The organism is Chryseobacterium cupriresistens (assembly GCF_046614675.1).
Taxonomy (GTDB): Bacteria; Bacteroidota; Bacteroidia; order Flavobacteriales; family Weeksellaceae; genus Chryseobacterium; species Chryseobacterium cupriresistens.
Map to the genome: position 1 here is coordinate 57,672 of NZ_JBKKJT010000003.1, position 461,373 is coordinate 519,044.

The 461,373-nt window shown below is 36.9% G+C and carries 398 protein-coding genes, 1 tRNA gene and 1 riboswitch (2 of these 400 running past the window's edge); of the genes, 229 read left to right on the forward strand and 170 right to left on the reverse strand.

Annotated features, from left to right (window positions below):
- Window positions 1-1,109, reverse strand: partial view of a PhoX family protein gene (locus ACLI50_RS09260; RefSeq protein ID WP_411413625.1) — the 5' portion only. 367 nt of this gene lie to the left of the window's left edge; the window shows 1,109 of its 1,476 coding nt (coding positions 1-1,109); the start codon lies at window positions 1,107-1,109; the stop codon falls past the left edge of the window.
- Between the two features lie 392 nt (window positions 1,110-1,501).
- Window positions 1,502-4,105 (reverse strand): alanine--tRNA ligase, encoded by a 2,604-nt coding sequence (alaS, locus tag ACLI50_RS09265; protein WP_411413626.1) that lies wholly within the window; start codon window positions 4,103-4,105, stop codon window positions 1,502-1,504.
- A gap of 271 nt (window positions 4,106-4,376) precedes the next feature.
- Between alaS and ACLI50_RS09270 the strand changes: the two genes are divergently transcribed.
- The 4 genes from ACLI50_RS09270 (at window position 4,377) to msrB (ending at window position 6,846) form a co-directional block, all read left to right on the forward strand.
- A complete protein-coding gene (locus tag ACLI50_RS09270; RefSeq protein WP_280212478.1) occupies window positions 4,377-4,931 on the forward strand; it encodes a sigma-70 family RNA polymerase sigma factor in 555 nt (184 codons plus the stop codon).
- A 6-nt stretch (window positions 4,932-4,937) separates the two neighbouring features.
- Window positions 4,938-5,207 carry a hypothetical protein gene (locus ACLI50_RS09275; protein WP_062671232.1) on the forward strand — a complete coding sequence of 90 codons (270 nt, stop codon included), beginning with the start codon at window positions 4,938-4,940 and terminating at the stop codon, window positions 5,205-5,207.
- Window positions 5,208-5,287: 80 nt separating this feature from the next.
- Window positions 5,288-5,731 carry a DUF417 family protein gene (locus ACLI50_RS09280; protein ID WP_343642199.1) on the forward strand — a complete coding sequence of 148 codons (444 nt, stop codon included), beginning with the start codon at window positions 5,288-5,290 and terminating at the stop codon, window positions 5,729-5,731.
- A gap of 17 nt (window positions 5,732-5,748) precedes the next feature.
- Complete coding sequence (gene msrB, locus ACLI50_RS09285; RefSeq protein WP_343642197.1) at window positions 5,749-6,846, forward strand: peptide-methionine (R)-S-oxide reductase MsrB; 1,098 nt, start codon at window positions 5,749-5,751, stop codon at window positions 6,844-6,846.
- A gap of 168 nt (window positions 6,847-7,014) precedes the next feature.
- On the opposite strand, the gene ACLI50_RS09290 is transcribed toward msrB, so the two are convergent.
- Both ACLI50_RS09290 and ACLI50_RS09295 read right to left on the reverse strand, forming a co-directional pair.
- Window positions 7,015-7,860, reverse strand: coding sequence for an ABC transporter permease (locus ACLI50_RS09290; RefSeq protein WP_411413627.1), 846 nt, complete (start codon window positions 7,858-7,860; stop codon window positions 7,015-7,017).
- 2 nt (window positions 7,861-7,862) lie between these two features.
- Window positions 7,863-8,765, reverse strand: coding sequence for an ABC transporter ATP-binding protein (locus tag ACLI50_RS09295; RefSeq protein WP_330745637.1), 903 nt, complete (start codon window positions 8,763-8,765; stop codon window positions 7,863-7,865).
- Window positions 8,766-8,881: 116 nt separating this feature from the next.
- On the opposite strand from ACLI50_RS09295, the gene ACLI50_RS09300 reads away from it, so the two are divergent.
- The 4 genes from ACLI50_RS09300 (at window position 8,882) to ACLI50_RS09315 (ending at window position 13,617) form a co-directional block, all read left to right on the forward strand.
- Window positions 8,882-10,231, forward strand: coding sequence for an ATP-binding protein (locus ACLI50_RS09300; RefSeq protein WP_343642192.1), 1,350 nt, complete (start codon window positions 8,882-8,884; stop codon window positions 10,229-10,231).
- 71 nt (window positions 10,232-10,302) lie between these two features.
- Window positions 10,303-11,406: an NAD(P)/FAD-dependent oxidoreductase gene (locus ACLI50_RS09305; RefSeq protein ID WP_411413628.1), complete on the forward strand. Its 1,104-nt coding sequence runs from the start codon at window positions 10,303-10,305 to the stop codon at window positions 11,404-11,406.
- 316 nt (window positions 11,407-11,722) lie between these two features.
- Window positions 11,723-12,835 (forward strand): peptide chain release factor 2, encoded by a 1,113-nt coding sequence (prfB, locus tag ACLI50_RS09310; protein WP_062671212.1) that lies wholly within the window; start codon window positions 11,723-11,725, stop codon window positions 12,833-12,835.
- Between the two features lie 86 nt (window positions 12,836-12,921).
- Entirely contained in the window at window positions 12,922-13,617 is a 696-nt protein-coding gene (locus tag ACLI50_RS09315) for a DedA family protein (protein WP_202839468.1), read from the forward strand.
- Between the two features lie 278 nt (window positions 13,618-13,895).
- Here the strand turns inward: ACLI50_RS09315 and ACLI50_RS09320 are convergent, their stop codons facing one another.
- Together ACLI50_RS09320 and ACLI50_RS09325 are read right to left on the reverse strand one after the other, a co-directional pair.
- Window positions 13,896-14,765, reverse strand: coding sequence for an alpha/beta hydrolase (locus ACLI50_RS09320; protein WP_411413629.1), 870 nt, complete (start codon window positions 14,763-14,765; stop codon window positions 13,896-13,898).
- A gap of 23 nt (window positions 14,766-14,788) precedes the next feature.
- Window positions 14,789-15,169: a tetratricopeptide repeat protein gene (locus ACLI50_RS09325; protein WP_411413901.1), complete on the reverse strand. Its 381-nt coding sequence runs from the start codon at window positions 15,167-15,169 to the stop codon at window positions 14,789-14,791.
- Window positions 15,170-15,439: 270 nt separating this feature from the next.
- On the opposite strand from ACLI50_RS09325, the gene ACLI50_RS09330 reads away from it, so the two are divergent.
- On the forward strand, window positions 15,440-16,321 hold the full coding sequence (locus tag ACLI50_RS09330; RefSeq protein WP_411413630.1) for a DUF808 domain-containing protein: 882 nt from the start codon (window positions 15,440-15,442) through the stop codon (window positions 16,319-16,321).
- 408 nt (window positions 16,322-16,729) lie between these two features.
- Here the strand turns inward: ACLI50_RS09330 and dnaJ are convergent, their stop codons facing one another.
- The 5 genes from dnaJ to proS all read right to left on the reverse strand — a co-directional run bounded on the left by dnaJ (window position 16,730) and on the right by proS (window position 23,085).
- Window positions 16,730-17,848 (reverse strand): molecular chaperone DnaJ, encoded by a 1,119-nt coding sequence (dnaJ, locus tag ACLI50_RS09335; protein WP_202838550.1) that lies wholly within the window; start codon window positions 17,846-17,848, stop codon window positions 16,730-16,732.
- A 98-nt stretch (window positions 17,849-17,946) separates the two neighbouring features.
- Complete coding sequence (locus ACLI50_RS09340) at window positions 17,947-18,486, reverse strand: nucleotide exchange factor GrpE (protein ID WP_395974916.1); 540 nt, start codon at window positions 18,484-18,486, stop codon at window positions 17,947-17,949.
- A gap of 224 nt (window positions 18,487-18,710) precedes the next feature.
- Window positions 18,711-20,045, reverse strand: coding sequence for an Nramp family divalent metal transporter (locus ACLI50_RS09345; RefSeq protein WP_202838549.1), 1,335 nt, complete (start codon window positions 20,043-20,045; stop codon window positions 18,711-18,713).
- A gap of 114 nt (window positions 20,046-20,159) precedes the next feature.
- Window positions 20,160-21,491 carry a DUF937 domain-containing protein gene (locus ACLI50_RS09350; RefSeq protein ID WP_411413631.1) on the reverse strand — a complete coding sequence of 444 codons (1,332 nt, stop codon included), beginning with the start codon at window positions 21,489-21,491 and terminating at the stop codon, window positions 20,160-20,162.
- 118 nt (window positions 21,492-21,609) lie between these two features.
- Window positions 21,610-23,085 carry a proline--tRNA ligase gene (gene proS / locus ACLI50_RS09355; protein WP_114821184.1) on the reverse strand — a complete coding sequence of 492 codons (1,476 nt, stop codon included), beginning with the start codon at window positions 23,083-23,085 and terminating at the stop codon, window positions 21,610-21,612.
- 144 nt (window positions 23,086-23,229) lie between these two features.
- Between proS and ACLI50_RS09360 the strand changes: the two genes are divergently transcribed.
- Both ACLI50_RS09360 and ACLI50_RS09365 read left to right on the forward strand, forming a co-directional pair.
- Window positions 23,230-24,330, forward strand: coding sequence for a prolyl-tRNA synthetase (locus ACLI50_RS09360; protein ID WP_343643944.1), 1,101 nt, complete (start codon window positions 23,230-23,232; stop codon window positions 24,328-24,330).
- 53 nt (window positions 24,331-24,383) lie between these two features.
- Window positions 24,384-25,769, forward strand: coding sequence for an OmpP1/FadL family transporter (locus ACLI50_RS09365; protein ID WP_227943975.1), 1,386 nt, complete (start codon window positions 24,384-24,386; stop codon window positions 25,767-25,769).
- A gap of 109 nt (window positions 25,770-25,878) precedes the next feature.
- Here ACLI50_RS09365 and ACLI50_RS09370 read toward each other — a convergent pair whose 3' ends face one another.
- From ACLI50_RS09370 to ACLI50_RS09385, 4 genes are all read right to left on the reverse strand, one after another.
- Window positions 25,879-27,531, reverse strand: a complete 1,653-nt coding sequence (locus tag ACLI50_RS09370; RefSeq protein WP_343643943.1) for a RagB/SusD family nutrient uptake outer membrane protein — start codon at window positions 27,529-27,531, stop codon at window positions 25,879-25,881.
- Between the two features lie 10 nt (window positions 27,532-27,541).
- Window positions 27,542-30,280 carry a SusC/RagA family TonB-linked outer membrane protein gene (locus ACLI50_RS09375; RefSeq protein ID WP_343643942.1) on the reverse strand — a complete coding sequence of 913 codons (2,739 nt, stop codon included), beginning with the start codon at window positions 30,278-30,280 and terminating at the stop codon, window positions 27,542-27,544.
- A 279-nt stretch (window positions 30,281-30,559) separates the two neighbouring features.
- Window positions 30,560-31,288 carry a ZIP family metal transporter gene (locus ACLI50_RS09380; RefSeq protein WP_202838540.1) on the reverse strand — a complete coding sequence of 243 codons (729 nt, stop codon included), beginning with the start codon at window positions 31,286-31,288 and terminating at the stop codon, window positions 30,560-30,562.
- Window positions 31,288-32,013, reverse strand: a complete 726-nt coding sequence (locus ACLI50_RS09385; protein ID WP_202838539.1) for a class I SAM-dependent DNA methyltransferase — start codon at window positions 32,011-32,013, stop codon at window positions 31,288-31,290. Before ACLI50_RS09385 ends, ACLI50_RS09380 begins: the two co-directional genes overlap by 1 nt.
- Window positions 32,014-32,150: 137 nt before the next feature.
- Between ACLI50_RS09385 and ACLI50_RS09390 the strand changes: the two genes are divergently transcribed.
- Together ACLI50_RS09390 and ACLI50_RS09395 are read left to right on the forward strand one after the other, a co-directional pair.
- Window positions 32,151-33,317, forward strand: a complete 1,167-nt coding sequence (locus tag ACLI50_RS09390; RefSeq protein ID WP_202838538.1) for a THUMP domain-containing class I SAM-dependent RNA methyltransferase — start codon at window positions 32,151-32,153, stop codon at window positions 33,315-33,317.
- Window positions 33,318-33,887: 570 nt separating this feature from the next.
- Window positions 33,888-34,055, forward strand: a complete 168-nt coding sequence (locus ACLI50_RS09395) for a hypothetical protein (RefSeq protein ID WP_202838537.1) — start codon at window positions 33,888-33,890, stop codon at window positions 34,053-34,055.
- Between the two features lie 67 nt (window positions 34,056-34,122).
- Here the strand turns inward: ACLI50_RS09395 and ACLI50_RS09400 are convergent, their stop codons facing one another.
- Window positions 34,123-34,929 carry an AraC family transcriptional regulator gene (locus ACLI50_RS09400; protein WP_411413632.1) on the reverse strand — a complete coding sequence of 269 codons (807 nt, stop codon included), beginning with the start codon at window positions 34,927-34,929 and terminating at the stop codon, window positions 34,123-34,125.
- Window positions 34,930-34,968: 39 nt separating this feature from the next.
- On the reverse strand, window positions 34,969-35,982 hold the full coding sequence (locus ACLI50_RS09405; RefSeq protein WP_202838535.1) for an SDR family NAD(P)-dependent oxidoreductase: 1,014 nt from the start codon (window positions 35,980-35,982) through the stop codon (window positions 34,969-34,971).
- 209 nt (window positions 35,983-36,191) lie between these two features.
- Here ACLI50_RS09405 and ACLI50_RS09410 point away from each other — a divergent pair, with 209 nt between their 5' ends.
- A complete protein-coding gene (locus tag ACLI50_RS09410; protein ID WP_202838534.1) occupies window positions 36,192-37,196 on the forward strand; it encodes a glycosyltransferase family 2 protein in 1,005 nt (334 codons plus the stop codon).
- 198 nt (window positions 37,197-37,394) lie between these two features.
- Here the strand turns inward: ACLI50_RS09410 and ACLI50_RS09415 are convergent, their stop codons facing one another.
- Complete coding sequence (locus ACLI50_RS09415) at window positions 37,395-38,624, reverse strand: aminotransferase class I/II-fold pyridoxal phosphate-dependent enzyme (RefSeq protein ID WP_343643179.1); 1,230 nt, start codon at window positions 38,622-38,624, stop codon at window positions 37,395-37,397.
- A gap of 157 nt (window positions 38,625-38,781) precedes the next feature.
- On the opposite strand from ACLI50_RS09415, the gene ACLI50_RS09420 reads away from it, so the two are divergent.
- The gene (locus ACLI50_RS09420; RefSeq protein WP_110009280.1) at window positions 38,782-39,240 is read left to right on the forward strand and encodes an Lrp/AsnC family transcriptional regulator; all 459 of its coding nucleotides are present in this window, start codon (window positions 38,782-38,784) and stop codon (window positions 39,238-39,240) included.
- A 38-nt stretch (window positions 39,241-39,278) separates the two neighbouring features.
- Here the strand turns inward: ACLI50_RS09420 and ACLI50_RS09425 are convergent, their stop codons facing one another.
- The 4 genes from ACLI50_RS09425 to ACLI50_RS09440 form a co-directional block, all read right to left on the reverse strand.
- Window positions 39,279-40,373 (reverse strand): serine hydrolase domain-containing protein, encoded by a 1,095-nt coding sequence (locus tag ACLI50_RS09425; RefSeq protein ID WP_343643180.1) that lies wholly within the window; start codon window positions 40,371-40,373, stop codon window positions 39,279-39,281.
- 179 nt (window positions 40,374-40,552) lie between these two features.
- Window positions 40,553-41,584, reverse strand: a complete 1,032-nt coding sequence (locus ACLI50_RS09430; RefSeq protein WP_110009282.1) for a bestrophin family protein — start codon at window positions 41,582-41,584, stop codon at window positions 40,553-40,555.
- A gap of 115 nt (window positions 41,585-41,699) precedes the next feature.
- Entirely contained in the window at window positions 41,700-43,772 is a 2,073-nt protein-coding gene (locus ACLI50_RS09435) for an alpha-ketoacid dehydrogenase subunit alpha/beta (protein WP_411413633.1), read from the reverse strand.
- Between the two features lie 75 nt (window positions 43,773-43,847).
- Window positions 43,848-45,968: a S8 family peptidase gene (locus ACLI50_RS09440; protein WP_411413634.1), complete on the reverse strand. Its 2,121-nt coding sequence runs from the start codon at window positions 45,966-45,968 to the stop codon at window positions 43,848-43,850.
- Window positions 45,969-46,401: 433 nt separating this feature from the next.
- Here ACLI50_RS09440 and dnaE point away from each other — a divergent pair, with 433 nt between their 5' ends.
- The 3 genes from dnaE to ACLI50_RS09455 all read left to right on the forward strand — a co-directional run bounded on the left by dnaE (window position 46,402) and on the right by ACLI50_RS09455 (window position 57,196).
- Window positions 46,402-51,069, forward strand: a complete 4,668-nt coding sequence (gene dnaE / locus ACLI50_RS09445; protein ID WP_411413635.1) for a DNA polymerase III subunit alpha — start codon at window positions 46,402-46,404, stop codon at window positions 51,067-51,069.
- A gap of 345 nt (window positions 51,070-51,414) precedes the next feature.
- The gene (locus ACLI50_RS09450; RefSeq protein WP_202838526.1) at window positions 51,415-54,696 is read left to right on the forward strand and encodes a fibronectin type III domain-containing protein; all 3,282 of its coding nucleotides are present in this window, start codon (window positions 51,415-51,417) and stop codon (window positions 54,694-54,696) included.
- Between the two features lie 175 nt (window positions 54,697-54,871).
- Complete coding sequence (locus ACLI50_RS09455; protein WP_202838525.1) at window positions 54,872-57,196, forward strand: GEVED domain-containing protein; 2,325 nt, start codon at window positions 54,872-54,874, stop codon at window positions 57,194-57,196.
- Between the two features lie 185 nt (window positions 57,197-57,381).
- Here ACLI50_RS09455 and ACLI50_RS09460 read toward each other — a convergent pair whose 3' ends face one another.
- A complete protein-coding gene (locus tag ACLI50_RS09460; RefSeq protein ID WP_202838524.1) occupies window positions 57,382-57,540 on the reverse strand; it encodes a hypothetical protein in 159 nt (52 codons plus the stop codon).
- 43 nt (window positions 57,541-57,583) lie between these two features.
- Window positions 57,584-58,411, reverse strand: coding sequence for an ion transporter (locus ACLI50_RS09465; protein ID WP_411413636.1), 828 nt, complete (start codon window positions 58,409-58,411; stop codon window positions 57,584-57,586).
- 250 nt (window positions 58,412-58,661) lie between these two features.
- Here ACLI50_RS09465 and ACLI50_RS09470 point away from each other — a divergent pair, with 250 nt between their 5' ends.
- The 3 genes from ACLI50_RS09470 to ACLI50_RS09480 all read left to right on the forward strand — a co-directional run bounded on the left by ACLI50_RS09470 (window position 58,662) and on the right by ACLI50_RS09480 (window position 61,513).
- Window positions 58,662-59,510: a phage tail-like protein gene (locus tag ACLI50_RS09470; RefSeq protein WP_411413637.1), complete on the forward strand. Its 849-nt coding sequence runs from the start codon at window positions 58,662-58,664 to the stop codon at window positions 59,508-59,510.
- A gap of 126 nt (window positions 59,511-59,636) precedes the next feature.
- A complete protein-coding gene (locus ACLI50_RS09475; protein WP_202838521.1) occupies window positions 59,637-60,734 on the forward strand; it encodes a Nif3-like dinuclear metal center hexameric protein in 1,098 nt (365 codons plus the stop codon).
- A 2-nt stretch (window positions 60,735-60,736) separates the two neighbouring features.
- Window positions 60,737-61,513 carry a zinc ribbon domain-containing protein gene (locus ACLI50_RS09480; RefSeq protein ID WP_110009291.1) on the forward strand — a complete coding sequence of 259 codons (777 nt, stop codon included), beginning with the start codon at window positions 60,737-60,739 and terminating at the stop codon, window positions 61,511-61,513.
- Between the two features lie 323 nt (window positions 61,514-61,836).
- Here the strand turns inward: ACLI50_RS09480 and ACLI50_RS09485 are convergent, their stop codons facing one another.
- Both ACLI50_RS09485 and ACLI50_RS09490 read right to left on the reverse strand, forming a co-directional pair.
- Window positions 61,837-62,496, reverse strand: a complete 660-nt coding sequence (locus tag ACLI50_RS09485; RefSeq protein ID WP_131797473.1) for a hypothetical protein — start codon at window positions 62,494-62,496, stop codon at window positions 61,837-61,839.
- A 7-nt stretch (window positions 62,497-62,503) separates the two neighbouring features.
- Window positions 62,504-64,282, reverse strand: coding sequence for an AMP-dependent synthetase/ligase (locus tag ACLI50_RS09490; protein WP_343643195.1), 1,779 nt, complete (start codon window positions 64,280-64,282; stop codon window positions 62,504-62,506).
- Window positions 64,283-64,627: 345 nt separating this feature from the next.
- On the opposite strand from ACLI50_RS09490, the gene ACLI50_RS09495 reads away from it, so the two are divergent.
- Both ACLI50_RS09495 and ACLI50_RS09500 read left to right on the forward strand, forming a co-directional pair.
- A complete protein-coding gene (locus tag ACLI50_RS09495) occupies window positions 64,628-65,767 on the forward strand; it encodes an acyl-CoA dehydrogenase (protein WP_110009295.1) in 1,140 nt (379 codons plus the stop codon).
- 21 nt (window positions 65,768-65,788) lie between these two features.
- Window positions 65,789-66,154 (forward strand): hypothetical protein, encoded by a 366-nt coding sequence (locus ACLI50_RS09500; protein WP_034695305.1) that lies wholly within the window; start codon window positions 65,789-65,791, stop codon window positions 66,152-66,154.
- A gap of 240 nt (window positions 66,155-66,394) precedes the next feature.
- Here ACLI50_RS09500 and ACLI50_RS09505 read toward each other — a convergent pair whose 3' ends face one another.
- The 4 genes from ACLI50_RS09505 to ACLI50_RS09520 form a co-directional block, all read right to left on the reverse strand.
- Window positions 66,395-67,339, reverse strand: coding sequence for a DUF4349 domain-containing protein (locus ACLI50_RS09505; protein WP_343643194.1), 945 nt, complete (start codon window positions 67,337-67,339; stop codon window positions 66,395-66,397).
- Between the two features lie 443 nt (window positions 67,340-67,782).
- Window positions 67,783-69,378, reverse strand: a complete 1,596-nt coding sequence (locus ACLI50_RS09510) for a peptide chain release factor 3 (protein WP_202838518.1) — start codon at window positions 69,376-69,378, stop codon at window positions 67,783-67,785.
- Window positions 69,379-69,539: 161 nt separating this feature from the next.
- Window positions 69,540-70,250 carry a hypothetical protein gene (locus ACLI50_RS09515; RefSeq protein ID WP_202838517.1) on the reverse strand — a complete coding sequence of 237 codons (711 nt, stop codon included), beginning with the start codon at window positions 70,248-70,250 and terminating at the stop codon, window positions 69,540-69,542.
- Window position 70,251: 1 nt separating this feature from the next.
- Window positions 70,252-70,953, reverse strand: coding sequence for a hypothetical protein (locus ACLI50_RS09520; protein ID WP_343643193.1), 702 nt, complete (start codon window positions 70,951-70,953; stop codon window positions 70,252-70,254).
- 109 nt (window positions 70,954-71,062) lie between these two features.
- On the opposite strand from ACLI50_RS09520, the gene ACLI50_RS09525 reads away from it, so the two are divergent.
- The 8 genes from ACLI50_RS09525 to ACLI50_RS09560 all read left to right on the forward strand — a co-directional run bounded on the left by ACLI50_RS09525 (window position 71,063) and on the right by ACLI50_RS09560 (window position 83,803).
- Window positions 71,063-71,893, forward strand: coding sequence for a CPBP family intramembrane glutamic endopeptidase (locus ACLI50_RS09525; protein ID WP_110009300.1), 831 nt, complete (start codon window positions 71,063-71,065; stop codon window positions 71,891-71,893).
- A 41-nt stretch (window positions 71,894-71,934) separates the two neighbouring features.
- A complete protein-coding gene (gene rdgB, locus ACLI50_RS09530; RefSeq protein ID WP_395972927.1) occupies window positions 71,935-72,510 on the forward strand; it encodes an RdgB/HAM1 family non-canonical purine NTP pyrophosphatase in 576 nt (191 codons plus the stop codon).
- A 68-nt stretch (window positions 72,511-72,578) separates the two neighbouring features.
- Complete coding sequence (locus tag ACLI50_RS09535) at window positions 72,579-73,493, forward strand: ribonuclease Z (RefSeq protein ID WP_110009301.1); 915 nt, start codon at window positions 72,579-72,581, stop codon at window positions 73,491-73,493.
- A gap of 6 nt (window positions 73,494-73,499) precedes the next feature.
- Complete coding sequence (locus ACLI50_RS09540; RefSeq protein ID WP_395972929.1) at window positions 73,500-74,270, forward strand: TIGR02757 family protein; 771 nt, start codon at window positions 73,500-73,502, stop codon at window positions 74,268-74,270.
- Window positions 74,271-74,281: 11 nt separating this feature from the next.
- Entirely contained in the window at window positions 74,282-74,848 is a 567-nt protein-coding gene (locus ACLI50_RS09545) for a DUF1003 domain-containing protein (RefSeq protein WP_202838515.1), read from the forward strand.
- 194 nt (window positions 74,849-75,042) lie between these two features.
- Window positions 75,043-77,403: a choice-of-anchor L domain-containing protein gene (locus ACLI50_RS09550; protein ID WP_411413638.1), complete on the forward strand. Its 2,361-nt coding sequence runs from the start codon at window positions 75,043-75,045 to the stop codon at window positions 77,401-77,403.
- 168 nt (window positions 77,404-77,571) lie between these two features.
- On the forward strand, window positions 77,572-81,156 hold the full coding sequence (locus ACLI50_RS09555; RefSeq protein ID WP_411413639.1) for a choice-of-anchor L domain-containing protein: 3,585 nt from the start codon (window positions 77,572-77,574) through the stop codon (window positions 81,154-81,156).
- A gap of 289 nt (window positions 81,157-81,445) precedes the next feature.
- On the forward strand, window positions 81,446-83,803 hold the full coding sequence (locus ACLI50_RS09560; protein WP_202838512.1) for a choice-of-anchor L domain-containing protein: 2,358 nt from the start codon (window positions 81,446-81,448) through the stop codon (window positions 83,801-83,803).
- Window positions 83,804-83,930: 127 nt separating this feature from the next.
- On the opposite strand, the gene rsmA is transcribed toward ACLI50_RS09560, so the two are convergent.
- Complete coding sequence (gene rsmA / locus ACLI50_RS09565) at window positions 83,931-84,701, reverse strand: 16S rRNA (adenine(1518)-N(6)/adenine(1519)-N(6))-dimethyltransferase RsmA (RefSeq protein ID WP_110009306.1); 771 nt, start codon at window positions 84,699-84,701, stop codon at window positions 83,931-83,933.
- Window positions 84,702-84,792: 91 nt separating this feature from the next.
- Between rsmA and ACLI50_RS09570 the strand changes: the two genes are divergently transcribed.
- From ACLI50_RS09570 to ACLI50_RS09600, 7 genes are all read left to right on the forward strand, one after another.
- A complete protein-coding gene (locus ACLI50_RS09570; protein WP_110009307.1) occupies window positions 84,793-85,692 on the forward strand; it encodes a cell division protein FtsX in 900 nt (299 codons plus the stop codon).
- 2 nt (window positions 85,693-85,694) lie between these two features.
- The gene (locus ACLI50_RS09575; RefSeq protein ID WP_110009308.1) at window positions 85,695-85,991 is read left to right on the forward strand and encodes a DUF3098 domain-containing protein; all 297 of its coding nucleotides are present in this window, start codon (window positions 85,695-85,697) and stop codon (window positions 85,989-85,991) included.
- A gap of 111 nt (window positions 85,992-86,102) precedes the next feature.
- Window positions 86,103-86,921, forward strand: coding sequence for an undecaprenyl-diphosphate phosphatase (locus ACLI50_RS09580; protein ID WP_202838511.1), 819 nt, complete (start codon window positions 86,103-86,105; stop codon window positions 86,919-86,921).
- A gap of 20 nt (window positions 86,922-86,941) precedes the next feature.
- Window positions 86,942-87,640 carry a tRNA pseudouridine(55) synthase TruB gene (gene truB / locus ACLI50_RS09585; RefSeq protein WP_110009310.1) on the forward strand — a complete coding sequence of 233 codons (699 nt, stop codon included), beginning with the start codon at window positions 86,942-86,944 and terminating at the stop codon, window positions 87,638-87,640.
- A gap of 80 nt (window positions 87,641-87,720) precedes the next feature.
- Window positions 87,721-88,215 (forward strand): hypothetical protein, encoded by a 495-nt coding sequence (locus tag ACLI50_RS09590; RefSeq protein WP_202838510.1) that lies wholly within the window; start codon window positions 87,721-87,723, stop codon window positions 88,213-88,215.
- Window positions 88,215-88,937 carry a 23S rRNA pseudouridine(2604) synthase RluF gene (gene rluF / locus ACLI50_RS09595; RefSeq protein WP_110009312.1) on the forward strand — a complete coding sequence of 241 codons (723 nt, stop codon included), beginning with the start codon at window positions 88,215-88,217 and terminating at the stop codon, window positions 88,935-88,937. Before ACLI50_RS09590 ends, rluF begins: the two co-directional genes overlap by 1 nt.
- A 180-nt stretch (window positions 88,938-89,117) precedes the next feature.
- Window positions 89,118-90,329, forward strand: coding sequence for a YncE family protein (locus tag ACLI50_RS09600; protein ID WP_202838509.1), 1,212 nt, complete (start codon window positions 89,118-89,120; stop codon window positions 90,327-90,329).
- 78 nt (window positions 90,330-90,407) lie between these two features.
- On the opposite strand, the gene ACLI50_RS09605 is transcribed toward ACLI50_RS09600, so the two are convergent.
- On the reverse strand, window positions 90,408-91,664 hold the full coding sequence (locus ACLI50_RS09605; RefSeq protein WP_411413640.1) for a ComEA family DNA-binding protein: 1,257 nt from the start codon (window positions 91,662-91,664) through the stop codon (window positions 90,408-90,410).
- Between the two features lie 240 nt (window positions 91,665-91,904).
- Here ACLI50_RS09605 and ACLI50_RS09610 point away from each other — a divergent pair, with 240 nt between their 5' ends.
- Window positions 91,905-92,129 (forward strand): hypothetical protein, encoded by a 225-nt coding sequence (locus ACLI50_RS09610; protein WP_202838507.1) that lies wholly within the window; start codon window positions 91,905-91,907, stop codon window positions 92,127-92,129.
- A 106-nt stretch (window positions 92,130-92,235) separates the two neighbouring features.
- Here the strand turns inward: ACLI50_RS09610 and ACLI50_RS09615 are convergent, their stop codons facing one another.
- The gene (locus tag ACLI50_RS09615) at window positions 92,236-92,580 is read right to left on the reverse strand and encodes a MerR family transcriptional regulator (protein ID WP_062671077.1); all 345 of its coding nucleotides are present in this window, start codon (window positions 92,578-92,580) and stop codon (window positions 92,236-92,238) included.
- Window positions 92,581-92,783: 203 nt separating this feature from the next.
- Between ACLI50_RS09615 and ACLI50_RS09620 the strand changes: the two genes are divergently transcribed.
- Window positions 92,784-93,665: an AraC family transcriptional regulator gene (locus ACLI50_RS09620; RefSeq protein WP_202838506.1), complete on the forward strand. Its 882-nt coding sequence runs from the start codon at window positions 92,784-92,786 to the stop codon at window positions 93,663-93,665.
- A gap of 132 nt (window positions 93,666-93,797) precedes the next feature.
- On the opposite strand, the gene ccoG is transcribed toward ACLI50_RS09620, so the two are convergent.
- Window positions 93,798-95,240 (reverse strand): cytochrome c oxidase accessory protein CcoG, encoded by a 1,443-nt coding sequence (gene ccoG, locus ACLI50_RS09625; RefSeq protein WP_202838505.1) that lies wholly within the window; start codon window positions 95,238-95,240, stop codon window positions 93,798-93,800.
- A 254-nt stretch (window positions 95,241-95,494) separates the two neighbouring features.
- On the opposite strand from ccoG, the gene ACLI50_RS09630 reads away from it, so the two are divergent.
- Window positions 95,495-96,388, forward strand: a complete 894-nt coding sequence (locus tag ACLI50_RS09630) for an SMP-30/gluconolactonase/LRE family protein (RefSeq protein WP_137905343.1) — start codon at window positions 95,495-95,497, stop codon at window positions 96,386-96,388.
- A gap of 78 nt (window positions 96,389-96,466) precedes the next feature.
- On the opposite strand, the gene ACLI50_RS09635 is transcribed toward ACLI50_RS09630, so the two are convergent.
- A complete protein-coding gene (locus ACLI50_RS09635; protein ID WP_343643197.1) occupies window positions 96,467-97,774 on the reverse strand; it encodes a DEAD/DEAH box helicase in 1,308 nt (435 codons plus the stop codon).
- A gap of 475 nt (window positions 97,775-98,249) precedes the next feature.
- Between ACLI50_RS09635 and rpsA the strand changes: the two genes are divergently transcribed.
- The 4 genes from rpsA (at window position 98,250) to ACLI50_RS09655 (ending at window position 105,240) form a co-directional block, all read left to right on the forward strand.
- A complete protein-coding gene (gene rpsA / locus ACLI50_RS09640; RefSeq protein WP_137905342.1) occupies window positions 98,250-100,040 on the forward strand; it encodes a 30S ribosomal protein S1 in 1,791 nt (596 codons plus the stop codon).
- A gap of 385 nt (window positions 100,041-100,425) precedes the next feature.
- Complete coding sequence (locus tag ACLI50_RS09645; RefSeq protein WP_411413641.1) at window positions 100,426-103,053, forward strand: T9SS-dependent M36 family metallopeptidase; 2,628 nt, start codon at window positions 100,426-100,428, stop codon at window positions 103,051-103,053.
- Between the two features lie 128 nt (window positions 103,054-103,181).
- The gene (locus ACLI50_RS09650) at window positions 103,182-104,159 is read left to right on the forward strand and encodes an EamA family transporter (RefSeq protein WP_202838502.1); all 978 of its coding nucleotides are present in this window, start codon (window positions 103,182-103,184) and stop codon (window positions 104,157-104,159) included.
- Between the two features lie 88 nt (window positions 104,160-104,247).
- On the forward strand, window positions 104,248-105,240 hold the full coding sequence (locus ACLI50_RS09655; RefSeq protein WP_411413642.1) for an alpha/beta fold hydrolase: 993 nt from the start codon (window positions 104,248-104,250) through the stop codon (window positions 105,238-105,240).
- 145 nt (window positions 105,241-105,385) lie between these two features.
- Here ACLI50_RS09655 and ACLI50_RS09660 read toward each other — a convergent pair whose 3' ends face one another.
- Window positions 105,386-106,528, reverse strand: a complete 1,143-nt coding sequence (locus ACLI50_RS09660) for a multidrug effflux MFS transporter (RefSeq protein WP_411413643.1) — start codon at window positions 106,526-106,528, stop codon at window positions 105,386-105,388.
- A 76-nt stretch (window positions 106,529-106,604) separates the two neighbouring features.
- Between ACLI50_RS09660 and ACLI50_RS09665 the strand changes: the two genes are divergently transcribed.
- Window positions 106,605-107,387 carry an AraC family transcriptional regulator gene (locus tag ACLI50_RS09665; protein WP_411413644.1) on the forward strand — a complete coding sequence of 261 codons (783 nt, stop codon included), beginning with the start codon at window positions 106,605-106,607 and terminating at the stop codon, window positions 107,385-107,387.
- A gap of 132 nt (window positions 107,388-107,519) precedes the next feature.
- The gene (locus ACLI50_RS09670; RefSeq protein WP_411413645.1) at window positions 107,520-107,987 is read left to right on the forward strand and encodes an SRPBCC family protein; all 468 of its coding nucleotides are present in this window, start codon (window positions 107,520-107,522) and stop codon (window positions 107,985-107,987) included.
- Window positions 107,988-108,057: 70 nt separating this feature from the next.
- Here ACLI50_RS09670 and rplS read toward each other — a convergent pair whose 3' ends face one another.
- On the reverse strand, window positions 108,058-108,414 hold the full coding sequence (rplS, locus tag ACLI50_RS09675) for a 50S ribosomal protein L19 (protein ID WP_002980648.1): 357 nt from the start codon (window positions 108,412-108,414) through the stop codon (window positions 108,058-108,060).
- A 293-nt stretch (window positions 108,415-108,707) separates the two neighbouring features.
- Here rplS and ACLI50_RS09680 point away from each other — a divergent pair, with 293 nt between their 5' ends.
- Window positions 108,708-111,446: a fibronectin type III domain-containing protein gene (locus ACLI50_RS09680; protein ID WP_411413646.1), complete on the forward strand. Its 2,739-nt coding sequence runs from the start codon at window positions 108,708-108,710 to the stop codon at window positions 111,444-111,446.
- A gap of 174 nt (window positions 111,447-111,620) precedes the next feature.
- Here ACLI50_RS09680 and ACLI50_RS09685 read toward each other — a convergent pair whose 3' ends face one another.
- Window positions 111,621-113,162 (reverse strand): toxin-antitoxin system YwqK family antitoxin, encoded by a 1,542-nt coding sequence (locus tag ACLI50_RS09685; RefSeq protein ID WP_411413647.1) that lies wholly within the window; start codon window positions 113,160-113,162, stop codon window positions 111,621-111,623.
- 380 nt (window positions 113,163-113,542) lie between these two features.
- Between ACLI50_RS09685 and ACLI50_RS09690 the strand changes: the two genes are divergently transcribed.
- Window positions 113,543-114,244 carry a CoA transferase subunit A gene (locus ACLI50_RS09690; protein WP_062671053.1) on the forward strand — a complete coding sequence of 234 codons (702 nt, stop codon included), beginning with the start codon at window positions 113,543-113,545 and terminating at the stop codon, window positions 114,242-114,244.
- Between the two features lie 50 nt (window positions 114,245-114,294).
- Here the strand turns inward: ACLI50_RS09690 and ACLI50_RS09695 are convergent, their stop codons facing one another.
- A complete protein-coding gene (locus ACLI50_RS09695; RefSeq protein WP_202838495.1) occupies window positions 114,295-116,097 on the reverse strand; it encodes an ABC transporter ATP-binding protein in 1,803 nt (600 codons plus the stop codon).
- Window positions 116,098-116,221: 124 nt separating this feature from the next.
- Here ACLI50_RS09695 and ACLI50_RS09700 point away from each other — a divergent pair, with 124 nt between their 5' ends.
- Complete coding sequence (locus tag ACLI50_RS09700) at window positions 116,222-116,875, forward strand: CoA transferase subunit B (protein WP_002980639.1); 654 nt, start codon at window positions 116,222-116,224, stop codon at window positions 116,873-116,875.
- A gap of 591 nt (window positions 116,876-117,466) precedes the next feature.
- On the opposite strand, the gene ACLI50_RS09705 is transcribed toward ACLI50_RS09700, so the two are convergent.
- Window positions 117,467-118,276, reverse strand: a complete 810-nt coding sequence (locus ACLI50_RS09705) for a DUF4197 domain-containing protein (protein ID WP_411413648.1) — start codon at window positions 118,274-118,276, stop codon at window positions 117,467-117,469.
- Between the two features lie 227 nt (window positions 118,277-118,503).
- On the opposite strand from ACLI50_RS09705, the gene ACLI50_RS09710 reads away from it, so the two are divergent.
- From ACLI50_RS09710 to ACLI50_RS09735, 6 genes are all read left to right on the forward strand, one after another.
- On the forward strand, window positions 118,504-120,768 hold the full coding sequence (locus tag ACLI50_RS09710) for a glycoside hydrolase family 20 protein (RefSeq protein ID WP_411413649.1): 2,265 nt from the start codon (window positions 118,504-118,506) through the stop codon (window positions 120,766-120,768).
- 9 nt (window positions 120,769-120,777) lie between these two features.
- Entirely contained in the window at window positions 120,778-121,419 is a 642-nt protein-coding gene (locus ACLI50_RS09715; RefSeq protein WP_110009478.1) for a Crp/Fnr family transcriptional regulator, read from the forward strand.
- Between the two features lie 254 nt (window positions 121,420-121,673).
- On the forward strand, window positions 121,674-122,468 hold the full coding sequence (locus ACLI50_RS09720) for a sulfite exporter TauE/SafE family protein (protein WP_202838492.1): 795 nt from the start codon (window positions 121,674-121,676) through the stop codon (window positions 122,466-122,468).
- Window positions 122,469-122,559: 91 nt separating this feature from the next.
- Window positions 122,560-123,975: an MBL fold metallo-hydrolase gene (locus tag ACLI50_RS09725; protein ID WP_202838491.1), complete on the forward strand. Its 1,416-nt coding sequence runs from the start codon at window positions 122,560-122,562 to the stop codon at window positions 123,973-123,975.
- Between the two features lie 5 nt (window positions 123,976-123,980).
- Window positions 123,981-124,544 (forward strand): YeeE/YedE family protein, encoded by a 564-nt coding sequence (locus tag ACLI50_RS09730; RefSeq protein ID WP_343640344.1) that lies wholly within the window; start codon window positions 123,981-123,983, stop codon window positions 124,542-124,544.
- Window positions 124,545-124,571: 27 nt separating this feature from the next.
- Complete coding sequence (locus ACLI50_RS09735; RefSeq protein WP_411413650.1) at window positions 124,572-125,060, forward strand: DUF6691 family protein; 489 nt, start codon at window positions 124,572-124,574, stop codon at window positions 125,058-125,060.
- Window positions 125,061-125,120: 60 nt separating this feature from the next.
- On the opposite strand, the gene ACLI50_RS09740 is transcribed toward ACLI50_RS09735, so the two are convergent.
- The 4 genes from ACLI50_RS09740 to ACLI50_RS09755 form a co-directional block, all read right to left on the reverse strand.
- Window positions 125,121-126,500 carry a TolC family protein gene (locus tag ACLI50_RS09740; protein ID WP_411413651.1) on the reverse strand — a complete coding sequence of 460 codons (1,380 nt, stop codon included), beginning with the start codon at window positions 126,498-126,500 and terminating at the stop codon, window positions 125,121-125,123.
- Between the two features lie 22 nt (window positions 126,501-126,522).
- Entirely contained in the window at window positions 126,523-127,680 is a 1,158-nt protein-coding gene (locus tag ACLI50_RS09745; RefSeq protein ID WP_202838487.1) for an HlyD family secretion protein, read from the reverse strand.
- Window positions 127,681-127,685: 5 nt separating this feature from the next.
- Window positions 127,686-128,051: a DUF3302 domain-containing protein gene (locus ACLI50_RS09750; protein ID WP_343640336.1), complete on the reverse strand. Its 366-nt coding sequence runs from the start codon at window positions 128,049-128,051 to the stop codon at window positions 127,686-127,688.
- A gap of 226 nt (window positions 128,052-128,277) precedes the next feature.
- Window positions 128,278-128,856, reverse strand: coding sequence for a Crp/Fnr family transcriptional regulator (locus ACLI50_RS09755; protein ID WP_411413652.1), 579 nt, complete (start codon window positions 128,854-128,856; stop codon window positions 128,278-128,280).
- Window positions 128,857-129,004: 148 nt separating this feature from the next.
- Between ACLI50_RS09755 and ACLI50_RS09760 the strand changes: the two genes are divergently transcribed.
- From ACLI50_RS09760 to ACLI50_RS09795, 8 genes are all read left to right on the forward strand, one after another.
- Window positions 129,005-130,000 (forward strand): isoaspartyl peptidase/L-asparaginase family protein, encoded by a 996-nt coding sequence (locus ACLI50_RS09760; protein WP_110009470.1) that lies wholly within the window; start codon window positions 129,005-129,007, stop codon window positions 129,998-130,000.
- An 83-nt stretch (window positions 130,001-130,083) separates the two neighbouring features.
- Window positions 130,084-130,644: a hypothetical protein gene (locus ACLI50_RS09765; protein ID WP_343640330.1), complete on the forward strand. Its 561-nt coding sequence runs from the start codon at window positions 130,084-130,086 to the stop codon at window positions 130,642-130,644.
- Between the two features lie 14 nt (window positions 130,645-130,658).
- Window positions 130,659-131,321 (forward strand): copper homeostasis protein CutC, encoded by a 663-nt coding sequence (locus tag ACLI50_RS09770; RefSeq protein ID WP_110009468.1) that lies wholly within the window; start codon window positions 130,659-130,661, stop codon window positions 131,319-131,321.
- 118 nt (window positions 131,322-131,439) lie between these two features.
- Window positions 131,440-133,908, forward strand: a complete 2,469-nt coding sequence (locus tag ACLI50_RS09775; RefSeq protein ID WP_411413653.1) for a beta-mannosidase — start codon at window positions 131,440-131,442, stop codon at window positions 133,906-133,908.
- A gap of 234 nt (window positions 133,909-134,142) precedes the next feature.
- The gene (locus tag ACLI50_RS09780; protein ID WP_062671019.1) at window positions 134,143-135,051 is read left to right on the forward strand and encodes an AEC family transporter; all 909 of its coding nucleotides are present in this window, start codon (window positions 134,143-134,145) and stop codon (window positions 135,049-135,051) included.
- A 285-nt stretch (window positions 135,052-135,336) separates the two neighbouring features.
- Window positions 135,337-137,784: a replication restart helicase PriA gene (gene priA / locus ACLI50_RS09785; RefSeq protein ID WP_411413654.1), complete on the forward strand. Its 2,448-nt coding sequence runs from the start codon at window positions 135,337-135,339 to the stop codon at window positions 137,782-137,784.
- Between the two features lie 161 nt (window positions 137,785-137,945).
- Window positions 137,946-139,415, forward strand: a complete 1,470-nt coding sequence (dacB, locus tag ACLI50_RS09790; protein ID WP_411413655.1) for a D-alanyl-D-alanine carboxypeptidase/D-alanyl-D-alanine endopeptidase — start codon at window positions 137,946-137,948, stop codon at window positions 139,413-139,415.
- 84 nt (window positions 139,416-139,499) lie between these two features.
- Entirely contained in the window at window positions 139,500-141,431 is a 1,932-nt protein-coding gene (locus ACLI50_RS09795; protein ID WP_411413656.1) for a M1 family metallopeptidase, read from the forward strand.
- Window positions 141,432-141,500: 69 nt separating this feature from the next.
- Here ACLI50_RS09795 and ACLI50_RS09800 read toward each other — a convergent pair whose 3' ends face one another.
- Complete coding sequence (locus ACLI50_RS09800) at window positions 141,501-142,379, reverse strand: cupin-like domain-containing protein (RefSeq protein ID WP_202838473.1); 879 nt, start codon at window positions 142,377-142,379, stop codon at window positions 141,501-141,503.
- Between the two features lie 158 nt (window positions 142,380-142,537).
- On the opposite strand from ACLI50_RS09800, the gene kbl reads away from it, so the two are divergent.
- The 4 genes from kbl (at window position 142,538) to gldG (ending at window position 146,921) form a co-directional block, all read left to right on the forward strand.
- Entirely contained in the window at window positions 142,538-143,734 is a 1,197-nt protein-coding gene (kbl, locus tag ACLI50_RS09805) for a glycine C-acetyltransferase (protein WP_110009461.1), read from the forward strand.
- A 172-nt stretch (window positions 143,735-143,906) separates the two neighbouring features.
- Complete coding sequence (locus ACLI50_RS09810; RefSeq protein ID WP_137906052.1) at window positions 143,907-144,458, forward strand: CopD family protein; 552 nt, start codon at window positions 143,907-143,909, stop codon at window positions 144,456-144,458.
- 59 nt (window positions 144,459-144,517) lie between these two features.
- Complete coding sequence (locus ACLI50_RS09815; RefSeq protein WP_137906051.1) at window positions 144,518-145,246, forward strand: ABC transporter permease; 729 nt, start codon at window positions 144,518-144,520, stop codon at window positions 145,244-145,246.
- A gap of 4 nt (window positions 145,247-145,250) precedes the next feature.
- Window positions 145,251-146,921 (forward strand): gliding motility-associated ABC transporter substrate-binding protein GldG, encoded by a 1,671-nt coding sequence (gene gldG, locus ACLI50_RS09820; RefSeq protein WP_411413657.1) that lies wholly within the window; start codon window positions 145,251-145,253, stop codon window positions 146,919-146,921.
- 270 nt (window positions 146,922-147,191) lie between these two features.
- Here the strand turns inward: gldG and ACLI50_RS09825 are convergent, their stop codons facing one another.
- The 3 genes from ACLI50_RS09825 to ACLI50_RS09835 all read right to left on the reverse strand — a co-directional run bounded on the left by ACLI50_RS09825 (window position 147,192) and on the right by ACLI50_RS09835 (window position 149,227).
- Window positions 147,192-148,010, reverse strand: a complete 819-nt coding sequence (locus tag ACLI50_RS09825) for a DUF2314 domain-containing protein (RefSeq protein ID WP_411413658.1) — start codon at window positions 148,008-148,010, stop codon at window positions 147,192-147,194.
- A 38-nt stretch (window positions 148,011-148,048) separates the two neighbouring features.
- Complete coding sequence (locus ACLI50_RS09830) at window positions 148,049-148,687, reverse strand: hypothetical protein (protein WP_202844132.1); 639 nt, start codon at window positions 148,685-148,687, stop codon at window positions 148,049-148,051.
- Between the two features lie 111 nt (window positions 148,688-148,798).
- Window positions 148,799-149,227 carry a DUF4268 domain-containing protein gene (locus ACLI50_RS09835; protein ID WP_110009455.1) on the reverse strand — a complete coding sequence of 143 codons (429 nt, stop codon included), beginning with the start codon at window positions 149,225-149,227 and terminating at the stop codon, window positions 148,799-148,801.
- A 151-nt stretch (window positions 149,228-149,378) separates the two neighbouring features.
- Between ACLI50_RS09835 and ACLI50_RS09840 the strand changes: the two genes are divergently transcribed.
- The 3 genes from ACLI50_RS09840 (at window position 149,379) to ACLI50_RS09850 (ending at window position 151,334) form a co-directional block, all read left to right on the forward strand.
- Window positions 149,379-149,786 carry an RrF2 family transcriptional regulator gene (locus ACLI50_RS09840; protein ID WP_110009454.1) on the forward strand — a complete coding sequence of 136 codons (408 nt, stop codon included), beginning with the start codon at window positions 149,379-149,381 and terminating at the stop codon, window positions 149,784-149,786.
- Between the two features lie 281 nt (window positions 149,787-150,067).
- Window positions 150,068-150,955, forward strand: coding sequence for a sulfite exporter TauE/SafE family protein (locus tag ACLI50_RS09845; RefSeq protein ID WP_411413659.1), 888 nt, complete (start codon window positions 150,068-150,070; stop codon window positions 150,953-150,955).
- Window positions 150,956-151,043: 88 nt separating this feature from the next.
- Window positions 151,044-151,334, forward strand: a complete 291-nt coding sequence (locus ACLI50_RS09850) for a putative quinol monooxygenase (RefSeq protein WP_131438555.1) — start codon at window positions 151,044-151,046, stop codon at window positions 151,332-151,334.
- Between the two features lie 164 nt (window positions 151,335-151,498).
- Here ACLI50_RS09850 and ACLI50_RS09855 read toward each other — a convergent pair whose 3' ends face one another.
- A complete protein-coding gene (locus ACLI50_RS09855; protein ID WP_411413660.1) occupies window positions 151,499-152,791 on the reverse strand; it encodes a T9SS type A sorting domain-containing protein in 1,293 nt (430 codons plus the stop codon).
- Between the two features lie 195 nt (window positions 152,792-152,986).
- The gene (locus tag ACLI50_RS09860; protein ID WP_411413661.1) at window positions 152,987-153,793 is read right to left on the reverse strand and encodes a choice-of-anchor J domain-containing protein; all 807 of its coding nucleotides are present in this window, start codon (window positions 153,791-153,793) and stop codon (window positions 152,987-152,989) included.
- 95 nt (window positions 153,794-153,888) lie between these two features.
- On the opposite strand from ACLI50_RS09860, the gene ACLI50_RS09865 reads away from it, so the two are divergent.
- The 9 genes from ACLI50_RS09865 to ACLI50_RS09905 all read left to right on the forward strand — a co-directional run bounded on the left by ACLI50_RS09865 (window position 153,889) and on the right by ACLI50_RS09905 (window position 163,293).
- The gene (locus ACLI50_RS09865; protein ID WP_411413662.1) at window positions 153,889-155,994 is read left to right on the forward strand and encodes a TonB-dependent receptor plug domain-containing protein; all 2,106 of its coding nucleotides are present in this window, start codon (window positions 153,889-153,891) and stop codon (window positions 155,992-155,994) included.
- 16 nt (window positions 155,995-156,010) lie between these two features.
- Complete coding sequence (locus ACLI50_RS09870; protein WP_411413663.1) at window positions 156,011-157,126, forward strand: HmuY family protein; 1,116 nt, start codon at window positions 156,011-156,013, stop codon at window positions 157,124-157,126.
- 21 nt (window positions 157,127-157,147) lie between these two features.
- Window positions 157,148-158,026 carry a heme/hemin ABC transporter substrate-binding protein gene (locus tag ACLI50_RS09875; protein ID WP_411413664.1) on the forward strand — a complete coding sequence of 293 codons (879 nt, stop codon included), beginning with the start codon at window positions 157,148-157,150 and terminating at the stop codon, window positions 158,024-158,026.
- Window positions 158,010-159,050: a FecCD family ABC transporter permease gene (locus ACLI50_RS09880; RefSeq protein WP_411413665.1), complete on the forward strand. Its 1,041-nt coding sequence runs from the start codon at window positions 158,010-158,012 to the stop codon at window positions 159,048-159,050. The genes ACLI50_RS09875 and ACLI50_RS09880 overlap by 17 nt, the downstream gene beginning before the upstream one ends.
- Window positions 159,050-159,823, forward strand: coding sequence for a heme ABC transporter ATP-binding protein (locus tag ACLI50_RS09885; protein WP_411413666.1), 774 nt, complete (start codon window positions 159,050-159,052; stop codon window positions 159,821-159,823). Before ACLI50_RS09880 ends, ACLI50_RS09885 begins: the two co-directional genes overlap by 1 nt.
- A 2-nt stretch (window positions 159,824-159,825) precedes the next feature.
- Window positions 159,826-160,476 carry a class I SAM-dependent methyltransferase gene (locus ACLI50_RS09890; RefSeq protein WP_343640270.1) on the forward strand — a complete coding sequence of 217 codons (651 nt, stop codon included), beginning with the start codon at window positions 159,826-159,828 and terminating at the stop codon, window positions 160,474-160,476.
- Between the two features lie 4 nt (window positions 160,477-160,480).
- The gene (locus ACLI50_RS09895; protein WP_411413667.1) at window positions 160,481-161,509 is read left to right on the forward strand and encodes a hemin-degrading factor; all 1,029 of its coding nucleotides are present in this window, start codon (window positions 160,481-160,483) and stop codon (window positions 161,507-161,509) included.
- Between the two features lie 115 nt (window positions 161,510-161,624).
- Window positions 161,625-162,497, forward strand: a complete 873-nt coding sequence (locus ACLI50_RS09900) for a ChaN family lipoprotein (protein ID WP_411413668.1) — start codon at window positions 161,625-161,627, stop codon at window positions 162,495-162,497.
- Window positions 162,498-162,657: 160 nt separating this feature from the next.
- Window positions 162,658-163,293 (forward strand): peptide deformylase, encoded by a 636-nt coding sequence (locus tag ACLI50_RS09905; protein ID WP_062670967.1) that lies wholly within the window; start codon window positions 162,658-162,660, stop codon window positions 163,291-163,293.
- A gap of 74 nt (window positions 163,294-163,367) precedes the next feature.
- Here the strand turns inward: ACLI50_RS09905 and ACLI50_RS09910 are convergent, their stop codons facing one another.
- The 4 genes from ACLI50_RS09910 to ACLI50_RS09925 form a co-directional block, all read right to left on the reverse strand.
- Window positions 163,368-163,802 (reverse strand): hypothetical protein, encoded by a 435-nt coding sequence (locus tag ACLI50_RS09910; protein ID WP_311229165.1) that lies wholly within the window; start codon window positions 163,800-163,802, stop codon window positions 163,368-163,370.
- A 193-nt stretch (window positions 163,803-163,995) separates the two neighbouring features.
- Window positions 163,996-164,421 carry an organic hydroperoxide resistance protein gene (locus ACLI50_RS09915; RefSeq protein ID WP_062670963.1) on the reverse strand — a complete coding sequence of 142 codons (426 nt, stop codon included), beginning with the start codon at window positions 164,419-164,421 and terminating at the stop codon, window positions 163,996-163,998.
- A complete protein-coding gene (locus ACLI50_RS09920; RefSeq protein WP_062670961.1) occupies window positions 164,418-164,855 on the reverse strand; it encodes a MarR family winged helix-turn-helix transcriptional regulator in 438 nt (145 codons plus the stop codon). The genes ACLI50_RS09915 and ACLI50_RS09920 overlap by 4 nt, the downstream gene beginning before the upstream one ends.
- 32 nt (window positions 164,856-164,887) lie before the next feature.
- Window positions 164,888-165,520, reverse strand: a complete 633-nt coding sequence (locus ACLI50_RS09925; RefSeq protein WP_062670959.1) for an NAD(P)H-dependent oxidoreductase — start codon at window positions 165,518-165,520, stop codon at window positions 164,888-164,890.
- A gap of 235 nt (window positions 165,521-165,755) precedes the next feature.
- Between ACLI50_RS09925 and ACLI50_RS09930 the strand changes: the two genes are divergently transcribed.
- Complete coding sequence (locus ACLI50_RS09930; protein WP_411413669.1) at window positions 165,756-166,508, forward strand: SDR family oxidoreductase; 753 nt, start codon at window positions 165,756-165,758, stop codon at window positions 166,506-166,508.
- A gap of 6 nt (window positions 166,509-166,514) precedes the next feature.
- On the opposite strand, the gene ACLI50_RS09935 is transcribed toward ACLI50_RS09930, so the two are convergent.
- The 14 genes from ACLI50_RS09935 to ACLI50_RS10000 form a co-directional block, all read right to left on the reverse strand.
- On the reverse strand, window positions 166,515-166,790 hold the full coding sequence (locus ACLI50_RS09935) for a hypothetical protein (RefSeq protein WP_227943946.1): 276 nt from the start codon (window positions 166,788-166,790) through the stop codon (window positions 166,515-166,517).
- Between the two features lie 105 nt (window positions 166,791-166,895).
- A complete protein-coding gene (locus tag ACLI50_RS09940; protein WP_110009435.1) occupies window positions 166,896-167,855 on the reverse strand; it encodes a protein-glutamine glutaminase in 960 nt (319 codons plus the stop codon).
- Window positions 167,856-168,387: 532 nt separating this feature from the next.
- A complete protein-coding gene (gene lipB, locus ACLI50_RS09945) occupies window positions 168,388-169,116 on the reverse strand; it encodes a lipoyl(octanoyl) transferase LipB (protein WP_346563670.1) in 729 nt (242 codons plus the stop codon).
- Between the two features lie 31 nt (window positions 169,117-169,147).
- Complete coding sequence (trpA, locus tag ACLI50_RS09950) at window positions 169,148-169,906, reverse strand: tryptophan synthase subunit alpha (protein ID WP_262896836.1); 759 nt, start codon at window positions 169,904-169,906, stop codon at window positions 169,148-169,150.
- A 62-nt stretch (window positions 169,907-169,968) separates the two neighbouring features.
- Window positions 169,969-171,153 carry a tryptophan synthase subunit beta gene (trpB, locus tag ACLI50_RS09955; protein WP_411413670.1) on the reverse strand — a complete coding sequence of 395 codons (1,185 nt, stop codon included), beginning with the start codon at window positions 171,151-171,153 and terminating at the stop codon, window positions 169,969-169,971.
- Window positions 171,154-171,156: 3 nt separating this feature from the next.
- Complete coding sequence (locus ACLI50_RS09960) at window positions 171,157-171,702, reverse strand: GNAT family N-acetyltransferase (protein ID WP_202844094.1); 546 nt, start codon at window positions 171,700-171,702, stop codon at window positions 171,157-171,159.
- Complete coding sequence (locus tag ACLI50_RS09965) at window positions 171,699-172,208, reverse strand: hypothetical protein (protein WP_411413671.1); 510 nt, start codon at window positions 172,206-172,208, stop codon at window positions 171,699-171,701. Before ACLI50_RS09965 ends, ACLI50_RS09960 begins: the two co-directional genes overlap by 4 nt.
- Window positions 172,209-172,227: 19 nt before the next feature.
- The gene (locus ACLI50_RS09970; protein WP_411413672.1) at window positions 172,228-172,926 is read right to left on the reverse strand and encodes a phosphoribosylanthranilate isomerase; all 699 of its coding nucleotides are present in this window, start codon (window positions 172,924-172,926) and stop codon (window positions 172,228-172,230) included.
- An 18-nt stretch (window positions 172,927-172,944) separates the two neighbouring features.
- On the reverse strand, window positions 172,945-173,718 hold the full coding sequence (gene trpC / locus ACLI50_RS09975) for an indole-3-glycerol phosphate synthase TrpC (RefSeq protein ID WP_411413673.1): 774 nt from the start codon (window positions 173,716-173,718) through the stop codon (window positions 172,945-172,947).
- 59 nt (window positions 173,719-173,777) lie between these two features.
- A complete protein-coding gene (gene trpD, locus ACLI50_RS09980) occupies window positions 173,778-174,764 on the reverse strand; it encodes an anthranilate phosphoribosyltransferase (protein ID WP_202844080.1) in 987 nt (328 codons plus the stop codon).
- Between the two features lie 41 nt (window positions 174,765-174,805).
- Window positions 174,806-175,408 carry an anthranilate synthase component II gene (locus tag ACLI50_RS09985; protein WP_202844078.1) on the reverse strand — a complete coding sequence of 201 codons (603 nt, stop codon included), beginning with the start codon at window positions 175,406-175,408 and terminating at the stop codon, window positions 174,806-174,808.
- A 52-nt stretch (window positions 175,409-175,460) separates the two neighbouring features.
- The gene (locus ACLI50_RS09990; RefSeq protein ID WP_411413674.1) at window positions 175,461-176,885 is read right to left on the reverse strand and encodes an anthranilate synthase component I family protein; all 1,425 of its coding nucleotides are present in this window, start codon (window positions 176,883-176,885) and stop codon (window positions 175,461-175,463) included.
- Between the two features lie 246 nt (window positions 176,886-177,131).
- Window positions 177,132-177,773 carry a hypothetical protein gene (locus ACLI50_RS09995; protein WP_411413675.1) on the reverse strand — a complete coding sequence of 214 codons (642 nt, stop codon included), beginning with the start codon at window positions 177,771-177,773 and terminating at the stop codon, window positions 177,132-177,134.
- A gap of 204 nt (window positions 177,774-177,977) precedes the next feature.
- A complete protein-coding gene (locus tag ACLI50_RS10000; RefSeq protein ID WP_411413676.1) occupies window positions 177,978-178,430 on the reverse strand; it encodes a cupin domain-containing protein in 453 nt (150 codons plus the stop codon).
- Window positions 178,431-178,630: 200 nt separating this feature from the next.
- Between ACLI50_RS10000 and ACLI50_RS10005 the strand changes: the two genes are divergently transcribed.
- From ACLI50_RS10005 to lysS, 4 genes are all read left to right on the forward strand, one after another.
- Entirely contained in the window at window positions 178,631-178,843 is a 213-nt protein-coding gene (locus ACLI50_RS10005) for a hypothetical protein (RefSeq protein WP_411413677.1), read from the forward strand.
- Window positions 178,843-179,217, forward strand: coding sequence for a c-type cytochrome (locus tag ACLI50_RS10010; RefSeq protein ID WP_330745748.1), 375 nt, complete (start codon window positions 178,843-178,845; stop codon window positions 179,215-179,217). Before ACLI50_RS10005 ends, ACLI50_RS10010 begins: the two co-directional genes overlap by 1 nt.
- 3 nt (window positions 179,218-179,220) lie before the next feature.
- Window positions 179,221-180,150: a 23S rRNA (adenine(1618)-N(6))-methyltransferase RlmF gene (rlmF, locus tag ACLI50_RS10015; RefSeq protein ID WP_411413678.1), complete on the forward strand. Its 930-nt coding sequence runs from the start codon at window positions 179,221-179,223 to the stop codon at window positions 180,148-180,150.
- Window positions 180,151-180,331: 181 nt separating this feature from the next.
- On the forward strand, window positions 180,332-182,029 hold the full coding sequence (gene lysS, locus ACLI50_RS10020) for a lysine--tRNA ligase (protein ID WP_411413679.1): 1,698 nt from the start codon (window positions 180,332-180,334) through the stop codon (window positions 182,027-182,029).
- Window positions 182,030-182,065: 36 nt separating this feature from the next.
- Here the strand turns inward: lysS and ACLI50_RS10025 are convergent, their stop codons facing one another.
- From ACLI50_RS10025 to ACLI50_RS10035, 3 genes are read right to left on the reverse strand one after another with little or no spacing between them, the layout of a single operon-like run.
- Window positions 182,066-182,581, reverse strand: a complete 516-nt coding sequence (locus tag ACLI50_RS10025) for a ClbS/DfsB family four-helix bundle protein (protein WP_411413680.1) — start codon at window positions 182,579-182,581, stop codon at window positions 182,066-182,068.
- A gap of 4 nt (window positions 182,582-182,585) precedes the next feature.
- Window positions 182,586-183,590 carry a cytochrome d ubiquinol oxidase subunit II gene (locus ACLI50_RS10030; protein WP_411413681.1) on the reverse strand — a complete coding sequence of 335 codons (1,005 nt, stop codon included), beginning with the start codon at window positions 183,588-183,590 and terminating at the stop codon, window positions 182,586-182,588.
- Window positions 183,587-184,930, reverse strand: a complete 1,344-nt coding sequence (locus ACLI50_RS10035) for a cytochrome ubiquinol oxidase subunit I (RefSeq protein WP_227943934.1) — start codon at window positions 184,928-184,930, stop codon at window positions 183,587-183,589. The genes ACLI50_RS10030 and ACLI50_RS10035 overlap by 4 nt, the downstream gene beginning before the upstream one ends.
- A 234-nt stretch (window positions 184,931-185,164) precedes the next feature.
- On the opposite strand from ACLI50_RS10035, the gene gyrB reads away from it, so the two are divergent.
- The 6 genes from gyrB to ACLI50_RS10065 all read left to right on the forward strand — a co-directional run bounded on the left by gyrB (window position 185,165) and on the right by ACLI50_RS10065 (window position 193,644).
- A complete protein-coding gene (gyrB, locus tag ACLI50_RS10040; protein WP_227943933.1) occupies window positions 185,165-187,099 on the forward strand; it encodes a DNA topoisomerase (ATP-hydrolyzing) subunit B in 1,935 nt (644 codons plus the stop codon).
- 81 nt (window positions 187,100-187,180) lie between these two features.
- Window positions 187,181-187,603, forward strand: coding sequence for a DUF5684 domain-containing protein (locus tag ACLI50_RS10045; protein WP_047432171.1), 423 nt, complete (start codon window positions 187,181-187,183; stop codon window positions 187,601-187,603).
- Window positions 187,604-188,002: 399 nt separating this feature from the next.
- Window positions 188,003-189,895 carry a DUF3858 domain-containing protein gene (locus tag ACLI50_RS10050; RefSeq protein WP_411413682.1) on the forward strand — a complete coding sequence of 631 codons (1,893 nt, stop codon included), beginning with the start codon at window positions 188,003-188,005 and terminating at the stop codon, window positions 189,893-189,895.
- Window positions 189,896-189,897: 2 nt separating this feature from the next.
- Window positions 189,898-191,832 (forward strand): transglutaminase-like domain-containing protein, encoded by a 1,935-nt coding sequence (locus ACLI50_RS10055; RefSeq protein WP_411413683.1) that lies wholly within the window; start codon window positions 189,898-189,900, stop codon window positions 191,830-191,832.
- A 92-nt stretch (window positions 191,833-191,924) separates the two neighbouring features.
- Window positions 191,925-192,749 carry an RsiV family protein gene (locus ACLI50_RS10060; RefSeq protein ID WP_202844045.1) on the forward strand — a complete coding sequence of 275 codons (825 nt, stop codon included), beginning with the start codon at window positions 191,925-191,927 and terminating at the stop codon, window positions 192,747-192,749.
- A gap of 43 nt (window positions 192,750-192,792) precedes the next feature.
- Window positions 192,793-193,644, forward strand: coding sequence for a diacylglycerol/lipid kinase family protein (locus ACLI50_RS10065; RefSeq protein WP_110009412.1), 852 nt, complete (start codon window positions 192,793-192,795; stop codon window positions 193,642-193,644).
- A gap of 165 nt (window positions 193,645-193,809) precedes the next feature.
- Here the strand turns inward: ACLI50_RS10065 and ACLI50_RS10070 are convergent, their stop codons facing one another.
- Both ACLI50_RS10070 and ggt read right to left on the reverse strand, forming a co-directional pair.
- Window positions 193,810-195,090 (reverse strand): dicarboxylate/amino acid:cation symporter, encoded by a 1,281-nt coding sequence (locus ACLI50_RS10070; protein ID WP_411413684.1) that lies wholly within the window; start codon window positions 195,088-195,090, stop codon window positions 193,810-193,812.
- A gap of 168 nt (window positions 195,091-195,258) precedes the next feature.
- Complete coding sequence (ggt, locus tag ACLI50_RS10075; protein WP_202844036.1) at window positions 195,259-196,947, reverse strand: gamma-glutamyltransferase; 1,689 nt, start codon at window positions 196,945-196,947, stop codon at window positions 195,259-195,261.
- 233 nt (window positions 196,948-197,180) lie between these two features.
- Here ggt and ACLI50_RS10080 point away from each other — a divergent pair, with 233 nt between their 5' ends.
- The 3 genes from ACLI50_RS10080 (at window position 197,181) to ACLI50_RS10090 (ending at window position 201,939) form a co-directional block, all read left to right on the forward strand.
- Window positions 197,181-200,033 carry a TonB-dependent receptor plug domain-containing protein gene (locus ACLI50_RS10080; RefSeq protein WP_411413685.1) on the forward strand — a complete coding sequence of 951 codons (2,853 nt, stop codon included), beginning with the start codon at window positions 197,181-197,183 and terminating at the stop codon, window positions 200,031-200,033.
- A gap of 103 nt (window positions 200,034-200,136) precedes the next feature.
- A complete protein-coding gene (locus tag ACLI50_RS10085) occupies window positions 200,137-201,102 on the forward strand; it encodes an NAD-dependent epimerase/dehydratase family protein (protein WP_110009408.1) in 966 nt (321 codons plus the stop codon).
- An 84-nt stretch (window positions 201,103-201,186) separates the two neighbouring features.
- Entirely contained in the window at window positions 201,187-201,939 is a 753-nt protein-coding gene (locus tag ACLI50_RS10090) for a polysaccharide deacetylase family protein (RefSeq protein ID WP_202844032.1), read from the forward strand.
- Between the two features lie 143 nt (window positions 201,940-202,082).
- Here the strand turns inward: ACLI50_RS10090 and ACLI50_RS10095 are convergent, their stop codons facing one another.
- Together ACLI50_RS10095 and ACLI50_RS10100 are read right to left on the reverse strand one after the other, a co-directional pair.
- On the reverse strand, window positions 202,083-203,288 hold the full coding sequence (locus ACLI50_RS10095) for a metallophosphoesterase (RefSeq protein ID WP_202844030.1): 1,206 nt from the start codon (window positions 203,286-203,288) through the stop codon (window positions 202,083-202,085).
- A 67-nt stretch (window positions 203,289-203,355) separates the two neighbouring features.
- Complete coding sequence (locus ACLI50_RS10100) at window positions 203,356-204,429, reverse strand: 3-oxoacyl-ACP synthase III family protein (RefSeq protein ID WP_343640199.1); 1,074 nt, start codon at window positions 204,427-204,429, stop codon at window positions 203,356-203,358.
- A 101-nt stretch (window positions 204,430-204,530) separates the two neighbouring features.
- Here ACLI50_RS10100 and ACLI50_RS10105 point away from each other — a divergent pair, with 101 nt between their 5' ends.
- From ACLI50_RS10105 to ACLI50_RS10140, 8 genes are all read left to right on the forward strand, one after another.
- Entirely contained in the window at window positions 204,531-205,100 is a 570-nt protein-coding gene (locus ACLI50_RS10105; protein WP_062670900.1) for a hypothetical protein, read from the forward strand.
- 3 nt (window positions 205,101-205,103) lie between these two features.
- Window positions 205,104-205,835 (forward strand): bifunctional demethylmenaquinone methyltransferase/2-methoxy-6-polyprenyl-1,4-benzoquinol methylase UbiE, encoded by a 732-nt coding sequence (gene ubiE / locus ACLI50_RS10110; protein WP_002980528.1) that lies wholly within the window; start codon window positions 205,104-205,106, stop codon window positions 205,833-205,835.
- 3 nt (window positions 205,836-205,838) lie between these two features.
- Window positions 205,839-206,621: a type IX secretion/gliding motility protein PorT/SprT gene (porT, locus tag ACLI50_RS10115; protein ID WP_202844028.1), complete on the forward strand. Its 783-nt coding sequence runs from the start codon at window positions 205,839-205,841 to the stop codon at window positions 206,619-206,621.
- Entirely contained in the window at window positions 206,614-207,063 is a 450-nt protein-coding gene (locus ACLI50_RS10120; protein ID WP_238349710.1) for a FlxA-like family protein, read from the forward strand. The genes porT and ACLI50_RS10120 overlap by 8 nt, the downstream gene beginning before the upstream one ends.
- The gene (locus ACLI50_RS10125) at window positions 207,063-207,350 is read left to right on the forward strand and encodes a cell division protein ZapA (RefSeq protein WP_110009403.1); all 288 of its coding nucleotides are present in this window, start codon (window positions 207,063-207,065) and stop codon (window positions 207,348-207,350) included. Before ACLI50_RS10120 ends, ACLI50_RS10125 begins: the two co-directional genes overlap by 1 nt.
- 233 nt (window positions 207,351-207,583) lie before the next feature.
- Window positions 207,584-209,149 carry a ribonuclease Y gene (rny, locus tag ACLI50_RS10130; RefSeq protein WP_171006220.1) on the forward strand — a complete coding sequence of 522 codons (1,566 nt, stop codon included), beginning with the start codon at window positions 207,584-207,586 and terminating at the stop codon, window positions 209,147-209,149.
- Between the two features lie 73 nt (window positions 209,150-209,222).
- A complete protein-coding gene (locus tag ACLI50_RS10135) occupies window positions 209,223-210,464 on the forward strand; it encodes an MFS transporter (RefSeq protein WP_411413686.1) in 1,242 nt (413 codons plus the stop codon).
- A 167-nt stretch (window positions 210,465-210,631) separates the two neighbouring features.
- Window positions 210,632-210,814: a hypothetical protein gene (locus ACLI50_RS10140; protein WP_110009396.1), complete on the forward strand. Its 183-nt coding sequence runs from the start codon at window positions 210,632-210,634 to the stop codon at window positions 210,812-210,814.
- 78 nt (window positions 210,815-210,892) lie between these two features.
- Here the strand turns inward: ACLI50_RS10140 and ACLI50_RS10145 are convergent, their stop codons facing one another.
- The 5 genes from ACLI50_RS10145 to ACLI50_RS10165 all read right to left on the reverse strand — a co-directional run bounded on the left by ACLI50_RS10145 (window position 210,893) and on the right by ACLI50_RS10165 (window position 216,081).
- Window positions 210,893-211,828, reverse strand: coding sequence for a YeiH family protein (locus tag ACLI50_RS10145; protein WP_202844025.1), 936 nt, complete (start codon window positions 211,826-211,828; stop codon window positions 210,893-210,895).
- Between the two features lie 150 nt (window positions 211,829-211,978).
- Window positions 211,979-212,854 carry a LysR family transcriptional regulator gene (locus tag ACLI50_RS10150; RefSeq protein WP_202844018.1) on the reverse strand — a complete coding sequence of 292 codons (876 nt, stop codon included), beginning with the start codon at window positions 212,852-212,854 and terminating at the stop codon, window positions 211,979-211,981.
- 290 nt (window positions 212,855-213,144) lie between these two features.
- Complete coding sequence (locus ACLI50_RS10155) at window positions 213,145-214,452, reverse strand: voltage-gated chloride channel family protein (RefSeq protein ID WP_411413687.1); 1,308 nt, start codon at window positions 214,450-214,452, stop codon at window positions 213,145-213,147.
- Window positions 214,453-214,483: 31 nt separating this feature from the next.
- A riboswitch (Fluoride riboswitch) is annotated at window positions 214,484-214,551 on the reverse strand.
- A gap of 138 nt (window positions 214,552-214,689) precedes the next feature.
- Window positions 214,690-215,529, reverse strand: a complete 840-nt coding sequence (locus ACLI50_RS10160; protein WP_202844015.1) for a GLPGLI family protein — start codon at window positions 215,527-215,529, stop codon at window positions 214,690-214,692.
- An 84-nt stretch (window positions 215,530-215,613) separates the two neighbouring features.
- Window positions 215,614-216,081 carry an acyl-CoA thioesterase gene (locus ACLI50_RS10165; RefSeq protein ID WP_002980508.1) on the reverse strand — a complete coding sequence of 156 codons (468 nt, stop codon included), beginning with the start codon at window positions 216,079-216,081 and terminating at the stop codon, window positions 215,614-215,616.
- A gap of 121 nt (window positions 216,082-216,202) precedes the next feature.
- Here ACLI50_RS10165 and ACLI50_RS10170 point away from each other — a divergent pair, with 121 nt between their 5' ends.
- Window positions 216,203-216,559, forward strand: a complete 357-nt coding sequence (locus ACLI50_RS10170) for an arsenate reductase family protein (RefSeq protein ID WP_110009391.1) — start codon at window positions 216,203-216,205, stop codon at window positions 216,557-216,559.
- Between the two features lie 124 nt (window positions 216,560-216,683).
- On the opposite strand, the gene gcvT is transcribed toward ACLI50_RS10170, so the two are convergent.
- From gcvT to idi, 3 genes are read right to left on the reverse strand one after another with little or no spacing between them, the layout of a single operon-like run.
- A complete protein-coding gene (gcvT, locus tag ACLI50_RS10175) occupies window positions 216,684-217,760 on the reverse strand; it encodes a glycine cleavage system aminomethyltransferase GcvT (RefSeq protein ID WP_411413688.1) in 1,077 nt (358 codons plus the stop codon).
- A gap of 9 nt (window positions 217,761-217,769) precedes the next feature.
- Window positions 217,770-218,240 carry a hypothetical protein gene (locus tag ACLI50_RS10180; RefSeq protein WP_411413689.1) on the reverse strand — a complete coding sequence of 157 codons (471 nt, stop codon included), beginning with the start codon at window positions 218,238-218,240 and terminating at the stop codon, window positions 217,770-217,772.
- Between the two features lie 2 nt (window positions 218,241-218,242).
- Window positions 218,243-218,752 (reverse strand): isopentenyl-diphosphate Delta-isomerase, encoded by a 510-nt coding sequence (idi, locus tag ACLI50_RS10185; RefSeq protein ID WP_411413690.1) that lies wholly within the window; start codon window positions 218,750-218,752, stop codon window positions 218,243-218,245.
- Window positions 218,753-219,077: 325 nt separating this feature from the next.
- Between idi and ACLI50_RS10190 the strand changes: the two genes are divergently transcribed.
- Complete coding sequence (locus ACLI50_RS10190) at window positions 219,078-219,488, forward strand: LNS2 domain-containing protein (protein WP_002980498.1); 411 nt, start codon at window positions 219,078-219,080, stop codon at window positions 219,486-219,488.
- Between the two features lie 86 nt (window positions 219,489-219,574).
- Window positions 219,575-220,534, forward strand: a complete 960-nt coding sequence (locus ACLI50_RS10195; protein ID WP_062670879.1) for a D-2-hydroxyacid dehydrogenase — start codon at window positions 219,575-219,577, stop codon at window positions 220,532-220,534.
- 75 nt (window positions 220,535-220,609) lie between these two features.
- On the opposite strand, the gene mscL is transcribed toward ACLI50_RS10195, so the two are convergent.
- Window positions 220,610-220,987, reverse strand: coding sequence for a large conductance mechanosensitive channel protein MscL (gene mscL, locus ACLI50_RS10200; protein ID WP_110009384.1), 378 nt, complete (start codon window positions 220,985-220,987; stop codon window positions 220,610-220,612).
- A 245-nt stretch (window positions 220,988-221,232) separates the two neighbouring features.
- Between mscL and ACLI50_RS10205 the strand changes: the two genes are divergently transcribed.
- Complete coding sequence (locus tag ACLI50_RS10205) at window positions 221,233-222,750, forward strand: NAD(P)H-hydrate dehydratase (protein ID WP_395973037.1); 1,518 nt, start codon at window positions 221,233-221,235, stop codon at window positions 222,748-222,750.
- A gap of 71 nt (window positions 222,751-222,821) precedes the next feature.
- Here ACLI50_RS10205 and lgt read toward each other — a convergent pair whose 3' ends face one another.
- Both lgt and yidD read right to left on the reverse strand, forming a co-directional pair.
- Complete coding sequence (gene lgt, locus ACLI50_RS10210) at window positions 222,822-223,670, reverse strand: prolipoprotein diacylglyceryl transferase (protein WP_202844270.1); 849 nt, start codon at window positions 223,668-223,670, stop codon at window positions 222,822-222,824.
- A gap of 450 nt (window positions 223,671-224,120) precedes the next feature.
- Window positions 224,121-224,372 carry a membrane protein insertion efficiency factor YidD gene (gene yidD, locus ACLI50_RS10215; protein WP_034695943.1) on the reverse strand — a complete coding sequence of 84 codons (252 nt, stop codon included), beginning with the start codon at window positions 224,370-224,372 and terminating at the stop codon, window positions 224,121-224,123.
- 102 nt (window positions 224,373-224,474) lie between these two features.
- Between yidD and ACLI50_RS10220 the strand changes: the two genes are divergently transcribed.
- Entirely contained in the window at window positions 224,475-225,752 is a 1,278-nt protein-coding gene (locus ACLI50_RS10220; RefSeq protein ID WP_110009494.1) for a replication-associated recombination protein A, read from the forward strand.
- Between the two features lie 232 nt (window positions 225,753-225,984).
- On the opposite strand, the gene ACLI50_RS10225 is transcribed toward ACLI50_RS10220, so the two are convergent.
- The 5 genes from ACLI50_RS10225 to ACLI50_RS10245 all read right to left on the reverse strand — a co-directional run bounded on the left by ACLI50_RS10225 (window position 225,985) and on the right by ACLI50_RS10245 (window position 231,487).
- Window positions 225,985-226,422, reverse strand: a complete 438-nt coding sequence (locus ACLI50_RS10225) for a hypothetical protein (RefSeq protein ID WP_343639807.1) — start codon at window positions 226,420-226,422, stop codon at window positions 225,985-225,987.
- Window positions 226,423-226,538: 116 nt separating this feature from the next.
- Window positions 226,539-228,773: a DUF2339 domain-containing protein gene (locus ACLI50_RS10230; protein ID WP_411413691.1), complete on the reverse strand. Its 2,235-nt coding sequence runs from the start codon at window positions 228,771-228,773 to the stop codon at window positions 226,539-226,541.
- A 112-nt stretch (window positions 228,774-228,885) separates the two neighbouring features.
- Window positions 228,886-229,596, reverse strand: coding sequence for a hypothetical protein (locus ACLI50_RS10235; protein WP_110009380.1), 711 nt, complete (start codon window positions 229,594-229,596; stop codon window positions 228,886-228,888).
- Between the two features lie 362 nt (window positions 229,597-229,958).
- Complete coding sequence (gene pheA, locus ACLI50_RS10240; RefSeq protein WP_202843998.1) at window positions 229,959-230,807, reverse strand: prephenate dehydratase; 849 nt, start codon at window positions 230,805-230,807, stop codon at window positions 229,959-229,961.
- Window positions 230,808-231,076: 269 nt separating this feature from the next.
- Window positions 231,077-231,487, reverse strand: coding sequence for an acyl-CoA thioesterase (locus ACLI50_RS10245; protein ID WP_202844268.1), 411 nt, complete (start codon window positions 231,485-231,487; stop codon window positions 231,077-231,079).
- Window positions 231,488-231,623: 136 nt separating this feature from the next.
- Here ACLI50_RS10245 and dnaA point away from each other — a divergent pair, with 136 nt between their 5' ends.
- The 5 genes from dnaA to ACLI50_RS10270 all read left to right on the forward strand — a co-directional run bounded on the left by dnaA (window position 231,624) and on the right by ACLI50_RS10270 (window position 237,181).
- Window positions 231,624-233,078, forward strand: a complete 1,455-nt coding sequence (dnaA, locus tag ACLI50_RS10250; RefSeq protein WP_002980474.1) for a chromosomal replication initiator protein DnaA — start codon at window positions 231,624-231,626, stop codon at window positions 233,076-233,078.
- A 99-nt stretch (window positions 233,079-233,177) separates the two neighbouring features.
- Window positions 233,178-233,627 (forward strand): low molecular weight protein-tyrosine-phosphatase, encoded by a 450-nt coding sequence (locus ACLI50_RS10255; protein ID WP_202843996.1) that lies wholly within the window; start codon window positions 233,178-233,180, stop codon window positions 233,625-233,627.
- A gap of 66 nt (window positions 233,628-233,693) precedes the next feature.
- A complete protein-coding gene (locus ACLI50_RS10260; protein ID WP_411413692.1) occupies window positions 233,694-234,392 on the forward strand; it encodes an SAM-dependent methyltransferase in 699 nt (232 codons plus the stop codon).
- Window positions 234,393-234,856: 464 nt separating this feature from the next.
- Window positions 234,857-236,659 carry a lytic polysaccharide monooxygenase gene (locus tag ACLI50_RS10265; RefSeq protein WP_411413693.1) on the forward strand — a complete coding sequence of 601 codons (1,803 nt, stop codon included), beginning with the start codon at window positions 234,857-234,859 and terminating at the stop codon, window positions 236,657-236,659.
- Between the two features lie 144 nt (window positions 236,660-236,803).
- Window positions 236,804-237,181: a hypothetical protein gene (locus tag ACLI50_RS10270; RefSeq protein WP_202843989.1), complete on the forward strand. Its 378-nt coding sequence runs from the start codon at window positions 236,804-236,806 to the stop codon at window positions 237,179-237,181.
- Between the two features lie 62 nt (window positions 237,182-237,243).
- Here ACLI50_RS10270 and ACLI50_RS10275 read toward each other — a convergent pair whose 3' ends face one another.
- A complete protein-coding gene (locus ACLI50_RS10275) occupies window positions 237,244-238,125 on the reverse strand; it encodes a DUF4349 domain-containing protein (protein ID WP_395973044.1) in 882 nt (293 codons plus the stop codon).
- 144 nt (window positions 238,126-238,269) lie between these two features.
- Between ACLI50_RS10275 and ACLI50_RS10280 the strand changes: the two genes are divergently transcribed.
- Window positions 238,270-239,337, forward strand: coding sequence for a DUF2891 domain-containing protein (locus tag ACLI50_RS10280; protein ID WP_110009372.1), 1,068 nt, complete (start codon window positions 238,270-238,272; stop codon window positions 239,335-239,337).
- Here ACLI50_RS10280 and ACLI50_RS10285 read toward each other — a convergent pair.
- On the reverse strand, window positions 239,334-239,807 hold the full coding sequence (locus ACLI50_RS10285; protein ID WP_137904198.1) for an Mpo1 family 2-hydroxy fatty acid dioxygenase: 474 nt from the start codon (window positions 239,805-239,807) through the stop codon (window positions 239,334-239,336). The two genes, ACLI50_RS10280 and ACLI50_RS10285, sit on opposite strands and share 4 nt — an antisense overlap.
- Window positions 239,808-239,881: 74 nt before the next feature.
- Between ACLI50_RS10285 and ACLI50_RS10290 the strand changes: the two genes are divergently transcribed.
- The 7 genes from ACLI50_RS10290 to ACLI50_RS10320 all read left to right on the forward strand — a co-directional run bounded on the left by ACLI50_RS10290 (window position 239,882) and on the right by ACLI50_RS10320 (window position 249,317).
- Window positions 239,882-240,727 (forward strand): helix-turn-helix domain-containing protein, encoded by an 846-nt coding sequence (locus tag ACLI50_RS10290; RefSeq protein ID WP_110009370.1) that lies wholly within the window; start codon window positions 239,882-239,884, stop codon window positions 240,725-240,727.
- Between the two features lie 89 nt (window positions 240,728-240,816).
- Window positions 240,817-242,127: a TolC family protein gene (locus ACLI50_RS10295; protein ID WP_395973049.1), complete on the forward strand. Its 1,311-nt coding sequence runs from the start codon at window positions 240,817-240,819 to the stop codon at window positions 242,125-242,127.
- Between the two features lie 22 nt (window positions 242,128-242,149).
- Window positions 242,150-243,268 carry an HlyD family secretion protein gene (locus ACLI50_RS10300; protein ID WP_137904200.1) on the forward strand — a complete coding sequence of 373 codons (1,119 nt, stop codon included), beginning with the start codon at window positions 242,150-242,152 and terminating at the stop codon, window positions 243,266-243,268.
- Window positions 243,269-243,370: 102 nt separating this feature from the next.
- Window positions 243,371-244,963 carry an MFS transporter gene (locus tag ACLI50_RS10305; RefSeq protein ID WP_137904201.1) on the forward strand — a complete coding sequence of 531 codons (1,593 nt, stop codon included), beginning with the start codon at window positions 243,371-243,373 and terminating at the stop codon, window positions 244,961-244,963.
- Window positions 244,964-245,314: 351 nt separating this feature from the next.
- A complete protein-coding gene (locus tag ACLI50_RS10310) occupies window positions 245,315-247,525 on the forward strand; it encodes a TonB-dependent receptor (protein WP_411413694.1) in 2,211 nt (736 codons plus the stop codon).
- 104 nt (window positions 247,526-247,629) lie between these two features.
- Window positions 247,630-248,442 carry a siderophore-interacting protein gene (locus ACLI50_RS10315; protein WP_411413695.1) on the forward strand — a complete coding sequence of 271 codons (813 nt, stop codon included), beginning with the start codon at window positions 247,630-247,632 and terminating at the stop codon, window positions 248,440-248,442.
- 170 nt (window positions 248,443-248,612) lie between these two features.
- Complete coding sequence (locus tag ACLI50_RS10320) at window positions 248,613-249,317, forward strand: class I SAM-dependent methyltransferase (RefSeq protein WP_411413696.1); 705 nt, start codon at window positions 248,613-248,615, stop codon at window positions 249,315-249,317.
- 205 nt (window positions 249,318-249,522) lie between these two features.
- On the opposite strand, the gene ACLI50_RS10325 is transcribed toward ACLI50_RS10320, so the two are convergent.
- Together ACLI50_RS10325 and metG are read right to left on the reverse strand one after the other, a co-directional pair.
- Window positions 249,523-250,188, reverse strand: a complete 666-nt coding sequence (locus tag ACLI50_RS10325) for a hypothetical protein (RefSeq protein WP_411413697.1) — start codon at window positions 250,186-250,188, stop codon at window positions 249,523-249,525.
- Window positions 250,189-250,251: 63 nt separating this feature from the next.
- Entirely contained in the window at window positions 250,252-252,288 is a 2,037-nt protein-coding gene (gene metG / locus ACLI50_RS10330; RefSeq protein ID WP_411413698.1) for a methionine--tRNA ligase, read from the reverse strand.
- Between the two features lie 336 nt (window positions 252,289-252,624).
- Between metG and ACLI50_RS10335 the strand changes: the two genes are divergently transcribed.
- The 14 genes from ACLI50_RS10335 to guaA all read left to right on the forward strand — a co-directional run bounded on the left by ACLI50_RS10335 (window position 252,625) and on the right by guaA (window position 272,813).
- The gene (locus ACLI50_RS10335) at window positions 252,625-255,393 is read left to right on the forward strand and encodes a SusC/RagA family TonB-linked outer membrane protein (RefSeq protein ID WP_411413699.1); all 2,769 of its coding nucleotides are present in this window, start codon (window positions 252,625-252,627) and stop codon (window positions 255,391-255,393) included.
- Window positions 255,394-255,398: 5 nt separating this feature from the next.
- Window positions 255,399-256,979: a RagB/SusD family nutrient uptake outer membrane protein gene (locus tag ACLI50_RS10340; RefSeq protein WP_343639843.1), complete on the forward strand. Its 1,581-nt coding sequence runs from the start codon at window positions 255,399-255,401 to the stop codon at window positions 256,977-256,979.
- Window positions 256,980-256,997: 18 nt separating this feature from the next.
- Window positions 256,998-258,116, forward strand: a complete 1,119-nt coding sequence (locus tag ACLI50_RS10345) for a SusE domain-containing protein (RefSeq protein ID WP_343639846.1) — start codon at window positions 256,998-257,000, stop codon at window positions 258,114-258,116.
- 75 nt (window positions 258,117-258,191) lie between these two features.
- Complete coding sequence (locus tag ACLI50_RS10350) at window positions 258,192-260,348, forward strand: glycoside hydrolase family 97 protein (protein ID WP_110009357.1); 2,157 nt, start codon at window positions 258,192-258,194, stop codon at window positions 260,346-260,348.
- 236 nt (window positions 260,349-260,584) lie between these two features.
- Window positions 260,585-262,444, forward strand: coding sequence for a glycoside hydrolase family 13 protein (locus tag ACLI50_RS10355; protein ID WP_343639848.1), 1,860 nt, complete (start codon window positions 260,585-260,587; stop codon window positions 262,442-262,444).
- A 9-nt stretch (window positions 262,445-262,453) separates the two neighbouring features.
- Window positions 262,454-262,972, forward strand: coding sequence for a nuclear transport factor 2 family protein (locus tag ACLI50_RS10360; RefSeq protein WP_202843956.1), 519 nt, complete (start codon window positions 262,454-262,456; stop codon window positions 262,970-262,972).
- Window positions 262,972-264,390, forward strand: a complete 1,419-nt coding sequence (locus tag ACLI50_RS10365; RefSeq protein ID WP_411413700.1) for an MFS transporter — start codon at window positions 262,972-262,974, stop codon at window positions 264,388-264,390. Before ACLI50_RS10360 ends, ACLI50_RS10365 begins: the two co-directional genes overlap by 1 nt.
- Before the next feature lie 478 nt (window positions 264,391-264,868).
- On the forward strand, window positions 264,869-265,597 hold the full coding sequence (locus tag ACLI50_RS10370) for a pirin family protein (RefSeq protein ID WP_034696330.1): 729 nt from the start codon (window positions 264,869-264,871) through the stop codon (window positions 265,595-265,597).
- Between the two features lie 36 nt (window positions 265,598-265,633).
- Complete coding sequence (locus ACLI50_RS10375; protein ID WP_062670816.1) at window positions 265,634-266,185, forward strand: NADPH-dependent FMN reductase; 552 nt, start codon at window positions 265,634-265,636, stop codon at window positions 266,183-266,185.
- Window positions 266,186-266,474: 289 nt separating this feature from the next.
- Window positions 266,475-267,467 carry a phosphoribosylformylglycinamidine cyclo-ligase gene (purM, locus tag ACLI50_RS10380; RefSeq protein ID WP_062670814.1) on the forward strand — a complete coding sequence of 331 codons (993 nt, stop codon included), beginning with the start codon at window positions 266,475-266,477 and terminating at the stop codon, window positions 267,465-267,467.
- A gap of 74 nt (window positions 267,468-267,541) precedes the next feature.
- On the forward strand, window positions 267,542-268,108 hold the full coding sequence (purN, locus tag ACLI50_RS10385) for a phosphoribosylglycinamide formyltransferase (RefSeq protein WP_120230574.1): 567 nt from the start codon (window positions 267,542-267,544) through the stop codon (window positions 268,106-268,108).
- A gap of 175 nt (window positions 268,109-268,283) precedes the next feature.
- On the forward strand, window positions 268,284-269,801 hold the full coding sequence (purH, locus tag ACLI50_RS10390) for a bifunctional phosphoribosylaminoimidazolecarboxamide formyltransferase/IMP cyclohydrolase (protein WP_411413701.1): 1,518 nt from the start codon (window positions 268,284-268,286) through the stop codon (window positions 269,799-269,801).
- Window positions 269,802-269,890: 89 nt separating this feature from the next.
- Window positions 269,891-271,129: a phosphoribosylamine--glycine ligase gene (gene purD, locus ACLI50_RS10395; protein WP_411413702.1), complete on the forward strand. Its 1,239-nt coding sequence runs from the start codon at window positions 269,891-269,893 to the stop codon at window positions 271,127-271,129.
- A 154-nt stretch (window positions 271,130-271,283) separates the two neighbouring features.
- Window positions 271,284-272,813, forward strand: coding sequence for a glutamine-hydrolyzing GMP synthase (guaA, locus tag ACLI50_RS10400; RefSeq protein ID WP_411413703.1), 1,530 nt, complete (start codon window positions 271,284-271,286; stop codon window positions 272,811-272,813).
- 379 nt (window positions 272,814-273,192) lie between these two features.
- Here guaA and ACLI50_RS10405 read toward each other — a convergent pair whose 3' ends face one another.
- Entirely contained in the window at window positions 273,193-273,465 is a 273-nt protein-coding gene (locus ACLI50_RS10405; RefSeq protein WP_411413704.1) for a hypothetical protein, read from the reverse strand.
- Window positions 273,466-273,669: 204 nt separating this feature from the next.
- Here ACLI50_RS10405 and ACLI50_RS10410 point away from each other — a divergent pair, with 204 nt between their 5' ends.
- Window positions 273,670-275,172: a carbon-nitrogen hydrolase family protein gene (locus ACLI50_RS10410; RefSeq protein WP_062670801.1), complete on the forward strand. Its 1,503-nt coding sequence runs from the start codon at window positions 273,670-273,672 to the stop codon at window positions 275,170-275,172.
- Between the two features lie 62 nt (window positions 275,173-275,234).
- Here the strand turns inward: ACLI50_RS10410 and ACLI50_RS10415 are convergent, their stop codons facing one another.
- Together ACLI50_RS10415 and ACLI50_RS10420 are read right to left on the reverse strand one after the other, a co-directional pair.
- A complete protein-coding gene (locus ACLI50_RS10415) occupies window positions 275,235-275,879 on the reverse strand; it encodes a DUF4890 domain-containing protein (RefSeq protein ID WP_411413705.1) in 645 nt (214 codons plus the stop codon).
- A 151-nt stretch (window positions 275,880-276,030) separates the two neighbouring features.
- Complete coding sequence (locus ACLI50_RS10420; protein WP_167497813.1) at window positions 276,031-276,195, reverse strand: hypothetical protein; 165 nt, start codon at window positions 276,193-276,195, stop codon at window positions 276,031-276,033.
- Window positions 276,196-276,408: 213 nt separating this feature from the next.
- Here ACLI50_RS10420 and ACLI50_RS10425 point away from each other — a divergent pair, with 213 nt between their 5' ends.
- From ACLI50_RS10425 to ACLI50_RS10435, 3 genes are all read left to right on the forward strand, one after another.
- Window positions 276,409-278,055, forward strand: a complete 1,647-nt coding sequence (locus tag ACLI50_RS10425; protein WP_411413706.1) for an ABC1 kinase family protein — start codon at window positions 276,409-276,411, stop codon at window positions 278,053-278,055.
- Window positions 278,056-278,127: 72 nt separating this feature from the next.
- A complete protein-coding gene (locus ACLI50_RS10430) occupies window positions 278,128-278,637 on the forward strand; it encodes a hypothetical protein (protein ID WP_343639877.1) in 510 nt (169 codons plus the stop codon).
- Between the two features lie 158 nt (window positions 278,638-278,795).
- Window positions 278,796-280,148, forward strand: a complete 1,353-nt coding sequence (locus tag ACLI50_RS10435; RefSeq protein WP_411413707.1) for a DEAD/DEAH box helicase — start codon at window positions 278,796-278,798, stop codon at window positions 280,146-280,148.
- A gap of 81 nt (window positions 280,149-280,229) precedes the next feature.
- Here ACLI50_RS10435 and ACLI50_RS10440 read toward each other — a convergent pair whose 3' ends face one another.
- The 4 genes from ACLI50_RS10440 to ACLI50_RS10455 form a co-directional block, all read right to left on the reverse strand.
- The gene (locus ACLI50_RS10440) at window positions 280,230-280,886 is read right to left on the reverse strand and encodes a GDSL-type esterase/lipase family protein (protein ID WP_202843922.1); all 657 of its coding nucleotides are present in this window, start codon (window positions 280,884-280,886) and stop codon (window positions 280,230-280,232) included.
- A gap of 63 nt (window positions 280,887-280,949) precedes the next feature.
- Entirely contained in the window at window positions 280,950-281,411 is a 462-nt protein-coding gene (locus ACLI50_RS10445) for a lipocalin-like domain-containing protein (protein ID WP_110009340.1), read from the reverse strand.
- 217 nt (window positions 281,412-281,628) lie between these two features.
- Window positions 281,629-282,792 carry an iron-containing alcohol dehydrogenase gene (locus tag ACLI50_RS10450; RefSeq protein WP_411413708.1) on the reverse strand — a complete coding sequence of 388 codons (1,164 nt, stop codon included), beginning with the start codon at window positions 282,790-282,792 and terminating at the stop codon, window positions 281,629-281,631.
- Between the two features lie 151 nt (window positions 282,793-282,943).
- The gene (locus ACLI50_RS10455; RefSeq protein WP_411413709.1) at window positions 282,944-283,345 is read right to left on the reverse strand and encodes a winged helix-turn-helix transcriptional regulator; all 402 of its coding nucleotides are present in this window, start codon (window positions 283,343-283,345) and stop codon (window positions 282,944-282,946) included.
- A gap of 99 nt (window positions 283,346-283,444) precedes the next feature.
- On the opposite strand from ACLI50_RS10455, the gene lpdA reads away from it, so the two are divergent.
- Window positions 283,445-284,845 carry a dihydrolipoyl dehydrogenase gene (gene lpdA / locus ACLI50_RS10460; protein WP_411413710.1) on the forward strand — a complete coding sequence of 467 codons (1,401 nt, stop codon included), beginning with the start codon at window positions 283,445-283,447 and terminating at the stop codon, window positions 284,843-284,845.
- A gap of 234 nt (window positions 284,846-285,079) precedes the next feature.
- Here the strand turns inward: lpdA and ACLI50_RS10465 are convergent, their stop codons facing one another.
- Both ACLI50_RS10465 and ACLI50_RS10470 read right to left on the reverse strand, forming a co-directional pair.
- Window positions 285,080-285,685, reverse strand: a complete 606-nt coding sequence (locus tag ACLI50_RS10465) for a hypothetical protein (RefSeq protein ID WP_411413711.1) — start codon at window positions 285,683-285,685, stop codon at window positions 285,080-285,082.
- Between the two features lie 37 nt (window positions 285,686-285,722).
- A complete protein-coding gene (locus tag ACLI50_RS10470; RefSeq protein WP_411413712.1) occupies window positions 285,723-286,127 on the reverse strand; it encodes a hypothetical protein in 405 nt (134 codons plus the stop codon).
- Window positions 286,128-286,347: 220 nt separating this feature from the next.
- Between ACLI50_RS10470 and ACLI50_RS10475 the strand changes: the two genes are divergently transcribed.
- On the forward strand, window positions 286,348-288,882 hold the full coding sequence (locus tag ACLI50_RS10475) for a phosphoenolpyruvate carboxylase (RefSeq protein ID WP_411413713.1): 2,535 nt from the start codon (window positions 286,348-286,350) through the stop codon (window positions 288,880-288,882).
- 213 nt (window positions 288,883-289,095) lie between these two features.
- Here the strand turns inward: ACLI50_RS10475 and ACLI50_RS10480 are convergent, their stop codons facing one another.
- Window positions 289,096-290,697: a S8/S53 family peptidase gene (locus tag ACLI50_RS10480; RefSeq protein WP_411413714.1), complete on the reverse strand. Its 1,602-nt coding sequence runs from the start codon at window positions 290,695-290,697 to the stop codon at window positions 289,096-289,098.
- 88 nt (window positions 290,698-290,785) lie between these two features.
- On the opposite strand from ACLI50_RS10480, the gene ACLI50_RS10485 reads away from it, so the two are divergent.
- The 4 genes from ACLI50_RS10485 to ACLI50_RS10500 all read left to right on the forward strand — a co-directional run bounded on the left by ACLI50_RS10485 (window position 290,786) and on the right by ACLI50_RS10500 (window position 293,971).
- Window positions 290,786-291,910 (forward strand): DegT/DnrJ/EryC1/StrS family aminotransferase, encoded by a 1,125-nt coding sequence (locus ACLI50_RS10485; protein ID WP_411413715.1) that lies wholly within the window; start codon window positions 290,786-290,788, stop codon window positions 291,908-291,910.
- A 67-nt stretch (window positions 291,911-291,977) separates the two neighbouring features.
- On the forward strand, window positions 291,978-292,355 hold the full coding sequence (locus tag ACLI50_RS10490) for a hypothetical protein (RefSeq protein ID WP_202843905.1): 378 nt from the start codon (window positions 291,978-291,980) through the stop codon (window positions 292,353-292,355).
- A gap of 8 nt (window positions 292,356-292,363) precedes the next feature.
- Window positions 292,364-293,386 carry a UDP-glucose 4-epimerase GalE gene (gene galE, locus ACLI50_RS10495; RefSeq protein ID WP_411413716.1) on the forward strand — a complete coding sequence of 341 codons (1,023 nt, stop codon included), beginning with the start codon at window positions 292,364-292,366 and terminating at the stop codon, window positions 293,384-293,386.
- Window positions 293,387-293,518: 132 nt separating this feature from the next.
- Window positions 293,519-293,971, forward strand: a complete 453-nt coding sequence (locus ACLI50_RS10500) for an adenylyltransferase/cytidyltransferase family protein (protein WP_110009329.1) — start codon at window positions 293,519-293,521, stop codon at window positions 293,969-293,971.
- A gap of 49 nt (window positions 293,972-294,020) precedes the next feature.
- Here ACLI50_RS10500 and ACLI50_RS10505 read toward each other — a convergent pair whose 3' ends face one another.
- From ACLI50_RS10505 to pnuC, 5 genes are all read right to left on the reverse strand, one after another.
- Window positions 294,021-296,630: a TonB-dependent receptor gene (locus ACLI50_RS10505; protein ID WP_202843899.1), complete on the reverse strand. Its 2,610-nt coding sequence runs from the start codon at window positions 296,628-296,630 to the stop codon at window positions 294,021-294,023.
- A gap of 132 nt (window positions 296,631-296,762) precedes the next feature.
- The gene (mltG, locus tag ACLI50_RS10510) at window positions 296,763-297,788 is read right to left on the reverse strand and encodes an endolytic transglycosylase MltG (RefSeq protein ID WP_110011140.1); all 1,026 of its coding nucleotides are present in this window, start codon (window positions 297,786-297,788) and stop codon (window positions 296,763-296,765) included.
- Window positions 297,789-297,817: 29 nt separating this feature from the next.
- On the reverse strand, window positions 297,818-298,585 hold the full coding sequence (dapF, locus tag ACLI50_RS10515; protein ID WP_411413717.1) for a diaminopimelate epimerase: 768 nt from the start codon (window positions 298,583-298,585) through the stop codon (window positions 297,818-297,820).
- Between the two features lie 89 nt (window positions 298,586-298,674).
- The gene (locus tag ACLI50_RS10520) at window positions 298,675-299,319 is read right to left on the reverse strand and encodes a hypothetical protein (protein ID WP_411413718.1); all 645 of its coding nucleotides are present in this window, start codon (window positions 299,317-299,319) and stop codon (window positions 298,675-298,677) included.
- Window positions 299,316-299,987: a nicotinamide riboside transporter PnuC gene (pnuC, locus tag ACLI50_RS10525; protein ID WP_411413719.1), complete on the reverse strand. Its 672-nt coding sequence runs from the start codon at window positions 299,985-299,987 to the stop codon at window positions 299,316-299,318. Before pnuC ends, ACLI50_RS10520 begins: the two co-directional genes overlap by 4 nt.
- Window positions 299,988-300,151: 164 nt before the next feature.
- Here pnuC and ACLI50_RS10530 point away from each other — a divergent pair, with 164 nt between their 5' ends.
- The 3 genes from ACLI50_RS10530 to hemN all read left to right on the forward strand — a co-directional run bounded on the left by ACLI50_RS10530 (window position 300,152) and on the right by hemN (window position 304,266).
- Window positions 300,152-301,669 (forward strand): amino acid permease, encoded by a 1,518-nt coding sequence (locus ACLI50_RS10530; RefSeq protein ID WP_110011136.1) that lies wholly within the window; start codon window positions 300,152-300,154, stop codon window positions 301,667-301,669.
- 48 nt (window positions 301,670-301,717) lie between these two features.
- Complete coding sequence (locus tag ACLI50_RS10535; RefSeq protein ID WP_411413720.1) at window positions 301,718-302,731, forward strand: WD40/YVTN/BNR-like repeat-containing protein; 1,014 nt, start codon at window positions 301,718-301,720, stop codon at window positions 302,729-302,731.
- A 176-nt stretch (window positions 302,732-302,907) separates the two neighbouring features.
- Window positions 302,908-304,266 (forward strand): oxygen-independent coproporphyrinogen III oxidase, encoded by a 1,359-nt coding sequence (gene hemN, locus ACLI50_RS10540; RefSeq protein WP_343639914.1) that lies wholly within the window; start codon window positions 302,908-302,910, stop codon window positions 304,264-304,266.
- 297 nt (window positions 304,267-304,563) lie between these two features.
- Here the strand turns inward: hemN and ACLI50_RS10545 are convergent, their stop codons facing one another.
- Complete coding sequence (locus tag ACLI50_RS10545; protein WP_411413721.1) at window positions 304,564-305,934, reverse strand: PQQ-dependent sugar dehydrogenase; 1,371 nt, start codon at window positions 305,932-305,934, stop codon at window positions 304,564-304,566.
- A gap of 216 nt (window positions 305,935-306,150) precedes the next feature.
- Between ACLI50_RS10545 and secD the strand changes: the two genes are divergently transcribed.
- From secD to ACLI50_RS10560, 3 genes are all read left to right on the forward strand, one after another.
- Entirely contained in the window at window positions 306,151-309,060 is a 2,910-nt protein-coding gene (gene secD / locus ACLI50_RS10550) for a protein translocase subunit SecD (protein WP_411413722.1), read from the forward strand.
- A 175-nt stretch (window positions 309,061-309,235) separates the two neighbouring features.
- Complete coding sequence (locus ACLI50_RS10555) at window positions 309,236-310,495, forward strand: TCR/Tet family MFS transporter (RefSeq protein ID WP_123277962.1); 1,260 nt, start codon at window positions 309,236-309,238, stop codon at window positions 310,493-310,495.
- A gap of 103 nt (window positions 310,496-310,598) precedes the next feature.
- Window positions 310,599-311,402 (forward strand): arylamine N-acetyltransferase family protein, encoded by an 804-nt coding sequence (locus ACLI50_RS10560; protein WP_411413723.1) that lies wholly within the window; start codon window positions 310,599-310,601, stop codon window positions 311,400-311,402.
- A gap of 75 nt (window positions 311,403-311,477) precedes the next feature.
- On the opposite strand, the gene ACLI50_RS10565 is transcribed toward ACLI50_RS10560, so the two are convergent.
- A complete protein-coding gene (locus ACLI50_RS10565; RefSeq protein ID WP_411413724.1) occupies window positions 311,478-312,425 on the reverse strand; it encodes a hypothetical protein in 948 nt (315 codons plus the stop codon).
- A gap of 416 nt (window positions 312,426-312,841) precedes the next feature.
- On the opposite strand from ACLI50_RS10565, the gene ACLI50_RS10570 reads away from it, so the two are divergent.
- The 4 genes from ACLI50_RS10570 (at window position 312,842) to ACLI50_RS10585 (ending at window position 315,085) form a co-directional block, all read left to right on the forward strand.
- Complete coding sequence (locus ACLI50_RS10570; RefSeq protein WP_202843864.1) at window positions 312,842-313,186, forward strand: Sec-independent protein translocase subunit TatA/TatB; 345 nt, start codon at window positions 312,842-312,844, stop codon at window positions 313,184-313,186.
- 2 nt (window positions 313,187-313,188) lie between these two features.
- Window positions 313,189-313,755, forward strand: coding sequence for a phosphatase PAP2 family protein (locus ACLI50_RS10575; protein ID WP_110011127.1), 567 nt, complete (start codon window positions 313,189-313,191; stop codon window positions 313,753-313,755).
- Entirely contained in the window at window positions 313,752-314,564 is an 813-nt protein-coding gene (locus ACLI50_RS10580; RefSeq protein WP_411413725.1) for a tetratricopeptide repeat protein, read from the forward strand. Before ACLI50_RS10575 ends, ACLI50_RS10580 begins: the two co-directional genes overlap by 4 nt.
- A gap of 68 nt (window positions 314,565-314,632) precedes the next feature.
- Complete coding sequence (locus tag ACLI50_RS10585) at window positions 314,633-315,085, forward strand: tRNA (cytidine(34)-2'-O)-methyltransferase (RefSeq protein ID WP_202843859.1); 453 nt, start codon at window positions 314,633-314,635, stop codon at window positions 315,083-315,085.
- 187 nt (window positions 315,086-315,272) lie between these two features.
- Here the strand turns inward: ACLI50_RS10585 and ACLI50_RS10590 are convergent, their stop codons facing one another.
- Window positions 315,273-315,746 (reverse strand): 23S rRNA (pseudouridine(1915)-N(3))-methyltransferase RlmH, encoded by a 474-nt coding sequence (locus ACLI50_RS10590; RefSeq protein ID WP_110011124.1) that lies wholly within the window; start codon window positions 315,744-315,746, stop codon window positions 315,273-315,275.
- A gap of 304 nt (window positions 315,747-316,050) precedes the next feature.
- Between ACLI50_RS10590 and ACLI50_RS10595 the strand changes: the two genes are divergently transcribed.
- Window positions 316,051-317,064, forward strand: a complete 1,014-nt coding sequence (locus ACLI50_RS10595) for a YihY/virulence factor BrkB family protein (protein WP_202843857.1) — start codon at window positions 316,051-316,053, stop codon at window positions 317,062-317,064.
- Here ACLI50_RS10595 and nhaA read toward each other — a convergent pair.
- From nhaA to ACLI50_RS10660, 13 genes are all read right to left on the reverse strand, one after another.
- Window positions 317,061-318,239 (reverse strand): Na+/H+ antiporter NhaA, encoded by a 1,179-nt coding sequence (nhaA, locus tag ACLI50_RS10600; RefSeq protein ID WP_202843856.1) that lies wholly within the window; start codon window positions 318,237-318,239, stop codon window positions 317,061-317,063. The genes ACLI50_RS10595 and nhaA overlap by 4 nt on opposite strands.
- A 2-nt stretch (window positions 318,240-318,241) precedes the next feature.
- Window positions 318,242-320,452, reverse strand: a complete 2,211-nt coding sequence (locus ACLI50_RS10605; RefSeq protein WP_202843854.1) for a RelA/SpoT family protein — start codon at window positions 320,450-320,452, stop codon at window positions 318,242-318,244.
- A gap of 110 nt (window positions 320,453-320,562) precedes the next feature.
- Complete coding sequence (locus ACLI50_RS10610; RefSeq protein WP_110011120.1) at window positions 320,563-320,928, reverse strand: hypothetical protein; 366 nt, start codon at window positions 320,926-320,928, stop codon at window positions 320,563-320,565.
- A gap of 269 nt (window positions 320,929-321,197) precedes the next feature.
- A complete protein-coding gene (acs, locus tag ACLI50_RS10615; protein WP_202843852.1) occupies window positions 321,198-323,105 on the reverse strand; it encodes an acetate--CoA ligase in 1,908 nt (635 codons plus the stop codon).
- A gap of 61 nt (window positions 323,106-323,166) precedes the next feature.
- The gene (locus ACLI50_RS10620; RefSeq protein ID WP_411413902.1) at window positions 323,167-325,053 is read right to left on the reverse strand and encodes an AMP-binding protein; all 1,887 of its coding nucleotides are present in this window, start codon (window positions 325,051-325,053) and stop codon (window positions 323,167-323,169) included.
- A 69-nt stretch (window positions 325,054-325,122) separates the two neighbouring features.
- Complete coding sequence (locus tag ACLI50_RS10625) at window positions 325,123-325,482, reverse strand: response regulator transcription factor (RefSeq protein WP_110011117.1); 360 nt, start codon at window positions 325,480-325,482, stop codon at window positions 325,123-325,125.
- A gap of 9 nt (window positions 325,483-325,491) precedes the next feature.
- Entirely contained in the window at window positions 325,492-328,194 is a 2,703-nt protein-coding gene (locus ACLI50_RS10630; protein ID WP_395974924.1) for an ATP-binding protein, read from the reverse strand.
- The gene (locus tag ACLI50_RS10635) at window positions 328,187-328,381 is read right to left on the reverse strand and encodes a hypothetical protein (RefSeq protein ID WP_062670711.1); all 195 of its coding nucleotides are present in this window, start codon (window positions 328,379-328,381) and stop codon (window positions 328,187-328,189) included. The genes ACLI50_RS10630 and ACLI50_RS10635 overlap by 8 nt, the downstream gene beginning before the upstream one ends.
- A 2-nt stretch (window positions 328,382-328,383) precedes the next feature.
- On the reverse strand, window positions 328,384-328,842 hold the full coding sequence (locus ACLI50_RS10640) for a GNAT family N-acetyltransferase (protein ID WP_343642117.1): 459 nt from the start codon (window positions 328,840-328,842) through the stop codon (window positions 328,384-328,386).
- 64 nt (window positions 328,843-328,906) lie between these two features.
- Window positions 328,907-329,134 (reverse strand): DUF6814 family protein, encoded by a 228-nt coding sequence (locus tag ACLI50_RS10645; protein ID WP_062670707.1) that lies wholly within the window; start codon window positions 329,132-329,134, stop codon window positions 328,907-328,909.
- Between the two features lie 43 nt (window positions 329,135-329,177).
- Window positions 329,178-330,758 (reverse strand): MFS transporter, encoded by a 1,581-nt coding sequence (locus ACLI50_RS10650; protein ID WP_202843846.1) that lies wholly within the window; start codon window positions 330,756-330,758, stop codon window positions 329,178-329,180.
- 226 nt (window positions 330,759-330,984) lie between these two features.
- The gene (locus ACLI50_RS10655; protein WP_202843844.1) at window positions 330,985-332,364 is read right to left on the reverse strand and encodes a porin; all 1,380 of its coding nucleotides are present in this window, start codon (window positions 332,362-332,364) and stop codon (window positions 330,985-330,987) included.
- Window positions 332,365-332,656: 292 nt separating this feature from the next.
- Window positions 332,657-333,073, reverse strand: coding sequence for an IS1/IS1595 family N-terminal zinc-binding domain-containing protein (locus ACLI50_RS10660; RefSeq protein WP_062670701.1), 417 nt, complete (start codon window positions 333,071-333,073; stop codon window positions 332,657-332,659).
- Between the two features lie 160 nt (window positions 333,074-333,233).
- Here ACLI50_RS10660 and ACLI50_RS10665 point away from each other — a divergent pair, with 160 nt between their 5' ends.
- The 8 genes from ACLI50_RS10665 (at window position 333,234) to argH (ending at window position 342,167) form a co-directional block, all read left to right on the forward strand.
- Window positions 333,234-333,899: a GNAT family N-acetyltransferase gene (locus ACLI50_RS10665; RefSeq protein WP_062670699.1), complete on the forward strand. Its 666-nt coding sequence runs from the start codon at window positions 333,234-333,236 to the stop codon at window positions 333,897-333,899.
- Window positions 333,871-335,067, forward strand: coding sequence for an argininosuccinate synthase (gene argG, locus ACLI50_RS10670; RefSeq protein WP_411413726.1), 1,197 nt, complete (start codon window positions 333,871-333,873; stop codon window positions 335,065-335,067). Before ACLI50_RS10665 ends, argG begins: the two co-directional genes overlap by 29 nt.
- A gap of 52 nt (window positions 335,068-335,119) precedes the next feature.
- Complete coding sequence (argC, locus tag ACLI50_RS10675) at window positions 335,120-336,085, forward strand: N-acetyl-gamma-glutamyl-phosphate reductase (protein ID WP_343642129.1); 966 nt, start codon at window positions 335,120-335,122, stop codon at window positions 336,083-336,085.
- 260 nt (window positions 336,086-336,345) lie between these two features.
- On the forward strand, window positions 336,346-337,485 hold the full coding sequence (locus tag ACLI50_RS10680; protein ID WP_343642131.1) for an aspartate aminotransferase family protein: 1,140 nt from the start codon (window positions 336,346-336,348) through the stop codon (window positions 337,483-337,485).
- Between the two features lie 240 nt (window positions 337,486-337,725).
- Window positions 337,726-338,682 carry an N-acetylornithine carbamoyltransferase gene (locus ACLI50_RS10685; protein WP_343642133.1) on the forward strand — a complete coding sequence of 319 codons (957 nt, stop codon included), beginning with the start codon at window positions 337,726-337,728 and terminating at the stop codon, window positions 338,680-338,682.
- A gap of 68 nt (window positions 338,683-338,750) precedes the next feature.
- On the forward strand, window positions 338,751-339,545 hold the full coding sequence (gene argB, locus ACLI50_RS10690; protein WP_202843834.1) for an acetylglutamate kinase: 795 nt from the start codon (window positions 338,751-338,753) through the stop codon (window positions 339,543-339,545).
- Window positions 339,520-340,602, forward strand: coding sequence for a M20 family metallo-hydrolase (locus ACLI50_RS10695; protein ID WP_343642136.1), 1,083 nt, complete (start codon window positions 339,520-339,522; stop codon window positions 340,600-340,602). Before argB ends, ACLI50_RS10695 begins: the two co-directional genes overlap by 26 nt.
- 260 nt (window positions 340,603-340,862) lie before the next feature.
- Window positions 340,863-342,167, forward strand: a complete 1,305-nt coding sequence (gene argH, locus ACLI50_RS10700) for an argininosuccinate lyase (protein ID WP_110011105.1) — start codon at window positions 340,863-340,865, stop codon at window positions 342,165-342,167.
- A gap of 431 nt (window positions 342,168-342,598) precedes the next feature.
- On the opposite strand, the gene ACLI50_RS10705 is transcribed toward argH, so the two are convergent.
- Window positions 342,599-343,060, reverse strand: a complete 462-nt coding sequence (locus ACLI50_RS10705) for an Lrp/AsnC family transcriptional regulator (RefSeq protein WP_002980286.1) — start codon at window positions 343,058-343,060, stop codon at window positions 342,599-342,601.
- Window positions 343,061-343,300: 240 nt separating this feature from the next.
- Here ACLI50_RS10705 and ACLI50_RS10710 point away from each other — a divergent pair, with 240 nt between their 5' ends.
- The 12 genes from ACLI50_RS10710 to ACLI50_RS10765 all read left to right on the forward strand — a co-directional run bounded on the left by ACLI50_RS10710 (window position 343,301) and on the right by ACLI50_RS10765 (window position 356,537).
- Window positions 343,301-344,191, forward strand: a complete 891-nt coding sequence (locus ACLI50_RS10710; RefSeq protein ID WP_110011104.1) for an aspartate carbamoyltransferase catalytic subunit — start codon at window positions 343,301-343,303, stop codon at window positions 344,189-344,191.
- Between the two features lie 96 nt (window positions 344,192-344,287).
- A complete protein-coding gene (locus ACLI50_RS10715; protein WP_411413727.1) occupies window positions 344,288-345,361 on the forward strand; it encodes a carbamoyl phosphate synthase small subunit in 1,074 nt (357 codons plus the stop codon).
- Window positions 345,362-345,402: 41 nt separating this feature from the next.
- Window positions 345,403-345,756 carry a four helix bundle protein gene (locus ACLI50_RS10720; RefSeq protein ID WP_062670677.1) on the forward strand — a complete coding sequence of 118 codons (354 nt, stop codon included), beginning with the start codon at window positions 345,403-345,405 and terminating at the stop codon, window positions 345,754-345,756.
- Window positions 345,757-345,815: 59 nt separating this feature from the next.
- The gene (gene carB, locus ACLI50_RS10725) at window positions 345,816-348,998 is read left to right on the forward strand and encodes a carbamoyl-phosphate synthase large subunit (protein WP_411413728.1); all 3,183 of its coding nucleotides are present in this window, start codon (window positions 345,816-345,818) and stop codon (window positions 348,996-348,998) included.
- Between the two features lie 118 nt (window positions 348,999-349,116).
- Window positions 349,117-349,560, forward strand: a complete 444-nt coding sequence (locus ACLI50_RS10730; RefSeq protein WP_343642144.1) for a hypothetical protein — start codon at window positions 349,117-349,119, stop codon at window positions 349,558-349,560.
- 9 nt (window positions 349,561-349,569) lie between these two features.
- Complete coding sequence (locus ACLI50_RS10735; protein WP_343642146.1) at window positions 349,570-350,028, forward strand: hypothetical protein; 459 nt, start codon at window positions 349,570-349,572, stop codon at window positions 350,026-350,028.
- Window positions 350,029-350,157: 129 nt separating this feature from the next.
- The gene (locus tag ACLI50_RS10740; RefSeq protein ID WP_202843824.1) at window positions 350,158-350,529 is read left to right on the forward strand and encodes a hypothetical protein; all 372 of its coding nucleotides are present in this window, start codon (window positions 350,158-350,160) and stop codon (window positions 350,527-350,529) included.
- Between the two features lie 156 nt (window positions 350,530-350,685).
- Window positions 350,686-351,186 carry a hypothetical protein gene (locus tag ACLI50_RS10745; RefSeq protein ID WP_202843823.1) on the forward strand — a complete coding sequence of 167 codons (501 nt, stop codon included), beginning with the start codon at window positions 350,686-350,688 and terminating at the stop codon, window positions 351,184-351,186.
- Between the two features lie 52 nt (window positions 351,187-351,238).
- On the forward strand, window positions 351,239-351,700 hold the full coding sequence (locus tag ACLI50_RS10750) for a hypothetical protein (RefSeq protein WP_202843822.1): 462 nt from the start codon (window positions 351,239-351,241) through the stop codon (window positions 351,698-351,700).
- A gap of 157 nt (window positions 351,701-351,857) precedes the next feature.
- Complete coding sequence (locus ACLI50_RS10755) at window positions 351,858-354,008, forward strand: TonB-dependent siderophore receptor (RefSeq protein WP_202843820.1); 2,151 nt, start codon at window positions 351,858-351,860, stop codon at window positions 354,006-354,008.
- A 218-nt stretch (window positions 354,009-354,226) separates the two neighbouring features.
- Entirely contained in the window at window positions 354,227-355,501 is a 1,275-nt protein-coding gene (locus ACLI50_RS10760; RefSeq protein ID WP_411413729.1) for a PepSY-associated TM helix domain-containing protein, read from the forward strand.
- A complete protein-coding gene (locus ACLI50_RS10765) occupies window positions 355,485-356,537 on the forward strand; it encodes an alpha/beta hydrolase (protein ID WP_411413730.1) in 1,053 nt (350 codons plus the stop codon). The genes ACLI50_RS10760 and ACLI50_RS10765 overlap by 17 nt, the downstream gene beginning before the upstream one ends.
- A gap of 225 nt (window positions 356,538-356,762) precedes the next feature.
- Here the strand turns inward: ACLI50_RS10765 and ACLI50_RS10770 are convergent, their stop codons facing one another.
- Both ACLI50_RS10770 and ACLI50_RS10775 read right to left on the reverse strand, forming a co-directional pair.
- A complete protein-coding gene (locus tag ACLI50_RS10770; RefSeq protein ID WP_411413731.1) occupies window positions 356,763-357,791 on the reverse strand; it encodes a hypothetical protein in 1,029 nt (342 codons plus the stop codon).
- An 18-nt stretch (window positions 357,792-357,809) separates the two neighbouring features.
- Window positions 357,810-358,664, reverse strand: coding sequence for a hypothetical protein (locus tag ACLI50_RS10775; RefSeq protein ID WP_411413732.1), 855 nt, complete (start codon window positions 358,662-358,664; stop codon window positions 357,810-357,812).
- 69 nt (window positions 358,665-358,733) lie between these two features.
- Here ACLI50_RS10775 and ACLI50_RS10780 point away from each other — a divergent pair, with 69 nt between their 5' ends.
- The 10 genes from ACLI50_RS10780 (at window position 358,734) to ACLI50_RS10825 (ending at window position 365,217) form a co-directional block, all read left to right on the forward strand.
- Window positions 358,734-359,252, forward strand: coding sequence for a Crp/Fnr family transcriptional regulator (locus tag ACLI50_RS10780; protein WP_343642160.1), 519 nt, complete (start codon window positions 358,734-358,736; stop codon window positions 359,250-359,252).
- Between the two features lie 53 nt (window positions 359,253-359,305).
- Window positions 359,306-359,851: a DinB family protein gene (locus tag ACLI50_RS10785; RefSeq protein ID WP_411413733.1), complete on the forward strand. Its 546-nt coding sequence runs from the start codon at window positions 359,306-359,308 to the stop codon at window positions 359,849-359,851.
- A 39-nt stretch (window positions 359,852-359,890) separates the two neighbouring features.
- Entirely contained in the window at window positions 359,891-360,403 is a 513-nt protein-coding gene (locus ACLI50_RS10790) for a methylated-DNA--[protein]-cysteine S-methyltransferase (RefSeq protein WP_343642164.1), read from the forward strand.
- Window positions 360,404-360,497: 94 nt separating this feature from the next.
- Window positions 360,498-361,265 (forward strand): isocitrate lyase/PEP mutase family protein, encoded by a 768-nt coding sequence (locus ACLI50_RS10795; protein WP_343642166.1) that lies wholly within the window; start codon window positions 360,498-360,500, stop codon window positions 361,263-361,265.
- Window positions 361,262-362,308 carry a bifunctional transcriptional activator/DNA repair enzyme AdaA gene (locus ACLI50_RS10800; protein WP_343642167.1) on the forward strand — a complete coding sequence of 349 codons (1,047 nt, stop codon included), beginning with the start codon at window positions 361,262-361,264 and terminating at the stop codon, window positions 362,306-362,308. The genes ACLI50_RS10795 and ACLI50_RS10800 overlap by 4 nt, the downstream gene beginning before the upstream one ends.
- Window positions 362,309-362,359: 51 nt before the next feature.
- Window positions 362,360-362,965, forward strand: coding sequence for a CDP-alcohol phosphatidyltransferase family protein (locus ACLI50_RS10805; RefSeq protein WP_411413734.1), 606 nt, complete (start codon window positions 362,360-362,362; stop codon window positions 362,963-362,965).
- 128 nt (window positions 362,966-363,093) lie between these two features.
- Window positions 363,094-363,696 carry a DUF2911 domain-containing protein gene (locus tag ACLI50_RS10810; RefSeq protein ID WP_062670647.1) on the forward strand — a complete coding sequence of 201 codons (603 nt, stop codon included), beginning with the start codon at window positions 363,094-363,096 and terminating at the stop codon, window positions 363,694-363,696.
- A 3-nt stretch (window positions 363,697-363,699) separates the two neighbouring features.
- The gene (locus ACLI50_RS10815) at window positions 363,700-364,227 is read left to right on the forward strand and encodes a GNAT family N-acetyltransferase (protein ID WP_411413735.1); all 528 of its coding nucleotides are present in this window, start codon (window positions 363,700-363,702) and stop codon (window positions 364,225-364,227) included.
- Window positions 364,224-364,595, forward strand: a complete 372-nt coding sequence (locus ACLI50_RS10820) for a cupin domain-containing protein (protein WP_079241244.1) — start codon at window positions 364,224-364,226, stop codon at window positions 364,593-364,595. The genes ACLI50_RS10815 and ACLI50_RS10820 overlap by 4 nt, the downstream gene beginning before the upstream one ends.
- 241 nt (window positions 364,596-364,836) lie before the next feature.
- The gene (locus tag ACLI50_RS10825) at window positions 364,837-365,217 is read left to right on the forward strand and encodes a PEGA domain-containing protein (RefSeq protein WP_202843801.1); all 381 of its coding nucleotides are present in this window, start codon (window positions 364,837-364,839) and stop codon (window positions 365,215-365,217) included.
- Between the two features lie 59 nt (window positions 365,218-365,276).
- Here ACLI50_RS10825 and ACLI50_RS10830 read toward each other — a convergent pair whose 3' ends face one another.
- Together ACLI50_RS10830 and ACLI50_RS10835 are read right to left on the reverse strand one after the other, a co-directional pair.
- The gene (locus tag ACLI50_RS10830; RefSeq protein ID WP_411413736.1) at window positions 365,277-366,020 is read right to left on the reverse strand and encodes a dienelactone hydrolase family protein; all 744 of its coding nucleotides are present in this window, start codon (window positions 366,018-366,020) and stop codon (window positions 365,277-365,279) included.
- 196 nt (window positions 366,021-366,216) lie between these two features.
- Window positions 366,217-366,648, reverse strand: coding sequence for a type I restriction enzyme HsdR N-terminal domain-containing protein (locus ACLI50_RS10835; RefSeq protein WP_062670636.1), 432 nt, complete (start codon window positions 366,646-366,648; stop codon window positions 366,217-366,219).
- Between the two features lie 7 nt (window positions 366,649-366,655).
- On the opposite strand from ACLI50_RS10835, the gene holA reads away from it, so the two are divergent.
- The 3 genes from holA to ACLI50_RS10850 all read left to right on the forward strand — a co-directional run bounded on the left by holA (window position 366,656) and on the right by ACLI50_RS10850 (window position 369,708).
- Window positions 366,656-367,693 carry a DNA polymerase III subunit delta gene (holA, locus tag ACLI50_RS10840; protein WP_411413737.1) on the forward strand — a complete coding sequence of 346 codons (1,038 nt, stop codon included), beginning with the start codon at window positions 366,656-366,658 and terminating at the stop codon, window positions 367,691-367,693.
- A 333-nt stretch (window positions 367,694-368,026) separates the two neighbouring features.
- Window positions 368,027-368,971, forward strand: coding sequence for a thioredoxin-disulfide reductase (gene trxB, locus ACLI50_RS10845; RefSeq protein ID WP_216444930.1), 945 nt, complete (start codon window positions 368,027-368,029; stop codon window positions 368,969-368,971).
- A 524-nt stretch (window positions 368,972-369,495) separates the two neighbouring features.
- Window positions 369,496-369,708, forward strand: coding sequence for a hypothetical protein (locus ACLI50_RS10850; RefSeq protein ID WP_062670628.1), 213 nt, complete (start codon window positions 369,496-369,498; stop codon window positions 369,706-369,708).
- Window positions 369,709-369,777: 69 nt separating this feature from the next.
- Here ACLI50_RS10850 and ACLI50_RS10855 read toward each other — a convergent pair whose 3' ends face one another.
- Window positions 369,778-370,155 (reverse strand): helix-turn-helix domain-containing protein, encoded by a 378-nt coding sequence (locus tag ACLI50_RS10855; protein ID WP_343644247.1) that lies wholly within the window; start codon window positions 370,153-370,155, stop codon window positions 369,778-369,780.
- 283 nt (window positions 370,156-370,438) lie between these two features.
- Between ACLI50_RS10855 and ACLI50_RS10860 the strand changes: the two genes are divergently transcribed.
- Together ACLI50_RS10860 and ACLI50_RS10865 are read left to right on the forward strand one after the other, a co-directional pair.
- Window positions 370,439-370,526 (forward strand) — tRNA-Ser (locus ACLI50_RS10860).
- A gap of 251 nt (window positions 370,527-370,777) precedes the next feature.
- Window positions 370,778-372,010 (forward strand): site-specific integrase, encoded by a 1,233-nt coding sequence (locus ACLI50_RS10865; RefSeq protein WP_411413738.1) that lies wholly within the window; start codon window positions 370,778-370,780, stop codon window positions 372,008-372,010.
- Window positions 372,011-372,141: 131 nt separating this feature from the next.
- On the opposite strand, the gene ACLI50_RS10870 is transcribed toward ACLI50_RS10865, so the two are convergent.
- From ACLI50_RS10870 to ACLI50_RS10895, 6 genes are read right to left on the reverse strand one after another with little or no spacing between them, the layout of a single operon-like run.
- The gene (locus ACLI50_RS10870; RefSeq protein ID WP_411413739.1) at window positions 372,142-373,059 is read right to left on the reverse strand and encodes a hypothetical protein; all 918 of its coding nucleotides are present in this window, start codon (window positions 373,057-373,059) and stop codon (window positions 372,142-372,144) included.
- A complete protein-coding gene (locus ACLI50_RS10875) occupies window positions 373,056-376,217 on the reverse strand; it encodes a hypothetical protein (protein WP_411413740.1) in 3,162 nt (1,053 codons plus the stop codon). The genes ACLI50_RS10870 and ACLI50_RS10875 overlap by 4 nt, the downstream gene beginning before the upstream one ends.
- Window positions 376,214-376,888, reverse strand: a complete 675-nt coding sequence (locus tag ACLI50_RS10880) for a condensin complex protein MksE (RefSeq protein ID WP_411413741.1) — start codon at window positions 376,886-376,888, stop codon at window positions 376,214-376,216. Before ACLI50_RS10880 ends, ACLI50_RS10875 begins: the two co-directional genes overlap by 4 nt.
- The gene (locus tag ACLI50_RS10885) at window positions 376,864-378,222 is read right to left on the reverse strand and encodes a hypothetical protein (RefSeq protein ID WP_411413742.1); all 1,359 of its coding nucleotides are present in this window, start codon (window positions 378,220-378,222) and stop codon (window positions 376,864-376,866) included. Before ACLI50_RS10885 ends, ACLI50_RS10880 begins: the two co-directional genes overlap by 25 nt.
- Before the next feature lie 12 nt (window positions 378,223-378,234).
- A complete protein-coding gene (locus tag ACLI50_RS10890) occupies window positions 378,235-379,545 on the reverse strand; it encodes a 5-methylcytosine restriction system specificity protein McrC (protein ID WP_411413743.1) in 1,311 nt (436 codons plus the stop codon).
- On the reverse strand, window positions 379,538-381,289 hold the full coding sequence (locus ACLI50_RS10895; protein WP_411413744.1) for an AAA family ATPase: 1,752 nt from the start codon (window positions 381,287-381,289) through the stop codon (window positions 379,538-379,540). The genes ACLI50_RS10890 and ACLI50_RS10895 overlap by 8 nt, the downstream gene beginning before the upstream one ends.
- 477 nt (window positions 381,290-381,766) lie before the next feature.
- Here ACLI50_RS10895 and ACLI50_RS10900 point away from each other — a divergent pair, with 477 nt between their 5' ends.
- Genes ACLI50_RS10900 through ACLI50_RS10915 form a run of 4 tightly spaced genes read left to right on the forward strand, consistent with a single transcriptional unit; the run spans window position 381,767 to window position 387,553 of the window.
- Complete coding sequence (locus ACLI50_RS10900; protein ID WP_411413745.1) at window positions 381,767-383,413, forward strand: class I SAM-dependent DNA methyltransferase; 1,647 nt, start codon at window positions 381,767-381,769, stop codon at window positions 383,411-383,413.
- The gene (locus ACLI50_RS10905; protein WP_411413746.1) at window positions 383,413-384,825 is read left to right on the forward strand and encodes a restriction endonuclease subunit S; all 1,413 of its coding nucleotides are present in this window, start codon (window positions 383,413-383,415) and stop codon (window positions 384,823-384,825) included. Before ACLI50_RS10900 ends, ACLI50_RS10905 begins: the two co-directional genes overlap by 1 nt.
- On the forward strand, window positions 384,822-386,522 hold the full coding sequence (locus ACLI50_RS10910; protein WP_411413747.1) for a restriction system-associated AAA family ATPase: 1,701 nt from the start codon (window positions 384,822-384,824) through the stop codon (window positions 386,520-386,522). Before ACLI50_RS10905 ends, ACLI50_RS10910 begins: the two co-directional genes overlap by 4 nt.
- Window positions 386,523-386,572: 50 nt before the next feature.
- Window positions 386,573-387,553, forward strand: coding sequence for a hypothetical protein (locus ACLI50_RS10915; RefSeq protein ID WP_411413748.1), 981 nt, complete (start codon window positions 386,573-386,575; stop codon window positions 387,551-387,553).
- A 29-nt stretch (window positions 387,554-387,582) separates the two neighbouring features.
- On the opposite strand, the gene ACLI50_RS10920 is transcribed toward ACLI50_RS10915, so the two are convergent.
- Window positions 387,583-387,831: a transcriptional regulator gene (locus tag ACLI50_RS10920; RefSeq protein ID WP_411413749.1), complete on the reverse strand. Its 249-nt coding sequence runs from the start codon at window positions 387,829-387,831 to the stop codon at window positions 387,583-387,585.
- Window positions 387,832-388,306: 475 nt separating this feature from the next.
- On the opposite strand from ACLI50_RS10920, the gene ACLI50_RS10925 reads away from it, so the two are divergent.
- The 4 genes from ACLI50_RS10925 to ACLI50_RS10940 all read left to right on the forward strand — a co-directional run bounded on the left by ACLI50_RS10925 (window position 388,307) and on the right by ACLI50_RS10940 (window position 394,989).
- Complete coding sequence (locus ACLI50_RS10925; RefSeq protein WP_411413750.1) at window positions 388,307-388,864, forward strand: hypothetical protein; 558 nt, start codon at window positions 388,307-388,309, stop codon at window positions 388,862-388,864.
- A gap of 142 nt (window positions 388,865-389,006) precedes the next feature.
- Complete coding sequence (locus tag ACLI50_RS10930; protein ID WP_411413751.1) at window positions 389,007-390,305, forward strand: TlpA family protein disulfide reductase; 1,299 nt, start codon at window positions 389,007-389,009, stop codon at window positions 390,303-390,305.
- A 109-nt stretch (window positions 390,306-390,414) separates the two neighbouring features.
- A complete protein-coding gene (locus tag ACLI50_RS10935) occupies window positions 390,415-393,609 on the forward strand; it encodes a SusC/RagA family TonB-linked outer membrane protein (protein ID WP_411413752.1) in 3,195 nt (1,064 codons plus the stop codon).
- Window positions 393,610-393,633: 24 nt separating this feature from the next.
- A complete protein-coding gene (locus ACLI50_RS10940) occupies window positions 393,634-394,989 on the forward strand; it encodes a RagB/SusD family nutrient uptake outer membrane protein (protein ID WP_411413753.1) in 1,356 nt (451 codons plus the stop codon).
- An 85-nt stretch (window positions 394,990-395,074) separates the two neighbouring features.
- Here the strand turns inward: ACLI50_RS10940 and ACLI50_RS10945 are convergent, their stop codons facing one another.
- Both ACLI50_RS10945 and ACLI50_RS10950 read right to left on the reverse strand, forming a co-directional pair.
- The gene (locus ACLI50_RS10945) at window positions 395,075-395,383 is read right to left on the reverse strand and encodes a hypothetical protein (protein ID WP_411413754.1); all 309 of its coding nucleotides are present in this window, start codon (window positions 395,381-395,383) and stop codon (window positions 395,075-395,077) included.
- Window positions 395,384-395,660: 277 nt separating this feature from the next.
- On the reverse strand, window positions 395,661-396,089 hold the full coding sequence (locus ACLI50_RS10950) for a MauE/DoxX family redox-associated membrane protein (protein WP_411413755.1): 429 nt from the start codon (window positions 396,087-396,089) through the stop codon (window positions 395,661-395,663).
- A 392-nt stretch (window positions 396,090-396,481) separates the two neighbouring features.
- On the opposite strand from ACLI50_RS10950, the gene ACLI50_RS10955 reads away from it, so the two are divergent.
- From ACLI50_RS10955 to ACLI50_RS10970, 4 genes are all read left to right on the forward strand, one after another.
- Window positions 396,482-398,161 (forward strand): hypothetical protein, encoded by a 1,680-nt coding sequence (locus ACLI50_RS10955; protein ID WP_411413756.1) that lies wholly within the window; start codon window positions 396,482-396,484, stop codon window positions 398,159-398,161.
- Between the two features lie 171 nt (window positions 398,162-398,332).
- A complete protein-coding gene (locus ACLI50_RS10960; protein WP_411413757.1) occupies window positions 398,333-398,872 on the forward strand; it encodes a Crp/Fnr family transcriptional regulator in 540 nt (179 codons plus the stop codon).
- 51 nt (window positions 398,873-398,923) lie between these two features.
- Entirely contained in the window at window positions 398,924-399,277 is a 354-nt protein-coding gene (locus ACLI50_RS10965) for a bleomycin resistance protein (RefSeq protein WP_411413758.1), read from the forward strand.
- Window positions 399,278-399,396: 119 nt separating this feature from the next.
- Entirely contained in the window at window positions 399,397-399,927 is a 531-nt protein-coding gene (locus ACLI50_RS10970; RefSeq protein ID WP_411413759.1) for a DUF421 domain-containing protein, read from the forward strand.
- Window positions 399,928-399,991: 64 nt separating this feature from the next.
- On the opposite strand, the gene ACLI50_RS10975 is transcribed toward ACLI50_RS10970, so the two are convergent.
- Together ACLI50_RS10975 and ACLI50_RS10980 are read right to left on the reverse strand one after the other, a co-directional pair.
- Window positions 399,992-400,474, reverse strand: a complete 483-nt coding sequence (locus ACLI50_RS10975; protein WP_411413760.1) for a DUF6265 family protein — start codon at window positions 400,472-400,474, stop codon at window positions 399,992-399,994.
- 80 nt (window positions 400,475-400,554) lie between these two features.
- Complete coding sequence (locus ACLI50_RS10980; protein ID WP_411413761.1) at window positions 400,555-401,370, reverse strand: DUF6597 domain-containing transcriptional factor; 816 nt, start codon at window positions 401,368-401,370, stop codon at window positions 400,555-400,557.
- Between the two features lie 834 nt (window positions 401,371-402,204).
- Here ACLI50_RS10980 and ACLI50_RS10985 point away from each other — a divergent pair.
- The 4 genes from ACLI50_RS10985 (at window position 402,205) to ACLI50_RS11000 (ending at window position 405,710) form a co-directional block, all read left to right on the forward strand.
- Entirely contained in the window at window positions 402,205-402,465 is a 261-nt protein-coding gene (locus ACLI50_RS10985) for a helix-turn-helix domain-containing protein (protein WP_411413762.1), read from the forward strand.
- Window positions 402,466-402,489: 24 nt separating this feature from the next.
- Window positions 402,490-402,816, forward strand: a complete 327-nt coding sequence (locus ACLI50_RS10990; RefSeq protein WP_411413763.1) for a hypothetical protein — start codon at window positions 402,490-402,492, stop codon at window positions 402,814-402,816.
- A gap of 101 nt (window positions 402,817-402,917) precedes the next feature.
- On the forward strand, window positions 402,918-404,486 hold the full coding sequence (locus tag ACLI50_RS10995) for a type I restriction-modification system subunit M (protein WP_411413764.1): 1,569 nt from the start codon (window positions 402,918-402,920) through the stop codon (window positions 404,484-404,486).
- Between the two features lie 57 nt (window positions 404,487-404,543).
- Window positions 404,544-405,710 carry a restriction endonuclease subunit S gene (locus ACLI50_RS11000; protein WP_411413765.1) on the forward strand — a complete coding sequence of 389 codons (1,167 nt, stop codon included), beginning with the start codon at window positions 404,544-404,546 and terminating at the stop codon, window positions 405,708-405,710.
- A gap of 53 nt (window positions 405,711-405,763) precedes the next feature.
- On the opposite strand, the gene ACLI50_RS11005 is transcribed toward ACLI50_RS11000, so the two are convergent.
- Entirely contained in the window at window positions 405,764-406,969 is a 1,206-nt protein-coding gene (locus ACLI50_RS11005; RefSeq protein ID WP_411413903.1) for a restriction endonuclease subunit S, read from the reverse strand.
- Window positions 406,970-407,068: 99 nt separating this feature from the next.
- Between ACLI50_RS11005 and ACLI50_RS11010 the strand changes: the two genes are divergently transcribed.
- From ACLI50_RS11010 to ACLI50_RS11035, 6 genes are all read left to right on the forward strand, one after another.
- A complete protein-coding gene (locus ACLI50_RS11010) occupies window positions 407,069-407,995 on the forward strand; it encodes a tyrosine-type recombinase/integrase (RefSeq protein ID WP_411413766.1) in 927 nt (308 codons plus the stop codon).
- A gap of 101 nt (window positions 407,996-408,096) precedes the next feature.
- Complete coding sequence (locus ACLI50_RS11015) at window positions 408,097-410,988, forward strand: type I restriction endonuclease subunit R (protein ID WP_411413767.1); 2,892 nt, start codon at window positions 408,097-408,099, stop codon at window positions 410,986-410,988.
- A 15-nt stretch (window positions 410,989-411,003) separates the two neighbouring features.
- Complete coding sequence (locus tag ACLI50_RS11020) at window positions 411,004-414,369, forward strand: reverse transcriptase domain-containing protein (protein WP_411413768.1); 3,366 nt, start codon at window positions 411,004-411,006, stop codon at window positions 414,367-414,369.
- Window positions 414,370-414,806: 437 nt separating this feature from the next.
- Window positions 414,807-415,061, forward strand: a complete 255-nt coding sequence (locus ACLI50_RS11025; protein WP_411413769.1) for a hypothetical protein — start codon at window positions 414,807-414,809, stop codon at window positions 415,059-415,061.
- Between the two features lie 88 nt (window positions 415,062-415,149).
- On the forward strand, window positions 415,150-416,523 hold the full coding sequence (locus ACLI50_RS11030; protein ID WP_411413770.1) for a site-specific integrase: 1,374 nt from the start codon (window positions 415,150-415,152) through the stop codon (window positions 416,521-416,523).
- Window positions 416,524-416,668: 145 nt separating this feature from the next.
- Window positions 416,669-417,676, forward strand: a complete 1,008-nt coding sequence (locus ACLI50_RS11035) for a S41 family peptidase (protein WP_411413771.1) — start codon at window positions 416,669-416,671, stop codon at window positions 417,674-417,676.
- 141 nt (window positions 417,677-417,817) lie between these two features.
- Here ACLI50_RS11035 and ACLI50_RS11040 read toward each other — a convergent pair whose 3' ends face one another.
- The 9 genes from ACLI50_RS11040 to ACLI50_RS11080 all read right to left on the reverse strand — a co-directional run bounded on the left by ACLI50_RS11040 (window position 417,818) and on the right by ACLI50_RS11080 (window position 422,836).
- Entirely contained in the window at window positions 417,818-418,120 is a 303-nt protein-coding gene (locus tag ACLI50_RS11040; protein ID WP_411413772.1) for a hypothetical protein, read from the reverse strand.
- Entirely contained in the window at window positions 418,107-418,385 is a 279-nt protein-coding gene (locus tag ACLI50_RS11045; RefSeq protein ID WP_411413773.1) for a helix-turn-helix domain-containing protein, read from the reverse strand. Before ACLI50_RS11045 ends, ACLI50_RS11040 begins: the two co-directional genes overlap by 14 nt.
- 350 nt (window positions 418,386-418,735) lie before the next feature.
- The gene (locus tag ACLI50_RS11050) at window positions 418,736-419,341 is read right to left on the reverse strand and encodes a hypothetical protein (protein WP_411413774.1); all 606 of its coding nucleotides are present in this window, start codon (window positions 419,339-419,341) and stop codon (window positions 418,736-418,738) included.
- A 372-nt stretch (window positions 419,342-419,713) separates the two neighbouring features.
- Complete coding sequence (locus ACLI50_RS11055) at window positions 419,714-420,619, reverse strand: zeta toxin family protein (RefSeq protein WP_411413775.1); 906 nt, start codon at window positions 420,617-420,619, stop codon at window positions 419,714-419,716.
- Window positions 420,600-420,989: a hypothetical protein gene (locus tag ACLI50_RS11060; RefSeq protein ID WP_411413776.1), complete on the reverse strand. Its 390-nt coding sequence runs from the start codon at window positions 420,987-420,989 to the stop codon at window positions 420,600-420,602. Before ACLI50_RS11060 ends, ACLI50_RS11055 begins: the two co-directional genes overlap by 20 nt.
- A gap of 31 nt (window positions 420,990-421,020) precedes the next feature.
- Complete coding sequence (locus tag ACLI50_RS11065) at window positions 421,021-421,329, reverse strand: DUF6922 domain-containing protein (protein ID WP_411413777.1); 309 nt, start codon at window positions 421,327-421,329, stop codon at window positions 421,021-421,023.
- 47 nt (window positions 421,330-421,376) lie between these two features.
- Window positions 421,377-421,745, reverse strand: a complete 369-nt coding sequence (locus tag ACLI50_RS11070) for a nucleotidyl transferase AbiEii/AbiGii toxin family protein (RefSeq protein ID WP_411413778.1) — start codon at window positions 421,743-421,745, stop codon at window positions 421,377-421,379.
- On the reverse strand, window positions 421,746-422,078 hold the full coding sequence (locus ACLI50_RS11075; protein ID WP_411413779.1) for a nucleotidyl transferase AbiEii/AbiGii toxin family protein: 333 nt from the start codon (window positions 422,076-422,078) through the stop codon (window positions 421,746-421,748).
- A 290-nt stretch (window positions 422,079-422,368) separates the two neighbouring features.
- Entirely contained in the window at window positions 422,369-422,836 is a 468-nt protein-coding gene (locus ACLI50_RS11080) for a DUF3408 domain-containing protein (RefSeq protein WP_411413780.1), read from the reverse strand.
- A 414-nt stretch (window positions 422,837-423,250) separates the two neighbouring features.
- Here ACLI50_RS11080 and ACLI50_RS11085 point away from each other — a divergent pair, with 414 nt between their 5' ends.
- The 5 genes from ACLI50_RS11085 (at window position 423,251) to ACLI50_RS11105 (ending at window position 434,627) form a co-directional block, all read left to right on the forward strand.
- Window positions 423,251-424,249: a DUF8464 domain-containing protein gene (locus ACLI50_RS11085; protein ID WP_411413781.1), complete on the forward strand. Its 999-nt coding sequence runs from the start codon at window positions 423,251-423,253 to the stop codon at window positions 424,247-424,249.
- Window positions 424,250-424,617: 368 nt separating this feature from the next.
- Window positions 424,618-426,237 carry a T9SS type A sorting domain-containing protein gene (locus tag ACLI50_RS11090; RefSeq protein WP_411413782.1) on the forward strand — a complete coding sequence of 540 codons (1,620 nt, stop codon included), beginning with the start codon at window positions 424,618-424,620 and terminating at the stop codon, window positions 426,235-426,237.
- 6 nt (window positions 426,238-426,243) lie between these two features.
- The gene (locus tag ACLI50_RS11095) at window positions 426,244-429,480 is read left to right on the forward strand and encodes an RHS repeat domain-containing protein (protein WP_411413783.1); all 3,237 of its coding nucleotides are present in this window, start codon (window positions 426,244-426,246) and stop codon (window positions 429,478-429,480) included.
- 6 nt (window positions 429,481-429,486) lie between these two features.
- Window positions 429,487-432,879, forward strand: a complete 3,393-nt coding sequence (locus tag ACLI50_RS11100; protein WP_411413784.1) for a DUF6443 domain-containing protein — start codon at window positions 429,487-429,489, stop codon at window positions 432,877-432,879.
- 584 nt (window positions 432,880-433,463) lie between these two features.
- Entirely contained in the window at window positions 433,464-434,627 is a 1,164-nt protein-coding gene (locus ACLI50_RS11105) for a plasmid recombination protein (RefSeq protein ID WP_411413785.1), read from the forward strand.
- Between the two features lie 464 nt (window positions 434,628-435,091).
- Here the strand turns inward: ACLI50_RS11105 and ACLI50_RS11110 are convergent, their stop codons facing one another.
- A complete protein-coding gene (locus ACLI50_RS11110; protein ID WP_411413786.1) occupies window positions 435,092-436,186 on the reverse strand; it encodes a hypothetical protein in 1,095 nt (364 codons plus the stop codon).
- A 1-nt stretch (window position 436,187) separates the two neighbouring features.
- Window positions 436,188-436,997, reverse strand: a complete 810-nt coding sequence (locus ACLI50_RS11115; RefSeq protein WP_411413787.1) for an RNA polymerase sigma factor — start codon at window positions 436,995-436,997, stop codon at window positions 436,188-436,190.
- A gap of 383 nt (window positions 436,998-437,380) precedes the next feature.
- On the opposite strand from ACLI50_RS11115, the gene ACLI50_RS11120 reads away from it, so the two are divergent.
- Complete coding sequence (locus ACLI50_RS11120) at window positions 437,381-437,605, forward strand: helix-turn-helix domain-containing protein (RefSeq protein ID WP_311229282.1); 225 nt, start codon at window positions 437,381-437,383, stop codon at window positions 437,603-437,605.
- 358 nt (window positions 437,606-437,963) lie between these two features.
- On the opposite strand, the gene ACLI50_RS11125 is transcribed toward ACLI50_RS11120, so the two are convergent.
- Together ACLI50_RS11125 and ACLI50_RS11130 are read right to left on the reverse strand one after the other, a co-directional pair.
- A complete protein-coding gene (locus ACLI50_RS11125; RefSeq protein WP_411413788.1) occupies window positions 437,964-438,944 on the reverse strand; it encodes a sterol desaturase family protein in 981 nt (326 codons plus the stop codon).
- Window positions 438,945-438,955: 11 nt separating this feature from the next.
- Entirely contained in the window at window positions 438,956-439,606 is a 651-nt protein-coding gene (locus tag ACLI50_RS11130; protein WP_411413789.1) for a lysoplasmalogenase, read from the reverse strand.
- A 471-nt stretch (window positions 439,607-440,077) separates the two neighbouring features.
- Here ACLI50_RS11130 and ACLI50_RS11135 point away from each other — a divergent pair, with 471 nt between their 5' ends.
- Window positions 440,078-440,530 carry an Hsp20/alpha crystallin family protein gene (locus tag ACLI50_RS11135; RefSeq protein ID WP_110009804.1) on the forward strand — a complete coding sequence of 151 codons (453 nt, stop codon included), beginning with the start codon at window positions 440,078-440,080 and terminating at the stop codon, window positions 440,528-440,530.
- 135 nt (window positions 440,531-440,665) lie between these two features.
- Here the strand turns inward: ACLI50_RS11135 and ACLI50_RS11140 are convergent, their stop codons facing one another.
- A complete protein-coding gene (locus tag ACLI50_RS11140) occupies window positions 440,666-441,454 on the reverse strand; it encodes a PhzF family phenazine biosynthesis protein (RefSeq protein WP_411413790.1) in 789 nt (262 codons plus the stop codon).
- Window positions 441,455-441,782: 328 nt separating this feature from the next.
- Here ACLI50_RS11140 and ACLI50_RS11145 point away from each other — a divergent pair, with 328 nt between their 5' ends.
- Window positions 441,783-442,670, forward strand: coding sequence for a hypothetical protein (locus ACLI50_RS11145; protein ID WP_411413791.1), 888 nt, complete (start codon window positions 441,783-441,785; stop codon window positions 442,668-442,670).
- 136 nt (window positions 442,671-442,806) lie between these two features.
- Complete coding sequence (locus ACLI50_RS11150) at window positions 442,807-443,076, forward strand: hypothetical protein (protein WP_411413792.1); 270 nt, start codon at window positions 442,807-442,809, stop codon at window positions 443,074-443,076.
- Between the two features lie 55 nt (window positions 443,077-443,131).
- Here ACLI50_RS11150 and arsB read toward each other — a convergent pair whose 3' ends face one another.
- From arsB to ACLI50_RS11185, 7 genes are all read right to left on the reverse strand, one after another.
- Window positions 443,132-444,163 carry an ACR3 family arsenite efflux transporter gene (arsB, locus tag ACLI50_RS11155; RefSeq protein WP_202843785.1) on the reverse strand — a complete coding sequence of 344 codons (1,032 nt, stop codon included), beginning with the start codon at window positions 444,161-444,163 and terminating at the stop codon, window positions 443,132-443,134.
- Window positions 444,164-444,165: 2 nt separating this feature from the next.
- Window positions 444,166-444,777 carry an arsenate-mycothiol transferase ArsC gene (locus ACLI50_RS11160; RefSeq protein ID WP_202843783.1) on the reverse strand — a complete coding sequence of 204 codons (612 nt, stop codon included), beginning with the start codon at window positions 444,775-444,777 and terminating at the stop codon, window positions 444,166-444,168.
- A 12-nt stretch (window positions 444,778-444,789) separates the two neighbouring features.
- Window positions 444,790-445,263, reverse strand: coding sequence for a DUF6428 family protein (locus ACLI50_RS11165; protein WP_110009676.1), 474 nt, complete (start codon window positions 445,261-445,263; stop codon window positions 444,790-444,792).
- Window positions 445,264-445,339: 76 nt separating this feature from the next.
- Window positions 445,340-445,669 carry an ArsR/SmtB family transcription factor gene (locus ACLI50_RS11170; protein ID WP_137904257.1) on the reverse strand — a complete coding sequence of 110 codons (330 nt, stop codon included), beginning with the start codon at window positions 445,667-445,669 and terminating at the stop codon, window positions 445,340-445,342.
- 173 nt (window positions 445,670-445,842) lie between these two features.
- Complete coding sequence (locus ACLI50_RS11175) at window positions 445,843-446,784, reverse strand: 3',5'-cyclic-nucleotide phosphodiesterase (protein WP_110009678.1); 942 nt, start codon at window positions 446,782-446,784, stop codon at window positions 445,843-445,845.
- A gap of 126 nt (window positions 446,785-446,910) precedes the next feature.
- Window positions 446,911-448,032, reverse strand: a complete 1,122-nt coding sequence (locus tag ACLI50_RS11180; protein WP_343643009.1) for an agmatine deiminase family protein — start codon at window positions 448,030-448,032, stop codon at window positions 446,911-446,913.
- Between the two features lie 69 nt (window positions 448,033-448,101).
- The gene (locus ACLI50_RS11185) at window positions 448,102-448,926 is read right to left on the reverse strand and encodes an AraC family transcriptional regulator (RefSeq protein ID WP_411413793.1); all 825 of its coding nucleotides are present in this window, start codon (window positions 448,924-448,926) and stop codon (window positions 448,102-448,104) included.
- 162 nt (window positions 448,927-449,088) lie between these two features.
- On the opposite strand from ACLI50_RS11185, the gene ACLI50_RS11190 reads away from it, so the two are divergent.
- Window positions 449,089-449,337 (forward strand): hypothetical protein, encoded by a 249-nt coding sequence (locus tag ACLI50_RS11190; protein ID WP_202843776.1) that lies wholly within the window; start codon window positions 449,089-449,091, stop codon window positions 449,335-449,337.
- A complete protein-coding gene (locus tag ACLI50_RS11195; protein ID WP_411413794.1) occupies window positions 449,337-449,744 on the forward strand; it encodes a YybH family protein in 408 nt (135 codons plus the stop codon). Before ACLI50_RS11190 ends, ACLI50_RS11195 begins: the two co-directional genes overlap by 1 nt.
- Window positions 449,745-449,871: 127 nt before the next feature.
- Here ACLI50_RS11195 and ACLI50_RS11200 read toward each other — a convergent pair whose 3' ends face one another.
- Both ACLI50_RS11200 and ACLI50_RS11205 read right to left on the reverse strand, forming a co-directional pair.
- On the reverse strand, window positions 449,872-451,326 hold the full coding sequence (locus tag ACLI50_RS11200) for a sigma 54-interacting transcriptional regulator (protein WP_202843175.1): 1,455 nt from the start codon (window positions 451,324-451,326) through the stop codon (window positions 449,872-449,874).
- A 59-nt stretch (window positions 451,327-451,385) separates the two neighbouring features.
- Window positions 451,386-452,525, reverse strand: a complete 1,140-nt coding sequence (locus ACLI50_RS11205; RefSeq protein ID WP_202843170.1) for a vWA domain-containing protein — start codon at window positions 452,523-452,525, stop codon at window positions 451,386-451,388.
- Between the two features lie 575 nt (window positions 452,526-453,100).
- On the opposite strand from ACLI50_RS11205, the gene ACLI50_RS11210 reads away from it, so the two are divergent.
- From ACLI50_RS11210 to ACLI50_RS11225, 4 genes are all read left to right on the forward strand, one after another.
- Entirely contained in the window at window positions 453,101-454,834 is a 1,734-nt protein-coding gene (locus ACLI50_RS11210; protein ID WP_110009683.1) for a sensor histidine kinase, read from the forward strand.
- Window positions 454,812-455,465, forward strand: a complete 654-nt coding sequence (locus ACLI50_RS11215) for a LuxR C-terminal-related transcriptional regulator (protein ID WP_202843166.1) — start codon at window positions 454,812-454,814, stop codon at window positions 455,463-455,465. The genes ACLI50_RS11210 and ACLI50_RS11215 overlap by 23 nt, the downstream gene beginning before the upstream one ends.
- 473 nt (window positions 455,466-455,938) lie before the next feature.
- A complete protein-coding gene (locus tag ACLI50_RS11220) occupies window positions 455,939-456,346 on the forward strand; it encodes an ACT domain-containing protein (protein WP_411413795.1) in 408 nt (135 codons plus the stop codon).
- 142 nt (window positions 456,347-456,488) lie between these two features.
- On the forward strand, window positions 456,489-457,436 hold the full coding sequence (locus ACLI50_RS11225; RefSeq protein WP_411413796.1) for an alpha/beta fold hydrolase: 948 nt from the start codon (window positions 456,489-456,491) through the stop codon (window positions 457,434-457,436).
- 72 nt (window positions 457,437-457,508) lie between these two features.
- Here the strand turns inward: ACLI50_RS11225 and ACLI50_RS11230 are convergent, their stop codons facing one another.
- Window positions 457,509-457,904 carry a VOC family protein gene (locus tag ACLI50_RS11230; protein WP_343642996.1) on the reverse strand — a complete coding sequence of 132 codons (396 nt, stop codon included), beginning with the start codon at window positions 457,902-457,904 and terminating at the stop codon, window positions 457,509-457,511.
- A 122-nt stretch (window positions 457,905-458,026) separates the two neighbouring features.
- On the opposite strand from ACLI50_RS11230, the gene ACLI50_RS11235 reads away from it, so the two are divergent.
- Window positions 458,027-459,223, forward strand: coding sequence for a hypothetical protein (locus tag ACLI50_RS11235; protein ID WP_343642994.1), 1,197 nt, complete (start codon window positions 458,027-458,029; stop codon window positions 459,221-459,223).
- Here ACLI50_RS11235 and ACLI50_RS11240 read toward each other — a convergent pair.
- Window positions 459,220-459,906 (reverse strand): Crp/Fnr family transcriptional regulator, encoded by a 687-nt coding sequence (locus ACLI50_RS11240; RefSeq protein WP_411413797.1) that lies wholly within the window; start codon window positions 459,904-459,906, stop codon window positions 459,220-459,222. The two genes, ACLI50_RS11235 and ACLI50_RS11240, sit on opposite strands and share 4 nt — an antisense overlap.
- A gap of 365 nt (window positions 459,907-460,271) precedes the next feature.
- On the opposite strand from ACLI50_RS11240, the gene ACLI50_RS11245 reads away from it, so the two are divergent.
- Complete coding sequence (locus ACLI50_RS11245) at window positions 460,272-460,997, forward strand: YoaK family protein (protein WP_202843151.1); 726 nt, start codon at window positions 460,272-460,274, stop codon at window positions 460,995-460,997.
- A 49-nt stretch (window positions 460,998-461,046) separates the two neighbouring features.
- On the opposite strand, the gene ACLI50_RS11250 is transcribed toward ACLI50_RS11245, so the two are convergent.
- Window positions 461,047-461,373, reverse strand: partial view of a DUF4249 domain-containing protein gene (locus ACLI50_RS11250; protein WP_411413798.1) — the 3' portion only. 489 nt of this gene lie beyond the right edge of the window; only the last 327 of its 816 coding nucleotides appear in the window; its start codon lies off the right edge, out of view; the stop codon is at window positions 461,047-461,049.

A 461,373-nucleotide genomic window follows, 5' to 3' on the forward strand; every position in this document is an offset into this window, starting at 1 on the left:
GTTACACATAAGTTGTCAGGATTGATCAGATTATTTCCCGGATTAGAGTCTCCTTCAGCCACCACTTCCAGTTTTCCTGTCAGCATATTATTGGCATTCAGAACAAGCTTGTAAACTCTTCCCCACATGGTTAATCCGGCTTTGGGAGTGATCCCGTCGGAAGATTCTCCGGTAGCAGTAAAGTAGATTTCTCTTCCTTTTCCTGCTCCTTTTCTGTAATCTACATCTTCCACTCTTGAAAAGCGGATCGCATTATTGTCAATATTTTTCTGGTTGATCTGAGCTCCGGTAAGGTTTTTAGCGTTCGGAATTTCCACGAATTCTACATCATAGCTGCTTCCTTTCGTCATATCTGTTTCCGTATAGTTGCTGTTGGTTCTTTTTAAAGAATACAATTTACCGTTATCAAGATCTCCCTGTGTATCGGCTACATACATGATCAGCTGTCCTGCAGACTGGTGAGAAGAAGAATAAGACTGGTCTTCACCAATAATGATATAGGTTTTTCCGTTAGAAACATCTTTAGGAAGCGGAACCGCATTTTCCATAGAAGCCTTTCCTAATGCCGGTTTTACCCTTGTTTTATCAGTTGCCTGAGACACGGGTGCCAAAGGGTTTAAAGCATGTACCATACTTTCTTCACCTGATTCTCCTGCGGTAAGGAATGCACTGAAACCATGAATTTCAGGGGTTGCCAACGTAGCGGAACATAATCTTGTCATTCCTCCGGTTCCGTTTAAGATGTATTCTCCTTTTACAGGCTTAAAAGTTTTGTCTAAATAGACTCTTGATACCGATTGCTTGATCTCATGGTTGGTAATCATCAGGTAACCGTCAGAGTTTGGATCTTTCATAAGTCCCATTCCGTCCGGCTGTCCTCCGAAAACGAAATCCGGTGAACCCGGAAGCACATCGGAACTGGAAATAAGGGTGGTTATATTTAAATTTTCAAAACCTTTCATTCCATATACGAAAGCGGGTTCTTTAGAAAAGTTTTCAAGTTTGATTTTATCATTGACAGGAGCGTCCGAGTTACCGTTGTCATCATTGCAGCCTTGAAATACAAGAGAAGCAAAGACCAGCGCTCCAATAGTTTTGTTAATTTTCATAATTACATTTTTTGAATTTCGATTATGGCAAAACTAAAGGTCTTGTATTAACTGAGTTTTAAAAAGATAAAACAAATAGTTTAAGATTAAGTAATGGTTTGTTAAGATAAGATCAATAATTAGAACGGGTATAAATAAAAAAGACTGTGATGAAATCTTAGGAATAAAGAATAGTATGGTATAGCGCAGAGTACGCAAAAGCTTTTTCATCTGCAAGAAGTAAGAATACTACACACGCTTCGTCAGAATCAATGAAGTTGATTCCCTTCATTGCTCCCTTCAATACGAAGTGCTATACGAAAAACTTTGCGTTAAGAATATAATGGTAAAACAACTCCGGCTGTCTCAAAATTGAGACAGCCGGAGTAAAAATTATAATAGAGGTTTCTATTTTAAATATTCAAAGCTTTTTGGTAAGCGTTTTCTAACCCTTCAAGGTTTTTACCACCAGCAGTAGCGAAACCTGGGTTTCCACCACCACCACCTTGGATTTCTTTAGCAAGGTCTTTTACGATAGCTCCAGCCTGGTAATCCGCAGCCAGATCATCAGAAACTCCAACGGTAATCATTGGTTTTCCGTCTGCATCAGAAAGAATAATCGTTACCGAAGACGGGATTTCTCTCTTCAGTTGGAAAACGATGTCTTTTACAGAACCTGCATCCAGAGAAGTTTTCTTTACTAAAAGCTGTTTATTGCCTTTCTGCTCATATGAATTCTTCCATTCTCCGATTTCTCCTTTTGCTTTTTCCTTTTTAAGAGCATCTACTTCAGCCTTCAATGAAGTATTTTCTTCGATCAGTTTTTCGATTGATCTTACCACATCTTTAGACTTTAATAACTGAGAAAGTTCAGTGATCTGTTTTTCAAGATTGTTGAAATACTCTTCAGATTTGTCTCCCGAAATAGCCTCAATCCTTCTGATTCCCGCAGCAGCAGAGCCTTCGGAAGTGATTTTAAAGTGCCCGATTTCGCTGGTATTTTTTACGTGAGTTCCTCCGCAAAGTTCTTTTGAACTTCCAAACTGGATCATTCTCACACTGTCACCATATTTTTCACCAAATAAAGCCATTGCTCCTTTATCCAGAGCTTCCTGAATCGGAATATTTCTGAATTCCTGTAAAGCAATACTTTCTTTGATCTTTTTATTTACTTTTTGTTCAATAAGTGCTAATTCTTCTTCTGTCATTTTGTTGAAATGAGAGAAGTCGAAACGAAGATAATCAGGACCAACATAAGAACCTTTCTGTTCTACGTGAGTTCCTAACACCTCTCTTAAAGCCTCGTGCAGAAGGTGAGTTACAGAGTGGTTGGCCTGAGAATTTTTTCTTTCGGAAGCGTTTACTTTAGCATAGAAAACAGCACCGGCATCTTTTGGAAGACCATTGATCAACGAAATAATCAATCCGTTTTCCTTCTTAGTCTCCAATACTTCAAAGCTTTCAACCGCATTTTCAAGAACACCTTTGTCTCCAACCTGTCCACCTCCTTCAGGATAGAAAGGAGAGCTGCTTAATACCACCTGGTAAAATTCTCCGTCTTTATTTTCTACCTTTCTGTATCTTGTAATATAGGTTTCGGATTCAATCTGATCATATCCTACAAAGTTTTCATCTCTTTCCTCCAAAGTGACCCAGTCGTAAACTTTCTGGGCAGAATCAGCTTTTGAACGAAGCTTCTGTTTCTCCATTTCAGCTTTGAAACCAGCTTCATCAATTGTTAATCCTTTTTCCTCAGCAATAATTCTTGTTAAGTCATCAGGGAAACCATAAGTATCATACAGTTCAAAAACTTCTTCACTTGGTAATACCTTCTGATTATTGGCAATAGTCTGCTGGATCAGTTTTTCTACTCTGATCAGACCGTTTTCAATAGTTTTTAAGAAAGAATCTTCTTCACTTTTGATCACTTCAGCAACAAGTTTTCCCTGTTTTTCGATTTCCGGGAAGAAAGTTCCCATCTGCTCCTGCAGTACAGCTACCAGTTTGTAAAGGAAAGGCTCTTTCATATCCAGGAATCGGTAAGAATAAGAAATTCCTCTTCTTAAAATTCTTCTGATAACATACCCCGCACCTCCGTTGGAAGGTAATTGTCCGTCTGCAATAGCAAAGGAAACTGCTCTGATGTGGTCTACCACAACACGGATCGCAATATCCTTTTCGTCTTGTAAAATTCCGGTATATTTTTTACCTGAAAGTTCCTCAACTTTAGCAATAAGCGGAGTGAAAACATCCGTATCATAGTTGGAAGACTTCCCTTGAAGCGCCATACAAAGACGCTCAAAGCCCATTCCCGTATCTACGTGCTGAGCAGGAAGCTTCTCTAAAGATTTATCAGCCTTTCTGTTGAATTCCATGAAAACCAGGTTCCATACTTCCACAACCTGCGGGTGGTCCTGATTCACAAGCGAAATTCCCGGAACTGCTGCTTTTTCTTCAGGAGTTCTCAGGTCAATATGGATTTCTGAACACGGTCCGCACGGTCCGCTTTCACCCATTTCCCAGAAGTTATCTTTTTTATTTCCGTTGATGATTCTATCCTCTGAAATGTGAGATTTCCAGAAGTCATATGCATCCTGGTCTCTGTCCAGATTTTCTGAAGCATCCCCTTCAAAAATCGTTACGTATAAATTTTCTTTTGGAATTCCGTATACTTCAGTCAGTAATTCCCAGGCAAAAGCAATAGCCTCTTTTTTGAAGTAATCCCCGAAAGACCAGTTTCCTAACATCTCAAACATAGTGTGATGGTAAGTATCTCTACCTACATCATCCAGGTCATTGTGTTTCCCTGAAACTCTCAGACACTTCTGTGTATCGGCAATTCTAGGGGCGGTAGGGGTTTTGTAGCCAAGGAAAAAATCCTTGAACTGCGTCATTCCGGAGTTGGAAAACATAAGGGTAGGGTCGTCTTTCAGCACAATAGGAGCTGAAGGAACGATTAAGTGCTCCTTACTTTTAAAATAATCTAAAAATTTTTGACGTATCTCTTGTGATGTCATAGTATTGCTTTTGCTTTTTTAAATATCAAATTTTTGATAAGATGCAAATTTAAGATTTTTAAGCGATTTGTAATAATTTTATGCTATGTTTTGAATGATAACGAGTTTGGCTAATGGAGGTGTGGTAAACCTTACAGGTTTTCAAAACCTGTAAGGTTTGAGATGGCAAGTTTGTAATGACTGTAATCAATAATAATCGATCTCATTTTGCAATTTTCCATTTAACTTCCTACCTTCGTTGCGATCTGAAAAAAGACAAAAAATCCTTCCAATGACAAAAGATGAAGAGCTGAAAAGCTGGATAGAACAGTATTCAGGGCCGCTTTTGAAGCGGGCACTGTATGTACTTTCGAATAAAGAAGATGCACAGGATGTGGTTCAGGAAGTTTTTCTTGCAGCTTATTCTGCTTATGATTCTTTTGAAGGGAAAAGTAATGCGCTTACGTGGCTGATGGCTATTCTGAATAGAAAAGTTGCAGATTTTTACCGGAAAAAATACAAATCGGAACCCAATATCCGACTTGATCATTTTTTTGATGAAACCGGATCATGGAAAAATAATGATGTTTTAAATGACTGGAATGTTTCTGGCGATGGAGATGAGCTTTTAGACAGTACAGAATTTAATAAAACATTGGAAGAATGTATTGAAGAATTGCCCTCCAAATGGAAGATTCTGTTGAAAATGTATTATATCGAAGAAAAAAAAGCACCGGAAGTCAGTCAGGAATTGAATGTTTCCACGACTAATCTATGGAAGATTTTGCAGAGAAGCCGCATGCAGCTCAGAGAATGTCTGGAGTTTAACTGGTTTTCAAAATCATAAGAAATCATGATACGAAGAATACTACATATATTATTTTTACCGTGCAGTGAAGCTACTTTACTGATGGAAAAAAGGAATGCCCAATCTATTTCTGCCAGAGAAAACAGGATGCTCAGTATGCACCTCATGATCTGTAAATGGTGCAGGATGTACAATGAAAAGCTGGCTCTTCTGGATAAAGCTTTTAAAAAGACTTTTTCTGAAAAAGAAACTGAAATTAATGATTCTGAAATTCAGGACTTTAAAAATAAAATGATCGATAAATTGAATTTCTGATAAAATTTCTGTCAGGATTTTAAAATAGCACCGACTATACTTTTGAAAACAATAAAGTATTCATTTAAAATCTTAAAAATATGGTCGGAACAGTACAGGAATCTAAAAAACAATCAGCCCGAATCGGGTATTATATTTCGCTTTTCGGAGCAGCACTTATTTTACTGTGGATTGGTATATTCAAATTCACTCCCACAGAAGCAGCTGCAATAAAACCTTTGGTAGAAAACCATTTCTTAACTTTTTTCGTATATAAGATTATGAGTGCTCAGGCAGTGTCAAATCTTATCGGAGCGATAGAAATTATCATTGCATTACTCCTGATATTTAGTGCGAGATTTGCTGTACTCAAAAAGTATGCAGGTGTAGGAATGATCGTAACTTTTCTGGTAACATTAAGTTATTTATTGACAACACCGGGAATGTGGAAAATAGTAGACGGAGTGCCTGTGACGGATTTCTTTATTCTGAAAGACCTTATGTTTTTAGGATTTGGAGTAATGATCATTCAAAATAATAAGTAATGAATAAAAAAGTAAAAATGAAGAATATATTAATTGCACTCGGAATCATTCTGGGTATAGCAGTATTTGCTGCGGAATCAGGGCTTTTCAGAAAAGCGAAGTCCAATGTAGTGGAAATAAAAAAAGAAAATGAGGAAATTATGGATAACAAGAACGTTAAAGAGATTTATTTTGCAGGTGGATGTTTCTGGGGAACAGAACATTTTTTTCAACAGATTCGTGGCGTGGTAGGAACAGAAGTTGGTTATGCCAACGGTAATACCAAAAATCCTACTTATGAAGAAGTCGTAAGCCATACAACAGGTTTCGCAGAAACCGTAAAAGTAAAATATGATCCTGAACAGGTAGATCTGAAACTATTGATTGATCTGTATTTTAAAACCATTGATCCTACAAGCAAGGATCAGCAGGGAAATGACAGAGGAAACCAGTACAGAACAGGAATTTATTTCACTGATAAAACAGATGAAGCGGTGGTAAAAGCGGAAGTTCAGAAGCTGGCAAAGAATTATCATAAACCAGTAGTCGTAGAAACTATTCCATTGAAAAATTTCTACAGGGCTGAAGACTATCATCAGGATTATCTGGATAAAAATCCAGGCGGTTACTGTCATATTGAACCGGGACTTTTTGAAATGGCCAAAAAAGCCAACCCGCTTCCAAAACCGGCTTACCAAAAGCAGGATAAAAAAGTTTTAAAAGAAAAACTGACAGCAGAACAATATAATGTTACCCAGGAAAACGGTACAGAAAGACCTTTCCAGAATGAGTACTGGAATGAAACCCGTGAAGGAATTTATGTAGATATTACAACAGGGGAACCTTTGTTTGTCTCTACCGATAAATTTGAATCCGGATGCGGATGGCCAAGTTTCTCAAAACCGATTACCAAAGGTTTGATTGATGAAAAGCTGGACCGTTCCCATGGTATGGATAGAGTAGAAGTAAGAAGTAAAACGGGCGATGCTCACCTGGGACACGTTTTCACAGACGGGCCGAAGGATAAAGGAGGACTTCGTTACTGTATCAACAGTGCTTCACTGAAATTTATTCCGAAAGCTGAAATGGAAAGCAAAGGATACGGAAAATATCTTCCGTTGTTAGATAAAAAATAATATGAAAGGAAGGCTGCCTAAAAAATATCATTCTGAACGAAATGAAATGAAGTGAAGAATCTCATAGGTCTACTGATTAATGAGATTCTTCCTTCGTCAGAATGACAAAAGCCAAATTATTGTGCTATCTGGCAGCCTTTTATTTTGAATTCATAGTATGATTAAAATCTACCAATCTCTTTTTCTCAGAATCCAGTACGAACCGAAGATGAAAACAGCACACCATACCAGACAGGCAATAAGACTTTCCGTAGGGTAGTGGAACTCATATTTTAAGCCCATCATTTTAGCCATATTTAATCTCATCATCGGGTTAGGAATCAGGCTTGACATGCTTTCAAGCGGTAAAAGGTGCGAGATAAAAAAATCATTCTGAAGAACCTCATTTCTTTGCGGTCCCTGCATTCCCTTTACTTTTGAATACGTTTCAAGAGCGGTTAAAATTCCTTCGCCAATCCAGAAAACGAAAAGGGCAAGAAAAACAAAAACAGATTTTCTCAGTAAAATGGAAAGGAACATTAAGAAGCAAAAGAACGTAAATAGCTTCACAAAATAATTTCCAATAAAGAACATTTCAGCAAAAGCCTTGGTAGAGTCCGTTGTATTCGAATATTGATATCCCAGAAACAAAGTAATTCCCAATACAATAGCTGTTGAAACAATAGTGAAAATGCTTATCGTCAGCAATTTTGAAGTGATGAATTCCTTTCTGCTCAGTCCGTCAATCGTGTTTTGCTTGAACATTCTGTTGCTGAACTCCTGGGAAATAGAGAAAACAATGATCAGTCCCAGGAAAATTTTCAGCAAAGCAACAATCCATGTGGTGAAATTCCATATTTCCGGGAAATTATAAATTCCCTGTTCTTTTAAATTGATCGTTCCTCCAAAAATATCAAAGTCAACCAATCCAATGAAAAGTAAAGCAATAAGAATGGCGAAATAAAGTATCGTGAAAACTCTGAACGGCTTATAGTTCAGGTTTTTGTAATATTCAAGTTTTAATAATTTGATCATGATTAATTGGTGTTTTTTACAAGTTCAAGGAATTGAGATTCTAGAGACAGTTTTTTCTTTGTTAAATGAGAAAGATAGATTCCTTTTTCAGCCAGTTTCTGATTCATTGCCGAAGCTGAAATAGAAGCGTCATCACGGATCTGAGCTTTGATAAGATCACCTTCCTGATTGATGGACGAGAACCACTGAAGTTCGTTCAACGCATTTAAAAGTAAGGTGTTATTATCAGCTTTCAGCTCAAAATATCCGTTGTTGGAAGTCATTTCATCCACTCTTCCGCAATAAATGGAATTTCCTTCCTTCAAGACAATGACATGGCTGCAGATTTTTTCAATTTCATCCAGAAGATGGCTTGCAATGATAATGGTGATTCCCTGCTTGGCAATATCACTGATGATTTCCCTGATTTGAATAATTCCTTCAGGATCCAGTCCGTTGGTCGGTTCATCCAAAATTAATACTTCCGGATTGTTCAGCATGGCAGAAGCAATGGCCAGACGCTGTTTCATTCCTAAAGAGAAAGTTTTGAAAGTATCTTTTCTTCTTTCATACAGATTAACCGTTTTCAGAACTTCGTCAATCCTTGAGTAGGGTGTTTGCTTAATTTCAGCGACAATCTTAAGATTGGTTTCTGCACTTAGATAAGGATAAAAGTTAGGCTGTTCAATAATCGCTCCGATCTTTTTTAAGGTGTCAGGATCAGTGCCTTTCTTGCCAAACCAGAACCAATCTCCGCTGGTGGGATTGATGGTTGAAAGCAGCATCCCGAAAGTAGTGGATTTTCCGCTTCCGTTCGGTCCCAAAAGGCCATAAACATTTCCTCTTTCGACATCAAAAGAAATATTGTTGACCACAACTCTTTTGAATTTTTTCGTCAAATTTTTTACTGATAAAATCTTTTCCATGTAATTTGTTTTACATAGTAGTAGTCTATATAAATTAGAGAATGTTACAGAATTATCATAAATCAATATTAATTTATGGACAAATACATTAAATTTGATAGAATTAATCAACAGTTATGAAGCTAATTGAACTGGCAGAAGAATTAAAGGTATCTGCAGAAGCCATAAAACAGTTTATCCAGGATTTTGATCTTGAACTGGTAGATTGTATCAGTACCAATTTTGAGGTAAAAAAAGATTTTGAAAAATTTGCCCGCGAAAATGTAGATTTTTTAAGACTTTATGAAAAAGATCTTGATAAAAATAAGACCCTGGAGCAGATTGCTGAAGTGATCAAGCAGCCAAAAGACAAGGTTGAAAAGGTGATCAAAGACAATAATCTCAATATCTTCGATAATGGTTTTTACAAATCCTCCATATCGAGTTATGGAATTGATAACAAACTTGGAGGGAATTATCAGTTTGTCTACGATTATTTTGGGCATAAAACCAGCCTTCAGCAAAGAGATTTTATCGGATACAGAGACCTGTTTTTTTATACATCCACTGTTCTGGAACCCTTCCTGAATCCACAGCAGATCAAAGACTGGGGAATCAACAAACCTGCAGGGATTATTCTTTACGGACCTCCGGGAAGCGGTAAGATATTCTGGGCCAATAAAATAGCTGAAATTATCGGGTATCAGTTTAAAGAAGTCAAAAAACATTATTTGGGAACTTCGCTGATTGATGGAAATGAGATCAATTTCAGTGATTTCCTTGTGAGTATGATGAAGGAAAACAAAATGCTTCTTTTTATGGATGATTTCGATGAAATTATGATGCAGAGAAGGGCGGAAACAGACATTGCTTCCTGCAATCTTGAGGCTCAGGAACTGATTCTTCACTACATCGGAAAGTTTGAAAAAGAAGGTGTTTTAATGGTAGGTTCAGCTAATTCTGTGGCTGAAATTGATGAGGAAATTCTGGCACCCGGAAGATTTGATGTGCTGATTCCTATTTTTCCTCCCAATGCTTCTGAGCGCTCGGAAATCATTCTTTATGCCATGACCAGAGGATTGGAAGAAGATTCTTTACTCTATAAAATACTTAAAAATAACAAGGCTGATAAAGTTCCATTCTGGCATGAAATCTCTTCAAAGATGAAAGCATTCAGCAATACCATGCTGATAGACTTTACCCAAAGTTTAAAGAAAAGAATCAAAAACCTGTATCAAAGGACCAGAAATGAAAAGCTGAAAATTGATCAGAAAATTTTAGACAGCGCATTAAGGGATGCAGGATCAAAACTTACTGAAGAATATCTTGATCAGGTAGCACGATTTCTTGCAGATGCCATTATCAATAATTTTGATGACTTTCAGTTCAGAATTCAGGCATTGAAAAATGAACTGGAAACCTACAGAGTTGTCGAGGAGCCGCAAAGAGCAATCGGATTTCAGCATAATGAAGGAGATAAAGGATAAACTGTTTAAAGTTCAAGGTTTAAAGTTTAAGGTTTTATAAAAATTACTCATTACCTAATTACTCATTATTTATGAACAGTATTTGGGAATTGGATACATTCTACAGAAAAAGAGACATCATCATTATTGGTGCGGGGTTTTCCGGGCTTTGGACAGCCATATCCACAAAGGAGAAGTATCCTGAAAAATCTGTTCTTATTATTGAACGGAATACCATTCCATTGGGTGCTTCCACAAGAAATGCCGGGTTTGCCTGCTTTGGAAGTCTTACCGAAGTGATTGCCGATTCTGAGAAAATGGGCTGGGAAAAAACACTGGAGCTTGTTACAATGAGATTTAACGGACTTCAGAAAATCCAGCATTATTTTAAACATGATGAAATTGATTTTGAACTGAATGGAGGCTATGAAATTGTAAACACTGAAGAGCCTTTAACCCAGATTGATGCTGTAAATAAAAAACTGAAAACAATAACCAGACTGGATCAGATTTATACTTTAAAACAGAATAAAATAAAGGAATTCGGACTTGGAAAATCTGAATTCCTGATTGAAAATCCTTGTGAAGGAGGTCTTCACTCCGGAAAGTTAGTACAGAAACTACTGGAGAAATGCCACGAACTGAAAATTGAGTTTTTATTTGGAACGGAAGTTCAAAATATTGAAGAAACGGACAAAGTTGAGGTGCAGCTTTCAACAGATCTTTCTGTAATCGCCGACCAGCTTATTTATTGTACCAATGCATTCACTTCAAAATTTCTGGAAAAAGAGAATATCATTCCTGCCCGCGGACAGGTTCTCCTGACAGAACCAGTAGACGGTTTAAAACTTAAAGGTACTTTTCATTATGATGAAGGCTATTATTATTTCAGAAATATAGGAAACAGAATATTACTGGGTGGCGGAAGAAATCAGGATTTTAAGACAGAAGAAACAACGGCTTTTGAAACGACAGAATTTCTGCAGAATCATTTAGAAAATTTTTTAAAAGAAGTCATACTTCCTCATAAAGATTTTAAAATTGCCCTCCGCTGGTCAGGAATCATGGCTATGGGTGAAGAAAAATCGCCCATTGTAAAACAGTTTTCAGAAAGACAGTTCTGTGCCGTAAGACTTTCAGGAATGGGAGTTGCTTTAGCTCCGAAAATAGGAGAGATAATAGCAGAAATGATTTAATAGATGGATTGGTAGTATAAAATTTGTGATTAATAAGTTTTTATTGAAAAGAAATTAGAAGTTGGCTGGAAGCTAGAAGCTGGAGGTTGGAAGCTAAGGGCACATTCCCGACTCCAAAACTCTATAAATCGAATCTTGAAACTTTTTCCTCAAACACGCTCTAACTCTAAAATCCTCAAACCTCACTACCCGAATCCAAAACGGATGCATTCTCAAACTCTCAAACTCTACAACTCGAATCCCGCACCTCGAAAACTCGAATCCTAAACCTCTCCACTCTAAAAGAATTCCTTATTTTTGCAAAAAAGAAACATTCGTGATTAACAACGACCAGATAAAAGAAGTTCAATCCAGAATTGAAGACTTACACAGATACCTTCAGATTGAAAAAAAGAAGATTGAAATAGCCAATGATGATGAAAAAACTGCGGCACCCGAATTTTGGGATAATCCAAAAACTGCTGAAGCATTTCTAAAACAGCTTCGTTCCAAGAAAAAATGGGTAGAAAGCTATGACGAAATTCAGACACAGTTTGAAGATTTACAGGTTTTGGCTGATTTCGCTAAAGAAGATCCGGATTCTGAAAAAGAACTGGATGAGACTTTCCCGCAATTGGTAGAAAAAATTGAAGACCTGGAATTCAAAAATATGCTTTCCAATGAAGGGGACGAACTTTCTGCAGTACTTCAGATTACAGCAGGAGCAGGAGGAACAGAAAGTTGTGACTGGGCAGCTATGCTGATGAGAATGTATACCATGTGGGCAGAAAAACAAGGCTATAAAATCCGTGAACTTAACTTCCAGGAAGGAGATGTAGCAGGTGTGAAGACTGTTACCCTTGAAATTGAAGGCGAATTTGCTTTTGGATATTTAAGAGGTGAAAACGGAGTGCACCGTTTGGTAAGGATTTCTCCTTTTGACAGTAATGCGAAACGCCATACCAGTTTTGTTTCGGTATATGTTTATCCTTTGGTGGATGATACCATTGAAATCAACATCAATCCTGCCGATATCAGCTTTGAAACCATGAGAGCTTCCGGAGCCGGAGGGCAGAACGTAAACAAGGTAGAAACGGCTGTACGTCTTCGCCACGCTCCTACAGGAATTATCATTGAAAACTCAGAATCCCGTTCTCAGCTTCAGAATAAAGAAAAAGCCATGCAGCTCCTTCGTTCAAGACTTTACGAAATGGAACTGGAAGAGCGTATGAAAGCCAGAAATGAGATTGAAGCCAATAAAATGAAGATTGAGTGGGGAAGCCAAATTAGAAACTACGTCATGCATCCATACAAACTGGTAAAAGATGTACGTTCCGGTCATGAAACTTCAGATGTGGATGCCGTAATGAACGGAAATATTACCCCATTCCTGAAAGCATTCTTAATGGCCGATGGAACGGCAGTTTCCGATGATGATCTGGACTTATAAAAATCATGTTTGAATTTTAGTTAAAATCTTATAATTAATTTTTGTTTCAGACATTTTAGACTTACTTTTGTTGTTCATCGATATTTATGGAAGATTTCAATAGCTGGAAGGATTTATTAAACCCGGAGTTTTATATAAAAATGGGAGGGTTTTGGCTGATTTTGTTTATTGTTTTTGCTGAAACGGGTCTTTTTGTAGGATTTTTTCTACCTGGGGATTCTCTACTTTTCGTTTCGGGAATTTATGCCGTTGAAATCATCAAAGAGACTTTTGGCTCTACAGAGAGCGATTTTTTAGATACCACTTTATTGGCTTCAGGAGTAGCTCTTGCCGCTATTATTGGAAATGAAGTAGGATATTACTTCGGAAGGAAAGCAGGACCAGCTTTGTATAAAAGACCGGATTCAATGCTATTTAAGAAAAAATACCTTTACCAGGCACACGATTTCTTTGAAAAACACGGAGCTTTAGCCGTTATTATGGCAAGATTCTTACCGGTTGTAAGAACTTTTACGCCTATTGTAGCAGGTATTGTAAAGATGGATAAAAAAGAGTTTTTAAGAGATAATATTATCGGTGCTGTATTATGGTCTTTCATTCTGATCTTTGCAGGACATTATCTTGACAAGCTTTTTATGGAGCAGTTTGGCATCAACCTGAAAGAGAAACTGGAATACATCATTATTGTAATCGTATTGGTAACAACACTTCCGGTAATTATCAAATTTGTTTTCGGGAAAAAAGAAGATCTTTCCAAATATGAAGATCAGGACTTTGAATAGATAAAGAATTCAATCAAAAATATAGAGCCGTCTCAATCATGAGATGGCTTTTTTATTGCTTATCAATAAATTTTTTAAACGCAAAGATTAATTTGTATTGAGTATTATTTTGAGAGAGCAAAGGTAGGAATCAATGAAATTGATTCTTTCTAAGCGTATGGATATATATTCGTGAGCTTCATCAGTGACAAAGTCACGACTTCTTTGCTTTTTTACAATGATGTGTTGTAATTATTATCCTTTGCGTTTAATAATCAAAAAAATTCTCTTAGACATCTTTACTTTTTAATCCATTCCAGAATATTGGGATAGATAATGCTGTCTCTTTTTCTTTTACTGAAAAATCTGGGCGCATGCCCGGCTCCTTTCATAAAAATAAATTTGTGTGGAACGTTCATCTTGGTAAGCGCAGAGTCCATCGCAATTCCCTGGTGTTGATTTACCAGTACATCATTATTTCCCTGAAATAACATGGTCGGAACATCTGTAATATTAGCAATAGGGCTGGCTTCCTTAAAAGCTTCAGAAACGTTTTTCCGGTCAAACTTAGTTCCTACTACCTTTTGAAAAGTAGGAGAGGTATATTTTGAATAAAAAGATTTAAGATATTCAGAGCTGTAAAAATCTGTTGGTCCGCTTAAGGAGATAATTTTTTTTATTTGTTCAGGATGCTGGTAACCATAAAGTAAGGCTAGATGGCCACCGGCACTTTCTCCCAGAAGAATGTAATTGTTGGGTTGAAGCTCTGCTTTTTCTGCTAAAGAGTTGAATTTTTCAATGGCAAGCCCGATATCTTCAAGCTGTTGTTTATAAGTGATCTTTTCTTTGGTAGAAACAAACCTGTAATTCATATTGATACTCGGAATGTTGTTTTGAAAAAGCATTTTCTGAACCTGGATCATATGCTCTTTTTTACCCAAAGTCCAGGCGCCACCATGAACGATAAGTACAACAGGAGAATTTTCAGAATAATCTTTGGGAAGAAAAACATCCATTTTCTGTCTTTTATGTTCCCCATATTTCAGATTGTAAATCTTCTGTTGTCCGCCGGGACCTACCCAAACTCTGAATTTAGTATTACATGACTGCAGAAGGAAACCAACGCATCCCATAGCGAAAAAATGATACCGGAGAATGAGCTTTTTCATAAAGTAAAAATAAAAAAATATTATTACAATTCATTATGCAGACCCTTGGCATAATTGTAAACAGACCGGTTGTATCTTGACAGATGGTTGGAAAGTGCCTTTAAAGTTAATGATAATGCTTCCTCATATTTCCCGGTTGAAGAAAGGGACAGCGCTAAAAAGGAATCTACTGCATCATTTAGCTCATCAGAATAATGGGCTTTTTCTTCCCTTAAAATATGAATGCTTTCTTCTGTTTTTCCAATATTTCTTAAGGTGCTTGCCAGCTGGATTCTTGCTCTTCTTCTTCGTAGGCCGGTTAATCCGTGATCTAATGCTGATCTGTACAAAGGTTCTGCTTCCTTTTCATGCCCGGTGGAATCAAAAGCACAGGCTCTTTCAAAATCAGCAATAGGCCCGGGAATCCTTTTCTGTAAGTAATTCTACATGATCTTTAATTTGCTCAATAAACTCTTCACTGTTTATGGTTCCAAGTTTTAGCCATATTCTTTGTAATTGATTTTCCCAGTTTTTATTCATCCAATAGATTTTAAACAAAGATATAAAATATTGAAAGTGAAGGATTGTTGAAAGGTTCATATAATTTTCAAAATAATTGTTAGATTATGAATCCAAAAACGGAATTAAATAATTATTTTTGCTGGACTTGACAAAGATTAAAAAATTATTAAAATATGGCATCAGGCTTTTTTGCTATTTTGGATGATATTGCAGCATTGATGGATGATGTAGCAGTTACCAGTAAGATTGCTACACAAAAGACAGCAGGAATTTTAGGGGACGACCTGGCTGTAAATGCAGAAAAAGCCACCGGCTTTCTTTCCTCCAGAGAACTTCCGGTTCTGTGGGCTATTACCAAAGGATCATTTATCAATAAACTGATCATTCTTCCTATTGCCTTCCTTCTCAACTGGCTGTACAAACCGGCTATTGAAATGATTCTTATTTTAGGGGGAATATATCTTGCCTTTGAAGGAGTGGAGAAAATTATAGAATTCCTGTTTCACCGTTCCAAAAAAGGGCACGAAGTCATCAAGGAAAGTGACGAAGAAGAAAATTCTGAAGTTTCTGAAAAAGCGAAAATAAACTCAGCGATCAGAACAGATTTTATCCTTTCTATTGAAATTGTAATTATTGCATTGGGAACGGTTATCCAGCAGGAACATCCGCTTCTTACACAGATTTTAACGGTAACTTTTGTATCATTTATTGCAACAGTAGGAGTGTATGGAATTGTTGCATTGATCGTAAGAATGGATGATGCAGGTTTCAGTTTGATTAAAAAGAGTCATGACAAAGGATTCTTCTCCAAGCTTGGTCATTTATTGGTAAAGGCATTGCCAGTTATCATCAAACTTTTAGGAGTTGTAGGAACAATTGCTTTGATCCTGGTTTCAGGAGGAATTTTTGCTCATAATATTCATTATTTACATGAGCTGCTTCCAACGTGGCCGTCTATGCTGAAAGAGTTTACTTTCGGTCTTGTAGGGGGAATTGCTGCAGTATTGGTTTTCACTTTAGGAAAAGGAATCTATTCCCTGGCGACAAAAAAGTAAAACAGAATTAAAATTAAATAATCAAAAAGTCCTGTATTCGAGAGAGTACAGGACTTTTTTTAGGTTCATTCAATATCTTTTAGTTAAATGAATTAAAGTTGATGGGCCTCAATTAATACTCGAGATTAATCATAAGGTTTTCTTATTGATAACCCTTCGACAGGCTCAGGTTGATAACCCAAATATCAATCAAAATTTTAAACATTGTCAGGCTGAGCCTGTCGAAGCCATTGCCACTAAAAGGAATATCAAAAAGTTGAAACAACGTAGGTTGATTTCCTATAAGCATAGGTTTATTGATAAAGCTTTTTCAGTAACAAAATAGTCACTGTTTGCTCTTTTCATTGCCACAAAAGCGGAGCCTTCTTCAAAGCAAAAAAGAGACTTTTTACAAGTCTCTTTTTTATATTAATTGAATAAATCTTTTACTTTATCAAAAAAAGTTTTTTCCTTTCCGGATGGTTCTGCAACCATTTCTCCGCTGGACATCTGCTTTTCAAAGAATTCCTTCTGCTCTTTGGTAAGCTTTTGCGGTGTCCATACATTGATGTGGATGAACATGTCTCCTTTACCATAGCTGTCGATGCTCGGAAGTCCTTTTCCAGCCAATCTTAAGATTTTTCCGGACTGAGTTCCCGGATCAACGGTAATTTTCACTTTTCCGCCAACGGTAGGAATTTCTTTCTTGGTTCCTAAAGCAGCTTCAGCAAATGAAACATATAATTCCTGGTGAAGATTATCACCTTCTCTTTTGATCGTTTGATCTACTTCCTCTTCAATAATCACCAATAAGTCTCCCGGAACACCTCCAAATGGGGCATCATTTCCTTTTCCTCTTACATTAAGCTGGATACCGTCTCTTGCACCTGCCGGAATGTTGATGGTAATTTCTTCTTCATCTTTAATGAGACCCTGTGCATTCGCCCCTGCAGGAATTTTGTCAGCAACTTTTCCAATTCCCTGACATGTACCGCAGGTAGTTTGAGTCTGCATCTGACCGAACATGGTATTCATTACTTTTAACTGAACACCGGAACCGTTACAGGTAGGACATGTTTTTGAAGTGGCACCTTCTGCCATCTTCATTTTCTTTACTTTGATGGTTTTCTGAGTACCGTTTACCATTTCCTCAAGGTTCAGCTTGATCCTGATTCTTAAATTAGAACCTTTCACCTGCTGACGGCCTCCACCGCCACCGCCGAATCCACCGAAACCGCCACCGAAAATATCTCCAAACTGACTGAAAATATCCTCCATATTCATTCCGCCTCCGAAGCCTCCGCCTCCGAAACCACCATTTCCACCCATTCCGGCATGTCCGAACTGGTCGTATCTGGCACGTTTCTGATCATCGCTCAGAACTTCATAAGCCTCAGCAGCTTCTTTAAATTTTTCTTCAGCCTCTTTATCTCCCGGATTTTTATCCGGGTGGAATTTGATGGCCATTTTACGGTATGCTTTTTTTATTTCGTCGGCTGATGCAGATTTGCTGATCTCAAGAACCTCGTAATAATCTCTTTTTGACATGACAATTTTATAATTGATTGTTGATAAATGATAAAAGATATTCTAAAGCTAATAAGTGAAACATTCAATTATCACTCATCATTTATCATTTATGAATTTTAATTTCCTGTTACTACTTTTGCAAAACGGATTACTTTATCATTTAAAGTGTACCCTGTTTCAATAACGTCTACGATTTTTCCTTTCAAATCTTCCGATGGAGCTGGGATCTGGGTAATCGCTTCATGGAAATCAACATTAAAGCTGTCACCAGCCTTTACTTCCATTGTTTGTAAGCCTTTTTCGGTAAGTTTATTCTTGAATTTCTGATAGATAAGCTCTACACCCTGAAGATCAGCCGGATTTCCGTTTTTAGCGATTTCTTTTAAAGCCCTTTCAAAATCATCCAAAACTCCTAACATTGAAACCATCATTTCCTGGTTGGCATACTGGAAGAATTCCATCTTCTCCTTGCTTGTTCTTTTTTTATAATTTTCGAATTCAGCATACAGTCTGATGTAACGGTCTTTCTCTTCTGCCAAAAGTTCCTCTGGAGAAGGGGCAGCTGTCACATTGTCCTGTGATGTTGCGTCATTCTGAACATTGTTTTCTTCCTGATTATTGATGCTTTCTTCGTTAATATCCTGGTTTTCCATAATTCAATATTTATTTACTGATTGTTTGACAAAGAGTCTGCCAAATCTAAAATCTGGACATTAAGGCAGAAAAAGAAGTAATGGTGAATCGTGAATACATCAATGCGCTTCGCGTGTGAATTTGTTGTAGGGTAAGATTAATAATTGACTTTGCGCAGCAAAAATTGACCATTGACTATTCACTAAAGAATATCCAATGGTCAATTTTAAAACTATAGTTATATTTTCTATTCTCCCGTAAACGTCTGATATAACAGATAAAGGTTTAAAACAATAATAATAATGGAAATAATCCATACACAGACTTTCAGGAATGGTTTATTGACAAATTCTCCCATTTTAGCTTTGTCATTGGTAAACATCACCAATGGAACAACTGCAAAACTAAGCTGCATGGAAAGAATTACCTGGCTTAAAACCAATAATTCAGTTGTTCCCTGTTCTCCGTAAAGAATGGCAACAATAAGTGCCGGAATTACAGCAATAAGTCTGGTGATCAATCGTCTCAGCCATGGTTTTAATCTGATATTCAGGAAGCCTTCCATGACGATCTGTCCGGCAAGAGTTCCAGTTAATGTTGAATTTTGTCCGGATGCTAATAAAGCAATGGCAAATGCAATACTGGCCATAGAAGCTCCCAGAATAGGGGTTAACATTTTATAGGCATCATGAATATCCGCCACATGTTCATTACCTGTAGTATGGAATGTAGCAGCAGCAAGAATAAGAATTGCTGCATTGATGAAAAATGCCAACATTAATGAAACGGTACTGTCTATGGTGGCAAACTTTATGGCTTCTTTTTTTCCTTCGGTATCACGGGTATAATCTCTGGTCTGTACAATACTGCTGTGCAGATACAGATTGTGTGGCATTACGGTAGCTCCTAAAATCCCGATTGCTATATAAAGCATGGCAGGATTCTGAATGATTTCCTTTTGTGGAACCAAACCTCCCAGAATCTCATTGAAAGCAGGTTTTGAAATAATGATTTCATATACGAAACACGCCAAAATAATGAAAATAAGTCCTCCTACAATACTTTCGATCCATCGGAAGCCTTTTGCCTGAAGTAAAAGGATGATTAATACATCTACTGTTGTAATAACAATTCCCCAGGTCAGTGGGATATGAAATAGCAAATTTAACGCAATAGCAGAACCGATAACCTCGGCAAGATCACAGGCCGCAATGGCGATTTCGCAGAACACCCAAAGAATAAAATTCGTGGTAGGACTGAAGTGGTCTCTGCAGGCCTGGGCAAGATCTCTTTCTGCAACTACCCCAAGTTTTACAGACAAGTGCTGTAAAACCATTGCAAAAATGTTTGAAATAAGAATCACTGAAAGAAGGGTATATCCAAACTGGGCTCCTCCTGCAATATCTGTTGCCCAGTTTCCCGGATCCATATAACCTACGGCAATCATCAGTCCTGGTCCTGCAAATGCAAGATACTTTCTCCAGAAAGTTGCATTTTTAGGGACTTTGATTGATGAATAAACCTCTGATAGGGAATGGTTTGTTTTATCTTTTCGCCAGGCGCTCTTTATATTGAAGTTCATAAATGTTAGAAATGACTAACAAATTTAATTAAATAAATGTAAACAGAAAAATCATCGCATAAAAAAATCCCGGAAATTTGCTTTCCGGGATCTAATTTTTATTGAATCTAAAGATTATTTAGCAAATCTTACAGCCATTTTTCTGTCTGCAGCTCTTTCAGCATCAGAAGCTGTAGCATCAACTTTAGCAAATTTACTTCCATAACCCTCAGCTTCTAAAACCTGAGCACCAACTCCTGCTTTTACTAAAGCAGCCTTGATATATTCAGCTCTGGCCTTTGATAGTTTTACATTGTTGGCTTCGTTTCCGGTTTTATCCGTATAACCCCCGATTTTGATTTTTGCATCTGGGAAAGCCTTAAGGATCGCCACTAAGTTATCCAATTGTCCTTGTGAACCTGCCTCAAGTTCAGTAGCACTTCCCATTTTGAAATTTACGTGATCGAAATCGTACCACTTATCTTTCAATGCTGCATCATCAGCTGCATTTTTGTAGTTTCCGGATTTCAGGAATGTAATCATCTGATCTTCCATTCCTCCTTTATAACCTTTTAACATCACTCCGTTAAGATCAATGTCTTCATCTGTTTTAGCTGTTGCCGGAGCAGGTGTTGCTGTTCCCGTTGTAGCAGCAGTATCTGTTGCTGTACTGGTTGCTGCTGAGTCAGATGTTGTGGTAGTAGTGGTAGTCGTCTGCTTTTTCTCACACTGTTTCCATAAGAAATAAGCAGCAGCGATCAATAATAAAAGCGGAAGCAACCATTTCCAGATTGAACCTCCGCCTTGATTATTGTTGTTATTATTTTCAAATCGTTCTCTTACTTCTCTGGCTCCTTCTGAAACATTTTCTCTTGCTGTAGCAACACTTTCAGCGATGTTATCTTTAGCAGTAGATGTTACTGAAGAGACTGTTTCTTTAGCCTGTCCAAACCAATTCTCTGCTCCTAATCCAAAGGATGCTAAAGAAAGACCTGCCGGCAATAAAGAAGAAACAATGCCTTTCTGATCATGCAGTAGGCTGGAAATACCTGAAGCACCCAGATTATTGTCTGCTGCATATTTTCCAATAGTGCCTACTGTAGCTCCAGTCACCAGGTTTAACAAAGAACCCGCAGAGGTATTGCTGACACCTGAAAAACTGGCAATAGAATTAATTAATGCACCTACTTTATCTCCAAAAATGGAAGATAATAAGTTTGAAATAACAGGACTGCTCGACGAACCTCCTAATAAATTTCCTAAAATTCCACTTGAAGAGGCTTGTGTAATTGCATCTACAACGCCAGGCTTATCTGCATTATTGGCTAATCCACCTACTACAGCAGGTAATAATCCGCCAATTGCTTTAGAAATACCAGATTCACTTTCTCCAAACTGCGATGCAGCCTGTGAAACCAATGCGGGACCTAATTGTCCTTTAATTAAATCAATGACATTTAAAGACATAATAATAAATTTTTTTGATTAATGTTGAGATAAATTTAAACAAAAATCCGTCCAAATGTCACTTTTTTTTGAATATTTCTTTAAAAATTAATGATTTTTTTCTAAATCATTAAAATTTTTAATAAGCTTTTGCAAATAATACACGTCTCTTAGATGGTTTTCCTGAAATCAAAGAAATTCCTTCTTCTACGTCATTATCCAAAGGAATACATCTGATGGTTGCCTTCGTTTCATCTTTGATCTGTTCCTCTTCTTCAGCTGTCCCATCCCAATGTGCATAGATGAATCCACCTTTTTCTTCCAGAACTTTTTTGAATTCTTCATAAGTATCCACTTTCGTGATATTATTTTTTCTGAATTCAAATGCTTTGTTATAAATGTCCTGCTGAATCGTTTTCAACAGATCTTCGATATAAGAATCAAGTCCTTCAATAGAACGAACTTCTTTAGTCAGGTTATCTCTTCTTGCGATTTCCACAGATTTATTTTCAAGGTCTCTAGGTCCCATAGCAATTCTTACAGGAACTCCTTTCAATTCATATTCTGCAAATTTCCATCCTGGCTTGTTCTGGGTGTCATTATCAAACTTCACAGAAATTCCTTTTGCTCTCAGTTTAGCCTGAATATCCAAAGCCACTTCACTGATCTGCTCCAGCTGCTCTTCTCCTTTAAAGATAGGAACAATCACGACCTGGATTGGAGCAAGGGTAGGAGGCAGTACCAATCCGAAATCATCAGAGTGGGTCATGATTAATGCTCCCATCAGACGGGTAGAAGTTCCCCATGAGGTAGCCCATGCATGTTCAATTTTTCCTTCTTTGTTGGTGAATTTTACATCAAATGCTTTTGCGAAATTCTGTCCTAAGAAGTGAGAGGTTCCAGCCTGTAAAGCTTTTCCGTCCTGCATCAATGCTTCAATACAATAAGTTTCATCGGCTCCTGCAAATCTTTCAGAAGGTGTTTTCAACCCCTGAATAACTGGAATAGCCATAAAGTTTTCTGCAAAATCAGCATATACTTTATTCATTTTCTCTGCTTCTTCCACAGCTTCATCTTTTGTAGCGTGAGCGGTGTGCCCTTCCTGCCATAAGAACTCTGCGGTTCTTAAGAAAAGACGTGTTCTCATTTCCCAACGAACAACATTCGCCCATTGGTTGATTAATATCGGCAGGTCTCTGTAAGACTGAATCCAGTTTTTATAGGTATTCCAGATAATTGCTTCTGAAGTAGGACGGACAATAAGTTCTTCTTCCAGTTTTGCATCCGGATCTACAATCAGTTTGGATGGGTTGTCCGGATCGGTTTTTAACCTGTAGTGGGTAACAACAGCACATTCTTTTGCAAAACCTTCTGCATTTTTTTCCTCAGCCTCAAACAAACTCTTGGGCACAAAAAGCGGGAAGTATGCGTTAACGTGACCTGTTTCTTTGAACTTTTTATCCATTTCATCACGCATTTTTTCCCAGATCGCATAGCCATACGGTTTGATCACCATACATCCACGCACGCCTGAGTTTTCAGCTAAATCAGCTTTTACAACCAGCTCATTATACCATTTGCTGTAATCTTCGCTTCTTGAGGTTAATTTTGCCATTATTTTTTTTAATTTTTTTAACTTTTGTACATTATTGTTATCTAAAAATAAAAATCTATTTTTGATAGATTTTTTTACCAGTATTTTGGTACATTTTTGGTACAGATTGCAAATATAATTTAAATTAAAAATTTTTACGTTATCATGAAAAGAAATATACATAAAAATTTGCTTGGTCTGCTAAGATCCAAAGGGATATTGGCTGTATCGGGCGGATTATTACTTGTGTCTTGTGGTGCTCAGATGGGAGGGTATAGCGAGACAGACGGGGTGTATTACGACCCCAATAAGGATACGCTACCTGAAGGAGTTATCATCAATGATAGCGGAAACAGAGTAGGAGAATATTATGACTACTATCAGGATTCCAATGTAATTCAGAATGCACAGACGAATTCCAGAGAGCAGCAAAACAGATATAATGACTGGAGCAGTACCAACACCAATTGGAATTCTAATGCTACAGATTCAGATTGGGGACTTTATGCAGGTTCACAAACGAACTACTATGACAACTCATGGGGATGGGGATCTCCGTGGGGATGGTATGGTGGTTACAGCCCATATTGGGGCTGGGGCTGGAACCGCGGCTGGGGCTGGGGTGCAAGTATGTCCTGGGGTTGGGGCGGATCATTCGGCTGGGGCTGGGGAGGCTCTTTCGGATGGGGAAGTCCATACTGGGGATACGGCTATGGCGGATACTATGATCCATTCTGGGGCGGATACTACGGTAACCCATATTGGGGATACGGTGGAGGTTACTGGGGTGGTGGCTACTACAACAGACCTGTTTACAGAAGAAGTGGTGTCAGCGGAGGCGGATTCCAGAATACAGGGGTAGCCAACGCAGTTTACAGAACGAATACCAACAATTCAGGTTTCAGAAATACGAATGGTGGTTTCAGAAATACCAATAACAATGGTGGTTTCAGAGACACTAATTCCAACGGAGGTTTCAGAAACAGTAACAGTAATGGCGGATTCAGAAATGGTAACTCAGGAGGTTTCAGAAATACACAGTCTAACGGTGGATTCCGTAATTCTGCACCACAAACAAGACCCAATTACAATTATCAGCAGTCACAGCCAAGATACAACAACAATAACGGAGGTTTCAGATCTAACGACTCAGGAGGTTTCAGATCCAGTGGTGGCTTCAACTCAGGAGGAGGAGGCTTCAGAGGCGGTTCTTCAGGAGGCGGCGGAATGAGATCCGGCGGCGGAGGCAGAGGTGGCTTCAGATAATTTTCAAATTAATAAACTATTTAAAAATAATGTTAAAAAAATCTTTAGTATTAATGAGTATTTCTGCTGCATTTTATGCACAGGCTCAGGATGTTTCTGTCATAAGAAATACGGTAGAGGTTTATTCAAGTACTCCTATGGTGGGATCAGCTAAGTTTAATGCGATGGCTGGTGCTAATGGTGCACTGGGAGGTGATGCAAATTCTTTGCTTACCAACCCTGCAGGTTTAGGAGTGGCTATTTCAGGAGAGGTTTCAGGAACTTTATCTATTTTAGGAAATAAAAACACGAGTTCGCTGGCGGGATCTTCAATAGACTATAGCAAAACCAAAGGAGATCTGGGGAATGCCGGAGGGATTATTGCTTTTCCTTTGATGACAGAAACCGGCTGGAAATTCATCAATATTGGTATTAATTTTTCTAACCAGACGCTGGATAATGTAATCCAGACGCCGGGTAATAATAATATCGTTTATGCTTTTGATAAGGATGATATTACCAAAGACGCGGCATTGGCAGGACATATGTATGAAAGATACGGTAACCTGTCAAAGATGAGTTTTGGGGTAGGTGCCAACTATAATCATAATTTATATTTAGGAGCAGGTTTCAATTTTTTCAATGCTTCATTGGATCAGTATGATAGTTTGTTTTACCGAAATCTGACCAATAATTCCACAGAAGGATTCAGTAAGCAGGATACTCCTTATTCAGAAAGATCATCAGGTTTTTCTGCTTCATTAGGGGTAATCGGTAAGCTAAGTCCAAATTTCAGATTGGGAGCATCTCTTGAAACGCCTACATTCTGGACAATAGACAGAAATTATTATTTCTATAACGATCCTGTGTATGGAGATGATATGGGAGCTGAAAACAGAAAGTTCACTTCACCGCTTAAAGCAACAGTGAGTGCTGCTTTTGTAGCGAGTAAAAATTTCTCATTGAACGTAGATTATACCCTTGGACTTACAAAACCTGATTATAAGGTATATGGAGGTGCGGAAAGAGCTTTGAATGACTTCTTCAAAGAAAATTACAAGAATCTTTCTGAAGTAAGAGTGGGAGCGGAGTACAGAGTACAGCAGTTCAGATTGAGAGGAGGTTACGCCTACCAGTCAACTCCTTTTGATGCCCTTACGATCAGCAGATTTAATGATGCAGGTACTGTAGGAGATCAATCGTACAGCAATATGATGCTAAGTGACAGAAATACCCTTTCTTTTGGTATCGGGTATGACTTCAAATCATTCTATGTAGATGCATCTTATCAGAATATCTCATCTAAGTATACTAATCCTTTCATGAGAGGATATATGGATGGAAATTCTGATTCATCTTATTATTCTGCTAATAACATCTTTGAAAGTGATGCGTATGCGGCAAGTGAGGTGAAAAACAACAGGAATAATTTCTTCCTTACAGTAGGATGGAAATTCTAAGTTAGAATATCAGAATATATAAAGAGAGGCTGCCCATATTTAGGACAGCCTCTTTTTTTGTTGGTTTTGAATATCCGATTTTTGAAAGGTTTTAATTTCCGTATTATTCTTAATCCGGATTCTGCACCAGATTTGGCTGGATCTGGATCTGCTGTTCCGGAATATATTCTACCACTCTGTTATGGGTATAAGGTACTGTATAAAAAGCATTGCTTCCACTTAAATGAGTTCCGGGATATTGTCTGTCGAGATCCAGTTTGTTTCTGAAGACATCGTATCTTCTATGTCCTTCAAAAGCCATTTCCAACCTTCTCTCCTGTAGAACAATGTCCAGAATAGTCTGCCCTGCAGGGACTGAATTATATACAGGTATTCCTGCTCTTGTTCTGATAATGCTTATGTCTGCGAGTGCTGAGGCAGTATTTCCTTTTTTTGCATAGGCTTCAGCTCTGTTCAGGTATAGTTCTGCCAGTCGTACAATAACCGGCGACCATAACTGAGGAACCCCTTCCTGTAATGAACATTTTAAAACATAAAATTTAGGATATCCGTTTCTTTTATCCATATCATTATCAAGGTAGACGTAAGTTTTCCCGCCGTTTGCGTTAACAAAATAATAGTTTGTTTTATTGGGGGCTGCTTCAGATAGTACCTGATAATTGATATTATTCATGGTAAAATAAGTATTTCCATTCTGCTGGAAGGTATTTTGGAACTGATAACTGTAGGTGGCGGCACCGGAAGAGCTGGTTCCTTTTTGTACCCAATAGGCTGCAGGAATTGCTGGATTCTTATATTTTGGAGAAATAAACTTCAGCCTTACATCCTGGGGATTCTGATTGATGAGATCCAGGTAAGTGGAAGATGCATACATTTCACCCCAGCCTACATTCTGTATGGTAGCATACATGGAGCCTATGGTAGATGAGCCATCACTATAGTCTCCATCTTTATTATATTTAAATGCAAAAATGGTTTCTGTATTGTTTTCAGGAGTCTTGGTAGCATAGGCAGGCAATTCTGCTTTGGACAGAAGCGTATATTTTCCGGAATTGATGACTTTATCTGCATATTCTATCGCTTTATCATTATTTTCCATGTACAAGTAGACTCTGGAAAGTAAAGCCTGCGCTGCTTCTTTGGATGCATATATATTGTTTTTATCCAGGGTCATCAGTTTTTCTGCTTTCATAAGATCGCTTACCACCTGATTGTATACTTCTCCTACAGTGGCTCTGGCGGGCAAATCGTTGACATCGTCAGATAGTTTTAAGGGGACTCCGGGATTACCTGTTCCCTGATTATACGGTCTTCCAAAAACGTTGACCATAGAAAAGTATACATAAGCTCTCAGGAAATAATTTTCGCCGATCAGCTGATCTGTTTCTGTGTCTTTTCCTTCAGCAATCTTTGAGATCAATCTGTTGCAACCGATGATAGCTTTATATCCTGAGTTCCAGATGATATTGGTTCGGTAGTTGTTTTTAATGCTTTTATAATTATAATAATAAAAGAATGAATCGCTGGTCGTTCCGCTGATATCAACATTATCGCCGCCATATTCACTGATTCTGTACAGGTTGTTGTAAAACCCCCCACCTTCGGCATCCCCTTTAAGCAATGCGTAATTTCCTAGCGTTATGGTTTTTAGTCCTGTTGCATCTGCCAGGACCACATCAGACTCCTTTGAATCATACGGTGAACGGTCTATATTACATGCCGTTAATGACAGTATGAGAATGGGAATAAGTATTTTTTTCATAATTATTTTTTTAAAAAGAAAAGTTTAAGCCTAATGAAAATCTTCTTGGAATAGGGTAGATAGCTCCGGCATTGCCAGAATAGACACTTTGGTTGTCTGCATTACCAACTTCTGGGTCTACCCCGGAAAATTTGGTGATAGTAAATAAATTTTCACCCATAATATAAATATTCGCTGATTTTATTTTCATCTTTTCTGTTAGAGATGTTGGTAAATTATATCCTATTCTCAAGGATCTTAATTTGACAAAGCTGACATCCTCAAGATAACGTGACGAGGGCTTATTGGTTAATGAATTATTGTTGTATACAGCAGCCGGATGGGTTGCGATATCTCCCGGCTTTTCCCATCTTGTCCATCCGTTTTCTAAAACCATCTGGTTGTAATAAGGATAGGCGCCGTCTGAATCATATAATTCCCTGTACCTATTATAGACTTGCCCACCCTGTGAGAAATAAAGATTTGCAGCAAGATAGAAATTTTTGATATTGAGATTAGTGCTTACAGAACCGTAATAATCCGGCGTGGCTGTTCCTACTACCTGTACGGTAGCCAGGTTATACTTTGAAGTTGCACTTCTGCTTCCGTCCGGGTTGATTACTTCCCATTGTCCTTCGCCATTGTCCGGATTTACTCCCAGCCACTTTCTCATATAGAAAGAGTTAACGTCATATCCCGGTATGGCTACATGGTAATTACCTAATACCTGTGTGCCGTTATTTCGGGTCGAAAGTACACTGTTTTTATAAGTACTGATATTGAATCCCAGATCCCAGCTGATATCTTTTGAGCGGATAATAGAATAATTTACATTGAATTCCCAGCCTTTGTTTTTGACATCACCAATATTCAGGTACTGTCTGTCAACCCCTGTTAGTGATGGCAGAGAAACAAGCATCAGCAAGTTTTTCGTTTTATTGTTAAAATAATCAATATTTAAAGTCAGCCTGTTGTTAAATGCCCTGATATCTGAACCGATATTATTCTGATAGATGGACTCCCATGTTAATTCCGGATTCCCTAGCTGATACCATGTTGCTCCTATTTGTCCGTTATATTTTTGTGTCAACGCATATAAGTCCTGCCATCCATAATTAGGACTGGGTGTATTTCCCACAAGACCCCTGCTCGCCCGTAATTTCCATTCATTAACAGGTTTTATCTTGAAAAAGTTTTCTTTATGAATATTCCATCCTGCACTGTATGCATAGAATAAGCCGTTTCTTTTGTTGGCGCCGAATGCAGAAGATGATTCGCTCCTTAGCGATCCTTGAATACTATATTTTTTATTAAACACATATTCAACGTTAAACAGAAAAGCATTATAAGCTCTGTCTGATTTGGTTCCCGATGGTTTTTCACCTGTTGTGGCACCTGTGTTGAAAATATCTGTATCAGGTACTATCCCATAAACACCTGCTTTTGAGGCTTTGTAGAATCTGTCGGTATATTCATACGCAGCTAATGCATTGATATTATGATTTCCGAAATCTTTATCAAACCTCAGCATCTGGTTGAAAAATTTGCTGATATCTTTTTGATAGTTTTCTGTCAGTTCACCTTTATTACTTGTTCCGCTGATCGATCTGGGATCAGTATAGTACATATCATCGTAGTTTTTATAGGTAATATTGTTGGTACTGATGAATTTGAGATAATCGGTAAGTCGGATTTCAGCATCTATATTTCCGATAAGATCCAACTGATTGCTTTTACCATAGTTCCATTGAAGGTCATACAGATAATTGCTTTTATCCCTTCCATACCAATCTGTGTAATCCTCATCCACCCGGATCAGATTTCCATTGGCATCTCTGGGGTTGTCCCATGGCATATTAAGGTACATCTGATAAAGCGAAGCCTGAGTATCTTTTCCGGTAGTATATGATAAGCTGATTTTGGGTTTCAGTATCAGCCACGGTTTTATGGTCTGCTCATGATTGATTCTGAATGAGAATCTGTTGTATTCATCTCCTTTTATTGTCCCGGTTTCATTATAATAATTTCCTGAAATATAGGTTTTGGAGCTTGATGATCCTCCCTTGAAATCAATAGTGTAATTTTGTACAATTCCTGTTTGTGTACCACCCTTCAGCCAGTTGTAGCCATCATTTCTAAGTGCTTCAGGGATTTCAGGGGCTCCTTTTAATGAAGTGAAATAATCATACAGCTGTGTTCCGTTCATCAGTTTGAAACGCCCGTTGTTAAACACATTAAAAGAATTATTAAGAGATGCACTTAATGTTCCTTTTCCTGAATTTCCTGATTTGGTAAATACCTGTACAATACCATTGGCAGCTCTGGAACCATACAAGGCTGTAGAAGCAGCATCTTTCAGGATGTTGATACTTTCAATCTGGTTGGGATCCAGATTGGGAGTATAGGGCATTACTACACCATCCACCACCCAAAGGGCAGAACTGGGACCATTGATAGTGGAAGTACCCCTGATTTTTACAGTGGCTACTGAGCCAGCAGAACCTCCACCTGGCAAAATCTGAACACCGGCAGCTTTTCCCTGCAGAAGACCGGATACGCTTGGAGTATTGGAATCCTGAAGTTTTTTGTCGGAAATAACAGAGACAGCGGCTGTAAGACTGGATTTTTTCTGTGCTTTGTAGCCAATAATTACAATGTCATCAATTTTTTTTTCTTCTAAAGAATCTGTTTTCTTTGTGGTCTGGGCTGCCATAAAACCCGTCATTAAGAAAAAACAGACTGATGTTGTTAAGTTTTTTTGTTTTTTCATACAATTTTTTAGATGATGGTAATGTGGCTAATGTACGAAAAACAATGTATTGTTGTTAATATTTTGTTAAAAAATGTTAAATAATATGTTTTATTGTGTTTTTAAATGTAAATATTTAATTTTTATTTATTTTTTAATGTAAAATATTTTTAAAAAAACAAATTTTAACTTATTTGTCTAAAATGCTATAAGTAAAAATCCACGGGGCATATCGTGGAAAATATATATTATTAATACAACCTAAAATGAAAAAGCTCCGGATTCCGGAGCTTTTTATGTTTAATGAGAATGAGCAGGGGGGTGTTGATGGAAAACATGCATCATCAATGCGAGTGAAACTCCTAAAACAACCAGCCCGATTTTTACCCAATCGATATTGTGATTTTTATTGCTTTCAAAAATGATCACCGATGAGATATGAAGGAAAATTCCTCCTACGATAGCCAGGAAATAAGGCTGAAGGTCAGGATTGAAATAATTTCCTAATAACATTCCCATTGGAGAAGCCAATGCAAATAAAGCTACAATGAGAATAGAAGGATAAGATGAGGAACTTTTTGATTCTCCTTTTCTGTTAAATAAAAATGCACCCAGAATAAATGAAATAGGAAGATTGTGAAATACAATTCCCCAAAGGTAAGGCGACATTTCGTGCTGCTCGTTAGCCAAAGGAATTCCTTCAATAAAAGCATGAATGAATAATCCTACCATTAAAGCAACAGGAAGAATATTGTGTTCGCTATGATGATGGAAGTGCCCGTGTTCAAAACCTTTGGTAAGAGCTTCCAGGATCATCTGGAGAAGAACTCCTGCAATTACAAATATCCCAAGGCTGCTGCTTCCTGCAGAGGTATACACCTGAGGAAAGACTTCGTTGAGACAGATTGTAATCAAAAAACCGGCACTCAGTATCAATAGATTTTTGGCCAGCTTCTCTTTTTTACCAAAGTGTTTTCCAAGGAATACTCCTGTTACGACACTTAAAATCAGTAAAAGTACTGTTGTCATTATTTTTTCTTAAATAAATTGATGCAACGCGGGGAATTTTCTTTCTTAAATTCATTCAGCTGATAATCTCCCCAGATTTTTATTCTTTCAAACCCACATTCAGAAGCATAGGCATGAATGGCTTCCAAAGTATGGAGCTTTACTTTTTCAAAGAAATGAAACGGCTTACCGTCAGCCTCAAAACGGATGTCTTTGATGACATGTCTTCCTTCGATTTTCTTTAGGATTCTGAACTCAATATTTCCTCTCGTGATCGTTGTTTCAGGAACCAAAGTACTTCTTACAAATTCCTCATTCAGGTAGTCCAATACAAAATATCCTCCTGGTTTTAAAGCATTGTAAACGGATTGAAATACTTTCTTATCGTCATTTTCATTGTCAAAATACCCAAAACTGGTAAACAGATTGAATACAGCATCCATAGGATCTGCATCAATAGGGTTTCTCATATCATGAACTTCAAAAAGCAGTGTCTGATTTTCATATTGTTTGTCAGATTCAATACTTTGTCTTGAAAGGTCCAGTCCCAAAACATCATACCCTAATTTGTTAAGGAAAACAGAGTGTCTTCCCTTTCCGCAGGCAAGATCTATGATTTTCGACTGAGGCGGAAGCTGAAGATCCGCTGTGAGCTTTGTAATGAAGTTTTCAGCTTCAGTATAGTCTCTGTTGCTATAAAGCAAATGATAATAAGGGGTATCAAACCAAGATTCAAACCATTCCATAATGCAAAAATAACTAAATTTGTGCGGTTAAAAGCAAAGTATTTTACAACATTAAGAGATTGAAAAATTCAATTGGATAAGAAATTGGGTGGTTAATCTTTTAGTTTTTAAAGCTTTAAATCTTTTAATACATACTTATGGATACAGAAAATATTAAAATACAGATAAAGACATTCTTCGGATTGGAGCAGATTCTGGCGGAAGAAATCAAAAAATTGGGCGGAAGAAATGTTGAAATTAAAAACAGAGCGGTAAATTGTGAAGGAGATCTGGGTTTTCTTTACAAAATCAATTATTCTGCAAGAACGGCATTGAAAATATTGGTGCCCATTCATGAGTTCAAGGCTTTTAATCAGCATCAGTTCTATGACAGGTTATTCAAATTTGAATGGGATAATTTCATGGATGTTGATCAGTCTTTCTTTATTGATGCTACGGTCAATTCTGAAACGTTCAAACATTCTCAGTTTGTGACTTTGAAAATGAAGGATGCCATCGTGGATTATTTCCAGGAAAAATTCAAAAGACGCCCGAATGTGGAAACGAGAAATCCGGATATCAAATTCCATCTTCACATAGACAGAGAATTGGTAATGATTTCTATGGATTCTTCAGGAGATCCTTTGTTTAAAAGAGGATATAGAAGAGAGCAGGGAGAAGCGCCTATCAATGAAGTATTGGCAAGCGGAATGCTTCAGCTGGCAGGCTGGGACGGAAAAGGTAATTTCCTTGATCCGATGTGCGGTTCAGGAACATTATTGATTGAAGCAGCAATGATTGCAATGGATCTTCCGGCTCAGATTTTCAGAAAAAGGTTCGGATTCCAGAACTGGAATAACTATGATGCAGACCTGTTTGCAAAAATTAAAGAATTCAGAATTAACAGAATCAGACAGTTTGATGGAAAAATTGTTGGATATGACATCGATGCAAGAATGCTGAATGCGGCAAGAATGAACGTGGAAGCAGCGGAAATGGAAGATGTTATTGAGATTAAAAAACAAAACTTCTTTGATTCTAAAAAAGATCTGTTCCCTTTATTAATGGTATTCAATCCGCCATACGATGAGAGAATTTCCATTAATGACGATGATTTCTACAAGAAAATAGGAGATACCTTTAAAACCCATTATCCGAATACCTTAGCATGGCTGATCTCTTCAGACCTTGAAGCGGTGAAGAAAATCGGTTTACGTCCTTCAAGAAAGATCAAACTTTTCAACGGAAAACTGGAAACAAGATTTTTACAGTATGAAATGTATGAAGGAACGAAAAAGGTACATAAACTGGAAGAAAATAAATAGCAAGAAAAAGTGCTGGGACATTTTTTTGATCTATTAGATACTCTATTTAGTGTGTCCGGACTGTTTCAGAGCGGTTCGGGATCATCACGTTTAAGTTCTGAAAGAAAGAGCCTGAATTATGATGATAAACTTCAAAAGAAAGAATTTAAGAGATCAAAATACTTCACAGAGAAAGCAAGTGCAGTTGCTTTGTTATTGGCAGCATTTTCTTTTTTTATTGTTTTTAAAGATCCTTTACCTGTACAAAACTATACACCAACCCTAGTGGTGGCTTCTTTAATAGGAGCCGGGATTTCATTTTTAGTATTTTTTGTGTTGCACGTTTTGAAGCTTTATTACTTTAAAACATTGTTCAAATTACTATTCTTCAGCTGTTCAGTAATAATTTTCATTATTTCTGCAATATTATATGTCTACTTTAAGTCAGGATGGTTCATATAACAAAACAAAAACAGGTTTTAAAGTAAAAGGATAGAGGCTGTAGAACAATGGAAAGTCGGAAAAAATATATGAAGAAACGAAAAAAATACATAAATTAGAAGATCATAATTCATAAACTCGGAGATTGAAATGTCCTGGAATTTTTTAGATATATTTGATGTGGTTCTTGATTTATTTGGTCTGCTTGGTTCCGGATCAAAATCATCACCTTCAAAACCTGAAAGAAAAGCTTTAAATCATCATGTGATATCTCAAAAGAAGCAGTTAAAAGATACAGATATTCCAAAGAAAAATTAACTTGTCATACATTATAAGTTTAATTGAAATAATAAAAGGTTGTACAGATTAGTACAACCTATTTTATTTATCGTGCCATTGATGGCGCAAACCCATACTGTTTTTTAAAGGCATGCGAAAAATGCGAGAGGTCTTCAAAACCTACTTCCAGAAAAACATCGGAAGGCTTTTTATTTTTTTCTGACAAATGATAATAGGCCAGTTCAAGACGTTTTTGAGTAAGCCACCGCTGTGGTGTTGTCTGGAAAATCTTTCTGAAATCCCGGTTGAAAGTAGATAAACTCCTTCCTGTCAGATATCCGAACCTTTCCAATGGCATATTGAACATATAATTTTTTTCCATAAAACTGATCAGATCTACTTTTCCCGGCTCATCAAAATCGGCGAGTATATAATCTATATCCGGATCAATTTCCCTTACAATACTGATGGCTTCAGTGATTTTTAAATGGGCAATATTCTCAGGAAGCGGATCTTCCATTTCAAAATAAGGTATGAGCGATGCAAGACAGCTGCTCAGAAGCGGATGACTGCTGAAGCGATGAATACTGGCTTTGTGATTTCCGGTCTTCCTCTGTTCATCAACAGAACTGTAAAAATTCTTCAGGCGTTCTGTGGTAAGATGCATGACTACCGCTTTATGCGGAAGCCCGTCTTTAGGATAATTGATAATCGTGGCAAGATGGTTTCTTGGAATCAGGAAAATATCTCCAGCTTTGAAAACATAGGTTTTATCTGCTTGAATAATTTTCGTTTCTCCTGATATGAACCAAACCAGCATATGGTATTCAAAAACTGTTTCCGTTTTGAAGAGCTTGTCATCATAACTGGAAAGCTTGATATCCGGTGTGAGGTATTGTATCTGGAAATCCATTGTCAAAAGTTTTTCATTACAAATGTATTTAAAAAACAGTTATTGGGTATCGAACTCAAATCCCAGCATCTCTTCACTTAATTTCCATAAACGGGCAGCATTGTTTTTGTCGATGGAATAAGGTTGTACTCCACGAATAGTAGCCGGTTCATCAAATCTGTGCTCAATTTGCCCTCTGTCTACCTCTGCAATATCACAGTTTTCACAATACACTCCGCCAATTCCGTTAAGTTGAGGCGTCACAGCACACCAGACTGTAGTAGCAGCCCCTTGTGGAATTGTTTTTAATCGTGCTTCAACTTCAGGTTTTATATTTCCGTTTTCGTCATGCGTTCCAAGCTGTTTAAAAAGCTCAACAGGTTCTTCTCTGCCCAGATCAGTACCATATACAGAACCGGGATGGAGAGAATAAGCTCTGATATCGAATTCTTTTCCTTTTTCATCTAGTTCTACGGCAAACAGATTACAAGCTGTTTTGGATTGTCCGTATCCGGAAAGGGTATCGTAATTTCTTTCCTCAAAGTTGGGGTCTTCAAAATTAAAAGGAGCCATCTGATGTCCATACGAAGAAACACTGATAACCCTTGCTCCATTTGCTTTTTTCAGAGCCGGCCATAATTTTGAGGTGAGATGGAACTGTCCAAGATAATTGGTCGCCAGCTGAGATTCAAAACCCCTGCTGTCTCTGCGGAGTGGTACCCACATAATCCCGGCATTATTAATAAGAAGATCCAGTTTTCTGCGTGATGAGACGAATCTTTCTGCAAAGGCATCAATGGATGCCGGATCCATCAGATCCATTTTTTCAAGTTTGATATTTTCAATTCCTGTAAGGTTTTTTCCTGCCTTTTCAATATCTCTTGCAGGAATAATGACATAGGCTCCGGCCGAAGTAAGTACTTTTGTAGTTTCAAGTCCGATTCCTGCGTAGCCACCGGTAATGATCACTGTTTTTCCAGTAAGATCAATTCCCTGAATAACTTCCTGTGCTGTTGAATAAGCGTTAAAGCCTGACTGAATGGGTTGCTGTAATGTGCTGATAATTGGTTCCATTTTTTTGTTGGTTTAAATTTCTATAGCAAAATTAGGAGGGATTCCGGATGTTTATTTTGTTTAGAATGCCAAATTACTTGGTTCAGAATTTCATTGATAAAATATGTACAGAGAGAAGAATACAATGTAACATCGTTAATTTATCTGAATAAGCTGTTAAACTGTTTGTAGGTTGTTCTGCGAATAAGTAATTTTGAAAAATTTTCAATTTGAAGCCTACTATTTCTATTGTCGTTGCCATTTACAACCGGAAAGACGAACTTTTTGAGTTGCTGACTTCTCTTACTCAACAGACAGATAAGGAGTTTGAGATCATTATCGTGGATGACGGTTCTCTGATCGATCTGAAACCTACTATCAAAAACTTTGAACAGGGATTGGATATTAAATATTTCAGAAAAGATAACTCAGGACCGGGACTGACAAGAAATTACGGTGCGGCAAGAGCCGCTAACGAATGGCTGGTATTTGTAGACAGTGATGTCATTGTTGAAAAAGATTATATTGAGCATATTAAAAACGATATCCTGACCATTCCTTGTGATGCGTTTGGCGGGGCTGATAAAGCGCATAAAGGATTTAATCTGATGCAGAAAGCTATTTCTTATTCCATGACGTCTGTATTTACAACCGGAGGAATAAGGGGAAGTAAGAAAGCGGTTTCAAAATTTCAGCCCAGAAGTTTCAATATGGGGGTGAAAAAAGAAGTCTTTAAAAAAGTAGGCGGATTTTCAGAAATGAGAATTGGTGAAGATCCGGATCTTTCCATGACCCTATGGGAAAACGGCTTTACTACTGCTTTTTTTGATGATATTGCTGTATATCATAAACGTAGAGTTGATTTTGGAAAATTCTCCAAACAGGTCTATCAGTTTGGCTGTGCAAGACCGATTCTTAACCAGAGACACCCGAATTATGTAAAGATTTCCTTTGCTTTTCCTACTTTATTTATGCTGGGATATGTGATGGGCTTTCTGGAGTATTTTATTATGGGAAGAGGAATCATCCTTGCCTTTTATGGATTGTATACCTTTCTGGTGTTGTTTCACGCTTTATTGCTGACAAAAAATATCAGTATTGCCGGAATGGCGGTTATTTCCACGTATATTCAGATGTTTTCTTACGGATACGGATTTTTAAAGTCCTGGATTTTGCTGAATGTTTTCAGAATGAAACCCGAGGATGCTTTTCCGCATCATTATTATAAGAAATAGCAGGGATAATTATCTGTAAAGGAAATTCAATAGGAATGGGCTTTAGCCCATTCATCAAAATAAATAAAATCTTCCAATGGCTTTAACCTAAACCTATAAAAGCCTACACATAACATTTGTTAATCAATATCAAAACAGGTAGATTGATAAATAAAAAAGGCTGTTTCTCACAAATGAAACAGCCTTTTTACAATAAATTTAGGAAATGGAAATGTTTTCATGGTGGTTAAGAACTCCAACTTTCAGCATGCATTCCTTCATTTTTTGGTAAGTTCTTTTGATATCGTGGTCAAGACCGATGGAGAATCTGATCAGTCCGTCTGAAATTCCTATAGATGCTCTTTCTTCTTCAGGGATTTCAGATGAGGTAGATTTTCCTGAGCATGAGAATAAGGTCTTATAGAACCCTAAACTCACAGCAAGATAACCAAGGTTTTCTGTCTGCATCAGTTCCATCAGTTCGTTTGCTTTTTCTGTTGTTCCGGCATCCAGAGTCAGTAATCCTCCGTATCCGTATTCTTCATGAATCATACTTTTCATTAATTCATGGTTTTTGTGGGATGGTAAGCCCGGATAAGATACTTTTAAGCCATCTTTTTCAAATCTTTCAGCCAGATACATGGCATTGTGGCTGTGCTGTTTGATTCTGATGTGTAATGTTCTCAGATTTTTTAAGATACTTGAAGATCGTAAGCTGTCCATGGTTGGGCCAAGAAGCATACAAGCTCCGGAATTGACATTTTTGGTATCATCAATAAATGCCTGAGTGGCACAATATACTCCTCCTACCGTATCACTGCTTCCGTTGATGAACTTTGTGAGGCTGTGAATCACGACGTCAGCCCCGAATAATGTCGGAGAAATTGAAAGAGGGGAGAAGGTATTATCTACAATCAGTTTCAGGTTGTATTTCTTACAGATTTCGGAAAGCTTTCTAAGATCTGCTACTTCAAGCAGCGGATTGCTGACACTTTCACAATAAATGACTTTAGTATCGGGAGTAATAGCTTTTTCTATAGATTCAAAATTATTGATATCTACAAAAGTGGTCGCTACATTGAACTGAGGGAAGAAATTTTTTAGAAAAGCATAGGTTCCTCCGTAGATAGTCCGGCTTGAAATAATATGGTCTCCACTTTTGCACACCTGCATCAAAACAGAAGTTATTGCTCCCATTCCGGATGCTGTAACGTTGGCAGATTCTGTGTTCTCCATCTTGGCAAGAGCCTGTGCCAGATAAAGATTCATCGGTGATGAATGTCTGGAGTACAGATAGCATCCTTCCGCATTGCCTTCGAAAGTATCAAACATTGTCTTTGCAGAAAGGAAGGTATAGGTAGAGCTGTCAGAGATAGAAGGATTCACTCCCCCGAATTCACCAAAATACTGAAGATCTTGGATCTCATTGGCTGCGTTAAAGTTTTCCATAAATATTGTTTTTATTTTATGGTCTCAATTTGCATTAATTTGTTAATTATTACAACATAAATTTGAATTTATAGAAAATAAAACTGTAAAATATTGTTTATTTAGAAAAAATATTTAGTATCTTCGATGGTATTAAACTTTTACCAAAAAATTATCTATGGAACTTGACGAAACTGATAAGAAACTTTTGTCTTTTTTACAGGAAGACTGTAAACAAACCACCAAAGAACTGTCCGCTAAGCTTGGATTGTCCGTTACAGCAATTTATGAGCGTGTAAAAAAGCTTGAAAATGCTGGAGTTATTTCAAAATATGTAGCCTTGCTGGACAAGAGTAAAGTTAAGAAAAATTTTATCGTTTTGTGTCATGTGAAACTAAGCCAGCATAAAAAAGAATTTGTCCTTCAGTTTGAAAAAGAGGTAATGGACCTTCAGGAAGTTACGGAATGTTTCCATGTAAGCGGAGATTATGATTATATCCTTAAAATAGGAGTGAAAGACATTGAAGACTACCGCAGTTTTATGCTGACGAAACTTACAACACTTCAGCACATCGCAAGTACGCACAGCTCGTTTATGATTTCCGAAGTTAAAAATACGACGGCGATTGTATTGTAAGCTTATCGCAGGTTTTTTGATCTAAACTGTATGGAAGATCAATGTTTATAAATATCTTCTTTGGTCATTTTGTCGATAAAATAGTGAAGTCTTTTAATCTCGCTTCTGCCTCTGTTTTTGTCATTCAGAAAGCATGTCGTTACGATAACCATTTTTAAATCTGGAATGATGCAGATAAGCTGTCCGCCATATCCGGTAGCCACAAAAGCCTGATGTCCGTTGGTTTTTCTTCGCCACCAGTAATAGCCGTATCCATTGGCACCCGGCATTACATCCCAGGAATCCAGTTTAACATGCTCAGCTGTCGATTCCTGAATCCATTTTGAGGAAACAATCTGTCTGCCTCCCAATTTTCCGTTATTCAGGATCATCAAACCAAATTTCAGCATATCTTCAGGTTTCATAAACATTTCCGAACCTGCAATATTTCTGTTCATGGAATCTGTATCCCATCGGGGAACATTGATCTTTAATGGTTTAAAAAGGTTTTCTGCTGCAAATTGTTTCAGATTGGTTTTCACAATTTTTGCCAGTGCAGCACCGAAAAGGTGGGTTTCACCGCTGTTATAATTAAATACGGTTCCCGGATACTCTTCAAAAGGAAGATCCAGTACAAATTTTACAGGATCACCGGAAAATGACATGGCTGTTGAGATTTTTGAATTTTCAATCCAATCGAAACCACCTTGCATGGTCAGCAGATTTCTTAACGTTAATGTATTTCTGATCGAATCATGAGCTACCTTTCCTTCAATATTGGAGATTTTTTTGAAACTGCTTCTTGAGACATTGTATTCCGGAAGAATTTTTAAAACCGGTGTATTGAGATTGGGAAGTATGTTTTTATCTTGAGCAATACCTGCCAGAACAGAGACGATACTCTTGGTGACGGACTTTATACTGAAGATGGTTTCCTTGCTGGCTCCGTGGGAATAATGCTCATAAATAAGTTTATCATTTTGAGAAACAATGAATGATCCCAGAGAAGGAATACTGTCGTTGATCTCCTGGTTGAACTGATCTGTAAATTCTTTAGGTAACTCTTTATTGAAAGCCGCCTGCGACTTCACTTTAGGGCAGAATAGGGTAAGGCACAACATTGTGATAGCCTGCAGAAGTTGCCTGGATCTCATTGTTTACAAAGAAGGGATAAATTATTAGCTGATCGAAAAAGTAACAACTATACTGATCCGGATGAATCTATATAGCTGATGCTTTCAATGCCCTAAATTATGAAAAACAATGAACTTTTAAAATATATTTTACCTGATATTTTTATTGCAGTTTTGTTTTAATAAATGATCCTCAGAAATTATACTAATACTCCGTTTTTGGAAGCAATAGGATCCGGAAGATCTGTTTCTCCGCTCATCTGGAGAAGGTCTATTTCAATCGTTCTGCAGATAGACAGCATAGGGACGTCAAACATTAATCCCGCAAAAGGATTTTCAGAATAATCTCCTACCAGTTCCATAATGATATAAATCCAGCCGATAATGATACAGAAAGGAATAGAAGTCCATATTCCCCAATCTCCCAATTTGGCAAACTCGTTCACTAATCCCAGTGGAAGAAGCATGATGAACAGTATATTAAAAACAAAAGCTGTACTGGCAAACTGTCTTGGAGAAGGGAATTTTTTAATTCTCTCCGCCTGTCCCTGGAAATTGTAGAATTCATTCAGGCTGTTTTGAAGCTGAGTCTGATTGAAATCCGTAATGGCATTCATATTTTTCAGCTCGTTGATGTCTTTTGCCTGCTGGGCAATCAGATAGGTAGCAAAATTTTTATAATCATTTTTAAGATCATACTCTTCTTCTGACAGATATTTGTGCAGGAAAATAGGAGCTCTTCCGTAGTCAGGAAAACCGGCTTTTATTAACCTGTTTCTTCTCAGGTTGATATTCCCGAATTTATTATTTTCTGTACTGATATGCTCCCATTCTGTAGGAATCAAAAGCTGTTCCCGGAAAGTATATAACCATGCTATATGACGGTAAACGATTCTTCTTTTACGGTCTTCAAGATCAAAAACACCAATTTCTTCGTTTTTAGTATCGAAGGCATACACCATAGAGGCAAATGAACGGCTGGAATTCACAATTCCGCCCCAGATTTTTCTGGCTTCCCAAAGTCTGTCATAAGCCTGATTGTTTTTAAAACCTACAAGGAATGCTTCTGCTGTACCAATCAAAGCTACAGGAACCCATGGAATAGTCATCCACTGCCAATTGAAAAAATAGAATAGGACAGCGATCAGCGTACACCAGATTGAAATCAGTATAAGATGAAAACCTGATAAATTGAGAACCTGCTTATAATTGACGTATTTAGTAGTGATCATAAAGAAGTATCGAATTTTTGGTGCATATAAACAAAATAGATACCAAAATGAGACATCTGTTCTGTTGATTAAAATTAATAAAAAAAACCTCTGATTTTTCAGAGGTTTCAATTATTTAATATTTCAGCATTTCTTCGATCTTACTGCTGAGCTTTTCAGCATTTGGAAGCATTTCTTTTTCCAGAACAAGGTTGATAGGAACAGCAGGTACATCCAGTGATCCCATTGTTTCTACTGGTGCGTCAAGATACCTGAAGCAATTTTTGGAAATACGGTGTGCAAAAGCTTCTGCAAAAGAGTTATTAAGCTGTTCTTCTGTCAGAACGATGCATTTTCCATGTGCTTTCACTCTTTCGAAAACAAGTTCTTCATCAAGAGGGATCAATGTTCTTAAGTCGATCACTTCAACTCTTCCGTTGAAACTCTTAGCCGCTTCTTTGGCCCAGTAAACTCCCATTCCATAAGTAACTACCAATAAAGTTCTGCCTTTTTCGGTTTCATCCTTATCTGCTTCAATAATTACTTTACCTTTTCCAAATGGAAGAACATAGTCTTCAGCAGGCTCTATCGTTTTGGCATCTTCAGTTCCCGGAACTTTACTCCAGTACAATCCTTTATGCTCCAGCATCACTACCGGGTTCGGATCATAATAAGCTGCTTTAAGCAAACCTTTAAAATCTGCAGCATTACTTGGGTATGCTATTTTGATTCCTTTGATATTGGCTAAGATACTTTCCACACTTCCACTATGGTAAGGACCGCCGCCGCCATAGGCTCCGATAGGAACACGGATGATATTGCTTACCGGGAATTTTCCGCCGCTTAAATAACTTGATTTTGAAATTTCCGTAATCAACTGGTTGATCCCCGGATAAATATAATCTGCAAACTGAACCTCAACAATTGGCTTCAGTCCAACAGCACTCATTCCGGCAGTAGATCCTATGATATAAGCTTCCTGAATGGCCGTATTGAATACTCTTTTGCTTCCGAATTTTTTTCCTAAAGTAACCGTTTCACGGAAAACTCCACCGATTCTTTCACCTACATCCTGTCCGTAAAGAAGTGCTTCAGGGTGTTTCCACATCAGTTCCTGGATGGCATGGATGGCAGCATCCACCATTACAATTTTTTCTCCGTTGGCAGGTTCACGTGTTCCTGTCTCCTCAGTAATGGGAGTTGGGGCAAAAACGTGCTGCATTACGGTTTCAGGTTTTGGATCCTCTGCATTTTTAGCTTTTTCAAAAGCTTCTTCTGCTTCAAGACGCGCCTTTTTAGTGATTTGCTTTAAAAGATCTTCATCAACACCTGTTTCCAGTAGATGTTTTCTAAGGATCTCTCCCGGATCTTTGGCCCTATGTTTTGTTAAATCTTCTTCATCTCTGTAGAATTCTCTTCTTACTCCTGAAGTGTGGTGACCGATCAATACCGTTTTTGCACAGACAACAAGAGGTTTTCTTTCTGTTCTTACAAAATCTACGGCTTTTTTCATGGCTTCAAAACTTTCCACAAAATCAGTTCCGTCTACTCTCATTCTGCTTAGCCCAGTGAATCCTGCTACAAAATCGTATGCATCACAGGTTCTTGCTTCGTCTTTCGTTACGGAAATTCCCCATTCGTTATCCTGAACAAGGAAGATGATCGGAAGCTGATGCAGAGCTGCAAACTGTAAAGCTTCACTCACTTCACCTTCTGTAACGGAATTGTCTCCAAGACTACAAACCACAACAGGATTGTTTTCAAATTGCTGAAGATTGAAATCCTGAATGTATTTGATTCCCTGTGCAACTCCTGTCGTTGGGATAGTCTGCATTCCAGTAGCGGAACTCTGGTGAACGATTTTTGGTTTGTTTTCATCCCTGCTTGAAGGGTGGGAGTAATAAGATCTTCCTCCCGAAAAAGGATCATCAGCTTTAGCCAGTAACTGAAGCATTAGTTGGTAAGGTTCAAAACCGATTCCTAAAAGAATGCTTTCGTCTCTGTAATAGGGAGAAACCCAGTCTTCTTTTTTAAGCTGATAGGCTGTCGCAAGCTGGATGGCTTCGTGACCTCTGGAAGTACTGTGAACGTATTTGCATACATTTCTGTTTTCTTCGTAAATGTCAGCCATTGCCTTGGCCAGCATCATATGATTATACGCTTTGAGTAATATATCCTGAGAAACTTTTTCGTGAAGTGCATTTTCCATAGGAAGCAAATATACATAAAAAAACAAAATACTAACAACTGTTAGTATTTTGTGAAAAATCTTTGTTTATATAGGTTATTCCTTGATCACTTTTTTAGAAATAACATCTTTGTCTGTTTTTATTTCAATGATGTAAATTCCATTGGTGTACGCAGATAAATCTATTGGTTCTTTGTGATTGTTGATCTTTCCTTTCTGTAACTTCTTACCTGAAAGATCATAGACATTGAATGTGGAATTTTTAGGAGCTTTTAATACATTGGTGAAATCTTTTACAACCGTTGGTGCGATCGTTATGCCATCAGATTTTCTTAATCCGGCATCCTTGGTTCCCAGCACTTCGCTAAATCCTGATGCAATGATAGAATAATTCTGAGGGGAAGTAACACTTGGAGAAGCGTTATTTTTTAATGTTCCTTTATGAGAAATCTCAATTCTATAAACAGCTCCTGGTGTTGGGTTATCAATAACAACCTGCTCTACATTATCTACTGTGTTGTCTCCTTTTGTAGCAGGAGTCATTGGATCTAATGCATTTAATTTCCAAGGCTGATAAATGATGCCTGTTCCGGTATCTATAATTCTTACATCCAGATCGTTTATTAATCTGGAAGTTCTGTTGTTGTAGGCTTCTGCCCATGTTATGCTTGTGGGGATAACATATTCCGGATCAATCCAGGATAGGGTTACTTTTAAGGGTTCAGATCCGGATGCTTTCACTGTTCGAGCATTAACCGAACCATTATTTAAGGTTTCATCATTAAATAGTATGGTATTGTTGGATTTTCCTACAAGAAGTTCTGCTCCTTTTTTTGCATCTATATACCCCCAGCCATTCCATGGGTCCGGGCCGACAGTTCCTGCTTCCGATGCAGAGTGGATCATTAAGGTTTTTGCAGAGGCTGCATTAAGCTCAAGAGCAGGATATAGCTGTTTATAAATCTGCATCCAGACTCCTATGATTCCGGTAACAATAGGCCCGGAAAAAGAGGTTCCACTGCCCACGTTATATAAGCTGCTGCCTGTTGTATTTTCCGCTGTGGAACCATATCCTACATTAGTTCCTGTAGTAATAATGTCCGGTTTTATAGCGCCGTCATCTCTTGGACCTGCGCTGCTGTAGCTTGATTTTATAACATCAGAAGGAGAGGAGTATCTTTTGTCGCTGGCAGTCAGGATATCAGAAGCACCTACTACAATAATGTTTTTTGCCAAAGAACCAAAACCAATACAGTCATATCCTAAAGCGCAGTTGTTTTGTGGAAGTGTGTCTGTAGCTGCAAATTGTACATAAGTTCCTGCACTGTTTTTATAATATTTAGCTAAGGTGTTTCCTGTTGGCCCCATTCCATATGAATTTCCGGCTGATTTAACGATAACATAGGTGGGATTATTATACACGATATTGTCATAAGTCTGGTCGCTATCAAGATAGGTTCCCTGTAGATCAGCAGTGGTTCCAGGGCTTATGAACTGCCCGCCCCATATCCAGGCAATTCCATAAAGGCTACTCCAGCCAGGGTTTGTACCGTATGAATGATTGGATATTTTGGGCTGTGCCAGGACTATCTTTTCAAATACCGTACTGGAAGCAGAACCTCCGGGTAATGTTGTAGTAGCGAAGGCATAATTGTCAAAAGTTGAATTTTGTGCTATTCCTCTTAAATTCGTAACCCGGGTTGTTCCATTGGTAAATGTAAGCGTATAAGGATAGTCTTTGGCGCCGATAAATCCTGTAACAGCAGTGGCATGTGAGCTGTAATTCATGGTACTGGCTTCTTTATTATTAACCCTGTCTGCTGCGTTGTTAAACAGTTCATGTCCTTCAAATGCTCTTCCGCCATCAAAGATGGTGTATTTAATATTTTCGCCGTTAAATGAACCTGTCAACCCTGTGATGGTGCCATTCTGTAAAAAGTCTGCATTGGAGTTTTTTATTTGATCCAAATCATCCGACTGATAGAAATAAGGCTTTCCATCCGGATCGAATCCTGCCAGATTTTTTCGCTGTTCTTCAAGTTCTTTAAGTGTCCCAGGGTTTTTATCAGACTCAAAATGTTTTGAGAGAAACAGATCAAATTTTTTGTTGTTTTCTATTCGTTGTCGTTCTAATGTTTTTTTTAAAACTTCATTATTGTTTTGTGCATTCATGACAATGGTTGTCAGTATGCCGATCGAAATAAAAATTTTTTTCATTGTGGTATTTTTTTATGGTTGTTTATTGATAAATATATATATATATATATATATAATGCTTTTATTATTTGTTTTGTTTAATTAAATAGTGTTTTTATTGATTGTTTTAATATTTTAATTGGGTTTTTATGAATAATTTAATATTTTAATTTGTATTTATAGTTTTTATTTTACTGGATCTAAATGAGAATTGATGCTTTTTGACAGGAAAACAGTTGGAAAAACTCTGAGATTAGCACTCTATTGTGTTTTATATGTTATAATTTATCATTTTATGGAGAATTAATTGAAAAAATGCAAACCCATAGGAGTAGAAGAAATTAAGCTTTGTATTTTTAAAAAAGGCCGAGATTTATATTCTGAAACCAGGGTGTGATTAGAAAAAAATGAAGTAACTTTACATTCTCTTTTTATAAAAAAGTTAGAACATTATATGTATTTAATTTTTGACACAGAAACAACCGGTTTACCAAAAAATTTCAACGCTCCGCTTTCAGACTCGGATAACTGGCCCAGAATGGTCCAGATTGCATGGCAGGTGCACGATGATGATGGAAACTTGATTGAAAACCAGGATTATATAATAAAACCTGAAGGGTATGATATTCCCTTCAACGCTGCCCGCATTCACGGAATTACAACAAAAATCGCCAATGAAGAAGGACGTGACCTTCAGGAAGTTCTTGAAGAATTTTCTAAGGTTCTTGAAAGAATCAGGGTGGTTTCCGGACATAATGTGGAATTCGACTACAATATCGTAGGAGCAGAATTTTACAGAAAAAACCTGAAAGATAACCTTCAGGAAAAGCCAAAGGCGGATACCATGATTTTGGGAACGGACTTCTGCCAGCTTGGAGGAGGCCGCGGAGGTCGTTTTAAACCTCCGAAACTTGAAGAATTATATGAAAAACTTTATGGGAACAAATTTGATGAAGCTCATAATGCTGCAGCCGACGTTAACGCAACAGCCAGAGCTTTCTTTGAAATGGTAAGAATTGGCGTAGTTCCTGCTGAAACATTAAAGATTTCAGAAGATCAGCTTGCCTATTTCAGAAGCCTTTATCCGGACCCGATCAAGCCTTTCAATATTGTTATCAGAAGGCAGGTTGCTGATTTTCATAATAAGAAAAAGCAGCAGGATTTCGGAAGCATTGATGAAATTGATTTAGGTAAATATTTCAATTTTGATAACCATAGTGTTTTCTCTACGCTTACGGCTACCTCAAGCATTAATGACCTGATTAAAAAAGCCTCTGATGAAAATTTCCCTGCTGTCGGAATGGTGGATCTTGGAAATATGATGGGAGCTTTCAAGTTCGTCTCGGCAGTAGAAGGAGCTAATGCAGACAGAGCGAAAAAGCATAAAGAATACCTGGCAAAAAAACAGGAAGCAGAAGAAAACGGAACAGAATTTACTGAAGAAGAGCCTGTTTCAGAACCGCTTATTCCTGTAGTGGGTTGTGAGTTTTATATTTCAGACCGTTACGAACAAAAGCAGTTTACCAAAGATGATCCGGACAGAAGAACACAGGTTGTGCTTTTGGCGAAAGATTTTAATGGATATAAAAACCTGGCAAAACTCTCCAGTATCGGATTCCTGAAAGGATTCTATTTTGGAGTTCCCAGGGTGAGCAGGGAGTTGATTGCTCAATATAAAGAAGGAGTCATAGCTTTAACATCCGGAATTATGGGGGATATTCCCGATGCGATCTTAAATACCGGTGAGCAGAAAGGAGAGGAGCTTTTCAAATGGTGGAAAGACACCTTTGAAGATGATTTTTATGTGCAGATTCAGAATCACAAACTGCCTGAAGAAGAACATTTAAATGAAGTTCTTTTGTATCTGGCAGATAAATATAATGTGAAAATTTTAGCTCAGAACGAAACCTTTTACACCAATAAAGATGATTCTAATATTCAGGACATTGTAAGCTGTATCAAAGATGGTGAAAAGCTTACTACGCCTATTGGAAAAGGATTCGGTAAAAGAAGAGGGCTGGCGACAGGCGAATATTACATCAAAAATTCTGATGAAATAAAAGAAGCCTTTTTAGCCTATCCGGATGCTTTTGATGCGTATGAAGAATTTACGGCAAAATTTAAACCTTATACCTTAAAAAGAGACGTACTTCTTCCTAAATTTGATATCCCTGCGGAATTTATCCATGCAGAAGATGAGGTAGACGGCGGAAAAAGAGGGGAAATGGCTTACCTTACCTATCTTACCTATGAAGGTGCCAAGAAAAGGTATGCAGAAACGGGTATTACTGATGAAATTAAAGAACGTCTTGACTTTGAGCTTGAGGTAATTGCCAATACCGGTTATCCGGGTTACTTCCTTATCGTACAGGATTTCTGTAATGAAGCCCGTAATATGGGCGTTTGGGTTGGTCCGGGAAGAGGGTCGGCGGCAGGATCTGCGGTTGCGTACTGTATCGGAATTACCAATGTAGACCCCATCAAATATGATCTCCTTTTTGAGAGATTCTTGAACCCGGAAAGGGTTTCCATGCCCGATATTGATATTGACTTTGATGATGAAGGGCGAGATAAAATTATCAAATGGGTTGTTGAAAAATATGGAAAAACTCAGGTAGCACAAATTATTACATACTCGGTATTGGGAGGAAAATCTGCCATTAAAGATGCCGGAAGGGTTTTGGATGTGCCTATTCCTGATACCAATAATATTGCCAAACTGATTCCTCCAAGTCCCGGGATGAATATTGCAAAAGCTTTAGCGAAGTATGATAAATTAAAACCGGAAGAACAGATGCTCGTTGATGAGATGAGATATGTTCTTGAAAGTCCTGATGATGCACGACACGGAGTTTTAGCAAGTGCTAAAAAAATGGAAGGCTGTATCAGAAACACCGGAATTCACGCCTGCGGGGTGATTATTACGCCGGAAGATGTGAGTAATCTTGTTCCGGTTACCATTGCAGCAAAAGATGCTGATATCCTGGTGTCACAGTTTGATAACTCTGTTGCGGAAAGTGCCGGTCTTCTGAAGATGGACTTTTTGGGGCTGAGAACGCTGACTATTATTAAAGATGCATTGAAGCTTGTTAAAGCAAGATATGGAGTGGATATTGATCCGGATCTTATTCCGCTGGATGATGCCAAAACCTATCAGTTGTTTAAAGAAGGAAGAACGGTCGGGATTTTCCAGTATGAAAGTCCGGGAATGCAAAAATACATGAGAGAGCTTAAGCCGACGGTTTTTGCCGATCTTATCGCTATGAATGCCTTGTACCGTCCCGGTCCGATTAAATATATCCCGAACTTCATCAACAGAAAGCACGGAATTGAAGAGATTGTCTACGACTTACCGGAAACAGAAGAATATTTAAAAGAAACATACGGAATTACCGTTTATCAGGAGCAGGTAATGCTTTTATCCCAGAAACTGGCCAACTTTACCAAAGGTGAAGCCGATACTTTAAGAAAGGCAATGGGTAAAAAGCAGATTGATGTTCTTAATAAAATGTACCCGAAATTTATTGAAGGAGGTAGAAAAAATAACCTTAATGAAGAAAGGTTGGAGAAAATCTGGAATGACTGGAAAGCCTTTGCAGAATATGCCTTCAATAAGTCCCACTCAACATGTTATGCATTCATCGCCTATCAGACCGCCTATTTGAAAGCTAATTATCCGGCAGAATACATGGCGAGTGTAATGAGTAATAACATTAACAATACGGATTCTATCACCATGTTCATGGAAGACTGTAAAAGTATGGGGGTGGATGTTCTGGGACCGGACGTGAATGAATCTCAATACAAATTCTCCGTAAACGAAAAGGGACAGATCCGCTTTGGGTTGGGAGCGATAAAGGGAATTGGAGAAGGGCCGAGTGAAGCAATTACAAGAGAAAGAGAAAACGGAAGGTTTAAAAATATTTATGATTTCTTCGAAAGAATACTGCCTTCACAGATGAACAAGAGGGTAGCAGAGAGTTTGGTGCTTGCAGGTGCTTTTGATGAACTGGATGCTTTCCACAGAGGACAGTATTTTGATATTGACATGGCAGGAAAGACCAATCTTGAAAGACTGATCAGATACGGGCAGAGTTTCCAGGAAAGCAAAAACGAGATGGAGCACTCTTTATTTGCGGATTTCGCAGAAGAAGTTCAGATTGAACAGCCGAAACTGGCTCCATGTCCGGAATGGCCCAATATGCATAAGCTTAATAAAGAAAAAGAGATCATTGGCTTCTATCTTTCTGCTCATCCGCTGGACGAATTTAAATATCAGTTCCAGTTTATGCAGGGGCAGCTTTCTAAAAAAGCAGTTCTTGAGAAAAATGAAGAAGAAAAGGTTGTTACCGATGAAGCGCCTGTTTTGGAACAGGATGCCCTGGACGATGCTGTGGATCTTACGGAAATTGTTTCAGATGATATAGTGGCAGGAGAAGAGGAAGTGATAGAAGAAGTTACTAAGAAGGCAGAGCCAAAAGGGAATTTCTTATTCCTGAATCTGGATGAGGTGGATGCTTACAAAGAACAGGCTTTCTCTAATAAACAGGAAGAACTGTTTGAAGAGAAAAAGAAAGACTGGAAAACCCTTCAGAAAGAGAGGGAAAATGGCGGTGGTGGTAAAGAATATACTGTAGCCGGTCTTATTACCGAATACAGGGTTCAGGATGGTTTCAGAAGTGGTGAGAAAGTAGCTTTTGTTACACTTGAAGATTATTCCGGATCCTATTCATTCAGGCTGGGAGACAGAGATTACATGAGATTGAAAGAAAAGCTGGAAGTACAGAGATTTGTGATTTTTAAGATAAAATTTGCTCAGGTAAAAGATGGCAGGGTCTTCGTTAATGTAAATGATGTAATTGAACTTCAGGAAGCATTTGAACGATTTGCAAAGAGTATATCATTGGTGATGGATGTGATGGATGTAAGACCTGAAGATCTCGACTTTTTCAGAACGGTTCTCGACAGAAACAAAGGAAACCAAAAATTGAAATTCTTTATCAAAAACCTGGAAGATGACTCCCATATTGAAGTTCAGTCTATGAAACATTCGGTGGATCTGAATGGTGATCTGATAAAAGAAATTCAACTTCTTAATAAATATGAATTTTATTTAAACTAGAAAAATACATGATAAAGAAAGGAGTGGCTTATGCCACTCTTTTTTTTGTTTATATATTATCAGTATTGATGAAAAATTTTAAATAGTTTTTCTCTTAAGATAGAAAAATTTACTGAAGTCTATTTTGGTTGTATATTAGTTAAGTGTCTGTTATTTAATTAGTTGTTATTTTTCATCATATTGCGAAATAATTATATAATTTAAATAAATGTTTAATTATATAATGTTTGGATGATGTTTTTTATTGTTTTTGTATAAAAATTTATGATATTTTCTAATATTTCATTTAAAATTTAAATTAATATTTATACATTTACCGCCCTAACTGTTATTATTTACTATTTTATGAAGAAATTACTACTTTCGTGTCTGGCTTCCCTGAGTATGGGAGTCTATGCGCAAACCGACGTCGCCAACTATACTTTTTCAAAAAGTACCGGGGTGGCTTATACTTCCATTACAGGAGGTACAAAATTATTCCCTTCTGGGACTAATACTACTTATGACAATGATGTATCCGCAGCAATTCCATTGTCTTCTCCTTTTAATTTCGGTGGTGTTGCTATGACCACATGTTATGTGAGTGCCAATGGATTTATCACGTTTGGAGCAGCTCCTTCCGGGACAAATTATACTCCAATGTCAAGTCTGGGATCAACTACAGGGGCAATTTCTGCTTTTGGGCAGGATGGAGGCTTTTCATCATCAGATGCAACACAACCAGCAGGAAATCATGAAGTGAGATATGAAGACCTGGGAACTGAATTTGTTGTACAGTGGCAGGATCATGCCAATTACTTTAACAGATCTACTGAAAAATTAAATTTTCAGATCAGATTGGTTTATGCTACAGGTGAAATAAAGATCATTTATGGAAGCTGTACAGATCCGGGTACCAGCACTTCAGGCAGTACTCCACAGGTAGGGATAAGAGGAAACAGTACTACTTATGCGTCCAATGTAAATTCCCTGATGATCGGAAACGTGCCGTCAGGAACTACCTGTGACTGGTCTAAAGCTGTTACCGGTAATGCTGCTAGCAGTACAATGCTTTTTTCCAGCACAACCAACGCAAGTGTTAAAATCCCTGCCGGGCTGCAATATAAATGGACACCAGGCACACAGGCTCCGGTAAGGACTTTTGCAGCTGCCACTGCAATTACCAACAATGCTGCTACTGTAAACTGGACGGCTCCGACAGGTGCAACAGCTTACAATGTTCAGTTTAGAGAAGTCGGAAACTGTGATTGGACAGATCTTGTTGGTAATCCGGTTTCTGCTGCAACTGCTACAATTACAGGGTTAACTCAGAATACAAGCTACCAGGTTCAGGTTCAGGCTTTAAACGGATCAGTAAAATCTATATATTCTCATATTCCAAATGCAGCCGGAACGGGGAATGGGTATGTCTCCTCAGGGTCTTTTACCACTACACCTAACTGTGCAAGTACAGTAACCGGTCTTTCTTCTTCTGCCCTGACTCCTGAATCCGCAACAATAAGCTGGACAGCTTCTACAACACCTCCGGGTAATGGATATGAGTATTATTATTCTACATCTTCAACAACTCCGCTTGCAACGGCTACGCCTTCAGGATCTGTAGGTGCCGGGGTAATAACAGCTGATTTATCTGGTCTGACTCCTTCAACTCAGTATTATTATTGGGTAAGAGGAAACTGTAATGGAACAGATAAAGGAAATTGGTCAAGCTCTGCAAACTTTACAACACTTGGGTTATGTCCTACCGTTACCGCTCCTGCATCCAATGCTACAGGAGTAAGTGTAACCCCTACGATTACATGGAATGCAATAAATGGCGCTGCCGGGTATAAACTGAAAGTTGGAACTACCTCTGGAGGAAATGATATTGCAGATATGGATATTGCAGGCGGAACGAATAATTCTTATACTTTCGCTGCTCCTTTAAATTTTGGTGCTGCCTATTATTATTCTGTAACTGCTTATACAGCTAATATTACAGGACCTGCTACCGCATGTACGGTAAGATCATTCCAGACGGTATGTAATTCATCTAATTTACCTTATACTTTAGATTTTGAAAATGTTACAACACCTGCATTGCCAATTTGTACAACAGTGGTAAACAGTGGTTCCGGAAATTCATGGAAAACAGCAACTGCTCCGGCTGGATTTACAGGGAAAGTGCTTAATTATTCCTATAATAGTTCTAATGCTGCCAATACATGGTTCTTTACCCAAGGTTTAAATCTTACTGCAGGAGTTAGCTACAGAATCAAATATAAGTATGCGAATGCATCAGGAACCACACAATATCCTGAAAAATTAAAAGTTGCTTACGGATCTTCTGCTGCAAGTGCTTCAATGACAAATACTTTAGCTGACCACGCTAATATTACAGGTGGAACTGCTACATATGCATTTGTAGACTTTACACCAGGCGCAACAGGAGTTTATTATTTAGGATTCCAGGCTTATTCTGCTGCTAACATGAACCAGATTTATGTTGATGATATCAATATAAATGTGACTCCTAGCTGCTCTGAACCATTGGCTGTTACTGTTTCGGGGATGACAACCAATGGAGCGGATGCTTCATGGACTGCTCCGGCTACTGCTCCTGGAAGTGGATATGAGTATTACTATTCTACAAGCAGTACAGCTCCTACGGCGTCTACTACAGCTTCCGGAACCAGCACTACCACTTCAGCTCCTTTGTCCGGGTTATCTCCTTCCAGTACTTACTATTTATGGGTGAGATCGGTATGTAGTTCTTCCGATAAGAGTGCGTGGAGTTCTCAGGCTGCTGTTTTCAATACACTTTGTGGAACTGCTATGGCTCCTTTTGCTCAAAACTTTGATAATGGAGCAGCACCCAACTGTTGGAGCAGTATAAACCCTACGGCAACAGGTACCGACGCCAATCTGTTCTGGAAGTTCTCAGGGTCTGCAGATTATGGTGCAAGTCCGGCTAATAACCAAAAAGCGGCAGGTACATATGCATGGGTAGATGCAAGTTCACCATATAATGGAGCGGGTGCCAACACGGTTCAGCTGGTTACTCCTCCTGTAAATTTAACAGGATTAACCGCACCTCTTGTTTCTTTTGACTGGTTTAAAAACCATTCTACCACTTCTTCTACAACGGTTTCACCTTCCACTTATGATAACAACAAGCTTACGGTAGAAGTAAACGATGGAAACGGATGGGTAGTTATTTTTAGTGATAATACCAACTCAAACCAATGGAGAACAGTTGCTGTTCCTTTGGCGGCTTCTTACATCGGAACTACTATCCAGGTGAGATTTACTGTAGATAAAAATGTGAATGGTAGCGGATATTACTATGATGATGTTCTATTAGATAATGTTGAAATAAAACAAAATCCTAATCTGGCAACGTCTGAAACTGCAGTAAAAGAAAACAAGATTAATATATATCCTAATCCGTTTACTGATATGCTGACAATTTCTGATGTATCCAAAGTACAGTCTGTTTTAATTGTTGATGTTTCCGGAAGATTGATTAAGACTATTGATAAGCCATCTTCAGAGCTTCAGCTGAGAGATCTTAAAGAAGGGTTATACTTAGTGGTCCTGAATATGAAAGACGGATCTAAACAAACCCTTAAAGCAATTAAGAGATAAAATAGTTTCTTGAAAAAACAGGAAAAGAGAGGCTGCTCAATTTGAGCGGCCTCTCTTTATATAGGTGAAATTGCCTTTTATTAAAGAAAAAGTTTAATTCATTGTGATATAATTAAATAAATATTTTTTTTATTGCTGATTTTCACTAGATTTGATTAACTAATACTGTTTTTATATGAGAAATTTTTTACTTGTTGGTTTCTTAATGGCCGGCTTTTTATCTTCTGCGCAGACTTACTGTACGCCTGCTTTTGCCAGTGGGTGTAGTGGAGGAGATGTGATAGATTCTTTTGCAATTCCGGGTGCCGGATTTGATCATCCTAATACAGGTTGTTCTACTGATGCCTATGGAGATTATACCTCTATGACGATCAACCTGAGTGCAGGTTTGAGTTATGATTTTAGTGTTAAACATGATTACAGTGATCAGAATGTCCGTATCTGGATAGATTTCAATAACGACGGAACTTTTGATGATGCCGCTCCTGAACTTGTAGCTACGGCAAGCAGTACTCTTGTAGGAGGCAATAATATTACGGCTGGACTTATAACCATTCCTGCTACCGTTACTCCAGGTACTTACAGGATGAGAGTAGGAGACAGGTTCTCCAGTGATCCTATACCTTGTAATACGGATGGGTACGGAGAAGCACATGATTATACGGTAAACATTGGTGCCCTTCCGACCTGTTTTGCGCCATCTGCTTTAACCGTATCTGCTGTTACGGCCAATTCTGCTCAGATCGGATGGACAGCTCCTTCTTCTGCGCCGGGAAGCGGTTACGAATATTATTATTCAACTTCCAGTACATATCCTACTGCTACAACAGTTGTTTCCGGATCTATCAATGGATTGACTACAAATCTGCCATCCCTTGCACCAGCCACTACCTATCATGTATGGGTACGCTCTGTATGCAGTACTTCGAACAAAAGTGCATGGTCCCAGATGGCAACATTTATGACATCATGTGTCGCTGTGGGAGTACCTTACGCGTTGGATTTCGAAAGTATAACTCCGCCTGAAATGCCGGATTGTACATCGGTGATTAATGATGGTGCTGGAAATATGTGGGAAACAGGTGATCTGGACGCCCAGGGATTTACAGGTAATGTACTTCAGTATTCTTACGATTATGCTAATAACGCCGATACCTGGTTTTTTACCAATGGAATTAACCTTACCGCAGGAACTACCTACAGAATTAAATACAAATATGCCAATGCAGAAGGAACTGTATACGCAGAAAAATTAAAAGTAGCCTATGGAACTTCAGCTACCAGTGCAGGAATGGTCAATACACTGGCGGATCACCCGGATATTGTTACCAGTACAGCAACAAGCGCTTTTGTGAACTTCACGCCAGCAGCTACAGGTGTTTATTATTTTGGATTCCAGGCGTATTCTGATGCTAATATGAATCAATTATATGTTGATGATATTAAAATTGATGTAGCACCGGCTTGTAGTGAACCTAATGCATTAGTTGTTTCAAATATTACTGCTGCAGGAGCTACCGTTTCCTGGGCAGCGGCTACTCCCGTTCCTGCAAACGGATATGATATTTATTACAGCACAACCAATACAGCACCTACAGCAACAAGCACACCTAATTTTACGGGAGTTACAGCAACTACCTATAATATTCCAGGTTTAGCATCTTCCTCTGTATATTATGTATGGGTGAGATCTGCGTGTAGCGCAACAAGCAAAAGTGCATGGAGTGATTCTGCCACATTTGCAACATTATGTTCAAGTGCAAACCTTCCTTATGTTGTAGATTTTGAAAATGTTACTGTTCCAGAACTTCCAGGTTGTACAATGAATGTTAATGCAGGGGCTGCAAATGACTGGGAAACAGCGGATCCTCCTTCTGACAGCCAGGGATTCACTACCAATGTACTGAAATATAAGTATAACTCTTCCAATTCTGCCAACGCATGGTTCTTTACACAAGGATTGAACTTAACAGCAGGGGTACAATATACAATCAGTTATCAATATGGTAATAATTCATCAACTTATGCTGAAAAACTGAAAGTAGCATATGGTACTTCGCCTGATGCGGCCGCTATGACGGGCTCTATAGCAGATTATCCTTCAATTAATGATGGAATTGCTCATACAGAATCTATAACATTTACAGTTCCTGCAACAGGGGTGTATTTCTTTGGATTTAATGCTTATTCAGATCCGGACCAGTATAATCTGTATATAGACGATATCAGTATTAACAATGCCAACCTGGCAACATCCGAAGTCGCTGCAGCGAAAAATAATATCCGGGTTTATCCTAATCCATTTACAGATGTATTGAATATCTCTGATGTGAAAAATGTGAAAAATGTATCTGTGACAGATGTTACGGGAAGATTAGTGAAAACCATTGGTAATCCCGAATCTACGATCCATTTAAGAGATGTAACGCAGGGAGTTTATCTGATAACGCTTGAAATGAAAGACGGATCTAAACAAACGATCAAAGCCATTAAAAAATAATTCATCATTTAAATAAAAAAATGAGACGGGTCATATGTGATCCGTCTTTTTTATTGAGCTTGAACAGTATTTGAAAATATTGATAAAAAAGATGAGTGAAATGTTCAGCCCATCTTTTATTTTATTCAGGTTTGCAATGCTTGTAAATTGTTTATCGTCATCAATTGCACATTACTCATCACTCATCATTTATCGGATACTGGCTGTATATCGCCTGTATTCATAAGATCAAAAACAGCAGGGAAGAACATTACTAATATAAAATAAATGATGACCATCAGTACAATCAGTGCAAAAAGAATAATTACTAAGCTATTGGGTCTGTTTTTCTTTTTTGGTTCCATGATTTTGTGGTGTTTGATTAATGAATTTTACTTATATCAAATATTAAGCTAATTTCTTGCCACATTTCTTACAATACCTTGCATCATCATCAATATCCTCATTGCCACAGCGTTCGCATACCATTTCCAGGTTTTGTCTTTTGTTTCTCATTTCTGCTGTTACAATACCGGTAGGAACTGCGATGATAGAATAACCGGCCAACATAAGAATAACCGCAAAAAACTTGCCTAAAGGCGTAATAGGAGATACATCACCATATCCTACAGTAGTTACCGTAACGACTGCCCAATAGATAGATTGCGGTATCGTTTCAAATCCAGGTCTTCCACCTTCTACCATAAACATAAGTGAGCCTACAATGACTGAGAAAATGATTAGGAACAGAAGGAAAATGTAAATTTTTCTCGAACTGTTCTTTAAAGCCCTTACAATGAAATACCCGTCATTCATAAAATCCAGTAAATTGAAAATCCTGAATATTCTCAACATTCTCAATATTCTGAAAATCAGAAAATACTTGGTAATAGGAAAGAAAAAACTAAGAAAAAAGGGAACCAGAGCCAGAAAATCTATAATTCCGAAAAAACTGAATATATAGCTCCGCTTATTTTTTACCACTGCAATCCGCATGGAATATTCTATTGTAAAGAAAATGGAGATGATCCATTCAAGAATCAGAAAAGTATAATGGAATCTCTTATCAAGCTTAGGTACACTTTCCATCATAATAATGGCAGTACTTGCAAGAATTAAAAACAATAATATGATATCGAACAGTTTTCCAAGCTTCGTATCGGAGCGATAAATTATCCGGTAAAGGAATCTTTTCCATAGAGTCTCCTCAGGAATAAGATTATGTTCTCTTTCCATTTAGATAGGGTTATTTCACAGCGAAGTTAATAATTTATATATAGAATAGGGTAAATATATGATTGTTAAAAGAATCCTGCAAATGTTAAAATAAAATTCATCATGTAAAAGTGAATTATTATCATTTAATATAGTGGTTATCAATATATTATATTAAGTAAAATACGAATAAAATATGACATATAAAAATATTTTTTTTAACATTTTTACAGTTCAACTTTGTAATTTTATTCTACAAAAGCTTTATATCATGAGAAAAATTTTAACCTTTTTAATGCTGTTTTTGATAAGCAGTTTTGCGTATGCTCAGGTTGGGATTAATACTGTAACGCCAAATAGTGCTTCAGTACTGGATATAGTTTCCAACCAGAAAGGAATTCTCATTCCTCGTCTTACTGATACTGACCGGGATACCAACCTGGCTGATAATGACGTTTCCACTGTACCTCCTGCAGGTGTAGTAAACGCTAACCTTACTGCAGGAACTCTTATTTATAATACGACAACGAATAACTTCCAGTATTGGGATGGTACCCTCTGGAGACAGCTTTTTGTTCCCACATCTTCTCAGGCTGGTAACGACGGTGTCGTTAAAGTAAATTCTGGAAACGCAAATGTAAAACCCTCATTCAATTTAAGTGCATCAGGAAGCGGCTATGGCCCGAGACAACAGGTGCTTTATACCACACCGCTGGTTTTTGCGGCAAGTCCTACTACAAGCTGGCCGGAAACTACCGTTCCATTTCCGGGAGTTACGAGCAATATCTATATTGCGGCTACCGGTAAATGGAGGGAAAATGAAATTAACGGGCAGGTGCATTTTTGGAGAGCAATCGCTACAATCACTCCAGGTTCCAACTCTTCAGGATCCATAAAAGCTACTTTTAAAAATCCCGATTCCGGTTTTGAAATCAATTCTATCCAGCTGGTTCCAAGCGGCTCCAGTGGAACAGGTAATATTCTTACCTTTTATTTCTATACCATTGCGGACCCAGCGAGTCTTGAGCCGGGAAAAGGCTATCAGCTTTTTATGGAATCCGATATCAACTGTGGCGTAGTAGTAGATTCCTTTACAAGAGTATCGCTTTTCAAAGATTAATAGTCTTATTGATTTCTTTTTTAATATCAAAACAAAACCGGTTGAAGAAAGCCGGTTTTTTATTGCAAATTTTTCCAGGTTTTTGGTAAAATTAATATCTTCGCTGTAACCGTAAAATATAAATTAATGAAGCTAAAAACTGTAATTGCAAAGATTGAAGAGGAGATAAGCATCAGGCAGGCAGAAGATTTTGATAACGTAGGATTGCTGTGTGGTGTTTATGATCGTGATGTATCAGGAATTCTGGTTTGTCATGATGCGCTGGAAAATGTAGTAGATGAGGCGATTGAGAGAAACTGTAATCTGATTGTGTGCTTTCATCCCATTATATTTTCCGGATTAAAATCTTTAACAGGGAAAAATTATGTAGAGCGGGCTGTTTTAAAAGCTATTGAAAATAAAGTAGCAATCTATGCCATCCACACTGCATTTGACAATGATTTCTTTGGAGTGAACCACGGTATATGCAGTCAGTTAGGATTAAAGAATATGAAGATTCTTCAGCCTAAAGAAAATAACTTAAAGCAGTTAACGGTTTTTGTTCCTAAAGAGTACTCAGAAAAAGTAAAAGAAGCCATGTTCTCAGCCGGAGCAGGAAATATAGGATTCTATGACGAATGCAGTTTTACAGTGAATGGTAATGGGACATTCAGACCTGTGGAAGGCTCAAATCCGTTTTCCGGACAGCAGGGTATTCGTGAAAATGCAGATGAAGATATGATTTCTGTAATTTTTGAAGGCTTTAAACAAGGGCAGATTGTAGGCGCTATGAAGTCAGCACACCCTTATGAAGAAGTAGCCTATCAGGTTTATAGTCTGGATAATAAAAATCATCATGCCGGATTGGGAATGTACGGTGATCTGGAAGAGGAAATGGATGAAAAAGATTTCCTTGGGTTTGTAAAAGAAAAATTTGGACTGGAGGTGATCAAACATTCTTCTTTTAACAATAAAAAAATCAAAAGAGTGGGGGTTCTGGGAGGCTCGGGAGCAAGTGGGATAAGATCTGCAGCGGCCAGAAAATGTGATGCTTACCTTACAGGAGATCTTAAATATCACGATTATTTTTTAGCAGAGTCTAAAATGCTGATCTGTGATATAGGACATTATGAGTCCGAACAATTTGTTGCTCAACAATTATTTGAAATTTTATCACAAAAATTTAGTACATTTGCAATTTCAAAATCTATTGAAAAAACAAACCCAGTAAATTATTTCATTTAAATATGGCAAAAACCAACGATATTTCAGTTGAAGAAAAATTAAGAGCTTTATACGATTTACAGATCATAGATTCAAGATTGGATGAAATCCGAAATACTAGAGGAGAATTGCCAATTGAAGTTGAAGATCTTGAAATCGAGATTGAAGGTCTTGAAAAAAGAGCTGAAAAATTTCATGCTGATATCAAAGATCAGGAAGATCAGATCAAAACAAAGCATGAAGTAATTAACCATGCTAAAACTTTAATTGAGAAATACAAATCTCAGCAGGATAATGTAAGAAACAATAAAGAGTTTGAAGCATTAGGAAAGGAAATGGAATTCCAGGAGCTGGAAATTCAGCTTGCTGAAAAAAGAATTAAAGAATTCGGAGCTAAAATTGCTCACAAAAACGAAACTTTAGCTGAACTGAATGCAAAGATCGACGATTTGAAAAGCCACTTAAAGTTCAAGAAAGAAGAATTGGATGGTTTGATCTCTGAAACTCAGAAAGAAGAAGAATATCTTTTAGAGCAGTCTAAAGAATTTGCAGCTAAAATCGATGAGAGATTATTGGCTTCTTACAACAGAATCAGAACAAACTCTATCAACGGTCTTGCTGTTGTAGGATTAGAAAGAGGTGCTCCAAAAGGATCTTTCTTCACTATTCCTCCTCAGAAGCAAATGGAAATTGCTCAGAGAAAGAAAATCATCATTGATGAGCACTCTGGAAAAATCCTTGTTGATGATGAGTTGGTAATGGAAGAAAACGAAAAAATGAAATCTGTAATTAAATTCTAATTATTGATTTTATAACATACAAAAGCTGTTTCAAAAATGAAGCAGCTTTTTTTATCTGAACTGATATAAACATAGCAGTACAATTTAATCAGAGTCTTTGTCATTCCGTAGAATCTCGGCTCTTTTTTCGACATAGCATGGATTCATACGGAATGACGGTGATAGTGTTGTAATTGATTAAAAAACTAAATGATGGGGATCAGTAGGAACGGGCTTTAGCCTGTTTAATCAAAATAAAATTTTAGCCAAAACTATAGAAATATCCGAAATAAAATACTTTGTTATAAATAAAAAGTTATTCTTCAATCTATTTTATTAATATATTACTCTTTCTTGTTTCCATAATGAAAGTTAATCTCCTTACACAGTTTGATGATTGCTGTTTTTCCAGACGGTTTGAAACCAGTAAAGGAATACTCATTATCTGTTCCCTTATTAAATATTTTATGTGTTCTGGCGGGAATTTCAATTTCTGTAATCGAAGTGTTACAGCTTAAACAAATACTGATCTGATTGATTTTTTTATTGCCTTTAAAAAATACTAATCCCAGATGAGGTTGAAAACATGCCGCAGAGCTTTCACCATAGCTTGAATTTTTTGCTAAAGCAGATAAGATCTGATCAGCTTGTTTTTGAGTCAGAAACTGTTGTTTCAAGATCACAGGTGTAAATTTTCCTTTTCTATCAATAGGATTAGGATAGGTCTCTTCGTCACCAGCAAAATCATAAGCAATAATTTTATCATAATCAAGCTTGTTAAAAGGAACCCCGTTTTTTACATTGGGTTTTATGGTTTCAGCAGTTTGAATATAATCATTCAATGTTTTCTCTTTTAAAGTGGAATCTGACAAAAGTTGTGGAATTTCAATTTTTTTCTCAGATATTGATTTTGTGTTTTCTATCTGTTGTTTACATGAAAACATAAAAAATACCAATCCTACAAAAGTGGATTGGTAGATGAATCTATGCTTACATAATTTCATTGAATAATTAATCATGATGATCGTACATCTTATTATACAAAGCAATAAATTTCTCTTTTACGGCCTTTCTTTTCAGTTTTAATGTTGGAGTGAGTAATCCGCTTTCAATGCTCCATACTTCAGGAGTAAGCTCAATTTTTTTGATTTTCTCCCAGTTTCCAAGGTGTTCATTAATGCCTTCGATTTCCTTTTCAATTCTTTGCTTCAATTCAGGGCTTTTTGCAATTTCTTCAGGTGTTGAGCCTAAATTAAGATTATTTCTCATAGCCCAGTTTTTTGCAAATTCAAAATCAGGCTGTACCAAAGCACATGGCATTTTTTCACCATCACCTACCACCATAATCTGCTCTATAAATTTTGAAGCTTTTGCCAGGTTTTCAATAGTCTGGGGAGCAATATACTTTCCACCGGAAGTCTTGAACATTTCTTTCTTACGGTCTGTGATCTGTAAAAATCCGTCACTATCGATATGTCCGATATCCCCGGTCTTGAAGAAACCATCCTCTGTGAAAGCTTCTTTTGTCATTTCCTCATTCCGGAAATATCCTTTGAATACAGATGGTCCTTTTACCGTAATTTCTCCATCTTCCTGAATTTTAACCTTTAAATTATCCAATGGAATTCCCACGGTTCCCACTTTCATCTTATCAAAACTGTTCACAGAGATTACAGGTGATGTTTCTGTTAAACCATAACCTTCAAGAATTGGAATTCCGGCATTCTGGAACATTAAATTAAGTCTTGTAGATAGGGCAGCAGATCCTGAAACCAAAGTCACGATTTCACCTCCTAAACCTTCTCTCCATTTAGAAAATACAAGCTTGTCTGCGATGATTTCCTGAAGTCCGGATGGCTTTGAAATGGTTTTCTTTTTGGTGATCAGATTCAATGCCCAGAAGAATATTTTGGATTTTAATCCTCCGGCTGAAGATCCTGTATTATAGATTTTGTCATATACCTTTTCTACCAGTCTCGGAACTACGGTCATATAATGAGGCTTCACTTCTTTTACGTTTTCACCCATTTTCTCGATACTTTCAGCAAAATAAAGAGAAAAACCATTGTACTGATAAAGATAGAAAAGCATTCTTTCAAAAATATGGCAGATAGGAAGGAAGCTTAATGCTCTGGCATCTTTGTAATCAAAGCCTCTCTTTTTTGGAATTCTTGGAATGGATCCCAATATGTTTGAAACAATATTATTATGGGTAAGCATTACTCCTTTAGGTCTTCCGGTGGTTCCGGAAGTATAAATGATCGTTGCCAGATCTTCTGTATTGATCGCATTAGAAAGATCATCCACTTCAATTTGTGTAGATTCGTCCTTGCCCAGATCCAGAATTTCTCTCCAGTTGGCAGCCCCGCTGATACTGTCAAAAGTAAAAATTCCCTGCAAACTCGGAATATTATGTTTTACTTTCATTACTTTATTCAACAGCTCTTTATCAGAAACAAAACAATACTGGATTTCAGCATTATTGAAGATGAATTCATAATCTTCAGGAGAAATACTTGGATAAACCGGTACTGAAACAACCCCGATCTGAGAAAGTCCGAAATCCATAATGGCCCATTCTGTGCGGGAATTGGTTGTAATTAAAGCGATTTTATCCCCTGGTTTTATACCAAGCTTCAATAATCCTCTGGATACCTTATTTCCCTCATTAATAAACTCCTGTGTAGAAGTTTTTTTCCACTCACCATGATATTTGGTTACAAACATATCCGTTTTAGGATATTTTTCTAAAGCATAGTGTGGAATATCGAATAATCTCTTGATTGTCATGATTTTTTACGTAATTTATAAAGAAATTTAAATATAAGCATTTTTTTTAATTGAAACCATCCGAAGGTAATAATTAGAAATTAGTTAAATGCTTACCATAACAGTTTGAATCAAAAAGGAGACCGGAAGCCCTGAAAAGGGGATTTTATATTTTCAATTAATCTTTTATAAAGGTTTATTTTTCTCAATACATTTTATATTGTCTTCCTAATGCATTATCCCGTTTCCCGAAACACGTATCCATCATCATTAAATCTCCCCAAACCTGCCTTTTTCCCGCTTTTAATTTATTTTTTCAGATTTGCTTAAAAAGTGTAAATTTACGGCTATCTAATTATTTTTTTTATGGACTTTAATTTATCGGAAGAACAGCTGATGATTCAGCAGGCAGCAAGAGACTTTGCACAGAACGAACTTTTACCTGGAGTGATTGAAAGAGACCGTGACCAGAAATTCCCTGCTGAACAGGTGAAGAAAATGGGAGAAATGGGACTTTTAGGAATGATGGTAGATCCAAAATACGGCGGTGCAGGTATGGACAGTGTTTCTTACGTGCTTGCTATGGAAGAAATTGCAAAAGTAGATGCTTCTGCAGCTGTTGTAATGTCTGTAAACAACTCATTGGTTTGTGCCGGTCTTGAAAAATTCGCTTCTGAAGAGCAAAAAGTAAAATATCTTACTCCACTGGCCAGCGGGCAGGTAATCGGAGCATTTGCATTATCTGAGCCGGAAGCTGGTTCTGATGCTACTTCTCAGAAAACTACAGCTGAAGACAAAGGAGATTACTATCTTTTAAATGGTATCAAAAACTGGATCACGAACGGTGGAACAGCTACTTATTATATCGTAATTGCTCAGACAGATCCTGAGAAAAAACACAAAGGAATCAATGCTTTTATCGTTGAAAGAGGATGGGAAGGATTTGAAATCGGACCAAAAGAAGACAAATTAGGAATCAGAGGAAGTGATACCCACTCTTTGATCTTTAATAACGTAAAAGTTCCAAAAGAAAACAGAATTGGTGAAGACGGGTTCGGATTCAACTTTGCTATGGCAGTGTTGAATGGAGGAAGAATCGGTATTGCTTCTCAGGCGCTGGGTATTGCTTCAGGGGCTTACGAACTGGCACTGAAATATGCTAAAACAAGAAAAGCTTTCAAAACTGAAATCATCAACCACCAGGCGATTGCATTCAAATTGGCTGATATGGCAACTCAGATCACTGCTGCTAGAATGTTATGTTTCAAAGCTGCGTGTGAAAAAGATGCAGGAAAAGATATCTCTGAAAGCGGAGCTATGGCAAAATTATACTCTTCTCAGGTGGCAATGGATACTACTATTGAAGCAGTACAGATCCATGGAGGATATGGATACGTGAAAGAATACCACGTAGAAAGATTAATGAGAGATGCGAAAATCACTCAGATCTATGAAGGAACTTCTGAAATTCAGAAAATCGTTATTTCAAGAAGCATCGCAAAATAACATTTATAAAACACACTACCTATGAAAAAATCTTTGTGGATCACCCTCGGTGTCGTACTGCTGTTACTGGGCGTATTTGTCTGGTATAAGTACTATTTCGTTTTCGGAGAAGGAGTAAAATCCGGATACCTGAATTATGCTATGAAAAAAGGTTATGTCTTCAAAACTTATGAAGGCAAGCTGATTCAGGAAGGCTTTGGAAGAGGAAAAACAGGAACTATTACAAGTTATGAGTTCGAATTTTCTGTAGATGATCCTGAAGTTTTCAAACAACTGGAAACCAACAGTGGTAAAACTTTTGATCTGCATTACAAAGAGTATAATGGCGCACTTCCCTGGAGAGGAAACACAAAATTTATCGTAGATAAGGTAGTGAATATGAAATAAAAACAAATAAGGCTCTCAATATGAGGGCCTTATTTTACACCAAATCACAAAATATTAATATATGAAATAAAATTTCCAAATTTATTTGAACCTCGTCTGATCGGAGATTCATTGCATTTTGCTTATACTTAAAGTTAAGAGTTATTTTTCTAATAAACAACACTTCTGTTGAATATTTGGTAAAATTAAACATAAGAATCGAACACCAATTCCAAACCTCATTAAAAAAAAATTAAAAATCTAATGAGAATCACGATCAGCGGTGTTCCCATTCTTCTTTTTATAGAAATAATATCCAATGCCGGCAATAAGAAATAAAGGCCACAGCGGCAGGATAAACAGGAATATAGAAGTAATAACATTCCATCCGGATTCAATGGCTGCCAGGGATTTTCCACCGAAGGTTTCAGGCTCTGTTTCTGTTTTAGCTTTCTCACTGATATTTACATTGATCGTACAGATTGCATTGTCCGTATAGTTTCGTCCTGAAATCTGAATATCTTTTGTGTCAATATCTCCAACATTGCTGTTAATAGCATTCATTAAACTGTCAAAATGTTGCATAGGAACTTTGATATCCAGACTGTATACTTTTTGGTTTTCCCCATGCAGATAGGCGGATTCTACATAAGAAAGATTTTCACTTTTGATATAGCCGTTATTTCTGCTGATTTCTTCTCTGATGATTTCCTTTACTGTCTCCACATTCTCTGCGGTTATAGATAGATATCCTGATTTTACCATTTTATCTTGTGGCATATTCAGTTCGTAACTGCCGTTCTTAGGCTTTTCTTTATAGATGATTTTGGTTTCTTTAATAACCTTGGGAGCCGGAACTTTTGCTGCAATCTTTTCAGTCTTCTTTTCTACCGAATCCTTTTTCTCTATGTTGGATTCCAGTTTTGTATTCGCAATTTTATCCGATAAAGAATCTACCATTTTGGAAGTGTTTTCTACCTTTTGACGGAGGTCGTTTTTCGAATTTTCAAAATCTTTTATTTTAATACTGGCCGAGTCCAGAACTTTATCAGCCGTTTTACTGACATGATCCATGGTTTCTGTAGCAACAGTGGCAACACTGTCCGCTGAATGGATTGCTTCATTGATTCTATCCTGGGTAGCTTCTGCTTTTTTGCACATAATGAAAGTGCCTGCTACAGCAGCGAGTAAGATGAACTTTTTCATAAGATTAATTTTTTTGATGAAGTAAAATTAGAAGGGAAGTTCTTGTAAAGATTGTAAATGAAATGTATTATACTGGTAAAATGCTAACTCATATATTATCACGGTTTTGTATTTGTTTTACAAAAGATTTACAAAGCGTTTTTCTGAGTTTTGATGGAATAAGATTAGGATTTATACTTCGCAAAGGAGCATTTAATAACAGTATTCTATTGCTTGTGGATTTGGATTTCTATAGAATGACAAACAGAGTACTCAGTTATTCATACACTTTGTCGTTTTACCAAATATGAGTTGGGAAATCTAAAAATTCCCATTCTCCGGAGTGGTGGCAAAAATTCGAAGAATTTTAGACGAGGTGGTTTCATACGATATATTATAAAAAAATCCGCAGAAATTTTCTGCGGATCTATATTGTAAGCAATTTCGGTTTGCCTGATTGCTTCTTAACTTTCTCTGAACTCACTGATGAAGTGTAACTTCACATTCGGGAATTTCTCCTGCGTCATATGAATGGTGAATGAAGAATCCGCCAGGAATACCAATTGATTGTATTTATCTCTCGCCAGGAATCTCTGCTTTAATCTTGCAAATTCTTTGAACTCTTCAGATTTTTCGTCAGCTTCTACCCAACAGGCTTTGTGCATGGATAGAGGTTCGTAAGTACATTTTGCGCCATATTCATGTTCCAAACGGTACTGGATAACTTCGTACTGTAGTGCTCCTACGGTTCCGATGATCTTTCTTCCGTTCATTTCAAGGGTAAACAGCTGTGCAACCCCTTCATCCATCAGCTGATCAATACCTTTAGCTAATTGTTTGGCTTTTAAAGGATCATTATTATTGATATAACGGAAATGTTCAGGAGAGAAGCTTGGAATTCCTTTGAAGCTTAATTTCTCTCCACCTGTTAATGTATCTCCGATTCTGAAACTTCCCGTATCATGTAAACCAACGATATCACCCGGGAAACTTTCTTCTACCACCTCTTTTTTATCAGCAAAGAATGCGTTGGGAGAGGAGAATTTCATTTTTTTCCCTTCTCTTACCAGTAAATAATTTTCGTTTCTCCTGAATGTTCCTGAAACAATCTTCACGAATGCAAGTCGGTCTCTGTGCTTAGGATCCATATTCGCATGGATTTTGAAAACAAATCCTGTGAAAGTACTTTCCTCAGGTTTTACCAGACGGGTATCACTTTCCTTTGGCTGCGGCATCGGAGCAATATCAATGAAAGCATCTAATAGTTCACGTACTCCAAAATTATTTAAAGCAGAACCGAAAAATACCGGCTGAAGATCACCTTTCATATAATCATCACGATTAAATTCAGGATAAACAGACTGGATCAGATCAAGTTCTTCCCTTAAATTTTTGGCCGCTTTTTCACCAATAACATCATCAATTGAAGTATCATTGATATCATCAAACTTAATAGAATCTCCAACTTTCTGCTTTTTCTCTTCCAGGAATAACTGAATATTGTTTTCCCATATGTTATAAATTCCCTGGAAGTCACTTCCCATACCAATCGGTAAAGAAAGCGGACAAACGGTTAAACCCAGTTTTTGTTCTACTTCATCCAGCAGATCGAAAGCATCCTTACCTTCACGATCCAGTTTATTAATGAAAACCAGCATCGGAATGTTTCTCATTCTACATACCTGAACCAGCTTTTCCGTCTGTTCCTCAACCCCTTTTGCAACGTCAATTACAACGATTACGGAGTCTACAGCAGTTAATGTTCTGTACGTATCCTCAGCAAAGTCTTTGTGACCCGGAGTATCGAGAATGTTGATTTTATGATCTCTATATTCAAATGCCAATACAGAAGTCGCTACAGAGATTCCTCTCTGTCGTTCAATTTCCATAAAGTCGGAGGTAGCTCCTTTTTTTATTTTGTTGGATTTTACCGCACCTGCTTCCTGAATCGCTCCCCCGAAAAGAAGTAACTTTTCTGTAAGAGTTGTTTTTCCGGCATCCGGGTGGGAAATGATCCCGAAGGTCTTTCTTTTTTGTATTTCTTTGATTAAGTCTGACATATCGTATTTTGAAGTTGCAAAAATCGTGATTTTTTATGAGGTTTTCAAATTTAAATGAAGACAATGTTCATTACGCAGAAGAATAGAAGGATAACCGCATTTGAGAATGAAAGATATGGCTATAAACTCATCAGTAATTGGCTTTGCGTCAACATTACTTATCAGACAAACATTTTTATCAGCAATATAAAGACATAAACCAATCCGGCAGCAATCAGTATAAAAACTGCAGATATGATATATTCAAATATTCCAAATTTTGTTTTTTGTGGTTCTGAACTAAGATTATACTGATCAATTGTCTGTTGGCTTATTTTCAGATCCGGACGAAAGTGTTGAATTCCTCTAAGAAAATGACGGTAAAGCTGATATTGGTTGCATAGAATTATTAAGTTAAAATTAAAGTCTACCGTTGAAGGTATAATTTCCCCAACTTTATTTTTCAGGTAAACCTGCAATGTTGTTTTGCCATATTTTATAGTCTGAGTGTTGCGGACATATACATCATCAGATGAATTTTCAGCGGGCTGAAGATCGCTGTACAGGATCGTTTCAATAATAGTATTTTGATTGTTGTAAAAAGTAACTCCTTTTTCATTGACAACAGCTTTTCTGGCTCTTTCTTTTATACGGTATGTTAAAGCCATGATCAAAGCGACCCAGCAAAAAATAAGAAGAAGCAGGGCAATAAGAATCGTGAAAAAGATTCCAGGATCATTTTCTGCATATTGTCTGAAATTATTGTAGATAAAATTAAAAACAACCCCGATTACCACCATAATCAGAATAACAGCGATCCAGAGAATTCCCATGAGAAAATAAGTAGTGGGTGTATTGATTTTGGATTCTATGGCCTGGAATTTTTCAATCATTTTAATTCTTGATTTCAGTTAACAAAAAAACTAGCCCGCATATAAGTGCGGTAATTATGAGTGCTGCCAGAAATAAGAGCCAGCCTCCCAGAGAAATTCCATTGCTGTTTACTTTCCATGTTTCTGTGTCAATAGAGTAGTTACGGAAAGCAAAAGGATCTATCGTTAAATCAGGACGGAAAATAACAATGCCGTGCAGAAAATGAGCATACAAAGCAGATTTATTTTTAACCACTTTAAAAGGTAGATTCATATCAATACGCCTTGTTGTTTCTTCTTTTTTATCTGATAAGACTGTTACCTCCAGTAAAGGAGTGATTCCTGATCCTACCGGATTGACTGTGTAAATATCAAAATTCTGTTTTGAAGGCCGGAGATCTGTGTAGAGGATCTGATCTGCAATTTCATTTCTTGAATTATAAAATAAGAGGCCGGTTTCATCAACCACAATTGTATGGGCCGGCTTTTTCCTTTTAATAATATAACGGATCGCAGGAATCAAAATCAACAATGAAAGTCCCCAACTGATCAAGGCAGGGTACAGCATGGCTTCAAATCCTCTTTTATAAATTCCGTAAGCAGGGCCCAAAACGAAAATCAAAGCGAAAGAAATAAAGATCACAAAGAAAAGAGCATTCAGGACAATGGTCATCCATCTGTTGGTGGTAGACTCAATTTTTTGGAATGGAAATTCTGTATGCATTTTGTGATGTTCATGGATAAAGGAACGAAAATAAGAAAATCCTTTTTTAGTTGCCTGTAGCAGTCAAAAAAATTATCTTTGTTTTTCATAAACTTTTTACAGAGAAAGGATGGAAAATAGCAAATATCCGAAGTTTACGTTTACATGGTTGGGCGGTGTTGTCTTGGTGGTTGGATTATTCGTAGGAACAATGGCCGTTTCTTTATTCAGTACTTTCTGGAAAGTGGTTTTCAGGGAAAATATTGAATTGAAAGACTGGTTTCTGATGGTAGCAAATTCTGTAGGATTCCTTACTGCTATTGCCTTTTTTGACTTTTTTATCGTAAGGCGTACCACGCAAAAAAAGCTTAATTTCAACATGTCATCAGTTAATTTTTCAACCTATCTCCTCATCTTTCCAATGATGGCGGGAATGATGTTTATTTCTGAATTTGTAGCCGCTCAGATCCCAACTACAGGGCCTTTTTTTGGAGATTTTTATGAATATTTTACAAGGCTGATGAGTCAATTGACAGATAATCCGGTGATAATGATTATCATGACTGTTATTATGGCTCCCGTTTTTGAGGAAATTATTTTCAGAGGAATTATCCAGAAAGGATTGATTAATAAAGGAGTAGAACCCTGGAAAGCAATTTTGTATGCTTCCATTATTTTTGGAATAGTTCACGGAAATCCATGGCAGTTTATCAGTGCAGTGATGCTGGGCTGTGTGCTTGGATTGGTTTATTATAAAACAAAATCTTTACTGATGCCGATATTACTGCATGCGTTTAATAATTTAACACTGTCATTGTTGGTTCTTTATGGTAAAGATGAGAGTTTTGCAAAAGTTCTTCATATTTCAGAATGGCTTGTATTAGCTGCAGGAATTGTACTTTTCTCCTTATTCTATTACCTGTTTATGAAAAAGTATAAAGTGCATTATGCTGAAATGTAAGTTACCCGATTTAAAAAGTAAAATTGAAAATGAATATAGAAATGGAATTATTAGTAGCTACACACAACGAACATAAAAAAGAAGAAATCCAACAGATCCTGGGAAGTGACTGCGTGGTGAAAAGTCTTACCGATTATAATATTCACGAAGAAATTGTAGAAGACGGAGATTCATTTCATGCCAATGCCCTGATCAAGGCTAAATATTGCTTTGAAAAAACAGGTGTTCCAAGTTTGGGAGATGACAGCGGTTTGGTCGTAGAATCTTTGGATGGAAGACCTGGGATTTTCTCAGCCCGCTATGCCGGAGACCATGATTTTGCAAAAAATATCGAAAAGGTATTGGCAGAAATGCAGGGAATTGAAAACAGAAAGGCTTATTTTGTAACGGTTCTTTGCTATTATGATGAAAACGGGGCGCAATATTTTGAAGGCAGAGTTCATGGAAATTTACTGACAGAAAATAAAGGTTTCAAAGGTTTCGGATATGATCCGATTTTTGTTCCTGAAGGATATCAAAGAACCTTTGCAGAAATGGATCCTGAAGACAAGAATAAAATCAGCCACCGCAAACAGGCATTAGACCTGTTTATGGATTTTTTAAAAGTAACCGATTAAGTTTACATATCAGGGCGAAATCCCCATTTAGTTTTTCTGTTGTACATTTGTCATCATAAATTATTGATTTGAGTACTTATTTAACAATATTAGGTTTTAACTCTGCGATTCCGACCATCAACACGTCACCCACAGCACAGCTGCTGGAAATGGAAGAAAGACTCTTCCTGATCGATTGTGGAGAAGGTACACAGGTTCAGCTGAGAAAAGCAAAAGCAAGATTTTCAAAAATCAATCATATTTTTATCTCTCATCTTCATGGAGATCATTGTTTTGGGCTGCCAGGGCTTATAGCTTCTTTCCGTCTCTTAGGAAGAGATATGCCTTTGCATGTTTACGGTCCTAAAGGTATTAAGAAGATGCTGGAAACTATTTTTCAGATCACAGAAACCCACCGTGGTTTTGAAGTGATTTATCATGAACTGGATAAAGATTATTCTGAAAAAATATATGAGGACAACAGGGTAGAAGTATATACTATTCCGCTGGATCACAGAATCTACTGTAACGGTTATCTTTTTAAAGAAAAGCCAAAAGACAGACATCTTAATATGAAGGAGATTGCGAAATACAGCGAAATTGAAACCTGCGATTATCACAATATCAAAGCAGGGAAGGACTTTGTACTGAGTGATGGCTATGTTCTTAAAAATGAAATTCTGACTGTTGATCCGGCTCCATCGGTATCCTATGCATTTTGCAGTGATACCCGTTATCTTGAAAGTGTCATCCCGATTATTAAAAATGTAACGGTTCTATACCATGAATCCACATTCTTACATGATCTTAAGGAAATGGCTGATTATACAGGTCATACCACAGCTTTGGAAGCTGCTACGATAGCTCAGAAAGCTCAGGTCGGAAAGTTGATTTTAGGCCACTTTTCTAATAGATACGGGGACCTGACCGTATTTACTGATGAGGCGAGAGAAATATTTCCCAATACATTTCTGCCAAAAGCATTGGAGAGTGTAAAGATTTAAAATAATATGCTGAAATTTGAAGAACTCAGAGATTTTCTCAACGAAAAAGCAGATCAGTATAACGCTCCTGATTTTATTGAAAATGATCCGATACAGATTCCGCATCGCTTTTCTTTAAAACAGGACATTGAAATTGCAGGATTTCTGGCAGCAACAATTTCCTGGGGAAACAGAAAGTCGATCATTAATTCTGCAGATAAAATGCTTGATATTATGGGAAATTCACCCTATGATTTTGTAATGAGTTATTCTGAAAAAGATCTGGAAAGTATTCAGGATAAAAGTATTCACAGAACGTTCAACGGACAGGATTTCTCTTATTTTATCAGACAGTTCAACAGAATTTATAATGAAAATGAGAGTCTGGAAAGTTTATTTAAAGTAAAAAAGACAGAAAATAACTTTCTGCATGCCATAGAAAGATTCAGAAACGGATTTCTGGAAACAGAAAAGCACAGAAGCCATAAACACATCAGTTCACCTTATAAGAATTCCTCTGCCAAAAGGATTATTATGTTTTTAAGATGGATGGTGCGTAAAGACAAAAGAGGAGTAGATTTTGGAATCTGGGAAAATATTGATCAAAAATATCTTTCCATTCCTCTGGATGTACATACCGGGAACATTTCCAGAAAACTGGGATTGGTTTCGAGGACACAAAATGATTGGAAAACAGTGGAGGAGCTGGATATTGCCATCAGAAAATTTGATGAAAAAGACCCTGCAAAATATGATTTTGCATTGTTTGGATTAGGAGTAACAAAAGAACTGTTGTAAAAATAGAAAGGATGAAAAAATATAACGAAAAAACAGAAGTTCTTGAGAAAATTGCAGACAGCATTACCTCATGGATCGGATCTATTCAGTCCCTGATTGTTCATACTCTGCTGTTCCTTACCTCGTTTTTACTTCCGATGCTGAATATCGTTGATTTTGATAAAATGCTTCTGATTCTTACGACCGTACTTTCCCTGGAAGCTATTTATCTGGCAATCTTCATTCAGATGTCTGTGAATAAAAGCCACGAGAAAATTGAAGATATCCAGGAGGACATTGAGGAGATCAGCGAAGATATCGAAGACATTCAGGAAGATCTTGAAGAAATCAGCGAAGACATTGAAGAGATCAATGAGGATATTGAAGATATCCAGGAAGACATTGAGGAAATCAGTGAGGATATTGAAGAGATCAACGAAGAAGAGGATGAGGAAGACCACAATGAAAGAGCGAAAAATGTAATGCTCAAGAGCAATGTAAGCTCCAACAAAAATGAAATTAAAGCTTTAAAGGATATTATCTCGCAGTTACAAAATGAAATAGATCAGCTGAAAAAAGATGATAAACAGACGGAATAAGTTTATTAAAAATGGAAACAGACTAAACCTCTTAGTCTGTTTTTTTATGTCTGAATTGTTCGGTTTAATGATTTATGGAAAATGTAACGATAAGAAAAATTTATTGTGAATGTACACGATGAATTATAAAATAGTAGTGGTTAAGGGGGAATTAGTATAATTATTTTTGCTACATTTGAACAAATGAAAACAAAATGTTAATTTATAGACTAAAAAACTATTTTTTCCTTTTTTCTTTTTTATTGATTTCTGCTTCCACATTTTCTCAGACGAGACCCGTCAGGAAGTCCGAAAAAATAAAACCTTCTGCGGCCAGTCTTAGAGCTGGAGCATTCATTGATGTGAATGTACCTCCATATACACCTTCCAATTATACACCGGAGCAGTTGGTAAAGAATATTCTGATCAATGGCGGTACCAACTGTACAACAGCCAATGTAACCAACGTTACCGTATCTCCGAATCATGATGTGACTAACAGCAACAGATTCTGGGGATATTTTCATAAAGGAACTACCAGCTTTCCTTTTACCGATGGTATCGTCCTTACTACAGGATACGCTTCAGAAGCCGGTAATAGCTATGTGTCAGCTGTAGGACAATCAGTAGGAACAGGAAGTGATGCAGATCTTGTAGCCGCTACCGGAGCTACCGTTAGCTTAACGGATGCCGTGGCTCTTGAATTTGATTTCGTTCCGAATTCCAATCAGGTGAAATTTAATTATATCTTCGTTTCAGATGAATATACTTCCAACTATCCTTGTGACGGGTATTCCGATGCCTTTGCTCTTTTGCTGAAAAAAGTGGGAGATCCTACTTATACCAATCTGGCTGTACTGCCGGGAGGTGCCGGACCTGTAAGCGCAACCAACATCGTTCCTGCAGGAAACGGATTCAGCTGTGGGCCTATCAATGCTAATTATTTCGGGGCTTTGGCCAATCCGCATCTGGTTATTAATTACTATGGAAGAACAACACCTCTGACAGCTGTTGCAGATGTAATTCCAGGGCAGACCTATCATTTCAAAATGGTATTGGCTGATGCAAAAGATCCTTCTCATGACTCTGCAGTTTTCTTAGAGGGTGGATCTTTTGACGTAGGAATTAAAATTGTAGATGAAGCAGGAGTAGTGCTGCCGGGCAGTATCAACATGTGTGATAATACTCCAAAACAATTGAAAGCACAGGTGGCAGCAATTCCGGGCATGACTTATCAATGGTACAAAGACGGAGTGGCCATTCCGGGGGCAACCAGTGCCGTGTATGTAGCTACCCAGGCGGGAGTTTATACGGTAAAAGTAATGGTTCCGGGAAATCAGTGTCCTGGCGAAGCTACTATTACCATTATTGGAGGAACAAGCCCTACTGTACAAAATGCTGAACTTAAGCTCTGTACCACACCAGCAATTACCAGTTTTAATCTGGAAACAGCAAAACCTCTGATCAGTACAACGCAGGGAGCGGTATTCCGTTTTTATGCAAATCAGGCTGATGCGCAGGCTCAAAATAACAGTTATATCACCAATCTTACCAATTATACAGGAACAGATGGACAGATATTATATGTTCTGGTTTCCAATGGTGCTTTCTGTAGTAAAATTGCAACCTTAACGTTAAGAAAAGAAGAAACACCAACAGCATTGGTTACAGCACCAAGATTGAAAATCTGTGCCGGAGAATCCGTATTGTTAACCGCTACCGGCGGTGTAACCTATGAATGGAGTGATTCAGCAGCCGCTACCGGCGGAATCAGAACGGTAAGCCCAACTCAGACTACCACTTACACAGTATATGCTATCGGAGCACAGGGATGTAAATCTCTTCAGCCGGCACGTATTACCATTGAAGTAGTAGCGGCTATTGTTTCAAATTTAAAAGGAGGCCATATCTGTCAGGGAGATAAAATTATTCTGGATGCTGGTTCAGGACCAGGATATACCTATCAGTGGAGTACTGGTGAAACGAGTCAGAGCATTACAGTAGGTACTCCTGGGGAGTATTCAGTAGTAATCAGTAACGGGGTTTGTTCAAAAGAGTTCGAAACTCAGGTGATTAAAGCTGTAATTCCGGAAGTGATAAAAGTGGATTATAATGAGAGTGGAACCATGATCGTTACAGCAAATAATCCAAGTAACGGTATCCTGGAATATTCAGTAGATAACGGAGTTACATGGCAGTCTTCCAATGTATTTAATAATGTCCCTAAAAATAAAATCATTTCGATCAGGGTAAGAGTTAAATTTACAAGCTGTGTCGGTTTCCTTGAATTCTTTACATTCGTCATGAAAAATGTAATTACTCCAAACGGGGATAATATTAATGATACCATAGATTTCAGTGGTGTGGTTAATTATAAAGACTTCAGCGGACAGGTTTTCGACCGATATGGAAGAGAAGTGTTTAAAGCAGCGAAGACCAGACCGTATTGGGACGGATATTTCCAAGGTAAAAAGCTTCCTACTTCAACATATTGGTATCAGGTAACCTTCGAAGATCCTGCGAGCAAGGAACTTACTGTGAAAACAGGCTGGATATTGCTTAAAAATATAGAATAATTTGAACTATAACTGAAAGACTGACTATTTTGTCAGTCTTTTTTTATTATTTTAAAATAAACAAAGTTGATATTCTAACATAAATAAATTTGCGTTAGTAATAATGTAAATTGTGTTAACTTGAATTTCAATTAAAAAAAATAGTATTTTTGTTTAAAATAATATAAAATGTTAAATAGGAGGATAGGAAATTTATTTTTAGCGTTATTTTTAGCTTTCATGGGAAACTTTATTTTGGCTCAAAATAAAGGAAGGGTAGAAATAGCATCAAAACCTACTGCTGCTTCTTTGAGAGCAGGTGCCTTTATAGATGTGAATGCACCAAGTTACCCGGAATCCGGCTATCCTATTACTCAGCTGATCAATGATGTTCTTATATCCGGAGGTTCCACCTGTACCAGCTCAAGTGTAAGCAATGTAACCGTTTCCCCCAACCTGGCCGCTACCAACCAGAACCGAAGCTGGGGATATTTTAATAAATCAAATACCAATTTTCCTTTCAGCAAAGGGATTATCCTTTCTACCGGATATGCCAATAAAGCAGGGAACACTCTTCAGGGAACTTTAAGTGATGATCTTGGAACTGGAGGTGATATAGATCTTGCGAATGCGTTGGGAATCGGTAATAATAACCTCACGAATGCCACCTCTATAGAATTTGACTTTGTGGCTGCCTCTACTGAAATTTCATTCAGATATTTATTTGCTTCTAAAGAATACCAGCAAAACTTTCCATGTACCATCACAGACGGTTTTGCCCTGCTGTTAAAAAAATCAACAGATCCTACTTATACCAATCTTGCAGTGCTTCCGGGAGGAGCAGGACCTGTAAGTGTAACGAATATACACCCGCAATATCAAAACTGCGGGCCTAAGAATGAAGCCTATTACGGAGGAACCAATACCGCTCAGATTGAAACCAATTTCAACGGACGTACCATTCCTCTTACTGCCAAAGCAACTGTAATCCCCGGGCAAACCTACCATTTTAAAATTGTGCTTGCGGATTATCAGGATCCCAACTTTGATTCAGCAGTATTTCTTGAAGCAGGATCATTTGATATCGGGGTGAAAATCCTGGATCCGGCTGGCGTGCAGCTTCCTGACTCTGTTAATATGTGTGATAATACACCACAAACTTTTACAGCCTCTGTGCAGGGACCTAATATAACGTATCAGTGGTATCAGGGTACTACTCCGATTGCAGGAGCTACCAATGCAAGTTACACGGCAACAGCACCAGGGGTATACACCGTTAAGGTTTTCATCCAGGGGAATACCTGTCCGGGGGAAGCTACTATTACAGTAGTTGGCGGAACATCTCCTACAGTACAGAATGCTACATTAACAGCCTGTTATGCTGCCGGAAATGCAACTTTTAATTTAACATCAGCACAAGCTTCTATAAGTACTACTCCGGGAGCTGTGTTTTCATATTATACTACTTTGGCGGATGCCAATGCAGGAAATGCCAATACAATCCCTAATCCAACAGCTCATCAGAGTGCGGGTGGAACGGTGTATGTAAGAGTAGCCAACGGTTTCTGTGCAAAAGTAGCACAACTCCAACTGGTAAAAGCTCCACAGATGATACCTACCATTGCCCCTCCGGCAGTGCTTACCTGTAACAATTCTCAGACCACGCTGGATGCATCAGCTTCCGTTTATCCGGCAGGAGCTACTTTCAACTGGACGACTACGGGAGGGAATATTGTTTCAGGAGCAACGACTTTAAATCCTGTGATTAATGCTGCAGGAACTTATACTTTAACCATCACAAAAGTGTATCAGCCAGGAAATATCAGCTGTACAGCGGTAGGAACTGTAACCGTGACAGGAAACAGTGCTCCGCCGGTTACCGGGCTTACAGCAAGCAAAATAAAAATCTGTAAAGGAGATTCTGTAACACTTACCGCTTCAGGTGGAGCTACCTATAACTGGGGTAATGGCCTTACAGGAAACGGAAGTACACAGGTTGTTTCACCTACTGCCACCACCACTTATACCGTAACAGCAGTAGGAGCGAATGGCTGTGTTTCTCAAAACCCTGCAACGATAACGATAGAAGTTTCAGAACCTTTCACAGCGCAAAATGCAACACTTCATAAATGTTATCAGCCGGGATTAACTTATAATCTTACGGAAGCCCAGCCCCAGATCACCACAACTGCAGGAGTTACTTTTACTTACTACGTCAGTCAGGCTGATGCCAATGCTGCTAACGGAAACTTTATTGCAGCACCTACAACATATACGCCGCCGGGAGGAAGCCAGACTATTTATGTACTGGTAAGTAATGGAGGCTGCAGCTATGTAGTATCTCTGCAGTTATTAAGCACGGCTCAAACTACGCTTACCATTGCTGCACCACAAACAATTACCTGTACAACACCACAGGTTACCATCAATGCATCAGCATCTGTTGTACCGGTAGGATCTACCATTGCATGGACAACCACCGGAGGTACTATTGTCTCAGGAGCTAATACACTTACCCCTGTGGTAAGCGCCGGCGGAACCTATACTTTAACAGTGACGAATGTTTCACAGCCAGGAAATCTGAGCTGTACATTTACTTCGACAGTAACAGTACAGGAAGATAAAGTACAGCCTGTTGCTGCATTAGTTTCATCACAACCCCGTATTTGTGTAGGAGAATCCGTAACATTAACGGCTTCCGGAGGGGTAACCTATAACTGGGGGAATGGCCTTACAGGAAATGGAAACACCCAGGTTGTTTCGCCTACCACAACTACTGTATATACGGTATTTGCCGTTGGAGCTAACGGATGTATTTCTGCCACACCAGCGTCAGTTACTGTTCAGGTAGGTCCGCCAATTGCCGGCCTTACCGCATCTAAATTAAAAATCTGTGAAGGTGAATCTGTAACATTGACTGCTACAGGTGGAATTACATATAACTGGATAGGCCTCACAGGAAACGGAAACACTCAGGTAGTTACTCCTACAGCAACAACAGAATATTCAGTATATGCATTGGGAGGAAACGGATGTAGCTCTGTGAATCCGGCTAAAGTTACTATTGAAGTAGTTCCTGCAATCGTTTCTACATTAAAAGATGTATTTGTCTGTGCCGGAGATAAAGGAACACTGGATGCCGGTTCAGGACCAAACTATACTTATGTATGGAGCACGGGAGCCACTACTCAAACCATAACAACTAATATTCCCGGAACATATTCTGTGACAATCAGTAATGGGGTTTGTTCCAAAACTTTTTCGGCACAGCTTATTAATCCTGATCTGCCGCAGTTTACCAATATTGTGTATGATAATCATATTCTTACGCTTACGGCAAGTAACCCTACAGGCGGAGTTTTAGAATATTCCATCGATGGAGGATTGACATGGCACGAATCGAATGTGTTTACAGGTATTTTGAACAATACCATGTATACTGTAATGGTAAGAGTGAAAGGTGCTAAATGCGGTACTTCGCTGGATTATTTTACATTCATTATCAGCAACGCTATTACCCCTAATATGGATGGTATCAATGATACTATTGATTTCACCGGAATCAGCGGATACAAAGACTTCGCAGCTTCTATTTTCGACCGGTACGGTGCAGAAGTATTCAAAGCAAGTAAAGGAAATGTTATCTGGACAGGATCTTTAAAGGGAGTTAATCTTCCTACTGCTACTTATTGGTACAGGGTACAATGGGAAAATCCAGCCAGTAAGAAAATGGAACAGCGTTCAGGATGGATTCTCCTGAAGAACAGAAACTAGATTTTATAAAAATAAAAATTGATCAAAAAATCTTTCAGTAATGAAAGATTTTTTTTTTGATTTGATGAATATATTTAATCGTCTTTTGTGAATTATGTAAAATAAGTGGAAAATATGTTAAAATTATTTGTAATACGATGTTGGTACAACAGGTATGATTTGTCCGGATAGGGATTGATTAATGAAAATTTACTGTAAATGCTTTTTGTTTTGTTTTTTTATAGTAAAAAATGCAAATATGTATATGAGATATTTAAAAAAAAATTAAATTTGTTGAAACAAAAATATTATGAGAAGATATCTACCGCTTTGTTTATTTTTTTTAGTCATCTCGACTTTTTTATTTTCACAAAACCTGCCACCACGAAAACACGCCAAAGAAACACCCTCAAATCTGTCTGCAAGAGCTGGTGCTTTTATTGATGTGAATGCTCCGCAGTATCCTGAAACCGCTTACACTATTGAAAAAATGGTTAAAGATGTATTGATCTCCTCCGGGACCAATACCTGCCTTACTCCCAATGTAACCAATGTAAAAATTACTCCTAACCACGCTGCAAGTGAGGCAAACAGAGCATGGGGATATTTTCATAAGGCTGCAACCAATTTCCCTTTTAAAGACGGGCTTATTCTTTCCACAGGGTATGCAAGAAGAGCTGGTAATACTTTTGAAGGTGGTCTGAGTGATGTTAACGGTGGAGGTTCAGATGCTGATCTTGCACAGGTAATCGGGGTTGTGGAAAGCAGACTGAATGATGCCGTTCTTTTGGAGTTTGACTTCGTTCCAACAACTTCTCAGATCAAATTTAATTACCTTATTGCATCAGAAGAATATACTGGATCTTTCCCTTGTACCTTTGCAGATGCATTTGCCATCTTGTTGAGACCTACTTCAGGTGGACCTTATGTGAATATGGCTGTACTTCCGGGAGGTGCAGGTCCGGTAAGTATTACCAATATCCACCCTGCAATCGGAACCAGTTGTGGTGCGGTAAACGAGCAGTATTTTGCCGGTTACAACACAGGTAACGTTGAAACCAACTTTAACGGAAGAACAATTCCATTGACTGCCACAGCAACAGTAGTGGCAGGACAGGAATACCATTTCAAAATGGTAATTGCTGATTACAGTGACCATAGTTATGATTCTGCTGTATTCCTTGAAGGAGGATCTTTCAATATCGGGGTAGACCTTTTAGATCCTGCAGGAACAAAACTGCCTTCAGATATTAATGTATGTGATAATGTACCTCAGGTCATTACAGCTTCTGTAAATGATCCTAACCTTGTATACCAGTGGTTCTTTAATGGAGCACCAATCCCGAATGCTACAACCAATACCATTACTGCAATACAGCCTGGTACTTATACAATCGAAGTAAGTGTTCCTGGTAATCCATGTCCGGGTAAAGCTTCAATCCAGATTCACGGAGGAACAACACCTCAGGCTCAGGATGCTACATTACTGCTTTGTACCACACCGGATATTACTACTTTCGATTTAAGTACAATTATGCCTACCATCAGCCCAACGCCTGGAGCAATCTTTAAATTTTATGAAAATCAGGCGGATGCTGTTGCACAGAATAACAACTATATCCAGACACCTTTAAATTATAATGGTAACGATGGCCAGATTCTGTATGTTCTTGTTTCCAATGGAGGATTCTGTAGCAAAATTGTAGAATTGACATTGCAGAAAGAAGCAACACCAACCGCTAAAGTGAAATCTTCGAGAATAAAAATCTGTCCGGGAGAATCTGTAACCCTTACGGCTGAAGGAGGAGATACGTATCTTTGGAGCAATTTCATGGGAACAGGGAATATGCAGACGGTTACTCTATATCAGACTACAACATTTACAGTATATGCAATTGGAGCAAAAGGATGTAAATCTCTTAATCCGGCAACGATCAGAATTGAAGTGACACCGGAAATTACCTCTACATTAAAAGACGTTGAAATGTGTGTCGGTGATGTTGTCACTCTGGATGCAGGAGCCGGTGATGGTTATAAATATCTTTGGAGTACAGGTGCTACAACACGGAAAATTGATGTAGACCAATGGGGAATCTACTCAGTAGAAATTGATAATGGTATCTGTAAGAAAGTTTTTGAAGCCAAAGTAATGGGGGCAGCAACTCCTTTTGTTACTGCATTAAATTATGAAAGCATCAAAAAAACAGTAACAATTACAGCTGAAAACCCGCCAATGAACAATACACCAAGCACTTTGGAATATTCTCTTGATGGTGGTATCACATGGCAGGATTCAAATGTATTTACGAATCTTTTAGACAATACAAACTATACTGTTTTGGTAAGAAGAGTAGGTACGCATTGTGTGGGATCTCTTGAATTCTTTACATTGCAGATCAACAATATCATTACGCCAAACGAAGATGGAATTAACGATGTATTGGATCTTAAGGCTCTTGGAGACTTTAAAAACTTTACGGGTTCTATCTATGACAGATATGGAGTGGAAATGTTCAGGTTCTCAAAAGAAAATCCAGTCTGGGACGGAACGGTAAGTGGTAAGAGACTTCCTACAGCAACATACTGGTATAAGTTCAATTTTGAATATCCGAAATCAAAAGCTCAGATGAACTGGTCAGGATGGATCATGCTGAAAAACAGAAACTAAAATTGATAATGTAATATAAAAGAAAGCCTTTCGAATTTATTTGAAAGGCTTTCTGCTTTTAACGGACAGTGTATTGTAATGTATTCAGCAAAAAAGCTCCCGGTAAGGAAGCTTTATAATGATTGTTTTATTGATTTTCTTTCCACAGATTTGCAAAGTGTATAAAATCTGCTACACTCAGTTCTTCTGCTCTCTTATCTAAAAATTCGTGCCCTTTCAAGGCTTCAGGAATATTGAGTGTTTTTAAAGCATTGGAAAGCTTTTTTCTTCTTTGGTTGAAACCTGTTTTCACGATCTGTTTAAACAGTACTTCATTGCCCGCAAGCCCTTCTTTAGGGTTTCTTGTAAGCCTGATGACTCCCGATTTTACTTTTGGAGGAGGATTGAAGACATTTTCATGTACCGTAAACATATAAGATACATCATAATAAGCCTGTATCAGAACAGAAAGAATACCATAATCTTTAGTTCTCGGAACAGCCGCCGTTCTTTCCGCTACCTCTTTCTGGAACATTCCTACCATTTCCGGGATCAGCTGGTAATGGTCTACAATCTGAAACAGAATCTGTGACGAAATGTTATAAGGGAAATTACCAATGATCGCAATCTGATCATCCTTGATAAAACTGAAATCCTGCTTCAGAAAATCACCTACAAAAGTTTCTTCAGTTACTTTTGCATAGTTGTTTTTCAGATATTCTATAGATTCCGTGTCTATTTCTGCAAGGTAAATGTTCTGATCCTTTTCAAGAAGATATTTGGTAAGAACGCCCATTCCGGGACCTACTTCCATGATGTTGTTATAGCTCTCAAAACTAAGACCTTCTACGATTTTTCTTGCGATATTTTCATCTGTCAGGAAGTGCTGTCCAAGATGTTTTTTTGCTTTTACACTCAAAGTTTTTTATGATTTTATTAACAGTGATTTTCTTTATTTCGTCCCAAATTTCGGAAGATTTTTTCTATTTTAGCCAAAAATTTTAATATTAATGGCTAAATCTGTAGATGAATTTAATAAGAAAAGGCTTCGGTCCAGCAATATTACAGTAGTGATAAGTATTGCCTTAGTGTTATTTTTGTTAGGATTAATGGGGCTTATTCTGATTAATGCCCAGAAGTATTCTGACTATATCAAAGAACAGTTGGTAGTGAATGCCTACTTTGATGAAAACTATGACGCTAAAGATTCTGTAAAAATTGCAAAACTTGAGGAAGAAACTTTTAAAAAGGTACAGTTATTAGCTCCTGTAAAAAAAGCGACTTATATTTCAAGAGAAATGGCGGCAAAAGAAGCCAAGAAAAGTATGGGAATCGACAGTGATGCATTGTTTGAGGAAAATATTTTCCCTTCTTCTATTGAAGTGGCTTTAAAGCCGGAGTTCGTAGATCCAGCAAAAATTGATGAAGCTATTAAAGAAATCAAATCCGTTCCCGGAATTATTGATGTTAAAAATGACAGTACTCTGATGGTAGATGTCTACAATAACCTGAGCAGAATCCTGAAATGGATCTTAGGATTTTCAGTCCTGTTCCTGATATTGGCAGTTGTATTGATCAACAACTCTATCCGTCTGAAAATATTCTCAAAGAGATTTATTATTAAAACAATGCAGCTGGTAGGAGCGAAAAGAAGATTTATCCTTAAACCTTTCATTGTGGAAGCTATTATTTTAGGAGCTATCGGTTCTGTAATAGGTCTTCTCGCTTTGGGCGGAGTCTGGTATTATTTCACCAGTCAGATTGGTTCTGCTTTCGTACAGGACAACAACCAGTACTTCTGGTTAGTAATCCTGGTACTGGGTGTTGGAATTTTTATTTCTGTCTTAAGTACCATTTTCGCTACATGGAGGTTCTTGAAATCAAACGTTGACGATTTATATTACTCTTAATAATGAGCAAAAAAACAAATAAATTTTCTGCTTCAGACTACGGGCATGAAGCTGAAGTACCACAGGAAAACGCTTTCTATTTCGGACAGCAGAATTTCAAATGGATGCTGATCGGACTAGCCTTCATTGTAGTAGGATTTCTACTTATGATGGGACCTGATGCCAATACAGTAGACGGGAAATTTGATCCTAACTCATGGAATGACGGGATCTTTTCTATCAGAAGAATCAGAATAGCACCTTTGTTTGTTGTTATAGGATTTGCAATAGAAGTGTACGCGATCTTAAAAAGAAAATAAATAAAATAATTTTATTTAAGGATTAAAAAATTTAAGAATTGAAAGATGTAAGCCAATGAGCTGATTTTTCTAATTCTTAAATCTTTTAATCTTTTTAATTTTTAAAAGAATATGGATTTAATCAAAGCAATTATTATTGCCATTGTAGAAGGGTTGACGGAATATCTTCCGATTTCCTCTACAGCACATATGGGATTTACTGCGAATCTTATGGGGTTGGAAGAAACAGAATTTTTAAAAATGTTTCAGGTGTCTATTCAGTTTGGAGCTATTCTATCTGTCGTAGTGGCATACTGGAAAAAGTTTTTTGACTTAAATAATATTCAGTTTTATTTTAAACTTGCATTTGCTGTAGTTCCGGCTTTGGTGTTGGGGTATTTATTCGATGATAAAATTGAAGCCGTTCTTGGGAACCAGATTGCGATCTCTTCTGTATTGGTGTTGGGTGGTGTAGTTTTATTGTTTGCAGATAAATGGTTCAGGAATCCTAAAATTGATGATGAAAAAGGAATTACCGTAAGAAATGCTGTTACCATTGGTTTCTGGCAGTGTCTTGCGATGATGCCGGGAACAAGCCGTAGTGCGGCCTCTATTATTGGAGGAATGGCACAAGGCCTTACCAGAAAGGCTGCTGCAGAATTTTCTTTTTTCCTTGCAGTCCCTACCATGCTTGCTGTAACCGTGTACTCAGTTTTTGTTAAGACCTGGGGAAAAGAAACCGCAAATCCGCAGAAAGGATATGAAATGATTATGTCTTCACAGGATCATATTATGATCTTTGTAATTGGAAATATCGTTGCATTTATTGTAGCACTTATTGCCATTAAAGCATTTATTGGTGTGCTTAACAAATATGGATTCAAACCTTGGGGCTGGTACCGTATTTTTGTAGGAATAGCTCTGTTGATTTATTTCTATTTCTTTAAATAAGAAATCTTTTATACTCATTCATGACTGCTGAAGAACTGAAATCAGGATACATTTTTTTATTGGACAAACCTTTGGACTGGACTTCCTTCCAGGCTGTCAATAAAATGAAATATAAACTTAAAAGGGAATTTGATCTTCCCAAGAAATTTAAAATCGGACACGCCGGAACCTTAGATCCAAGAGCAACCGGGCTTCTTATTGTCTGCTGTGGAAAATTTACAAAGAAAATTCCTGAAATTCAGGATGCTCCCAAAGAATACTGGACAGAGATCAAGATCGGTGTGCAAACAGAATCCTATGATACCGAAAAACCTGAAATTCTTCACCAGGATATCTCTCATATTACTGAAGAACAGGTAAAAGAAGTGCTGGAAAAATTTGTTGGGGAAATTGAACAGAAACCACCCGTTTATTCAGCGATTAAAATTGATGGCGAAAGAGCTTACAATCTTGCCAGAGCAGGTGAAGAAGTGGAAATGAAGGCAAGAAAAACAACCATCCATTATATCAAAGACATAAAAATCGATTTTCCTTTGGTGAGTTTCATGGTAGGCTGTTCAAAAGGAACATACATCAGAAGTCTGGCTCATGATATCGGGCAGGAACTGGGAGTAGGAGCTTATCTGACACAGCTGAGACGTACCAAAATTGGTGATTATGCCATTGAAGATGCTACAGATCAGTTCCTGAATAACGAGTACAGATTCGAAAGCCTATGAAAATAAAATTATCCATTTTCTTATTAATATTTTCTTTTTGTAAAGCATTTTCTCAGGATACAGAAACTGGAAAATCAAAAATGGATTTTTACTTCAATCCTTCTCTGAATGTAGGATTTAATATTAATAAGAAGAACCAGACCAGCAATTCGCAGTATATTGAAAACAGATCTTCATTAGGAAATCTTACTTATGGGATTACTGCTGTGGGTGGATATAATTTTCTTCCTAACTTTGCATTGGGAACAGGATTTAAATATAGTTTTATCCAGGATAATTATCATCTGATTTATTGGGTTATTCAACCAAAGATTATTTTTTCTCCGGGCGAAAGACCTTTTTATATCGATATTAATTATGGAAAACAGCTTAATCACTCTGCTGTTTCAGATACTGAATTCTGGGGCGGGAGACTGGGAATGCAGGTTTCCTATTCAAAAAGATTGAGCCAGGAAGGAGGAATTGTTTTTGAATCACATCGGCTGAAAGACGGAGCTGACGGTTTTTTCATAGGGCTGAGCTATGGAATTACCCTTTTCAGCAATAAAAATTATACCGGTTACGGAAAAGACTAATGGAAAAGACACGTATTAATAAATATTTATCAGAAGCAGGGTACTGTTCGAGAAGAGCAGCAGATAAACTTTTGGAGGAAGGCAGAATTAAGATAAACGGGAAAATTCCTGAATTGGGAACCAAAGTTTCTGATGAGGATCTCGTAGAAGTAGACGGAAAACCCATCAGAGAGCCTCAGGAAAAACCTGTGTATATCGTTTTTAATAAACCGGTAGGAATCGTTTGTACTACCGATACCAAACGTGAAAAAAATAATATCGTAGATTATATCAACCACCCGAAAAGAATTTTTCCTATCGGAAGACTGGATAAACCTAGTGAAGGGCTTATTCTCTTAACGAGTGACGGTGATATTGTCAATAAAATCCTGAGAGCTCGAAATAATCACGAGAAGGAATATCTGGTTCGTGTAGATAAGCCGATCACTCCAAAATTCCTGGAGAAAATGAGAAATGGAGTTCCTATCCTTGATACTGTGACTAAAAAATGTGAGGTAGAGAAGATTGATGAAATGAATTTCAGAATTATCCTTACCCAGGGACTGAACAGACAGATCCGGAGAATGTGCGAATATCTGGGGTATGAAGTTAAAAAACTCAAGAGAATCCGTATTATGAATATCAAACTTGATCTGCCGATAGGGAAATGGAGAGATATGACTGATGAGGAGCTTAATACCTTAAACTCTTTGCTGGTAGATTCCAGTAAAACATTTGATTAAAAATATCCAAGATACTTTAACGGTTTTAATTTCATGCTTCCTTGTATTAACTACAGGAAGCATTATTTTTAATGTCATTTATTATTTTTCACATATTAGTGTAATATGTTTTTGTTTTCATTGGAAATGTTTTATATTTATAATACTAACAATGATAATCACAAAACCATGAAATTAAAAATGAATTCAGTGTTCTTGTTTGTTATTCTGGTAATATCCACGGGTTGCCTGAATGAGAACCACAATCCCGATCATCCTCATAATACCTCGTTTTACATTGATTACAGAAGCATAAAAGGGTCATCAGACGGAATAGCCGTTATAGAACTTGATCCTGAAGCTCCGAATTTTGGAAACATCAGCAGTAAGCTTGAATTGGGTAATGGGGTATTGCCCCATCATATTTATTACAATCTGGATGCAAAAAAAATGTTCACCACTGCTTTGGGAGGCAGTTATCTCTATGAAATAAAAACGGATAAAGACCAATACGGACAGCCGAAATTAATCAGTGCAACTCCTATTGATACGGGCGAGAATACAGTAGGTGAAAACTTGTTTTTCACAAATGACGGTAGATATTTTATGACCTTTATGGGTGGGGCAGGAGGTCCGAAAGACGGAAGTATTGGCGTTTTTAATGCTAATAATAATCAGCTTATCAAAACGATTAAAGCTCCCATTCAGGTTAATCCCGGTAAGTTTATCATGTATCCGCATGGCATTTCCGTTAATGAGGAAAAAGGATTAATGATGGTGACTTCTACCATTCACCCTGATCTTACGACAGGAATGGGAAATACCTGTACTTTGTTAGATCTGAATACCTATGAAATCAAGGAAACATACCAGGTAGCAGACTCACCAGCAGATTTGTCCGCTCCGGTTGAGGTGTTGTTACTTCGCGGAAAATTTCCACAATATGCACTTGCTACAACAATGCTTGGCGGTGATATCTGGATTGCCCCATACAATACCGCAACCAAAAAATATGATGCTTTTACCAAGATTTTTGACGGAAGTACACAAGGATTAGGCTGGGCGCTTGAAATGTATATTGATGATACAAACAAGCTCTATGTAAGTTTTGCAGATCCTGGAAGAGTGCTTGTTTTTGATATAAATAATCTTCCCCAGCTAAAGCTTTTGAAGACTTTTGAAGCTGACAGAGGGGCGCATCATATGGCTTTCTTTAAAACCAAGTCAGGAAAAGATGTTGTAGCAGTACAGAATAATCTATTGGATCTTCCTAACTTAAATTCCGGTACGATTAGTATCATTGATATTAATTCCGGGAAAAAATTAGGAACAGTAGATTTAAGGAATAAATATGGAATTCTACCGGAATCTATTGAAGGAACTAACGGACCAGGCAGTTATATGCATCACTAAAATGTAGGACATTATTTACAGTATAACTCTTCCGGAATATTATTTTGGAAGAGTTTATGTCAACTTCTTGTTGTCACGTTATTTTACATATAATTTCATTCTTTCTTCATACTCAGGTTTCAGTTTTAAGAGTTTCCATATTTTTTTATCATCAGGATTACTGATTCTGTAGAATATGATTTTATCTGCTGAGTACTTGAAATAAGGATGATTTTTAAGCCATTCCTCCGGTGCATTTACTAATGAGTACCGGGGAACATCTGATGTATTCAACGGAGCTATTGAAATCAGTTTCTGAACCAGATCCAGATCGATATTGTAAGTACTTAGAATTTGCTGCTTATTCATAAAACCTCCCAGTTTCTTTCTGAAACCAATGATTGAACCCGCACTTCTTTCATCCAGTCCGAATTCTATAAGCTGTTTAAACGTAATGGTATTAAGGTCTGTTTTTGAAAAGTCTGTTTTTTCCTGCTGTTTTTCCTGAAGTTTGATATAAGGTTTCATTTCCTGAAATTTCTCAGCAGAAATCACAAAACATTTCTGCAGATCGTCCAGGCTTTTAAAGTTTCCTCTTAAATTGCGGTTCCGGTAATTGAGGATTGTGATTGCTTGTTTTTCTGAGAATCCAAGTGTTTTCCAGCCCTCTAAGTCCAGTTGATTAGGATCAAAAATATGATATTGAATTCTGGATTTCACAGTATTATCCTTCGTAAAATTCCTGAAGTTTTCCGGAGTTTTTGCCGGCAGCAAAAGATAAGGTTCGATTTTGCTGTAATTCTCCGGGGAAATGATGAAGCATTCTTTAAACTTTTCCTTACTGATAAAACTTCCCCCTAGATAATTTTTATACTTTATAATAGCTTCTGCCTGCTTTTCACTGAAACCCATCTTAAGCCAGTCGTGGACAGAAAACCGATCAGGATTGAATTTCGCTGAAACCAGAATTTCTTTCTTTCCGTAGGAAGGAAATCCTTTTGGATCCTTTTTTCCTGTTACTTCAGGAAGTAAAATGAATGAGGCAAGTTCACTGAATTTCTCTTCGGAAATAGCATAACATTTTTTCAACTGCTCTTTTGAAGTAAATTTTCCTCCTATCATATCTTTATACTTAAGGATGGTAGCAGTTTGTTTCTCTGAAAATCCAAGTTTCAGCCACTGTTCTTTGTCCAGGATATTAGGATCAAAATCTGATAGATCCCGTATTGAAGAATCTTTGATAAAGGTAACTTCAGGAAAAGGTTCTTTTTCACGACTGGTGTATTTCTGATAGGCTAAAAAAACAGTCAGCAATGTGACCATCAATGCCAGTTTCCGGTAATAGTTTTTTCTCATCACACAGTAAACGTATTAATAAAAATAAAGCACTGCAATAGCTGATAATGAAATGGTTAAAGATGATAAAGAGAAAGTGTTTTATGGTTTAAAAGGTGAAGGGAATATTGTCTTTTATGCGATATAATTTCGTAATTGATACTGAAATTCTTGATTGCTTTTTATATAGCATTTCTTCAAACGGCTTGGTTTTTGTAATTTTTTCATCATACTTATTAACCTTATTAATTGATCATGAATATGAATTACACTGAAGCATTGAAATACAAGGAAGAGGCATTAAAAAAAGCCGATAGTACAGTGGCTGACAATTACCATATTGTTATAGTTCCGGCTGATACAGCTGAAAGTGCGAGGTATATTGAAGAGTACACCAAAAAGCCTGAAAACTTTAAAGATGACAGCTGTAAGAAATACTGTTCAAACGGAGAATATCTGGTGGTGAGTTTTAAGAAAGAAGAATAATTTTGGACAAAAAGCAATAATGAATCATTGGTTTTGCCATGTGTTACTATCAATAAAAACCTCCGCTGCAATTCATTGCAGCGGAGGTTTTATATTTTCAAAGCATTTAATCCTCTTCCCGTTCTCCTAAAGACTCTTTCAGCTTGATCAGTTCAGCTTTTACAAACTCCAGGCGGTCGATCAGAGTAATGGTTTCGGAAATTTTACTGTTGGTGGTCAGAGCGATACGGGCTCCGTCAAGGGTATATCCTTTTTCTTTTACGAGATGGTAGATCATCTGAAGATTTTTAATGTCTTCAGGAGTGAAATACCGGTTCCCTTTTCTGTTTTTTTTAGGCTTGATAATAGGGAATTCCTGTTCCCAGTAACGTATTAATGAAGTGTTTACATCGAATGCTTTCGCAACTTCTCCTATAGAATAATACAGCTTATCAGGTAAATTTATTTTCATTTTACAACTCCTAAACTTCAAAGATAAAAATTTTTTAAAGTTTCATCCAAAATATATTGTAAAAAGTGCGGTCAGACTTTGTTTTAAAGGAAAAATAAAGATGTAAAATCATCACAAAACAGCCATTTGGTCATCACAGAGAAGAAGAGCAGCTATTACCGGTTCTTTTTATCTAAATTTGTGAATCCTTAAGATATTTATCAATGAATCCGATCTCCGTTCTTCATATCGATCTTTTCCAGGCGGGTAAAAATACTTCAGATTTTTATTTTAACACCATGAAGAGTCATTTGGTGCTGGGACATCGTCATATAGAGAAGCCTCACAGACATGATTTCTATGCAGCAGTTCTCTTTACCAAAGGAACAGGAGTGCATGAGATCGATTTTCAAAGATATGAAGTCTCTGAAGGAAGTCTTTTCTTCTTGTCACCGGGACAGATTCACAGCTGGGAGCTTTCGGAAGATATAGACGGTTACATTTTCTTTTGTTCCCAGGAATTTTATGAAATGCATTATGTGAATCAGAAACTCAGAAATTTTCCGTTTTTCGGATCCGTATCTTTCCCGCGAAAACTACAATTGAACGCTCAGGAATTGAAGAAAAACATGAGTTTATTTAAAGAACTGGGAGAAGAGCATCAGGCTAAAAACATTATGAAAGAAGGTCTGATTTTATCACTAATGTCTCAGATTTTTATTAATGCTGCAAGATTGTTTTCAAAAGATTTTGATACAATGGATTCTGCTGCCGGACTTTCTTATTTTAAACATTATCAGGATTTCGAAAATCTGATTGAACAAAACTTCACAAAACACAAGTCCATTACGCATTATGCCTCTTTGTTAGGTATTTCATCCAAACATCTGAACAGGATTGCCCAGACTGTTGTTCAAAAAACAGCAACTGATGTCATTACTGAAAGGGTAGTGCTGGAAGCCAAAAGAATGCTCATGTATCTCGACGAGAGTTTGGTGGAAATTGCCTTTAGACTGGGATACGAAGAATATTCCTACTTTGTAAGAGTATTCCGGAAAAGCTCCGGAATGACTCCCACGCAGTTTATGAGGAAATATAAGGCTTAATGAGTTCCAAATTCAAAGTTTAAGGTTGGGGAGGAATGCGTTGGAAAACCATCCCGCTCCTCCAGAGGAGGGGAATGGGAAATATCAACTACTTTTCCTACTTCCTATAACTTATTACCCGCTACCTGCCACCTAAAGAGCCAACTTAAACGGTCCTTCAAAAGTAGTTTCAAACGAATCTACCAGCTGTCCTTTTTCATCAAATACTCCGATGACCATATTTTGTTTTGAGAATTTAATTTCGTCTTCAGGAAAGGAAATGTTGATGTTTCCTTTCAGGATCTGATCTCCTTTCAAAATAATTTTTTCAGAACCGAAATAGGTAATTTCCGCATTCGTTGGAGTGATCACTTTGATGGTAAGCATCTTTTTCTCGTTTGATTTATTCAGAAGGGTATAGATAAAAGTATTGGTGATTTTACCGTTCTTAATAAAAAATGTAGAACCTGCAGGTTTGATGAATTTGGCTTCCATAGAACCACGGTCATACATTAAAAACCCAAGGAACCCAATCAACAAGGCAAGGATAACAGTTGTGGCTTTCATTCTTGGAGTAAACCGGAATTTGTCCTGATTTTCAATTTCTGCTTCCGTAGCATAGCGGACCAATCCTTTAGGTAAGCCAACTTTCTCCATAACTTCATCGCAGGCATCAATACAGGCTGTACAGTTTACACATTCCAGCTGCTGTCCGTTTCTGATATCGATTCCTGTAGGACATACCACAACACATTGGTTACAGTCTATACAATCTCCTTTTCCTGCTGCTTTTCTGTCTTCGTTATTTCTCCATTTTGCACGGCCTTCTCCTCTTTTAAAATCATAGTATACATTGATCGTTTGCTTGTCGATCAATACACCCTGCAGCCTTCCGTAAGGGCAAACCAGCGTACAAACCTGCTCACGAAGCCATGCGAAAACAAAATAGAACGTCATGGTAAAAAAGATCATAACGATAAACTTCAGTGAGTTGGCTTCAGGTCCTTCACTCATAATACGGAAAACTTCTTCGTAGCCCACAATATACATGAACATAAAATGAGAAATAATCAATGAAATTAAAAGGAAAACAGACCATTTCGTCAACCTTTTTCTTATTTTCTCTGCATCCCATTCCTGTCTGTCCAGTTTCATCTGTTTATTCCGGTCTCCTTCGATCCAGTATTCGATTTTACGGAAGACCATTTCCATAAAAAGCGTCTGCGGGCATAGCCACCCACAGAATATTCTTCCGAAAACGACAGTAAATAACATCACAAAAATGACGGAGGTTACCGCCCCTAAAGCAAGAATAAAAAAGTCCTGCAGGTAAAACGGCTGTCCGAGAATAAAGAATTTCCTGTCGATGACATTGATCAGCAGAAAAGGATTATTATTGATCTTTACAAACGGCAGTCCGAAAAATAAAGTAAGAAGAAAATAGCTGGTGTAATTCCTGTAGTTGGTATACTTTCCTTTGGGCTTTCTGGGAAAAATCCACTTCCTTTTACCGGTTTCATCCATGGTTCCCACTGAATTTCTGAAATCTTCATTTTCAATTTCCAAAGACTTGATATTGTTGGACTCTGCGCTCATTGTTATATGCTATAAAAGTATTTTAGTACAATTTTCATCCTGACCAATCTTATTTTCAAATTGACTGTTCCATGAAAAAGTGATTGATTCTGTTACTGCAAAGCTCCGGATTATATCTTTTCATTACTAATATGATCTACTTCCAAAATAGGATAATTAGGACATTTTGTATCTGTTGTTTTTATTGTATCAAAACGGGAAAATATTTTGAAACCTCTAGGTCATATCGTAAATTGCAACTTTAAAAATGAAGCATGAAGAATATACTTAAAATAGGTATGATTGGTTTGGTTTTCGCATTGGTAAACTGTCAATCAGTAAATTATAGTAAAATGTTTTATGAGGGAGTGCAGCCGGAAAAGGTTTCGGACAAGTTCAGTTTCACAGAAGGACCATCAGCAGATAAAGAAGGGAATGTTTATTTCACCGATCAGCCTAATGATAAGATTTATTATTGGGACTGGAAAACCAATCAGGTGATAGAGTTTTTGAATAAAACAGGAAGGGCAAACGGAACACACTTTGACAAAGATGGGTATTTGATTACCTGTTCGGACGATCAGGGTGAGATATGGAAGATATCCAAAGACAAAAAAGTAGAAGTTCTGCTAAAAGGTTTCGAAGGAAAAAGGCTGAACGGCCCCAATGATGTCTGGAATGATGAATTTGGAGGAATGTACTTTACAGATCCTTTGTATGAAAGAGATTACTGGGTTGGTTTTAAACAGGAAATTCAACATAAAAGTCTTTATTACAGAGATAAATCGGGAAAAGTTACCCAATTAGAAACTTTCACCCAACCCAATGGTATTGTTGGGAGTGAAAAACTAAAGAAATTGTACTTATCTGATATTGATGCCGGAAAAACCTACGTTTATGATATATTGGGAGAAGGAAAATTATCTGAGAAAAAACTGTTCTGTGAAATGGGGTCAGATGGCATGACGATGGATAAACACGGAAACCTGTACCTGACAGGAAAAGGAGTGCATGTTTTCAACAGTTCCGGGAAGAAGATCTATCACATCCCGATTCCTGAAGACTGGACTTCCAATGTCACTTTTGGCGGTAAAAACAATGATATTCTTTTCATTACTGCCTCCAGGTCAGTGTATACTTTCCCTCTGAGAGTGAAAGGAATTAAATAATATTATGTCATTGCGGGGAGGGCAGATTGCTTCGTTGCTGTGCCCCTCGCAATGACAATAAAGTGTAGAGTGAGAGGTCTAATAAGCAATCTCCATTTTTACTTTCTTACCTTTCAGTTTTTCGTTCTGAAGCTTTCTTAAAAGGGCATTTACTTTATTTCTGGAGACGGCAACATATGATGTCGTATCTTTTACTTCGATAATTCCCACATCTTCTTTTTGAAGCTCTCCTTTCTTTAACAGATATCCTACAATATCCACTTTGTTTACTTTATCCTTTTTTCCTGCACTGATGTAAACCGTCTGGAAAGGTGTTTTTTGCGGAACTTTAGTGAATCCGGCAACGCTTTCTTCAGGAGTATTGTTTTTAATAAATGGGAAGTTTTCCTCTTCAGTCATGATCAGGTAGACAAAACCTTTGGCATTCATTCTTGCGGTACGTCCGTTTCTGTGGATGAAAGCATCTTCTTTTGGAGGAAGCTGATAATGAACAATCGATTCTACCTCAGGAATATCAAGTCCGCGGGCAGCAAGATCCGTAGTAATAAGAATTCTTGCAGAATCATTACGGAATTTCAGCAGCGCACGTTCTCTTTCATCCTGTTCCATACCGCCATGGAAGGTTTCTCTGTCTATTCCCATCTGATGAAGAAGTTCAGAGATACGGTCTACAGCATCACGGTGGTTGCAGAAGATCAGGGTTCTTTTGTTTCCGATTTTACAAACCAGATTGAAAAGTGTATCCAGTTTTTCCTCCGGAATAGTCATCACTTTTCTCAGCTGGAGATCCGGTTTTACATCATTTTCTTTAAGGAAATTGATTACTTTTTCATCTTTTAAGCCTGTAAACGTGGGAATTTCATCCATAGCTGTGGCAGACGTTAAAATTCTCTGAGAAAGTTCTTTTAAAGAATTGGAAATGAATCCCATATCATCATGAAAACCCAGTTCCAGAGCTTTGTCGAATTCATCAAGAACCAGAGTCTTAATTGTTTTCGGATCAAAATTATTATTTCTCAAGTGGTAAACAACTCTTCCCGGAGTTCCGATCAATACAGCCGGAGCTTCAATTAAATTATTAACCTCAATTTTTTTGTCATGTCCTCCATAGCATACAGAAACTTTAAAATCTGTTCCCATGGATTTAAAAACCTGCTCAATCTGTAAAGCAAGTTCCCTTGCCGGAACCAGTATCAAAGCCTGAACACCCTGAACATTTTTTTTCAGATTTCTGAGAACAGGAAATAAAAAGGCCAGCGTTTTCCCGGATCCTGTAGGAGAGAGTAAGACAATGTCTGTATTGCTTTCAGACGCTTTATAAGTAGATTTCTGCATCTGATTCATATCCTGAATCTGCAGTTTTTGATAGATCGGCTGTAATTCCATGCTGCAAAGGTAGTGAATTTTGGAGTTTGAGGATTTGAGAGTAGGAGAGTTTGAGAAGGATTGGAAAGTGTGGTCCTTCTTTAATTCTGTCTTACTGTCATTCTGAATGAAGCGCAGCGAAATGAAGAATCTCATTTTTGTCTTCTGCTTATTGATGCCTCTTGTAAATTTTCAGTGTATGGTCATTATGACATCGGATATTGCTTAATTCTGAATGTAAGACGGTTAGTATTAGAATGTCATACTGAGCTCAGTCGAAGCACCCTTTTAATCAAGGTGTTGATTTTTAAATATATAAGTTAAATATTAGCCTGGCAAAATCTATTGCTTATTTTAAATAAAATTCATATCTTTGCACCCACTTTTGTGGCGAAAAGGTTTGAAGAGTAAATTACTTAAAATTAATTACTTCCGTATTTTTTAATCTGCATTTATTCAAACCGTTAAAAAAGAAGGAATACAAATTTATTAGAAAATGTCAAAAGAGACAAATTCAGCAGAGGTTTTATTAAACCAAAATGTAGCACCAGAACAATTTGATTGGGATTCATTCGAATCAGGTCTTGATGCAGATGCGAGAAAAGAAAAAAGCGATTTAGAAGAAATCTACAACGGATCATTAAACAACTTAGACGATAACGACGTTCTAATTGGTAAAGTTGTAAGATTAACTGATAAAGAAGCTATCGTAGACATCAACTTCAAATCTGAAGGTGTTATCTCTCTAAACGAATTCCGTTACAACCAAGGCCTGAAAGTAGGTGACGAGGTAGAAGTAATGGTTGACAAGAGAGAAGACAAAACTGGACAATTACAGTTATCTCACAGAAAAGCGAGAACGCTTAAAGCTTGGGATAAAGTAAACGAACTTCACGAAACTGGAGAAATTGTTAACGGTTTTGTTAAATCAAGAACTAAAGGTGGTATGATCGTTGACGTTCACGGAATCGAAGCATTCTTACCTGGTTCTCAAATTGACGTTAAGCCAATTAAAGATTACGATCAGTTCGTAGGAAAAACTATGGAGTTCAAAGTTGTGAAAATCAACCCTGAGTTCAAAAACGTAGTGGTATCTCACAAAGCATTGATCGAAGCAGATATCGAAGGTCAGAAAAAAGAAATCATCGCTCAGCTTGAAAAAGGACAGGTTCTTGAAGGTACTGTTAAGAACATCACTTCTTACGGTGTATTCATTGACTTAGGTGGTGTAGATGGATTGATCCACATTACAGACCTTTCTTGGTCTAGAGTGAACCACCCATCTGAAATCCTTGAGGACGGACAAACTGTAAAAGTTGTAATCCTTGATTTCGATGATGAGAAAACAAGAATCCAATTAGGTATGAAGCAATTAGAAGCTCATCCTTGGGATGCTCTTTCTGCTGACTTGAAAGTAGGTGACAAAGTAAAAGGAAAAGTAGTAGTTCTTGCTGACTATGGTGCATTCGTAGAAATCGCTCCAGGTGTTGAAGGATTAATCCACGTTTCTGAAATGTCTTGGTCTACTCACTTAAGATCTGCTGGAGATTTTGTAAAAGTAGGTGATGAAGTAGAAGCTGAAGTATTAACTTTAGACAGAGAAGAAAGAAAAATTTCTCTTGGTATCAAGCAATTGTCTAAAGATCCATGGGAAAACATCGAAGCTAAGTATCCGGTAGGATCTCAGCATGTAGGAACTGTAAGAAACTTCACTAACTTTGGTGTATTCGTAGAGTTAGAAGAAGGTATCGACGGATTAATCTACATCTCTGATCTTTCTTGGACTAAGAAAATCAAGCACCCATCTGAGTTCTGCGCAGTAGGTGATAAATTAGACGTTGTAGTTCTTGAATTAGATATTCAGGCTAGAAGATTATCTCTAGGTCACAAGCAATTGACTGAAAACCCATGGGATAAATTCGAAACTAAATATGCTGAAGGAACTATCCACGCTGGTAAAGCTGTAGAAGTTCACGATAAAGGAGCTTCTGTTCAATTCGAGGATGCTGAGGTTGAAGCTTTCTGCCCTTCAAGATTATTAGAGAAAGAAGATGGATCTAAAATCAAAAAAGGTGAAGAAGCTCAGTTCAAAGTAATCGAATTCAACAAAGAATTCAAGAGAGTAGTAGTATCTCACACAGGTATCTTCAGAGACGAAGAGAAGAAAAACGTAAAAGAAGCTTCTTCTAGAAACGTAACTTCTTCTTCTAACAACGAAGAAAGATCTACTCTTGGAGACATCGACGCATTAGCAGAGTTGAAAAGAAAAATGGAAGAAGGTAAATAATCTTTGAACCATTATAATACATAAGAGCCGCTCATTTGAGCGGCTTTTTTTATGGCTATACGGCAAGGAACATACAAGTGTAATAAGACAGTACGGAAACAAAAACTATCAGATAAAACAGTAAAAGAAGAGATTTCTGTGGGCAGAAATTTATATTCATTAAAATGACTTATAAAAAGAAAATGTTTGTATGAAAAAGAATTAAACATACGGTAAACATAATGTGGTACGCATAAATATAATGCAGGGTTCTCATGATTAAGAAATATGTAAATTGATTTCAAAGTGTTTTTTCTTTATTTGTCTTGATTTATGTTTAATTTTTAATATAAAAAGTATTAAAGTTATGTGAATTATTTGTAGATTAGCGCCTTTAATAATGGATATGAAAAACAAAGCTTTACCTATTTTATTTGCAGTATTTTCTGCATTTCCGGCAATATTATTCGGACAGGATAATGAAAAACTCATTAAAGATTATATTTCTCAAAATAAAATCAGGGAATATAAAAAGTCTGATCTTAATAATATCATTATTGATAATGTAGATCTGTCAAAATCATTGAATGGTAATGTTGTTAAATTTTTACAGACGTATAATGGTTTGCCAATATACAGCTCTGTAGGAACAGCATTGATTCAGGACAATAAAATTGTTTACTACACCGATAATTTTGTAAAAGATTATACTGCATCTACATCTGGTACAGCTGCAATCAGTAAAAGTACAGCGCTTCAGAAGATTGCTGAAGATCTGAAAAATCCTGAGATAGCAAACTTCACTATTCTTGAGTATCTTGAAAAAACTCAGAAGAAAGCGACTTCAGCCAATCAAAGATTGGTATACGCAAATGATGAAAGCGGAAACCTCCGTTTGGCATATGAATATACCTTAATGGAGCCAAAGTCTCCCAATTACTGGAATATTGTAGTAGATGCCAATAATGGAAATATCCTGTTAAAAAGTAATCTTACGTTATCCTGTAATTTTCATCACGATGCTTATTCATCAGATGCGGAATATAGCCATGCCGATCACTTTGAAAATACCCTGGTGGGACCTCAGAATAACCTAGCACAGAATAATATTCCGTTACTTCTACCGGATAATGCATCATATAATGTATTTCCATTACCTATTGAAGCACCAACTTTTGGTTCAAGATCTATTATTACCAACCCCTGGATCCTGAGTGCTTCTCCTGAAGGATGGCATTCTGACGGAACCAATCATTACACGATTACAAGAGGAAATAACGTTTTTGCCTATGAAGATTCGGCTGGAACTGCTTTAACTGCACCTGATTATCTTACAGGAACTCCGGCAGACGGAGGAGCAACAAGAAATTTTGATTTCCCTTTTAACATCAATGAAACTCCGTTAAATAACAGAAATGCTGCTATTACAAATTTATTTTATCTGAATAACAGAATTCACGACGTTTTCTATAAATTTGGATTTACAGAATCTGCCAGAAATTTCCAGCAGAACAATTTTGGTAACGGACCTGTTGGAGGAGATGATGATTCTGTATATGCAGAGGCGCAGGATGGAAGCGGATTAAATAATGCGAATTTCTCTTCAGGGCAGGATGGTTATAATGGAAGAATGCAAATGTATCTCTGGTCTCCGGTTGGAAGAGTATTTTTCTATAATGCACCAAGTGTTGCTGTTTCCCGAACACCGGGAGCAGGAACTGCACAGTTCGGTAATCCACTACCAATGAACGGCCTGACAGGAGATGTTGCACTTTCATCAGTTTTAGACGGATGTACGGCTTTACCTGCAAGCTCATTGACTAATAAAATAGGACTTGTTGAGAGAGGAACATGTGCTTTTGCTGTAAAAGTGAAAAATCTTCAGGATGCCGGAGCTAAAGCGGCCATTATATATAATAACGTGACCAATGGCTCTACTCTGGGAAATATGGCGGGTAATGACCCTACAATTACAATCCCTTCAGTATTGATTACCAATGCAGAAGGGGAATATATCAAAACTCACCTTGCAGCAAGTACAACAGTAAATGTTACTCTAAAAGGAAACCAGACTCCTGACGGAAGTTTTGATAACGGAATCGTAACCCATGAATACGGTCACGGAATATCCAACAGAATGACCGGTACCGGATACAACTGTCTGAATTCAGGCGTGAGTAAGGAACAGATGGGAGAAGGATGGTCTGATTTCTTTGCTTTAATGCTGACAAACAAAGCAGGAGACGATGCTACAGTAGCGAGAGGTACTGGTACTTATGCAATAGGTCAGCCTATAACAGGTGGTGGTATCAGACCTGCAAAATATTCTACCAACATGACGGTTAACGGATTTACATACGGAAATACCAACGGAATGGAATACAATAACGGATCAGCAATTGTTCCGGATGTACACTCTATTGGTTTTGTCTGGGCAACCATGTTATGGGATCTTCACTGGAAATATGTTGAAAAATACGGTTATGCTTCAGATGTACTGTCAACAACCCCTAACGGAAGCACAAAAGTATTACAGTTAGTAACAGACGCTCTTAAACTTCAGGGCTGTAATCCTAGCTTTATTGATGGAAGAAATGCAATATTGGCAGCTGAGATGGCAACAACTCAGGGACAGGATAAATGTATGATCTGGGGAGTTTTTGCAAGAAGAGGTTTAGGAGTGAATGCATCAGCAGGAGCTAAAAATAATATTAATGATCAGGTTCAGGACTTTAACGTTCCGGAAGCATGTTTATTGGCTACCAATGATGTAAAGGCAGATAAGAACAACAACATTTCTATCTATCCAAACCCGGCCAAAGATGAATTCTATATTAAATTCCCAAGCAATACTCTTGGAAAAGTAAGCGTAGAATTGTATGATATGTCTGGTAAACTGGTTTCTTCAGAAGATAAAATCTCACCGGATGCCAAGAAAGCAATTTCTACAAGCAACCTTGTCAACGGAACTTATATGGTTAAAATCAAAGGACTAGGTTTTGAAGTTGCATCTAAAGTAATGGTTAAGAAATAATTTACTTTTATAATCAATCTCAAAAATCGCCACAAGCTTTGCTTGTGGCGATTTTATTTATCTATCACCATGACACTGCTGAATGATTTAATTTATATGTTGTACCTTTGCAGGCTGTTAAAAAAATTATGAAGAAGAAAAATATACTAAAAGGTGTTTTATTTGTAGGGATTGGAGCTAGTATATACGGTATGTTGGCCACTTTTGTAAAAATGGCTTATCATGATGGCTTTACAACCTCAGAAGTAACTACTTCCCAATTCGTATTAGGTTTGACGGGACTTTTGATCCTGAACTTTATTCAGACCCTAACCTCAAAACAGAAATTATCGGTGCCCAGTTCTAAAGAAGTAAGAATGCTCTTGCTTGCAGGAACTTCTTTGGGCGGAACAAGTTTATTCTACTATATTGCCGTGCAATATATCAATGTTTCCATTGCTATTGTATTATTGATGCAGTCGGTGTGGTTCAGTGTGGTGGTAGAAAGTATTCTAACTAAAAAACTTCCCAACACAAGAAAAGTGGTTTCTGTGGTTATCGTTTTGTTGGGAACGGTTCTGGCAACCAATCTTATTAATATGGAAATAGAGCTGGACTGGCACGGAGTATTCTGGGGGCTAATGGCAGCCGCTTCATATACTTTAACAATGTTCACCTCTAATACGCTGGCTACTCATCTTCCGGTTTTCCGAAAGAGTATTATTATGCTGGCGGGTGGTTCAGTTGTCGTTTTTGCATTCTTATTCTTTGCCCAGATAGGGCCTATGTATTTTGATGGCTTAAAATCATTATACCTGAATTTTACTGATAATACAGAACATATCCATTCATTTAATTATTCAATATTTCTCACGTATGGATTTGTACTGGCGCTTTTTGGAACTATTATTCCGCCTATCTTATTCAATGTTGGGTTTCCCAATGCAGGATTGGGCCTTGGAAGTATCGTTTCATCACTGGAACTTCCGGTTTCCGTAACCATGGCTTTCGTTTTGCTGGGAGAGAAAGTATTTTTCATTCAGTGGGTAGGTATTGCCTTGATTCTTTTTGCAATTGTTTTAATGAATTTACCTTCAAAACAGGAAAAAGAAGTTTCAATGGCATAATGGTCTGAAAAATATTAACTAAAAATAACAGTTAAAACCGTTCCTTTTGGAGCGGTTTTTTTAATTTTAATCTTTAAATAAACGTTTTATGAAACATTTCAGAAATATAATGTCCGCTTTTGCTTTAACGGTCTCCGGTTTTATATTTTCACAGGTAAAACCTCTGGATGCAATGCTGTCTGATTATCAATATCCTTACGAAGTTCATTTTCTTAATTTCAAGTCTCAGGGTGAAGATTTGAAAATGGCTTATATGGATGTAAAGCCGCAAAAACCCAACGGAAAAACGGTCATGCTTCTCCACGGTAAAAACTTTAATGGAGCGTACTGGGAGAGAACAGCAAAAGACCTTTCTGCTAAAGGTTTCCGGGTAGTGATTCCTGATCAGATAGGATTTGGAAAGTCTTCAAAGCCTCATGCTTACCAATTTTCTTTTTCACAGCTTGCAGAAAATACAAAAGCGGTTCTGGATGAACTGAAAATTGACAAAACCATCGTACTTGGACATTCAATGGGAGGAATGGTGGCCACCAGATTTACGTTATTATATCCTGAAAAAGTACAGAAACTGATTCTCGAAAACCCGATCGGACTGGAAGATTATAAAACTTTTGCAGCCTACCAGACTATTGACCAGGCTTATCAGTCTGAACTTAAAAATACAGCCGAAACCTATAAAAATTATCAGCTGAAATTCTATTATGACAACAAATGGAAAGAAGAATATCAGCCCTGGCTGGACTTAATTGCGGGATGGACACTTCATAAAGATTATCCTCAGGTTGCATGGGACGCAGCGCTTACTTCGGATATGATTTACAATCAGCCGGTATGTTATGAATTTAAAAATATAAAAGTTCCTACCTTGCTTATTATTGGAACAAGAGACAGAACCGCAATAGGAAAGGACAGAGCTCCTAAAGAACTTCAACCTAAAATGGGGCAATATCAGGAATTGGGAAAGAAAACCCAACGTGAAATTGCGGGTTCAAAGCTTGTCGAGATTGAAAATGTAGGGCATCTTCCGCATATCGAGGTCTACCCTAAGTTCATGGAAGCACTGTATGATTTTATACAATAAATTAATTTTAAAATATAAAATATTTGAAACATTAAGTTTTTGCAAGTGAGTAAAATAATAAGCTTTATATACATTTTGCTTAATTTTTCATCTTTGATGAAACTTACCTAATCTTATCACCTTCATTAAACTTAATGTTTCAAAATCAATTCTTTTTGTTCCCAAACAGCAATAAAGTACCAACTCCAATTCCAGAAAACAGGACACACGCAATTCCCAGATTTTGTATCAGCCCAATACTCACCAATCCTAAACCTATCAGAACATAATAAATTAATCCTAATAAAGCTCCGGCGCTTCCTGTTTCGTTTTTATAATGAATCAATGCGGTGCTTAAAATATTGGGAATCGCAACGCTGAATGCCATCACAATAGAGAAGTAGGGAATTACAAAATAAATTCCTGTACCTGTCAGAATCCAGACAAAAACAGAGGCAGCCAATGCTGAGAATGTACTTGCTTTAACTAAATATTCAGACCGTATATTCTTCAATAACAAAAATCTGTTAAGCTTTGCTCCCACGAAGGTACCGCCAGCCAGTATTATACTGCTGTACCCGAAAACATAAGAGGAATAATGATTTTCTTTAAAGATAAACGGAGCCAGTGAATAGTATGAAAATAGCAAGACATTAAAGCTCATAATCAGTAAGCAGCACTTGATGATACTCTGATCAAGCAGCATCCGTTTCAACAAGTTGATCAACGTCTTCAAGTTGATGGATTTCTTTACATGATGAGTTTCAGCAATTTTCTGTCTGGAAAGGAGTATAAAAAGTATACTCAAGATACACAGTGTAATAAATACGCTCTGATGTCCGCCGGAGGAAGCCAATATTGAGCCTGTAACCATTCCGATTACCGGACTGATGGACAAGCCTATTCCGATCCAGGAAAATACTTTGCTGAGATTATCTTTGTCAAAAGTATCCCTTAAAATGGTTTGTGTTACGATGGAACCCACCGAAATTCCGAATGCAGAAATAATCCTGGCTCCCAGAAGAACCATAAAATCAGGAGCGAAAACAGCAGCCAACGTTCCTGCTCCATAGGTAATGAGACCATATTCCAATGATTTTTTCCTCCCGATCCTGTCGCATTGCACTCCCCAAAATGCCACACCCAGTGCAAATGCGATAAAATATAAACTTATTGTTAAGGTAACTGTTTCTTCATGTACTCCAAACTGTTCCTGTACCATTGGCAAAACAGGACTGTAGATGGTTTCCACAAACTGCGGAAGCATCACAAACAGGGTCAGCAGCCAGATAGGATTTGTCTTTTTCATTTTTTTTCTGCAAAGTTTCCAAAAAATCAATGTATATTTATAATGATATAAAAACAAAAAATATCAAAAATAGGACATGGCTGTACTGGAACAAAACGACGTCTTTGATGCTGATTCAATCCCGGAAAAAGTAGTTGGAATAACCTCTGATATGGTAATGCACGACTCCGGTTTTCATTTTCACACAACGAAATCTCAGCTGTTGTATGCACCATCAGGCTGTATGACTGTAACGACTTCCGACAGGCAGCTGGTTCTCCCTCCATTCAGATTGCTTTGGATTCCTGCCCATGAAGTTCATCGTGTAAATTTCAGAAATATTGTGGCCTACAGATCCATTTATTTTGATGAAAAATATTCCCAAAGATATATGAATCCTGATCTGAAAGTTCTTCATGTCAACGCCTTGTTAAAAGAAATTATTGAAAGAATTTGTTCCTGGGAATGGTCAGGGTTGAGACAGGATCAAACTAATCTTTTAAAAGTATTCTGGGATGAATTGAGTAAAGCTCCGGAAGAAAAACTGGAACTTACAATGCCGAAGGATACGCGTTTTACGAAAATAGCTGAAGAATGGACATTGCGGAAATCTATGCCTCCAATGCTGAAAGATTTTGCAGAAAAAACAGGAGCGGTGGAGAAAACGATCAGCCGTATTTTTAAAAAAGAAACGGGATTGTCTTATCAGGATTGGAGACAGCAGTGGCGGTTGCAACGATCAATTGAACTTTTGGTGGAAGGTAATTCAATAGGAGAGGTGTCCTATATCCTTGACTTTTCATCAGACAGTGCTTTTATTGAGTTTTTCAAAAAACAGACAGGTTCCACTCCTTTGCAGTATCTCATGAAGAATGAATAGTCCTTTTGTACAGCTGATAAAAAGTACGATTGTTAACCTTGACAAGGTTGATGTCATACAATATTTCTTGTCCTATGAAAAGCGTGGTTTATAGTAGATTTCATAAAATTGTACTACCAATACAATAATTTTATGAAAACGATTAATACAAATAGTGTTGAGAACTACGTACATCTACTTGAGGTCAACACCACGGCAGATAAAGTATATCAGGCTTTAACAGATGAAATTCCCCTTTGGTGGACCGAATTATTTGAAGGTTCATCTTCAGAGGCCAGAAATCTTTTTACCATAAGATTTGGAGATAACATCCATAAAACAATGCGTGTGAAAGAATTAACTGCCAATACAAAAATTGTCTGGCTGGTTGAAGACTCATTGATTGCCCTTCCTGAATTAAAGAACCAGACAGAATGGATCGGGACAACAATTGTTTGGGAAATAGAGAAAAATAAAGAAAGCACTCAGATAAAACTTACCCATATCGGCCTGAACCCGGATATTGAATGCTATGAGATCTGCTCCAATGGCTGGCTGCAATTTCTCGGCAGTCTGAAAAAATTTCTGGAAACCGGAGAAGGAGCTCCCTATAAAAAGTAAAAATATTTACACAAAAAAAAGAGACTGTTTATAAGTAAACAGCCTCTTTTTGTATGTATTGTTGTCTGAATTATTTCTTCTTGTAAGCAGCGTCTTTGATTCTTGCTTTCTTACCTCTAAGGTCTCTGAAGTAGTAAATTCTAGCTCTTCTAACTCTACCTCTTCTATCAACTTCAATTTTTTGAAGTGCAGGCATGTTAATAGGGAATACTCTTTCTACACCTACATCACCACTCATTTTTCTGATAGTGAAAGTTTTTGTAGAACCAGTACCTCTTAATTGGATAACTGTTCCTTTGAAGAACTGAGTTCTGGTCTTTTGTCCTTCTTTAATTTCGTAATACACAGTAATTGTATCACCTGCTTTGAATTCAGGGAATTCTTTTTTCGCAATGTACTTGTCTTGTACGTACTTTAATAAATCCATTATTAATAAAATAAAATGTTAAAGCTAAGCAACTTACACGTTCTTCGTCAGAGGTTGAATAACAGGTTGCAAATGTACAAAATAGTTTTTGAATATGCCAAATATTTAATGTACTAAAAACTATAATTTTTTCATTCCGGTTTTGCTAAAAAATTAACGGTTTCTTTAAAATCCCATCAGACAGAGTTTATATGGGAATTCTACTTTTGCCCGAAGTAAAAATCCGGATAACAGTTTTTTAAATTCCTGATTCACAACTTAAAACTATATGTTATTTTAAAACTAAAGCTATTATGAAACATTATTTCTTCTTTTTTTGTTTCGCGGTCCAGATGGCTTTCGGACAGGTTTTGTTCCCTTATTTACAAAACCCGACTCCGAATTCTATGATCGTCAATTGGAAAACAGCTTCCAATAATGAAACAACAGTAATCTACGGAAATTCTCCAACAAATTTAAATGTGACGGTAACAGGAACTACCAATATCTTCTCGGATACCGGATACAACAACAACTATTATTATCACACGGCAAAGATTACCAACCTTCAGCCAAATACCAAATACTATTATAAAATCAAAACCGGAACCAGCGAGTCGGCCGTTTATAATTTCAGAACACTTCCATTACCGGGACAGGCGGTAACTGCCAATGGAAAGATCCGCTTCCTTATTATGGGGGACAACCAGATCAAAGCAGAACCGAGATATGATACACTTACTTTGAATGCCTATAAAAAATTAAAGGAAAAATTCGGAGCTGCTTCTGATCCGTCAGATAATATTGCGCTTACTTTTATGGTGGGCGACCAGGTAGACGTAGGTACATTGGATCACTATGAAAATGTCCACTTTAAAAAGAATATCAAATTATCACCTTATCTGCCTATTCAGACAACGGTAGGAAACCATGAAACCTACGGAACGATGGGAATGAATTCTTACTATGCTCATTTTTATATTGATGAAATCAGTTATAAAGGGATAAGCTCAGGAAATGAGAATTATTATGCCCAGCAGGCAGGAAATGTATTATTTGTAAGTTTAAGTTCTGAACATACAGGGTCAGCACAGCAGACATGGCTTCAGCAGATTTTAACGGCAGCCAACAATGATTCTACGGTAGACTGGATTATTTCTTTAAGCCACAGACCTTATCAGGCTGAGCAGTATGTAGGAGATATTTCTACATGGGTAAGAGAAAATGCAGTACCGCTTCTGGTAACTTCTGATAAATATTTAATGCACGTGGGAGCCCACCATCATTTATACCACAGAGGTCAGCTTAAAAACACACCGAATTACCAGATTATTTCCGGAGGAACAGCATGGGATCAGTATTGGGGAATGTCTAATGAACAGGATTTTGATGATGTTCAGAAAACATTGACAGACTGGACCTATCAGATTGTGGAAGTAGATGTCCCAACCGGAAAAGTGGATGTCGAATGTTATTCGATCGGTGGAATTTACAATAAGAAAAACAATGTATTGGTAGATTCTTTCCACAGATATAAAAATCAGCCCAAGCCGGCAAAACCATCCATTACAAATACTTTCTCAGGGCCAATTACTTTACCATTAACATTGAATGGAAGTGCATTTTCATCTTCCAACGGAGAGCTTTTAAATACAACACAGTTCCAGATCAGTAAAACCTCAAACTTTTCTGTAATTGAAAAAGAATTTTACCGTGATTTTGAAAACTGGTTCGGAAAAGATGGAAACGGAACTCCTGATAAAACCAAAAACTTGAATGATGGAGTAGACATCACCAAAGCAACATTGGCAGCGAATTCTATCCCCAACGGAATCTATTATGTAAAAACACGTTACAGAGACAGGAACCTTGAATGGAGTGAGTGGAGTAATGTGAAGCAGTTCGAAATTACAGGAAGTGTAGTGTCAAATCCTACATTTACTTTAAACAAAACTGAATACGCTCAGAATGAAGCTATCACAGCTACATTTACAGGAGGTCCCGGAAATCAGCAGGATTGGGTAGGAATTTATAAAAAAGGACAGACTCCGGCTTCTACAACTTCTCAAGGGTATATTTATACGAATGGTCAGATTGCTGGAACAGTAACCTTCAATAATGGTCTGGCTGCTAAAGGACAATATTTTGCAGGATTTTTTGCCAACAACGGGTATACGGAAATCGCCCCAAGAAAAAATTTCTATGTAGGACCGAAAGTACAGCTGCAGACTACTGCTGATACGTATCCTGTAGGAGGAACCGTTACTATTAATTTTACAAACGGACCCAACTTACAGAAAGACTGGATCGGAATTTATAAAATGGGCCAGACCCCGGGAACCACACCTTCTATCAAATGGAGCTATGTAACAACTGCATCAGGAACTCTTAATTTCACAGGACTGCCAAAAGGGTATTATTATGCTCAGTATTTATTGGAAGACGGATATAACGGAATCGGGGAGAAAGTGTTCTTCAAAGTAGGAGATATCGTTACAGATCTTTGGATCAACAAACCTGTTTATACCTTGGGTGAAAATATTACGGCTTCATGGACGGATTCTCCGGGAATCATCAAAGACTGGTTGGGAATCTATCCTCAAAGTGTTCAGACACCGGATGATAATTTTGTTTCTTATACCTATTTTGACGGAATAACTCAGGGAACAAAAACTATTCAGGGAACAGCAGTACCTGCAACACCGGGGAATTATTACATGGTGATGTTTACCAATGATTCCTACACAGAAGTTTCAAACAGGGTACAGTTCCAGGTAACCTCACCCACTTTGGGAACTGAAGAAACCAGAAGTACAGAGAAAAATGTAGTATTGTATCCGAACCCAACCAAACCGGGACAGCCTACTTTTATTAAAAGTGATTACCCGATTGAAAAAATCGAGCTGGTTTCAGCTTCGGGCGAATTATTGTATGTATCAAAAAATATCAATAACCAACGTTTCTCTTTGGTGAATGAAAATCTTCCGGCAGGTGTTTATTATGTAAAAGTACACGGAAGAAAGCTGTTTACTTTAAAGCTGATCATTCAGTAAGGTAGATTACAACACAATTATAATGAAGAGGCTGTCAGCAATGATAGCCTCTTTTTTATGGATGTAAAAAAGTTTAAATTTCCATAATCATCCGTGAAAGTCTGTGCCCGTTTGTGGTTAAACAAAAAAACGGTTCCAAAAAATGAAACCGCCTTTGATATATAGTTGTGGTAATTAGTCAAATAAATGGTGCAGATCATCTTCGCTAATCAGCGTCGGGTTTTCAGCAGAAGCATTTTCCTCCTGAGTATCGGCCAGTGTTTTAGTTTCCTGAATGAGCTTCCCATCCATATTATAAAGCTTTAACAAGATCCATTTCCCGCTGCGTTCAAGTTCTTTAGCTCCATCCCATGTTTTTATTCTGATTTTTCCACTTTGAATGACACCTGCTTTTACAGAAGACTTATTGGCAGGCTTTCCTTTTACATACTGTGTGATTTGTGCTGTGAAGGAATAATCTTCCCCATCTTCACTGATCGGTTGTGTAAATGTATATAAAATAGTGCCTTTCGGGTCATAAACAGTTGCATCATAGCCTGTTTGTTTGGCGTTTAGCTTTTTTTCAAAACTTAGCTTCGTATTGTCACCTTCAAAAAAGTTTTTGATGTTTACAATAATACCTTCCTTATAAACTGTTTCATTAAAGCCTTCATAGGTAGTACCATTGTAAGGGATACCATCTTTGTATGTCAATGTAGATTTCAGCTTTCCATCCGGGGAATAATATTTAATTTCCTGGATAAGATCATCTTTTAAAAATTGCTCGGAGGATAACTTTCCGTCTTCATCAAAATATTTACTGGTTACCTTTGAGCCTTTTTCATAAGTATCAATAGAGGAAATCTGTGAATATTCATAAGCGAGATGATAATCATCCCCGTCCATTGGATTATAAACATCATTTTCCTTATCATATTGGTACACCAGATGGGCTATTTTTTTCCCCGACTCATCATAAGTGGTTTTATAGCCATCTTTTTTATTCATTTTCTGTTCCTGTAAGATCTTTCCGCTTTTGCTATAAATGACGCCTTCTTTTACACTGCCGTCCTTTCTGTATTTTTCTATCTTAGAGATCCTCATGGGACTGGAATAGTAATCTACCACCATATTTTCACCCGAACCGGAGGTAGTGTTGCTGCCCAGATATTTTCCTTTTTCACCGTAATATTTTGTTTCGGTATTACTGTCTTTATCAATGATGGTTTCATTTCTGATCCCTTTAATGTCATCATCATAAACGGTTGTTTTTACAGGCGTTGAGTTTTCGTAATCGACCAGAATATTAAAGTCCATTCCATCTTCAGCATCCTTATAACTGAACATCTTTCCTGAAAAACTTCCGTCAGCTTTATATACCACATCTTCTGTCAGCCTGCCATTCATATCATAAGTCTGTGCCGGGCCAATCTGCTGTCCTTTGGAATAGGTGGCAAAATTCAGAACCTTTCCTTCTTCAGTATACCAGGTTACTTTTCCCTCAAAAATCTCACTGTTGGGAGTGGTGTCTGAAGCCAGTCCTTCCATTTGAAGTTTTCCGTCCTTATAGAAATCTTTGATAAGAGTAAGCTTTCCTTTAGGAATCGTTTCACGGTAATATTCCATATTGTCCTGAGTAGTTTTTTCCCAGTTTTCATCGAAATACGTTTTTTCCTGTGCGCATACATTGATGCTGAGTATCAGTGCAAGTAATGCTGAGGTAAATAATTTTTTCATGTTTTTATGTAAGCTTTGATATTTTTATATGATTAGTGAGATGGCAGATATTGAAAGAGACCTTTATAGAGATCAAAAGAAGTGATGAGGACAGTAGTAATCTGCCATAAAATAATTTCTACATTAAAGTTGTGTTTAAATTTCCGTCGGAACTGAAAAACAGTATTTCCGGCTTTGAGAGGGCAAATATAGATGAAATTGATGAGAAATAAGATAAAAAATGAACAGACTTGTTCAGTTTTTGATATAATGTTTTGATTATGATGTTTTTAAAAGTTTCAGATCGATTTTTAAAAATGTATTAAATTCAGTAATCTTTCCACTCATAGGATATACAAGAAAATTTATTAAATTTAGCCAACAGAAAAATCTAATATTTCATGATAGATAAAAGAGTAAAAAATGCAAAGGAGGCCATCGAAGGAATTAATGATGGAATGACACTGATGCTTGGCGGATTCGGACTTTGTGGTATTCCTGAAAACTCAATCAATGCTTTGGTGGAAAGCGATGTGAAAGATCTTACCTGTATTTCAAACAATGCAGGAGTAGATGATTTCGGATTAGGATTACTGCTTCACAAAAGACAGATTAAGAAAATGATCTCTTCTTATGTAGGAGAAAATGCTGAGTTTGAAAGACAGATGCTTTCAGGTGAATTGGATGTAGAACTTACTCCTCAGGGAACTTTAGCTGAAAAATGCAGAGCTGCCCAGGCCGGAATTCCGGCATTTTATACACCTGCAGGGTATGGAACTGAAGTAGCAGAAGGTAAAGAGGTAAAAGAATTCAAAGGAAAACCTCATATTCTGGAGCATGCATACGATGCAGACTTTTCTATCGTAAAAGCATGGAAAGGCGATCATGCAGGAAATCTTATTTTCAAGGGATCTGCAAGAAACTTCAACCACCCAATGGCAGGTGCTGCAAAGATTACCATTGCTGAGGTAGAAGAACTGGTAGAACCGGGACAATTAGATCCGAACGAAATTCATATTCCGGGAATCATGGTTCAGAGAATTTTCCAGGGAGAAAAATTTGAAAAAAGAATTGAGCAGAGAACTGTAAGAACTAAAGAATAATTTCAAAACAATAAAAACAAAAAGCGCTGAACATCGATTCAGCGCTTTTTTTATGCCTGGGGAGTAAGTGTTTTTCTTTCTCCGATCTGTTGTCTCCACATGGCGTAGTACAACCCTTTTTCGTCAATGAGATTGGCGTGAGAACCCGTTTCTACAATCTGTCCGCGTTCAAGAACATAAATTTTATCAGCATGCATAATCGTACTTAAACGATGCGCAATCAGGACGGTGATCTGTTCCCTTTCTTTCGAAATATCTTTGATCGTCGTAGTGATTTCTTCTTCGGTAATACTGTCCAGAGCAGAAGTGGCTTCATCAAAAATCAAAAGATGAGGTTTTCTTAAAAGAGCTCTTGCAATGGCAATTCTTTGTTTTTCACCACCACTAAGTTTCAGACCGCCTTCTCCGATAACGGTTTCGATTCCTTTTTCTGCTCTTTCCAATAATGCTGTACAGCTTGATTTCTGTAAAGCAACGGCCAGTTCTTCTTCAGTAGCTGAAGGGTTAACGAAAAGAAGGTTTTCTTTAATAGTTCCTGCAAATAACTGGGTATCCTGTGTTACAAAACCAATCTGATTTCTCAGCTCATCAAAATCAAATTCCTTTCCATTGATTCCATTGTAAAAAATATTCCCTTCCTGAGGTCTGTACAATCCAACCAATAGTTTTACCAGGGTACTTTTTCCGGAACCGCTCGGTCCCACAAAAGCAATGGTCTCACCGTTTTTAAGATCAAAAGAAATGTTATTTAAAGCTTTATACTGTGCAGACTGATGCTTGAATGAAACATGTTTGAATTCCAGTTCCTCAATAGCCCCGATTTGTTTTGGGTGAAGCGGCTTTTCTTCCACTTCTTTTTTCATCAAACGGTCAAAATTCTGAAGAGAAGCTTCTGCTTCACGATAAGAAATAATAATGTTTCCAATTTCCTGCATTGGCCCGAAAATAAAGAAACCATAAAACATTAGAGATAAATACTGACCTGGTGTAACAATATTCTTAAAAATTAAATACAATAAAGTCAACGTAATCATCTGCTGAAGAAAATTGACCATTGTTCCCTGAATAAAGCTCAAAGAACGGATGCTTTTTACCTTTCTCAGTTCAAGGCCAAGAATCTTATACGTATTGTTATTTAAACGGATTACCTCCTGATTGGTTAATCCTAAACTTTTAACAATTTCAATGTTTCTAAGACTTTCAGTGGTACTTCCGGCTAAAGCGGTGGTTTCAGTCACAATATTTTTCTGGATCACTTTGATTCTCTTGCTCAATAAATTGGTGACAATGGCAATAAAGAAAATCCCGCAGATATAAACCGGCATAATAGACCAGTGTAAACGGATCGCATACACGGAAACGAAAATAATACTGACGAGAATTCCGAAGAAAATATTAATGAAATTCGTGATGAATTTTACAGTATCTTCTCTTACTTTTGTTAAAATAGACAGCGTTTCACCGCTTCTCTGGTCTTCAAATTCCTGGTAGGGAAGTGCCATAGAGTGTTTTAAACCGTCTGTAAATATTTTCGCTCCAAACTTTTGAGTAATCACACTGACTACATAATCCTGAAAAGCTTTGGCAATTCTGCTCACCATTGCAGTTCCGATAAGAAGCCCCAAGAAGTAAAAAGCCCCATGATATACAGAACTTCCGTATAAATATTCATTCAGGCTTCTCGGCAATAGCTTTTCTTTATCAAAAAAGTTGGGATGGGTAACCAGCTGATCAAGGATATTTCCTGTGATCGCCGGAGCAAATAAAGAAAAAACCTGATTGACAGTAGCCAAAAATAAAGAGATGATTATCAGCCACTGATAAGGTTTTAGATATCTAAAAAGTATTTTCATTCTATTAAAAAATAATAGAACAAAATTACAGATATTATTTTAACTAACAGTGTTAATTGTTGAATACAACAAAGCTCTTTTGTATTCAAGTGAAAATAATTAAATTGCAGTCTAAGTTTTTATTATGCTTACAAAAGAACAAATTGCCAAAAGAATTTCAAAAGAACTGAAAGATCGTTATTATGTAAACCTGGGAATTGGAATTCCTACTTTGGTTGCCAACTATGTTCCGGAAGGTATTTCCGTAGAATTCCAGAGTGAAAACGGAGTATTGGGTATGGGGCCTTTTCCTTTCGAAGGAGAAGAAGATGCTGATATCATCAATGCCGGAAAACAGACTATTACTATTCTGGAAGGAGGTTCATTTTTTGATTCAGCCTTCAGTTTCGGGATGATTCGTGGTCAGAAAGTAGACCTTACCATTCTTGGAGCAATGGAAGTTTCGGAAAACGGAGATATTGCCAACTGGAAAATTCCCGGAAAAATGGTGAAAGGAATGGGGGGTGCCATGGATCTTGTTGCTTCTGCTGAAAATATTATCGTAGCCATGATGCACGTAAACAAGGCAGGAGAAAGCAAAATCCTAAAAAAATGTACACTACCTCTAACAGGGGTAAACTGTGTGAAAAAAGTAGTTACTGAGTTAGCCGTTCTGGATGTAACTCCGGCAGGATTCAAGCTGGTAGAAAGAGCACCAGGCGTTTCAGTAGAAGATATTATTAAAGCAACAGAAGCAGATCTTATCATCGAAGGGGAAATTCCTGAAATGCAGTTCTAATTCTGAATAACAATATAAAGTTTCGGCCTCACAAAGTGAGGCCGAAACTTTTTAAAGACGACATCGGAACTCGCAGTGTCAAAAAAATAAGTCCTGTGAACGTTAAGAAAATTCTTTTGTCCGAAGCGCGAGGCAAAATCAGAACCGATAGAGAAATAATTATTTCGCGTAAGTTTAGAATTTTTAGAGAACAGGACTTATTTTTAGTGAAGAAATCCAGGTCTTGAATTTTTGTTTCTTTTGTTTTAAGACAAAAGAAAATAATACAATAAAAAACGGTCCTTTCTTCATTTAGACACAAACAAATAGTTCTATTTACTACTCTAAAACTGACATTGGAACTCGCAGCGTCAAAAAAATAAGTCCTGTGAACGTTAAGAAAATTCTCCTGTTCGAAGCGCGAGGCAAAATCAGAACCGATAAAGAAATAATGATTCGCGCAAGTTTAGAATTTTTAGAGAACAGGACTTATTTTTAGCGGAGAGGTCCAGGTCTTGAACTTTTGTTTCTTTTGTTTCAAGACAAAAGAAATTAAACATAAAAAAACTGCTTCATCATGAAACAGCTTTTGTATATTTAGTCTAATCTTATTTATTTCCCATCCTGCGCTCCAAAAACCTTCTGCAAAATACTTGTAGTTCTCATGGCAGGTGTATTTCTGATTCCGCTTTCCTTATCTGCTACCATTTTAAAAACTCCATTAATGGTTTCTGTAGTAACATATTCGTTAAGATCTGTAGTAACAGCCTGTCCGGTAAACGTATTGTATTTTGAAATCAGGTTTTTCCAAAGGGTGTCAGCACCTACTTTCCCTAAAGAAGCTTTTACTTTGGGTTGAAAGGCATTGAACAGCTGAGTCTGGGTTTTTCCCTGAAGATAACTTGTTGCGGCGTTATTACTCCCTAATAAAATGTTTTTGGCATCTGTAATCGTCATAGAAGTAATAGCATTTGTAAAAATAGGTGCAGCTTCTGTTACGGCATCTTCAGCAGCTCTGTTTAACAATTTTACGCCTTCGTCAGCAAGGCTTCCCATTCCGATGGAACGTAGTGTTGTATCAATTTTTCTTAATTTTTCAGGCATTAAAATCTTTACGGCTTCATTCTTGAAAAAACCATCCGTTACCGCTAGTTTTTTTACTCCATCCGTTACGCCCATACTTAAGGCCTCTTTTAATCCTGAAGAAATCTGACTTGAAGTAAGGTTTCCAATATTGGCAGATGAATTACCTGAAGTGGTAGTCGTCGTCTTAGTAGAAGTTACCGTACCATTATTTTTAACAGGAACATTAAGATCTACACCTGTTTTGTCTTTAACAGCAGATTTTATAATATCAAAAATTTGTGCCTGAGCTGATAAAGAAAATAATAAAGTGGCTGCCAGAAGAATATTTTTTTTCATCTTATTTTTTTACAAATTTAAACCTTTAATTTTTTTAAGTCGACTAAATTGATCAAAAAGTAAACCACAATATCCCATATTTAATAGAATAATATCTATATAGAATGATTGCAAACTGTAAATTATTCATTTTACAGGAGTCTGAAATTGGGTATTTAATTTGTTTTTAAAAAGGCTCAAAGAGTTTTGAAAAATAATTATCTTAGCTCAAACCTTAACCCCATCTCATGATACGGACTTTTCTATTACTCTTTGTATTGATTTCAAACATGATTTTTGCCCAAAATAAATTAAATCTAATCCCTTATCCTCAAAAAGTTCAACTTTTACAGGGTGAATTTGCAATACCAAAAGCTTTCGTATTAAGTGGTGATCTGCCAAAAGAGGAAACAGAATATTTCAAAAAGAGAATAGGTTCTCAGGTGGAATTTCAATATGCTAAGAAGGGTGGTGAGATTCATTTAACGAATTCTATAATTCCTCAGGCATCAGGAACAGATTCTGAACAGAAAAAAGAGTATTACTCCATAGAAATTTCTCCAAAACAGATACATATAAAGTCTTACACTAAACAAGGATACTTTCTGGCTCTTCAAACTTTGATCCAGCTTATTGAACAGTGTAAAGAAGGAAAGAATATTCCGGCTATGAAAATCGAAGACCAGCCGAAATTTGCATGGAGAGGAATGCACCTGGATGTCTGCCGCCACTTTTTCACAGTAGATGAAGTGAAGCAGTATATAGATTATCTGGCGATGTATAAACTGAACACTTTCCATTGGCATTTAACGGATGATCAGGGATGGAGGATTGAAATCAAAAAATATCCTAAACTTACTCAGATCGGTTCAAAACGTAAAGAATCCATGATTGGAGCCTATGTGGATAACACGTTTGATGGAAAACCTTACGGTCCTTATTTTTATACACAGGAACAAATAAAAGACGTGGTGAAATATGCTCAGGACAGACACATTACTGTGGTCCCTGAAATTGAAATGCCTGGGCATGCTTTGGCCGCACTGTCTGCATATCCTGAACTGGCATGTACCAAAGGTCCTTTTGAACCTGCTACAAAATGGGGCGTTTTTGATGATGTTTTCTGCCCGAAAGATGAAACTTTTACGTTTCTTGAAAATGTTCTTGATGAGGTAATCCAATTATTCCCTTCCCGATACATTCATATTGGAGGTGATGAGTGCCCGAAAACAAGATGGAAGGAATGTGCACACTGCCAGGAGCTGATTAAGAAAAATAATTTAAAAGATGAACACGGCTTACAGAGCTACTTTATTCATCGGATTGAAAAATATGTTAACAGTAAAGGGCGAAAAATCATAGGCTGGGACGAGATTTTAGAAGGCGGATTAGCTCCTAACGCTGCTGTGATGAGCTGGACAGGCGTGAATGGAGGTATTGAAGCTGCAAAATCAAAACACTTTGCCGTAATGACTCCTGGTGCCTACTGTTATTTTGACCATTATCAGGGAGATCCACAGTCTGAACCTAATGCTTTTGGAGGATTTACGCCCTTAGAAAAAGTATACGCTTACAATCCTGTTCCTTCCGAACTGAATGCAGAGCAGGCTAAGTACATCATGGGTGTTCAGGCGAATCTGTGGACAGAATATATTTTAGATTTTAAGCAGGTACAGTACATGATTTTCCCAAGATTAATGGCACTTTCTGAAGTGGGATGGGGAACCTCAGATCCTAAAAACTATAAAGAATTTGAAAACAGAGTGATTAACCAGTTTAAAGTTCTGGATGGTATGAAGGTCAACTATGCCAGAAGCATTTATAACATCACCGGAAAAGTAATTCCTTCCAATAAAGGAATTGCTTATGAACTGTCTACTTCGCAGAATTCAAACGGTATCCGATATACGCTGGATGGAACGAACCCTTCCATCAATTCTAAAACGTATCAGACGGCAGTTGAGATTCCTAATTCTTTAACCATTAAATCAGCTTATTTTGAAGAGGGGCAGTTGAAAAGTGCCGTGTCTACACAGCAATTTACCATTTCAAAGACTACCGGAAAAAAGATAACTTTAGAACAACAACCTAGCGAAAACTATTCTTTTGGAGGTGCTTTCACCTTAGTAGATGGTATTATCGGAAATGTAAAACAACTGGGTAAAACATGGCTGGGCTTTCAGGGAAAAGATGTAGTGGCAACAATAGATTTGGGGCAGAAAACAACTTTTTCAGAAGTGTATTTCAATACCCTTGAAAACAAAGGAAGCTGGATTCATCTGGCTAAATCTGCAAAGATTTTTGTTTCTGATGATAATAAGAACTTCAAACTGATTAAAGAGATCGGCACGCCTGAAATTCAGAAGGCCGGCGGAAAAATCAAAGTGAATGTAGGAACGCAGAACGCGAAATACCTGAAAGTAACTATTGAAAATGCAGGCATTATTCCAGCAGGAAATCCTGGTGCAGATTCCAAAGCATGGTTGTTTGTTGATGAAATTGGCGTAAATTAGAATAAAAAAATGCAGAACGACACGATACTTTCTTCAGAATTCTCATCATCACCAGAATTGGTAGAAAAGCTGTATCAATATGGTATAACGAAGAATTACCATCAAGGAGATATTATTCTAGATGAAAATGCTTCCATCCGTTCCATTCCTATTGTGATGAAAGGAATGCTGAAAGTGATCAGAACGGAAGAAGACGGGCGTGAAATTTTATTATACTACATCAAAGCCGGAGAAAGCTGTATCATGTCTTTTCTGGGCGGTATGCATAATGAAAAAAGCATTGTAAAAGCAGAGATAGAAGAGGATGCAGAAATACTTTTCTTACCCGTAGACAAAGTATCTTTATTCATCAAAGATCATCCGGAATGGCTGGATTATATCTTCAGACTGTATCATAAAAGATTTGAAGAGCTATTAGATATCATCAATGCCATCGCTTTCAAAAAAGTAGACGAAAGACTTCTCAACCTATTGCAGAAAAAATCTGAACTCACCGGCTCTGAAACGATTCATACCACTCATGAGCAGCTTGCCAATGAGCTGGGAACCGCAAGAGTAGTGGTGTCAAGACTTTTGAAGCAACTGGAAGAAGACGGAAAACTCATGTTAGGCAGAAATAAAATCACCCTCCTGAAAGCCCTGAACTCATAAATTCTCTCTCAATTTAATCAAAAATACTCATATTTCCCTCTCTTGGAAGGGTGGCAAAAGTTCAAAGAATTTTTGACGGGGTAGTTAAAGTCATTGCGAACCAAAGGTGAAGCAATCTCAAAGAAGCAGAATTACTCTAAATTCTTTGTGTCCTTTGTGAAATTATTCGTGTTTAAAAATCTCCTTATGTAACAAAAGTAGCTGTAGACTTTCATTCATATTCCCATTTTTGCATCAGAATTATTTGAATAGAAATGGAAATTATAGGATATACAGCGGCAGTTTTAATAGGTATTTCTCTGGGGTTAATCGGAGGAGGAGGAAGTATTCTCACGGTTCCTGTACTCGTTTATCTCTTTGGGATCGATGCTTTTCTGGCAACAGAATATTCCCTCTTTATAGTGGGGATGAGCAGTATTGCAGGTTCTGCATCGTATTTTAAAAAAGGACTGGTCAATTTTAAAATGGCGCTGGTGTTCGGAATACCTTCGGTAATCTCGATTTTTCTGACAAGACAATATATTCTTCCTCTGATTCCTGTAGAAATACTTCAAATACACAATTTTACCATTACCAGGAACATTTTTTTATTACTGGTTTTTGCCTGTTTGATGATTCTTGCTTCCTATAAAATGATTAAAAGCAATTCCTCAAAAGAAACTTTAGAAAACATTCAGGATGAAAATAATTTTTTTCTGGCAGCCGGACAGGGTTCAATAGTTGGTATTTTAACGGGACTGGTGGGAGCTGGAGGCGGTTTTATGATCATTCCGGCATTAGTGAATCTATTAAAAGTGCCCATGAAAACTGCAATAGGAACTTCCTTAGTGATTATTTCTTTCAATTCTTTAATCGGTTTCCTCTCTTCAGTAAACCAGGTGAAAATAGAATGGAAACTGCTGGTTTCTATTACGGTGATTGCTGTTGCAGGAATTATAATGGGCTCAAAACTATCAAAAAAGATAGACGGCAAAAAACTGAAACCTGCATTTGGGTGGTTTATCCTGATCATGGGTATTTATATCATTACGAAAGAAGTCTTTCTTTAATTTTCTTGTGTAACAAAAGTAGCTGTACAGGAAAAAGCAAAGCAGGAAATTTGTATCAGATAACAGAATAAAGAATAAAAAATAAAATACAATGAAAATAGAACAGATTTATACAGGATGTCTTGCTCAGGGTGCTTACTATATTACCTCAGCAGGAGAAGCTGCTATTATTGATCCTTTAAGAGAAACACAGCCTTATATCAACAGACTGAAAGAAGATGGAGTAAAATTGAAATACATCTTTGAAACCCATTTTCACGCAGATTTCGTAAGCGGACATCTGGATTTAAGCCATAAAACGGGAGCTCCGATTGTTTATGGTCCGACAGCCCATCCGGAGTTTGATGCCATCATTGTAGAGGATGAACAGATATTTGAAATCGGAGACATTAAAATTAAGGTTCTTCACACGCCGGGACACACTCTTGAAAGCACATGCTTTCTGTTGATTGACGAAAACGGTGTTGAAAAGGCCCTTTTTAGTGGTGATACCTTATTCCTCGGGGATGTGGGGCGTCCTGATCTCGCACAGAAAGGAGCCAATATGACGCAGGAAGAGCTGGCGGGACTCTTATATGATAGTCTATACAATAAGATTTTGCCTTTAGATAATGATATTACGGTGTATCCAGCTCATGGAGCCGGTTCAGCCTGCGGTAAAAATATGCAGAAAGAAACAGTAGATACTTTGGGGAATCAAAAAAGAACCAATTATGCCCTGAATCAAAAGGACAGACAGAGCTTTATAAAAGAAGTAACGGATGGTCTTTTACCTCCACCAGCTTATTTCGGAATGAATGTGATGATGAATAAAAAAGGGTACAGTAGTTTTGATGAAGTACTTTCAAAAGGGTTGCACGCTCTTTCTCCTGAACAGTTTGAGGAAATTGCTGAAGCCTCAGGTGCTTTGATTTTAGATGTAAGATCCAACCGTGAATTTGCCAAAGGTTTTATCCCACAGTCTATCAATATAGGATTGGATGGTGATTTTGCCCCGTGGGTAGGCGCTTTAATTGCTGATGTAAGCCAGCCTATTCTACTGGTTACTGAAAAAGGATATGAAGAAGAAGCGGTAACCCGTTTGAGCAGAGTAGGATTCGATCATATTTTAGGTTTTCTGGACGGAGGTTTTGAAAGCTGGAAAAAAAGCGGAAAGGAAACAGACCTTGTCAATCGCATCTCTGCAGAACAGTTTGAAAGTGAAATCAAAGGAAAAGAAGCGAAAATTATTGATATAAGAAAAGAAAGTGAATACAATGCAGAACATATTAATGAAGCTTACAGCAAACCTCTGGCCTATATCAATGATTGGATTCATAAGATAAAACCAACAGAACATTTCTACATGCATTGTGGTAGCGGTTACAGAAGTACAATGGCAGCGAGTATCCTTCAGGCAAGAGGCTACAGGAATTTTTCAGAAATTGAAGGAGGTTTTAAAGCCATTGCGTCTACAGATATTCCGAAAAGTGATTTTGTATGTCAGACTAAAATTTTAAATAAATAAAAAAGATGTTGGAGATTATAAAAGAACCCTGGCCATGGTATATTGCAGGTCCGTTGATCGGGCTTACCGTGCCAGCCTTATTGATTATGGGAAATAAATCCTTTGGAATCAGTTCCTCACTGAGGCATATCTGTGCCGCCTGTGTCCCTGCCAATGTGAATTTTTTCAGATACGACTGGAAAAAAGAAGCCTGGAATCTGTTTTTTGTCCTGGGAATTTTCTTCGGAGGACTGATTGCTGCCCATTTTTTGGTGAACCCTAATGAAATAACAGTGAATCCCAATCTGAAAGCTGAGCTGGCGGGCTACGGAATTACAGCTTACAACAATCTGGTCCCGTTACAACTGATGAATTTCGAAAGCCTGTTGACCCTTAGAGGATTTATCATGATGGTAGTGGGTGGGTTTTTGGTTGGTTTCGGAACAAGATATGCGGGCGGATGTACGAGCGGTCATGCAATCATGGGACTTTCCAACCTGCAGTGGCCGTCTTTGGTGGCAACAGTCTGTTTCATGATCGGTGGATTTTTAATGGCAAACTTTGTTCTGCCCATCATTCTTTCCCTATAAATATAATTTTAAAAAGAGAATTACATTATGATCAAAGAAAAAGAACAGGATATACGTCATCAGGATGCTGTTTGTGTGAACGAAAGTGTCCTTACTCACCAATGGTATCACAACCTGAAATACCTTGCTGCCGGAATTATTTTTGGAATTATTTTCGTGAAAGCAGAGGTGGTCAGCTGGTTCAGAATACAGGAAATGTTCCGCCTTCAATCTTTCCATATGTACGGAATTATTGGAAGTGCTGTATTGGTGGGAATGATTTCAGTGTGGCTGATTAAAAAATTTAAAATAAAAACAATGTATGGGGAACCTATTACTCTGGCACCTAAAAAGTTTAATAAAGGTCAGATTTACGGTGGATTGATTTTTGGTTTTGGCTGGGCCATTACCGGAGCCTGTCCAGGGCCTCTTTTTGCTCAGATCGGAACAGGTGCTTTAGCCGTATCTGTTACCTTACTGAGCGCTATTGCCGGAACATGGGTATATGGATATTTCAGAGACAAATTGCCTCATTGATGCCTTATAAATTATAAAAAAGACTGCAGAGTATTTCTGCAGTCTCTCCAAGTATAAAAATTATGAATAAATAAAGTTCTCCGCACCTAAAGCCATATAAAGATTAATACGCTCTATTCTGTACTGAAGTTCCAGATTGATGAGGTTCATTTCATTTTTCAAAAGATCCCTTTGTTTACGGATCAGTACAAAACTGTTGCTGGTACCGACCTTTATTTGTTTCTCAGTTAGAGAAATATTGTTTTTCACTTCATTGACAGCGTTGGTTGTATAAGCCATCTGTCTTTCAATAGAACGGAGATTAGCTAAAGATGATTCCACTTCGTTCAGTGCATTCAGAACAGCTTTTGAATATTCTTCAACAACCTGTTTTTGCTGGGAATTTTTTACTTCCACATTCTTTTTAAGCTTTCCACCGTTGAACAGGGGAGAAACTAATCCTCCTCCCACTTTTATTAATGGATTGGAAAATAAAGAATTAATGGATTCCACATTACTTCCGGCACTACCAAGTGAAGAACTGATACTTAATGAAGGAAGTCTTGCCGCTTTAGCTTCCTGTACTTCATAAAAAGCCTTTTCGATCTGGAAATGACTTGCCTGTATGTCTGATCGGTTTTCAAGAAGTTCCAGAGGAAAAGATTCAGGAATACTGCTTTTTACAGAATTAAAGAAATTCTGGGTTGCCAGTTTTCCCTCCGGATACTTTCCGGTAAGAAGCTCCAGAGACCTTCTCGACTGCATATTGGCATTTTTAATCTTTTCAAGATAACCCTGCAGGGAAATAATTTCAGCAGAAATATTGGACACATCAATAGCATTTGCCGTTCCAACTTTCTTTTGAATGATGTAGAGCTTTTCCAGGTCTTTGGTCTTCTGAATATAGCTTTCAATCTTATTTTCCTGAATGTTTCCTGCAATATTCAGAAAATAAGCTTTGGCAATCATTCCTGCAATAGACTGATGCAGCAGTGTATTCTGATGTTTTGCAGAAAAATAGCTGCTGGTGCTGGCCATCTGTGAAGATTTATTTTTACCCCAAAGGTCAATTTCCCAATTGGCTTTTAACGCAAGGCGCTGAACCTGGCTGCCACTAACCAGATTATTCGAAGTGTTGGCTACAGCACTTACGCTTGGATAAAGGTCGCTTCCGGCAATTTCCATTGCCAGCTCAATCTGGTTAAGCTTCTCTCTGGCAATAATAAGATCTGCATTGTATAACATTCCTTCTTTAACCAGGGCTTCCAGCTGTGAGGTTTTAAGATCATTGATCCAGTCGTAGGAAATTGATTTTGATCCAGCCTTTCTGTCAAAAATCCAGTCATCAGGAATTTGTATATGAGAAGCAATTTCACTCTTTTCTTTAAGCTGATCTATATTTTCCTTCGTAGCTTCTTTATAACCGATGCAGGAGCTTAAAGATCCAGCAAGTATGCTCACTAAAATTAACTTTTTATACATGTTAATGAAGTTTAGGAATCAGGAAGTTGATTTTGCTGTTGATACGCACCATTACTTTTCTGATAAGATGAAGAGGTTTAATATGATCAGAATAAATAACCGCAGTTCCTCTTGCTCCCACTGTAAGCTGTTTCTGATTATCTTCCAGTACAAATTTGGCAATAAGCTTTCCATCGGTTTCCGGCAATTGTCTTGCCGTATCAGGAAGTCCGGCTGTAGAACCATTTCCGCCCAGCATTCCTCCTGCATTATTCATGATCCCCTGGCTGGTAGCATCGATGACGTATTCAAGTTTGGCCTTTACCACTTTTCCCGGCTCGGTTTTAAGTGCAAGTTCCACTTCATCTCCTTTTTTTACGGTTTCAAGCTCATTCTGAGCAAAAAATCCAATGACTGACTGCTGTTTCTGAATCAGAACAAATGCAGATTTGAAGGGTGCCATAATTGCTCCCTCATTCAGCTGAACATTCGGAATCACACCATCCGTAGGTGCCAGAACAACGGTTTGGGAGAGATTCCATTTAGCCTGTTCCAGCTTAGCCTGGATCTCAGACACTGATGAATTTTCTCCACCATAAGAAGCATTGGATTTTGTTTCCAAAGACTGCTGTTGTGACTGTGCAGCACTGATTCGGGATTGCAGATCACGTACATTGGTTATCGCCTGTTCAAGATCAAATTTGTTGGCAGCTCCAGCCTGTACAAGCTCCTGATATTGAGATACTCTTTTGTTGGCAAGATCAAGCTGTGACTGTAATGCCGTAATATTTTTTCTGGAGGCCGAAATGTCTGCATCATAAGAATGTACCGTGGCTTTCATACTGCTCAGTTTAGCTTCCAGTGATTTAATTTCCTGTAAATAGGGCTCCCTGTCAAGCATAAATAAAGTATCTCCCTTTTTTACTTCCTGGTTGGTACTTACATATACTTTTTTTACCTTTCCCAAAACCTGTGTGGTGATATCCACACTTCTGTTTCCTACCTTTACGTCAGAGGTAATGGGACAGTAATAATTTAAACTCAATATCAAGGCGATAGATCCGAAAATAGGCAGTGAATACACTATTACCTGTGTGGTAAATGTCCACGGGATCAATTTTAATTTTTTAATGAGAAGCCAGCAAATCCCGGCATATATTGCGACTAGTAATTCCAGCATGTCTTTTAATTTTCGATGGGTTTAAATTCTTCTTCAGGTAAATTTGTGTTGTCTGTTTCCTTTTCAGGAGTCGTTTGATTTCCATAATCATAGTTGGCCCAGATTAAGGCAACCGGCCATAAAAGGCCGCCAAAGACTAGAGAAAGAAGGCACATGCTTTTGATAGCGTTCAGTTGAGGATGATTTTTCTTTTCTGCTACCTTTTCCGGATAAATATGAACCTTCCAGAAGAGATAAATTCCGGCAACTGGCAATACAACTAGTATTAGCCAGGAAGCTCCATCGGCTATTTTGTCTTCAAGATTGCCTGTAGATGCCTGAGCAAAATTGCATGCCAGTAACAGGCAGAGAATGGTGGTTATTCTTTGCATAAATATATATGGTAATAAAATTTTGACTTAAGAAAATACAGATTCAGATCCCGATGAATATCCGGGCAATCACATATTAATCCTGTTAAGATGTAAAGACTATTCTATAAGGTGGAATGCTTTGAAGATGATTATATTTTTTTTCATTTGTTTTTTTTAGTGGTGAAGAACAAGTTTTTGACCGGACAAAATTATACTGAATGCAACAATTAAAAATATTCTTAAGTTATTTTTTTCCTTGATTCTTTTTTTTATTGCCGCGGGCAGTAATACGGGAAAGGGAATTGGGAGTGATGCCCAGAAAATTAGCAATGTATTTTCGGTTGGCATTTTGACAGACAAACGGATGGCTGTTCAGAAAATCTTCATAACGGGAAAGCGGCGAGCTCCTGCAGAACTGCTCTGTACGTGCTGATAAAATGCTGATAATCTGTTTCAACGATTTCAAATACAAATTGTAAATTCCTTTATGCTGAAAGGCAGTCTGCTCAAATTCACCTTTGTTAAAAAGAATAATCTGAGAATCAATCACGGCTTGTATGGTATACTTTTTAGTACCTTCAGCAGAATAAGATTCCGGACTCTCCAGAAAGGCAACCTCTTTTTCTGAGGGCAGGAAAGTATTAATTTCAACTCCATTTTCATCATCAAAGAAAAATCTCAAAAGACCATTGGTCAATATAAATAAATGGTTAAACGGCTGACCTGGCTCTAACAGTTTTTCTTTTTTCCGAAGAAGCTTAGGAGTACTGATGCTTGCAAGGACCTGGATTTCTTCATCCGATAATTCCTTAAAGCAATCCATTTTTCTAAAGGTTTTAAACATATATATTAATTAAAATAACCATTATAAAAATAATAAAAAATGGTAAAGAAAAATAGTGGGAAAACCATAAGATTTTCAACGGATTTTTTTAAGATATTTGCTTTGTATTAAATAATTCTTACATCCAATGAACAATAACCGAAGAAGTTTTATCAAAAAACTGGGAATTGCAACCGCAGCACTTACCATTAATCCTCTAGAACTAATGGCCGCAGAACGACCTGAAAGTAAAAAAATCATCAATAAACCTATCGTTCTTTCCACCTGGAATTTCGGATTAAAAGCCAACGAAGAAGCCTGGACCATCCTTGGAAAAGGAGGAAGAGCTTTGGATGCTGTAGAAAAAGGAGTCCGTCTTGTAGAATTAGATCCAAAAGAAAGAAGTGTAGGATATGGAGGACGTCCGGACAGAGACGGAAGGGTAACGCTGGATGCTTGTATCATGGATGAGAATTATAATATCGGTTCCGTAGCATGTCTGGAATATGTTAAAAATCCTATTTCTGTAGCCAGAGCTGTCATGGAAAAGACACCACACGTTATGCTGGTTGGGGACGGTGCATTGCAGTTTGCCCTTTCACAAGGTTTTAAAAAAGAGAATCTTCTTACTCCCGAATCGGAAAAAGAATGGAAAGAATGGTTAAAGACCAGCCAATACAAGCCCATTGCCAATATTGAAAACCATGATACCATAGGAATGATCGCTTTAGATGCACAGGGAAACCTTTCCGGAGCCTGTACCACCAGTGGAATGGCTTTCAAAATGCACGGCAGAGTAGGAGATTCGCCAATCATCGGAGCAGGTTTATTTGTAGACAATGAAGTAGGTGCTGCTACAGCAACAGGTCATGGTGAAGAAGTGATAAGAACCGTGGGAACCCATCTTGTGGTTGAGTTGATGAGACAGGGCAGAAATCCTCAGGAAGCCTGTAAAGAAGCTGTAGAGAGAATTGTAAAAATCAATCAGCGAAGAAATAAAAATCTGAAAGATATCCAGGTAGGTTTTATTGCCATCAATAAACAGGGGGAATATGGTTCTTACTGTATTCAGGACGGATTCAATTTTGCGGTGTACGATCAGAAAGGAAACCGCCTTGAAAAGCCTGAATTTGCTTTGAAATAATTAAAAATTCAATAGAAATGGGCTTCAGCCCATTTAAACAAATAAAAGATACCCATTGGCTTTAACCAAAACATAAAACAAATATGAAAAGAACGATTATCGCTTCCTTGTTTATGATTATTGCTTGCAAGGAAGAAAAGAAGGAGATAAAAAAAGATGGTGAAATCCAGCCAATAAAAGAAAAAGTAGTTTTGCATAATGAGTCCAATGAGGCAGAAGATGCTAAGAAATGGCTGGAAAAGAGTATTGTAGATTACTTTAAAGCCGATATCGGAAGTGAAGAAAAGAATATGCGGAAAATCACAACCAAAGACTACTTCGATTATAAAATGGATGCAATGAATGTTGACCTGGATGTAAGCGGAGGCCTTACTGAAAAAGAATTTCAGGATAAATGGAAAACCAGATTTGATGTAAGTAAAGCAGGTGTTGGAGCGGGCTTCCTGATTGCAGCACAGGATTGGGATAAAATTGAAGTTGGAAGCTGTGATTTAGAACTCTCCTCAACAGATGAATATCTCTTCAAGGTAGTGCTGACAGACAAAAATTTTAAAGCAGAATATCCGTCAGTAATAAAAGTAGTAAAAGAAAACGGTTCTTTTTTGATTGCAGATGTACTGCAGGACGAACCAAAATCAAATTAAATAGATACAATACAATGTCAAAAATAGAAATAGCTTGTTTTAATCCTGAATCAGCGATTATCGCTTTTGAAAACGGGGCAGACAGAATAGAATTATGTGATGGACTCAGTGAAGGCGGAACTACTCCGGATTTCGAAACGATGAAGAAGCTTCGTGAAAAAATTACAATCCCGATTTTTGTGATGATCCGTCCGAGAGGTGGAGATTTTACCTATTCTGATTCGGAATTTGAGCAGATGAAAAATGATTTGGTTCATTTAAAATCTTTACATGCAGATGGTTTTGTATTCGGTATCCTGGATGAAAATGATGAGATTAATATAGAGCAGAATAAAGTTTTAGTCGAATTGGCAAAACCGCTTCCATGTACTTTTCACCGTGCTTTTGATCGTGCTGCAAGTCTGGAAGAATCTCTGGAAAAAGTAATCGAATGTGGTTTTACAACCATTCTTACCTCCGGTCAGAAACCCAATGTATCTGAAGGAAAAGAGAATCTGAAAAAGCTTGTTGAATTATCCAACGGAAGAATAGAAATCCTTGTCGGAGGAGGTCTGCGTTCATCTAATATTGAAGAGATTAGAGCATTTACCCATGCGGGTTACTTCCATTCTTCAGCCATTACGGATGGTGGGGCTTTTGCCAATGCGGATGAAGTGGTTGCATTGAAGAATAAATAATATGCACTCTGGTTGTCATTCCAAGCGTAGCGGGAATCTAGACTGATAAAATAGAGATTCCTTCGTTCCTCGGAATGACAAAATCACTGGTATGGTAACAATACAAACAAATTTATTGATGAATAGAACGACCCTTTTTGCTTTCCTTTTTATGCAGAATATCCTTTCTGCACAGTTTTCAGAAAGAAGCTTGTCTTCGGAGAACTGGCAGTTTAAAAATTCAAAAGACTCAAACTGGTTTCCTGCGAAAGTTCCGGGAACCGTTCATTTGGATTTAATGGATAATAAGATCATTTCTGATCCTTTTAAGGATGAAAATGAAAAGAAAGTACAATGGGTTGAAAATGAGGACTGGGATTATCAGACCTCATTTACTATTTCACCTCATGAACTAAAGAACGAAAACATTGATCTGGTTTTTAATGGATTGGATACATTTTCTGAAATTTATCTTAACGGTCAGCTGCTGAAGAAAACAGATAATATGTTCCGTAAATGGAATATTCCTGCAAAACAATATTTAAAACCGGGTCATAATACATTGCAGATTAAGTTTACATCCGCTGTGAATACCGGAAAGGAATTAGCGAAAAAAATTCCGTTCACTATGCCGGAATCACCAAGAAGTTTTGTGAGAAAAGCACAATACCAGTTTGGATGGGATTGGGGACCAAGGCTGGTTACTGCAGGAATATGGAAAGATGTTCAGCTGGAATTCTGGAATAATGCTAAAATTATTACGGTTAAGGATATTCAGAAAAGAGTTTCCGGCACTTCTGATAATTTGCGCTTTGAAGTTGAAATTTATGCTCAAAATGCCGGAGATTATACCTTGGATCTTAATAAAATTCACCAAAAAATATCTTTAAAAAAAGGGATTAATAAGATATCGGTTCCTTATGAAACAAAAGGGATGAAGCTCTGGCAGCCTAACGGGCGTGGTGAAGCTCATCTTTATGATTTTGAAGTGAAGCTTTCCAAAGATCAGAGAAATATTGATGCTAAAAATATCAGGATAGGCTTAAGGACCGTTGAATTGATTCAGGAAAAAGATGAAAAGGGAAAATCATTCTATTTTAAAGTGAATGGGCAACCACTGTATATCAAAGGAACCAACTGGATTCCGGGAGATAGTTTTTCGCCGAGAATGACCAAAGAAAAATACCAGAAACTGATCAGGGATACCAAAGACGCCCATATGAATATGATCCGTATCTGGGGCGGAGGTATTTATGAAGATGATGAATTCTACAAAGCTTGTGATGAAAACGGGATACTAGTGTGGCAGGATTTTATGTTTGCGGGAAGCTTTTATCCGGCAGATGAAGCATTTTTAAACAATGTAAAAGAAGAAGTAAAAGACCAGGTCAACAGACTTCAGAATCATCCGTCCATTGCTTTGTGGTGCGGGAATAATGAAATTGATGAAGCGATTGTCAACTGGGGCTATCAGAAACAGTTTAAATATTCAAAAAATGACTCTCTTCAGGTTTGGAAAGATTATAAGAAGCTGTTTCATGAGGTAATTCCTAATGCATTGGCAGAAAATCTGAAATCGGATAAAAATATATATTGGCCAAGTTCTCCCTCCATTGGTTGGGGACATAAAGAAAGTCTTACCGAAGGAGATTCTCATTACTGGGGCGTTTGGTGGGGTGAGCAGCCTTTTGAAATTTACAACGAAAAAGTAGGGCGTTTCATGTCTGAATATGGCTTTCAGGGTACACCTAGCCTTGAAACTACAAAATCAATGTTCTCCGGAACTCTGGATTTAAGCCTTCAGAATCCAACCATTAAAGCTCACGAAAAACATGCCCGCGGCTGGGATATTATTAATGAATATCTGAAGCGTGATTATAAAATTCCAACAGATTTTACACAATACAATTACGTTTCACAACTGTTACAGGCAAGAGGAATGCAGATTGCTATTGAAGCTCACCGCCGTGCAAAGCCTTACAATATGGGAACTTTGTATTGGCAGCTGAATGATTGCTGGCCGGTAGTTTCCTGGTCTTCCATTGATTATCTTGGAAACTGGAAAGCCTTCCACTATCAGGCGAAAAGAAGCTTTGAACCTGTTTTGGTATCAATAGCGGAAACCGAAAAAAGCTATGATGTCTATCTGATAAGCGATCTCCTGAAAGAACTGAAAGCAGAGACAAAATTTGAATTGATTGATTTTAAAGGAAAAATACTTTGGAAAAGCAATCAGTCTGATAATGTAAAAGCTAATGTAAGTAAGAAAATACGAAGTATTATTAAATCAGAACTGGGTCAGTTTGATTTGTTCGCAACTGTTTTAAAGATCAGTTCCGAAAAAGATACAAAATTCGAAAAGCTGTTCTTCTTTAGTAAACCAAAAGATCTGAAACTCTTACAACCTGATATTAAAATCAGAAAAATATCACCCACTGAAATTGAAATCTCAACAGATACGCTGGCTAAGGACATTTATTTAATCGGTGATACTCATTTCAGCGATAATTTCTTTGATCTTTTGCCAGGAACTTCAAAAAGAATTACCCTTTCAAAGCCTTTGGAAAAGGTAGAACTAATGAGCCTTTGGGATGCGATGAAGGAGTAAAATCTATTTTTGAAAAAACTCTTAAGAAGTCAGAAGTCAACCCTTGTCAAGGTTTTAAACCTTGACAAGGGTTATAAATTTCCGGAAGGTAGATCTCCAAACCTTATAGGTTTTCAAAACCTATAAGGTTTAATACTGAAAAGTTTCATTAGAAATTCTCCCGAAAAAAATATAAATTTTACCCCCTCCAACTCAAAAATCAGCCGTAAATTTGCCTCATATTTTATTACAGTTATGGTAAATTTTGTTCTGATTGCAGTGTGTATCATTGCAGGAATGATATTCAAAGCAACAAAATCTATCCACCCCGATGCTCACAAAGGCATCAATACCTGGATTCTTTATCTTGCTCTTCCGGCAGTTTCGTTTAAATATCTGCCCAAAGTAAAATGGACAACAGAAATGCTGTTCCCGATTGCAGCCACATTTTTAATTTCGGTGTTCTGTTTCTTTTTTATGATGTTTTACAGTAAAAGCAGGGGATATTCAAGGCGGTCCAGAAGTACATTAGAATTGGCAAGCGGATATAGTAATACTTCGTTCATCGGATTTCCATTAATCAGTGCCTTTTATGGCGAAGGGCTTTTGAGTATCGCCATTATCTGCGACCAGACGATGTTCTTTGCGCTTTCCACCCTCGGAATTATTGCTGCAGTAAAAGGGGGAAGTAAATCAGGAAAGGTGAGCGCGGCATTTATTTTAAAGAGATTAATAACATTTCCACCTTTAATTGGCTGTATATCTGCTTTGGTTTTGTCTCAGTTTATTGATTTTACTGTTGCGGAACCGTTTTTTGACAAGCTGGCAGCCACGGTAAGTCCCTTAGCTCTGTTTTCAGTCGGGTTACAGCTGAAATTCAATGGATGGAAAAAACTGATTCCTCAGATGTCGATGTCTATGCTTTATAAATTGATTCTGGCACCCGCAATTGTTCTGGGAATGGCTCTGTTATTCGGAATAAAAGGAGATGTGGCTAAAATTACAGTATTTGAAGCAGCGATGCCAACATTGGTTACTTCAAGTATTATTGCAGAACAGTTCAGGCTGAACTCAAAACTGACCAACCTGATCATTGGAGTCAGTATCATTGTAGGATTTATTACGTCTGCATTTTGGTATCAGATTACGGAACTTCTTTTTTAGTTTTTCATGAATCCTTTCTTCGATCCTTTCTGAATTTGTGGTTGTTCTTTTATCCACACGCTTTGTCATTCCGCAGGAATCCAGCCTGTCATATCATTTTTTTTGATCAATGTAATTCTAGACATTAAAAAATATCTGAATGGGTTAGATTCCTACGGAATGGAAATAAGGAGAAAGTAAAGAATAGAATGCAGTTTAAGGTTCTTGGTTAAAGATTACTAAAGAATCTCCACAAAGTTGCAGTTCTCTCAGGAAAATTCTAATTTTACACTTTAAATATTTCCCTTGCAATACGCTCAAATTGTTTTACCCCTCAACCTGAAAGGATCTTTCACTTATAAAGTTCCTCAGGAAATGATGTCTGAAATCCAACCAGGAATGCGTGTTCTGGTACCATTTGGTGGAAAAAAGATCTATACGGGAATCGTGTTTGAGCTTCATGATAATGCACCGGAAAACTTTGTAGCCAAGGAAGTCATCAGCATGCTGGATGATCAACCGATTCTTCCTCATGAACAGATTGATTTCTGGAACTGGCTTTCGGAATACTATTTGTGCAGCCTCGGAGAAATTTACAGGTTTTCGTTTCCTTCTTCTTTAAAACTGGAAAGTGAAACCTATTTAAAACTAAAACCAGGAGCCATTATAGATTTTGAAAATCTGGATGTTAACGAAATGTATCTGATTCAGGCACTGGAAGTACGGCAGTTGATTAATCTTACAGATATTGAAGCTTTTATTCCTAAAAAAGATATCATCAGAACCATCAATTCTCTGATTGATCTTCAGTACATTGAAATTGATGAGAAAATTGCTGAAAAGTATAAAGCCAGAGAAGTTGCTTATGTGAGAATTAATGATGAGGTTCTGGCCAATCAAAATCTTACGGATATTCTTTTAAAACTGAACAGAGCGCAGAAACAGAAAGATCTTTTCCTTCTTATATTGGAAAAACAGACGGAACATCCTGACGTTCCTATTAAAAAATCTGAACTGTTTGAAGACGGTTATTTCGGAAGTTCCCACTTCAAACCTTTGGCAGACAAAGGCCTTGTGGAGGAATACTTTATGCAGAAAGACAGGATTGAAAGCTATGATGGAGAAATCGAGGAACTTGAAGAGCTTTCCGAACAGCAGAAAACAGCAAAAGCTGAAATTGATGACGCTTTTGAAGAAGGGAAGAATGTCCTGCTTCATGGCGTTACTTCATCAGGGAAAACCCATATCTATTTAGAGAAAATTGATGAATGCGTCCGTGACGGAAAGAATGTTCTGTTTTTGCTTCCGGAAATTTCGCTTACCAAACAGATTACCCAGAGATTAGAGAAGAAGTATGGAAGACAGCTCGGTTTTTATCACCAGAAACTGACTGATTTTGAAAGAGTGGAAGTATGGAGAAGAATTAAGCAGAACGACATCCGTATTCTGATCGGAACCCGTAATGCTTTGTTTTTACCTCACCAGAATCTGGGGCTTATTGTCGTTGATGAAGAACATGATTCTGCGTACAGACCAAGGGAAGTTTCCCCTTATTTTAATGCTAAAGACGCTTCTCTGGTTTTAGGCAGGCTGTATAAGGCAGGAGTGATTCTGGGATCAGCTACCCCTTCTGTTGAAAGCTACTACAGTGCCCGGAAAGATAAAATGAAATATGTTTTCCTTAATGAAAGATTTGGGAATGTCAATCTGCCGGAATATGAACTGATCAATTTCAAGGAAGCTCAGGAATCTAAAAAGGTTTCAGGGAACTTTTCTCTGAAGCTTATCGAAGAGATTAAGAAAACGGTGGATGAAAAGAATCAGGCAATCGTTTTACACAATCGTCGTGGCTATTCCAATGTCATAGAATGTGAAAGCTGTGGCTATGTGAACTACTGCTCTAATTGTGATGTGGTCATGACGTATCACAAAGCGGCAAATGAAATGAAATGCCACTATTGCGGGCAAAGAGCTTCAAAACCGAAAACCTGCCCGAAATGTAATTCTGAAAAGCTGAACGAAAGAGGAGTAGGTGTAGAACAGATTCATGAAGAGGTTACCAAATTGTTTCCGGAAAATGAAGTAGACAGGATGGATGTAGACTCCATGCGCAAAAAATTCGCCTACGAAAAATTGTACGAAAAGATTGAAGACGGAGAAACAGATATTATTGTAGGAACCCAAATGATTTCCAAGGGACTGGATTTTGATCATATTGAACTCGTTACCATCCCAAAAGCAGATTCCTTATTATATGTACAGGATTTCAGAGCAGAAGAAAGAGCGTATCAACTGATCACACAGGTTTCAGGAAGGGCTGGCAGGGTTTCCGGAAAAGGAAGGATCCTTATTCAGACCTTTAATCCTGATCATTCTGTATTTCAGCTCATCAAGATGAATAATCCTGCCAAGATCTATAAATATATCCTTACAGAACGTCAGAAATTTCATTATCCACCTTTCACCAAGCTCATTATGATTGAGTTGAAACACAGAAGAGAGGATAAAGCCGACCGGGCATCACAGTTTCTGGGCTCTATCCTCAGAAAATATCTTCCTGAAGAATGTGTTTTAGGTGCGGAAAGAGCACCGATTGCAAAACTAAATAACTTCTATCAGTTCCAGATTATGCTGAAGCTTCCCCGTGGGAAAAATTATGAAAAATTCAAAAAAATGGTTTTGATAAGTTTGAAAGAATTTGATGAAATCACTGCGTATCAAAGCATTAAAAAAGATGTTTTTGTTGATTTTTAACAATTTTTAACAAACTTTACACTCTTTTATAACGGGGCGGTGGTTCGTTATATAACAATAATTTCTACTTTTGGACGTTGATTAAGTGTTTGGCTCTTTTACTGAATGATTTAACCTTTCATTTTTTATAGAGTCAAAACTACAGAACAAAAAGAAGATAGATGGTAAATTTCAGAAAATATATTTCAAGTGCGGCGGTGTTGGCTTCTGGTCTTTTCCTGGCTCAATCTACCGTTTCTACCGTTCTTTATTCCCAGAATTATGACAATCAGAAAAGCAGTTTAAACCTGCCTTCACCCGTTAGTACGATAGTGGAGAAAACTGTTTTGTCAGCAAAAGAACTGGTGGACATTAATGTAAACACAATGATGGCGGATCCTGTGCTGAAAAATGCAACCTGGGGATTCGTAGTGTATGACCCGAAAACGAAGAAGGTTATCTCTTCGTACAACGAAAATACTCCTTTAGTACCTGCTTCTACGACCAAATTGCTGACAACGGAAACGGCTTTAAATATGCTGGGTGAAAACTACCGTTGGATGACTCAGCTGGAGTACTCAGGAACTATAGATGAAAACGGAGTGTTGAATGGAAATCTTTATGTAATAGGAAGCGGAGACCCTTCTTTGGGAACAAACAAAGCAGGTGCAGCATCTTATAGAGATATTATTTCAGATTTCGTAGGCGGTGTTTCAAGAGAGGGAATCAAAAAGGTAAATGGTGATATTATCATTCAGACAGCGCTTTTCAAAGGCAATATTTCAGTGCTTCCGGAAAATGTTGTATGGTTGGAAAACAATAACTATTATTTACCGGCAGGAAGTACCCGCGATATCAACCCGGCCAACGAAAAACTGATCGTTAAAAAAGGTGGTTTCTCTACAGAAAAGAAATTCTTCTACGTTTCTCCTTACAATCATCAGATGGTATATGCTGATAAATACGAAGGAAACGGAGTTTTAACAACCAAACTTCCTGATGCACCGGCTTATCTTGCCAACTCTTTCAGAACAACACTGGTGAAAAGCGGAATTCCTGTTACCGGAAAAGTAACTCCGAAAATGACAGATGCAGCCCCTGAAAACAGAAAAATGCTTTCAGCGTATAAATCACCTACTTTAAGTGATATTATTTATTATACCAACCAGCATAGTGATAACTCACTGGCAGAAGCTTTGCTGAGAACCGTAGGATATCAGAAAATGGGTGATCAGACTTCAGAATCCGGAAGAATCGTGGTGACTAATCACCTGAAAGAGGCAGGTTTTGATATGGTTGGACTTAATTACATCGATGGAAGCGGATTGTCAAGAAGTAATAACGTAACCCCGATTTCCCAGGTGAAGTTTCTTACTTCTCTGATGGATCAGAAATACTACAGATCTTATCTGACTTCTTTGCCTATCGGAGGACAATCCGGAACATTGAAAAGAATGTTCAATGCAGGAGGGAACGGACAGGTTTTTGCGAAAACAGGAACTTTGAATAAAGTAAAAACATTAGCCGGTTATCTGAAAACCAATTCAGGAAAAACGTTGGTTTTTTCTTTAATGGTGAATAATTATTCCGGATCAGTAGATATGGTGAAGAAAAGAATGGAAAAAATTCTTGAACCCGCATTAGATCTTTAAATTTTTTTTATTTTATATATTATAACAGCCTTTTAATCATGGATTAAAAGGTTTTTTTTTATATTTGATTAAATTTTTCAAAACATGACAAAATTGTACCTTTTGGTGTTGGGATTTCTATTTTCCCAACAGTTCTATAGCCAGAAGCAAGAACAAAACATTGATATGAAGGGACTCGTTGAAAAAGAGAAAAAATCCTTCACTCAAAAAATGAATATCGGGAATATTAATCCCAATACCCTGAATTACGACCTGCAGTATCAGAGAATGGAAGTCAGCCTTGATCCTGCGGTGTATAATATTTCCGGTTCGGTAACTTCACATTTTAAACCTACTCAAAGTATGGGAAGCATCTATTTTGATCTTTCCAATTCGTTAACGGTTTCTCAGGTGAAATACCACGGAACTAACATTACAAGCTTTCAGCAGCTTCCTTCAAAAGAACTGAAGATTGATTTTCCAGCTTCTATTCCTGCCAATACACTGGACTCTCTTACCATTTATTATGCTGGAGCACCGTCCACAAGTAATGATGCATTCAAAACTGCTCTTCAGAGCGGAACTCCAGTTCTTTCTACTTTGAATGAACCTTATGGCGCCCAGGACTGGTTTCCGACAAAGCAAAGTTTAAATGATAAAATTGAAAGATTTGATTTTAAAATTACAACTCCATCGAACTACAGCGTAGCAGCGAATGGAAAGCTGATGTCTGAAACTTTTCCTACAGGAAACACTAAACTTACGTTCTGGAGAACAATGTATCCTACACCGGCATATCTGATCGCGCTGTCCATTACCAACTTTGTTAAGCTTAATGATACCATCGGAAATCCTCCGTTTCCTTTTGTGAATTATATTTATCCGTCTACGAATTCAAATGCCACCAGTATAGCCAATATCAACTGGACAAAGCAGGTGATGGATACTTTTGAAACCTATTTTGGATCTTATCCTTTCCGTAATGAAAAATATGGTCACATGGAATTTATGTATGGAGGAGGAATGGAACATCAGACCATGTCTTCTATGGGAGGATGGAGCAAACAGCTGATTGCCCATGAACTTACTCACCAGTGGTTTGGGGACAAGGTAACCTGTGGTGCATGGAATGATATCTGGCTGAATGAAGGTTTTGCAACTTTTGGAGAACATGTTGCCAACGAAAAACTATTGATGACCAACACAGAATTTCTGAATTATTTACAAGGTCAGTCTAATTACATTACCGCAAGTACAACAGGAAGTGTGTATGTGCCGGATTCCGGACTTTCCAGTATTAATAGAATATTCGACAGCAGATTGTCTTACGCCAAAGGAGGATATGTGCTGAGAATGCTGAAATGGATTTTAGGTGATGCTGTATTTTATCAGGCGCTTAAAGATTACCATGCGAGACCGAACCTGGCATACAGCTATGTGCGTACAACTGATTTCAACGCTTCTCTGCTTCAGTCAACCGGAACAGATTTTACAGAATTTTTCAATGACTGGGTCTATGGAGAAGGATATCCTACGTACACCATCAAGTGGATGCAGGGCGGAAATCAGGCTTTATTTAAAGTTTCTCAGACACAAAGCAGTCCTACCGTTGGCTTTTTTGAAATGCCTTTACCAATTAAAGTGACAGGAACTGCAGGCCAGACTGCTTATTTTGTCCTTAATAATACATCCAATAATCAAAGCTTTTTACAGTCGGTAACATTTCCTATTGCAAGTGTTCAGTTTAATTATGAATATCAGATTCTTGAGAAAAATTCTACAGTTGTTCAGGATAATACATTAAGTGTTTCTTCTGTTGAGAAAGAAGAATTTGGTTTGTATCCGAACCCTGCAAAAAATGAAATTAATCTGAAAGGAATTAATAAGGCTATGGACTTTACGATTCATGCCATAGACGGAAAACTGGTAGGAAAAGGAACGTATCAGCCGGGTAAAGCGATTGGAATAGCAGAATTAGCTCCCGGAGCTTATTTCATTACGATTGATGAAAAGAATATCAAATTTATCAAACATTAAAAATAACAAATGGTGAAGTATGAATGAGTACTTTTACCAAAGTGAATCATAATATCACAAAAGAAGCTTTCAGATTTGAAAGCTTCTTTGTTTTCTTGCTGCTCTGGCTCCTCTTTTTCTGGCCGTTTTCACTTTGTATTCAAACCATTTTTCTTTGAATATTTTACGCATCAGATTATCAAAATGTCTTGTGATGACTAAATTTTTGAAGCCACGCCATTTTTCAAGAGGACTTGAGGGAAGTGCCCTCACTGATATCGAATAACCTTCCGTATCATATTGAATATAATGCCACCAGCCGGAAGGAATATAAAGGGTTTCACCAGGACGAATGATAGCTTCATAGCCATTTAAATAAAGAAGGGCCGGATATTTTTTGTAATCAGGATTTTTAATCTGAGCCAGACTATGGAAATTGTAGGGCAGCTTATACATAAAATCAGACTGTTCCCACGGGAAGAGCCAGATTCTCTTGTTTCCCTGAAACTGTGTGATAAAAACATGGGACATGTCAATATCAATATGATTTCTGGTGACAGAACCTTCTCCTCCAAAAAACATAAAGGGCAGCCATTTCAGTATTTTACCATTCGTTACATCATTGTAGATGAGGTCATTCTTCAATTCAGGTTTTATTTTCAGTAAATTAAATAAGAAAAGCCTGTGTTCGGTGGGAGCAGATTGGATGAGATCCAGATATTCTGAAAATGTAGTCTGTGCAATAGGATCACTGGCCACTCTGTCCAGGGAATCAAGCTCACTTCCGTAGATGTTAACTTTATGATCTCCTGCAATCTCTTTGAAATACTCATAATTCCACTTTTTAAAAGCTGGACTTTCCGGATGCACAAAGTCCTCAATAATAACCGGAATTCCCGGCTTCATGTGGTTATTGATAAAGGTTCCTGAACTGATCGTCTTTATTTTTTGTACCGGCTTTAATCTCATGCATTAAAATTTTAAACAAATATAAATATTATCCTACTAAATTTGTAGACTAATAATGTTAAAAGTGAAAGCCTTTTCAATTTTTTAGAATTAAACTGATAAAAGGTTTTATTTTACTGCCTTTTTAGTAAATTAGCACATCTAAAAAATTACTAAAAATGATCTCTGAAAAATACCTTCAACATTTACAGAACGAACTTCAGAATATTGAGAATGACGGACTTTACAAAAGAGAAAGAATCATCACTTCTCAGCAGAGTGCAGAAATAGAAGCTAACGGAAAAAAGCTTTTGAACTTCTGTGCCAATAATTATCTGGGATTATCCAACCATCCGGAAGTAATGAAAGCTTCGCAGGATATGATCCAATCTCACGGATACGGAATGTCTTCTGTACGTTTTATCTGCGGAACACAGGATATTCACAAAGATTTGGAGAAAAAGATTGCTGATTTCTTAGGTCTTGAAGATACCATCCTTTACGCTGCAGCATTTGATGCCAACGGAGGTGTTTTTGAACCCCTGTTTACAGAAGAAGATGCTATTATTTCAGATGAACTGAACCACGCATCAATCATTGATGGTGTTCGTTTGTGTAAAGCAGCGAGATACAGATATAAAAATAATAATATGGAGGATCTGGAAGCTCAGCTGATTGCAGCTTCTGAGAAGAACCACCGTTTTAAAATCATCGTTACAGACGGAGTATTCTCAATGGACGGTATTGTTGCAGATTTAAAAGGAGTTTGTGATCTTGCCGATAAATATGATGCCTTGGTAATGGTAGATGATTCTCACGCAACAGGTTTCATCGGAAAAACAGGCCGTGGAACTCACGAAGCGAATGAAGTAATGGGTAGAGTAGATATTATTACTTCTACTTTAGGAAAAGCTTTAGGTGGTGCTTTGGGAGGATTTACTTCCGGTAAAAAAGAGATCATTGATATGCTGAGACAGCGTTCAAGACCTTATTTATTCTCGAACTCTTTAGCACCTGGTATCGTAGGAGCTGCATTAAGAGTATTGGATATGATTTCAGATGATACCTCTCTTCGTGATAAAGTAATGGAAAATGCAGAATATTTCAGAACGGAAATGAAAGCGAAAGGCTTTGACATTCCTGATGGGGATGCTGCTATTGTTCCGGTAATGCTTTACGATGCTCCGCTTTCTCAAAAAATGGCAGAAAAGCTTATGGATGAAGGCATCTACGTCATCGGGTTCTTCTATCCTGTGGTACCGAAAGGAAAAGCAAGAATCAGAGTACAATTATCTGCGGCTCATACCAAAGAACATCTGGATAAAGCGATTGCTGCTTTTGAAAAGGTTGGAAAAGAATTAGGAGTGATCTCTTAATTATTGAAGTGGCTACCACAATAAAAATATAATGTTCGGCTCGGGCAGCTTTGCTGCCCCGAGCCGAACTATTTTTTATATAAAATCTATTTTACTTATATTTTCCTGATCAAAAGAAATTTATTTTTAACAATTATATAATAAGCTTATCTTTGCTGTTAATTTTTTCTGAATGCTTTACACAATAATCAAAGCGCTGCACATTATTTTTATGGTAAGCTACTTTGCGGGAATTTTTTACCTCGTGAGGATTTTCGTTTACTATAAAGATACCGATGAATTTTCTGAAGAAAAAAAGAAAATTCTGAGAGAGCAGTACACTTTTATGGCCAGAAGGCTGTGGAACATTATCACAGTTCCTGCCGGGGTAATCATGGCGGTCTGCGGATTGGTGATGATCTTTTTAAACCCGGGATTAATGAAGATGGGATGGTTTCATTTAAAACTAACCTTCCTGATCGGGCTTGCCATCTACCATTACTGGTGCTGGAAAAAAGTCCTTCATTTAAAAGTTCTGAATGGAAGTACACTGCCCATTGCCAATATCAAACTGAGACAGGCCAATGAAATTGCAACGTTCATTCTGTTTCTGGTCGTATTTACCGTTATTTTAAAATCAATGGTGATCGAATACTGGTGGCAATTAATTGCAGGATTTTTCGTTCTTGTATTTCTGATTATGATGACAGTGAAACTGGTTAATAAAAATAAAAAAAACAAATAATTGTAGAGTAGGGTGCATGTCCGAATATATTCATCCCTTCTATATCTTATAAAAAAACTATGATTGCAATTTTAAAGAAAGAACTTTGGAGTTACTTTGGAAACTGGAGTGCATGGGTGATTATTGCCGCTTTCAGTTTGATAGCGACTCTTTTTCTGTTCTTTTTCGACAACGATTCTAATATTTTTGAGATTGGAATGGCCTCATTGCAGAGCTATTTCGTATTAGTTCCATGGCTGTTGATGTTTATCATCCCGGCCCTTTCTATGAAAACTTTTGCGGAAGAACAGCAAACCGGAACATTGAACTGGCTTTTTTCACAGCCGTTAAAAGTTTCAGAACTGGTGACAGGTAAATTCCTTTCCGTATGGATTGTAGGAATTTTATGTCTTATTCCATCATTAATTTATCTTTATACGGTATATGTTTTGGGAGTTCCTGCAGGAAATATTGACCTGGGAATGACCTTTGGAAGCTATATCGGACTGATAATCTTAATCGCAGCATTTTCAGCAGTGGGAATTCTTGCTTCCTCTCTCTCTCAGAATCAGATTATGGCTTATCTGCTGGGTGTTTTCATGTGTTTCATTATGTATTTTGGGATCGAACAGCTGGCAAGTTATAAACTATTGGGAGGTGCAGATTTTATCCTTCAGAATATTGGCTTCTATCAGCATTTCTTAGGCTTCACAAGAGGACTTATTGATGTTAAAGATGTGGCGTATTTTGTACTTGTCATCGGCGCTTCATTAGTATTGGCTAATCATTTTATTAACAAAAAGAAGTAGAATCATGAAGAAGTTCAATGCTAAATCTCCACTGGGAATTTTCTTAATTGCAATTGTTCCTTTGGTTATTATCCTGACCTATTCGGGAATCAGATTAGACTTAACAAAAGAAAAAAGATATACCCTTTCTGATAACACCATCAAAGTACTGGAGTCTGTTAAAAAGCCTCTGACGGTAGAAGTGTATCTGGAAGGTGACTTTCCGGCAAGTTTCAAACAGCTGCAAAGCGAAACGAAATTCATGCTGGAAGAATTCAGAAAAATTAATCCGAAGATTGATTTTAAATTTATCGATCCGATTAAAACAAAAATGTCTCAGGACACTTTGATGGCTATGGGAATGCAGCCGTCTATTCTTCCGGATGTAAAAGACGGGAAAATCTCACAGATCACCCTTTTCCCTTACGCTGTGATTAAATATGGAAATGATGGGGTTTCTATTCCTTTAGTGGTTCAGCAGGCCGGAATTGATGCCGATCAGCAGCTGACAAGATCGATTGAAGGATTGGAGTACAATCTTGTTTCCAACATTAAAAACATTGCAGCCGCCAAGAGAAAGAAGGTCGGAATCCTGGTCAACCATGATGAGCTGAATCCGGATGAATTCCAGGGATTTGTACAGCTGGCCATGGAAAACTATGATGCAGGACCTATCATTCCTAAAAATCAGACTGAACTTTCACTGGAAGATGTTCCGTTGTTAAAGCAGATGAGTGCCCTGGTGATTGCGAAACCAAGAAAAGCTTTTACCGATAATGAAAAAGTAATTCTGGACCAGTACATCATGAACGGAGGAAAAACCCTTTGGATGATTGATGCCGTAAATGCTGAAATGGATACGCTGACAAGATCCAAAAAAGTAATGCCTTTCCCTGTCGATATCAATATGACAGACTTCTTTTTCAATTACGGGCTGAGAATCAATCCCGCGTTGGTAAAAGACGTTAAAAAGTTTGCCCTGTTAAGACTGGTTACAGGAGAAGTGAGTGGAAATCCTCAGTATACAAGCTTACCCTGGCCTTATTATCCGCTTGGAATTGCCGAAAATAATAATCCGGTCACCAAGAATATCAACCCTGTAAAATTTGAATTCCCGACTTCCATCGATACTTTAGGAGGAAGAAAGAATATCAAAACAAAAGTCCTTTTCGAATCCAGTGAAAGAACTTTATTGAAACAGGTTCCGAATTATGTGGATCTGAAAGAAATTGCAAGCGTAGACAGCCTTGGACAAATGGAGAAACCAAGTACACCGAAGATCTTCGCTGTAGCCTTGGAAGGAAAATTCAACTCTGCGTATGCATCGAGAATTGAGAGAAAATCTTACCCTGGATTTAAAACATCCAGCCCGGAAAATAAAATGATTGTGATTGCAGACGGAGATGTAGGAAGAAACAAAGTGATCAAAGGTAAACCGCTTCCATTAGGGGTAGATCTGTTAACAAACGAACAGTTTGGAAACGAACAGTTCCTGAGAAATGCTTTGGACTATCTTCTTGACGACAGCAACCTGATGGAACTGAGAAACAGAAACATTGAAGAAAGACTTCTCGACAGGCAAAGAATTACTGAAGAGAAATCCACATGGCAGTGGCTGAACTTGCTGCTTCCATTGGCCATTATCGGCCTTATCGGAGGACTGTTCTTCTGGTTAAGGAAAAAGAAATTTGGATAAAGCATAAAAAATTCCGGAAGAACATCTTCCGGAATTTTTATTTTGACAACTTTATTATTGAGTAGTTGTTCAGACTTATAAAAGATGTTGAATATATTAAAAACCATTAAGAAGGATTTAAGAAATAAAGTATAGTTAAGATAAATCATTCTGATTTTTAAGCTTAAAGCGAAGCTTATCTTAATACTCTCAATAACTGAATACAATCTTAATGTTTCATAAATAAAAGTCTAAAACAAATTCTGAGTTGTAATAATCTTAATTAACAATTTATCCTTCCAATACAGGAATAAGATGTTCCCATTTCAGCTGTTTTGCATAATCCAAAGCTGTTTTTCCTTTTTTAGACCGGATATTTTTATCTGCTCCGGCTTCTAAAGCAACCTGTACCGTGGTTAGATTTCCTGCAATGGTTTCTTTGTGAAGAAGCGTCAGTCCGTCTTCATCGGTTTGAGTAAGTTCATCCGGATATTGTTGTAAAAATTTTACAAATTCCTCCTTCATATTTTTACTCATCGGATGTTCGATAAGATTTTCGGGATTTTCTTTCTGGTTATTCACAACGAGGATATCATTAAAGTCTCCGAAATCCAGCTGCCAAGCATTATCATGTTCCTTTCTTTCTGCAACAGACATGTCAGCACGCATTTTCTGGATGGTAAACCCGCCGTAAGCTTTCGGAAGTGGAGAAGATGAGGATGAAAATAACTTGGAAAGTCCCTTTGGTTTCTGTACACTTGGAGTGATGGCAAAAAGCCAGTCACTGATGTTTTGTAAAGGGATTTCAACATAATCACCCACCTGTACATTCTTAAGACTGTTGGGTTCATTAATCAAATATCCTCTCACGTGATCTCCGTCAAAGAATATTTCATTAATCCACATATGTTCTACCAGGCTTTCTCCGGTTTCTTCATCCTGTTCTTCAAAAGCTGTTTTAACGCATGATACATTCAGTCCGGGAATGATTCTTCTGTATTCCCAGGACTGTTCGCGCCAGAAATACTTAAAGGTTTCCTGAGCTTTTCTGTAAGCTTCAATCATTTGCGGGTCATTTCCGTCTGCAAAAAAAATTGGGTTCTCTTCCATTTAATAATTGGGGATGTGGTGTGTTAAAGAATATAAGATTATTGCTGATAGGCTTGTTTGGGAAGTAAGGCTGCTGTTTTGTAATAGCTGATGTCAGTAGGGATCTGTGCCTGAAGATCTTCGAAAGTATCATAATCATAATGGATCCAGTTTTCTTCATTGTCCGGGTCAGGTGTTTTATCTACAGCCAGCTCCAGTTTTCCGTCTTCCTGATAGCTGCATTCTATGGCTGCGTATTTTTCACCGTTTTCGTCATTCGTATACCAGCATTTTATGGTTCTTTCAAGGTGTGGTTGATGGGTTTCGTTATCGATGACCTGTGAGCAGATAAAGTTTTCAGGATCGTCCGTTTTGAAAACAGTTTTGGAAATAAGGGGCAGATCATCTACGGATAAAGAATATAATTTATTGGTAGAAATAATATAGCCGTCGGCAGTTTCTTTTCTTTCAATATCAAAAAAGTCAGATTTTTCTTTAAGATAATCCACTACCTTCACCTCGTCTTCCTCGTCACTTAGAAAATAATTGATGTTGTAAACACTGTCTTCATTGATGAATTCAATTTCTTTCAGGAAATCGGAGCCTTCTTCATAATAATACAGATGATATTCGCTTAGCTTCACAGCTTTACTTTTAGAGATGATTTCTCCAAAAATGTTTTTGTACACTTTTCTCATTTTTAATCATGTTAGTTTGTTTCATCTATTAGTTTAAGTGGTAGTGCAAAGATAAGTTTTCTTTTTTTATCTCAACCTGAAGTATAAAGTGGTATTTATTTCGTAAGTATTCTATATATCCTTTATAAAATCCTCATATTCGTAGTAAAACCTTTCGAAACCGTCCATTTTGTCCACAAAAAATTCAAAAATTTCTTGCCAGGTATTTTTATTAAAAACGGAAACATTATGTTTTTCAACCCATATCCTGCTGATGATCTTACCATTTTCAAGAGTGAAATATTCTTCCTTCTGAAAATCTCCGATGAAATCTTTTAATATATCCTCCAAAGACCAGATCTTCTCATAATAGGCATTCCGGAAAATTTCATCTTTCATTTCGATATCCAGAGAAACTTCTGCTTTTTTGTTGTCGGCAGAAAACTTAAATGCCATGTCCTTGATTTTGGTATCATAAAGAATCCATTTTCTGGGAAATGATCTTCCGAAAGCTGTCCAAAATTCTTTTTTTAATTGCTGTGCTTCTTGTTTGCTGAACATATGGCAAACATAATGATTTAATAGGAGAAAGGCAAAATTGTGGTACCTAAAACCGTAAAATTACGGATACATACACCGACATTTTTTTCGTTTGTTATTCCTGTTTTCAGGTCTTTTTCAAATATTAAACAATTTTCGTATTTTTGCTTTAATGCTTTCAAAAAAATCTCAATATGCTTTTAAGGCGCTGTCATATCTTGTAGAAAAAAGAAATGACGGCCCGATTCTTATTTCTGAAATTGCGGAACATAAAAAAATTCCTTTAAAGTTTTTGGAAAACATCCTTCTTGAACTGAAAAAAGCGGAAATCCTCGACAGTAAAAAAGGAAAGGGTGGAGGATACTTTTTTAAAGAAAATCCGGAAAATGTGAAACTGGCAAAGATCATTCGTCTTGTCAACGGTCCTATTGCGATGCTGCCATGTGTAAGTCTCAACTTTTATGAAAAATGTGAGGACTGCAATGAAGATCACTGCGGGCTTCATGATGTCCTGATAGAAGTTCGTGATGCTTCACTGAATATTCTGGAAAGTAAAACTTTAATGGATCTGGTAGATTAACCCGGTCCTTTTTTTTGAATTAATAGTCTACTTTTTTTGTAGGATAAATATTTTATCAGATATTTGCACTACTTCAAATGAATAAACTATGATTTCAAAAGAAGAGATAAACCAATTACAAAAGCTTACACGCTCCATTACTGCAATGCATTCTGATGCTGCATATGGCATACCTGAAAATATTTCCTTGTACAGAAGCGCAGAAAACATACGATCGTTAAATATCCTTATTTTCAATGTGACGGATAATCAGGAAATACAGACCAAAACGATTTTTTAATATGGTGATTTCAAGAAAAATTCAGGTAAGGTTGAATGTCCTTTTGGTAACGGCTGCTATTATATCCATTGCTGTTTTTTCCATGTATGAACTGGGATATCTGGAAGAACTACAGACCATTCTGGCCAAAGATCACTATATTTTTTACTGGATGCTCCTGGTAGGTGTTTTTGCAGAAATTGTGGCTGGTTCCATGGGAATGGGATATGGTGTTATTTGTACCACAACCCTTATGCTCCTCAATATTCCACCGCATATTGTAAGTGCAAGTATTCATTCTGCAGAAAGTTTCACCACTGCTGCGGGAAGCCTCAGTCACATTAAACTGAAAAATGTAAGCAAAAGTTTGGTGAAAAAGCTAGCTATTCCGGCTGTGATCGGAGCAATTATCGGAGCTGTCAGTCTTACTTATCTGGGAGAATATTATGCTAAAATCACTAAAACACTCATTGCTTTTTACACCTTATACCTTGGATTCCAAATCCTGTCAAATGCATTTAAGAAAAAGCAGAGCAAAGCCCTGAAAAGAAAAACCAATCTGACCAGGCTGGGTGTAATAGGTGGTTTTATAGATTCTTTTGCCGGAGGAGGCTGGGGGCCTTTGGTGACCGGAACATTGATTAAAAATGCATTCACCCCAAGATTTGCCGTAGGAAGTTCTACCGTGGCCAAATTTATTCTTACTATAACGGCTGCCGTTACCTTTTTCTTTACCCTGGGAATCCAGCACTGGAATATCATTCTCGGGCTTTTGATCGGAGGAATTGTGACCGCTCCTTTTTCAGCAATGCTTACTGCCAGGCTTCCTGTGAAGAAAATGTTTGTGATTATCGGAACTCTGGTGATTGTGATGAGTTCTATAACTATTTATAAATCAGTTTTTAATTAAAAATTATGTTGGGTGTGGAAAAATAAAAGGATTAAAAAGGTTTTCGGTTTTGAAAATATTTTACTTTTACATCACTAAATATTAGAACATGAATTTACATATCATTGCACTTTTTAAGTTTAATGAAAATTATCTGATGGACGCTGTAGAGCTGTTTCAGAAACTTGTGAAAGAAACAAGAAAAGAAGAAGGCTGTCTGCAGTACGATCTTATTGAAGATAAAGATAATAAAGGAACTTTCTTCCTGATCGAGCTTTGGGAAAGTGTAGAACATCATAACAGGCATAACGGGCAGGATCACCTTTTGGATTTCCGTAAGGATGCTTCAAAAATTATGGAAAGTTCTGCAGAAGTTTATAAAGGATTTAAAATATATTAATGGTATTGAAGGATTTAAAGATTTAAAAATTTAAAGAAGAATCTTATATAACTATTTGTTTTATATATTTTTAAGTTCTTTAATGAAGAAAAAATAAAAGGCGGTTTCAACAATCTGAAACCGCCTTTTTATTAGAAAAAATAGAAAGTATTAAAATTGAAAGTTTATTTCACGATAAGCTTTTTCGTCTCCGACTGACCACCGTAAGTAATTTTTACAAGGTAATTTCCTGATGGAAGTGTAGAAAGGTTCAGGTCCTGCTTGTAGAATCCTGCCTGGTTGGTAAGTTCATCTGAATATACCTTTTTCCCGGTCTGGTCATAGACCTCTACATTTCCCTTATTACCTGTTTTTTCTTTAACATCAAAAAGAACCGTTACTTTTTTATCCGCCGTAGTTGGATTAGGATAAATACCGAATGATGCTTTTTTTCCTACTTCGGTAATTCCTAACGTTTCCGTGATCTTTTTGTATTTAAAATACATATTTCCTGTACTGGCACCACCATTGGTTGTGAAGTACATTCTGTAGTAATCATTTCCTTTTTTGACGTAGTATACCACATCATTTTTCACCGTCCCGATCCCTTTCCAAGAGTGTCCTACCGTAGTGATAGCAGATGAGAAACTTGCATTAGCAGGAATTGCATATGATGCGGTTTGCTGGGTTTCAGGCTGAACCATTGCCACTTTTACGTTCGGACTTTGAATCGCTCCGGAAAGCGGGTACATCTGCACACCCATATAGAACGTGTAATATTTGGTGAATACGAAATCCCATGCCGTTCTGGAAGGCTCAAGATTGGGAACTTTTTCTCCGGTATCAAATGAGAAATAGTTGAAATATGAATCATCTGTTCCGTTGGCGATGGTTCTGGTTTCTGTAGCTCCCCATGAAGTCCCGTTCCATTTTGAATACTTGAAGGTATATCCTGCAAAAGCATCTTCAATAGCAAACTTGATATAAGTTCCTGAAGCATATTTTAAAACAAAAATAGCTTTCCCCTGAATGTGGTGGTTCACCGGGTTATAAACGCCCCATCCGGTTGAAGGAATATTGGGGTTTGGAGAAGTCACAGGTCCCTGTTCAAAAGCTCCCTGGCTCCAGTCAGTGGTCTGGTCCGGATTGTAAAGAGGATCTCCCCATGAAGCTTCATTGCTGATGCTGATGTTATCCCAGTCTGCTAAGTTGGTTGATGCAGTGAATACTTCAATATCCTTAGCATCATTGACTCTGGATCCGAACGCATAGTTTGAGTTCCTATAAAAAGCAATATCCCACGTATTGGCTGGCTGAGAAACCATATTACCATCTGCAAGGTTTACAAACACGCGGTTTTGGTATCCGCTTCCCATGGTCATATTTACCTGTGAGTATCCCAACGCGTCAGTCTGCGCCAAAACAGTCTGCTGAACAGACAATGCCAGTACTGATGCCAATAATAGTTTTGTTTTCATAATTTATTTTTTTAATCCTTATTTAGAATGATTCCACAAAAGTATATAATTATTTTTAATAAGTCTAAATAAAAACATGATTTTTATCGTGTTTTTATTTTAGTCACATAAAAAAATGCTAAAATCAGAACATAGAAAAGCCGGTAAGAAAAGTCCTACCGGCTTTAATAAAGGCCAATAATAGTCTGATAAACCTTATTTTTTGATGAATTTTGATTGGATCAATCTGCCTTCTGCAGTCTCAATATTCATATAATAAACACCCGTCTGAAGGGTATTGATGTCAAAACTTCTTCCATTGAGTTTTCCTTCGGCTACTTTGCTGCCTGCTGCAGAATAAATCTGAATGTTTTTAGGATCTTTTTTGACAATGAATTCTATTGCAGACTGATCAGAATTTAAGGCAAATCTGAAATTTTCTGTCGATTTATTATTGTCTGATACGCCTAAAGAGGCGGTCGTGTTATACACTACATTATCCACCTGGATTGCTACGTGAGTAGCAGTAGGAGTGAACTTAAATACAATGTATGAACCTGTGGATGCCGGAATATTAACACTGATATTCTGCACGGTGCCGATAGTGGCTACATTAATAGGGTTTCCTACAGGAACGAATGTTGACATATCTGCAGGGTTGGATGCTACTCCTATCTGAATGCTTCCAGGGCCGGGAGACGGTGATACTAAAGTAGTATCAAATGTCAGTGTTTTGTTTCCGGTCGGAGTCTCAATCTGTGGTGTAATAAGGTAAGATGAACCTGTAGCATTATTTCCTGCATACGACTGAACAAACCGGTTGGAATCTCCTGCTACAATCATTCTTGGAGGTACAGGAGGAAACTCACCGGTGATGGGTGCAACAATGGCAGACCATCCAAACTGAGGGAAAGTTGTGTTCCCAGCGGTAAAATTGTTGAAATTTTCATTGATGTTAGACACCTGAGCATTCGCCGTTAAGGCTGTCAACATCAGAGCTCCTAAAAGTAATTGTAATTTCATAAGATTATTTTTATTTAGAATTATTCCACAAAAATATATAATTATTTTTAATGAGTCTAAATAAAGTTTTATATTTGCTGAAAATTTGTACCCTTATGAAGAAGAAAGTGCTTTCCGTTCTATCATTATCCGTGGCCTTATGGGTAAATGCACAAGAAAAGGATTCTCTTAATCAAAAGAAAATTGAAGAAGTTGTTATTACAGGACAGTATATGCAACAGTCCATTAACAAATCGATATATAAGGTTGATGTTATTGATGCAGAACAGATCAAAAATATGGCAGCAACGAATGTTGCCGAGGTTCTGAATCAAAGTCTGAATATACAGATCACTCCGGATACGCGTTCAGGAAATTCCACCGCCAACATCATGGGACTTAACGGAGACTATGTGAAAATCCTTATAGACAATATACCGGTAGTAGGGGATACAGGGCTGGGAAGTAATATTGACCTTACCAAAATTACCTTAAGCAATATCGAAAGAATAGAAATTGTAAAAGGAAGTATGGGGGTTGAATATGGAAATGGAGCTGTTGCCGGGGTCATCAACATTATTACCAAAAAAAACAGTACAAAAAAGATCAGTGTTAGAGGTTCGATACAGGAAGAAACAGTAAGGGACAACTATGATCTTAAGAAAAGAGGAAACGGAAGGCATATCCAGAACCTTAATGTAGATTATAATATCAGCAATGAATGGTTTGCCAGCATCAATTTCAACCATAACCAGTTTATGGGATATGAAGGGGAAAGCAAAGGCTACAAATATTTCGGGCAGGATAACCAGAGAGGGTATGAATGGAACCCGAAAGATCAGTATGATGCGTCTGCTTTATTAAGATATACCAAAAATAAAACGACATTCTTTTACAAACTGTCTTATCTGAATGAAAAATTCAACTTCTACAATCCGGAGGTCAACAGAAATCCTCTTAATGATGGTTTGGGCGGTGTTTCGTATGAAAGCAGAGACAGAAGATATAATACCGACCGATGGATTCACCAGTTCAATATTCAGACTAATCTTGGACACATCCGGTACATGGGCGATTTCTCGTATCAGAACCAGGACAGGAAATACTACGATTATAATTACGATATCCCGAACAGACAAATCAAAAGCCGCCAGGAAGAAAAATCTTATTATAAGACTGATGTCATCTACTCCAGAGGAATGTTCAGCAATTTCGTCGACAGCAAAGTTTTTGATTTCCAGTTAGGATATGAATTAGACTATACCAATGGCTATGCTGCTTTAATTGCCGGAGATTTCTTTGGTGAAGCGGTAAAAAGAAAGATCTTCACCTATTCCAATTTCCTTTCTGCAGAATGGAATGTGTCAGACAAATTCTCTTTAAGACCGGGAGTAAGACTTTCTCTTAGCGAAAACTTTAATAATCAATACAACTATTCTTTATCAGCAAGATATAAAACCTCTGAGAATTCAAACCTTAGAGCAGTGGTGGGATCTGCTAACCGCTTTCCAAAATATGACGAGTTGTACACCTATTTTGTGAATCTTAACCATGATGTACAGGGAAATCAGGACTTGAATCCTGAAAAGGGATTCTCTGCAGGACTTTTCTGGAATCAGAACTTTTCAGCAGATAATGGCTGGAAGATCGCTTATGGAGTAGACGCATTATACCTTGATGTACGTGACAGGATTGAAATGGTAATGGTAAAGGAGCCTTCCACCTATAAATATATGAACCTTAATACCTATAAAAATCTACTATTCTCCGCTAATGTAGATTTCAGAAAAGATCAGTTTGCCCTGTCTTTAAGAGGATCAGTAAACGGAACATCAGTATCGATGATTGATTTGAAATCTTCTTCCCCAACAGACTTTCAGTATCTGGTACAGGCAGGCGCTTCAGCAACTTACAAACTGAAAAGTACCGACACTAATTTTGCCCTTTACTACAAATTCACTGGTCCGGACAGAATTTATGTGTCCGATGGAGCTAATGACTTCCGCCTTGGAAAAATAGATAGTTTCCATATGATGGATTTCATCGTAAGCCAGCCTTTCTGGAAGAAACATTTTGAAATTTCTGCAGGAGTGAAAAATATATTTGATGTAACAAGATTAAACTCTACGGCAGTGGCCGGTTCAGCTCATACAGCTGCCAATGGGTTTGTTAATTTATATTATGGCAGAAGCTATTTTGCCCGATTAATGTTTCAATTTTAAATAATAAGTTACGATTATGAAGTATTTAAAAGTAGTATCTGTTCTTTCCATCATGGCAGCCACACAGTCTTGTCTTTCTGCAGACGAAGATCCGGTTCCGGTTCCGCCTATGACGGGATCTGAAGTAAGTGTGCCAATTGGCGGCCCTACAGAACCTAACCAGGTTTGGATCGATTTAAGTGACTACACCAATCCGGCGGTCAACAGCAGGACAGACTGGGATCTTGGTTTTTACAGCGGCGATGCCTACAGAGTGATCATGAACGGATCTCTTGCCATGACGGTGATCAAAATACCCAACGCATCAGACATCAGTAAAGTAAAGGAAGCTGATATTTCAAGTTTAAAAGACATTGCCCAGGTAGGAACATTTGATGCTGCCAATATGAAATATGTTGACAATCCTAATGGTGACTTCCTGAATCAGACTTCAGGAATTGATGCCATCAAAGAAAATGATGCTGATAACCCAGTTTATCTGATCAATCTTGGGAGAGAAATACCTTCTGCTAACAATATCGGGGCAGGTTCAGTTTCATTGTCCGGTGATCCGAGAGGATGGAAAAAAATTCAGATTCTGAGAGCTCAGAATGGATACAAAATCCGTTATGCTGACGTGAATGCAGCAGAAGCAGACATCAAAGAATATATCATTACCAAAGATACAGAATACAGCTTCTCATTCTTCAATCTGAAAACAGGAACCCCGGTAAAAATTCAGCCAAAGAAAAAGAAATGGGATCTGGCATTCACAACATTTACCAATGAAGTTTTCATGGGACCTACAACCAGTGCAGGTAGCTATTTTTATGCAGATTTTGTAACAACCAATACTTTGAATGGAGTAGGTGCTTACCAGGTAACAGTTACAGGAAATCTTGATGCTGCTTACAATGCATTTAAACTAAAAGATGTAGAGTCTTCAAAATTTGTTTTCAATGACCAGAGGGCTATCGGCGATAAATGGAGAACCACTACCGGTACAGCATCCAATCCTGTTCCTTTTGTGTATGCAGACCGTTTTTTTGTATTGAAAGATGCTGAAGGCTTTTATTTCAAGCTGAGATTCAATACCATGAAAAATACAAAAGGAGAAAGAGGATACACCAATTTTGAATTCGAACCTTTATAAATAATCAAATAATAGTATATCATGAAAAAATTCATCCTTGCAGCTTCTGTTCTTGTAGCAGTATATTCTTGCAAAAAAGCAGAGACAGGAGCAAAAGAAAATACAACAGAAGCCATTTCAGAAGCACCCAAAACCAACAATAAAATAGTAACATTAAACGGAGGAATTACTGAAATCGTAGCTGCTTTAGGCCACGAGAAAGAAATAGTGGGAACTGATGTTACCAGTACCTATCCTGCCTCATTAAAAGCTACAGCGAAAGATTTAGGACACATGAGATCAATTACAATTGAACCGATCATGGCTGTAAACCCAACATTGATTCTTGCTTCTGATAAAGATATCAACCCGGAATTAATGGGGAAAATCAAATCCTCAGGGATTCAAACCGAAGTTTTTAAACAGGAATATACGGTTGAAGGAACTAAAAAACTGATCGAACAGGTAGCAAAAGCGATCGGAAATACAGATTATCAGAAACTAAACGATAAAATTGATGCTGACTTAAAGCAAGTACAGCCTATTGCTAAAAAGCCCAAGGTATTGTTCATCTACGCAAGAGGAAATATGCTGATGGTGAGTGGTAAAAATACCCCAATGGCTTCATTGATCACTCTTGCAGGAGGAGAAAATGCAGTGACTGATTTTGAAGATTTCAAACCATTGACACCGGAAGCCGTTGTAAAAGCTAATCCTGATGTATTATTCTTCTTTGAAACCGGTTTACAGGGAGCAGGAGGAAACGAAGGTGCGCTAAAAATGCCGGGAGTATCTCAGACTAATGCAGGTAAAAACAAGAAAATCATTGCAATGGACGGAGGTTTGGTATCGGGTTTTGGACCAAGAGTAGGAGAAGCAGCAGTAGGATTAAACAAACTTTTAATTGAAAGCACCAAGTAAACTATACTTTTATCTTGTTATAAGTGCGGTACTGCTTGTCATTATAGCAGTGCTGTCACTTAATACAGGAGTCTATGATTTCGGAGAAAACTCTCCGTTCAGGGCTCTGTGGCAATTTATAAAAGGAGATTCCGGTTTGTCACTCAGTGATAAATATGTGATCTGGGACGTAAGAGCCGCCAGAATTATCATGGCCATTTTAATAGGAAGTATGTTGTCGGTTTCAGGAACAAGTCTTCAGGGACTTTTCAAGAATCCTCTGGCAACCGGCGATTTAATAGGACTTACATCAGGAGCAACATTGCTGGCAGCCATTGCGATTGTTTTAGGAGGACATTTCAAAGAATATCTTCCTGAAGCTGTACAATTTTCACTGGTAGGAATAGCCGCTTTTATCGGTTCTTTTTTATCCATGATGCTGGTCTACAGAATTTCAACAAGCGGAGGGAAAACCAATGTAGTGATGATGCTGCTTACCGGAGTTGCCATAACGGCTATCGGGTTTTCGATAACCGGATTTTTGATCTATATCTCAAAAGATGAACAGCTCAGAGATCTTACTTTCTGGAACCTGGGAAGCCTGGCCGCAGCAACATGGACGAAGAATATCATTCTCGCCATTGTGATCACCATCGCCTACATCATTTTATTACCCAAAGGAAAAGCCTTAAATGCAATGATGCTGGGAGAAAAAGATGCACAGCATCTGGGGATCAATGTGGAAAGACTGAAAAAACAGATCATCATCACCGTGGCATTAATGGTGGGAACCTGCGTGGCATTTTCAGGAACAATTGGTTTTGTAGGGCTTATTGTACCTTATATTTTAAGGCTTTTATTCAAATCCAATTATGTTTTTATTTTGCCATTATCGGCAATGTGCGGAAGCATTTTGTTATTAACGGCAGATACCTTCAGCAGAAGTATTGTGGCACCGTCAGAACTGCCGATAGGGATTTTAACAGCCTTAATGGGAGGACCTATTTTTATCGCTATTTTGGTTAAATTTAAAAAATCACTGTAATGATCAAGGCACATCAGATTAATTATCAACATAAAGAATTCCGGATTCTGGACGGGGTAGATGTATCTCTGGAATACGGCGAATTTCTGGCCATTGTGGGACCGAACGGAGCAGGGAAGTCAAGTCTTTTGAGTGTATTGGCAGATGAAGTGAAGTCCGGCCATAACAAGGTTCTGTTTAAAGATAAACCCATCAGAGAATGGAATATCCGGGAACTTTCAAAACACAAAGCCAAGTTCTCGCAGCATAACAGCAATGATATTCCGCTTGAAGTGAAGGATGTGATCATGATGGGAAGGTATCCTTATTTTGATGCCCAGCCCGGAAAAGAAGATCTTGAGGCGATGAATAATATGATGTACGAAACCGATATTTTTCATCTCAAAGAAAGAGAATACAACACCCTTTCAGGAGGAGAAAAACAGCGTGTACATCTATCAAGAGTAATGGCTCAGCTTGAAAATGAAATTGCCCATAAACTGGTTTTTCTGGACGAACCATTGAATAATTTAGATATAAAACATCAGTACAAAGCATTGGAAATTATCAAAAATTTCACCAAAAAAGCCAACAGTGCTATTGTTGTTTTGCATGATTTGAACCTTGCTGCACAGTTTGCAGATAAGATTTTATTAATGAAATCAGGACAAGTCTCTGCCTATGGAACCCCACAGGAAGTTTTTACTGAAGAAAATATCAGCAATGCCTATAACTTCCCCTGTACCATCTGCGGACACCCTATTACGAATAACCCAATGATCATTTTTGGATAACCATGGAAAAAGAAGAACTCAAAATCCTTGCACAGAATCTTGCCAATCCTCAGGGTGAAAAAGGCATTGAGATTGGTGAAATGATGAATGCCACTAACATCAGCATGACGTTAGAAAGTATCAAAACACTTGTGATTGATGACGGCCAGCAAATCCTTGAAATAGGACACGGGAATGCCGCACACCTGAAAAGTATCATGAGCCTTGCCAAAAACCTGAAATACACAGGGATTGACATTTCTGAAACCATGTACAATGAAGCCAAAAGGCTCAATAAAGAATTTGAAAGCCAGACGGAATTTGTTTTATACGAAGGGAAGAAGCTTCCTTTCAAAGATGAAACTTTTGATAAAATATTTACAGTCAATACCGTATACTTCTGGGAAAATCCCGTGGAATTCTTAAACGAAATCTATAGGGTTTTAAAAGATGACGGAACATTTGTTCTTACATTCGGACAAAAAGAATTCATGGAAAAGCTTCCATTTACAGAGTACGATTTCACTCTGTACAGCAACAGTGAAATGGAAGAAATGATTTCTAAAAGCCGCTTTAAGAGAATGAAAACTTCTGAAAGAGAAGAAGAAATAAAAAGTAAAACAGGAAACGAAACCATACGAAGAATTTATACAATTTTAACCATAAAAAAGTAAAGTAATGAGCACATTAGTTAATGATTTAAAGGAAAAATGGGAAGCTCTGAAAGCAGAAAATCCACATATCAGAATAAGAAATGCAGCAGCACAGTTAGAAGTAAGTGAGGCAGAATTGTTGGCAACAAGCATAGGAGAAGGCGTTACTGTCCTGAACCCGGATTTCCAGGGAATCCTTACAGAAGCTGAGCAGTTGGGAAAAGTAATGGCGCTTACCCGTAATGATGAATGTGTTCATGAAAGAAAAGGGACTTACCTGAACGGAGATTTCAGCAGTCCTCATGCACAGCTTTTTGTGGGTGAAGATATCGATCTCAGAATTTTCCTTAACCACTGGAAATTTGCTTTTGCAGTACTGGAAGGAGAGAAGAAAAGCCTTCAGTTTTTCGGAAAAGACGGACTGGCACTTCACAAGATTTATTTGACAAAAGACAGTAATGATGCTGCTTTCGATGCGATCGTAGAAAAATTCAGAGCAGAAGATCAGAATCAGGCATTGGCTTTTGAAGCAATCGTTCCAAAACAGGCTGAAAAAGCAGATTCAGACATTGATGTAGAAGGCTTTAAAAAAGCCTGGACAGAATTGAAAGATACTCATGATTTCTTCATGATGACCAGAAAATATGGAGTAAGCAGAACGCAGGCATTAAGATTGGCTCCGGAAGGATTTGCTAAGAAAATTGATAATGCGAAAGTGGTGAATATCCTTGAAGATGCTTCTGAAAAGAACGTTCCAATCATGGTTTTCGTTGGAAACAGAGGGATTATCCAGATCCACACAGGAAATGTGAAGAAAACACTTTGGCACCAGCAATGGTTCAATGTAATGGATCCTGATTTCAACTTACATCTTGACGTAACGAAAATTGCAGAAGCGTGGATCGTGAAAAAACCGACTGAAGACGGAGAAGTAACCGCTATCGAAGTATTCAACAAAGAAGGAGACTTTATCGTTCAGTTCTTTGGAAAAAGAAAACCTGGAATTCCTGAGCTTCAGGAGTGGAAGGACCTTGTAGCAGCTTTAGAGAAATAATAATTAGATGATTTGAATGAGACCGTTTTGTTTGTAAAATTCAAAGCGGTCTTTTTTATTGAAACAATCTGCAAATGCATGAATATTTGTGTAATTTGTGACTAAATATAAAAAAATGAAAAATATTTTCATAGCGATACTGCTGGCTGGTTTCTGTGCATTGAAGGCACAGGATTTAAAAGCATATCAGTTTTACGATAAAAAAGGAAAAGAAGTAAAGACAGAAAAGCTGGTAAAAGAACTGGCGGATTATGATGTGGTCTTTTTTGGCGAAAATCATAACTGTTCTATCAATCACTGGCTTCAGCTGAAGATTACGGAAGCTTTGTTTGCAAAAAAGAACGGACAGCTTATTCTGGGAGCAGAGATGTTTGAGAGAGATAATCAGGCTCAGCTGGATCAATATTTAAACGGAAAATTTGATGCAAAAACATTAAAAGATTCTGCCCGTTTGTGGAACAATTATGCAACCGATTACAAGCCTTTGGTAGATTTTGCTAAGGATAAGAAGCTAAATTTTGTTGCTACCAATATTCCAAGAAGATATGCCTCTCAAACCGCCAAAGAAGGTCTTGAATCCTTGAATAAATTAAGCGAAAAAGAGAAAACCTACATTGCCCAGCTGCCGATTAAAGTAACGTTAGACACTCCAGGATATCCGGAAATGAAAAAGATGATGGGAGATCATGCAGAAGGAACCAAAGTGATGAATTTCATTTCAGCTCAGGCTGTAAAAGACGCTACGATGGCTGAATCTATCCTGAAAAATTATCAGGCCGAAAAGACCTTTATCCACTACAACGGTAACTATCACAGCAAAGAATTCGGAGGAATCTATTGGTATATCAAACAGAAGAATCCAAACCTGAAAATGGCAGTTATCTCCGTTTTTGAATCCGACGATCCTGAACTGAAAGTACCTGCTAAAGATTATATCCCAACAGATTTCAATCTGATGATTCCTGCGGATATGACAAAGACTTTTTAAACTTTCGTATTTCTGAGAGAAAAATATTCAATAGGGTCGGGCTTAAGCCCGGCCATTTTTAATTACAAGAGGCAACGGCTTTAGCCAAAACTTAAAATTCATTGCTAAATAAATTATTTTTACACCACAATATTTACCTTTGTATCAGATTCAAAAACATATGAAAAAAATCCCTATCCTGCTGATCTTTTTTACCGGATTTTTTAATGCTCAGAAACTCACCTCCAGTGAAGTTTCAATCATCAATCAGGGAGATGTAAACACGGCGTTACCCATCTATCAGACGACAGATAATAATCAGCACCAAACCCTGCTGAACATTTCTTCAGAAGCTGATCCTCTTGATCCTAACACCGCTGTTCTGGTAAAAAGGATGAAAGAATCTCTTCTTTCAACAGATGGTGGAGTAGGCATTGCTGCTCCTCAGGTGGGAATCAACAGAAAGATCATTTGGGTACAGCGTTTTGATAAGGAAGGTACACCGCTGGAATATTTTATTAACCCGGTCATTGTATGGCGTTCCGATCTGCAGAATCTTGGCCCCGAAGGTGATTTATCTATTCCTGATTTCAGAGATCAGTTTTACAGAAGCAAAGTTATCCAACTGGAATATGTGGATTTGAAAGGACAGAAATATTCAGAAATCGTAGAAGGTTTTACTGCGGTGATTTTCCAGCATGAAATCGACCACCTTTTCGGCATCCTGATTTCCGATAAAAAGGAAAAAGAGAAAAATGATTCCTATAAAAAAGTAGATGCCTATCAAAAAAGTGATGTAAATAAAGACAGAAGGTAATGATGAATTATAAATAATGAATGATGAATGATGAATGATGAGAAGTTGTTATAAGGCTAAGTAAATGTATGTTTCTAACCATATTTTACAATGAAATCTTCTCCATCTTCATAACCTGCGGGATATACATAGGTAATTACCCCGATATCTGATTGTAAAACTTCTTTTAGTTTATTGAAGTACATATCTCTTTTCTCTTCCGTAGTGTCCATTGTTAAGCTCATAATAAGCCTATCGTCATCTGTAATATTGGCACCCACCATTATTTTGTCCGGATTATCATGATATTTATTCCAGTAAAAAGTTTGGTCAAGGGCAGGGCTTTCGATGAAATAACCAATCATTTCGTCTTCTGTTTTAAAAATATAATCTTTGTCGTGCCTTGGGAAAGTATAATCGAGATTTAATTTTTCATATCCGGGAAGGAATGTGTTCAAAACAAGATCAATCGTCTTTCTTGATTTTTGCCCTGCATACACCTGGCATACAATATCTATAATGATTTCCATGACACAAAATTACTCTATTTTAATATCATATTGAGTTATAAATGACGAATGACATTCATAAACACTATATATATAAAAAATATCCTCAATGATCTGCGCCATCATTGAAATCAGCGGGAAAATAAAAAAATAAAAAGGAGCTGTTTCCATGGAAACAGCTCCTTTCGTTATAACTATGCTTAAAAAAATTGGATTAATCGTTGTTGGTGACTGATAGTTTCACCTCCATATTATTTCTGGTCGCATTAGAATAAGGACAGATCTGGTGTGCTTTTTCTGTCAAAGCCTGTGCTTCCTCAATAGAAACTCCAGGGATGTTCACATCCAGTTCTGCTGCCAGTCCGAAGCCTCCATTCTCAAGCTGGCCTATGCTCACCTGAGCAGTCACTGTTGTTTCACCTGTTTTTACTTTAGAAAGACTGATCACTCTGTTCAGTGCGCTGTCGAAACAGGCAGAATATCCCGCTGCAAAAAGCATTTCAGGATTGGCAAAATCATCATTGGCTCCTCCTAAAGCTTTCGGCATTCTTACATCAAGATCCAGCACTCCGTTTTCACTCTTCACATGTCCGTTTCTTCCTCCTTGAGCAGTGACCTGAGTTGTATATAACGTTTTCATTTATTTTCTATTTTGTTTAAGATTTTTAAGACGGTGTCTTTAAGATGCAACAGCTCTTCCGGTTGTATTCCCAGTTTTTCCTGAATTTTTCCCGGAATTTCACATGCCTTCTGCTGAAGCTGTTTTCCTGCTTCGTCTAAAAATACTTCAACCACTCTTTCGTCCTCTTTTTTTCTTTTTCGGATAATAAATCCTTTAGACTCCAGCCTTTTAAGAAGAGGGGTCAAAGTACCACTGTCCAGAAACAGTTTTTCTCCGATATGGGTTACCGTAAGTCCGTCACCGTCCCATAATATCATCATCACAAGATATTGCGGATAGGTAATGCCCAGTTCATCAAGAAAAGGACGGTAAAGCCCTGTAATCTCTTTGGCAATGACATATAACGGGAAGCAAATCTGGTTTTCCAGTTTGGGTGTTTTCGGATTTTCCATAATTTTTGAGTACGAAAGATTCGATGAAGGTATTACTTTTTTATGATAAATTCATCCATTGGAATTCTGACTTTTTTCATAGTAGAAAGCCAGTCATTAGCTTCATCACGGTATCCAAGATACAAAAGACTTACACTTTTCAGTCCTAATTCTTTTAATCCCAGTACTTCATCTACCACCTCATTGCTGAATCCTTCTGCCGGAGTACTGTCGATTTTAAGTTCTGCAGCCTGTGCAAGTGCAATTCCTAAGGCAATATAAGTCTGGCGGGCAGTGTGGGCAAAATGCTCTTCAGGAGTCTGCGCACCGTATATTTCTTTAATTTTATCGGTATAGCTTCCGAAGCGGCCTCTTGGAAGATCCCTTACATCCGTATGATAATCGTAAACTTTGTCAATTTTTTCATTAGAATAACTGTCCCATGCTGCAAAGACCAAAACGTGAGAAGAATCTCTCATTACTTCAGGGTTTAATGCACCCGCCACCATTTTTTCTTTCAGTTCCTGGTTTTCCACTACAATAATTCTGAACGGCTGTAAGCCCGATGAAGTAGGAGCCAGTCTTGCTGATTCTAAAATCGTATTAAGGTCTTCCTGTGATACTTTTTTGGTCGGATCATAAGCTTTTACAGCATGTCTCCAGTTTAGATTTTCTATTAATGACATTTTTCTTTTTGTTTTAAATTAAACTCCTTATTGATGATTAAATGTCAGTTTTGAACTGACTCAATTAACGATACAAATATATAACCAATTTAATTGTTCGCAATTTAATTTTGAATGATTTTATTGATAACAATCATTGATGAACTTTTTGCCTTTCCACTCAATTCCACAAGAACTGGATTTTTTCAAAACCGTAGTATTCCAATCTTTGCCGTAGAATTTTAAACTTAAAACAATGCAGAGATTTAAAAACAAAACCGCTTTAATTACCGGAGGAACCAATGGGATGGGTTTGGCTACCGCTCAGAAATTCATTGAAGAAGGAGGATCTGTGATCATTACCGGAAGAAGTGAAGAAACGGTGAATACTGCCTTAGAGAAACTTGGAGAAAAGGCTTTTGGAATTGTTTCCAATGCCGGAAATATGAAAGACCTTATGAAGCTGCAGCATGAAATCAGAAAATATACAGAACATATTGATCTGGTTTTTGCCAATGCAGGATATGGAAGATTTGCACCTGTGGAATATGTGGATGAAAATCAGTTTGACGAATTATTTAATATGCTGGTGAAAGGTCCGTTTTTTACGGTACAGCAGGTGTTGCCATTAATGAAAAGCGGAAGCTCCGTTATTTTCAATACTTCCGTGGCAACAGAGATTGCGATGCCTAATTTTTCGGTGTATTCTGCAGCAAAATCTGCAGTGCAGTCAATGATCAAAACGTTTGCTGTAGAACTTACAGAACGTGGAATCCGTGTGAATGGAGTAAGTCCCGGACATGTCAAAACCAATATTTTTAATAATACTGGTTTAACCGGAGAGCAGATAGAAAGCGCTATTGATGATATTATTCCGACAATTCCTTTTAAAAGACAGGGAGAGCCTTCAGAAATAGCCAGTGTAGTTCTGTTTCTGGCTTCAGAAGAAGCGTCCTATATCCATGGAGCGGAGATAAAAGTGGATGCCGGAATTTCTGTGATCAGATAATCCGGATTATTTGGCCTCTTTAATTTCTTTGATGATATTGGTTTTATTTTCAATACCAATATTATAGGCCTTACCTTTTTTAAAGCTTTGAGTTGCTTTTTCCATCAGGCTTTTATATTCCGGTGATTTTTTAGAGAGATAAAAAACCTGTGCACTGATTCCAATAGCGACACGCACCACTTCATTGGGTTTGTCCGGATCTTCAGTAATATCGGAAATAGTGGCATTATTGTACCAGGTTAAATTCTGCGGAGTGGAATTACCGGAACACGATGTAATCATAATAAAAAGTAATAGTAAACAGGACCAGGCTTTCATAATAAAAAGGATTAAGTAAAAAGCTCCTGCAATATATCAAAATATCGGCAGGAGCTCTATATAAATTAGTTAGAATCCACAGCTCGCTACACTAGGTGCAGGGGAAGGAGAACATCCGGAAAGGGATGAGAATATGTTCAATACACAGTTGGTATTTACATAATTGTTATCATATAACAGAGATCCTGATGGACTTCTGTAGTATACGTTTCCTGCAGTATTGGCATAAGAAGATACTGAAGCAGACCCACAGCTTGTGTTGGTGCAAGCAGCTCTCCATGCAGAATCGGTTACCGGTCCGCTGGAGAATAATGACGGATCAATGATTCTTTTCTCAACAATTCCTGATGCATTTTTGAAGCTTACCAAAATGGCTACGTGATATACCCATGAAACGCAGCATGTTCCGGTAGATGCTCTAAGGTTACCATACACGAATTGCTTTTCGCAATCATAGCCTGCATTCAAAAGGATCTGTCTCATTTTGTGGGCTCTTGCATAGCATCCATCCACCGGATATCTGAATGTGATACATGGTGAAGATGCCGTAGAAGTTCCACAAGCCTGGTTTTTGATCTGGGTAAAAAGACTGTTTAATGTAGCAAGATTAGGAATAACACTTACTGCCTTGTTACTTTCTCCTCTTTCTTCTTTGTTGAATACCGATTTGAAATAACGGATGTCATCAGCAGTTGCTTTTTCTACTTTTGCAATTTTATTGGTATTGGCTTTAAGGAAAACATGAACAGGAGTTTCGTTTTCAACAGCCTGTCTGATCATGGAAATATAACCTGCATTCTCTTTACTGTCCGCAATTTCATACGGCTGTGCAGTAACCATAAATGAGATTTTAAATTTTCCATCTTCTTTTTCAATCCCTACCGGAACAGTTTTACCGAAATCTTTCATTGCAATTTCATTAGACTCCTTGGCTACAAGATTAGGATCCTGGTTGGCAGCTGAATCTGAGCAGGAATTCACTGACAGTACCGTCACGAATACCATCATGGATAACAGAAATTTTTTCATAGTTTTATATTTTGTGGTTAGTTTTCAGTGAACTTTTTAATTATGATAGTTCACTTATTTGTGACATTAAAAGTAATAAAAATTAAAATATATGCAAGAATTTTTTTGAAAAAATATATTATTCTATTGTTTTATTGATTTTATAATATTGAAAACAACTAAAAAACCTTAGGTTTTTAATAGTAGAATTTTGAAACATAGAAAATTTTAAAATAGAATTTCGAGATCTGGATTCCTACGGAATGGACAAGGTGAATGGATATTTTATTCCTGACATACAAATGTTCTTCAATAAGATAAGTCTATTTATACTTTGTTCATTCCGTAGGAATCTAAACTATGTAATACGGATTAAATCTAAAAAAAGTCTCAATAATAGTAGAATTCTGAAAAGCAAGAAGAATTTTAAAATAGATTTTGAGGTATGGATCCTGCGGAATTACAAACGTTGTGGAAAAATAACATTATCATCAAACTAAAAGCCCGGTTTCAACGATTGAACCCGGGTTTATTTTATTGTAAGTAAACTTGACTATTTGTAAATCAATTCTGCCTGGAAAACGTCTGCGAAATGCTTCCTGATCTTTGCTTTCAGTTCTTCCATTTCTTCAGGTGTCAGTTCTCTTTCAAGCTCTCTTTTTAACGAAGTAACCTGCTTATCTTTGATCCCACACGGAATAATGTATTCAAAATAACGCATATCCGTATTCACATTCAATGCAAAGCCGTGAAGAGTTACCCAACGGGAAGCTTTCACTCCCATGGCACACATTTTTCTGGCGTAAGGTTTTCCCACATCCAGCCATACTCCGGTCTCTCCCGGAGAGCGTTCTCCTTTAATACCATATTCGGCAATGGTTCTGATGATCACTTCTTCCAGATTTCTCATATATAAATGAATATCCGTGAAAAAGTTTTCAAGATCCAGAATAGGATAACCTACAACTTGTCCGTAACCATGATAGGTAATATCACCGCCGCGGTTTACTTTCACGAAGGTAGCCTCAATTTCTTTCAGCTTATCAATACCGGCAAGCATATTTTCTTCATGTCCGCTTTTTCCTAACGTATACACGTGAGGATGCTCTACGAAAAGAAGGTGGTTGGGAGTTATACTATGCTGTTCTGCAGGAAGATCTCTGTTTTTTATTTTGGTATCAATGATGTTTTTCATCAGCTGTTCCTGATAATCCCAGGCAGGCTGATATTCTTTGACTCCTAAATCTTCAAATTCTACTGCTTTATTTTGATTTGTATTCATTTCAATTTTTGATATACAAATTTAGTGAATTTTACCCTTTTATGGAATGGATAAAATCTATAGCCCTTTTCTTCCAGTCTCTATCCTGAAGCAAAATATTCACAAAGGCTGTTCCAATGATACCGCCATCTGCTTTTTCCGTTACATTTTCGAAGTCATCTTTCGATTTAATTCCAAACCCAATCATCACCGGATTTTTAAGTGGAAGAGCAGCGAGCCTGGAAAGATAGTCCTCATTCTTTAAAACCGCATTTTCATTTCCGGTAGTGGAAGAAGAACTTACGGCATACAGAAATCCTGAACTTAATGAATCCAGATAGATCATCCTTTCATCTGAGGTTTCCGGAGTTACCAGAAAAGTGAAATTAAGATTATATTGTTTTAAGATATGCTGATAGTTTTTCTCAAACTCAATAGGAGGAAGATCAGGAAGGATCAGCCCTGAAACACCACTTTCCGAACATGCTGCACAGAATTTCTCAAATCCGAAACTTAGTACCGGATTGATATAACCCATCAGAATAATTGGGATTTTGATCCTGTCTTTGATTGCTTTTAGTTGTGACAATAGTTTTTCAATGGTCATTCCGTTTTGTAAAGCCAGTTCGTGAGCTTTCTGAATGACAGGGCCGTCTGCTACAGGATCAGAATAAGGCATTCCGATTTCGATCATATCAGCCCCGGAATCCTGAATCAGTTGTATAATATCAGCAGTATCTTCCAGTTGTGGAATTCCTGCTGTGAAATATATATTTAGTTTTTTCATTTTTTTATTATAGAGGTTAGAAATTAGAGGGTAGAAGTTAGAAGGTGAATACTTGTTATTAGGTAATACTTACTAATTTCCAGTATCTAACTTCTAATTTCTTTAAGATACGTTTCCATATCCTTATCTCCACGGCCGCTCAGGCAAATGACCACAACATCATTTTCATTAAATTTCTTCTTATCCAGAACAGCCAGTGCGTGAGAACTTTCCAGTGCAGGGATAATTCCTTCCAGTCTGGTGAGTTCAAAGGCACATTTCAAAGCTTCATCATCATTAATGCTAAAGAATTCAGCTCTTTTTTCTTTAAATAAATGCGCATGAAAAGGCCCGATTCCCGGATAATCCAGTCCGGCAGAAATAGAGTGGGGTTCAATAACCTGGCCGTCTGCTGTCTGCATCACAAGACTTTTGCTTCCGTGAAGGACACCAACCGTTCCCAGGAAAGTAGTAGCAGCGGATTTTCCGGAATCCACTCCCAATCCTCCGGCTTCAGCAGCAATGATTTTCACCTCTTTTTCCTCTACGAAATGATAAAAGGTCCCTGCTGCATTACTTCCTCCACCTACACAGGCAATCACATAATCCGGATTTTCTCTTCCGATTTTCTCTTTCAGCTGTTCTTTGATTTCCTTTGAAATAATACTCTGGAATCGTGCTACAAGATCCGGAAAAGGATGAGGTCCCACTACACTTCCAATCACATAATGAGTCGTCACAGGATTGTTGATCCAGTCTCTTAATGCTTCATTTACTGCATCTTTCAGGGTTTTTGAACCTGAAGTGGCAGCCACTACTTCTGCTCCCAGCATTTTCATTCTCGCTACATTGGGAGCCTGTCTCTGGATATCAATTTCTCCCATATAGACGATGCATTCTAGACCAAGCAAAGCACATGCTGTAGCGGTAGCAACGCCATGCTGTCCGGCTCCGGTTTCCGCAATAATCCTGGTTTTTCCAAGACGTTTCGCTAATAAAACCTGGCCCAGAGCATTATTGATTTTGTGAGCTCCGGTATGGTTGAGATCTTCTCTTTTCAAATAGATCTGAGTCTTGTATTTCTGACTTAAATTTTTAGCAAAATAGAGTGGAGTGGCCCGCCCAACATAGTTTTTCAGCAAATCCTGATACTCGGCCTGAAAATCTTCAGACTCTATGATTTCAAGATAGTTTTTTTGCAGTTCTTCTACATTAGGATAGAGCATTTCGGGGATAAAAGCACCTCCAAACTCTCCATAATATCCGTTTTCATCGGGGTTTTTATAATTCATTTTTTATTCTTTAGTCATTAAATAAGCGTTGTTTTGTACACTCAGCTGGTTGAGCAGCTCTTTTCTTTTCTGCGAGGTATGAAAAATCAAAATATCATCATCTTCAGAATTTACCCACTCCGGGCCGATACTTTCTTTGATCATTTTGGCCTTGTCATGGAGGATTTCTATGTCACATTTTTCATAAAAGGAACGAAGATCAGCGTGGCAGAAACCAATTGTCTCAAGATTTCTCTGAGTAACATTTTCTTTGAAATGTTTCACCAAAGCGGTTCCATACCCTCTCTTTTTATGAGCAGAAACAAGCCCTACGGCTTCCGCAAAGGAATAACCGGTGTCTGCTATTTGTAAGGTGAAATCAAAATTCACTCTCATAATGGCCAATATGCTTTCATCCGTATCCATCAGAAAATGAAATTCCGAGTCTTTAAAAAAAGAGCGGAAGTAGGATGATTTCATGGTGTTCCATGCAGAAATATCCCAAAGTTCCAGGATGTGTTTTATTTCGGCTTCTGTTAAATCTTTCGTTTCTTTTACGTGATATTTCATGGGTTCAAACTATTAATAAATGTGAGATGGTAATCGTACTGCTGTTTGGTAATCAGCTTTTTATAATATAATAATTCTATTTTATGCATTAAGTCAATTAAGGTTGCTTTATCTATTTTCGACTGATACATGGTAATGGCAATTTCAAGGTTGTCAATCAGAAAATAAGGATCGGAATCCTCATATAACAGGAATATTTTGGCATAAATTAATCCTAAGTCATATTTTATACTTGATCTGACATGAGTTTCCAGAAATTTATCTGAAATAATCACCAGATAATAGCTGTTCCATAAGCTGATTCTTTCAAAAAAATACTGAATATCTGTTTCTTCAAAATCTTTAATAATACAAATGAAATCAGACAATAATCCACCCACTTCCCAATGTTCTGTATTACTGTCGTTCTGTGAAACAAAGTGATACAGATTCTGGATTTTTTCATTCCCGAATTTAGGGGGAAATAAGGTTTTGTAAAATGTCTTTTTGAGCAAATGTATATTCATCCTTGTGTGTTTTTATGTGTTATTTATTTTGCTGATATAAAGTTTTAAACTTTTTTATGCTGTCAATATTTTTATTTCCGGGCTCTGTTTCAAACTTTGAATTGATATCCAAAGCGAAAGGCTGTTGCTTCAATGTTTTTACATCACAGATATTATCTTCAGAAATTCCGCCGCTTAGAAAGTAAGGCAGTGGAATCTCAAGTTCATTCAGAATATTCCAGTCAAATTGTTGTCCCGTTCCGCCAAAGGCTTTGCTGTCAGTATCGAACAGGTAGTAGGTGATAGGTTGCAGGTTGCAGGTTGTCGGTTGAAAGTTAAAAGCCTGCGTTATATTAATTTTATTTTCAGCTGCATTGTTTCCTATTCTGATGACTTTAATAATACCAACTTCCGGATTCAGCTTTTGTCTTAATTCAGCAATAAAATCGTTATTTTCATCACCATGAAGCTGTACAAAATTCAAATCTGCAGACTGAACGATCTTTACAATGATATCTGCTTCTTCATTAACAAAAACGCCCACTTTTCCCTGGTGGTCAATACTTGAGAGTTCTTCCAGACTCAGATGATTCAAAACATACCTCGGTGACTTTTCGTAGAAGATAAAACCGAGAAAATCTACATTCGTGGAAATCAGTTCCTGAATCTGGTCCTGTTTGGTCAGGCCGCAGACTTTGAGTTGAGGTAACAGATTGCTGGTTGTAGGTTGCAGGTTCATTGTTGATTATTATTGAGTTTAAATTTGAGAAGCGAATTCTTCAAAAGCTTTGGCCGGATCTGTATTTTTCATGAAATATTCACCCATCAGGAAACCGTCAAATCCTTTTTCTTTTAAAAACTGAAAATCTTCAAGGCTGTAAATACCACTTTCTGCAACAGATAAAACTTCTTTTGGAAGCTGGTTTTTTAGCTGAACGGAATGCTGAAGATCCACTTTAAAATCTTTAAGGTTTCTGTTATTAATTCCTACCAAATCAATTTCTGAATTGAAATGTTTCAGTTCATCTTCTGTATGAATTTCCAGTAAAACCTCCAATTTCAGTTGGTGAGCTAATTCGGTAAATTCCTGTACCTGAGCTGGTGAAAGACATGAAGCGATCAGTAATACTACATCAGCACCGATGCTTTTAGCTTCGTAAAACTGGTATTCATCAATCATAAAATCTTTTCGCAAAATCGGAATATTAATGTCATTTCTTACACTGAGAATATCATTTAAATCTCCTCCGAAAAAATCATGATCAGTCAGGATAGAAACTCCGCTGGCTCCAGAATTTTCGTAAGCAGAAACTACTTCCAAAGGCTGTACATTATTATTGATGATCCCTTTTGAAGGTGATTGTCTCTTAAACTCAGCAATAATTCCGCTCTTATTGCTGATAGATTCTTTTAATGAATAGGTTGGTCTTCCAAAAAAAGAGGTGTCTTTTAACCGGTCAAGGGAAATGCGCGATTTTGCTGCAGCAACCTCCTCTTTTTTTCGTTCAATAATTTTATCCAGTATAGTCATTTTTTTGTGTCTGTAATATAGTCAATAGTGAATTTTGCTTTGCAAGTGAATGGTGAATCTTATTGGATCAAAAGATTAAAACTATTCAATGCTTTTCCGCTTTGCAGACTTTCATCAGCCATGAGAAGACAGTTATCGTAGGTCCCGAATTTATGGGTGTTGTAAAGTGCTGCTGAAGCGTTGGCAAGGATTACTGAGTTCTGCTGTTCTGTACCATTTCCTTCCAGAATATCCATGAATATTTTTGCCGTTTCCCGAATGGAGTTTCCTGCTTTAATATCTTCCAGCGTTACCGGATTGAAACCTAAATCTTCTGCAGAATAAATTTCTTCGCCGTTTTTGGTGATGATTTTGCTGTCGCCGGTAAGACTTATTTCATCATATCCGTCAAGGCCATGCACCAGAATAAATTCACGTTCTTCCTTTTGAAGAAGATACTGATAAATTCTTGCAATTTCCAGATTATAAACTCCAATCATTGAATATCTGGGCTTTGCCGGATTGACCAAAGGACCCAAAAGGTTAAAGAAGGTTCTTAATCCCAGTGATTTTCTTAATAACCCGACAGATTGCAGCGCAGGATGAAAATAAGGAGCGTGCAAAAAGCAGATGTTAGCCCTTTCAAGATCTTCATTCAATTGCTCTGAGCTGTTTTTAAACTGATATCCCAGTTCTTCCAGTACATTGGAAGAGCCTGTAGTGGTAGAAGCTCCGTAATTTCCATGTTTTATTACCTTCTGTCCGGCTCCGGCTACTACAAAACTGGCCAGAGTGGATATATTGATGGTATCTTTTCCGTCACCTCCGGTTCCTACAATATCAATCGCATCACTGGCATCGATGTTTACAGGAACAGCCATCTGTAATAATGCTTCTCTGAAACCTTCCAGCTCTTTCAATGTGATATTCCGCATCAGGAAAACACTGATAAAAGCAGTCACTTCCGCAGCGTTGAATTTATTCTGTGCAATCTCAATCATGGTAGCCTTCGCTTCTGATTTTGAAAGCGTATTATGGTTGAACAGGTATTGAAGTATTTCTTTCATTTGTGGTATTTTTATGGTTGTTGAAGGACTTTCTAAGGTTTTCATGACAACAGAAAGTTTTTAATGATTACTTCTCCTTCCGGCGTTAAAATGCTTTCAGGGTGAAACTGTACTCCGTGTACATCATAGGTTTTGTGCTGCAAAGCCATGATCATTCCGTCTTTATCTACGGCTGTGATTTCCAGTTCTTCCGGGAAATCTTCAGTATTGACTGCCCAGCTGTGGTATCTTCCCACTTCCAATCCTGAATGTAAATCCTTAAATAATTTGGTGTCTTCTTTCACCAGGTCGGTAGTGGTAGCCACTCCGTGAAAGATTTCAGACAGGTTGATCAGACTTCCTCCGAAAGCTTCAGCTATGGCCTGCTGTCCGAGACATACTCCAAGGATACTTTTTGAAGGAGCGTATTCTTTAATAAGGTCTAATAAAATACCTGCTTCTTCAGGAATTCCGGGACCGGGAGAAAGGATGATTTTGTCGTATTTTCCAATCTCTTCAAGGGTAATTTCATCGTTTCTTACCACATCTACTCTTTGGTTCAGAATTCTTTCAATAATCTGAACAAGGTTATAGGTAAAGCTGTCGTAATTGTCGAAAACGAGAACTTTAAGTGGCGTCTGCTGAGTGTTTATATTGCTGTTCATTGCTTTTTTTGTTAGATAGTTGCTGGTTTTTTTTTGTTGCTAGCTGGTGGGTTTATTTTTCAACTATTTTTTCTGCTTTTTCTACTGCTTTTTTCAGTGCATTCAGTTTGTTGTTGACTTCCTGTAATTCACTTTCAGGGACAGATTTTGCTACAAGACCGGCACCAGCCTGGTAAAATAAGGTATTGTTTTTACTTAAGAAGGTTCTGATCATAATGGCCTGGTTGCAGGTTCCGTTCAGTCCGATGATTCCTATACAGCCGCCATAATAGCCGCGGGAATCTTTTTCATATTGATTGATCAGCTGAAGCGCTTTATGCTTGGGTGCACCGCTTAATGTTCCCTGAGGGAAAGTAGCGGAAACCATTTCCAGAGGATTGATGTCATCAGCAACATCTGCAGTCACCTCACTTACCATATGAATAACGTGAGAGAAAAGCTGGATTTCTTTAAGCTTAGTAACCGTTACATTTTTCCCAAGCTTTCCAAGATCATTTCTAGCGAGATCTACCAGCATGGTATGTTCTGCATTTTCTTTGGGATCGGCTTTCAGGACTTCAATAGCTTCAAGGTCAGCTTCAAAATTTCCTGTTCTTTTGGATGTTCCTGCAATCGGGTGAATAATGGCTTTATTGTTTTTGATGATTAACTGGCTTTCAGGACTCGATCCGAATAATTTGTAATTTCCGTAATCAAAATAGAACAGGTAAGGGGAAGGGTTGATATTTCTCAAAGCACGGTACACGTTGAACTCATCACCTTTGAATTTCTGCTCGAATCTTCTGCTGAGAACCAGCTGGAAGACATCTCCGCGCATACAGTGTTTCTGAGCTGTTTTTACCAGTTCAATATATTCTTCATCTGTAATATTAGATGTTTCTTCGCTTATTTTCTCGAATGGGTAAACCGGAGTATTCTGATTTTTAATGAGATTTTCCAACAGATGGAATTCAGATTTTACGCCATCGATACAGTTTTCAATAATATACATTTCATCATTAAAATGATTGATAGCAATCACATATTGGTACAATCTATACCTTAAAACAGGAATCTCTACTTCCTTGCTTTGTGCTTTAAGGTTGATGTTTTCAAAAAACTGTACTGCTTCAAAACTTGTGTAGCCAAAAAGGCTCTGAGCCGTCTGCTCAATAGGATCACTGGTTTCTTCACATTTAAAAATCTGACGAAACTCTTCAAATACATCTGTAATATTCCGCTCCATAATAAATTGCTTTACGGGAGCAGAAGAAGGAAGTTTGATTTCATATTCGTTAAGATTTTTCACCTCAATTCCGGCAATGGCATTCACGGCGATGAAGGAAAAGTTATTATCAATACTTTTTGAATCTGAACTTTCCAGAAGAATCGTATCACGGAATTTATCCCTGATCTTAAGGTAAATATTCATGGGAGTATGAAGGTCTCCCAGTGTTTTTTTCGAAACGGTTTTTATCGTAATTGTTTTGGTCAACATTTTATTGTTTTTTGTGAGATTAAGGAATAAAAAAAGGCTTTAACGGTATCCGTCAAAGCCTATATATTGTTTTTTGATTATTTCTGCTGTAATTAACAACATGACAATACCTCCAGACCCGACGAAGAGTTTGAAAGCCACCACCAAATATTGTTGTTCATTTTAAACATAGGACAAATGTAGAAATTTTTTTTATACAAAGACGAAAAAAATTCTGAAAATAAAAAAACTTAACATTGAAACCTCTTATTTAAGCTGTTTGAGTTCTTGTTTTAATACTTTGATTTTTTCTCTGTAAGTTTCATCATCATAGTCTTTTACATAATCTTCCAATGCAGCAATATATTCTTCAATGAATTGTTTATTTGTTCTGTCTGCTTCATATTTGATTCTTGCAGAATTCACAGGAACCATTTTTTCATTTTGTAATACAATTTTTCCTTCCCTGGATTGATCATAAAGGATGACCATGTTTTTTTCATATCCTGGAATGTATTTTACAGGAATATCCTTATCACCCGGAATTCTGATTGAATTTCTGATAGGATAAATGGCTGCAGTAGTAGTGGAGAAAAAGGTAGTGGTATATTTTCCGTCCTGTTTCTTTACAATGGCTTCATAATCGTGGATGTACATGTCATTCAGAGTAGAATTGGTTTCTACATCAGAGGTGATAATAGCTGTGCTTTCTACTCCGTATTTGTTTAAAAACCATGCATTTAGAAACTGTCCTCCAAAACCATTCAATATAGCAAGTGGAATGATCGGAATCAAAAACCATGCTTTTTTGGTCAGATAGGAGAGCAATCCAAAGAATGCAAACAACAGAACCACAGTATAAAAACCATGATGACTGGTGAAAAACAGAATTTTTGAAATTAAAACCATGGATTAAAGATAACTATAATAATCATTTATTTAAACGCTGAGATCGCAAAGATGTTATTAAAAGATGTTATTAAATGATTATTAAAATGATCGCAAGGGCGTTTCACTTAGCAAAAGACGCTGTCATTAGCTGAATGAAGATCTTTGCAAACAAAAAAATAAAGTTTTATCATCATTACCTTGCGAACCCAGCATTTGAACTATTTATTGTACTGGCTCAGATAAAGGAATGTCCGGAGTTCCGCTGTAGAAAACAATCAGCGTTGCTCCGAGGTCTCCGGTTTTACCTCTGTGGCCGGTATTAACCATTTCAGGAAGCACCTGACCTTTTCTTATCCATTGCGTTTTTCCATCCTCTTTTCTTTCAATCTGAATTTCACCTTTTTCTACATACGCCGCATTGATGACGGGATGTTTATGCCAGCTCAGTGCCGAATTGGGAGGTACAGCAATTTTAAGAACCGAAATTTCCGGCTGTGTGGTAGGATAGGCCGGATATACCGTTCCATCCCATGATTTAGTTGTTTTTAAAAGTGTCACCGATTCAATTTTATCAGAATATTCTGATTGTGGTTCGTTAGATGAATTGTCACACGAAAGGAAGAGGGATGAGGATACAACAAAGAAAGTTGTAGCCAACAATTTTTTTTTAGCCATAAGCTTCATATTTATATTTTGGTCTTGGCTCGGATTATCCGATATACAAAAATAATAACCTATTTTAAATCTCCCTATGTATTGAATTATTTTTTTATTGTTAAATTAAAGCTTCGATCCCAAAAATATTTCTCAAAGAAAACATTTGTCATAAGTTTAAAAGTTTATTTTTTATATTTTTGCTTCCAAATTAGAAAAAAATGAAAAAAGTATTAGCAATCGCATTTATCGGAGGTTTATTATTGGCAAGCTGCAAAAAGAAGCCAGATCACTCTTTACAGGATAGCAACACAATGCTTGAGGAACCGGAAGCAACTACAGTGGTAGATTCTACTGCTAAAACTGCTGCTCCAGCTGCTGCAACTCCGGCTGCCCCTGAAGCTGCTAAAACAGATTCTACAGCGAAGAAATAATGAAAAAAATACTTTTGGCAGGAACACTGGGTCTAATGATCATTTCCTGTTCTAAAAAAGAAAATACAGCAGAAGTGGCATCTTCTTCTGAAACTACAGCTGTTTCAGAATCTGCTCAGTCTCATCTTTCCGGTGATCAGATCATGGAAACATTGGACTGCTCAGGCTGCCACTCTGTGAATGAGAGAATGATAGGACCTTCTTATCAGGAAATTGCAGGAAAGTACTCTGAAAAGGATACTGAACTGCTGGCTTCCAAAATTATAGAAGGCGGAAGTGGAGTATGGGGAAGTGTCCCTATGGCTGCCCATCCCCAGGTATCTAAAGAAGATGCCAAAAAAATGGTGGAATATATTTTAAGTCAGAAGAAATAAAATATGCCTGCTGAAAAATCCAGTCTGCACACAAGAAATCTGCATCGTAATCCCTACGATTTTGATCAGCTTATTTCTTGTGTGCCGGAACTGAAACACTATGTTTTTACGAATGCCTATCAGACGGCAACCATTAATTTCAGCATTCCACAGGCTGTAAAACTGCTCAACAAAGCCTTACTCTTACATTTCTACAACATTAAAGGCTGGGACATTCCTGACACCAATCTTTGTCCACCGATCCCGGGAAGGGCAGACTATGTACATTATATTGCCGATCTATTAGGTGAACCACTTAATAAAATTCCCACAGGAAATTCTGTAAAAGGATTAGACATAGGAACAGGTGCGAATCTCGTGTATCCTTTAATCAGCTGCAAATCTTATGGCTGGACCATGCTGGGAACGGATATCAACCAGGATTCTTTAAAAAATGCTCAGCATATTTTAGATCAGAACCCGGATCTTTTAACTATTATTCAGTTGAAAAGCCAGCCTGATGCTGATCATATTTTTACGAATATTATAGGTTCTGACGACAGATTCACTTTTACCATGTGTAATCCTCCTTTTCATGATTCCGAAGAATCTGCCTTGAAAGGGAATATCAGAAAAACAAAAAACCTCCATCAATCAAAGAAAACAAAACCTCTTCTTAACTTCAGCGGTCAGCAGTCTGAACTTTGGTGTGAAGGTGGTGAACTTGCTTTTATTACTAAAATGATCAATGAAAGCACATTGTTTTCATCACAGGTTCTTTGGTTCACGTGTCTGGTTTCCAAAAAAGACAATCTCAATAAACTCAACAATCTTTTAAAGAAAGTAAATGCTGTAGAGGTGAAAACCATCGATATGGCTCAGGGACAAAAAGTAAGCAGAATGCTGGCGTGGACGTTTATTCCTCGAAAAGACAGAAAAAGCTGGTTGATTTAAAATTCAAAGTTTAAAGTTCAAAGTTTAATGTTATAGCACAATCATTCAAATCTTTGATCTCTAAACACGTATCCCGAACCCCAATACCCCGCATCTTTACCACTTTTTAAAATTTCTTAAAAAAGCCATTGACGGTCATGTCAAAAATGCCTAAATTTGTACGCTTTTAGAAAAATAAGAAATGCAATTATCAGAACAAGAAATCATTAGAAGAGAAAAGCTGAATAAGCTTACTGAAATGGGGATTAATGCGTTCCCTGCGGATGAGTATACAATTACAGATACTACAGAATCTATAAAACAGGATTTTTCTGAAAGTAAACAGGTGAAGATCGCTGGTAGATTGATGTCCCGCAGAATTCAAGGAAAGGCTTCTTTTGCAGAATTGCAGGATTCTAAAGGAAAAATCCAGGTTTACTTCAACAGAGACGAGATCTGTCCCGGTGAAGATAAAGAACTGTATAATGAAGTATACAAACACCTTCTGGATATTGGAGATATTATCGGTATTGAGGGGGAATTGTTTACTACTCAGGTAGGAGAGAAGACGGTTTTAGTGAAAAACTTTACGCTTCTTACAAAGGCTTTACGCCCGCTGCCTCAGGCTAAAACTGATGAAAACGGAGTAGTACACGATGGTTTTACAGATCCTGAATTAAGATACAGACAGCGTTACGTAGATTTAACGGTAAACCCACAGGTAAAAGAAATTTTCGTGAAAAGAACAAAATTGTTCAATGCCATGAGAACATTCTTTAATGATGCAGGGTATTTTGAAGTGGAAACACCAATTCTACAGTCAATTCCTGGTGGAGCAGCAGCTAAACCGTTTATCACGCACCACAATGCGCTGGATATTCCATTATATTTAAGAATTGCCAACGAATTATATCTGAAAAGACTGATCGTAGGTGGTTTTGACGGAGTATACGAGTTCTCTAAAAACTTCAGAAATGAAGGAATGGACAGAACTCACAACCCTGAGTTTACCGCTATGGAAATCTATGTAGCTTACAAAGATTATAACTGGATGATGGATTTCACTGAGAAATTACTGGAATTCTGTGCTATCCAGGTAAACGGAACTACAAAAGCTACATTCGGGGAACATGAAGTAGATTTCAAAGCTCCTTATCCAAGAGTTTCCATGACAGAAGCGATCCTGAAGTTTACAGGCTTCGATATTACCGGAAAAACTGAGCAGGAATTATATGATTTCGCCAAGTCTATCGGTATCGAAGTAAATGAGACGATGGGTAAAGGAAAATTAATCGATGAGATCTTCGGTGAGAAATGTGAAGGAAACTTCATTCAGCCAACTTTCATTACGGATTATCCGATCGAAATGTCTCCACTGACAAAGAAACACAGAAGCAAAGAAGGTTTAACAGAGCGTTTTGAATTAATGGTATGCGGTAAAGAAATCGCTAATGCATATTCAGAGCTTAATGATCCTATCGATCAGAGAGAACGTTTTGAAGCACAGATGGCGTTATCTGAAAGAGGAGATGATGAAGCGATGTTCATCGATCAGGACTTCTTAAGAGCGCTGGAATACGGTATGCCACCAACTTCAGGATTAGGAATCGGTATGGACAGATTAATTATGTTCTTAACGAATAATGCCTCAATCCAGGAAGTATTATTCTTCCCTCAGATGAGACCTGAAAAAGCAGTTCCACAAATTGAATTAGGAGAGGATGAAAAAGTAATCCTTGAAATCCTTAATTCTCAGGAAGAGCCAATGGCTTTGGCTGAAGTAAAAGAAAGAAGCCAGTTATCCGGTAAAAAATGGGATAAAGCTTCCAAGAATTTAACAAAAAACAATATTGTGAAAGTGGAGAAGATTGATGAAAATCTTTTGATGAAACTGGCTTAAGATTTCTCAGAAAACATAAATAAAAAAGGTACAGTGCTATGCTGTACCTTTTTCTTTTTTCCATTTCCGAAGCTGTGCCCTGAAGTTTTTAAACGGAGCCACGGTATTGATATGAATCCATCTCCAGACCGGCCATTGGGCGGGAGTAGTTGCCCATTTTCTTTTGCCAGGAATAAATAGTATATCATCATCAAGGCTTTCTATCCAGTTGATAATTTCATCCACCTGATTTCGAAGCAGTTCTCTTTGTTCTTGTAAAGTATGAGAACCATATTGATTATAAAAAGACTGGTACAATCCTCCCAGGTTATTCCATTTGTATTCAGGAGTGGGAGTTTTTACTTCAATTCCTTTGCTTTCATCAGATTCCCATTGTAAAAGGAGGTGAGTCCAACCCAATTGATAGGAAATATTTTGTGATGGAGTTTTATCAACTCCCGGCTGCAAAAGATCTTTGTCCTCTTCTTTGATATCATTAAATTCCTGATCATAGAGAAGATATCTTTTCTTTAGCTCTTCAATGAGTTCTGTTTTGTCTTTATAAGTCTGCATATATTTATTTTCTTAACTTACTGAAAGAAGCCATCAGATAAAATAAGAAAGGAAGAATAAATAGTGATCCCAGCATCAATGCCCATCCCAATGCAGCGATAGTTTTTTCAGGAGCCATATGTTCCAGTAATGAAAGATGCTGTCCGTTTCCTAATAAAATAATATCCGGATTATGCTGATACGTTGCCGCTACTAAAATCATCACCATCTGGAATCCTGCTAAAGCACGTACGGGAAGTAGTTTTTGACGGTTCATCGCTCTTAGAATAAGCAACAAGGCAATGGTGGCAAAAGCAATCGCCATAATACCCAAAGGTTTAGAAAATACCCACATCAAAAGAGGAATGTCTGAAATATAAGCGGTTGCGAATACCAGTATTCCGGTTATCACAACAAAGATCATGGTCTGCTTGGATTTTCTTATCATTAACAAAAGATCGGCCTTATCACGGGTTTCTCTTAATGAAAATATAGATGCAAGATAAGCACAAAGGGCTACCGTAAATAAGCCCACAGAAACCCCAAACCAGTTCAGCCAGCTGAATACATACAAATCCAGAAAACCTACAGCATCAGGATTGATAGAATGTGAAACTGTTGCAGCAGCAATTAACCCTAAAAAGAAAGGTGTTAAAAGGCTTGCGTAGTAGAAAATATGAGTGTATAAAACCTGCCAATTGTCTTTCACAGCATCATAATGCCTGAACGTAAAAGCTGTTCCCCTTGCAATAATTCCTAAAAGCATTAAGACTAAAGGAATGTGAAGATAAGTAGACATAGTGGTATAAATCTCCGGAAAGCCAACAAAAAGGATAACGATGGCAATAATCAGCCACATGTGATTGGCTTCCCAAACAGGAGCAATAGATTCATACATAATCTCATGGGTTTTATGGCGGGCTTTTTTATTGGTGAACATTTCTACAATACCTGCTCCAAAGTCAGCTCCTCCCAGAATAATATAAAGACAGATGGATAGCCAGAGAAAACCTATTACAATGTAAATCATGATTTTTTGTTTTTATCGTTAAACTGAGCATCGGTAGGATCGTAAAGCTTCGGTACCATTTGAATCTGTCTCTTTAAAAGGAAAACAAGGATCAATGATAATGATACGAAAATAGCCGTAAAGAAATAGAATGAATACTGTATTCCCGGCATAGGAGTTACCGCATCTGCTGTCCTCATAATTCCATAAATAATCCAGGGCTGTCTTCCTACTTCTGTTACCGTCCATCCCGCTTCCAGAGCAATATATCCAAAAGGTGTTGCGATTAAAAAGGTTTTTAATAACCAGTTTTTATTCAGCCATTCTTTTTTGAAGAAGAAGGCATATAAATAGACAGCTCCGATAACAATCATCACCACACCGAAGAAAATCATAATCTGAAAAGCATAATGAACCACAGCAATCGGAGGCCATTCATCTCTAGGGAAATCCTTAAGACCTTTTACTTCAGAATTAAAATCATTACTTACCAGAAAACTCAACACTTTTGGAATTTTCACCGCATATTTTACTTCTTCTTTTTCTTCGTCAGGAATTCCGCCAATTACGAATGAAGCACCTTTTTCAGTTTCAAAGTGAGCTTCCATGGCAGCCAGCTTGATCGGTTGTCTTTCCGCAACAGATTTAGCTGCAACATCACCACTTAGAGGCGCACCGAATGCTCCGATCAAGGCAAAACCTACGGCAATTCTAAAAGCTTTGGTGTGAAATTCAATATTTCTTTTTCGCATAATCATAAAAGCGTGTACTCCTGCTACAGCAAATCCTGTTGCACAAAATGCAGCAACCGTCATGTGAAGAGCCTGTGGAAACCACGCATCATTGAACATCGCTTTGATAGGATCTATATTAAGATACTGTCCATTGATATAATCGAAACCAGTGGGAGAGTTCATCCAGGAATTGGCCGCTACTACAAGAATCCCGGAAGCCAGCCCGCTTACTCCAACAAGAAAACCACAGAACCAGTGAAACCATTTATTGAATCTTTCCCATCCATATAAAAAGAAACCAATGGCAATCGCTTCGATGAAAAAGGCTGTTCCTTCCAGAGAAAAAGGCATCCCGAAAATCGGACCTGCATGTTTCATAAAACCTGGCCATAGAAGCCCAAGTTCAAAAGAAAGCATTGTTCCTGAAACGGCTCCCGTTGCAAAAAGGATAGCCACACCTTTACTCCATGCTTTTGTAAGTCCTTTATATACCTCGTTATTGGTTTTCAGATATTTCCAATGGGCAAAAGCCATCAGAAAAGGCATCACCATACCCACACAGGAGAATATGATATGAAAGCCCAGAGAGAGTGCCATCTGAGCGCGTGCTGCGATAAAATCATCCATAATTTCAACTTTTCAGATAATAAATTTAAGCATAAATTATTGATGTTGAATATGATTTACAACAGTTGCTATCTCATCAATACATTTTAATTTTGTTTCTTTTACCGGCTCACTAATCCTTATGTTTTTCTAAAGAAAACTCCACATTTTTTTGACACTTTTTAACTTTCATACCTCGAAAAAAATCACGATATTTGTGAGTCTTTGCATATAGCAGGATTTTTAATTTTTAATATGAGTCAAAAACAATATACAGCTAGTAGTATTCAGGCATTGGAAGGAATGGAACACGTTCGTATGCGTCCTTCAATGTACATTGGTGATGTAGGAGTCAGAGGACTTCACCACTTGGTTTATGAAGTAGTAGATAACTCTATTGACGAGGCATTGGCAGGGTACTGCGACACGATCTTCGTTAGCATCAAGGAAGGAAACGGAATTGAGGTAAGTGATAACGGTAGAGGTATCCCGGTTGATTTCCACGAAAAAGAGCAGAAATCTGCCCTTGAAGTGGTAATGACAAAAATTGGAGCCGGAGGTAAGTTTGACAAAGACTCTTATAAGGTTTCAGGAGGTCTTCACGGAGTTGGGGTTTCGTGTGTGAATGCCCTTTCCAATGAGATGATCACTACGGTTTACAGAGACGGAAACGTTTACCAGCAGATTTATTCAAGAGGAAAAGCCCAGACAGGTGTTGAGGAGATTGGTCACAGCGAAAAAAGAGGTACCAAGCAGTTTTTCCAGCCGGATGATACCATCTTTACAGAACTAATTTATAATTACGATACATTAGCAAGCCGTTTAAGAGAGCTTTCTTATCTTAATAAAGGAATTACCATTACTTTAACGGATGAAAGAGAAAAACTGGAAGACGGATCTTTCCGTTCAGAAGTTTTTCATTCTGAAGGCGGATTAAAAGAATTCGTTGCTTATATTGATGGCAACCGTGAATCTATCATGGAGCATGTGATCTTCATGGAAGGAGAAAGAGACGATATTCCTGTAGAAGTGGCAATGCGTTACAACACTTCTTTCAACGAAAATCTTCACTCTTACGTCAACAACATCAACACTCATGAAGGAGGAACTCACCTTGCAGGTTTCAGACGTGCTTTGACGAGAACCCTTAAAAAATATGCTGATGATTTAGGAATTCCACAGAAAGAGAAAGTAGAAGTTACAGGAGATGATTTCCGTGAAGGATTAACAGCTGTAGTTTCTGTAAAAGTAATGGAACCTCAGTTTGAAGGACAGACTAAAACAAAATTAGGAAACTCTGAAGTTTCCGGGGCTGTAGATAAAATTGTAGGGGAAATGCTTACCAATTTCCTTGAAGAGAACCCAAATGAAGCGAAACAGATCGTTCAGAAGGTGGTTTTGGCTGCAAAAGCAAGACAGGCCGCTAAGAAAGCCCGTGAAATGGTTCAGAGAAAATCTCCGATGGGAGGTTCCGGTCTTCCAGGGAAATTATCAGACTGTTCATCAAAAGATCCGGCAGAATCTGAAATCTTCCTTGTAGAGGGAGATTCCGCAGGGGGTACGGCTAAACAGGGAAGAGACAGACACTTCCAGGCTATCCTTCCGTTAAGAGGTAAAATTCTGAACGTAGAGAAATCTATGCTTCACAAAGTATATGATAACGAAGAGATCAGAAATATCTATACTGCTCTTGGGGTTTCTGTAGGTACTGAGGAAGACAGCAAAGCATTGAACCTGGCAAAATTAAGATACCACAAGATCGTTATCATGACCGATGCCGATATTGACGGATCTCACATTTCAACACTGATTCTTACTTTCTTCTTCAGATATATGAAGGAACTTATTGAGAATGGTTATATCTATATCGCTCAACCGCCTTTATACCTTTTAAAGAAAGGAAATAAAAAAGTGTATGCTTATAACGAAAAAGAGCGTGAGGAATTTACTTTAGAAATGTCTCCGGACGGAAAAGGAGTAGAGGTACAACGTTACAAAGGTCTTGGAGAGATGAACCCTGAACAGTTGTGGGAAACTACATTGAATCCTGAACACAGAATTCTGAAGCAGGTAACCATTGATAATGCAGTGGAAGCAGACAGTATTTTCTCAATGCTGATGGGAGATGAAGTTCCGCCAAGAAGAGAATTTATCGAGAAAAATGCGAAATATGCAAAAATTGATGCATAAACCTTTTTAAAAATATAATAAAAAAGCTTCTGATTATTTAGAAGCTTTTTTTATATTTGGATAAACCAAAAAAACAATAATATGTTAACTCTTTTACAAACAGATCCTTACAACGGAGCAGATGCGGCTTCTGGTGCAGTTGCTGCAGGATTAGGGATCGGAACAATGTTCTTCGGACTGCTTTGCTATATATTCTATGGATACTGCATGTACAAAATCTTCCAGAAAGCAGGAAGACAAGATGCCTGGGCTGCCTTTATTCCTATTTACAACACGATCGTATTACTGGAAATTGTGAAAAAGCCGATTTGGTGGATCATTCTTTTCTTTATTCCATTGGTAAACATTTATGCATGCTGGGTGGTATATGACAGACTTGCCAAAGGCTTTGCGAAAGAAACACCTCTGTACACTATTCTGATTCTCCTTTTCGGATTTATTTTTATTCCTGTATTGGGATTGGGAAGTGATCGTTTTGACAGTAAACTGGTCCCGAATGATTAAATAGAAAGAAAAAAATTAAAAGACTTCATTGCTGAAGTCTTTTTTTTATTAATCATCGATAGGATTGTAGAATTAATTGTACTTCCCGTTATTATTAATTCTACAGTATTTGAATCATATGGATTGTAAATTATTATAAATTTGAGTACAGACAATTTGAAGTTTATCCCTTCATGTTACAGAATATATATTCTTATTTCAATATAGAATGAATATAAATATTCTGTTTTAACTTTTCAGAAATAAGCAATGAAAAGTTGATAATGTGTTCATTGCCTTATAGGTACATTTAAAACAGTACTTTTTTAAGTATTAGGTTGAAGGCTTCACATGTTGGAGCCTTTTATATTTTTTTAACAGTTATTAAGATTTTATTATTTTTGTACCATCTTAATAACTATGATGAAAATATTAGTCCTCGGGGCATTATCTACCGCCTCATTATATTTCGCACAGAGCTATCCTGCCTCTGCCATTCCTGAGAATTTAAAGAAAAATGCGAGTGCTGTAATCCGAAAAGAATTTACAACCGTTCAGATCAATAAAATCGATGAAATAAAATATCAGAAAAATAAGATAATTACAGTCTTAAATAAAGACGGTGACGATGAGGCAGTAGCTTACATCCCTTATGATAAATCAAAAAGTATTTCAAACATAAAACTTACGATTTACGATGAGGCCGGCAAAAAAATTAAAAGTGTTTCAAAATCTGATTTTAAAGACGTAGCGAACAATCCTCAGGGAGTTTTTTATTCTGATAACAGGATATTGGTTTATTCATATACACCGGTGCAATATCCTTATACTATTGATTTTTCCTATGAAGCTGAAGATGAAGACACTGTTTTTATCCCGGATTTTGTACCTTTTACTTCTACTAAAATATCTCTTGAAGAAGCACAGTTTAAAATCGTTAACACTTCTGGAATAGAACTCAGATCTAAAATTTACCCTTCAAAATACAATTATACCTCTGTGATAGAAAGCGGTAGTGGAAATGATAAAACCTATTCATACAAAAATGTACCTGCTATTGACGATGCTTTTATGATTCCAGAGCCTGTTAAAATCTTACCTGCGGTCAACTTTACACTTACAAAATTCAGCCTTGCAGGAAAACAGGGAACTTTGAATAACTGGACAGATTTCGGAACCTGGATTTACAATGATCTTTTGGTACCTGTTTCTGCATCTACTCCTGCTATTAAAGCTGAGGTAGCCTCTTTACAATTACAGGGATCTGTAGAAGATAAAGTAAAGAAAATTTATCAGTACATGCAGAACAAAAGCCGATATATTGCTGTGGCTTTGGGAATAGGTGGATGGCAGCCTATGATGCCGGATGAGGTTCAGAAAAAAGGCTATGGAGATTGCAAGGGGCTTACGAATTATATGAAAGTTCTTCTGAATGAAGCAGGGATTCCTTCCAACTATTGTATTATTACCTCCAGTCGGTCACAGGTTTCTTTTGATCCCGAATTTCCTTCTATGGGAGGAAATCATATTATTCTTATGGTTCCAACAGAAAAAGGAAATATATGGCTTGAAAATACCTCTCAGCAAATTGCTTTTAACCATTTAAATTACAGTACTACCGACAGAAATGTACTTGCTGTGACTCCGAAAGGAATCGAACTGATCAATACACCGGTGTATAAAGCTGAACAGAATAAAGAAAAACAAACATTGAGAGTTAATCTTAATGAGGATAACAGTATTATCGGCACCGGTAACTTTTCTTATACCGGAAATCAATATGATGATAATCTGAGATTTGCCAACCTTAATCCTAAAGAAAAGAATGATGCAGTTAAAGAAAGATTTAATATCCTGAACTTTGAAAAAGTTGAAATGAAAAATTTTAATAACGACAGAGACAATGCCGTTATTACCTATGATCTGGACTTTAAAACCAACAATTTCTCTAAAAAAGCAGGAAACAGCCTATTGTTCCGATCTGTGCCTATTTTTAATGATGCAGTCTTTAAAACTGATGAAAACCGTGAGCTTCCTTTTGAAGTAGGCATGTCTTATGAGGATGAATATGAAATTGCTTTTGTTCTTCCTTTAGGATATAAAGTTGATGAAACTCCGGATAACTCAAGCATTACTTCCGAGTTCGGATCTTATAAGCTAAGCTTTGTTAAAAGTGATGATCAGGTAAAAGTGATCAGAAAAATACAGATTAATAAAGGGCTGTATCCAAAGGAAAAGTACAATGACTATATCAGTTTCAGAAAAAAGATCCTGAATATGGATAATTCAAAAATTTTAATAACAAAAATATAGCCATGAAAAAAATAATAGTATTGCTTCTTTGCTCAGCCGGCACAATACTGGTAAATGCTCAGAAGAAATATGAATTTCTGAATCCTCCGAAATTTAATGATGCAGATTTATCTAAAACCAAATCATTACTGGATGAAAATGCTCCTGCAGAGATCTTGTATAAATCTGCTTATTTTATGATCGATAACAATACCGGTAATCTGCATAAAAAATATTTTTACAGAGTTAAGATTTATGATAAAGATAAAGCTGAAGATTGGCTGAATCTCGAAATCCCTATCTATAATATCGGTTCAAACAGAGAATCACTAGGTAAATTCAAGGCTTTTACCTATAATCTTGAAAATGGAAATTCTGTTCCTATAAAAGTAGAAAAGAGTTCTCAATATAAAAGCAAAGAGAATAAATATGTTACTCTCACAAAATTTGCATTCCCAGGTGTGAAAAATGGATCAATCCTGGAGTATCAATATGAAATTGTATCTCCGTTCAGATTTATGATTCCTGAAGTATTGATAGAATCCGACACGCCTTCTCTGAATACAGAATACGTTTTTGATACTCCGATTAATATGTCATATAACGTAAATTATACAGGGGGAATTACTCCTAAGTACAGAGAGATGGAGGAAAGATACCTATATGGTGCACAATACAGAACCTACAGATTTGCTTATGAAAATCTGAAAGGCTTTAAAACTGAAAAATTTGTAAGAAATGACAGAAACTTCAGAACAAAAATCAGTGCTGAGCTGAATTCTACAAATTTCGGAGAGCTTAAGCTGTATTCTTCCTCATGGGATCAGATTGGAAAGAGATTGTATGAAAGTGAAGATTTTGGAGGAGAACTGAAAAGAACAAAACTGGCAAAAGAAAATATGCCGGCAGGAATTTCAGAAATGAAAACGGATCTTGAAAAGGCAAATGCTATTTTTTCCTATGTTCAAAAGACCTTTACCTGGAATAAAGATAAAGGAATCTACACAGAAGATGGCATCAGGAAACTGTTGGAAACTAAAGTTGGGAACGCTGCAGAAATCAGTCTTTTTCTTGTTATGATGCTTCGTGAAGCAGGTCTTAAAGCTGATCCGTTGGTAATTTCTACGGTGGAAAACGGGTTAATCAACTTGGTTTCGCCTAATATTTCCAATATGAATTTTGTATTAGCAGCTATCAGTATCGATGACCAGCTGCATATCTATGACGCCACCTCAAAACAATCTTCTCTGGATGAAATTCCTCTTAAAAACTGGAATCAATATGGAATTTTAGTCACCAAAGACAAGACTCTTCTGATTCAAATGGCCAATGTGAAGTCAAGTAATACTTTCCTTACAGTCAATGGTAAAATCAATGATGACGGAAGTATTTCAGGAACGTATTCTGACAGAGATACAGGCGCCTACGCAATGTATGTAAAAGACAGCTATGACGATAATGCCGAGAAATACAAAAAACAGTACAAGGAAAACTTCTCCATGGACTTTACGGATATCGATTCAAAAGTCCTGGAAAATGGCGACTTTGAAAGCAGTATGAAATTCTCTTCTCCCAACCTGATTGACAGAGTAGGAAAGAAAATGATCATTAATCCTATGCTGTTTTTAAACAAAAGTTCCAATGAATTTGATCAGACGGAAGTAAGACAATATCCTATCGATTTTGGATCACCGATCACGAAAGTAAAAAAAGTAACTCTTGAAATTCCGGAAGGATATGTGATTGAGGAAATGCCTAAAGAAAAAAAGATTGTTACAGAAGATAAAGAAATAGAATATACCTATTCTATCGTACAAAAAGGAAATAAGCTGGAGGTAACGACCACCACAAAAATTAACAGTTCAGATTATCCGAAAGAGTACTATCCTGCATTTAAACAAATTTGGGGCGTCGCTTCAAAATTTGAAAACCAGGTAATCAGTCTTGTTAAAAAGTAATGTCTGACGTGATCTGAGTAAAAAAATATTTTTTTTTCCAAAACCATTCATCTTTTGAATGGTTTTTGTATATATACTCAAAAAAATAAATTATGAAAAATACGATTGCTGTTATAGCATTATCTTCTTTCCTGGTAGTTACGGCCTGTAAAAAAAATGAAAAGGCAGGGCAAGCAGAAAAAACAGAAAATAAAGCGACTGAAGAATTTGTAGTGGACTCTGTGAAAGTCAATGATTCTACAAAAATTACAGACTCCTTAAAAGTGAGTTACACTTCAAAACTGTTGGTTTTCCCTTCTTTAAAAGATAAAAAACTACTGGACAGCATCTATTTCCAGAATGAAAAAATTAAAGACTTTTCCAAAGCAGGTCTTCAGGCTTATCTGGACAATGAAAAAAATAGTTATTTCAATTCTGTAAAAAATGATAATAAAGACTGGGCTTCAGATGTCACTTATGCTCAAAACTGGTATTCAAGCTCACACATGAACCTTATTTCCAATACCAACGGTTATATGCATATCCAATATGTGGGAAGCGGATATGAAGGTGGAGCACATGATAATTACGGATTTTCCGAAAGGGTTTTTGATCTGAAAAACAGCAAAAAATTAGAATTGAAAGACATTACTTCAATGCCTAAAAATAAAATTGAAGCCATTCTGATGAAGAATATCGATAAAATGAATAGTGGTACGATGGATGGTGACGGAGAAGTGAAAAACTCAGAAATGCTTTTAGTGGATAAAATTCCGGCATCTGATAACTTTTATTTTGATGATAAAAACCTGTATTTTCACTACAGTCCCTATGAAATTGCTGCTTTTGCTGCCGGAGATATTACCATTCCTGTTTCGTGGGAAGATCTGAAAGGTACATTAAATACAGAATTTAAAGAAAGAATGAAAATTAAGTAAATTAATGCTTCCAGTTTTGGAAGCATTTTTTAATTTTGCGGTAATGGACAAAGTAGCTTTTATTATCAATCCTTTTTCGGCCAAAAAAAACTATCAGCCGTTTTTGAACGAACTTAAAGCAAAGGTTAACAATCCTCTGTATTATGTTTCAGAATCTATTCCCGGGACAGATGAATTTATCCAGTCTCACTTCGGAAAGGTAGATATTTTTGTGGCAATAGGAGGGGATGGTACCATTTCTACAGTAGCCAGGAACCTTATTAATACAGAGAAAATTCTCGCAATTTTCCCCGCAGGTTCAGGAAACGGTTTTTCTAATGAAACACAATTCAGTAAAAATCTCGACGAACTTTTAGAAAAAATAAAAGCAAAAAATTCCAGAAAGATCGATACATTTACCGTGAACGACAGGCTTTCCATCAATGTTTCGGGAACAGGTTTTGACGGTAAAGTAGTTAAAGAGTTTGAAAAAACAAGTCGTGGATTCAAAAACTATATCAAAGTTTCTCTGAAAACCTTCTTCAATTACAAACCGATCAAAGTGAAGTTTTTTGATGAGGAATATCAGCAGTATAACGGCAGATATCTGATGATGAACATCGCCAATACCCGGCAGTTTGGTAACAACGCCTATATTGCACCAAAAGCCAGTAAAAGTGACGGATTGGTTGATATGGTTTTGGTGAAAAAGTTTCCTTTAACGTATTCTGCGCTGTTTGCTTTCAGAATGTTTACCAAAAGGCTGAAAGATGATGAATACGTAACCTATCTTCCGGTCTCTGAAATATCATTTAAAGTCAATACCAAAAACTGGCATCTTGACGGTGAATTCAATAAGATAAAATCACCAATTCATGTTAAAGTACAGCCTTCAAGTTTGAATATTTTGATTTAAAGCCAGTCACTGGTGTGGGTTAATCTGTTTCGGGTTTACCAGTTGCTGGTTGTTTTGTTGTGAGTTCGGTTTATTTCGAGTTACGTTTTACACACAACCTTAAACCTTGAACCTTGAATTCTATCCCTATTCCCTGCAACCTAAAACCTGCCATCTGCCACCTGTCTACACTTCCAGTTTCTTTTCCACTTCAGCCGGATGTTCCAGACAGTATTGAAGTTGCTTTTTATCAAGTTGTTTTTCCCAGTTGGCCACTACAACTGTAGCTACAGAATTTCCAATAACATTGGTTAAAGCTCTGCATTCGCTCATGAACTTATCAATTCCAAGAATTAAAGTCATTCCTGCAATCGGAATTTCAGGAACTACGGCCAATGTTGCTGCAAGCGTAACAAACCCGGCACCTGTGACACCAGCTGCGCCTTTTGAACTTAACATGGCTACCAAAAGAAGCATCAGTTGCTTTTCGAGAGGAAGATGAATATTTAATGCCTGTGCAATAAAGAGAGAGGCCAGTGTCATATAAATATTTGTTCCGTCAAGATTGAAAGAATATCCGGTAGGAACTACAAGGCCTACAATAGCCCGTGAGCAGCCGGCTTTTTCAAGTTTTTCCATAATTCCCGGTAGGGCAGACTCTGAAGAGCTTGTGCCCAGAACGAGAAGAAGCTCCTCCTTAAGATAAAAAAGAAGTTTGAAAATATTAAATCCGTTATACCATGCCACCGCTCCCAGTACCAGGACCACAAAAAGGATAGACGTAATATAAAAGGTACCTACCAGGAATATAAGATTCAGTACAGAATGAAGTCCATATTTTCCGATGGTAAAGGCCATAGCACCGAAAGCTCCTATCGGGGCAAGTTTCATGAGCATATGGACGATTTTAAATACCGGAGTCGACAAATCCTGTAGAAAATCAGTTACTTTCTGGCTCTTTTCTTTTGTTAAAACCAAAGCAACTCCCATTAAAATAGCAACCAGAAGAACCTGCAGGATATTATCACCCACCAAAGGACTGAATAATGTCTCCGGAATAATATTCATAATAAAACCCGTAAGAGTAGATTCATGAGCTTTTGCCTGGTATTGTGAAACATCGCCCGAAAGGGTAGCAGGATCAATGTTCAAACCATGTCCCGGCTGCAGAATATTTCCTACCACTAATCCGATGATAAGAGCAAGGGTTGAAAAGGTAAAAAAATAGATCATTGCCTTGATTGCAATTCTGCCTACTTTTTTCAAATCGGTCATATGGGCAATCCCTAAAGTAAGGGTTATGAAAATTACCGGAGCGATAATCATTTTTACCAATTTGATGAATCCATCCCCCAATGGTTTCATCTTTTCTCCCAATTCAGGGTAAAATTTTCCAAGAAGAATACCCGCAATGATGGCGATAATCACCTGGAAATAAAGCTGATGGTGTATTTTTTTTGCTTTCAAAGAACAGTCGTTTTGTTTTTTTAAGGGCGAAAATTAAGAAAATTTATCTGAAAACATGACAAAAGTCATTCAAAAGAATCTGTTGACCTTGTTTTATAAATTAATTAAAAAGTCATGGCTTCATTCGAAGAATGAAGCCATGACTCTATTTATATATTAATATGTAGTTTATTCCACTGCTACAGAATCATCTCCACGGCCGTCTGCTACTGCGTGAATATTTCCGTTTTCATCAAGAACAATCATTTCTGTTTTTCCGATGTACTTCGTCTTTTCAATGACGTAATTCTTGCTTTTCAGTTCAGAAATAGTACTTTCCGGAAAATTATTTTCAACCGTTATGGTTTCAGGAAGCCACTGGTGATGGAATTTTGGTGCATTGACCGACATATTCGCATTTAGCTTAAAATCAACCACATTCACAATGGATTGGTATACTGAAGTCGGTATTGTAGTGCCTCCGGGAGTTCCCACAACCATAAAAGGTTTTCCATTCTTAAGAATAATCGTTGGCGTCATTGAAGAAAGCATTCTCTTGTTGGGCTGTATTGAATTGGCCTCTCCACCCACAGCTCCGAACATATTCGGTACTCCGGGTTTGATTGAAAAGTCATCCATTTCATTATTTAAAAAGAATCCTGCTCCCGTAACTAAAACTTTACTTCCGTAATATCCGTTAAGAGTCGTGGTTACAGAAGCTGCATTTCCATCCTTATCCAATACGGAAATATGTGTGGTCTGCATTGATTCTTTCGGTTGTGCTATGATTTTACCGACTTCTGCACTTGGTGTTGCTTTGTCAAAACTAAAACTTTTCCATCTCCCTTTCAGATAATCATCAGAGATCAGGTAAGAGGTCTTGTCCTGAATAAAATCCGGGTCACCCATATATTCAGCTCTGTCTGCGAACGCTCTTCTTTCTGCTTCAGCCATAATCTGAACTGCTTTTGTTGAGTTCTGCTGATATTTTTCAAGGTTTTCAAAACTGGCCATTCTGAGCATCTGGGCAAGTAGCACTCCGCCGCTTGATGGTAAAGGCATGGTGACAACATCGTTTCCTTTGTAATCAAATTCCAATGCTTTTCTCTCAGCAACTTTATAGTTTTTAAGATCTTCCAATGTGATGATTCCGTTCCCTCTTTTCATTTCAGCAACTAAAAGTTCAGCTGTTTTTCCTTCATAAAAACCTTTAGCTCCCTGTTTCTGGATCAGTTTCAAAGTTTCAGCTAAATCTTTTTGAACCAATAGATCTCCGGCTTTCCATGGGGTATCTTTTACAAAAATGATGGAAGATTTATTATGTTTCTGGAATTTTTCTCTTTGGTTATTCAGCATTTCTGCCTCTTTGTCTGTGATGGCAAATCCTTTTTCAGCAAGATCAATGGCGGGCTGAATAATCTTTTCCATAGGAAGTTTACAGTATTTCAACGTAGCAAAAAATCCTGCTACACTTCCCGGGATGCCTACTGCAAGTCTGCCGTTCTGGGATAAATCTGTATCTGCCTTTCCTTTTTTATCAATATACATATCACGGGAAGCCTTTTTCGGAGCTGTTTCCCTGTAATCCAGTGTGAATTTTTCACCATTATTCTTTACACCTACGAGAAATCCTCCGCCACCGATGTTTCCGGCCTGCGGATACACTACAGCAAGGGCATATTGTGTTGCGGTAACAGCATCGTAGGCATTTCCGCCCATCTTTAAGATTTTGGCTCCTGCTTCACTGGCTAACGGATGTGCAGAGACTACAACACCTTTCTTTTTTACCTGTACTTCTTTGATAATATTGATGTCAGTAAATTGTGCCCAGCTGAGCTGTGCAGCCAAAAGCATCGAAGCAATTAAAATCTTCTTCATATGATTGTTTTTTCTTACAACAAAATTATTGATTTTTTTGTGTAAATGGTTGTTTTTATTATGAATATGAAAATTATACTTTACTTTTTGTATTTGTTAATATTTTTTAAATTTTATTTTGTTTATGTGTTTATTTATTTAATTTTATTGTATAATATTTAATTAATTTGGATTTTTTATGATATTATTTTCATTTTTTAAAATTTGAATCATTACATTTGAAAAAAAAATACATGAAAAAAAATTACCAGAAAATTATCTTTTTGGGAACCTTGGTCTTTGTGTCAGCCAGCCTAAATGCACAAACGAAAGATTCTATAAAAGTAAAGGCAGTAGATGAAGTTAAAATTACTGTAGGATCCAGAAATAAAAGCCGAGTTGCAACTGATACTCCTGTTCCTGTGGATGTTATCAATATTGGATCACAATCTGTGCTAAGTCCGCAAACCGATCTTAATCAGATCTTAAACTATGCTGCGCCGTCTTTTACTTCCAATTCAACAACTGTAGCAGATGGTACGGATCATGTTGATCCAGCTCAATTGAGAGGACTCGGGCCGGATCAGGTACTTGTTTTACTTAATGGAAAAAGAAGGCATACTTCATCACTGGTTAATATTAACGGTTCTCCGGGTAGAGGATCTGTAGGGACTGATCTGAATGCTATTCCTGCTTTTGCTATTGAAAGGCTGGAAGTATTGAGGGATGGGGCTTCAGCGCAGTATGGCTCTGATGCAATTGCCGGGGTTATTAATGTGATCATGAAAAAAAATACGAATGCATTTACCGCAGCAATTATGGGAGGTGGATTTAATTCGAAAGGAGCTAATGATCATACCGGAGGATGGGATGGAGAGAAATATCAGCTTGATCTTAATTACGGAACAAAAATTGGTAATAATGGGTTCGTCAATTTTACGGCAAGCTTTCTGAACAGAAATGATACCGGAAGAGCCAAGTCGGCGGCAGGTGATATTTTTAATGCATATAATGCTATTGAGCAAAGAGCGTTAGAAAAAGGAGTGAATATTTCCGCTCTTTTTGGAAATATCAATAACACTTCCAATACGCAGCAAATTATAGATTATATACATCAGTATGCTCCGCATGTCAATTATTTTACTGCAGCACAGCAGGCTGATATTCAGTCGGCAAATACAATTACAGCCCTGCAGAATCTACTGAAGGGTGATGTAACTGAAAATGAACTTGCCTACAGAGGGTTAACAAGAGACGACTTTAATATGAGGGTGGGGCAGTCCAGATTAGGATCCGGTCAGTTTTTTATGAACTCCGAATTTGATCTGTCCTCAACAATCCGGGGATATGCTTTTGGAGGAATCTCCTACAGAGCGGGAAATGCAGCTGGGTTTTACAGAAGGCCCAATCAAAACAGAACTTCAACGTCAATATATCCTAATGGTTTTTTACCGGAAATTGCTTCTGATGTTATAGATCTCTCTTTTGCAGCAGGGTTTAAAGGAAAATTAGGAAATATTAATTATGATCTCAGTAACACTTTCGGAAGCAATACTTTTGACTATACAATAAAAAATACAGCCAATGCATCCATGCTGTATCCTGGTAAAAGAGAGTTTAATGCTGGTGGCTTGGGATTCTCTCAAAATACCATCAATGCAGATTTCGATACAAAGTTAGACTGGTTAAAAGGATTTAATATTGCCTTTGGAGGAGAAATGAGGTTTGAAAAATACAAAATAGAAAATGGCGAAGAAGCTTCATGGGCTCTTTATGATATTAATGGGAAGATTCAGAATCCTGCAACAGCTGCTGCGCTAAAGCCTACTGATTTTTTTGGAAACACAAGGCCCGGAGGAGCTCAGGTATTCCCTGGTTTTCGTCCTGAAAATGCTTTAAATAAAGGGAGGCAGTCTGTAGCAGCTTATGTGGATACGGAGCTGGATGTTACGGATAAATGGTTGGTGAGTGCTGCTTTGAGATATGAAAACTATTCAGACTTTGGTTCTACATTCAACTATAAGCTGGCAACAAGATATAAGCTGACGGATCATATCAATCTCCGGGCGGCACATTCCACGGGATTCAGAGCTCCATCTTTACAGCAGATTTATTTTAATGCTACAGCGACACAGTTTGTGGGCGGAACAGCATATGAAGTAGGCACGTTTTCTAATGATTCCGATGTAGCACATATTCTTGGAATTCCACAATTGAAACAGGAAGAGTCGGTGAGTTATTCTGCCGGTTTTACGGCTAAGATTCCACAGGCGAATCTTACATTCACAGTAGACGGTTATTACATTAAGATTAAAAACAGGGTGGTCTTAACAGATCAGTTTTCAAGACCGACGGGAACCTATCCGGCGGGAAGTGATCTTGCTAAATTACAGACTGCCTTTGATAAGGCCAATGCAAATGCTGCCACTTTCTTCGCAAATGCGATTGATACTCAGACTAAGGGTATTGAAGGGGTGATTTCACATAAAGCAAGGTTTTCTCAGTCGGTAGCTTTGAATTCTGATTTTGCAGTTACGGTGTCAAAGACGAACAGGATAGGCGATATACATGGTTCTGATATTTTAATCAATGCAGGGCAGATCAACAGGTATTATTCGGAATCCAGCCGTGTTTACCTTGAAGAAGCTATTCCAAGGTTTAAAGCTTCCCTGAATAATGCTCTGGAGATTAATAAATTCAGTGTGCTGCTAAGAAATGTTTATTTCGGGAAAGTTACCGACCCTAATACGATGGATGCTAACGGGGACGGAATCGTAAGCGGAGAAATCATTAACGGCCAGGCTGTCGCTACTGAACATCCGGTTTGGGGAGGAAAAATAATTACCGACCTGTCTGTTGGATATAATTTTAATAAAAACTTTAAACTGACAATCGGGGCGAATAATTTGTTTGATATTTATCCTGATAAAAACTACGGCCCGGCAACGGTAAAAACTCCTTCTCTGGATGCTTCCGGTAACCTTGTGTATGTTAATACGTCTACTATCGATCTGTCTAATCAGAATCAGTTTGTATACTCGAGAAATGTTTCTCAGTTCGGGATGAACGGCAGATTTCTTTTTGCCAGAGTAAATCTTACTTTTTAATTACAAATTTCAGGAATATAAAAAGGTGTACGAAAGTATACCTTTTTTATTATGGTTGGCATGTTTTTTTTACTTTTGTACAATTCTAAAAAAAATCTGAAAAATGGAATCCTATACGGAAAGAATACTGATTACAGGTGCCTTGGGACAAATTGGTACCGAATTGACGAACAGACTTGTTGAAATCCACGGAGCGGAAAACGTTGTTGCTTCAGGATTGGACAGATGGCAGGAAGGAATTACCTCTGCAGGACACTATGAAAGAATGGATGTTACCAATACCCAGTTGGTAAGGCAGGTAATCAAAGATTATGATATTACTACAGTGTACCACCTTGCTTCGCTTTTATCCGGGACTTCGGAAAAGCAGCCAATTTTTGCGTGGAAGCTGAATCTTGAACCGCTGCTTCATTTTTGTGAAATGGCAAAAGAAGGACTTCTTAAAAAGATCTTCTGGCCAAGTTCAATCGCAGTATTTGGAAAAGGAATTCCAAAGCATGACGTAGGACAGGATGTGGTGTTGAACCCAACAACCGTTTACGGAATCTCCAAAATGGCAGGGGAGAAGTGGTGTGAGTACTATTTCGATAAATATGGTGTGGATGTAAGAAGTATCAGATATCCAGGATTGATCTCATGGAAGACTCCGGCGGGAGGTGGAACAACCGACTATGCTGTTGAGATTTTCTACAAAGCAATTGAAGACGGAAAGTATACAAGTTTCATTTCGGAGAATACAGGAATGCCGATGTTGTATATGGATGATGCTATCAATGCAACCCTGAAACTTATGGAGGCTCCTAAAGAAAGTTTAACGGTTCGTTCTTCTTATAATTTGGGCGGAATGTCATTTACTCCAAAAGAACTGGCGGAAGAAATCACAAAAGAAATTCCGGATTTTACAATCGATTATAACCCGGATTTCAGACAGGCAATTGCAGATTCATGGCCGGCATCAATTGACGATTCCGTAGCTAAAAAAGACTGGGGTCTGACGTATGATTTCGGAATTTCTGAGATGACAAAAGATATGATTAAGAATCTGAAGGTAAAATTAGCCAAGGATTAATAATGTAAAGTAATACTTTAATTAAAAATATATTTAACATCTGATTTTTAATATTTTGTAGAATTTACATAAAATTTAATTTAAATGGTATTATTGACTTTTAACATCACTTGTATTGAAGCTGGAGTAAAAAACGGCTCTCAAATTTCTGATGAAGAACGATTAAAAATCACTGAAGATAATACCAGAGCGATTCTGAGAATTTTAGATATTCATGATGTTAAATCAAGTTTTTTTGTAGAGGTTTCTATTACTGAAAAACTTCATCATTTAATAAAAGCAATTTCATCCAAAGGGCATGAAATTGCTTTTTATAACAAAGGTTCAAATCCTGAAGAAATTGAAAATGCCAAGAAGAATATTCAGGATCTTCTGGAAAAACAAATCAGAGGAATCCGTCAGAAAGACATAAAGGTTTCTCACGAAATGTTAAAGATGATGGAATTCAATTATGTCTCCAATATTGATAATGCCAATATTCTTTTTCCTTTCAAAAGGCTTAAAAGAGATACTGAAATTATAGAGGAGGATGGGCTGAGTATTGTCCCGGAAAGTATTTCTCCGTACAGTCAGCTTCCCTATAATGATTTTGTATTTCAGATTCTGCCGATGAAGTACTATCAGAATATGGTACTGGAAACTTTGCAGAATGAAGAATTTGTGCTGATCTACCTGAACACATGGCAGTTTACGGATTTCAAGAAATACCGTTTTGATATTCCATTTTACCGAAGCTTATTTTCGGGCAAAAAAATGGAGGACAAATTAGATGCCCTCCTTACTTTTCTTAACGACAGGGAAATGGCTACTTCCCGTATGAAAGATTATATTTTTTAGGTTGCAGGTTATAGGTTGCAGATATTAGGTGTTAGGTAGCAGCTATTAGATTAAAGGGATTAGGGAGAACTATTCACATGTTCAACAATACTCAATTTCTAAACCTCTAACATTAAACTTTGAACTTTGAACTTTGAACTTCACTAGCTCAACTCAAAAAGCGTAATCTCTGGCAATACACCTACTCTTCCCGGATAGCCCAATACTCCGAATCCTCTGTTGACATACAGCAGTTTCCCTTCACTTTCGTATAAATCGGCCCATTTTGGATATTTGTATTGTACCGGTGACCATTTTACATTCTTAAGATCCAGCCCAAACTGCATCCCGTGCGTGTGTCCCGAAAGTGTCAGGTGAATGTTTGCGGGGTGCTTTTTTACCACATAATCAAAGTGGGTAGGGTCGTGGCTCATCAGAATCTTATTGGCAGATTCTGGTACTCCTTTTAGAGCATCATCAATCTTTCCGAATTGTGGGAATGGCTTCAAACCCCAGTTCTCAACACCTAGGATATACAATTTTTCACCGTTTTTTTCAATCACTCTGTGTTCATTTCTCAGCATATCAAATCCGGCTTGCTTTTCATAATCAATCAATGTGTCAAGGTTTTCTTTTTTAGCTGCAGGTGATTCCCAGCTTACATAATCTCCGTAATCGTGGTTTCCCAATACCGCAAACTTGCCGTCCTTAGCCTGGATTTTTGAAAACAGAGGAATAAAAGGTTTAAATTCATCAGCAACGTTATTCACCATATCTCCGGTAAATAATACCAGATCCGGCTTCTGTTCATTAATCAGCTCAATGGCATGCTCTAATTTGCCGGGATCAGAGAAACTGCCGCTGTGAACATCAGAAATCTGGATGATTTTGTATCCTTTAAAACTTTTCGGAAGGTTGGCGAAATTTACTCTTACCCTTCTTACCTTATGCCTGTACTTTCCAAATGTAATCCCGTCTATGAAAAGAGCGGAAAGAACGCCGCTCATTCCCAATCCAACCAGGCTCAGGAACTTTCTTCTTTCCGGGAAGAAATTTTCCGATGGCTTGGCGAAACCGATCAGGTAACCGCCCGTTCGGACAATATCATCAATCAATAAAAATAAAACGATAAAGATCTTTGGAAGGATGAAGATTAAAAATAACGAAATCATGATCTGAGCTCTTACCATACTTCTGTCTGATCTTTGGTAGTGGGTAACTTCATACGCGAAAATTCCATACACGGCTAAAGATATGACCCAGTATCCGATTCTGATCCAGAAATTATCGGTAAGTGTTCTGACGGCCTGATAAATATACACTTCCAGAAAAAGGAAGATTGCGGCGATGATTAAAAAATTCTTTTGCATGTTCTGATCAAAAAAAAGCACAAAGAATAAACTTCCCTGTGCTTTTATATTTTTAATGGTTTAAATATTACTTTTTAGGAAATCTATAAACGATAGCATTGATGTTCATTCCGGCACCTACCGAAGTCATTACAATGTTACCATTATCTTTAAACGATTGACCCTCCATTTTTCCTTTAATTATTAAATCGTACATGGTAGGAATCGTTGCTACAGAAGTGTTTCCGAAATCCTGGATAGTCATAGGAGAGATGGCATGATCGTATTCTTTCACGTCATAAAGCTTATGAAGTCTTTCAATCATTGCATAATCCATTTTAGCATTGGCCTGGTGAATTAAGATTTTGTCTATATCTTCAATAGAAAGACCGGCATCAGTAATGGTATCCTTGATCGCAACCGGTACATTTTTTAGAGCGTATTCGTAGATTTTTCTTCCTAACATTCTTACATACAGACGTCTCTGATCTACTTCTTTATTGATGGAAGGAGCGTTTTCAAGATAGTTTAATTCCGGTCCGTTATCACAAATTGTGTTGTGGGCAATAATTCCAACATTCTCTTCATCTGTAGCTTTTACCACTACAGCTCCGGCACCGTCTGCAAAGATCATTCTGTTTCTGTCATGCGGATCTGTTACTCTGCTTAAAGTTTCTCCTCCGATAACAAGTATGGTTTTGGCTACTTTAGCTTTAATAAGATTATCAGCAAGGATCATTGCTTCTACCCATCCCGGGCATCCGAAAAGCATATCGTAGGTTACGCACTTTCTGTTTTTGATTCCCAGTTTATTCTTCACTCTCGCTGCCATTGTAGGCATAAAATCAGCATATCCGTGTTCAGTAACTTCCCCGAAATTGCTTGCATAAATAATATAATCCAGGTCTTCGCCATTTACTTTTGCGTCCTCAAGGGCAATTTTTGCAGCTTCATAACCGATTTGTGAGTTGGAAAGATCATCCTCAATGAATCTCCTGTTTTCGATTTCTGTAATCTCTACAAATTTCGCAATGGTCTCTTCCACAGGCTTTTCAATCTTTACCCCGTCTTCAGTATAAAACTCGGAATTCATGAAGTAATCTCTACCAATAACTCTGTTCGGAATATAACATCCAGAGCCAATAATGATCGTATTCGGCATTCGTTTATATGATTTTTTTAAAGATGCAAAGTTAATAATTAATATTAATAACGGAGAATTAAAAATATTATTAAATTTGCAAAAATTGTACTTTACAATCTATGAAAAACAACTCGTCCTTAAAAGGCTTACTTATTGCAGCTGTGGCATTTATCGTTGCCTTTGGGATCTACTTCCTTTTTTTAGCCAAGAAGAATTATTATGTTGTAGATAATCCTACCCCGAATACGTATTACTTTAAGATCAATAACGGATCTGAAGGAATTATTTCAGCGGGGCAGTATGTGCATGTGGATTTGAATAAAGGGAAAAACTCTATTCAGGTTTTTGATCAGAATAAGAAAATGCTTTACGATTCAGCATTTGAAGTGAATAAGCTTCGTGGTCTGATTAATATTACCCATCAGGATTACTACGTAAATGATCAGTATTACGGATATAATCTTAAAAAAGATTCGTTGCTGACAGCACTTGATAAAACGGTTATCGACGGAAAGGATTATTACGGAGGAGCAAGACGCTTCAATAAGCTTTACACAGAAGATTTTTATTACAATGTAGATGAAGACTATGACAAAGTGATCAAAAATATCCAGAAAGTGGAATCACGATCCAAAATCTTCAGAAAGCAGGATTACCTAAATTATTACAAAGAATATTACAAGTTTTAAGTTTTGACAAAAGATATCACCAAAGTTACTCCCTACAATTCAGAGGCTACCAAAAAAAGCCAGGTAGAGGATATGTTCGACAACATTGCACCGAAGTATGACCTTCTGAACCATGTTTTATCCATGAAAATTGACGTTCTATGGAGAAATAAACTGGTAAAATGGATGAAAAATGATAATCCGCAGGAAGTGCTGGATGTGGCTACAGGAACAGGAGATCTGGCAATTACTATTGAAAAAGGAACCGGTTCTAAAGTAGTTGGATTAGATTTATCACAACAAATGCTGAATGTTGGCGTTATTAAAATAAAAAAACTTAAATTAGACGGCAAAATTTCCATGCAAAAAGGAGATGCAGAAAATTTACCCTTCGAGGACAATAGATTTGATGCTGTTTCCGTTGCATTTGGAGTAAGGAATTTTGAAAACCTTACCAAAGGTTTGGCAGAGTTAAGAAGAGTAGTTAAAGATAACAAAAGTGTTTATATACTGGAGTTTTCAAAGGTTGAGGGTTTCATGGGACCATTTTATATGTTTTATTTCAAAAATATATTACCTGCCATCGGCAGATTGGTTTCTAAGGATAATAGGGCGTATACATACCTTCCGGATTCTGTAAATGCTTTTCCTTTCGGGGAGAAGATGAAGCAAATTCTTTTAGATACGGGATTTAAGAAAGTTGAATATAAAAAATTAAGTTTAGGTATAGCCACAATTTATAAAGCAACAAAGTAACCTATGAATAAATTTCTATTAAAAGCACTGGTTTTAACCTCAGTAAATGTTGCCGTTTTTGCAAACGCGCAATTCAGAACCCGAAACAGAATGGACAAGTTGGAAGATTTCGACGAACAGAAATTCAGTTGGGGGTTTTATTTGAACGGGAACAGACTGGATTACCGCATTGTTTTACATCCGAAATACGGGATGAATGATAATGAAAACCTTGTTACCTCTAAGGAAAGCTATAGTTTCGGTGCCGGGCTTATTGCAAAATGGAGACTGAATGACTATCTTGACGTAAGAATAGAACCAGGTTTACAGTTTGCACAAAGACAGTTGACTTTTAATACACAATCCAATGACATATATGCAGGGGGATCTTTAACGAATGATCCTTTTATGCCATTCCCTTTACAGGAAAAAGATAAAGTAAGAGAAATTAAATCTACTTTGATCGATATTCCGGTACTTTTGGAGCTTCACGGCCAGAGATGGTACAACTCAAGACCTTATGTTGCAGCAGGGGTGAATTACGTCGTAAACCTTCAGTCTAATGCAACTTCTACAGACGACAACATGCAGGGAATCTTCAGATCTACTACGCACAACTTTGCATGGTCTGCAGAAATGGGAATCCAGTTTTATTTCAACAAATTTAAACTGACTCCTGCCGTAAGAGGAACATTCTTCATGAACAATGAAAAAGTGGCGGATAACGCTACTACACCTCCTTACTGGTCATCTGCAATCTCTACATTGCAGACAAGAGCAGTAATGTTCGTTCTGAAATTTGAATAAAAATATTTTCACTGAAAAATACACAGGAGGTGCGCTGGCACCTCCTTTTTTATTGTTATATCAAAATATAGAGTGTTTTATTTTTGTTAGTGTTATTATTTTTTTATTTTTGCTTTTAGTTAGAATATACAAACCTGAAATGCTTCAAGATTTAGAAAACAATTTTTCAGAATTAGAGAGAAAGATTTCGACTCTGCAAAAGAACTATAAAAATCTTACGGAAAATTTAAAAGAATTAAGTATTGAGCATGAAGAGTTGAAGAAGAAATATGATGAGGAAAGAAGAAAGAATCAGGTATTAGCAGAAGAACAAAAAAATATAAAACTTTATTCAGCAATATCAGGAAATCCTGAACACAATAGGTTAATGAAAAACCATATCAACAGATTGGTAAAAGAAATTGATTTCTGTATTGCTCAGCTTCAAAACAGTGGATTATAATGGAGATAAGGAGAATAACCGTCAACATTGCAGGAAGAGTGTATCCGCTGAACGTACCGGCAGCAGAGGAAGAAACTTTGCGTAAAGTAGGGAAGCAGATCGAGAATATGATTAAAGATTTTGAACAAAACTTCGATGTAAGAGATAAACAGGATGCTTTGGCTATGTGTGCCCTTAAACTGGGAACCAATGCGGAAGTAGTTTCTCTGAACTACGAAAAAAATATTAATTCTACCAACGAAAGGTTAAAGCAGATTAATCAGTCGTTGAATGAAATCGGGAAATAGATTTTTTTTCCTGAAAATTACTGCCTACAATAATTCTAACACATTAAAGGTAAACTCAACGCTAAACAATTACCGAACAAATGTCCATTGAATGGCGTGCCGGGCTTCCGGATTACAGACAGTGGAAATCAGTTCAAATCGTGTTGATTAGGAGTTTACTCTCAATCTCTGGATTATTGTGGGCTTTTTTTATTGAACAAGGATATGAATACAATTAAAACTCAATATAAATTATGATAGAAGTTATAGTCGGTGTTGTTTGTTTGGTAATCGGAGCTGTCGTGGGAATGTTTTTTTCCAGAAGTTCTCTGAATACTAAAGCAAAATTCATCATAGATGATGCCAAGAAAAATGCCGAAAACCTTATAGAAAAAGCTAATGTACAGGCTGAATCCATAAAGAAAGAAAAGAATCTTCAGGCTAAAGAAAAATTCCTGGAACTGAAATCACAGCATGACGCTGATATTCAGTCTCGCGAAAAGAAAATGCAGGAAGTTGAGAAAAGAATCAAAGACAAGGAACACAAGCTGAATGACGAGCTTAGCAAGACTGGGAAGCTTGAAAAAGATCTCGACAGGCAGATTGCAGATTATGCCAAGAAGAACGAGATTCTGGATAGAAAACAGCAGGAATTAGATACGGCTACTGCCAAGAAAGTAGAAATACTTGAAAAAATCTCTAATTACACCGCTGAGGAAGCTAAAGCAGAATTGGTAGAAACCATGAGAGCAGAGGCTAAAACAAGAGCACAGGCACATGTTCAGAGCATCATGGAAGAAGCTCAGATGAATGCTAAAAACGAAGCGAGAAAGATCGTTATCCAGACAATCCAGAGAATCGGAACGGAGCAGGCAATCGAAAATTCAGTATCCGTTTTCAACATCGAGTCTGATGAAGTAAAAGGTAGAATTATCGGTAGAGAAGGTAGAAATATCCGTGCTTTGGAAGCGGTAACCGGAGTAGAAATTATCGTTGATGATACTCCTGAAGCTATTCTTCTTTCATGCTTTGATCCGGTAAGAAGAGAAATTGCAAGACTATCCCTACACAGATTGGTAACCGATGGTAGAATTCACCCGGCTAGAATCGAAGAAGTGGTAGAAAAAACAAGAAAGCAGATTGAGGAGGAAATCATTGAAGTAGGGAAGAGAACCATCATTGATTTAGGAATCCACGGATTACACCCTGAACTGATCAAAATCGTAGGTAGAATGAAATACCGTTCTTCTTACGGACAAAACTTACTACAGCACTCGAGAGAAGTAGCCAACATTGCTGCAACGATGGCTGCTGAATTAGGATTAAACGTAAAATTAGCAAAAAGAGCAGGTCTTTTACACGATATCGGTAAAGTTCCTGAGCAGGAATCAGAATTACCACACGCCCTTTTAGGAATGCAGTGGGCTGAGAAATACGGTGAAAACCCTGAAGTTGTAAACGCAATCGGAGCTCACCACGACGAAATTGAAATGAAATCGTTATTATCTCCGATCATTCAGGTTGCCGATGCGATCTCAGGAGCAAGACCGGGAGCAAGAAGACAGGTATTGGAGTCTTACATCCAGAGATTAAAAGATCTTGAATCTGCAGCATTAAGCTTCGATGGAGTATCCAGTGCTTATGCCATCCAGGCGGGTAGAGAATTGAGAGTAATGGTAGAGAGCGGAAAAGTAAATGACGAAGTAGCGTCTCAGCTATCTTACGACATCTCTGAGAAAATCCAGAATGAACTGACTTATCCGGGGCAGGTAAAAGTAACAGTAATCAGAGAAACGAGAGCTGTCAATATTGCCAGATAATAATCAGAAAAAGATATTTGATAAAAACCTTTCAAGAAATTGAAAGGTTTTTTATTTTTATCAAAACTTAAAAATGCAAGAACTGTCCCTGTCTTCAAAACTGAAGTACATTTTCTCTATTCCCGTTATTATCTCCGCCCTTGGCTATTTTGTAGATATCTATGACCTTCTTTTATTCGGTATCGTTAGAATACCCAGTTTAAAAGCTTTGGGGCTTAATCCGGATGCGGACGGAACTTTTATTTTGAACTGTCAGATGGTAGGCCTTCTTATCGGAGGGGTGTTCTGGGGAATTTTTGGAGATAAGAAAGGAAGGCTTTCCGTACTTTTTGGATCCATTTTAGTGTATTCTTTAGCCAATATTGCCTGTGGTTTTCTGCCTTATTTTCCGGAAGAGCATTTGATATACCAATATGCAGGCTTAAGGTTTATTGCAGGTATAGGACTTGCCGGAGAGCTTGGAGCCGGAATTACACTGGTTTCTGAAAGTCTGCCGAAGAATTTAAGAGCCATAGGGACTTCGGTTGTTGCCGGTTTCGGATTAATGGGTGCCGTTGTAGCTCAGCTAACTGTAGAGCTGGCCGGAGGATGGAATATTTCTTACATTATCGGTGGGATCATGGGAATTATGTTATTGATACTGAGAATAAGCGTATCGGAATCCGGAATTTATAAGAATCTTGAGCATAAAAATATCTCCAAAGGAAACTTTCTCTCCTTTTTTACCAATAAAGACAGACTGATAAGATATTTAAAATGTATTGCAGTGGGATTACCTACGTGGTATTGCATAGGGATTCTGGCTGTTTTAGCCAATCAGTTTGCCCCTGAATTAGGCATAAAGGATATCAACCCCGGAAAAGCCATTATGTGGGCTTATGTAGGTATTTCTGTCGGTGACCTGTTGAGTGGTTTTATTTCCCATGCTTTAAAATCCCGTAAAATGGCCATCTTTTATATGCTGATTTTTACGCTGATCGGGGTGGCAATTATGTTATTCGGGAATACCAACACGGAAACCAGATATTACCTGTTTTGTGTATGGTTGGGATTTGGAACAGGATACTGGGCTATGTTTGTAACGTTGGCAGCAGAACAGTTCGGAACGAATATCAGAAATACGGCAACAACTACCGTTCCCAACATGGTAAGAGGTCTGGTGCCGGTAATGATATTTGCTTTTGATTCTCTTAAAGGACATTTCCCGGTTGTGGAAAGTGCTGCCATAGTAGGGGTGGTGGTATTCGGGCTGGCATTTTATTCTTCACTTACCATTTCAGAAACCCACGACAGAGATCTTGAATTTACGGAATAATTTAACTTGTTTAATAAATAACATAGTGCTATTCCTTATTTTGAACGTAATAATAGGGTTATTATCAATAAATTATTCAATTTTACATTAATTTTTGTTGCGAGTATTTAATATTTGTTTAACTTTGAAAGGTAACTAAAACTATATTTTTAATCAAACTAAATCTCATGAACATTATGAAAAACGCTAAAAAATTAAGAAAACAGGATCTGAAAAACATTACCGGAGGAATAAGCGGAAACCCTGATTTATCACTTTGCGGATGCAGCTGCTCAGGAGCAGTAACCGGACCTTGGTATTGTGTACAATATATTGGCTGTCCACAGGTTTATACCTGCGGGGAGATCTAAGAAATTATTTCAATTAGAAATAAACATTTCCACATTTAATATGCAGAACCCTTTTGATTTCAAAAGGGTTCTGCTCTTTTAACGGATAATGTAAAGAAGGCTGCCGATGCTTATCGTTACCCATAGTATAATTGCCATTACCAAAGGTTTTAATCCGATTGATTTCAGCGTTTGAATAGAAAGGGTAGAACCAATCAAAAATAAGGTCAGATTCAGACCGGATTTTGCCAGAACAGTAATCGAAGTACTGAATCGGTCAAGAAAGGGGAAATAAGTATTCAAAAGGATTGCTGCAATGAAATATCCGATAAACCAGGGAATCTTTATTTTGGAATCTTTACTTTTAAAAATAAACATGGTTATCAGTGAGACAGGAATAATCCATAAAGCACGGGCCAGCTTCACTGTGGTGGCTATTTTCAAAGCTTCATCTCCATATTTACTGGCAGCACCCACTACAGAACTTGTGTCATGAATTCCCACTGCACACCAAAGCCCAAACTGCTCCTGTGAAAGATTCAGCAGGTGTCCTATTGCAGGGTATACAAACAAGGCAACCGAATTTAAGGTAAAAACAATAGCCAGCGCAAGAGAAATTTGTTTTGTATTAGGTTTAATGATGGGAGAAACAGCAGCAATAGCACTCCCGCCACAAATAGCAGTTCCTGCGGAGAGAAGATAAGATAAAGGTCTTTCCAGTTTAAATAATTTTCCCAGAAAATATCCTAAAACCATAACGGTGACAATACTTACAACAGTCAGCATCAAGCCTGTTTTTCCGGCATGAAGCGCTTCATCAAGCTTCAGCCCGAATCCAAGACCTACTATTGAAATCTGCAGCAGTAAATGAATATATTGATGAAGGTGTTTTTCAAAAGGATTTCCGATAAAAACAGCCAGGGCAAATCCCAAAGCAAGAGCAATTGGAGAAGATATAAAAGGTGTAAGGCATAATACAGCCAAAACAATAAAAAATACTTTCCTTGTTATTTCATTTTGAATGAAATCTTTCATAATGCGAACTTTTAAAATGAGCATCAAAAGTCCGAAATAAAGTATTACAAAGTAAATCGTATTTTGTTATATCGGATAACTAAAAGTTATATCTTTGCTTATTGCTTATTGCTTATTGCTTATTGCTTATTGCTTATTGCTTATTGCCTGTTATTCTGCAAACCTCAAAAAAAGTTTGATCAGTTCAGATTGTTCTCCTTTGGGAAGGATAAAATGAAAATCTCTTTCGATACTGAAATTTTTAATATCAATCACTGTAAGGATGTTGTTTTTAAGTTCGTTAAGAATAGTGCTGATAGAAAGAAATGCCAAACATTCGGAGTGAAGAAGGTAATTTTTAATACTTTCACTGCTTCCCAACTGTATGACAGTATTCAATTCATGGATATTAATTTCCTTTTCTTTAAGCCTGTTTTGGATGAATTCCAGCGTACCGGAACCCTGTTCCCTGAAGATAAGATCCAGCTGATAAAGATCTTTTAAGCTTAATGTTTTATGGGCAAGAGGATGATCTGATTTTGCTGCGAGAACAATTTCATCAGGTTTAAAAGTTTTATATTCAAAATAAGAAGACTGTGATTCCCCTTCAATGATACCCAGGTCAATTTTTTCTTCTTTTAAAAGTGTTGAGATGGTTTCCGTATTTCCGGTAAGAAGCTCAATCTTAATATCTTTATAATAAGAATTGAATTTGGCCAAAATCTCTGGTAAAATATACTGTGCAACGGTTGTACTCGCCCCGATAATCAGCTTTCCTTTATGCTGCTGACTGATCTGGCTGATCTCAAATTCCATGTCACGATAGATGTTTCTGATCTTTTCTGCATGTTCAAACAGAATTTTTCCGCTTTGGGTCAGCTGGATAGAAGTTCCTTTACGGTCAAATAGCTTAGCACCTATCTGAGTTTCAATCTCTTTAATATGTTTGGTAACAGCGGGTTGGGAAATGTGAAGCTCCTCTGAAGCCTTGGTGAAGCTTAATCGGGTAGCCACCGTATGGAAAACTTTTAATCTGTAATCGAACATGGGGTAAAATTACGAATTATAGTTGGAAATGGTGAAGAGAGTTTGAGAGTTTGAGAGTGGGAGGGTTTGAGGGTAATGAGATGCGTGTTGCGTGTTGCGTGTTGCGTATTGCGAGTTTCGGGGTTTCGGGGTTTCGGGATTTTGGGTTCGAGATGTTATAAGTGAAGAACTGAGAACTAATAAAAACCAGCATCTCGCATCCAGCAACAAAATAAACAAATAATTGTGACCCTGCACCTCGCACCCCGCATCCCGTAACTCGTAACCCGCACCCCGCATCTCGAAACCCCTTATAAAAAATCCGAAACAGACTTGTCCTGCTGACTTTCATATCTTCTGTTTTTTGCTTCTCCGATTTTCTGTCTGGAATAAATACTGTTATGTCCTGAAAGAAGATAAGAAACGACACACGCAATAGCTACATAAACACCGCATTCTGCCCCGAATAATTCAATTCCCATCAGCATACAGGCTAAAGGCGTATTGGTGGCTCCTGCAAATACCGCTACAAACCCCATTCCTGCTAATAATCCGAAGGGTAAAGGAATGAATAGTGACAGAGCGCTGCCTAAGGTAGCACCAATGAAGAACAAAGGTGTCACTTCTCCACCTTTGAATCCGGCCGAAAGCGTAACAATGGTAAAAATCATTTTTAGAGCAAAATCATACAGTGGAAGCTGCTTTTCAAAAGATTCCACAATTACAGGAACTCCCAGTCCTATATAACGGGTTGTTCCCATTGCAAAAACGGCAAGTGCTATAATAATTCCTCCCACTACTGGACGAAGTGGAGGATATTTGATATTTGATTTAAAAAGAGAGCTCATCCAGTGGATGATTTTACTGAAAGCAGCAGCGCAGATTCCAAAAGCTATTCCTGCCAGAATGCTGTATAGAATTGGTAAGAACTCAAGTTTAGGAATAAAATCAATATGGTAATGGGTATGTTTTACATTCCAGAGATTGGTAGCCCAGTCCGCCAGAATGGCAGAAGCAAATGCCGGAAAGATCGCATTGTAACGAATCCTTCCGATCAGAAAAACTTCAAGACCAAAAACGGCTCCTGCCAGCGGTGTTCCGAAAATGGAGCCAAATCCGGCAGCAATAGCAGCAATAATTAATATTTTTCTTTCATTTCTGTCAAGCTTAAAAGGCCTGGTGAGCTGATCCGCGATGGCTCCCGCCATCTGAAGAGCTGTTCCTTCACGGCCGGCAGAACCTCCGAAGAAATGCGTTGCAATTGTTCCCAGATACACAAAAGGAGCCATTTTAAAAGGAATAATTCCCTTGGGTTCATGGATGGTATCGATCAACAGATTATTTCCAGCCTCAACATCTTTTCCGAAATAATGATAAAGAAGTCCTATCAGAAATCCTGCAGCAGGAAGTAAAGCAATCAGCCAGAGATGATTTTCTCTGAAGTTTGTTGCCCATTCTAAAGACTGAAGAAATCCTGCAGAAGCGGTTCCTACCAATACACCAATGATGATACTGATACACAGCCATTTTAAAATATAAGGAATTGCCGGAAATTTTCTGAAGAAAAAGCGAGTATGAAAAACAGCTTTTTTACCTTGTGTTCTTTGACTTTTTGACATAATAATCCTGATTAGTTATTTGTTAATAATCTTTTAATCAGGCGTCATCAGCTTTTGTAAAGCGGTTGGGTAAGGAAGAACACCATTTCCTTTTGATGATACAAATATATGAATTATGATAAAAAGATAAAAGATAAAAGATCTTATTGTTAAAATTCAATAGGGGTGGGCTTTAGCCCAGCCAAATAAATTTTAAATCCCATTGGCTTTAGCCCAAACTTAAAAATAACCATAGCTTTAATATACCGGATAATGCATAGCCTTATTGATTTCAATTGGGTTATTATATTTTCTGATAACCTCCTGCATGCTTTTGGTTTGGGTATTCAGTTCATCAACATTATGAATTTCCTTTCCATTGATATTAATTCTAAGGTCATTATTGGATTTGCTGATATTATTTCTTTCAAAAGCAAAAGGATCATTATAAAATTCCATAAGCAGCTTATGTTTTTGCTTTTCGTTAATAGGAATTGCTTTATTACCAAAGCTGGATTCCAGGAAATCTGAAGTAGAGGAGACTTCCGGAAGTTCTCTGCTTTTAACGAGCGTATAAAGGAAATTTTTCTTAGCATCTGATAGCTCAAAGATTAAACCGGGTAATCCACGCAGTTTAAATGGTCCTTCATTAAATGGAATGTCTTTACAGAACCAGGCCGTCCAGCTTCTCCCTCCAAATTTTGTAGTTGCTTTTTGTAAAGTATAGTTTTCTACCTTTTTAATCTCATCAGCAATTGTCCAATTGATCTTATCCGTAGTTTTAAATGTATAATATCCATTTTTAATGTTGATGAAATTTTCATTATCAAAAGAATTGATCTTTCTTTTAACTACCTGTCCGGTCATATCAGTATAGCTGAAGTTCGTTCCGAATTTTTTATTCAGTGAGTCTCTGATAGCGAGATCTTTTCCATAGAATTTTACCTCCTTCGGGGTGATATCCAGGATCATATTCACTTTTTCATATCCAGCCTCGGTAGAATCCATTTTATACTGAAGCTCATAAATAAACCGGTGTGTCTGAGACTGCACCAAAGCTGTTACAAGCAATGCTGATAAAGTAAAAAAACTTTTCATATCATGTGATTGGTCGTTTGTTGTTACTGGTTTCCCAAAACCTTAAACCTTAAATCCTGCAATCTCGCATCCCGAAACCTGCTCTTACAAAAAAGGTTTCATTTCATCTTCAATCTGCGTTCTCAGCTCCATCAGGCGTTTGGCATACATTTCAAGCTGTTTTTCTTCCTCTGTTTCCGGTGTCCATTTTGGAACAGGGAGTTTTTTTCCATTTTCATCCACAGCTACAAATACGATAATACAATGTGTTTTCTTCTCAAAGTTGGGCTGTTTTAAATTTCTTGAAAAAACATTGATGGCAATATGCATGCTTGAAGTTCCGGTATAGATCACCTGAGCGTCTACTTTTACTACTTCACCGATTTTAATAGGATCATAAAAACGGATTCCGCCCACATAAACAGTGACAGAATAATTACCACTCCAGGTTGTCGCGCATGCATAACCGGCCTGGTCAATCCATTTCATAACACTTCCTCCATGTACATTTCCTCCGTAATTAACATCTGAAGGCTCCGAAATAAACTGAAAAGTAATAGGCTTGTTCTGCATCTTTATAAAATTTGAATAAAGTTATTTAATAATTTCCAAAGTTTTAGATTAAATCCTACTTTTGAAAGACGAAACTTTCAATGAAAGAGAATTTTAACCCATAACAGATTTAGAACCCGTAATGAAGAAAGTATTTTATCTCAATACATGCGATACATGCAGAAAAATTTTAGCCCAATTTGACCTTACAGACTGGGAACTCCGTGAAATTAAAAAAGAACCAATTACAAAAGAGGAATTGGCGGAAATGCATAAAAAAACAAAGTCATACGAAGCATTATTCAGTAAAAAATCTACTCAGATCAAACTGAGAGGTCTGGATGTAAAATCATTAACAGAAAAAGATTTTAAAGAATTGCTGCTGGACCATTATACTTTCCTGAAAAGACCTGTATTTGTTACCGATAAAGAGATTTTCGTGGGTAATGACAAAAAAAATGTTGAAGAACTGCAGAAGTTCTTTGGCGTAAATGAATAAATTTAACTGGAAACTAATTTTGCAAATAATAAACCTTATAGGTTTTTAAAACCTATAAGGTTTGGATATAAACCCAAAAGAGGCTGTGAACAAATCACAGCCTCTTTTTTGCTATTTTTTTCAATTATACAAAAGGAGCTTTCACCACTTTTGCAGGAATGTTCTTGTTTCTTACCTGAATAAAGATTTCAGATCCTAATTTGAAGTGAGGTTTGTCTACGTAAGCAAGACCTAATCCTACTTTTTTCATTGGAGACTGTGTTCCGGAAGTTACTTTTCCGATCACGTTTCCTTCAGCATCCACCACAGGATAGTCATGTCTTGGAACTCCTTTATCTGTCAGTTCGAAACCTACTAGTTTTCTTGTAACTCCTTCCTCTTTTTGTTTTGCGAAAACATCTTTAGAAACGAAGTCTTTATCAAATTTAGTGATCCACCCTAAACCGGCTTCAATTGGAGACGTTGTATCATCAATATCATTTCCGTACAGGCAGAATCCTTTTTCTAATCTTAAAGTGTCTCTGGCAGCCAATCCGCAAGGAATGATCCCTTCTTCTTTACCAGCTTCCATTACGACATCCCAAAGTTTTTCAGCACTTTCGTTATTGAAATAAATCTCAAAACCACCGCTTCCTGTGTATCCTGTGTTTGAAATAATCACATCGTTTTCACCCGCAACAGTTCCTACAGTAAAATGATAGTAAGGAATTTCTGAAAGATTTACGTTCGTAAGCTTTTGAAGAATTTCGGTAGCTTTAGGCCCCTGAACTGCCAATAATGACATCTCATCAGAAGCATTGGTCATTTTAGCCCCGAAAGTATTGTATTTTGAAATATGATTCCAGTCTTTGTCGATGTTGGATGCGTTGACTACTACAAAATATTTGTCATCTTCCATTTTGTAAACGATAAGGTCATCTACAATTCCGCCGTTTTCGTTCGGAAGGCAGGAATATTGAGCTTTTCCGTTTTCAAGTGCATCTACATTATTGGTAGTTACATACTGCAAAAGGTCTTTTGAACCCGGCCCTTCGATGAAAAACTGTCCCATGTGGGAAACATCAAATAATCCCGCTTTTTCTCTTACTGCAAAATGCTCCTCTGTAACCCCTGAATATTGAACAGGCATTTCAAAACCTGCGAAAGGTACGATCTTAGCTCCCAAAGAAACATGTTTGTCGTACAAGGCTGTTTTCTTCATATTTAATTTTTATTTCTTTATTTTAAAACTGTTAAAAGTCTCATTGAATAGGGTCATATAGTTTCCGTTCCAGAATTTCTGGCCACAGTTGATGGAAACCAAATATAAGTTTTTATCTTTTTGAAAAGCTTTGGTTACCCAGAACAGCTTCTCTTTTTCATCAAAATGCTCATAGAAATATTCTGTATATCCTTTCTGGCTCTTTTTTTCTTTTACTTTGTCCTCCGGGTCTTGTGATTGATAAAGCGCCAGCATAAATTTTTTTACTTCCGCTTTGGGAAGGGGAAGATCATGATATTCCGAAATGGTAATTGCGCCTATCTGACTGGTAGGGAAAATATTAACAATTTCACTGTCGTTGGTAGATTTCCAGCCTTCAGGAACAGTAATAGAATAATTGGAATTTTCATAGATCTTTGCTTTTTGGGCAAAAAACAGACTTCCTGTAAAAAGTGCAGAAAAAAGCAATATTTTTTTCATCGTTAAAAATGGTGTTTATATTCTTCGAGGATGATTTTAAACCATTCCGTAAAGTTTTCAGGATGTTCGGAAATTTCTTTATCCAGATTTTCCATGGATATGAATCGTACTTCTTCCACTTCTTCTTTATTCAAATTGAAATCAGCTTCATGATTTCCCACAAACACATGATCCAGCTCGTGCTCCCAAAGACCACCGCCTACATCTGCTTTGTAAATAAAATGGAATTTTTCTGAAAGTTCTGCTTCAATTCCCAGTTCTTCCTTTAGTCTGCGTACCGCTCCTTGCTGATAAGTTTCCCCGTCACGCGGGTGCGAGCATACGGCATTGGTCCATTGGTTAGGAGAATGATATTTTCCTGAAGCCCTTTTCTGAAGAAGCATTTCTCCTTTACTGTTGAAAAGAAATACAGAAAAAGCACGGTGTAACAGGCCATTGATGTGAGCCTGCTGCTTTTCCATCAGCCCTAAAACCTCATCTTCAGGATTTACTAAAACAACAAATTCTTCCATTCCTACAAATGTAAGAGTAATAAATGTATTTTGGAAATTTTTAGATAAACATCATGCTTTTTGTAATCATAGCAATGAAATTGAGGAAGTCAGAAAAGACTGGCAGGTAAATTTGTCCATTCACTGAGTAGTTGCTTTCAGATCTCCACTTTATGATGTAAAAATAAATGTGAAATGAAAATTTTTAACTAATTTGGCCTGAATGGTTGATAAATATTAATATAATTCTTAGAAAACTAGTTTTTATAGTAAAATATTAATATAAGGCAAGATTAATATGCCTGATAATGGTAAAAACGCTAACTTTGTTTTTTAATATTTAGTAATGGAATTAGAATACATTGAACACATTAGTCCTATTCTAAAGGATGGAATAAAAAATTACTTAATAGATATCGACGGAACCATTACCGATGACGTTCCCAATGAAGAGCCGGAAAGAATGGTTACCTGCGAACCCTATCCTGATGCTCTGGAAACGATCAACAGATGGTATGACGAAGGACATCAGATCTGCTTTTTTACTTCAAGAACCGAAAATCTGAAACAAATTACGATCGACTGGCTGGATAAGCATGGCTTCAAATACCACAGCGTGCTTTGCGGAAAACCAAGAGGAGGAAATTATCACTGGATAGACAACCATCTGGTAAGAGCTACAAGATACAAAGGAAGATTTACGGATTTGGTAGAAAAACAAGTGACCATTGAGGTATTCAAAGAAGACGGCGAATAAAAATATAATTCAAAGATTTAAAGATTAAATGTGAACCAGTACCTTTAATTTTTAAATCTTTCATTTTTTAATATACTTGATATTTTATGAAAGTTTTAGCAAACGACGGCCTGGATCAATCTGGAATAGATGCATTGACAGAAAAAGGCTTTGAGGTGATTACTACAAAAGTTCCCCAGGAATTTTTAGTAGATTATATTAATGAGCACAAAATCCGCACCTTATTGGTGAGAAGTGCCACACAGGTAAGAAAAGATATTATTGATGGATGTCCGTCTATCGACATTATTGGAAGAGGAGGTGTTGGTATGGATAATATTGACGTAGATTATGCAAGAGAAAAAGGGATTCATGTGATCAACACTCCTTCAGCATCATCGGAATCTGTGGCTGAGCTTGTTTTCGCCCATTTGTTTTCCGGGGCGAGATTTCTTCAGGATTCTAACAGAAAAATGCCAGTTGTAGGAGATACTGAATTTGCAGGTCTTAAAAAAGCATATGCTGCAGGTATAGAACTGAGAGGAAAAACCATCGGTATTGTGGGAATGGGAAGAATCGGCCAGGAAGTGGCAAGAATTGCTTTAGGACTTGGGATGAGAGTGATTGCAGCTGATAATAACGTTGGAAGAGCAAGTATCAAAGTGAAATTTTACAACAACCAGTTCATCAATGTTGATATTGAAACAGAGCCGTTACAGGATGTTTTAAAACATTCAGACTTCATTACTCTGCACGTTCCTGCACAGAAGGATGGTTATATGATCGGAAAGAATGAGTTTGAAATAATGAAAGACGGAGTGGCTGTTGTCAACTGCTCAAGAGGAGGAGTTATTGATGAAGCAGCTTTAATTCAAGCTTTGGACTCAGGTAAAGTAAGATTTGCCGGATTAGATGTTTTCATTAATGAGCCAACACCTTCTAAAGAAATCCTTACTCATTCTAAAATCTCCCTTACCCCTCATACGGGAGCTTCTACGCTTGAAGCGCAGGATAGAATCGGTCTTTCCCTGGCAGAGCAGATTTCAAGCATCTTACAGATTCAGTAATTTGGAAATGATATTATAAATAAAGCACCTTGGTTAGACCGAGGTGCTTTTTATTTTAAAACTGTTGTTTAAAGATTAGATATTTTTGCTTTTCAGCAAATCTCTGATCTCCATCAGTAATTTTTGATCTTCTGTAGGTCCGGCAGGAGCAGGAGCCTCTTTCTTATTCACTTTGTTAGCCAGTTTGATGATCCAGAAAAGAACCATTGCAATACAAAGGAAACTGATTACTGCTGAAAGGAAGTTTCCATAGGCAACACCATTCCATGTAAGTTTTGCAATGTTTTCTGCGCCGGCGGCTTTCAATGCCGGGTTGAGTATAAGAGGAGTGATTACATCTTCCACTAATGAGGAAACAATTTTACCAAATGCTGCCCCAATGATCACACCGACAGCAAGATCGAGAACATTGCCCTTAAAGGCAAACTCTTTAAATTCTTTTACAAATCCCATAATTTATATTTTTTTAATTAGTATATACACAAAAATATAATTAAAAAATGTAAAAAACACTACGTTTAATCGTTTTTTATTCCCAAAATATTGAAATTTACGCTCATTTCCTGCTAACAGTTTTAATGAATATTTCAGCATTGTAACAATACATTATGCCATTAATGATGACTTTTTATTTTTATTAATGAGGTGATAGCATAATGAAAAATCTTTTGTAATTTGCTTAAAAGTTTGTTTCACCTATGAAAATTTTCACCGCAGAACAGATACGCAGCTGGGATCAGTTTACGATTTCCCATGAGCCGGTTTCTTCTATTCAATTAATGGAAAGAGCTTCAATGGCTGCAGCTCATTGGATTTCGGAACACTGTAAAAACCATAAAAAGCTGGCTGTATTTTGTGGTAACGGAAATAACGGAGGTGACGGCCTGGCTGTCTCAAGGCTACTTTATCTGAAAGGTTTTGATGTAGATGTATTTGTAAGCGATTCCAAAAGGAAATTTTCAGAAGATGCTTCCGTTAACCTGAAAAGACTCCGCGATTTGTCGGGAATTACCGTCAGAAAATTTGATCCTGAAGAACACTATCATTTTGATGAGAAAACCATTATTGTAGATGCTCTTTTCGGAACGGGATTATCCAGACCGTTGGAAGGTGATTATAAAAGGCTTGTTGAACAATTGAACAGCAAAAAAAATAGTAAAATATCCATCGATATTCCTTCCGGATTGTCTGCAGATGAAATGTTTGATAATAATCCGGTTATTCTGAAAGCTGATTATACACTAACCTTTCAATGTTGGAAAAGAACCTTCCTTCATCCTGAAACAGGGAAATATACCGGAAAAGTAGTACAGCTGGATATTGATTTAAGCAAAATATACGCAGATACAACTGATTCTGATTACTCTGTAATTGATGATCAGCTGGTGGGATCGATATTTATTCCAAGACAGGAATTTTCTCATAAAGGCAGTTATGGTAAGGCTGCCATCATAGGAGGAAGCTATGGAAAAATAGGGGCGGCAGTGCTGGCAACACGATCAGCTCTCAAAACCGGAGCAGGGCTGACCTTTACACTCGCTCCGGAATGCGGATATAATATTTTGCAGACTTCATGCCCTGAAGCCATGTTTATACAAGGAGGGGAGCAGTTTATCACAAATTTTGAGATGGACAAAGATGTTACCTGTGGTGCCGGTCCTGGTCTGGGAACGCATTCCGGTACAGAGAAAGGCTTCTTGAGTTTTTTGAAAAACTATTCTCAGCCATTGATTCTGGATGCAGATGCATTGAATATTATTTCAATTGATCCAAAAAATTTGAAACTCATTCCCAAAAAATCAATCATAACTCCTCATCCGAAAGAGTTTGAAAGACTTTTCGGAAGTACAGATAATTCTTTTGAAAGACTTGAACTGGCAAGGAAAAAGGCAAAAGAACTTGATCTTTATATTGTCCTTAAAGACCACCATACCCAGGTTGTTACTCCGCAGGGAAAAGTATTCTATAATATAACCGGAAATGCAGGTCTTGCGAAAGGAGGAAGCGGAGATATTCTTACCGGAATTCTCACTTCGCTTCTGGCTCAGAAATACTCTGAAGAGGAGACTTGTATTCTTGGGGTATGGCTGCATGGCAGCGCTGCCGATATTGCTTCAGAAAAACATTCAAAAGAATCGATGCTGCCTACTGATGTCATTGATGCCTTTGGGTCTGTTTTCGAAGAACTGAACAGAAAGGCGGAGAGAAATCTGTAAGTAAACAGCTAATAAAAAAGGCAAATCTGTATTTCTACAAATTTGCCTTTTTATTTTTCAGCTTAAATGGCTTATTCCGGTTTCTCGTTTTCTGCCTCAGTGATCTTAAATTTCTTGGAAACGATCATGATGATAACACCTGCAATCATAAAAGGAATCGAAAGAACCTGACCTGTATTCAGACCGCCGATCTGGATGAATTCATCTCCCTGCGGCTCTTTAAGGAACTCAACAAAGAACCTGATCGCCCAAAGAATGATGAAAAACAGACCGAATAACCATCCCTGCTGGTATTTTTTATTTGTTTTTCTGTACAATATCCATAGTAAAATGAAGAGAAGAACATATCCTACTGCTTCAAATAACTGGCTCGGATAACGGGGTACCGTAAGACCATACTCACTGCTTTGTTGTGGGAAAAGCAAAGCAAACGGAGAATTCGGGTCAGCTGGTTTACCAACAATTTCAGAATTGAAAAAATTCCCCATTCTTACAAACGCTCCACCTAAAGCTACGACAATACCAAGTCTGTCATATACCCAAAACGGATTTTTCTTAATGATTTTAAATGAATAATAAAGCGTGGTAAAGATCAGGGCAATTGTAGCACCATGGCTCGCCAGTCCTGAAAAACCTGTGAATTTTAAACCGTTTTTTGTGCTTATCGGTAAAAATACACTCCAGAAATCCTCTTTAAATAGTTCCGGCTGATAAAAGATAACATGTCCTAATCTTGCTCCCAGAATAGTCCCGATCAGTGTCCATGTGAACAGAGGTTCAAGGTATTTCTGGTTCACATTATCAATCTTAAAGATTCTCGTCATTAAAACATATCCGAATCCAAATGCAAAAACAAACATCAAACTATAAAAGTGAAGCGTAAATGATCCGATGTGAATACCTTTTGATGGATCCCATATTTTAAATGAAGTCTTAAGTTCTACTTTATCAGAATCTGTAATAGGTTTTACAGACTTTACTGCATATTTAAAAGTGGTGATATTTTCTTTGGTAACACCAGTATCAATCAACTTAAAGTTTTTATCAAAAAACTGATACCTGGAATCCTTATACTTTGCTAAAGTGGAAGCCCCATAATTATAATAAGCAGGTTCAAAATTGGATTCATTAAGAATCACAACGAAAGACTGGTTCTTGTCTGATTCTCTGTCCGGAAAAGCTGTAAGGTCTCCCATTTCTGTGGTAGAATAGATTTTTACAGGAACATTGCTTCCATTGATATCTAAAGTTCCGTCAGATAAACCTCCAGGGTATTCCTGTGCAAAAAGAAGCTGCGTGGTGAACGCAAACAGCACAAGATAAATTCTGAAAAAGATAGTATTCATTTTTCTATTGATTTAATAGTTTGATTATTGACATTTATGTTTGGGTGGAACAGGATCATAACCGCTTCCTCCCCAGGGATGGCATCTTAAAATTCTTTTAAATCCCAGCCAGAAACCTTTAAAAACACCATGTACCTGAAGCGACTCAATCATATAGTGAGAGCAGGTAGGTTCGTAACGGCAGTTTTTGGGAAGTAAGGGCGAGATGAACCATTGGTAAAATTTGATCAAAATTACCAGTGGAAATGTAATGATTTTATTGAATGTAAGTTTCAAAACAATGCAAAAATAGGGTAAAAAAATGAAAATTAGTTTAATTTTGTTATAAGTTTCGGAGATCGGAAATCCGGGACATTGATCTTAAAAAATAGAATTACTTTGAATCAAAATATCCCATTAGCTGAAAAATTAAGACCCAAAACCCTAAACGATGTTCTGGGGCAGGAGCACCTTACCGGCGACAAAGGAACAATCAGAAAGATGATTGAAAACAATACCCTGAATTCGCTGATATTCTGGGGTCCTCCGGGAACGGGGAAAACAACACTCGCTGAAATTATCTCTGAGCAGTCGGGGAGAAAGTTTTATAAACTTTCTGCAGTTTCTTCCGGGGTGAAAGATGTGCGTGATGTCATTGAGGATGCCAAGAAGCAGAATTTGTTTTCCGGAAAATCACCGATCTTGTTTATTGATGAGATTCACAGGTTTAATAAGTCGCAGCAGGATTCATTATTGCATGCGGTAGAAAAAGGCTGGATTGTTTTGATTGGAGCAACTACTGAGAATCCAAGCTTTGAGGTGGTTTCAGCATTGCTTTCAAGAAGCCAGGTCTATGTTTTAAAAGCTTTGAGCTATGAAAAACTGGAAGAACTGATTGATATCGCATCAGAAAGATACAATAAAGATGAAGGAACAGATTTTAAAATCCTTGAAAAAGAAGCTTTCATTCAGTATTCCGGTGGTGATGCCAGAAAACTGATCAATTCCGTAGAACTGGTTTTGAATCAGTATAAAAATTCGGGTACAACGGAAATCCTGAATTCTGATGTTCTTGAAGTTCTCCAGGAAACAATGGCTTTGTATGATAAAAACGGAGAGCAGCATTATGATATCATCTCAGCTTTTATCAAGTCTATGCGTGGAGGTGATCCGAACGGAGCGGTGTATTGGCTGGCAAGAATGATTGCCGGGGGAGAAGATATTAAGTTTATTGCAAGGAGAATGCTGATTTTAGCTGCTGAGGATGTAGGGCTGGCTAACCCCAATGCTTTGGTGGTTGCCAACAACTGTTTTCAGGCGATCAATGTGATCGGGAATCCTGAAGCAAGGATTATATTAAGCGAAACAGCGGTATATCTTGCGGTTTCCCCTAAAAGTAATTCTGCGTATATGGCGATTAATGAAGCGTTGGCTCTGGTAAAGCAGACCGGAAATCTGCCTGTACCTCTTCATTTGAGAAATGCACCTACAAAATTGATGAAAGACCTTGATTACGGAAAAGAATACAAATATGCCCATTCTTACGAAGGAAACTTTGTAGAACAGGATTTTCTTCCGGAAGAAATCAGGAATGTGAAATTATATGAGCCTGGTAATAATGCTACAGAAAAGAAAATTTACGAAGAGCTCAAGAAAAAGTGGAACAATAAATACTAAAATAAAAAAGGATGCTGAAAAAACGGCATCCTTTTTATATTAAATCTGTTTTTTTAACCTACCATTTCAACTATTATAAAGTGAAAAATAGTGGTAAATATTTTTAAACCATTAAGGAGACTGAAGAATTAAAGTATAGTTAAGATAAATCATGCTGATTTTAAGTTAAAGCGAAGCTTATCTTAATAATCTTAACAGCTTAATACGATCTTAATGTTTCAAAAAAATCAAATTATTCGGTAGTGTAAATAAACAATGTTTTCTTACCGTTATAATCTTTTGTTTCTGTTCTTTTCTTGATTTCAGGATAAATCCAAGTGTTGGTGTCCGTAAATTCATATCCTTCAATAAATACAGGATTGTCTGCCGGAATATTGTATTGTGCATTCATATTGGATAACGTCATTCTATCAAGTACATTTTCTCCGTTCTTGAACTTATATTCGGTCACTCCTTTCGTAAAAACAGAACTGTATTTTTTTAAGCTTTGGGGAAGACTGGCTGGAGTATTGTATACTTTAGAAACCTGTAATACGTTCTTTTTTGTATTGAACAATTCTACTGTCCCAATGGCATTGTCAGCCACTGCAAACTTTACAGCAGGATTTTTTTGCTGGGCCAATAAAGTAGCAGAGGATAGAAGTAAAAAAGAATAGAATAGTTTTTTCATAATTGGAATATGTAACTGTTAAAAACGTGATAAATATAGTTATTTTTTATAAAATCTGAATAAAATCTTGAATTGTTTTACATTCTATTTATAAATAAAAACTTTTTTTCTGATTATCAGTCTGTGCTTTCATCTTTTTTATCCTTTTTATCTACCATATTTCTGATCATATTTTTCAGTCGCTGGAAAGTAAAAGAGCTTAATAATAAAATAACCCCGAGAGCAATAAAGGCACTGATTCTTGAGATATTATCCATTTGCCATACATCATAACCATAAAGTTTCAATACCATCAGGCCAACCAACGCAAAGCCAATCTTGTTATATTCCTGAATATTCTTTTTCAAACCGGTATAAATAAAAATACTGGCAAGAATTGTCCAGATAACAGGCAGATATAGAATATTGAAATGTTCACTTGCTTTATAAGAATGGGGAAGATCATTGGAAACCATTAAAATATAAAAATGATGCAGCTCGCAGCTTACAGAAATGATTAGCGCCAGAGCCTGTATCCAGTAAGAAATCTTTTGCTTATGAAACGCTGAAGTAGGAATAATTCTGTATCCTATATATATAAAAGGAATCCATTGCAGAAGATGAAGGAAATAAAAGCTTAAATGGAGCTTTTTTGTTAAGACAGCGGTCACAACCAGAAGAGTCGAAACCGATGTATTTATTACGATCAGGAAGAAAAACAGATAAATCAGTAGGTTTTGAACATCATTTCTGATGCTCAGCAGTTTCCTGAAAAGCAATAAAATAAAAATATAATAAATGCTGAATAAAAATCCTGTGCTGGTAATGGCTGACCATGGCATTTCCGAAATATGATAAGTGATTTCAAGAAGAAAAGTAATATAGATAACCCCATAACTGATCACAGTAATAAGATCTTCAAAAAAGTTATTGCTTTTTTCCTGTGTCTCTTTCACGGTATTCCTTAGCAAATACAGATTAATCATGATGGAAACAATAGTAAAGGAACTTGTGATAAACGGAGGATTGAATATGATATTGAAATCTTTTGTTCCAAAATATTCAGTCCAGGTTATAAGCTGGGCGATCATCACCAATGGAAACAGGATATAAAAGAAAGTTTTGAAAATCTTATGACCTGTTTTTTTCCAGATAAAAAGAAGGAGGGTGGTTTCTATGGCCCAGATGCTGGTGATGAGATGCGTTTTAAACTGAATAGCAATCGCAATGGTTATAAGGCTGGTAACAAGCCCTGCAAATACAGAGTAAGCTACTCCAAAGCTTTTGCGGGTATATTCTCTGAAAAGTAAAATAGCATTTACAGCAGCAAAAATAAGCGGAAAAACAATCGGGGGTTCATATTTTAATGTATCAAAAATGTAAAGAAGCCCCAGAATACTTGAAAAATTAGCGAGAGCAAGTATTAAAATATCAGAGGTTGAAAGGATATTTCTTCTGAAGTAATCGTACAGACCAAAAATATAGAAAATTGCATAACTGATCAGATAAAAAGTAATGCTTAAAAGCTCCGGGCTTTCATGAGTCCAGAATAAAAGGTAGCCTGTTGTAAAAATATAAGCTGTCCATCCCACACTTTTCCAGTGCTGCAGAAAAGAGGCAGCCAGCATTCCTGTATTTAAAAGAGTAATATAAATAAAAAGGAAAAGATAATTACTTTGTCCTGTACTGATCATGAAAGGAGCTGCAAAACCTCCTATCAGTGAAAAGATAATCAGTACTTCACTTTTATAGTAATAGGACAGGATGATAGAGGCTGCGGTAATCAGTGCCGTTATAATAAAAGCTGTATTTTGGGTAAACAGATGATATTCACGAAAGGCAATGGTAGCTGTGAAATACAGAACAGCAACACCGCCTCCTGTAATGATGGAAGAAAAAGCCTGATAATTTTTTCTGAGAAAATGCCCGGTGATGATGATTCCTGCTCCGGTACAAAAACCGATTCCCGCTCTTGCTGCTTCGCCGATCCAGTTTTTATCAATGGCATATTTTACAAAATAACCAATTCCGAGAACAAGGGTAAAAATTCCGATAATGGTAAGAACATTTTGTTTTAAAAAATCAGAAACAGGAGCAAGCCAGTCTTTTTGAACTGGTGTTGAGGTTTCTTCACTTTTTTCACGGTATGGTATATCTTCATGCTGAACCTGTTGAGGTACCTCTTGCTGCGGAATCAAACTGTTTTCCGTTGAGGTTGTTTTATGAATTACTTTTGTCTGAGCCTGAGCAGTCTCGTTGATTTTATAATGAAGATCTGAAATCTCCTTTTTCAATTTTCTGATTTTGCTGTTCAGATTATTGAAAATGATGAAGATAATTATAAAGATGATAACTGCAACAAACTCATTCATTTCATTAGTTTTTTATCAAATATAAAGAAATGTTTCAAATGCTATTTAAAAATTAACCCATCGCGGTATAAGCGATGGGTTAAATGGTATAGATAACTAACAATATGTTTTACTAGTTTGATACTTTGTAAATGTAGAATGACGCAATACTGGATCCTAATAATCCTGCCGTGATAACACCGGAATCTACAAGTCCGAAAGAAACTTTGTCACCCGCCTGGAATGAATACAAAGAATTGATGCTGGAATCGGAAAGTGTTAAGTTAACTGCTAATGCAAGATTGACCCCACTGAATGGACGAGTGTCTATCAAAGTGGTTACTGCAGATCTGGTTCTTGCGATAGCGATACCGGGAGATCCTGACAATAAAGAAGCCTGTAAACCTGTACCATATCTGAACGCAAATCCAACAGCATATACTCCGGTTGATGGAATATTATAAGAACCATCAGCATTGGTAAATAACGCCGCAGTTCCTATCGTTCTGTCGGCTTGTACAAAGCTGACAGGCTGGAAATCAGCAGGTAAAACCCCTAAATTCAGAAGGGTTATACCAGTTGTTTTTTTCGCAGAATATACAGAAGTGTTGGTTCCGGCAGCTGCACTTAGCAATGACGGGTCAACTGAGAATACCTGGGTAGTTCCCTGGTTAACAGCTAAAATCTGATATCCGGGTAGGGCTGTAGCGGCAGGGGTATCACGAACTTTCAAAGTTCCATTAACATCTAGAGTTGCAGATGGGTTGGCTGTATTGATACCCACCTGTGAGAATAATGGTAACGCTGCACATGCTAACATTAAGCTGTAAAGTTTAGTTTTCATGATCAAGATTTTTAAATTAGTTGCTAAGCAAATATACAACAAAAATTATACCCTGCATTGTGAAATCTTTAAAATTAACATTATTATGATGTAATATATTTAAACATATGTTTATATTTTAGTTAATATTTAGACATAATTTGGTTACGACTTATTATATTTATTTTTAATTTAACATATTGTTTATCAGTGTTTTGGTAAAATATAATTCTCCCTATTGTGTGGGTTATTTATTGGTTTAAACAGAAGGTGTTATCCATAGATAATTTATTATAAAAGTTTTTTTGAATTTAGTATTTCTCAAATGAATAAAAAAAACACTGCCGTAACGACAGTGTTTTTGAACAGATTTATTTGTTTTCTTAGCTTTCCAACAGGAATTCTTTATAATTCCCAAGAAAATCTACATTAGCGTTGATTGATTCAAGCTCTTTGAGTGCATTTTCATGCAAAACCTCCTTCCATGGTCCTTCCACATTGATAAAAAAGAAATAATTTCCCAAACCTGTTTTTAAGGTTCTGGATTCTATTTTGCTAAGGTTCATTTTTCTCCATGCAAAAACCGATAAAACCTGATGTAAACCACCGGGATGATCTTCCGGAAGCGTGATGAGCATTCCTGATTTTTCACCCAGTGTTTCCAGTTGGTCATTTTGATATTGGTTCTGTTCTTTGGAAATAATGATAAACCGGGTATGGTTTTGTTCAAAATCCTGAATATTACGGTTCACAATTTTTAAGCCATATAAATTGGCAGCATACTGATTGGCTACTGCAGCAATAGGAGTCTCCGGGTTTTCAGAAACAAATTTTGCGGCCGCTGCAGTGGAGGAAAAATCCTGTTTCGGAATCTCTTTGTAATGAGTGTCCAGAAAATGGAAGCTCTGTGCAAGAGCCTGTGGGTGAGAATATATTCTTTCGATATTCTCAATAGAATTTTCCGGATGAATCATCAGGTGATGCGCAATAGGCATTACTGCTTCTGCTTCTATCTTAATAGACGGAGTCTTATATAAATAATCCAGCGTCATCGATACGGTTCCTTCAATAGAGTTTTCCAAAGGTACTACTGCTTTTACTACCTCTCCGTTTTCAACGGCATCAAAACAATCCAGAATGCTGGCTTGAGGTACTATTTCGTCATCAGGGAAAAGCTGTGCTGTAGCAAGCTGGGTGAAACTGGCATGAGGTCCCAAAAATGCAATCTTCATAATATAATATATAAGGGATGATTAAAATAATGGTACAAAGGTGCGAATTAATTCATAAACAGAGAGGGTGTAGAGTTTAAAGTTTAGAGTTTAAAGTGTAATGTTTTTAGTTGCGAGTTACGGGTTACGAGTTGCGGGTTTATTTTGTGACCGGATAATTTGAGATAGATATTTTAACTCTATTGAAAATTCACCCTTCACCTTTATAAAACCTCTACCCAATATTTCGTCGGGTATCTCCCTAATTCCTATAACCTACTACCTGCTACCTATCCTTTCCAGTTCTTCTCAATCAGTTCCATCAGAAAATCCGGACACCTGATTACTTTATTAGTTTTTGAATCTAAAAAGAATAGAGTAGTGGAAGCTTCTGTTATTTTAATATGCTCTTCATTGTAAATTTCATATTCAAATTCAATCCTTACCCCCGGAATTTTTTTAACATAAGTATGGATTTCTAATTTTTGATCATATAAAGCAGGGCGGATATATTTAATTTTGTAGTCCGAAACGGGAAGCCAAATTCCTTGGTTTTCAATTTCATCGTATGAAATTCCTATGCTTCTGAAGAGTTCAACTCTCGCTACTTCGAAGTACGTTGCATAGTTTCCGTAGTATACGTATTTCATTGGATCTGTTTCTGCGTAACGTACTCGTATTGAGTGTGTTGTGTGTATCATTTTAGGTGTTAAATTATACATACAAATATATTTTTAAATAATCAATACCTGCAATATTTTTTTTTGAAAAGAAAAAATTAGACCTTTGTCTTCCTTCTAAACACAGTACAAACAAAGAATAATCGGGGCTTAAAAAATGGATGACAATTTAATGATGATATGGCAGAAATGCCTTCAGTTTATGCGCGATAACCTGAACGCTGCTGAAGACAATTCTGACCTTAAAAAACTTGAAAAATCTTTCGATATGCTATTCGATAAGGTTCAGCCGCTTTCATTGGTGGCCAACAACCTTACGCTGATCGTGCCGAGTGATTTTTACAAGGAATATATAGAGGACAATTACCTGTCCTTACTTTCTGCTGCCCTGAAGAAAAATATTGGAAAAGGAGTGAAATTATGGTATTCTGTGATGGAAAACAGACCAAAAGGTGAAGAAAAACCTGTTACCATGAACATTAAGGGACAAAGCGTTCCTACTCCGAAAACACAGGAAACAATGCCGCAAGGTTTTTCTGCTAATATTGTAAACCCGTTTGTCGTCCCTGGAATTAGAAAAGTAAATATAGATTCTAACCTGAAGCCTGACTATTCATTTGATAGTTATGTAGAAGGAGAAAGTAATAAATTTGCAGCCACTGTAGCCAGATCCATTGCAAAAAGACCTGGAGCAACAGCTTTCAACCCGTTATTCCTATATGGAGGTTATGGAGTTGGAAAAACCCACCTGGGACAGGCTGTCGGTCTTGAAGTAAAAAATCAGTTTCCTGATAAAGTAGTTCTTTATCTGTCTTCTGAAAAATTTATCCAGCAGTTTATCTCTGCGGCTAAAGCTCATAAGCAGACTGAGTTTGCTAATTTCTATCAAATGGTAGATGTACTGATTATTGATGATATTCAGTTCCTGTCCGGAAAATCGGCAACACAGGACAGTTTCTTCCATATTTTTGATCACCTGCATCAGAATGGAAAACAGATTATCCTTACTTCAGATAAGGCTCCTGCAGATATTATGGATATCCAGGACAGAATTGTTTCCCGTTTCAAATGGGGACTTTCTGCAGAAATCAAATCTCCGGATCTATCTACAAGAAGACAGATCATTGAAGATAAGCTAAGCAGAGACGGAATTGTTCTTCCTGGCGATATGCTTGACTTCCTTGCTGCTGAAGCAAAAACCAATGTAAGAGAACTTATCGGGGTTATCAACTCGGTGATCGCTTACTCTACAGTGTATAAGAGAGACCTTAGTCTTGAGTTGCTTAAAGAGACCATCAACAGAATTGCTGCGAACCAGAAGAAGGTGATCAATATTCCTTACATTCAGGAAGTGGTTTGTGATTATTTTGGAATCAAAAAAGAGCAGCTGCTTTCAAAAACAAGAAAAAGAGAGATTGCATTACCAAGACAGCTTGCGATGTACTTCTCCAAAGAGTTTACCAATTCTACATTTACCAAAATTGGTGAGGAAATGGGAGGAAAAGATCACTCTACGGTAATGTACGCTTGTGATACGATTAAAGACGTTTCGAAAATTGATAAAGAAATCAAGAAATACGTAAAAGACCTTACTGAAAGAATCAAACAATAAATAAGGTTGAGCTTACATAAATTAAAATGAAGGATAGTTTTATTCTTCATTTTTTATTTAGTTTTGTCGTAACAAAAGACTTTTTTTAAAAAACAGGATATGAAAATTTTAATGGTTTGTCTGGGAAATATATGCAGAAGCCCACTGGCAGAAGGAATTATGAAAACGAAACTACCGGATCATTATCTCGTAGATTCTGCCGGAACTATTTCAATGCATGAAGGCGAACATCCGGATAAAAGAGCCATTAAAACTGCTGCCAATCATCATATTGATATATCGCAGCAAAGATCAAGACCTATCACCAGGAAAGATTTTGAAACCTTTGATAAAATCTACTGTATGGATGTTGATGTACTCGGAGATGTTGTTTCTAAAACTAAAAATGAAGAAGAACGTCAGAAAGTATCATTGTTTTTAGAGGTGTTGGGAGATCACAAAAATGCTGAAGTGCCGGATCCTTATTGGGGCGATATGAACGATTTTGAAAAGGTTTTCCAGCTTTTGGATAAAGGATGTGAGGCTATCAAAAATCAATTATCAAAATAATAAGCATGAAAATGCAAAATATTTCCCACAACCTTCACTTAACGAAAGAACAAAAAAAATAATACAATGCTTTTTTTACTCCCTGCTTATTTATCAGAAAATACTTCTATCAACCACTTTTCCCCTGTCCTGAAGGATTATATCATGCAGACGGACTATTTCTTTGTGGAAAATGAGAAGACAGCTCGAAAAGTTGTTAAATTTTTCGCTCCCGAAAAAAAACAGGCTGATCTGAAGTTATTTCTATTGGATAAATACACAGAAAATGCAGATATTAAGGAGGCTCAGGAGCTCATGCTGAAAGGGCAGGACTTCGGATTACTGTCAGAAGCAGGACTGCCATGTATTGCAGATCCCGGAAATCTGATTGTGAAATGGTGTCATGAAAAAAATATCAGAGTAGTTCCTGTTTCAGGGCCTTCATCCATTATTCTTGCCTTGATTTCCAGTGGTTTTAATGGGCAGGAATTCACCTTCCATGGTTATCTTCCTATTGATAAAGGAGAGAAAAAGAAACAGATCATGAACCTGGAAAGCTTTGTTCAGAAAACCGGATATTCACAGATTTTTATGGAAACTCCTTACAGAAATAACCAGCTTTTTGAAGATTTATGCAAGTTTTTATCACCCAATACAAAGCTTTGTATTGCTGCCAATATCAACGATTCGGAACATGAATTTATCAAAACAAAAACCATAAAAGACTGGCAGAAACAAAAGCCGGAACTTCATAAAATTCCTGCAGTCTTCGTACTTGGGAAATAAACTTTGCTCCTGTAGTTGACAATAAGTACGAGAGTTTTTGAGTACAAAATAGAAAAAGGCTGTGATTATTTCGCGGCCTTTGCTTTTTTATTTAGAATGGGTTGGAATATTATAAATACGATTTATAAGTTTTCTTTTTTCGTTCTTTCATTTATTGATGTATAATTTTAACTAAAAATATTTCAATAATTAGTGATAAATATCATAGCATTTATATATTTTTGTAATGTAAAATGTTATAATTTTATATTTAAATATAACGCATTATGAATTTTAAAATTTTAATGTAATTGATAATATTTATGATCTTGTTTTATATAGTTTGATTTTTTATTATACATATCATAATTAAACTGATTTAAACGCTGCAAGTTAATTTAGCTTGTATTTATTGAATTACAAATGATGTAAGTTCCGTTTTGCTTACAATCAATTCAGCCCAATCAACACCAAAATATTAAAATATGATGACACGTAAAATTTTTTTTCCGGTATTGCTGATGCTGGCCATGCTGGTACCTTCTTTAATTCATGTATCAGCCCATGGATATGTAATGAGCCCTGCTTCACGAGGATATCAGGGAAGTCTGGACAAGGCTTCACTAGGTTATTCTGCCGCATTTAGTATCTATGGATCTGTTATTAATGAACCTGGATCTCTTGAAGCCCCAAAAGGGTTTCCTGCGGCGGGTCCTGCAGATGGAAAGATTGCCTCTGCTAATGGAAGCATCGGTGGAGACACTACACTGGATATCCAGACTGCCGACCGTTGGAAGAAAACCAATATTTCCACTGGTGTGAATGCCTTTATCTGGAAATATTCGGCGTATCATGCGACAGCAAAATGGCATTATTATATGACAAAGCAAGGCTGGAATCCCAATCAACCGCTTTCCCGTCAGGATCTTGAGCTTATTGGTACAGTTGCGCACAATGGAACACCTCCACAGGATAATGTTCCTCATCAGATTACCGTTCCTGCAAACCGTAGCGGCTATCATATTATTTTAGCGGTCTGGGATGTAGCAGATACTACCAATGCATTTTATAATGTAATTGATGTTAACGTAACCTCCGGAACAGGAGTTTCTGCACCTGCCACCCCAACAAGCTTAGCACTGGTAGGAATAACAAGCACTTCTGCCAAAATAAGCTGGAATGCACAGTCTGACGCGGTATCCTATAACGTTTTCCGCAACGGACAAAACATTCAGCAGGTAACTACGGCTACATTCCAGGATACTGGTTTAACAGCCAATACGACATATACCTATGAAATTCAGGCGAAGGGATCTTCAGGGCTTACTTCAGCGAAAAGTGCGCCACTCAATGTAAAGACAAACAGTGAGGGCACTCCTGAAAAGCCAACAGCACCCTCCAACCTGCATTCAATGGCAGTTACTGAAAACTCTGTTTCATTAATGTGGACAGCTTCCACCCATTCGCAGGGAATCAAGAATTACCAGGTATTTGAGAATGGAATCAAAGTAGGAGAGACTGTGCAAAAAAGCTTTTTACGAACCGGATTGGCACAGGACACAGAATATACTTATACGGTAAAATCTGTTGCAATGAACGATCAGCTTTCTGATGTAAGTAATGAATTAAAAGTCAGAACAAAAAAAATTACATCAGGAAATGGCCAGGCTTACTGTGGAGCAGAGCAGTATAACGCTGCCAATGCTTATCCTGCAGCCGGAACGAAAGTTTTTTACTCCTGTAAAATCTGGAAAAACAAATGGTACGCAAATCCGGGAGAAATGCCGGGAACCAATATGGTATGGGAGGAAATAAGTACATGTACTGAAGGGACAGGCTGCGCATCAGGCGGTGCGGTTACTTATTGTGGCGCACAGGAATATAATCCTGCGAAAACGTATTCAACTACAGGAACAAAGGTTTTCTATACCTGCAAAATCTGGGAAAACAAATGGTACGCAAATCCGGGGGAAACACCGGGAAATAATGCTGTCTGGAAAATTGTAAGCGACTGCAATGAAGGACAGAACTGTCAGACATCAGCTCTTGCCAATACAGAAAATGATCTTTCAGTAATTGTATCCGAACATATGATCAATTTTGCACCGGAAACGTATTATGCTCAAATAAGCAGGGTAGATGTCATTACCCCTCACGGACTTCAGATCATGACTTTTATAAATCCCGATAAAAACAGTATGAACATCAGCCGTCTTCAATCCGGAATCTATTTTGTGAAAATCCTTTATAAGGACGGAAAAAATATTACTAAAACCATCAGAAAATAACAAAAACGATCTGAAATATCAAAAAAGCCGTCCATATTTTGTGGATGGTTTTTTTTGCAGAATTATAAAAATATTTAACAGCCCTTAACAGGACTATTGCATTATTCTTGTTTTTAAGTATTTATCACTTAAAATTATATGATTATGCCTGATAAAAAATTAGCAGGAATCTGGATTGATACAGAGAAAGCCATTGTAGCCAGGAATCACGATGCACAAAATGTTTCTGAATTTATCCTTTGCAAACCGGTGAAAGCGGAGATACAGCACGGGAACTCCAGTGAGAATGCAGGAAATAATGCTGAAATTACCAACAGAAACAAGTTTTTTAAAGAAATTGAAAAGTTACTGACCAATTCTCAGGAAGTGTATATTACAGGACCGGGTGTAACACAAGAGGAACTTAAGCACTTCCTTCATGATACGGCTCAGTTCAGAGATTTGAAAATTACATTGGGAACCTCACAGAAAATGGCAGATGAAAAGGTACTTGAAACAGTAAAAGAATATTTTAATAGTTAAATTGTAGATAATGCAGTGAAAATCCGGGCATCGAAGATGCCCGGATTTTTAATAAGTTAATTTTACTCTTTTTTCTTTGATCTCCATTTCCTCCAAATAAAAATAATAACAGGAATAAGCAAAAAGAAAGGCCACAGAGAAATGATTCCAAGCATAAAGCTTACAAAACTGTTCCAGCCTTCCGTTACCGAATCTACAAAACGGCTCCCAAAACCTATTTTTGAAGTGGCGGAACTTCTCACTTTTTCTTTGTATAAATTCAAATTCAGAGTACTGTAATTTACCCGGTCATCAATAAAACGAAGTCTGCCTTCGGCTACATCAATTTCATCTTCCAGTTCACGGATATTTTCCTGAATTTCCAGCATATCTTTTGTGGTAGCAGCACTTCTAAGCATATCACGGTATTTTTCCAGATATATCTTTTTATTGGCCAGCTTTATCGCTACATCGGTATATTCCTCTGTGACATCATTGGATGAAATATTTTTAGATAAAACAGTTCCTACGCCATCTGAAAAAGAATTGATCAGAGCATCAAAATTTTTATGAGGTACACGGATAATCAGACTAAGGTTATCATCCATATCCGTATTTTGAAATTCTTCTTTCTGGATATAAGCATTGTTTTTTCTAATGATTTCATTAACCTGGCTCTGTGTTTTTTTAATATCACCCACCTGAATCTTCATATCTCCGTTTTTGATGATTTTTTTGGAGATTGTATCTGTTTTCTTTGAGGGGTGAACATCTTTGTTGGTTCCATTTTCATCAGATACCAGCTTTTCGGAAACAGAAATTGGTGAATATGAAGCTGCGGAAGAAGGCGCTTTATCCTCGGTTATAACTTCCATCATGTCGGCTTTCGCTTCGTGTTTTTCGCCGCCTGATTTGCTGCAGTTGATTAGAATAAGACCTGATAACAGGAAAATAATTTTTTTCATGGGTTAATTAGTTTTTTATGGGTATGATCAAAAAGTGTGCTCAAAAATGATTATAAGGTAAGATTGATTAAAATTTAAAAATAATTCGCTGTAAAACCAATCTGAAAATTGCTGAGACTGGTAAATAATTTCTATTTTTAATTCATGAAAAAAAGTCTTTTAGCATTAGCGTTTTCTCCATTTCTGATGTATGCCCAGGAAGCTCCGAAACTTACAGACGAAATGGCAATGAAATTATCCGACAAGCCTCTTCACTGTATCAAGCAGGAATATCCTAATAAAACTGCCCATATCATCAATAACGCAGGCGAAGTTCCTTTGACTCCAAAAGATCTTCACCCTAGTTTTTATGGATGTTTCGACTGGCATAGCTCTGTTCACGGTCATTGGATGCTGACCAGACTTTTGAAAACGAAACCCAATCTCTCCAATGCCAAAGAGATTGAAAAAATTCTGGATGAATCATTTCAAAAAGAAAAACTTCAGACAGAAGCAGATTACTTTACAAAATATCAGCTGACAGGAACTTTTGAAAGAACCTATGGCTGGGCGTGGATCTTAAAACTAGATGAAGAACTCACAACCTGGGATCATCCGAAAGCTAAAATATGGCACCAAAATCTGAAACCGCTGACAGATCAGATCCTGAAATCATGGAAAACTTATCTTCCAAAGCAAACATATCCTAACAGAACCGGAGTTCATCCTAACACGGCATTTGCCATGTCTTTTGCCATCGATTGGGCCAGAGCCAATAAAGATAAGGAGTTTGAAAGCCAGTTGACGGAAAAGGCAAAATACTTTTTCTTGAAAGAACTGAAAACACCTGCTTATCTGGAACCGGACGGATCCGATTTCTTTTCGCCAAGTCTTGAAATTGCAGACCTGATGCGAAGAGTGCTTCCTCAAAAAGAATTTGTACAGTGGCTGAATGCTTTCTACGAAAAGAGAAGTCTTGAAAATGTTGAAAAAATTCCTGTAGTAAGTGATCTGAGCGATTACCAAACCGTTCATCTTGTAGGGCTATCTTTTTCTAAAGCATGGTGTATGAAAGGAATCTCAAATGCACTTCCCGCTAATCATCCCCTGAAAAAAGATTTTAAGAAAACAGCTGATGTATTTCTCAATAATGGATTACCATTACTTTTTCAGGGAAATTATGGCGGGGATCACTGGCTGGCCAGTTTTGCGGTATATGCGCTGGAAGATTAATATCTGATTCCTGTCTTTTTAAGAACAAAGCCTAAAAGCCATATGGGTCCTATCAGAAGAAACTGGAGATCTTTAAGGAAAGTAGGCTTTTTTCCTTCAATTTTATGCCCAATAAACTGAAAAATCCATGTGATGATAAACACAGAAAGGTAAACCATCCATGATTGTCTTCCGAAACTGATATTGGCCAGATAGATGAAATGTTCCATCATGAGCATGACCACGATCATGATAACAGCGATCAATAAAGACAGCCTTATATAGAAAAGGGTGATCAGAATAATCACAATAAGGCTTACGATACTGGCACATCCGAAATAGGAAGCGCAGAAATGAGGGGAAGGAATCAGGGAGGCGAACCCCAGAATCGTCCAGAAAATTAAAGGTACACAAATCCAGTGAATGAACTTGTTGGTCGGGTTTCTATGGCTTTTACTGTATTCTGCAAATAATAGATCAACCTTTCTCATACTAAAGGGAAATTGGATTCCTGCTAAAATAATAAAATTTTGTAATCACTGGTAAGATTGCTTACATTTGTCTTATGTCTGCCCTGGAAAAATTTGGCGTCGATATTTTTACGGAACGGAATATTTTCGAGCGAATAGCTGTAGGTAAACCGTTTCGTCCCGAAAATCCTGCATTTATATTTATTAAATCAGGAACTATAAAACTTCGCCAGCACTTCAGTGATCTGGAGGTTTCTGCCAACATGTTTATGGTAACCGATCCCCAAACTATTTATGAAGTGGTAGGAGTAACGGCTGACTTTCAGTCGAGGATGGTTTCTTATAAAAGAGAATTTATTTCTGCCTTATCATTAAAATTTAATCGTCTGATTACTTACCGATATTTCAGACAGCAGATGAATAAAGGAGTTCCTTTTCCTGAAGACGAAATGGAAGTCGTTTGGAAAAGCGTCAATTTCCTGAAATATATCCTGGATTCTGATACCGAAATGCTTTATAAGAAGGAAATGGTAGAGCACCTTTTTTCTGTTTTCTGCTATCAGATGGCAGGAATTATTTCCAAGGAGGATAACAGCTCTATGAACCAGATGTCCAGACAGGAAGAAATTGTATTTGTCTTTCTTACCGATCTTGCAGAGCATCATCTTACTGAAAGAACCGTTGAATTCTATGCCGAACGGCAGTCAATTACAACCAGACATCTTTCTTCTGTAGTAAAGACCATTACGGGAAAATCTGCAAGTCAGATCATTGCTTTAATTGTTATTAATGAAGCGAAAGTGCTCTTAAACTCTTCCAATAAACCGGTTTCGGAGATTTCCTCAATTCTCGGATTCAGCGATCAATACTCATTTTCTCATTTTTTTAAGAAGCATCTTGAGGTAAGCCCTAGACAGTACAGACATCAGTTCGAAAATTAAAATCTTACATTTGAACATCTTTTTCCAAAAATCAAACATTTGATTGATTTTGTTGCTGACCTAACTTTGCATCTGTAAAACAAGGTAAAATGACAAAGAAAATAAAAACAGCACTATCAGTATTGATAGCAGCTTTTCCTGCGCTGTTTTTTTCACAACAGATCAAACAGATGACCGCAGGTGAGGTGGCGGAACTCGCTGTTCAGAATCACCAGCAGCTCAAAGTCTCCGCACAGAATATTGATATTGCAAAGCAGAACACCAATGTGGTTAAGCTTCAGAAACTTCCTACAATTACAGCTTCTACAAGCCAGTTCTATTTAGGAGATGCAGTAGCCATTGATAAAGATTTTTCAAATTCTACAAACGTTCCGATGCCACATTACGGAAGTTCGTATGCGGTACAGGCAACACAGCTGATCTTCAAAGGAGGATTGGTGAATAAATCTATTGAAATGGCTGGGCTTCGCGAACAGCTTTCGGAACTGGATTTAGAGAAAAATAAACAGGATGTGAAATTTTTAGTGATTTCCAATTATCTGGATGTCTATAAAATCATCAATCAGGAAGAAGTATTTCAGAATAACAAAAAACTGGCTCTGGAACGTCTGAAAAATATCCAGAAGTTCTATCAGCAGGGAATGGTAACCCGAAACGAAGTGATTCGTGGAGAATTGGCCATCAAAAACCTGGATCAGGGGATTCTTACCCTTACCAACAATAAAAAAATCCTTAATTATAATCTGAATATTGCCTTAGGATTATCTTCTGACACGGAGATTGTGCCTACTGAAAGTCTGGAGACTAAAGAAGCAGGAATAGGTATGGATTACTACACAGATCTTGCACACGAAAGCAATCCTTTGTTGAAATCTGCTCAAAAAAACATTGCGGTAGCAGATAAGAATATTGAAATCATCAAAACAGACAATTCACCTACGCTGGCCGGATTTGGCGGATATACGCTGCAAAGACCGATCACGACGAGAAATCCTGTTTTGGATATGTACTCAGGGGGCTGGCAGACTGGGGTTTCTCTGAGTTACAACATTGATACTCTCTATAAAACAAAAGAAAAAGTAAAATTAGGAGAACTGCAAAAGAATCAGGCAAATGATGCCATGACTCTGGTGCAGCAGAATGTAGATATGGCAGTGAATGCTGCCTATACCAAATATCAGGAAGCGATTCAGCAGGCAGATATTCTGAATGATTCCAAAAGACTGGCGGAAGAAAACTACAAGATTACGGAAGCCAAATATCTGAATCAGCTGGCCGTGCAGGCGGAAATGATTGATGCACAGAACCAGAAACTGCAGGCAGAGCTTGATTACGCCAATGCTGAAATCAATGTTTTATATCAGTATTACAACCTTTTGAAATCTACAGGAACACTTTAATTTAAAACTGAAAATCAACACAATGGAAAACAAGGGACAAACTACTCAAAATACAACACCTACTCCAGCAACATCTGCTGCAGAGCATAAAAAAAAGAAAAATAAAACCAATAAAATCAGAGCCATTATATCCAATATCATCGTTTTTCTGGTGATCGGTTTCGGATTATTCTGGTTAATACGAGAATACTTTCATATCGGAAGTAAAACCTATACGGAAGCAGCACAGGTAGAAGAATTTATCAATCCTATCAATACCAGAGTTTCTGCCTATATCAAAGAAATTAAATTTATTGAACATCAGCGTGTAAAAAAAGGCGATACTTTGGTCATTCTTGACGACCGTGAAATCCTTACGCAACTGGGACAGGCTGAAGCCGCCTATCAGAATGCTATGGCTCAAAAAACAGCGACCAGCTCTTCTGTAAACACAGTTTCCAACAATATCAATGTGATGCAGTCCAATATTGCAGGAGCAAAAGCAAGATTGTGGAATGCCGAACAGAATTTAAACCGATATAAAAATCTTTTGGCAGCCGAAGCCGTTACGAGACAACAATATGATCAGGTGAAGACAGAATATGATGCTCAGAAGGCTGCTTATGAAACCTTAGTCAATCAAAAGCAATCTGCAAACCTTTCTACAACTGAAGTAAAAAGCAGATTGGGAATCAATGATGCTGAAATTAAAAGAACAAAATCTGCTTTGGATATGGCGAGGATCAATCTTTCGTACACTGTGATTACAGCGCCTTATGATGGAGTAATGGGAAGAAGAACTATTTCTGAAGGCCAGCTCATCCAACCAGGACAGCAGGTTGCGACAATCGTTCTGAACGGCCAGAAGTGGGTAACTGCCAATTTCCTGGAAAGCCAGATGCCGAATATCAAAGTAGGAGAAAAAATTTCTATGACAGCGGATGCTTTAGGAGGGAAACAATTCGAAGGAATTGTGACTGCTGTTTCAGCGGCTACCGGATCAAGATACTCAAGCGTGCCTACAGACAATTCTACCGGAAACTTTATCAAAGTACAACAGAGAATCCCTGTAAGAATTGAGTTTACAGCTTCTAACAAAAAAGAAGATCTGGATAAGCTGAGCGCCGGAATGAATATGAATGTGAATATTAATAAAGACTAAAAGATGAAAGATATCAGATGCCGGGTATTATGCGTATGGAAAGCTAACGCTGAATGTTGAAAGTCTGCCATCTGATATCTGAAATCTATTCCCTAAAAAATCATGTACAACAAAGGATTATATAGCGATTGGGTACCGAAACCCGTACAGCTGCTGCTGATTGTATTACTGCTTGCTGTGGTAATGCCCATCGGCGGGGTGTATACAGGAAATATCAGTTCTCTGGTAAGCGGTACCGGCGCCATGACAGAATATTTTATGTGGGCCAATTACGCCACTACCATTGGGATGGGAGCTTGCATGCCTGTTGTTCTGAGAATCAAAATGAGATTCAAAGTAAGGGACAAGATGGTGTTGCTTCTGGTGCTTTTAGGGTTGCTGAGCTACGTGAACGGGACTACTTTACAGCCAATGATTTTTATTTTTACTTCTTTAATGATTGGCTTTATGAAAATGATGGTTACCATAGAACTGTTTCTGCCATTAATGGTTATGATCGGAAATCGTGGAGTATTTTACGGAGCTTTCTATACCTTCGTTCTTGTAATGAACCAGGTGGCAACCTATTATGCTGCTGAGTTTGCCCTTCTTTACAACTGGCAGCAGTTCTACCTGCTTACAGCTGTTTTATGCTTTATTTTAGCATTGATACACTGGATTTTTATGCATGACAAATATTTTGCATTAAAAGTACCGCTGCACTATATTGACTGGCTGAGTATTTTGCTTTTCATTTCAACATTCATGTTTTCGGCTTATGTGTATTCATTTGGAAGACAGCAGGACTGGTTCAACTCCAGGAACATCATCTATGGAAGTATTGCAGCTTTTGTCAGTTTTGCACTACTTTCTATCCGTCAGTTGACTTTAAAACGCCCCTACCTTTCGTTTAAAATTTTCACAAAAAATAATGTGCAGCACGGTTTGTTCATGCTTTTCTGGCTGGGAATGTTTCTGGGAACAGCTTCTATTCAGAATACGTTTGCGGTAGGAGTTTTGGGATATGATCAATTGACCAATACCAGGCTGAGTCTACTGATGATTCCCGGAATTATCTTAGCCGGAGCTCTTGCTATTTTCTGGTTCAAAAAAGAAAAGCCATTGAAAATGTATATTTTTTCCGGTTTTGCCGCTATGGTTGGATATGCTATTATTATGTATTTTTCCATGGTGCTGGAGTTCAGTTATGACAACTGGTATCTGCCTATGTTTTTAAAAGGCTACGGAATGTGTTCATTGTTTATCTCCGTATGGTTTTATACACTGGATAAGCTTGAAATGGATGAAATGCTGGCGGCCATCGGGCTTGTATTGGTTTGGAGAACCTTCCTCGCCGTAGGAATTTTTTCAACTTTATATTCCTGGTTTCAATACCGTTTTCAGGTTACGGCAATAGGAGATCTTGCTGTTTATATGGATGGAATGACGGTGACTCCTCAGAATGTAGCAGCCAATATGAAAGCCATTCAGCTTAATGCCATTATCATAGCCACCAAGAAGATATTCGGATATATTATTCTGGTGGGACTGGGAGTGCTGATTTATGTTGCGACTCATCATTTCGGAGCAAAACGATTCCAGTATTTCAGATTTGTAAGAGTTCTTGGCGGTAAATCGGTCATTGCGAGAAGAAGACTTCGCGAAAGAAAAAAATTATTAGAAGAAATAAAAGATGCTGCAGGTCCTGCAGTATAAAAAGAAACCTTGTTTTTACCAGTAAAATCCTGGTCCTTAGTTGGGCTGGGATTTTACGTTTTAAGAAGAAGATATCAAATTTTAAACTTTTTTGAAATATTAAGATTATAGTAAGGTGTTTAGAGTATTAAGATGAGCTTCGCCTTAAGCTTAAAAATCAGAATGATTTATCTTAACTATACTTTATTCCTTAAATCCATTCTTAATGGTGTATATATATCCGGATTTAGAAAACTTTTCTGTAAAAGAGGTTTACTATCATAAAATAAGGGAAAATTTCATGTTTGGTTATTTTTATTCTTTCTAAATAAGAATTATCTTTGCAAGATTATAAAACGTTGAGTAGAAAGAATGAAAAAGCAGTATGCATTCATAGGTCTTTTAGTTTCGGGACTAATGCTTTCCCAGACCGTAAAAGATTCTATTGCCTCCAAAGGTATTGAAGATGTGGTAATCGTAGCCTCCAGAAAACCTACAAAAATCTCTGAAGTTCCGGGAACGGTCTGGGTAGTACAGAAAGAAAAGATTCAGGAACAGGCCAAAAGCGGAGTTCCGATCAAAGAAATGTTATCAATTCTGATACCTTCCATGGATATTGGTCCGCAGGGAAGAACCAATTATGGTCAGAATATGAGAGGACGTTCTGCCCTGGTGATGATAGACGGCGTTTCTCTGAACAGTATCCGTGCGATCAGCCGTCAGCTGGATGCTATTGATCCTTTTAATATCGAAAGAATTGAAGTGCTTTCAGGAGCAAGTTCAATTTATGGAGGTAATGCTACCGGTGGTATTATCAATATCATTACAAAAACACCTTCCAAAAAAGGAATCAGCGGTGAAACTGAACTGGGTGTACGTACAGGATTTATGGGAAAAGATGACCATGACTTCCGTGCTGCTCAGTCTATTGCGGCTAAAGGAGATAAGTTTTTCGGAAGACTGGGAGTAGCTTATCAGCAGAATGGTGGAGTGTATGGAGCAGATCAGAAACAGCTTTTTACCGATATTACCCAGACTGACCTTCAGTATAATCAGTCTATTGATATCCTGGCTACCGGAGGATATCAGTTTAACAATAAACATAAAATAACAGCCTCTGTTCAGTATTACAATTCTAAATTTAATGGAGACAGAAGCTTATTTCTAGGTGAAAATTTAAGTGCATTTACTACAAAAAATGCTTCATTGCTGGAAATGAGAGATGGTTTCTCATCCGATAAAAATGTAGGAACGGAACGTTATATGGCAACCGTAGCGTATAACGGAAACGGAATTTTAGGCGGCCAGGATTTATATGTGCAATTGGCTACCCGAGGTGAAAAATTAGGATTCTATCCATTCCCGGGAAATGTTACCTTAAAGACGGGAAAAATACCTTATATGTCTTCTTCTCAGCAAGATACTTATTATTCCGGGATTAAAGCTTTGTTGTCAAAATCATGGAGAGGCTTAAATGTTACTTACGGAGCAGATTTCGATTTTGAAAAATTTGAAGGAACACAGTCTGTTTATGATATGGCCAAAACAATGTCCAGTGGAGGTTTAATCAATGAAACAAAATACAGCCTTGGCAGATATCCAACCAATCATTCACAGAGTTATGCAGGATATGTTCAGGCAAAATACAATATTCTTCCCAAATTACAACTGAATGCCGGAATCCGCTATCAGCATATCAACGTAAAAATGGATGATTTTGTAGGCTCAGAGCAGCAGACACAGATTGCTATGGGGTATGGAAATTCAGCATCGGCAATTCCCGGAGGTGAAAGTTCTTATAATGTGACTTTAGCTAATGCAGGTTTATTATATAAATTCAATGAGCAGCATCAGGTTTGGGGAACATTTTCCCAGGGAGCAAGCTTAGCAGATCCTGCCAAATTTTATGGAATAGGACAGTACAAATTGGTAGGAACAAACTGGGATGTAGTATCCAGTATCAATGTGAAAGAACAACCGCTTCAGGCTATCAAAACCAATCAGTTTGAAGTAGGATACCGTGTGAACAGAGGAGGTTTAAGAGCGCAGATTGCCGGATTTTTGAGTAATTCAGACAAAACCGTTGCTGTAGATAAAAAGACGTTCCAGATTCTTGTGAATGATTTGAAATTAAGAAACATGGGAATTGAAGCTGAGGTTTCCTATTCTTTAAGCAATGGAGTGTATTTCGGTGCCAGCGGACTTTTGATCAAATCTGAGGTAGACAAGGAAGGAGAATGGCAGAAGCAGGAAATTTACAATGCTTCCCCTTCCAAATTTGTGACGTATATCGGGTATAATATTAAGAACTGGTCATTCAGATTCCAGTCGTTACAGAATTTCAAGCAGAAAGACGAGCTTAATAATGTAGTGGAAGGCTATAATACATCAGATCTGATGATAGGATACAAATTTCATTTTGGAAAATTCAACTTAGGAATCCAGAATCTGTTCAATACAGATTATCAGACAATTTGGAGCAAGCGTTCCCAAGTATTGTATTCTACTTACGGACTTCCGGAATTGTTTAATTATAAAGGAAGAGGAAGAACATTCAACCTTTCTTACACTTTTGAATTTTAAAAAAATGATCGGGATTTAAAATACCCTGATCTGAAAACATATTATATTTCAAATCCGGTTTCTGAATCAATCGGAAACCGGATTTTAATTTAAAAAAATCAGTTATGGCTAAAATTTCAACAGGGCAGATCGTTGCCGAAGTCACCAGAAAAGAATACATTACTGACCATTTTATCAGAGTGTATCTCTACTCGCCGGAAGTTTATTTGTTCCAAAATACCATGGTGGGAGATAATAATAAGATCGCAGTTCCTCCGGCCGGACTGAATGAGGTTCATTTTCCCACACTGGATGAAAATCATCAATGGGTGTATCCACCTAAAGAAGTGGCTCCTGCAATCAGAACTTATACCCACAGAGGAATTGATCTGGAAAAAAATGAACTGATCATCGATTTTGTAGATCATGGAGACGGCGGACCGGCTTCCAGATGGATAAGAGAAGCTGAAGCAGGCTCCAAACTGGGAGTGATGATGCGCATGGAAGGTAAAGAGCTGTACCCTGCAGCAGATTGGTACCTGCTGGCCGGTGATGCTACGGCCATTCCGGTGATCAGCGCTATTCTGGAAACACTTCCCGAAACAGCAAAAGGAACCTGTATTATTGAAGTTCATGGAAAAGAAGACGAACAGCTGCTTGAAACTAAAGCACAGATTGATTTTAAGTGGCTGCACAATGCGCAGCCTCAGATCAGCAGTGAAATTACCCATGCGGTAAAAAGTATTGAGATCCCTGAAACTTCAAAATTCGGTTACGTTGCCTGTGAGTTTTCAAGTGTAAAAGAAATCCGAACTTATCTGAGAAAAGAGAAAAACTGGACTTCACAGGAATTGTACGCCTATTCTTACTGGAAGGCAGGTGTAGCAGAAAACGAATCTCAGGCTGACAGACATAAGGAGAAGGAATCGATGGAGTAGAAGGCAAGGATTTAAAGTTCAAGGTTTAAGGTTTAAGGTTTAAGGTTTAAGGTTTAAAGTTGTAATTACACCGAATTTTGTACCTCGAAACTCGTAACTCGTATCTCGCAAACCCGCAACATTCAACCAAAAACTTTGAACATTGAACATTGAACTATTATCTTTGCACTATGAAAGATTTAATGGGAAGAGCGATCTGGGATTATTATCACAATGAAAATCCGGAGGATCTGCAGACTGAAACGTCAATTTCTGAGTTGGATGAACTTCCAGTGGATTATTTATTCAGAGATTTTGAAGAAATGAATGATATTGAGCAGAAAGCGCTGCAGTTATCCAACGGAAAAGTTCTGGATATCGGGGCGGGTGCAGGTTCTCATTCTTTATACCTTCAGAATGAAAGAAATCTTGAGGTTACCGCATTGGATATTTCACCCAAATCTGTTGAAGTTTGCAAGCTGAGAGGCATTAAAAAAGCAGTTTGTGAGAATATGCTTGATTTCTCCGGAGAAACTTTTGATACTATTTTATTGCTGATGAACGGTACCGGAGTTTTTGAAAGCCTGGCAAAAATAGATACCTATCTTCAGAAACTGCATACATTACTGAATGATGGCGGACAGGTTTTAATTGATAGTACGGATATTCTTTATATGTTCGATCGTGATAAAGATGGCGGAGTGTACATTCCTGCAGGCGGATATTATGGCGAGCTGGATTATGTGGTTCATTATAAAGGAGAATCTGAGGAACCGATTACCTGGCTGTATCTTGATTTTAATACCTTGAAAAATGCTGCCATAAATAATGGTTTCAAAATAGAAAGAGTATTGAAAGATGAAGATTCTTACCTGGCAAAACTGACCAAAAAATAATTTTTATACAAGTCATTGCGAGCTGAAAGCGAAGCAATCTCATGAATTCATACATTGTCATTCTGTACACCGGGATGACTTTTTGTACTTATCCTAGCCCCGATAGAAACGGTTACCCCGCAGCAAAGAACAGGCCCTTCGACTACGCTCAGGGTGACGGCCGGGAGCGAGGAGTAAAAGTGGATAGCGGGAATCAGCTTCTTAATTATTGTCTGAATATATTGATAACCGTTGCCAGCGGATAAAAAGAAAACCATTCCGGGAAATAGAAATACATCATAACAACAGTTACAGCACATAAAATTACCGGAAATACATAGGATTTTGCACGGTAAGGGAGTTTTTGAGGAGTTACTAAAACGCTGATGACAAGTAAACCCAAAGCTCCTGCTGCAATGACCCCAATTTCGGGACTGTATCGGGAAGTTGTACCAAAATTAAAATGAGAAACCAGAACGTACTTCTGAAATATTAAAAAAAGGAAGCCAAATACCACCGTAAGAAACGCAGGAAAGTATTTTTTGAGTTTGATTAAATTAAACGCGAGTAGAATAGCTCCGGGAATTGTACTGAAAAGAATACTGCTGACAAAAATAGTCATTCGTGAATAAAGCCTGATAGCATCCGGATCTTCAGTAATATGATCTTTCCAGACCTCTACTTCTTCTGCATGTTTTGCTTCCTCTTCTTCTTTTTTATGCTGAATCAATTGCTGAACGGCTGTTTTTTTCATTTCACTGAAAACCCGTCCTCTTTCTTCCAGAATTTCAAAAGCGGTCTGAACAGCCTCCGGAACAAAGCGGTTGCCTTCTTTTAAATATCCTTCTAATTCCAGATTGGAAAGCTTTCTTAAAACATTTTTGTTAACCATAAGCTGTAGATAAAAGAAAGGCTGCTTCCGGAGAAACAGCCTGTGATCTTATAAAGATGGTCATTATCCGATTTCAATACCGTTTTCAACATTGCTGTCGTCCGGTGTTACGAAAGATAATTTTCCGTCTGGTTTTGTTGTTAATAATAACATTCCCTGAGATTCAATTCCTCTGATTTTTCTTGGCGCAAGGTTCAGAAGGATCATAACCTGCTTCCCGATTAATTCTTCAGGAGTGAAACTTTCTGCAATCCCTGAAACAACAGTTCTTACATCTACTCCTGTATCTACAGTAAGTTTTAGTAATTTATCTGCTTTTTCTACTTTTTCAGCTTCTAAAATGGTTGCTGTTCTAAGGTCTATTTTAGTAAAGTCATCAAACGTGATCTCTTCTTTCATAGGGTTTGCGTTAGGGTTTGTTTTTTTATTGTTTTGTTTTGTGTTTTCCAGTTTTTGGATCTGAGCCTCGATGACATCGTCTTCAATTTTTGAGAAAAGAAGGGAAGATTCGTTGATTTTGTGCCCTGTTTCAATCAATACTGATTGGTTTTCAATAGAGTTCCAGTCTTTCTTCTCAACATTGAACATGTTCAATAGCTTTTCAGAGCTGAAAGGCATGAAAGGTTCGCATAACTGAGCCAGAGCAACAGCTATTTGAGCTCCAACGAATAAAGATTGAGCCGCTTTTTCCGGGTTATCTTTAATAGTTTTCCAAGGTTCTTCCGTCTGAAGATACTGGTTTCCAAAACGGGCAAGGTTCATTAAGGCTGTTAATGAATTTCTGAACTCGTAATTTTCAAGGAATCCTGAAATTTCTTTTGCAGATTTACTTATTTCCTGCAGTTCAGGGCTGTTTACATCGCCTTGCGGAACCACACCGTCATAATATTTATGAATAAGAACTGCAACTCTATTGATAAAGTTTCCGAAGATCCCTACCAATTCAGAATTATTCTTCGTCTGGAAATCTTTCCATGTAAAGTTATTATCCTTTGTTTCCGGAGCCGATGAAAGAAGCGCATATCTTAAAACATCCTGCTGTCCTGGGAAATCTTCTACGTATTCGTGAGCCCATACCGCCCAGTTTCTTGACGTTGAGATCTTATCATTCTCAAGGTTCAGGAATTCAAAAGCAGGAACATTAGCCGGCATAATATAATCTCCGTGTGCTTTCATCATCGAAGGGAAAATAATACAGTGGAATACAATATTATCCTTCCCGATAAAGTGTACAAGGTCACTTTCTGGACTCTGCCAGTAGTCTTTCCAGTCTTTTCCGTTTTTCTCTGCCCATTCTTTGGTGAAAGAGATATACCCGATAGGAGCATCAAACCATACGTACAATACTTTTCCTTCCGCATTTGGAAGTGGAACCGGAACTCCCCAGTTCAGGTCTCTGGTCATGGCACGAGGCTTAAGACCGTCATTTAACCAAGATTTAACCTGTCCGTATACGTTAGGCTTCCAATCGTCTTTATGACCTTCAATGATCCACTCATTTAAAAAGTCTTCGTATTCATTTAATGGAAGATACCAGTTTTTTGTTTCTTTAAGGATAGGAACATTTCCGCTAAGCATTGATTTCGGATTGATCAGCTCAGAAGGAGAAAGGGTAGAGCCACATTTCTCACACTGGTCTCCGTAAGCGTTTTCGTTACCACAATTAGGGCAAGTTCCTACAATATAACGGTCAGCAAGGAATTCTCCTGCCTGCTCATCAAAATACTGCTCAGAAACTTCTTCCGTGAATTTTCCTTTCTCGTATAAAACCTTGAAGAAATCCTGGCTGGTTTCATAATGCTTCTTAGATGTTGTTCGGGAATATTCATCAAATGAAATTCCCAGATCAGAAAAAGACTTTTTGATGATTTCGTGATATTTGTCCACGATATCCTGAGGAGTTACTCCTTCTTTTTTAGCTCTTATGGTGATAGGAATCCCGTGCTCATCTGAACCACAGATAAACGCTACATCTTTTCCTAATCTTCTCTGAAATCTTGCGTAAACATCCGCAGGAATATAAACACCTGCCAAATGTCCTATATGAACCGGCCCGTTTGCGTAAGGCAAAGCTGCCGTAATCATCTTTCTGTTTGACATTTATAGTAAAGTTTTGACTGCAAAGATAAGGAATATCTGTTGAATACCGCTATTGGTGGTGTTATTATGCTGCAGAATACAAATTTTAAGGGCCGAACACCAAATTAAGTTAAACAATTGTTTAACATTTTCTTAAATTAAAACAAATGTTATGTAATGCATAAGACGTTGTAAAATATTGTATCCTAAAAAACTAACTAAAATCGGTTTCGTAATATACATAATTTTAACTAAAATTATATTAAATTTATAATAATTCTAATTTTTTTTTAAATTGCGAGTCTGGCTTGAGGCCTGAACATGACTAAAAAAACGAAACTATAAAAAAATAAGATTGTGAAGAATTTTACAACAGTATTAAAAATCGCGCCCGCTTTTTTACTGGCCAGTACAGTAATGCACGCGCAGAAAAAAGATTCTCTTCCTCAGGAGAAGAAGATTGACGAGGTTGTATTAATCGGATATGGAAAACAGAAAAAATCTGACCTTACCGGTTCAATAACTTCTGTTACGGCTAAAGACTTCAATGGAGGAGCTACTTCTGCCGGGCAGCTGATCCAGGGTAAAACGCCGGGGGTACAGATTACCAACAACAGTGGAGCGCCGGGTTCGGGTACAAAAATCAGAATTAGGGGTACTTCTTCTTTGAATGGTGAAAACTCACCATTAATTGTTATTGATGGTGTTCCTCAGGATTTTTCAGGGGTAAACGGTGCATCAGATCCTCTATCACTTATTAATCCAAATGATATAGAGAGTTTTGATATTCTGAAAGATGCTTCAGCTACTGCCATTTATGGTAACAGAGCTTCGAACGGAGTAATCTTAATTACCACAAAGAAAGGAACTGCTGGTAGATTTAAAGTGAATTTTTCAACACTTACATCTGTTTCAACAAAAATGGGCAATGTAGATGTCCTGAATGCCGATGAATACAGATCCTTTGTAAATGATCTGGCAAAAACAAATGCTGCTGTTGCAACAAATGCATCAAGGCTTGGCAATGCCAACACAAACTGGCAGAATCAGATTTATCAGAAAGCATGGGGAACAGATAATAACCTTGCATTCTCAGGGGGAGTTAAATGGTTACCATATCGTTTATCACTTGGATATAATGATCAGAATGGTATTGTAAAAACAAACTCTTTCAGAAGAACATCTGTGGGGTTAAATTTAAATCCTAAGTTTTTTGATAATCACCTTGCCGTAAATGTTAATGCAAAAGGTACTTTTACGGATAACAGGTTTGTGGATGGTGGAGTTATTAAAGCTGCTACTTATTTTGATCCAACTCAGCCCGTATATTCAGGGAATTCAAAATATGGAGGATATTATGAATGGACAGATCCTAATAATAATGTTACCGGACTGAATGTAAATGGTACATCAAACCCATTAGGTCTTTTAAATGGGGTACATGATGTATCTTCTGTTTGGAGAGGCTTAGGAAATATTCAATTGGACTATAAACTACACTTTCTGCCTGATCTGCATGTAAATGTTAATGCAGGATACGATTATTCTAAGAGTAACGGGGCAAAAACCGTAAGTCCTATATATAGAGCAGGTATCGTTGATTTGGGAACCTATAACCAATATACGATGGAGAAAAAGAATAAATTGTTGGAAACATATTTAAATTATTTAAAAACAATTACCTCTATTTCTACAACAGTTGATCTTACAGCAGGTTACGCATACCAGGACTTTCATACAATTATTCCCGGTTCTACTACACTTAAAGGAAGAGGGCAGAATACATTTACCAATGACTTTGAAACCAAAAATGTGCTTCTGTCATTCTACGGAAGAGGAATCTTTACAATCGCTAATAAATATATCCTTTCCGCTTCAATCAGAAGAGATGGATCTTCAAGATTTTATAATGGTACAAAAAGCAACGTTTGGGGGAACTTTCCTGGAGTATCCTTTGCCTGGAAAATTAATGAAGAAAACTTCCTGAAAGATACAGGTATTAATACTTTAAAATTAAGAGCTGGGTGGGGGAAAACAGGGCAACAGGAACTACCTGCTCTGGATACCAATAAACCACGAAATTACCCCTCCTATGCTGCTTATAATTTAAGTTCTAGCGGAGCTGAATATCAATTTGGAGATCAGTTCTTTTTCATGATGAGACCAGAGATTTACAATCCGAATCTGGGCTGGGAAATTACAACAACGAAAAATGCAGGTATTGATTTTGGTTTCGCAAAAAATAGGATCACAGGTTCCATTGATGTTTATCAGAAAGATACAAAAGACCTGATCGTAGATTCCCCTATTGCAGCAGGAGATTTAAGTAATCATAACCTTTTGAACGTAGGTAACATGCAGACAAAAGGTATTGAGGCTGCTATCACTTTTGTCCCAATAAAAAGAGAGAATACTACATGGGAAGTGTCCTTCAATGCTACACATTATAAATCAAAAATAACTAAACTGATTAATGGTGCAGATGATACGTACAGAATTTTAGTAGGAGGAATTGAAGGTGGTGTTAATAATACAATTCAAGCTCATACTGTAGGGCGTCAGCCTAATGCATTTTATGTATTCCAACAAGTTTATGATGTTAATGGAAAGCCTTTGGATGGTGTATATTTAGATAGAAACGGAGATGGTAAAATTGATGTTAATGACAGATATTATTATAAGTCTACACAGCCTGATGCTATTATAGGTTTTAATACCAAGTTTTCTCACAATAACTGGGATATTGGTTTGAGTGCAAGAGCTGTATTAGGAAATTATGTGTATAATAATGCTGCTTCCAATAGTTCTATTCAATCGTTAACAACCAATAATTATCTGCAGAATACATATTCTACAGCAGCAGATTATAGATTTTCAAGTCCTCAATATTTCTCTGACCTTTTTGTAGAGAATGCTTCATTCTTTAGATTAGATAATATCAATGCCGGATATAATTTTAAAGATATCTTCTATAAAGGTAGTAATGTAAGAGTATATGCAATGCTGCAAAATGTATTTGTGATTACCAAATATTCCGGAATAGACCCCGAAGTATTTGGAAATATTGACAATGGATATTATCAAATGCCAAAAGTGTATTCTTTAGGATTTAACTTTCAATTTTAAGAGAAATGAAAAAATTTAAAACAAATATAATTGCTGTTGCAGCATTATTTAGTATTCTTACAGTAACATCTTGTGTTAACGATTTAGAACAGCAGCCTATTACAGATGTAACTTCTGCAAGTGTTTTTACGGACTTTGCAAATTACCCTATGGCTTTAGCAAAAATTTATGGAGGTTTTGCAAATGGAGGACAGAGTGCAAATGGAGGAAACTCTGATATCAACGGAATTGATGGAAACTTTTCACAATATACAAGGGTACTGTACACCTTACAAACATTGCCAACAGATGAAGCTGTAATTGCTTGGAACGATGGTACTTTGCAAACAATTCATAAAATGACCTGGGATTCTTCCAGTGAATTTGTTGAAGGTGCATATTACAGAATCTTTACACAAATTGCTACAAGTAACGAATTTTTAAGAAATGTAACTGATGAAAAGTTAGCATCGAATAATATTACAGGAGCAAATTTAACTGAAGCTAAATATATGAGGGCAGAAGTAAGGTATCTGCGTGCTTTATCTTATTATTATGCTTTGGATTTATTTGGTAATGTTCCATTTGTGGACGAAAGCTATTTACCAGGTTCGGTAAATCCACCTAAAAGAATTACTCGTGCAGAACTTTTTAATTTTGTTGAAAGTGAATTAATGGCAGTAGCAGGAGAACTTAAAGATCCAAAAGCGAATGCTTATGGAAGAGTTGATAAAGCTGCGGCTTGGTCTTTACTTGCTCGTCTTTATCTCAACTCACAGGTATATAACGGATCGAACCATTATACAGATTGTATAACATATTGTAACAAAGTAATACAGGCAGGATATTCTCTGAAAACAAAATATGCTGATTTATTCCTTGCGGATAATGATAAAAATAATCCTGAAGTTATATTTCCAATTGCTTTCGATGGTGTTCATATCCAAACATCGGGAGGTACAACATATCTTATCCATGCTGGAGTAGGAGGAAGTATGCCAGGTTCTAGTTTCGGTATCAGTGGTGGCTGGGGTGGTCTAAGAACTACAAAAGCTTATGTTAATTTATTTGCAGGATCAGCTTCTGACCAAAGAAAAAGTTTTTATACAGATGGTCAGAATCTTGAAATTAATGATTTGGGAGTCTTTACAGACGGTTATGCATTTGTTAAATATAAAAATTTAACAAGTGATGGGAAGCCAGGATCTGATGCCTCAGGAAACTTCTGTGATACAGATATTCCAATCTTTAGATTAGCAGATATTTATCTGATGTATGCAGAAGCTACATTAAGAGGTGGAAGTGGCGGAAGTGCAGCTACAGCACTAGGATATGTGAATGCTTTAAGAACCCGCGCAAGTGCAGGAACAGTAGCGTCAATCAATCTAGACTATATATTAGACGAAAGAGGTAGAGAACTGGGCTGGGAAATGACCAGAAGAACAGACCTTATACGTTATGGTAAATTTACTACGGGAGCATATTTATGGCCATGGAAAGGAGGTGTTAAAGACGGAAAAAGTGTTGAAGACTACAGAAACCTTTATCCTATTCCTGCAAAAGATATTATTGCTAACCCAAATTTAGTTCAGAATCCTGGGTATTAATTTTAAATACTATTTAAAATGAAAAATTTATTCAAAATATTAGCCCTGGTTTTTACCGGACTTTTAGTTCTTTCTTGTGAAAAAGATGAAGATCAGGCGGTTGTTAATGAAACATCTGCAGGTAAAATAGCTGCTGATAAGAGTACAATAGTTCTTAATGAGCTTAATGCCAATGATGCTGTAATTACTTTTACATGGACAAAACCAACCTTTAGTATTGCTGTAGTTCCCAACCAAAAATTAGAATTTGGAATCAAGGGAAATAGTTTCAAAAAAACTGCTACTATTGACTTTTCTAATGATATGACCTCAGGAGCTGTTACCCATGCAGCAATGAATGCAGCAATGTTTTCTATTGGTGCCGTACCGGATGCTGTAAATGATATTGAGGTAAGATTGAAAACCTCTGTAGGGCCCGCAGCTTTTTATTCGAATGTAATCACAGTTAAGGTAACTCCTTATACTCCGAATCCGGATTTAGTATATCCGAAGATCAATGTACCGGGTAGCTATGCAGGAGCTGCAGGTTATGCCAACTGGACTCCGGGCAACTCACCGAATTTGTTTTCACCTGAGAAAAATGATAAATACAGAGGATTTATATGGATTAATACTGTTACCGGTGTTGATGATGGAAAATATAAGTTTTCTATTAATGAGGACTGGCCGGGAAATAAAGGAGATGATGGTACCAATTCCGGAAAACTGAAAGCGGATGGAGAAAACATAAAAGCTCCTGCAGCAGGAACCTACTACATTAAAGTAGACTGGGCTGCCAATACCTACTCTTCAGTTTTAGCCAACTTCGGAGTTATTGGTGATGCAACGCCTACGGGATGGGGATCAGATACGGATTTTGTTTATAATCCTGCAACCAAAACCTATGTTATCAATTCAATTGCTTTATCCAATACAGGAGTATTTAAATTCAGAGCCAATGATGACTGGGCAATAAAGTTCCAGCCAAAAGATGCAGAGCAGACTTTGGTTTCAGGAACAGGTGTTCAAGCCTATTTAAGCTCAGAGGGAACTGTTACAGGAGATCCTGGATATAAAGTTTCTCAGGCAGGAAATTATAAAATTGAACTGGATTTACACAATTCAGCATATTACAAATTAACCGTTACTAAATTGTAAATCAAACTCAACTCAAATAAAGCAAAGTGCTGCTTTACCGCAGCACTTTATTTTTTAAGTTAATAAATAGTCATTATGAAGAAAATTACAGTTGGAGCGCTTTTGCTCTCAATGATGTTTACAGGTGTGAAAGCCCAATCTTTAAAGTCTCCGGACGGAAAGTTCGAAATGAACTTTCAGCTGAAAGAAGGAGTACCTTACTATAACCTGAAATACAATGGGGCAGTAGTGGTGGAAGATTCTAAATTGGGATTGAGATTATTTAAAGACACAGCCATAAAATTCGCTTCTGAGATTGCCAAACCAGAAGATGCAAAATACGATCTGAACAACGGTTTTGCAAAAACAGATGAAAAAAGAGACTCTAAAAATGAAACCTGGCAGCCGGTTTTAGGAGAAAAGAAAAATTATATCAATCATTACAACGAGCTGGCAGTTACCCTGAACCAGGCTTCTACAGACAGGAGTATTGTGGTAAAGTTCAGATTATTCAATGATGGATTGGGTTTCAGATATGAATTCCCACAGCAGAAAAACCTTAATTACTTTGTGATCAGAGAAGAAGACTCTGAAATCGATTTCCCTACCGATATGAAGGCATGGTGGATGGTTGCCGATTACGACTCTCAGGAGTATCAGTATCAGGAAACTAAAGTATCCGAGATTCCTTCAAAATGGGATAAAGCATATGATGCCAACGCTTCCCAGTCATTGGTGAAAAATGCAGTTCAGTCTCCTTTAATGCTTAAAAAAGAAGGAAAAGAACCATTGTATATCAATGTTGCAGAAGCAGCCGTATTGGATTATCCGGCTTCACATCTTGAGGTAGATGCACAGAATTATAAATTCAAAACGCATTTGACTGCCGACAGACAGGGAGCGAAAGGATATATTCAGACTCCGTCAGTAACGCCTTGGAGAACGATTATTGTAGCTCCGAAAGCAGAACAGGTAATGGATTCTAAAATGATCTTCAACCTGAATGAGCCTACGAAGTACACCGATACATCTTACATTCACCCTACAAAATACATGGGAGTCTGGTGGGAAATGATTATCGGAAAATCACAATGGGCTTATTCTACTGCTGAAAATGTGCATTTGGGTAAAACAGATTTTGCTAAGCTTACTCCAAACGGAAAGCATGCAGCCAACAATACAAAAGTTAAGGAGTACATTGACTTTGCGGCAGAAAACGGATTCCAGGGATTACTGATCGAAGGATGGAACATCGGTTGGGAAGACTGGTTCGGACATTCAAAAGAGTTTGTTTTCGATTTCATCACTCCTTACCCGGATTTTGATATTAAAATGTTGAATGAATACGCGCATTCAAAAGGAATCAAGCTGATCATGCACCATGAAACTTCTGGTTCTGCCACGAACTATGAAAGATGGGCGGATAAAGCTTTCCAAACCATGAATAAGTATGGATATGATGCCGTGAAAACAGGATATGTAGGAGATATCATTCCTAGAGGAGAACATCATTACTCTCAATGGACCATTAACCATTATTATAGAATTGCAGAAAAAGCAAATGACTATAAAATCATGGTGAATTCTCACGAATCCGTACGTCCTACAGGAGAAAGCCGTACTTATCCAAACTATATTTCTGCAGAAGCAGCACGTGGAACGGAATATGAAGCTTTCGGAGGAAATAAGCCGGATCATCAGACGGTTCTTCCGTTTACAAGATGGATGGGAGGTTCGATGGATTACACGCCGGGAATTTTCCAGACGAAACTTGACTATTATTTCCCTGGAGATAACCGTTTCGTAAAAACTACGCTGGTAAAACAGTTGGCGCTTTATGTAACGATGTATATGCCGCTTCAGATGGCTGCAGACCTACCTGAAAACTACAAAAAGCATATGGATGCGTTCCAGTTTATCAAGGATGTGGCAGCAGATTGGGATGATACAAAAATCTTATCCGCAGAACCTGGTGATTATGTGGTGACAGCAAGAAAAGCAAAAGGAACTGAAAACTGGTTTGTAGGAGGTATTACCGATGAAAACAAACGTGAATATACAGTAGATTTCTCATTCCTGGATAAAGGAAAGAAATATGAGGCAACCATCTATGAAGATGGAAAAGATGCCGATTATATCGATAATCCTCAAAGCTATAACATCTACAAGAAAGAGATTACAGGAAAATCAAAAATTAATTTTAAAATGGCAAGAAGCGGCGGTTTCGCAATTTCTATTAAACCAGTAAAATAATTGTAAGATACACTAAGGTGCCCCGGTTCATTGATTTTTTAATGTTCCGGGGTATTTTTTTAGTATTTGTCCGCTGTCTGGCTGATTTTCCCATTTTGTCCAAATCCAATTATTCATGATGAAGTCTATATGAAGATACGTAATCTTATCGTTGTTGTAAAAAGAGATAAAAAATAGACTTTCTCTTATATTTTTCGATGTATATATAAAAATTTAATGCTAAATTGAACACTAATATGAAGACAATATATGCAGCATTCACGCTTTCGATAGCTTCTTTTGCTTTTTCCCAGAAAAATCTGGAAAGAGTAGAGCCGGCTTTCTGGTGGAAGGGAATGAAAAATCCTGAACTTCAGATTCTTGTATACGGAAAAGAAGTGGCTAATAACGAGATTACGCTTTCTGATGGCATACAGATCAAAGACATCAGGAAAGTAGATAATCCTAACTATGTTTTTATTACAGTCAATACCAACGAAATAAACGTTCCGAAGTTTGCTATCAATATTAAAAAAGGTAAAAAGAATCTTGGTTCATACACTTATGAATTAAAGCAAAGAAATCCCGGATCTGCGAGCCGCGAGTCTTTTACTTCAAAAGACTTTATGTATCTGATCATGCCGGACCGATTTGCCAACGGGGATGAAAAGAATGATTCAAAACCGGAACTTACCGAAAAAGCAGATCGTAGTCTTCCCAACGGCAGGCATGGTGGAGATCTTCGTGGAATTATCAACAACCTTGATTATATTCAGAATCTGGGGGCTACAGCGGTCTGGCTTACTCCTGTGAATGAGGATAACGAAAAAGTGTATTCCTACCACGGCTATGCCCAGACTGATCTCTATAAAATAGATGGCCGCTACGGCACCAATGAAGACTATAAAACATTATCCCAGGAGTTGAATAAGCGAAATATGAAGCTGGTGATGGATTATGTAACCAACCACTGGGGCGGATCACACTGGATGATCAAAGACCTTCCTTCAAAAGACTGGATTCATTGGTTTGATGAAGGAGAGAAAGGGTTTAAACGTTCCAATTATAAAACGACAACACAGTTTGATACCAATGCTTCAGATATTGATAAAAAATATGCACTGGACGGATGGTTTGATACGACCATGCCTGATATCAACCAAAAAAATCCATTGGTTCTGAAGTATCTGATTCAAAATGCAATCTGGTGGATAGAATATGCAGAACTGGGAGGATTTCGTGTAGATACTTATCCCTACAATGATAAAGATGCCATGGCAAAATGGGCCAAAGCGATCACCGATGAATATCCGAAATTCAATATCGTAGGGGAAACATGGCTGTATACAGCAGCTCAAATTGCAGCATGGCAGAAAAATTCGAAGATAGGAGAAATAGAAGGGTACAATTCAAATTTACCTTCTGTGATGGATTTTATGCTGTTTGAAAATATGCCTAAAGCACTCAAAGAAAAAGAAAGCTGGGATAAAGGAATGATTCGTATTTACGATTCTTTTACCAGCGATTTCCTTTATCCGGATATCAATAATACCCTTGTTTTCTTTGAAAATCATGATACCGAAAGATGGAACGAAATCTTTAATGCAAATCCAGATGCCTATAAAATGGCGCTCACTCTGATCTCGACAGTAAGAGGAATTCCGCAGATTTATTACGGATCTGAAATAGGAATGAGAGGAGATAAAAAGACCGGTGGTGACGCAGATATCCGCAGAGACTTTCCTGGTGGCTGGAAATCTGACACACAAAACGCTTTCAATCCATCCGCTCAAACTGCGGAGCAGAAAGAATTTTTCCGGTTTACTCAGAAGTTATTGAACTGGAGAAAAGGCAAAGACGTGATACATCATGGAAAAACTAAAAATTTCGTTCCTCAGGATGGTGTTTTTGTTTATTTCAGATATAATGAAAAAGAAACGGTAATGGTGGTGGTCAACAATAATGAAAAAGATCAGACGTTAGATCTGAAACGGTTTGCAGAATCGCTGAATGGATTTACAAAAGGAAAAGAAATTATTTCAGACAAAGAAATTTCATTGCAAAAGAGCATGAATATTCCGGCAAAAACGCCATTCATCATTGAACTAGAAAAATAATAATTACCTATGAAAAAACTAACGACTGCTTATACATTAATCCTTTTTTTACTGGGGGTTTCTTTACTTACAGCACAGTCGAAGACCGGATTTGAAAAAGAAAAATCGGAAATCACTACCATGCTTGATACCTTCAATGCAATGGCGGCAAAAGCAGATTATGATGCCTATTTTAATCTGTTTGCAGATGAATCTACCTTTATCGGTACAGACGCTACTGAAATCTGGGACAAAAAAGCATTTATGGTATGGGCAAAACCTTATTTTGACAAAAAGAAAACCTGGAATTTTAAAGCCCTTAAAAGAAATATTTACTTCAGCAAAGACGGAAAACTGGCCTGGTTTGACGAATTGCTGGATACACAGATGAAGATCTGCAGAGGCTCAGGAGTGGTAGAGAAAATCAACGGAAGCTGGAAGGTAAAACAATATGTTCTTTCTGTGACAGTGCCTAATGAGGTTGTTGATAAAGTGGTTATTGAGAAGGCCCCTATCGAAGATGCATTAATTCAAAAACTGAAGTCGTAATGGCAATAATGATGGGGAAATACGATACTGGCAAGGTAGGAAAAAGGAAAAAACCAGACCTATCTATGCTCCAGATTATCAATATGAGCATGGGATTCCTGGGAATTCAGATGGCATTCGGGTTACAAAATGGAAATGCGAGCCGTATTCTGGGTAATTTAGGAGCTGATGTTCACGAGTTATCCTGGTTCTGGCTGGTGGCTCCTATTACAGGACTCATTGTCCAGCCTATTATCGGCCATATGGGTGATAATACATGGAGTCCGCTGGGAAGAAGAAAACCTTATTTCCTGATTGGAGCCGTCTTGTGTGCGATAGGATTGGTTTTACTTCCTAATGCCGCTTCTGTTACTCAGATGTTTGCTGCCAATGCGCTTTTGTTAGCCGTAATATTCCTGGCTATGATGGATGCTTCAGTGAATATCGCAATGGAGCCTTTCAGAGCTTTGGTAGGAGATATGCTTCCTAAACATCAGGGTACGATAGGATTTTCTGTACAAACAATTCTGATTGGAATCGGAGCTGTATTAGGATCTTATTTGCCGGACTGGTTAACAAAAATGGGAATTTCCAACGAAGCACCGGCAGGGTTTGTAGCAGATAATGTCATTTATTCTTTTTATATCGGTGCGGGATTGCTTATCATATCAATTCTATACACCATCATGACAACCAGAGAATATTCCCCACAGGAATTTGCCGATTTTGAAGATGGAAAAGAAGTAGAAAAACATGAGTCTAAGTTTTCAGATATTTTCAAAGACTTTGCAGCAATACCTTTGCAGATGAAAAAGCTGGGAATTGTTCAGTTTTTCTCATGGTTTGCCTTATTTACCATGTGGGTTTTCACAACCAGTGCGCTGGCCACCCATCATTTTGGACTTTCCCCGGAAGATACCCATTCCAAGGCATTCAATGATGCCGGAGACCTTACCGGAAAGCTTTTCGGAATGTACAATCTCTGGGCGATTCCGTTTGCATTTCTGCTGACTCCAATAGCAAAAATGATTGGAAAAAAGCAGACACACGCTTTAGCTTTATTATGTGGAGGTTTGGGATTGGTTTCCATGTATTTCATTAAAGATGTCAACAATTTATGGATCTCAATGATCGGATTAGGCTTTGCCTGGGCAAGTATTCTTGCAATGCCTTATGCAATGCTTATTGAGGTGATTCCACAACGGAAAATGGGCGTTTATATGGGAATATTCAATTTTTTTATTGTGATTCCGCAGATCATCAATGGTTTGTTCGGAGGTCCCATCGTAAGCGGGATTTTCGGAAAACAGGCGATGGATTATGTTGTGGTAGGAGGCGTTTGCATGCTGATCGGAGCTGTAGTAACCATGATTTTTGTGAAATCTGAAGATGAAACCGCTAAGGAAATTGAAGAAGAAATCAAGCAGGTACATTTTTAACTAGAAATTAGAAGTTAGAAGCTAGAAATTAGAAGTTAGAAATTAGAAGTTGCATTGAAAACTTTAATTTAGATTTAATACTATAATGAAATTCAATAGAAGCGGGCTTTAGCCCGCTTTCTTTTTAAACATCCATCAATTGGCTTTAGGGCCAAAACTTAAAACCTATCCTTCGTATGCTTATTATTTTTTGATCTTAAGATTGCAATAATCTCCCGCAGATTTTCACAGATATCACAGATGCTTGCACTTGTTTAATCATTGGAAGAAAAAATATCCAGTATAAAATTTTATCCCAGATAAAATCCTTGCGCCCTAAAAACATATCAAATGCAAAAAATCGCGTCTTTGCGTAATCCAACCTAGCCTATATTTTCACTTTTTCACCCTTTTTACTTCTCCAATTTCCTTTCTTAACCTACATCAACTTTTTAAACACCCACATCCCGTACATTTGTACCATAAATAATCACAGAAAATGAAAACAGTATATCATAAAGCAGATTCAAGAGGCCATGCCAACCATGGATGGTTAAATTCTTACCATACATTCAGTTTTGCCAACTATCAAAACAGAGACAGAACAAACTTTGGCGTTTTAAGAGTATTGAACGATGATACCGTTTCGCAGGGAATGGGCTTCGGAACACACCCGCACAGAGATATGGAAATTATATCCATTCCTTTGGAAGGAGATCTGGAACATAAAGACTCCATGGGAACCACAGCGGTGATCAGAAAAGGAGAAATTCAGGTGATGAGTGCCGGAACCGGTGTTATGCACAGCGAATACAATAAAAATAAAGATGAAGAAGTAAAATTCCTTCAGATCTGGGTGTTCCCAAAAGAACAGAATGTTGAACCGAGATACGATCAGAAAAGTATCAAAGAAGGGGAAAAAATCAACGGATTCCAGCAGATCTTATCTCCCAATAAAAATGATGACGGAGTTTGGATTCATCAGGATGCATGGTTCAACTTGGCCAACTTTAAAAAAGGAAACGGCAAGAATTATATGCTCAACAAAAAAGGAAACGGAGTCTATGCGTTTGTTTTAAAAGGAAGCGCAAAAATCGGGGACCGCGTTCTGAACGAAAGAGACGGATTAGGAATCTGGGATACACAGAGCTTTAATATCGAAGCCGTAGAAGACACCGAAGTATTATTAATGGAAGTACCAATGGAACTGCCATCTTATCTTAAATAAAAGACTAAATTTGTAATCTTAAAATAAACCTCACCTATGAAAATTTTAGCAATAGCAGGAAGTAATTCAGAAGTTTCAATGAACAAACAGTTGGTAGCCTATGCATCAACGTTATTTGAAAATGCAGAAGTAGAAGTAATCGATTTAAATCCTTTCGAAATGCCAATCTATAAACATGAAAGAGAATTAGCGGGCGGTGTTCCACAGGAAGCTCATGATTTCGCAGCAAAAATTGACGGTGCTGATGTATTACTGGTTTCTTTGGGAGAGCACAACGGAACGTATTCTACAGCATTCAAAAATGTGTTCGACTGGGTATCCAGAATCAAAGACAGAACTGTCTGGAACGAAGTACCAATGCTATTGATGTCTACATCTCCGGGCGGTAGAGGTGGTGCAGGTGTTTTGGAAGCAGCATCAAAGCGTTTCCCTTTCCACGGAGGAAATGTGGTGGAAACATTTTCACTTCCTTTCTTTAATGATAACTTTGATAAAGCCGCTCAGAAAATTTCTAATGAAGAGAAAGACAGTGAGTTAAAAGAAAAAATTAAGAAGATTGCAGCCATTGAAACAATCCTTGAAAAATAGAATTTGAATATTCATTTAAAATTACTATTTTTGCAAAAAGAAAAGAGATGAAAATTCAGACCTCCTATAAACAATGTTTTTCTCATAAAGGGAAAGTTGTGGGCTCTGAAATTCTGAGATAAAATAACGGCCGATAATCTGAAAAGATTGTCGGCTTTTTTGTTTTCTAAAATCGAGTATAAAAGTAATTGAAATATTAAAAGATAAGAAGACGCAAGACGTCAGATACAAGATAAGAATCATCTGAAATCTGAGATCTGAAATCCTATATCTAAAAATCTAAGCAGACATGAGCAACACTTACAAATCAGCAGGAGTAGACAAAGAAGAAGGATACAAAACGGTTGACAAGATCAAAAAAGCGGTCGGTGAAACCCACAATTCCAATGTACTGAACCACTTGGGAAGTTTTGGTGCTTTCTATGAAATCGGAGGATACAAAAATCCGGTTCTTGTATCAGGAACAGATGGAGTAGGAACAAAGCTGAAGGTAGCTTTAGATACTAAAAAATATGATTCTATCGGGGTAGATTGCTTCGCAATGTGTGCCAACGATATTCTTTGTCACGGAGCAAAACCTTTATTCTTCTTAGATTATCTGGCTTGTGGAAAGCTGGATTCAGAGATCGCTGCAGAAATCGTTTTAGGAATGGTTGCTGCTTGTAAGGATAACAACTGTGCACTGATTGGAGGAGAAACTGCTGAAATGCCAGGGATGTACCAGCCTGGAGATTACGATGTTGCCGGATTCTGTGTAGGAATTGTAGAAAAAGACCAGATCATTGATGGGTCCAAGATCAAAGCTGGGAACAAAATTATTGCATTGCCAAGCTCAGGATTCCACTCAAACGGATTCTCCTTAGTAAGAAAAGTATTCCCGGATTTTGAAGAAGAGTTTGAAGGAAAACCATTATACGAGACGCTTTTAGTTCCTACAAGACTATACTACAAAGATATTCACAAAGTATTGGAAGAAGTAAGAGTAGAAGGAATTGCCCACATCACAGGAGGTGGTCTTTACGAAAACGTTCCAAGAATTATTCCTGAAGGACTTTGTGCTTCTATCGACGAATCAAAAATCAGAATTCCTAGTGTGATGCTTGAACTTGAAAAAAGAGGTGGAGTGGCACGTGAAGAAATGCACGGAACATTCAACATGGGTGTAGGAATGGTAATCGTTGTAGATGCTGAACATGCTGAAAAAGTATTACACCTTTTAGATGACGCTTACGAAATCGGTGAAATCACTGAAGGAGCAGAGAAAATCAATTTGAAATTTTAAATGACATCAGATTTCAGATCTTAGATATAAGACGTAAGTCTGTAATCTTTAATCTGACATCTAACATCTGAATAATGAAGAACATTGTTGTACTCGTATCCGGTTCAGGAACCAATCTGCAGAGAATCATTGATACTATTGACTCAGGAGAAATCCGGAATGCAAAAGTAACTCTGGTGGTAGCAGACAGAGAATGTTTCGGACTGGAAAGAGCAAAGAATCACAATATAGAAAACATACTCATTCCGAGAGGAAAGAACTTCAGCAGCGAATTGGCCAAAGTAATCCCTGAAAATACAGATCTGATTGTATTGGCAGGATTTTTATCCATCTTAAAATCTGAATTCTGTGAAAACTGGAATGGTAAAATAATCAATATTCACCCGGCTTTGCTTCCGAAATTCGGAGGAAAAGGAATGTGGGGAATGAACGTTCACAATGCAGTTATTGAAGCGAAAGAAATAGAGAGTGGGGCAACTGTACATTTTGTGACACCAGGGATTGACGAAGGAGAAGCTATTCTTCAGAAGTCTTTCGAAGTAACCGCTGAGGACACTCCTGAAACCCTGGCTCAGAAAGTTCACCAGATTGAATATGAAATATTTCCGATAGCGATCAATAAGGTCCTGGGAAATGAATAAATATAACAATGTATCAGTGTACCAATTTACCAATGTTGAAGGTATTTTTACATTGCTGGACTGATACATTGTTACATTAATAAAAAGAAATCTAAGTAAAATAAAAGTAAGTTCGGAGGTGAAAGACCCGGACACAGTTTGAAATAGCTGTAAAAAGTAAAAAATTGAAAGTAAAATGAGTAAAAAGAGAGTTTTAATCAGTGTTTCTGACAAAAGTGGATTAATAGAATTCGCACAGTTTTTGGAAGCTCAGAATTATGAGTTGATCTCTACAGGAGGAACGTTCAAACATTTGAAAGACGCTGGTTTAAATCCTATTCAGATTGATGAGGTTACCAATTTCCCTGAAATGTTGGATGGAAGAGTGAAAACTTTACACCCAAAAGTTCACGGTGGATTGCTCGCTGTTCGTAACAATGAAGAGCACATGAAAACCGTTCAGGAACACGGAATTGGTCTGATTGACATGGTAATCGTAAATCTTTATCCTTTCTTTGAAAATGTAAACAAAGACATTTCTTTACATGAAAAAGTAGAGTTTATCGATATCGGTGGACCTTCAATGCTTCGTTCTGCAGCGAAAAACTTTGATTCTGTAACAGTAATCACTGATGTTGAAGACTATGCAGCAGTGAAAATTGAAATGGAGCAAAACGGTGATACGTATATCGAAACCCGTAAAAAACTTGCAGGAAAAGTATTCAACCTTACCTCTGCATATGATGCGGCTATTTCAAGAATGCTTTTAGATGAAGAATATCCTACTTATCTGAATGCTTCTTATAAAAAAGTAGCAGATCTAAGATATGGAGAAAATCCTCACCAGACAGCAGCTTACTACGTTTCTACTTTCGAAAACGGAGCGATGAAAGACTTTGAACAGCTTGGAGGTAAAGAACTTTCTTTCAACAATCTTCGTGATATGGACCTTTGCTGGAAAGTGGTAACGGAGTTCAAAGAAGAAATGGCTTGTTGTGCCGTAAAACACTCTACCCCTTGTGGCGTTGCGATCGGAACTTCAGCATTGGAAACGTACCAGAAAACATTCGAATGTGATCCGGTTTCCATCTTTGGCGGAATTGTTGCAATGAACTATACAATTGATGCAGCTACAGCTGAAGAATTAAATAAAACTTTCCTTGAAATTGTAATGGCTCCTGAATTTGATGAAGAAGCCCTAGAAATTTTAAGAAAAAAGAAAAACCTGAGAATCATCAAAATCGTAAACCCTGTTTCAGACAAACAGACCTGGGTGAAAGTAGACGGAGGTATCCTTGTTCAGGATAATGACCTTCACTTCTCAGATGATATCAAAGTGGTAACGGAAGTACAGCCTACAGAAGAACAGAAAAAAGCATTACTTTTCTCTCAGAGAGTAGTAAAATATGTGAAGTCTAATGCAATCGTAGTTTCCAACGGAATTCAGGCATTCGGTATCGGAGGCGGACAGGTAAACAGAATCTGGGCAACACAGCAGGCTATCGAAAGAGCAAAAGAAAAATTCTCAGGAGATTTAGTACTGGCTTCAGATGCATTTTTCCCTTTCCGTGATGTGGTAGATTTCTGCGCTCAGGAAGGTATCAAGGCGATTATTCAGCCGGGTGGAAGTGTGAAAGATCAGGATAGTATTGAGGCAGCAAACGAGCACAGTATTCCAATGATGTTTACAGGTGTCAGACATTTTTTCCACTAATTAAAATAGAATTAAAAAATAATTAGGGATTGTATTTTTAGCATTCAAAATTATATATTTGTAAATTAAGACTAGATAATAAATAAAGTATGAGAATATTAATCATAGGTGAAGGCGGTAGAGAATCTGCTTTAGCGGCAAAGCTTCAGAATGACCCAAGAATTTCTAAAATGTTTTTTGCCAACGGGAATGCTACTACCGATGTAATAGGGAAAAATGTTCATTTATCAGAAATCAAAGAACTTAGAGATTTCGCTATTAAAGAAAAAATTGATCTTACGATCGTAGGTCCTGAAGCTCCTCTTGTAGCGGGTATCAAGGACGAATTTAAAAAGCATGATCTTAAGGTTTTCGGGCCTACTCAGAAAGTAGCGAGCCTGGAAGGAAGTAAAGCTTTCTCTAAGAAATTTATGCAGACCTATGATATCAAAACAGCTAAAGCTGTGGTATTTGATTCATATAACGAAGCAAAAGAATATGTGCAGACACAGCAGTATCCTCTGGTAATCAAAGCAAGTGGTTTAGCAGGCGGAAAAGGTGTGGTAATCTGTGATACTCTTGAAGAGGCGGAAGCTACAATCCACGATTTCATGATCAGAAGAATCTATGGTGATGCCGGTATTCGTTTAGTTATCGAAGAATATTTACAAGGTTTTGAAGCGTCTATTATTGCTTTCTCTAACGGGGAAAAATTATTCCCTTGTGTAGCGGCAAAAGATTATAAAAAAGCTGGAAACGGAGATACAGGACCTAACACAGGAGGTATGGGTTCAGTAGCGCCAAGTCCGGAATTTACTCAGGAGCACTACGCAGATTTTGAGAAAAACATCTTAGAGCCTACTGTTAAAGGTCTTAAAGCTGAAGGTTTCGGATTTAAAGGAATCATCTTCTTCGGATTGATGGTAACGAAAAACGGAGCTTACCTTCTTGAATACAACATGAGATTCGGAGATCCTGAAACTCAGGTATTGATGGCATTAATGGAAAACAATCTTTTAGATGTAATCCAGGACTGTATGGAAGGAAAAGACATTGAGCTTAAGTTTAAAGACGAAAAAGCAGTTTGCCTTGTTATGTGTTCAGGAGGATATCCGAGAAATATCGAAATAGGTTTCGAAATTACAGGAGAAGACAAACTGAAACATAGTAAACTTTTATATGCAGGAGCAGTCACGAAAGGTGATAAAGTGGTTTCCAATGGCGGTAGAGTACTGAACATTGTGGCTACAGGAGCTACCTACGAAGATGCCCGCAAAAAAGTTTACGAAGATGCAGCGCACGTACATTTCGATTACGGCTTCTACAGAGAAGACATCGGAAAGTTTTAATAAAAATCACGAAAAAAGATTTGGAGCTAATCCAAGTCTTTTTTTGTAAAACAGTTAAGTAAGCAATAAGCTTTAGGCTACAGGCAGCATGCTTATTGCCTGAAGCCTATAACTTAAAGCTTTTAATTTAATCATCATTTATCAATTATCAAAAATGAACAACGGTATTATTATTTTAGATTTCGGATCCCAGTACAACCAGCTTATCGGAAGAAGAATCCGTGAGATGGGTGTGTACTCTGAAATCTTGCCTTACAATACACCATTACAAGATATTTTAGCAAAACAGCCAAAAGGGATCATCCTTTCCGGTGGACCAAGTTCTGTAAATGCAGAAAATGCCCACCTGGTTGAAAAAGAATTATATGAGCAGGGAGTTCCGGTATTGGGAATCTGCTACGGAATGCAGATGACGGCGCACCTTTTAGGAGGAAAAGTAAACAAAGGAGAGAAAGGAGAATATGGTAAAGCCAATTTAGAGATCGTTAAAGAAAGCTCTTTATTAAAAGGAGTAACTCAGAACTCTGTCGTTTGGATGAGCCACTTTGATGAAGTAGGAGAATTGCCTGCAGGTTTTGAATTAAATGCAAAATCAGGCGTAATTGCTTCTATTTCCAATGAAGATAAAAAAATCTTCTGCGTTCAGTTCCACCCGGAAGTTTCTCATACAGAAGAAGGTGGAAAGATGCTTGAAAATTTTGTTTTCGGAATCTGTAACTCAGAGAAAAACTGGAAACTGACTAACTATATTGAAAAAACAGTTGAGGAAATCCGCGAGAAAGTAGGTAACAACAAAGTGATCCTTGGTCTTTCCGGAGGTGTAGACTCTTCTGTAGCTGCTGTTTTGATCCACAAAGCCATCGGTGATCAGTTAACTTGTATTTTCGTAGATACTGGATTATTAAGAAAGGATGAAGGGAAAAAAGTAATGGATCAGTATGGAGAGCATTTCCATATGAACATTAAAATGGTAGATGCTAAAGAAAGATTCCTTTCAAAACTAGCCGGAGTAGACGATCCGGAAGCAAAGAGAAAGATCATCGGAAACGAATTTATCCACGTATTTGACGAAGAATCTCACAAAATTGAAGGTGCTAAGTTCTTAGCTCAGGGAACCATTTATCCTGACGTTATCGAAAGCCAGTCTGTCAACGGACCATCTGCAGTAATCAAGTCTCACCACAATGTTGGAGGACTTCCTGAAGATATGGAATTCGAGTTATTGGAGCCATTAAGAGAGCTTTTCAAGGACGAAGTAAGAAGAGTAGGAGAAGAATTGGGTATTCCTCATCACCTGGTATACAGACACCCTTTCCCTGGTCCTGGATTAGGAATCAGAGTATTGGGAGCGGTAGATGCTGAGAAAGTAAGAATCCTTCAGGAAGCTGATGATATCTTCATCGAAGAATTATACAAAAATGACCTTTACGAAAAAGTATCTCAGGCTTTCGTAGTCCTTCTTCCTGTAAAATCTGTAGGAGTAATGGGTGACGAAAGAACATATGAATACACCGCTGTAGTTCGTTCTGCCAATACCATCGATTTCATGACAGCAACATGGAGCAGACTTCCTTACGAGTTCCTGGATACCGTTTCCAGCAGAATCATCAACGAAGTAAGAGGAATCAACAGAGTAGCTTACGATATTTCAAGCAAACCGCCTGCAACGATTGAGTGGGAATAATTTTTGACTTGAATTTAAAATATAAATCCTGCCCGTTTTTTGGGTGGGATTTTTTTGTTAAAACTGTTTCAATGAAGAAATGATCAGTAAAATATTTAAAGCAATTAACAAGCAATATATCAGCTTGAAGAGTATATGTTTATGAAAAATGACATAACTTGTTAACATAGTACCTATTAAATAGAAGTAAATAAAACTTTTTGCTTCCTGGGGTTTTATTTCAGATGCTGAAAACAAGTTTAAATTATGCGAAACATTGACTGATGTATCAGCATAAAAGATTCTTAAAATAAACATAATGGTGACGCTTATGAGTAAAATTACTGCGTATGGTTTCATCAACTAATAAAAATTTAATTTAATCGGACAAGAATGATTTTTAATTGACGTTGTAAAAATAAAAATCTTCCGCAGAAAAAGCATTCAGGTTTTCTATAAAGTCAAAATAAGCATTATAAATATCAGGATCTACAGTCAAATACGGATTAGATAGCGTATCGACAATAATATATTCTGTATCACGAAATGTATGCAGAATATTTTTAACCTGTAAAGCATATAGCTTTTCTATAAAAATCAGAGGATAATTCAGACAGATATATCCCACAGTTTTATTTCCCAGATTTAGAATAGCAATTCTTTCTGTTTCCATTTCTATATCAGTGCGATAAGGAAATGAAAGCGCCTCGATTACAGAACTGAAATCAGAGTGTTTCCAATAATTATTTGAGTGAACTGCTGCTTGTAAAATTTCGGTGATATCCACTGTTAAATTTTGTATAAATAGTTGGGGAAGTAGTTATCTATAAGGATTTAAGTAAAATATTTTCACTAAATTTAAGTAAAATTACATCAAATGCAAATAGAAACAAGAAACCTGACCCTTCAGGATTATGATGAACTGGCGGAAACGATGAAAAGGGCCTACCCACAGATGTCGGAGTCTATATGGTCCAAAAAAAGTATTGATAAACTGACAAAAATATTCCCTAACGGACAAATTTGTATCACGGTTGACGGAAAACTCGCTGCTGTAGCGCTTTCCATTATCGTCAATTATGAAGAATTCGGGGACGATCATACCTATAGTGATATTACTGGAAATTATACATTCAATACACATACTTCCACAGGAAATGTCCTTTATGGAATTGAAGTTTTTGTAGATCCTGAGTTTCGTGAGTTACGTTTGGGAAGAAGGCTTTACGATGCACGAAAAGAACTTTGTGAGTTATTAAACCTGAAATCGATTATTCTTGGAGGCAGAATCCCCAATTATCACAAATACAGCCACGAACTTTCTGCAAGAAATTATATCCGAAAAGTAAGAGATAAGGAGATCTATGATCCGGTATTGTCTTTCCAGCTTTCCAATAATTTTCTTCCGATAAAAATCCTGAAAAAATATCTTCCGGAAGATGAAGCTTCCAGAGAAAATGCTGTTCTTTTACAATGGAACAACATCTATTACAGCAGAAAACCGAATACCATGCAGGACAGCATTATCCGTCTCGGATTGGTGCAATGGCAGATGAGGCACTTCAAAGATATTGAAGCTTTTTATGAACAGGTGGAATTTTTTGTGAATGTAATGGGGGATTACAAATCAGACTTTGTTCTTTTCCCGGAACTCTTTAACACTCCTTTGCTTGCTCCTTTCAACAATCTTTCCGAAAGGGACAGTATGATAGAGCTGGCTAAGCTGACAGAGGAAATCAAAGAAAAAATTTCAGAGCTGGCCATCAGTTACAACGTCAATATTATTTCGGGAAGCATGCCTGTTTTTGAAAATAATGAACTGTACAACGTAAGCTATCTTCTTCACCGTGACGGCCGTATGGATGAATACAGAAAAATTCATATTACTCCGAACGAAAAGAGATATTATGGAATGAAAGGCGGAAATGAAATCAAAGTTTTTGATACCGACTGCGGAAAAATAGGTCTTGTCATCTGCTATGACGTGGAATTTCCGGAGTTACCAAGAATTCTGGCTGATCAGGGAATGAAAATTCTGTTTGTTCCTTATCTTACAGACACTCAGAATGCCTACATGAGAGTACGCCACTGTGCCGCAGCAAGAGCCATTGAAAACGAATGCTACGTTGCCATTGCTGGTTGTGTAGGAAACCTTCCGAAGGTAAACAATATGGATATTCAGTTCGGACAGGCTGCTGTATTTACCCCTTCCGATTTTGCCTTCCCATCCAATGCCGTAAAAGGAGAAGCTACTCCAAACACCGAAATGACCCTGATTGTGGATGTAGATCTGAACCTGTTGAAAGATCTTCATCACAACGGTTCTGTTCAGGTCATGAAAGACCGGAGAAAAGATCTTTACGAAACTTATCTTAAATAATAAAACTTCGGGGCGGCTCCATAGGAGCCGCCCCGAAGTTTTAAGTATTAACACAAACTGAATTATCCTTTTTTAACAGATTCCCTGATTAAATCCTGGTTATTTTTATACACCTCATATTGCTCAGGACTTAGTATCTTTTTAAAATCTTTATCCAGTGTTTTAAAATCACTGATGATAACCTTTTTTGCCTTATTGCTGTCAGCATCTTCAGGACCTGCATTTTTCTTGTTAAGACGCTTTCCAAAGTCTTTCTGAACCTTCTGTACTCCTTTAAAGTTGATCTCATAGGCCTGCTCAACCTGTCTTTCGGTCAGATCCAGAATAGGGATCATAATCAATGTTCTGAAAAGAGCAATCTTTTCTGCCCTGTCTTGTTTTACAATTGCCATCTGCTCAGGAGTCAGGATCTGTTCCATCGCCTGATGACGTTGGGCAATGATGCTTATAAATTCGTCAGCAATAATTTTGTTGTTTTCAGGGCTGTTATTGTTACCGGCTTTGTTATCAAGAGCAATAAGTACATCTGCTGTAGTATTATTGATCTCTGCAACTTTATTCACCTGTGATTCTGTAAGTCCTAAATAACTCATTTCTTTTGTGGCTACTTCGGCAATAGAATGAGCTGATGCTACCTGAGCTTTTATTTGTGTTGTAAACAGAACTGCTGATACAATAAGACCAGCTGAAATAATTTTTTTTAACATAGTGTTGTATTTAAATATTTATAAAATTTTTTTGTTCTTCCAGATGGAAATAATGTGCCAGAAATTGAGGTACGTAGGCATTTTTTAGGGCAAAAAAAATACCCGAAGAATATTTCTTCGGGTACTGTATAATTCTGTATAAAATTTGATCTTACATATACTGAGGGCATACTACAGCAGGACAGATCAGTCCAGGACATTTTGGTCTTCCGTCTGTAGGGCAGCATTGGTTTGAGCAGTTTCCGATAATAATTCCGCTTCCTGCAATTCCTTTTAATTGCTCTCTTGAAAGTTTGTTGTTACGTAAATTTTTCATGTTCTAATATTTTTGATTTGTTTTAATTTTGTACGTTGTAAATATATTAATTTTTACAATATATGATGTGTTTTTATTGATATTGGTGTATTTTATTCTTTAAAATACTGATTATGTGTTGTTATTTTTAATTTTATTTGTTGGCGTTGTTGTCATAATTGTTTTCATAAAGGAACAATTTTTGGAGTAAATTGCACCTACTATTGATACACTATGTTTGATAAACCTCAAAGAAAACTGAAAAGATCCGCAAGACTGATTTCCGTACTCAGTAAATATGGATTCAAAGATCTTCTGGCCAGAATGAACGGAAATAAGCAGGAAGAAGCTTCCGGTCATTCAGATGAAATCATCTCAAAAGGAACCGTTTACGAAAGAATCAGACTGGCTCTTGAAGAGTTGGGGCCTACCTTTGTAAAATTGGGTCAGACATTCAGTAACAGGGAAGATTTATTGCCGCCGGAAATGATCCAGGAACTGCAGAAACTTCAGGACAAAGTGGAAACAGTAGATATGAATGTGGAGGAAGCACTGGAAAGTGAATTTAATATTTCCGTGAAAGATTATTTCCGTGAAATTCAGAAAAAGCCTTTGGCTACAGCTTCCATTGCTCAGGTTTATAAAGCTGTTCTGCTGGATGGCAGTCCGGTAATTTTAAAGTTGAGAAAACCTGATGTCCAGTCTGTCATTGAAGATGATTTACTGTTGATTAAAGATATTGAAAAGCTGATATCCACTTATTCGGAGATAGGAGAAAAACTCAATCTGAAACAGGCCATTTCTACCTTTGAAAAATCTTTACTGGAAGAAGTTTCTTTGATTAATGAAAAAAACAATATCCAGCAGTTCCGTCTGAATTTTAAGAACAATAAAGAAACATACGTTCCTAAAGTGTACGAAGAATTTTCCAACAACAATATTCTTTGTATGGAATTTATTGATGGAATCAAAGTAACCGATAAATCTGTTCTTTTGGCCAATGATATCGATCCTGTAAAGGTTTCAGAAACAGGATTGAGACTCTTTGTATCGCAGATTTTAGATTATGGATTTTTCCATGCCGATCCTCATGCCGGAAATATTCTGGTAAAAAAAGACGGCAGAATTGTTTTCATTGATTTCGGAGCAGTAGGGAAAATTCAGCCTAATGATAAAGAAATTCTTGAAAATCTTATTGTCAGTTTTGTTGCTAAAAATTCGCATAAAATAGTCCGTTCACTCAAAAAAATGGCCATAAGCTATGAAATTCCGGACGAAAGAAGGTTTGAAAATGATGTGGATGATATTCTGAATTTTGTTCACAGCTCGTCATTACAGGATATCAATGTACAGGTGATTATCAACAAGATGAAGGATATACTGAAAGACAACAGGCTTTATATGCCGGATTATTTCTATCTTCTGTTCAAAGGAATCAGTCTGATAGAAGGAGTGGGAAGGAGCATTAATCCTGATCTTGATATTGTTAAAAGTCTTCACCCTTACACCAAAAAGATTTTCACCAAGAAAATCAGTCCTAAAAATCTTTTGAAAACAGGGATGGACCGTATGATGAATTTCACGGATAATGTAGATGAAATTCCGAAAGAACTTCGTTCCGTTCTTCAAAAACTGGATGAAAATAAATTTACGGTTTCCAGCGAAATCAAAAATATAGAGAAGACCAACCAGCTCATCAAATCCAGTGTCATCAATCTGATTCTGGCCATGGTTTTAGGAGCGAATATCATTGCCACGGCTATCGTGTTTTCCTCAGAATCCGGACCAAGAATCGGAGAACTGTCGTTAGTTGCAGTTTTAGGTTTTATTTTTTCAATTCTTTTAGTCATTATCCTTCTGCTAAGAGTAACCAGAAAATAAAATGGAAGTTGACTTTGAACCCGAAGAATGTATAAACGCTAATCCCGCCACCCTGTATTTAAACCAAAAACAATGAAAATACTTATTATAACATCCATTACCTTATTCAGCACACTTTGTATGGCTCAACAAGGAAATGAAGAGAAGCTTCAGGGAGATTTTGACGGAAACGGAACAAAAGAATACGCTTACACAAAAGTCAGCGACTGTGGCGACGAATGTGAAGGAAAGTGTGAAACCACCATTTATTTCAGCGATAAAAATATACAGCCGATCACCATTACTCCTGCAAACCAGGGAAGTTTGTATAATTTAGGAGATCTTAATGGTGACGGAAAAGAAGAGATCGGCTTTTATCCCAATTGGTGCACCAGCTGCTGGCATCCGTTCTATGTGTATACATTAGGTAAAACGGGTTGGAAGCCATTATTGCCTTCTATCTCAACCCATTGTAATCAGTGGGAAGAAGATCAGTTTCCTATTAAAAAAGATCCGAAAAAGAAAGGATATGTTATTGTTACCTCCAGCAAATGGGAAGATGATGACATTAAAATCAGTAGTAAAAGTGTAAAAGTGAATTGATTACAATCGCTTGAGGCTGGAAGAGGGAAGGAAATGACCTGTATTAATATATTGATCTGTTTCATTATGCATTCAAAAAATTAAAAGAACGTTTGATAATCTTCCAGCTTAAGACTTCGTGCTTCCATACTACAAAATTAAATACCTATCTTTGCAAAATGGAAAAACTCACTTTTGCGGATTTTGACCTTCCGGTTAAAATTCTCGATGTTTTAGCGGATCTGGAATTATTTGAACCTACTCCAATTCAGGAGAAGAGCTTAAAGCCTATACTTTCGGGAAGAGATGTAATGGGAATTGCGCAGACAGGAACCGGGAAAACATTAGCTTATCTTTTACCTGTTCTTAAAACATGGAAATACAGCAAGACAGGAAATCCAACTGTTTTGGTGCTTGTTCCTACAAGAGAACTGGTGGTACAGGTAACAGAAATCCTTGAAAAACTGACAGAAAATATTACGGCAAGAGTAATCGGAATATACGGTGGAAAAAATATCAATACTCAAAAACTATTGTTTAATGATGGCTGTGATATTCTGGTAGGAACACCGGGACGAGTGATGGATCTTTCCATAGACAACGCGATTTCTCTGAAAGAGGTTCAGAAACTGATCATCGATGAGTTTGACGAGATGCTTAATCTTGGTTTCAGACCACAGCTTACCCACATTTTTGAAATGATGAAGGAGAAGAGACAGAATATTCTTTTCTCTGCAACCATGACGGAAGCGGTAGATGAAATGCTGGATGTTTATTTTGCCAATCCGATTGAAATTTCATTGGCTAAATCAGGAACACCACTTGAGAAAATCGAGCAGATTGGTTACAAAGTAGAAAACTTTAATACCAAGATCAATTTACTGGAGCATTTGCTTAAAAGTGATGCAGACATGTCCAAAGTACTGATCTTCAATAACAATAAAAGACATGCAGACCTTCTCTTTACTAAAATCGATGAGCTTTTCCCTGAACAGTTTGATGTGATTCATTCCAATAAATCGCAGAATTACAGACTGAAAGCGATGAAGAGGTTTGAGAATGAAGAGATCAGAGGTTTGATTACCACAGATGTCATGGCAAGAGGTCTGGATATCTCGAACATTACACACGTCATCAATTTTGAAACGCCTGATATTCCGGAGCAGTATATCCACAGAATCGGTAGAACAGGTAGAGCAGACAAAGAAGGGAAAGCTTTGGTTTTTGTAACGAAAAAAGAAGAACCTTTGCTTCTTGATATTGAGCTGTTGATGGATAAGGAATTGAAATTTAATGAATTCCCTGAGGATGTTAAAATCAATCCTAAAAAGATTGCTGCCGAAGAAGATCAGGTAGTCATGAAAAATCCTGTACAGGTAAAACTGAACGAAGGAGGCGGAGCATTTCACGAGAAAAAAGCTAAAAATACCAAAGAAAACTGGGGTGGACCTTCCAAAAGAAAAGCACCTAAGAAATTTGGAGCCAACAGAGCGCAGCAGAAAGCAATTTCGAAATCGAAAAGAAAGAAATAAAATAAAAAACGATTCCCATTTCAGGAATCGTTTTTTATTTTTAATCGAATTTGATATTATTGTTTTTATCATGGATTGAGTTTACTTCATATAAGGAGTGATCACCTTAGCCCAGATTTTATATCCTTCCGGCTTAAAATGAAGCATGTCTTCCACAAAAATATCTTTTCTTACATTTCCATTAGCATCTTCCATTGCTTTGGTAACATCAATAAATTCCGCGTTTGGTTCCTTTTTCATAAAAGCAGCAATTTTTTTGTTGGCAACCTTCATCTGCGGCCAGATCACTTCTCGGCTCGGCGAATATTTGATGGAGATATAATCTACTTCAATATCAGGAAACCTCTCACGGATTTTTTTGTAAAAAGCTTTGAATCGGTCAACAACTACTTTGGCTTTTAGCTTATGATTATCTGCAAAATCATTTTCGCCACAGTAAATAATGATCTGTTTGGGCTGATAAGGCGCTAAAAGGTCATTCGAAAAATCATTAAGATCTGTAAGTCTTGATCCTCCAAACCCTCTGTTGATAATGGTTTTACCAGGAAAATAATCTGCTACATCAGTCCATTTGGTGAATGATGAACTTCCAATAAATAAAATAGCATCCTTTTGAGGCGGGTTTTGCTGGTCCAGCTTTTTAAATTCCTGAATGTCCTGCCAGAACATCGGTTTTTTCTCCTGAGAAAAAGCAATAGCAAAATACAGCAATAGAAATGCTGATAGAATCTTCTTCATTATATTCAGTTTTAAATTAGATATAAAAGTAATAAAAAACTCCCGATTAGCGGGAGTTATAATTTATCTTTTGTAGGTAACGTAAGGGACATCCGGTATTTTATCTCCATCCATATCAAAGATTCCTGACTGCTGGGCAAGTTTAAGATCTTTGGCTGTCAGAATATCAATTCTGTAGTTTACTGATCCTTCATCACCAAGTTTAATTCCAATGATTTTTGAATCGGCATCGTAGGTAAATGTTCCTTCAGTTTTTGGCGATGGGGTACAGTCTGCACCTTCTCCCGTATACGCTGTATAGCTTACATAATAATCTGTTCTGAAGAAAAGAGTATTTTTAGCTGCACATCCTGTTAAAGTTTCAGTATAGAGCACTGTTTTATTATCTTTTCCGGAAATTACTTCCCTTTTAACTTCCTTCCAATCTCCCTTCATGATTTCCATATCATAAGCTTCGAGATTGTCATCTTTACAAGAAGTAAGTGCCAAGGCAGAAAAGGCAAATAAAAGTAGCTGTTTTTTCATTTTCACAAATTTAAGAATATGCTAAAATATAAATAAATTTGAAATATCTGTAATGAAATAGTGAATTTTTAAACGAATGTTTGTAAATTAAATAATTTTATAGAGGTTGCAATACGGGATGCGAGTTTCGGGTTATATATTTTCAAACTGAAAATGAAGATAAGCGCTTCATCCGAATCTTGAAACAGCATAGCTCAAACCTCGTACCCCGAATCCCTTAATAGCTCATCTCTACAATCTTATAAGCATCCTGCGGAGTCAGTTTTTTATATTCTCCAAGGCCTAGCCACTTTCTGTCTGTAAAGGCTTTTTCAACCTTTTCAGCGGTTCCTTTAAAGTCCTCCGTATATTCGGAAAGCCTGGTTTTGATATGAAGACTGTGGAAGAATTCTTCCAGCTTTTTAATGCCCAGTTCAGCTTTTTCCTCTACACTTCCGTCTTTGATTCCCCAAACTCTTTCAGCGTACTGAGCCAGTTTTCCTTTTTTATCTTCAAAGTTGTAACGGTAATGCGATGGAGCAATGATTGCCAGTGTTCTTGCGTGATCAATTCCGAAATAAGCGGTCAGCTCATGTCCCATTGCATGCACGGCCCAGTCTGTAATAACTCCTTTCTGGATCAGTCCGTTTAACGCCATTGTACAACACCACATAAAGTTTCCTGCAGCATCATAGTTGAAATCATCAGCCAATACTTTTGGAGCCGTTTCCTGCAGGCTGATCAGGATGCTTTCTGCAATTCTTTCCTGAAGGTCGGCGGAAGAAGGAGTGGTCATATATTGTTCCAATACGTGAGTATAGGCATCTGTGATTCCGTTCACAATCTGATTTTTTGGAATAGATCTGATTACCTCCGGATCCAGTACAGAAAATTGCGGGAAAAGTCCCGGTCCTCCTGAAGATAATTTCTCATGGGTTTCCCTTCTGGAGATCACATAACCGGAATTCATTTCTGATCCCGTTGCAGGCAGTGTTAAAATACTTCCGAAAGGCATTCCTTCCCCTTCAAAAGTTCTTACCGATTTTTTCAGAATATCCCATGGCTCACCGTCATAATTGGCTGCTGCAGAAAGGAATTTTGTGCCGTCAATGACAGATCCGCCACCTACAGCAAGAAGGTAAGTAATATCTTTTTCTTTAATAAAGCTTAAAGCATTGATCAGAACTTCATATTCAGGGTTGGCAGGAACTCCGCCAAACTCGTATAATTCATGATCTTTTAAAGCCTCTTTTACCTGATCGTAAACACCATTGTTTTTGATGCTTCCGCCACCGTAAATCATTAATATTCTTGCGTCTTGAGGGATTTCTTTGGAAATTTTAGCGATTTCGCCTTTCCCAAAAAGTATTTTTGTAGGGTTTTTAAACTCGAAATTAAGCATTGTTCTATATTTATTTTAGTCAAATTTACGGAATGAAAAAAGAAAAGTAGGTTAATGAAATTTTAAAATTGCTATTATTCCATTTTATGAAAGCTATTGCTTTCTGTCTTTCCGATTCCTATTTCCGATTCTCTTGTAACATTTATTATATCTAAGAAGAAAGAAAGGTCTTTGCTCTTTTTATAAAACCTTGCTTATCCTTTTTCATCTCATCCAGCAATTTTTTCCGGTCATCAGGAATCGTAAGATACTGATCTCCCCAAAGATTAATCTCAACGATTACGGGAATAAGGTCAATTCCTTTCTGGGTCAGAAAATAAAGAATTTTCAGCTTACTGTCCGGATGGTCTTTTTTATCAATGATTCCATTGTCCAACAGGTTTTGAAGTCTTACAGCCAGAATATTCGTTGCAATTTTTTCGTCAGCCTTAAGGAAGTCTCCGTAAGTGCATTCCTTTTTCAGCATAAGGTCTCTTATGATGAGCAGGGACCATTTATCACCCCACATTTCCAATGAACAGCTGATGGGGCAGTCTGATCTTTTTTTACTCATTTTGTTAATTTAAAAATAATACTTGCAAATTGAAAGTGTTTAATTTAAATTTGCTTTTGTTTTGCAAGTAAATTTAATCATAAAAAATTAATAAATCAAATGGATCATTATGACATTGCCGTAATCGGCTCAGGACCCGGCGGATATGTAGCGGCGATACGAAGCGCCCAGCTGGGATATAAAACCGTGATTATCGAGAAATATGATACTCTGGGAGGAACATGTACCAATGTGGGCTGTATTCCGACTAAAGCTTTATTAGACAGTACGCATCATTATTCAGAAGCAAAGCATCAATTCAATGAACATGGGATTAAGCTGGATCATATAGAACTGGACTTTTCTCAGATGTACAGAAGAAAAGCAGATGTAGTTTCAAAAAATACAGGAGGTCTGGATTTTTTAATGAGTAAAAATAATATTACAAGACTACAGGGAACGGCTGGATTTATCAATAATTCTACCATCAGAGTTGTAAACGGATCTGAAGTTAAAGAAATAACTGCCCGATATTATATCATTGCTACAGGTTCGAAACCATCCACTATTCCCGGAGTGGAAATTGATAAAAAAAGAATTATTACTTCCACAGAAGCATTATCATTAAAGGAAAAACCTGAATCTATGGTGATTATCGGCGGGGGAGTAATCGGGGTGGAAATGGCTTCTGTTTTCAACCGCATCGGAACGAAAGTGACTATCCTTGAATATGCTGATCATCTGATCGCTGCTATGGATCATGAATTGGGGAAAAGCCTTCAGAAAATCCTGAAAAAAGGAGGAATTGATATCCGCCTTAATCATGCAGTGTATAAAACCGAGAATACCGGATCTGCTGCTAAAGTGTTTTTTAAAGATAAAAACGGAACAGAAGGTGAGCTGGAAGCAGATTATGTATTGGTAGCGGTGGGAAGAAGCCCTTATGTAAAAGGTCTTGGTCTTGAAAATACTGATGTACAGCAGGATGAGAGAGGATTTATTAAAGTGGATGAAAACAGCCGGACTTCCGCATCCAATATCTATGCGATTGGTGATGTTATTGGTGGTGCAATGCTGGCTCACAAAGCTGAGGAAGAAGGTGTTTTTGTAGTTGAAACCATTAATGGGCAAAAACGTCATATTCATTATAACCGTATTCCTTCAGTGGTGTATACCTGGCCGGAAGTAGCTTCAGTAGGCTGCACCGAAGAATATCTGAAACAAAATAATATCGCATATAATGTAGGGAAATTTCCATTTTCTGCCAGTGCAAGAGCCCGCGCTTCAATGGATATGGAAGGTTTTGCGAAAGTTTTGGTGGATCCGAAATATGGCGAAGTGCTGGGAGTTCACATCATTGGAGCCAGAGCTGCCGATTTGATTGCACAGGGTGTTATCGCCCAGGAATATGAGGTGACTGCGGAGGATATGTTCCGTATTTCCTATGCGCATCCAACCTATTCTGAAACATTGAAGGAAGCTTACCTGATTGCATCTGGGCAGGGAGCTATTAATATATAAGAAATTAAACCATTAAGGTTAATGAAGACAATAAGAATAATTAAGATCCATCTTTGATGGAAGATAAAGCGGATCGCTGAAAAATAGCTTAGCTATTCCTTAACTTTCTTATCAACTTAAAAAATCTTAATGGTTTACATTAGCAGTTTGTAAATTTTATCGCAGATAAAATCGTCGCGCCTTAAAGCTGTATGTTGATGAATTAATTTGCGCCTTGGCGTTTTTTTAATTCAGTTACAAAGAACTACAGTTTTCATCCTTGGCATAAACTCCATTGCTTTTTGCCTCCAGTTTTCCTGTTTTTCTGTTGATTTTAACCCAAAAAGATTCTTTCACAGCCGGACAACCCTTAGATTGCATAAGGTACATTGAAATATGACGGTCTTCAATTTTATATGATCCGGTAAATCGGTTACTTGTATCCATCGAATACCCATATGTTTTTGCCAGTAAAATAGCCTCCGGAAGATTGTCTACCGTTCCGATAAAATCTCTCAACTGTTGTTCATTGGAAAAATAAACTGATCTTTCATTCTTACACGCCAGAATGTATGAAAAACAGTTGTTCCCGATACATTTCTGGAAAAAGCCTCTTTCTGGAACAGGTTCATTGATCGTCATAAAATCAGGAGCCTGGCTTTCATAGATAACTGCTTTTTCATAATCCATATCATTGCTGAGAACACGCCAGTAAGCATACTCTTTATCAGGAATAATGAAAGGGTAGAGGTATTCTGCAGTATCAAGAATATCGGGAATTTTTTTATAATCATCGGGAACCTTGATCTGGCTGTAAAGCAGATTGGAGAGAATCAGGGAAAATGTGATGATTACTTTCATAGAGAGTGGGTTTCCGGTGCAAATGTAAGAAAGAGAATTATTCCAGTACAATTTTATAATATCCTTTTTCAGCAGTTACATCAATATCTATACCTGTAAAAGTCAGTTTATTGATCTGATAACCATCACAGCCTCCATTAAACTCCGATGACTGGATGGAAAAGTCAATGTCTTTAATATTAGAATAAAATTTATAATTTTTTGTTCCGTTATAGGCACCTACATTTTCTAAAAGAACTTTGTCATCGGATGTTTTGGATAATTGTACACTGAGATTATTTTCATCCTGAACGGAATAGGTCGTCAATTTTCCCTTGGTGATAAGATTTTCATTATTGGAATTGACGAACTCAAAAATGACAGGTAATGGTGCACTGTAACAATCTTTTTCACAAGAGATGAACAGAAGGGTAATAAGTAAGAAAGTCAATATTTTTTTCATGGATGATGGATAGTGTTAACAGTAAAGTTAATCAAAATTATATTAATCCTGAATGAGTAAAACGGATTTCTATGTTTTTAAACCTGTACAATATTTCATGGTTAATCGTTCGTTTATTCTGAAAAGTACTTATAAATTTTAAATATATTTTTTGATTTTCGTCCTTAATTTTTGCCATTTGTCAACCCAACTAATTTGAAAATCGCTTACATTTGTTAGTATGATACATGACCAACGCGCAGAAAAATTCAGGCAGATTGTGGAAAATAAGTTCCAGATCTATAATTCATTATTTATGAGCCTGCCTTATGATAAAATGACGAATATCGGAATGCTGCTTCCATTTCTTTATGAGGAAAGCAGGACCGGCTATGAAGCAGGAAAAACTCCTGAAAATATCGTCGAAGAATTTTTTAAAAACCATACCGATCTCCAGACGGAAGAGCAGAAACTGGAACTGCTTTTCAAGATCATACAATATATAGAAAGACAGGTCGTTTTGTTTGACAGTATTGAGGATGCTGCATTTCCTAATCTCCATTCAGAAAGTGATAATGGAACAGTAACCAATCTTTTTGAACGTTCTTTTCAGGATCATAAAATTGAAAAAGTACGCGAGAAATTAAAAGACTTTAGCGTTAAGGTCGTATTTACGGCACACCCGACCCAGTTTTATCCAAGTTCGGTACAAAGAATTATTCAGGATTTGAGAGGGGCTATTACCAGTGATTCGGTTACCCAGATTGATATGCTTCTTCAGCAGCTGGGCAAGACTCCTTTTGTCAATAAAGAAAAACCGACTCCGATAGATGAAGCGCTGAGTATTATTTCTTACCTGAGATATGTATATTATGATACCATTGGGGAATTGTTTACGAAGATCAAAAAGACTTTCGGAAATGGCCATTTTCATCTTCATGAAGATATTATCCAGCTTGGTTTCTGGCCGGGAGGAGACAGGGACGGAAATCCTTTTGTAACAGCGGATGTAACGAAAAGAGTAGCGGAAGAACTTCGTTCAGCGATTCTGAAATCATACTACAGCCATTTGAAATTTATCAGAAGAAGATTGAGTTTCAGAGGTGTTTCTGAAGTCTTAACCCAATTAAGTGAAGAATTGTATGCAGCCATTTTTGACGGAAAGAGTATTAAAGCAGAAGATATTTTAAACAAAGCTGCTGAGGCAGAAAAAATACTGGTCAACGAGCATAACTCTTTGTTTTTAGATCTTTTGGTGAATTTCAGGGATCGTGTGATGATCTTCGGAACTCACTTTGCGACGCTGGATATCCGCCAGGACAGCAGAATTCATCAGAAAGTTATTGATGAGGTTTATGCAAAAGTATACGGAAATGAAGACGCTGATTACGAACAGAAATTCAATAAGCTTATTCAGATTTCAGAAACGGTAGCTGCTGAAGATTTTGAGGACATTGTGAAAGATACTTTGTTAACGGTTTCACAGGTTAAGGATATCCAGCATCTGAACGGATTAAGAGGAATGAATCGCTATATTATTTCCAATTCTGACGCGGTAAAAGATGTTATGAATGTATATGCCTTCTTTAAAATCTGCGGTTATAAAGATGAAAATATCAATATGGATATTGTTCCGCTTTTTGAAACCATGGAAGGGCTTGCCAATGCAGAAAATGTAATGAATGAGCTGTATCATAATCCTGTTTATAAAAAGCATCTTGAAAAAAGAGGGAATCAGCAGACGATCATGCTTGGATTCTCTGATGGAACCAAAGACGGAGGTTATTTAAAAGCCAACTGGGAAATTTATAAAGCCAAAGAAGTACTGACAAAACTTTCCGAGCAGAATAATATCAAAGTCGTATTTTTCGATGGCAGAGGAGGACCGCCGGCAAGAGGAGGAGGGAAGACTCACGATTTCTATGCTTCTCAGGGAAAAACAATTGCCAATAATAAAATAGAACTAACAATTCAGGGGCAGACCATTACCAGTATTTTCGGAAACAAAGAGCAGGCAAAATACAACTTTGAACAGCTTCTGACGGCTGGTGTTGAAAATGACGTATTCAAAAATTCAAAAAAAGAACTTACAGAAAAAGAAAGAGCTTTGATTATTGAGTTGGCGGATATCAGCTATAAAAAATATTCAGATCTGAAAGCGCACCCAATGTTTGTTCCCTATCTGCAGGAAATGAGTACGCTTGAATATTACGGAAAAACGAATATCGGAAGCCGGCCTTCAAAAAGAGGAAACGGAAGCGAACTGAAGTTTGAAGATCTGAGAGCCATCCCGTTTGTAGGATCATGGTCACAACTGAAGCAAAACGTACCAGGGTTCTTCGGTTTTGGATATGCGATGCAAAAGATGAAAGAACAGGGCAGATTTGAAGAAGTAAGAGAGCTGTATAAAGGTTCAGATTTCTTTAAAACTTTAGTTCTGAACTCCATGATGAGTATGAACAAGTCTTACTTCCCATTGACTTACTATATCAAAAATAATCCGAAGTTCGGTGCTTTCTGGAATGTCCTTTTTGATGAATATGAGCTTTCCAGAGACATTATGCTGGAACTGACAGGATTTAAAATGCTTCAGGAAGAAGACCCACTTTCCAGAAAATCGGTGAAGATCCGTGAAAAGATTGTACTTCCGTTGTTAAGTATTCAGCAATATGCCTTAATGAAAATTCAGAAAGGAGAAGGAAACAAAGAAGCTTATGAAAAGCTGGTGACCCGTTCTTTATTTGGGAATATTAATGCCAGCAGAAATTCGGCATAAGCTATTTTAAAAAATAAGAATGATCATAACGGAATGATAATCAATATAAATAGAAACGGGCTTTAGCCCGTTTTTTTATTATAAACCATTCAATGAGTTTTAGCTCAAACTTATTTTTATGTTGTAATACGACACAAAATAGTAATATATCTCCCACAGATTGCACAGATATTTATGTTGTAATCAATCTGCACAATCTGAGGGAAACAAAAATTACTCTTTTAAGAATTTTTCGTAGAAAACCTTGTCCTTCATCTGAATCTTCAGATAATAAGTTCCTTTGGAAAAATCTTCCACTTTTATAGATTTCTGGTTGTTGCTTTTCCTGATGAGTCTTCCAAGGTTATCATATATTTCTAACGATTGAACTTCTTGCTCTGATGCAATATTCAGGATATTTTTTGCAGGATTCGGGAATATGGAGAACCTGTCTTTTTTTACAGTCTCAGAGGTATTCAGAACGAGATTATATAAACTTCCGAAATTAAGAATACCATATCCCATCTGATCGGTATGGGCAGGATATAGTGAAGCAGTTTGTCTCAGCTTTGCTCTCATCTGCTCTCTGTTCATCGCTGGGAATGCCTGAATAAGACATGCAACGCCGCCGGCAGCAATAGGAGTAGCAATTGAAGTTCCATTCACGATTAAGGTAGCATTATCATAAACGGTTGTCGTACCGGTTCCCTGGGTGCTTCCGTCCGGTTTTACCACTCCGAGAGCATTGGGCCCGAAAGAAGAAAAAGCTGAAGCATTTCCGGCTGAATCTACAGATCCGATAGAAAATACTTTAGCGTTATCAGCGGGTGTCATAAGGTAATGCCACGGTTGTTGTCCGGAGTTACCGGCAGCGGCAAGAACAAAAATACCTTTTTCAGCCGCAATACCAGCTCCGCGGGCAATGAAGGATGTGTTACCATCCATATTGGCATATGTATAATTGTACCGGCTTTCGTCAAAAACATTATATCCCAATGATGAGGTGATAATGTCAACCCCTTTACGGTCTGCTTCCTCAGCTGCTTCAATCCAGTATAGCTCTTCTTCGGGAATTTCTACCGCTGCATTTTCACTGCGGTAAAGATAAAAATCAGCATCCGGTGCTGCTCCTACAAAAACATTCTGCAGATATCCTCCTATAACTCCTAACACGACAGAGCCATGTGTGCTGAGTGAAGTATTATAAATATCTCCGGTTTTGGTTACAAAATCATAGGAAGCTTTGATGTGATTATTGGTCCATAATCTTGCAAAAGCAGTTCCTGTATTCACTGTTGGGAATCCGGCATCAATTACCGCAATGGAAACTCCTGTGCCTGTATAGCCTGCCAGATGAAGCGGCCGGATATTGACCTGATCAATTTGTCCGGCTCCTGAACCATAATTGAAGTTAGTAACTGTTTTATTGATACTTGAATCGTCTTTCCATTTTCCCGGTGCTGTTTTCACGGTAGTAGAACTGTTTCTGGCAAAACTTTCAACAGACAAAACATAAGATTGAGCCTGTAATAAAGTTTTTTGTGCCGGAGTAGCATTTACCGCAGCTCCGTTAAGCCATTTTGAATAATCTGTCACAACAAATCCCAGATTTTGAAGATTCTGAAGATAAGACTGTTCAATAGGGGCATCCTGATCATTAAGCGGAATTCCCAGTGCAGTGCGTCTGTTGAGTGATTTCTGGCTGAGTTCTGACAACGGATTTGCATAAAAAGCAGCTTTATTAGGCTTATCCGTGAAGTAAACAAAAACGAGCTCCGTTTGTGCGGAAACGGTCAGGTAACCTGTTAGGAAACAAAAGAGTAAAAGTTTTTTCATAAAATTTATTTGTATAAAGATAAAAACAAAATCAATAAAATTTTTGATAGGATTTTAAATTCCTTATTTTTACAGAAATATTTAGTATATGAAAAAAATTCAGATGGTTGATTTGCAAAGTCAGTATTACAAAATAAAGAATGATGTAGACAATGCAGTTTTGAATGTAATGGATTCTGCGGCATTTATTAACGGTCCTGAAGTAAAGTCTTTCCAGAATGAATTGGAGTCTTATTTAGACGTAAAACATGTGATTCCGTGTGCCAATGGTACAGATGCATTACAGATTGCCCTGATGGCTTTGGATCTGAAAGAAGGAGACGAAATTATCACGGCTGATTTTACTTTTGCTGCAACAGTAGAAGTAATTCATTTGCTTAAATTAAAGTCTGTATTGGTAGATGTAGATTATGATACATTCACCATCTCTACAGAACAGATTAAAAAAGCAATTACGCCCAAAACAAAGGCCATTATTCCGGTACACATTTTCGGACAGTGTGCCAATATGGAAGAAATTTTAAAAATTGCTGAAGAGCATAATTTATATGTTATTGAAGATAATGCCCAGGCAATCGGTTCAGAATATACTTTCTCCGACGGAACAGTAAAACAGGCAGGAACAATGGCAACAGTGGGAACAACTTCGTTCTTTCCTTCCAAAAACCTGGGATGCTACGGAGACGGAGGTGCTATTTTTACCAATAATGATGAACTGGCCCACCGTTTAAGAGGAATTGTAAACCACGGAATGTATGAAAGATATTATCATGACGAGGTAGGGGTAAACTCACGTCTGGACAGCATTCAGGCAGCAGTTTTAAGAAAAAAACTTCCTCATTTGGATTCTTACAACGAAGCAAGAAGAAAAGCAGCAGATTTTTATGATGAAGCATTTGCTGGTCACCCGGCTATCCTGACTCCAAAAAGAGCGGAAAACTCTACTCACGTATTCCACCAGTATACGTTAAGAATTCTGAACGGAAAGCGTAATGAGCTTCAGAAGTTTTTATCAGAAAAAGATATTCCTGCAATGATCTATTATCCTGTAGCATTAAGAAAGCAAAAAGCATACTTTCAGGAAAGTAATGCTGCAGATTTTGTGAATACAGATAGGCTTTTGGATCAGGTAATTTCTTTACCGATGCATACGGAATTAGACGAAGAGCAGCTGAAGTATATTACGGATGCAGTGCTTGAGTTTATGGGATAGATTTATGAACAAGAGGTTATTTAGATATAAGATCATAAATGCACTTGTAATTATCTTCAATTTTTTGATGATTTTTATAATTGGATTTGGGACTTATGATACTTATAACCTTTTTAAAAGTGAGACAAACAATATCACGCTCAAAGTATATGCAGTATTATCGATTGGAGTTTTTATGTTTTTATTAGCTTGTATAGGTTTAATAATGGTTATAGCAAGATCTTCAAGAAGTATACTAATTCTGAATATATTTTATGGTTTTCTCGCTTTTGGACTTTTAGCGTCACTGCTTTTGCGAAAGTTTAATGATGTGGAAGAAAATATTTCATTGGAAAATTATTTAACAATAGGTGCTGTTGTATTTTTAATTGTATTAATAAATAAATTTAGATACAAAGAACTACATTATGAAAGCATTGAGTTTATAGGAAAACACGAAGATTAAAAAATAAAATGGCAATACTTGTTACCGGCGGACTTGGATATATTGGTTCTCACACAGTGGTAGAACTTATTAATAACGGCTTTGAAGTGGTTATTGTAGATGATTTATCCAATACGGAAAGGTTTATTTTAAATAATATTGAGGAAATTACGGGTAAGAAACCTGTTTTTTATCCTTTTGATCTGAGAAGAAAAGAGCTTCTTACCCAGGTTTTTGATGCTCATCGGATCGATGGTTGTATCAATTTTGCAGCTTCTAAAGCAGTAGGAGAGAGTCAGGTAATACCTGTAGATTATTATGAGAATAATCTGTTTTCCTTGATTAATATTCTTCAGGAATTTAAAACAAGAAAGATCTCAAACTTTATTTTCAGCTCATCATGTACGGTATACGGACAGGCAGATGTAATGCCGATCGATGAAAATACTCCGTTGAAAACCCCTGAAAGTGTCTATGGGAAAACAAAACAAATGGGCGAACAGATCCTGATTGATTTTGCCAAAGCCTATCAAAGTAAAATATCACTATTAAGGTATTTTAATCCAATCGGAGCGCATCCTTCCGGAAAGTTGGGAGAATTGCCAATCGGGATTCCTAATAATTTAGTGCCTTATGTAATGCAGACGGCTTCAGGAGTGCGGGAGAAACTGAATATCTGGGGTAATGATTACCCTACAGAGGATGGAACTGCTGTTCGAGATTATATCTATGTTGTTGACCTGGCAAAAGCGCACGTTGCAGCATTAAAGAAACTGATAGAAGATTCTTCATCTGATGCGGTGATTGATACCTACAACCTGGGAACAGGAAAAGGTTCATCCGTACTGGAAGTGGTAAAAGCATTTGAAAAAGCTAATGATGTGGAAGTACCTTATCAGATCTGTGCGAGAAGAGAAGGGGATATTACTATAGCGTATGCCAACCCCGGAAAAGCAGAGAAAGAACTCAACTGGAAGTCTGAAACGTCTCTGGAAGAGGCTTTGAGAACAGTTTGGGAATGGCAGAAATATCTGAACACCAGAAATTCGTAAATTAGCATTGAGAAATAATTGCATCAAAACAATAATTTAAACTATCATAAAACAAATTACAAAACATTTTCCTGAAGATTAAGTGTTATCCTAAAAACATTGAATTCAGTGAAGCTTTAATTTTAAATTAGTATGAAGACACAGAGAATAGGTATTACATTTTCGTCATTTGACTTATTACATGCGGGGCACATTAAAATGCTTGAAGAAGCTAAAACTGTATGTGACTATTTAATCGTCGGACTTCAAATTGATCCGTCCCACGACCGTCCTACTAAAAATAAGCCAAGCCAGACTATTGTTGAAAGATATATTCAACTGAAAGCTGTGAATGCTGTGGATGAGATCATTCCTTATTACACGGAAGAAGACCTTTTGGATATTCTTAAATCATTTGTAATTGATGTAAGAATCATAGGAGATGATTATATGGACAAAGACTTTACAGGTAAAAAATACTGTGAAGAAAAAGGAATTGAAATTTTTTTCAACAAGAGAGACCATAGGTTTTCCACCAGTGATCTGAGAAGAAGGATCTACGAAGCTGAAAAAGAAAAATATTCGAAAGCAGAACCTGTAAAATAACAACAATAAAAAATCCCGAAAGTTACTTACTTTCGGGATTTTTGTTGTATTACATTGGACCGCCTTGCTGATCATCACCTGTTGCATTGGAATTGATATCCTTTTTCTTTTTAGGCTGTTCGATTTTTTCTCCCTGTTTAAATCTGTAAGTTAAGGAAATAGCAAACTGTCTTGGCTGCCACTGCATATAGTTTCTTCTTGTATAATCATCATTGAAACTGAATACTTCTCTGCTTCTTGTATTGAATATATCCTGGATATTGAAGGAAATTGTTCCGTCTCCTTTCCAGATTGTCTTGGAGGCACCAAGATTCAGAGCATACATATCCTCTGTATTCTGGCTGGCTGTTTTCTGTGCTCCTCTATAGAATCCCTGTAATTGTACACTTAAAGTTTTGTCAAGTTTAAATGTTGTATTAAGACGGGCTCTGGTAGAAAATCCGTTTCCTGTGAAATCCATACTGCGGGTTTGCTGCAGCTTATTTTTATCAATGGCATCATAATAAGCAATTCCACTTGTTTTATATCCGAACATATCCAGACTTCCCATGATTTTCAACCATGCAAATGGATCATAAGTAAAGTTCAGATCCAATCCATAACGGTCATCATTTCCTAAGTTGATTGGTTTTGTATAAAATACACCCAAGCTCTCATCAGGTCTGTATACCAGCATTTTGGTATCATCAGTGGCGTGTCTGTAGTATAGGGTAGGATTAACCGTAAATTTTTTTCTGGTAATATTATATCCTACTTCAAATGAATCTACGTACGATGGATTCAGGTCTATGTTTCCTTCAAAAATATTCTGGCTGTTGCTGTAATTCGGGAAAGGAACCATAAAGAATGACCTTGGTCTGTCTATTCTACGGGAATAATTAAGCAAAATCTGATTATTTTTAGATACGTCATAGCTTAAGAATACACTTGGAAATAAATTGTTGTAGTTCTTTGTTTTATTTAATTGCGGATCATTAGGATTTTGATTGATGTAATTGATCTTTACATTGGAAAGTTCATCTCTTAAGCCTAGCTGATAAGCAAATTTTTCACCGATTTTACTCTTAAATTGCAGATAGAAAGCATTGAATACTTCTTTATAATCTGTATTGTTATTGTAGCTTGGAATAAAAGGATTGTTGGAAGTACTGCTTACAAAATTATCGTAAGTATTATCATTCACATCCAATCTGTATCCTGCTTCAAGCCTGGATTGTTCTCCTATTGGCAGCTCATAGTCAGCTTTACCAATGATTGTTTTACTTAGTGAATATCTTCTGGTAATATCCTGTACATCAGGACGAAGGTCGTATGTTTCCAGAATATCCGCATTATTGTTACTTCTGTTTCTTTGCAGACTTAATGATACGGATAAATTTTGCCCGTTATCATCAAATTTGTGATCTAATCCCAGATCTCCCTGGAAAGCAAGGTTATTGAAGACGCTTTTAGAATCTCTCCTTCCATACGGATTTAATAAATTCCATTTTCCTGCTGTAGTACTTGGATCCGGTGAATCTCTGAAAAACCTGTAAAAACTGTCATACGTATCAAGAAGTTCATTTCCGTCTCCTTCAAATGTTCTTACCAATCCCGTAAAATTGATTGAAGTCTTATCAGATAAATCATAGACAAAACCTGCACTTACATTATAATTTTTATTATACGTTTTATTCTCGGAGTTTTGCAATTGATGTTCAAGAACATCATTAGGCTGCTGGAAAGGAATCACATTGGGAAATGTGAGATTGTGATAGGTTGTTTCCGAATTATTCTTCGTCTTGTTTTCCGTGTAACCGCCGCCACCATTCAGGAACCAGGTCCAGTTGTTTTTTCTCCAGCTAAGGTTCGTATTAAGGGATGTTCTTGGAAAATATCCCAGTGACCCTACCACACTACCATTAAATCCTACCTTTTTGTTCTTTTTAAGGATGATATTCAGGATACCGGATGTTCCGCTTGCTTCAAATTTAGAAGAAGGATTGGTAATTACTTCGATTCTTTCAATCTGGTCAGCCGGAATACTCTGCAATGCATTAGCGCCGTCATCTATCCCAAGAAGGGCAGAAGGCTTTCCATTGATCAGAAACTTTACATTGGTACTTCCTCTCATCGAAACTGTTCCGTCCGTATCCACAGATACTGAAGGAACATTGGTTAAAACATCCTGAAGATTTCCTCCTTTGCTCACAATGTCCTGTGAAGGATCATATGTTTTCTTGTCAAGCTCTACTTTATAAGGTTTTGCTGCTGAAGCAGTAATAACAACACCCTGAATTTCTTTTGTTTTGCCATCAACCGTAGAAGAGGGCTCTGCTTCAATAGATAATGCACCGATATTACCTGCTGTTGCAATATTTTTGCTGACTACACTTTTTTTGTAATCAATAGCTTCTACTGTAATTTCGTAATCGCCGGGCATAAGTTGCAGCTGATACTGTCCTTTTTCATCAGTCAGTACGGCATCACTTAATGTTTTGTTGGCCTTATTGCTGAAAGTTACAGAAGCGTAAGGAACCGGTTGATTTTTTTTGTTGACAATGATTCCTGAAATTCCAGCCTTCTCCTGTGCAAAAGCCATCGCTGCTGCTGAAAGTACTAATGTAAGTCCTAAAGTTTTTCTGGTGAAAATAGTGACAATTTCTGTCTTATTCTTCATAGGTTATTTTTTTGTATAAGATCGTGAAAGAATAACCCTTAATATTTTGAATATCCATATCAATTTGATAGCCAAAACATTATGGTTGTTTATTGTTTTCTAACTGTATAAGTTTCCTGGTGCTTTCTAAGCTTATTTTATATTTTTTGAGTTGAGCCAGTCCTGATAAGCCTTCGCATTTACAGCATGTTCTTCTGCGCTTGCCGTAAACTTGTGGTATCCAAATCTTGCCGGATCAGCACACATAAATATATAATTGTTGTTTTCAGCATTTAAAACAGCATCTATTGAGTTTTTATCCACTACACAGATGGGTCCCGGAGGAATACCTGCATTGGCATAAGTGTTATAAGGTGAAGGTGTCGATAAATGCTTATATAATACTCTTTTTATAGGTTCTTTAAAATTGGTCTGTTTATTAATCGCATAGATCACCGTAGGATCGGACTGAAGCTTCATTCCTTTTCTGTAACGGTTTAAATATAATCCTGCAATAGTTTTCATTTCATCCTTTTTCCCTCCTGACTCTTTATAAACAATGGAAGCCAAAGCATAAATCTGATCTCTTGTAAGCCCGGACTGCTGCTCCTTGTTCTTTCTTTCACTCGTCCAGAAATCATTATACTGATTTTCGAACTTGGCAAAAAATTCTCTAGGACTTACTGTCCAGAAAAAATTATACGTATCGATGAAAAAATATTTTTTTAAATCTTCAACATTTTTATAGCCTTTCTCCTGTGCCACGGCATCCAGATCATTCACAAAATGTAATGAATCAATTTCCGTTTTTTTGGTCACCTTACCAATCATCTGATACATATCTCCAAAATCCCCGATTCTGTAAGAGTTGGCTGTCTGGTTACCTGCTTTGATCATATTGACAAGGTTTTTGTTGCCTGTTCCGCTCTGGATGTGATAACGTCCTGCTTTGAAATTGGTATCAAGACCTTTTTCTTTAGCCACAGCTTCAAAAGATTCCCTGTCTTTAATATAAGGAGCAATAGAATCAAGGATCTGTTTAAAACCTGCTCTATGAGGAATCAGAACATAACCATCTTTTTCTACGTTGTTTCCTAAATACTTATTATAAAATCTCAAACCAAAAAATCCTGCCACTACAAAAACCAGCAGAATGATAATGAGAATAGCTTTTTTCATTCTTAAATGTTGATTAAAAGTTTTTTGTTTTAAAGAAGATCTGTTTTACCTCTAAAAACTTGCTTTGCAGGACCTTCCAGCCAAATATTCTGGAATGCATCACCGCTTTTTTCAGCATATACCTTAAGGTTTCCGCCTAAAGTTTTAACTTTTACAGAGGTTAGATTATGTTTTTGCAGAAAAGTTAAAGCGGAAGCTGTAACTCCTGTTCCGCAGCTGTAAGTTTCGTCCTCAACGCCTCGTTCATAGGTTCTTACAAAAATTTCATTATCTGAAATTTTTTCTACAAAGTTCACATTGATTCCTTTTTCTTTATATTTTTCAGAATTTCTGATGCCATATCCTTCGTCATAAACGTCATAATCTTTCAGGTTGTCTACATATTTTACGTAGTGTGGAGATCCGGTATTCAGCACAAAGTCATTTCCGTCCTGTGAAACGGTATCTACATTGATCATTTTTAATTTGATGATTCCGTTATGGATTTCAGCTTCATGTTCGCCATCTGTCGCAATGAACTTGCATTTGTCTTCAAAGATGTCAAGGAAAAAAGCAAAAGCGACAAGGCATCTTCCTCCGTTTCCACACATCGTACTTTCTCCGCCATCAGAATTGTAGTACACCATTTTGAAGTCATATTGAGGATCGTTTTCCAATAGAATAAGACCGTCAGCACCTATTCCGAAACGTCTGTCGCATAATTTTTCAATACTGTCTTTATCTTTGGTAAACTGCAGATCCCGGTTATCTACCATTACAAAATCATTCCCTGTTCCCTGATATTTATAAAATTCCATATTTTTTTGTTAAATGAAGAAGCAAAATTACTATATTTAAAATAAAAAACGAACAGTGTTAGCTGTTCGTTTTCTTATTTATAATCGTTTTATCTAAAGCCGCCTCCGCTGCTCTGCTGTCTGTTTGAACTGCTGCTTTGGCTGCCTGAACTATTCCTGAATCCACCGCCGGAAGATTCTGATCTGCCGCTGTTACCATTGGAGTTTCTGAACCCGCTGTTATTCTGGTTTCTCTGGCTGTTCTGATTACCATTGTTCTGGTTTCTGAACCCGCTGTTATTTTGGTTACCCTGATTGTTTTGATTACCATTATTCTGGTTTCTGAATCCGCTGTTGCTGTTGGAGTTTCTGTTGTTATTAAATCCTCCGTTATTGTTGTATGAACCGTTACTGTTCGTTGTACGCGTATTCTGGAATCCGTTTTCAGGTCTCGAAGATGAAGAAGATCTTCTTTCTACGTATACTTTTCTTCTGGAGTTATTATAGCTATCATAGTAATAAGGAATACCATTATCATAGTAATAATTAATATTGTTTCTATAATAGTAGCCGTCATTACCCCAATATCCACCACTTCCGTAATATCCTGACGGAGCATAGTAATATCCGTTGTTATAATACGGATCTCCATACCCATAGCTTCCGTTGCTTCCGTATCCGTCGGTATATGCTAAACAAGAGGTTAAACTGGTAATAGCAAAAATACTGAATGCTATTTTAAATAAATTTTTCATGACTTTATTGTACTTTTTTTTTCTTTAAAACTTTTTTTCCAATTGACATATCCTAAGATCGCCATTATAGTAAATACCAAATATTGAACCGAAGTGATTCCAAGTCCCTTAAAAATCATCATTGGAATGCAAATCAAATCTCCGATAATCCAGAAAATCCAGCTCTCAATGCGCTGTTTGGCCATCAACCACATTCCTGCTAAAAATATGGAAGTGGTAAAAATATCCATCCAATTGGCCCAGTCGAGATGAGACAATCCCAAATAGCCACCTTCTAAATGATCAATATAAGGTTTGCAATAATAAATAAAAGTAACAAATGCCAAACTCAGCACAAAAAGAATACTTGCATGTATCCATTCTTTTCGGGTAGCCCATGTAACTTCTACGTGAACATGATCTTCAGAATTTCTTGCCCATAGAACCCATCCATAAATACTCATGACAGTATAATAGACGTTAATCATACAGTCTCCCAGCAGCCCGGCATTGAAAAGAAGATATACATAGATCAGCGTTGAAATAATGCCGGTAGGATACACCCATATATTTTTCTTTATGGAAAAAAATACGCTCAGTATTCCGAAAACTGCACCTGATGCTTCCAACATAATTTGTAAAGAATCATAGCTTTCATAAGGCTTTACAAAAAGATCATATAAATTCATGCAATCAAAAATAAGCAAAAATATGGACTTTATAAAATGGATTATATAATGTGTTGTTCAGGTTTTTAAACCTTTAATGTAAAATAAATGAGGAAAGTTTAACGATTAACGTGAGAGTTTCTAAATTTTTTATATTTTCGTAAATCCTTAATAAATAAAAAAACATGTCGAAAATTTGGGTTAAAAAGCCACTAAGTGCCTATGAGGCAGATATGAAGAAAAGTGAGCTGAAAAAAGTCCTTGGAAAATGGAGTTTAACAGCAATTGGAGTAGGTGCTATCATCGGTGGTGGAATCTTTGTTCTTACAGGAACAGGAGCCTATTATCACGCAGGACCAGCACTTGCCATTTCCTTTATTATCGCAGGGATCGCCTGCGTTTTTGCTGCATTATGCTATGCAGAGTTTGCATCCATTATTCCTGTAGAGGGTTCAGCTTATGCTTATGCATATGGAACAGTAGGAGAAATTTTTGCATGGGCCATGGGATGGTGTCTCATCCTCGAGTACGCGATGGCGAGTATGGCCGTCTCCGTGAGTTGGTCCGGTTATTTTAATAAATTTTTGAAGATTTTTAATATTCATTTGCCTGCCTATCTGACATCAGACCCGGCAAGTTATACAGGAGATGGTTTTTCAATGAACCTGCCTGCATTTATTCTTGTTCTTTTGATTACTGCATTATTGGTAAAAGGAACTAAAGAAGCTGCAGGAGCAAATAACCTGATCGTTTTAATGAAAACTTCAGCCGTTATCTTTGTAATTATCGCCGGAGTATATATCATCTTCTCTAATACAGATCTTTATAACGCTGTAGATGGGGTTAAAAACTGGAAGCCTTTTATTCCGGATCCGATAAAGATCAAGAATTCCGAGGGCGATATGGTCTCGGCATATGGTATTAAAGGGATTATTTCCGGAGCAGCAGCTATTTTCTTTGCTTATATCGGTTTTGATGCTGTTTCTACACAGGCTGGAGAAGCTATTAACCCTAAAAAAGATGTACCTTTCGCTATCATCGCTTCACTATTGATCTGTACAGCATTGTATATCTGTGTATCTCTTGTATTGACAGGGATGATGCATTATACAGACTTTAATCCTGAAGGAAGATATCCGGATGCCATCAAAGCGCCTGTTGCGTATGCTTTTGAAATTGCAGGAAAGCACTGGGCGAGTAATATCGTAACGATTGCTGCTACCGTAGGGTTGATTTCTGTTGTAATGGTAATGATGATGGGGCAGTCCAGAATCTTCATCGGTATGGCAAAAGACGGGTTGATTCCTAAATTCTTCGGACAGCTTCATCCAAAAACAAAAACACCTTACAAAGGAATTATCCTGTTAGGAATTGTAGTAGCTTTAATCGCTGCATTTACACCAATTTCTACATTGGCAGATATGACAAGTTTCGGAACCCTGTTTGCATTTACACTGGTTTGTATCGCAGTTTGGGTGATGAGAAAGAAAGAACCTAACCTGATCAGACCTTTCAAAGTTCCTGCTTATAAAATCGTAGTGGCATTAGGAGTAATTATCAACCTATATTTGATTTTTAACCTAAGTGCCCATGCATTGGAACTTTCTGCAGTATGGTTGTTCTTAGGAGGTTTGGTATACTTCCTTTACGGAAAATCAAACAGTAAGCTTAACAACCCTGAAAAATATCAGAATCAGGATTAATAATAATATAAACCGCTTCGGCGGTTTTTTTTGTCCCAATATCAGTATATGAAAAAACTTTTTTCCATTTTATTCCTATCCGTAGGTCTTACCGCGTTTTCCCAGCAGGTAGAAAGCCTTGAAACTATTCTTAATGATAAAATCAGTATCAGAGCGCTGGAATTATATGATAACAAGGTCTGGTACAGCGGTACGGATTCCAAATTCGGGTTTGTAGATCTTAAAGACTATAAAAACCAGAAACAGATCAGGCTATCTGAAGAAAAACTTCAGTTCAGAACACTAGGACAGAATAAAACTTCTTTCTATGCAATCAATATTGAAAGTCCGGCACGTTTTTTCAAAATTGATAAAAAAGATCTGAAATCACAGGTGATTTTTAAAGATACTGCAAAAACAGCGTTTTATGATGCTTTGCATTTTGTGAATGATCAACTTGCCTATACCTTCAGTGACGCAGATAAACATCACCTGCTGAAACTGGCGGTATATAAGGATGGGAAATGGAATATGTTTAAAAATAATGTAACGTTAAATGATGGCGAAGCTGCTTTTGCCGCCAGCAATACCAATATTTCATCCTGTAAAAAATACTTATGGATTGCGACTGGAGGAAAAGCTTCAAGAATCTTAAGAATGAACCTGAAAGATGAAAAAATAAAAGTATTCAACACTCCAATCATACAAGGAGAACCTTCGCAGGGAATGTATTCCATTGATTTTTTTGAAGACCGTTTCGGAATAGCAGCAGGAGGAGATTATACTAAGCAGGATGCCAATATCAATAATATTGCAACCACAATTGATGCCGGCGAGACCTGGCAGATTCAGGCTTCAGGGCAGAACGCTGGATATACCACTTGTGTGAAAATTAAACCGGGATCAAAAGGAAAAGAAATCATTGCAGTAGGAGATAAGCATATCAGCTATTCCTCAGATTTTGGGAAAACCTGGAAAAAGATTTCTGATGAAAAAGGCTTCTTTGTCTGCCAATGGATTAATAGGAATAATATTGTTCTTGCAGGAAATAGCAAAATTGCCGTCATGAAATTAAAATTTTAAATATCAGGAATAGAATTTATCACTATTGGCCAAAAGCCTGATCATACGTATTTAGACTCATTATAAAATAGAACCTAATATAATTCATAGGTTAAAATTCATAACTAATGGTTAATTTTGTAAGATGAATTTTAATTATGTTAAATTTCATACCCTTATAAAATTTAATTTTCACAATGAACTCTTTAATAGATAAGTATAATATTCCCGGACCGCGTTACACTTCTTATCCTACCGTTCCGTATTGGGATGAGTCAACATTTTCACCAGAAAAATGGAAGGAAACCGTAATCAGGTCTTTTCATGAAAGCAATGCAGAGGAGGGAATTTCTATTTATATCCATTTGCCTTTCTGTGAGGCATTGTGTACATTTTGTGCATGCCATAAGCGTATCACCAAACAGCACAGTGTTGAAGTTCCTTATCTTGAAAGTGTTTTAAAAGAATGGAAATTATATCTTGATCTTTTCAATGAAAGACCTAAACTGAAAGAACTACACCTTGGAGGAGGAACACCCACGTTCTTCTCACCTGAAAATTTAAGAACATTGCTGGAAGGTATCTTTTCATCAGTGGATATTGCAGAGCATCCTGAATTTTCTTTCGAGGGACATCCAAACAATACAACGAAGGAACATCTTCAGACTTTATACGACCTTGGTTTCAGAAGAGTGAGCTTTGGAGTTCAGGATTACGATCCTAAAGTTCAGAAAGCCATCAACAGAATCCAGCCTTTTGAAAATGTGAAAAACGTTACAGAATGGGCAAAGGAAATAGGGTACAGAGGAATCAGTCATGACCTGGTTTTCGGATTGCCACACCAGAATTGGGAGGCAATGGAACATACCATCAGGAAAACAATGGAACTGAAGCCGGACAGGTTAGCATTCTATTCTTACGCCCATGTTCCATGGGTGAAAGGTGTCGGACAAAGAGGATTTGATGAAAATGACCTCCCAAGCGGTGAAGAAAAACGCCGTTTGTATGAAGATGGGAAAAAGCTTCTTCAGGATTTAGGATATATTGAGGTTGGGATGGATCACTTCTCTCTTGAGCATGATGATCTGTATCAGTCTCTTATTCATAAAAAACTTCACAGAAATTTCATGGGATATACATCAAGCAAAACCCAGCTGATGGTAGGACTTGGGATGTCTGCTATTTCAGATTCATGGTATGCTTTTGCCCAGAATGTAAAAACAGTTGAGGAATACCAGAAAATGGTTGAAGAAGGTGAAATTCCTGTTGTAAAAGGACATGTTCTGAGCGAAGAGGATCTTACAGTAAGAAGACATATTCTGAATCTGATGTGCCAGCTTGAAACCACTTTTGATATCAACAACTCTTTCCCTGAGCTTGAAAATGCACTGGAAATGCTGAAAGAAATGGAAAATGACGGTTTGGTTGAGATCAATGGAACTGAAGTTAAAATTACAGAAGCCGGAAGAGCATTCACAAGGAACGTTGCCATGGTTTTTGACTTGAGAATGATGAGAAATAAACCTGAAACCAGGATTTTCTCTATGACAATATAAGCAAAAGCGGTTCAGTTCTGAACCGCTTTTTTATTGACCTATGGCTTATTTTGAACTTGTTTAAACTTTTTTGAAACATTAAGATTGTAGTAAAGTGTTTAGAGTATTAAGATGAGCTTCGCTTTAAGCTTAAAAATCAGAATGATTTATTTTAACTTAACGATGCTTTACTCGTTAAATCCTTCTTAATGGTTTAAGAAATATCCAATGTTTTTTGCTTAGTGAAATGCCTTTGCGATCCTTTTTCACAGAATGTGAAAACCTTAGCGTTTCGTCTGCGCTTAAAACCGGCTATTACTATTTGATAATCAATTTCTGACTATATGATTTCAGTTCCCCGGATTTCAGATTAATATAATACACTCCGGCAGGAATCCCTGAAATATTAATTCCTTTGCCATTAATAATCTGATCCGTTTCCATCACTTTTCTTCCCTCTGCACTGATGATTTCCAGGGTTGCTTTTTTATCTTTAACTCCATCAATAAAAACTTCTTTTGAAGCCGGATTTGGATAAACTTTTATATTTCCAAAAGCATTATTTTCCTGGTTTCCCAAAGTACCAGTGGTTATTTTAAAAATCTTTCCACTGTTTACGGCAGCTACGTACAATCCTTTTTGGTAGTCTTCTCCGAAAGTGGAAAAGTTATTTCCGGAATAAGGAGTTGTCCATGTGATGGCATTATTGCTATCCAGAATTCCGATCTGGGTAGAGCAGTAATCGGCAAAAAAATATTTTCCCTGAAGTGACGGATACTGCGTTCCTCTGTAGACATAACCACCCGTGATGGAACATTTGCCACCGGAATGGTCGTATACGGCAACAGGGAAGGTCATGGTGGACTGTGCGGCACATCCTGCAGTATTGTACGCATTATTCCCTTCATAACATCGCCAGCCGTAGTTTAAGCCACCCTGGGTAATAGGCATTTTATTGATTTCCTCTATTGCTCCCTGTCCGACATCAGCAATCATGGCGTTTCCTGTTGTAAGATCAAACGAAAACTTCCATGCGTTTCTGAGCCCGTAAGCCCAGATCTCGTCTGCACCATCCACTCCGGCTCCTGCAAAAGGATTGTCAGGAGGAATGTTATAGGGGCCTGTAGCATCTACATCTATTCTAAGCATTTTCCCCAGCAGTGAATTTTTGTTTTGAGCATTGTTATTCGGGTCACCACCGCTTCCTCCGTCTCCGGTGATAATCCAGAGTTTTCCGTCAGGGGCAAAATGGATACTTCCTCCATTGTGATTGTCGAATGGCTTGGGAATGTTCAGCAGAATTTTTTCAGAAGCGGGATCCGCTACATCCGGATTTGTTGAACTTACGCTGTATCTTGCAACAATAATATTCCCAGAAGGGTTGTTGTAGTACACAAAAAAATACCCGTTAGCAGAGTATTGAGGATGAAATGCAAGACCTAGAAGACCTCTTTCGCCGCCAAAAATAATCTTTGTTCCGATATTGAGGAAATTGGTAGCGTTAATTGTCCCATTGGGTTGAATAATTTTAATGATACCGTTCTGTTGAACCACAAAAAGACGGCTGTCATTGGCATTCGTAATCTCTACAGGACTCGTAAGTCCTGTGGCAAATTCTTCCAAATTAATGCTTTGAGAATTAACAATTAAGGAAGAAAAAACACTGATGCAAAAAAGTAATTTTTTCATAATATTTTGAGAGTTAGTGTGTTGGAAAAGTAAATGAAAATTTTATACCAATCGATTTTGAAGACTTCATTATGATAGCATGAAAAAATTGTTAAATCTTAAATAGAAATCACCACACCAATATATCTGGAAATAAACCATTTCTGTTGTTAAAAATTCATAAAATACAAGAAAATCATTATATTTGCCGACTTAATTTAACGTAGTTATAACAAAATGCAAGGAAAAGGACTTATTACAATTGTCGCTATTGTACTAGGGTTGATTTGCTTAAACGAGCTATTACCAACATGGTACGCCAGCAAAATTGAAAAGCAGGCGACTGCTTTTGCAGGAGACAATCCGGAGAAGTATCAGAAAGAAATCGCAAGACTTTCTAAGGATACTTTGAACTTAGGATTCACAAAACTTTATTACACTAAAGCCAAAGACAAGGAAATGAAACTTGGTCTTGACCTGAAAGGAGGGATCAACGTTCTTTTGGAAATTAACCAAAGAGATCTTGTGAATGATTTAACTAATTATTCTACAAATCCTGTTCTTATTGAGGCTTTAAACAAAACTGATGAAGCACAGAAGAATTCTACCAAACCTTACATCGACAACTTCTTTGAGCAGTTCGATGTAATTAACAAAGCTAAAGGTACCAACCTGAAGTTGGCTGATCCGGAAATTTTCGGAAATACAACGCTTACTGAAGTGAAGTACAACACGCCTGATGATCAGGTAAAAAGCATTGTTAAAAGAAAAATCGATGCATCTGTAGGAACTGCTTTCGAGGTAATCAGAACGAGAATTGACAAGCTTGGAGCGATCCAGCCAAACGTTCAGAGAGTACCTGGTACTGCGAGAATTTCTGTAGAAATGCCTGGTATGAAGGACATCGATAAAGTGAAGAAAATGCTTCAGACTTCTGCAAAACTTCAGTTCTGGGAAGTACAGCAGGTTCCTGAAATTGCGCCTTATTTCCAGACTTTGACAACTATGGTTGCTACAAAAGGAGATTCTATGGGAGTTGCAAAGAATGTGAACTTCATGAGCCTTTTACAGCTTGACAAATTAAGAACGAATGGTGTTGCCAACGTAAAATTATCCGATACTGCTGTTGTAAACAAAATCTTAAACAGCAAAGTAGGTCAGTCTTTACGTCCGGCTAACATTAAATATACACAGTTCATGTGGGGTTACAAGCCTGAAGCTACCGATACTGAAAGTTTAGTATTGTATGCGATCAGAGGTAACATCAACCAAAAAGCTCCGGTAGACGGTGCTGTTGAAACTGCAAACATCGGCTACGATGAACTAAGCAGAGTAGTGGTAGATATGCAGATGGACTCTAAAGGAGCTAAAGAATGGAAAACATTAACCGAGAAAAACGTTGGAAAACCAGTTGCTGTAACTCTTGATAACAGAGTATACACAGCTCCTAACGTTGTTAATGCTATCCCTAACGGTAGAACCCAGATCTCTGGTAACTTCTCTCAGGAAGAGGCTAAAGAACTGGTAGACGTGTTAGGTGCCGGTAAATTGCCTGCAGGTGCAAAAGTAGTTCAGGCTACCGTTGTAGGTCCATCTTTAGGACAAGAGGCTATTGATTCTGGTTTAATGTCGTTTATCATTGCATTTGCTATTATCATTGTTTATATCATTTTCTACTACGGTGGAGCTGGTGTATACGCGGTAATTGCGATGGTGATCAACTTATTCTATATTTTCGGTATTATGGATTCGGGTGACTTTACCCTTACGCTTCCAGGTATCGCGGGTATCGTTCTTACCATGGCAGTAGCGGTGGATACGAACGTTATCATTTATGAAAGAACTAAAGAAGAATTATTCGCTGGGAAAAGTATTCTTGAAGCTTACAAAGATGGTTTCAAACATGCATTAAACGCGATTATTGACGGTCACACTACGACTTTCCTAACGGCAGTTGTATTGTTCTTCTTCGGAACAGGGCCTATTAAAGGTTTTGCATTGACGTTAATGATCGGTATCTTAATGACATTATTCACGTCTGTATTGCTTTCAAGAGTAATGATCTTCTCAAGATTAAATAAAGGAAAAGGACTTTCTGTATGGACTCCGGCAACGAAGAACCTGTTCAGAAATACCTGGATCGATTTCATCGGAAAGAGAAAATATGCTTACATCGTTTCTGCTGTTCTTACAGTTGTATGTATTATTTCTATCGCAACACACGGTTTCAAATACGGTATCGACTTTACCGGTGGTAGAAACTATGTCGTTAGATTTGATAAAGATGTAAAAGCTGAAGATGTTGAAGAAAAATTAGTAGCATTATTCAAAACTGAAGACGGTAAGAACTCTTCTGTAGAAGCTAAAACTTTCGGAAACAACAAACAATTAAAGATCTCTACAGATTACCTTATCGAAGATGAATCTTTAAAAGCTGACCAGATTATCGAACAGAAATTATTTGAAGGTTTAAAATCAAACTTACCGGCAGGAACGACATTGAAAGATTTCAAATCTGCTGATAAAGACCACGCAGGAATCATTTCTTCTGAGAAAGTAGGACCTTCTGTTGCTGATGATATCCAGACTCACGGTATCTATGCGGTATTAGCTGCATTAGCAATGATCTTCATCTATATTCTTGTAAGATTTAGAAAATGGCAGTTCTCTCTTGGAGCAGTTGCTGCTCTATTCCACGATGCGGTAATTATTTTAGGAGCATATTCATTGCTTCACAAATATATGCCGTTCAACATGGAGATCAATCAGGACTTCATTGCTGCGATTCTTACTGTGTTAGGATATTCAATTAACGATACGGTAATTATCTTCGACAGAATCAGAGAATACCTGAGAGAGAAAAAATCATTAACACTAGCTGGTCTGTTTGATGACTCTATTTCAAGTACGTTGGGTAGAACATTCAACACTTCATTCACTACGATTTTGGTGATCCTTGCGATCTTCATATTCGGAGGTGATAACTTAAGAGGATTCATGTTTGCGATGCTAATCGGTATTGGATTTGGTACTTATTCATCCATCTTTGTGGCGTCTGCAATTGCTTATGACTTCCTTAAGACTGGGAAAGAAGAAGAGGTACATGGAAAATCTACTTCTGCTAAAGAAGAACTCGCTTCTAAGTAATACAAACTACAATAAATTAGTAAGGGCCGTTTCGAAAGAAACGGCCTTTTTTTAATGAAAGCACAAATAGTGGTCAGCTGTTCGTGCTCGTATTGCTTTACTTTTTTTAGTATACATATTAACTATTGATAATTTAGAATCATTATTTTTCAGATTTGATTAATTTTGCACCATCATGGAAAATTCAAAGAAAAAAGCAGCTATAGGCTTCATATTTATTACTTTACTGATCGATATTACGGGATGGGGAATCATCATCCCTGTTGTTCCTAAATTAATTGAGGAACTTATTCATGCAGATATTAGTGAAGCTGCAAAATATGGTGGCTGGCTTGGATTTGCCTATGCATTTACGCAATTTATATTCTCTCCGTTAGTCGGAAATCTTAGTGACAAATACGGAAGAAGACCCATCATTCTGATTTCTCTTTTCGGATTTGCAATCGATTATATTTTCCTTGCGCTGGCTCCAACGATCTGGTGGCTGTTTTTAGGAAGAATCATTGCAGGGATCACAGGAGCAAGTGTCACTACGGCCAGTGCTTATATTGCCGATATTTCCACTGATGAAGACCGTGCCAAGAATTTTGGACTGATAGGGGCAGCCTTTGGTCTTGGATTTATCATTGGGCCTGTTCTGGGCGGAGTTCTCGGGCATTATGGAGCCAGAGTTCCTTTCTATGCTGCAGCAGGTCTGTGTCTGCTTAACTTCTTGTATGGATATTTCATCCTTCCTGAAAGTTTGGATAAAGATAAAAGAAGAGAATTTGATTGGAAACGTGCCAATCCAATAGGCTCATTTAAATTTCTGGGGAAACATCCTGAAATTTCAGGTTTGATTGTTTCGTTGATATTGATCTATATTGCAGGCCATGCGGTACAGAGTAACTGGAGCTTCTTTACGATGTATAAGTTTAGCTGGACGGAAAGAATGGTAGGAATCTCATTGGGAGTAGTAGGTTTGCTGGTAGGTCTTGTACAGGGCGGGCTTATCAGATATACAACGCCCAGGCTGGGAGAGCAGAAAAGTATTTATTACGGATTGGCTTTCTATGCTGTAGGAATGCTGTTGTTTGCCTTTGCTTCAGAAGGCTGGATGATGTTTGTATTTCTGGTTCCTTACTGTTTAGGAGGAATCTGCGGACCGGCTTTACAGTCTGTCATCACGAAAAGTGTTCCTTCCAACGAACAGGGAGAACTTCAGGGAGCATTAACGAGTTTAATGAGTGCTACATCCATTATAGGACCTCCGATGATGACTAATTTATTTTACTATTTCACGCATGATGAAGCACCGTTCAAATTTTCAGGGGCACCTTTCTTTTTAGCATTTATTTTAATGGCGGTCAGTGTGGTAATTACTTATTCTGCTTTTCAGAAAAAAAATAAAAATTTAGTTGATATCACCTCTGAAAAAGATTTTCACAAGCCATAGATTTGTTCTATTGATGAGATATAGGTGATTTTGAGTTACATCTTTCAATAAATTTACAGGAGTGAATAGTTTTGCTCATTGCTGAAACAGGAAAAACAAAATTATGAATATAGAAGACCTGGAAAAGTATTTTGAACGGATTCATTTCTTCGGAACTCCGGAATTGAGTATGGAAACACTGAAAAGGATCCATCAGCTTCATCCGAAACATATACCCTTTGAGAATATTGACCCTTATACGGGGACGGTTCCTTCTTTAAAGTTAGATGATGTTTTCAGAAAACTGGTGATCGAATCCAGAGGCGGATATTGCTATGAACAAAACCTGCTTTTAAGTGAAGTTTTAAAAACATTAGGTTTCAATGTAAAGCTTCAGCTTGGAAGGGTAGTGTGGGGAAGGCAGGAAGACAGTATTGCGGCGCAGACTCATCTCTTGCTTATTGTGGATTTTGATGGTGATCAATATATAGTGGATTGCGGATTTGGAACAGCTACGCTTACTTCACCCATACTTTTAAATAAAGAAGATCAGCAGAAAACGCCCAACGGAATATTTAAAATCTCGCGCAGGCAAGAAACCTACACACTCTGGATGTGGAAAGAGCAGTGGCTTCCGGTGTACCGGTTTATTCCTGAGCATGTAGAACTTATTGATCTGGATATTTCCAACTGGTATCTGTCTACCCATCCGGATTCCCATTTTAAAAACAGACTGATTCTTTCAAAAGTAGATGAAAATGCCCGCTATACCTATACGGATCATGTACTGAATATACGCTCCGGCGATGGTGAAAAAGAAGCTGTAGCGATAGAAAATGATGTACAGCTTTATGAAATACTGATGAATACTTTCGGCCTTAAAGAAAATGCAATAGAAGCACTAAAGTCAAAAGTCAGAATCTGGTAAGACTTATAAAATATAATAAACGGGAAGCTCAGTGAGCTTCCCGTTTTGATTAAAATCTGATTTTTATGAAAATAACTATGGATAAAGGGATTTTGTCCCGTTACTTACAATATTGCTGCCTAATCCGGAGAATGATACAGAGAAATTAGTGGAGTTAAAGCTTAAAGAACCTGTTGGTGTACAAAGCCCCAGTGCATAGCGACATTGCCCGTAAGCTCCTGTCTTTTTGGTTATTTTACTTTCGCTTTTTGCTTTCCCTAAGCTTATATAGCCCCAATCACTTACATCTGCATTGGAAACGGTGGATCCTGAATAGTAAATGGTAATCTTATATCCGGCTTCACCTCGTTTAGAACCCCAAAGCCAATTGGCTGTCCACCACTGTTTATACCATGTAGAAGCTACTTTTGAAGCTTCTCTGTCAGATGTTTCTGAATTTCCTCGGGTATCCATCATCACAAGTCCTCCGAAGATATTGTCCCAGATAATCCCTGAATCTCCATAAAAACATAAGGTGGTAAATTTTCCGTTTTTGCCGTTCCATGTTACTTCCATAACCTGGGTGCCCGGTTTTACTTCTTCGGTAATGGCTTCTTTTAATCCCTGTTGTGCAGTTGTCAGATCCTCTCCGGTATACAAATCATCGATTTTTCCAATTTTTACAGAGGATGGATCCATTATGTTCCCGGAAGCAATGAACTGATCTTTATCCGTAATCAGTTTTTTAGAAAGTTCTACCCCTTGTTGGGTTGAAATTTTTCCCAATACAGCCACTCCCACAATCTGTAAATCATTTTTTAAATACGTTTCAAGATTTTTGGTGGATTCATTCAGTTGAAGCTGTACTGCTTCAGGAATAAGTTGAGAAGACGAAGGAGTAATTTCTTTTTTCAGCTCATCGATGGTTGTCTTAGCCTGAACAGCTTCCTGTTGGTTCATTTCATTGTTTTCATTCTGGCAGCTGTAGAGTGCCATTACCGATAATACGGCGAAAACTTTAAAAGTAGTCACTAGTTTTTTCATAATGAATATTGATTTGGTTGTGTATTATAAATATACATAATTATTACTTAATTCTCTATGTTTTGAATTAAATATTTGTTAATTAATAAGTGGAGGTTGCAGGTGCTAGGTTGCAGATGTTAGGTAGCAGGGATTAGGAGGCTAAGTTTTAGAGTTGGAGAGTTGGAGGGTTCAGGGTTTTAAGTTTATGAGTAAACAGGAATAAAAAGAACCCGCAACTCGCCCTCGTAACAACACCAAAAACTCGCTACCAAGCCACCTGCACCAAAATAATCGCGAAACCCGCAACCCGTCTACAAAACATTAAACTTTGAACCTTGAACCTTGAATCCTGAACTTCATTATAAAATCTTAAAATTTGTTTAAATTTTTAGTTTACAGTCCATAAATGCAATAATCTTTCGTAATTTTACGCCATGGAATTAAGCATTGGAGAAATGGCACTCATTGCCATTGCAATCGTTGTATTATTCGGTCCGGATAAGCTGCCCCAGATTGCGCGTGACTTAGGTGCAGGCGTTAGAAAGATGCGTGGAGCAGTGGAAGATATTAAAACTGAAATTATGAAAGAAACAGATAACCCTGTTTCTGAAATCAAACGTGAGATTGAGAAGGTAAAAGATGCTGCAAAGGATTTCAATCCGATGAATGATATTCAAAAAAATATTCTGACGGAACCTTCTTCTTCTGTTGCTTCCAATGAGCCTCCAAAACCGAAGCCTGCAGATGATGAGACTTATGAAGGACCTGTAAGCAGATAATCATGGAGGAAATCATTCAGGAAGATAAGAAGGTATTTCTTTACCTTAATAATTTGGGGGATTCATCTTTTGATCAGTTTTGGATGCTGATTTCAAGTACCTGGATCTGGGTACCTCTCTATATTATATTTCTTTATTTTTTATACAAAAACCATCAACTAAGATCATTAGTTTTTATCCTTATATTTCTGGCCATCGGTGCGACGGTTTCTGATCAGCTGGCCAGTGTTTTCAAATATGGTGTAGCAAGGTTGAGACCCTGTCATGACCCTACACTGGAACATCATATGAGAATCGTGAAATGCGGTGGGCAATATGGTTTTTATTCTGCTCATGCTTCCAATACATTCTTTTTGGCATCCTTTTTAAGTATTTTATTAAAAAATAAGCTTAAATGGTTTCCATATGCTATATTTGTATGGGCTCTGGTGGTTTCCTACAGCCGGATATATTTAGGAGTGCATTTCCCGATAGATATTTTGGTGGGGGCGTTTGTTGGATCTTTATTGGGAGTGATATTTGGTGCACTCGCCAAAAAAGTGATCAACAAACAAACTATAAACTCATGAAAAAAACTTTACTGGTAGTAACTTCCCTCTGTTTATTCCTTAATTTCTATGCCCAGAATAAAAAACTGGCTGAAGAATGTTTCCAAAAAGCTGATTATAAGTGTGCAGAAGAACAGTATTTAAAACTGGCAGAAAAAGAACAGATCCAAAAATTTCAATCTGAATATTACAATTACCTCGGAACAGCTCAGAGAAGACTTGGAAAAACGACTCAGGCTTTTAAGTCTTATGATTCTGCTTTAAAAGCAAACCCTATGTCTATTTCTGTATATGTGAATCTGTCATCGCTTTACAGCCAGAAAGGAAACAAAGTAAAGGCATTGGAATATGTAGAGAAAGGACTCAAAGTAAATCCTGAAACAGCTGATTTGTATCTTACCCGTTCCAAAATATACGACAACCAGGGAAAAAAAGACCTTGCCATCAAAGACCTTAATCAGATTCTCACTTTTGCTCCGGATAACATTTTTGCAAAAACAGGGCTTGCCAATCTGAAAAAAAATAGTGGTGACCTGGATGGAGCGTTGAAAGATTATAATCAACTTCTTGCTGAAAAACCGGAATCATTACTTTATAACGGAAGATCAGACGTATATTTTAAAATGAAAAAATATAAGGAAGCGCTGGCAGATGCTAATAAAGCAATTTCCATAGATCCGAAATTTGCCCAGTCTTATGTAAGCAAAGCCATGATTCTGATGGACACTTCCAAACTTAAGGAAGCCTGTGAAAACCTGGATAAAGCAGTGGCTTTAGGCTATGAAAAAGCCATCCTCAGTGATTCTTATGCTAAATGTGTAAAGAAATAAATTTAAAAAAATACTCTGCCAAATCATTAAATAAATCCACACTAAAACAAATAAAGAGATAGAAAGAGATGTTAAATATTGTTCTTGTAGAGCCCGAAATACCCAATAATACAGGAAATATCGGAAGATTGTGTGTAGGAACTGAAAGCAGATTACACCTTGTTCATCCGTTTGGATTTGTAATTAATGATAAAAACCTGAAGCGTTCCGGATTGGACTATTGGGTGCATCTGGATGTTTCTGAATATGCAGATGTGGATGAATGGATCAGTACAATCCCTGACAGATCAAGGGTTTTTCTAATGAGCTCCCATGCCGAAAAATCATATCTTGAAACTGATTTTCAGGACGGAGACTGGCTGGTTTTCGGAAAGGAGAGTGTAGGATTGAGTAAAGAGGTTCTGGACCGTTTTGAAAATCATCTGACCATTCCTATGTCAAAACTCATCAGGAGCTTTAATATTGCCAATTCCGTTGCTTTTGTGGTGGGTGAAGCCAAAAGGCAGATCAGTCTGAAATAAAAAAGAGATTGTTTCAGGAATGTCACTCTGGACACAGACCGAAAGTCTGCGAACGTAGTTCAGAAATGTAATGAAGAATCTCATGCTTCTGCTTGTCAATGAGATTCTTCCTTTGTCAGAAATCGAAGATTCGACGTAGTCAATGACAAAAAACAATTATTTGACTTTTGAGATAATACCTTTTGTTTTAATCGTTATGATAAGGTTTGCCCTGCAAAATCTGATCAGCGCGATACAGCTGTTCTACAATAAACAGGCGGATCATCTGGTGGGTAAAAGTCATTTTGGATAAAGACATTTTTTCATTGGCTCTGCTATAGATCTCTTCGGCGAAGCCATAAGCGCCTCCGATCAGAATATGTACTTTCTTGACAGAAGAATTCATCCAGGTGTCAATTTTCTGTGAAAACTCGCGGCTGGTAAACTGTTTTCCTTTTTCATCAAGAATCACCACCAGATCGTTTTTGTCGATATGGTTTAAGAATAACTTGGCTTCTTCCTTTTTAAGAAGGTCAGGGGATAGGTTTTTGGCATTTTTCACATCCGGAATTTCTGTAATTTCAAAATTCCAGTGTTTGGGTAAACGGTTGAGATAATAATTGATTAAAGAGGTAATTTCCTTATCATCTGTTTTTCCGATACAAAGTAAGCTGATTCGCATTGTAAGAAGTTTCAGAGGGCAAAGATAGGGTTTCCCGGTTAATTTGTTGCCGGTTTTTGGGTTGCAGTTTCGGGATTCAAGGTTATTTGTTTCGGGTTTCGGGATTCGAGTTGTAGGTTATATTAGTTGCGGGTTATCATGAACCTTTGACTCTCAACGTTAAACTCTCAAATTCTCCCACTCTCAAATCCCTAATCCCTAATGCCTGATCCCTAAAACCTGCCACCTGCTACCTAATATCTGCCACCTATCTTTTCCCCATTTAATTTAATTCCCCTACCTTTGTATAAAGACAAACAGATCGATGAGTGTAAAGGTTCCTAAATTTATTTTAAAGATTCAAGATTTTTTTGACAGCATCCATATTCCTGTTTTGGGAATATCACTTTGGCAGATGTTTCAGATTTATATCTCCGGGATTTTTAAAGGCAAAATAGGGAGAAAAGCGGCTGCTATTTCGTGGAGTTTTACCATAAGTCTGTTTCCGTTTATTCTGTTTTTGCTTTCTGTACTGCCTCATATGCCGCTGTATGATGAGCTTCAGTTCTATATTTTTGATGTGCTGATGCATAATGTTTTTCCATCCAACATGGAAGGAGATGTAAAAGGATACATTGTAAGCAATATCATACCAAATATGAAAGGAATCAGTAACCTGACCATTCTTCTGGCTCTTGTTTTTGCAACGAACGGTACATTTTCCCTGATCAACGGATTTAATGAAAATACAGATGAAAAATTAAGTGACGTAAAAGAGTTTATTCTTTCGTTTTTTATCACGATAGGCTTTATTACCATCGTTTTTTTAACACTGTTTGGAGTGTATTACGCAGAGGTTGTAATGAAGCTTTTTACGCCGGCTTATGATGTAACGTGGCTTGTAGACAACCTTTCCAAAATTATCGGGTTTGTTTCTTTTCCGCTTTTTTATTTTATACTTCTGACCTTATTTTACTGGTTGGGTACCGTGAAGATTACAAGGTTCCGACAAGCGGTTCCGGGAGCTATTCTGACTACAGTATTATTTGTGGTTACAACGTATATTTTTGCGATTTATGTAAAGGATATCGCCCGGTATAATGTTCTTTACGGATCCATTGGCAGTATGATTCTACTGATGGTTTGGGTAAATGTAAATGTATATCTCCTTTTATTCGGAAATGAGCTGAATATGGCGATCCGAAAACTCAGAATAGAAAAGCTGCTGTCTGATGAGATTAAGAAAGAAGCCTCAGAATATCATGCACAGATTACTGAACCGGACTTTGATAGTGATGAGGAACACAAAAGAAAATTGGAGAACCGGAAGGAAGATTAATTCTCTTCCAGTTCAGGGTTTTCTTTTGAACTTAGACTAAGTATGATAAATCCGGCAATGGCGGCGATAAAGGACGCAATCAGAATTGCAAACTTCGCTTCATCCTGAATCGGAATTTCTTCTTTGAAAGAAAGCAATGCAATAAAAATAGACATAGTAAACCCGATTCCGGCCAGCAATCCTACACCAATCATCTGAAGCCAGTTGCTGTTTTGAGGCAGTGAACTGAGCTTTAATTTAATAGCAATCAATGAAAACAGATTGATCCCAATCAGTTTACCCAATACCAATCCACAGATAATTCCCAATCCTAATGTGCTTGTAACTCCTGCCACCATTTCACTGGAAAAAGTGATATTGGTATTCGTTAAAGCAAATATCGGCATGATCAGAAAACTTACCGGAATATGAAGCTGATGCTCCAGTTTTTCCAGAGGTGAAATTTCTACATTCGAAGCATTGGTAGGAATGGAGAACGCCAGCAAAACACCTGCTATGGTTGCATGAATTCCGGAATGATGAAGGAAATACCATAAAAACAGTCCCGGGATGATGTACAATATTGTTTTAGTTACTTTTAAAAAGTTTAAAATAAAAAGTAAGGCTGTTACCCCAAAAGATAGCAGGAGATAGCTCCAGTGAATTTGCTCTGTATAGAAAATAGCAATCACGAGGATCGCTCCCAGATCATCTACAATAGCTAATGCCGCTAAAAATATCTTAATAGAGTTGGGAATTTTTTTACCCAACATCGAAATGATAGCCAGAGAAAAGGCAATATCGGTTGCCATAGGAATTCCCCAGCCATTGCTGTATTCCGTTCCTGTATTGAAAATGCTGTAGATAACAGCGGGAATAAGCATTCCGCCTACGGCTGCAAAAATAGGAAGGGAGGCATTTTTAAAAGAAGAAAGCTCACCTTCTACCAATTCCCGTTTTATTTCAAGGCCAACCAGAAGGAAGAAAACTGCCATTAATCCGTCATTGATCCAGATGCTGACAGGATATTCCAACCCAAAAAGATGAGTGCCCACTTCCTGGTCTAAAAAATGCTGAAAGTTTTCTGCAGCAGACGAATTGGCAATAAGCAATGAAATAAGCACACAGAAAATAAGAATAATTCCTGAGGACTGACTGTTGTTGAAAAATTTTTTAAAATAAAGAGATAAATTCATGTTTACGATTGTACCCGTCTCACTCTGGAAACACCATTAATATTTTTAAGTTTTCTAAAGGTCTCTTCCAACTGACCTTTATTTTTGACTTCGAGGTTGATATTTCCCGTGAAAACACCATTGTTGGATTCAATAGACATACTTTTCATATCCATCCCCATACTTCCGCTGATGACAGTGGTGATATCATTAATCATCCCCATTCTGTCCAGCCCTTCAATTTCAATTTTTACTCTGTTTTTGAAGCTTTCCGCATTCACCCACTTGGCAGGAATAACACGGTAATCATACTGAGCTCTCAGATTGATGGCATTCGGGCAGTTGTCACTATGCACTTTGATTCCGTCTGAAATCGTGATGAATCCGAAGATTTTGTCTCCCGGAATTACGGTACAGCATTTTGCATACGTGTAGTTAAGTTTCTCTTCGTCCTTCCCAAACACAATCATATCAAGGTTTTCCTCTTTCGGATCGTCAAAATGCAGATTTTTGTTGGGCGATTTTCTGAATCTTGAAAGTAAGTTGTTGAATACGTTTTTACTTTCTATATATTTTCTCAGGCTGCTTACATCCAGTTCATTACTTTGGAATTTAAGGAAGAGCTCCTGAGATGATTTTAAATTAAAGAACTTTTGCAGTTTATTAATTTCTTCATCATTAAAATTGATTTTGGCATGACGAAGTTTTCTCTGCAGAATTTCTTTTCCTTCTTCCACCAATTGGTTTTTCTGAGAGTTCAGATAACTTTTAATCTTGGATTTGGCCTTAGATGTCACAACAAATTCCAGCCAGTCCGATTTAGGTTTCTGGTTCTGAGAAGACAGGATGTCTACCTGATCTCCGTTTTGAAGGATGTAGGAAATAGGAACCAGTTTTCCATTGATCTTGGCACCTAAGCATTTCATTCCCAGATCGGAGTGAACAGAGAAGGCAAAATCCAGAGCGGTAGCATTAGTCGGAAGGATTTTAATTTCTCCTTTTGGCGTAAAGACAAATACTTCTTTGGAATATAAGTTAAGCTTAATGTTATCCAGAAGCTCCGAGGTGGAAAGATTCTGCTGCTGTTCCAGTACTTCACGGATCTCAGTTACCCATTTTTCAAAATTTCTGTCATCAGAACTCTGTTTGTAACCTTCTTTGTATTTATAGTGTGCAGCAACCCCTTTCTCAGCAATTTCATCCATTCTTTCGGAACGGATCTGTACTTCAATCCACTTTTTATCAGGGCCTAAAACCGTTAAATGTAAACTTTCGTATCCTGTAGAACGGGGCTGGGTAATCCAGTCACGCATTCTGGATGGGTTACTGTGGTATACATCCGTAACGATAGAGTAAATTTTCCAGGCCAGGAATTTTTCATTTTTCGCATCCGATTTATAAATAATTCTGATGGCGTAGTTGTCAAAAACCTCTTCAAAGGAAACTCCCTGTTTCAGCATTTTTCTGTAGATGGAAGAAATAGCTTTCGCGCGGCCTTTGATTTTAAAATTTAAACCTTCTTCATGAAGTCTTTCGGATACTTCCTTCTTAAATTCTTCAATATACCTTTCACGGCTTTCCTTGGCCAGTTCCAATTTCTCCGTGATCTCGTTATAGACTTCCGGATTATTATACTTTAAAGAAAGATCTTCAAGCTCAGATTTGATATTATACAATCCAAGACGGTGAGCCATCGGAGCATAGATATACACTGTTTCCGAAGCAATTTTTTTCTGCTTATCCGGAGCCATGCTTTCCAGCGTTCTCATATTATGGAGACGGTCTGCAATTTTAATCAGAATCACTCTGAAATCCTCAGATAATGTCAGTAAGAGTTTTCTGTAGTTTTCAGACTGCACAGAGATATTCTGGTGGTTCATGATGGAAATTTTCGTCAGTCCATTCACGATATTGGCAATCTTTTCTCCGAATATTTTTTTCAGATCTTCGTAGGTATAATCAGAATCTTCAATCACATCGTGCAGAAGTGCACAGGCAATAGAAGTAGCACCCAGACCAATCTCTGTTGCTACAATTTTAGCAACAGCAATAGGGTGGTAGATGTAAGGTTCTCCGGATTTTCTCCTTTGATCCTTGTGGGCATCCAGCGCGATATCGAATGCCTTTCGGATGAGCTTGTTATTTTCCTCATCCAATGTTCTGTATGTATTAGAGATCAGGTCCTTATATCTGGCAAGTATCTCTTTATTCTCTTGTTCTAAATCGTAGCTCATTTGTGCACATGCCTATAATTAGACGAAAATACGAAATTTTTTACTTTTTTCAAACATAAAAGATCCGCAGTATAACACTACGGATCTCCGGCTATTAGATTTTATATCGATTAGAATTTCACTTCAGAATTCATACCGTCACTTGACGTTTTGATTTTAATATCAGGGCTGCTATGGATTTCTGCTCTGTTTCTTGCATCAATATATTTTTTGATGGTATCATAATTGGTTTCATTGATCTTCATGTTTTCAAATAAATAGGATTTCAATGCAGCATTCTGAATAAATGCATTACGTGCAAGATCAATCTGATTAAGGTCATTTACGGTAACACTTGCCAGAAATTGAGAATTACCGGAACCATCAGTAAGGTATACAATATAATCTGAGTTTTCAAATCCTGAATTTTCCAGATCACTTTCCAGTTTTTTGTAGTCGCTGTGATGACCAAATACTCCAGCTAATATATGTGACATAGTTAATTGGTTTTAAGTTCCCATTAAAGTTACTAATAATTTTCTGATTATCATTGCATTTAAGGCAATATAATTTGTTAATTAACATTCTGTTTTTAATAGAAAAAGATAATATTTAAAAATAATTATTGAACGGGTGTTTAATTTTAACAATTGGATAATAGACAATAGCATCGGATGATGATGTATTTAAATTCCTTTATTTACTGTACTATAATAAAAAGCCCCGAAATAAATTCCGGGGCTTCCATTGGTTAAATAATGATTAATTAAATTCTTTCGTTTTTAATTTCTTCTACAATTTCAGGATTTAAAAGCGTACTGATATCTCCAAAATTACTGAAGTCACCTTCGGCAATTTTTCTTAGAATTCTACGCATGATCTTTCCGGAACGGGTTTTCGGAAGCCCGGAAACAAACTGTATCTTATCCAGTTTCGCAATGGGTCCGATCTGATCCGAAATTAACTGATTGATCTCCTTTTTAAGATTTTCCTTATCACGTCCTTCTCCGGTTTCTTTAAGCATTACATAGCCATACAGCGCATTTCCTTTGATGTCATGAGGGTAACCTACAATGGCGGATTCTGCAACAGCCGGATGCTGGTTGATGCTGTCTTCAATAGGAGCTGTCCCAAGATTATGCCCTGAAACGATAATTACATCATCTACACGCCCGGTAATTCTGTAATAGCCCACTTCATCTCTCAAAGCTCCGTCTCCTGTAAAATATTTTCCAGGGAAAGCTGTAAAATAAGTTTCTTTATATCTTTGGTGGTCTCCCCAGATGGTTCTTGCGATTCCCGGCCATGGAAAACGGATACAAAGATTTCCTGTCACCTGATTTCCTGTGATTTCATTGCGCTTATCATCCATCAGAACGGGTTGTACACCTGGAAGTGGAAGAGTAGCATAAGTAGGCTTTGTAGGCGTCACAAAAGGAAGAGGTGAAATCATAATTCCTCCGGTTTCCGTTTGCCACCATGTATCTACAATCGGACATTTTTTCTTTCCCACATGATCGTTGAACCAGTGCCATGCTTCATCGTTGATGGGCTCACCTACAGAACCAATGACTTTCAGAGAACTCAGATCATGCTTATCCACCCATTCAGCACTTTCTTTTGCTAAGGAACGGATCGCAGTAGGTGCCGTATAAAACTGAGTGATCTTGTGTTTTTCAATCACTTCCCAGAAACGGTCCGGTTCCGGATAAGTAGGAACGCCTTCAAAGATCACTGTAGTAGCACCATTCAGCAGCGGCCCGTAAAGAATATAGGAGTGTCCTGTGATCCATCCGATATCTGCCGTACACCAGTAAATATCATTTTCTTTATAGTTGAATACATTTTTAAAAGTATATGCGGTGTACACCATATACCCGGCGCAGGTGTGCAGCATTCCTTTAGGTTTTCCTGTAGATCCGGAAGTATAAAGAATGAAAAGAGGATCTTCAGAATCCATAATGACAGTAACAAAATCAGGAGAAGCTTTTTCATACAGATCGGCCATCCAGTAATCTCTTCCTTCTTGCATTTTAATTTCGTTGTGGGTTCTTTTTACAACAAGAACTTTTTCCACGGTCGGCGTTTTTTCCAGCGCATCATCTACAATGCTTTTCAGATCCAGAACTTTATTACCTCTGTAGCTTCCGTCCGATGTGATAACCATTTTGGCTTCACAGTCATTGACCCTTGAAGCCACTGCTGAAGCTGAGAATCCTGCAAAAATAACAGAATGAACAGCTCCCAGTTTTGCACAGGCAAGCATCGTAACAGCCAGTTCAGGAATCATAGGAAGATAAATACAGACCCTGTCTCCTTTTTCAATACCCATATCGCGCAAAACATTGGCCGTTTTATTCACCCGGGTGTATAATTCGCTGTAAGAAATATACTGTGCTTCTTCCTTAGGATCGTTGGGTTCCCAGATGATTGCTGTTTTTTCTCCTCTGATGGTAAGATGTCTGTCGAGACAGTTTTTGGTAATATTGAGTTTCGCATTTTTAAACCAGGTGATCTTCGCTTCATTCATGTCGTACTTAACAACCTTGCTCCATCTCTGATACCACACGAAGTTTTGATCTGCAACTTTATCCCAGAATTTTTTAGGATTTTTGATAGACTTCTTATAGTCTTCAAAATATTGTGGTAAATCTTCTATTAAGTAATTTCTCATATCCCTATCGTTTTTTGAAATTTGAATTTATTATATTTTAAATTTATGTTTAATTTCCTATTTAAGCTCTATAAACATGGATTTTTTCCTGGATTTCCTCAATGATTTTTTCATCATCAATAGTGGATGGAATCTGAAAATCTTTACCGTCCAGCAGTGTCCGGATCAGCTTTCTTAAAATTTTTCCGGATCTCGTCTTGGGTAAACGTTTGAGAACCATTACGTTTTTTAAAAAAGCAACTGCTCCGATTTTGTTGCGAACCATCTGAACGATATCTTTTTCAATATCTTCTTCAGAAATCGCCGAGCCGTTTTTCAAAACCACTGTGGCAAAAGGAACCTGTCCTTTTAAATCATCATCAATACCTACAACGGCACATTCGGCAACATCAGGATGTGAGGAAACAATTTCTTCCATTTCAGAGGTCGAAAGCCTGTGTCCTGCTACATTAATCACATCATCCACTCTTCCTGTAATGAAAATATAGCCGTCTTCATCCTGAATAGCACCATCTCCCGAAAAATAATACCCTTTATACTGAGACAGGTAACTGCTTTCAAAACGGGCGTAGTCTTTCCATATTCCAAGCATGGCGCCAGGTGGGAGGGGAAGTTTGATCACCAGATAACCTTCATGATGAGGATTGAGTTCGTAACCGTTTTCATCAAATATTCTAATATCATATCCCGGAACAGGCTTTCCTGCAGATGCTCTTTTGATCTGATAATTTTCATCATGAGTCAACAACCCCAGCATTGGCCAGCCGGATTCTGTCTGCCACCAATGGTCTATTGCCGGAACACCAATATGTTCTGCAAACCAGTCCAAAGTGGCAACATCGCATCTTTCACCAGCGAGAAACTGTTTTTTAAAATGGGTTAAATCGTATTTTTTTACCAGTTCTCCGTTCGGATCTTCTTTTTTAATAGCTCTGATAGCAGTAGGGGCCGTAAACATCACCGAAACTTTATATTCTGAGATAATTCTCCAGAAAGTTCCTGCATCAGGAGTCATGATGGGTTTTCCTTCAAAAATAACAGTCGTGTTTCTATTGATTAAGGGTCCGTACACGGAAAAGCTATGGCCAACCGCCCATCCGAAGTCTGAAGCAGCCCAATACGTTTCTCCCGGTTCTACACCATAGATATAAGTCATTGAGAATTGTAATGCAGTGGCATAACCTCCCGTGTCACGAACGATCCCTTTAGGCTTTCCGGTAGTTCCTGAGGTGTAAAGAAGGTAAAGCGGATGAGTGGATTCTACAGAAACGCAGTCCGCAGGAGCTGATTTTTCTAACAGTTCTTCATAATCAATCAATCCGTCAAACATCTCATCCTGATTATCTACTAATTTTCTGTTGTATACAACAATATTGTCTACTTTGTCCTGAGCCAGCTCAATTGCTTTTTCTACCAGTGGCAGATAAGGGATTCTCTTTGCAATTTCCACACCGGCTGTAGCTGTGATTAAAACTTTCGGTTTGCAGTCATCAATTCTGACAACAAGCTCGTGAGGAGCAAAGCCTCCGAAAACCACATTGTGAATCACCCCGATTCTTGCGCATGCCAGCATGGCAAAAAGTGTCTGCGGAATCATAGGCATATAAATAACGGCTGTGTCTCCTTTTTTTAATCCTAAAGAAACCAGTCCTCCAGCCAGTTTTGCTATTTCCTCTTTTGCCTGATGAAATGTGTAGGTTTTCTTCTGATGGGTTACAGGAGAATCATAGATAATTGCAACCTGATCCCCGAATCCGTCTTCAATGTGTCTGTCAATGCATAAGTAACACATATTGAGCTTTCCGTCAGAAAACCACTGTGGGTAATCGTTCTCACCATTGGAAAGAATCTGTTGCGGAAATTCAAACCATTGTATTTTCCCGGCCTGTTCCTTCCAGAAGTCTTCTTTGTTTTCTATGCTTTGTTTAAATAAGGTATCTGTATTCATATCAATATTAAGGTCAATAGTTGTGTTTAGTGTCTGCATGTCATTGCGAGCCGCAGGCGAAGCAATCTCTTAAAACATCTCCTCAATCTGCTGCATCAGTTTCTTAATCGAGTAGGGTTTTGTAACGTAAGCGTCAGCTCCCATTTCCAATCCTTTTTCAATATCTCTTGGGTTATTTTTAGCACTTAGAAAAATCACTTTGGTGTCTTTCAGTTTTTCATCCTGTTTAATAAGATCCAAGGTGCTGTAGCCATCCAGATTCGGCATCATAATATCGAGAAGAATCACATCCGGAACCATGGTTTTCAAAAAGTCAAGGACTTCCATTCCGTCACGGGCAATATAAACATCATATCCGTTTTTCTTAAAGCTGTATTCCAACGACATCAATATTTTGTGTTCGTCATCCGCAATGATTATCTTTCTCATAAGAAGGTTTTAATGGTGTTCAACTTCATCTGTAATCTCTTTTTTAGTTTTTTTGGGAATGTTGATGGTGAAAGTTACGCCCAGCCCGCTGTTTTCTGCTTTTATACTTCCTCCATGTGCCTCTACAATTTTTTTGGAAATGGCTAATCCCAGTCCGCTTCCTGTAGGCTTTAATATGTTTTGGTTTTTCGATTGATAAAATTTATCAAAAATCATTTCCAGATCCTCTTCCGGAATATGCTTTCCGGTATTGAAGATGGTAATGATCAGCTGCTGATCTTTTTCAAACAATTTGGTCTGAATGGTGCCATGTTCTTCCGTAAATTTTAAAGCATTTCCCCAGATATTCTGAAACAGCTGAATCATTCTTGCTTCATCATATTCAAATATAGACTGATTCAGGAGATTAACTTCACTTAAATGAATATTTTTCTGCTGTATCAGGTGAAGGAGCGGACTCAATGCTTTTTTATACGTGTCAACAATATTATTTTCCTGAATATGCAAAGAGATTTCACCATGCTGCAATTTATCCAGATAAAGAATATCATTGATGATTTCGCTTAATCTGTCGGATTCTGTGATGATGTTGTTTAAAAACTCCTGTTTGATGTCAAAAGGGATATCATCGTCATCCGCTAAAATTTCTCCTGCTGAACGGATGGCCGTAATCGGAGTTCTTAGCTCGTGAGCGACAGAATCCAGAAAATCGTCTTTTTGACGGTCTTTAATAATCAGACTTTCATTGGCAGTCCTCAGATCATTAGACAGTTTCTGAAGTTCTGCAGACTGTTCGGTAAGCTTTTTATTCAAGCTGATATTTTCCTGCGATTCTTCGAGAATGTTTAAAACTTCTTTTAAAGATATTTTATCTTCCTTGGTTACTCCTTCAATCAATATTTTTGCGGAAGCTGTACCGATTCTTCCGGCCAAAAGGTTTTCTGAGAATTTGATAAACCTTGAATCGGCTGTCTCAGTATTGGAGTCGATGTTATATTTTAAATTAAAAATCCTTAAGGCCTGTTCCGTTTTATTCTTACCTAAGAAACGTTCCAGGATATTCTGAATATCAGATATGTAGGCTGTTCCGCGCCAGATGAAAGCATTTTCGTGATTCTGAATGTACTTATCGATGTCTACGTAAAGCTCAGCAAAGTTTCTTTCGCGGTAATTTCCTTTTGAACTTACGGAAACAATGGTAAACAGGCTTGTATTGACCAGCATCGACCAGAAAAAGATCTGTGGAATTCTTCCTAAATAAGGAATGGTAAAAAAACCGAAAGCATTATACATATCCCTCAAGACCCCTTTAAATTCCTGATTGTACGAAAAATAATACTGGGGAATAATCAGCCCGAAATAGCATATTACCAATCCGGCTAAAAGTCCTGTAACAGCACCTTTATAGCTTCCTCTTCTCCAGAATAAAGCTCCGAAAAATGCAGGTGCCAGCTGTGCAATCACGACAAATGAGATTAATCCTACCGAATCCAGGGAAGTTTTCAAAATGAAATACTTGTAGAAGGCAAAAGCCATAATGATCAATGCGAAAATACTGAACTTCCTGATATTGGTGATGATTCTTGTATTTTGCTCCTCGCTTTCAGATTTTAATTTTCCCAGCAATCCGTATGGAATGATGAGGTTGTTGGAAAGCATGATGGATAAAGTAATGGCAGAGATAATGATCATGGAAATACATGAGCTTAATCCTCCAAGAAAGACGAATACTGTGATCAAAGTATTGTCGAAATGTTGTGGAATCAGAATAGAGTAGAACTCAGGATTTACTTTCTGTCCGTCAAAAATTAATCTTCCTCCCCAGGCAATCGGGAAAATAAATACAGTAAAGATTAGAAGGTAAAGTGGAAAAAACCAAATAGCTGTTCTGATGTGCTTTTCCTGCCTGTTTTCAACAATAGCAGTGTGGAACTGTCTTGGGAGAATGCAGATCGCTGTTGCGGAAATCATGCAGAGAACCATCCAGTTCAGGGCACCTTCAATTCCGTTGAAGGTGTTTTTTTCTTTAAAATCTTCAAATTTACTGGCTTTCTCATAAATATCTGAGAAACCATCAAAAACATAATAAATGACAAAAAATCCGAGAATAATAATAAAAAATAGCTTTAAAAAACTTTCCAGAGCAATGGCGGAGATAATTCCAAGCCTTTTTTCTGAAGCATCTACATATCGTGTTCCATAATAAGAAGAAAATAAAGCGATTAAAATTACCACGAAAGTTGCATTATCAGTCAGAATGTCTTTCGACATCGGAGTTTCAGTTACCAGATGGAAGGTTTCAGAAATGGCTTTAATCTGCAGGCCGATATAAGGAACTATCGCCAGAAGGCAGACTATCGTGATAATGGCACTCAGGCTTCTGCTGTTCCCGTATCTCAATGAAATGAAATCGGCCAGGCTGCTTATTTTGTTGACCCTTGAAATTCTTACAATCCGGGTATTGATATAGATCCATGCCGGAATAATCATAATAGGTCCAATGTAAATTGGCAAATAGTTTAATCCGCTTGTCGCTGCCACACCGATACTTCCATAATACGTCCAGGCAGTACAATATACAGCAAGAGATAAAGCATAGATGTATGGATTATTGATCCAAAGCTTGCTTCTTTTCTTCTCTGCCAGGTAGGCAACTAAGAAAAGGAGGGCCAGATAAAACAGAACGACAAAAAATAATGCGAAACTACTCATCATGTCTTTTTACAATTACAAAAGAAATCACAATGGAAATCATCCAGACCACGAACAGGTAAATAAGGATCATAGGATAGCCCAAAACTTCCCTGTCACTATTGAAAAGCAGTGAAATAGGAATGCTGAAAGCAATCATAAGCCCTACGCTCAGTATGATAAGTTTTTGTTCGTGTCTTTTTTTCATAATTATTTTATTTCCTTACTGAAGCATATCGCTTCTTCACGTCCGATGTAAATTCCATAATTTTCAATGACCTTATATTCGTTTTTCAGATAAAACTTTACGGCATTGTCATTTTTTTTACGGGTTTCCAGATAGATGTATTTATAGTCGAATTGTTTTGCGGCTTTTTCTAACGCCGAGAGAATCTTTCCGCCCAGGCCTATGTTTTTTTCCAGGGAGAACATGCGTTTAATTTCACATATTTCTGGTGAAAGGGGGCGAAAACCTCCACAGGCTATGGGTTTTTCATCACTTACAGCAATGAGGAACAAAGCTTTCTCCTGAGAAAAGTCATCAAGGTTTGCACTTTTGCTTCCACTCTCACCAGAGATTGTAATAAGAGAAGTATTTAATCTGCAGATGAGGTCAATAACGTTCTTATCCTGAGAAGGACGGGGAATTGCTTTAATCGTGATATCCATTTTTTTATAATTGATAACAGATCATTGATGAATGCCGCATTCATCAATGATCTGTTTTTTGCTTTTAAATTTTATCGTCAGAATATTCTCCTTTTAAGGCGTAATAACCGAAAACTGCCATTCCGCCTGAGATAATCGGCATCAGTACAAAAAGAATGATGATGCCAAAAACCAGATCTTCCTGTTTTCCGGAAGTTATTTTCGGGATTCCCAGTACGGTAATTCCGAAGTAACCCACAATTACTGCTATTGCGATCCAGAGAATGCCTAATATTTTTTTTAGTCCGTTCATTTTAGTAGTTTTAAAATTAATAAAAATTTGAGTGATTCAGTACCTAATCGTGAAGATTATTGTTCTTATTTTTAAGATAAAATAATCCGATGATCAAACATACGGCAGCGACTCCAATCGGGTACCAGAGTCCTTCCAGATACCATGTTGTATGTCCTGCTTCTTTTCCTGTAGTTACCAGATAAGTGGCTACCGCCGGAAGAAGTCCTCCGAATACCCCGTTTCCAATATGATAAGGTAATGACATTGAGGTGTAACGGATTCTCACAGGGAACATTTCAACAAGGAAAGCCGCGATAGGTCCGTAAACCATGGTTACAAAGATCACCTGGATGAAAACAAGGAATACCAGGTACCATTTGGTGTTGTCACTTAATTTTAAACTTTGAGAAACTTTGGCTTCCTCCGGTTTTCCGTCTTTCATAGCAACTCCTGACGGAGACCAATGAACTACGCTGTCTTTTTTAATTAAAGTTCCGTCTGTATAAAGTGTTTCTTTGTGAAAAGTCACCAGGCTGTCTGTCGCAATATCATTGTGGATTTTCGCCGTTCTTTTTTCTGTAATTCCATTTGCTGCAATTGTTTTGTTTTCGAGGTTTACACTTTTAAACATGCTGTCGTAAATAGGTCTGTACGCTAAAATAGCGATCAGCATTCCGGTCATCATCACTGCTTTTCTGCCGATTTTGTCAGAAAGCCATCCAAAGAATACAAAGAAGGGTGTTCCTAAAAATAAAGCCGTAGCCATCAATGAATCTACCTGCGCCGATTCTACATTCATGACCTTTTGAAGGAAACTCATGGCATAGAATTGTCCTGTATACCAGATCACACCTTGTCCCATCGCAGCCCCGAATAAAGCCAATAGTACAAATTTGAAATTGTATTTGTTTCCGAAACTTTCCTTTAAAGGGTTTTTGGATGTTTTTCCCTCACTTTTGGCTTTCGCAAAAAGAGGAGATTCTTTCATGTTCTTTCTGATAATGTAAGATACGGCCACCATCAAAATGGAGATCCAGAATGGAACTCTCCATCCCCACGTATCAAATTCTTCTGCAGAAAGAGTGGTCTTGGTGATCAGAATAACAATTAATGAAATGAAAAGTCCGGCTGTTGCTGTAGTCTGGATCCAGGAGGTCCAGTATCCGCGGCGATGAGGTTGTGCGTATTCTGCGACATACGTGGCAGCACCTCCGTATTCACCTCCTAAAGCAAGCCCCTGAAGTAATCTTAAAATTAAAACCAAAACCGGCGCCAGAAATCCAATGGTTTCATAACTTGGAATACATCCGATCAGGAAAGTGGAAAATCCCATAATCAGTAACGTAACCAGGAAAGTATATTTTCTTCCGATAAGATCTCCCAGTCTCCCGAAAAATAATGCCCCGAAAGGTCTTACTACAAATCCGGCAGCAAAAGTGGCCAGGGTAGATAAAAATGCAGCAGTAGGATTATCCGCAGGGAAAAATTTGGTGGCTAAAACAACGGCCAGACTTCCAAAGATATAGAAGTCATACCATTCTATCAATGTTCCGAGAGATGAGGCAGTGATCACACTCCAGATGGTGCGGTTTTTCTGCCTGTCGGTCATATTTTCGTAGCTTTCGTGATGATTTTCGCTCATATTGATTAGTTTTTGATGTTAGTGGAATAGGATTATTAATTTGAATTTTTTGAACCGTTAAGGGCTTTGAATGAAACTATTTCAAAAAAGTGTCATTCTGAATGAAATGAAATGTAATGAAGAATCTCATGTGTGTCTGGATGTCAGTAAGATTCTTCATTCGTCAGAAATCGAAGATTCGACTTAGTCAATTCCCAATCCATCTTAATTCTTAATGGTTCAAATTTTAAAGGTAGATTTGAAACTGTACAATAAATTCTCCTTTAGAAGAAGGACTTTCCGTAGGATTTGTATAAACAGGTCTTGTGGAATACTGTGTCGTTATTTTTGCGTGATGTCCGTCTATAAACCAATTGGCTCCGACATCAAACTGAGATGAAGATTTATCAAAAGCCTCAAAACTTTTATGAGTATAAGCAGCAAAAGGCTGTATTCTGATTTTTGGCTTTTCTGCCTGACTCGGTAATAGTAAACCTGCCTGAGCGTAGATAATATTACCTGTTCCAATGGTTGGCTGTAGATTTCCTGGTCCTGCAATGGCTTTATTCCCTATAAAATTAGGATCAGAGGCGCCAATATTCATGGTTCCCAGATTTCTTACATAGTTCGGTCCGAAATTGTAATTATAATATCCGGCATAGGCAGAAACGGCCATTTTATTTTTTGCCTCACCCAAAGGAATATCTGCAAACGCATCTACAGCAAAAAGGGTAATATCATGTTTTTCAATGTTTGAATTGACAGAAGTTCTTGTTCCGTCAGCCTGATGATAAAAACCGGCACCTACATTGAAGACTTTTTTTGTTCCCAGGTAAGATCCAACTTTAAAAGGAAGTGTGTTGGATTCTTCATCAAGGAACTGATATTCAACATACCCTGCTTTTGAAAAACTTGGATTTCCATTATTGTCTACGGCTACTGCTTTTGAAGGATCTGTTACATTCACAGGAACAAGATCTGTGGCGAAAGGTTTATTTAAACTGAAACGATATTCCAGTTTTCCGTACTTTCCTTTGGCAAACATTCCAAGCTGTCTTGCAAACTGATCTGAATTATCAATCAAAGGCCATGAAAAAACAGGAGAATCTAATGTAAGGAAGTTAAGCGTGGAAGCCATGGTCATACGGGAAAGCCCCATATAGTAGTGTAGTCCGGCCCCTAAAGTTAAACTGAATTTTCCCGCTTCTCCAGGTAAAATAACTGCATATTCGTTCCAGGCATCATGAAAGAACAGCTGGGTTTTCTTTCCGTTTCCATAACCTCCTGTTCCTGAGGTGCCTGAAGCGCCGCCATTGATGAAAGTCTGATTATTAATTCCGAAATGGAGCAGGATCATATATCTCTTAGAGATCTGTGCGTATGTTAATGCACGTAACCTTCTGTTTCCCAGACTCCATGAGTTGTCAGTGGGTTCACCGCCTACCATGGTTCCGGGGTTCATAGATGTATTTCTTACCCAAAACTGGTCCCATAAAATAAATCTGACGAATTTATCCCCGTTTTGGTTGAGGTTAAGTTTTAAGCCACTGCCATAATCAGGAGAACCTTGTGAGTATAAGGAACTACTGATTAAAGCTAATCCAATGAATGTAAGTAATTTCTTCATAAATTATCAATTTTTGGCGTTGTTTTTTGTGAATGCCAAATTGTAATTAATAATTTATTTATGAAAATTTAATATATATTAGTGGTAATAGTATAGTTGGTATTTGATAGACTTTGATTTTCGGGATTCGGGGTTCGAGGTTTGGTGTTTAAGATTTTAAAATCATACTTTTTTTTAAATATTTGATATAAAGTTATTTATAAGAGTATTTTTACCTCTGTTTTTAAACCTCATGACTCGCATCCCGAAACCCCGCACCCCGCATCCCGCATCCCGTAACTCGTACCCCGTACTACTTCTTAAACCGTTCCCACTTAATCAGCATATACTTATCGGCAAATTGGGTGATGATAATTCCGGAGTTTTTAATATTCTCTTCCTGAGCGATATATTCAATCAGTTCGCTCTGCTTTAGTATCTTATAAACAGGATGGAATTCGGAATGGGGAGGTCTTGTGATATTGTATTTTTTAATCCATGAGCTTATGGTAACATGAGAAACACCGATAATTCTTTCAATTTCACGGTAACTTAAACCTTCCAGATAAAGCTGAAGAGCTTTGGTTACGTAGTAATCGTCAATTTGTTTTCCCAGTTTTTTAACAGTAAAATAATAATTGCAGTCTTTGCAGTGGAAGCGCTGTTTATTGTTGATAATGCCGCTTTTTACTACTTTGATACTCTTGCATTTAGGACAGGTGTTTTCCATAACTATATTATTTTAGCAAATATATAATAAATTAGCAAATGTATATTTTTCAATAAAGATAATTTTACCTGTTTAAAATTATAAAACAAAAAAAATATCTTTTTTATTTGGATTTAAAAGAAATTATATTTTAAATTTGCCAAAAAATTTAGATAAATAAATGGAAATAGAAATTTCCTCATGCGAACATCTAATGTATGTGAGTGAAATACAGCAGGAAATGTACGATTCTGCACAGCGTAGAGGAACGGGGATCGCAAAACGTTCCATAGAATATTTGAGTAAGAAGATTTCAGAAGGCAATGCTGTGGTTGCCACTGAAAACGGTGAGTGGGTAGGTTTCTGTTATATAGAGACCTGGTCGCATGGGAAGTTTGTGGCCAATTCGGGGCTGATTGTGTCACCGAAATTCAGGAACGGGGGAGTAGCGACTCAGATCAAGCAGAAAGTTTTCCAGTTATCTAGAGACAAATATCCGGATGCGAAAGTATTTGGATTAACAACAGGTTTGGCAGTGATGAAAATCAATAGTGATTTGGGATATAAACCCGTGATCTATTCTGAACTGACTCAGGATGAAGAATTCTGGAACGGATGCAAGAACTGCGTGAACTATGAGATTTTAATGATGAAGGAACGCAAAAACTGTCTGTGTACAGCCATGTTATTTGTTCCGGAAAACGATAAAAAAAAAGAGGAGGTAGTGAATAATCTGCCTGAAAATAAATATGATGGAATGATTCAGAAAGATTTTGATGAATTCCATGTGACCATTAATAAAAATAAAAAGAGTCCAGATGAAAAAGAAAGTCATCTTAGCGTTTAGCGGAGGTTTAGATACTTCCTACTGTGCTAAATATCTTAGTGAAACACTAGGGTATGATGTGTATGCTGTTACTGTAAACACCGGAGGTTTTTCAAAAGAAGAAGAAAAAGAGTTGGAAAGAAAAGCCTTAAACCTTGGAGTAAAAGAGTACAGGTGCGTAGACGCTCAGGAAGATTACTATAATTCATGTGTGAAATATTTGATTTTCGGGAATGTATTGAAAAATAATACATATCCTCTATCGGTAAGTGCTGAACGTACTATTCAGGCGCAGGAGATTGCAAAATATGCCATTGAAGTACAGGCAGATGCCATTGCTCACGGAAGTACAGGAGCTGGGAATGACCAGGTTCGTTTTGATCTGATCTTCCAGGTAATGTGCCCAAATATCGAAATCATTACGCCTATCCGTGATATGGCTTTGTCCCGTGAGGAAGAAATTGAGTTTTTGAAGCAGCATGGGTATGAAATGGAATTCCAGAAAGCTCAATATTCTGTCAATAAAGGACTTTGGGGAACTTCAGTAGGAGGAAAGGAAACGTTGACATCAAGAAATTATCTTCCGGAAGAAGCTTTTCCGTCTCAAATTAAAGAAACTCAACCTTCAGAGCTGGAGATTGAGTTTAAAAACGGAGAAGTGGTAGGAGTCAATGGAGAAAGCTTTGAACATTCAGTATATGCCATTCAAAAAATAGAAGAACTGGCTTCAGCATATGGAATTGGTCGTGATATTCACGTAGGGGATACCATTGTTGGGATTAAAGGACGTGTGGGGTTTGAAGCAGCTGCAGCATCGGTGATTATCAAAGCGCATCATTTATTGGAAAAACATACGCTTTCAAAATATCAGCAAATGATGAAGTCGCAGTTATCCGACTGGTATGGAAACTGGCTTCATGAAGCACTTTTCTTAGATCCTGTCATGAGAAATATTGAGTCGTTCTTGGTAGATTCTCAGAAAACAGTAACCGGGAAAGTATTTGTAACCCTTCATCCTTACAGATTTATTTTGAATGGAATTGAATCTGATCATGATCTGATGTCCGACAAATTCGGAAGCTATGGAGAAGCGAACAGAGCATGGACGGGAGAAGATGTAAAAGGATATACGAAGATTGTAAGCAATTCTTTAAATATATACCACCAGATTAACCAAAATATCAACTAGTTCCGCAAGGACGATGTAATGAAAGGCAGAACAAAATGCTGTCAGAATTAAAATGAAGAAAACAGTAGGAATCATTGGTGCCAACGGTTATACAGGAAGTGAGCTGATACGCTTACTGGCTTTTCATCCCCATGTGACATTGAGTTTTTTATATAGTCGTTCGAATTCGGGAACAAGAATTTCGGATCTGTACCCGGATTTAACGACGGTTTGTGAAATGGTTTTGACGGATAAATCTGAAGACGTAGATATTCTTTTTCTGTGTCTTCCGCATAAAGAAAGTCAAAACTGGTTAACACAGAACCCTGTCAAGGATGAAACGCTGGTGATTGATCTTGGAAACGATTTCCGCTTAGAAGGAAATTTCGGAAACAGAAATTTTATCTACGGATTGCCGGAAATTAATAAAAAACAACTAGTGGGTGCTAAAAGTATTGCGAACCCGGGATGTTTTGCTACGGCCATTCAATTGGCTTTGCTGCCATTGGCGGAAAAAGGAGTGTTGAATGAGGTCTTTACCACAGGGATTACGGGTTCTACGGGAGCCGGGCAGTCTCTGCAGGCAACCACTCATTTTACCTGGAGAAATGATAATGTTTCAGCCTATAAAACATTAACTCATCAACATGTGGATGAGATTTTGCAGCAGCTGATTGTATTCAATAATAAAGAAGTAAACCTGAACTTTGTTCCTTGGAGAGGGGATTTTGCAAGAGGGATTTTTACAAGTTCCACCATGAAGACGGAGCTGGAGCTGGAGGAAATAGAACATTTGTATCAGGATTTTTATGCAGAGGAGCCTTTTGTTACAGTAAGCAGGAAGGCAGTGGATTTAAAGCAGGTTGTCAATACCAATCGCTGTGTGATTCAAATCGAAAAGAGTGGAAATGTTGTCGTTATTCACTCAGCGATTGACAATTTGTTAAAAGGTGCTTCGGGGCAGGCCGTACAGAATATGAATCTGGCTATGAACTGGGAGGAAAATGCAGGATTAAACCTGAAACCGATAGCATTTTAAATTGACGGTAAGTAATTGAGAATTTTAACAGAAAGTAAATCCGACTTAGGAAAATGGAGCGTTAAGAAAATTAATTCTATGAACGTTAAGAAAATTCTACTGTTCGAAGTGCGAGGAAAATAGAGAACCGAAGAACCAATTCGAATTTCGCACAAGTTTTAGAATTTTTAGTGAATAGAACTAATTTTTAGCGGAAGTTTCCAGGTCTTGAACTTTTGTTTCTTTTGTTTTAAGACAAAAGAAAAATAAAAAATAAAAAAATGAATTTATTCAACGTATATCCATTATTCAACATAAATCCAGTAAAAGCTCAGGGATCTTTTCTGTGGGATGACAAAGGAGAGCAATATCTTGATTTTTACGGAGGTCATGCTGTGATTTCTATCGGTCACAACCATCCACACTATCAGAATAAGCTGAAAGATCAGCTGGAAAAAATTTCTTTCTATTCCAATTCTGTTCAGAATGAATTGCAGACGGAGTTAGCGGAAAAACTGGGTAAACTTTCAGGATATGAAGATTATAACCTTTTCCTGTGTAATTCCGGAGCAGAAGCCAATGAAAATGCATTGAAGCTGGCTTCATTTCATAACGGAAAAAGCAAAGTGCTTTACTTTTCAGGCTCATTTCACGGCAGAACCTCTGCAGCGGTTTCAGTGACTGATAATCCGAAAATTGTAGCTCCGGTTAATTTTTCTGAAAGATTTATCAAATCAGAATGGAATGATATACAAGAGCTTGAAGAAACCTTTGAAAAATTTGGAAATGAAATTTCATCTGTAATCATCGAAGGAATTCAGGGAGTAGGAGGAATTATGATTCCAACACCGGAATTTTTATCTAAAATCAAAGAATTATGTGAAAAATATGATACTGTTCTTATTTTGGATGAAGTGCAGTCCGGGTATGGGAGAAGTGGATATTTCTTTGCCCATCAGGAATTTGGTGTTGAGGCAGACATTATTACTACAGCAAAAGGAATGGGGAATGGTTTCCCTGTGGGCGGAGTTTTAATCCATCCTAAATTCCAGGCAAGCAACGGTTTGCTGGGAACGACATTTGGAGGAAACCACCTTGCCTGTGCCGCTTCTATTGCTGTGCTGGATGTCATGAAAGATGAAAATCTTCTTGAAAATGCGCAACAGATGGGTGAGTATATTGAAAATGAAATTAAAGATTTACCACATATTAAATCTATCCGAAGGAAAGGATTGATGATCGGAATAGAACTCGACAGAGACTGTTCAGAAGTAAGGAAAGAATTACTGTTCGATCATCATATTTTCACTGGAAACTCTAATGATAAAAGTGTTTTAAGGATTCTTCCGGCACTGAATATCAAAAAAGAGGAAACGGATCTTTTCATCAATGCTTTGAAAGCAGTGCTTGGAAATATTTAAACCATAAAAGTCACAAAAGAATTTAAACACTTAAGTGATTTTAAGAAAATACTAAAGGCTTAAGAAGTGCACTTAAGTTTTCGAAAATCTTTGATTTTCTTCTTCTGTGAGCTTATATATTTTCAAAATAATCAACTTTTAAAACTTAAGTGTTCTAAAGTGTTTTAGTAAAAACTTTTGTGCCTTTTGTGGTTAGATCAACAATCAATGTGTAAGCAAAATCTTTAAAATTAGTTTAAAATGAAAAAATTTACCTCTGTAAGTGATGTAGAAAACTTACAGGAAATCATAAAAAAAGCTTTACAGATAAAAGCAGACCCCCTTACTGAAACACAAAAAGGAAAGGGAAAAACAATCGGACTTGTATTTTTAAATTCAAGTTTAAGAACCCGTCTGAGCAGCCAGATTGCAGCTCAAAATCTTGGATTGAATGTATTGACGTTAAACGCAGCACAGGAAGCCTGGAATCTTGAATTTGCTGACGGAGCGGTAATGAACGGAGACACGGTAGAACATATCAAAGATGCTATTGAAGTCTTAAATCAATATTGCGATATCATTGCGGTACGTTGTTTTGCAGGGATGAAGAGCAAAGAAGATGATGTGAATGAAAGCATATTAAGCCAGTTTGAAAAGCATGCAAAAGTACCTGTCATTTCTCTGGAATCAGCTACACGCCATCCTTTACAAAGTCTTGCAGATTGCATCACCATTACAGAAAACTGGAAAAAAGACTATAAACCAAAAGTAGTATTAACATGGGCGCCACACATCAAGCCTATCGCTCATGCTGTTGGAAATTCTTTCGCAGAATGGATGCAGGAAATGGATGTGGAATTGGTGATTGCTAATCCCGAAGGGTATGATTTAGATAAAAACTTTACCAAAGATGTGAAAGTAATCCATGATCAGGATGAAGCGTTGAAAGATGCAGACTTTATCTATGTGAAGAACTGGTCTTCTTTTGATGATTATGCTGCAATGCCAGAAGTGAAGGGAAACTGGATGCTCACGAATGAAAAATTAGCCAATACCAATAATGCGAAAGTAATGCACTGCCTTCCGGTTCGCCGTAATGTAGAATTGAGTGATGAGGTGATGGATGGAGACCATTCTATCATTTATCAGCAGGCAAAAAACCGGATTTTCTCTGCACAAGCCGTATTCAGTGAAATTTTAGATGAATTAAAAGCTTAAAATAATCCTTGTTAAGGTTCAAAACCTTGACAAGGATAGAAAAGATCAAGTATCCCAAAATGTTTACAATGAAAGAAAAGTTATACATCATAAAAATTGGCGGAGCTTTAATTGATGATGAGGAATTATTAAGCCAATTCTTAGAACAGTTTTCTGAAATTACTGAAAAGAAAATCCTTGTTCATGGCGGTGGCAAGCTGGCAACAACGCTGGCTGATAGACTGGGCATTGAGCAGAAAATGATCAATGGCAGGAGGATTACGGATAAAGAAACTTTGGACATTGTAACGATGGTGTATGCGGGAGGAATTAATAAAAATATTGTTGAAAAGCTGCAGCAGAAAAAATGCAATGCCATAGGATTCTCGGGGGCAGACGGAAATTTAATTAAAGCTAAGAAAAGAGAACATCCTGAAATCGATTTTGGATTTGTGGGGGATATTACCAAGAAAAGTGTAAACAGAAAGCTGGTTTCAAAACTCATCAAACTGGATCTTGTTCCTGTATTTTCTGCGATTACCCACGACAGAAAAGGAAATCTTTTCAATACCAATGCAGATACCATTGCTTCTGTGATGGCGCAGGCTTTGTCTGAGAAATATGAAGTTGAACTGTTGTATTGCTTTGATAAAGAAGGTGTTTTGGAAGATGTGAATGATCCGGAATCGGTGATCAGAAGTGTCAATGAAGAAGAATTCACGGTATTAAAAGAAGAAGGAAAACTTCATAAAGGGATTTTACCCAAACTTGAAAATGCTCTTGGAGCGATAAAAAATAATGTAAATAAAGTGTTTCTGATCAAAGAAACAGAACTGAAAAACCATATAGAAAATCATCATGCAGGAACTGAAATCTGTTTATAATAAAGAAGAACTGTTGAATAACGCGGTCGGATTGCTTAAAAATTTGATTGAGATTCCTTCATTCAGTAAAGATGAATTCAATACGTCGGTAGAGATTGAAAATTTTTTCAAAAAACATCAGATTCCTACCAAACGTTTTAAAAACAATATCTGGGCGGTGAACAAACACTTTGATGTGTTTAAGCCTTCTGTTTTACTGAATACCCATCATGATACGGTAAAGCCTAATAAAGCTTATACACTTGATCCGTTTGTACCGATCGAAAAAGAAGGTAAACTGTTCGGATTGGGAAGCAATGATGCAGGAGCTTCTCTGGTTTCTATGGCACAGGTTTTTTTACATTTTTATGATAAAGAAGATTTAAAATATAATTTAGTTATTGCTTTGACGGCAGAGGAGGAGATTTCAGGATTTGATGGAATCGAAGCCTTATTTCCGCAGCTACCCAACATAGAACTCGCCATTGTAGGAGAACCCACGCAGATGAACCTGGCGATTGCAGAAAAAGGACTTCTTGTGATTGATGGTGAAATGAAAGGTACTCCTTCTCACGCCGCTCATCCTAATGATGATAACTCAATTGTAAAATGTATGCAGGATCTGCAGAATATTCTTTCCTTTAAATTTCCGAAGGTTTCAGAATATCTGGGCGAAGTTAAAGTTACTTTATCAGGAATCCATGCAGGAGTACAGCATAATGTGGTTCCGGAATCGTGCAATTTTACATTGGATGTGAGGGTAACGGATGAATATTCCAATCAGGAAGCATTTGAAATCATTCAGTCTCAGATGAAATCTACATTAAAAGCAAGATCGTTCAGGCTGAATTCCTCCAAGATCGAAATGGATCACCCGTTTGTAAAAGCAGGAATTGAAGTCGGAAGGACAACCTATGGTTCACCTACTTCCTCAGATCAGGCGATTATTCCATGTACATCAGTGAAAATAGGTCCTGGAGACAGCAGGCGCTCTCATACAGCAGATGAATTTATCTATATCCATGAAATAGAAGAAGGAATAGAAATTTACATCAGCATTTTAGAAAAAGTGTTATAAAAATGGAAGATGGGTGTAGGAAGAGGGAAGTTATTGCAGTATGTTATTAGCTTCCTGCCTCCAGCCTCAGGCTTCCAGCTCAATATATGTTTTGACTCCGTCCGGCAGGCTCTAGAAGTTCAGTTTTTAATAAGATTTATGCAAAAAGAAAATTAAAAATGAAAGCTTTACATAAGGAAATGTTTTTTTATAGTTATTAGTAATAAGGATTGCCTTGCCGGGCATGTCAGAACCAACAAATATTTAAATCAAATATTATCATGAAAAAAATATGGCAGAAGGATGACCTTGCCACCAATATATTAGTCAATCAATTTACAGTCGGTAAAGATCTTGACTTCGACGAGCGTTTAGCCAAATATGACGTTAAAGGTTCTATGGCACATTGTAAAATGCTGGCAGAAACCGGCATTATTACAAAAGAAGAATCAGAGCAGATGTTATCTGTTTTAAATAGTATTTTAAATCAAATTGAGGATGGGACTTTTGAAATTGATAAAGAAGCTGAGGATATCCATTCTCAGGTAGAAGCGATCCTGATTGAAGAATTAGGAGATACGGGAAAGAAAATCCATACGGCACGATCAAGAAATGATCAGGTTTTACTGGATATCAAATTGTATTTATTGGATGAAATCCGTGAAATTACAGCCCTTACAGACGAGTTTTTTCAGATTTTAATTCAGCTGGCAGATCAGCATAAAAATGTTCTGCTTCCGGGATATACCCATTTCCAGATTGCGATGCCTTCATCATTTGGGTTGTGGTTCGGAGCTTATGCAGAAGCGCTTTTGGATGATGTGGAAATGCTGTTTTCAGTGAAGAATATCATTAATAAAAATCCACTGGGATCAGCTGCTGGTTATGGTTCGTCTTTTCCGATCAATCGTGAAAGTACCACCTATAACTTAGGCTTCCAGTCCATGAATTACAATTCTGTGTACGCTCAGATGACCCGTGGAAAGTCAGAAAAAATGCTGGCCATGGCGATGGCTACTTTAGCGGGAACGCTTGGCAAGTTCGCTTATGATGTATGTCTTTATCTGAGCCAGAACTTTGATTTTATCAGTTTTCCAAAAGAATTTACTACGGGAAGCAGTATTATGCCGCACAAAAAAAATCCGGATATCTTTGAGCTGGTTCGTGCACGATGCAACAGAATTCAGTCACTTCCAAACGAACTGATCCTTTTAACAAGCAATCTGCCTTCAGGATATCACAGAGATGTACAGCTGACAAAAGAAATTCTTTTCCCTGCGATAGATTCTTTAAAGGAATGTCTGGAAATCTTAAGCTATACTTTACCGAATATTAAGGTGAAAGACGGGATTCTGGAGGACGAGAAATACAAATACCTTTTCAGTGTGGAAAAGATCAATGAAGAGGTGAAAAGCGGAAGCTCTTTCCGTGATGCTTATGTAAAAGTAGGGCAGGAGATTGAAAACAATACGTTTGAATTTGAACCCGGAAATCTTGAACATACCCATCAGGGAAGTATAGGAAATCTTTGTCTGGATAAAATAGAATATCAGTTCAATAAACTGAAAAATAAATTATTGGGTTAGAATCTAAGCCATTAAGGTCATCAAAACTTAGGCAAAAATCAGTAGAATTTCTAAAATTATTTTAGCCTGCTGTCTTTTCGTTGTGGAAGCCTTAATCTTAAATCTTATCTGCTTAAGTGATCTTAATGGTTGGATTTTACTCTGCTCTTTGAATTTGATGATTGATCTTTAAACTGACTATGGTTGAAAATTGAGATTAAATCTGCTGTATAAAATTTTATCAGAGATAAAATCTTTGCGCCTTAAAGCATAAAGTTTATAAATTTCTTTTGCGTCTTTGCGTTTTCTAACAAAATAGTAGAAATGAAAAGGTTGGTATACGCAAATGCGCAAGGAATTGTATAATAAATATTTCTCTTTTAAGACGCAAGAAAATCAAAGATTTGCAGCAATTGAAATAAGAATGAATAATGAGTTTAAAATAGAAGGGATTATTCCAGATCAATTTTAAATTTGGTAGATTTTTTTACCTCGTGAAGGACAATGGAACTGTGGTACTGCCCGATATTGGGAATGTTTGAAATAACATTAACCGCAAATTCGTTATAAGAATTGATGTCCTTGGCAATAATCTTCAACATATAGTCGTACTCTCCGGAAAGACTGATGATTTCCTGTACTTCATCATATTTTCCGATATGGTTCTCAAAAGTTTCCAAAACTTTCTTGGATTGTTCCTTGAGACGCACATTACAATAGACTACAATATTTAAACCCAGTTTTTCACGGTTTAAAAGTCCCACATACTTCTGAATGATCCCCTGCTTCTCCAGTTGTTTGATTCGCTCATACGTAGGAGTAAAGGTAAGACCTATCTTTTCGGAAATTTCTTTTACCGATAATGTAGAGTCTTCCTGAATAATGCTGAGAATCATTTTGTCTTTTAAATCCATAGAATAAATTTGAGTGTTAACAAAAATATTAATTTTAAATGAGAATAAGGGAAGACTGAAGTTTTTAATTTATTTTAAACATAATTTTTGCCAGTTCATAAAATTGTTGTATCTTTGCACCTAATGAATAAAAAAGCATTTATATCATTAGATTTACCGGGCGAAAGCGCCCTTTACGATATTTATTGTTATTAGCGAAGATTGTTGTCTTCGCTTTTTTTATGCCCAAAAATTAGAAATATGTTTACGATTACAGAACTAAGCACCGAGAGAATCAACAGTATACTGACAGAAGCACTGGCTTTTGCAAACGGTAAAACTGCTAAAATTGAAGGAGAAGTTTTTTGCTCAAATCTTTTCTTCGAAGACAGTACAAGAACAAAAACAAGTTTTGATCTTGCAGAAAGAAAACTGGGACTTCAGGTAGTTCCTTTTGATGCATCACACAGTTCGGTAAACAAAGGGGAGAGTCTTTATGACACTGTAAAGACTATTGAAAGTATAGGAGTGAACCTTGTAGTAATCCGCGATAAGAAAGACAGATACTTTGAAGAACTGAAAAATATTAACATTCCGGTGATCAACGGAGGAGACGGAACAGGAAACCACCCTTCACAATGTATGCTGGATTTGCTGACTATCTATCAGGAATTCGGAAAGTTTGAAGGATTGAAAGTAGGAATTGTAGGAGATGTAAAACACAGTCGTGTAGCCAACTCAAACGCAGAGGCATTACGAAGACTGGGAGCAAAAGTTTACTTCTCAGGACCGGAACAATGGTTTGACGAAGGAGCCTTAATCAACGGAACTTATATGTCGGTAGATGAACTGATCGGCGAAGTGGATGTGTTAATGCTATTAAGAATCCAGCACGAAAGACACGATTCCGCGATGAGTTTCACTGCTTCAGAATACCATAAAAGATATGGTCTGACGAAAGAAAGAGAAAAGGCGATGAAAAAAGAAGCGATCATCATGCATCCGGCTCCCATCAACAGAGGAGTGGAAATAGATTCGGATCTTGTGGAATGCGAAAGATCAAGAGTTTTCAAACAAATGCAAAACGGAGTATTCGCAAGAATGGCCATCTTAAAAGGAGCATTGGAAAGCAAAGGGTATACTTTTAAATAAGAACCAGGATAAAAGTAAAAAGTAAAAAGGTAAAGAGCCCGGTAGGGGCGACCTGTTAATGACATATAATAAAATAATAAGAGATAAAAGTTTAAAATGAAGAAAAAATTAATACTGGAGTCCGGTGAAGTGTTTCATGGAGAAGGTTTCGGAGCAGAATTGGAAACTGCAGGGGAAGTAGTTTTCAATACCGGAATGACAGGGTATCAGGAATTGATTTCTGACCCATCGTATTGCGGTCAGATAGTTTGTATGACCTATCCGCTTATCGGGAATTATGGTATTAACCGTGATGATTATGAAAGTATCGAGCCGGCAATTAAAGGGCTTATCGTAAAAGAACTTTGCGATCTTCCTTCCAACTTCCGTACTCAGATCACTTTAGATGAATTATTTAAAAAGAAAAGCCTTTCAGGAATTTCAGGAATCGACACCAGAAGACTGACAAGAGTTCTTCGTAACCATGGAGTAGTAAAAGGTAAGATTGTAAACGCTGATGCAGACGAAGCTGCTGTAGCTTCTGAGTTGAGATCAACAAATTTCCCAACCAACCAGGTAGAGGAGGTTTCTACAAAAACACCTTATGCTAATCCAAACAGAGGTTTCAAAGTAGTATTGGTAGATTTCGGAGCCAAACTGGGAATTATCAGAGAACTGTCTCAAAGAAACTGTGACATCATCGTGGTTTCTCAGGATACCACAGCAGAAGAAATTCTATTGATGAATCCGGACGGAATTATGTTGTCAAACGGTCCTGGTGACCCTGAAGATGTACCACATGCTTTAGACATGATCAGAGGATTATTAGGAAAAGTCCCAATCTTCGGAATCTGTTTAGGACACCAGTTAATTGGTCTTGCTTGCGGAGCAAAAACTTTCAAACTGAAATTCGGACACAGAGGAGGAAACCACCCGGTATTGGATCTGGAGAAAAATACAGTAGCCATTACTTCTCAAAACCACGGATATGCGGTAGATCAGGAAAGTTTAAAAGGGACAGACCTTATCGAAACGCACATCGCCCTGAATGACAGAACAAACGAAGGATTAAAACACAAAATCCACCCTTGCTTCTCCGTTCAGTATCACCCTGAAGCAAGCCCGGGTCCTGAAGATGCAAACTACCTGTTTGACGAGTTCATTCAAATGATGGAGGACTTTAAGAAATAAGAGAGACTTCAGATATTAGACATCAGATAGCAGACTTTATCATGCATAATTTTGAAAAATTGGTCTTTTGGCAGAAATCTATTGAACTTGCAAAACAGGTTTATATCATTTGTGCAGAGTTACCTAAAGATGAAAAGTTTGGTTTGATTTCTCAAATTAAAAGATCTGTAATCTCTATTCCTTCAAATATAGCTGAAGGTGCAGGAAGAAATAATGATAGAGAATTTTATCATTTTCTTGGAATAGCAAATGCATCCTCCTTTGAGTTACAGACCCAGTTAATTTTAACTAGAGAATTAAATTTACTTGAAGCAGAAAAAGTTAATGGTTTAATATCAAATCTAAATGAAATTCAAAGAATGATTTATACATTCAAATCTAATTTAAAAAAGTAAAACAACCTGTTGGAAGTCTGAAATCTGACATCTAACATCTTGTATCTAAAAAAAGAAAAATGGCAAAACGTACAGATATAAAAACAATTTTAGTAATCGGTTCAGGACCTATTATCATCGGTCAGGCAGCTGAATTCGATTACGCAGGAACGCAGGCTTGTCTGTCTCTGAAAGAAGAAGGCTACAAGGTAATTTTGATCAACTCAAACCCTGCAACGATCATGACGGATGTGGAAATCGCTGATAAAGTATATATCGAGCCGATTTCATTACAGTTTGTAAGCCACATCATCAGAAAAGAACGTCCGGATGCTTTATTACCAACTCTTGGAGGCCAGACAGGTCTTAACATGGCGGTAGAACTGGAGAAATCAGGAATTCTTGAAGAGTGCAAAGTGGAAGTATTGGGAACCAAGCTTTCTGCCATCAACAGAGCAGAAGACAGAGACCTTTTCCGTGAGCTGATGAGAGAACTGAACGAGCCGGTACCGGAATCTGATATTGTCAATACGGTAGAAGGAGCTCTTGCTTTTGCAGATGAAATCGGATATCCTGTAATTGTTCGTCCTGCCTTTACAATGGGAGGAACCGGAGGTGGTATCGCTTCCACAGAAGCTGAATTGAAAGAAATCGCTGAATTGGGATTAAAGCACAGCCCGGTTACACAGTGCCTTATTGAAAAATCAATCGCAGGATTCAAAGAAATTGAGTACGAAGTAATGCGTGATGCAAACGACAACGCCATTGTGGTTTGTAACATGGAAAATATAGACCCTGTAGGTGTTCACACAGGAGACTCTATCGTAGTTGCGCCTTCTCAGACGCTTTCAGACAGAGAATATCAGCTGCTGAGAAATGCTTCACTGAAAATCATCAGAGCATTAGGAATTGAAGGAGGATGTAACGTACAGTTAGCTTTAGATCCGCATTCATTCGATTACTATATCATCGAAGTAAACCCGAGAGTTTCCCGTTCATCAGCATTAGCAAGTAAAGCAACAGGTTACCCGATTGCAAAGATTGCTGCAAAGATTGCTGTAGGATTGACTCTGGATGAAATCATGAACCCGGTAACAGGAAAAACATATGCATGTTTTGAGCCGGCTCTTGACTATGTGGTAACAAAATTCCCAAGATTCCCATTCGATAAATTCGAAACGGCAGACAGAAGACTTTCTACTCAGATGAAAGCTACTGGAGAAGTAATGGCAATCGGAAGAAACCTTGAAGAATCATTACAGAAAGCGATTCGTTCACTGGAAACAGGAATCAAGCATTTAGGTTTAAAAACCAAGCAGGCTCAGGCACTTACTGCTGAAGAAATCGAAAGAAGAATCAGAGTATGTGATGACGAAAGATTATTCATCATCGGGGATGCTTTAAGAAGAGGATACGACTGGGAGCAGATCGTAGAATGGAGTAAAATTGACAAGTTCTTCATCTGGAAGCTGAAAAAACTGGTTGACTTCGAAAAAGTAATCGCTGAAAACAAATTCGATAAAGAAACCCTGATTGAAGCGAAGAGATTAGGCTTTGCAGACATCAACATCGCAGTTCTTTGGGATGTAAAAGAGCGTGAGGTTTTCAACTTCAGAAAAGAAAACGGAATCATGCCGGTGTACAAAATGGTAGACACCTGCGCCGCTGAGTTTGAAAGTGAAACACCTTACTTCTACGGTACGTACGAAGAAGAAAATGAAAGTGTAGTTTCTGACAAAGAAAAAATCATCGTACTAGGTTCAGGACCAATCAGAATCGGGCAGGGAGTAGAATTTGACTACGCAACCGTTCACTCCGTATGGGCAATCAAAGAAATGGGTTACGAAGCGATCATCATCAACAACAACCCGGAGACAGTTTCTACAGACTTCTCCATCTCTGATAAATTATATTTCGAGCCGCTTACTGAAGAAGATGTAATGAACATCATCGAGCTTGAAAAGCCTAAAGGAGTAGTGGTACAGTTCGGTGGACAGACTGCCATCAACCTTGCAGATAAATTAGCCGCTCACGGAGTACAGATTTTGGGAACTTCACTGGAAGATCTTGACAGAGCTGAAAACAGAGATAAATTTGAAAAAGCACTTCAGGAGCTTGGAATTCCTCAGCCAAAAGGAAGAACTTCAACTTCCAAAGAAGAAGCGATAAAAATTGCCAACGAAATCGGATATCCGGTATTGGTACGTCCAAGCTACGTTCTTGGAGGTAGAGCAATGGAAATCGTATATGCTGAAACAGAATTGGCTCACTACATGGAGCACGCAGTAGATGCGAGTCCTGAACACCCTGTTTTGGTCGACAAGTACATGGTAGGAAAAGAAATCGAAGTAGATGCCATCTGCGACGGTGAAACGGTAGTGATTCCTGGAATTATGGAGCACATCGAAAGAGCAGGGGTTCACTCCGGAGACTCAATCGCGGTATATCCTCCACAGAATATCTCTCAGAGTGAAATCGATACTTTGGTAGATTACACGCAGAGACTGGCAAAAGGACTGAATGTTATCGGATTAATGAATATCCAGTACGTTCTTTTCGAAGGAAATGTCTATGTAATTGAAGTAAATCCACGTTCTTCAAGAACAGTTCCTTTCTTATCTAAAATCACAGAAGTTCCGATGGCAAACCTTGCAACAAAGGCAATCCTGGGACAAAAACTGAAAGATTTAGGTTACGAAAACGGATTGGTTCCAAATAAAGAAGGCGTATTTGTAAAAGTACCGGTATTCTCTTTCTCTAAGCTAACGAAAGTTGATATCTCTTTAGGCCCGGAAATGAAGTCTACAGGAGAAGTTATGGGGAAAGATACAACCCTTGAAAAAGCACTTTACAAAGGATTGGTAGCAGCGGGAAGAAAAGTCCCTATGCACGGATCTATCCTGTTCACAGTAGCTGATAAGCATAAAGATGAAGCAGCAGCTCTTGCAGCAAGATTCCATGAAGTTGGATTCAGAATCTGGGCTACGGAAGGTACTGCAAAGTTCTTCGAAGAAAAAGGAATCCCTTGCAAGATCGGATACAAAATAGGAGAGGAAGATGTAAACCTTATTGACCTGATTCAGAAAGGAAAAGTTCAGTATGTTGTGAATACCACTACAAAAGGTAAGCAGGCAGAAAGAGACGGATTCCAGATCAGAAGAATGAGTGTGGAAAACGGTGTTCCTTGTTTAACTTCAATGGATACGGTAGAAGCCATCTTAAAAGTAATCGAAAGCATGAGCTTCAAAATGGAGACAATGTAATTTCGAGCCAGAATAAATACTTAAATTCCGCAAGTTTTCTTGCGGAATTTTTTTATCATTTAATCTAAACAGAGAGGATTCTGTTTATTTTTGCAAAAGCCATTTAAACTTCAATATAATGAGTATAAAATCAATTACGATAGGATTTCTATGTTGTATTTTCGTAACAGTGCTTTCAGGATGTTCCTGGATAACTGATTTCTATATTCAAAACCTGACTGGATCTAAAAAAATAATTAAGATCAATTACAGTTATCCCATCTCAAAAGCAATTGATAATGAGGTTAATAGCTTTGCATTTAATTATGAAAATAGAATATTGTCCCCTCGATCTTTCTATAAAATCAAAAATCCAAAGTCTCTTGAAAAAATAGAAATAAAAGATTCTTCCATTGTTCTTGAGCTTTATCCAAATTCAACAACAAAAATTTACACAAGCCATAATGGAAGCTGGAGATATCGGATTAAAAGTGTTGAGATTAATGGAACCATTTTTTATCCTTCAGAATTAATAAATAAAAGCAGATATATCAGTAAGGGTTATGTTTATAAAATTAATTAAAAGTTTACTATGAATTTTTATTTGAAAATAAAACAGACTTTTCTAAAAAGCGTAATAGCGTTTATACTTATTATGGGTTTTCAGGCCAAAGCTCAAAAATCCCAGTTTAATATTGTTGGAAACTGGGAATCCATTGATTACTGGAAGAGTAAAGGCAAAGCAGGCTTTACTAAGGATGGATATGTATCTATTACAATTAACGGGGAAGAAATTGACGGCAAGAATTTTATCATTCACGGAGGTCCTAATAATGGACAAAAGGGTGAACTCAAATATAAAATTGATGTGGAAACGACACCAATTCATATTGATTTTATTGCACTAAAAGATAATCAGGAAAAAGGAAGACTGCTAGGAATTATCGTACCTGTTAACTATTCAAAATTCCTTATGCTGATCAACATGAATGGGAAACGGCCTGAAAGTATAGATCATGATGAAACAATGACACTTACAAAGATTAAATGAAATTGATCTGAAAAACAGTTTAAACCTCATACATTTCAGCAATTTATGAGGTTTTTCTATATAAATTCTATAATTTAGTTTAGTCAATATTTCGGTTAAAAAGAATATTGTGGTATTATCAATTATTCTATGAAAAAAACACTATTTGCGCTCACTTTTGTATTAGGAGTTATATGTATTCTCAATATCAATTTTCCATTAAAAAAGCAGGATATCTATGGAAAATATATTAACATGAATTTTGATAAGCCAATTTGCTGTGTGGAAGCTCCTCACACTGCTGATACTTTAGTTTTATATGAAGACAATACATTTAGAAGTAAATTTTATGGAATGGGTACATATAAATTATATAATGGAATAAATCCTGAAATAGAACTTCATTATACTGATTTTGGTCAACCAGCTGCTTACAAAACCTATTTTTTAAATGGGATTTTTGAAAAGCCTAAAATTAGTCTAAATGCAGATTCAAACCATTATTATGAAAAACTTGATTGAAAACACACAACTTTCGATTAATTATCAGTTATTTTAATCACATCAACCTAAAAATGCATTTATGTTTGCCGAATTATTTATAAATTAGAGCGTTAAAATTCAAGCTGTTATTATTATTTAAAAACTAATACAATTCCACCAAATCAAAATATAACCATGGCAGAATATTATGCAAAATCAAGCAATTCTTTAACTTTTGAAATTACAAAAGAAGAAAAATTAATTGGGAAACTTGCTTACACAAGTTGGTTTAAATTTAATGCTGTCATTGAAATTGCAAATGGTAAGATCTATCAGGTAGAGCCGAAAGGTTTTTGGGGAACTACCATTGAGCTGAAAGATCAGGAAAGAGTCCTTCTGAAATTCAGAATGAACTGGAACGGGGAAATTGTAGTGCAGACTTATTTTGACGGCGTGAAGAATGGCTATCTTTTTAAACACAGAGGCATTTTTAAAGAATCATTTGTCCTTACAGCTCAGGACGGCATCGAGCTGATGATCATAAAACCCCATCTGAAATGGACTTCTATGAATTACGAATACCAGATCACCACCTCTGATGCCTATGAAACCCTTCCGGAAAAAGAAATCGTTTTAATTAATGCACTGCATTGCGCCAATTATTATATGTCGATGATGGCCGCTGCTGTTATATAAGACAGTTAAATTAAAACTTTAGCAATAAGTTACCTTTATTTTTATTGGCCTTATGGTAAAAAAGAATTGTGTCCTGAGTATTTTCGGACTGCTATTACTATTTCAATGTAATCCTGTTAGCAAAAATTACAAAAAAGAATTTGAAAAATTTGTTTTTGATTCTGATCAGGTTTTATCCAATGGTGATATTTTACATCCTGCTTATGCCTATCTTAAAGATGGAAAATTAAAAGGTCTTGAGTTTAATAATCATCCAGAATGTGGAGAAAATACCAAAAGATATTTTTTTTCTGAAAATGAAAAAATAAAGAAGATTGTTATTGAGAAAAATTATTATAATGAAAGCTGTGGCAAAACTTTTGACTCATTATTCATTATATATCCCGTATTGGGCAAAACAATTGTGTATGCGGATAATACAAACGCAAAAGAAATAGAAGGTAATGTTTTGCGGGAGGAAAAAATTAATATTGATCGCTATATGAAAATGATTAAAAATTGGAAAAATAAATAAAAAAACTTATATATTGATTGAATAAAGGGTTTTCGGAATTTTCGAAAACCCTTTATTTATGGGCTATTTCATTGAGTAAGTTTTATGATTTGTGTCATGTTTTTATTTAGAATTAATAAAAATAAAATAATTTTGTAGAACTAACTTAATTATAAACATGAAAAAAACTATTATTTCTGCAGCTCTATTAGCCGTAACGATGCTGAGTGCCCAGCAAACAGATACCATTAAAGTGGCTGAAATTCAATCCGTATCGCTCCAGGGAACTCACAATTACAGAACAAAAAAATCTGAATCTATCGCAAGGCTTCCTCTGGAAAATCTTGAAAACCCTACTGTTTATAATCTTGTTCCCAAAGAAATCATCAGTGAAATGGGAGCCATGGATTTCAACACAGCGATGGCTTCTGCTCCAGGAGTGGTCGTAAGCAATAGTGTAAACGACAGTGGAAATGATATTTTTATGAGAGGTTTCAGTTCCAATGCCAGTTTCAGAAACGGACTGACTCAAAACCCAAGAGTGCAGTCTGAGATCGCTAATATCGAGAGAGTAGAAGTAATAAAAGGTCCATCCGGAACTTTATTCGGAGGAACATTAGCCAATTATGGCGGTGTGGTGAATATCGTTACGAAAAAACCACAGGAAAATTTCGGAGGAATTATCAATTATACCACCGGAAGCTGGGGAATGAACAGAATCACAGCCGATGTAAACACCCCTTTGAACAAAGAAAAAACAGCTTTGGCAAGATTCAATGTGGCAGCCTATTCCCAGGATTCTTTTCAGGATGCAGGGTATAACAAAGGATTATTCTTCTCCGGAAGCGTTCTGTATAAAGTAAGCGACAAAACCACAGTGACACTTGATACCGAGTTCCATGCTCCGGATAAAACATTGAATGCTTATGTAAGAAACTCAGAAAAGCTGACCTTACACTCCATGAAAGACCTGGAAGTAGCCTACAAAAGAGCGTTTACTAGTAATGATATCGGCTCCAAAAGAACCAACTTTGTAACGATGGCTGAGGTTACCCATAAATTCAATGACCAGTGGACGTCAAGGACATCTTACCAAAGAGGAGAAGCCAATGAAAGCGAATCTATCTTTTTAGTACTCAGATATCTGAATAATAATCAGGTAGAAAGAATGATCCGTCCTTTTGACAGCTTTAAAGTGACCACAGACAATATCCAGCAGAATTTTACAGGAGATTTTAAAATAGCAGGGTTAAGAAACCGTCTGGTAGTAGGAATAGATTACTTCCAGCAAACAACAAAATATCAGTTCCCTTACTATGAGGCCAACGGATACAGTAATGTTTTCATGCCTTATGATAAAGTGAATCTCGACAGCTCTTCCGCATGGGATCCTATCTCAAGAAACAAATTCATGAATAAGGAAAGAAAATCCACAGAATCGGATATTACAAGATTCAGAACCATCAGCGGTTATATTTCCAATGTTTTAAATATCACAGATAATTTGCTGGTAATGGCCAGTTTGAGAGTAGACAGCTATAAAAATGATGATATGGTGGTAAATGGTGTAGAGATCTCTACCAAAAACGGATATCCTGAAAATAAAGTTTCCGGTTACAGCCAGACCCAGTTTTCACCAAAGTTCGGATTGGTGTATGAAATTGTAAAAGATCAGATCTCATTCTTTGCCAATTATGTGAATGGATTTAAAAACTATGCTCCATCACTGAATGAAGTGGGTATCCTGACAAAGTGGGATCCTGAACAGGGAAATCAGATTGAAACAGGTTTTAAAGTGGATCTGTTCCATAAAAAACTACTGACGACCGTGAGTTACTACAATATTAATGTTAAAAACAGACTGGTTGCAGATCCGGGCGGAATAGGAAGTATTCAGGATGGGAATATCAAAAGTCAGGGACTGGAAATAGGCATCATTGCCAACCCTTTCAAAGGATGGAATATCGTTGCCGGATATGGTTATAACGATAACAAATATGATGACCGGAGCAAAGACAGCGGAAAAAGAATTGCCTGGACTCCAAAACATGTTGCCAATCTATGGACAAGCTACAAAATTATGGATGGTGCATATGAAGGACTTGGTTTCGGAGCCGGATTTAATTTTGTAGACCAGACCTATATCAACATCACCAATCATTTTCTTGCTCCTTCTTATACTACGGTAGGTGCTACAGTTTTTTATGACAGGAAAAAATACAGAATCGGTCTGAAAATGAATAATGCGCTGAATGAAAAATACTGGAACTTCTACGGACAGCCACAGAAGCCAAGAGAAATTCTTGCCAATTTTGCATTCAAATTTTAAATCTAAAAAAACAAAAATAATCTCAACGAAAATATAAGGAGGAAAACCGCAAAGGCACAATGCTTTGATTAATAATAAACAATGTTTCTGATGCCTCAAATATGCTAAAGTAAATGGCATCAGGAATAACTCTTTCACTTTACAAATGCGCCGTTATTATAATCCTTTTGTGCCTTTGCATTTTCTGCTGAAACATGTTGAGTAGATGAAAAACAGATATGGAGAACAAAAAAACTAATCCTAAGAAAAAACAGGGAAAATCCATCACCAAAAAGATCACCGGCTGGATACACCTCTGGCTTGGGCTGGTTTCGGGAATCATTGTTCTTACAGTGACTCTTTCAGGAACTGTATTTGTCTTCTGTGACGAAATCATTGATCTGTGCGGCGGAAGCGCAAAATATGTCCAGGCTCCGGCTAATGCAGAAAAAATGACCCCCGAAGAGTTGCTTGCCCACTTTCACCAGCAGGTTCCGGACAGAAAAGCGTTCTATTTTGATACCTACAAAGATGCTGACAGAAGTTTCAGAGTAGCTTCAGCAACGAAGCCTCCTAAAGATAAAAGTGCGGACAAGGCAGACAAACCAAAGAAAAAAGGCCGTGGTTCACGAGGTGTATTTGCCTATCATTATCTTGACCCTTACACCGGAAAAGTAATCGGTTCTACCAAAAGCTATGAGTTTTTCTATGTTGTAGCCCATATTCATGCGCAGCTATTGGCAGGAAAGTTTGGGAAAACGGTGGTTGGCGTTGCTTCCATCATCTTTTTTGTTCAGCTTATCGGTGGACTGATTCTTTGGTGGCCAAAAAAATGGAACAAAACAACCAGAACAACCGCTTTTAAAATCAAATCCGGAACGAAATGGCGCAGGAAAAACTACGATTTCCATAATGTCTTTGGGTTTTATTCATTGCTTCCGGCTGTGTTTATTACCATTACAGGATTGATTATGGCATACAAGGTCTTAACCGATCTTACCCAGCAGGCTTTCGGAGGAGCCGTGGATGCCCATACCATTGCAGAAAAATATGAACCTAAGTTTGATCCGGAGAAAAAAGCTCTGACCTATACTGATTTTCTTGACAGAAAATTTAAGGAGTTTCCTGATGCAAAACAGTTCAGAATGAGTATTTCGAGAAATGATTCCGCAACGGTCTATCATGTGGTGGCAGCTCAGTTTATTGGTCTGAAAAGCCTTATCAACGGAAAAAGGATGGAAACCAACAAATACACCGGAAAAGAAATTGATTATCCTGAAGAAGTACAGAAGCACGAAGTGATAGAGCACATGAACTTTGACCTTCATGTAGGGTATTGGGGCGGAATGTTTGGTAAAATATTCACCTTCATTATCGGAATCATCTGTACAAGTCTGCCGGTTACCGGATTCCTGATCTGGTGTGGCAGAGGAAACAAATCGCCCAAAAAGAATAAAGAAATTAAGAACATTCATCAACACAGAAAAGATTCGCACCATGAACAGCTGGTTTAAAATTATTGCCCTCTCACTACTTTTAGTATTTACCTCCGGAAAAGCTCAGGACAAACTGGTGATAGGAGAAAAACAAAACCTATTTTCAAAAGTTTTAAACGAAAACAGAGAAATCTGGATTCATCTTCCTAAAACCTATAACGACAATACTATCAATCCTGCTAAATACCCGGTGATCTATCTTCTGGATGGAGAAATCAATTTTGAATATTACACAGGATTAACGGATTTCATTGCCAGAACTCCCTATGCCGACATTCCTGAATGTATTGTGATAGGCATAAAAAATACAGAAAGAACAAGAGATCTTACCCCAACGAAAGCTCAGAAGAAAAGTCCTGTAAACCCTAATATCACTCTTTTTGCAGACAGTGGCGGAAGTGAAAATTTTGTAAAATTTATACAGGAAGAATTGAAACCATTCGTTAATAAAAACTATAGAACGCAGGATTATTCAGTGTTGGTAGGCCATTCTTTCGGAGGTCTGTTTGCGATCAATACCTTCCTTTTACATCCGGATTATTTCAATGCTTATGTTGCGAATGATCCCAGTTTATGGTGGGACAATAAAGTAACCATCAAAAGAACGAAAGAGTATCTGGAAAAGAATAAGAACTTTCCTGCAAAAAAATCTTTGTATGTTTCTCAGGCAGACAATGAAGAACAGCAGAAAAACTGGAACTCCGATATGACCCAGGCTATTGAAGAATTTAAAGGAATGATAGAAAAAAACGGATCATTAAACTATAAACATAGCTTTTTCGAAGGAGAAACCCACGGAACTGTTTCCTATCCCGGAAATTATGAAGCATTAAAGTTTATATTCAAAGGTTTCAGAACCGATATAAAACAACTTGCCAAAAATCCCAAACTGCTTGAAGAAGACTATAAAAAGTTTTCCGAAAAGATGGGAACAGATTTTATTCCTTCAGAGGCCTATCTGAATGTAGTGATCAAATTTATGAAAAGTAATGGTTTTAAAGAGCCCGAAACTTATTTTATGAATCTGAAAGACAACTATTATCCTGAGCAATAATGCATTGAAAATAAAAACCAAATCCGTTTACCAACAGATTTGGTTTTTTATATCTTGATTCTAAAGTAAGCTTTGGCTAAAGCAGATTTATTCTAAAGAACTATCCTCACAGTTTGTCATTCCGATTTCTTTTATTTAGATGATAAGAGTATAGATTCCTACGGAATGGACAACTGAGTGTATAATGGATTATTCCGGTAGAAATCTGAATAATTTTTCAGTGAATTAATGCCTGTTATCACAATTAATCGGGAAATCCTTCTCCTTTTGATCTAAAAAGCTGATGGAAGGACAGCCAAAAGACTGTGCCATGAATCCAAAAATAACAGGAGGCTTTCCTTTGAACAGGTGGCCGGTATATTGGAAAACATTGGCTTCATCAGCATCTATTCCATACAGAGGAACAAACTCTCCGCCATCACTTCCTGCAAGGCTGAAGGTCTTTTCCGCAATTTTTTCCTTACGATCATTGATGACTGCAAGCTTACGTTCTGTGATATTTCCTTCTTCAAGATAATCCTGAAGATAATAGGTCAGATTTTCATATTGTGACTGATAGGTTTTTCCCTTGGTAAGTTTGGACTGACTAAAATATTTTCCTGAACTGGCCGCATCAGCTTTTTGCCATTTCACAGCTTTCATTTTATGGTCTACGAAAGGATTTTTATTTCCAAAATAAGCGATAGCATTAGTATAACGGTCGTATTCTGTTGTTTTTTGATGAGTAGCCACCTGGAATCCCATCATATAAGAATCCGGGTCTAAATCCTGATCATCGGAATAAGGACTTAAGTAGGCCACGGCTTTTAATTGGCTGACTGGCATTTTTTGAAGTTGATTAGAACGATACTCATAGATGTACAGAGAATCATTTTCTGTGAGATGAATTCCTTCAAGCAGTTTTTTTCTGCTGGGAGCATCCAGTTCAAAATGCTGGCGTTCCTCATAAGTCATCTGTTTCCGGTTTTTCATAATAGCTTCAGGTACAGGCTGTACTCCTTTATAGATATCCGAAACAGAAATGAAAATATCCATATCAGAATCTTTTTCTGCAGATGAAATGACAGACAGACTGAAAATATTAAAATCCGTATAATCTATTTTCTCTTCAGTTTTTACCGTTTTTACAGAATCATTCGTTGTTTTTATTTCTGTAACCACTGTTTTTTTCTCTTCTTTCTTACAGCTTACAATAGCCAATGGCAAAAATAAAAGCGCAGCGACGGTTTGGGGTTTTATAATCTTTTTTAGCATTAAAGTGTTTATCATATTCTAATTCATTTTGTAATAAGGTTCTGAAAAATATTTGCTGGGTTTAATGTAAGCCATTTTCCTTTCTGCATCAAAGATCCAGATAAATCTTCGGAGCATATCGGCACCGAGATAACTTACATTTTGTGTTTTCAGTTCCCCGGAGAAAAACCCTACGGAAACATCTTTAAACACATTGTTTCCCAATTTAAAATAGGGAAGAACAGCTTGTTGGGTAATTAAAGTTTTGCCTTCAGAATTCTTTAGGATTTTCTCTCCTGTTATCTTCAATTTTTTTTCAAGATGTTGTTTTTCAGCGAATTCGTTGCTGTAGAGTATAGCTCCTGAAAACCCGGATTGCAAAACAAAATAGGCTTCCTGCTGCTGATCATCTTCAAGGATATTATCTGCGGCTAGGTAAAATCCTTCATGATCCAGAATGATATTGATGGGTTGGTAGTCTTTCAGATCCGGCATTTTGTCGTAGATCACAAACTGGTTGTTATCGTAATCAATTTTAAATGCTTTCCCTTCAAAAATTCCGGTTCCGATTTTTCCGTCCGCTTCATGACCTGTCAGCTGATTGTCAAAAAAACGCACATTTTCCTGGATGATCTTTCCGATCTCAACAGTATTATTATCGCTGATTTCTTCTTTATTAAAAATAAGATGACCTGCTTTGCGCTTGCTGTCGGGAGAAATTGAATAATCCTTCATGGCGATCTGAAACATCAGATCCAGAGAATCCTTTTTGTTGACAAGGGTTTTGACAATGATATTATTGTGTTTTGTGATCCGGAAGGGGATGGTCTGCTGTGCTTTCATACCATACAATCCGGCAGAAAGCAGTATGAAAAGTACTGTTCTTTTGAGCATTATCAGTGATTAGTGTTTTAAAACTTTAAAATTACCTATTATCTTTGGAAAAGCAAATAATAAAATGAAATGGTTGAAAAATTGCTTCAGAGCGGAATCCATTGGGAAAAGAAAGCATTCAGACGGAATGAGTTTCTGAAGATTTCAGGCAGTACAGATACCTCTATTTATTTTATAGAAAAAGGAAGTGTCCGGATCTTTATGATGGATGAAGATGAAGAAAGGATCATTCGTTTCGGATACACAGGAAATATTATTGTCAGCCTGGATTCCTTTTTGTCGGGAAAGCCTTCGGAACTTTACATTCAGGCGATTAAGAAAACAACGGTGAAAGTAGCTTCGAAAAAGGATTTCTATGCGTTGATACAATCAAATGAAGAACACATGAAATTCTGGATGAGTGTTCTGGAAGATCTCGTACTACAACAGCTTGAAAGAGAAAAAGATCTGCTGATCAATGCTCCCGGAGAACGCTTTGAAAGAGTTTTAAAACGAAGTCCGAAGCTGTTTCAGGAAGTTCCCAATAAATATATCGCCAATTATCTGAGAATGTCACCGGAAACCTTGTCCAGACTGAAAAAATCTTGAGTTCAGTCAAGATTTAAGAACAACCAGATCAGCATATTTGCATAAAAAACGTAATGAAAATTTCAACCTCAGAATTACTGGATGAGTTAAAAAACAGAACAAAGCAGCATTTACAGTTTGCTGAAATGTTGTCTTCAAAGACTGAACATGATCTGAATTTCAGAACTTCCGCAGACAGCTGGAGTATATTGGAATGCCTGGAACATCTCAACCGCTATGGTGATTTCTATATTCCTGAAATAAGCCGTGCTATTTCCTATGCTGGAAAATCCTCATCAACTTTTTTTAAGCCCGGGATTCTTGGAAACTATTTTGCTAAAAGCATGCTTCCCAAAGAGAATCTGAATAAGATGAAAACGCTTAAAGCCATGAATCCTATCCACAGTAATCTGAATAAAGGTGTAGTGGATACATTCATAAAACAGCAGGAAAAAATGCTTGAGTTATTGGAAAAAGCACAAAAGGTTGATCTGGAAAAGACAAAAACAAATATCAGTATCTCAAAGCTGATCAGGCTGAAGCTGGGAGACACTTTCCGGTTTGTTATTTACCACAATCAAAGGCATGTTGAACAGATAAAAATAATTTTAACGGATTAAAAACAAGTATGATTTCCAAAAATGCTTACTTTTAAACGAATGGAAATTATACACCAAAAAAATATATCAACCCCTTTGGGTGAAATGATCGCCTGTGCCGTGGATCAGGGAATCTGTCTGCTTGAATTTACTGACCGGAAGAATATCGAAAAACAGCTGAAGGCCCTGTCAAAAGTTTTAAAAGCTGATATTGCAGAAAAAGAGCATCTTCATTTTGTACAGCTGGAGAACGAACTGAAAGAATATTTTGAGGGAAAAAGAAACCGTTTTGAAGTTCCGTTGTTTACTACCGGAACAGAGTTTCAGGAGAAGGTCTGGCAGCTGCTGCGTGAAATTCCGATGGGAGAGATAAGAACCTACAAGCAGCAGTCAGAAATACTGGGAAACCCCAAGGCGATACGTGCCGTAGGAACAGCCAATGGAATCAATAAAATTGCGATTTTGATTCCCTGTCATCGTGTGATAGGCTCAAACGGTGAATTGGTAGGCTATGCAGGAGGAATCTGGAGAAAACAAAAACTGCTGGAGCTTGAAAAGGCCATCTTATTTTAAACCAAAATTTACATTCGGAGAATTATAAAAAATAGGTGTTCATTTTTCGGTTGTAGAACAGGTAGTAATCTTTCTACTTTTGAATAAAAAAATTATGATCAGTTTTAAACAGTTACATCATGGTGAAGAACCGTTACTTTTGGGTAATGTATGGAATGTAGAAAGCGCAAAGGTATACGAAAAGCTGGGCTATAAAGCATTGGCAACCTCAAGTTCGGCAGTCGCACTGAGTTTAGGATATGAAGATGGAGAAGAGATGACCTTTGAAGAATATTTTTATATCATCAAGAGAATCAGAGCTTCCGTTTCAATTCCTTTGTCGGTAGATCTGGAATCCGGATATGGTCTTGAAAATGATACGGTAGTTTCAAATATCATGAAACTTATAGAAATTGGAATATCGGGGATTAATATTGAAGATACCAACGTTATTGACGGAATACGAGAACTCATAAACAGAGATGTTTTCTATGAAAAATTAAAAGATATTTTTATCAAATTAGGAGAAAACAGAGATAAGGTATTTATCAATGTACGCACAGATCCTTTTTTACTGAATATTGAAAATGCGCTGGAAGAAACTTTAGAGAGAATCAAACTGTTTGAAGAACTTAAAGCCGATGGCGTTTTCATTCCGGGCATGACAGCTGAAAAGGAGATCAGAACTATTACAGAAGCTACTTTTCTTCCCGTGAATGTTATGGCTCTTCCTGATTTACCCGATTTTGATACGCTTAAAGCATTAGGGGTAAAAAGAGTTACTTCAGGTGCTTTTATGTACAGACATATCTACCGAGAGCTCGAAAAAGCAAGTCAGGAAATTACAAACGTAAGAAGTTTTTCACCTCTTTTTATCTCATGATGGAACTTACAGAAAAAATAATGTACGAGGCATCTTATATCAAAGATGTTTCATTTGAAGGGATATTCTGGATGGGCGTAAAAACCACAGGGATATTCTGCAGACCGACCTGTACCGCACGGAAACCGAAATTTGAAAATGTAGAGTTTTTTTCCAATACCAAAGATGCAATGCTCAAAGGATATCGCCCGTGTAAAGTGTGCAGACCTTTGGAAAACCTCAATGCCACACCTCCGTATATCAAAGATTTATTGAAAGAAATTGCCAACGATCCCGCATTAAAGCTTAAAGATTACGATCTTGTAAAAAGAGGATTGGAACCCGCAACAGTCCGCAGATGGTTTCTGAAACACCATGGGATTACGTTTCATGCTTTCCAGAGAATGTCAAAACTCAATACAGCATTTAAAAAACTTCAACAGGGAGAATCGGTTACAGAGGTAGCATTTGACACAGGATATGAAAGTCTGAGCGGTTTTAATGAGAGTTTTAAAAATATTTTTGGAGTATCACCTAAGAATAATTCCATGGAAAAGATCATTGATCTGAAGAGAATAGAAACGATGCTGGGAACAATGATAGCCTGTGCCGATGAACATGGAATCTGTCTTTTAGAATTTTCCGACAGAAAAGCGCTTCCGACAGAATTAAAAAGTGTTGCGGAATATTTTAAAGCAAACATTATACAAGGAGAAAATCCTCATTTTGTTACGCTGGAAGAAGAATTGAAAGAGTATTTTGAAGGAAAAAGAACCGCATTTACAGTTCCTATTTCCCCTGTAGGAACAGCTTTTCAGAAAGAAGTCTGGGCTATTCTTCAGGAAATTCCTTATGGTGCAACAAGAAGCTATCAGGAACAGGCAGATATTATGGGAAATCCTAAATCCGTAAGAGCTGTAGCCAATGCTAATGGTCTGAATAAGATATCCATTATAATCCCTTGTCATCGCGTAATTGGAAGCAACGGACAATTAACAGGCTATGGAGGTGGAATCTGGAGGAAACAAAAGCTGTTGGAATTGGAAAAGGCTATATTATTTTAGAAAATAATTTATTCTTATCTTTCGCTGCTACAAAACGTTTTCCATCTTTTTATGAAATCGAAAATTCCGGTAATTCTCATTTTTGCAAGACTCATAATTGGCTTTATCATCATTTCTTTAAGCCTTATTAAGGTAGAAAATTATCAGATAATTGCTGCCGTCCTTTTATCCATAGGCTTACTGACTGATATCTTTGATGGGATTATAGCAAGATATCTTGATGTCTCAACTCAGAAACTCAGACGTCTTGATTCTACAGTTGACCAGATATTTTTTATATCAGTGGGAGTGGCTACGTATATCCAGTGCCCTGTTTTCTTTGAAACCCATGTTTACAAAATAAGTATTCTGGCAGGAGCCGAAGCTCTTATTTATCTGGTAAGCTTTTTAAAATTCAGAAAAGAAGTTGCTACCCATTCTATTGGTGCCAAGATCTGGACTTTATTACTTTTTGGAACATTAATTCAGGTTATTTTACAATGTCAGTCTGTCATTCTGTTCAACCTTTGTTTTTGGGTTGGCCTGCTTACAAGGGCAGAGATTATTGCTATTCTTTTTATATTGAAAACCTGGACGAATGATGTTCCTTCTGTTTTTCATTCAATACGACTTAGGAAAGGGAAAACTATTAAGAAAAGTAAAATATTTAATAGTTGATTATTTAATTTTAAAAAGGATTTGGTTAAAAAATACCTGTATAGAAAAATATCGGTAAAACAAATTTTAACGAAGTTTATGAAAGCTAATTCGCTCTGAATTTTGTAATTTTAAACAAAAATTTACACGTGAAAAAGTTACTAGCAGCAGTTTGCATTTCAGTTTCAGCATTCAGTTTTGCTCAGGATTATTCTGTGCCGGCAGCAAGTCCGCGCCAGAAGGTTGAGCAGCAGTTTTCAATGTCTAAAATTACCATTGATTATGGAAGACCGGGAGTGAAGGGACGTAAAATTTTCGGAGAACTGGTTCCTTATGGCCAGGTTTGGAGAGCGGGAGCGAACTCTTCTACAAAAATTACTTTCGGACAGGCCGTTAACTTCGGTGGGAAAACAGTGCCTGCAGGAACATACGGATTGTTCATCGTTCCTACAGAAAAAGAATGGAAAGTTATCCTTAATAAAGATTTCCAGCAATGGGGAGCTTATACTTACGATCCAAAACAGGATGTAGTAGACGTTACGGTACCGGTTAACAAACTGACAGACAAACAGGAATGGTTTGAAATCACTTTAAATCCTACAGATGAAAACTCAGGAAACCTGGTTATCAAATGGGATATGGCTCAGGCAGAAGTTCCTTTGAAACCGTCCAAATTAGACACTGTCATCAAGATTTCCGACAAGTTGAAAGAAATCAAGAAAATAGAATCAGATTCTACTAAAAAAGGCTAAGCAATGAATTTTTCTGTTCAGCCTGTTTTAGAGAATGAAGAATTTCAATTAATCCCCTTACAGCAAGGGGATTTTGAATCTTTATATGAAGTGGCTTCCGATCCTAAAGTCTGGGAACAGCATCCTAACAAAGACCGTTATAAGAGAGAAGTTTTTGAAAACTTTTTCACAGGAGCTATGGAGAGTAAAGGTGCTTTCAAAATTATGGAGAAAGCTACCGGAGATGTATTGGGAAGCAGCCGTTATTATGATTTTGATGAAGAGAACAATCATATTTTCATCGGATATACTTTCTACGGAACAAAATCATGGGGAAAAGGAATTAATCCTCAGGTTAAAAAGCTGATGCTGGATTATATCTTCCAGTTTGTAGACAAAGTTCATTTTCATATCGGAAAAGAGAATTTCCGTTCGCAGACCGCTTTGGAAAGGCTGGGAGGACAAAAAATAGCTGAAGAAGAAGTGGCTTATTTTGCAGAACCTTCAAGAACCAATTTCGTCTATGAAATTAAAAAAGAAAACTGGGTATGAAAAAATATAAAATACAGCAGTCCCCATTTGTAGTACCTACTACAGACGGAAAACTGATTGAAGAACACTGGGGAAACTCTACAGGAAATTCTACTGTTTCCATTGCTCATATGGTAGCACCTCCGGATTGGAGTGAGCCTCACCAGACTCCTGAGTTTGATGAATTTACCTACATTATTTCAGGAAAAAAGCAATTTGAAATAGACGGAGAAATTGTTGTTCTTGAAAAAGGACAGAGCATCCTTATTGAAAAAGGAGCAAGAATCCGTTATAGTAATCCGTTTTCAGAACCATGTGAATATCTTGCGATTTGCCTTCCTGCATTTTCTATGGAATTGGTGCATAGGGAAGAGGAAGGCGTAGACTAAAAAAGCTGTTAAAAAAATATAAAAGCAAATCTGCATATCAGTGGGTTTGTTTTTTTATTCCCAATTTTCAAAAGACGATGCAATTGTATGGTATTGAGTCTTTTGAGATCAGATTTCAGGAAGCAGGTAATGAGAACATAGGTTAATACTATATTTTTTGAAATATTTGTTCTGATTGATAGTACTGATTTTTGAATTATTTTGTAAGTTCGCGGACTTAAAAAATGAACGACTAAGATCTATGAAAAACAAATTATCAATTGTGCTGTCCCTGAGTATTGCGCTTTCTACCACTTCATGTGCAACCATTTTTACAGGAACTCAGGATCCAATAGCTTTTACTTCAAACCCTGAAGGGGCAAAAGTATTTCACAAAGGAATAGAAAAATGTACAACACCTTGTACCACCAAAATTCCAAGAGGTTTGGGTAAGCAGATGGTTACATTTGAAAAAGAAGGATTTGAGAAGAAAGAAGTAAAACTGACAAAAACTTTTAATGCCGTAACTTTACTCAATATTATTCTTGGAGGAGCAATAGGAGTAGGAATTGATGCAGCAACAGGTTCTCTAACCAAATATTCTCCAAAAAAATATGATGTTGAGCTGGAGGCTCAACCATAATTGATTCAGGTAAAAAATAAAGGCAAATTCATTGATTCACGAATTTGCCTTTTTTATGTTTATTTCAAAATTTCTTTCAGGAACAGCAATGTGTGGTTCCATGCTCTTTTGGCCATTGTCGGATTATAATCCGGTGATTTCGGATCTGTGAAAGTATGTTTGGAATGGGCATACGTGATGATCTGCCAGTCGGCATTTCCATCGTTCATTTCTTTGATGAGGTTATTGTAATCTTCAGGCGTCACGCTTTTATCATCTGCCGGATTTTCAACAAGAATTTTGGCCGTCAAAGCTTCATTTTTTCTGCTCTGATCTCTGCCCAGACTTCCGTGGATGGAAACAACACCCACTACAGGAAGATGACCTCTTGCGGATTCCAATGCTCCCGTACCTCCGAAACAGTAGCCGATTACCGCTACCTTATCAGAAATGGCTCCGTTTTTCTTCAGTTGTTCCAAAGCCAGCGAAATTCTTTTCTGGTACTCCTGGTAATTCTGTTTGTAATACCCTGAGCTTTTTGCAGCAGATTCGTTATCTGCAGGAATTTTTCCTTCACCGTAAATATCAGCGATAAAAGCAATATACCCTTGCTTTTCGAGTTCAATAGCAGCTGTTTTAGCTTCTTCGTCAATACCTTTCCAGGCTGGAAGAATCAGTACTCCGGGAAGTCTTTTTCCTGCATTGGAAGTGATAAGACCATTAAGTTTCTGGGAACCGTCCTGGTAGGAAACAGGTTTAAGTTTCTGACTGAAAAGATTTCCTGAAGCCATAATCATTGCAGTTAATAAGATGAAACGTATCATATTTTTGTAATTTATTTTAATATAAACTACACTAATCCTTTCACAAATACAACCAATAACAATTGTGCAATTCGTGTAAAAATTTGTGATATTAGTGTTGAAAAGAAATCTTATCGAAATTAATAAAAATAACTCAGAAAGAATATTAATAGAATATTATTTAATACTTTTCAGAAATTATCTGATGTTATAAGCCTTACTCAGGTTTGTAAAACTGGTATTGCTCATTTTCATAATAGGCATTAATGTGCTGCAAACCGTTTGTTAAAATAATTTCCCTGGCACCGATAATAGAATTGTATCGGGCAGTCTGTTCAAAAGTTTTTTCCGTTAATTTGATCTGCGGAGCTTTACATTCAATCAGAATTATAGGTTCTGTTTTTTCAGTAACCAGAAGGTCAATTCTTTTGGTAAGACCATTCAGGATAATCTTTTTTTCGGTAATCAGAGCCGATGTGGAGTAGGATTTTACAGTAAGATAATAATGTACCCAATGTTGTCTGACCCATTCCTCAGGAGTGAGCAGAAGATAAGTTTTGCGGACCAAATCATAAATAAAAAACTTATCTTTGTCTTTCTTGAATTTAAAATCAAAAGTTTCCTGAAAATTCAGTTTTGGAAGTTCCATTAATAAGATGAAAGAATTAGATTTAATCCTCAAAAATATTAAAAATAAAGAAGTTTTACCTATTTATTTTTTCCACGGAGAAGAAGCTTACTTCATTGATGTTGCTGTAAAGGCTCTTGAACATAACTTTTTGGAAGAAGATGAAAAAGCTTTCAACCAGACAGTTACTTATGGAAAAGATACTTCTTATCAGGAAGTTCTTTCCCTGGCAAGACAGTTTCCGATGATGGGAGACAAACAGGTGATTATTGTGAAAGAAGCTCAGGATTTACGATTCAATGAAGAGGAAAACAGAATTCTGGAAGCCTATGTAGAAAATCCCGTTCCTTCAACGGTATTGGTTTTTGCCCATAAACACAAGAAGCTGGACAGCAGAAAAAAAGCGGCCAAAGCATTGGATAAAGCCAAAGCCCTTTTCCTTAGCGAATCTGTAAAGGAAAGCAACCTTGCCAAATGGATTTCAGATGAGTGTGTAAAGCTTAAAATCAATACAGCTCCCAATATTTCCCATCTGCTGGCAGAATATCTGGGAAATGACCTGTCCAGAATTGCCAACGAGCTGAACAAGCTGAAGATGATCCTTAAAGAAGGAGAAATCCTTGATGGAACCATCGTTGAAAATCATATAGGAATCAGCAAAGAATATAATATTTTTGAGCTCCAGAAGGCTTTAGGAACTAAAAATGCCAATGCAGCCTTTAAGATTGCTCATTTTATGGGTAAAAACCCGAAGAATAATCCTTTTGTCATGATGCTGGCAAGCCTTTATAATTATTTTTCAAACGTTATTATCTATCAGACCATGGCAGGGCAGTCTCCACAGACCATTGCTTCACAGATGGGAGTGAATCCTTATTTTATCAAAGACTACGCGGAAAGTGCCAGACTTTACCCTTTGAAACATGCTACAAGAGTCATTTCTATTTTACGTGAATTCGATATGAAAGGAAAAGGACTTGGAGCGGTAAATATGGGAGAAGCTGAGCTGATTCGGGAACTTGTGTATAAGATCATCAATGTAGATAAGATTAAAATGAAGGTGTGAGGCGAGATGCGAGGTAGCGAGTTGCGTGTTGCGTGTTGCGTGATGCGTGTTACGGGATAGTGAGATTCGGGATATGGTGGATAAAGGACATTAAAAAAAGTTTTAAATTTCCTGCCAATCTAAATTCCGTAACACAATAACCCGAATCCCGAAACCCGCACCCCGCACCCCGAATCTCGAATCCCGAACCCCGGAATTCACCCCACAACAGTTACCATCGAAATTCAACATATCAGATATTGACAAGTATCATTAAAATAACTTTAAAAAGAAATTAAAAATTCCGAAATTAGCGGTCTAATTCAAATTAAATCTTTTCGAACAAAGCAAATTATGGAGCAAAACATTTTAGATTGTGTGATCGTTGGATCTGGGCCTTCTGGTTTCACAGCTGCTATCTATGCAGCAAGAGCAGACTTAAAACCTGAATTGTATACAGGTTTGGAGCCGGGCGGACAATTAACAACCACTACTGAAGTGGATAACTTCCCAGGGTATCCAGCCGGGATTACAGGTCCTGAAATGATGATGGATCTGCAAAAACAGGCAGAAAGATTTGATACCAAAGTTCATTACGAAATGATCACTAAAGCTGAATTCTCTAAGGAAACAGGCGGTGTTCACAAATTATATGCAGGAAACAAGGAGATCCTTGCCAAAACAGTTATTATCTCTACAGGAGCTACTGCAAAATATTTAGGTCTTGAAGATGAGAAAAAATATGCAGGAGGCGGTGTATCAGCTTGTGCTACTTGTGACGGATTCTTCTACAGAGGAAAAGATGTTGTAGTAGTAGGAGCGGGTGATACAGCTGCTGAAGAGGCTACATACCTAGCAAAGCTTTGTAAAAAAGTAACGCTGTTGGTAAGAAAAGATGTTTTCAGAGCTTCAAAAGCAATGGTTCACAGAGTGGAAAATACGCCGAATATCGAAGTGAAATTCCACCATGAATTAATCGGGATTGAAGGAGAAAACAGCCTTGTAGAAAGAGCTGTAATCATCAACAATCAGACTCAGGAGAAATCTACAGTGGATGTGGAAGGGATCTTTATCGCCATCGGTCACAAGCCGAATACGGATATCTTCGCAGGTCAGGTAGATCTTGATGAAAACGGATATATCGTGACTGAAAAAGGTTCTTCAAGAACGAATCTTCCGGGGGTATTTGCGGCCGGAGATGTTCAGGATCATATCTACAGACAGGCTATTACAGCTGCGGGAAGCGGATGTATGGCGGCAATGGATGCAGAGAAATATTTAGCTGAATTACACGGATAGTATTCAGTGTATACAATACAAAGCGTACCCGAAGGGTGCGCTTTTTTGTTCCTATATACCTGAGCTTTGTTGGGTAATCGCAATGTCGCAAAGTTTTTTTTCACTTTATGTATGATTTTAAGGTGTAAGAACATTTCGACTTCGCTCAATATGAGATTTTCAGTAAAGAATATACGTTATCAATTTTATCGGAGATAAAATCTTTGCACCTTATAACAGTCTTTTTTTAATATTACTTGCGCCTTTGCGCTTACAACATTCAACATCTCTCCATACCCAATATTCGATAAGAAATTAGATAAATAGCTTTATTTTCCAGAAATACTTCCAAAGTCCTCATGACCACCTATATAACAACTGAAGACGTACACATTCCCCTCCATCGGAGGGGTGGCAAAAATTCTTTGAATTTTTGACGGGGTGGTTACGACTATACAATTGAGTAAAAGTGATAGATAAGTTATTATGATCATCTTGTTTTGCGTAAAGTAAAATCCCTAAATTAGCCCATAATCAAAAACAAAATGGAAACAAAAATCATAAAAGTTACACACGTTACCGGAACCTATATCATTGAAGTTCCCAATGGAGCCCTTAATGACATGAAAACCCAGCTGGACAAATGCCTTAATGATGAACAGGGCGCAATTGTAGTAAAGGGAGAAGATGGAGATCAGTTTGTATATCCGTCTGATTTTTTAAAAAACAGTTTTATTTCCATTGTTGATAGGGAATAGGTAGCTTTTACAGGTATAAAATAAAAACGGCTTCCATTGGAAGCCGTTTTGTTCTTTATGTGGTGGTGATTATCCCTTTTTTAGTTTTTCATTTTCTTTTTTTAAAGCTTTAATCTGCTCTTTCAGAAGATTAATGTATTCCTGTTGGTTTTCTAATAAGTAATTGGGAACGTTACAAAAAAGATTGTAATTAATGCTTGCATTATCATTAAGACTTGAGTTGTCATTAAGAGTAGAGTTCTGATTTTGTGTTTGAAGAGCTTTCTCCTCTTTAATATCTTCTACAGAAACATCTAGTGCTTTGGCCAGTTTTTCCCATTCATCATCAAATATTCTGACATCTCCATTTTCTTTTCTGCTGTAGTTGGAGACATCGGTCGCAAGAAGATCAGCAATCTGCTGCTGAGTATAGCCTTTCTGCTTTCTTAAAGTTCTTAGTTTTTCCATTGTCATAGGGTGGCTGTGTTTTTACAAATGTAGTGAAAAATATGTGTGTTTGTAAATATAGCTGTAAGTTTTGTCATACAAAAGCCTTTCTATGATGGGATTCCCCAAAACATGGGTGTTTTAGATTTTTATATTGAAACTTTAGCGAAAGAGTGAAAAATAATTCCCCTGATTCCTAGTCTATTATTAAGTTTTGTTAAAATTTGTGGGGGAAAAGTTTTGCAGAAATTAAAAATCGTTCTATATTTGCACCACTGAAAACAACGGTATAGCCGGAGTTTAGGGAGAGTTGGCAGAGTGGTCGATTGCGGCAGTCTTGAAAACTGTTGACTGTAACAGGTCCGGGGGTTCGAATCCCTCACTCTCCGCCAGGTTAGAGACCAAAATAAGCTAAAACGCTGTAAACATCAATGTTTACAGCGTTTTTTGTTTTACGCTTGTATCAAAAAAAACCAAAATAGGTCACGATTTATATGTCCTATTTCGTGTCCCATTCAAAAAATTACAAAAATGGGTCACGAAAAATCAAGGAAAAGCCGACCAATAGGCTGTTTAACGATTGTACATCTTGCAAAAAGTGGTAACAAAAAGTAAATTATTAATCATTTAATGTTATCACGCAATGAACAAAACATTCAACCTGTTATTCTTTATCAAAAAGAACAAGATCAGAACAAACGGAACCGCTCCCATCTACTTACGAATCACGATTGACGGCAAGGCAGCAGATATTGCTGCCAAAAGGTATATCGATCCTAAGAAATGGGATGTTAAAGCACACAAGGCATTAGGCAATTCGCAAGAAGCCAAAACACTGAATCTCTATCTCAAAACTTTGGAACAGAAAGTTTACGATTTCCACTACCTGATGCTGAAAGAAGAAAACTTTGTAACGGCAGAGAGTTTAAAATCTAAACTGCTTGGAATTGATATTGAGCAAAGAATGCTTATTCCGATATTCCAGGAGCATAATGACAAAGTGGAAGCTTTGGTCGGTCAGGATTTTGCTCCCGGAACATTGGAACGTTACAAAACTTCTTTAAAGCATACCCAGGAATTCATTAATTGGAAATACAAAGTTTCTGATATTGATATCACGCAAATCGATCACGGTTTTATCAGCGATTATGATTTCTGGCTGCGCAGTGTAAGAAAATGCGCAAACAATACAGCCGTTAAATACCTCAAAAATTTCAAAAAGATCATTCGTTTGTGTATGGCGCACGGCTGGATCACCAAAGATCCTTTTCTGGGCTATAAAGCAAAGATAAAAGCTGTGGAACGTCCTTACCTAACCAAAGAAGAAATTCAGATGATCTATGAAAAGAAATTTGCGTCAGACCGATTGAACCAAGTTCGCGATATCTTTCTTTTCAGCTGCTATACCGGATTGGCTTATGTGGATGTCAAGCAATTGTCAAAATCTAACATCAATGTAGGTATTGATGGAGACCAATGGATATTTACCCATCGTCAAAAGACCGATACCTCAACTAGGGTTCCGTTATTGCCTTTAGCTCAAGAAATGGTTTTAAAATATGAGAATCATCCGCAATGCGTCAATTCAGATGTGCTTTTTCCTGTTCTCAGCAATCAGAAAATGAATTCTTATCTCAAAGAAATTGCGAGCGTTTGCGGAATCAATAAAGATTTGACGTTCCATATCGCAAGGCATACGTTTGCGACTACTGTTACTTTGTCCAACGGCGTTCCCATTGAAAGTGTGAGTAAAATGCTGGGGCATACGAATATAAAAACGACACAGCATTATGCGAAAATTCTGGATAAGAAAGTGAGTGATGATATGGCGGTTTTGAAAGGTAAACTTAAAGATTATAAAAATTCTAAAGGTTAAATCAATAATCAATTTGTACAAACCGAGATATCTTAAACATTAAAATATTTGCAACCAAAAAAATTCAATAGGCTAATTATGCAAAAAATAGTTCGATTATGACTTGATTTTTATTACCCAAATCAGTATAGTTATTTATTAAGATCAAGCATTTTTATTAAATCATTAGACTCCTCAATTATCCACTGATTTTTTCTGACTAACTCCTTTACTAAATTTAATTGTTTAGGTGTTAGCAGAAAATCTATATTTTTATCCTTTATATTTTCCCACTTACTACCATGCTCGGTTTCTATGATGCCTTTTGGAACCCCATTTGGTGTAAGCAATTGAATGGTTTGTATTTTTTCTTTTACTAAAGGATAAATGATAAACAAGCCGTCAAAATCCCAATCACAAGAGTAATAAATAGGCAATCCTCTTGTATCTGCATAATCCAATTTGGCAACATTTTTACCACCAGCATACCACAACTCTATGTTGTTGGCTCTAGCTAATGTAGGGCGCTTTAAAAAATCAATGTTTTCACATAGTACAATGCAATTGGTGTCTTTACACTCGAGCACATATTTATACTGTAGATCCTTATCATCAGCTAATTCATCAATATCCAAAAGTAATTTAACAGCATTTATTAAAGCCTCTTTTCCCAATAGATACTTCTCATTTTTGAAAAACATAAGAGATACGATTCTAACAGTTGCTTCATTTTTTATAATCTGCTCCCGCAATGGCTCTAAATTGCCATTGTCCATATCTTCTTTTATTCCAATTAAGATTTGAATATCAGATTCTTCAAAGCGAAGTTGGGGCTTTAATAATTCATTGTCTGATAAAAAAGTTTCATAACGGTTAAATTTCTCCAAATAATCTTTTTCATATATCTCAGCAAATCCGTCTAAAACAAAAAGATTATTGTGTGTTCTGTCAAGTATTCGGAGAGAATTAATAAGGTAATTAATTTCACCACTTTGTGCTAGAGTATCATTTATTTTTACGTCACCTTTTGAATATAAATTATTTAACGCTCTTAACTCAATCCAATTCATTTTTCTATTCGGTTTACATATATATTCAAATCTTCGTTGTTATCCTTTGTTTTAAAATAGGAGGCTGAAGGGCAATAGTTGATATTGTCATCCTCTTTTCCTTTAATCAAATGATGGGCGTACCATTCATCAGACAATCCGATATTGAATGTATGAGGAGCCATTGTAATTATCTGATATTGGAATTCCTCTGCGATAGCAGGAAAGGTATTAAAATTGGTATTATCCAAACTTCCTAATTCTTCCAAAATAATAAATCTTAAACCGTCACGTTTTTCCTTTTGTACGGCAGAAAGTCTTGCGATACCCAGTAACGCAATAGCTGAATAAGTTTCTCCTGTACTACCGGGAACTTCTGTTCCAAATTGATCCGTGAGCTTAGCTGACAGTTCAAAGTATGTTTTGGGATTTAGTAATTTATCAATCGGAACTTTGTTTTTGATTTTTGCTTGTTTTCTGAAAAAATCTTCAATGAAATCTATTATAGATTGTCCAAACTGTAACTCCCCTTTTGTCACTGTATTACGAACCTCGTAAGCTATCTGTTTGATGTAATCAATCTTTACTTCTTTATTCCCATCAAATTCAAGTTTGAAATAAAACTTATTACTAATCTTTCGATCAACAAAGAATGCGTTTATTCTTTTTACCTGGTCATCATATTTTTCGTATCGCTCAGTAGTTTTACTGAATATCTTAATCATATTATCCCTGATACCATTGGCTATGGTTGTTCGGGTTTGATTAGCTTCATCTAAAGCGGTAGTGATATCATCAGTAGATTTGATTTTATTACCCAATAAGGCTTCTTCCAAAACCTTGAATGAAAAATCTTGGTATTTAATCGTTAATTGTACTGCCGGATTTTTCTCATCACTCGTTTCTTCAAATGAATTCGAAATGCCAATAAATGCTGTTTTATATTCTTCCCACAGCACATTATAGGCTTGCTCCAATTCTTCAGTGTTTCTAGGTGTTAAAGGAAAGTCTGTTATGTTCTCTTGGAAATGTTGGTAATAAGCATTATTGAGCGTAGTGAATTCTGTTTGCTTCTTAGTCAGATTACCAATGATTATCTGCAAGGCTTGTTTATCATCTTTTATTTTACTTTCCAGAGACTTGAACTTGCTTTGTTTAGCTCCTTTTTCTTCATAAAACTGGTCTTTCTTATCACTCCATTCTTTACGAACCTTCGACAACTCCTTTTTTACGACTTCTGGCTCATCATATTCAACCTTAAACTTATTTTTAATTTGCAATAGTTCTTCTTCTTCTCTTTTCTTTTGTGATTGCAATTGAGAAATCTTTTCATCAATCTGTAAAATACAGGCTACAGCATTTTTTAATTTTTCAATATTGCTAAAAACAGCAATAGAGACATCAAAGGAATAGTCAAATAGACTTACATCGTAAGGCTTTCCATCTACGATATTCTCCAATGCTTCTAGTTTGGTATTTATGAATCTGATTTCGGTGTTCAATTTTTGAATTAACTGTTGTACAGATTTTTCCAAATTTGCTTTGTCTCCCAATAGTGTTGCATCTGGATTAAATTGTATAAATTGGTATAATGCACCCAATTTTAGCCAGATACCATTTTTAGATGGATTAGCTTCAAAATTATTAATCAGCTCATCTGGACTGATATATTGAGATAAATTGTCAGGATTAGAAATTTCAGAAATAGGTTTGGTCGCGTAATGCAAAACCGTCTGTAACTGTTCATTATCTAATGAGGGTAGATTCTTAATATACCAGTGTAAAAGTCCGTTTTCATCATTGTCCTGCAATAATGCTAATAGTTTTTCTTTGGTTGCCTTATCATTTTTTAACGATGATTTTAATTCATCCAAAATCTCCGATTGTTCTTTTCGGGTTTGGACGATTTTTTCAAGTGTTTTGTACTTTTCCAGATAAGGTTTTGCAAAAGTGAATTCTTTTTTAATACCTTCATTATTTCTGTTTAAAATATCAATTCTTTGTATCTCATTTGCCCACCTATCATCTACTTCAGGGCGAATAAACATTTTAAGTTCATCTATTTCTTTACCTAACTTTTCTACGCTGTTGGATAAGTCTTGATAACGGTTAAACATATTAAAATTTTCATCTGCATCCTCGCAACTTTTTTTTAATATTTCTTCTTTCACTGGAAAATTTTCGATAGCCGTTTTTAGTTCAGCAAATTCAGTTTCTTGGGTCGTTATCAGTGTTTTTCCTTCTGATTCTCTTTGTTCTAATTGTTTTAATTCTATATATGCGTTTTGTAATTCAGCCTCTTTAAATGCTTTGAATTTTACTTTGTGGGATTGTTCCAACTCTCGTAAATTGATTAACCTTTTTTGTTTGTTGGACAAATTTTGAATGTCTTTATTCAGGCTCTCATATTCCCTCAATATCTTTTCAAGTTCGGATTGTTCTTTTTGAAAATTGGTCAGAATATCTTCATCGGATTCTTCAAAGAGAAATTCTTTTAAGTTTCTGGAAGCCTGATTACCACTTAAATTTAGCGTCTTAGCTTTCGAGAATGACTGAATGACCTTGGCAAAGGCTTTTAGGTTTTTGTCCTGGCTGAGATTCAGAGGCAATATGTTTTTATCATAAAGGAATTTGTAATAAGTGCCGACGGTTTCATTATTGCTAAAGAAGTTCAATCGAAGTTTATATTTTTCATAAAGCAACGTTGCCAAATCCTGTATGTCCACTATTTCTTTCTCTCCTGCTTCTTTTTCCTTTAATAAATCTTTGGCGAAAATAAGCTCTTCTTTTTCAAGAGCCAGTTCATTTATTTTCAGGCTTAAATCTGCCTGTTTTGTAATGACAAAAGGAATGATACGTTTTCCCTTTTGGTTATTTATCTGTATTCCGATGGTAATAAATTTACCGGCATTTACCCCAATATTTAAGAAACAGTAGGCACATTTTGTTTTATACGGAAGGGTATTGATTTGTCGTTCTTCTTTCTTTACCCCATCAGTACCGAATTTGATAAGGTCTTTATCATAGACAAAAATCATTTGGAGTAAATCGGCAATAATAGATTTCCCGACACCGTTTGCACCAACAAAATCTGTTCTTGTTGGATGAAAGAGGTAATCGTGTATATAGTGTTTCAGAATACCAACAGTAGATAAGGAGTAAATTCTTGGATAACTCATAGCATTTCATCATTTTTAAGTTGCTGGATAAATGACTCAAAATCCTGAAGCTCATCCTGATACAATTTGGTTAAACGGTGAATAGCAGGTCTTATTTCAAAGACTAATTCTTCATTCCTCCCTGATTGCTTTTCTACCCAGCCTAATTTATCAAAGCTGTCTATAGTTTTGCCGAATTTGTTTTCTACTATACTCCATTCTCTTTCATCATAAGAATCTCTTATATCATTGAACAAAACCCTTTTGTATGCTTCCTGATGGTCACTCTCCAGTATTTGTGTTTTGATGTCGTTCCAGTGAATGACTTTTTCCTCGTCAAAATACTTTTGGTAATACATATCCAAAAGTGTCAATCCCATCAGTGTTTGTAATTCAGTAAGCTCTTTATTACGGTTTGTATCGCTTAATTTTCCTTTCCCGTTTTCCGTGAAATCAAGATAATAATATCGACTTCTATCAGAGATATCAGCAACAAGATTAAGCCTGTATAAGTTACTATAAAAATTTATCCATTGTGATTCATAGCTTTCCAGTACGGTATATTCTGCGTAATACTTGTGGTCAATATGCTTGCCAGACAACAACAGAATATTGATGTCCGCAAAATGCTTTTCGACACCTTCTTCTGACAGAAAAGAATAATCGCTTATTTCATAATTTTCGTTTTCCATAGGAATAGGTTTTGTTGAGATAAGGAAATAATTTTTTGTTCTACATCAATAAATACATCGTTATTCTCTGAATTATAAGCTGTCATACGAGATGCCACCTGATAAGCAATGGACAGGTCTTTTTCTTCATCCACGATACTATTCATCAATTCATCTATAGATAACTGACCTTTGTTTTCTAAAATATCTTTGGCTTTATCAACCCATTGATTGATGATTTGTTGACGGTTAATTTCTTTTGCTATTTTCTGTTTTTCATTATGTTCATAAGTTTCATCAACCTCAATGTTTATAATGACATTGGGCTTTGGTTGTTTAAATTCAAAATATCTTGGGTATAGCAATCGGACAGGCTCATATATCAACCGCTTTAATGGGAAATTGTTACCAAACTTTATACCCTCAATAGTATATTGAGAGCTTTCCAAGACTGTTCGGTGTAGCTTTTTTATTTGTAATCTAAAAAATGCTCGTGCTGAAAATTGCTCCTGCAACTCCGTCAATTTCTCACTGGCGTGGTTGATTTGCCTGCGAATAATGTGTACTTTACGGTCTACCGAATTGAAAAACGCCCTGATATCTGTATAAATTTCCTGTGCCTTTTCCCAATTTCGTTTACTTTTCTGTACATTGTCTGTATAAAACTTTCCATCATCTTCCATTTTTCTATAAAAATGATCGACCACATTTAGTAAATTACTAAGAAATTGGTCTTTGGATATAATAGCTTCCGTAATATCTTCTGCTCTTTCTCCAAACTTTCTAAAAACAACAGTAAACTCTCGTACTAAAGAAGTTGCACTTTGTTCGTCTTCCTTTCGGAGAATATCATTTAATTCTTTGTAAGCCTCTCTCAATTCATCTTCTAATGCTTCTAAATGATCCGTAATGATTTTCTTTGAGCCTTGTATAAATATTCTCCCGAATTTTCTTTCAAGTTCTTCAATAGTATTGATTTCACCATGCCGTATTGTAAATGAGTCTTGCACACTTTTTTTGAGCGGATGATTCTTGTAAGGATTCTCTAATTTGCTTATCATCAAATCCACTATATTTTTGGCGTAGTCTGTCAGATAATATTTCCACGGTTCATCGGGATGGCTTCGCAGGAAGTAATGGAAAAGATTGTCTTTAATGTTATTCCATGGACGAATGGAATCAAGATTAAACTCCGTTTTTATATCCGTTAGGATTTCATTAATCTCTTTTTGTGTAAAGTATTCTTCGATTTCACGATTTTTGATTTTTTTATAAAGAGCAATAACCAAATAACCTCCGCTAAATTTTGAGGGAAGTAGGAGATCGTATTTGGTATAAAGATCTTTATTATTCATCTACTATATAGACTATACTGTAATCACATTCACGATTCGATTGATAAATTCCTGTTCCTTATCAATCGGATTTTCGATTTCGATTTCTTCTGTCAATTCAATACCGTCAATAATAAAATTAACTTTAGCACCACGTTCGTTAATTAAATACGGGCTTTTGTAATTATTAAAATCTGGTCGGTTAGAAATTGGATATAATAACCCACCAACTTTAACAAATTTATGATTTAGGAAGTTCTGGATATAGGTGTGTATTTGAAAAAAATCGGAACGATCAACATCAAAACGTCTGCCTAGCATCTTTTTATATTTTGCATCCCAAATAGCAATTTCATCTCCTTTTTGAAACACAAGATCAGGTATTAATTCTCGTTTGTAAAAATGATTCGGATAAGCTATCTGTTTTTCATTTATACATTGCCAACCAATTTTGGATAGATTTCTTTTTAAAATAGCTTTTAAATATTGTTCCCAGACTTCTGCCATATCTATAAAGAAGCCAAATCCTTTTTTGTTTTTGTCTTGCTTCAGGCTGATTTGTTTCCGTTGGATAATGTCCCAAGATAGATCCACAATAGGTTTCCAACCTAGATAAATCTCTTTATAACTTATTTTTCTGTAATCATCATAGCTTATATGTTTTTTGCTTTGTATTGTACTACGCACTTGGTTAAGTGCCTCTAGAGCAGAATCAGGAATATTTATTTGACCAATTGCAAATTCTGTTTTAAGGACATTGTACGCTTGAAAAATAATTTGTGCAATTGTTTTATCAATTTGCCGTTCTCTATATGCTGAAACAATTTCATTACTTTGATAATATGGCTTAATAGACTTTCTTACATCTAATCTGCCTCTTATTATTTGTCCTCTATGCTCCTTTTTTATGTGAACCTTAGGCAATCCGTGTAAATTGGCATTTGCTAATTTTTGTAACCAAATAAAAGCAATTATACGTTTGATATAGTGCTGCCAATTGTTTTTATTTGCCTGACTTATGGAAGAGGTGATACGAATATTGAAGATTTCCTCTAACATCCTAAAAAGCATTTTTTCTCCAAATCGGGGTTTGATCGTGATTTTATAGTCCTGATTTTGAAAAGAGAAAATAGCTTCCCCCACGAATCTTCCAGCTATCCAGCAATGATTTTTATAGTCGTATTCAGCTAATTTTGAATCTTCATCAATACAATACTCCTTTGAAAACCAAAATACACTTTCACTTTGGGAACTGATAAATGCTTGTAAAACATCAGCAGATACTTTTTCCATTGAAAAAGGTAAGCAATCAAAAGCTTCAATATGGATGTAATCGTTAAGCATTGATGAATATTCTTTGCAATTGGTTTATCTTTTGGCTCTTTGAATCAGCATCCATATTTCCTAAAAATGCCTGTAATATTGGCTTAATGCTCACTTCCCATAAAATGTTAACAGGTTGATTTAGGAAATAACGTCTTCCTGAATGAATATTTCTGAATGAATTGAATATATCGACTATCTCCGCAAAAAACGTGTGCCCTATCTGATAATTTTCTCCCAATTCAGGAATTTGAGAAATTTCATTGTTTAGTTGCTCACATTTATTTATGAATGTTTCTATTTCTGTGTCGTTAATACTGATTTTTAATGAGTGTCTTTTCTCATTGATTATTTTCCATAATAAATTTCTGTCAAATCCCTTAAATTGCCATAAGAACCTTCTTCGTAAAGCAAAATCTATTCTTTCTAATGAAAAATCAATTTCATTCATTGTTCCAATGAAATATAGATTTTCTGGTAGAGCGATTTCAAAGTCTCCTACTGATAGTTTAATTTTTTTATCTCGGTACTCTAACGCAGAGAATAATTCGCCAAAGAGTCTGGATATATCCGTTCTGTTTATTTCATCTAATATCAAAATATGAGGTAATTTATCTTCTCGGACTTTATCAATCAGATTCAGCAAATAACCAGGTTTTGCTATACTCTTACTATCTTCAATATGCAACCCTACAATAAAATCTTCGTAATTGTAATTACTGTGTAACTGTAAGCGATGTATGTGTTTTTCAAAAATCTCATCTGAATTTTCAAAATATTCCATGATGTTTTGTTTATTTCTGAAGTACTGTTTTGTAATTAGTAATTCTGCTAAGCGAGTAGCTGAATGAGTTTTTGACGTCCCCGGAGGTCCATAAAAAATAATTGCTTTTTTATATTCGAATAGGGTAACTTCGGAAATATCATTTTTACTTTCTCCAAAGTTCCACGCATCTTGTATTTCATCATCATAAAAAGTAATCTCATACCCAAAAACATCATCTAGCTTTTTTCTAATTGCCAAGATACTTTCATCAATATCGTCCCATAAGCCATCTGTATTTTCTTTGTCAAGTAAACTGAAAAAAGTATTAATGATAGCATCTTTATGTTTTTGGGCTGCGATGGCTTCATATTTATCCGGATTACACAAATGCAATATTATATGATGCAAAGCAAGAAATTCTTTACTTACCTTTTTTAGTTTTTCATCTGTTGTTAATCCTGTTTCATCATTGTTATAATATAGTTCTTTACAAAGGGATTCAATATATTCCTTTAAAGATTGAATATCATTTATTCCATTAGATAATAAATTGATTTTTATATCTCTAAATAATAAAAGCAAATATGAAATCTCAAAAGGCTTATTCAGTTTATGCCGTTGTCCAGCTGAACCAATTCCACCATCAACAAATACGTCGGATATTAAATCATTATATTCATCTCCTAAAAATCGGATCACAGCACTTTCTTTACCCCAAACTCTCATATCTGAAGTAGGCAAGCCCCATAACCAAATGAAATGAGCAAAAACTTCTTTTGTTTCTTTAGAAGTATTTGCAAACTGGTCTTTTGATTTTTCGTCAAAATTTCTATTACTTGTATCGGGATTATCAACAAAAGCAGATACGCAGTTATTTAAATTTTCAATTGAAAAAACGCCTTTATTATCAGTTATATAACTATCGTTATTTAAAATACTTTGCTCTAAAAATGAATCAAAGTAATCGTACACTTCTTGTTTAGCCCAATGTGGTTTCATTAATATTTATTATTTTATATAGTTTTTTTAGTTTGTCTTTTAAATATTTCCAATAAATTGCTACCTACAATTTTAAATTTAATTGAATTAAAGATGTTTAAAAGAAATATGCCTAAAATACAACATTGAATTTATAAAAAAATATGGAAAACCGTAATTGTAAAACATTTATATCATAATGTAAAATTCGATAAAACACTATAATTTATATTAAGTATTATTACGGAATATTTTTTAAACGATAATAACAATTATAACAATTATAACAATTATAACAATTATAACAATTATAACAATTATAACAATTATAACAATTATAACAATTATTTTTCAAAGTATAATAATGTTAAATAATTTCCCCTTAATCACGCAGAAAACCTTATTTTCAATTTACAAATAAGATTACTACTTTCAATAATAAAGTATATTTGCATATGTTGTTTTGTTGAAACAATTTTACTGTTAAAGAAAAGATAAATGTTATCACAAGAAATAAAAAATAAAGTTCAATTACTTTGGGACAGACTATGGGCAGGAGGATTATCCAACCCTATAACTGCGATTGATAATATATCATATTTGATATTTATGAAACGTTTAGAGAAATTTCATCCGAAAGTCAAAGACGAATATAAATGGAGTAGCTATAACAATTTAGAGGGATCTGAGCTAAAGTCTAAAGTGGATAATGTATTTAGATTTATTCAAAATGACTTATCTAAAGAGGATGAACCTTTTGCTATTGAGATGAAAAATGCCCGATTTGGTATAAATACTCCCTCTCTATTAGAAGAAGTGGTGAGAATAATTGACGAGATTTTTTATTTAGTTGAAGAAGAAGAAAAGCAACATCAACATTTCCAAGATTTATTAGGAGATGTCTATGAATATCTCTTACGTGCAACCAATGAAGCAGGCAAAAATGGTCAATTCAGAACACCCAGACATATTATTCAAATGATGTGTGAACTGGTTGCTCCGAATATTAATGATGAAGATATCAAAATCTGTGATGTAACCAGTGGTAGTTCTGGATTTCTGGTTGGTGCGTATCAATATATTCTAAAAGAAAATAGTAAAAAGATTATTCTTGATGAGGAGAATCAGCTTGAAAAAGGACTTGATGGTAAAAAACTAATTGCAAAGAAGAAAAAACAATTAACAGAGAATACATTTTATGGCTTTGATATTGATGCTACAATGGTTAGGATTGGAATGATGAACATGATGATGCACGGTATCGAAAAACCTCATATTATTAATTTGAATACTCTCTCCGCTGAATATGAAGATTTCTTTAGAAAGAAATTTGAAAATGAAATAACTGTTGAAAATTTAACTAGTAGAAAAATTAAAACAGAGATAAAAACAACTAACTCTAAAGAAATACAAAATGCAGAAAACAGCTTTTGGGGTAGAGAAGAATACACCTATATTTTGGCTAATCCACCTTTTGCTGCTAAAGTCAATAGTAAATCTATTAGCAAAAATTTGAATCGAATTTATGAAATAAAAGAAGGGAAAACGCAATCGCTACAAACAGAACTTTTATTTTTAGAGCGTATTGTATATATGCTAAAGAAAAATGGAAGAGCTGCGGTAATTATTCCTGAAGGAGTGCTGTTTAATTCTGGAAAAGCATACAAAACTGCTCGGGAAATATTACTAAAAGATTGCGACTTAGAAGCTATAGTATCATTACCTAGCGGAGTATTTAACCCTTATACGGGAGTAAAAACCTCTATACTTTTATTTACTAAAAAACAGTTTGGTTCGAACAACTACCATACTAAAAAAGTTTGGTTTTACGGAATGGAATCAGATGGTTATACCTTAGACAATAGCCGAAAAAAAATAAAGAATGATTTTCCGCTGCCGGAAACTGTTAAACAATACAAGACCAGAAACGAAAAAACTAATCCACAGAAAGACCGTAAGCAGAAACATTTTTATGTGCCTGTAAGTGAAATTGAGCAGAATGGATTTGAATTAAATTACAATTTGTACAAAGAGTTTGTTTTTGACGAGACTAAATATGAAGAGCCTACAAAGTTGCTGAAACAAGTTTTAAAGATTGAGGAAGAATTGTTTAATTCTTTAAAACAATTAGAAAAGGAGTTGTAATGGAATATGTAAATACAACAATAAGCGAAATCATAGAAACTGCCCAAACAGGAAAAACTCCCAGCACTAAAGAGCCTCTATATTATGAAGGTGATGTGATGTGGGTTACCCCTACAGATTTGCAGGGACAACAATATATTTCAGATACTATCACTAAAATATCAGATTTAGCACTTTTAGATAATCAAGCTTTTTTGTACAAAGAGGACACTGTACTAATAAGTTGTATTGGGGATATTGGTAAAACAGCAATAATAAAAAAAGCAGCTTCCAGCAACCAACAAATAACAGGTGTTCGAGTAAAAGAAAATCTTATTCTCCCTAAGTTTTTCTACTATTGGATTATTAGAAATAAACAATACCTAAGTTTTAAGGCTAATAGGGTAACAGTTCCTATATTAAACAATACTAATCTAAGAAAAATAGATATAAGTTATCCTAATGATCTAGAATTCCAGAGGAAAGTTGTTTCTCAATTAGATAGTGTTCAGACATATATTAATGATAAGATAAAAACAATTAATGTATTGGAAAATTTAATCCAATCTATATATTTCAAAATGTTTGGAAATCCTGTAAATAATCAGAAAGGGTTTCCTCGAAAAAAGCTATCCCAAGTTACTCCAAAAGATAAAATAATTACATATGGAATTGTTCAGGCAGGGCCTCACATTGATGATGGTATACCATATATTAGAACGGGAGATATTAAAAATGGAAAAATTGTAAGCAAAAACTTACTGCGTACAACACCTGAAATTGCGAAAAAACACGATAGGTCAAAGTGTATTGAGGGAGATATAATTGTCAGTATAAGAGCAACTGTTGGGCAGTGTGCAATTATACCTAAAGAGCTAGATGGTGCGAATTTAACCCAAGGAACAGCAAGAATTCGTCCTAACAAAATAGTTATCAACCCTAATTATCTATTTGTCACTTTACAAAGCGAAGGATTTCAATTTCTTATTAATAAGTATGTAAAAGGCTCAACTTTCAAAGAAATTACATTGGAGAAATTAAGAAATATAGAAATTCCTGTTCCTAAAGATCTTAATTTGCAAAATCGGTTTAGTCAAATTTATGAATCGATTCAGGATGTAAAGAATAAAGTAGAGCAATCATTAGAAATATTACAACAATTGTTTCAGGTAATTCTTCAAAATGCTTTTAAACCTGATGTCGAGATAGATGAAGAACCTATTTTTAAGGATTTGATTAAGAAGTTTACTGTTCAGGATTTGAAAGGTAATAAACAAAGGCTGCAGTATTTAATAAATTTATTTGAACAACAAAATTTTGACGAATTTAAAGACTTTACGGAAACAAGAAAAATCTTGTTCGAGCTAATGGATGAAGAAGAAATCATTCAAATTTTTGGAACTGATAATAAAGTGAAATTACAGGTAAAATGAAATTAGTCCGATTAACCATATTAGAAAAGTTCAGAAGTCTTGATGAAGTAAAAACAAATCAAGGTAGGGAAGATTTTACCGTTATCTTTAGAGATGATGAGCCCAATGAAGACTGGATGAACTTTCATCCTTATTGTTTTGCTGGACTAAACGGAAGTGGAAAATCAAACGTTTTAGAAGCATTATCAAATATTTTCTATCACTTGGAATGTTGCACATTGGATCCGGAAACATCGGAATTTTTGAAAAATGATTTTAAAAAAGAAGAGTCTGATCCTATTGCCTATGAATTGGAATATTTTATTATTCCCCGTGAAGCGGATAAAGAGGTAGAGAATTATCATAATGTAATTATTAGAAAAGAGAAAGATAAAATTCCTCAAATAAAAGTAAAGGCATTAGACCAATCTGGTGAACCTGAATTTATAGATATTTCTGGTTCAATCCGAAGCTATTTACCAGAATTAGTTATCGGATATTCATCAGGCGAAAATGAAATATTGAGCCTCCCATTTATAAAATCTAGACTATTACAATTGGATGAATATATCTATCATTTACGCAATAGGGAGAAGCTTGTCTTGGATTATAAGGTAGAAGAAAAACCCGAAAGTAGTTTAGTTTATATGGATTATCATATGAGCCAGGCTATTCTTTTGGCCAACTTCCTTTTACAAAATGATGATACAATGGAACCCATTAAGGAGCAGTTAAATATTGACAAGCTACATAGTTTCCGTTTGGTGATAAACAACCATAAGTTATACTATGACCGAGAAGAATCAGATTTGGGATATCTATTGCCATTGGTTGAAGAAACATTGGATAAGTTACGTAGGTGTGCTACTGTAAAATTTACTCAACCCGTTGATGACGAAAGAGGATATGAATATGAAGTGCTGGATTTTTACTTTGATGAAAATAAGCAAACAAGAAAAAGTGTTTTAAAATCTGCATTCAAAGAACATTTCAAGTCTCCATTGCAGTTGTTCAAAGCTTTTCAAGTTCTTACATTACTCAATCAGAGAGTAGTTGATAAAGAGCTTAAAAAAGAAGTGTACAATTCTAATAGTTTATATGCAATGTATAAAATACCAGCATTCAAAGAGCGTGAACATATTTTTCATTTCAATCTATTTCGATTGAAAAAGAAAAACTCGTATGACAAAATGCTTTTAAAAGCGTTTTCTGATGGTGAACATCAGTTTTTGCATACAATGGGGATATGCTTGTTATTAGGGGATAAAAGCACACTGATGTTATTAGATGAGCCTGAAACACACTTTAATCCAGAATGGCGTTCGGAATTTATAAGTTTATTGAAAGATTGCTTAAACAAAAGCGGTACAAATCATCTAATGCGTGATATCCTGATCACTTCGCATTCTCCATTTATTATTTCGGATTGCTTTCCTGATAAGGTAATAGTATTTGATAAAGGTAATCAACCGCAAAACGCTCAAGATTTGGATATAGACACATTCGGAACATCTGTTAATATTTTAACTAATAAGATCTTTAAGCGAAAGAATACTATTGGAGAATACTCACTTAAAAAGTTGAATGCATATAGAGAAAGGTTTTTACAAACTGATAATGTAGAAGGATTAATTGAAGAGTTAAATTCTGAGCTAGGAGATTCAATAGAGAAAGTTTTATTAATAAAAGAAATGACGGATATAATTAAGAAAAGATGATAAGACCATACAGACATAGCAATTCTAAGTTTCATAAAATTCAATCTTTTGTGAATCACTTATTTTTAGACATTGTATTCCGTGCTCCTTACATTACCCAAGCTGTATTTGATTCATCATTAGTTCTTCCAAAATACAAGCCCTTAATAGATGAAGTTAATAATGAATATTTATTAAATCCAATTACTGAATGTTTTTCAATTTGTAAAACACTTTCAAAAAAGCATTTAAAAATATTAAAACGAGGAGTACATCAGAATAATAAAATCAGACTATTGTGCAACGGTGACTTGACTCCGTTGGAATATACTGATATTGAATTAATAAGTGAGGAATTAAGTAAACAAATCAAAATTTTTTTTGATAAACTTTATGATAAAGCTGTGAATAAAGCGGTATTTTATCGTAAATATGGAAAGATTGAAGATTATTATAAAAATCTTGTTGGAAAATCGAGGACTTGTAGATGCTGTGGAATAAATAAAGTTTTAATTAAGTTCCATTCTAAAAGAAGTGCATTAGACCATTATTTACCTCGAAACCATTTTCCATTTACGTCCATAAATACAAACAATCTATTACCGATTTGTGATATTTGTAACAGTAAATACAAATTAGCAGAAAATACCATTTTTGAAGTAATAAAACGCAATAATGAGATCGTTTCTAAAACTAGAAAACGAGCTTTTTTTCCATTTAGTAAGATTACACCTTATCCAAGAATTGAAGTTGAAATTACTTTTAATAGAGCATTAGCTGAGGATATCGAGCCTGTGGATATGAGTGTAGACCTGATTTGTGCCGGCTATGAAGAACAAGTAGATTCTTGGGATAGAATTTTTGGAATCAAAGAAAACTATTTAGCGGAATGTTGTTCAGAAGATTTGTACATGTATTATGAGGAACAATATGTGGCAGATTTGAACTTTGGAAAGACTCATGATCAATATGTAGCAACTTTAGAGGCTAATCGCTTGTATGATATGAATTTTTTGAGAATAGCATACTTAAATGGTATTAAAAACTATTGATAAATAAAAATCCTGACATTATCAGGATTTTATCTATCTATATTGCCAAAAAAATCTTCTAAAGTCATTTGCTTTTTTTGACAAATTTTAATCAAAGTTTTTAAAGACATATTGTAATCAGTCTTCGATGTTCCTAATGCAATATTTTTAATTCTTCTTACTGTACTTTCTTCAATACCACATTTTGACGCAAAATCTCTCTGTGATTCCGCTTTTGAAATCCAGTTAGAATAAATGTATTTGCAAATATTAATAATTACGTCTTTCTCATCGTCCATCGGAACAAATTAAAAGAAAGAACAAAAAAATAGTGCGGTTTTCTGTGCGCAATAGGAAAATATTATTATATTTGTAAAATAGGTTACAGAAATGTAACTTTGCGATACTTCAACGAATAATAGAAGCTATTGCTTAGAATCTTGGTTTGAAAACTGGTAATTTTTAAAAGAGACAAGAGGATAAGCAGATTGCTCACGACCTAGGCGTGGGCTCTCTTATCTGTCTCAGGGTATACCAGTACCTCAAACCGGATATGTAGAGTTCCACGCCGTTTTATTTTCTATGCAGTCCGCTTTTCTCTACAGTCATTCCTAAGCCGCTTTCTTAAGATATAGTATCAGACTGTACGATACAATGGGGTGTACAACCTATTGCGGCTTTAAAAGCTTTCACGGGACGCAATTTTCATTCATATTAATTTTTGGCTTGTATGGGCAGGGAGCTTTGTATAAAAGATCTCCAAAACTTCCTCCTATGCGGTCAGTAAACCAAACAAAACGATTGAAAAATAAAAGGATAGACTTTGAAGCCCGGTTTTGGTCAGGCAGCAGGAAACATTCCGGGATAAAACTTATTGAATCATTCTTCCATTTTAACGATCTGGTCACTGCCAAACAGATGCTCAACAAGATTATGGTCTACGCCGGGAAAAAGAAAACGGCGATCAACGAGGATTCTTCAGCAATCTTCCATTTTCATCAGGCCTTGCGGTCTTTTGTTCGGGCGTGCTATGCAATCAGGATGAAAGAAACTTCTTGGGAAATGAATATTAATCCCGAGAAACGTTCTCCACTGCTGCAGGCTTCCCTTTCGGATGAGGAATACCTAAACCCAACCCTGGTTTTCCAAAGTGCTTTTGAAGAATACAGTTTGAAGGATTTCGACTACTATATAGCCATTGCGGTCTATTTCTCAATGGGAGTATTTAAAAATGCTGAGGAGAGCAGCCTTATCAGTCCTTACATCCACCTTACGAAAATGCTGGATGCGGCACATCTTATCTTGGAAAGAAGAATCCAAAAGAATCAATAACCTTAAAAAGTAAAAATCAGAGAATGGAAAACAGTACTTAGAAATTACCCCAATATACTAAGAAAGCCCTTTCCCTCAGTTTGCAGACCACAGGAAAGAGCATAATCAGTGATTAATAATTATTAAAAACCTATTCAAAAGTATGAAAAATATCTTTTGCAGGGGAATCCTGTCCCTTGTTTTTACCCTTTTAGCAGCCACCGCATCCTTTGCCCAAAACAAGTCTGTTAAAGTCGGAGAACCTCTTCCCGAAAGCTTCTGGACAACCTCTTTTCAGGTGGTGAACCATTCGCAGAAAACCTTAGATTTTTCCCAAGACAGGAACAAACTCATCCTGCTGGACTTCTGGAACACCTGGTGCAGTGCCTGCCTGAAAGCGTTTCCAAAAATGGAACAGCTGAAAGAACAGTTCAGGGACAAAGTAAAAATCCTGGCCGTAAGCAATCAGGACCGCCAGACTCTTGAAAAGTTCTTTGCATCCAAAAACGGTCAGCGTTTCAATAATGTTGTTTCCCTGGCTGGAGACCAGCTCTTTCATCCCTTGTTTCCGCATCAGGGCGTTCCCTATGTTGTATGGATCAAAGATGGAAAGCTGCTCAACACAACAGATGGTGCCCAGGTCAATGAAAACACCATCAGTAAGGTCTTAGGTGGAGAAAGTGCAGGTCTTCAGACCGTTATTCAAATGAGCAGGGAAAGACCTCTGATGCTTTCCGAAGACTTTGATCGTGAAAAAGGACTGTCAATGATCAATTATTCCCTTTTCGCAAAAGGAAGAATACGGGGAATGGGCTTTGGCTCCGGTTTTAGAAGATCGGGTAACCAAATATATGGAAGACAGTTTACCAATCTTTCCCTTCTCGAGATCTTTTCCACGCTTGCCGATGAGATCTTTCAGATGCGTAAAGAATCTTTTAGTGAGAAAAGAAGAATTATTGAAGTTCAAAACCCTACAGTATTGGACTATATCAAAAAAGCAGACGGATCTGTAGAAGACAGCAATCTCTACAGCTATGAATACATTGTTCCTCTTTCCAGAGCAAATTCGCTCTATCCGTTAATGCTGAAAAATCTCAGCGAATATGCAGATTATAAGGCTACGATCGAAAAAAGAAAGGTCAGATGCCTGGTACTAAAAAGAACATCATCCATCGATAAGCTACAGACCAATGGAGGGCCAACGCGTTTTTCATTCTCAATGACAGAAACAAATTTAAATAATGCTTCACTCTATAAATTGGTCAATAACCTGAATGCCATTCCCACGGTTTCCTTACCCATAGTGGACGATACGGGAATCACCGGCAATGTAGACCTTACAATGGGGGCAATCTCCGATTTATCTTCCATCCGAAGGGCGCTTTCAAAATATGACCTGGACCTTCAGGAAGAAGAGCGTGAACTTGATATGCTGATCATCAAAGACAAATTGAAAGATTAGATCCTTGATATAATTACTATTCTCTTTCTAAAGAGAATAGTAATTAGGAAAAGCATTTTCCTGTCTCATTTCAAAAACTAAACAATTATTCAAACTGTAATTTTTAACTATGAAGAAATTATACATTCCGCTATTGCTGTGCTGTACGCTGTCACTCACGGCACAGCATACTGTTTCAGGTTATGTGATCACTGAAGAGAATTCGCTTCCGCTTTCGGGAGCAATGATCAGTCTTTCTAACTCAAAAACCGTTATAATCACCGATAAGAATGGCTTTTTCAAACTTCCTGCAAATGGGGAAAAAGCCACCCTGAATATTTCGCACAGCGGCTACAAATCGATTTCGCTTGCCGTTGCATTACCGCTTGATACACCCCTGCGAATCGTTCTTTCCCACAAGGTAAACGACATTCAGGAAGTGAATATTTCCACAGGTTACCAGAAGATTCCAAAAGAAAGAGCTACCGGATCCTTTACATTCACGGATAATAAACTGCTCAATCAACAGGTCAGCACCAATATACTCGACAGGCTTGCCAATGTTGCAGGAGGTGTTTTCCTGGAGCGGGGGCGTTCCGGAAATCCGCAGCTGATGGTCAGAGGACTCAGCACCATCAACGGCCCTAAATCGCCTTTGATCGTGGTCGATAATTTTCCCTATGAAGGCGACATCAGTAATATCAATCCCAATATGGTGGAAAGCATTACGGTACTGAAGGATGCCTCAGCGGCCAGTATCTGGGGTGCAAGGGCAGCCAACGGGGTAATTGTCATTACTACAAAAACGGGAAAATTCAATCAGCCTGTCAAAGTGGAATTCAATTTCAATACAAGCTATAGTCCCAAGCCGGATTTTGGATATCTGAAAACAATATCATCTTCCGATTTCATAGAGGTTGAAAAAGGATTATTTCAAAAAGGCTTTTATAACAGTGATATCAATTCTTCCTCTCATCCTGTGCTGTCACCGGTAGTCGATCTGTTGAATAAAGCCAAAAACGGATTGATCTCTTCGGACGAAGCTGACCGTCAGATCCAGCAGCTCAGGAACGTTGATGCCAGAGAACAGTTTCGCCGCTATATGTACACGCCTTCGGAGAAAAGACAATACTATGTAGGCATCACAGGCGGAGCTCCTGCATTTTTGTGGAGTACCGCATTGGGATATGATGATAACACCGGCAATCTCGGGGAAGACTATAACAGAATGAACCTGCGTTTCCAGAATGTATGGAAACCAGTAAATAAAATATCGGTCACCAGCAGCCTTTATTACACGGAAACTACTACGAAAAGCGGGCGCACTGCCTATGGCGGGATTATAATGGGAAGAAACTCATTTGTTCCTTATATGCAGCTGGCAGATGAGAACGGCCGTCCTCTTGTCGTGAATAAGGATTATAATCAAAACTACAAGGACAGCTTTGAAAAGGGCAAGCTGAATGACTGGAATTATTATCCTTTAACGGACTGGCAGAATGACCAGGTAAAGACCAAAGCCTCGGAAGTAATGGTCAACGCTGGCATCAATTATAAAATATGGAAAGGACTGGAAGCGGATGTTAAATATCAACATCAACGTTTAAATGACAATTCTGACAACCTGCATAATGCCCAGAGTTACTATGCGAGGAACTACGTCAATAGTTTTGCGCAGATCAATAACGGCAATATAACGTTCATTGTTCCCAAGGGAGGTATTTTAGACCAATCCGCTTCTCTGACCACCATTAACAATATCAGAGGGCAACTCAGCTACTCCGGGCAATGGAAAAGGCATAACATCTCTGCCATAGCAGGAGGTGAAAGCCGTGATGCGGCCAGAACCTATAATTATAACCGTTATTATGGATTTGATCAGGACCGGATGACTTCCGGTGCCGTAGATTATGCTCATCAATACCCGCTGCTTCCCACAGGCAGTACTGATTTCATACAGCGAAACCAGTCTCTGGGAAAACGTACTACCCGTTTTGTCTCCCTCTTTGCCAATGCAGCCTATACCTTCGATAACAGATATATGGTTTCCGCAAGTTTCCGCAGGGACGCCAGCAACCTGTTCGGTCTTAAAACAAATGACCAGTGGAATCCTTTCTGGTCGGTCGGTACTTTATGGGATATTTCAAAAGAAAATTTCTATAGGATAGCCTGGCTTCCGACCCTGAAACTAAGAGGTTCTTTCGGGTATAATGGGAATATCGATCCTGCAATGGTAGCAGTAAGTACCATTGCTTACGACCTGGATAACTCAGTTTACACCGGAACGCCAATGGCCCGTATCGACAATTATTACAATCCAAATCTTCGATGGGAAACTTCACGTATGTTCAATATAGGCATCGACTTTTCTTCCCGGAACAACAGGATCAGCGGCTCTGTAGAATATTTTACGAAGAAAGGAACCAATCTCTTTGGTCCTGCGCAGATGGACTACACCACCGGTATCGATTATATGCGTTCCAATGTCGCAGAGATCAAAGGAAAAGGAATGGATATAGTTCTTAAAACGCTCAACATTGATAAGGGTATTCAATGGAATACGATTCTTAATTTCAGCATTTACCATGATAAGATCTCAAAATACTATCTGTTGAATCCGATGGCCAATCAATTTATTGGCAACGGATCTTCCGTACCCATTTCAGGAATTGAAGGAAGACCGGTGTATTCGATCTTCGCTTATCAATGGGCAGGGCTCGATCCCAAAACGGGAGATCCGAGAGGCTATCTTAATGGCGCAGTCAGCAAAGACTACGCAGCTCTTACCGGCGCAGGAACGTCGGTCAATGACCTGGTGTTTTTTGGTTCTGCTTTACCCACGGCATATGGATCGTTCATCAACTCTGTGGGCTATCAAAATTTTAGTCTCGATATCGGTATTGTATTTAAATTGGGATACTACTTCAGAAGGAGCTCTATTAACTATACCAATTTATACAGGAGCTGGACGGGGCATAGTGATTTTGCCGATCGCTGGCAGAAAGAGGGAGACGAAGTATTCACGGATGTTCCGTCCAATACTTTACAAAGCAACGCCAACAGGGATGCTTTTTATAATGGTTCGAGCGTACTGGTAGAGAAGGCTGACCATATCCGTCTGCAATACATCAATCTCAACTATCGTTTCAATAAAAATTTTTTTGAATCGACAATGTTCAAAGATCTCAGTTTGTTTATAAACCTCAGTGAACTTGGTTTATTGTGGAAAGCCAATAAAAGTGGAATTGACCCGGATTTTAATCTGGGTGGCAACGGATTAAAACCACCTTCTGTCTATACCATCGGATTACGTGCAAATTTCTAAATCTTTTATCTAACATTTTATATTATGAAAAAGTCATTTAAAATAACATTGGGATTATTATCCTTATTAATGATATTGACAGGCTGTAACCGCTTTCTGGATGAAAGGTCTGATTCGACACTTGCCGTGCCTGTGAGCCTTGAAGATAATCAGGCATTGATGGATCGCCTTTCTGATGTGATGATCAATTTTGCATCCAGTGGACTGGCTTCATGTGATGAGCTCTATTTGTCGGATGCCGATTTTGATGCTATGGAATATCAGGAGGATAAAAGATTGTACACCTGGCAGAAAGATTATGTGTCCGCCAGTCAGGGTGCAGGCAATGATTGGTATTATACTTACAAAGGTATTTACATTTCTAATGTTGTTCTCAATAACCTGGACACGTATGCCATTCCGGGAGCCGAAAATGTAAAAGGACAGGCATTGGCAATGAGAGCCATACGCTACCTGGATGCAGCGCAGATCTGGTGTCCTTCCTATAGCAGCGATAAGGCTTCAACAGATCTGGGACTGCCGCTTCGTTTGGATCCGGATATGAATATTCCCTCCCAGCGTTCTACTGTGAAACAGACGTATGAACAGATCATAAAGGACCTGCAGGAAGCGGTGAATCTTTTGCCGGTCAAACAAGTTGCTGCCAGCAGGCCATCCAAGGTTTTAGCCTTAGGATACCTGGCAAGAACTTATCTCTTTATGGGCGATTACCAAAAAGCCCTGACCTATGCCTTGCAGGCATTGAGCTACAAAGACACACTGATGGATTTTAATACCCTGAACGTAGCAGAATCGTACCCCATCAAGGATATGAATCCTGAAGTTTTGCTGCGGACAACGATGCGGATCTCAGCAACTGTGCGCTTTGCGGCAGCTAAGGTGACCGATACGCTGTATCAGAGCTATCACGCTAATGATCTCAGAAAGTCGGCCTATTTCAGAGTCAATGCTAATGGCGATGTTTCCTTTAAGGGCAATTATACCGGAGGATCCTCAGGGAAGATGACTAGTGTTGCAGTGGATGAATTATACCTGATTGCGGCAGAATCCTATGCTCAAACCAATGACATCACCAGTTCTATGATGATGCTTAATAATCTCCTCATTAAAAGATGGAAAAGCGGAACCTATATTCCTTTTACAGCCGGTTCAAAGCAGGAAGCCTTAACAATTATTAAAAAAGAAAGATGCAAAGAACTCTTGTTCAGGGGGATTCGCTGGGCAGATCTTAAAAGGTACAACCGGGATGGCGCGAATATTACCCTTACCAGAACTATTCACGGACAAACTTACACGCTGCCTCCGAATGATCTTCGGTATGCGATCGCTATTCCGGAAGATATTATAACGCTAAGCGGAATGCCTCAGAATCCAAGATAAATTCTAAAGCAGTAGAATAAAACCTATGAAAGAAGGCTGGCAAGTGCCAGCCTTCAATTTATTCATCATTTATTGCCAAAAGTAGTTAGGGCTTACGATTGGAACTCAAAGATAGAACCTGCGCATTGCTTTTTCCATCTAATACATCATTCAGGGTCTGTCCGTCGGGAACCACAATACTACAAGGTCTTTCGCCTTCAACCTCACATCCTGAAGCATTGGTGGTCTGCCAGTGCGAGGTATTGGCAAATGCTCCGGAGGCAATATCCGTGCTGTTATAGAAATACGTCGTAGCTGCTTTTTTCTCCATCACTTTGAAGGACATCACAGCCCCTGAGAAAATCACAGCAGCAATCGCTACCGCATTAACTTTTAAAAATTGGTTGAATTTCATAATTCCGGTCTTTTTATACATCAAAAAAGATTACCTTAAAAACTTTAGAAACCTGCCTGGGAATTACGGATGAACCGGTAAGAATTACTCATTGTACCCATAGTTTTCAAAACTTGTCGTACCATTATACCGCATTCTTTGTGTTCCCGGACAAATTGTGGTTGGTAAATACATTAAAATTGTCGGTTGTTTAAACAGCTTTCGGCTGTCTAATTTTAAGGTTAACATTAATAGCAAATTCAGTCGTAATCATCCGTAAGCAATTACGGTAACATACTTAGTCAGCAGGCCTGCTGTATTTTAGATTTAAAACTAAAGCAATAACAGAAAGAATGACGCAGCCCATATTAAAATACAGATGCTGGTTCCAGCTCATTTTCTCCAATATTCCGCCGCAGGAACAAGGCAGATTTTTACCTGTCCTTAGTAGTAAAGCGATATACCCGGTGAAAACAATCATCAAAATCAAACTTCCTATCAGCCCCGTAGTTCTGGTTTTCGGGTAACACAATAATCCTGCGATTAGAAATTCAACAATGATTATCGTGTAAGGCAGGAATTGCGAGAATCCATTCAACAATGGTGATGCTGAAATCTGAGTCTGAAAGTTTTCAAAATCCAATACCTTACTGATAGCTGCATAGCAGAAGAGAATAACAAAGAAAACGCTTACTGCAAATGGTATTATTTTTTTTAAATATTTCACGACATTAGTTTTTTTTGTTGACAGTATTCTGTGTAAAGTATGTCTGTTTTTCAAACAATTACTGACCAAATGTAAAACAGAATTTCAACAAAAAAAATGATTTACAATGCCTGTTTCCCATGTCTGATGCCAGTTTATAAACTGATTCTCTGTATCAAAATCCCAGAGCCACATAGCTTTAGGCTATAGTTTTTTTCATAAAAGTGATTATAAGTTGGAATTAGACATTGTGCTTAAAAAGACAAATGATGCTTATTCAGCACATCAAATGTTATTTTGTGTGAATAAGAACCGTGATTGATAGCATTTTGGTTATGTAGTTTACAAAACGCTTGGATATTCCATAAAAAATAATGTAATTTTATAAAAGGTTTTAATAAAATGAAGATAACGTGCAGATGTTCAGATTGTTTATATTGCTTTTCGTTTCCACTGCGGAATTATGGGTTGCGCAGAGTACAGACAATGTGGCCTATCATCAAATCAGAAAAAAGTACGATTACAAGAAGGTTAATGATACTACAGCGCTTTCTTACGTTGACCTTTTAATTGCCCTCGCGAAAAAAGAAAAAAATTATTCCGAATTAACATATGCATACCAAGATGCCCTACATTTTGAGCCATCAGTATACCGCAAAAAGCTGTATGCAGACAGTGCAATAACTTCCGCTCAGCATAGTTGTAATAACGATCTTATTGCCTCTGCTTATCTTGGAAGGGGAATTGTGTCTTACTTTATTTTTAAAGACTATCAACCTGCATTGGATGATTATATAAAAGCGTTATCCTACGCCAGATATAGCACTAGTCCATACATAAAGTATAATATATTATATCACCTGGGTGTAATGAAGAGTTATCTGGGATATTATAATGAAGCGGTCAGTCAATTTGAGGCCTGTTCTGCATTCTTTAGACAGGAAATTTTGAAAAATAATTCCCCAGATATCCTGTACAATATGCGCAAAGGCTATTATAATACTTTACATCAACTTATCTATTGCTACCAGCAAATGGGAGATGATGATAGTGCCGACCGCTTAATTGAAATAGGCAAGAGGGAAATACCCAAAGATTTAGATTTCGTCCAGTTAAGGAGTTGTTTTTTTAAATCAGAAGGCATTTCTAAATTCCGTAAAGGAAATTACGAGCAAAGTATTGCCGATCTCAATCGTGCACTTCCGGAACTGGTCAGGGTAAATGACTTTGCCGGGGTATCAGTGATCTACTTTTATCTGGGAAAGAATAAATTGGCTCAGCACCGAGAACAAGAATCCTTTAGTTTTTTTAGAAAAGTTGATTCTCTTTATCAGAAATACCATTTTTTCTTTCCTGAGCTTACGGAAAACTATAAGATTTTACTGGAGAATGCCCGTAAAAAATCAAATATAGATGAGAGCTTATCTTTTGCCAATACCCTCCACAAAATTGAAAAAATAAACATAGAAGACACACATCATCTTTTTATAAAGTTTGAGGCCGAGCGGATAAATATTGAATATTCGAGTATTACACAGCGTTACAGGAATATTCTCTTTGGCGTTGTAGTTGTCTCAATTTTTTTACTTGTGTTCACGGTCAACACTTATCTGGAAAAGAAAACTGAGAAAACATACGATGTGGTCTTAGCGGGTGTGGGTATTGATATTAAGGAACTAGAGCCCGATGTCTCACCACCAAAATGGACATTGAGTGCAGAGATTCGCAATAGAATTCGGAAGAATCTACAGAAATTTGAAGACGAAAAAGAGTTTTTGGAACCGAACCTGAGTTTGAAAAAAATTGCAATAAGAGTAGGAACAAACCCTAATTATCTATCTTTCTACATTAACACAGAGAAAGGAATGCATTTTAACCGTTACCTAAGTGAGTTGCGCATCAAGTATATCGCCGAATTGCTCGCAGAAGATCCTATAGCAGTTCATCAGAAAACAGAAGTTCTTGCCAAACTATGCGGAATTGCCTCTCGCTCTAACTTTCTAAAACTGTTTTCGGAGATCTATGGTATGTCGCTGCAAGAGTATCAGCATCAGTGCAGAGAAAAGTTTGCTGCGAATGAAGATCTTAATTAAGTTGTGTTTGGATGATGTCTACAACACTCCTCAAATCGTAAGTTTTCTGATATCTGCATTTTAAAATTGCCTAAATCAATTTCATAGATTTTCTCTGATTCACGAGATTGAATGAATTGAAGAGAAGTGATTATTGTGTAAATTTGATAGCTGATCGCTAATTATTGCAATATGTTAAGAAGCCTGGGCGTTTTTTCGGATTTTGAAGTTCAATTGTTTAATCAAAATATTGAAACTAAAATCGTTGAAAAAAATGAAGTTCTACTTTCTGAAGGTGAAATTTCAAGATCGATTTTCTTTATCAAGGCCGGAGCTCTATTTCAAGTGCAAAAGATTGAAGATGAAGAAAAAATTATTGATCTTAATATTCAGAATGATTGGGTTTTCAATTTTGATAGTTTGACGAATCAAAATCCTTCCAATACCATTATAAAGGCATTTGCTAAATCTGAAGTTGTAGAGCTAAAATTGGAAAACTTACATAAACTGATTTCAATTTCACAAAACTTTTTGCAGCTCAATAAGATTTTTAATTCGTTGTCTGCTAAAATTCATATTTATGACAGTAATCTGGACCCGACTGAAAAATATAATTACCTTCTTAAAAACAAAGCTCAGATCATTAAAATTTTCCCTCTGAATATGATTGCTTCTTATTTGAAAATGCGCCAGGAAACGTTGAGCCGGGTAAGGGCTAATGTGATTTTTTGATTTCAATCAAGTGTTGCTTCGAGATTAATTATGGAAATTTGAAAGAAAAAAATGATTACTGATATTATTGCAAAATTGCCAATGAGGCAAAAAGAATTGACTTCAGCTTTTTATAAAAAATTAGGCTTCACCGTTTTCGGAAATGAATATGATCATTACTTAATGCTACAAAGAGATGACCTGCAATTGCATTTTTTTGAATTTAAAAACCTTGTTCCGGCCGAAAATTATGGACAAATCTACATCCGGACAACATCCATTGAAAATTTGTACAATACTTTCATCGAAAATAAAGTTCCGATACATCCCAATGGAAATTTAGCGGAAAAACCTTGGGGACAAAAAGAATTTTCCATTCTTGACCCCGATAGTAATCTGATCACATTTGGAGAAAAATTGAATTAAAAACAACTTTGACGGAAGAGATTCACCGTAAACACTTGCGTAAAGATCATTTTCATTCCAGGTCATTTCTGGCATTATTTTATCAACACTACTGATAAAAATAGTAAATGAAAGATTTGTTGTTTGAAAATTGGGAAAAACTTGGTCAGGTCGCACTGATGACGATTGCCTCTTTTGTCATTCTATTCCTTTTTATCAGGATCTCAGGAAAAAGAACCTTGGCTAAGTTCAACGCTTTTGATTTTGTGGTCACGGTTGCTCTCGGTTCCACCCTGGCCTATATGATGCTTGCAATGGTTCCATTAGCAGAAGGTGTAATGGTCTTATTTCTGATAATAGCCTTACAATACCTGTTCGCAAAATTGGCAAGTACATCGGACAAAATGGAACACTTGATCAATTCCTCTCCACGCTTACTGTTCTATAAAGGCAAATACCTCGAAGACAATATGAGCAGCGAAGCTATAACGGTTGATGAGATCAATGCAGTAGTTCGTCAGGAAGGAATTGAAAGGTTAGATGATGTTCTGGCAGTTGTCATCGAGCTCAATGGAGAGATCAGTGTCATCAAAAAATCGGATACCCCAGGCGGTAAAAGTTCTTTAGAAGATCTTAATATTCCTGACAGTCAGGGAAGGAACGATATTTAGAATTTTTGCAGTTATATATTTGAATTTATTAAATTAACAAAAGCTTATCTAAATTTTTACCTTTTTACCTTTTTACCTTTTTCATTGGAAAGGTCTGTCTGCGATTCTGCCCGTTTTTGGTTCCTGAAATTTCGGTTATTAATGAATCAGAAGTAATTTTTGTGTAAGCGATGATCTGCGGAAAGTCGTGCTGTGGATTTTCAAAGACCAATTGATTTTCTGAAATTGCTTTGGCGACAAAACGAACAGGCAGACCATCATTCTGGTTTTTGACGGTTGGAATATAATACAGGCCGTTCTTTTCCTGCAGTAGTCGGATATTTTCAAAAACAATTGTATCCTTATCTTTGACACTATAACTTTTCCCTGAAAATTCATTTTGTCCTGATTTGGTCCAGGTTTCGTAGATGCTGCCTTTCTGGGTTTTATTTTCCCAGGTGCCGATCAGCCATTCCACTTTTTGAATGTCTTTTTTCTGCTTTATTGTCCAGGCATAAAGAATAATTAAACTAACTATTGTAATAAAAAATTTTGCTCCTGTTTTCATAATTTTAGTTCATTGAATGAATTTTCATTTGGCAAAGTTGCGATGTTTTTGAAAACTAAAATTGTAAAAATGGGACAAGCTTAATCCGTTCCGTAAAAAAGCGAGGACATCTTTAAGTGAGTACCATAAAATTCTTTGGGCGTAGATCCTGTAAATTCTTTAAAATCTTTGATAAAGTGTGCCTGGTCATAATACTCGTTTTCATAAGCCAGTTCTGCGAGGTTGGAGAACTGGTCGCTCAGCAACATTTTGAGAGCAGACTGCAATCGGATCGTCCTGGATAGTTGTTTCGGGCTTAGCCCAATAGCTGAAGAAAATTTGCGTAATAATTGTCTGCGGTCGATTTTGGTAAGTCTGGACAGTTCGTCAACCGGGAGTTGTCCGTTGGCTGTTATAATGGTTTCAACCGTTGATCTAACAATGCTGTCAATGGTTTCTGTATCAGTCAGACGATTAAGTAAAAATTTTTCAACAAGTTTTATTCTCTCCGAAGTGGAACTGGCATTTAAGATCTGTTGCCCAATTTCCTGTCCGTCCTTTCCAAACAGCTTTTCCAATGAAACGGCGGTATTTTCCATCTCTTTTATCGGAATGGCGATAAAAGGCAAAAATCCTTCCGGATGAAAGCGAACGGAGAAAATTCCGGTTTCGCCAATTGGCTCGATCTCAAGTGGGCGAGTCAATTGTCCGATGACGAAACATCTGGGCTGGGTAATGCTGTTTCCATTATCCAAGTATTGTTTGTACAAATCACCATAATGAAAGATCATCTCCATACATCCATCAGGAACGACGATTTGCTTTTCAGGCGTTTCCGCTTTCGGGCTTTCCAATGTCCAATAACATTTGATAAATGCTGTCAAGTCCTGATCCTGTTCAAATGTCTGGTAATTCATCGGGCTTCTTTTGCTGAAAGTTATTCTACTTAAAAATTTCAAAGTAATTCAAATATAATCAATCTTCGTATAAGAGATGGATTGAATATTCAATCATAAACCTGCTTAATTTAAATACAGGTCAACTGGAAACCTGCGTAAAAAGTGCACAGGTCAATTTAAAACCTGCTCAAAAATTAAGCAACCCAACACCAATCCTGCGTAAAAATTGAGCAGGGTATTTATTTTTGTGTTCAAAATTTGAGCATCCATATTTCTTAGCTTCATTTAAGAAAATATAGCAGCGCATACCCCTGCTTAAAAATTGCGCACCTCATTTTAAAACCTGCTTAAAAATGCTACAAGAAAACGCCGACCTGACCCAACAATTAAGCAGCTTCTTTCACAACCTGCGTAAAAATTGAGCAGAGTATTGTCAATGCTGCTCAAAAATTGAGCAACCTTAAATTCATTACCGTTCCGCTTCCTTTTCTTTTCGATAGCAATTAGTGTAAATAATTGTTAATCAGTTAAATAAAATCTTTTTAAGAGCTCTGAAAAAAAGAGCAGTATTGCTTTGCAAGATGTGTCTTTGTATATACAAAATTTACATTTTGTACTACTAAAGACTCTCTTGCCTTTTTTTGCAAAAAGGGGAAAAAGACTTCGGAACTTGTCTTTTTTCTTTTAAAACTAGGTATAACTTCCAATTCATTCTTTTTTAATCTCCACGGTTTTCAGATCAATCCAGATTAATCTTATTTAGCCCAGACCGCTGTGACACTATTGTTTTCAAGCTTTTGATGTTCCAAATTTGCAGAAGAAAATTTAGTCAAAAACAAAAATGAAGTAGCTATGATCGTCAACCTAATCACCAAAGAAGACCTCCAGGAATTTAAAACCGAATTGCTGGAAGACCTGCAAAACCTGTTTCAAATAAAGATCTCCCAGCAGAAATTATGGTTGCGTTCGTCAGAGGTCAAAGCGCTTCTGAAAATCTCCTCAGGAACATTGCAAAACCTGCGCACCAATGGAAGCTTATCTTACACCCGTGTCGGCGGGACACTATATTACAATTACAAAGACATCGAAGAAATGCTGAAGAAGAAGCAATGATATTTCAAAGTACCGAAACCGATTATGAATTATATCAAACACCTCACAGCTTTTTATGAAAAGGTGGCTCAGGATCATACGCTTAATCCATCACACATCAGCCTCTATTTAGCCTTATTCCAGTTCTGGAATTTCAGCCGTTTCCGAAATCCGGTCAGTATTTCCCGCGATGAAGTGATGCGCATCAGTAAAATCCGTTCAAAAGCCACCTATCATAAATGCCTGAAGAATCTGCATTCTTCGGGCTATATTGATTATCAGCCGTCGTATAATCCGTTTCAGGGAAGCCAGGTGGTGATGGTGGATTTTAGTGGGGAGTTGATGGTTGGTAAACAAAGACGAAATAAATAATCTTTATTACTTTTCCAATATCGATTTAATATTTATAGCTATTTTTAGGGTTTATACATTTAACATTTTTTATCTTTGGGAATTAACCTTTAGGATTTAAAATGTCAGAAGAACAGAAACGCCAGCTACAACAGCAACTTTGGAATATAGCGAATACTTTACGTGGTAAAATGGATGCGGATGAATTCCGCGATTATATCTTAGGATTTATTTTCTATAAATATCTTTCCGAGAAAATACATTTTACGGCTAACAAAATTTTATTAGATTCAGGGGAAGATGTTGATTACAATGATGTTGATGAAAATACTGAGAAAGGGAAAGAAATTGTAGAAGCCATTTATGAAGAAGTTGTTGAAGATTTAGGATATTTCCTGAAACCTTCGGAACTTTTCAGTAATATTGCTAAAAAAGGACATCAGAAACAGGAAGGTAAATCTAATTTTATCTTAGCTGAACTTTCTAAAATCCTTAATAATATTGAGCAATCCACATTAGGAACAAACAGTGAAGATGATTTTGAAGGACTTTTCGATGATTTAGATTTGACTTCTGCAAAATTAGGACGAACGGAAGATGAAAAAAATACATTAATCTCCAAAGTCCTGTATCATTTGGATGATATTGACTTCAATTTATCGGATACCAATGCCGATGTCTTAGGAGATGCTTACGAATATCTGATTGCACAGTTTGCAAGTGGCGCTGGTAAAAAAGCAGGTGAATTTTATACGCCTCAACAGGTTTCTACTATTTTGGCAAGAATTGTCACCAGCAGAAAATCGCAATTGAAATCTGTTTATGACCCAACGTGTGGAAGTGGTTCCTTACTTTTACGTGTTGCCCGTGAAGCAAAAGTAAGCGATTTCTACGGTCAGGAAATGAACCGTACGACTTACAACCTGGCAAGGATGAATATGATTCTTCACGGTGTCAATTACAGCAACTTCGATATCCGTCAGGAAGATACGCTTGAAAAACCTCAACATCTTGATAAAACTTTTGATGCGATTGTAGCCAATCCTCCTTTCTCAGCAAAATGGAGTTCTAATGAACTGCTTTTGTTGGATGAAAGATTTTCACAATACGGAAAATTAGCGCCTTCTTCAAAAGCTGATTTTGCTTTTATCCAGCATATGATTCATCATCTGGATGAGAATGGAATTATGGCTGTCGTAATGCCTCACGGTGTTCTGTTCCGTGGTGCCGCCGAATTGATTATCAGAAAATATCTGATTAAAGAGAAGAATTATTTAGATGCAGTAATTGGTTTGCCTTCTAACATTTTCTTTGGAACAAGTATTCCGACCTGTATTTTAGTCTTTAAGAAATGCCGTGAAGCTGATGAAGATATCCTATTTGTAGATGCCAGCAAAGAGTTTGAAAAGCAGAAAAATCAAAATGTATTGCTCAATGCTCATATCAATAAAATTGTTGATACTTACCAAAACCGTACGGTAATTGAAAAGTTCAGTCATAAAGCGACATTGCAGGAGGTTGCAGATAATGATTACAACCTAAATATTCCGCGTTATGTGGATACTTTCGAGGAAGAAGAGGAAATTGACATTCAGGCGGTAATGGCAGAAATTAAGGAGCTTGAAGCAAAGCGTTCTCAGCTGGATTCTGAAATTGAAGTTTATTTGAAAGAATTGGGATTAGTAAGCTAAATTTTTTGGCTTAGCAAAATCCTCAAGGCTTAGAATTGTAACAAATAAATAATCAAGATGACAGAAGAAAATAAAAGTGTAAAGAATTTTCCTAATTTACGATTTCCAGGGTTTGAAGGAGAATGGGAAACAGTAAAACTTGGAGATATAACAAGTTGGTGTTCTGGAGGAACTCCATCAAAAGAAAATCCATCTTTCTGGGACGGAGAAATACCTTGGATTAGTGCATCAAGTATGCGAGGACATATATATTCAGATTCAGAACTCAAGATAACAGAAGCAGGATTACTTAAAGGCTCTAGATTAGCAAAAAAAGGAAGCTTGCTTATTTTAGTTCGAGGAAGTATGCTATTTAATAAAATTCCAATTGGAATTGTTTCTAAGGACGTTGCTTTCAATCAGGATGTTAAATCTATAGTCGTAAATGAAAAATCATCTTCAGAATATATTCTATATTGGTTTTTAGCATTTGAACCTACAATTTTAAATATTGTAAGTGGAACTGGAATTGGAGCTGGAAAACTTGATTTAAAAGATTTGAAAGATTTAGAAGTTAATATTCCTAACCTTATAGAACAAAAAAAAGTATCAGCATTTTTATCACTTATTGAAAGTAGAATCCAAACCCAAAAGAAAATAATTGAACAATTAGAAACCTTAATGAAGGCAAGTCGTGGAAAGTTATTTTCTCAGAAATTTAGATTTAAAGATGAATACGGAAGTGATTTTCCTGCTTGGGAAAGGAAGAAAATAAAAGAAATATTAACGATAGGTAGTGGAAAAGATTATAAACATTTAAAAAATGGTGCTATTCCTGTTTATGGGACAGGAGGAGTTATAACTTTTGTGGATTCTTTTCTTTATGATGGTGAAACGGTTTGTATTGGAAGAAAAGGAACTATAGATAAGCCATTATATTTTAATGGAAAAATTTGGACTGTTGACACATTGTTTTATACATATTCATTTAATAATTCAGTTCCTAAATTTGTTTTTAATATTTTTCAAAATATAAATTGGAAAGAGTATAATGAAGCTTCGGGAGTACCAAGCTTATCTAAAAATACAATTGAAAAGATTGAAATATCAATTCCTTGTTTAAAGGAACAGCATAAAATAACAAATTATCTTTCCTCAATTGAAGATAAAATAGAAATGGAAAAACAAATTTTAGAAAAATTAGAGCTTCAGAAGAAGTTTCTTTTGGCTAATTTATTTGTTTGAAAAAACCTCATCAAGATTATAAATCTTAATGAGGTTATTCGAACTTCCTGAACCTAAACAAAAAGATTTTGTAATAAATATTTTTTTTGATTTTCGTATCGAGTTAATAACTCGTTCTCTAAATTTATTTTTTCATCAAGAGCTAGCAAAAATTTATAAACCTTCTCTTGCTCTTCTTTATTCATTGGTAATAAAATACTTGCTCCATTCAAAAATGTTTCATTATTGATATTCATTGTATTTTTTGCTCCTTTCTGAACCAATGGATTTAAATAATTAAAAGTATTTACTGCTGAGTTAAAATATTCGTGAAGTAAATATCCTAAAACATAAGTTTTAGGGGTAAAGACACAATATAACGGAGAAACCACACCTATTCTTCCTGTTCGATTTTGCTTAATAATTCCAAACGGAAAATCAGAAGTAGGACTTTTAGTGTAAACTAAATCACCTGGATAAACTAATTTATAATGTAAAATCTCTTTTGCTGAAAATGAACGTCCCAAATGTTCAATCTGATTAATAACTCCTTTATGTTTTGCTACAGAAAATACTTCATTATATTTATTATTGGGATTTTTATGTAAGTGCTCTTCTGATATTTCAGCTAATTTTTTTCGTTCCCAATTCTGCGTTTTACTATTAGTTTTAAACTTAATCTTATTTTCAAATAGCTTTTTAACTATCGAAATCTTTTGTAATGATAAACCCTCAATTATTTTCTTTTGTGATAGTATACGTTCATCTATAAGTGATAAAAAAGAAGAAATTTTTTCTTGTTCATATAAGGATGGAAAAGGAACTGTGAATTTTTTTAAATCTCCACCATTAATTGAATTTATTGTTGCACCTAAGTTTTTATTAACAATCTCTTTATAATCATTAGTATCAAACCATTGAAAAAGAAATCTATTAAATTCGCTTCTATAAATAGCCATAAAAGCACCAAATGCTAATCCTTCATTTTCTTTTTTAATAAGAGAATTTTTTCCGATTAAATTTTTACTTCCATTTCTTACACAAATCAAAATATCATTTTCTTTAACAGGATTAAAATTTTCAGCTTTAACAAAAACATTATCTTCAAAAGTGATTATTCTATTTTGCACGTTTGAAGAGCGGAGAACTAAAATTCCATTTTCATCAATATCATTTGGACTATAAGTTAACCCATTAATTACTTGTCCAATTTCTCCTAAAGTTGTTGTCTTCCATTCTCCTTCAAACCCTGGAAATCGTAAATTAGGAAAGGCAAAGATTGATTAAAACTTAGCTTAAAGCTCAATAACTAAAAATCCTCAATCTTTAATTCATAACTTTTGAGATTAGTTAGAAAATCATTTAAAATCAAAAAAATTATGACAAGAAAGAAGACATTGGCAGAAATCGCTGAACTATGGAAGAATGACAAAAAGCTGTATGTGAAAAAATCGACCTTTTCGGCTTATGTACTGTTGCTGGAAAATCATTTATTGCCTGTATTCAAAGAATATTCTGAGATTGAGGATGAAGATGTACAAAAATTTGTATTTCAAAAATTGGAGCAGGGATTGAGTCAGAAAAGTATTAAAGACATTCTGATTGTTTTGAAAATGGTGTTAAAGTTCGGGGCAAAGAATAAATGGATTGAGTTTATCAATTTTGACGTTCAGTATCCTACAGTTCGTGAAACGCATACGATTGAGGTATTGAGCAGAAACCATCAGAAAAAAGTGATGAGCTATATTCAGGAGCATTTTACCTTTAGAAATCTGGGTGTTTATATCTGTCTTTGTTCGGGAATGCGGATTGGTGAGATTTGTGCGTTGACCTGGGAAGATATTGATACGGATAACGGGATTATCAATATCAGAAAAACCATTCAAAGAATTTATGTGATTGAAGGTGGAGAACGAAAAACAGAATTGTTGATTGACACGCCTAAAACCAAAAATTCCATCCGGGAAATCCCGATGAGTAGAGATTTATTGAGAATGCTGAAGCCATTTAAGAAAATTGTAAATCCTGCTTTTTATGTGTTGACCAACGATTCTAAACCTACAGAACCAAGAACTTACCGGAGTTATTACAAAAATCTGATGCGTTTTCTGGAAATTCCGGATATCAAATTTCACGGTTTAAGGCACAGTTTTGCAACACGATGTATCGAAAGCAAATGTGATTATAAAACCGTGAGTGTTTTGCTTGGGCATTCGAATATCAGTACAACTTTGAACTTATATGTGCATCCAAATCTTGAACAGAAGAAAAAAGCAATCGACCAGATGTTTAAAGCGCTAAAATAGTTTTAGTTATCGTTGATAATTTCTTACATTTGGTAAAACTGAAATAACTTTGTCAAAGTTCTGAGCTTTGACAAAGTTTTTAACCAAAAACTCAAAACCGAATGTCAAGTCAGCCGGAATATATTTTAGAGCAGAAATTAGTAGAACAATTACAACAGTTAGGTCATAAAAAAGTTACAATATGTAATGAAGCAGACCTCATTAAAAACCTAAAGACTCAGCTCGAAGTTCACAATAAAAAAACATTCTCAGATACTGAGTTTGAAAAAATCCTTAATCATCTTTCCAAAGGAAATGTTTTTGAAAAAGCCAAAATATTACGTGACCGTTTTCATTTTTTTAAAGATGACGGTACTTCGGAATGGATTGAATTCATCAGCCAGGACCATTGGTGCCAGAATCAGTTTCAGGTAACAAATCAAATTGCTCAGGAAGGAAACTTTAAAAACAGATATGATGTAACCATTCTCATTAACGGATTACCTTTGGTACAGATTGAGCTGAAACGTCGAGGACTGGAAATGAAAGAGGCTTTTGACCAGATTGATAGATATAGGCATCAATCTTTTAATTCAGGATATGGTTTATTTAATTATGTGCAAATTTTTGTTATCAGTAATGGAGAAAACACAAAATATTATGCTAACAGCATCAATGTACGTCAAAAAGTAAGCGAGAGTTTTGAACAAACTTTTTATTGGTCTGATGAAGAAAATAATAATATCACTCAAATTGATAAATTTGCTTCCTCATTCTTAGAACCTTGCCATTTAGCAAAAATGATTACAAAATATATTGTACTCAATCAAGCTCACAAAATTTTAATGGTTTTAAGACCATATCAATATTATGCTGTTGAAAAAATTGTAGACCGCGTAAAAAACACCAATAAAAACGGTTTCATATGGCATACTACAGGTTCTGGGAAAACATTGACATCCTTTAAAGCCAGTCAGATTTTAAAAGAAATATCAAATATAGAAAAAGTAATTTTTGTCGTTGACAGAAAGGATTTGGATTACCAAACCCAGCTTGAGTTTAATGCATTTGAAGCGGGAAGTGTAGATACTACAAATAATACAAAAAACTTAGTTCAAAAACTTGCGGGTAATACTAAATTAATTGTTACAACACTTCAAAAGCTCAATACCGCAATCACTAAAGAAAAGCACGGAAATAAAATTGAACATCTGAAAAATAAAAAAGTAATTTTTATTTTTGATGAATGTCACAGAAGTCAATTTGGAGAAACTCACCAAAACATTAAAAAGCACTTCCAGAAAGCACAGATGATAGGTTTTACCGGAACTCCGATTTCAGAGGTTAACTCTGTGGGATTGTTGGATGGAAAACCCGCTACAACGAATCGCTTATTTGAGGAACCTTTGCATAAATATGTAATTACTGATGCTATTGGTGATGGAAATGTTTTGAAGTTTTCCGTAGAATATGTAGGTAGATATAGAGAAAAAGAGAACAGTAACACTTATATAGATACGGATGTTGAAGCAATAGATACACAAGAATTATTAGATAGCCCTAAACGTATTGAAAAGATAGCAGACTATATTATTTCTCAATACGACAGAAAAACTAATAACAAAATGTTCAATGCAATGTTTTGTGTAAGCAGCATTGAGGTTTTACAGCAATATTACGATTTATTTCAAAAGAAAAAGGAAGAAGGAAAACACAATTTAAAAATAGCAACAATATTTAGCTATGGAACTAACATTCCTGAAAAAAATGCAACTGGGGACTTTAAATTGGAAGATGAAGATGATTTGGCACGTGTTGCTGAACCAAAAGCTAATTACGGAGATTCTCACGACAGAGTAGTATTAGAAAGATATATTGGACACTATAATGAAATGTTCGGTATGAATTACACTACAAAAGATAGCCAAAGCTTCTATGAATATTATAATAACGTTTCTAAAAGAGTTAAAAATAAAGACATAGACTTGCTATTAGTAGTAAATATGTTTTTAACAGGATTTGATAGTAAAACGTTAAACACACTATTTGTTGATAAAAATTTAAAATATCACGGTTTAATTCAGGCGTTTTCAAGAACTAACAGAATTCTTGACAAGAGTAAATCTCAAGGTAATATTGTTTGCTTCCGAAACCTTAAATCTGCTACGGATGATGCAATAACTCTTTTTTCAAACAAAAATGCTATCAAAGATATTGTTATTCTTCCAATAGAAGACTATGTTAAACTTTTTAATGATGCTCTAGAAAAGTTAAAGGTTGTAGCACCAGAAATACAAACCGTTAGTACTTATAAATCTGAAGAAGAAAAATTGGAATTCATCAAAGCTTTTCGTGAGTTAATGCGTGTTCTGAATGTATTAAAATCATTTGCAGATTTTAGTTTTGATAAAATTGAAATAGATGAAGACGAATTTGAAGGATATAAAGGTAAATATTTAGATTTATGGAATGAAGTTAGAGTAGGAATAAATAATGGAAATGGAAAAGTGAGCATCCTTGATGATGTTGATTTTGAGCTGGAACTGATTCATCGAGATGAAATCAATGTAAGTTATATTCTTTCATTACTGGCCAATTTGACGGATTCTAATCTGAAAGGCAGTAAGCTGGAACAAAAGAAAAAAGAAATCAGGGATATTCTTTCCGGCGATGCAAAATTACGAAGCAAAAAAGAACTCATAGAAAAATTCATCGAAGAAAACCTGCCTCATATTTCTGACGGAGACAACGTCAATGAAGAATTTGAAAAATACTGGAATAAAGAAAAAAACTCTGCTTTTGAAAAAATTGCAACCGAAGAATCTTTGAATAAAGACAGATTCCGGGATGCCATTGATGATTTTCTTTTCACTTCCAAAACTCCAAAGATAAGTGACACCTTAAAACTGCTTGAAATAAAGCCAAAGCTTACTGAACGAAATAATATCGGAAGACGAATTATTCAGAAAGTGCAGGATTTTGTGGAGGTGTTTATTGATGGGGTGGCAAGTTAAAACAAAATGTAAATTATGAATAATAATAATTTTATTGAATATTTCACTCCAAGTGAAGTTTTCTTAGCATACAAAAAAGTTAAACATTTTTTTTACTATGATAATGCTAACTTATTAGAAAAAGAAAAATTAGCCAATTTTGAACAATTTGTTTTTTATGAAAATATTTATACAGATTGTAAATCTGATTTTATTGTAGTACAAAATGCGTTATATGTTCATATTTTAAATTTTGTTAATCAATATTTTAATTCTAAATCAGGTATTTTAGAACTAAGTAAAAAAATTAGGTTGATAAAACTGCCAAAGAAATTAAAAGATTCTAAATTAGATATAATAACAAATAAATCGAATTCTGAAGAAAAATATGTAATTGAGAGAAGTAGCAAGTTTGCTGATTTTCCAGTAGAAGTACATATTTTATCAGTTCTTTGGATTATGTATAGTGGTCGATATCTACAGCCTGATATTCATAGTGCAAGTTTCGCTAATATATTAGATTTTGAGTTTTTAAATCACAAATCAGAACCTTCTGAAAATCTAAAATTATTTAAACCATATTTCGTACAATATCAACTATGGAGAGATACTGCTATTAAAAAAGCTGAATCTTTACTAGAAGAAAAACGAGATGTAACAATTTTGAGTTTGGATATAAAAGATTTTTTTCATTCTATATCTCTTAACATAAAAGATGTTTTCGAAAAAATTGATTTTAATTTTAAGAAAATATCAAATGATAAAATTATTCTAAGAAAAATTGAATCAATTAATTCTATTTTTTTTAAAATTCATCACTCATATAAGTTAATTTTAGAAGATTATAAGAATACTAAATATGAAGTATTTCCTTTACCTGTTGGGCTAATATCTTCAGGATTATTATCTAATTATTATTTAAGCGAATTAGATAATCGAATAGTAGATAATCTTAACCCTGCATTTTATGGTCGATATGTTGATGATCTGATGTTTGTTTTTTCCGATTTAAATAGCAATATAGACAGTAATTTAAATTCATCAATAATTTCATTTCTTAACAAAAATTTTGTTGAAAAAGGAATTCTTAATTTTAAGATTGAAAATACTGATATAAAGAATATTTATTTTCGTAATAATAGATTTGTTGAATACAAGAATAATATAAATTTATCTGATTTAGAACAATATATCTCTAAGTTTAATATTTCCGATAGTCAATTAAACTCTTTTCTTGTTGATAATATTAAATTCGAAGTAACTAATATTGATATCGACGATTATGAAAGATATAATCAAGTTTTTAACTATGAAAACTTACAAATTCAAAGTAGTAAAATTGTCTTGCATTTTTTAGCTCATAAGGAATCCAAAGCAATTATTAATATATTTAAAAGGAAACTTGATAATCAAAGGAGCGAATTTCGTTTTTTACCAGATGAAGATGAAATAAGTGAAAAATTTGACGAGGAGGCTTTTGAACTAAAATATAATGATTCAATTAATAAGTTTAGAAGTATTAGCGATTTTTCGGAAAACAAATATGGTGCCTCCAAGTTTTTAGCAAAAATGATATTTGCTAAAAGTTATGGGAATCAAGAGTTCGATGAAGATTCAGACAATCAAATTTTAACTTTTTTTAGAGGAGAGTTAGCTGTAAAGTTTTATTCTCTTTGGGAAAAAGTCGCAACTTACTTTATTGTAAGTAATCGCGTAGATTATTTAGTTCAATTTAAACGCAACATTGAAAATTCTATTATCAAAACAGAATTTAGTAATGAAATAGAAATTAATAAGTTTCAAAAAGATATTTTTATAGAATATCTACGTGTGTCGATTTCAATTCCTTTAGCGTTGAATCCTTCTCTTGTAAGAAATATTAGAAATATTGGAAAGGATGAATATCAGTTTTTTAGATTATGTGAAATAACTGCGTTTAAATTACGTGCTAGTAATTTGTTTAGGCATTCTCTGATGTCAATCCCGGCTTGTAATTTGACAAATATTTTATATACAAAGCTTAGTTTGCTTGAAAAAGATTTCAATTATTATGATTTTGAAAATTTAGGAAAAAAAAGTAAACAAAACATTGAAAGAAATGAATTATTTCACCTTTGTAAAAAATTATGCTACTTAGCACCTAACTATGTACAATTTCACGAAGTAAATATCTTAAGAATAATAGATGTAATTTCTAATTTTGATGATAAAAAGAAAAAAATAGAAATTCCTGAATTTAATTATCTGTATCCAATAATTGATTCTAAAGAAATCAAAGAAGATAAAACTTTAAATGTAAATATTGAGCATATTATCAATAGGATTCCTGATGACAGTTTTAATCTATATTACTTTATAAATTATTCTTGGAAAGCAGGTTTCTCTACAAAAAAAAGAGAAAAGTTAAAAAATAAATATTTTCAGATTTCTGTATTGAATTCAAATGGAAGTATTCAAGCATTAAATATTGATATTAAAGGAGATATTCTTAAAGATGAAAAACTTAATGGAATTGATAAAAGCGTAGCAATTGCAAATATGAAAGTTCATACAAGTGATATGTTTGCAAGTATTCACAATAATGCTAATGTTAAAAAGGATCGGAGGAAATTGGTTTTCAATCTAATTAATGATGCTGATAGAGGTAATGCTGATTTATTAGTTTTCCCAGAAGTGTCAATACCTTATTCTTGGATTAGATTACTTGCAGAAAGAAGTCACAAAAGATATATGGGAATCGTAGCAGGATTAGAGCATTGGGTAAATAAGAAAAAGATTGTATTTAATTTTTTGGTGACAATCTTACCATTTAAAATTAATCATTATAATACTTCACTAGTGAAATTGAGACTAAAAAATCATTACTCTCACTCCGAAACACATTTAATCAAAGGTTACAGACTTAAAATACCTAATCGAGAGGGAAAAGATTGTTTTAAGATGACATACGACCTTTTTCATTGGAGAAAAACTTATTTTTCAGTATATAACTGTTTTGAGTTAGCAGATATTTATCATAGATCTATTTTTAAATCTAAAGTTGATTTTATTGTAGCCTCCGAATATAATAGAGATACAAATTATTTTTCAGATATAGCAGGAGCTTGGGTTCGTGATATCCATTCCTATTTTATTCAAGTCAATTCTTCAGATTTTGGTGATTCCAGAATTATTCAGCCAGCAAAATCATATGAAAAGGATTTAGTTCAAGTAAAAGGAGGCTTAAATTCTGTCGTTCTAATTGATAAACTAAAAATTTCAGATCTAAGAACTTTTCAATTTAAAGAGTACCACTTACAAAAAGACGATATTGATAAAGGTAAAACAACACTTAAACCAACACCGCCAGATTTTGATCGAGATAATGTGAAAATTAGAATGAAAAACAAAGATTTTAAATGATTAAGGTGTTTTTTACAAATTGTAGATGTTAAATAAAAAATAAAAACAGAAGCCAAAGATAATTCGCTCCCCAATCCAACAGCTAAATTCTGTCAAGGTCAAGCCCTCCGGATTTTCGGAAAAACTTTTTGCGTATAAAAATCTACGCAAAAACTTTTTCCAAAAAACCTTGACAGATGCCACGCTCATTTTCAAAAGGCTTTCTTTTTTTCTTTTTTTTCGTTTTCTTTTAGAAATATTTTAATTGAGAAGTTTCAGTCGCAAAGAGAAGGACTAAATTTTTATTTGAAACCTAAAAAAACCTGTTCAAATTTTGGTCTTTTTACTTGCAGTTTTGAGCAAAAATTTTTAGCTTTACTACGTAAAATTTAAATTAGGATTTTACCACTTTTTTGCCAATGTCCTATTTAGGGCCATTCACAAAGATGCTACAGCAAATGCTTATCAATAAAGCGATGAAGAAAGGGTACAAAATCCCTCACTCTCCGCATTTAGCGAAAACGGAAGTTTTCAAAAAGCATCAAAAAATAGATAAATCCTGCAAAATCAACAATTTGCAGGATTTTTTGTTTATGGCGACTGCTGTAATTTTCAAAAATACTCCAAAAGTTTGTGGCAAATTTGTGGCAATTTTAAAATCCGATAAAAATTGCCACAAAATAGAGTTCAAATTGCCACAAAAACACCTGTAATTAATTTATAATGAACAGGTTGTAAATCTAAACATCTTGATTTGTAGAGCTTTTAGTTTGACATTTATAACTTCAAAAATGTTGAATTATGTTAGTAGAACAAAGCTATGGGCTCACTTTCTTCCTAAAGAGCTCAAAAAATGAGAAGATTCGCCACATCTATGTGCGGATAACAGTAGATGGTATCCCCAAAGAAACATCTACCAAACGAAAATGGTATCCCGACAGGTGGGATCAAAAAGAAGGCAAGGCTATAGGTACTAAAGAAGATGCCAAAACGCTCAATCTTTTCCTTGAATCTTTAACCACCAGGATCAATAGTTATAGAACGGAGTTAATGAATAATAATATTCCTATTACCTCTATTGATCTTATTAATTTTGTAAACGGTAAGTATAAGCCTCACAATAAAGTTCTTGAAGAATTTCAGGAACATAATGATGAGATGGCTAAACTGGTTGTTACAAAAGAATATTCCAGAGGCACCCACGAACGTTATGTTACTGCACGATCTCACGTGGAGGAATTTATCAAGTTTAAGTACGATAAAAGTGACTTAGAATTCAGTGCGCTTAATTATGAATTTGTTAAGGATTATGACCTATACCTAAAGACCGTAAGAAATTGTTCCAATAACACATCCTTGAAATATATCAGTAATTTTAAAAAAATTGTTTTGAGGGCTGTGGCAAAAGAAATCATTGCGAAAGATCCGTTCAGGATGTTTGTGAGCAAGAAAACCAAGGTTAAAAAGAAGCCTTTAACAAAAGCAGAACTGAGAAGAATAGAAGAAAAAGAATTTAGTTCAGAACGATTAACGGCCATCCGGGATATCTTTGTATTTCAGTGTTACACTGGATTGTCCTACATTGATGCTTTTCAGTTAAAATGGGAAAATATTAAAGAAGCAGACGATGGAAGCATGTGGATTATGTCAAGCCGGCAAAAATCAAAATCACAGACCGATATTCCTCTCCTTCCCAAAGCGTTGGAAATAATCGCTAAATATAAAACTGATCCATTATGCCTGAAAAGAGGAGCGGTTCTTCCGGGTCGGTCTAATCAGAAAACAAATGAATATTTAAAAGAGATCGCCGTTCTCTGCGAATTAAGCACAACGCTTAATACCCATAAAGCCCGACGTACCTTTGCCAGTACAGTTACTTTAAACAACGGTGTATCGATACATGTTGTTAAAGAGATGCTGGGACACTATTCTGTAAAACAGACGGAAGAATATGCTATTACAGAACAGGCATCAATTTCCCGTGAAATGAAAGAACTTGAATCTAAATTGAATAATAGGGACAATTTCAACAAAGACTTAGGAAAGTTCCTGGAACAGCTCGAAAAAGAATTCCACGATTTGAAGAATTCCCGGGACAATCACTCTGATATTTCTTTTGCAGATAGATGTGATTCTTTTAAAAATATGCTTGATAGGGTAAAGGCAATTGTCTAATGAAAAAAATAAGCTTCAATAAATTAAATATTGAAGCTTATTTTTGTGAATCAAATTTTTAATAACGAATGGTAAAACAACTAAAACCTTCAAATATTTTATAATTTTGACTAACCAAAATTTAAACCATATTAATAATCTAATTATGAATAAACCCTTCTTTTTGATATCTTTCTTATTCTTTTGGACATTTTCATTTTCTCAAAGTTTTAAAAATGACAGTATAAAATTATTTATTGATAAATCTATTGAATTGATAGAGGCAAATTCAATTCATACAGAAAAACTCATAGATATTAAACGTGAATTATATAATAAATCCCAAACTCTTAACTCAATAGATGAAGTTGCACCTTTTTATGATGAAGTTTTTAAACAGCTTAATGATTATCATGGAGGGTTAAAATATAAAGGAAAAACATATGGATGGAATAATCCCAATGTTATAACCAATGCCTATCTAAAGGACAAAATAAAAATTAACGAAATAACATATAGTGAAGTAATTGAAAAGGAAATTGGATATATCAGAATTACAGGAAATAATGATTTTGCTTTTAAAAAAGTAGATAGTTTAGCAAACGATATTGTATCTCATATCAATGCTGTAAATTCAAATAAAATTAAAGGATGGATTATAGATTTGAGATTAAATACGGGCGGGAATATGTATCCGATATTACTTGGTTTGAAAGAGTTGATTGGAAATAATGTAATATTCGGCGGGTTTAGAAATGCTCAAAACAAAACTACAGGAAATTGGGAAATCAAAGAAGGGAAATTGTTGATTGACGGCATTGTGCTAGATAGACAAATAGATTTAGATTACCCTATAAAAACTGATATTCCTGTAGTTATGTTAACGAGTTGCTATACTGCTAGTGCAGGAGAAATGACAGTCATATCTTTTATAGGAAGAAATAACACATATGTTGTAGGAGAGCCAACGGCAAATTATACCACGGCAGTACAAGGCTTTGTAATAAATGAAAATGCCGGAATTAATTTATCAACAGATTATGTTGTGGACAGAAATTTAAAGGTTTATAAATCAAACATTTTACCTGATTTTGAAGTTTTAGGTGGAGATAATTTAGAATATTTAAAAAATGACCATAAAATAATCAAAGCATTGGAATTGCTAAGAAAATAGCAAAATAATTGAATATATAACAAAAGCCTTTCAGTAATGTTGTTGAAAGGCTTTTATTTCAATTGTAAAATTTGAAATATATCAAAGATCACTTTTTTAGAAATTGCCTCACTCAATAATATTGCGTCTAGTGTTTGTGAATCATCCTTTCTGTTTGCGAATGATCTCTACGGTACTTCGATAATCAGGATGGTAGGATGGTACATATTTGATATAACCGAGCTTCTGTAGCTCCTTAAAATACTTATGGTAACTGGTTATTGTCTTGATATGAGAAAGAGTCATAAGCTTGCTCCTGCTCACCCGGATAATCCATTTTTCATTTTGTTTACAGGCAAGCCTTGCGATGGAAAGCAGTAATGAAATATGCCAGACATTCAGATCATGATCATGATCTAATTCGTCCAAAAAATCGAACCATCTTTGGAGGTCATTTGCTTTCATCGTCAAAAAGGTGTTGAAGATCTTCTTTATTATAATAATAAGAGCCTAATACTTTCTTGTGTCGAATTTTTCCAGTGATCCGGAGATTCTGTAGAGTAGAGGCAGAAATATTTAGAGCTTTACGTATAGCCTTACTTCGCATCCAGCCAAATTCTTCATTTCCCTTCGCACTCTCACCTTTAAGTTTGGTGTCAATTAATGTTCCGATGTCTGAAATGATCTGAGCTCTGAGTAATTCCAGATCCTTTTTTGTGATTGTCTCCATATCTAAAAATTTTGATGTATACAAAATTTCTATTTAAAAGTACATGTTCAGTCAAATTGGAATTTTGAGGTATTGTTTTTCCTTTATTTGCCTAATGTTTCAGCTTATTTCTCAGGCTCCAAATAATATTCTATCACGTAACAAATTCCGTCATTGGCTGTAAAACCAGCTCCATACCTGAATTCATATTTCTATGTAGGTAAGCCTGTCTCTTTTAATAAAAGACACTTAGCACAAGTAATTCCTTAATCAGTGGATGAAATATTTATACTTGTTATAGATCTTGTCGATTAATATGGTAGAATTCAAACCCCGAAATCAATATTCAAAATTCAAAATCATCCCCACCCTCATTGCCTGTCATTGATCTTTTCAATTCTCTTTTTAAGACGGTCAGCATCAATAATCGAAGTGACTGCGCTAAAGCTAAAATATGCTAATATAAAGAGCGGCGATCCTAAAATATAGATCAGCAAAACCTCTGAAAGCTTGCTGACTTCAAATTGCGAAAAATAAATAATTATTGAAAATCCAAGCATCACGAAGATAAGAGAACTAATCACAGTTGCATTTTTAAAAAGCAGTATCCGTCGGGATAGTTTTATTATAAGTGATCCATCTTCACCGAAACGTAAGTGCGGTTTTGCACTTTTGATATGGCCCCATTGATAATCTTCCCCCAGTAAATCTTTCAATTCGATATATGCTGGAATGCTTTTACAATTTGTTTTGATTCCGGTCATAATAAAGAAAAGATTTTCCTGTACTGTTTGTTTTACAAAATTATTTTTAAAATCATCATCAATATTCTCTAACAAATGTTTTGAATCAATTAGATATTGCATTTTTTGAAACTTCCGCTTTAAAAAAAAGTTTAAGAAAAATGGGGCAATAACTGCGGATATAATTACAGTTACAATTGATGCAATGATCTGAATAATTCCATTAATATCCATATTATTAATATTTTTAGAGAGGAAATATAGATAATAAAAAATTAGCTTTCTAGCGTTTACTTGAATTATTTGATCGTTAATAATTTTCGCTAAGCAATTTTTAATATCTCCTCTTATAAATCAGGGATAATATCGCAAATATTCAGAAGAAAATTATTTGGGCTTATTATTTTTTACGACATCTTTCGTTAATCAAAACGATGAACACTGCAATAAGAATGCGGTTTATTTCAGAACAATGATGGATTTCATGTTTCCATTACAATACTATTTTAATATAAACCATAAGCCTCCGCCCCTTAGGTTCATGTATAAAAATATATGATGAAATGGTGATACGTATTAATATTGCGTTCAGTGGCAATTTTTGTTCTACATTTTCAGTTCTATATTACCAGAAACAGCATTAACTATTCCCAGATCCTCCCTGAAACGATCTATTTCAGCCGGATCTGCTGAGCGTTTACACATCATCTCCCATACATCATTGCAGGATTGCATAAAATATTCCTCCAGCTTTGGATGCCAGGGACTATGAATTTCCTCATTATATATTTGAAGTACATCTGTTGGGTTGTGGCAAGCTAATGTCAATCCTTTAAACAGACTGGAATACTCAAGTGAGATATTGCGTGAGTATATGTAGATATTATCGTATAGTGAACTGCTTGCTACATATTGTGTTGTTATGGGGATCGCATTATAGCGGATGTCATGAGCTTGTTTTGAGACCCTCCTTCCAAGGCCAAGATTTTCAATGCTGTTTTCATAACGGATAAAAGTCCCTAACAGACTCAGACGGGGATTCACGGCGACTAACATAATATTCGCTTCATAATCACTGTCTTTGATTTGCCTGATGGTATCATCCAGGCGTTTACCGGATGAAAAAGTTGTTTCAAGAATAAAATTCAGACGCTTAGCCTGACAGTATTCACATAAAAGATCATTCCATCTCTGGGCATATTCCGCTGTAATTTCAGGGTAGAAGGTGGGATACCTCTTTTTGAATCTCTTCGATAAGGGATGAAAATCCCTGAGATTGTCCGCATTACAGATCACAGCATTATCGCCCAGCATAGCACTTTCTTCCTTTTCGAGTTCTGTTTTTCCCGATCCGGGGGCTCCACCCAAAATAATAGCCTTTGGATATTCGGACGGTAGATAACCTGCCGTTAATTCTTCGACAATGATGTCAAATATATCGTCAAAATCCTTTTCTGATAACCGATATCGCTCACGGAACTTTTCAAGCTGATCAATAGACCTGTTTACCATTGTTGATTTCCTCTAACAGCGGGGCATAAGTATCAATAATATTTCTCATGCGACCGACATCCCTAAAATTATCCGAATTTCTGTTGATCTTCCTTATCTCTTCTGAAAACTCTTTTAAGTTTTCGATTCTTTTTAACTTAGGATTCTTCTTCCTGAGTTCTAAAAAACGTTCCCTTCCTGCATAGGCAATCAGTTCATTAAGTATGGAATTCATGCTTTCTGTAAGAACATACCAGTCAAGGGGATTTTGAAGCACATTGAAATTGATATTTTGATGGTTTAAATAAGTTTCAATCAGTACCCATTCCCTATAATCCAGCACAACAGAAACCGGATTGCCTTCTTGGTCTTTTATGATCTCCTTTTCCATAAATTTATCATCATTTGAGCCTATTTATCAACTATATCCAGTGGTAGGGTTTATCCTTGCGGTTCAGATAACAGTACATTTCTTCCTTCTTAAGTTCAGGAAAGAATCTAAGAGCATCTTCTATTGCATAATTGGGAAGAAAGAAGATCTCATCCTTTAATGCTTTTAAAACCTTTTCACGACCGTAAAAACGGACGATCTCGTCAACTTCTTTTTGCCCCCCTCTTTCGATAATACGGGTGATAACTGCAACATACATTTTTTGCCAGTCCACTTTATCTATATCCGTATCCCAGAAATATTTGTGATGAAGATTGGGCTTATGAGCATTTTTTACCATATTTTTCATACTGTAAATATACTGAATTTCATTAGTTTACGCAATAATTATCGGCGAAAACCTCTACCTTTTTTTGGCGGTTTCTTTCCATTTTCCTGTTTAAAATTTATCTCAAATTTCATTTCAGGATTAACAGTTGCTTTTTTCAAACGCTCTGACATTCTTGGCCAATTGTTCTCTTTTTCTTTCATCATTGAAACATCAAAAGCCTTATCAAAATCAATATTGCCAAAAAAGGAAAGTGCATAAGCAGCTAAAAAATCATGACCGTCATATTTTTTCTCATATGCCTGAAGATAGTCCTTAAGAGGTTTCTCTTCCAGAAGAAAATACATATCCACAAAATCTTTTAACCTTTTTCCACTCTGAAAAATGGCATGGAGTTTCATCGCACCAATATCCTCATTAGAGATCATTCAAATACCTTCGTACATTTCTACAGGATTTAATAAAGGATATTTGTGGGTAACGATATCAACCTTTATATCATTAATATGGGTAAGTACAGTATTGCTAAAAAGTCTGCTTTCCGTAATGATTGCATCATACTTTTGATTCAGGTAATAAAGCATCTCCTGTGAATCAAAATCTTTTGTGGTGAATAAATCTATATCTACTGATTTTCGATGTCCTATTTTTAGGGATAATGCAGTCCCTCCGACTAAGATGAAGTCTTTGAGTTTTTCATCTTTCATCAGCTTTTGGAGTAGCTCCCACATTTCATTGCTGACAGTTTCTTTGTATAACATAACGGATCATTTTTTTTGCAAATTATTGCTGTAAATGATCCGTTATGTTAAAGTGGTATACAAGGGCTTCTTTTGGCTTTTATTGTCCTATTTGTATTTTATAGATGAGTTTGACAGTAACCTGCAGCCATATAAATAATGGCTTATTTTTTATCTATTTAATATAACATAGCGACTTCGGAGCGTGTTTTAAGTCCCACAGGGCAAGTTGTTTTGAGCTGCGGAAATTATTCCGAGCTGCTCAAAAGATAAGTTGCTCCTTTCGGTGAAAGGATATTTAGCATACATGCTTAAAATAATGGTTTGTTTCTATCTTCATAAATCTTATAAATCAATTCTTCAAACTCCTTAAAATGATGTTCAATGATATTGTCCAGATAAGCATACATTGTCAGCCTGTCAATTTCAAGTCCGGCGATTAGCTTTAAGAATTTCTGATGGAATTCTGGACGGATGTATACAGTCCTCCCTTTGCTTGCATTTTGTTTTGGAATTTTAAAGAAGGTTTCAAAATATTCCTTTTCCGTTAATCTCTGAGATTTTGACCGTCTGGTTCCACCCACAGATGATTTGCTTTTCCCAGGTTCAGCATTTATAGACGTATCCGGCTCCATGGCATGCTTTAAATAATCATCGTCGCTTACACGCCGATGATCATCCAATTTTTGTCCCGTTTGGCCGGAGCTCTCAGTTAAGTTTTTCTTTTTCATAGGATCACCTGTTTCATTGTTATGATTAAATAGGTTTTTATTTTCCATAGGATATCAGATTAAGTATTTATCATCTTTTTTCTGTTAATTTAGTACCTTATGCATCATTATAAAGCCAGTCTACTATGCCGTTAGCATTTTTATAAAACTGCTAATTATCATTATATAAGCATACCAAATTGTAAAGTCATCATGTCAGCGTGTAATGATTTCATCTTCTTATGATTTTAATTTGTCAGCAATATATAAAGCTATAAAGCCAGCGATATGACAAATTAAATACATGAATTCGGATATTAACGTATTGCTGTATTGATAGGTACTGTTTTTCCTTTTCTGTCCTAATATGACGAGCTATAAATCGGACCATTAAGAAACTAAAGGACAAATACAGCCACTATCCGCCATATTATCCAGTTTCATTGGACACTTTGCTATCTTCTGAAAAATAGATGAAGCAAAATGAACTGTAAGCAATTAAATTCCATAGGGCTGGAAGAAGTCCTCGTTTTTCTCGGACATCTTCCAACCCGACAAAATGAAAAAGAAGCATGGTATCTCAGTCCTTTTGGGCCTGAATCCAATGCCTCTTTTAAAGTTGACAGGCCGAAGAACCTCTGGTATCTCTTCTCACAAGGAACAGGCGGTACCACGACCGATTTTATTCAGAAATATTTTAATATATCGGTAAAAGGAGCTTTAGAATGGGCATCCAAGCAAAATTTTTCTTCTTTTCACCAGCAAGCAAAACCTTTAAAATCTCATCCTAATTATCATATAGACAGGATTATGGATATTGCTCATCCTAATCTAATCTCTTATCTCTATGAAAGAGGTTTAAGTGGAAAAGTATATCCATTTATCAAAGAATTATGGTTTACCATCGAGAACAAACAACTTTATGCCGTAGGTTTTAAGAATAATTCTGAGGGTTGGGAGCTTAGAAACGCTTTCTACAAAGGGGCTTTACATAAAAAAGATATTACTGTCCTATCATTTCCAAAAGAAACCGAATCGGTCAGCAATAACAAAACCCAAAAGAATACAACTAATCAAAAAATAGCGGTTTTTGAAGGCTTTACAGATGCCCTGTCTTTTATCGAAATGCAAAAATCTTTCGAGGGAGATCTGCTGGTATTAAATTCTACGGCAATGCTTCAAAAGGCTTTAGCGCTACTTGATTCGTACTTTGAGATAAGCCTGTTTTTGGATAATGATCCCGCAGGCAGAGAATGCGCACGGAAGATTCTAAAAGCTTATCCCCACGCCAAGGACTTTTCCCATGTTTATTCAGATCACAAAGATTTAAATGAGTATCTCATTGCAAAAAAGAAGCATCATTCTCATGTGACAATCAATACACCGACAACAACGACAGCAAAAAACGAGCATATAGAAAAACAGAATGAGTGTAGAGAAGAAACAAACAGGATAAAGAAAAGGGTGCGCAGGAGAATGTAGCACTGTGCTTTTTACAAACTGTCTGCAAAAGTTAGGAGCTCATTCGCAACTTTGAAAGTCCTTGCGTCCTAACAAAGTTGCTGATTCGCTCTACGAGGCTTTGGAGTAATATTTCAAGAATTGATAAAGTACCTTATTTTTTACATTGAACTTGATCTACAAGATTTTTTAAAAATAGAATATTTTTATAACGATAAAAAACGACAAGTTCTGTCGTAATGGCAATATATTTTTGTCTCAAAAATTAAGATATATCTGTAAGTGTTTCATGATCAATACCAAATAAAAAAAACACGAAAAAATGGGGATTTTCCCATGTTGTTTAATACCAAATAATATTAAATTCGCGCAGAATTTTTAAAACATCTATGAGAAAACTTTATCTCGGTGCATTTACTTTATGTACGGTCTTGAGCTTAACCGCCCAAGAAGTGGTGTGGCAGAAAGACATCAAATCCTATACCCAGGATTTTTTGAGTCAGGTCACTACAACTATCGATCAACAGTACCTTATTACGGGAAGCTCTATTCAAAGCAAAAAGCAACAACCTTCAGTCAGTAAGCAAAACAACGGTTACGATTTTCACCTTGTAAAGCTCAATCAGCAGGGACAAGAGGCCTGGGAAAAATATTTCTCAGGACAGAACCATGATTATTTATCAGCAACAGTTACTACGCAAGATGGCGGATTTTTTCTAGCAGGAACATCCTATTCTGGGAAAGGTCTTGATAAAAAAGAGGATTCCAAAGGAGGATCAGACGTCTGGCTGATCAGAATTAATGAATTTGGTGATGAATTATGGCAAAAGACACTCGGAAGTTCTTCCGATGAAGAAGCAAGATCTGTTATTCAAACAACAGATTTAGGATTCTTTGTGGCCGGTAATGTACAGCATTCTTCAAAAGGTTATGGTTCCAAAGACGTCTGGATTATCAGACTGGATAAAAACGGAAAAGAACTTTCCCAGTTAATTTTAGGTGGAAAAGGCTTAGACGAAGTAGAAAAGATGATTCCAACGAAAGATGGCGGAGCATTACTTGGTATTTACTCAAGAAGCTCCGAGGTTCGTGCTTCGGTATCTGATGCAGGTAATCATTCACTCAGCAAACAGCAGTCTGCTACTTCAAAAGCAATTAACCAGATGTCAAAATCCAGCAGCAATTATGGTGAGGGTGATTACTGGATCGTGAAATTGGACAAAAACGGAAAAGTTGAATGGGAAAAGAATTTTGGAGGAAAAGGTGATGATCATCTGAGAACCCTGGCGTTAACTTCAACTGGTTTTATCATTGGTGGAGAATCCAGATCAGAAAGATCAGGAAACAAAACTGTCGGATTGGAAGAAGGAACAGACTTATGGCTGATTTCCTTGAATGAAAGAGGCGAAGAGCAATGGCAAAAATCTTACAATTTCAAAAATCGTGATATTCTGATGAGTATGAGCGTTCTTCATTCGGTAGATGATAAATCTTCCAAAGGAATTTTATTAGGAGGTTATACTCAAGCCGAAGGAAGAGTAGAAACCGATGATGAAACCTTCTGGATGCTCTATTTGGATCAGAACGGAAATGAGCAGTGGAGAAAACACGTCAAAGGAGAATCCAGACAAAAAGAAGAAAGACTTTCTGATTTAAAGCTGAACAGAGACGGATCAATTATTTTGGCCGGAACCAGCGCAGAAGAACTGGGTAAAGAAAACTGGAAGATTGTCAAGTTAGGAGATAAACAGGTTGATCAGCTGATTGAAAAATACGATATCAAAATCTATCCAAATCCTGTTTCTGATTATACTTACGTAGAAATCGGATTTGATTTTAAAGATGCAGATATTCTGTTGTATGATATGAGTGGAAGACAGCTTCAGAGTATTAAAACTAAGAACAGAGTGACTAAGATTAATACACAGGCTTTGGTTCAGGGAGCTTATCTGGTGACGATAAAAACGGATAACAACAAAACGGCGAATGCTAAATTAATTAAGAAATAAAACAAAATGAAGAAAACAATAATGCTGTTGGGAACATTATCAGCAATGCATTTATTGGGACAATCTGGGGTTGCTCCAACAAATAAATTTGCAATAACGGTAAAGAGTCCAGATGTTAGCCAGCTCTCTAAATTTATAGATATTCCTAATGCAACATCCACGGGAACTATAGGAGTAGATATACCAATCTACACAATAAATGTAGATGGTTATACATTACCCATTGAATTAAAAAACCATGCTTCGGGCGTAAAAGTGAGGGAGGTTGCCACTAAAGTTGGCTTGGGCTGGTCTTTAAGTATAGGAGGGGTTTCTCTGTCCAAACAGATATTTGGAGCTGATGACCGTGGCTGGATTCCCTATATAAACCCGGTTTCATTTAAACCTAATGAGGTTGAAGACGATAATGGTCTAGCGGCCAATGTTACGGGATTTAATGCAAATAATCCAGATATACCAGGTAAAAAACATGACACCCAACCCGATATCTTCTCGTATTCTATTGGAAAATTTTCGGGGGAGTTTTATCTGAGCAGTACGGGTCAGGTCATCCAGGTTCCTTATAATAATATCAAAATAGTTTTGAATGGTGTACTATTTGAAATAACAGATGATCAGGGAATTATCTATTATTTTTCACCTTCGAATCAAACCAGAACACTCGGAGGTTCAATACCTACAGATGATGACTATTTGTTATCGATGACTGATTATAAGATAGATAAAATTAAATTTCCATCGGGGAAAGAAATCAACTTTTCCTATATTAAAACTGATTATTATAAATATATAAGTAATCTTACTAAAAGGTATGAGATTAGCAAAGACTGTCAATACTCCACAATGAGTTCAGTGTATAGAGAATTTCTGAGCACAACAGAAGTTTTTGACGAAGAATCAATAGAGAGTATAAAAGTTGGAAATGAAAAAGTGGAGTTCACTTATTCTGGTAGCAGGCAGGATTTGAACAATGGTCTTTCTCTGGATAAAATTTCTGTAAAGAATGGTAACCAACAGGTATTAGCTTTTAATTTAATTAAAGATTATTTTAACAGTGCCGAAGTAATAGCTAATGACGCTACCACTGCCAAAAGACTTAAACTAAAAGAGGTTGTTAATTTAAATGATGGTTCAAAGTATAAGTTAACCTATAATGAGGAAAAGAGTTTGCCAAATAGACTCTCTGATGCGACAGATCACTTTGGTTTTTCAAACGGTAAGGGTTCTATTACCGGAATACCTTTTACACGATTTGCGGGGAAAAATTATGGAGAAAATATTGATAAAGAACAACATCTTGATTATGCCATATCGGGTAGTTTAAAGAAAATTCAGTACCCTACTGGAGGGAGTATGGAAATTGAATATGAAGGCGATGATTACTATATATCGAGACAGCAGACAACTTTTGAACCAAAGAGCGCGATGGTTGATGAAGATGTTGCTCCTTATTATGAGTTTTCAATTGCCGGACATAAAATTGTTGGATCTGATAGCAATACGGTAACCTTTACTTCTTACTTTTCCAGCCCTGTAAACCCGGATAATTCGACCCCTGATCTACCTGTGAAATCTTATTTTGAGGGGCAAATTCTGGATACGAATAATAACATTCTGAGCAATTTTATATTTACCGGATCACTACCTGTTCCAGTACCAAGAAGGGATGCCTATAGGTTAAGAATTATGAAAGTTAATTTGCATGGCGAGCCGCCGCATATCAATCTGGAAGATTATTCTGCAACATTCGGCCTGAGCTGGACAGAAGAAATAACAACAAACACTATTGGAAACTATAAAACAGGAGGCTTAAGAGTAAAAAAAATTACCAAAAAGGATGAAAATAATGCTGTTGCGCAGAGTGTTGAATATAATTATAATGATGATCAGGGGAAATCTACAGGAAACTATGTGGGTGACCCCGTAAATTATATTTACACTGCGCCTATATCAGCAGATCCAAATAGTCAGATTTGTCAGATAACGATGATTGGTAACAATGGCAGTTTCAATTCAAGTACAGTTAATGGAAAGCCAATAGTTTATGACAGGGTGCAGACAAAATTTGTCGGAAATCAAGATAGTTATAAAGTTGTGGATACATATTCCAATATTAGAGGGCAAAATCCAATTGTGGTTAATCCTACTATGTTTACCTATTTTGATGGGAAATATAATCTAGGTCAGATCAAAAAGAAAGAATATTTTAACTCATCAGACCAATTAGTTAAAAGTACTGATTTTGTATATGAAAATGATTATTATTTTAATAAATTTTCAAATGACTATAATCCTGCCGAGCCTTCTTTAGTAATTAAGCCTTATTCTCTTTTAATAAATGGTTATCACCTGTTTATTGCTGTTGGTTCACCTTACCCGCCAAGCTATAGAGCATATTATAATGTCGAACGTTATACAATCTCTTCTGCTTGGGTAAAACAAAAAAGCATCATATCAAAGACCTATTTCAATAATCAGCAATTGTCGGAGCGAACTGACTATTTTTATGATTCGAACTATAAACACTTAAGCCCTATCAGGGAAAAAGTAACATATTCGGATAATAGTTTAAGAGAAACATTATATGCTTATGCCCATGAGAAAAACAACCAATTGTTGATATCTAAAAATATGATAGGTATCCCCTTGGTTAACAATACACGACAGACAACAAACGGAATTACCAAGGTCATGTCAAGAGAAGAAACGTTTTATCCAACGGCTCTGCCACATGCAGTAACCGGAAATTTAGCACTGCCCCTATCTGAATATTCCAATGATTCATTAAGCCCTACTGTTGCCTCTAAGGAAATAACCTATGAAAAATATGATGATAAAGGAAATATTCTTCAGTACAGGGAGAAAGATGGTACACCTGTAAGTATTGTGTGGGGGTATAACCAGACCCAGCCGATTGCAAAAGTTGTTGGTTCTACTTATAGCCAAATAGAAGGCTCTATCAGTACTATAGTGACCAAATCCAACGAAGATGCCGCTGATCCAACTAAAGAAGGTGAATTATTGCAGGCCCTTGATGCATTTCAGCCTATAGGTATGGTAACCAAATATACTTATGATCCTTTGGTGGGAGTAACCACCATCACACCACCATCAGGAGTTAGAGAGCTGTATATTTATGACAGTTCAAACCGATTGAAGCAGATTCAGGTAAGGGAAAGAGACAACGCCGGAACCTTTAGTTATAAGGTGGTTAAAGAATTCAAGTACAACTATAAGCCGTAATGCATCATGAAAAGAATAAAATTATTAGGTCTGCTGTTTACAGCGCTAACAACCTATGCACAAAGTACGACAGAAAACTATATACAATCCAAAACCTGTTTAAATGGTGATTGCAGTAAGAAAACGGAAACCATCACCTATTTTGACGGATTGGGAAGGCCAAAACAGATCATTAGCGTAAAAGTAACCACTACCGGAAAGGATCTGGTGACGCCCATTACCTATGATGGGTTTGGAAGAAAGGATAAGGATATCCTTCCTGTCCCGGCTAATACCCTCAATTCAGCAATCCATACCGGAATTGTGAATGAGAGTACGGCTAATTCTTATTATGGAGCGGCCAATGCCTACACAGAAAAGCAGATAGAAAATTCTCCATTGGACAGGATACTGCAAGTGGCCCAGCCAGGTGATCCCTGGAAGATGAGCAGCGGCCATACCCAGAAATTTAAGTATGAAACAAACCTGGGAAGTGAGGTCAAGAAATTTATCACCACTACAACTACCAGTACGGTCGGAACGGATAATAAAACCGTTTCCTCTTTATCGATAGTACCGGGAAGTGAATTTTATACTGCAAAGACATTATACAAAAATACGGTAACTGATGAAGACGGAACTCCTGTAACAGAGTTCCAGAACGGACGTGGCGAGACGTTGTTGGTACGCCGGAATGATGGGATACAAAATATTGACACTTATTATGTCTACAATGAATACGGGCAAAAAGCATTTGTGATTCCTGCGCTGGCAGTAAAGAAAATTGAGGAGAATAACAATGTTGTTACTACTGAGATTATAAACAGCCTTTGCTACCAGTACCGCTACGATGGTCAGGATAGGCAGGTGGAAAAAAGACTACCGGGAAGGGACGATTGGGAATCTGTAGTGTATGATGCTGCCGACCGCCCCGTGCTTACTCAAGATGTAAACCTTAAAAATAAAGGACAATGGCTGTTGACCAAATATGATGTCTTTGGTCGCGTTGCCTATACCGGACTTATTGATGGAGGAAGCCGCGCAGACCTACAAGGACAAATCAAGAACCTTGTTATTAGCGAAACACCTACTGCCACAGGTTTCAGCAAAAATGGGTTTATGGTTTATTATACCAACACTCTTTTTACTAATTTTCAGACGCTTCTTTCCGTTAATTATTATGATTCTTATCCAAGGGATACTAAAGAGTTTCCGCCCTCAAAAATTCTTGAGCAGTACGTTATAAATGATGATAAGGCTCTCAATGGAGGTGTTACAACCCAAGGTCTTCCCACAGCGTCATATGTTAAAAATATTGAGGATGACAACTGGACCAAAACCTATTTCTATTACAATACCAAAGGCGGAAAAGTTGCGGAGAAAAGCTGGAATCATTTAGGAGGTTATACCAAAAAGGAATTCAAGCTTGATTTCACAGGTGCTGTAGATGAAAGCTATACCTATCATAAGAAAGGAAGTTCAGATGCTGAAGTGGTGATCAAAGAAAGTTTTGTGTATGATGATCAAAAAAGACTGCTGAAACATTATCATAAGGTGAACAGCCAACCAGAAGAACTGTTGGCAGAAAACACCTACAATGATCTTGGACAGCTTGTGAATAAAAAGACTGGGAATACCACCGGTACCCCTTTGCAGTCTATAGACCAGAGCTACAATATCAGAGGATGGATTACGAAAGTGAATGATCCTGCGAATTTAAACGGGAAGCTCTTTGCCTATGAGATCAAATACCATAATCCTGTGTACTCCACTGTTTCTACAGGAAAATATAATGGGAATATTGCAGAAATAGACTGGCAGGCAGCTGATGGCAGACCATTTAGCAGGTATAATTATCAGTACGATGTATTAAACAGGTTAAAAAACGGGATCTATTCTGAACCCAATACCACCGTTCCACAGAATAATTACTACAATGAAGCCCTAACCTATGATGTAAATGGAAATATCCAGACTTTAAAGAGAAACAGACAATTAGAGGGAGTCGGAGTGCTACAGATGGATAACCTTAGCTATGTTTATTCAGGCAACAGGCTTACAACAGTAAGTGATGCTTCGGGAAATTATGCAGGTTATCCCAGCACTTCCGGAAATCCTTTTACATACGACAGTAACGGGAATATGACAAGCCATTTAGATAAAGGCATGTTACAGATTGATTATAATTACCTCAATCTTCCCAACTTTATAAAATTTGACAAACAATACGTCTCTCATGATTGGCTGAATACCTTTTATGTCAATACAAAATACCTATATAATGCAAACGGGATTAAGTTGGCTAAAATCCATACCTATGGCTCAGGAAGAACCAATTTAGAAACCATTGAGAAAACAGACTATTTGGACGGATTTCAGTATGCCAATGATGTACTAAGTTTCGTACCTACTTCAGAAGGGTACTTTGATTTCGTTCAGAATAAGTATATTTACAATTATACAGATCAGTTGGGGAATATCAGACTGGCGTATTATAAGGATGCTTCTGGAAACCTGAAAGTGGATAGAACTACCCATTTTTATCCCTTCGGATTGGAGTTTGGAGGAGAATTAAATATTGTTAATTCAATAACTCCAAACTATACATATTCCACACAAGGACAGGAGAAACAATCGGAAACAGGCTGGAGTTCTTATAGATGGAGGAACTATGATGCTGCGATGGGAAGGTTCTTTAATGTTGATCCATTAAGTGAAAAGTATAACACCTGGTCAACTTATGCTTTCAGTGGAAACAGAGTTGTTGATGCAAGAGAATTGGAAGGATTAGAGCCTATGGAAATAAATAAAACTACTAAAAACTTAGTTATTGTAACTCAAGGATGGGTAGGGAATCCACCTAATGGGGCAACACAAGCTCAAAATTTTGTTAAAACAAATAAGGATGGAGGAATAGATTATGATGGTATAGGAATTATTAATAATCTGAATAGCAAAACAACACAAGTAGGTATCTTTGCCTCTTCAAAAGGGGAAAATACTAAAAATGATATTTTATCATCAATTCAAAGTTTTAGGAAACAGAGTCCGAACGGTAAATTAATTATGGTTGGACATAGTATGGGAGCTGACAATGAGGTTGAACTTGTAAATGAACATCCTAATATCAAAGTTGATTTGTTATTTACATTAGATATAGCTGATGATCCAAGAGCTGGGATAGATGATGATAACATACCATCTAATGTTAAGACTGCTGTTAATTATTATAATAAAAATGATGGATTCATGCATTCTGGGATAGGTGGAGAAGATATCGAAATTAATGATCCTTCAAAGACCAAAGGAATAAATGTACCTGTAAGTGCAGCTCATACACAAATTGATAATAAATATCGCTATAATGCATACAATGCTGTAGTAAAAGAGTTAAATACAAAAGAAAAAAAGAAACCATGAGAAAAAATATTATAATTTTACTAATTAATATTGCTTATTTCCTTTTAATAGTAATTTTTTCTAAAAGTGATTATACATTCTTAACGACACAAAATGTTATGATTACTCTTTCCTTAATAGGTGGCTTATATAGTTTATATGGCTGTATTAATTCAATAAAAATCAAAAACAAATTTAAATGGCTGTTTTTAGCAATTAATGTAGTGTTTTTTTTAATATATTCTTATGGATTATATTTTGATATAGTAGCTTATAATAAATGATTCTGATGTGTTAGTTTTCTTTATCATTAAATTATTATGAGTAACTCCTGGAGGTCAATTAAAATTGTCAAAGATGAATTTGGAGATTCTTCAAAAAATACAAATATCCCATTGGTCTGAATTATTCTTTTTAAGAAATGGAAATTCTAACCTTTATAGAACATTGAGACAAGGTTCTATTTGATAAAGTTCATTTTTAGTAATAAAATAAAATCCGTATCAAGTTGATACGGATTATTTTTATTAAGCCAATAAGTGAAAATCGAAGCTAAACGAGCCTTATTATTTTTGAGTAATGCTATATGAACTATTTTGTCAGCTATGAAAACTTCCATAAATTTCAAGGCAGTCAAAACAGGTTCTGAAGCGCACAATTTCAGAAGAAAAATTTTTGATTATATAAGAAAGGAGCTTACAGAAAAAAATGAATATTGGGTGGAGAGTAAGATTTCAGATAGGCTAAAATCAATAGAAGCATACTGTAAGGAAAAATCCGGAAGAAAATTACAGAAAAATGCAATGCCTGTTCGTGAAGCTGTAGTTGTTATTAAAGAAAATACAACGATGCAGGATCTGCATAGGCTCTCTAAAAGGCTTGAAGAAGAACTGAGAATAAGAATTTTTCAAATTGCCATTCATAAAGATGAAGGTCATTATGATAAGGATTCTAGAGAATGGAAGTCTAATTACCATGCTCATTTAGTAGCAGACTGGCAGGATTTGGAAACAGGAAAAACATTGAAGCACCAATCTTTTCATTATTCAAAAATGCAGGATATTACTGCTGAATGCTTGGAAATGGAGAGAGGTGTTTCAAGTTCTAAAGGAAGGCTGGAAGCCATTGAATTTAAAATCCAAAAAAAAGAAAATGAGCTTGTGTTATTAAATAACAAGATAGCCCAGATGAAGGCAGAACTCAAATCCAAAAAGTTTGCAGATCTTATTGTAAAAGAAAATGACTTTTTAGGTTTTAGCAGGATCAAAACAGATAAGACGATAAAAAACTATGAAAGAGTTTTTAAATCATATAATACAGAACTGCTTAAAAATAAAGAAATTCTTCAATCCAAAACTAAAATCATTACTGAGCTTCAGCAAAAGAATACAGACTTGACCAAAGAAGTTTCACTATTAAAAAACAAGCTTTCTGGCATACTGTCTAATATTACAGTATATACCAATGAAAAGAATGCTTATTTTAATTCTGTTAAGGATACGATTATAAAAGCAATCCAATTCGAAAAGTTCAAACAGCCGAAATTATTTGATACTACCAAGGAGAAACTCATAACAATAGTTGATCGTATTTGTAAAAAACTTTCTGAAGAAAATAATATTCCTTTTTCATCACTGGAAGAGGTATTTAAAAATCCTGACAGCAGCTTAGAAATCTTTTCCTTACTGAACATTGGTGATCATAGAATACAATATAATACTGAAGATATTCCGGTTCAGCAAAAAAGAAAAAAGATAAAGAGGTCATAAGAAGGACTGCAAAAATTCATAAAAGAAAACAAAGGTATTGTTTCAGATTTTTAAAAAGCAAGTTCAGGTCCTAAGGATATGACAAAAAATCTCCACCTTGCAGGTCGTATTTTTTATCATAAACTTGCTTTTTAAAATCTTCCATAATGAATTTTTGGCTTTCTTTTTTTCTTTTTTCTTTTGAAAATTGTAAACAGTTGTTTTGAAGAGATTTTCATTAAACCCTTCCTTTTGTTCAAGTAAATGAAATTGTTTCTGATTAAATTATTACCTAAGTCAAAAGCTAAAATTTCCTGCTTTGTGTCCAACATTTCTCTAAAGCGTTTATGCTTTTCCCTGATGTATTTCTATTCCATATTATACATAGAAAAAAAGAGCCCACGCCGTTGTATATACTATTAAGTATTTAGTGAGTGTTTATAACCTCACCCTACGGGTGTACAAGCACCCTCATATTTTTTTAGCTATCCAATGACTAATTCGATGCCAGCTTTTTCTGCTTTATATTTTATTTTGGTCTGCAACTGATAATAACTCCAGTTGCGAAGTACAAATTCATTATCTTTTGTAATACCGATTTTATCTTCCTGATTTTTGAGGATAAGTGTGCCTGCTTGCTGCTGGATACAGAAATCGATAAGTTTCCTGCTGTACACATGAAGCCGATGAGTTACATACCGGCTCTCTAAATTTTCTGTTTTATGGAGTGCCTTTTGTTTGCGTTTGGCTCCTTTCCCAGAGCGCATATAAACAATGCCAGCTTGAATCCTCTTTTGACTTGCCTGAATAGCAAGTCTGCGATATAAAAATTCCTCTTTTGAGCCAATATTGATTCGTACATTATTAGCTTTTGCTACTATAGGATGTTCCAGAGACAGAGAAGCTTCTGCGATAATTTCAGGCTTTAAAAGGTGCTTTTCTTTTTCAAATTCAAATACTGCCAGCCAATAGATTTTTCCTGCTTTAAGCTGGATCTGCGATGTACAAAGCTTTATCTCTCCCCGTAAAAGACGTTCCATTATAAGGCGTTTATCAGAGAAGTCCCTCCCTAAATACGTTTTAACCGGAATAGCAAACATATTAAAGCAAAACGCTTTCTTTTCAGGATCATACTTCATTTTGCTGATGCATTTAACCGGAAGTGGAATGGGAATATCTCTCTTAAAATTTCTCAAAGATTTTAAGCCCTGCCAGTAGTCGGCTTTGTTTTTAGAAAAAGTAGATTGAATCGTATTGTTCAGGCTTCCCAGAATATCAGTTGGGATCTCTCCTTTGAACCGATCAAAAACCATGCGTGCAGTTGTGCTTGTTTTTGAACGTGTGAATATTCCCATTTGATCTTTGTTTGCATCGGTCAGCTTGTATTGGACTTCTTCGGTAAAGTAAAAGAAATCCTTAATCATTTCCTGAACATACAGATGGGAAACAATAAAATTAGCTGCTCGGAAACATCGGTTCTGATACCGGTATAGTTTTTCCCAAACTTCCTTTTTCTCAACGGAAGGAACATCAATTAGCAGCTGAATTTTTCTGGTAAGTGTAATCGTTGATTTTTCCATTTCAGTGAACGTTTAATGATCCATTGTTCTGTTGCAAATATTGATAAGCATGTAGAAATTCCCTATGGACTTCCTTTTCTGAAAGTTTGAGTTCCTTGGCAATTACTATGAAGGGAGATTTTTGCTCAACTCTTCTTTTTAAAATATCTAATTGCCTGTTACTGAGTTTATTTGGTTGCTCTTGATTATGGGGAGCTTTTTTCTGTGGCAGCTCAAAAGAACCCCCTTTAATAATCTTCCGAAGATCAACTATGGCTCGTCTCACTTCATTGCTTATAGCTGTTACACTACTTCCCATTGCATCTGCAATGAGTTTATACTGAAAGCCATATTCAAGACAAAGTTCAATTAAGTGTCTTCTTTTGAAGCTTATTACATTTAAAACCCTGTTAACTTCATCAAAATCTTTTTGATCGGACTGCTGACGGAGGAGATGCTCTTGATCTTGCAAGGGATCGTAACCGGCGAAATAATCCTGATAATTCTCAAAACGTTCAAGGGAGGTGGTTAAACGGGCGAATTTATTTTTGGGAGCATTGAAATACGATATACAATCTCTTTTCAAGACAAACCGTAAAAAGCCCAGGATGTGATTAGGAGTTTCAATCGAATCACGGTGTAACCAAAGTTTGAGAAAGGTGTCCTGTACAAGTGTTTCCACTACAAAATCGTCCTCAAGCATTTGTCTACCAAGCCACAAAAGAAGTCTTTTGTAACGTGAATGGATATGCTCTAAAGAGGTGGGATTGCCTTTTTTTAGCAGTTCATATAGCTGTTGATCGGAGGGGATTCGGTGCAAAGAGTTTTTCATAAGCAGTAAAATTATTGCTGGAAGGAACTGCTTCGATCAATAAGATGAATTCTTTGCATCAAAACGCTAACTCAACTACATATTGTCCAAAAGAAAAGGCGTGGAACTCAACTTATTGACTAGAGGTACTGGTATACCCGTGTACGATAAGAGAGCCCACGCCGCGGTCGTGAGCTAATTTACTTATCTTCCCGTACACATAAAATTACCAGTTTTCTAGTCGAGAATCTAAGCAATAGCTTCGATTATTAATATTGAAGTATTGCAAAGTTACCTTTATTGTAACTATTTAGCAAATATAAAACATTTTTCTTTATGTAGGTTAATTCAACTACAATAATTTATTTAAATCTCATCATTTTGTGTATTCAAAGTTGACCGAGATGGATAAATTAGAATTTAGAATAGCATTTGGCAAAAGAGTTGAGATGTTCAGGAAAAAGATGAATTTGAGTTATAGAGAGTTGGCTCAAAAATGTGATGTAGATCATAGCAACATTAGCAAAATAGAAAAAGGAGAAGTAGATCTTAGAATCTCTACAATTCAAGAGTTAGCCAAAGGACTAGATGTGCATCCACAGGAACTATTTGATTTTAAATTAAAGTAAGAAAATTACTCTTGTGTAAAAGGTCATAGATGAACCAAAATACTGTAGACAATTGTGTTTTTTTATTTTGTAATACGGTGAGAGCATTTGGAAAGATTATATTTTAAATTATGCATTATTGATAGAATTTTTATATTTGTAATTGGAAACTAAAGAGTACTTTAGTCAAGATCCCAAGATTTTGCAGATTATAAATATAGAGTAGTGGCAAATTCGTGGCAGTTGTCTGGATTTTATTTTAATTATCCCATATTCAGATAGTTTTTGTTGCCAAGTTCGAATCCCTCACTCTCCGCTTAGGGAGACGTTTATTTATTAACGTCTCCTTTTTTTGTGCCCTAAATGGCTTGATTTCCGGTCAATTCATCTTTTCTTTTAATTCCCGCTTCAAAGTAGAAATCCGCTCATCTTTATCGTTATGATGCCAGCCCGGAGCATTGAATATATACCCCAATTTCGCTTTCCATGTCGGTGCATTCCGGACATCCTTTATCATTTTTCCAAACTCATCAAAGACGATATGAAAAACATTATAAGTATGAATATTATGATAGATTCCGTAATCCGTCGTTTTCTTTTCTTCCGCTTTGTACGTGCCGAAAAGATGATCCCAAATCATCAAAATGCCTCCGTAGTTATTATCTAAATCCTCAATTTTTCGGGAATGATGCACCCGATGGTTGGATGGAGAATTGAATACTTTATCAAACCACCCTAGTTTTCCAATAGCATTGGTATGCGGCCAAAATTGAAAAATCAGGTTAAACTGATGCATCATAGCGATCATAACAGGATGAAAACCAATCATGATAAAAGGGATATACCAAATGTCCCGATATATGATTTCAAACCATCCCTGACGCAATGCAATAGCAAGACTCAAATGAGTAGCCGAATGATGATTGACATGACCTGTCCAGAATAATCTGATTTTATGGCTCAACCGATGATGCCAGTAAAAGCCAAAGTCCTGAACAATCATAACCAATAACCAAAGCCACCAGTGATCTGCATGCCATTGTAAAGTGAAGAATTTATTGAAATCTTTGATCCCGAAAATATCAGTAAGCCTAAAATGATTGTAAATCCAAAAAAAGTAGGATAATGAAATAGCTTTCATCCCAAAGTCTAACATTACTGCCCCAATTCCCAATCCGATACTCGATACATTATCTTTGATGAGTCTTTTCGTGAATACTTTTTGAGGAATCTGATACAAAAATATTTCCCCTACTATCAACAAGATAAACACAGGGATAAAATAGGTAACAGGATCAGTAAAATCCAATGGACAGAATAGGGCAATACTATGAAAAAACCGGTTATCTTTTCTTTTCATAAGTCTTGATTTTACCGGATAATTCTGTTCTTTTTTTCAAGACCAACCACTCCCAACACCAACATCAATTGGGCTAAAACATAAGTAATCATCACAACAAGTTCTTTCTCAGTACTATGCTGTACGAACATATTAATGGCCAATACGGAATCTGATATTACAAACAAAACAGCTCCCAGGATTAATAATGAAGAATAAGTTCTGATACTAAAATACAGCATCGTAGCAATGGTAATTCCGTAAATCACCACGGGTATCTTCATTTCGTTTAAATAAGGAAATAAATAGTAAATAAATGAGCCTAAATAAAGCAAAACAAAGGGAAGCCAAATCCGGACATTTTTCTTTTTAATCCTTAAAAAATAAACGATGTAACAAATATGAGCCAACAAAAAGCTTCCCAAACCGGGCATAAATCCCCATCCAAATAACAAAAACACATCACCCAAAAAGCTCAGAATTAATCCAGACAAAAACCATTGGTTGATCCGACATGTATTTTGTTGAGAATAAGTAAAATAAAACCAGATAATAACAGGTAACAACAGTGGCTTGGTAAAAAACCGCCAGGAACTATGATCCATAGCAATAAATACTAAGTCAAATGCAAAAACAATGGAAAGAAGGACTAATAACAATTTGATATTGGCAGATTTTATCATGGTATTATTTATCTTTTTACTTGTTACAATAGGGATATCCCAGGTTTGCACCAAATTATTCTATATTCGACACTTAGCTCGGATTGTTAAATTACAAATAAAATGAAGATAGAAATACTTTTGAAATGTAAAATACGATGCATTACACTTTAGTTTATTTTATATTGTAGAAATACACTATTATTTGAAATATTGTTTAAGTTTATACAGTTTAATCACATCTTTTCCAAAGTAATTTTCGAATTTTTTGGGAAATTCTTCCTCCTTGAACTTTAGGATTGTATGCCTATTACTAAAAGTATTGAATGTTCTAAGGATCAGTGTTTTGTGTCATAAATTCTGAAAAAATGACAGAAAACCGGAAAAAATTTCATTCGAACTCAAATGGTATTTTTTTTGTAAAATTTTATGTACAGCTGGCCAGCTGACGTGTTTTTAAATGATTGTTAAACTTAATTAAAAATGATTACAATGAATAATCTAATAAGAAGAAACGGAAACAGCAATTTGGGCTTTTCAAATGTCTTTGATGATTTTTTTGGTCGTGAACTTTTTAACTGGGGCAATAACAATTACTCATCTACCAGTACAACCGTACCATCGGTCAATATAAAGGAGAACGGAGAGGCTTATGAAGTTCAGGTTGCAGCACCAGGTATGGATAAAAACGATTTTCAGATCAGGCTGGATGGTAACCTGCTTACCATTTCATCAGCCAAGGAAGATCGTAAAGAGACAAAAGATGAAAACTTCACACGAAGAGAATTCAGTTACCAATCTTTCAAGAGAAGTTTTGAGCTTCCGAAAGATGTTGTGGATCAGGATAATATTAATGCAAAATATGAAAATGGCCTTTTAATGTTAACGATCCCAAAAAAAGAAGATGCGAAGCAGAAACCACCAAGAATGATTGAAATATCATAGAAATAATTACAAAATTGGCTACCAAAAGAGTAGCCAATTTTTTTATAATTTTTGAAAATGCAGATCAACTTAAATCTTTGAATCAAATGATTCAAGGCTTTTATTATTAATATTGCAGTATTGTATTCTCTTCTCTTACTCTACCCGGAAATGTCCGACAGAATATGTTTGGGCTTTCCCCGCCACAATTACCCTTTCTTTTTTGTTCTCACAATAGAGCTGTCCGCCTCTTTCAGAGATCTGACGGGCAAAAAGCTGATCTTTTCCTAATCTTGATGACCAGAAGGGAATCAGTGAACAGTGTGCAGAACCGGTGACCGGATCTTCAAGAATGGAGGACTGCGGGGTAAAATACCTTGAAACAAAATCACTGTCTGTCCCTTCCGAAGTTACAATAACACCGCCCGGATCAAGATTAATCAGATCAAAAACGGATCTTTCAATCCTGATATTTTTTACCTCTTCTTCAGAATCGTATACCAGAACATAATCTCTCGCTTTGAAGACTTCTTTAGGCTGGATATTAAGTGATCTGGATATCGTATCCGGAAGAGTAGAGGCTTCAGGCATTCTGGACGGAAAATCCATGTAATACATCCCATCTTTAACATCTACTGTCAGTTCGCCACTTTTGGTTTCAAAAATGATTCTATTGCGCTCATAATTTAAGATGGAAACAAGACAATGGGCAGTAGCCAGGGTAGCGTGGCCGCATAAATCCATCTCTATTTCAGGGGTAAACCATCTCAGGTGAATGGTATCACCGTTATCAATGAAAAAGGCGGTTTCTGCCACTGCATTTTCACGGGCTATTTTTAAAAGGATTTCATCGGGTAACCAGTTTTTTAATGGCACAACACATGCCGGATTTCCATGGAAAACAGATTCTGTAAAAGCATCTATCTGATATAATTCTAACTTCATTATTAATAAAAATTTCGTTCCCTATAAAGATAATCTATTTCTGAGATAAAGTCCTTATTTGTCTATAATTCCATACAACATTTAATGGTCTCTGATTTATTTTCTTATACAGATAAATATTTATTCCTTCGTTCTCCGGTTTGTAATAATTTTTCCACAACCGGATGGCCATTTTCTTACAGATGTTTTTTGGGGCTGTAATTGTTCTTGATTGCTATAATTCATTATATTAGCTTTCTAAAGTATTTAATTTGCATTTATCATGTGCGTACTATTGTAGATGCAGCCATCTATTTTAGAGAAAAACTTAACCATAAAGAATTTAACCATGAAGCAGACTGTTGCTACAGCTTTCTTTTTCTTGTTTGTATTAGGTGTAAAAGCACAAACGCAATCTACTTCCCCTGATACAGTTTCTATTTTTTTCGATGAGTTAAAAACAGCTTCAAAGAAGAATATCGGACTTTGGAACAAAGATTTATATGGTCCTATGATTTTAATTGATCCGAAAACCAGGGAGCTTTTTGCCAATGAGCCGGATTTGGAGGGCATTCTGAAAGGTAACGGTACTACTTATTCTGGAATTTTACCTGCTGCTGTCAATATTGCCAATACCGCGGTCAATTGGGGTGGAAAAAGATGGGCAATGGCTATGCTCCCCCTTTCTGAAAATAAAGAAAACAGGATTAATCTTTTGGCTCATGAATCTTTTCATAGCATTCAGCCTTCATTGGGATTTACGCTTAACAATGCGGAAAATAATCATCTGGATCAGAAGAAGGGCAGGATTTACCTGCGTCTCGAATTGGAAGCGCTAAAGCAGGCAATCCGCTCAAATTCAGAAAAAGAAATGAAGCAGCATCTCACCAGTGCCTTTACTTTTAGGAAATACAGGAATACACTTTACAAAGGTTCTGAAACAACAGAAAATCTGCTGGAACTGAATGAAGGAATTGCTGAGTTTACGGGGCTCATTGTGAGCGGCAGAAATAAAGAGCAGGCAAGGTCTTCTCTTTTGAATGGTATTGATGGTTTTATGAAAAATCCCACATTTGTACGTTCATTTGCTTATTATACAACACCTGTTTATGGATATTTGCTGTATCAAAAAGATCCGGACTGGAATAAAAAAATTGATGCAAAAACTAACTTGACCAGCTATTTCAGTAAAGCACTCGATATAAGAATTCAGGCTGACCTGCAAAAAAGAAGTTAAGAAACGATCTGATCATTATAACGGACAATCAATTATAAAGGAGGAAACCGAAAGAGAAGAACAAACTAAGAGGCTTATTGCTGAATACAAGCTGAAATTCATTCAACAGCCTCATTTTGAAATCAAATTTGAAAAAATGAATGTTTCCTTTGATCCGAGAAATATTATGCCTGTAGAAGATCTAGGGACAGTATATCCCAATATCCGGATTACTGATTTGTGGGGTATTCTGACAATTGAAAACGGAGCATTAATGAGTCCAAACTGGGATAAAATTTCAATATCCAATCCAGTGAAAACTGAAAATAGAAAAGTGTCAGGTGACGGATGGACTCTTGAACTGAAGCATGGTTATACAATCACTAAAGATGAAGGCAGTGGAAATTATAAATTGAGTAAGAACTGATATCCATAAAAAAAGCATCACTGTTTCGGCGATGCTTCTTGTTTTGGTAATGAAATTAATGATACCATTTCTTTTTCATAAATAAACTGGCTTTTACGAGAAGTATTAATACTGGAACCTCTACCAATGGACCAATCACCCCTACAAATGCCTGAGGCGAATGAATACCAAAGACTGAGATGGCCACAGCAATAGCCAGTTCAAAATTATTTCCGGTAGCAGTAAAGGCTATGGATGCATTTTTATCATAAGGAATTTTTAATGTTTTATTGATGATAAAACTTACAAAAAACATCAGAACAAAATAGATTACCAAGGGGACTGCTACCTTAATGACATCCATTGGCAATTCCAGTATTTTAGAGCCTTTCAAACTAAACATGAGTACGATGGTAAATAACAGAGCGTACAATGTCACAGGAGAAATTTTAGGTGCAAATTTTCTGTTGTACCACTCAGCACCTTTTGATTTGATCAGGACATATCGGGTAAGAAAACCTGCAAGAAAAGGAATTCCAAGGTAGATCAATACACTTTCTGTGATATCCTGCATAGAAACACTCACATTAAAGCTTGCAAGACCTAACTGATCGGGAAGGACATTGATAAACAGCCATACCAGGAAGCTATAGGTGAATACCTGAAAGATACTGTTTAAAGCAACCAGCAATGCCGCATATTCTCTGTTTCCTTTAGCGAGGTCATTCCAGACAATCACCATAGCAATACATCTGGCCAGTCCAATGAGGATTAATCCGGACATATAATCAGGTTCATGTCTTAAAAAAAGAATAGCGAGAACAAACATCAGAACCGGACCAATAATCCAGTTGAGCAATAAAGAAATGCCGATTACTTTTTTATCCCTGAAAGCCAAGGGCAGGAGAGTATAATCAACCTTTGCCAGTGGCGGATACATCATCAGAATGAGACCGATGGCCAGAGGAATATTAGTGGTTCCAAGAGACTGTGAATTGATAATATCAGGTATAGCCGGGAAAAAATGCCCCAAAGCAATCCCTGTCCCCATAGCCAGAAAGATCCATAAGGTAAGATAACGGTCTAAGAATTTTAGTCTGGGCTGCATGATTATTTTTTGATTTTAGAAAAAACATACAACATTTCTTCTGCAATTTGTAAGCTTCTTTTAGTATATATTGCTGACTGTTCCGGTGTATTATCTGAAATCTTTGGATCTTCAAAGGTGATCGGAATTCTTTTTTCCGCACCAGGGATAAAAGGACATCCGTCATCTGCCTGCGAACAGGTCATAATTGCTGCAAAATCAGATACAGGATTGAACGGACTGTCATATTTTTTTGAAAAACCAATTACCGGAAGACTGTTGTCATCATATTTTACAGCATATACAGAATTGGTGGTCTCAGCAATGCTGAAAACCGAAAAGCCTTGTTTCGCCAGGACTTCCGCGACTTTAGGAAATAATGCCGTTGTTTCCGTGCCTCCGGAATAGCAGTGAACTTCCGGAATGGCAAACAAAGAAGCCGCTGTCTGTGCCCAAACTTGTGCCAGATGGCTCCGGCGTGAATTGTGGGTACAGATAAAATTCAGGTTGATTTCTTTGCGGTCATCCACCTTTTGCTGGATAAAACTGATCAAAGGCTCCAGAACTTCTTTTCTGTCGGCATCTATACTTTCCCATTTCAGAGATTGAATCGTGTTTAATAATTCCTGATACATAATTAATAAAAATTAACAGCAGCCGGATCCCGGAGTGCAGGCCGATGTTGGGGTTACAGATAGTTCAGACAGATTTTTCTTTTGTTTTTCGGAAGGAATTCCGCAGGCGTCCTGAGCAAGACATGCTGTTGTTTTGCTTTTCAGTACGAAGTTTTTTCCGTTAAATTCAAGGTCATATTTACCAATGGTTTCTCCCTGATATTCAACTTCAATTTCCGAGTCTTCTATTCCAAGCTTTTCTTCGGAAAGCTGAATGATATGAAGTAACTTTCCAGGTTTTAGACGATGTTCGTAATCATCAGCATCCCAAAGTTGAAAATTAACCACTTTTTCATTTCTGATGACCCCGCCGCAGTCGATGAAATTTTTTGTGATCTGACCCACTTCTGTTACGTGGAAATGTTCTGGAACAAAATTTCCGTTTTCTAATTGAAATTCAACATTTTCCAATGCAGGAAGAATTTCTTTGATTTCTGATAGTCTCATAGTAGATTAAAATTTAGTGTTATAATTTTTTAATGATATATTGCAATATTACGATGTTATTGTTCAAAAAAATGCCTTAACAGCATTGTTTTATAGTAACATCCTGATTAAAAAACAGGTTGAATTCATTCTGAAACTGTTTCCATGTACTTTCATTAATGCAGTAACATACAGACTTTCCTTCAATGGAACCTTTGATGATTCCTATATTCTTAAGCTCTTTTAAATGCTGGGAAATGGTGGCCTGCGCCAATCCTAGTTCTTCAACGAGATCATTACAGATGCATGCTTTTTGATTAATGATGTACTGTAAAATAGCGATTCTTGCCGGATGTCCCAAAACTTTAAGCAGAGAAGCCAGCTTATTTTGCTCGTCAGTATAAATTTCTGTTTTAGTAACTCCCATTGTTGTATTTTATATTGCAATATTACGATGATAAATTAATTAAGCAATGAAAAAATTTCATAATTTTCATTATTGATATTTAAATTACTGATTGTCATTATTTTAAAATTCAATGAATCATGTCTGAAATAAAAAAGATGAAGCCTGTTTCCGCTTCATCTTTTAATTTATTGTTAGGGTAAACTAATCTTTTTACCCTGTTCCGGGAAGATATACCTCACTTTTAGAGGATTGTTCTCTAATAATTCCTTTTTGATCAATTCTGGATTATCACCTGTCGGCTTTCTATGAGTAACCACAATATTAAGGCCTTCAAGGCTGCTTTGTCCGGTCTTTTCTTTAAGTTTACTCAATTCCTCAGTCAGCAGATTAGGAGTAAGGTGTCCGAACAGCAGATGTTCCGGCTGGCTGTTAGGGAAGGAAACTTCAATTAATATCGTATTGAGCTGTTTTTTCTTAACAAGAGGAGCTGCTTCGTTCCAAAGTTGATCCAGGCGGTCAGATTTTTCTATACGATCAGCACCCGTATCTCCAAGATAAAGCAGATAGTGATCATCTCTTCTTACCAAGGCTGCACTGCTCTTATAAGGATTTACATGGCTTAGTTCATAGCCGGTTATAAAAAAAGGGGTTTTTGGGGCGGGAATTTCACTTCCTTCCTGCAGTTCATTATAATGGTATTTTCCAAGGATAGGTTTTTGCCCCTGATCAGCAAAATTGATCCAGGTATCCGTGATAAAGTAGTGATTCTGAAGAATCTGAATCACAGGAGCTATCGCAAAAATATCTTTCTTCGAATCGGCCGGAGAATTGATGATGAGCCCTGATAAATGATCCAGGTGGCCGTGAGATACAAAATATCCTTTTATCTGATCCTTCAGAACTGTTTCTGTAGTTCCTTCAAGGCTTTTCATTTCGATTGCTTTCCGGATTCCGGCATTTACCGTACCGGCATCAAGGCAGAGAAATGCATTGTCTTTCGGAGCGCCTACCAGATAGGCTGATAAATTGTCTTCCTGCTCACCACCATATATTCCTAAGGGAATTACATCAAAATTCTGTGCCTGGCAAACCATATTCAGAAGAACCAATAAAGAAAGTGCTGTTTTTTTCATAATACGTATAATAGAAAACCATCTTTTTCGGGATGGACAGGGCAAATTTACGCTATTTTTTTGACGACTGAAGCTGTCTATCAGTAAAGCCTGCTGAAATGAGCAGGCTTTATTCTTACGATTATTTTATTGAGGTTGTTGCTGGGTGACACAATGTACCATTCCGCCATTGGCAAATAAATTCCGGCAGTCTATACCAACCACCTGTTTGCCAGGATAAAGCTGTTGGATAATATTGTTGGCAACTGCATCGTTAGGGTCGTTATAATTAGGAACCAATACACGGTTATTCGCAATATAATAATTGATGTAAGAAGCACGCCCTACATTTTTTCCGTACGTAGTAATCACATCATTTCTTGTTAAAGGCACTTTTACAAACTGATATGGAGAACCGTTTTTCGCAGTAGCATCATACAGTTTATCAATATCTCCGTCCGGTACCTGCCAGTAGGCCAGATCATCAGGACTCATTGTAATAATGGTGGAAGAATTGGCAAACCGGGCAAAACCATCAATGTGCATATCGGTAATATCAAGACCGGCTTTTCCATTCAGCCAGATAAATTTGGTTACTCCGAGGTTTTTAGTAAATATAGCCTCTGCCTGTTGTTGCGTCATTCCCGGATTTCTGTTATTATTCAGGATAGAACTTTTACAAGCCATCAACACTCCGTTTCCGTCAATTTCCACACTTCCGCCTTCATTGATCATCACTGAGTTAAGATTGATTTTTGGTATATTGGTATCGGCTGCTATTTTAGAAGGTATTACGTTACATTTGCTGTAATCGGCTTTGTTTCCCCAACCGTTAAATCCCCAGTCCTGAATGAATAACTGCCCGTTCTGGTCTTTTACATAGATAGGACCATTGTCTCTTACCCAGAAGTCATCCGTTGGATAAATTTTGAAGTTGATATTGGTGAGGGAAACTCCAGCATTGTTGAGCAGGCCTATAATACGATTCTTTTCTGCACCATCATAAGCAATAATGTGAACTTTTTCACTTTGTACAAGTTCTTTGGTCATCGCTACCCAGGTGGCATCCAGTCTGTTGCGGTAAGTCACTCCATACTGATACTGATGAGGCCATTGCAGCCAGGTTCCTTCATGTGGAGCTGATTCTTCAGGCATTTTGTAAATAGCTGTTTCCGGATTTGCAGTGCCCGGAATTTCTGATAGCTCTGCAGCAGAACATGAAAATAAAAGAAGAGGTAATAAAGGGAACATAATTTTCTTTTTTTGCATAACTGATCTATTTTTAACAGGGCAAAATTAGATCGATTGTTTTTCTTAAAGTTGTCCCAAATTGACAACTTACTTCAAAGGTAATAAAATATAGGTCAGTTGTTTTTCCTGATCTTCTTCGTTTTCAGCATGATTTTCATACTTTTCAATGATAGGAGTGTGTGAAAACTCAAGACCTGAATTGAAAATCCAGCGTGAATAGATCTTCGTATACGTGTCGTCTATTGTTTCGTAGCTTCCATGATGGGTAAAACGGGCATATTTACCTCCGAACATCATTTTTGAAGGTAGCTTTTTATTTCTGGACTGAACGGATGAGCATGCATCATAGCGGCAGTTGATTTCTGTTTTTATTAATGGTTCATCGGCTATAACTCCAAAATATTCTATCCCGGAGTCAGGAAAATCATTTTCCATGAACTTTTCCCACAGCACTTCAATCTCTTCATTGTTATAACAGGTGTTAATGCTCTGATAATATACCTGGACAGGTTTCAGATAAACAATTTCGGGTTCCAGCAAGACCTCTGAGGTAACAGGAATGATGGCACCTCCACAAAGGAGTTGTTCCTTACTTTGTCTTGCAGCTTTAGGGGAAATCCCAAAATGTTGTTTAAAAGCTTTGGAAAAGGAAGCGATATTGGCAAAACCAACTTCAATGGCAATGGAGGTAAGATTTTCCTGAGTATAAAGAATGCGTTTATAGGCATTTTCTACTTTTAATCTTTGCTGGAAAGTACCTATTGTCTCCCCACAGCTGTACTTGAAAATGCGCTGGATATTCCGGTAAGAATAATGAGAAATGTCTTCCAGTTCCTTTACAGAAACAGGCTGGTCGTAATTCTTCTCCATAAAATTGATAACTCTGTAAATACAATTCAGGTTGTCTTCCATAAGCATTGAACTTTTTCAGAAACTGGTGATATGAAATAAATTACAAATAAAAGAAATAAAAAAATATCTTGACAATATTGTAATTTAGCTTTCGGTAAAAATAGATTTAAAAAAAATGAATTTTACCGCTCTAAAACGAAAAACCAAGAAATACTATTAAATATGGAAAAAGATTTGTCAGAATTAACGGATCAGGAGCTGATAGAGAAAAAAAGAACTATTGAATCCAGAAATGTTGTGAATGCTATCATCCTGGGGGTATTGGCTGGAATTGCTATTTATAGTACCATAACCAAAGGGGTCAGTTTCACTACTTTTTTACCGATACTTCTTGCTTTTTTTGTGGCCAACAGCTGGAATAAAGGTAAGAAAGGCTTGAAAAGGGAAATGGACTCCAGAAATGTGAAGTAATGCAGGAATTTAACAGAAAAACAGAAACTGGTGCTGTAGCCTATTTTCGGTATTGCATCAGAAACGGAGATGTAAAAGGAGCATTAAGTTGTTTTCATCCTGAAGCAGTCTACATAGACCGCGATGGAAGAGAGTGGAGAGGGTTTGGGCAGATAGAAAGGGCAATGAATGAGATTTGCCGCTTACAACTGGATATTCAAGGTGAAACTCCACATATCACTGTTGTAAATGATCTGGCGATGTGGCAGGATCAGTGGGAAATAACGGGAACTGCTCCGGATGGGCATTCTATTCATATGACAGGCAATACTTCCTGTATCATGAAAAAAAATGAAGAAGGAGAGTGGCTGTGGCTGGTTGACAATCCTTTCGGTTCTGCTGTGCTTAAAAATGACAATCTGGTATAAATTCTGAAATAATTGTACCCTTGTCAAGGTTTTAAACCTTGACAAGGGTGGGGATAAAGTCTTTCAGAAACAAATAAAAAACCTTCAGAAGAACTGAAGGTTTTACTTTTATATTATTTTACTGATTTTAGTTGCGTAAGAATTGGCCGATTCCGGGAGAATCGAAAGTGAAAGCATTCTGATTTTCAGATTTATCAATTTTATTGCTGATGGTTAATGCCCATAATACAAGCTCTTTGCAGAAATTCTGATCTTCTCTGCTCAATTCAGAGGCATTTTCTTCCACCACAGTTGTCAAAGGTTCTATCTTGTCAAGTTTAGCATAAAATTCTTCATCCGTATCATTGTAGTTAAGTTCTAAATGATTTTTGTTAAACCATCTGATCAGGTCAGTGTATGGAGTTTTGATGCCTTCTTTTTCCAGTTTTGAAATACGTGGGAACAGGCTTTCAAATTGTGTCATTACGGCTTTGTCAATTAATATTTTGGCCACATAATCTGCTCCTTCCTGTTCTCCTTCATAGACCAGCTCAATTTTCCCTGTGATGGATGGTATAATTGACATAAAATCAAGCAGACGTACAGTGGTTCTTTCTGCTCCGGATTCAATTAAACGTAATTTCGCCGCTGCCACTAAATTTTCCATGGCACTGATGGTCAAACGGGCACTGACACCGCTTTTTGCATCCACATATTCGCTGATACGGGCTGCAAAAGCAACCTCTTCCAAAAGATCTTTTGCCAGATCAGGAATCAGGATCTGTTCTTTATCTTCAGCAGAAATCAATGCTTCCTGTTCTGTAATCTGTCTGGCAAGTGCTATTGTTTTGGGATAATGGGTGAAGATCTGAGATCCTATTCTATCTTTCAGCGGCGTTACAATACTTCCTCTGTTCGTATAATCTTCCGGATTGGCGGTAAAGACAAACTGAATATCAAGCGGCATTCTCAGCTGGAATCCGCGGATCTGAATATCTCCTTCCTGTAAAATATTAAACAAAGAAACCTGGATTCTTGCCTGCAGATCCGGTAATTCATTTAAAACAAAAATAGAACGGTTGGCACGCGGAATCATTCCATAATGGAGGACCCGTTCGTCGGAATAAGGAAGTTTCAGGGTTGCTGCTTTAATAGGATCAATGTCACCGATTAAGTCAGCCACATTTACATCGGGAGTGGCCAGTTTTTCATAGAAACGGTGAGAACGGTGTACCCATGAAATCGGAGTTTCATCACCCAGTTCAGCAATCAGGTCTTTGGCAAATTTTGAAATGGGCTGAAACGGGCTGTCATTGATTTCAGACCCTTTTACGATAGGTATATATTCATCAAGAAGATTTACCATGCTTCTTGCAATCCTGGTTTTTGCCTGTCCGCGCAGTCCCAGTAAATTGATGTGGTGTCCGGCAAGAATTGCCTTTTTCAGTTGGGGAACAACAGTGTCTTCATAGCCCCAAAGCCCTTCAAATACAGGTTCTTTAGATTTAATTCTGGCAATCAGATTGGCCTGGATTTCCTCATTAATTGTTTTATGAGTATAGCCGGATTTTTTTAATTCTTTGAATGTAATATCGTTTTTCATTGTCTTGTAATACTATTTATCAGATCAGGTTTTTATTTTAAATCATTTAAATCTGATCTTTATATTCTTCTTATTCTGTTTTTTTCGTAATCTTCAAAAATCATCTGCCCTAATCCTGATAGTCCGGTCAGGAAGGCCTTTCCTTTATTCTGGGCTGTAAACTCTTCCACAAACTGACGCAGATAAGGATCCTGGGCAATCATGAAAGTCGTGATAGGAATTTTCAGTTTTCTTGCCTGTGCTGCTCTGTTGAAACACTGGTTGACAATTTTTTCATCCAGCCCAAAGCTATTCATATAAAACTCACCGCTGGGCAACTGAATACAGCTGGGTTTTCCGTCGGTGATCATAAAAATCTGCTTGTTGGTATTTCTTTTTCTGCGAAGGATATCCATGGCGAGTTCCAGACCTGCTACGGTATTGGTATGATAAGGACCAACTTTTAAATAGGGAAGGTCTTTGATCTTAATGGGCCATGCCTCGTTTCCAAAAACAATAATATCAATGGAATCTTTAGGATATTTTCTTTTAATCAATTCCACGAGTGCCATGGCTACTTTTTTGGCCGGAGTAATCCTGTCTTCACCATATAAAATCATTGAATGGCTGATATCAATCATCAGAACAGTACTCATCTGTGCCTTATGCTTGGTTTCCTCTACGATCAGATCATCTTCTGTGAGACGAAGGTCTGAGATTCCGTTGTTGATCTGTGCATTCTTTAAACTTTCGGTCATGTTCACAGCAGCAAGATCATCCCCGTATTGGAAAGAACGGTTTTCGCCATCACGTTCATCTCCGATTCCTGTTTTATGGGTACGGTGATTTCCGGCTCCGTTTTTCTTCAGTTTACCAAAGATCTGATCCAACGCATATTCACGAAGGGCAGCTTCCAGTTTAGGGGTTAATATATTTTTACCTTTTCCACTTCCCGTATTGCCTTTTTCAGGGTCTTCTTCCCTGATATAACCTCGTTTTTTCAAATCCTCTTCAAAATCCTGAAGGGTATACTCATCATTGAAAATATCATATTCCTGATCAAGCATGTCCAGCCAGTCGAAGGCTTCTTCAATATCTCCGGAGGTATGGGTAAGCAGATCTTTGAAAACATCAAAGACACGCTCAAAATGTGATAATTCCTCCGGCACATGTTTGCTGAATATCAAGCCTTTTCCGGGATTAAAATTTTTATCTGTCATAAGATGATAAAGCGGTTTTTGCAGTTAATTGCTTTTGAACATTTCAGAGAATTCGGTGAATGGTCTGAAGTATTCTTTAATTCCTTTCAAACTGAAAAGTTAGGAAAATATCACCTCATGATTCCCTTAGAAAAATAGAAAATACTAATGATTATAATATGGAATCGAAATATAATTCTGGGCTTTTTTGCTTACTGTGAATTTTACATCTGAACTTTATCAAAGTTTTGTGAGTTTCTAATGTGTTTATTTTCAAATGTTTGAATTGTTTTTTGGAATGAAATAAACAGAAAAAGAACATTTTGCCGGAAGCCTGCTTTTTTGCTATTGATCTAAAAAAATAGATTTACATACATAAAACTGAATGTTGAGAAGCAGTTTTAATTGTAAAAAGAATTAAATTCTGTGTGTTTTATCAAATATTCATTATTAGTAAGAAGACAAAAATTACTTTAACTTTGCCAGTTAGATAATATATGGCTATTATGAAATTACTGAAAATAATGCTATATTGTTGAAGACTAATATCTAATGGGCTTATCTGGTCAGGAAATTAATTTAACTGATAAACAAATATGAAAAATAAATTCTTAAATTTTAAATTGAGAAAACTTGTTCATTATTCCTTGATCCTTTGTATTTTACTGATACAGGTGATTATTGCCATATTTTTCTACAACGAATTTGTCAACGGGAAAAAGCTGAAGTTTATAAAAGATCAGCTTGAAGAAAGCCGTGCATTGGGAGGATTAACGGACAATTCCAGGAAAGATTTCATGGATGCACAGGATCATCTTCAGAAATATATGGCTACTCAGGATAATGATGATTTGCAGCTCTATTTCCAGTCGCTGAGAAAACTTAAAACTAATTTTGATAAAATTGGTGAATACGAAAATACAAGTCCAAGATTGAAAAAAAATCTGGCTATTCGTAGTAAGGATACCTTAAAGACCGCAAAACTGAAGACGTTAATAGATTCAGTGTACCAGACATCCCTCAATCCGCCGGCAAAAATTGAGGACAAACAATATGAACCTGCCAAGTATAAAAACGATTTTGAAGATTTCAATATTCAGACCCGTACTTATGCGGATACCATTAAAAAGAAAGGCTTTTTCGGGCGTCTGAAAGATGCGGTAACAGGGAAAGTGGATGTTCAGAAGGAGAGTACTGTAATCACAATGACCAATAACAAGACTCTGGATATTTCTCAGGTAAAATCCAAAATGGACAATACCCTAAAATCTATGGACAAGCATTACGCTGCCGAAGTAAAAAAGGTTCAGCTGCTTGCGGCCATTAGTCAGAAGAATAATTTACAGTTTTACAGCAATTTCAGTAAGCTGCTGGTATATAGTAATAACTTAATAGAGGTTTACGAAAATGCCATCAAGGATTTTCAATCTGAACTGGAAAAAGAATACAACGACCAAAGCTCTAATAATAACAAGATAAGAACCTATCTGGTATTGGGACTGATGATTCTGATGTTTATTGTTTCTATTCTGATTATGTATTTTACAAGAATGGCGTTTATTTATGAACAGAAACTGGATGCTGCCAATAAAGAGATTAAAAAGAATCTTAATTTCAAAAACAGGATTCTGGGAATGTTAAGTCATGACCTGAGGTCTCCTTTGAAAATCATCAATATTTTCATTGACAAAATCCACAGAACCACCGAAGATGAAACGATAAAGGATTATCTTAAATCCATCAAGTTCACCAACAGTACCTTGCTTCTGCAGTCTAATCAGATTCTGGAATATACCAAAAACGAGAATGCTGAAAAAGAGCTTATACAGTCGGTCTTCAATCTTAAAGATGAAATCAGCTCTATTGTAAAGGTCATTACCCCTTATCTGGAAACGAGAAACAACAGGTTTGCTGTGACAGACAGAATCCCTGAAAATCTGGTGGTCTATTCGGATAATATCAGAATCAATCAGATTTTTATGAATATTCTGGGGAATGCCAACAAGTTTACAGAAAACGGACAGATTGATCTTGTATTGGCTACAGAATCCCTTGGAGAAAATAAAATTTGCCTGATCACAACAGTAGCAGATACGGGAGTAGGAATATCAGAATCTGATCTTGGTAAAATTTTTGATCCTTATTATCAGGGTATGGTTTCTGATGAAGTAGATAATCTGGGAGCAGGACTTGGGCTTAACCTCGTAAAAGAAATTGTAGAGCTTTTTGACGGCAATATATCGGTCGAAAGCAAATTACATAAAGGAACTAAAGTGACATTCAGGATCAACTTAAACAGTAATAATAATGGAAACACCAATACAAAATAAAGAGATTATATTCCTTCTGGCAGACGATCACAGTATTGTACGCCAGGGAATGGAGATTGTTATCAGCGATATTGTTCCTAACGCTAAAGTTTATCAAACTTCATCCTTACATCAGGTATTGGAACTGATAGAATCGAAAGGAATCGAGATCGCTGTTATTGATGCCCATTTCCCGGACGGAAACAGTCTTCATATTTTGCCACAGATGAAAAGCGTAAATCCTGATATTAAAATTTTGATTTTTACAGGACTTGAAGAAGAGCTGCACGGCCTTAAATTTATTAAAGCCGGTGCTGATGGCTACCTGAGTAAACTGAGTGAGGAAGAAGACGTAAGAAAAGCAATTACAACCTTCATCGAAAAAGGAGAGTACTTCTCTGATCTTCTGAGAAACCTGCTGGTACAGTTTGTTTACAATCCGGATCTGATAAGCCCGCTCAACAGTTTAACCAAAAGAGAAATGCAGATTGCAGAACTTTATGCTGAAGGATATGGAAACCTGGAAATTTCAAACAGTCTGAATATCAAACAAAATACAGTAAGCACAATCAAAAAAAATATCTTTGAAAAACTCAAGATTGAAAATATGGTTGAGCTTGTGGACCTTGTCAAAACCCACCATAAACTATAGTGTTTTTTAAGGTGATCTCCACTTCTTATTGTCAGGGTATTATATTTCATCGATAAATATCTATAAGTCGATCGACATGTATCGATGGGGTTTATAGAGAATTTTATTTGGAAATGTTGTTCCTTTGTAATGTAAAATTTAAGTAATGAAAAACAACTGAGAAATGTTTTTTAACTTCTTAAGTTTCACAAGCAAAAACAACAAATGATGATAACTCAATAAATGGTGGTTATTAGAAACACAAATGATGAAAAATTAAAAAACACTGATGAAATTAAAGAAGTGTATGAAAAACCTTAGACGGACTTCTTAAAAAAGCCAAATGATCAGAAAAAAACACAAACACATATAGTGAGGTTCAGTTAACAGGTTACAGTACAAACACAAAAAGGAGGCATACAGCCTCCTTTTGTGTTTTTTATCAAATGATAAAAAAATACGGCTCTCCATCTCTTATTTTTGTATCAAAAAAGATGTCAGGAGAAAAAGACTTGGCCATACTGATTCAGAATATGGAACCAGTATTGAATACCGGAGAATATGTATTTTGTACTGTTGAAACTTTAGCTGCAATACCGGACCTCGAAAAGGTTCTGTTTTTTTTCCGGGAAAATGAAGCCGTTACCATTGTGGTAGAAAAAACAGTAGCAGATGAATGGAATATGGATTACAGTTATATTTCTTCATGGATTACCCTTACTATTCACTCTTCTCTGGAAGCTGTGGGGCTTACTGCAGCTTTTGCCAATGCTTTGAAAAAGGAAAATATCAGTTGTAATGTCGTTGCCGCTTACTTCCATGATCATATTTTTGTTGCCCGAAAAGATGCTGAAAAAGCAATGGAAGCTCTTTATGCATTGAGATCAGCTCAGGAGCTGTAAAATAATTTTTTTGGAGAAATTTTATTTCACCTTTTAAAATGTCTGATTGAGCTGCTAAAATGTCCTCTTGATAATGAAATTGAGTGTTCTGCCTGTTTTTGTGTTTTATGTTTGCACCATAATCATACAAAAATAAACAACAATGAAAACAATCAGAAAAATCTCAGCCTTAAGCTTATTATGTTTAACTCTTTTTACTGTAGTGACAGTTTCCTGCACTGAGGAAAATGAGCCTCCCACGGCGCAGGAGATACAAAACAGAAACCACCAGACTGCCAAAACCCAATTCATAACCGTTAAAGGAAATGCCATCGCATACCGTGTTTTAGGAAAAGAAGACGGGATTCCTTTGGTTCTCCTTCCAGGATTAGGCGGCTCAATGGATGACTGGGATCCTGCAGTGACAGATGGACTGGCTAAAAACTATAAAGTCATTATCTTTGATAACAAAGGAGTCTCTTCCTCAAAAGGAACCACTCCCAACACGGTTCAGGCGATGGCTGACGATGCGGTAGACTTTATTAAGGCTTTGAACCTGACCAAAGTGAATATCATGGGATTTTCTATGGGAGGATTTGTCGCACAGCGAATAGTGCTTACCAATCCGTCACTGATTAATAAAGTGATTTTAACAGGTACAGGCCCTCAGGGAGCTATAGGCTTGTCTAATCTTCCCAATATTATTGCCGGAACCGCTGGCTTAAGTCCTGAAGCTTCATACCTGAAATTTGGTTTTACAGAATCTGCTCAGAGTATTGCGGAAGGAAAAGCTTCTTTTGCAAGAGTTCAGCTTCGTACGACGGACAGAGATCTTCCGTTAAGTGATGCTGCCTCCGGTGCTCAGTTTACTGCAGTATTGAGCTGGGCTCAGCCTGATGCTGATGCGCTTACAGAAATAGAGAAGATTAAAAATCCCGTACTGATTGTGCATGGTGAAAATGATCTTCCGGTATCTGTTCAGAATGCAAAAAATATGGCTCAGCATTTAGACCATGCAGAACTGGTGATCTTCCCGGATTCAGGACACGCTTCTTTTTATCAATATCACGATACATTTGTTGCGAAAGCTACAGAATTCCTTGGAAAATAAATATGTTCTTAAAAAATTATAACAAGAAGACCCGCTGATGAACAGCGAGTCTTTTTTTATTGATATCAGGATTTAGCCGAATTTCTTCACAGCCTCTTCACTTACCGGAGTAAAAAAGTTAATCATATTGCCATCCGGATCACAGAACAGGAGAGATCTGTTTCCCCATGGCATCGTTGTCGGCTCCTGAATAATTCGGGAAGTCATACTTTTAATCCTTTCGTATTCTTCGTCAACATTTTTAACCATAAATTCAATAATGGTTGATTTTGTTCCTGCGAAATCTGTAAGATCTTCTGAGAACATTTGCATGGTCCGGGTACTTCCGATAGCAATTGTGATAGAATCAGTAGAGAGTTCTGCAAAATCTTCTGTATACCATGTGGCAGAAAATCCGGTAATCTGTTCATAAAATTGTACTGCTGCTTTAATGTCCTTACTAATGAGTCTTAATGAGGTAAGTTTCATAAGAATATTTATTTAAATTTTTAAAAACAAAGGTATGAGCTTGTTATGACAGTAAATTGTCAGTAGCCATTAACAGTCTTTATTTTTTTTGATTAAATTTGATAGCGCCAAAATCATAACCTATGAAAATCAAAGTATTAACTCTTTTTCTTCTTTTCCTTAGTCATGCCTTTTATGGCTGCAGTATGTTTAAAATGACCCATAAGGGAAAGACAATCGTTGGAAATAATGAAGATTGGGTAAGTCCCAATGCTGAAATCTGGTTTGAGCCTAAACAGCAGGATAAATACGGAGTAGCCTATGTTGGTTTTATCAATCGGTTTCCTCAGGGAGCCATGAACGAAGCCGGGTTAGTTTTTGATGGATTTGCCACTCCGGAAATTTCAGTTCCCAAACAGGAAGGAAAGATTCAAAAGCCGGTTCGGGATATTGTACATTATGTGATGGCAAATTTTAATACAGTTCATCAGGTAAAAGACTATCTGTTTACCGTAGATATGAGTTTTCTGACTTCCAGTGTGATGATGTTTGTTGATAAAACAGGAGAATATTTACTTGTAGAAGGCGGAGCTTTGGTTCTTGGAAATCAGGAATACTATATCCAGTCGAATTTTAATCCTACAAAAAGTACCGTTGATGAAGATAAGAAAAAGCTGGATTATTATATGAAAGGTGTCAGCTTTCTTAAAGCCCGGAAACCCGACGGAACGCCAGCTTTCTGTTCTTCAGTGATGGATCAGATGCAGGTGAAAGATACACAGTATACCAATATCTATGATCTGAATAAAGGAACAATACAACTTTTTCTCCATCATGATTTCTCTCAGTCAGTCGAGATTAATCTTGAGGAAGAATTGAAAAAAGATACCCATTCCTACATGATGGCAGACCTTTTTCCTGCCACTTCAGAAGGAGTATTATTTTATAAAAAATATAATAATGCAGATAATCCTGCGGGATACCTTCAGGATATCTGGGCAAAAGGAACAGCTGGTAAAACCAAAGAAGAAATCGAAAATTATAAAGCTACATCAGGTTTAGCCTGGCTCAGCAATTATATCGGATATGAATGGATGCGGGACAAAAAACAAATAGGCGCGGCTATTAAGATTTTTACCTTTGCTACAGAAATGTACCCTGAAAATGCTAATTTATTTGATAGTCTGGGAGAGGCTTACTGGATGGCAAAAGATTATAAGGCTGCTATTATGAACTATGGTAAATCATTATCCCTTAACCCTAAAAATCTGGATGCTATTGATATGCTCATGAAAATCAAACAAGAGCAGGAAAAAATTGAAAGCAAAAAGATAAATTAATAAAAATTAGCGATATGAATTAATCGCTTAATATCAGTAATTTGTATTTTCCGTGCTTCAGATCTGATCAGTTTTTCCTGCTTGAAATCATTGATGATACGGGCTAAGGTTTCTCTTGCTGTTCCCACCATATTGGCAAGATCCACACGGGAAAGGGTAATGAATACTTCATGGTCAGGTGTGTCATTTGATGTATACTTATCATGAAGAATCAGTAAACTGAGAGCAGCTCTTTCACGGACTGTACGGTGGGATAAAACTGCAATAAGGTTTGCCATTACGCTGAATTCATGGCTTAAAGATTTCAGCAGCAGCCTCGAAAGCACTGATGACTGACTCAGAATATCCAGAAAACTGTCTTTTGAAATAAATGAGATCACAGAATTTTCAAGGGTTGAGGTCGTATCTCCGTAAGATTCATTGCTCAGAATAGCAGAATATCCGAAAAATTCACCGGAACTGTAAATGTAAATAATCTGCTCCCTTCCGTCATTATCAACCTTGTATTTCTTTATTTTACCTTCGTTCAGGTAGTAAACGCCATTGGGTTTCGTTCCGTCAGTAAATATGGGTTCATTTTTACGATAGTTCCTGGTTTTCATAGCTCCTGTAAGAAGATTTTTATCATACTCAGGGAGTTCATCAAAAAGATACTGATTGTTAAAAATAAATTTTGAGATCATAATTTTTCTATACAGGATATTGGGTGTACGTTCAGTTTTTAACTTAAATCACATTTTAAACCGATCTAAATCACAAGATTTTTTTCCTGAACGAATTACTTTTACAAAAGTAATGAAATTGATTCTGAAATAAGAAAAAGAAGATCTCACAGAGGCCTTGAAGCCTTTTCAGAATCATTATTTATTACTAAAAAATAGGATTTTACGTTAAAGGGGAAATAGTAGACCTATAAAGAACACTGGATAAATATTTAAGCGGACATGTTTTTCACAGTTTGACGCTGACATTTCTAATTATTTTTTTTACTTATTTATTTTATCCGGTTGTTCTTTTCCTGAAGGAGAAGCCCCTATAGAAATTTAAAATGTTCAGACACAGAGGGAAAAACAGAACCTATTTTCACAATCTTAAGCTTGCATCAGTACTTTCATTTGTTGCAGGGATAGTGAATATTGCAGGTGTTTTATCTGTGAAAGTGCTTACTACGAATATAACCGGACATTTTGCCTTCTTTTCTGAAGAAATTCTTATCGATCATTACAACAAGGCACTCACTTATTTTATCTTTATTATATGTTTTCTGGGAGGAGCATTTTCATCCAGTTTTATGGTTGAGTTTTCGTCCGGACACAAAATGTTCCGTCCGCATCTCATTCCTTTGATCACCGAAATTCTGATTTTAGGTTTTGTGGGAATAACAGGTGACCAAACATTGAAAATCTCAATATCTCATTATGCAATTGCCGGACTTTTGCTTTTTGCAATGGGGGTTCAGAACTCACTGGTAACAAGAGTATCACAATCTGTGGTAAGAACTACTCATCTTACGGGGTTATTTACTGATCTGGGAATAGAGCTTTCAAAACTTTTTTTTAAGGAAAGGGAAAACGAAAAGAGGCAGCTTAAAAAAAATATCGCCCTGAAACTGGTGATTATCGCCTGCTTTTTTGCAGGATGTATGATTGGCGGTTTTGTGTACAGCATGATTCAGCTTAAAACGCTGCTTGTAACTGCGGGATTGCTCTTTGGCGTAATCAGGTATGATAAGTTCCTGTACCGGTATTACGCTTTAAAAAGGAAATTCAGATAGAATACAATAAAAGAAGGATATTCCGTTGTTGGGAATATCCTTTTTAAATTTATGGCGTTACAGGCTGGATCACAAAAGTTTCCGTATCTGTTGTGTGGGCTGAAAAATAGCCTAATGCTCCGTTGCTGATATTACTCGGAGGATTAGCTGGAGTAGCAGTTCCGCCGTTGCCGCCCGAAATCTGAAGCAATGCACTGTAATAAGTGAACACATTGGTGTCGATAGACTGCATTTCCACATGGATTTTGTCTCCCGGCACTACTTCATGGTCGCGGCCCTTGTTATCGTCATTGGGAAGAATCAGAGGCTGTTGGTTCGGTAAGCCGTTATTGACATTGTCTGAAAAAGTATTCATGTATTTTTTAGGCAAATCATT

Bases quoted from the DNA above. Each gene is read 5' to 3' on its own strand.
- ACLI50_RS10255 (WP_202843996.1), top strand. From the start codon at position 233,178: ATGAAAATTTTAATGGTTTGTCTGGGAAATATATGCAGAAGCCCACTG.
- ACLI50_RS10340 (WP_343639843.1), top strand. From the start codon at position 255,399: ATGAAAAAATTTAAAACAAATATAATTGCTGTTGCAGCATTATTTAGT.
- ACLI50_RS11020 (WP_411413768.1), top strand. From the start codon at position 411,004: ATGAATAATAATAATTTTATTGAATATTTCACTCCAAGTGAAGTTTTC.
- ACLI50_RS11125 (WP_411413788.1), bottom strand. From the start codon at position 438,944: ATGAAAAGAAAAGATAACCGGTTTTTTCATAGTATTGCCCTATTCTGT.
- ACLI50_RS10245 (WP_202844268.1), bottom strand. From the start codon at position 231,487: ATGATACACACAACACACTCAATACGAGTACGTTACGCAGAAACAGAT.
- ACLI50_RS10895 (WP_411413744.1), bottom strand. From the start codon at position 381,289: ATGAAACCACATTGGGCTAAACAAGAAGTGTACGATTACTTTGATTCA.
- ACLI50_RS10225 (WP_343639807.1), bottom strand. From the start codon at position 226,422: ATGAAAAAACTATTCTATTCTTTTTTACTTCTATCCTCTGCTACTTTA.
- ACLI50_RS11070 (WP_411413778.1), bottom strand. From the start codon at position 421,745: ATGATCTCTAATGAGGATATTGGTGCGATGAAACTCCATGCCATTTTT.
- ACLI50_RS10655 (WP_202843844.1), bottom strand. From the start codon at position 332,364: ATGAAGAAATTACTTACATTCATTGGATTAGCTTTAATCAGTAGTTCC.
- ACLI50_RS10150 (WP_202844018.1), bottom strand. From the start codon at position 212,854: ATGTTCGATTACAGATTAAAAGTTTTCCATACGGTGGCTACCCGATTA.
- ACLI50_RS10090 (WP_202844032.1), top strand. From the start codon at position 201,187: ATGGTATTATTGACTTTTAACATCACTTGTATTGAAGCTGGAGTAAAA.
- ACLI50_RS11225 (WP_411413796.1), top strand. From the start codon at position 456,489: ATGAAAACAATCAGAAAAATCTCAGCCTTAAGCTTATTATGTTTAACT.
- ACLI50_RS11170 (WP_137904257.1), bottom strand. From the start codon at position 445,669: ATGGGAGTTACTAAAACAGAAATTTATACTGACGAGCAAAATAAGCTG.
- ACLI50_RS09380 (WP_202838540.1), bottom strand. From the start codon at position 31,288: ATGACAACAGTACTTTTACTGATTTTAAGTGTCGTAACAGGAGTATTC.
- ACLI50_RS10630 (WP_395974924.1), bottom strand. From the start codon at position 328,194: ATGAGTAGTTTCGCATTATTTTTTGTCGTTCTGTTTTATCTGGCCCTC.
- ACLI50_RS09555 (WP_411413639.1), top strand. From the start codon at position 77,572: ATGTTAAATAGGAGGATAGGAAATTTATTTTTAGCGTTATTTTTAGCT.
- ACLI50_RS09930 (WP_411413669.1), top strand. From the start codon at position 165,756: ATGCAGAGATTTAAAAACAAAACCGCTTTAATTACCGGAGGAACCAAT.
- ACLI50_RS10350 (WP_110009357.1), top strand. From the start codon at position 258,192: ATGAAGAAAATTACAGTTGGAGCGCTTTTGCTCTCAATGATGTTTACA.
- ACLI50_RS11195 (WP_411413794.1), top strand. From the start codon at position 449,337: ATGCAGGAATTTAACAGAAAAACAGAAACTGGTGCTGTAGCCTATTTT.
- ACLI50_RS09795 (WP_411413656.1), top strand. From the start codon at position 139,500: ATGACAAAATTGTACCTTTTGGTGTTGGGATTTCTATTTTCCCAACAG.
- ACLI50_RS10590 (WP_110011124.1), bottom strand. From the start codon at position 315,746: ATGCGAATCAGCTTACTTTGTATCGGAAAAACAGATGATAAGGAAATT.
- ACLI50_RS09545 (WP_202838515.1), top strand. From the start codon at position 74,282: ATGAAAAAATATAACGAAAAAACAGAAGTTCTTGAGAAAATTGCAGAC.
- purN (WP_120230574.1), top strand. From the start codon at position 267,542: ATGAAGAACATTGTTGTACTCGTATCCGGTTCAGGAACCAATCTGCAG.
- ACLI50_RS09905 (WP_062670967.1), top strand. From the start codon at position 162,658: ATGAAAAAAATCCCTATCCTGCTGATCTTTTTTACCGGATTTTTTAAT.
- ACLI50_RS09670 (WP_411413645.1), top strand. From the start codon at position 107,520: ATGAAAACGATTAATACAAATAGTGTTGAGAACTACGTACATCTACTT.
- ACLI50_RS09480 (WP_110009291.1), top strand. From the start codon at position 60,737: ATGGCAAAAACCAACGATATTTCAGTTGAAGAAAAATTAAGAGCTTTA.
- ACLI50_RS10080 (WP_411413685.1), top strand. From the start codon at position 197,181: ATGAAAAAAAATTACCAGAAAATTATCTTTTTGGGAACCTTGGTCTTT.
- ACLI50_RS09725 (WP_202838491.1), top strand. From the start codon at position 122,560: ATGAAAATAGAACAGATTTATACAGGATGTCTTGCTCAGGGTGCTTAC.
- ACLI50_RS09320 (WP_411413629.1), bottom strand. From the start codon at position 14,765: ATGAAAAAGCTCATTCTCCGGTATCATTTTTTCGCTATGGGATGCGTT.
- ACLI50_RS10985 (WP_411413762.1), top strand. From the start codon at position 402,205: ATGATCGTCAACCTAATCACCAAAGAAGACCTCCAGGAATTTAAAACC.
- ACLI50_RS10260 (WP_411413692.1), top strand. From the start codon at position 233,694: ATGCTTTTTTTACTCCCTGCTTATTTATCAGAAAATACTTCTATCAAC.
- ACLI50_RS09425 (WP_343643180.1), bottom strand. From the start codon at position 40,373: ATGAGATCCAGGCAACTTCTGCAGGCTATCACAATGTTGTGCCTTACC.
- ACLI50_RS09770 (WP_110009468.1), top strand. From the start codon at position 130,659: ATGTCAAAAATAGAAATAGCTTGTTTTAATCCTGAATCAGCGATTATC.
- ACLI50_RS09745 (WP_202838487.1), bottom strand. From the start codon at position 127,680: ATGCTGGAATTACTAGTCGCAATATATGCCGGGATTTGCTGGCTTCTC.
- ACLI50_RS10930 (WP_411413751.1), top strand. From the start codon at position 389,007: ATGAAAAATATCTTTTGCAGGGGAATCCTGTCCCTTGTTTTTACCCTT.
- ACLI50_RS10170 (WP_110009391.1), top strand. From the start codon at position 216,203: ATGAAGAAAGTATTTTATCTCAATACATGCGATACATGCAGAAAAATT.
- ACLI50_RS10965 (WP_411413758.1), top strand. From the start codon at position 398,924: ATGATTACTGATATTATTGCAAAATTGCCAATGAGGCAAAAAGAATTG.
- ACLI50_RS10805 (WP_411413734.1), top strand. From the start codon at position 362,360: ATGAAATCGAAAATTCCGGTAATTCTCATTTTTGCAAGACTCATAATT.
- ACLI50_RS09375 (WP_343643942.1), bottom strand. From the start codon at position 30,280: ATGAAAAAACAAAAAAACTTAACAACATCAGTCTGTTTTTTCTTAATG.
- ACLI50_RS10300 (WP_137904200.1), top strand. From the start codon at position 242,150: ATGGAAAACAAGGGACAAACTACTCAAAATACAACACCTACTCCAGCA.
- ACLI50_RS10835 (WP_062670636.1), bottom strand. From the start codon at position 366,648: ATGGAACTTCCAAAACTGAATTTTCAGGAAACTTTTGATTTTAAATTC.
- ACLI50_RS11080 (WP_411413780.1), bottom strand. From the start codon at position 422,836: ATGGAAAATAAAAACCTATTTAATCATAACAATGAAACAGGTGATCCT.
- lipB (WP_346563670.1), bottom strand. From the start codon at position 169,116: ATGAATACAAATCAAAATAAAGCAGTAGAATTTGAAGATTTAGGAGTC.
- ACLI50_RS10570 (WP_202843864.1), top strand. From the start codon at position 312,842: ATGGAATTAAGCATTGGAGAAATGGCACTCATTGCCATTGCAATCGTT.
- hemN (WP_343639914.1), top strand. From the start codon at position 302,908: ATGAACTCTTTAATAGATAAGTATAATATTCCCGGACCGCGTTACACT.
- ACLI50_RS09765 (WP_343640330.1), top strand. From the start codon at position 130,084: ATGAAAAGAACGATTATCGCTTCCTTGTTTATGATTATTGCTTGCAAG.
- ACLI50_RS10135 (WP_411413686.1), top strand. From the start codon at position 209,223: ATGCAAGAACTGTCCCTGTCTTCAAAACTGAAGTACATTTTCTCTATT.
- rplS (WP_002980648.1), bottom strand. From the start codon at position 108,414: ATGGATTTATTAAAGTACGTACAAGACAAGTACATTGCGAAAAAAGAA.
- ACLI50_RS10310 (WP_411413694.1), top strand. From the start codon at position 245,315: ATGAAAAAGCAGTATGCATTCATAGGTCTTTTAGTTTCGGGACTAATG.
- ACLI50_RS10415 (WP_411413705.1), bottom strand. From the start codon at position 275,879: ATGTTAAAAAAAATTATTTCAGCTGGTCTTATTGTATCAGCAGTTCTG.
- ACLI50_RS11075 (WP_411413779.1), bottom strand. From the start codon at position 422,078: ATGTTATACAAAGAAACTGTCAGCAATGAAATGTGGGAGCTACTCCAA.
- ACLI50_RS11085 (WP_411413781.1), top strand. From the start codon at position 423,251: ATGAACTGTAAGCAATTAAATTCCATAGGGCTGGAAGAAGTCCTCGTT.
- ACLI50_RS09835 (WP_110009455.1), bottom strand. From the start codon at position 149,227: ATGTTCAGCAAACAAGAAGCACAGCAATTAAAAAAAGAATTTTGGACA.
- ACLI50_RS09485 (WP_131797473.1), bottom strand. From the start codon at position 62,496: ATGAAATTATGTAAGCATAGATTCATCTACCAATCCACTTTTGTAGGA.
- gyrB (WP_227943933.1), top strand. From the start codon at position 185,165: ATGAGTCAAAAACAATATACAGCTAGTAGTATTCAGGCATTGGAAGGA.
- ACLI50_RS09665 (WP_411413644.1), top strand. From the start codon at position 106,605: ATGGCTGTACTGGAACAAAACGACGTCTTTGATGCTGATTCAATCCCG.
- ACLI50_RS11165 (WP_110009676.1), bottom strand. From the start codon at position 445,263: ATGAGACTATCAGAAATCAAAGAAATTCTTCCTGCATTGGAAAATGTT.
- ACLI50_RS10665 (WP_062670699.1), top strand. From the start codon at position 333,234: ATGGAAATAGAAATTTCCTCATGCGAACATCTAATGTATGTGAGTGAA.
- dnaJ (WP_202838550.1), bottom strand. From the start codon at position 17,848: ATGTCAAAAAGAGATTATTACGAGGTTCTTGAGATCAGCAAATCTGCA.
- ACLI50_RS09580 (WP_202838511.1), top strand. From the start codon at position 86,103: ATGGATTTAATCAAAGCAATTATTATTGCCATTGTAGAAGGGTTGACG.
- pnuC (WP_411413719.1), bottom strand. From the start codon at position 299,987: ATGAATTTATATGATCTTTTTGTAAAGCCTTATGAAAGCTATGATTCT.
- ACLI50_RS10535 (WP_411413720.1), top strand. From the start codon at position 301,718: ATGAAAAAACTTTTTTCCATTTTATTCCTATCCGTAGGTCTTACCGCG.
- ACLI50_RS10870 (WP_411413739.1), bottom strand. From the start codon at position 373,059: ATGAATTGGATTGAGTTAAGAGCGTTAAATAATTTATATTCAAAAGGT.
- alaS (WP_411413626.1), bottom strand. From the start codon at position 4,105: ATGACATCACAAGAGATACGTCAAAAATTTTTAGATTATTTTAAAAGT.
- ACLI50_RS10945 (WP_411413754.1), bottom strand. From the start codon at position 395,383: ATGAAATTCAACCAATTTTTAAAAGTTAATGCGGTAGCGATTGCTGCT.
- ccoG (WP_202838505.1), bottom strand. From the start codon at position 95,240: ATGAGCGCAGAGTCCAACAATATCAAGTCTTTGGAAATTGAAAATGAA.
- ACLI50_RS10555 (WP_123277962.1), top strand. From the start codon at position 309,236: ATGGAAAATTCAAAGAAAAAAGCAGCTATAGGCTTCATATTTATTACT.
- ACLI50_RS10575 (WP_110011127.1), top strand. From the start codon at position 313,189: ATGGAGGAAATCATTCAGGAAGATAAGAAGGTATTTCTTTACCTTAAT.
- ACLI50_RS09345 (WP_202838549.1), bottom strand. From the start codon at position 20,045: ATGAACTTCAATATAAAGAGCGCCTGGCGAAAAGATAAAACAAACCAT.
- ACLI50_RS09775 (WP_411413653.1), top strand. From the start codon at position 131,440: ATGAATAGAACGACCCTTTTTGCTTTCCTTTTTATGCAGAATATCCTT.
- ACLI50_RS09620 (WP_202838506.1), top strand. From the start codon at position 92,784: ATGAATCCGATCTCCGTTCTTCATATCGATCTTTTCCAGGCGGGTAAA.
- ACLI50_RS09715 (WP_110009478.1), top strand. From the start codon at position 120,778: ATGCAGAACGACACGATACTTTCTTCAGAATTCTCATCATCACCAGAA.
- ACLI50_RS10105 (WP_062670900.1), top strand. From the start codon at position 204,531: ATGAAAAACAACTCGTCCTTAAAAGGCTTACTTATTGCAGCTGTGGCA.
- ACLI50_RS10345 (WP_343639846.1), top strand. From the start codon at position 256,998: ATGAAAAATTTATTCAAAATATTAGCCCTGGTTTTTACCGGACTTTTA.
- ACLI50_RS10545 (WP_411413721.1), bottom strand. From the start codon at position 305,934: ATGAAAAAATTACTTTTTTGCATCAGTGTTTTTTCTTCCTTAATTGTT.
- ACLI50_RS09800 (WP_202838473.1), bottom strand. From the start codon at position 142,379: ATGAGATTAAAGCCGGTACAAAAAATAAAGACGATCAGTTCAGGAACC.
- ACLI50_RS10790 (WP_343642164.1), top strand. From the start codon at position 359,891: ATGGAAATTATACACCAAAAAAATATATCAACCCCTTTGGGTGAAATG.
- ACLI50_RS09385 (WP_202838539.1), bottom strand. From the start codon at position 32,013: ATGGAATGGTTTGAATCTTGGTTTGATACCCCTTATTATCATTTGCTT.
- ACLI50_RS09550 (WP_411413638.1), top strand. From the start codon at position 75,043: ATGTTAATTTATAGACTAAAAAACTATTTTTTCCTTTTTTCTTTTTTA.
- ACLI50_RS10715 (WP_411413727.1), top strand. From the start codon at position 344,288: ATGAAGAAAAAATTAATACTGGAGTCCGGTGAAGTGTTTCATGGAGAA.
- ACLI50_RS10475 (WP_411413713.1), top strand. From the start codon at position 286,348: ATGATACATGACCAACGCGCAGAAAAATTCAGGCAGATTGTGGAAAAT.
- ACLI50_RS10880 (WP_411413741.1), bottom strand. From the start codon at position 376,888: ATGGAAAACGAAAATTATGAAATAAGCGATTATTCTTTTCTGTCAGAA.
- ACLI50_RS09815 (WP_137906051.1), top strand. From the start codon at position 144,518: ATGATTGCAATTTTAAAGAAAGAACTTTGGAGTTACTTTGGAAACTGG.
- ACLI50_RS10530 (WP_110011136.1), top strand. From the start codon at position 300,152: ATGTCGAAAATTTGGGTTAAAAAGCCACTAAGTGCCTATGAGGCAGAT.
- ACLI50_RS10025 (WP_411413680.1), bottom strand. From the start codon at position 182,581: ATGCAGACTTATAAAGACAAAACAGAACTCATTGAAGAGCTAAAGAAA.
- ACLI50_RS11145 (WP_411413791.1), top strand. From the start codon at position 441,783: ATGAAGCAGACTGTTGCTACAGCTTTCTTTTTCTTGTTTGTATTAGGT.
- ACLI50_RS11120 (WP_311229282.1), top strand. From the start codon at position 437,381: ATGGATAAATTAGAATTTAGAATAGCATTTGGCAAAAGAGTTGAGATG.
- ACLI50_RS10995 (WP_411413764.1), top strand. From the start codon at position 402,918: ATGTCAGAAGAACAGAAACGCCAGCTACAACAGCAACTTTGGAATATA.
- argG (WP_411413726.1), top strand. From the start codon at position 333,871: ATGAAAAAGAAAGTCATCTTAGCGTTTAGCGGAGGTTTAGATACTTCC.
- dnaA (WP_002980474.1), top strand. From the start codon at position 231,624: ATGGATGACAATTTAATGATGATATGGCAGAAATGCCTTCAGTTTATG.
- ACLI50_RS10940 (WP_411413753.1), top strand. From the start codon at position 393,634: ATGAAAAAGTCATTTAAAATAACATTGGGATTATTATCCTTATTAATG.
- ACLI50_RS10740 (WP_202843824.1), top strand. From the start codon at position 350,158: ATGAAAAAAACACTATTTGCGCTCACTTTTGTATTAGGAGTTATATGT.
- ACLI50_RS09810 (WP_137906052.1), top strand. From the start codon at position 143,907: ATGCTTTACACAATAATCAAAGCGCTGCACATTATTTTTATGGTAAGC.
- ACLI50_RS10370 (WP_034696330.1), top strand. From the start codon at position 264,869: ATGAAAACAGTATATCATAAAGCAGATTCAAGAGGCCATGCCAACCAT.
- kbl (WP_110009461.1), top strand. From the start codon at position 142,538: ATGATCTCTGAAAAATACCTTCAACATTTACAGAACGAACTTCAGAAT.
- ACLI50_RS09590 (WP_202838510.1), top strand. From the start codon at position 87,721: ATGGATTTTTACTTCAATCCTTCTCTGAATGTAGGATTTAATATTAAT.
- ACLI50_RS11180 (WP_343643009.1), bottom strand. From the start codon at position 448,032: ATGCAAAAAAAGAAAATTATGTTCCCTTTATTACCTCTTCTTTTATTT.
- ACLI50_RS11025 (WP_411413769.1), top strand. From the start codon at position 414,807: ATGCTTATCAATAAAGCGATGAAGAAAGGGTACAAAATCCCTCACTCT.
- ACLI50_RS11200 (WP_202843175.1), bottom strand. From the start codon at position 451,326: ATGAAAAACGATATTACATTCAAAGAATTAAAAAAATCCGGCTATACT.
- ACLI50_RS10900 (WP_411413745.1), top strand. From the start codon at position 381,767: ATGTTATCACAAGAAATAAAAAATAAAGTTCAATTACTTTGGGACAGA.
- purD (WP_411413702.1), top strand. From the start codon at position 269,891: ATGAGAATATTAATCATAGGTGAAGGCGGTAGAGAATCTGCTTTAGCG.
- rdgB (WP_395972927.1), top strand. From the start codon at position 71,935: ATGGAATTATTAGTAGCTACACACAACGAACATAAAAAAGAAGAAATC.
- ACLI50_RS10875 (WP_411413740.1), bottom strand. From the start codon at position 376,217: ATGAGTTATCCAAGAATTTACTCCTTATCTACTGTTGGTATTCTGAAA.
- ACLI50_RS10905 (WP_411413746.1), top strand. From the start codon at position 383,413: ATGGAATATGTAAATACAACAATAAGCGAAATCATAGAAACTGCCCAA.
- ACLI50_RS10315 (WP_411413695.1), top strand. From the start codon at position 247,630: ATGGCTAAAATTTCAACAGGGCAGATCGTTGCCGAAGTCACCAGAAAA.
- ACLI50_RS11130 (WP_411413789.1), bottom strand. From the start codon at position 439,606: ATGATAAAATCTGCCAATATCAAATTGTTATTAGTCCTTCTTTCCATT.
- ACLI50_RS09280 (WP_343642199.1), top strand. From the start codon at position 5,288: ATGGTCGGAACAGTACAGGAATCTAAAAAACAATCAGCCCGAATCGGG.
- ACLI50_RS09730 (WP_343640344.1), top strand. From the start codon at position 123,981: ATGTTGGAGATTATAAAAGAACCCTGGCCATGGTATATTGCAGGTCCG.
- rpsA (WP_137905342.1), top strand. From the start codon at position 98,250: ATGTCAAAAGAGACAAATTCAGCAGAGGTTTTATTAAACCAAAATGTA.
- ACLI50_RS10205 (WP_395973037.1), top strand. From the start codon at position 221,233: ATGAAAATTTTCACCGCAGAACAGATACGCAGCTGGGATCAGTTTACG.
- dacB (WP_411413655.1), top strand. From the start codon at position 137,946: ATGGTAAATTTCAGAAAATATATTTCAAGTGCGGCGGTGTTGGCTTCT.
- trpB (WP_411413670.1), bottom strand. From the start codon at position 171,153: ATGAATTATAAAAACCCCGATGAAAACGGATATTATGGAGAGTTTGGA.
- ACLI50_RS10635 (WP_062670711.1), bottom strand. From the start codon at position 328,381: ATGAAAAAAAGACACGAACAAAAACTTATCATACTGAGCGTAGGGCTT.
- ACLI50_RS10100 (WP_343640199.1), bottom strand. From the start codon at position 204,429: ATGCCGAATACGATCATTATTGGCTCTGGATGTTATATTCCGAACAGA.
- ACLI50_RS09690 (WP_062671053.1), top strand. From the start codon at position 113,543: ATGATAGATAAAAGAGTAAAAAATGCAAAGGAGGCCATCGAAGGAATT.
- ACLI50_RS10980 (WP_411413761.1), bottom strand. From the start codon at position 401,370: ATGAATTACCAGACATTTGAACAGGATCAGGACTTGACAGCATTTATC.
- pheA (WP_202843998.1), bottom strand. From the start codon at position 230,807: ATGAAGATTGCATTTTTGGGACCTCATGCCAGTTTCACCCAGCTTGCT.
- ACLI50_RS11065 (WP_411413777.1), bottom strand. From the start codon at position 421,329: ATGGTAAAAAATGCTCATAAGCCCAATCTTCATCACAAATATTTCTGG.
- ACLI50_RS10265 (WP_411413693.1), top strand. From the start codon at position 234,857: ATGATGACACGTAAAATTTTTTTTCCGGTATTGCTGATGCTGGCCATG.
- ACLI50_RS10490 (WP_202843905.1), top strand. From the start codon at position 291,978: ATGATTTTTATAATTGGATTTGGGACTTATGATACTTATAACCTTTTT.
- ACLI50_RS10485 (WP_411413715.1), top strand. From the start codon at position 290,786: ATGAAAAAAATTCAGATGGTTGATTTGCAAAGTCAGTATTACAAAATA.
- ACLI50_RS10155 (WP_411413687.1), bottom strand. From the start codon at position 214,452: ATGTCAAAAAGTCAAAGAACACAAGGTAAAAAAGCTGTTTTTCATACT.
- ACLI50_RS09840 (WP_110009454.1), top strand. From the start codon at position 149,379: ATGCTTTCAAAAAAATCTCAATATGCTTTTAAGGCGCTGTCATATCTT.
- ACLI50_RS10585 (WP_202843859.1), top strand. From the start codon at position 314,633: ATGTTAAATATTGTTCTTGTAGAGCCCGAAATACCCAATAATACAGGA.
- ACLI50_RS09270 (WP_280212478.1), top strand. From the start codon at position 4,377: ATGACAAAAGATGAAGAGCTGAAAAGCTGGATAGAACAGTATTCAGGG.
- ACLI50_RS10850 (WP_062670628.1), top strand. From the start codon at position 369,496: ATGGAAACAAAAATCATAAAAGTTACACACGTTACCGGAACCTATATC.
- ACLI50_RS10765 (WP_411413730.1), top strand. From the start codon at position 355,485: ATGAACAGCTGGTTTAAAATTATTGCCCTCTCACTACTTTTAGTATTT.
- ACLI50_RS09680 (WP_411413646.1), top strand. From the start codon at position 108,708: ATGAAACATTATTTCTTCTTTTTTTGTTTCGCGGTCCAGATGGCTTTC.
- ACLI50_RS09405 (WP_202838535.1), bottom strand. From the start codon at position 35,982: ATGGAACCAATTATCAGCACATTACAGCAACCCATTCAGTCAGGCTTT.
- ACLI50_RS09850 (WP_131438555.1), top strand. From the start codon at position 151,044: ATGAATTTACATATCATTGCACTTTTTAAGTTTAATGAAAATTATCTG.
- ACLI50_RS11100 (WP_411413784.1), top strand. From the start codon at position 429,487: ATGAAAAGAATAAAATTATTAGGTCTGCTGTTTACAGCGCTAACAACC.
- ACLI50_RS11015 (WP_411413767.1), top strand. From the start codon at position 408,097: ATGTCAAGTCAGCCGGAATATATTTTAGAGCAGAAATTAGTAGAACAA.
- purH (WP_411413701.1), top strand. From the start codon at position 268,284: ATGAGTAAAAAGAGAGTTTTAATCAGTGTTTCTGACAAAAGTGGATTA.
- ACLI50_RS11090 (WP_411413782.1), top strand. From the start codon at position 424,618: ATGAGAAAACTTTATCTCGGTGCATTTACTTTATGTACGGTCTTGAGC.
- ACLI50_RS09400 (WP_411413632.1), bottom strand. From the start codon at position 34,929: ATGGATTTCCAGATACAATACCTCACACCGGATATCAAGCTTTCCAGT.
- gcvT (WP_411413688.1), bottom strand. From the start codon at position 217,760: ATGAAGAAAACAGCCTTGTACGACAAACATGTTTCTTTGGGAGCTAAG.
- ACLI50_RS10960 (WP_411413757.1), top strand. From the start codon at position 398,333: ATGTTAAGAAGCCTGGGCGTTTTTTCGGATTTTGAAGTTCAATTGTTT.
- ACLI50_RS10470 (WP_411413712.1), bottom strand. From the start codon at position 286,127: ATGAAAAAAATATTGACTTTCTTACTTATTACCCTTCTGTTCATCTCT.
- ACLI50_RS09615 (WP_062671077.1), bottom strand. From the start codon at position 92,580: ATGAAAATAAATTTACCTGATAAGCTGTATTATTCTATAGGAGAAGTT.
- ACLI50_RS10695 (WP_343642136.1), top strand. From the start codon at position 339,520: ATGCAGGAACTGAAATCTGTTTATAATAAAGAAGAACTGTTGAATAAC.
- ACLI50_RS11000 (WP_411413765.1), top strand. From the start codon at position 404,544: ATGACAGAAGAAAATAAAAGTGTAAAGAATTTTCCTAATTTACGATTT.
- ACLI50_RS11110 (WP_411413786.1), bottom strand. From the start codon at position 436,186: ATGGAAAAATCAACGATTACACTTACCAGAAAAATTCAGCTGCTAATT.
- ACLI50_RS10750 (WP_202843822.1), top strand. From the start codon at position 351,239: ATGGTAAAAAAGAATTGTGTCCTGAGTATTTTCGGACTGCTATTACTA.
- trpD (WP_202844080.1), bottom strand. From the start codon at position 174,764: ATGAAAGAAATACTTCAATACCTGTTCAACCATAATACGCTTTCAAAA.
- ACLI50_RS09855 (WP_411413660.1), bottom strand. From the start codon at position 152,791: ATGAAAACAAAACTATTATTGGCATCAGTACTGGCATTGTCTGTTCAG.
- galE (WP_411413716.1), top strand. From the start codon at position 292,364: ATGGCAATACTTGTTACCGGCGGACTTGGATATATTGGTTCTCACACA.
- acs (WP_202843852.1), bottom strand. From the start codon at position 323,105: ATGAGAAATTACTTAATAGAAGATTTACCACAATATTTTGAAGACTAT.
- ACLI50_RS10465 (WP_411413711.1), bottom strand. From the start codon at position 285,685: ATGAAAGTAATCATCACATTTTCCCTGATTCTCTCCAATCTGCTTTAC.
- ACLI50_RS10000 (WP_411413676.1), bottom strand. From the start codon at position 178,430: ATGGCTAAAAAAAAATTGTTGGCTACAACTTTCTTTGTTGTATCCTCA.
- ACLI50_RS10620 (WP_411413902.1), bottom strand. From the start codon at position 325,053: ATGAATACAGATACCTTATTTAAACAAAGCATAGAAAACAAAGAAGAC.
- ACLI50_RS10755 (WP_202843820.1), top strand. From the start codon at position 351,858: ATGAAAAAAACTATTATTTCTGCAGCTCTATTAGCCGTAACGATGCTG.
- ACLI50_RS09505 (WP_343643194.1), bottom strand. From the start codon at position 67,339: ATGAAAAAGTTCATCTTACTCGCTGCTGTAGCAGGCACTTTCATTATG.
- argC (WP_343642129.1), top strand. From the start codon at position 335,120: ATGAAGAAAACAGTAGGAATCATTGGTGCCAACGGTTATACAGGAAGT.
- ACLI50_RS10405 (WP_411413704.1), bottom strand. From the start codon at position 273,465: ATGGAAACAGAAAGAATTGCTATTCTAAATCTGGGAAATAAAACTGTG.
- ACLI50_RS10560 (WP_411413723.1), top strand. From the start codon at position 310,599: ATGAATATAGAAGACCTGGAAAAGTATTTTGAACGGATTCATTTCTTC.
- ACLI50_RS09825 (WP_411413658.1), bottom strand. From the start codon at position 148,010: ATGGAAGAGAACCCAATTTTTTTTGCAGACGGAAATGACCCGCAAATG.
- ACLI50_RS10800 (WP_343642167.1), top strand. From the start codon at position 361,262: ATGATGGAACTTACAGAAAAAATAATGTACGAGGCATCTTATATCAAA.
- ACLI50_RS10305 (WP_137904201.1), top strand. From the start codon at position 243,371: ATGTACAACAAAGGATTATATAGCGATTGGGTACCGAAACCCGTACAG.
- ACLI50_RS10705 (WP_002980286.1), bottom strand. From the start codon at position 343,060: ATGGATTTAAAAGACAAAATGATTCTCAGCATTATTCAGGAAGACTCT.
- ACLI50_RS10830 (WP_411413736.1), bottom strand. From the start codon at position 366,020: ATGATACGTTTCATCTTATTAACTGCAATGATTATGGCTTCAGGAAAT.
- ACLI50_RS10990 (WP_411413763.1), top strand. From the start codon at position 402,490: ATGAATTATATCAAACACCTCACAGCTTTTTATGAAAAGGTGGCTCAG.
- ACLI50_RS11205 (WP_202843170.1), bottom strand. From the start codon at position 452,525: ATGACAGATAAAAATTTTAATCCCGGAAAAGGCTTGATATTCAGCAAA.
- ACLI50_RS10440 (WP_202843922.1), bottom strand. From the start codon at position 280,886: ATGAAGAAGATTCTATCAGCATTTCTATTGCTGTATTTTGCTATTGCT.
- ACLI50_RS11105 (WP_411413785.1), top strand. From the start codon at position 433,464: ATGAAAACTTCCATAAATTTCAAGGCAGTCAAAACAGGTTCTGAAGCG.
- guaA (WP_411413703.1), top strand. From the start codon at position 271,284: ATGAACAACGGTATTATTATTTTAGATTTCGGATCCCAGTACAACCAG.
- nhaA (WP_202843856.1), bottom strand. From the start codon at position 318,239: ATGAATTTATCTCTTTATTTTAAAAAATTTTTCAACAACAGTCAGTCC.
- ACLI50_RS11150 (WP_411413792.1), top strand. From the start codon at position 442,807: ATGAATGTTTCCTTTGATCCGAGAAATATTATGCCTGTAGAAGATCTA.
- ACLI50_RS09395 (WP_202838537.1), top strand. From the start codon at position 33,888: ATGTCCTGGAATTTTTTAGATATATTTGATGTGGTTCTTGATTTATTT.
- ACLI50_RS10595 (WP_202843857.1), top strand. From the start codon at position 316,051: ATGAGTGTAAAGGTTCCTAAATTTATTTTAAAGATTCAAGATTTTTTT.
- ACLI50_RS09925 (WP_062670959.1), bottom strand. From the start codon at position 165,520: ATGTCATTAATAGAAAATCTAAACTGGAGACATGCTGTAAAAGCTTAT.
- gldG (WP_411413657.1), top strand. From the start codon at position 145,251: ATGAAGAAGTTCAATGCTAAATCTCCACTGGGAATTTTCTTAATTGCA.
- ACLI50_RS09935 (WP_227943946.1), bottom strand. From the start codon at position 166,790: ATGATTACATCGTGTTCCGGTAATTCCACTCCGCAGAATTTAACCTGG.
- ACLI50_RS10775 (WP_411413732.1), bottom strand. From the start codon at position 358,664: ATGCTCAAAAGAACAGTACTTTTCATACTGCTTTCTGCCGGATTGTAT.
- ACLI50_RS09860 (WP_411413661.1), bottom strand. From the start codon at position 153,793: ATGAAATTACAATTACTTTTAGGAGCTCTGATGTTGACAGCCTTAACG.
- ACLI50_RS10480 (WP_411413714.1), bottom strand. From the start codon at position 290,697: ATGAAAAAACTTTTACTCTTTTGTTTCCTAACAGGTTACCTGACCGTT.
- ACLI50_RS11245 (WP_202843151.1), top strand. From the start codon at position 460,272: ATGTTCAGACACAGAGGGAAAAACAGAACCTATTTTCACAATCTTAAG.
- ACLI50_RS10295 (WP_395973049.1), top strand. From the start codon at position 240,817: ATGACAAAGAAAATAAAAACAGCACTATCAGTATTGATAGCAGCTTTT.
- ACLI50_RS11050 (WP_411413774.1), bottom strand. From the start codon at position 419,341: ATGGATATTAATGGAATTATTCAGATCATTGCATCAATTGTAACTGTA.
- ACLI50_RS09960 (WP_202844094.1), bottom strand. From the start codon at position 171,702: ATGAAATATCACGTAAAAGAAACGAAAGATTTAACAGAAGCCGAAATA.
- ACLI50_RS09605 (WP_411413640.1), bottom strand. From the start codon at position 91,664: ATGAGAAAAAACTATTACCGGAAACTGGCATTGATGGTCACATTGCTG.
- truB (WP_110009310.1), top strand. From the start codon at position 86,942: ATGACTGCTGAAGAACTGAAATCAGGATACATTTTTTTATTGGACAAA.
- ACLI50_RS09650 (WP_202838502.1), top strand. From the start codon at position 103,182: ATGAAGAAGAAAAATATACTAAAAGGTGTTTTATTTGTAGGGATTGGA.
- lpdA (WP_411413710.1), top strand. From the start codon at position 283,445: ATGGATCATTATGACATTGCCGTAATCGGCTCAGGACCCGGCGGATAT.
- ACLI50_RS09475 (WP_202838521.1), top strand. From the start codon at position 59,637: ATGAAGCTAAAAACTGTAATTGCAAAGATTGAAGAGGAGATAAGCATC.
- ACLI50_RS10565 (WP_411413724.1), bottom strand. From the start codon at position 312,425: ATGAAAAAACTAGTGACTACTTTTAAAGTTTTCGCCGTATTATCGGTA.
- ACLI50_RS09695 (WP_202838495.1), bottom strand. From the start codon at position 116,097: ATGAAAATACTTTTTAGATATCTAAAACCTTATCAGTGGCTGATAATC.
- ACLI50_RS11055 (WP_411413775.1), bottom strand. From the start codon at position 420,619: ATGGTAAACAGGTCTATTGATCAGCTTGAAAAGTTCCGTGAGCGATAT.
- ACLI50_RS10640 (WP_343642117.1), bottom strand. From the start codon at position 328,842: ATGGATATCACGATTAAAGCAATTCCCCGTCCTTCTCAGGATAAGAAC.
- ACLI50_RS11210 (WP_110009683.1), top strand. From the start codon at position 453,101: ATGAAAAATAAATTCTTAAATTTTAAATTGAGAAAACTTGTTCATTAT.
- ACLI50_RS09865 (WP_411413662.1), top strand. From the start codon at position 153,889: ATGAAGAAGAAAGTGCTTTCCGTTCTATCATTATCCGTGGCCTTATGG.
- ACLI50_RS10855 (WP_343644247.1), bottom strand. From the start codon at position 370,155: ATGGAAAAACTAAGAACTTTAAGAAAGCAGAAAGGCTATACTCAGCAG.
- ACLI50_RS11190 (WP_202843776.1), top strand. From the start codon at position 449,089: ATGGAAAAAGATTTGTCAGAATTAACGGATCAGGAGCTGATAGAGAAA.
- ACLI50_RS09575 (WP_110009308.1), top strand. From the start codon at position 85,695: ATGAGCAAAAAAACAAATAAATTTTCTGCTTCAGACTACGGGCATGAA.
- ACLI50_RS10730 (WP_343642144.1), top strand. From the start codon at position 349,117: ATGAGTATAAAATCAATTACGATAGGATTTCTATGTTGTATTTTCGTA.
- ACLI50_RS09700 (WP_002980639.1), top strand. From the start codon at position 116,222: ATGCTTACAAAAGAACAAATTGCCAAAAGAATTTCAAAAGAACTGAAA.
- ACLI50_RS10125 (WP_110009403.1), top strand. From the start codon at position 207,063: ATGGAGATAAGGAGAATAACCGTCAACATTGCAGGAAGAGTGTATCCG.
- ACLI50_RS10280 (WP_110009372.1), top strand. From the start codon at position 238,270: ATGAAAAAAAGTCTTTTAGCATTAGCGTTTTCTCCATTTCTGATGTAT.
- mltG (WP_110011140.1), bottom strand. From the start codon at position 297,788: ATGAAAAAAGCTATTCTCATTATCATTCTGCTGGTTTTTGTAGTGGCA.
- ACLI50_RS10030 (WP_411413681.1), bottom strand. From the start codon at position 183,590: ATGATTTACATTGTAATAGGTTTTCTCTGGCTATCCATCTGTCTTTAT.
- ACLI50_RS10035 (WP_227943934.1), bottom strand. From the start codon at position 184,930: ATGGATGATTTTATCGCAGCACGCGCTCAGATGGCACTCTCTCTGGGC.
- ACLI50_RS10660 (WP_062670701.1), bottom strand. From the start codon at position 333,073: ATGGAAAACACCTGTCCTAAATGCAAGAGTATCAAAGTAGTAAAAAGC.
- ACLI50_RS10925 (WP_411413750.1), top strand. From the start codon at position 388,307: ATGCGGTCAGTAAACCAAACAAAACGATTGAAAAATAAAAGGATAGAC.
- ACLI50_RS09350 (WP_411413631.1), bottom strand. From the start codon at position 21,491: ATGTCTTTAAATGTCATTGATTTAATTAAAGGACAATTAGGTCCCGCA.
- ACLI50_RS09540 (WP_395972929.1), top strand. From the start codon at position 73,500: ATGCTGAAATTTGAAGAACTCAGAGATTTTCTCAACGAAAAAGCAGAT.
- ACLI50_RS10520 (WP_411413718.1), bottom strand. From the start codon at position 299,319: ATGAAAAATTTATTTAAAATAGCATTCAGTATTTTTGCTATTACCAGT.
- ACLI50_RS09525 (WP_110009300.1), top strand. From the start codon at position 71,063: ATGGAAAATAGCAAATATCCGAAGTTTACGTTTACATGGTTGGGCGGT.
- rny (WP_171006220.1), top strand. From the start codon at position 207,584: ATGATAGAAGTTATAGTCGGTGTTGTTTGTTTGGTAATCGGAGCTGTC.
- ACLI50_RS09630 (WP_137905343.1), top strand. From the start codon at position 95,495: ATGAAGAATATACTTAAAATAGGTATGATTGGTTTGGTTTTCGCATTG.
- ACLI50_RS10685 (WP_343642133.1), top strand. From the start codon at position 337,726: ATGAAAAAATTTACCTCTGTAAGTGATGTAGAAAACTTACAGGAAATC.
- ACLI50_RS09895 (WP_411413667.1), top strand. From the start codon at position 160,481: ATGAGCACATTAGTTAATGATTTAAAGGAAAAATGGGAAGCTCTGAAA.
- metG (WP_411413698.1), bottom strand. From the start codon at position 252,288: ATGTCAAACAGAAAGATGATTACGGCAGCTTTGCCTTACGCAAACGGG.
- ACLI50_RS09500 (WP_034695305.1), top strand. From the start codon at position 65,789: ATGAAAAAATCTTTGTGGATCACCCTCGGTGTCGTACTGCTGTTACTG.
- ACLI50_RS10920 (WP_411413749.1), bottom strand. From the start codon at position 387,831: ATGGACGATGAGAAAGACGTAATTATTAATATTTGCAAATACATTTAT.
- ACLI50_RS09460 (WP_202838524.1), bottom strand. From the start codon at position 57,540: ATGGAACCAAAAAAGAAAAACAGACCCAATAGCTTAGTAATTATTCTT.
- ACLI50_RS10710 (WP_110011104.1), top strand. From the start codon at position 343,301: ATGTTTACGATTACAGAACTAAGCACCGAGAGAATCAACAGTATACTG.
- holA (WP_411413737.1), top strand. From the start codon at position 366,656: ATGAAAGAATTAGATTTAATCCTCAAAAATATTAAAAATAAAGAAGTT.
- ACLI50_RS09780 (WP_062671019.1), top strand. From the start codon at position 134,143: ATGGTAAATTTTGTTCTGATTGCAGTGTGTATCATTGCAGGAATGATA.
- ACLI50_RS10975 (WP_411413760.1), bottom strand. From the start codon at position 400,474: ATGAAAACAGGAGCAAAATTTTTTATTACAATAGTTAGTTTAATTATT.
- ACLI50_RS10045 (WP_047432171.1), top strand. From the start codon at position 187,181: ATGTTAACTCTTTTACAAACAGATCCTTACAACGGAGCAGATGCGGCT.
- purM (WP_062670814.1), top strand. From the start codon at position 266,475: ATGAGCAACACTTACAAATCAGCAGGAGTAGACAAAGAAGAAGGATAC.
- ACLI50_RS10455 (WP_411413709.1), bottom strand. From the start codon at position 283,345: ATGAGTAAAAAAAGATCAGACTGCCCCATCAGCTGTTCATTGGAAATG.
- ACLI50_RS09295 (WP_330745637.1), bottom strand. From the start codon at position 8,765: ATGGAAAAGATTTTATCAGTAAAAAATTTGACGAAAAAATTCAAAAGA.
- ACLI50_RS10230 (WP_411413691.1), bottom strand. From the start codon at position 228,773: ATGAATGAGTTTGTTGCAGTTATCATCTTTATAATTATCTTCATCATT.
- ACLI50_RS10320 (WP_411413696.1), top strand. From the start codon at position 248,613: ATGAAAGATTTAATGGGAAGAGCGATCTGGGATTATTATCACAATGAA.
- ACLI50_RS09920 (WP_062670961.1), bottom strand. From the start codon at position 164,855: ATGGAAAATCCGAAAACACCCAAACTGGAAAACCAGATTTGCTTCCCG.
- ACLI50_RS10285 (WP_137904198.1), bottom strand. From the start codon at position 239,807: ATGAGAAAGGTTGATCTATTATTTGCAGAATACAGTAAAAGCCATAGA.
- ACLI50_RS10450 (WP_411413708.1), bottom strand. From the start codon at position 282,792: ATGCTTAATTTCGAGTTTAAAAACCCTACAAAAATACTTTTTGGGAAA.
- ACLI50_RS10580 (WP_411413725.1), top strand. From the start codon at position 313,752: ATGAAAAAAACTTTACTGGTAGTAACTTCCCTCTGTTTATTCCTTAAT.
- ACLI50_RS09710 (WP_411413649.1), top strand. From the start codon at position 118,504: ATGATACGGACTTTTCTATTACTCTTTGTATTGATTTCAAACATGATT.
- trpC (WP_411413673.1), bottom strand. From the start codon at position 173,718: ATGACTATACTGGATAAAATTATTGAACGAAAAAAAGAGGAGGTTGCT.
- ACLI50_RS09970 (WP_411413672.1), bottom strand. From the start codon at position 172,926: ATGAACCTGCAACCTACAACCAGCAATCTGTTACCTCAACTCAAAGTC.
- idi (WP_411413690.1), bottom strand. From the start codon at position 218,752: ATGGAAGAATTTGTTGTTTTAGTAAATCCTGAAGATGAGGTTTTAGGG.
- ACLI50_RS09430 (WP_110009282.1), bottom strand. From the start codon at position 41,584: ATGATCACTACTAAATACGTCAATTATAAGCAGGTTCTCAATTTATCA.
- msrB (WP_343642197.1), top strand. From the start codon at position 5,749: ATGAAGAATATATTAATTGCACTCGGAATCATTCTGGGTATAGCAGTA.
- ACLI50_RS10065 (WP_110009412.1), top strand. From the start codon at position 192,793: ATGGACAAAGTAGCTTTTATTATCAATCCTTTTTCGGCCAAAAAAAAC.
- ACLI50_RS11135 (WP_110009804.1), top strand. From the start codon at position 440,078: ATGAATAATCTAATAAGAAGAAACGGAAACAGCAATTTGGGCTTTTCA.
- ACLI50_RS09600 (WP_202838509.1), top strand. From the start codon at position 89,118: ATGAATTCAGTGTTCTTGTTTGTTATTCTGGTAATATCCACGGGTTGC.
- ACLI50_RS10420 (WP_167497813.1), bottom strand. From the start codon at position 276,195: ATGAAAAATTTACGTAACAACAAACTTTCAAGAGAGCAATTAAAAGGA.
- ggt (WP_202844036.1), bottom strand. From the start codon at position 196,947: ATGAAGAAGATTTTAATTGCTTCGATGCTTTTGGCTGCACAGCTCAGC.
- mscL (WP_110009384.1), bottom strand. From the start codon at position 220,987: ATGGGATTTGTAAAAGAATTTAAAGAGTTTGCCTTTAAGGGCAATGTT.
- ACLI50_RS09415 (WP_343643179.1), bottom strand. From the start codon at position 38,624: ATGGAAAACTTTAACGCAGCCAATGAGATCCAAGATCTTCAGTATTTT.
- ACLI50_RS10605 (WP_202843854.1), bottom strand. From the start codon at position 320,452: ATGAGCTACGATTTAGAACAAGAGAATAAAGAGATACTTGCCAGATAT.
- ACLI50_RS09875 (WP_411413664.1), top strand. From the start codon at position 157,148: ATGAAAAAATTCATCCTTGCAGCTTCTGTTCTTGTAGCAGTATATTCT.
- ACLI50_RS11095 (WP_411413783.1), top strand. From the start codon at position 426,244: ATGAAGAAAACAATAATGCTGTTGGGAACATTATCAGCAATGCATTTA.
- ACLI50_RS10435 (WP_411413707.1), top strand. From the start codon at position 278,796: ATGGAAAAACTCACTTTTGCGGATTTTGACCTTCCGGTTAAAATTCTC.
- ACLI50_RS10610 (WP_110011120.1), bottom strand. From the start codon at position 320,928: ATGTCACATATATTAGCTGGAGTATTTGGTCATCACAGCGACTACAAA.
- ACLI50_RS10360 (WP_202843956.1), top strand. From the start codon at position 262,454: ATGAAAAAACTAACGACTGCTTATACATTAATCCTTTTTTTACTGGGG.
- ACLI50_RS09490 (WP_343643195.1), bottom strand. From the start codon at position 64,282: ATGACAATCAAGAGATTATTCGATATTCCACACTATGCTTTAGAAAAA.
- ACLI50_RS09660 (WP_411413643.1), bottom strand. From the start codon at position 106,528: ATGAAAAAGACAAATCCTATCTGGCTGCTGACCCTGTTTGTGATGCTT.
- ACLI50_RS09275 (WP_062671232.1), top strand. From the start codon at position 4,938: ATGATACGAAGAATACTACATATATTATTTTTACCGTGCAGTGAAGCT.
- ACLI50_RS11235 (WP_343642994.1), top strand. From the start codon at position 458,027: ATGAAAATCAAAGTATTAACTCTTTTTCTTCTTTTCCTTAGTCATGCC.
- ACLI50_RS11035 (WP_411413771.1), top strand. From the start codon at position 416,669: ATGAATAAACCCTTCTTTTTGATATCTTTCTTATTCTTTTGGACATTT.
- ACLI50_RS09515 (WP_202838517.1), bottom strand. From the start codon at position 70,250: ATGATTGAAAAATTCCAGGCCATAGAATCCAAAATCAATACACCCACT.
- ACLI50_RS09755 (WP_411413652.1), bottom strand. From the start codon at position 128,856: ATGGATTGCTTTAAGGAATTATCGGATGAAGAAATCCAGGTCCTTGCA.
- ACLI50_RS09985 (WP_202844078.1), bottom strand. From the start codon at position 175,408: ATGAACAGCAATATAAACACTCAGCAGACGCCACTTAAAGTTCTCGTT.
- ACLI50_RS09290 (WP_411413627.1), bottom strand. From the start codon at position 7,860: ATGATCAAATTATTAAAACTTGAATATTACAAAAACCTGAACTATAAG.
- ACLI50_RS10275 (WP_395973044.1), bottom strand. From the start codon at position 238,125: ATGAAAAAAATTATTTTCCTGTTATCAGGTCTTATTCTAATCAACTGC.
- ACLI50_RS10050 (WP_411413682.1), top strand. From the start codon at position 188,003: ATGATGAAAATATTAGTCCTCGGGGCATTATCTACCGCCTCATTATAT.
- ACLI50_RS09830 (WP_202844132.1), bottom strand. From the start codon at position 148,687: ATGAGAAAAGTGTACAAAAACATTTTTGGAGAAATCATCTCTAAAAGT.
- ACLI50_RS09910 (WP_311229165.1), bottom strand. From the start codon at position 163,802: ATGGAAATCATTATAGATATTGTATGCCAGGTGTATGCAGGGCAAAAA.
- ACLI50_RS09760 (WP_110009470.1), top strand. From the start codon at position 129,005: ATGAACAATAACCGAAGAAGTTTTATCAAAAAACTGGGAATTGCAACC.
- ACLI50_RS11010 (WP_411413766.1), top strand. From the start codon at position 407,069: ATGACAAGAAAGAAGACATTGGCAGAAATCGCTGAACTATGGAAGAAT.
- ACLI50_RS09705 (WP_411413648.1), bottom strand. From the start codon at position 118,276: ATGAAAAAAAATATTCTTCTGGCAGCCACTTTATTATTTTCTTTATCA.
- ACLI50_RS10885 (WP_411413742.1), bottom strand. From the start codon at position 378,222: ATGAATAATAAAGATCTTTATACCAAATACGATCTCCTACTTCCCTCA.
- ACLI50_RS10140 (WP_110009396.1), top strand. From the start codon at position 210,632: ATGAACATTATGAAAAACGCTAAAAAATTAAGAAAACAGGATCTGAAA.
- ACLI50_RS09750 (WP_343640336.1), bottom strand. From the start codon at position 128,051: ATGCAAAGAATAACCACCATTCTCTGCCTGTTACTGGCATGCAATTTT.
- ACLI50_RS10270 (WP_202843989.1), top strand. From the start codon at position 236,804: ATGCCTGATAAAAAATTAGCAGGAATCTGGATTGATACAGAGAAAGCC.
- ACLI50_RS09435 (WP_411413633.1), bottom strand. From the start codon at position 43,772: ATGGAAAATGCACTTCACGAAAAAGTTTCTCAGGATATATTACTCAAA.
- ACLI50_RS11185 (WP_411413793.1), bottom strand. From the start codon at position 448,926: ATGGAAGACAACCTGAATTGTATTTACAGAGTTATCAATTTTATGGAG.
- ACLI50_RS09520 (WP_343643193.1), bottom strand. From the start codon at position 70,953: ATGCATACAGAATTTCCATTCCAAAAAATTGAGTCTACCACCAACAGA.
- ACLI50_RS10680 (WP_343642131.1), top strand. From the start codon at position 336,346: ATGAATTTATTCAACGTATATCCATTATTCAACATAAATCCAGTAAAA.
- ACLI50_RS11240 (WP_411413797.1), bottom strand. From the start codon at position 459,906: ATGATCTCAAAATTTATTTTTAACAATCAGTATCTTTTTGATGAACTC.
- ACLI50_RS10010 (WP_330745748.1), top strand. From the start codon at position 178,843: ATGAAAAAAATACTTTTGGCAGGAACACTGGGTCTAATGATCATTTCC.
- ACLI50_RS10785 (WP_411413733.1), top strand. From the start codon at position 359,306: ATGAAAATTTCAACCTCAGAATTACTGGATGAGTTAAAAAACAGAACA.
- ACLI50_RS11220 (WP_411413795.1), top strand. From the start codon at position 455,939: ATGTCAGGAGAAAAAGACTTGGCCATACTGATTCAGAATATGGAACCA.
- ACLI50_RS10235 (WP_110009380.1), bottom strand. From the start codon at position 229,596: ATGAAAACTAAACTTTACAGCTTAATGTTAGCATGTGCAGCGTTACCA.
- ACLI50_RS10865 (WP_411413738.1), top strand. From the start codon at position 370,778: ATGAACAAAACATTCAACCTGTTATTCTTTATCAAAAAGAACAAGATC.
- ACLI50_RS10770 (WP_411413731.1), bottom strand. From the start codon at position 357,791: ATGCTAAAAAAGATTATAAAACCCCAAACCGTCGCTGCGCTTTTATTT.
- ACLI50_RS10190 (WP_002980498.1), top strand. From the start codon at position 219,078: ATGGAATTAGAATACATTGAACACATTAGTCCTATTCTAAAGGATGGA.
- lysS (WP_411413679.1), top strand. From the start codon at position 180,332: ATGCAATTATCAGAACAAGAAATCATTAGAAGAGAAAAGCTGAATAAG.
- argH (WP_110011105.1), top strand. From the start codon at position 340,863: ATGAAAAAAATATGGCAGAAGGATGACCTTGCCACCAATATATTAGTC.
- ACLI50_RS11230 (WP_343642996.1), bottom strand. From the start codon at position 457,904: ATGAAACTTACCTCATTAAGACTCATTAGTAAGGACATTAAAGCAGCA.
- ACLI50_RS10355 (WP_343639848.1), top strand. From the start codon at position 260,585: ATGAAGACAATATATGCAGCATTCACGCTTTCGATAGCTTCTTTTGCT.
- ACLI50_RS09915 (WP_062670963.1), bottom strand. From the start codon at position 164,421: ATGAAAACGTTATATACAACTCAGGTCACTGCTCAAGGAGGAAGAAAC.
- ACLI50_RS10085 (WP_110009408.1), top strand. From the start codon at position 200,137: ATGGAATCCTATACGGAAAGAATACTGATTACAGGTGCCTTGGGACAA.
- ACLI50_RS10145 (WP_202844025.1), bottom strand. From the start codon at position 211,828: ATGAAAGATTTCATTCAAAATGAAATAACAAGGAAAGTATTTTTTATT.
- ACLI50_RS09940 (WP_110009435.1), bottom strand. From the start codon at position 167,855: ATGAAAAAATTTCTGTTATCCATGATGGTATTCGTGACGGTACTGTCA.
- ACLI50_RS11030 (WP_411413770.1), top strand. From the start codon at position 415,150: ATGTTAGTAGAACAAAGCTATGGGCTCACTTTCTTCCTAAAGAGCTCA.
- ACLI50_RS10165 (WP_002980508.1), bottom strand. From the start codon at position 216,081: ATGCAGAACAAGCCTATTACTTTTCAGTTTATTTCGGAGCCTTCAGAT.
- ACLI50_RS09890 (WP_343640270.1), top strand. From the start codon at position 159,826: ATGGAAAAAGAAGAACTCAAAATCCTTGCACAGAATCTTGCCAATCCT.
- ACLI50_RS09455 (WP_202838525.1), top strand. From the start codon at position 54,872: ATGAGAAATTTTTTACTTGTTGGTTTCTTAATGGCCGGCTTTTTATCT.
- ACLI50_RS09990 (WP_411413674.1), bottom strand. From the start codon at position 176,885: ATGTTGACCAAAACAATTACGATAAAAACCGTTTCGAAAAAAACACTG.
- ACLI50_RS11040 (WP_411413772.1), bottom strand. From the start codon at position 418,120: ATGAAAGCAAATGACCTCCAAAGATGGTTCGATTTTTTGGACGAATTA.
- ACLI50_RS09390 (WP_202838538.1), top strand. From the start codon at position 32,151: ATGGATACAGAAAATATTAAAATACAGATAAAGACATTCTTCGGATTG.
- ACLI50_RS11160 (WP_202843783.1), bottom strand. From the start codon at position 444,777: ATGTATCAGGAATTATTAAACACGATTCAATCTCTGAAATGGGAAAGT.
- ACLI50_RS10795 (WP_343642166.1), top strand. From the start codon at position 360,498: ATGATCAGTTTTAAACAGTTACATCATGGTGAAGAACCGTTACTTTTG.
- ACLI50_RS10935 (WP_411413752.1), top strand. From the start codon at position 390,415: ATGAAGAAATTATACATTCCGCTATTGCTGTGCTGTACGCTGTCACTC.
- ACLI50_RS09330 (WP_411413630.1), top strand. From the start codon at position 15,440: ATGGCATCAGGCTTTTTTGCTATTTTGGATGATATTGCAGCATTGATG.
- ACLI50_RS10910 (WP_411413747.1), top strand. From the start codon at position 384,822: ATGAAATTAGTCCGATTAACCATATTAGAAAAGTTCAGAAGTCTTGAT.
- ACLI50_RS11060 (WP_411413776.1), bottom strand. From the start codon at position 420,989: ATGGAAAAGGAGATCATAAAAGACCAAGAAGGCAATCCGGTTTCTGTT.
- ACLI50_RS09560 (WP_202838512.1), top strand. From the start codon at position 81,446: ATGAGAAGATATCTACCGCTTTGTTTATTTTTTTTAGTCATCTCGACT.
- ACLI50_RS10815 (WP_411413735.1), top strand. From the start codon at position 363,700: ATGAATTTTTCTGTTCAGCCTGTTTTAGAGAATGAAGAATTTCAATTA.
- ACLI50_RS09450 (WP_202838526.1), top strand. From the start codon at position 51,415: ATGAAGAAATTACTACTTTCGTGTCTGGCTTCCCTGAGTATGGGAGTC.
- ACLI50_RS10500 (WP_110009329.1), top strand. From the start codon at position 293,519: ATGAAGACACAGAGAATAGGTATTACATTTTCGTCATTTGACTTATTA.
- ACLI50_RS09365 (WP_227943975.1), top strand. From the start codon at position 24,384: ATGAGTATTTCTGCTGCATTTTATGCACAGGCTCAGGATGTTTCTGTC.
- ACLI50_RS09635 (WP_343643197.1), bottom strand. From the start codon at position 97,774: ATGGAATTACAGCCGATCTATCAAAAACTGCAGATTCAGGATATGAAT.
- ACLI50_RS09685 (WP_411413647.1), bottom strand. From the start codon at position 113,162: ATGAAAAAATTATTTACCTCAGCATTACTTGCACTGATACTCAGCATC.
- ACLI50_RS10720 (WP_062670677.1), top strand. From the start codon at position 345,403: ATGCATAATTTTGAAAAATTGGTCTTTTGGCAGAAATCTATTGAACTT.
- ACLI50_RS10890 (WP_411413743.1), bottom strand. From the start codon at position 379,545: ATGCTTAACGATTACATCCATATTGAAGCTTTTGATTGCTTACCTTTT.
- ACLI50_RS09655 (WP_411413642.1), top strand. From the start codon at position 104,248: ATGAAACATTTCAGAAATATAATGTCCGCTTTTGCTTTAACGGTCTCC.
- porT (WP_202844028.1), top strand. From the start codon at position 205,839: ATGAATAAATTTCTATTAAAAGCACTGGTTTTAACCTCAGTAAATGTT.
- ACLI50_RS10375 (WP_062670816.1), top strand. From the start codon at position 265,634: ATGAAAATTTTAGCAATAGCAGGAAGTAATTCAGAAGTTTCAATGAAC.
- ACLI50_RS10365 (WP_411413700.1), top strand. From the start codon at position 262,972: ATGGCAATAATGATGGGGAAATACGATACTGGCAAGGTAGGAAAAAGG.
- ACLI50_RS09470 (WP_411413637.1), top strand. From the start codon at position 58,662: ATGAGAAAAATTTTAACCTTTTTAATGCTGTTTTTGATAAGCAGTTTT.
- ACLI50_RS09900 (WP_411413668.1), top strand. From the start codon at position 161,625: ATGAAAAATATTTTCATAGCGATACTGCTGGCTGGTTTCTGTGCATTG.
- ACLI50_RS11115 (WP_411413787.1), bottom strand. From the start codon at position 436,997: ATGAAAAACTCTTTGCACCGAATCCCCTCCGATCAACAGCTATATGAA.
- ACLI50_RS11140 (WP_411413790.1), bottom strand. From the start codon at position 441,454: ATGAAGTTAGAATTATATCAGATAGATGCTTTTACAGAATCTGTTTTC.
- proS (WP_114821184.1), bottom strand. From the start codon at position 23,085: ATGGCAAAATTAACCTCAAGAAGCGAAGATTACAGCAAATGGTATAAT.
- ACLI50_RS10195 (WP_062670879.1), top strand. From the start codon at position 219,575: ATGAAAGTTTTAGCAAACGACGGCCTGGATCAATCTGGAATAGATGCA.
- ACLI50_RS10820 (WP_079241244.1), top strand. From the start codon at position 364,224: ATGAAAAAATATAAAATACAGCAGTCCCCATTTGTAGTACCTACTACA.
- ACLI50_RS10325 (WP_411413697.1), bottom strand. From the start codon at position 250,188: ATGGTTAACAAAAATGTTTTAAGAAAGCTTTCCAATCTGGAATTAGAA.
- ACLI50_RS10650 (WP_202843846.1), bottom strand. From the start codon at position 330,758: ATGAGCGAAAATCATCACGAAAGCTACGAAAATATGACCGACAGGCAG.
- ACLI50_RS09845 (WP_411413659.1), top strand. From the start codon at position 150,068: ATGGTGATTTCAAGAAAAATTCAGGTAAGGTTGAATGTCCTTTTGGTA.
- ACLI50_RS10005 (WP_411413677.1), top strand. From the start codon at position 178,631: ATGAAAAAAGTATTAGCAATCGCATTTATCGGAGGTTTATTATTGGCA.
- ACLI50_RS10645 (WP_062670707.1), bottom strand. From the start codon at position 329,134: ATGAACGGACTAAAAAAAATATTAGGCATTCTCTGGATCGCAATAGCA.
- ACLI50_RS09965 (WP_411413671.1), bottom strand. From the start codon at position 172,208: ATGAATATACATTTGCTCAAAAAGACATTTTACAAAACCTTATTTCCC.
- ACLI50_RS10760 (WP_411413729.1), top strand. From the start codon at position 354,227: ATGGAGAACAAAAAAACTAATCCTAAGAAAAAACAGGGAAAATCCATC.
- ACLI50_RS09720 (WP_202838492.1), top strand. From the start codon at position 121,674: ATGGAAATTATAGGATATACAGCGGCAGTTTTAATAGGTATTTCTCTG.
- ACLI50_RS09360 (WP_343643944.1), top strand. From the start codon at position 23,230: ATGAAAAGAAATATACATAAAAATTTGCTTGGTCTGCTAAGATCCAAA.
- trxB (WP_216444930.1), top strand. From the start codon at position 368,027: ATGGAGCAAAACATTTTAGATTGTGTGATCGTTGGATCTGGGCCTTCT.
- ACLI50_RS10055 (WP_411413683.1), top strand. From the start codon at position 189,898: ATGAAAAAAATAATAGTATTGCTTCTTTGCTCAGCCGGCACAATACTG.
- arsB (WP_202843785.1), bottom strand. From the start codon at position 444,163: ATGCAGCCCAGACTAAAATTCTTAGACCGTTATCTTACCTTATGGATC.
- ACLI50_RS10735 (WP_343642146.1), top strand. From the start codon at position 349,570: ATGAATTTTTATTTGAAAATAAAACAGACTTTTCTAAAAAGCGTAATA.
- ACLI50_RS09735 (WP_411413650.1), top strand. From the start codon at position 124,572: ATGATCAAAGAAAAAGAACAGGATATACGTCATCAGGATGCTGTTTGT.
- ACLI50_RS10180 (WP_411413689.1), bottom strand. From the start codon at position 218,240: ATGAAAAAAATATTGCTTTTTTCTGCACTTTTTACAGGAAGTCTGTTT.
- ACLI50_RS11175 (WP_110009678.1), bottom strand. From the start codon at position 446,784: ATGAAAAAAACAGCACTTTCTTTATTGGTTCTTCTGAATATGGTTTGC.
- ACLI50_RS09370 (WP_343643943.1), bottom strand. From the start codon at position 27,531: ATGAAAAAAATACTTATTCCCATTCTCATACTGTCATTAACGGCATGT.
- ACLI50_RS09315 (WP_202839468.1), top strand. From the start codon at position 12,922: ATGGAAGATTTCAATAGCTGGAAGGATTTATTAAACCCGGAGTTTTAT.
- ACLI50_RS09465 (WP_411413636.1), bottom strand. From the start codon at position 58,411: ATGGAAAGAGAACATAATCTTATTCCTGAGGAGACTCTATGGAAAAGA.
- ACLI50_RS09995 (WP_411413675.1), bottom strand. From the start codon at position 177,773: ATGGTTTTAATTTCAAAAATTCTGTTTTTCACCAGTCATCATGGTTTT.
- ACLI50_RS09510 (WP_202838518.1), bottom strand. From the start codon at position 69,378: ATGTCAGACTTAATCAAAGAAATACAAAAAAGAAAGACCTTCGGGATC.
- ACLI50_RS09420 (WP_110009280.1), top strand. From the start codon at position 38,782: ATGGAACTTGACGAAACTGATAAGAAACTTTTGTCTTTTTTACAGGAA.
- secD (WP_411413722.1), top strand. From the start codon at position 306,151: ATGCAAGGAAAAGGACTTATTACAATTGTCGCTATTGTACTAGGGTTG.
- carB (WP_411413728.1), top strand. From the start codon at position 345,816: ATGGCAAAACGTACAGATATAAAAACAATTTTAGTAATCGGTTCAGGA.
- ACLI50_RS09305 (WP_411413628.1), top strand. From the start codon at position 10,303: ATGAACAGTATTTGGGAATTGGATACATTCTACAGAAAAAGAGACATC.
- ACLI50_RS09645 (WP_411413641.1), top strand. From the start codon at position 100,426: ATGAAAAACAAAGCTTTACCTATTTTATTTGCAGTATTTTCTGCATTT.
- ACLI50_RS10095 (WP_202844030.1), bottom strand. From the start codon at position 203,288: ATGCAAAAGAATTTTTTAATCATCGCCGCAATCTTCCTTTTTCTGGAA.
- ACLI50_RS10780 (WP_343642160.1), top strand. From the start codon at position 358,734: ATGGTTGAAAAATTGCTTCAGAGCGGAATCCATTGGGAAAAGAAAGCA.
- ACLI50_RS09570 (WP_110009307.1), top strand. From the start codon at position 84,793: ATGGCTAAATCTGTAGATGAATTTAATAAGAAAAGGCTTCGGTCCAGC.
- dnaE (WP_411413635.1), top strand. From the start codon at position 46,402: ATGTATTTAATTTTTGACACAGAAACAACCGGTTTACCAAAAAATTTC.
- ACLI50_RS10430 (WP_343639877.1), top strand. From the start codon at position 278,128: ATGAAAATACTTATTATAACATCCATTACCTTATTCAGCACACTTTGT.
- ACLI50_RS10160 (WP_202844015.1), bottom strand. From the start codon at position 215,529: ATGAAAAGTTTTTTTACTTTATCAGCATTGCTTGTAACAGCTTTGGTG.
- ACLI50_RS11045 (WP_411413773.1), bottom strand. From the start codon at position 418,385: ATGGAGACAATCACAAAAAAGGATCTGGAATTACTCAGAGCTCAGATC.
- ACLI50_RS09870 (WP_411413663.1), top strand. From the start codon at position 156,011: ATGAAGTATTTAAAAGTAGTATCTGTTCTTTCCATCATGGCAGCCACA.
- ACLI50_RS11215 (WP_202843166.1), top strand. From the start codon at position 454,812: ATGGAAACACCAATACAAAATAAAGAGATTATATTCCTTCTGGCAGAC.
- ACLI50_RS10410 (WP_062670801.1), top strand. From the start codon at position 273,670: ATGCAAATAGAAACAAGAAACCTGACCCTTCAGGATTATGATGAACTG.
- ACLI50_RS09610 (WP_202838507.1), top strand. From the start codon at position 91,905: ATGAATTACACTGAAGCATTGAAATACAAGGAAGAGGCATTAAAAAAA.
- ACLI50_RS09440 (WP_411413634.1), bottom strand. From the start codon at position 45,968: ATGAAAAAAATTTTTATTTCGATCGGCATACTGACAACCATTGTCATG.
- ACLI50_RS10505 (WP_202843899.1), bottom strand. From the start codon at position 296,630: ATGAAGAATAAGACAGAAATTGTCACTATTTTCACCAGAAAAACTTTA.
- ACLI50_RS10745 (WP_202843823.1), top strand. From the start codon at position 350,686: ATGGCAGAATATTATGCAAAATCAAGCAATTCTTTAACTTTTGAAATT.
- rlmF (WP_411413678.1), top strand. From the start codon at position 179,221: ATGCCTGCTGAAAAATCCAGTCTGCACACAAGAAATCTGCATCGTAAT.
- dapF (WP_411413717.1), bottom strand. From the start codon at position 298,585: ATGGAATTTTATAAATATCAGGGAACAGGGAATGATTTTGTAATGGTA.
- argB (WP_202843834.1), top strand. From the start codon at position 338,751: ATGAAAGAAAAGTTATACATCATAAAAATTGGCGGAGCTTTAATTGAT.
- ACLI50_RS09885 (WP_411413666.1), top strand. From the start codon at position 159,050: ATGATCAAGGCACATCAGATTAATTATCAACATAAAGAATTCCGGATT.
- ACLI50_RS09300 (WP_343642192.1), top strand. From the start codon at position 8,882: ATGAAGCTAATTGAACTGGCAGAAGAATTAAAGGTATCTGCAGAAGCC.
- ACLI50_RS10290 (WP_110009370.1), top strand. From the start codon at position 239,882: ATGTCTGCCCTGGAAAAATTTGGCGTCGATATTTTTACGGAACGGAAT.
- ACLI50_RS10060 (WP_202844045.1), top strand. From the start codon at position 191,925: ATGAAAAATACGATTGCTGTTATAGCATTATCTTCTTTCCTGGTAGTT.
- ACLI50_RS10425 (WP_411413706.1), top strand. From the start codon at position 276,409: ATGTTTGATAAACCTCAAAGAAAACTGAAAAGATCCGCAAGACTGATT.
- ACLI50_RS10825 (WP_202843801.1), top strand. From the start codon at position 364,837: ATGAAAAACAAATTATCAATTGTGCTGTCCCTGAGTATTGCGCTTTCT.
- ACLI50_RS10625 (WP_110011117.1), bottom strand. From the start codon at position 325,482: ATGAGAAAGATAATCATTGCGGATGACGAACACAAAATATTGATGTCG.
- ACLI50_RS09495 (WP_110009295.1), top strand. From the start codon at position 64,628: ATGGACTTTAATTTATCGGAAGAACAGCTGATGATTCAGCAGGCAGCA.
- rluF (WP_110009312.1), top strand. From the start codon at position 88,215: ATGGAAAAGACACGTATTAATAAATATTTATCAGAAGCAGGGTACTGT.
- ACLI50_RS10445 (WP_110009340.1), bottom strand. From the start codon at position 281,411: ATGAAAAAACAGCTACTTTTATTTGCCTTTTCTGCCTTGGCACTTACT.